We start from the raw sequence: 361,259 nt of genomic DNA on the forward strand, positions 1-361,259 counted from the left end.
AATAAAATCATGTAATAAACTTGAACTTGCCAATACAGACAATGCTTCATGACCAGTAAATGGCAAATGAATCGTATGTAAGTTTGGTAATAGCTCTTTTATTTTTAGATAATGTTCACGGTCAGTTGAAAAATAAGGGTCATAAACAATAAGGTATTCACGCGCTGCATCGACATCTTGCGGCTGGATTTGCATGTCTTTATTTGCCACAGCATCGAAAAACTCGGCATAGCGTCGATCTTCAACCTGCTCAGGATCAATTGAATATTGAGGCACAAATGCAATCACACGATTCATATTCAATAAATTAGAATATTTGATTGCTGCATAGCCGCCCATCGAACCGCCATAACCCACAATATTTTTAAAGCCTTCTAGAATAGGCGAAATCGCTTTTGCCAGCTCAATCATGCTCGCTTGCGGAAACCATGATTTTTGTTTTGGCATTACCCCAATAATATTATATTGGTATTTAATTAGGGACTTTTCAGCATTGATAGATAAGCCACTCGCTCGGGTAATCAAATCGCCAAAAGAGAGAACCAATGTATTAGAATCGCCTGGTAAAAAAATGGCTCTAATGTGTTCGTCTTCAAAAATAATTTGCTTATCCATGCTCACACCGAAAGAAAATTTACTCCCACATACAACGTCAAAAATGAAACAAAATAGGTGTTTTGCCAATTTATGATTGCGGAGTATCTTATTTTATAGATGCCAGTCAGATTAAAAAGCGCAAAATATGACACAATCCTTACATCCTGCCGCTCAAAAAGGCTTCAGCTCAGCTGCTGAACTATATCAGCAAGTTAGACCTAATTATCCCGCAGAAATAGTAAGTTGGCTGCAAAATTGCCTACAAATACAGGAAAACTCTACTGTTATCGATCTTGGATCGGGTACTGGCAAATTCTTACCCTACTTAAAACAAACACATGCAGATGTTATTGCAGTTGAGCCAATTGGCGAGATGTTACAGCAGCTTCAACAAGTTTATCCTGATATCAAAACATTACAGGCTTTTAGCCATTCAATTCCTGTAGCAGACCATGAAATTGATGCCATTATTTGTGCGCAATCTTTCCACTGGTTTGACAACCTTGATACCCTAACAGAAATGTATAGAGTATTAAAACCACAAGGACATTTAGGACTCGTTTGGAATCAACGCGACGAGCGTACGAATTGGGTGAAAGCCTTAGCTGATTTTCTACTTCCTCTTGAAGGAGACACGCCGCGTTACCATAGTGAAAAGTGGAAACGTGTGTTTGAACAACAAGATTTATTCGTATTTGATAGCCTACAAACATTTACACAGTCGCAATGCGGTTCTGTCGAACAAGTCGTGAGTAAACGTTTACTCTCTACGAGTTTTATTGCTGCAATGACTGAAAAAGATCAGTTACAACTCAAAGCACAGTTTGAAAAAATTGTTTATGATTTTACGGGATTAGGTCCTCAAGATCAGATTGATTTTCCATATGTTACATATGCATATCACTTTCAGAAAAGTACGTTACCCGTTAAATAATTAGTGAATAGGTTTGGTTGAAAGTTATGAAGAAGAAAACACCTCAAGTCATATTAATGTCTTTGCTTTGCTCTAGCCTATTACTTACTGCTTGTAAAAAAGCGGATGAGCCTGCTAAGACGGAGCAACCGTCTGCCACCTCATCTACAGATCAGGTTTTAGAAAAACTAAATGAAAGACCGGTTAAGACATTCCCTGCTACTGCTGATGATGCACACGATATTGCACTTTTAGAGGACTATGACCGCCGCTTTACCGAAATGAGCGATGAGATGGAAAATGAGTTAGCAAAAATGCATGAAGCGGGAACACTCACAACAGATTTTGAACAACAACGTACACTCGATAATGTGCGCTCTGCTCTGACCATGTTAAAAGATTTAGATTTAAAAACTGAGCAAGGCCGTTACATTCAGGGACTACTTTATCAATATTGGGAAAACCAAGAAAAACACTATAGTGATAAGCACGCGACTAAAGATGAACAGATCAATGATCTTGCCGACTATTTACAAGCGCAAAATCAATTAAAGTATTGGAAAGCATCGCAACAGAAATAAGTATTACTTTACTTATAAAAAAGCCTTCATATTTATGAAGGCTTTTTTCAAATTATATATTTTGCTTTTCAACCCAATGAATTGCCTGAACACGGAATAATTCACATGCACCATCACCCGTGTCGGTTGGCGTAAGTGAAGATTTCCAGACTAAGTTTTTGTCTTTAATCTCGACAAGATCCCCTTTTAGATAAACGAGATCACCACGTTTAACTTGTTTAATCTGCTGAGCAATTTCAGGGTTCGCAGGAATGATGTGCATGTTAGACACCATTTGCATTGCTTGCTCTGCTGGAACAGGTAATTTAGGAATTTTCCAGTTTAAATAACGGTCATATTGTTTCACCGAAATATGACGTGCAATGTCAGGCTGTGCAAACAATCCCCAACTTACCGCATAGTCGATAGGCGAAAATTTAGCTTGTTCATCATTTTGATAAACTTTTGAACCCAAGATCCTGAAATTTCCTTGAAAAGGCTGTAACACAGAAATAGATTGATCTTTTTCTATCGGGCTCAAACCATTGGCAATATTATATTCACTTGAGGTCGATGCAAATGCTGAACTCATGCCAATAGCAGTCAGCAAGCCCATCATCAAACATTGTTTTTTCATCGCGTTACACCTCAAATATTGCTAGATCAAAGTGAATAGATCTTCAATTTATAGTAGCTGTAAGCGATGAAAAAAATATCGGAATTTAGTAACAATACAGATCAATTTCGTCTATTTTTGTGCTGAATTAAACAGCTTATTAATCTTCAAAATCTATTCTTAGAGTTTCAAAACGAACCTTACCTCGTTGGACCGCTTGCGCAATAGCTTGCTGACCTTTAGTGAGCCTTGCACCGCCACTTTTTACATCAAGTAAAATAATATTAATGTCTTCTGCTGTCCCATCACCATCACGAAAATCGGTATATCCATCAAAGATAATATAGTCCACCGGATCACCCATGAATTTTGCATCGCTTGGTAGATACTGAAATTCAGGCAAAACCGGAGCAAATTGTTCTGCCATTTTTCCTTTCAACACCGCACGGCTTGTATTTACACTTCTCTTTTGTGCTTGAGTAAGAGCTTGTTGATGCTCTAATTCAAGTTCAGCAATATATTGCTCATATTCAGCCTTAATTCGTCCATTGCGAGTGTTTGATAAAATAAGAGTAGTGATAATGATGCCAATTCCAGCACCAATAAGCATGGCAAGCCATACAGACATAAATTTTCCTTAAAAAAGCGCAAATCAAGATTACAGATCTAATCATATCTAAAATAACGAAACAGCTTAAACTTTTGTCAAATGTGGTCATCTCCTTCACATAAAAAGATGCTAAGGTATAAAACATAAACAAATGTGCTGCTGAAAATAATTGGATTTATGAAAACGATACTTATTGCAAATCAAAAGGGCGGATGCGGAAAAACCATGACGGCCATTACGTTGGCAACAGCATTGGCACAAAAAGGATATAAAGTAGCATTAGCAGATTCAGACAATCAAAAATCGGCTTTACAGTGGTTAAAACAGCGCCCCGATGGTGTCGCAAAAATTCAAAGCCTCGACTGGCGTCATGAAAAATCAATTGGTGACGCGCCTAAAAATCTGGATTATTTAATTATTGATGCACCTGGTGCACTTTCAGGTGAACATGCTGAGCAACTCATTAGTGAAGCCCATGCCATTATTACTCCACTTCAGCCTTCATTTTTTGATATAGACAGTACTCGTCGCTTTTTAAAGCATTTACAAGATATTAAGCGTATTCGTAAAGGCAAAGTTCAGATTTTACTTCTTGCAAATCGCGTAAAACCAAACAGTGCTAGCTCAAAAGATATTCAACAGTTTTTTGAAAAAATTGAACAGGAACCTGTTGCATGGATTGCTGAACGCACTGCATATGGCAGCTTAGCAATGCAAGGCTTAAGCATTTTTGATAAGCCTCAAAAAAACTTTATTACGATTCAAAACCAATGGCAACCTGTTCTAAACAAGTTAGTTGAAGATAAAGCTGAGTGGTTTTAAATAACTTTTAGTCTCTAAAAAGAGATGTATAAGGTTCTTTACATTGCGGCCTTAAAATTTGCCTCAGGTTATTTTTCAGTTAATATGACTTTATTCTATGTAGAAAATTAGAGAAATATTGTTCGTGCATCCATACGCTCCTAATTTACAGCGCGTTTTATTGTTTGGGCTGTTTTTTATTTTGATTTTTTTAGGATTTAATATCCTGAAATACTTTATTGTTCCTGTACTTTGGGCTGCCATCATTGCTTATATGACTTGGCCTATTTATTTAAGAATTCAACGTTTCTTTGGAGAAACCCGTAATACTTTAAATGCAACTCTAATGATTAGTCTGGTCATTTTGGTTGTTGGCGTTCCTTTTACATGCGCTATTTTTATTTTGCAGCATGAAGGCCGCAACTTATATTTTGACTTACAACGTCAGGTTTTTTCAGGTCATTTAAGTGTCCCTGATTTTATTCGTGATCTTCCTTTTGTTGGAAAAGAAATTTCTCGTACGCTTAATGAGTTAAATAACGATCCTAATAGCACGATTCAAAATGTTGCAGCTTGGGTACAAAGCCATTTAAGTTATGGCCGTGTACTGCTCGGTGAAATTAGTAAAAATATTGTCAAACTTGGCTTTGCCGTATTTAGCCTATTTTTCTTCTACCGTGATGGTCAAATGATTTTGTCTCAGGTAAGTAAAGCCTTAGAAATGGTTATAGGCCCTCGTATTCACCATTATCTCGATACGATTTCTGAGACGACTCGTGCTGTAGTCTATGGCGTGGGTTTAACTGCAATTGCTCAAGCTGTTTTAGCTGGATTAAGTTATTTCGTAGCAGGTGTCCCTAACCCAATGGTACTTACCATTGCTACTTTCTTATTGGCTTTAATTCCATTTGGTACACCAATTTCCTATTTAGGTGTCGGTCTATGGTTGTTCTCTCAGGGACAAACTATGGAAGCAATTGGTGTAGTGGTTTGGGGTGTAGTGATTGTTAGTAGCTCAGATAATGTGATTCGACCACTTGTGATTTCTGGCGCTACAAAAATTCCATTCTTATTGATTATGTTTGGTGTATTAGGTGGTATTGCTAGTTTTGGATTGGTAGGTTTATTTATTGGACCTGTAATTCTGGCTATTTTACTGGCAATTTGGCGTGAATGGTTACATGAGACCATTGAGCCTGAACCTATGCCTAAAACGACTATGATTTATGATTCTGAAAGTGAATCTTCTAACGATAAAGAGTGACGCATTTATTTAATTTAAAAATGTTTCTAGATACAAATTAACTATTTAAATTAACTTGTAGGTTAAACCTTCGTTTGTTTGAATCAAACAATCATATATATTTATAAGGACATCCGATCATGCAGATGTTTAATAAAATTGGCGCAGTCTGTGCGCTTACAGCTTTTTTTACGGTTGGCTGTAGTTCAGTTACAAAAACTGTATCAGATACAGCTCAAGCATTAACGACAATGCATACGAAAAAAGTAGTTGATGTAAATGAAGTAACCGCTAATGGTATTGGTAAAAAAATCGGTACGATTAGCTTTCAAGATAGCGATAAAGGTTTAATTATTACCCCTGCTCTTGCTGACTTACCAAGTGGTACACGCGGCTTTCATATTCATGAAAATGCCTCTTGTGAACCAGCTGTAAAAGATGGGAAACCGGGCGCTGCTTTAGCTGCTGGTAGTCACTATAACCCGAATCAAGCTCCTCATCACGGCACCCCAACAACTGGCCACTTAGGTGATTTACCTGCTTTAGTAGTCGATAATACTGGTGTTGCAACGACTGCTGTGATCGCACCTCGTTTGAAACTTGCTGATCTTCAAGGTCGAGCTATCATGATTCATGCTGGTGGCGATAACTATTCAGACTCACCTCTTCCTCTCGGCGGTGGCGGAGCACGAATTGCATGTGGTGTGATTAAATAATTTATGTCTTTTTTAAATTGTGGGTATCTAAAAAGATATCCACAATTTTGTTAATTTATTGATCGTTACAACTTGATTTAAGCCTAATAAAATCTCAAAAAATGACTGACTTTTGTAGATAAACAGAATAATATTTTTGAAGTAATAAAAATTTAAAGTTACATACTGCTTTCTCACGTATTCTCTAATTTAGAACAAAAGCCGTGAACTATCTGACCCAAATATTTAATAGTTTTAAGACGAATTCCATTTTAATTTATTGCCTGCAAATTTTGATTGTACTCACAGGCACAACTTTGGGTTTACTGTGGTTAGGCCATAACGAGCTCATCGTTCCTGTGACTTTAGGCGCGATTGCAGCAGCATTAACCGACTTTGATGATCGCTTAAGTATTCGATTACGTAATTTGGTTTACGTCTGCCTCCTCTTTTTTATAGTCAGTAGTATTCTTGGCTTTCTAGCTCCTTACAAAATTTTCTTTATTTTATATCTCTCAATCTCAAGTGCTTTTTTTATTTTATTAGGCGCTTTAGGGCAACGTTATGCCACAATTTCGTTTGGCACTATTTTGCTTTCAATTTATAGCATGTTCGGTTTAGGAGAATATGCGCACTGGTACCAACAACCTACTTACTTTGTTTATGGTGCTTTGTGGTATGGCTTTACATCTATTTTGTTTTTTATTATTAAGCCGACACTTCCCTTACAAGATAAGCTCTCACAAATTTTTAAAGAAATATCTGTTCTACTACAAGCAAAAGCACGTTTGTTTGATCCCGACAATAAAGAGAACGTAGAACAACTTTTATATGAACTGTCCTTACAAAATACGCAAGTTGCCCAAAGTCTCAATCAAATACGCAGTTCCCTACTCACTCGACTCAAGGCTTCACGCGTCAGTAATAAAAGTATTTATTGGCTAAACCTGTATTTTTTTGCGCGGGACATTCACGAACAAGCAACCTCTAATTATTTACATTACGAACATATTCAACAGAACTTTAGCCGTAGTGATCTTATTTTCCGTTTCCAAAAAAACCTGCGTCTACAAGCACAAGCATGCCAAGACTTAGCTCAATGTATTTTATATAACCAGCCATATCAGCCTTCGCAAGAAAGTCAGAAAGTATTAGGACATTTAGAAAGTTCTTTAAAAGATTGGATACAACAACATCCACAAAATTTTGAAGTTAAAAATTTAAAACTTATTTTTGATAATTTAAAAGGAATGCATGAACAGTTTGAACAACTACAATATGCACAGCCTTTCCCTGAAAATAATACCCAAACAAGACAAGAACACTTAAATTTACTTGATGATGATATTCAAGGATTTTCAGATCTGATCTTAAAACTCAGACAACAGCTTACACCACAGTCGGCCTTATTTAGACATGCCATACGAATTGCAGTCGTTTTCGCCGCAGGTTATGCCATTTCATTATTACCATTTGCTCAGCATGGCTATTGGATTTTACTGACTAGTTTATTTGTCTGTCAGATCACTTATTTTGCGACTAAAAGCCGTCTTAAACTAAGAACCATTGGCACTCTACTCGGTGTTTTATTAGGAATACCTATTCTATATTTTGTACCGAGTATTGAAGGTCAGCTCATCATTACGATTATTTGCGGAGTCTGCTTTTTCTACTTACGGCAAAAGAAATATGCATTGGCGACGCTTATGGCCACCCTGATGGTGCTGTTAATTTTTAACTTAAAAGGTGCGGGCTACAGCATTATTTTACCTCGCCTGATAGATACGCTGTTAGGCTGTTTTATTGCATGGCTTGCCGTAAACTTTATTTGGCCTGATTGGAACTTCCGCAATATTCCTAACAATATTAAGAAAAGTAGCAAAGCGACCTTAGACTATTTCAATGTGATTGTTGAGCAATATCAATATGGCAAAAATCAAGATATAGAATACCGTCGAATTCGTCGCGCTGCCCATAATGCTCAAATCGAGCTATCGAACATGATCTCGAGTTTAAGTGCTGAACCGAATCCAAATCCTCAACTCATCCATTACGCTTTTCGCTATTTGGTTTATAGCCACAGCCAGTTGAGTTATGTGGCAGCGTTAGGTAGCCAACGGCAGAAAATTGAGGATCAACAGGTATTACAGCTCTTACTGGATTGTCAGCACATTCTTAATCAGAGTTTATTTGAACAAGCTTCTGTTGACTTTAATTTTCTTGAGCGAACTTTAAAACAAATTCAAAATCTAACAACTCATGAGCACTTTTCGGAAAGCTATACTCTAGTCTTAAAACAAATGAGTTTACTATTAGAAACCCTACCTGAACTCTTAACTTTAAAAGGTAAGCTTTTAGAACAAGAGATTAAATAGCTATAACACTTTATTGAGGATAAGAAATGGACTTTCCAAAGATATATAAATTTCTTTCTGCCACTTTTTTATTGCTGAGTAGCACATCATATGCATTTGAAATAAATGATTTAAAAAAGATTATAGAGTGTCAATCAGATCAAGAAACTTATACCAGTTTTGCTTCTGAATATGATGAAAATTTATCAGCGCTTGGCTTTAAAAGAATTGAAGATTCAGATCAACCTTTCATTTATTTATATAAAACTAATCAACCCATTGAACTGTTTGGTTTAAAGACAAACGAAATTGCCCTAGCTGGCCAAGGTATAACTGCCGTTTTTCGTAATGTAAATGTTCAACAACTTTCAAAGAAATTTAATATTCCTCAGCATCCAGACTTTAAAACATTACCTTTTTTTAGAGGTGTTCGCACAGTCAAGACAGAACCTGCAACAGCAGATTCTTTTACTGTTTATCATAAGCTCAACTTATCAGAAATGACCGGAAAAAGTCCGATGACATTATTAGGTTGTACTTATGAAACAGACCGCGAGGAAATGGAAAAAATGTTAAAATAATAGCTAAAAATACCGGAATATAAATTCCGGTGTTTTTTATCTAGTTATTACCTTGTTGTTGCCTCTCTTGCATTTCCTGCTTTAAAGCACTTCTTGGTTGAGTAAACCAAAGAGCAATAAAAGCAAATGCAGATAATACAAAGGCCCATAAATGAAATTGCGTATAGAGGTAACGTACCAGTTCAATCATTGCAAAGAAGCTCATCATCAATAGCATCGAAACTGCCGCTGCAACAGTTCCTTTTGAAACTTCGGATGACATGAGTGCAAAGCGATATAAGACTGAAAAGCTAACTCCCTCACCAAAACAGATGAGCGTCATGCCTGTAAGTAGACAAGGAATTAAATAGGTTTGCCACACCACACCTAATATTAAAATGAGTGTCCCAATCAGCATAATCGGTAAGCCAATTAGAATAGTTTTACCTAAAGCGAGACGATCAATAATTTTAATTAAAACAATGTTACCTACAATGAGACCAACAAATACTGGGAATTGAGCCAAGCCATATTGCACACTTGTGAGCTTTAACTCATCTACCAAAATGATTGGAGATAAAGCGATCCAAAGCATTAAAGGCATGCCGACCAACGGTAGGGCCAGACTTAAGCCTAAAAAACGGCGGTTAGTAAACACCTTTTTAAAATCATCAAAAAGATAACTAAAAGGTTGTCGAGTTACACTGGCTTGCTGACTTGGCATCTGTTTTTTCAAACCGACCCAACTGAGTAATGCCAATACAGCAATGGCGACAAATCCCCAATGCCAAGACACATAATCAATTAAAAAGGCTCCAAGTACAGGCCCCAGCAATGGTGCAAGCAACGAGATATTTGCCATGAGCGCCATAACTTTAATTGCATCACGCTCAGCAAAACTCTCTTGAATAGCGGCATAACCGACTGCGGAGATTACGGTTAAGCCAATTCCCTGCAAAAATCTTAATGCTAGAAATTGTTCTATTTGCCGCGTTAGTAAAATTAAGAAGCAGCATAGAGCAAAAAACAAAACCCCTGCTAGCAGTACTTTTTTACGTCCGAGACGATCTGACAATGGTCCAAGTAACCACGCAACTGTAGCGCCACCTAATAAATAAAATGACATTGAAGATGGAGCCCAAGTTGCACTTACACCAAAATCTTCAGTAATTGCCAACATTGCTGGCTGAATAAGGTCATTACCAATATAAACCGCAAATTCAAATAGCACTAAGGCCAAAGGAAACATCAACGTTGTACGGTTCAACGCTGTCGTTTGAATATTTTTCATGAGTTGTACACTTCAAAATAGCGGCCAGAATGTCTCAGCAACTACATATTGAAATAAATAATGTAGTCATGACAATGACAGTATGGTCTATCAATCTTTAGTTAAGTTTTTATATGCCGTGAGAGTGCATGTTTAGAATGTGAAACACCGTATTCACAAGGTGTCTAAAACGAGAAAAAATGTATGACGTGAGATTCGGTAATTTTTACCAATTGGCACAATTGCCGAGCGCAACAATAGCACTTTTTAAATTGATCAGCAATCATGCAATTTCAAGAAGCTTAAATTTTAGTTTTTTGCACTAAAAGACCCACAAATTCTGGTTGTGCACAAACCCAAAGTTATCCACATATTCGATAAAAAATTAAGCACTAAGGACAAGGATTAACTTGAAAGTCTGGGGCATCTTGTCCTTGCGTACATTGATAGCTTTGCTTTTTATTTACAATTTTCCAGACTTGTTGGTCTCGCTTTAATAAATATTCTGTACGGACTTTCGTTATTGCATCTTCGCTCGGATCTATCTGTAAAATAGTGACTTGAGCATTAGAGGGATCATCGGCAGCATTCATTTGCTGTGAAATATCCAAATTGTTTGCATCATTTAAAAGATCGGGCTGATCAAGTAATACCGCTTGTATCGGGCTATCAGCAAGTTGAGCAGAAGAATTTTTTGCTGGGGCACAAGCCGTTAGTGCTACAAGGCTAAAAGCAATCAGCAAACTCATTTTTCTCATACGTGATCTCTTAGATTTACCCAAACTTAATGCTAAAGACTACAAATAATTTTTTCCGTTCTACTTTGTAAAGTATGCATCTTTAATGTGGAAAATAAAATGATGCATCAAATCAATATTAGTGACTTTTAATCAATAATATTTTTCCTATTCATGCATTTTTCAACAAGAGTAAATTCCGTAAAGTACACATCAAATTTAGGAATTTAATTAGAGTGACTCTCATGAGTAAGATTTTAGTGATTAATGGTGCCAAACAATTTGCACATTCAAATGGTGAATTAAATGACACATTAACCACACTCGCAACGACCCATCTCACGGAACTTGGCCATGAAGTTCAAATGACCCGTGCCGATAGCGATTATGATGCCGAAAATGAAGTTGAAAAATTCTTATGGGCAGATGTCGTTATTTACCAAATGCCAGGTTGGTGGATGGGTGCGCCTTGGACAGTTAAAAAATATATTGATGATGTATTTACTGTAGGTCATGGTTCACTTTACGCAAATGATGGTCGTAGCCGTTCTGATGCATCAAAAAAATATGGTTCAGGTGGTTTAATTCATGACAAAAAATATATGCTGTCACTCACTTGGAATGCGCCAATGGAAGCATTTGACGATGCAGATCAGTTCTTCCACGGCGTAGGCGTAGATGGTGTTTATTTACCATTTCATAAAGCTAATCAGTTCTTAGGCATGGGTACATTACCAACTTTTATTGTAAATGACGTAATTAAAATGCCTAACGTTAATCGTTATGTTGAAGAATATAAAGCACACTTAAATAGTGTATTTGCAGCAGCTTAATAAGGAGAAATCCATGCTAACCATTATTGCAGAAATTCGCACCAAATCAGCTGGGCAGCATCGTCAAAACGTGTTAGATGCTTTTCAAAAAATTATTCCAACTGTTTTAGCCGAAGATGGTTGTCATGGTTATGAACCTTTAATTGATCACAAATCAAATGCGAGCTTCCAAACCCACGAGCCTGACACAATTGTGATGTTAGAAAAATGGGAAAGTGTTGCTTATCTTGAAGCACATTTGACTACACCTCATATGCAAGCACATCATGAAGCAGTTAAAGATGATGTCATTGATGTCAAAATTAAAATTTTAGAAAGCGGCGTATAATTTAGCCCATAAAAAAAGACGATATATTTATCGTCTTTTTTTGTTTTTAAGAGCAAAGCTGTGTTTGGAAACCTCTAGAGCCTTTCCCTCTCGCACACTGATAGCTTTTTTGCTTATTCTGCAACTGCCACTTTTCATCCACTAATTTAAATGCATATTCTGTTCGAATAGCAGAAACGGAGTCATCCATTAAACCGGTTTGAATGACAACAATACGGGAAACAGTTGGAGATTCTACTCGGTTAAACACTTGCTGAACTGAGGTGTTATTGTGCTCTTTTACAATCTCAGGTTGAGCTTTAAGTACTTGTTGCATTGGGGTTTCGGAACCCACAAAAGGAATTAATTTACTGGTCGTCGCACACCCAGTGAAAAGTCCAGCACAGAGCGCTGAAATTAAAAATAAACGTTGCATTTTTATCACCAAAAACAAAAGGCATAGCTTTATGATGCTATGCCTTTGTCGGTTACTCTGTAGAAACTATGTAGTTCTAAGGATGGCTACTCTTTTACAGACCAAATAATTGTTCTTGCTCACGCAACTTTAATGACAATCGTTTGATAAAATTAATTTCTATTACACATAACAAATAGGATCATTATGCAACTGACTTATGCGGGACAAGTTTTCTTGGTGGTCGTTGCAGTTTTGATGATTTGGTCATTTGTACTCACCAAGTTTTGGGTCAAGCGTTTAGCTAAAAATCGTAAAAGTAGTAAGTTTGAATTTGCTTATTTATTTGCCGTGGTTTTTAGTATTAGTGCTTTATTTTTCCCATTTACTTATTGGGTTTCTCAAGCAGTCTACGGCTTAGTTACCAAAGCAACTTACGATGCAACTGTAGTGAGTTATACTTCTGAATGGGTAGATACTGAACGTACCGACTCAAATGGGCGTAAATATAAAACTAAAACACTCATGCATACTGCTCAGGTTCAATTTAAAGATAATCAAAACAGAACTCTAACTTTAGATAATTCAGTTCGCTCTGGTGATGTACCTATAGTTGGTGAACATATTACTGTTGTTTATGAATCTGGTGATCACACCGCGCAAGAAAAGAGCTGGCGAACAATTCTATTGTTCGCAGCCGCTTTATTTATGCTGTTTATTTTAGGTTATGTGTTGCTCATGATTATTGCCTATAGTCTAAAGCGCGACATGGAACCCTACAAAACATTTGCTAGCACATTAATTTTTAAAGTCACGCTTCCACTTGGAACAATGGCGATGTTTTCGATGTTGTCTTATTCTATTTTTGCCTATTTCTTTTTAGGTAATCCACGGGATTTACCTCTGTGGGCCATTGCGCTTTGTAGCTTTTTTGCTCTTAGTCTTTTACCGTTGATTTATCATATTCTGACGGGTTGGAAAGCGTACAAGAAATAACTCTATCTAAAGCCACTTGTAAGATAAGTGGCTTTATCAAAAGTTACCCAAACTAAGTTAAATCAACTGGTTGAATATTATTAATTTCGACAAGATTAGGATTAGGCTCGAACTTTAACCAACCATTTTTCATCCACCTTTCCACTAGATTGCTTCCAAGAATGGAAAGTAAGTTATTTAACAATTCAAATTTTGCATAATTATTGAAATAAAAAACAATAATATTACAACGCTGCTGAATAAACTCTCCATTAAAGGAGAATATTTCTTTAATATAATTTTCATCTGATTGGTCCAAAGAGTGCCCCCATATTTGAATATTGTAAGTTTCTTCAGAACTTTGCTTCAACACTCCGTAATCTCTAGTTTTAGCATCAAACATTGTTCTAAAATATACATCTACACTTAAAGAGGGGTTATCTAAGTAACTATTGATTTCATCCTCTAAACTTTTAACTTTTCTTTCCGTAGAGTAAAAATGATTAATAATTTCACTTAAAAAAATATAATCCGTATTTTTATACATTTTCTGATGATATTTAGTAAAACCATATGCTTTTATATTTTTTAATGATTCTGACTTTAAATCTGAAATCCCTAAAACAATATTTTGATTAACACCCGCCTTACCATGTAAGAAATCAACATATCGATCATTATTACAAATCTTAGTGTAAGTATTAGTATAATTAAATGAATAAACCTTATCATAATTAGAAATATAATTATCATCTATACCATTTTTAAACTTAAGATCACAAATCAAACAAAGATACCAGTTAAAAATATCAATAAAATTATTCAAAGATTCATTCAAATCCCCAATACTATTTTCAACCATATAAAAATCATATTTATCAAAGCGCTTAATATATTTATCACTTATAAAATAATTGTAATTCTTTGACTTCAAATCTGTGTAATTAAATTCTCTATATCCATCTGAATCTCTTACTGATTTATAATATTTCTTTTCTAAAATTTTCACACATGATAGAGCATCGCAAGCTCTTTCCCCCAGATAAATAAATTTATTAGAAGTAGAATCGTTACTTATAGATGTTTTTACTTCCAACTCAAGATTGTTATCTTTATTATAAAAATCAGTTATTTTTTCAAATAATTTAGTAAAATAATTTAATACTTCTTCAATCTTTTTTTCGAAATCTATCCAAGTTCTTACCTGTCTTACATGATCAGAGAAATATTGGTACCAAACATTTTCTTTCAAATGTTGCTTTAACTCTATGATTTGGTCAACCGAGATTTTGGTCTCATCTGTTTGATACATTGCTTTTGTATATCTGAAGAAATAATTCTCTTTTTCATACAAAGAGCCAAATAGATCATCAAAGCTCATCTCCCCAACAGATAAATCCCAATTTTCTATAGCTTCCATTGCAACCATAAAATGGTCATACTTTGTAGGCAAATAGTGAGATAAATCGAAGCCATTACCAACTATTAGAATATTCATTGTTATAAAATTCTCATAATAAAAAAGCGCATCTTTCGATACGCTTTTAACAGAAATTCTTTTATTCAATCAAGCATTAAAGATCAAACAATTTACCTGGGTTCATCAAACCATTCGGATCAAATACTTTCTTCAAAGCTTTCATATATTCAATTTCTTCAGGCGAACGCGAATATTCCAAATATGGTTTTTTCGTCATACCTACGCCATGTTCGGCAGAGATTGAACCATCGTATTTTTTCACGGTATCAAATACATATTTATTCACAACCTGACACTTCGCAAAGAACTCATCTTTGGTTAAGTTTTCAGGTTTCAAAATATTTAAGTGCAAGTTACCGTCACCAATATGACCGAACCAGCAAATTTCAAAATCAGGATAGTTTTCTTGAACAATTGCATCAATCTCACGAATAAATGCAGGTACGTGAGTAATTAATACTGAAATATCATTTTTGTATGGAATAAACGGCGCGATTGATTCAGAGATATCTTCGCGTAAACGCCATAAACTTTCGACTTGGTCAAGGCTCTGGCTCATTACGCCATCAAGTACCCAACCCTGCTCCATACAATGCTCGAAGATTTCCATTGCTTTATCGAGAATCGGCTCATATGGCGCTTCAAACTCAAGCAATACATAGAACGGACATTCAGTTTCAAATGGACGTTGTACATGCCCGTGATCTAAAACTTTTTGCATTGCAAGTTCACCAAAGAACTCAAATGCAGTTAAATCGATATCTTTTTGGAACGCATGTAATACAGGCATTACTGCATCGAAATCTGGAACACCTAAAACTAAAACTTGTAAGTTTTGTGGTTGGCGCTCAAGTTTAATTTCCGCTTCAGTCACTAAACCTAATGTACCCTCACCACCAATAAACAAATGCTGCAATGCATAACCAGTTGCATTTTTAACCATGCCTTTGTTTAAACGTAAAATATCACCTTTCCCAGTAACAACAGTTAAACCAAGCACCCAATTACGTGTCATGCCGTATTTAATAACTTTAATACCACCGGCATTGGTACCGATATTACCGCCAATCTGGCTAGAACCCGCTGACGCAAAGTCAACTGGGTAATACATCCCTTGCTCTTCAGCATAGTTTTGCAATTGTTCAGTCACAACACCAGCTTGCACTCGTACCATACGATCTGCTGGGAAGAACTCAAGAATCTGGTTCATTTTGTCCATGCTAATGACAATTTCACCATTAGTTGCTACAGCACCTGCAGAGAGACCAGTACGACCGCCTGACGGTGTAATCGCGATATTAAACTGGTTCGCAAGCTTTACAACTGCTTGAACTTGTTCAGTGGTCGATGGAAAAACGATGACCGATGGGTTCGGATTAAAATGCTTGGTATGATCTTTACCCCAGTTTTCGAGACTATCAGCATCGGTTTTAATACGGTTTTCACCGACGATTGCTGTTAATTGGGTGAGTAACTCAGGTGTTAAAGCGACTGGAGCATTCATCGTTTGCAGACCTAGCAAGAAGTAAACTATGGTGGGACTATGACTTCATATTTTCAGGGTTTTCACCTGAGCAAAGCCATAATGTTCAAGGAACTCCTATATTCTACATGCAACAGCTCAAGCGATAAAGTTCAGAATAGAGATACTGTCACTACAAAACATGTTTAACGTAAATAAATGCTTTTCTATGGGACTTTCAGAGAAAAATCGTATTTAAATTCCATACCAAACCTATTCTAAATTACTCACAAGCCATAAATAGAAGTGATTAGACATAGATAAAATTGCCATAAGACGATGGCGCAAACGAAATATCTATAGTACCGACCATTATGTTATGATAGCGCCACCAAATTTGGCCTTTGTAGCGGAGCCGTAATGAGCCAACATCTTTCACTACCTAAAGATAAAATCCGTTTCCTTTTGTTAGAAGGCGTTCACCAAAACGCAGTCGATACTCTAAACGCTGCGGGTTACACCAATATTGACTATCGCAAAACTGCTCTTGAAGGCGAAGCGCTAAAAGAAGCTGTTAAAGATGCTCACTTTATTGGTATTCGTTCGCGTACCCAATTGACTGAAGAAGTTTTCGAAGCTGCAAATAAATTGATCGCAGTGGGCTGTTTCTGTATCGGAACAAACCAAGTTGATCTTAAAGCAGCAATGGCACGTGGTATTCCTGTATTCAACGCACCGTATTCAAATACGCGTTCAGTTGCAGAGCTTGTACTTGCTGAAACAATTCTTCTTCTTCGCCGTGTTCCTGAAAAATCGGCGGCTTGTCATCGTGGTGGTTGGGACAAGTCTGCTGTCGGTTCTTTCGAAACTCGTGGCAAAACTTTAGGTATTGTAGGTTACGGTTCCATCGGTTCTCAGCTTTCTGTTCTTGCTGAAAGCTTAGGTATGCATGTGATTTATTACGATGCAGTAACTAAATTACCAATGGGTAATGCTCGCCAAGTTGGTTCATTAGACGAACTCTTAGCGACTGCTGATGTAGTTACATTACATGTGCCTGATGTTCCATCTACACGCAACTTCTTCACTAAAGCACAATTTGCAAAAATGAAAGAAGGCGCAATCTTTCTAAATGCTGCACGTGGTACATGTGTAGTGATTGAAGATTTAGCAGATGCAATCAAATCTGGTCATATTGCTGGTGCAGCGGTTGACGTATTCCCTAAAGAACCAAAAGCAAATGGCGAAGAGTTTGTTTCTCCACTTCGTGGCTTAGACAATGTGATTTTGACTCCTCACGTTGGTGGTTCAACCATGGAAGCGCAAGCAAACATCGGTTTAGAAGTTGCAGAGAAATTTGTTGCTTACTCTGACAAAGGTATGACACTTTCTGCGGTAAACTTCCCAGAAATCGCGTTACCGTTGACTGCTGGCCAACACCGTTTATTGCACATTCACAAAAACGTACCGGGCGTATTGTCTAAAATCAACAACTTGTTTGCTGAACAAGGCATCAACATTTCTGGTCAATCACTCATGACTAAAGGCGACATCGGTTACCTCGTAATGGACGTTGACGCTTCTGCTTCTCACGAAGCTTTAGATATGTTGCATGAAGTTGAAGGTACAATTCGCGTGCGCGTATTGTTCTAATACGAACTGTAAATTTAAAAGCCACAGCATTGTCTGTGGCTTTTTTATGGACATTTACATTATCATGTGAAAAGTATACCAATCGATCAAATAATAAAATGTCCAGTTCGAACCAGAAATCTCAGCTACATGCGTTGGGTTTTCTTATTCTCGCTATGCTGAGCGTACAAAGCAGCGCATCTTTAGCTAAATTTCTGTTCCAGAGCTTTCCCACCCTTACCGTTTCAGCAATGCGCTTATGCTTAGGTGCAATTATTCTTGCCTTTATTTTTAGAATTTGGCGAATTAATTTTAGTCAGGTCCGCTGGAAAGCTATTTTAGCGTATGGCTTTGCTCTTGCAGGAATGAACGCACTTTTTTATCTGTCAATTGAACGGTTACCCATTGGTATTGCAGTTGCTTTTGAATTTATTGGCCCCTTAAGTGTGGCCTTATACCATGCACGCCAAAAATATGATTTTGTTTGGGTCTGTTTAGCGATTGTTGGCCTCATTTTACTTTTCCCTTTCAATCAGGCTCATAGTCTGGATTGGATCGGAGTGTTATTTGCGGTTAGTGCTGGCGCATGTTGGGCACTTTATATTATTGCTGGACAGAAACCTTCAGGTATATCTGGCAATCACACTGTGTGTTTAGGAATGAGTGTGGGCGCATGCATCTTATTACCCATTACTTTTTTCTCAGGCTCAATAGGTCAAGTTATCGAACTCCCTTATCTTTTTTATTTTATTGGTTTGGCAATTTTAGCCAGCGCATTACCCTTTTCTTTAGAAATGCTAGCCTTACGTAATTTAACGCCCTTAAGTTTCGGAACATTGATGAGCCTAGAGCCTGCAGTTGCTGCACTTTCTGGTTTTATCTTTTTAGGTGAGTATTTGTTATGGAATCAATGGTTGGCACTTGCAACAATTATTGCAGCTTCGGTCGGTTGTACCATAACCACCCAAAAAGCACGTCAGGAACGTGAAAAAACAGTAAGTTAAATCGACTAAAACCACGAGTTAAAACATGGGATTCGCTATAATTAACCCTTGTTCGTTTTAAATAATATTAGATGAGGCCCTCGGGTATTTCCATGCAGAATCTTCCCATTATTGCTGTGCTATATATGATTCTGTCGATGGTCTCATATCAAATCAGCGCTTCATTTGCTAAGCAACTCATCGCGATATTAGACCCTCTCACCGTTACAGTTTTAAGGCTGAGCTTTGCAACGGTCATTGTCGCTATAATGTTCCGCTCATGGAAAATCTGGTCACGCTTACCCTATTTAAAATGGCGTGATTTATTGATGTACTCTGCATCTTTGGGCCTCATGAATATTTTATTCTATACGTCTCTTGGAAAGTTACCCCAAGGAATTGCTGTGGGCCTAGAGTTCATTGGTCCATTAGGTCTAGCTCTACTTTCTATTAAACAAAAGAGTGACTACATTTGGGTGGCATTTGCGATGTTAGGTATTGCACTGATGGTGCCTTGGCAAGACCCAACGCAACACCACTTTTCCTACGTCGGTGCTGCCTGCGCGCTAGGTGCTGGATTTTGCTGGGCCTTCTATATTTATTTTGGTCAGAAAGTTGTGACCCAAAATATAGGGATGCACGCTTTAACCATTGGAATTGGATTATCTGCCCTAACCTTACTACCGATTAGCATCTGGCATAATGCTCCTGCATTACTTGAGACGCAGTACTGGGGTAAAGCATTACTTATTGCAGTTTTAGCGACGGCTATTCCATATGCACTCGACTTAATGGCACTCAAACAACTTACTAAATTAACTTACGGCACCCTAACGAGTTTAGCACCAGCATTGGCAGCATTAACGGGTTTCTTATTACTTCACGAAGAAATCAGCATGCTGCAATGGGTGGCTTTAGGTTGTGTAATGTTGGCATCAATTGGTGTTACTTTAAGAAGTACTAAAAAAGTAGCCTAGTTAAATACTATTGCTGCTTTTTATACTTTTTATATTCCTTTAAATATTTATTACCGAGTGTTTCTTTTTCACTATCTTTAAGAATTTTTCCCGCCTGTTGAAAAAATTTATGCTCTTCTTCTTTTAAATGATGATGAACTTTTTCACTCAACTGTTTGGCAGTTGCTAACCAGCTTGGGCTACTCATATCGGTTTTTTCAAGTTGTTCAACCAACTCATCCATTTCATGATGTTCGGATAAAGCATGTCTCGTAATATCTAAACCGACATCATCAAACATTAAAGGAATATATAAATAACGGTCTTCAGCAACTGAATGGGCATAAAGTTCATTTTTTAATGCATCAAATAATTCTTTTCGTTCTTCGGTTAAACCATGTGTCTGGATTAATTGCTCAGAAAGGTTGCGTTGATTTTCATGGCTTTCTCTTAATGCTTCGAAAATATTCATTCTCTTCCTCATTTTTAGCTAAAAAATCTTTTTTATTTCAAGGTTTATCATACGTTGAAATTTATAATGTTTAAGTAGCTTAAAATGAGACTATTTTTTACACAGTTTTCTTTCTAGTAAGTTTCTGTAATGATTTTTATATTTTAAATTATGAAGGATACATAAAAAGTATGAACTGCTCTTTAAGATCAGTTCATACTTTTTTTATCTTATTTAACCTGTAACAAACATTTGATAGCCCAAACGGCAAATTAGAATACTGACTAAAATTAAAAAGATAATACGGACAAAACCACTACCATATTTGAGCGCGGTACGCACCCCAACAATAGAGCCAAGCACGTTAGCTACCGCCATCATCAAACCAATATGCAAAATAGCGTGACCTGTTGGAATGAAGAAACTCAGTGCAGCCAAGTTTGTCATAAAATTACCAATTTTTGACAAAGCTGAGGCATGTAAAAAATCAACTTGTAAAAAACGGATAAAGAAAAAGATAAAGAAGCTACCGGTACCCGGACCAAAAATACCGTCATAAAAACCAATCGCCAAACTACCAATAGCAGCCAAAATTAACATTTTATTGGTAATTTTTTGCTCTGTATGGACTTGACCAAAGTTCTTTTTAATTAAGGTATAGATGGCTATTACAATCAACATTACAAACACAAAAGGACGTAATACCGATTGGGGAATTAACGATAAACAAGCCGCACCAGCAAAAGAACTAATCAGTGCACAAATAGCAATAACGGCTAAAAGCTTCCATTGCAACTTTACTCTTTTTGCAAAAGTATAAGCTGCAGATGCAGTACCAAAGATTGAAGATAATTTATTTGTACCAATAACCGTTGCAGTCTGCATGTTCGGAAAAGTACTCATGATACCGGGAATCTGGATGAGTCCACCGCCGCCTACAGCAGCATCAATTGCTCCCGCAGTAAACGCAAAAAAGATCAAACTAAGGATAACATCCCATTCCATACCCATGCTCTATACTCTACATCTACTACAAATTTAAGATACGCTTAGGTACCAACCGTTTTTTATCAGTAATCTCAGCTAAGCCTAAACAGCGCTCACCCGAAAACACCAAAACTTCTGCTTCTGCAGAATGCTCAATATTGCTTTCTAAACCGTTGCAAAAATATTTTTCACGTCCTTCTGGAACTTGAATTTTTAGGAAATGGTCAACTGGAGCATAAACAGGAAGTAACAATGCTTCTCTTTGCTCTTCAGTTAAGCTTTCCAGATATTCAATGGTATAATTCGGAATAAGCTCAAAATGTCCTGTTTGAGTCCGGTTTAGCATCGTTAAATGCCCACCACAACCAAGTGCTTCACCAATATCTTCACCGAGTACACGAATATATGTTCCTTTAGAACAAGTGACATCCAGAGTGATACTATTTTCGGTAAATTCAATGAGCTCTAAAGCATAAATTGTGACTGGGCGTGCTTCACGCTCAATCTCAATACCTTTTCGGGCAAGCTCATATAATGGTCTGCCTTCTTTTTTCAAAGCCGAGTACATCGGCGGAACTTGTTGAATATCACCTCTAAATTTTTCTAAGGTTTGTTCAATAAGCTCTGGGTTAAGAATAGGAACAGAGCGTTCTTGTAGAATCTCCCCTTCTACATCACCCGTCGTTGTGGTTTGCCCCAATCGAACAGTAGTTTGGTAGCGCTTTGTTGAGTCCAGCAAATAATGTGAGAACTTGGTGGCCTCTCCCAAACAAATCGGGAGTAAACCTGTCGCCAATGGGTCTAAAGCTCCAGTATGACCTGCTTTTTGGGCGCGATATAACCAACGCACTTTTTGCAAAGCCGCATTTGAGCTGAGCCCTAATGGTTTATTTAATAGAAATACACCACTGATATGGCGACGAGAAATTTTTTGATTTTTTGTCGTCATTTTTACTGGAACACAAAGCTAGAAAAAAGTGCCGACATGTTAGCAAATTCGACAAGATATTTTCACAATATTTAGGTGCCTTTTCACTTATTTTATGGCACATTAATGATCGAGTAAAAAAACAACAAATTAAAACTTAAGGAAGATATCTTTATGCAAGGGATGCAGAAGAAGGTATTGTGGTGCGTGCTCGGTTTTTTTATTTTGAGCCTCATTGCATGTGTCTATTGGTTAAGTCCTGACTCAAAAAATACATCAGCCCAAGTCAGTGAAAATACAGCTCAAAACTTAGCATCAGCCCCATCCACAGATCATTCATCGTTAAATGAAGATGCTTATCATAGTAAAAGTCAGCAAGACACTGAAGTTAACTGCCAGTTAAAAATTGATAGTTCCCAGCATTTAGTCGTTAACAGTCAAACACGCGACTGCTTTGAATATTTTATTACTCAATATGGCGAAAACGATTTAGAACAGATCAAAAATCACTTTGGGAAATTTATTCAAGGACAATATTTAGAACCAGCACGCTCACAGATTATGGATTTATGGGCCCGCTATTTAAAATATCGTGAACAACTTGCTCAAATCCAAACGCCTTCAGCAAAACAACAAGATAAAAATTATTTTCAAAAGATCTTTAATTCAATTCAAGATATTAGAAAACGTTTCTTTTCGACTTCTGAAATTGAAGGCCTTTTCTCGAGCGAAGATATCTATCAGAACTATACGCTAGATCGAATGCAGATACTCGAAGACTCTTCTCTAAGCGAAATTGAAAAAGCACGAAAACTTAAAGAACGTTTTGAGGAACTTCCAGAAGACTGGCAGCAAAACCTGCAAGAACTTTCTAAACTTGATGATTTACATACCCTGACCAAACAAATTAAAGCTCGTAAGGGTTCAGCAGAAGAACTTCGACAGATGCGTACAGCACTCGTTGGAGCAGAGGCGACTCAACGATTAGAAACTTTAGATACAGAGCGGAATGCTTGGCAACAAAGGGTCACAAGTTATCTCGATGGTCGAGATGAAATTATTAAAAGTAACATGAGTGATAGCGCCAAAAATCAAGCTATTCAAGAGTTACGTCAACAACAATTCAATTCATCACAAGAACAACTAAGACTTCGAACTTTTGAAACGGTCCATGATCAGGGAGGTGAGCTGCCATTTAATTACTAAGCCTTTCCTTTTTTTGGAACTGGCTAAACATTCACTAGCAGTAAGAAGCTGCTTTTCATACAAAATAAAAATAGTGAGTAAAAAATGAAAAGGAAGTTAATGTTTTTCTGCGCTGCAATGCTCTCAGGACTGAGTATTTCAGCGGCCCATGCAACAAATGCTGAACAAGTTAAAAGCTCGTTCGTTTATTCATCTTACGCGCAAACAAAATATCCAATGGTTTTTAATCATGGTATGGCGGGTTTTAACAGAATTGGAACAGATACGCTTGGTCTCGATTACTGGTACCAAATTCTTCCTGATCTTGCCCGTAATGGAGGAAATGTCTGGGCTACAAGGGTCTCACCATTTAACTCAACAGAAGTGCGTGGAGAACAACTTGCCCAGCAAGTAGAAGAGATTATTGCCATTACTGGTAAACCTAAAGTCAACTTAATCGGTCATAGCCATGGGGGTCCAACAATTCGCTATGTAGCCGGTATCATGCCAGAAAAAGTTGCCTCACTTACCACGATTGGTGCGCCTCATAAGGGATCACCAATGGCAGATGTCATTCTGAACGTTGAGGGTACTCCTCTGTCTGGACTGGCAACGTTAGTAAATTGGTTTTCAGCAGCGATTACTTGGGCAGGAGGTCTAGATCCGACTAGCTATCCACATGACTCTTTAGCAGGTGCGCATAGCTTATCGACTCAAGGCTCAGCTCAGTTTAATGCTCAATTCCCTATGGGTGTACCAACCACTTCTTGTGGTGAGGGAGCATATCAAGAGAAAGGCATTTATATGTATTCTTTCTCTGGAAATAAAGCCTTAACCAATCCATTAGATCCATTTGATATTGCTCTTACAGGCAGTAGCTTAGTGGTCGATCCATTTGGTGACAATGATGGACTTGTTTCCCGCTGCAGTGCCAAATTTGGTAAAACAATTCGTGATGATTACAACTGGAATCATTTAGATGAAGTGAATCAAGTGCTGGGGATACGTTCTATTTTTGCTTCAGATCCGATCTCGGTTTACCGTCAACATGCAAACCGTTTGAAACTTCAAGGACTGTAATTTTTTAAAACAAAAAATGCGCCAAAAGGCGCATTTTTTTACTCGCGATAAGCTTACGCTTTACGAGCTGGTAATTTTTCACGAATACGTGCAGCTTTACCAGACAAGTCACGGAGGTAGTAAAGTTTAGCACGACGAACGTCACCACGACGTTTCACTTCGATTTTAGCAACAACTGGTGAGTGAGTTTGGAATACACGCTCAACACCAACACCGCTAGAAATTTTACGTACTGTGAACGCAGAGTTCAAACCACGGTTTTTCTTAGCGATTACAACACCTTCAAATGCCTGAAGACGCTCACGCTCACCTTCTTTTACTTTAACTTGGACAATAACAGTGTCACCAGGAGCAAAAGCAGGAATATCAGATTTTAACTGTGCATTTTCAACAGCTTGAACTAAAGGATGTTTACCACTCATTGTGGGAATCTCCAATATGTGCGGAGTCAGAAGAGGTCTGAAATTCCGCTGGGGATAGAGGCTAAAGCGCATATCAACCCGTTTATCTTTCCCTTTACGACAAAATGTCTATAAAGAGCCTTAGAATATACATAAAACTATTCATTAAATAGAATCATGCTTTAACTCGAAGCATTGCTTCTCGTATTTTTGCAGAACTTCCGTTCCTGAGAATAATGGTTAAGAATTACCACCGCTCTCTTGTGCATCTTTTAGCCATTTTTTCTGCTGCTTATTCAACTCTACTTTCTCGGTCAACTCTGGTCGACGTTCTAAAGTTCGTTGATAACGCTGCAAAAAGCGCCATTTTTCGATATTGCCGTGATGTCCAGATTTTAAAACTTCCGGTACATCCAACCCTTCAAAATGGTCTGGCTTTGTATATTGTGGACAATCTAAAAGACCATCAACAAAAGAATCTTGTACTGCTGACTGTTCATCTGACATTACATTCGGCAAACGGCGAATAATACTGTCAAGTAACACCATAGCGGGCAGTTCACCACCTGATAAAACGTAATCACCAATTGACCATTCCTGATCAACATAATGCTGGATCAAACGCTCATCCACTCCCTCATAACGTCCACACAGTACAATTAAGCCGTCGTAATCAACAAACTGCTGTACTGCCTGTTCATTTAAAGTTTTGCCTTGTGGAGACATGTACACCACAGGAACATGAACATGTCCTGCTTGTGAGGCAAGCTGTTTGGCATGCGCAATTGCTTTCGCCAAAGGCTCAGCCATCATCACCATCCCAGGGCCACCACCAAATGGACGTTCATCCACTCTTCTGTAGTTTCCCTCAGCAAAATCACGAGGGTTAATACAAGTAACTTGTACGATATCTCGTTTTGCCGCACGTCCGCTGATGCCGTAGGCTGTAATCGCCTCAAACATTTCAGGAAAAAGCGTAATGACTGCAAAAAACATCACAGACTCCTCTATTTTCCTGCTGTATTAATCCTAAAAGGATTAATAATCTACGCCCCAATTGACGTAAATACGACCAGCTTCAAGATCAACACGTTGTACTACATCCTTATGCCAAGGAATCATGCGTTCTTCTGAATCAACGCTGTCCGGGGTAGCATGTACCACCATCACATCATTAGCTCCAGTTTCAAACAACTCATGAATTTTACCTAAGTTTACTTCCTGCTCTTCATCATCCAGACCAAACACTGTTAAGCCTTTTAAATCTGACCAGTAGTACTCATCTACATCTGCTTTTGGCAGTTGAGACTTAGCAATCCAGATATTAGCGCCAACCAAGTTTTCTGCCCCTGTGCGATCACTCACACCTTTCAAAGCAACAACTAGGCCTTTGCCATGTGGTTTCCAACGTTTTACATCTATTGTTTGCCAACCGGCCTTGGTCTCAATGTACCAAGGCAGGTAGTCAAACATGTTGCTCATAGGTTCTGTATTTGAATACACCCAGAGCCACCCATTCAATCCATAAGCTGAACGTAACTGTCCAATCTGAATACGATCTTCGGGAACATTCTGTGTTGATGTCATGGGCTACCTACTACAAAAAATTATGCAGTAGCTTTTTTAGCTTGAGCAGCTAAAGAAGCAACACGTTCAGAAGGTTGAGCACCTTGAGAAACCCAGTGAGCAAAACGGTCTGCGTCTAAACGAAGTTTTTCTGCTTGACCTTGTGCAGTCGGGTTAAAGAAACCGATACGCTCGATGAAACGACCATCACGTGCATTGCGGCTGTCAGTCACAACGATTTGATAGAATGGACGTTTTTTTGCGCCGCCACGTGCTAAACGAATAACAACCATGATAAAAGCCTTATAATTCTTACGGATTATCCCTGCGCCGACCATCGGCAACACTTCAAACCCCTTTCATAGAGGGCGACATTCTACGTGATTTTCGCCCTGAAAGAAAGATTATTTTTTGAGTTATCCGCAGTTTTGAATTTAAAATTACTGTAGCCAATTTGATGCGGCAGATAACGCACAATCAGTTGCACCTTTTGCCCAAAATTTTTGTCCTTGATCATTAAGACAAATGATCCCATCACCAGCTTGGGAAGTAGTAGCAATAGGTGTAGCCGTTAACACCCAACTTGAATCAGTTATACTGGCAAAAGCCAAGTTATATAAGGCTTGGCCTTGTTGAGGACTTACACTAGAACCATAAATCGATGTAATAGTCGCATTTGATGGGTAACGATTGTGAACCATTTTTTCTGATTCTAATGTTTGGGCAATATTCATCATTTCAGATTGAACAGCTGTACGATGCCCTTTACGTAAATATTGCAAATATGAAGGTGTCGCTATAGCTGCTAAAATTGCAATTATTGCTACTACAATCATGAGTTCTATTAAGGTAAAACCATTCTTCATTGCCAATTCTCACTATTTGTTTCACATACATTGCAAGTGACTGTTCCACCACAGTCATTATCAACAGCCGTAGCTGTTAAACTTTGGCAACGCAAACCTGAATTCTTAGCAATAAAATTAAAGTTTCTGGAATCTGTAGTTGTCGCTTTAATGACCCATGTTTGCCCATTTGCAGCAGTATTCGTCAATAAATTTCCTGCCGTCGTATCATCACTAATTTCAATCGTATAACCACCCCGTGGCAAAGTTACAGATGTGGTCGTAAATCCTCTATAAGTAAAGTTCTTGGATTTATGTCGTTCCAACTGTTCTGCCAATTTTAGAATTTCACCTTTAGCAGCAGAGGCAGTCGCTCTGCGGCTATAACTTTGATATGAAGGGATAGCAATTGAAGCAAAAATAGCGACAATCACGATGACAACCATGAGCTCAATCAAGGTAACACCCTGATTAAAACGCAGAATATAATATTTATTCATCAGTCATCCCTTAACGATAACGCTCATACCAGCGCGCAGGAACTAAGTGACTTGTACATTGCCACTCGCCAGTTCCACTCTCGTTTCCAGACAGTTGTAATTTTCCACAACTATTAGTTACTGGAGGTTCATCTCTTTTTGGAACAAATGCTATGCCGCGAATACCTGAGCCAATAACGTCTTTATTACATTCAGAAGCTCCTACTGGGCAATTAGTACCAGTTTGTGTTCTGAATCCACTTCCATTCTCTTTATTTTGATCAATTGACCCATCAGAATTAAGGCAGGCGCCAAATGGTAAACAGAACGTCTGCTGGTCAGTTTCACCTACTACACGGGGTAAACATGGGTCTGCCGCTACAATGCCTGTTCCCTGCGGGTCATAAACAGGCACAATTAAAGTCCCTGTAATTGCCATAGGCTCTTCAAAAGCTTTAAGGCCTCCTTTAATACGGAAACTATTATTAGCTTTCTCTGTGCCATCGCTCATACTAGAAAGTGAGCGATACCAACCGTTTTGTCCCGTCCCCGTATTGGGAAAGAAAATCTGTGCTACGCGTGTTTCTCCAGATCGTAAAATTTGTGGATTTTTTCGAAACGTCGATCGAGTAATATCTTTCGTTTCAAGCTGGCTATCCGTTAAAGACATTAAATTCTTTTTAATAAAGTCTTTATCGATAATTCCATAAACGTTGTTTACAGGTCTTCCGCTTAATGCCGTACTCGGTGACATCCCCTCACGACCTGTAAGCGGGTAAACATCTAAAGGTGTACTACGGTCACCTGAAGCAATACCTACAGTAATAAAAGTGCGGATTCCATAATCGTGAATTGTCACTGTTGGCGGTTCATAAAAACGCGGCGCATTCCCAGCGGTATAGTCGTTCGAGGCATCATAAGTTGAGTCATTCGTCGCTAAATTCGCTAATCGAACAACTCGAATACCGAAACTGCTATAAGTTGAATTTGTTTTTGTCTGGTTATTATTAAGATCGATACGGAAAATTTGCCCGCCTAAATCGCCAAAATATAAATGGTCTACCAAACCATCAGCATCTCGATCTAAAGTACTAATGCGACTAACAATACTATGTTTGATATTAGAATTATCTACACTAGAGCCTGTGTCACTCGTCCACCATAAGCGTTCCCCAGTCTTAGCATCAATAATATAGACAGCGTTTCCTTTTGCTTTTCCATTCGTAAAGCAAGAATTACTCAAAGTAATATTTGGGTTTTCATAACATTGGTCGTAGCCACCACCAACAATCATGACCCGTTTAATCACCCCGTTATAACGTATATTTGCAAGTACAGGTTTAGACCAACTCTGCCCCATACGACTATAATCAGTTTGGTCTGCTCCTACTCTAAAGAGGAGTTTAGGTGAAGCAGGATTTAAGACATTTAAGCCATAATAACTGCTGCCCCCCATTCGCATGCCACCATAAATATTCATTTGCTTTGCAGTTACTTTTGATACTGCTGAGCTACCGCTTCCCGTTGTAGTAATACTATATGCAGGGTCAGATACCCAAGCCCCATCCATACCGTGAGCAGGAGCTGAGGCATCACTTTGGCCAACCACTAAAGCTTTTGATGCAATTGGATCATTTAATATATCAGCCGGAACGAAAGCCATTTGTTCTACACCAGTTGAGGCATCCACAATATGTAAACCACCTTCCATCGTTCCATAGAGAATGGATTGTTCACGCGCAGATGTTAAATTCCCATTTTCATCTAATGTTCCATTATAGGTAAGCTGTACCGGTAAAGAGTGAATACTACCGCCCATCGATAAATACGGTTCATTCGGAGTAACCAAAGATGAAGGTAAAGTCGTAGCGCTAATATCAGTTGAGTAACCTAAATAATTTAATATTTTTAATTTCAAGCTAATCGGGAAAGCTTTTAAAATATCTTGTCCAGTTGAGGCATCAAATTTTCCTAAAACATAACTTGCTGTATTAGCCACATTATCAAAAGGATTAGTTCCTTCTGGTGGAGCAGCAGGAATTCTTAGCAAATTAGTTCCAGAAGTCGATATTTTTGTTAAGCTACCATCCGCTGCAACGGCTGAAACATCAGTAAATAAGTTGCGGATTTTAGTTTGTACTGCGTAATAATATTTTGTGATATTTCCTTCTTCATCACGTGTTTCATTTTGTCCAGCAATTGGTAAAGGAACTTTTGCATATGAACCACCAAAAAAGACTTTACCTCCATCATTATAAGTAGAGCTATTCCAATAGTCTTTTGTTTCTGTCCTAAAAGCCCCACTTACATTGTAGACTAATCCACCAGTACTAGCTTCAAAAGCACCAGCATTTGTTCCCGATAAAACAACATGATATTTCTTTAAATTTCCTCGCCATGTTAAGTATGTGTTAGCCGGGTTTGGCTCAAAAGCACGTAAGTAACCATATTCCTGTAAATTTTTAGGATTTAATGCATCATAAGGAACCGAGATAGCACCTGTAGTTAAGGGTTCTAAAGGAACTTTATCTAAGTTATTAATAAATGCGATAACGCTGTCTGTTACACCTTGCGCACTTTGGGTAGGGAAAAAACCTCCATTTCCATAACCAGGTGCAGCGACCGCATTTGTGGTCTGATTCGGCGAACAATTATCATCACTTTTACGGTCAGATTGGGTTCTCGAACTTAAACGACAGGCATTTTTTACATCAGAAGAACTTAAACTAGAAAAGTCACTACCAAAACCAACAAACGCTGTTTGAATAGAAACTCCAGCTGGGTTTTTTGTTTTATCAAATAGTCGCTTCGCAAATTCTCCCATACAGGCCCAACCAGAGTCTGCTGTAGTGTTAGACAAACCTCCAGAACAAGTAAAATCAGCCCCAAAAGTACTACCTAAAGCGGTCGACATGACACTTGCCGAACGCGTATTTGTTGTATTGTTCGGTTCGCCATCTGATAAAAAGTAAATACCTTGCCCATCACAACTCTGGCGATTGGCCACCGCAGGCAAAGGAGATTGGTAAATAGCATTTAAGTTAGAGGCATTTCTATCTACAACAATATTCGGATTGCTAGCTGTATCGTTTGATTTTGATTTTGGGATACCGCTGTCTGCATTTGCTATCGCATAATTAAAAGTGGTGTAGTAATAAGTATAAGAATAGGTCCAGTCCGATGAAGTATCATAGGCTGTTGCTGTATCTACACCAGGATTAGAGGTTGACCAACTACTCCAATAATTTGTAGAGCGACAAGGCTGCCATAGATTTGCTGTATCAATTTGTGAGTCACGATAACTAGTGCAATATGAGTATTCCGTTCTATTATCAGATTTTCGCACACGCTTTATATAACTATCTTTTCGGATAGCATAATTCGCCTCTGAATAGGTTGTTGTACCCATCAAATAAGCGGCAGCTTCTGCATAAGCATGTGCCGAAGGTGTTGACCCGCCAGCAGTTAAATTTGCAACGGCCTGTTTTAATTTATAACGCTGAGAACCCACTGTGTTTAAAGTACTTGCATCTCCTAAAGGAGCAGCAGCCACTAAAACTTGCCCACTTCGGCTATCACCATTTGCAGAGAAATTTCCCAAGCCCACACGAGTATCATTCAAAATAGGATTATTGCTGGCTAAAAAAGCATTCATACCATTTTTAAGCATGGCCAACCGGTTTTCACCATAACTATTGTTGGTCATACTTCCTGATGTATCCAACATCATCACAATGGTTTTTTTACCCGCTGTAGGTGAAGCATAAATTTGTAAATCACTCGCCTGCACGACAGAGCTTGTCACCAACCATGTAAAAGTGACCGAGCTTGAACAGATGGCATACCATAAATTATTTGGCTTAAAATTCTTCAATTTTAGTTTCACGATATTCCCCGTTATGAACCTGGTGCCGTAATTTGAGTTAATTTATTGGTATAGTTAAATTCTTGAACTTGGGTGCTAAAAGGCACGTTATGATTTGCCAAACATTCCGCCAATGTTTGTTTAGTCGCTAATGCAGTATCAAAATTGTCGCTAATTTTTGCCGAACTCGTGCTTAAGCAATCAGCTTGTAAAGTTTCAATAGAACTAGAGGCGTATGCTGGCAAAAAAGCTGTTGTAATCACTCGAATACGTTGAGTAGACAGCATACTTTTAGGCAGTTGAGTACCTTCGGAAGTGTTTGTTCCTCGAGGTAAATTTGAACCAGGAATATCATTTGTAGCGTCTGTTGGAATACTTACAGCAACTTGCGTAACGACAGCTTGACGATTACTTCCATAGTCACTTGTTAAATCGCAGAAACCTGCGACTCCGCCATCTTCGACTACCGCATTATTGGCACTTCCTGCACGAAGTAAACTTGCACCTCTGGTCTGAGCAAAATTTGTTGCTGTAGAAACAGGCTTATAACAAAAGTTGTATTCTGCACCGGGGTTACTTTCGTGCTCTTTGAGCGCTGCCCCAATCACATTAGTAATATTAGTTAGGGTAGTAGGATTCATCTGTACAATGAGTTCTAAAGGCGTGTCAGATGACTGAAAATTTAATTGGCTAACTTGGCTATTGGTAGCAACTTTTAAAGAAACAATAGCCACTCTTATTGCTAAAACGCCTACAGAAATTACAAGCAATAAAATAATAAGCACAACAATAAGAGTTGCCCCTTTTTCTTTAGACCTACTTTTATGAATTAAATGGGTCATAGACTTTCCCCCATCGCATTGCGTAGAGCAATTGTTACGTTATAAGTGCGACGTAAGAATCGAGTTGTATTATCAGAAGCATGTACGGTTTGATCTAACATAAAAAAAGACTGCGCCGGATCTATTGCTTTGTTTTGAGCATTATTAGTAGAACGCGCTAATACAGATATTTGTATTGAAAGAATTCGCGGTGCCATTACAGATGGTGTGGCATCTCTGGCAGCCTGTGCAGCAGCTCGATACTGGGGAATCGTATAGTAAGCAAAATTGCCAGCCGCATTTTTTGCACCGAATAACACATGAAAATGGTCAATACGCGGTAATACGATTTGGCCGGCGTCACCCAAGCCAGTAATAGTGGTAGGTTGAGCTGCGGCGGCTACAGCAGAGGGAGTATTTGCATCACATGCAAGTGCATAATCTTGCTGGGAGCTACCATTACTATCAAGACGTAAGAAATAACGCTCTACAATTAAATCTCCTGCAAGGACATTTATACCTTCACAATTAGTCATATTCGTAGGCGCAATAAATTGAATCGTCAGTTGATCACTTTGCACAGCAGCATTTGAACTATTCTGTATATTTGAAAGACCTTTCCAGTGATTACTCACAGTACTTACCGTATCGCTTGCACCACGACTTAGTAATGTGTCAGCAATATAAGTATTTGTTCCAACATTAGGGACAAAATTAACAGTGTTATTATTAGTTGCTGTTGAGCCAGTTAGCACAACCCCGCCCCAAGGCGTCGTATCGGTTAATATTGGGTTGGTTACATTTCCATAATTTAGAAGGCGTATATCACGGGCAATATATTCCAAACCAAAAATACCACTATCTTGTATTTCAGCATTTGCTTTTTGTAGGTGACTTGATAAAAGTCCACCAATAAATAATTGAGTTGCTGCAGCTACTAAAATTAGGCCTAAAGCCAATGCAACCATAAGCTCAATTAATGTAAAGCCTCGTTGTTTCCAGGATACAAATGAGTGAGCCATTAATATGCCTCCATCATCAAACAATTTGAATTATTGGCATAAACACCATCTGTACTCATACAGCTCGACACATCCGCGGTAGTGACTCCCCCATTTGTTGTAATTACTGGAGAGGTTTTTCCCCAAAAAACGAACAGACATTGCCTCTGCTGGGTCATTGTGCTTGTAACCCCAGGGCAATTTGTCATTGTGATTTTCATGCCAAGTTGATCAGCATTTCTCGCTGCTTGATACGCATCAAATTGAGCAAGTTGAGAAGGCGTACAAGCGGCATTGAAACACAACGAAGGGGCTGCAGTAGTAGATGAATAATTGCTATAACTACGAACAAATGCAGGATATTGACTAGCTTGAGAACTATTTACGCGAATATTTTCTGCTAATCCTCTCATAATCATAATGGCTTGAGATTTACTTAATGCTTCTGAAGAAGCATCCATAGCCCGAATTTGCAAAGCGACATATCCTAAAATTCCTATCGCAAGTAAAATTAAGGCGACCAATACTTCTAATAAACCAACCCCAGCTTGAGTTTTTTGCTTAGAGCCCCGCATTAACATGTCTCCTCAGCTTTAAAAATTAATGTGCCAAGCTTCGTTAAAATAATAATTTTCTTTTTATTTATTTTTGAATTACAAATAGATAAAAGCACATCTTGAGTAATATTAGTTACTACTCCATTTGCATTAAAAGTTAAAGTCGTCGCTGTTGATGAGCTCTGTGTACCATTAGCAGCGATACTTTTAAGCTCAAGAGTGCTATTGGAAGCAGCTTTCCAATTAAAAGAAGTCGGTGTATTTGAGGCTGTTGAATTCAGATTAATGGATACATCTTGTCGACCAAGTATTGCTTGGCTCTTTGATTCTGACAAAGTATTGATTAGGTCTCTTTGATTTTCATCTAGTCGTTTACTTTCTAATAAATTCGACATAGACGGTGCAGCCATCATCGCGATGATGGCCATTACTATAATCGTCACCATAAGCTCAACCAAGGTGAACCCGTCTTGCGGAATAATTCCCCTCATCCCCAGAACCCCAAATAAACTTAAGAATTTTTTATTTATTATTTAAATTTTACGGTTTAGATTTACAAAACAAATACAAAGCAGATAAAGGGTATAAAAAAACAGATAACTGTCATATCAACAATTATCTGTTTACTATTTTAAAATCAGTATGTTAAATAAGTCACACTTTATGCTTGAGTCACATGAATACGTAATTCTTTAGGAAGACTAAAAGTTATATTCTCTTCACGCCCATCTAATTCTTTAGGTGCTTGCGCGCCCCAGTCTTGTAAACGTTGAATTACTTGCTTAATTAGAATTTCTGGTGCTGAAGCACCCGCTGTCACACCAATTTTGCACGTATCATTGAACCATGACTGTTCTAACTGATCAGCATTATCTACAAGGTAAGCTGCCTTGCCCATACGCTCGGCAAGCTCGCGTAAACGATTTGAATTTGATGAGTTAGGTGAGCCTACAACCAATACCACATCACACTGTTCTGCTAAGTCACGTACAGCATCTTGTCTGTTTTGAGTTGCGTAGCAAATATCATCTTTACGCGGACCTTGAATATGAGGAAATTTTGCACGCAAAGCATCAATAACTTTAGCAGTATCATCAATAGATAAAGTTGTTTGAGTTACAAATGCAAGTTTTTCAGGATGTCTTACTGCAAGCGCAGCAACATCAGCTTCATCTTCAACTAGATAAATGTCACCACCTTTCAATTTGTCATATTGCCCCATTGTTCCTTCAACTTCAGGGTGCCCTTCATGACCAATTAAAATGGCTTCAGTACCTTCTCGTGCATATTTAGTCACTTCAATATGAACTTTAGTAACTAAAGGACAAGTTGCATCAAATACTTTTAAACCTCGGCGCTCCGCTTCTTGCTGAACAGCTTTTGAAACACCATGAGCACTGAAAATTACAATTGAGTCATCCGGAACCTGATCTAGTTCATCAACAAAAACCGCCCCTCTTTGACGTAAGTCATCAACAACAAATTTATTGTGTACAACTTCATGACGTACATAAATAGGAGGGTTAAAACATTCTAAAGCCCGATTGACGATTGCTATGGCTCGATCAACACCGGCACAAAAACCACGCGGATTAGCTAACACAATTTCCATAACAGCCTCAAAATTAATAAAACAGGGGAATTTCTCTTGAATATTTGCAATTAAAACTATTCAGTTTAAACGCACGGTACACTACAATAGCGAAGATATTTTATCATATCAGGAAAAATATCATGTCGGGTCTATTGTTTGTCGTTTCTGCTGCATCAGGAACGGGCAAAACATCTTTGGTGAAAGCCCTGCTTGACCGTGTGAGCAATTTACATGTTTCAGTCTCACATACTACCCGAGGTCAACGTCCCGGTGAATTAGATGGTGTTCACTATCACTTCACTACAAAAGATGAATTTCTAGACCAAGTCAACCATGACGGTTTTATTGAATACGCTGAAGTATTTGGTAATTACTATGGCACTTCTCAAGCAACTGTAAAACAACAGTTAGCTCAAGGACACGATGTTCTACTTGAAATTGATTGGCAAGGTGCAGAGCAAGTACGCAAACTTTTTCCTGAATCCAAGCAAATATTTATTTTACCGCCAACACAATTTGATCTTCGTCAGCGTTTATCTAACCGCGGCACAGACTCAGTTGAAGTCATTGAACATCGTTTAAGCTGTGCAGTTGAAGATATGCAGCATTACACGAACTTTGATTACATCATTATTAATGATGACTTTAATAAAGCCTTACATGAGATTGAAGCTGTAATTACAGCAAACCGTCTAGTGCTCTCTCAGCAAGCGAAACGTTATCAAACATTAATTCAAGACTTGATTACTCCTCAACCAAAACAGGAATAACTTGAGTCTAGATCGAAAGCCTTTTATACTGTTTAGTCTGTTCAAATTCACCATTCCAAAACGAGAACTTTTATGGCACGCGTCACCGTTGAAGATTGTTTAGATCATGTAGACAACCGTTTTGAGCTTGTGCTCGTTGCAAGTAAACGTGCTCGTCAATTGGCACGTCAAGGCATGGAGCCAACTGTAGAATGGGATAACGACAAACCGACTGTAGTTTCTTTGCGCGAAATCGCGGCAGGGCACGTTACGAAAGAAATTCTTAAGCAACGTGAACAAGATTATCAAACTTCTAGTCTTGATCTTGCTCTTTCTACAAACAGCTTGAATTTAGAAGGTTTTTCTTTCTAATTAATTCTGTTTCATAAAAAAACCATCGTTTTTCTGCGGTGGTTTTTTATTTGGCTTTGTCTTGAATTTAAAGATATTGAAAAAAGCAATTATTTTCATTGAAAAAAAAATACACTTTTTCAAATGAAAAAATTGACAAGTTCCGCAATATGCTTTTCATTAAGAAGTAGATAGATTTAGTTTTTCAGTATTAGGAAAAAGGGTGATTTATGCCAGGCGAAGAGGTCAGCCAAGCCAAGCAACAGCTTAAATTGATTATTGACCCTTACTTATCGGTAAGTGAAGTCGAGAAAGTGCTTGCTGCCTGTGATTTTGCCGATCTAGCGCATACTGGCATTACACGTAAAAGTGGTGAACCCTACATTCTGCATCCAATTGCTGTCAGCTGTATTCTTGCGAACATGCGTTTAGATGCTGAAACCTTAATGGCAGCCCTTTTGCATGATGTTATTGAAGATACTCAATATACAAAAGAAGATATTACTGAAAAGTTTGGCCTGACAGTTGCCGAGCTGGTTGACGGCGTAACCAAACTTAGCCAATCAAGTGATAAAGAATATAACAAAGCCGCCTCATTCCGAAAAATCTTGCAAGCGACCCTACAGGACCCACGTGTCATTATTATTAAATTAGCTGACCGCTATCATAATATGACAACTTTAGGTGCTTTGCGTCCAGATAAACGTGCCCGTATTGCTCAAGAAACTCTTGATATCTTTGTGCCAATGGCAAGATTAGTCGGCATGAATGAAATGGGTGATAATCTAGAAAATCTTTGTTATCAAAATCTTGATCTTGATATGTTTGATAACGTGCAAAACGCACTACGTTTAACCAAACCAGAGCGATGTAAATATCAAAGCATCTGGGAACAAAACCTCGCTGAACTTCTTCATAATTATCATATTCAAGGCCGCATTAAAAAGAAAAACAACAATATCGAATTATTACGCCATTTCGTTAAAAATGAGATGGATTTACAAGAGCTTACTCACAGCCATGCTTTTGAAATCGTTTTACAATCAATTGCCGACTGTGACCGCCTAGTTGATGCTTTAAGAGAAAACTTTCAGGTCATTCAATATCAGGACCATATCCGTCGTCCGCTACCGGGTGGCAACCAGTCTTTATTAATTAAGCTCAAAGGCGAAAAAACTACACTATCTCTTACCATTCAAACTGAGCTTATGCGTAAAGCTGCTCGTTTTGGAGTAGTGCTTGGTGAAAATGCACCGCAAACTTGTCGTTCAGCCATTCAAGCTTCAATGCAAAATCTGAATACGCTGATCGATGGAGAATGTGCAAAAACGACCTTCAATGATTTATTAGATTACTTACATCAAGAAAAAATTTGGGTTTACACTCCACATGGCCAGCTCCATGAGTTACCACAAGGTGCTACCGTAGTTGATTTTGCTTATTCAGCCAGTTTATTTTTAGGAAACCATGCCGTTGGTGCAAAAGTAGATGGCGAGATTAAACCACTGTCGACACCATTAATCAGCGGTCAGGTTATTGAAGTGATTACGGATGTTTTAGCAACACCAAACCCAGACTGGTTAAGTTTTATTAACACTCAGAAAGCTCGCCGTGCCTTACAGCATGTTCTTAAAGATCAAGATATTGAAGAACAACGTTTAGTCGGTGCACAAGCACTTTCTCGAGCACTGAAACTCTTCAATCGTTCAATTAATGATCTCTCTGAAGCCGACTGGTTAGATTTACTTCAATGGCGTCACATCGATAATAAAAATACATTGTTTGAACAAATTGCTGTTGGCGACCTACTACCTCAACTTGTGGCTAATCACTTATTTGCTCATGACAAGCATCCACAAGTGGAAAATTCAGATCGACTCATTCAAAGTACTGAAGGTATCGACGTTAAATATGCGCATTGCTGTAATCCAGTTTTGGGCGACCCAATTCAAGGACATTTAACACGTCGTGGGTTAATTGTGCATCGTATCCGCTGCCATAACTTGCTACATGAACAACATCTACATCCTGAAAATATTATGCCGCTTCAATGGAAAGCAGATGACGTAGATGATGTTCGTTTTACAGCCTACCTCGCTATAGAAATGGCAATGAATGATGAGCAGGTATCAGACCTGATCTATCAATGTCGTAAAAATAATGCAGGGGTAGAAATGGTTCACTCAAATGAGCAAAGAACTTTCGTTAATATTGTAGTGAACAATCGTAAACATATTGCAAAAGTCATCCGTGACTTACGCATGCATTATGGTTTTCCACGTATTGAGCGTTTGGATGCGCCTAATCCACAGATGGAAATTTCAAAAGTAAGCTAAGTCTTTACAAGGGCTATTGGTCAGATTTATGTTTCTTTAACAAAATCAAACTTTCCAAATCCACTTAATCAATTAAATCGATGATACTTTTGTCCAAAGCGATCATCGATTATGATGAAATGAGATTTAATCAAGGAGAACCAAATGTCCCGCCAAGTAATTCATACTGAAAATGCCCCTGCTGCTATCGGCACATACTCTCAAGCCATTTTAGTAGATAATACATTATATCTTTCAGGGCAAATTGGTTTAGACCCATACAGTATGGAACTTGTAGAAGGTATTGAAGCTCAAATTCGCCGTGTATTTGATAATTTAAAAGCAGTTTGTGAAGCTGCCGGCGGTTCTCTAGCAGACATTGCCAAGCTCAATATTTTTCTAACTGATTTATCAAACTTCCAACTTGTAAACCAAATTATGGGTGAATATTTTGCGCAACCGTATCCTGCACGTGCAGCTCTTGGTGTAGCAAGTTTACCAAAAGGTGCTTTAGTTGAAATGGATGGTATTGTAGTTATTAATCAATAAGATATAGAAATACATTAAATATTTCCCGTTAAATTTTTAACTCTAAATCATGAACCACCTTTGTATAAAATCTGAACATAACTCAGATTTCCGCTCAGGTGGTATTTTTTTATCCAAATTCCCAATAATAATAAATGAGATTTTAAATGAATTTCATTGACAAACGATAATAATTATCAATAATATCAATTATCGCATTTATATTTGGGGATCACTCCCATGTACGTTTGCTTGTGTCGTGGCATTACCGATCAAGATATTAAAGACGCTGTTGAAAATGGCGCAGAAAGCTATCGCGAAATTCGTGATTTGCTTGATCTTGGTACTTGCTGTGGACGCTGTGCACCAGAAGCACGTGCTATTATTAATGAAGAATTAGCAGAAATCGCTGCTCGTATTTCTGTAGCTGCGTAAAAGATTTATAAAAATTTAATAGTATTTATTAGCTCCTCCACCGCTTTTTGCGGAACGTTACTAGTTCCTCATTCAAGCGGTTTTTTTTGGTGGAAACTCTCCTTTCCTAATATTGTGTTGTTTTTGATTGCGATTTTCATTTGCTGTTCTATAAATTACTCGCCATATCAGTGTTTGTTCACTAGAATGGTTTTATAGATTGCCTTAATTGAATTAAGGCAGAAATTGTTTTGGAGTAGCTACAATGAAAGGCAATCGTGATGTTATTAATCAGCTCAACCAAGTGCTGTATCATCATCTAACTGCAATTAATCAATACTTTTTACATTCACGCATGTTTAATGATTGGGGAATTGAGCAGCTTGGCTCTGCTGAATACAAAGAATCCATCCGTCAAATGAAGCATGCAGATAAAATTATTGAACGTATTTTATTTTTGGAAGGCTTACCTAATCTTCAGCACTTAGGCAAACTTTATATCGGCCAGCATACAGAAGAAGTTCTGCAATGTGACATTCGTAAAGTGAAAGAAAATATAGAAGCAATTCAAAAAGCAGTTGCACTCGCTGAAACAGAACAAGACTATGTGACGCGCGATCTCGTTCAAGAAATTTTAGAAAAAGAAGAAGAATATTGGGACTGGTTAGATACCCAAATTGACCTTATCGGCAGCGTTGGTATTGAAAATTACATCCAGAGTCAAATGTAATTTCTCATAAAAAAATCCCCTTAAATACAAGGGGATTTTTTTTACTTTTCTTTTAATAACTCTGGTAGCGTTATTTTTTGCTTATAGAGATGCTTTAAAATTAATAATTGCTGCTCTGCTTGCTCTGGTTTTCCATTATAAGCCAGCAATTTTGCATTTTTACGTAAATTATATGGAGTTGCTTTATTCTTTACCGAGTTACCCCACTGGACTAGCTCAGCTTCAGATAATTTAGTTTTTGGATCAAGTTCAATCCATTTTAAACGCTCTTGAAACTGCGTTAAAACAAAAATTTTACTGCTTCCCATGAACTCTGCATTTGGTTTTTTATTCTTATAAAGTAAATTACTATTCAGAACATAGACATTGTAATCACGTAGAATTGCAATAATAAGCAGCAAGCCTACAACCCATGTTAAACGAAGAAGATGTTTACTGAGGACAATTCCTTTAAGCACAGGAGTCTCGGCTTGTACTATACCAAGCAGGAATCCACAGGTAAGCAAGAAATAAGCGTAGCGCTGTGGAAACTCAAACATAGCATGAATAAGCACTGCGCATACCATCATAATCGCTATAATTGAGATGGTATTTTTAGCCTGTTGATTTAACCAAAGAAACCAAAAAACAAAGTAAGTAATGATTACAGCGCCTAATGGGATACCATTCCAGATGATGATATCCAGTAGCATATTATGAGCACTATTGAACCATACATGCACTGTCCCATATTGAATACTATCAACTACAGCGACACTAGTTTGACTCCATCCATATCCTAACCATGGCTGCTGAGCTATAGCATGCAATATTTGTATCCACATCCCTATACGTTCATGCCCCGACCCCGCACGCGCGACAAACGAACTTGTTTCAGTAATTTCTGTATTTGTAGAGAATTCAATAAATTGAGTGATATAAGGTAAAATTAGCCCCGCAATTAGAAAAAAAGCTAAGCACCATAAGAAGCCTTGAGTAAATCCAAATCTTTTTTGCTTCTTAAATTGCTTAATCCCCCAGTAGATGAATAGGAATGGAAAAACGATCCATGAAGTTCGAGACTGACTCAATGCAATGGTAAATAAAATAATCAATGCTGAAGGCAATAATAACCACAACGTTACTTTATTTTTTTCATATAAATATAAACATCCTAACAACCCGATAATTAAGAATGTCGCCATGTTGTTAGGTTGACCAAAATTACCGTAAGGACGATTACCAATTAGATGAAGTGTATAAATTAAATGTGATTCAATATTCAACCATTGGCAAATTGCAATAAAGCTAGTGCCAAGGGATACTATAATTACGAGTAAACTAAAACCCGAAAAGATTTGATCACGCTTTTGTTGATCTAAAGACAGGTTATAACCAGCCAAGACCATAAACCAAAAACCTAACAAGTAAAATGAACTCAATAAGGCTGTGCTCAGATCAAAAACTAAACCAAAACCCCACTGCACTACTGGAATTAAAGTAAATGGCAGCAACAATAGTTGTGCTCTAGGAATTTTAATATTTTGCTGAATTAGAGCGGCTAATACGCATAATCCAGCCCCAAAAGTACTCACTTCACTCGAAAACATGACCCAAGGGCTATAGTGAAATGGAGACAACCATGCAAAACCTAACAGGATTGCAGCGAGGAATAGGAAGAATACTTGCATAGTGACGAGTGAAAAGACTTAGAACTTGCAGGGAATTATACAGATAACTTAGTCAACTGAAGAATCTAAAGTTCTAATTAATTATTGTTGATTACAATTACTTTATACATAAAAAACGCATCCCTAAAGATGCGTTTTTTTAAATAAATATAAATATTTTCAAATACTTATATTTTTATTTAAAAGACTGCGGTAAATAATCAGCTAGGGTAGTATCAGTTACTGTAACAGTTGATGGCTTAATTACACCATTTTCAGTTACAGACATACCAATTATTTTGCTTGTTAATTTATCTGATACATCAGTAGCCTTAAATGTATAACTAACACCACAACCACTACCACCCGCAGTTGCATCTGCTGTAATAGTTGCAGTTCCATACTTTCCAGTGATTGAATCAGCGGCAGCGGCAGCGGCGGCGCCAGAAGCAAAACAAGTGCCTGATTGCAAATTAGTAGCAATTGTTGTTTTTAAACCATCTGCTAATGTAAAGGCTTCAGAAGCTTGTGATTTAGCAATATAGCTTTGGTATGCAGGAATCGCAATTGCTGCCAAAATACCGATAATCGCAACCACGATCATGAGTTCAATTAATGTAAAACCTTTTTGTGCATTCATAGCCTTTTTCCCCAAAGATTGTATGTATGTTTTTATATAAGCTTTTTCAGCTCTCAACTATATAGCAGCAACCATGCCAACTTTTATTTTACTTATAAAACAAAAACTTATATTGATTTTAAAATTTACTTAATCTAAAATCACTGTAAATAACTGACAAAAATCGTCACATAACTTTTGATTAAAACAGATCACACATCAAAAAAAGTAAACAAAATCTATCAAACTTTATATTTGTTTTTGTGAGCAAATTCTCTTTAAAAATAAATAAATAGGTGACATTTTTTGTCAGCCACCTTAAGAAATAAAATTTTAAAATTATGGATATAGAACTTTTAGAAAATAACTTAATTAATAATAATTGGAGCATTTCCCAATTCATTGGATTGATCTGGCATGTTCTCATCATAAAAATGTGACAATACCTCTCCAATTTGCTGCACACCCATCACGACAGCTTGTTGATATTGTTTTTGTTTAAGTTGTTGAACGATAGACTCACAAATCTGCTGCCAGACCTGATCGTTAGTCGCATTTCTAATACCACGGTCAAATATAACTTCTACAGTACGTTCACATAAATTTAGGTATAACAATACGCCGCTATTTAATGCCGTATCCCAAACGCCTAACTCTGCAAATAACTGCTGTGCCCTTAAACGCGTGTTTTGTCTATAGGCTTGTAAACATGGAATATGGCCTTCAATTACAACCTGTATTTCTCCAACATGCCCATGTTCTGCCTGCTGTACCGCATCAGCAATGGCTTGTTTATCTTGTTTTGAAAAATAACGACTACTGGCTGGCAAGTAACAAAAGTGCTTGAACCAACGTTTTAGGCTAGGTTCTACTGATTCCTCAATTTTTGGTTGAGTAATAATTTGTGTTGTTTCTGATGTTGTTACCATGAGCCTGAAGCACCTCCACCACCAAAACGACCTCCACCACCGCCATAGCCTCCGCCACCACCGCCGAAGCCACCTCCGCGACCGCCCCCACCAGAACCCCTTAAAATGGCCTGTAAAATAAGTTGGGCAATTGAAGTAATGAGTAAAAAGAAAATACCAAAACCAAGTAATAAGCTAGTCACTAGCCCAGCACCATTTACAAAACCTGCTACTGCAGCAGCGACACCTGCTGTAGAGGCACTAAGTGGACGACCGACAATAAATGAACCCACAATTCCAGCAACCAGAATAAATAAAGCCATTGTCAGCGTTGTTTGTTTGGCTTGTTGTTCTTCCGCAGCTTGATGTTGGCGTTCTTTTAAATCTTGAGCAGCTTGCTGAGCTACTTCTGGGTCAAGATTTAAAATTCTACCAATTTCATCCAGACCTGCATTTAAACCTTGCGCATATTGGGCTTGTTTAAAATAAGGTGTAATTTGGTTTCGAATAATCCGACTTGCCACAATATCAGGTAACACACCTTCTAAACCATAGCCGGTTAAAATTTGTATACGGCGGTCATTTACAGCGACTGCAATGAGTAATCCATTATCACGTTTAGATGATCCCAATTGCCACTTTTCACCAACACGTAACGCATAATCAAAGATATCTTCTTGGCCAGTGGTAGGAACAATCACAATACCAATCTGCGCTTTACCTTGTTGGTATAAACTTAGAATTTTTTGGTCGAGCTGCTGTTTCTCAGCCTCACTTAAAATGTTAGCTTGATCAATAACAGGCTGATTTAAAGTTGGCAAACCACGAATTAATTCACCGTCTACCATATCGTTAGCGACTTTAGGCGAAGCAGCAACACTTGAAGCAGCTTGCCCCTCTAGTTTAGTTGCAGCAGCTTGATTTTGCTGTTTTTGAATGATTTTGCCCGCTACTATTGTGTCGGTTTCATCAGTAGCAGTTGCAATATTACTTTCACTCCATGCCGTATTCTGAAAAAGAACACTACAACAGAGCAAAATTAAGGTCGCAATAAAGACCTTAATTTGCTTAGACTGAAGCAATATAGTATTTCTCATACGGCACTCTCTTTGATTTATAAAATTAATCAAAAGAAACTTTTGGAGCCTGTTGTGCAGAAGCTTCTGCAGAGAAATTGGCTTTAGGATGCATACCAATTACTTTTGCAGTCACTGCTTGCGGGAACTGGCGCACATATCCGTTGTAATCTTGCACTGTTGTAATATAACGATTACGTGCAACTGCGATACGGTTTTCTGTACCCTCAAGCTGAACTTGTAATTCTTGGAATTGAGTATTGGCTTTCAAATCTGGGTAGTTTTCAGACACAGCAATAAGTCGAGATAATGCCCCTGTTAATTGACTTTGAGCCTGTTGATATTTTTCAAGTAAAGCTGGATCTTCTAGAACTTCTTTATCAACTTTTAAACCTGCAACATTCGAGCGTGCCTGTGTTACTTCGGTTAATACTTGCTCTTCATGTCTAGCATAACCTTTTACCACATTGACAAGGTTTGGCACCAAATCTGAACGACGTTGGTATTGGTTTTGTACTTCAGACCACGCTGCTGTCACAGCCTCATCTTTTACTTGTAGAGTATTATAGCCACATCCTGAAAACAGTAAGGTGCTGGCAAGTGTTGTTGCGATCGCTAATTGTTTCAACGTTTTCATCGTCACATTATCCTCAAGTTTTTCTTTATATTTTTGACCTCTTTACCCGATTGTATGATGAATTTGGCATTATTGTGTTGCTTTTATTTTATTGATTTTTAAAAACCGGATTTTTAAATCCGGTTATCTATTAACTTAATCTTTGTTCTTTTTCTTGTTGAAAACTTGCCATTTGATAGTCTTCTGCTAAAGAGCTTTTCCAGTAATCGACCATTTTGTCGTAATCCTTTTGACTAGGATGAAAATCTTTTTTGTAATATGCGAAGTATTCAGGCATTAATTGGACAAGCATTTTTATCAGCAAATATGACCCAAATAAATTACCTCCGATTTTAGGTAAGCTGTTCCACTTATCTTGCCAAAATAAACGCGTTGTCCCATAAAAAGCCAGACTCGCAAACCCAGTCGTGACGCTACGCATGAGTAAACGACGAATACGGTCATCTCCATATACATGTTGATAGACATCGAATGCGACTGAACGATGCTCAATTTCTTCAATCGCATGCCATACCCAAAGTTTTAGCGCATCTTGATCTAACGTTTTTAACAACTCTGGATGTTGTAAAACATATGCTCCAAGGAGAGCTGTAAAATGTTCAAAAGCACAGGTAAGAGCTAATTGCAGCTTAGGTGGAATCGTTCTTAAGTATTTATCGCGTTCATTTAGCCAATTTTGAAAACTGTCCAGATTATAATCATCACGTCGCCAAGCTTCATTAAACTCGCCATGCGCTTTGGAATGCATAGCCTCTTGTCCAATAAAAGCTGCAATTTGCGCTTGTAATTGAGGGTCTGAAACTTTATCACGCACATTACGTACGCTATTTACAAAAAATTGCTCACCCACCGGAAACGTTGATGAGAGTGCAGTTAAAAAATGAGACATGAGGGGTGAATTTGCAAAATAGTGCCGCTTGATCGCCTTTGGATTAAATTCAAGACGACGCACTGTAATACCCAACGCTTTTCGACGATTTAAATATGATTTTTCTGCCGTCATATCTGCGATGTTCATACTCAACACCTATTGTATTGAAGAAGGAAGTTTTGAGTATGTCGCGAGCTTAAAAAGCTAAAAAGGGCAAAAAAGCTTATTATATTTGCCAAAAACATCAAAGTGACTAATGGTAGTCAATAAAAAAGCCTACTTGAAGTAGGCTTTTTTGAGTGTTTTAACACATTAATTTATTAAACACCAAGGTAATCCAAAATGCCTTCAGCAGCTTGACGGCCTTCCCAAATCGCAGTCACGACTAGGTCTGAGCCACGCACCATATCACCACCAGCAAAGATTTTCGGGTTTGATGTCTGGAATTTGAATTCTTGTTTTTCAGCTGCGACAACACGACCTGAACCATCAAGACTAATATTCGCGTTACCAAACCAATCCGCTGGGCTTGGGCGGAAACCAAATGCAAGTAAAACAGCATCAGCTGGTAATACTTCTTCAGAACCTGGAACAGGTTCAGGACTACGACGGCCACGACTATCTGGTTCACCCATTTGTGTCGTTACTACTTTTACGCCTGTCACTTTGCCATTTTCACCAACGATTTCGATCGGTTGACGATTGAATAGGAATTTTACACCCTCTTCATAGGCATTTTTTACTTCACGTGCAGAACCCGGCATGTTGCTTTCATCACGACGGTATGCACACGTTACATCATGAGCGCCTTGACGTAATGAAGTACGGTTACAGTCCATCGCTGTATCACCACCACCAAGTACAATCACCTTTTTACCATCTAAGCTGATGTACTCACTTGGATCTTTTTCCCAACCTTGGCAGCGGTTCACGTTAGAGATTAGGAAATCAAGAGCATCATAAACGCCATTAAGATCTTCACCCGGGAAACCACCCTTCATGTAGGTATAAGTTCCCATACCCATGAACACTGCATCATATTCTGCAAGTAATTCATCAATGGTTACATCTGTACCAATTTCAGTATTTAAACGGAATTCAATGCCCATACCTGTGAAAATTTCACGGCGGCGTTTCATCACATCTTTTTCCATTTTAAATTCTGGAATACCAAATGTAAGTAAGCCACCAATTTCAGGACGCTTATCGAATACAACTGGTTTAACACCACCGCGAGCTAGAATATCTGCACAGCCTAAACCAGCAGGGCCAGCACCAATAATGGCAACTTTTTTGTCAGTCCATTTTACGCCTGACATATCTGGACGCCAGCCCAAAGCAAAGGCTGTATCATTGATATATTTTTCAGCATTACCAATTGTTACTGCACCAAACCCATCGTTTAAGGTACAAGCACCTTCACATAAACGGTCTTGTGGGCATACGCGACCACATACCTCAGGTAGTGTATTCGTTTGATGACAAAGCTCAGCAGCTTGGAAAATTTGGCCTTCAGCAATGAGTTTTAACCAGTTTGGAATGTAGTTATGTACAGGACATTTCCATTCGCAATATGGGTTACCACAACCTAAACAACGGTGAGTCTGATTCGTAACTGTTTCCGATGTAAAAGGTTTATAAATTTCCACAAATTCTGCTTTGCGGACAGTAATATCTTTTTTCTCTGGATCTTGGCGTGCTACATCCAGAAATTGAAAGTCATTATTTAGGCGTTCTGCCATGTCTCTCTCCGTGGGTAGGCGCGGTTTTCACTGTTGTCCGCACCTGCCTATGTCGTTGCAGTCGTGGAATTATTGTGGGTCAGCTTGTGTTGTTTTCAAAAGCGTTTGTAAATTAGCAGCCTTTGGTTTCACAAGCCAGAATTTACGGCTGTAGAAATCGAACTCATTGCGGATCTTATAAGCCCAGGCACTACCTGTTTCTTTAATATGCTCATCGATAATACGCAACAAGAACTCTTTGTGATCTTCCATAGATTCTGTTGAAATACGATTTAAATCAATCAATTCGTGGTTGTAGTAATCTACGAAGTCATTGTCCAGGTCAAGTACATAAGCAAAACCACCAGTCATGCCCGCGCCAAAGTTATGGCCTACTTTACCAAGTACAGTCACAACACCACCTGTCATATATTCACAGCAGTGATCGCCAGCACCTTCAATTACAGCAAATGCACCAGAGTTACGAACTGCAAAACGCTCACCCGCTGTACCCGCTGCAAAAAGCTTACCGCCAGTTGCGCCATACAAACAGGTATTACCAATAATTGCTGTGTTTTGAGTTTGGAAAGGTGAACCTTTTGGTGGGAAAATTGAGATACGACCACCTGCCATACCTTTACCCACATAGTCGTTAGCATCACCTTCAAGACGGATGTGTAAACCACCCGCGTTCCATACACCAAGTGACTGACCAGCTGTACCAGTTAAGTTCATCACAACTGGGTGTACTTCCATGCCTAAATTGCCATAGCGACGAGCAATTTCACCCGACACACGAGCACCGATCGAGCGGTCACAGTTCACAACATTGAAGTTGAACTGACCACCTGCACTTGATTCAATTGCAGGAAGCATTTCAGCAACCATTTTCTCAGCTAACACACCTTTATCAAATGGCGCATTCCCTTGTACTTCACAGTACTGTGCTTTACCGTCAGCAGATGGATGAGAAGTTAACAATGCACTTAAATCAAGATGAGCATGTTTTTCAGTTTCACCCGGTAATACTTCGAGTAAATCAACACGACCGATTAAGTCTTTCAATGAAGACACACCTAATGCTGCCAACCATTCACGTGTTTCTTCCGCAATGAAATGGAAGAAATTGATGAGCATTTCTGGTTCGCCAATGTAGTGCTCTTGACGTAAGTGATCTTGTTGAGTTGCAACACCAGTCGCACAGTTGTTTAAGTGGCAAATACGTAGATATTTACAACCTAACGCAATCATTGGTGTTGAACCGAAACCAAAGCTCTCAGCACCTAAAATTGCTGCCTTGATCACGTCAAGACCTGTTTTTAAACCACCATCCGTTTGTACACGTACTTTTCCGCGCAAGTCATTTACACGAAGAGCTTGATGCGCCTCACTTAAACCCAACTCCCATGGAGAGCCCGCATGGTGAATTGAAGAAAGTGGAGATGCAGCAGTACCACCGTCATAACCAGAAATGGTAATGAAGTCTGCATATGCCTTCGCAACACCAGCTGCAATCGTACCTACACCCGGTTCAGATACCAGTTTTACTGAAACCATTGCTTGCGGGTTAACTTGTTTCAAGTCAAAAATTAACTGAGACAAATCTTCAATTGAGTAAATATCGTGGTGTGGTGGAGGTGAAATCAGTGTTACACCCGGCACTGAGTAACGTAAACGTGCAATTAAACCATTTACTTTACCGCCCGGTAACTGACCGCCTTCACCTGGTTTTGCACCTTGAGCAACTTTAATTTGCAATACTTCAGCAGAAGTTAGATATGCAGGCGTTACACCAAAACGACCAGATGCGATCTGTTTGATTTTCGAGTTACGAATTGTGCCGTAGCGAACTGGATCCTCACCACCCTCACCAGAGTTTGAACGACCGCCAATCGTGTTCATCGCAATTGCAATTGCTTCATGTGCTTCTGGAGAAAGAGCACCTAAAGACATACCTGCCGAGTCAAAACGAGGCAAGATCTCTTCAACTGATTCAACTTGCTCAACTGGAATCGAATTCGTTGTTTTTAACTTGAATAAGTCACGAATAGTCGCTACTGGACGGTTATTTACCAACTCAGCATATTCTTTAAAGTGTTCGTATTTACCAGAGCGAACCGCTTTGTGTAATGAGTTAATCACATCTGGGTTAAACGCGTGATACTCTTTATCAAACACAAATTTAAGCAGACCACCTTGATCAATTGGTTTACGATTTGACCATGCTGTAGCAGCTAATTTTTTCTGGTCTTTTTCAAGATCAACAAATGTTGCACCCTGAATACGACTTGGAACACCCAAGAAGCACTGATCTACAACTTCAGATGATAAACCCACTGCTTCAAAAAGCTGACCACCACGATACGAAGCAACTGTAGAGATACCCATTTTTGAAAGAACTTTTAATAAGCCTTTCTCAATACCTTTACGGAAGTTCGCCTGAGCATGGATTGGATCACCTAAAAGCTCACCTTTCGCAATCAAATCATTAATTACGTCATATGCAAGGTATGGATAAACTGCTGTAGCACCAAAACCAAGTAATACCGCAAATTGGTGTGGATCACGTGCAAAACCAGTTTCAACCAAAATGTTTGCATCAGTACGCAAACCCGTCTTAATGAGGTAATGGTGTACCGCACCTGTTGCAAGTGCTGCATTTGCAGGTAAAAAACCTTGACGAATATTTTTGTCAGTTAAAATAATTAAGGTTTTACCATCACGAACAGCTTGTGCTGCTTCTTCACAAATGCGTGTAATCGCAGCTTGCAAACCTTCTTCTTCAGCATAGTTTAAATTGATGTCAACAGACTCATAGCCTGCACGATCAATAGTACGAATTTGCTGTATTTTTGAGTTAGACAGAACAGGACTCGAAATAATGAGTCGATCTGCGTGCTCTGGCCCCTGCTCAAATACATTCTGCTCACGGCCTAAACAGGTTTCGAGCGACATTACAATCGATTCACGTAACGGGTCAATTGGCGGGTTTGTTACTTGCGCAAATTGTTGACGGAAATAATCAGTCACATGGCGTACTTGACGAGACAATACAGCCATTGGCGTATCATCACCCATTGAACCTACAGCTTCCTGACCACTTTCAGCAATCGGACGCAACAACTGGTCGCGCTCTTCAAATGTCACCATAAACATTTTTTGAGCTGCTTTTAAAGCATCACCAGTTAAGCCTTGATCAACTAATTGTTCTTCAAGTTCAGGATTAGCATTTAAGCGAATTGCATGATCACGCAACCATTCACGGTACGGACGCATGTTTTTAAGATGTGTATTTACATCTTTTGTATCAAGTACTTTGCCAGTTAAAGTATCAACTACTAAAATTTGGCCAGGGCCTACGCGACCTTTAGAAATAACATCTTCAGGTTCATAACCCCAAACACCAATTTCAGATGCCAAGGTGATGTAATCATTTTTGGTAATGACCCAACGTGCAGGACGTAAACCATTACGGTCAAGCATACAGATGGCATGACGACCATCTTGAATTACTAAACCTGCTGGACCATCCCAAGCTTCCATATGCTTAGAGTTGAACTCATAGAATGCACGTAAGTCTGCATCCAAAGTTTCAACGTTTTGCCAAGCTGGTGGTACGAGCATACGTAACGCACGGAATAAATCCATACCACCACCCACCAAGATCTCAAGCATGTTATCTAAGCTTGAAGAGTCTGAACCAGTACGGTTCACAATCGGATTAAGCTCAGTTAAGCCCGGTAACAATGGATTTTCAAATTTAGGCGTACGCGCTAATGCCCAGTTACGGTTTGCTGTAATAGTATTGATTTCACCATTATGCGCAAGGTAACGGAATGGCTGCGCCAAAGGCCAACGCGGTAAAGTGTTGGTCGAGAAACGTTGGTGGAATACCACGATATGTGATTTTAAACGCTCATCTGCTAAGTCTGTATAGAACTCAGCAATCGCAGCCGGCATCATCAAGCCTTTATAGCTAATTACTGTCGAACAAAGCGTAGTCACATAGAATGATGGATCATTTTGTAATTGTTGTTCTGCACGACGACGTGCCAAGAATAGTTTACGGTTAAACTCAACTTCAGTTACACCCATTGGACAGTTCACAATGACCTGTTCAAAAGCAGGTAAAGATTGAAGTGCAATTTCACCTAGTGCATCGTTATTTGTAGGGACAACACGCCAAGCCAATACGCGTAAGCCATCAGCCTCAATTTCTTTAGTTAAAATATTTTTAGAGTGCTGTGCTAATGCCGGATCGACATTTAAAAATACCGTTCCTACAGCAAAAACTTCGCTAAGTGTAATATCGCTTAGTTTTTTTGCTTCATCACGGAAAAATTGCTTTGGCATCGCCAATAATAAGCCGCAACCATCTCCCGTCTTGCCATCTGCGGCAATACCACCACGGTGCGTCATGCAACTTAAACTGTGAATCGCGGTTTCTACAAGATGATGACTTGATTCACCCTTCATATGGGCAATCAGTCCAAAACCACAGTTATCCTTAAACTCATCAGGTTGATATAAACCTTGAGCGGGAGCTACAGTATTAGGCGATGGCATGTGCATAGCGTACCCTTCTTTCAATAAGGCTCTTTCGAGCGTCAAACAAACAACTTATTTCTGCGATATTGCCTACGGACGATAGTTAGCTCAATGTTTCGCAAAAAAAAATTTTGGGCTGATAAGCCAATATACGCTGTTCCATTTTTACGTACACTGGTTTTTGCTAGAAAAATGTTTTGACTTATTTCGCACTCTTTTAAAGCAGCTCGACCCCACGACTCTGCATAGACTTCACTCTTTAGAGCGCCAAAATAGTTAGCAGTACATTAATAAGCACAAGAATAAAGCAAAAACTATGCCAATATAATTTTCTTAGCTTAAGTGTTTATATTTCTTAAAAATAGATCAGTTTTATTCAGGCTATCATTTTAATAAATGACCAAATATGCACCACGCTTGATCAAAAATTATATATATCTTTTGTTATTGCACTATATTTGTGCACATTATTCTTATCCTTAATTCCCTCTTGTGCCCTCATTTGTTGCATTTTTAGAAGGGGCTTCAATTTCACGATTTTGTTGAACTTTTTTAGAGGCATCTGTAGAATTGGACTGGTGTACATCCACAACATTACCCTCAGCATCCCGACGAATAATAGTTGTCCGAGTTGTAGAATTCGTTGTTGGAGCAGTCACTTTCGGCTGCGTACTTATCGCACCGTTTACACCTGCACCCATGAGCAAAGACTCATCAATTTTAGGCAATGCGGCTGGACGTAATCGCACTTCATAAGTTTGACTCATCCCACCTTTCATTTCGTCCGCCCCTAAATCATTTACTAATGATGCATAGGTTGAAAATTGTTGTGGTTGAGGTTTGATTGACTCAGGCAAATCAAGATTCAGTTGAGTTAATTCTTGAATCGCATCTTCAGAACGTTTAAATACACCATAGCTCAATACATATTGTTCAGATTGCTTATCTCCGCTTAAACGGAAATAGATAAATTTATTACGATCAGTACGATTTTTTAAAAAGTTTTTAATAATATCTTCGTCAGATGCACGAAATAGCTCAAGCGTCCACTGTTTCTTGTTTTCGTTAATAAATTTTGTACCGCGGAACTCTGCCTCATGCTGACCTGAAGCAACCGTACGAGTCGTTAAATCAAGAGGCCTAACTTCATCAGCTAAAGCCCCTAAATTAGCAGTTGTTGCTACTTTTTCTGGTTGAATTTGCACTGGCGTATCTGAATCAGCCGATTTTTCAACTTCAACCAGCTTCTTACTATCGGTCATGACCCAGAAAAGAAAAGCGAGAAACAAGCAGACGATACCACCCACCAACCAGATATATTGTTGAACATTCTGCCAAAGTGTACGTGATACAGTCATGTGTTACCTTAATTTATTATCCGTGTTGATTTGCCAAAATAGCTTGTTTCATGAGTTCAACATCAAAGTCTTTAGTAATTACTGCTCGTCCAAGTTGCTTTAACAACACTAAGCGTAATTGACCATTGAGGACTTTTTTATCATGAGCCATATATCCAAGGAATTCATCCAATGGAATTTTCGGACATGATATCGGCAAATTAGCGCGTTGAATAATTTTTTTTGTACGCTCTACATCATCGCTTGAAATCCAACCTAAACGTTGTGATAAATCCGCTGCCATGACCATGCCTGTAGCTACTGCTTCACCGTGCAACCAATTTCCATAACCTAAGTAAGATTCAATCGCATGACCAAAAGTATGACCTAAGTTGAGTAAGGCTCTTTCGCCTTGCTCTTTTTCATCGTTTGCAACAATACGGGCTTTATGAGCACATGAACGGTAAACAGCTTCTGCTAAAAGGTCAGCATCTCGTCCAATTAACCCATCCATATTTTGCTCTAACCAAACAAGAAAGTCAGCATCACCTAACAAGGCATATTTAATGACTTCTGATAATCCAGCAGACAACTCTCGATCCGGCAAAGTATTGAGTTGAGCCATATCAGCCAAAACAACTTGAGGTTGCTGAAATGCACCAAGCATGTTTTTACCCAGTGGGTGATTAATACCAGTTTTACCGCCTACACTTGAATCTACTTGTGAAAGAAGCGTAGTTGGAACCTGAACAAAATAAACACCACGCTGAAAACATGCTGATGCAAAGCCAGCCATATCACCAATAACACCGCCACCTAAAGCTAAAACCGTACAATCTCGGTTAAAACCAGCTTCAAGGAGTGCATCAAAAATTAAATTTAAATGTTGAATATCTTTATATTTTTCACCATCGGGCAAAATACATGTAGCTACAGTTTTACCCAAACTTTTTAATGCGTCTTGATAGTGAGATAAATATAAAGGTGCGACCGTTTCGTTACTCACAATCATGACCTGTTGACCATGAATATAAGGTTCAAGCAACTGTTTAGGATCAAGTTGACTGCCAATAAAAATAGGATAACGGCGTTCGCCTAATTCAACATGTAAAGTTTGCATGAGTTTATTAAACCACGAGTAAGTTTGGCTATTTTAGCGTGTTAGACAAAATAAGTTGCAGAATCTTTTGAGCAAGATCGCGTGCAGCACCCTGATTGGTTTCAATCGTGTAATGAGCAACTTCACGATATAAAGGATCGCGTATTTTTAACAAATCTCGCAATTTTTGTTCAGGGTTTTCAACTTGTAATAGAGGTCTGTTTTTATCGCGATAAGTTCGTTGTAATTGTAGTTCCACTGGAGTGTAAAGATAAACGACAATACCACGTTGCTTTAGAAACTCACGATTGGGTGCTTGAGTAATCGCACCACCGCCTGTTGCTAGAACCAAAGCCTTACGGGAAGTTAACTCATTCAACACTATAGTTTCACGAGCACGAAATCCGAATTCCCCTTCTTTTTCAAAAATCCAAGGAATAGTAGCCCCTGTTTTGCGTTCAATTTCATGATCACTATCTAAAAATTCACGCCCTAATATTTCGGCTAAATGACGTCCAACGGTTGTTTTTCCTGCCCCCATGGGCCCCACCAAATAAATATTTGGCAGGGTTTCAAACGCTTTGCTTGGCAAGGCGCCACCTATTTCAATTGCTTTCATTAAAAAATATATTAATGATTTCTCACCAAAGTGTCATTAACAATTCGTGGCGTAACGAAAATCAGTAATTCTTGTTTATCATCAGATTTCACATCTTTTCTAAATAAATGTCCAAGTACGGGAATATCACCAAAGAAAGGAACCTTGGTTTGTGAGTTAATTGTCGTCTGCTCAAATACCCCTCCTAAAATGACTGTTTCACCGTTATTAACCAATACATTGGTGTTAATCTGATTTTTATTTAAAATTAACTCTCCATTAGGAGCAGCACCAGCAACGGAATCTTTCGAAATATCTAATTTCATTTGGATCTTACCGTCAGGCGTAATACTTGGTGTTACGTTTAGGCTTAGCAGCGCATCTTTAAATGATGTACTTGCTGTAGCACCCGCAGCGGAATTAGTCGTGGTCTGATAAGGGACCTGCTGACCTGTTGCAACTTTCGCTGGTTGTTTATCTGCTGTCATCACTTTAGGTGTAGAAATAACCTCACCGTAACCATCGGCTTGTAACGCTGAAAGTTCAAGATCAAGCATAAAATCAGACATGCTAATCAAACCAAAAGCAATACTTCCAGCTGGGTTGGTTACCCCTAAATCGACGTTTAAGTTATCTGGACGTTCAATCGTGTATTTATATCCTCCCGTAGTCTCATCTTTTTTGGGTTCTCGTAAATTCCATAAAGTTGTTTCACTACCACCAACCAGCAAGTTATTATTATTGGTAATTCCTTGAGATAGTATTCCCCACTTAACGCCAAGCTCTTTGGTAAAAGAAGTAGATGCTCTAACAATACGTGCCTCAACCATCACTTGCTTAACTTGCACATCCAGTAAATCAATCATTTTACGAATTTGATCAATCGACTGAGCCGTATCATTAACAATTAAAGTATTGGTACGATCATCTTGAGTAATTGTTCCACGTGGACTCAATAAACTTCCTACGTTATTTCCTAAACTATCGACACCCGTATTTAAGTTAGTAGAGGTTGAAGTACCTCCACCTGAAGTATGCTGCAAACCATTGCTATTATTTGAACCTTGAGTAATTAAACCCATAATATCGCCAGCTTTAGCGTATTTAAGTTGAATATATTCGGTTTGTAATGGAGCAAGTTTGACACTTTGTGCGACAGCTTTTGCTTCTTCCTCTTCAGCCTTAATCAGCTCTGAAACAGGCGCAATCCAAATAACGTTACCATTTCTGCGTTTATCCAGATTTTTAGTCTTTAAAATAATATCAAGGGCCTGATCCCACGGAACATCTTTTAAGCGCAAAGTGATATTACCCTGAACACTATCGGCAGCTACCATATTAAGGCCAGTAAAATCGGCAAGTAACTGTAAAACGCGACGGACTTCAATATCTTGGAAATCAAGAGAAAGCTTATTACCAGAGTAATTAGGTGTCTTATATAAAGAAGTTACGTTTTTATCCTGCGGACGCTTTAAGCTAATAGTGAGTTTATTTTCGGCCTGATAAGCCATATATTCATAGCTGCCAGTAGATTGAATCGTAATAACGCCATTGCCTTTTTCATTATAAGATTCAATTGTCGAAACAGGCGTAGCAAAATCATTTACATTTAAGCGTTTAGCTAAGTGTGTAGGAATTTTAGAGCCTAACGTTCTCACCACGACCTTGCTGCCTTGCTGTTGAACATCAACAGGGGTATTACTTCCCAGCAAGTCAATAACAATAAGACCTTCACCTTGACTACCGCGCTGGAAACCAATATTTGAAACACCTTGGGGTTGCACGACACTTGTTGGTACGGGTTTCGCTACAGCTTGAGCTGAATTAATTTTTAAAATAAAAGTATTGCCTTCAATACGAGTAGTAAAAGCACCTGCCTCATTTAAATTTACTGTTAAACGTGAACGCTGATCATCAGAGCTTACATCGACCGAGCTCGCCTCATTAGTTCCAATCGCTACTTTTGTCTGTGTGAGATTCTGCTGCGCTTTATTAAAATCTAAAATTAAGCGTGAAGGATTTTCAAGTTGATATGCCTGTGGTTGCGGCGGCAAACCATTAAACATCACTCGAATTTCCGTACCCTGACCCGCTATTTGCGTCGGTACAATATTGGTCATGCTGACCTGTGCAGATGCAACCTGCATAATTGCAACCGCTACAGCCCCCATAGAAAACTGACTGAATACGTGATTCATTGTCTAACCATCCCCAATTAAATAATCTTTAAAAATACTTTTTCTTTGTTATTCCCTAAATTTTAGGGTGCGGGTCCAATTAACACTAAGGTTCTTGGTCTCTCCACATAGCCTTCGCGCCCATCAGGGACAATCTCCACCAGATCAATCTGGGTTGGACCAATATGGGTAATACGCCCTTGGTTCATCCCGATATAGTTCCCCACCTGTACCCGTTCAATTTGCTGATCGGGTGATTGGATAAGAGCCAATACTTGCCCACGGTTATTACGCATGCTTCCTTTCATGTTTAAGGATTCTAATGCATAACTTTCTAGAGGTTGAGGTGCACGTGAGAAATTTGGATATACCCGTTTTCCTGCCATAATTTTGAGCTCAGCAGCAAGTGAGCTTGGTAAAAATGGACTCTTTAGCTGATGAGCCGCATAGTTAAATTGTGGCACAGGCGTGAAAACAGGTGCTGGATCTATCGGCTGTGGTGGCTGATTACGTATATTTGCCATTTGCTGATTTACAGCATCAATTCTCGAGTCACATCCAACTAAAACTAAACATGCCAAAATAGAAAAAGAAATTTGCTTAAGTTTCATTGTAATGCTCCTATTTCGACTGTTTATTAGCAGTAGAGGAAACAGGTGCTACAGAAGCCGAAGCGTTGTTTTCCGGATGTTCAGCATTTTCTACGGCGCCCATATAGCGATAAGTTTTTGCTTTAATAGAATAATTAAGTACAGGAATATCTGACTTACTATCTTTAACAGGTGCAGCTTCTACAACAAAGTCATGCATCGTTACAATACGTGGTAATGCCGCAATACTACTCACAAAAGCACCAAAAGCGTGATAATCCCCCGTTGCTTCCATCGTAATAGGCTGCTCAATAAAGATTTCCTGCTTCACTTCATCTTCTAAACGGATATTTTTAAACTTCAGACCAGAGCTCACACCAGTTAAGTTAATATCCTCAACCAAGCTTGGAATCTCGGTTTCTTTTGGGAGTTGCTCTAACTGCTGATTAAAGTTTGCTTGCATCTCTTGAAGTTGAAGTTGATATTGCTGCAAGTTACGTAATTTTGAATCCTTTTCGCGAAACTCATTCAACAAATTACTTTCTTGCGCCTGTGCATTATCAATTGCTTGTAACTTTGGCTGAATAACAACAAAGTATCCTAAAGCCAATACAGCAAAGAAAATAAAAACCCAGCACGTAATTTTCACAGATAATGGCCAGCTACCATAACTGTTCATATCTAGTGTGTTAAATTGCTGAAGAAATTTTTCTAAAGTAATCTGTTTTTTCTTAGATGGAGCTTGTTCTAACGACAACTCATGAAGTTCATCTGGACTCATTTAACCGCCCCCTTATCCGCACTTACAGACGTATTGGCGGTATCATCTGTTGTAGTCACCCCCATTTCTCCTAAATCAACAGTCACAACAAAACTGCCATAACTATCTTCTACTCTAGGAAGCAGTGAACTCGCCGTCTTATCTTTTTTCTCTTCGGTCGCCAAGAAAGAGTTCATAAAAGCATTGCGATACCATGGTGATGCTTCGAGATTACGTAATAACTCCGCGACCGTATTTGGACTTTCTGCTTTACCTTCAATGGTAAATTTATCTCCAGTTCTGCTAAATTTAGTCAAATACATCGCTGCCGGAGTCACCCGCACCAATTCATCTACCAAACGCACAACAACAGGACGTTGACTTTGTAGCCCCTGAATAAGTTTCATACGTTCGATAATGGCATCGCGCTGTTCTTGTAAGCCATTTAAGGTTTTAAGCTGTTGATCTAGACTCTGGTTTGTACTGGTGATGAGTTGATTAGCTTGTTCTTGATCATCTAATTTTTGATTTAAATAAAACCACCCAGAAGATACAGTGGTAATCCCCAGCACAACGACCCCAAAACAGAAAATAATAAATTGTTTTTTGCGCTGTTCCCTAAGCCCATCACGCCAAGGGAGTAAATTAATTGTTGCCATTAATCAAAACTCCTTAAAGCCAAACCACATGCCACCATTAACGATGAGGCATCATTTTCAAGTTTTTGAACGTTGACTTGAGGAGAAAAACCCATTTGTAAAAACGGATTAGCAATGGTCACACGGTAACCAAGTTTTTGCTGCAACAATTTGGCAAGCCCAGGAATATTGGCGTTCCCACCTGCTAGTAAAATATGGTCTATTTCATTGAACTGTGATGAAGAAAAGAAAAATTGTAGAGATCTGGCAGCTTGCTGCACAACGGCATCTAAAAATGGCTCTAAGACTTCGATGTCATAGTCATCGGGTAAAGAGCGTTCTTTTTTAGCTCGTCCCGCTTCTTCCAATGACAAACCATAACGGCTTTGAATTTCCAGAGTAAGCTGCTTGCCGCCGAAGACTTGTTCACGGGTATAAATGATTTTGCCACTTTGCATAACCGATAATGTAGTCATGGTATGGCCGATATCTAAAATACCAATGGTATTTGCACCCATGGGTAAACTATCAGCAAATACACTAAAAGCACGTTCGACAGCATAACTTTCGACATCAGCAAGCTTAGGCGTTAGATCAACCAGTTCCAGCACTTCTACTCGTGTTTCAACATTTTCTGTTCTTGTTGCAACTAGAAGTACATTTACACGGTTTGGATTAGGCAGTCGATCTGGTAAAACCTCAAAATCAAGACTCACTTCATCCAAAGGGAACGGTATATACTGCTCCGCATCTAAACGAATCTGAACTTCTCGTTCATCATCATTCATATCTGCATCCATTTCGATGGTTTTATGAATAACCGTCGATGTTGGAACAGCAATTGCAGCGTTACTGGTTTGGGGATTTGCTAAATTCATCGCCCGTTCCAAAGCTTCTGCTACTGCCTCTGGATTCAAGATATTTTTTTCAACTACACTGCTCTCGGGTAAAGGCATCAAAGCATAGCTTTCCACCCAATATTTACCGTTCTTAACAGAGAGCTCTAACAACTTAACAGAAGTCGAACTAATATCGACACCCATTAACCCCTTATTCGGTTTACGATATAACCTGAGCACACTATTGTCCTATTATTTTTTTATCCCCAAAAAAAATTACAAACCAATAATCTAGGTCTTTATTTTTACACGGATACAATATCTCATCTAACAATCCGCATGTCTAAAGGCTATACTGACCACAATTAGTTTGTATTCGATCTTATTAAAGCTTACTTATCATGAAAAAGCTATCCAGTTTGGGCTTCGTGCGTCCAATTTTTTTGATCATTATTATTATCTTAGTCTCACTTCCGATGGGCTTTTATGGCATGTATCTCTATATCGCCCCATCACTCCCTGAAATGAGTTCACTAAAAAAAGCTCCGCTTTTAAAACCTCTACAGGTCTATACCTCGGATAATCAACTGATTGCTGAGTATGGTGGTAAGCTTTCTATTCCAGTTGAATACAAACAAATTCCTCCTGCTTTTATTCATGCATTTTTAGCAGCAGAAGATTCTTCTTTCTTTGAACATAGCGGGATCAGTTTTAAAGGTTTAGGGCGTGCTTTAAGTGAAAGTGTGACTGGTTCTGATGTGCAAACTGGTGGTTCAACCATTACCATGCAGGTTGCAAAGAACTATTATTTAAGTCCAGAAAGAACCTTAAAACGCAAAATAACCGAGATCTTTTTAGCTCGAAAGATTGAGCAAAATTTATCTAAAGAAGAAATTCTCAGTCTTTATGTGAATAAAATCTTCCTAGGAAAAAATGCCTACGGTATCGCGGCAGCAGCCAAAATTTATTACAACAAAAGTATTAATGAGCTCAGCATTGCTCAAATGGCAATGATTGCAGGTTTGCCAAAAGCACCTTCTAAATACAATCCTGTGGTTAATCCTGAACGCGCACTTGAACGTCGCAACTGGATTTTAGGCCGTATGTTACAGCTGGGTTATATCTCTCAAGGAGAATATCAAAAAGCTGTAGCTGAACCGATTAATCTAAACATGCCCAATCGGGATTTAAACAATATTCACCCGTATGCGGGCGAAATGGTTCGTTCAGAGCTTGTAAAGCATTTTGGTGAGCAAGCTATTGATTCTGGCTATAAAGTCTATACAACCATCAACGCTAAACGCCAAGCGATTGCAGAGAAATCTGTACAAGATGGTCTTGAAGCTTACGATCGTCGTCATGGCTGGCGCGGTGCGGAAGCACACGATAAACCATTAAATGAATTTAGAGTATATGCCAATACCTACCCGGCACAAGTTACCAAGGTAAATAGCAGCTCTTTTGATGCATTAATGCAAGATGGTACCACCGTAACTGTACAGTGGTCAGGCATGTCATGGGCTCGTCCCTATCGCAATGCGAATAGTGTAGGTGGTGCTCCTTCACGTGCATCTCAAATTGTTCAAGTTAAAGATATTGTTCGCTTACGTCCAAATGATGCAAAAACAGCATGGTCTTTAGTTCAGGTTCCAAAAGTTCAAGGTCAACTTATTGCGATTAACCCGAATGATGGTTCAATTGAAGCAATTGTAGGTGGTTATAACTTCTATCAATCGAAATTTAACCGTGCCTTGCAAGGCTGGCGCCAACCTGGTTCAACGATCAAACCATTTGTCTATGCATTGGCACTTGAACGCGGTATGACACCGTACAGCATGGTGAATGATAGTCCTATCACAATTGGTAAGTGGACACCGAGAAACTCAGACGGTCGTTACTTAGGGATGATCCCTCTACGCCGTGCTTTGTATTTGTCTCGTAATACCGTGTCGGTACGCCTTTTACAAACTGTGGGAATTGAACGTACTCGCCAATTATTCATGGATTTTGGTTTACAAGAAGATCAAATTCCACGTAACTACACCATTGCTCTAGGTACACCTCAAGTTTTACCAATTCAAATGGCAACTGGATACGCAACTTTTGCAAATGGTGGTTATCGCGTTCAACCACACTTTATTCAGCGTATTGAAGATGCATACGGTAAAGTGATTTATCAAGCTAAGCCAGAATATGCATGTATTCCATGTATTAATGCGCCAGACACAACTGATGACGAGCAGAAGGCTACGACAACAGATGATGAAGTGATTGAGGTTACTAACAAAGACGTAGAGCAGAAAGAAAAGGCAGCTAAGCAACTTAATCTTAAACAAACTGATAAAGCGAATAGCGAATATCGCCAAGCTCAACGTATTTTAAAATCAAGCTCTGCTTACGATATGGCGAACATTTTACGTGATGTAATTGAGCATGGTACAGGCCGTGCCGCACTTAAAATTGGCCGTAGTGATTTAGGCGGTAAAACAGGTACAACCAACGATGCAAAAGATGCATGGTTTGCAGGCTTTAACGGCAAATTAGTGACTGTAACATGGGTTGGATTCGACCAACCGACAACATTAGGTCGACGTGAGTATGGTGGTATTGCTGCATTACCAATCTGGATTAACTTTATGGGTCAAGCATTGCAAGGTACGCCAGCATCTTGGGTTCGTTTAGATAAAGATGCTCAAGGTCCTATTTCACGTGACAAACAACAAATTACTACTGAGACTGAGGTAGGCGATAAGAAAACTTATCGTGCAGCTCCACCATTAGCACGCCCGCTATATCGCCCAGCACCACCCCAACCAAAATTAAGCAATGACAATGACTTTTCAGATTTACCAGGTGAGGAAATTGTTATTCCATCAAAAGCTGCACCTCCTGCCATGAAACCTTCACAGGGAGCAGCGCCGAAGCGTGAGAAAGATGAACTAGAAAATCTGATTAATCAGATTGAATAGCAAAAAAAGAAGCCATCATCAGATGGCTTCTTTTTTTGCGCTCTTAAAAATAAATCATCAGATGGCTTCTTTTTTTGCGCTCTTAAAAATAGATCGTATGATGACTTTTTTTACGCTTTTAAAAATGTACGGTTAGCTAGCTGTTTTATTACGTTTCTGAAAAACATAGATTTGAAAAGATGCCGTTACCTCTAATTGCGATTGCTGCTCTAACTGCAAACGACGCTCAGGAGATGCTTTATAAGCATACGGCGTCATAGCAATCAGATTTTTTAAAGCCTGTTGGCCAAGCACAAAAGGGGTATCTATAATTTGCTCTTGTTTGAGCTCAAACAAATCTTGCAACTGCTCTACAAACTTTTCTGGTGTATGAGGGTTAACCTGCTCAAATAGAGCCTCACGCATTGCATACAGATGCTCAGATGCAGGAGTGACAACAATTAAATATCCATCATCTTTTAAAACTCGAGCAATTTCTGCTTGTGGAATTGGGCTAAACAAACTGGTACATGCATCCATGCTGTGATCAAGCACAGGCAAAGTCGCACCAGTTCCCACAACCCAAGTCACCTCAGCATTAAGCTTTGCTGCGCGCTGTACCGCATTTTTTGCAATATCAACACCAACACATTGCTCAACGACTTGCTGCATAGCACTGGTGTAATAGCCTTCACCACACCCAATATCAAGTACGGTTTTTACATCTAATTGTTTTAATAAAGCGACTACAGCATGTTGTAAAGGCTGATAATAACCACCTTGTAAAAAAGCTCTTCGTGCATCAACCGACTCTGGGGTATCTCCAGGGTTTTTACTATGTTTATGTTGCACAACATGTAAGTTCACATAACCTTGTTTAGCGACATCATAACTATGCCCTTGTCCACATCGCCAAGTTTTTTCATTTAAATCGAGAGACTGACGACACACAGGACACATTAAAATTTGCTTAGTCACTTTTAACTATTCTCTTGTTCTTTATGTTGTAAATAAGATTTTGCATGCATTCCCACAAATGTACGCCCTGCATTTGTTCCCTTAATCCATTCATCTACATGAAATAAATCAAATAGCCCCACTTTGACTAAAGTTGGAATAGCAATCTTTAATTCTTCCTCAATCTGGCCTCTTTGGCCTGCATTATATAATTCAATATTATGCAGCATTGTAGCGACAGTTCCTGTTTGCACCTGACTTCCATCTTTAAGCACAACTTGAGGTAATACTTCGCCCTCTCCAACTACTTTCTGATTAATTACAGATAATTGGTCTAGACCAGCAACTTTTGTCATTCATCTCTCCAATAAAAAAAGCCAGTAGAACTGGCTTTATATTGACACTAAAATAAGATCTATCGCAATTTTAAAGTCATTAGACCTAAAACTACTAATATAATTGTAATAATCCAAAAACGAATCACAACTTGGGTTTCTTTCCAGCCCTGCTTTTCATAATGATGATGTAGCGGCGCCATTAAGAACACGCGTTTATTACGCATCCGCAGCGACCCAATTTGCAAGAATACAGATACAGCCTCCATTACAAACACACCACCCATAATCGCAAATACGATTTCTTGGCGTACCATAACAGCAATTGTTCCAAGCATCGCGCCTAAAGCTAATGCGCCAACATCACCCATAAAGATTTGAGCTGGGTGTGCGTTATACCAAAGAAATGCCAAACCTGCACCAATCATGGCAGAGCAGATTACAACAAGCTCAGAGGTATATTTCACATATGGAATATGCAAATAGTTAGCAAAACGAATGTCACCTGACAAGTAAGCAAATACACCTAAGCCCGTAGCTACCATGACAACAGGCATGATTGCCAAACCATCTAAACCATCAGTTAAGTTAACGGCGTTAGAGGCACCATTAATAACTAGATAGGTAAATACAATAAATGCCAAGCCTAAAGGAACCATAGAGAGTGGAATTGAAAGATTCTTAAAGAATGGAATCAATAAATCCAGCATGTTTGCAGTATGTTCAGCATTCGACTGTTGGGTTGCAATTAAATATAAAGCAATACCCGCCCCAAGCGATGCAACAGAAGTCCAGAAAAACTTCTTACGAGCAGGTAAACCTGCATTATCTTTATAGCGGATTTTAATCCAGTCATCTGCCCAGCCCACAGCACCGAATACAACCATTACACCAAGCACAATCCAGACATACGGGTTAGATAAATCAGCCCAGAGTAAAGTACTAATACCAATTGAAAGCAGAATTAAAATCCCACCCATGGTTGGTGTACCCATCTTTTTAGCATGATTTTCAGGAGCAAATGAACTTACTGCCTGACCGTATTTTAACGCTTGTAATTTACGAATCATGATCGGTCCGAGGACCAAACCAATGGTCAGTGAAGTTAATACACTGAGTAAAGAACGTAATGTTAAATAACGAACGACCTGAAACGAACTGTGATAGCCCGCAAGTTGTTCAAACAACCATAACAGCATTTAAAGTTTCTCCATCAAATCAGCCATCAACGTTTCCATATGAGTAAAGCGAGAACCTTTAAACAGGAAACTCATGGACTGTGGTTGATGTGTTTGGATTAGATTGATTAGAAATGGAAGCGCCTCAGCTTGTGTCTGAAATGCTTTCACTTTATTGGAATGAGAGTCTGCACCCTCGAGAGCGGCTGGAGCAAACTGCCCAACTGCAATAATATGATCTAAATGAAGCTCAGCAAGATCACGGCCTAAATCGTGGTGTTCTTGCCAACTGCTATCACCTAACTCACCAATATCCCCCATGACCATCACTTTTACGCCTTGTTGTTGCAACAACACTTGTGCAGCAGCGCGCATTGAAGTCGGATTGGCATTGTAAGTATCATCAATAAATAAGTAAGGTGACTTTTGAATAAAGTTAAGACGGCCTTTGGCCCCCTGAGCTTGCTCTAGGCCTTGGACAATATCTTCTAGTCCAATACCAATTGCTAAAGCAAAAGCTACAGCCGCAGTCGCATTTTGAACATTATGCTCACCTGCAAAAGGGAGTTTAACGGCACTGACGCCTTGCGGTGTGTGTAACGTAAAATTTGTTGATTGAGGCAATAATTCAATATCTGTTGCATACACATCTCCACCTACACCAAATGTGGAAATACGATGTGCTTTTGCGGCGTCAAGAATCTCAGCAGTGAAATCATCTTGTTGCGGCACGATTGCAACGCCATTTGGCAAAATATGACGATAAATTTCCGATTTAGCTCGGCAAATACCTTCACGCCCACCAAATTCGCCCAGATGAGCTGTACCAATATTTAAAATGCCTGCAACATGGGGCTGAACTAATTTAGAAGTATAGTCAATTTCACCTTGATGGCTTGCACCCAACTCCATCACCGCATATTGATGTTCCTTACGAAGCTCTAGCAGCATCATGGGTACACCAAGGTCATTATTTAAATTACCACGGGTGATTAATGTCGGAGCTAAGCGCGATAATATACTTCCCAACATTTCTTTAGTGGTGGTTTTACCGCTACTGCCTGTTAAAGCAATCACTTTTAATTGGGTATTTTGCTCACGACGATAAGCGCCGAGTCGCCCCAAAGCCAAGCGAGTATCGGCAACAACTAACTGTGCAATATCTACATCTAAAGGGCGGTCAACAATGGCGATTTGACAACCATTCGCGGCAACCTGAGTTACAAAGTCGTGTGCATCAAAACGCTCACCTTTTAGTGCTAAAAAGGCATCCCCAGTTTCCGCATGACGAGAGTCAGTCAAAATACGTTTAATTTCAGTTTGAGGGATCTGGTCTTTATGCCAATAACCCTGCGTTGCCTGTTGTAATTGTTGAGCTGTCCACGGTTCCAAAGGCACGGTACTGGTGGTTGAAGTATGCATAAATAATCCTATTGTGCAGGGTAAGCAGCGTCTACAGTATGGTGTTGCGCAGCAATTGCTGATTGTACTTCGACAACATCATCAAACCAGTGGCGCACACCATTAATTTCTTGATAATTTTCATGACCTTTACCAGCAATAACCACAATATCACCAGCTTGAGCTTGCTGTGCAACAAATTTAATTGCTTCACGGCGATCATGAATTTCCTGCATGCGATGCCCAGAGAAATCAATTCCTTGCTTCATATCAGCAAAAATTTGTTCAGGGTCTTCAGTTCTTGGATTATCCGAAGTCAGAATAATCGGATTCGCCCCATCCAAAGCGGCTTGAGTCATGAGTGGACGTTTACCACGGTCACGATCCCCACCACATCCGAATACTGCCCAAAGCTGATTAGATACATGACGTTTTAAGGTTTTAAGCACCTGAATTAAAGCATCAGGTGTGTGCGCATAATCCACAACAAATAAACGTTCGCCATCACGAATGACCTGCATTCGTCCCGGCGCACCAATGAGTTTGGGAACAAAAGCGACTAAAGCGTCTAAATCAAAACCTGCTTGTTCAGCAGCAATAAGTGCTGCTATCAGGTTTTCGACATTGAAATGCCCCAATAATGGACTTTGAACAGCAAAAGAACCTTGCGAGCTAACTAAATTAAAAGTCGCCCCAGCTAAAGAGTAACTTAAGTCACTAATATAATAATCAGCCGTATTTTGGGTAAGTGAATACGTCAGAATCTTTGGCTGTGCAGGATTTTGTTTTGCCGCATTTATCATAAGAGCAGCATGTTCATCATCAAGATTAATAACAGCTACTTTTAAAGAATTAAAACGGAATAAGAGAGCCTTTGCTTCTGCATAGGCTTCTAAAGTGCCATGATAATCCAGATGATCACGACTCAAATTACTATAAACAGCAATTTCAATCGCACAACCATTTAAACGACCTTGCTCTAAACCATGTGAGCTTGCTTCCAAAGAAGCGAAAGTCGCACCTTGCTTAGCATAAGCATGTAATGCATTTTGTAGTTGTAAAGCATCGAGCGTAGTATGAGTTGATGGTGTCAGATCAGGCAAAATACCATTACCAGTTGTGCCCATCACCGCACAGCGCTGTTGTTGTGAACTAATTAATTCAGCTACTAGACGCGATATTGTGGTTTTACCATTAGTGCCTGTTACTGCAACAATACGTGCTGGTTTAACAGGATCAATATATTGCAAATAACGCTCTTGCCACTCACCCATGCGCTGACGTACATCAGGACATACCCATTCATTTGCCACACCCAGCTCAGTCTCGCTAATGATCGCCAGTGCTCCATTAGTTAAAGCGGACTCAGCAAAAGCACGCGTTTTTTCAGGTTGGCTATAACTAGTCAAAGCAATAAAAATTTGGCCTGACTCAACCTTACGGCTGTCTAGACTAAAGCCATGAAAAGGCTGCTGAGACCACTGTGCATTAATCTCGACTGGATTAATTTCTTGAAAAGAAACAGACATAGCTTACCTGCGAATAGGATTTACTGAAGTATCAAGGGGCTTATCAAGCGGCACATTCATTAAACGTAATGATTCTTGCATAATGCGTGCAAAAACAGGGGCCGCAACTAAACCACCGTAATAACGGCCTTGTGGGTTTTCAACAACGACAATAACAGCTAAACGTGGGTCACTAATTGGCGCAACACCAGCAAATAAAGCACGGTATTCATTATTTGAATAACCTTTACCGTCTGCACGAAGTTTGTGAGCTGTACCTGTTTTACCACCAACGCGATAACCAGGAATATTAGCTTGCTTTGCAGTACCACCAGGCATCGTAACTTGCTCTAGCATAAGCAAAACCTGATCAGCAATTTTTGGAGCAAGAATTTGCTCCCCTTTAGGTGCTTGATCGAGCTTATGCAAGCTTAGAGGCATTTTTACACCATGATTTGCAAGCATTGCATAGCCTTGTGCCAACTGAAGAATAGTTGCGTTTAGGCCATAACCATAAGCCATGGTACCAATTTGAGAAGAGTTCAATTTACTTACTGGAAGCACTAAACCTGAACTTTCCCCCGGAAACTTCACAGCCGAGCGTTTACCAAAACCGGCACGATTAAAGAAGCTTGGTAGTGTTTCTTTTGGAAGTGACAATGCAATTTTTGCAGAACCCACGTTTGAAGATTTGATAATGACGCCACTAACAGTTAAAGCACCATAGTTGTGGGTATCACGAATCGTATGCCAACCTAAACGCATTGAACCTGGAGAAGTATTTACAATCGTGTTAGGCGTATATTGCCCAGTTTCTAATGCAGAAGAAATTGTAAATGGCTTCATGGTTGAACCTGGTTCGAACATATCAATCGCACCGCGGTTACGCATGGCATCTTTATTAGACAAACCGTTTTTATCATTCGGGTTATATGACGGCCAACTGGTCATTGCCAGAATTTCACCAGTCTTAACATCTACAGCAATTGCCGTTGCCGAACGGGCATTATTTGCAACACCAGCTGCAGTCAACTCTCTATACATAATGTATTGCAAACGAGAGTCGATACTTAAAGTAATGTTTTCGCCCGGTTCACCCTCACGGATAACCTCTGAAACTTTTAAGCGATTTCCGCGCTTATCACGAATAATTTTTTGCTCGCCATCCACACCCGACAGCTGTTTATTGAGCTGCATTTCTAAGCCTTCAATCCCTTGGCCTTCACTGTTGGTTAAACCAATAATCTGGGCATTTGGCTGCGGTTGAGGATAATAACGCTTATACGTTTTCTCGGCATAGACGCCTTGAAAGTTACCCTTCGTAATAAGGTCTGCCTGTTGCGGTGGTATTTCTTTTTTCAGAACCAGATAACGAGAACGTGGCCGTGCATTCATCTGCTTTTTAAGATCGGCACGGTCTAAACCAACGACATCCGCCAACTCATCAAGATTTAAGTTTTTATCGGGTAATTGTCGTTTTAATTTACGATTGTTCGGATCTTTCTTTAATTCCGCTGTAATTTGGTCATATAAATGCTTTGTATCGAAATAATCACGCGGATCCATTACGATTTTCATGATCGGTGTACTAATTGCCAAAGGCACACCATGGCGGTCACTAATCACGCCACGCATAGCTTCCACACGCTCAGTACGCAAAATATTGGCATTGGCCTTGTTTTGTAAAAAATCCTTATTAATTACCTGTACATAAAATGCACGTGCAATTAAAACAACAAAACAGAGTAACACTACTGCCCAGAGCAGATAAAACCGCCACATATCAAAGGCAAGACTTGGTTTTTCCGAAATAGACTGCTGTTTTTTCCGTGTTTGTTTTGTTCGCTTATCTACCATACAGCAAGGCCTTACTTATTTTGCTCTGAGGTCATTGGTAAAGAAATTACCACCGTTTCTGCAGCCGGTGGAGAAAACATCCGTAGCTGAGTTACAGCACGTGTACCAATCTGTGCCGTTGCACCAAAGGTTTGTTGCTCAATGAGCAAACGCCCCCATTCAGCATTGAGATCATCACGTTCACGCATATAAGAGCTAAGCTCTCTATAATCATGACGATATTCAAATACTTGAAATACCACCATCATGGCACTTATAAAAACAAGTGCCACCAAGACTGTATACACCACAACTTTTTTCACCACTTTGTTTTCTGTGGTTGCGATTTCATCACTGCTTTTCATTACGCGCCTTTTTCTTCCAAGCGTTCAGCAACCCGAAGCCATGCACTACGTGACCGAGGGTTCGCTTTTACTTCTTCTTCACTCGCACGAACCCGTGAAATTTTCTTTAATCTTCTTGTATCTACCCGCTGCTCTGGCATTCCCCAACCGAAATCTTCTGCTAACGTAGATTCTTTTTGAATAAACTGCTTAATTAGTCGGTCTTCAAGAGAATGGAAACTAATAACAGACAAACGTCCTTCCGGTTTGAGTAAGTCTACAGCTTGCGGCAAAAACACTTCAATATCTTCGAGCTCTTTATTAATAGCAATACGAATAGCCTGAAATGTACGTGTCGCTGGATGTTTATGTTTTTCCCATTTTGGATGAGCTGTTTTTACAAGTTCCGCCAATTGAGCAGTTGTATCTAGTTTTCCAGCATTTTTAATGGCTTTAGCAATACGTCGACTATAACGCTCTTCACCATATTGATAAATAATATTTGCTAATTGTTCTTCTTCAATTTCAAGTAACCACTCAGCCGCAGTTAAACCCTTAGAATTATCCATTCGCATGTCCAACGGACCATCTTGCATGAAACTAAAACCACGTTCTGCCTGATCAAGTTGAGGAGATGACACTCCCAGATCAGCCATAATGCCATCAACACTCATCACGCCAATTTCCTGCATCTTCTCTTTGATATCAGCAAAACTCGCATGAATGATCGTAAATCTTGGATCTTCTTGTGCCAAAGCAGCAGCAACTTCCAGTGCTTGAGGATCTTTATCAAATGCATATACTCGTGCATTTTCATCAAGTTTAGAGAGCAATAAACGTGTATGCCCACCTCTTCCGAAGGTTGCATCGATATACACCCCTGTTGTGCGATCTGCCAATAAGCTCTCAACGGTCTCAAAAAGTAAGACAGAAATATGCGACATAGGTGTTAAATCATTGCGTAAAAATGTAACTGCACATTATCACCTTGTTTATGATCAACACCAAACGGCTTTTTGTAGGAAAATATTAATTTTTCATAGATAAAACCGTTTTGTTAGCATTTTTTAAGCAAAAACAGAAAGCAAGCTCACTTTTTTAAGTTTGCTTGCTTTCTCTATAACTATTTAGTTTTTAAGTTTTCTATTTGGTCTACTGTTTTTAAAACATTTTATTTACTGCTTCCCATCGTAAATTTGGTCGAAAACAGCCCCATTTGCAAAGTGAGTTTTTTGAGCTTTAGCCCAGCCACCAAAAACATCATTAATGGTAAATAATTTAATTTTTGGGAATTGTGCTGCATATTTAGCAGCCACTTGTGCATTGCGTGGTCGGAAATAATGTTTAGCCGCCAACTCTTGCCCCAACGGTGAATATAAGAAGTTCAAATAGCCTTTTGCTAAAGTTCGATTACCATCTTTATCTACGGTTTTATCTACAATTGCGACAGAAGGCTCTGCCAAAATTGAAATTGATGGGTAAACGATTTCATATTTATCTTTATCAGGTCCTTTTGTCGCCAATAAAGCTTCGTTTTCCCAGGACAATAAAACGTCACCAATTCCACGTTCAGCAAATGTTGTAAGTGAACCACGTGCTCCCGAATCAAGCACTTTCACATTGTGATAAAGCTTTTTAACGAGCTCACGAGCTTTAGTATCATTTCCACCCGGCTGTTTTAAAGCATACCCCCATGCCGACAAATAGATCCAACGCGGTGCGCCTCCTGTTTTAGGATTAGGGGTGATAATTTCCACACCTGGTTTTGTTAAGTCATTCCAGTCACGTATATTTTTCGGATTACCTTTTCGTACTAAGAACACAACCGTAGACGTATAAGGGGCAGAATTATTTGGAAATTCTTTTTGCCAATTTGGTTGGATAAAACCTGCTTTCACAATCTCATCAATATCATTCGCTAATGCTAACGTTACAACATCGGCTTCAAGACCCGTAGCTACTGCCCGAGCTTGTTTACCAGACCCACCATGCGACTGTTTAAACTCAACATCCTGACCTGTACGCTGTTTCCAGAACTTCCCAAAAGCCTGATTATATTCTTGATAAAATTCTCGGGTCGGATCATAAGAAACGTTTAAAAAAGAAGTAGCGGCCTGAGCTGCTGTTGCCATTCCCAAGTACACCGCGACAGCCATTATTGATATTTTTTTCATTTACAAAATCCATCATTGGTTTTAGTTTTACTATATTTTTAATTTTATAATTTACAATCAATTACTTATATTAATATATTTTTTATTAATCTCTTTAAAATATATAGATTAAGATGTTTAACTCATTTCATTTTTGAAATTTTTTGTAATTATTCTTACAACTTAATGAGGACCTTCACTTTATCTACACATTATTTTGTTAAATAATGAAGCGTAAAGGATACATACGACCTACATTTGGGTCGAGTAGATCAAAATATAGATAATTTTTGTAAAAAGTGTGACACAGTTCCACTTTTTTATTAAGATTTATGTTTAAATCGTAGCATTACCGTAATTTTACATTTCGTTAAACTCAAAAAATAGATGAAATGTAATGAACAGAGGGGATGATTAATAATGAAAATTCATTATGGAAAAGCGTTAAGCTTAAGTTTGGTGCTGGGTTTAGCATCACAGTTTTCTGCAGCAGCAGTACTTAAAGATACCCCAAATAAAACCGGGTCAGATAAGCAGACTTCGCTTATTGAAAAAGCTTTAGATCAACAGAAACGTAATCCTATTGTATTACCTTCTACAGATGATGAGCTTAAAGTACTCAACACTATTCGCGTTACACCGACTCAAAATTTTCTTGCCGCTCAGCATGAACGTTTTTCACGTTTTGTTCAGGCAATCTTTCAGCCGCATGCTTCTTAAAATCTGAAACACCCCCTCTTCGTTTCAGTTTTAGCCCAGACTGACGTTAAATAAAACGTCAGAATACTGGGCTTTTTCGTTATAATAGTTTCAATTTTTATTTTGACCCATTACCTATGAAAGTTCGTACTCGTATTGCACCTTCTCCTACCGGTTTTCCTCATGTCGGCACCGCTTACATCGCTTTATTTAACATGTGTTTTGCGAAACAACATGGCGGAGAATTCATTTTAAGAATTGAAGATACAGACCAACTTCGTTCTACACCAGAATCTGAAAAAATGATTTTAGATTCATTGCGTTGGTTAGGCCTAAATTGGTCTGAAGGTCCAGATGTAGGTGGCCCTCATGCACCATATCGCCAATCTGAACGTATGGGAATTTATAAGCAATACGCATTAGAACTTGTTGAAAAAGGTCATGCTTTTTATTGTTTCGCTACTGCTGAAGAACTAGACCAAATGCGTGCGGAACAACAAGCACGCGGTGAAACACCAAAATATGACGGTCGCGGGTTAAAACTTTCTCAAGAAGAAGTGACTCGTCGCTTAGAAGCGGGCGAACCCCACGTCATCCGTATGAAAGTACCTGAAGAAGGTATTTGTAAATTTAATGACTTATTACGCGGGGAAGTTGAAATTCCTTGGGCACAAGTCGACATGCAAGTTCTTCTTAAAAATGATGGCTTACCGACTTATCATTTAGCGAATGTTGTAGATGACCATTTAATGGAAATCACTCATGTATTACGTGGTGAAGAATGGCTTCCATCTGCACCGAAGCATCAGTTGCTTTACCAATATTTTGGTTGGGAAATGCCGACACTTTGTCACATGCCATTGCTGCGTAACCCAGATAAATCAAAATTATCTAAACGTAAGAATCCAACATCAATTAACTACTACCGCGATATCGGCGTTTTACCAGAAGCCTTATTAAACTATTTAGGCCGTATGGGCTGGTCAATGCCAGATGAGCGTGAAGTGTTTACGCTACAAGACATGATGGATAGCTTTGATATTCAACGTGTTTCACTAGGTGGGCCAATTTTTGATGTTGAAAAACTGAATTGGTTAAATGGTCAATGGATCAAAGGTTTAACACCTGGCCAATTATTAGACCGTTTATTAACATGGAAAAGTGATCGCAGCACTTTAGAAGATATTGCAGCTGCCATTCAACCACGTATTAATTTACTTTCAGAAGCTGTGAATTGGGCTGGTTTCTATTTTAACCATATGCCACAAATTACTGCTGAAATGTTTGAAAGCAAAAAATTGACTCAAGAACAGGTTCGTCAAAGTCTGCAATTTGCAATTTGGCGTCTTGAAGGCCAGTTTACTTGGAATAACGACACTGTTAGCCAGACCCTCATGGATCTTGCGAACCAGATGGAGATTAAATTACGCGATTTCATGCCAGCGTTCTTTATCGCAATTGCAGGCTCAACTAGTTCAACACCTGTAATGCAGTCGATGGTGACCCTTGGGCCTGATTTAACTTTTGCTCGTTTACGCCGTGCCTTAGAAGTTGTGGGTGGACCAAGCAAGAAAGAAGTTAAAAATTGGGAAAAACTCAATGAGAGCCTAAAATTGCCTAAAAATGAAGCAACTAGCGAAGCTTAATTCATTTTTTTGTTGACGTGTGAGCGCATCCCCCCTAATATTGCGCTCACACAAACTGGGGTCATAGCTCAGTTGGTAGAGCGCTACAATGGCATTGTAGAGGTCAGCGGTTCGATCCCGCTTGACTCCACCACGCTCCTTTGTGTTTGCCTCATCAAGTCCCTATCGTCTAGAGGCCTAGGACATCGCCCTTTCACGGCGGTAACCGGGGTTCGAATCCCCGTAGGGACGCCATATTCTGCTTTAAAAAATTATAAAAAGACTCTATCGTCACCTTACTGTTTATTCTTTATCTCTTTCTAGATTGCACATTTGTCTATTTTATCTAAAATAGCGTCTTTCTTAATTCTCTCAATGTGTAATATGCAGCCATCTGACAATCAACTAGATGCTCATCAGCATCAGAACAGTACTGCACCTTTAAAAAGAGCCATGAGTACTCGTCATCTTGTGATGTTATCACTAGGCGGAGCTATCGGAACTGGTCTCTTTTTAGGTTCAGGGGAAGTCATTTCACAAACTGGAGCTATTGGCGCAATTATTGCCTACATTCTTGGTGGCGCGATCGCTTATATGGTCATGCTTTGCCTAGGAGAGCTTGCTGTACACATGCCTGTTTCAGGCTCTTTTGGTGCTTATGCCAAAAAATATATTAGTCCTAGTACTGGCTATATGATTTCTTGGATGTACTGGCTTACCTGGACGGCAACACTTGGAACTGAGTTCACAGCTGCGGCTTTACTCATGCAGGAATGGTTCCCACATATTTCAATGTGGATCTGGACAATTGTTTTTGCAATCACTATTTTTGGCTTAAATATTAGTTCAACTCGCATTTTTGCTGAGTCTGAGTTTTGGCTCGCTCTTGTTAAAGTCATTACCGTTATTGCTTTTATTGTGCTCGGCCTGCTAGCAATTTTTGGTTTAATTCCTTTTCATGGCAGTCAAACTGCACCGCTATTTAGTAATCTTACAGCCCAAGGCTGGTTCCCACATGGTTTAATTCCTATTTTCACCACCATGCTGATTGTTAACTTTGCTTTCTCAGGCACAGAATTAATTGGCGTAGCAGCAGGTGAAACCAAAGATCCAGCTCAGAATGTACCCAAAGCAATTAATGCCGCGATTTGGCGTCTCCTTATTTTCTTTGTGGGTACCATTATTGTTATTAGCGCTTTGCTTCCCTTCCAGCTTGCAGGTTTAGGCGGTGAAAGCGTAAGTAGTAGTCCATTTGTTACTGTATTTAATTATATTGGCATTCCATATGCGGATGACATTATTCGATTTGTAATTATTACAGCTCTGCTTTCGGCAGCAAACTCAGGACTTTATGCCGCTTCACGTATGATGTGGTCACTGTCGGAACAAAAATTACTGCCTAGCGTATTTGCCACTCTATCAAAAAGTGGAACACCGATTGTAGCTCTAGTGGTAACGATGTTCGGTGCAATTCCGGGTTTATTGTCAGAGCAATTTGCACCAGAGACTATTTTTAAGAATCTACTCGGTGTAGCTGCTTTTACCATGGTTATTGTCTGGATGAGCATTTGTTTAAGTCAGTTCAATTTCCGCCGCCAATGGTACAAATCTGGTCATACTGTTAAAGACTTGCAATATGCCGCTCCATTATTTCCTATCGTTCCAATTTTAGGTTTTATTTTCTGCTTTATTACTTGCTTAAGTATGGCTGCAGACCCTGAAATGCGTGCTGGTTTTGTGGGCTGTCTGATTTTTACAGCTTTATGTTATGTCAGCTATTTTATTTTTTACCGCAATAAAGTCTAAATTGTTTTAATTGTTTTAATTGTTTTAATTGTTTTAATTGTTTTAATTGTTTTAATTGTTTTAATTGTTTTAATTGTTTTAATTGTTTTAAAGTGTAGCAAAAAGCTACACTTTTTTTTACCTAGATACTGGCTTTATAGAATCTACCGTTGTAGATTAAAATTTATATTAAAAAACAATTCTTTGCCTACAATGAAAATTATATTTATCCATGGGATGAATCAACAGAATTACACAGCACATCGTTTAAAGGAGCATTGGCTAAAAGTATTTAAACTGGGCTTAAAACAATTACATTGTAGAGTTAATTTAAGAGATCTACATATACATATGCCATTTTATGGCGATTTAATGACGAAATATCAATTATCTAATCAATTAGACCTCAACACCTTACTTCCAAAATCTTTTAACTTTCATTTACCTATCCACTTAAACCAGCAATCCCCTACACCTAAGGAACACACTCCTTTTGTACCCCATCTTCCTCTTTCTCCTGACCAACCTGCAGAAAGTTTATCAGAACGCTTATATCTGACTTCACAGTTAGTAAAAGATCGTGTTCTTAAAGAAATGGTTATGCTTTTAAATAACTTTCCCAAACTACATGAGAGCTTAATTCAACAATTCTTGATTGAAACGTACATGTACTTATCTAATCCTGATTTTATGTACGAAGTTCACCAAAGAATTTTAAAACAAATGCATGATGATGAAGACTGCATTGTAGTCGCACACTCTTTAGGTTCTGTGATCGCATTTCACTTGCTATCAGATCCCTCTTATCATTTTGCAGTACAACGCTTTGTTACCTTAGCTTCACCACTTTCTTTTCGGGTGATTCAAAGTAAACTTCCCATTCCGATTGAACGACCAAAATGCCTCAATGGTGATTGGTATAATTTCTACTCAAAAGATGATTTTTTAACTGCTTTTCCGTTAAGTGAAGCACCTTTTAATTTTACTCCGCCCATCATTAATCAAGAGATTTTTACTTTTGCTAACCAGCCGCATGAGATTTTAGGGTATCTACAACATCCGTCCGTTATAAAGGCAATTATTGAGCCTTTTCAGAAAAATGAAGGATAAATGTATATATTTTCTACAATTAGAGTTATTTTTAATCGGTTGACTCTTTTTTTTAATATTTCTTCAGAAAACTATTTGACACTTTTATTAAATCGACCTAATATACGCCCACCTCTGAAACGTCCCTATCGTCTAGAGGCCTAGGACATCGCCCTTTCACGGCGGTAACCGGGGTTCGAATCCCCGTAGGGACGCCAATAATTTTTCAGATGTATGCCTCACATATTGTCCCTATCGTCTAGAGGCCTAGGACATCGCCCTTTCACGGCGGTAACCGGGGTTCGAATCCCCGTAGGGACGCCAAATTCTAAAAAGCCACTGCAAATGTCAGTGGCTTTTTTCTTGCCTAAAAAATAAAAAGCCAATCAATGATCAGCTTTTCCTACGCTCTATGAGCTTGCAATTCCCACTTGTACTTCGAGGCGACCCGACTGTACCCGTAGTCCTCTAATTTCAAATTGATCTACCAATTGCTGGACCAACTCTCGACTTTCTCTCAAAATATTCAAACCAGGTAAAATACTAAAATCAGTCAAGCTCAAAAGCTTTTCAACCATCCAAGAGCGGTTATTAATAAAGTCAATAAATCCCGCCTGCTCTAGGTCAATAAACCACATACGGTGACCATCACGTTGGATACCCGGAATATCACCAATCAAATGATTAATAAGTGAGGGAATGGGTAACATATTTACGACTTCAAAACCAACCCGACCAATACGGCGCACAGCCCAATTTGACAGTGTTCCTCCATGACGAATCTGGACATCAAGACTTTCATCCATTTGACGTAGGCGCAAAAATTTTTCCTGCCCAATACGACATTCCAATACTTTAAAATCTAAACTTAAACGGTACATGAACCGATGATAATGCCCATCAATTTCGACTTGAAAACTATCATTCCCACACTTAATTTTAATATCATCAATTTCAGAGCGATCAATGCGCTTACGGATTTGATTATTTAATAACATTTCAGGTAAGTACAACGTTAAGGTACTCTTCCCCAAAAATGTACGCGCCATTATCAATGCGACTTGGCGTGCGGTTTCACTGGTTTCAGACACCATATCTCTTACAGTGCCGGCCGCCAGATTTGTCATTCCAACAACTCCACGTCTGGTGTGGGTAGTCACTTGATCGAGCGCGTCTAAAGCCGCGTCAGCAACCTCTGCAATATTACGTGTGGTGTCGCTAGCAAACCCGACTGCATCTTGGGCATGTTGCAATGTCTTATGCAGTAATCGACGAGATAATGACGGTTTTGCGGTATCTGGGGTAGCTAAAACCGATGCTGTCGTTGTAGGCTGCGACTTATTGTCATCTTGTTGACCCAAGTCCCTCTCTCCTTTTTATATTTATTCCACGTCCTATTTACGAGTATTTAAGCTCATTTATAGTGCTAATCACACTTCATTTTTCTGTAGATTAGCATGCTCTACAATATTATTTTAATTTTTATGTGTACGGATAAATCATCAGTTTTTTATATTTCTTTGTTTATTCATAAGTAATTTTTTGCTAACTCACAGCACTTCATCGATATCTTACAAATTTTTTTCTTTTCCGACATTTCCGTTAGAATAGATTCAAACTAAATGTGGAGTTCTCATGCAATATCGTTGCCCTCAATGTCAGAGTGTTAAAATTATGCCTGTAAGCCAAGGAATTAACAGCGTAAAACCAGCAGTTCCTAAAAGCCTTGCTATCTTAATTCCTGCACTTTTTATACTTTTGCTCTTGGTTGTGATTAGCATTTTTATGTGGATTTTTGGCAATGGTGCAGGTAGCACTCTTCAAATTGCAACAGTAGTTGTTTTTGTTGTGACTGTAGGAGCAGGTTTTATGTTTTGGCGTGATTTGCCAGACTTTAAACTGTCTATGCAAGCATTTATGCAGTCACAAAAACATTGGAAATGCCGTGACTGCAATCACGAATGGGAAATTTAAAAAAAGTGTTCACATCAGCTTAATGCTGATGTGAATGTTCTTTATCATTGTCGTCATGCTCGTGTGAAGCATGTTGAGCAATATGCTGACAATTGATCTCAGCATCGTCTTCAATTTGCAATGTCACTTCGCCAATACCATGTTCATGAGAAAGCATTTCAACAGCATCTTGATAGAGCTTGGTACGGTCCGCTTGAGGCGCAAATAAGTGCACCGTTAAATGGATATTTTTAGAAGTAATCGCCCATACTTTAAGTTGGTGAATACTCTCCACACCGTTTAAAGAAAGCAGATCTGTACGTAACTTCTCAATATCCACTTCTTCCGGCACGCCTTCGAGCAAAATATTAATACTTTGTTTAAGTAAAACCCATGTTCTTGGTAATACCCAAAAGCCAATCAGTACCGCAATAATCGTATCGACCCAGTACCAGTTGGTGAAGTAAATGATGAGTGCCCCAATAATAACGCCGACTGAGCCTAGCGCATCACTCAATACCTCTAGATAAGCACCTTTAACATTTAGGCTACTATTAGCACTCGACATGAGAATTTTCATTGAGATGAGATTAATCACCAAACCAATGGTCGCCACAATGAGCATTCCCATACTTTGAATTTCAGGTGGCTTAGAGAAGCGGATATAGGCCTCATATAAAATATAAATTGCCACCACAAAAAGCATGAGTGCATTAAATAAAGCAGCCAGAATTTCAAAGCGCTGATAACCGAAAGTGCGTTTATTATCGGCAGGACGTTTGGAAATTTGAATGGCGACCAAAGCAATTGCCAAAGCAGCTGCATCTGTAAACATATGTGCAGCGTCAGAAAGCAATGCCAAACTTTGTGTGATTAAACCTGCAATGACCTCAACAATTAAAAACGTTGTCGTAAGCGCTAAAGCAATCGTTAATTTCTTAGCATTACCTTCAGTCACTACAGCATGACTATGATCATGACCATGATGTCCACCCATTTTGCGGACTCCTTTTTATTTATCTTTATGGTGAGTTAAAAGTAACGATGAAGACACCATTACCTTTAACTCTTTCAAACACTTTTTTGAGTTGACTCTGTCATCAAAAAAGATATCTCAAATCGATGACATTATGAATGCTCAACACTTTTCGTCTTGCCTTCATTCATCCATCGATAAATGACCGGTAATAAAACCAGCGTTAATATCGTAGATGAAATAATGCCACCGATTACTACAGTTGCCAAAGGTCGCTGTACTTCCGCACCAGTTCCAGTTGCCAAAGCCATTGGAATAAAGCCAAGAGATGCGACACAAGCCGTCATGAGTACAGGTCTTAAACGTAAGATTGCTCCATTCCATGTTGCAGTTTGAATATCAAATTTTTCTCTAAGCTCTTTAATAAAGCTCAGCATCACCAGACCATTCAAAACAGCGACACCCGACAAAGCAATAAACCCGACACCAGCCGACATAGACAGCGGAATATCTCTTAGCCAAAGCGCAATAAGACCACCTGACAAAGCAAACGGCACGCCACTAAAGACCAACAGGCTTTCTTTAACATTATGAAATACAGCCATGAGTAAAATAAAAATCATAGCAAGCGCCAATGGAACAACAATTTTCATTCGGGCAGCAGCTGAGGCTAAATTTTCAAATTGACCACCGTATTCCAACCAATAACCTGCTGGCAGTTGTTCTTTTGCGAGTGTTGCTCTTAATTCTTGAACAAATGATCCTAAGTCACGGCCTTCTACATTTGCAGTAATAATGACACGGCGCTTACCATTTTCACGTCCCACCTGATTTAAACCTGAGGTACGTTCAACTTTAGCGACATCTTGAAGCTGGATCAGTCCACCATTTGGTAGCTGAATCGGAAGTTGAGCTAAGTTTTGGATGGTACGCTGCTGGTCTTCTAAGCGAATTTCAAAATCAAATCGTCTATCACCTTGTAAAATCTGCCCAACATTTTGCCCACCTACACTTGCCGCCACAATATCTTGGATAGCTTTTGCAGATAATCCGTATTGCGCAGCCAGAGGTCGGTTAATTTCAACACTCAGCACCGGTAAACCGCTCGTTTGTTCTACCTTAACCGCGGTAGCGCCTGAAATTTTTTGTACTTTCTGAGCGAATGCTTGAGCCTGCTCATTGAGTACTTGCATATCATCACCAAAAATCTTGACGCCAATATCACTCCGTATCCCTGAAATTAGCTCATTAAATCGTAATTCAATCGGTTGAGAGAACTCACTGTTATTACCGGGTAATGTCGCTAAAAAAGCTTCCATACGTGAACGCAGCTCAGTTAGCGTCTCTTTAGAGTTTGGCCATTGATCATGCGGTTTAAGTAAAATGACAGCATCAGAGATATTAGGCGGCATCACATCCGTTGCAACCTCAGCCGTGCCTGTTCGAGCAAAAACAGCTTTCACCTCTGGAAAGTTTTTCAAAATGAGCTTTTCAGTATTTTCCTGCATTCGCAGTGATTGCTCGAGCCCAGTACTCGGTGAACGCATTTGCTGCAAGGCAAAATCACCTTCGCTAAGTTGCGGTGCAAATTCACTGCCCATTTGGGTAGCTAACACGCCTGTGAGTACCAAAATACTTAATGCAAAACTAACAATCACAATCTTAAGTTGATAAGCCTGATCAAGGATATCTCGGTATTTCTGCTTTAAAAGCAACATCCAACGCGTTTCTTTTTCTTTCACTTCACCTGTTACAAAAAGAGCAACTGCCGCAGGTACAAATGTCACAGAAAGAATCATGGCACCCAATAATGCCATCACCACAGTCATCGCCATTGGATGGAACATTTTGGCTTCAACACCAGATAAAGCAAAAATAGGTAAATAGACCACCAAAATAATCATTTGCCCAAAAATCAGTGGTCGACGGGCCTGTTTTGCTGCAAGGAAAACTTCTTTAAATCGCTCAGCTCGTGTAAGAGGTCGGTGTAAAGCGTGCTGTGCTTCTGCTAGACGTCGAATACAGTTCTCTACAATAACAACTGCACCATCTACAATAATCCCGAAATCAAGCGCTCCTAAGCTCATTAGGTTGGCACTAATGTTTTGCTCAGCCATACCTGTCAGGGTAAATAACATCGAAAGTGGAATAACGCAGGCTGTGATTAAAGCAGCTCTAAAATTTCCTAAAAAAATAAATAAAATCACAATAACCAGAATTGCGCCTTCTACAAGGTTCTTCTGCACCGTTGCAATTGCTTTGTTTACTAAGCTCGTTCGGTCATAGACCGTTTCGATTTCCACACCTTTAGGTAATGTAGGCTGAATTTCCTTAATTTTGGTATCAACCGCCTGAGCAACAGTACGGCTATTTTCTCCCATCATCATCATGGCAATGCCAAGAACCGTTTCCTCACCGTTGTAAGTTGCAGCACCCGTTCTTAAATCATGTCCAATAGAGACATTTGCTACATCGGCCACGCGAATGGGTAACCCATTTTTGGTGCTCACAGTAATGTTTTGAATATCTTCAACACTACTTAGCATGCCCGGCACACGAACAGTGAGTTGCTCTCCGTTTTCTTCAATAAAACCTGCACCGCGATTTTCATTATTTTCTTGTAGAGCTGTTTGAAATTCATTGATTGAAATCTGAAGCTGCTGCAAACGTTTTAAATCAGGTGACACAAGATAGGTTTTATTGTAGCCACCAATACTGTTAATTTCGGCCACGCCTTTCACACGCTGCAACTGAGGACGCACAATCCAGTCCTGAATTTCACGTAAATCCATGGCTGTATAGGCCGTGCCGTCTGCTTTTTTAGCACCAGACTTTGCTTTCACGACCCATTGGTAGATTTCACCCAGCCCCGTTGAAACAGGAGACATGACTGGATCAACTGATTCAGGCAGTTGCCCGTCTGCCTCTTGTAAACGTTGGTTAATCAGCTGTCTTGCCCAATAAATATCTGTTCCATCTTTAAAAATAATGGTGACTTGGGAAAGCCCATAACGTGAAATTGAACGAGTCTGTTCTAGATTAGGAATACCAGCCATCGCATTTTCAATAGGATAGGTAATCCGCTGTTCAACCTCTAAAGCGGTATACCCATTGGCTTGAGTATTAATCTGAACTTGCGTATTAGTAATATCTGGAACTGCATCAATAGGAAGCTTTTGATAACTCCAGATCCCAACTCCAATCCAAGTCAGTACAAATAACATGACCCAAATAGCATTTTGAATAGCAAACTGAATAACTCTATCAAACAACCCTTCTGGTTTGGGTAGCTCTGGTTTATTAATGTCCATGCTCCGCCTCTCCTTTTTCCAGTTCGGATTTCAGCAAGAAGCTACCTTCTGCCACATAGCGCTGGCTTGGATTAATACCTTTTACAACTTCGACCCACTGACCATCTTTAGAACGTTGTCCCAACTGTACTGTGACAGGTTCAAACTCAAAGCCTGTTTTGACCATTTTTGGGGTAAAGATAACGTCTTTACCTTCGACTTGTTGAATCGCCTGAGCTTTTACACGGGTCACTTTTTGCATTGTGCCTGAAGAATTCAGCTCAACATTAACCATTAAGTTTGGACGCAATTCATTACTATTTGCCAAGACCTTGGCACGCACTTGTAAACGCCCCGTTTGAGCATCGGCTTCAGTTGTTAAACTTTGAACTTGAGCTTTAAATGCATTCCCAGTTTGTAAAGATTTAAATTCAATCTGCTGATTTGGCTGTAAATTCAGATTTGCGGTGCTTGGTAAAATAAACTCCAGCCACAATTGATCAAGCTGATTAATAATAAAAAGCTGGTCTGCTAGCTGTACGTTTTCACCTACCACAATATCTTTATTACTCACCATCCCAGCAATTGGAGCCGTTAAAGTGTAGCGCCCTCCTGAGCCGGAACCCGCCCCGAATGCACTTAGACGTGAGCGAGCTGCTTTCACTTGAATTTGGGCCTGCTGGTAAGCGTTATAAGCTCGTTGATAATCTTGTTTGGCAGAAATTCCTTGAGACCATAAGCTACGTTCGCGTTCATAGTCCTGACGCGCTAAATCAAGATTAGACTGTGCAATTTGCAAATTTGCTTGTTGATCGACCAGATCTGGAACCAATAAGCTTGCAAGAGCCTGCCCTTTTTTAACCTGTTGCCCCAATTCAACATATACCGCTTCGACACGACCACTAAAACTTGGCGAGACATGGGCTTGTCGGTCAGTATTCACAACCAGTTTTGCTGGATAAGTTTGAAGTTGAGGAACTTCACCTAGTTCAGCTTGTTCAATTTTTAAATTTTGTTCCTGCATTTGCTGAGCAGTGAGTAACAGTGGTTTTTCACCTTCTTCATGGTGTTCTTCACCCTCTTCTTCAGCATGCCCATGACCTTCCGATGCTTCAGAAGAATTAGATTTATTTTTTGAATTTAAAACCAGTAAACCAATTAATAGTGCAGTGATTGCAGCAATCACCCCTACCCAAAGCCATTGAGAATTTTTCTTTAAATTTGTCGACATTATTATTCTCCTGCCTGAGTTGGGAATGTTTGACTTTGTTGCCAAGCACGTTGATTGAGTTGCATTAAGGCATCTTTCGCCATGATTTGCTCTGGTTCTAACCCAAGACGTAAACTTTGAATTTCAATTGAATTTTGCCAAGCTTGTTTTAATAGCTCGACTTTACGTAAGCGCACGTCTTGCAATTGCATGGTGGCTTGTTGAACATCGGTAACGGCGAACTTACCCAAACGGAAACCTTGCAATGTTTTTTGCTGAACTTGAATAGCAAGAGGAACTTGCTGATCATTCAGTTGTTTAAACTGGATGCGTAAACCTTTTAACTCTGATATTAGGGTTTCAATATCAACCTGATTTTGCTGTCGATAAAAGCTTTGCTGGCGTTGAGATAACTCTTGTTTGGCCTGAGCAATCTTGATTCCGTATTGCTGGCGATTAAAAAGATTTAAAGGAATTTCCACACCTAAACGAATTTGGTTATCCGTACTCTGTTCTGGAGAACGAGTGTTATTAACACCTAAAGTTACAGTAGGCTGCGGTCTTGCTTTTGCTTTAAGCTGCTGAATATTGGCTTGCTGCGCAAGAGCATCTAACTGGAAAGAACGCTCTAATAAATTATTTTGCGCATCTTGGCTTGGTTCTACATTCGCTGCCAATGCCCATAACTGATTTGGACTTTGGAATAGCTGAAACTGACTTGAACCACCTCCCCATAAGTTCACCAATTGCTGTTTCGCAACTTGAAGTTTTAAATCAACTTGTTGGTATAAACGCTGATTTTCCAAGTGAGACATCCGCACTCGATCTACATCCACTTGCGCAATACTTCCTGCTTGATAACGCTTTTCCGATGCCAACAAATTTTCTTGGCTGACTTCTAGCTGCTCTGCAATAAGAGACTTTTCAAGCTCAAGCAAAGCCACTTGTGACCAGAAATATTTAACGATTAATCCAAGTTCAGCTTGATAACGCTGCTCGGCCAAATCAATTTTTGATATTTCCACTTTTGCCAAGTTTTGCGCAGCCTTACGCTGCCCGAAAATGTCTAAAGGCTGAGAAATGCCTATCGCAAGTTCTTTTTCTTGATCACTTTGGAAACCAGTTTGTTCAATAGAAAGACTTGGGTTAATCCATAAACGACTTTGCTTTAAATTGGCCTCAGCCATTTGCTGCTGTGCTTGCCAAACCCCTTGCTGACTTTGATATTTTTGTACCTGCTCTAAGGCTTGGTCAAAAGTAAACGCTGCTTTTTGAATATAACGTTCTTGTTGAATCTCAGACTGAGCCATCGCTACTTGTCCAGCCAATAGCATGGCAACAGATAGGCTTGAGATTGTTAAAACTTTTTTTAACGTTATCTTAACGTTATTCTCTAAGTGAGAAGTAGAACTCACTCGAGTTGAAAAAATAGAAGACATGTTTTTGCCCCGCAATAAATAAGAGATGCGGTGGGCTCGTTTTGGCTACCCCACCTATAGCGGGGATAAAACAGGAGGAGGTTTTAAAGCAGTAAGATGGGGCGACTGGTAAGAATTAGACCAGTGATAAATTTGTGAGAGTTCCTGCACATGCACTACAGGTGTTTCAGCTTGCTTTGCAACTTCAGTCATCACCACATGAAAACATGAAGGCAAATGATCATGATGATCTTGCAAATTTAAAGGCGGTTTATGAGAGGCGTTTCCGGCATCTTTCTGTTCAGTATGAGCTTGATGTGAAGGTTGATATACATCTAAAGCTGCGTGATGCCCGAAATGATGCAATGCTTTTTCCTGATTTTCATGCGCGCAAAATGCAGCTGCCACATTCCATAAACTCTGGAATATGAGCAAACTAAACAAGACGGACATAAAAATTGCGGAACGTGGCAAAAGCACACCATTGAACTAAAAAGTTGAACAAAGGCACTATAACAGGCTCTAGGCATGTAATAAAATTACAAAACCTCGATTCATAAATCTCCGTTTTTTAATTTAGAACTTATCTCACGTTATACGAGACAAAAATAATTTCTTTTGAGTAACCTTTATGTACAAGCTTTTTTCTGCATCTATATTAACCATTTGTCTAGGCTTAACGGGCTGCGCGACCAATATGTTGTCCACCGCTTTACCAAATGAAACAACTGAAATTAAAACAACCACTTTAAAAACCGATCAAATTATTGCCTTAGGTCAAGCAGTTAAAAATGATCAAGAACAAGGCTTTGTATTTATCGGTCAAGATTATAATTATTTAATGACTGACGGTAGCTCAAACCTTTTAAATATTATCAAAAGTATTCCAGCAGAGCAGAGAACAATAAAGACACCATCACCTCTTGTACTTGAGATGGATGATTCCACCCATTTCCATGGAGAAATAACGATTCGTTATAATATCCCTACGTCCAAAATGGACGAAAAGCAAAAGGAACTTTTAAAGACCTTAGGTTTTAAGAATCAATTCATGGCAATGGAAAATCAACAACAAGTTTTTTATCCTTTCACCATCATCCGCTTTAAAGGAAAGATTTACCAAAAAGCAGAGAATCAAAAAATTCAACAACGACTCTCCGTTCCCTATCCAGTCGCTTTACAGCAAAAAGATGAAATAACTAAGAAACATCCGTTTAAACGTGTAACACGCATGGCATTATATCCTTTAGCAATGACCTTTGACGTGATTACGGTAGCTCCATCATTAATATGGTCAGATTTACATGGTGACTTTAATAAATAATATCTTTCGCTCTTAAAACAAAAAACCAGCCCTTAGGCTGGTTTTTAAAATTAACTGGCAATATGTCACACAAATAGCTTGTGTACTTGAACTAGATGTTTATTGCTGTTTTTGTAAGTCAGAAGAAAAACGAATCACAACATCATCAACAACTTTATTAAATGCTTCGTTAATCGACATTGGTTGCACATTTTCAATAGGCGCTTTTTTATTTCCAACGGTTGTTAAAATCATATGCGGGTAACGCTCAGATATTTCTTTACCTTGAGCATCAACATAATTAAATTTAAACTCATATTTATCAGCAATCGCGTTACCAACAGCACCAAAAGTCAAACCTGTTAGAACCCCTTTGCCCGCAGCCTCACCTAAATCAGCCACATTATTCGCGGTTAAATGTAATTTTGCTTGCTTCTCGCCATTCGTCTGGGTTGTTGGAGAAAATACACCTGTTGCTCTTAGACTACGCTCAACTGCTGATTGCAGTTCTTTACCGGCTTTTGGAACAACTGCTCCATTTCGCTGAAATTCAGTAGTTAAAACCACTGGAATAGGTTGAGCTGGTTTTTTAATATCCGAATAGGAAAGAGACTTATACGCAGGATCAACATAAGATTTTACTGAAAGACATCCAGTAAGTTGTGTAGCAACAGCTACCCCTAAAGCAATAGTATAAAGTTTGAATTTTTTCATGATTTTCCAGAAAGGTTTATTTACCTTTTAATAAATTAAGCTGCAATATTAATCTTAATAAATCAAAAATATAAGTATAAATTCAATCACTTTATGGAATTTTAATTTTTTATTTCTTAAATTTTTTGATAAAAAACAAAAAACCAGCCCTTAGGCTGGTTTTTTCAATTAGCAGAGATTAACCGCTAATTTTTTTGTATTTCGTACGTTTTTGAACAGCGTCATCACCTAAACGTGACTGACGATATGCTTCATATTCTGCATAGTTACCTGCGTAGAATTCTGGCTGTTCATTTTCAAATGACAAGATATGTGTCGCAATACGGTCAAGGAACCAACGGTCATGCGATACCACCATTACCGTACCTGGGAATACAAGAATTGCATCCTCAAGCGCACGTAAAGTTTCAATATCCAAGTCGTTCGATGGCTCATCCAGTAAGATAACGTTTGCACCTAACTGTAAGATCTTTGCAAGTTGTAAACGGTTACGCTCACCACCAGACAATTCACCTACACGTTTTTGCTGATCTTGACCTTTAAAGTTAAAACGGCCGATATAAGCACGTGACGCGATTTCGTAATCACCGATTTTTAAAATATCTAAACCGCCAGAAACTTCTTCCCAAACAGTTTTATTATTATCCAAAGTGTCACGAATCTGACCAACATAAGCCACTTTAACTGACTCACCTAAGGTCACAGTACCTGTATCAGGTTGCTGTTCGCCAGTCATCATACGGAATAAAGTCGTTTTACCCGCACCATTTGGACCAACGATACCAACAATCGCTGTTGGAGGTACGGTAAACGTTAAGTTCTCGTACAACACGCGACCGTCAAATGATTTACTGATACCTTCCACTTCCACAACTTTGTTACCCAAACGTGGGCCAGGTGGAATATAGATTTCAGACGTTTCATTACGTTGTTGGAATTCTTTAGAGTTAAGCTCTTCAAAACGTTCCATACGCGCTTTGTTTTTCTTTTGCTGACCTTTAGCATTTGAACGAACCCATTCAAGTTCTTTTTTCAATGCTTTAGCAAAAGATTCTTCTTGTTTATTTTCCTGCTCTAAACGAGCATTCTTTTGTTCTAACCAAGAAGAATAGTTTCCTTGATAAGGAATGCCCATACCACGGTCAAGTTCAAGAATCCACTCAGCCACGTTATCCAAGAAATAACGGTCATGCGTAATCGCAACGATAGTGCCCGGGAAATCTTTCAAGAAACGTTCTAACCAAGTTACAGATTCTGCATCTAAATGGTTCGTCGGTTCGTCCAGAAGTAACATATCTGGTTTCGAAAGCAATAAACGGCACAGTGCAACACGACGACGCTCACCACCAGAAAGTAATGTTACGTCTGCATCCCAAGCTGGAAGATTCAAAGCATCCGCAGCAATTTCAAGCTGGTTGTTTAGGTTGTGTGCATCCCAAGCATGGATAATTGATTCTAATTTTTCCTGCTCTTTTGCAAGTGCATCAAAATCTGCATCAGGGTCTGCATATTCTGCAAAAACCTGATCAAGACGTTCTAACGCATCTAAAGCTTCACGCACGCCATCTTCAACGTTACCACGAACGTCTTTAGTTGGATCTAGCGGTGGTTCTTGCTCTAAATAGCCGATTTTAATTCCAGGTTGTGCACGAGCCTCACCAGAGAAATCTTTATCTACGCCAGCCATAATACGAAGCAAGGTAGATTTACCTGCACCGTTCAAACCGAGCACACCAATTTTGGCACCCGGGAAAAATGATAAAGAGATATCTTTTAAGATTTCGCGCTTTGGCGGAACCATTTTAGACACTCGGTTCATCGTATAAATATATTGGGCCACGCAGGACTCCTCAATTGAAAAACCAGTACATCGCAATAAGCGATAAATAATCGCGCGTATTATACGCTGAAAACCTCATTGACTTGAAGTTATGATTTCCATCGTACGGATTTATCAAACAATTTTCTTTTTCAATAAGTTGCAAAATGTTTATGTATAAGATTTATACAGCGTTTCAGCGTATATTTTTCTATCTTTATTCCTAAAATTAGAAAACAAACCAGAATTTCTGCAATTTTCTATATCAATTTTAGGCTAGACTCGCTCAATATTTAACTCACGAAGATGAAGTAATCATGACGTATAAAGATGAAACCTTAGCCATTCATGCAGGCTATTCACCAGAGGCAACCACAAAAGCTGTTGCAGTCCCTATTTATCAAACTACCTCTTACGCATTTGATAATACCCAGCACGGTGCCGATCTTTTTGATTTAAAAGTTCAGGGTAATATCTATACCCGTATTATGAACCCGACCACTGCTGTACTTGAGCAACGACTTGCTGCACTCGAAGGCGGGATTGGTGCTTTAGCCTTAGCTTCTGGAATGGCAGCAATTACTTATTCAATTCAAACGATTACCGAAGCTGGAGATAATATTGCTTCTGTCTCAACCTTGTATGGCGGAACGTATAATCTATTTGCCCATACCTTACCCAAACAAGGCATTGAAGTTCGCTTTTTTGATTATCAACAACCTGAAAGCTTACGTAATTTAATTGATGATAAAACTAAACTTGTTTTTGTTGAGTCGATTGGTAACCCGCTCGGAAATATCATCGATTTAGAAGAAATTTCAAAAATTGCCCATGAATATGGTGTACCTGTCATTGTCGATAATACGGTTGCCACCCCTGCTTTATTAAAACCATTTGAATATGGTGCCGATATCGTCATTCATTCACTTACTAAATATATAGGCGGTCATGGCAATAGCATTGGAGGGGCGATTGTAGATAGCGGTAAATTCCCTTGGGGTAAATATCCGGAACGTTTTAAAGTTTTGAACACGCCTGACCCAAGTTATCACGGTGTAAATTATGTCGAAGCGTTAGGTGAAGCTGCTTATATTGCACGAGCTCGTGTTGTACCACTACGTAATACAGGTGCGGCAATTAGCCCGCTTAGTGTTTTCTTGATTTTACAAGGCTTAGAGACCCTAACCCTCCGCATGGAGCGTCATACTGAAAATGCTCAAAAAATTGCGGAATATTTACAGACTCATCCAAAAGTAAAATGGGTCAACTACGCAGGTTTAAAAGATCATCCACAGCATCAACTTGCTCAAAAATATGTAAAAGGTAAACCTTCTGCAATTTTATCTTTCGGCGTACAAGATGGTCTCGAAGGGGGGACTCGCTTCATCGATGCACTTCAGTTATTTACTCGTCTCGTAAATATTGGTGATGCAAAAAGTTTGGCGTGTCATCCTGCAACGACGACTCATCGCCAGCTTAATGAACAAGAACTTAAATCTGCTGGTGTAAGCGAAGATATGGTACGCCTTTCAATTGGAATTGAGCATATTGATGACTTAATTGCCGATTTAGACCAAGCACTTTCAGCTGTATAACTTTTAAACTATTCAATAAGCCTCTAGAAGTAGAGGCTTTTTTTTATTTGTCTTTATTCAAATTCAGATTAAATCTGCACTCATCTACAATAATAATTTGATCCATTTGCACAACACAGATAATTCAAAGCAAAGAATGAGAAATAAATCTAGCCCGATAGGTGCTAGGACTAAGCCCTACACAATTTCTAAACCGAGTCCGGAAAGTGACAGGAGAATTAAAACCACAGCTTAAAGAAATGTCTTCAATGGATTGTGAAGATGTCTCCAGTAACTCTTGAGCCCGTTGTATACGCATGGTAAGTAACCATTGCAATGGTGTAGTTCCAATCTGATCGCGGAAACGTCGTGCGAATGTTCTTGGGCTCATATTTGCTTTATAAGCAAGTAATTTAATATCAATTTCTTCATTCAAATGTGCCCTCACCCATTCCAGTACCGGAGCCAAACTATCACGAGTCTCTGGTAATTCATGTTGAATAAACTGTGCTTGCCCTCCCTCACGATTTAAGGGAGCTACGGCAAGCTTTGCAGCATGAGCAGCCACAGTTTGACCATAATCCCGACGCACAAGGTGTAAACACATATCCAATCCAGATGAGGCTCCAGCTGAAGTTATAAGACGTCCTTCATCAATAAACAATACATTTGGGTCGACCTTGATCTGGGGGTATCGAAGAGCTAACTCCTCTGCAAGAACCCAATGGGTTGTAGCTCGATATCCATCAAGAAGTCCCGTTTCGGCTAGAACAAATGCCCCGGAACAAATTGAAGCAATTCTTGCCCCTTTTTTCCACGCTTTGAGAATGGCTGTCCGTACCTTGGGATTAAGAGTCTTTTTAGGATCTTTAATACCGGGAATAATAATAGTGTCTGCATCAATAAGATGATTAAGCCCAAAATGTGCTTGAAGTGTAAATGCTCCTGTATTTACATGCTCTGCTTCACCACAAACTTTTACACAGTACCCCGCCTCACCATTTAATAAACGTACGAAGCCAAAGGCCTCACATGGAATACCCAAGTCAAATGGGATGAAATCATGCAAAGCAAGAATAGCTATCGTATGCATGGATAAAGGCTCTATTAATAAACTTTTCTTATTTTGGCAGATATCAAATTGGCAGTAAATGAACGATTATTGTCATTCCTGCCACTCATAACAATAGATTAATACTGACAGAATTACCCGTAGTAATTTTTATGTCAAAACTATGAATGGAAACACTATTCTCTCAGCTCAGCTTTTCTTTTTTCAAAATATAGAATGAATAGTTATCTCCCCCATTCTTAGTATCGATAAATTAAATCTTCAAATGGGCTAAATACGGATCAATAAATATGGCTAATCCGAAAGCACACAATATTACTCAATTTCAAAAATTGAAATTTTTTTCATTATTAGAGACAGTTTCTCTACTGCTATTGGTTGTTGTTGCAGTACCTTTAAAATATTTTAATGGATGGGATACAGGTGTTCATTTTATGGGACCTATCCACGGGCTTACTTTTTTTACTTATATCTGGTTCGCAGTACAAACCATAGCTGATAGTAAATGGACACCATTAGAAATATTAGGATTAGTAGTGATTACGCTCATCCCGTTCGGTGTTTACTTTAATTTATCATTTATAAAAAATAAAATAGCTAAATTAGATGAAGCTCAATCATCATGATAGAGCTTTTTACAACCTTAAGCTCATGGCTAAAAGCTATACATATAGTCTCAATGACTATTTTTATAAGTGGCGTTCTTACTGCTTCGATATCACTTAAAATAGAGTTTGATATTAACGAGAATATACGTATTCCTATCTGGGCTGAGCGTGAGTACCGATGGGATCAAATTATGACGACCCCAGCTCTCTTCATTACTTTTGCGTCTGGTTTAATATTAGCAATTAACGGCCAATGGTTTAGCTCTAAATGGCTACCTACAAAAATTGTATTTGTACTTATTTTGGCAGCTATCCATGGCTTTCAAGCTAAACTTTTACGACAAATCGCAAATGGTATAAATGTTAGAAAAAAACAGGCAACACTGATTATCTTTATCTGTACTGTTTCAATTATCGTTCTTGCTATTATTAAGCCATAACCTTGCTGTTTATTCTTTAGTCAATAAAAATGTATTAAACAATTATCATATTATTCAGAAGATTAGGATAAAGAAGGAAATATTCCAACCTCTACTTTAGAGTTTTTACTCTAAATAAATTGTTAAATTTCATATATTTACAGACTAGACAATTTTTAAACATCTATTAAGATAATAGCCATATTTATGAGTTCATTTGGATGAACCTACGGTTGTAAAAAATAAAAATTACATACCGGAATAAATAGTCCCTGCCCCTACTTAGGTAAAATGCTGTGAATAAAAAATTAGAAGCTCTGTTCCAGGAAAAGGTACAAGATAAAGTCATTTTAGTGACAGGCGCCTCGAGTGGAATCGGATTAACGATTTCAAATAAACTTGCTGATGCTGGTGCCCATGTTTTACTGGTTGCCCGTACACAAGAAACTCTGGAAGAAGTGAAAGCAGATATTGAAAGCCGTGGCGGTAAGGCATCAATTTTCCCGTGTGATCTCAATGACATGGACATGATTGACCAAGTATCTAAAGAAATTTTAGCAACTGTTGATCACATTGATATTTTAATTAATAACGCAGGTCGCTCTATTCGCCGTGCCGTACATGAGTCTTATGATCGTTTTCATGACTTTGAACGCACGATGCAATTAAATTATTTTGGTGCAGTACGCCTAGTTCTTAATATTTTGCCACATATGATTCAGCGTAAAGATGGACAAATTATTAATATTAGCTCGATTGGTGTGTTAGCAAATGCGACTCGCTTTTCTGCTTATGTTGCCTCTAAAGCAGCGCTTGATGCATTTAGCCGCTGTCTATCGGCCGAAGTTCATGCACACAAAATTGCGATTACTTCAATTTATATGCCATTGGTTCGCACCCCAATGATTGCACCAACTAAAATTTATAAATATGTACCAACACTTTCACCTGATCAGGCTGCTGACTTAATTGCTTATGCAATTGTGAAACGCCCGAAACGTATGGCAACTAACTTAGGCCGCTTAGCTTCAATGACATATTCGGTTGCACCGGGCATCAACAATATGTTTATGTCGATTGGTTTCCGTTTGTTCCCAAGTTCAGATGCAGCAAAAGGTGAAAAAACCGAAAAATTAAACTGGGCACAAAAAGCATATGCACGAATTTTCCCAGGCGAACACTGGTAATTTTGAGTTGATGCCATAGTGAAAAAAAAGCGCCTTATAAGGCGCTTTTTTTAATTCAAGAGCTGATCAATCAAGAAATTGAACATGCCCTGTTTTTACATCGTAAATTGCACCCACAACTACAATATCACCTCGCTCAACCATATCTTTAAGCACACTACTGTTATTAATAATGTACTGGATGTTGTAGTGAACATTCATTGCGGTCACTTGGCTAATAAAAGCATTACCTAATTCGCGTGGCTGCATAATGTCATATACGCTATCAACCGAATGCATCAATGGCCCAAGCACATATTGAATGTGTGGCATTTCCTTCACATCAGACACTTGCTTTTGTTCTAGACGTAATTGGCATGCACTCGTCACAGCACCGCAATCGGTATGACCTAAAACAACAATGACTTTAGAGCCTTTAGCCTGACAAGCAAACTCAAGTGAACCCAATACTTTTTGCCCAGCAATATTACCTGCAATTCGTAAACTAAACAGATCGCCAATACCCACATCAAAAATCATCTCGGTAGGTGCACGTGAATCCATACAACCAAGCACTGCTGCAATCGGATGCTGCCCTTCATCTGCAGTAACACGAATTTGTCGATAAATATCTCGTTGTAGACGTTCATTTTTTACAAAACGTTCGTTCCCTTCTTTAAGTAAGTTGACGACCTGTTGCGGACTCAGCTTTTGTTGCAAGTCATGTGTACTAATATCAATATCAAGTACAGCATCATCAACGTCTTGATAGTGCTGTTTGAACCCGACCAGTTTAAGATTTACCTGACGTTTAATGGCCGTTTCACTTTGATAATCTTGAATAACTTGATAGATATCAGGATCGATTGAATCACATTGAGTCGCATCAATAATGAGTTGTTGGTGTTTATGCACATGTTCCAATGCTGAAATAAGCGCAGAACGATTAAGAAAGGTCACTTGTGATGGAAGTTCAATACGAGTCACTACGCCATGCAAGCGCTTCTCTCTATAAACACGTATACCTTTATTAAAATTACCATAGAGAATAAAAGCACTACTGGTGAACAGACCAATTAAAATTCCCATTAAAAGATCGGTCAGTAAAATTGCAACCAAGGTAATAATAAAAGGTAAAAACTGTTTCCAACCTTTTTGATAAAGCTGTTTAAAGAGTTTTGGGTGGGTAAGCTTAAAGCCTGTCACGATTAAGATTGCAGCCAATGCCGACAGAGGAATCATGTTCATTAATGGCACAAAAAACAAAACCGCTAGCAGCAACAATACGCCATGAATAATGGTAGAGCATTTACTACGCGCGCCTGTATTTGCATTTACCGAACTACGTACAATCACTGAGGTCACAGGCATTCCACCAATTAAGCCAGAAATGATGTTACCTGTACCTTGTGCCCAGAGTTCACGGTTAGGAGGAGAAGAGCGTTTTTGAGGATCAATTTTGTCTGCTGCTTCTAAATTCAATAATGTTTCTAAAGATGCCACGACAGCCAGAGTAATGGCCCCTGTGTAAATCATAGGCTCAGCTAGATAGCTAAAATCAGGAAAAATTAATACATCTTCAGGTGCTTGTAAGATATTCGGTAACTGAATTAGGTTATCAATTTGCACTGCCCATGCAGAGCCAATACTCACTAAAACAAAATTTAAAACTGCTGCGAGCACAACCGCAATCAATGCCGAAGGTAAAGCTAGTTTTTTGAGTGGGCTACTATCCCACGCTAAAATTAAGAATAAACTGAGCAAACCAATAAGTGCAGCTCCGCCATCAAAACGCTGTAGAAATGCATCTGGGGTTGAAGTCCAAACCTGTTTCAATGAAAAATCAGAAAGTCCAAACAGATAAGGCAATTGTGTCGCAATCAGGATGACACCAATAGCGGCCAATAATCCTAAAATGACATTATTTGGAATAAAGTTAGCAAAAAAACCTAACTTGAATAATCCAAATAGAATTTGCAGGACACCAGCAAAAATAATACATAATAAAAAGGCGGCATAATTGCCGCCTAGTTGTTCTAACTGTACAAGAATGACGGCAGTCAGCCCTGCCGCTGGGCCTGCAACGCTAATGTGGGAACCACTTAGCAAACCTACGATAATACCGCCCACAATACCTGCAATAATACCTGAGATGATGGGAGCACCTGAGGCTAAAGCGATACCCAAGCACAGCGGTAATGCCACAAGGAATACGACGACTCCAGATAAGAGGTCTTTTAAATGAAATCTATTTTTCAGGTTTAAAACCGACATAAAACAACCATTTATAATAAAAAGAAATAAGCAAAGTTGTACTATTACAGCCTGAAAGTGAGTAAATGCTTCAAGGCTGGGTTGATGATGTCGGACAACTGAATCTCATTAAAGTTTAGTTATGCTATAACGTTGTGTATTTAATTGTGTATTTAACAACGATTTGTTGATCTTAAGATTCACCTCATCTTTAGGACTGCGATTTTTTCCTTTATCGCTCTTTAATACCGATTAAAAAATAATGCTTCACCAATAAAAAAGCCCCCAAGTGGAGGCCTTTTTATTAATTAAAGACGATTATTTAGAGCCTTTAATCCCTGCTTGTAGCAACAACGCACCTAAACCACCAATTTTTTGTTCTTGAGGTTTCTCTTGCTTGGCGCGCTGAGGACGTTCAGCTTGATCTTTACGTGGTTGAGGACGTTTACCTTGCGGTTTACGTTCAAAACGTTGTTCTGTATTTTGTTCACGGCGTGGTGGACGTTGAGCTTTTACAGGTGCAGAACCTTCAGCACGCATACTTAAGTTCACGCGGTTACGTTCAACATCAACCTGCATAACACGTACTTGTACAATCTGGCCCGGTTTTACAACTTTATGTGGATCAGATACAAACTCATTTGCAAGTTCAGAAATATGAACTAAACCATCCTGATGTACACCAATATCAACAAAGGCACCAAAGTTTGTGACATTCGTAATCACACCTTCAAGTTGCATACCTTCTGTCAATTGACCAACTTCAGTAATATCTTCACGGAATTTTGCAGTACGGAACTCTGGACGTGGGTCACGACCTGGTTTTTCAAGTTCAGCTAAAACATCTTGAATTGTTGGTAAACCAAATTTGTCATCAACAAATTCATCAGCTTTTACTTGGCGAATGATTTCAGTATTACCGATGATGTCTTTAACAGTTGTTGCTTTTGCTGCAACAATTTTCTCAACAAGACCATAACTTTCAGGGTGAACTGAAGAAGCATCTAAAGGTTCAGAACCATTTTGAATACGTAAGAAACCAGCTGCCTGTTCAAAAGTACGCTCACCTAAACGTGGTACGCTTTTCAACGCTTGACGGTTGTCAAAACGGCCATGCTCTTTGCGGTATTCAACAATCTGTTGAGCAATTGCTTTGTTTAAACCGGCAATATAAGCCAAGATTGCTGGTGAAGCGGTATTTACATCAACGCCTACAGCATTCACACAGTCTTCTACCACTGCATCAAGGGTTTTTGCCAAACCAGTCTGGTTCACATCGTGTTGATATTGACCCACACCAATTGACTTCGGATCAATCTTAACAAGTTCAGCAAGTGGATCTTGTAAACGGCGAGCAATAGAAACTGCACCACGAATTGAAACGTCAAGCTCTGGAAGTTCTGCCGACGCAAGTTCACTTGCAGAGTAAACAGATGCACCTGCTTCGCTTACAGTGATTCGTGTTAAATTCAGATCAGTATTCGCAGCCATCATTTCAGCAACAACAGCTTCTGTTTCACGGCTAGCTGTACCATTACCAATTGCAATCAGCTCTACGTTATATTCACGGCATAGTCGTGCAAGTTCAGCAATTGAGCCTTCTTTATCTTCTTTAGGTGCAAATGGATAAATCGTGCTGTGAGCAAGTACATCACCTGCATCGCTGATCACTGCCAGTTTAACGCCAGTACGAATACCAGGGTCAACACCCAAAGTCGTACGGCTGCCTGCTGGCGCTGACAATAATAAATGACGAAGATTTTCAGCAAATACCTGCATTGCTTCTGCTTCAGCAGTAAGACGTTTTTCAGTTAGCAATGAATGCTCGATTTGAGGACGAATCTTGCCTAACCAGAATAATTTTGCAGTTTGCTTTAAGAAATCCTGACGTGCTTGAGGTTGAATTTGCTCAAGGTTGTATTCAGTTTCAATACGTGCCAATGGCGCATCATCTTCACCATCTACTTTCAAACCCAATACGTTTTCTTGACGACCACGTAACATCGCTAATAAACGATGTGAAGGTAATTTGTTTAAACCTTCAGAGAATTCAAAGTAATCACGGAATTTTTTACCAACTTCTTTCTTTTCTTCAGATGCAACTGCACTTTTTAAAACCGCAGTTTTTGCAAAAGTTGTTTTTAATTCTGTAGTAAGTGAAATATTTTGTGCCCAGTCATCAATCAGAATATGCTGAATCGCATCTAACTGACTCTCAACATCTGGGTAGTCTTCATGACTAAAACCAGCCAATGCTTCTGTCGGGTCAACTTGTTCTGCAATAATTTTTTCAGCAATTGGTCCTAAACCTGCTTCTTTTGCTTTAAAAGATTTACTTGTACGCTTAGGGCGATACGGTGCATAAATTTCTTCTAAAGCATTTTTTGTTTCGGCTGCATTCACCCGCGCCAACAAGTCATCACTCAATTTATTCTGTTCTTGCAATGACTGAATAACCTTTTCACGGCGCTCATATAAATCACGTAAATACGCTAAACGAGTATCTAATTGGCGTAACTGCGTATCATCTAAACCTTGTGTTACTTCTTTACGGTAACGGGCAATAAATGGAACACTGGCACCTTCATCAATTAAGCGGATGGCAGCTTCTACTTGGTTTGGACGTACGGCAAGCTCACTTGCCAACTGCTGAACTAAGTCAGTCATCGTGTTTGATCCCACAAGGATAAAGTTTAAAAGCACTGATTATAAAGACCAAGCCCATAAAATCCACACTTGTTTGCGTATTCAAAACGTTTTTTTGTATTGACTCTGAATATTTATCCTTTTTACGACTACTAGAGCACATAAAAACAGGAGTTCAACTATGAAAAAGTTGAGCCTGAGCTCTGTCTTTTAATCTTTATAAAATATAAACGTAGGACTTATGTCATGAATCTGACAAAATTTTATCATAATTTATGAGAAAATGAACATATTGGTACACTCTTCAAAAGATAAAAATATAGAGATTCAACAAGGTTTTATTCGTCTAACTTTTTATAGAACCCAGCTATTTGCTTATTTCAATAATTAAAAAATCAAAAGAAACAAGTCAGCTCATCTAAAATAACTTATTTGAAACAATTAGTTATTAATATTTAATTATTAAAAAATTATCAAAGATTTAAGTATTTGTTTTTTTAGATCAGTCTTTGCTAAATTATGAGCTTAAGATGTTGTTTTTTGGTTTCAAACTACCTTGAAAATTGTAATTTTGAGCAAATTGATACATAGTCTTAACAAGAACATCAGCATTATACTGAGGGCTTGTTGGCAATAAGCCTCACCGACCCAATAATATATAAATTATGACTTTAAAGGGAGTACATCATGAGTTTAGTTGTACCTGCTGAACATCCTGAAACCGTACACAACGAAACGGATCGTGTCGAACGTATTTTAGTGGTCGATGACGATGTGCGTTTACGTACCCTCTTGCAACGTTTTTTGGAAGATAAAGGCTTTGTTGTAAAAACTGCCCACGATGCTTCGCAAATGGACCGTCTATTACAACGTGAGTTATTTTCACTTATCGTACTCGACTTTATGTTGCCAGTTGAAGATGGTTTGAGTATTTGCCGTCGTTTACGCCAATCAAATATTGATACACCAATCATCATGCTCACAGCGCGCGGTAGCGATTCAGACCGTATTGCAGGTCTTGAAGCTGGGGCAGACGATTACTTGCCAAAGCCATTTAATCCAAATGAACTTTTAGCCCGTATCCGTGCTGTATTGCGCCGCCAAGTTCGTGAAGTTCCTGGTGCTCCAAGCCAACAGGTTGAAGTTGTGAGCTTTGGTCCATGGTCTCTAGACTTGTCTACCCGCACACTAACACGCGAAGGACAAATCGTTACCTTAACGACTGGTGAATTTGCAGTATTAAAAGCATTGGTACAACACCCACGTGAACCATTAACGCGCGACAAACTCATGAATTTAGCTCGTGGTCGTGAATGGGGTGCAATGGAACGTTCAATTGACGTTCAAGTCTCTCGCCTACGTCGTTTAATTGAAGATAATCCTGCACGTGCACGTTATATCCAAACGGTATGGGGCGTGGGTTATGTATTTGTTCCAGATGGTGCGGAATAAGTTTGAGATAAGATAGAGTGAGTTTAGATCCAATCGCGCCACAAAACTTTACTGATTACGCTACCTACTCAGAACGGAAACGAACTCGGTGGGAACGTTTTCTCGACAAAATTAAGCCACGCTCTGCTGCCATGCGTACCACTATTCTGGTACTGCTGGTGGTATTTTTTAGCTTATTTATGTCGTTATGGTTCTTTTGGCGCACTCTTTACTTACCTGAAATTCAACAACACGCGCGTTATCTTGCAGTTGAACTCGAGCTCGTCAACAATCCAGATATACGAATTTTTCATCGCGAAAATGAAGTCGATGTTGATGAGTGGTTACGTAATCGCGTTGGAATTGAATACATTACCAATCCCAAAGAATATCCAAGTGTCCGCGATAAAGTAATTGCTGAGTTTTTTACTAATCAAATCGAACAAAAACTGGCAAATGAGATTGGGGCTAAGGATGTTACGGTTTACTTCCAGTTTAAACCTAGCCCACGTATTTGGATTCAAACACCTGAAATGCATGGAAACTGGGTTCGTGAACCTTTAAAAACCTATGCAAACTACAGTCCTGAGCTATTAATTGGTTGGGTCGTTGGTGTTCCTCTACTATCAGCTATCATTATTTTGATTCTAGTAAGACAAATGAACCGCCCTTTGCGTCGTTTGCAAAATGCTGCCAATGAATATAGTAAATCAGGAACAGCACCTTACCTAGATACCAATCATGGTCCATTAGAAATTCGACAGGTGAACCAAGCCTTTAACCGCATGGTCTATACGCTTGATCAAACCGAGCGCGAACGACGTATTATGTTGGCTGGTATCTCACATGATTTGCGAACTCCTTTGACGCGCATTCGTTTAACAGCAGAAATGCTACCTGACGAGTTCTTACGCGAAGGTCTGGTCTATGACGTAGATGATATGGATGCGATTCTTAATCAGTTCATTTCGTATATGCGTGATGGTTCAGATGAAGAGTTGAAAGACACCAATATCAATATGCTTTTGCAAGAACTTGTTGTGCAATTTAAGCCACTTGATATTCAATTCGAAATGCAGGATGTGCCCATTATTCCGGCACGTAGCCTTTCTTTAAAACGACTTATTGCAAACCTGATTAATAATGCAAAGCGCTATGGTGCTGAACCTATAGATCTAAGTGCAAAAGTTGAAAATGAAAATATTTTAATTACTGTTGCCGATCATGGTGAAGGTATTCCACCAGATCAAATTGAAGAATTAATGCAGCCCTTTGTCCGCGGAGACGCCGCAAGAACGATCCAAGGGAGTGGACTTGGATTGGCTATTGTCAAACGTATTGTCGATATTCATCATGGTGAAATTCAAATTCACAACCGTGAACAAGGCGGTTTAGAAGTTATTATTTCTTTACCGATCCCAAAATCAGTCCCTGAAGAAAATAGCTCTATCAATCCACTAGAAAAAATAAAACAAACTTTGAGTGAGCGCTTTTAATTTAACCAGTTGGTTATTAAAAGCCTCATTTTAAAGATAAATAAAAGCGATAAAAATCAATTAAATAAAAACCATAAATATAATTTATACCACCATTTATTTACAAAATTAGACCTTAGCCTAACACCTATGCACTTTTCAATTTTTCATAGCTAAAATCCCGTATGTTTTGACAATTCTGAGGATGTCCAATGTCTTTAAGTCGTATTCGCCTAGCTTCTCTTCATGACAAGGTCATCAGTGCTGAACAAGCTGCGCAATTCATCGAAGATGGAATGACTGTAGGTATGAGTGGTTTTACTCGTGCTGGTGAAGCTAAAGCTGTTCCACAAGCACTTGTAGAACTTGCAAAGAAAAATCCGTTAAAAATCACGTTAATTACGGGTGCCAGCTTAGGTAATGACTTAGACAAACAACTCACGGAAGCAGGTGTTTTATCTCGTCGTATGCCATTCCAAGTGGACAACACTTTACGTCGTGCCATTAACAATGGCGAAGTTATGTTTATTGATCAACATTTGTCTGAAACTGTTGAACAAATGCGTAACCAACAGCTTAAACGTCCTGATGTTGCGGTAATTGAAGCAATTGCAATTACTGAAGATGGCGGCATTATTCCAACAACTTCTGTAGGTAACTCTGCAAGTTTTGCTATTTTTGCCGAGAAAGTTATTGTTGAAATCAACACATCTTTAAGCGAAAGCTTTGAAGGTTTGCACGATATCTATATCCCAACTTATCGTCCAACACGTACTCCAATTCCATTAACAAAAGTGGATGAGCGTATTGGTACATCAGCAATCCAAATCGATCCTGCAAAAATTGTAGGTATTGTATTTAACGATACACATGACTCACCATCAACAGTAACTCCTCCAGATGATGAAACTCAAGGCATTGCAAACCACCTTATTGCTTTCTTTAATAAAGAAGTTGCTGCAGGTCGCTTACCAAAGAGCCTTGGCCCATTACAAGCGGGTATCGGTTCCATTGCGAATGCTGTATTAACAGGTTTAAAAGATTCTGACTTTGAAGACCTCATCATGTACTCAGAAGTATTACAAGACTGTACTTTTGAACTCATTGATGCAGGCAAAATGAAATTTGCTTCTGGTAGCTCAATTACGCTTTCTGCAAAATGTGGTGAGAAAGTTTTTGGCAATATCGAAGCTTACAAAGACAAATTAGTACTTCGCCCACAAGAAATTTCTAACCACCCTGAACTGGTTCGCCGTTTAGGTATTATCGGCATTAACACTGCGCTTGAGTTTGATATTTACGGTAACGTGAACTCGACTCACGTATGTGGTACTAAAATGATGAACGGTATTGGCGGTTCTGGTGACTTCGCTCGTAATGCTCACTTGGCAATCTTTGTGACCAAATCAATTGCTAAAGGTGGCGATATCTCTTCTATCGTGCCAATGGTGAGCCATGTTGACCACAGTGAACATGATGTTGATATTTTAGTGACAGAACAAGGTTTAGCAGACTTACGCGGTTTGGCGCCTCGTGAACGCGCTCGCGCTGTTATCGATAATTGTGTACACCCACTTTATCGTGATGCATTAAATGATTACTTTGATCGTGCATGTGCTAAAGGCGGACACACTCCTCATTTACTTCGTGAGGCGTTGTCTTGGCATGCAAACTTCGAAGAAACAGGTCAAATGCTTCAAGCAGCACCAGTTGCGAAATCAGCTTAAATCACTGGTTGAATTAAAGCACTCCTAAGGGGGTGCTTTTTTATTTGTGTAAATTATTAATAAACTCTGCTCAAGCCTGAATTTTTATTTTATCTTTTGAGCACATCAAAACAAAAAGTAGAAATCCATATGTTTATTATTCGTCAATTTACAAATGCGGATCTGGATGATGTCGTTATTTTATGGGAAAGCTGCGGTCTGACTCGACCTTGGAATAATCCTGAAACCGATATTTTTAGAAAAGTCTCACAACAAGATGATTTATTTCTAGTTGCGATTAAAGATGAGCAACTGATTGGCACGCTTATGGGCGGCTATGACGGTCATAGAGGCTGGATTAACTATTTAGCTGTTCATCCCCACCAACAACGCTTAGGAATCGCTACAGCGCTCGTTCAGCAGCTTGAAAAGCGCTTAATTGCCCGCGGCTGTCCAAAACTACAATTACTCGTCCGCAAAGATAATTTAAATGTACTAAATTTTTATGAACAACTCGGCTATGACGAAGTAGAAGCAGTGTGTTTAGGAAAACGTCTAATTAATGATAGTTCACATGATTAGAGCCTTATTTATTATTATTTTGGCATAACACAGAAAGTAAACTGAGTTTGGGGATAAGTGAGTGTGCTTGTGGATAAATCTCATTTTACCCACAAGCAAACAAATAATGAGTCAGATAAAATCACAAGCATGAAAAAAGCCTCATACATTATGTATGAGGCTTTTTCGAATATGGTGGCGAGACCCAGGATCGAACTGGGGACACACGGATTTTCAATCCGTTGCTCTACCTACTGAGCTATCACGCCGTTGGCCTGTATTAAGCCGTATCTCAGAACAATAGTCAACAATTATCCTGAGTTTTTGATTTAACTGAGTATTTTTTATACTTAAAAAAAATCCCTGATGGGATCAGGGATTGAAAACACAAATAATGGTGGCGAGACCCAGGATCGAACTGGGGACACACGGATTTTCAATCCGTTGCTCTACCTACTGAGCTATCACGCCGAAGTGGGCGTATTAAACAATGTTTATATGACCACGTCAAGCAACTTCAGTATTTTTTGTAACAAGTGATTATTTTTAAATCACCACTACATACGGACTAGGCTATTAATGATGTAATTTACCAATATGAGCCAAACAACGATGAATTGCGCCGCAGCCCGGCTCAAAAATTTTAACGCCTTTTGACTCTTCTATACGACAAGCTTCTTCAACCAAGCGCTCAGCTACTCCACGACCACGGTTAGCAGGGTGAACAACAATATATTCAAGAACCTTGCTTTCGCCTTGTCCTGAAGACCAGATTGCACCTATAATTTTGGTGTTAAATTCAGCAGTGTATAGCGTGGTATACTGTTGTAAATCTTGTTCAAGTTGTTCAATCGCATCGTGCCCGTCACCAAACTCCGGACTTGTATCATACAAACGCTCAAGCTGATCGCGGATCTCTGAATTATCTAGAGAACTATAAGCATGTACGGTAATAGGCATTGATTAACCCTCCTGAGCAAACTATGATGCTGTCACGAATTCGTCACAGCGAAATTGTCGTTAACATCCAATCATTTTTGACGTTTTTTGAGGAACGTGTCCATGACGCAACGTATCAGTGAAGTGGTTAGAAATACCAATGAAACCAAAATTCGAGTTCGATTAAATCTCGACGGTACTGGTCAAGGCACACTAAACACTGGAGTTCCATTTTTAGACCATATGATTGATCAAATCAAGCGACATGGCTTATTTGATATCGATATTCATTGTGACGGAGACCTCGAGATTGATGATCACCACACTGTAGAAGACTGTGGAATCACGCTTGGACAAGCTTTTGCACAAGCTTTAGGCGATAAAAAAGGTTTAAAACGCTACGGTCATTTTTATGCACCACTAGACGAAGCTTTATCTCGCGTTGTTGTAGATTTATCTGGTCGTCCGGGTTTATTTATGGATATTCCTTTTACTCGTGCACGCATCGGTACCTTTGATGTCGATTTATTTTCTGAGTTTTTCCAAGGTTTCGTAAACCATGCGCTTATGACCTTACACATCGATAATTTGAAAGGTAAAAATAGCCACCATCAAATTGAAAGTGTATTCAAAGCGCTAGCTCGTGCTTTACGTATGGCATGTGAAGTTGATCCACGTGCAGAAAACACGATTGCATCGACAAAAGGTAGCCTCTAATGACACGTATCGCGTTACTTGATTATGGCATGGGCAATCTACACTCAGCAGCTAAAGCACTTGAGCATGTAGGCGCTACAGTCGATGTGACCAATGATCCAAAATTAATTGCACAAGCTGACAAAATTGTTTTTCCGGGCGTTGGTGCAATGCGTGACTGTATGCAAGGCATGCGTGAAGCAGGTATTGATGAAGTCGTATGTAAAGCTGCTTTTAATAAGCCAGTTCTTGCGATTTGTGTAGGCATGCAGGCATTACTACAAAGTTCTGAAGAAAATGGCGGTGTAGACGCACTCGGTATTTTTGACGGCGTAGTAAAACACTTCCCTAAAATGGATGGTTTAAAAGTACCACACATGGGCTGGAACCAAGTTCATCAAATGGACCCAAGCCATCCAATGTGGAACAACATCGAACAAGATGCTCGCTTCTACTTTGTACATAGTTACTATGTCGAACCAAAAGATGAAAGCTTAGTTGCTGCAACATGTGAGTATGGTGTGAACTTCTGCACAGCGATTCACAAAGATAATTTATTCGCGACTCAATTCCACCCAGAGAAAAGTCATACTGCTGGTTTGCAGTTACTTAAAAACTTTGTGGAATGGAATATTTAATCTGATTTAAAACTAAAAAAGATCAGGTCTAGATGGCCTGATCTTTTTTTTATTTACAATAATAACTAATCATTTATAGAATGATGTTTTATTCAACAAAATATTGAATATTTATACTATTAAATAAAACCAAATGATCAGGAAAACAAAATGAATTCACCTTTCGAAAATCAGCCACTTCAACAAGATTCCCCCTTTAAAGCTAATGGTCGTTTTGGTCGACTCTCTTATGCTGCTTGGACATTCTTATTTTCACTCGTCATCGGCATCGTTGTTGTTGCCATCGCATTCACTTTTGGATTTACATCTAGTCAGGATCTAACTGGCCTTTCTACAGCAGGCATGATTGTCATCGCCATTCTTTATATTGTTTGCCTCTATGTAAGCTTTGTATTTACAATTCGTCGCTTACATGACCGCAATAATACAGGATGGCTTTCATTGCTAATGCTCATCCCTGTCGTAAACCTCATTTTCATGATTTATCTCTTTGCGGCAAAAGGTACAGAAGGCAATAATGATTACGGCCCACAACGCCCTACCCCTGGTTGGGAACGCGTTTTAGGCTGGATTTATATTATCCTGATTCCGCTTGCTTTTGTTTTTGCTATTGTTGCCACAATCATGGCTCCGACCTATGAAGGTTATGTTGAAAAAAGTGAAAGTGTGGTCATTGGTACCCCTTCTCAGTCTCAATAATTTTTAAAGACAGTCATAAAGCCTAGTTCTCTAGGCTTTATTCATATATAAAGCTAATAGCTCAATTCTTTTGTACGCTGTTAAATATGTCCGAAGCCTCTCCCCTCCTTGATAAAGCCTCTATTCAGCAGCTCCCTCCTTTTGAAAATCTTAACTATCAAAATATTGTCGTGATTGAGAATATTGAGCAATGCAAAACTATTGAAGAAGAATTAAAAAACGCTGTAGTTTTGGGATTTGATTCTGAATCTAAACCGACTTTTCGAGTGGGTGAAATCTCAACTGGACCACATTTGATTCAGCTTGCCACAGCAAAAAAAGCCTATTTATTTCATGTAAATTCATCGACTTTAAAATTTTTGCAACCCATTTTGTCTAACCCCCAGCAAATTAAAGTCGGCTTTGGCCTTAAAAATGATAAGCACATTTTTCATAAAAAAGGCATTGAGCTGGAAAGTTGTGTCGACCTAGCCAAAGCCTTTAGTCACTTTGGTTTTACACAGCAAATGGGAGTTCAAAAAGCGATTGCTCTGCTATTTGGGCAATATCTTGCAAAGTCGAAAAAAGTTGGAACTTCAAATTGGGCACGAAAGCCACTTACATCACAACAAATAAGCTACGCTGCCGCTGATGCGTATGCTGCATTATTGGTATTTGAAGAGCTCAGAAAGCAAGAACTATTACCAGCTCACATTTCACAGACGATTCAAACCGCACTTCAAGCGTAAAGTTATAAAAGTCTTTTCTAAGGCTTAGCGATTGATCAATACTTTGCTAAGATGTGCACAATTTCATAATCATGATGAAGCAAGGAGCGGAAGCATGCTAATCATTCCAGCAATTGACCTGAAAGATGGTAAATGTGTGCGTTTAAAACAAGGGCGTATGGAAGACGATACCGTTTTCTCTGACGATCCAGTTGCAACTGCCCAGCATTGGGTAAATGAAGGCGCACGTCGTTTGCATTTGGTTGATTTGAATGGCGCTTTCGCGGGTACTCCAATTCATAAGCCTGTTGTTGAAGCAATTGCTAAAGCTCAGCCAGAATTACCAATTCAAATTGGTGGTGGTATTCGCTCACTAGAGACTATCGAACACTACTTAGAAGCTGGCGTGACTTTTGTCATTATTGGTACTAAAGCAGTTCAAGAGCCTGAATTTGTAGAAGAAGCTTGTAAACGTTTTGCAGGTCACATCATTGTTGGTATTGATGCCATAAATGGCATGGTTGCAACTGACGGCTGGGCAAACGTTACTGACGTTAAAGCAACTGATTTAGCAAAACGTTTTGCAGATGCAGGCGTGTCTAGCATTGTTTATACAGACATTGCGCGTGACGGTATGATGCAAGGGGTAAACGTTGAGCAAACTGTAAACTTAGCTCAATACTCAGGCTTACCAGTGATTGCTTCAGGTGGTGTAACTAACCTTGATGACGTTCGCAACTTAAAAGGCCAACCGGGCATTTTAGGTGCAATCACAGGTCGTGCAATTTATGAAGGTACTTTAAACCTTCGTGAAGCTCAGCTGTTGTTAGATGAAAACCGTCTTTAATTTTTAAGATGTAAAAAAAGAGCCGGTTTAGGCTCTTTTTTATTATTAGTATAAAAATATTTCTAATCAATACACCACATTACGAATAAACTTAAGGACTTGGTTACCACTATTAATATAAGTATAAGTTACTGAACTAGCATATATAAATGAAGAACCAGCAACGATAGTTTTTGAACGATCTGCAAATTGTATGGTCAACTCACCTTCTAATACATAAATAAGCTCTTGCCATCCTTCTGGGTCTGCTTCAGCAACATACGACTCCCCCACTGCTAACGACCATGTCCAAAGCTCAACCTGGGAACGAGACGGAACTGAAGCCAAAAAAGTCGCTCTGCTTTCTTCTTTTTCACCTTGCCAAGCCAGTGCATTAACCAAAGCTTGTTCTTTATGCTCAGGTGCACTCACAATCGTTCTAAAGTCTACACCTAACACAGCCGCAATCGCATCGAGTTTGGCCAAGCTTATATTGACCTGTCCTGTTTCCAATGCAGCAATCGTTCGTCTACTTACACCTGCCTGATCTGCCAAGTCCTGTTGGCTTAAATCTCGCTCATCTCTTAAGGAACGGATATTTGTGCCGACATGCTGTAAAACGGTACTGGACTGGCTCATAAAATAACGCAGCAAATAAAATATGAGCAATATATTGCACAAAATAGAAGAATAGCGCAATATGTGCAATATATTGCACAATTCTTTCTATTTTGAATATGTCACCAATTTCTTTGAGTTCAACCAAAGCCCCACAGTTAGCACTCGTTTTGATTACGATCATTTGGGGTGGAACATTCCTTACTGTGCAATATGCACTGAATTTTTCATCGCCTATGTTTTTTGTGGGTTGCCGCTTTGCTGTCGCGGCGCTTACCTTGCTGCTTATTTCTTTCAAGAGTATGAAAGGCGTTACTTTAAAAGATTTAGGTGCTGGCAGCACGATTGGTCTTGTAATTGCAGCAGGTTATGGCACACAAACGATTGGACTTCAAACCATTCCAAGTAGTGAGTCGGCTTTTTTAACAGCGCTCTATGTTCCACTTGTACCTATTCTAATGTGGCTCATCTTTAGAAAAGTTCCACACATCATGACTTGGGTAGGAGCAGTTCTTGCTTTTGCTGGCCTTATTTTATTGACAGGTAATGGTTTTGAACAAATCTCTTTAAATTTTGGACAGCTTGTCACAGTACTCGGATCACTTGCGATTGCTTTAGAAATTATTTTTATTAGTTACTTTGCTGGAAAAGTAAATTTACGTCGCGTCACCGTTATTCAACTCGGCATAGCTTCTCTGGTTTCTTTTGCCATTATGCCTGCGGTGGGTGAACATGCTATTCCTGCATTTTCATGGCCACTTATACTCCTTGCTGTTGCATTAGGTTTAGCCAGTGCGCTTATTCAATTTGTGATGAACTGGGCTCAACGTATGGTTGATCCTTCCCGTGCTGCAATTATCTATGCAGGAGAACCTGTTTGGGCAGGGATTATTGGTCGAATTGCAGGTGAGCGTTTACCAGTTATTGCTCTTTTGGGTGGTGCGTTAGTGGTATTAGGTGTTTTAGTGAGTGAGTTAAAACTTAAGTTGCCAATTAAAAAAACTAAAAGAATTCGAGAATAAAAAAGAGAGTTTAATGCTCTCCTTTTTTATTCTATTATTTTTTCTTCAATGAAATACAAGGCTGGTAGTACTCAACCGTTGGCATTAGATCATAAAAGGGATGAAGCAATGCCTTCCATTCCTGATAAGCATCAGACTTTCTAAACCCTTTTGTATGATTTTCAATCTCATCCCAAGAGATCATTAAAATATAATGATGTGGGTCTGTTGCATGTCTAATGAGTTGGACAGCATTGAAGCCCTCCATTGGATAAACAATATGTTTCGCCTGCTCAAAAGCCTCAAGAAATGCTTCACTTTGCCCAGACTTTATACTCAAATGCACATGTTCAATAATCATGATTTATTGATACATCGGACGGTTATCATTTAAAGCAATCAATCCACGAATTGCACGATATACAATCCAGATCCATGCAGCACCAATTACACCCACACAAAATACGGTCGATGAGATTGCAACACCTGCAAATAGGTCAGTATTTTCACCTGTAAAGAACAGGAAAATAAACGGCAGAAAAGCAATAATATTCCAAGCCAGATACCACCAGAATGTTCGGATTTGCCATGTAAAGTGGCTCGCAAAAATTGAACCTTGCACATCGGAACGTTTTACATAGTTAATAATTAAAGCAATAACCGCAAGTAAGCCGCCTGTAAAAATAGCGACAATATAAAGTACATATAAAATAAGCGTTAAAGTACGATTTGGATCTTGGTCGATAGAACTATTCATTTTTATACCTCTCAAGTTTAATAAAACGATTTACTTTTATGAGCCCCGCAACACATTTAAGGGAGAAATTAGCCACAAAATCAAAAGTAAATGAAGGAATATGGTACAAAAATAAATCTTACGAAAGGGTTGTTTTTGTGTTTTATGTCTCAGTTTTTGTTGTGCCCACCATGCAGCAGGCCAACCTCCTAAAAAGCTAACGATGTGTAATGTTTGCTCAGGCACACGGCGATTACCCAATTGTGCAGCTTCTTTGTCTTGTGAATAAAGCCAATAGCTCAGTACATTCATCATTAAAACAAACAATAAGGTATAGGCGGGTAAAATATGGATAAAGCTCATAATGCCCATTAAAACGAAATAAAACACGATCCCCATTTGCATTGCAGACCATGGACTGGCTTGAAAAGAAGATTGTGTTTTTACAGGCTTTGATGCTTTACGAGTTTGAGATGCTTTTAAATAAGTGACCTGCTGAGCACGAAAGCGACCTTGCTCATCGAGAATAATCAGATATTCTAGTGCACAGCCAATAATTGGCCGAGGACCGGGGCGTGCAAAATCTTTAATATGCAAAAAGACTCGCTCTTTTTCAGCATCATCCGGCTGAATAAAGCCGTAACCTTTTTCGTCGAACCATTCGACTAATCGCCCCTGATCTCGCATCTTTATTCCCTTTTATGCTTTTACATGACTTAAACGGTCTTGCATCATTGCTCGCATTTCCTGCGGGTCTTTTTGCAAAATGTCATCGCCGGTACGTCCTTCTTCTTTATTTTTTTGAGCAACTTGCAAACGCATTGACCAAAAACGGCATGCTGCCATTGCTAAGAATACATCTAAACATTCAAGTTCATCTGAAGTAAGTACACGAACTTTTTGGTATGCCGCTAAGTAAGCCGCCACTTTGTCTGAGTTTAAATGTGCTGCTGGATATTCAGTACAAAAATCATTGATGGTAATTGCAATATCAAACAGTAATTCATCTTGATTTAATTCGTAAAAATCTAAAATACCTTGTAATTGCTCACCTTCAAACAAAGTATTGTCACGGAACAAATCTGAGTGAATAAAACCTGTTGGTCGGTTTGAATACTGCGCTGTTTTAGCATTAAAAGCTTGATAGACCTGCTCAAGTAACGTTTGGTCTTCTTGAGTCATGCTTGGTTTAAGCTGTTCTGCAACACCTGTCCAGTACTGATGATCACGTCGATATTCACGCTCAAGCGGAAAATCTTGTAAAGCCACATGTAGCTTCGCCTGTGCGTCTGCAATTGCGGCAACTTGCGCTACTGTGGTTTGCATGGGATGGTGGCCCATGAGACGCGGTGCAATCTGTGCAGGCTTTTCTGCAATCACATGAACTGCTTGTCCGCTATGTTTTAACGGCACAGCAACAGGGACATCATGAGTTCCCAATTGTTCAAGAACAGGAATGAGTTCGCCTGCTCCTTGTGCATCTAATTCTTCAAACACGGTGAGTACATATTGTTTACGGTTTACATCAACCAAAAAATAATTGGTGTTTTGAATACCTCCCTGAATTGGGTTCAGCTCCAACACCTCTAATCCATAAGGTGCAGCAAAGGTGCGAACTTCATCTAAACTCAACGGGGTATAAACCGACATGGAAAACCTGCAAAAAACATCTGTGAAGTTTGATAGAATACCTCTTCCCTCCATGAAGGTGTAGCGCCTGTGTAGGAACTTTCACCAACGGCGATTATTTTTGGAAAAAGCTATGCTTGCTAAACGTATTATTCCTTGCCTAGACGTTGATAACGGACGCGTAGTTAAAGGCGTTCAATTCCTCGATATTCGTGATGCGGGCGACCCAGTTGAAGTGGCACGTCGCTATAACGAACAAGGTGCAGACGAAATTACCTTCTTAGACATTACCGCTACACATCATGGACGCGATACCACTTACCGTACTGTTGAACGTATGGCCGAGACTGTATTTGTGCCATTAACTGTGGGTGGTGGCGTACGTAAGGTTGAAGATATTCGTGCGTTATTAAATGCAGGCGCAGATAAAGTCAGTATTAACTCAGCTGCCGTATTTAACCCTGAATTTGTTCAAGAAGCTTCTCAGCACTTTGGCGCACAATGTATTGTGGTTGCGATTGATGCCAAAAAAACTGGCGATAACAAATGGGAAATCTTTACTCACGGTGGCCGTAAGCCAACGGGTATTGATGCGATTGAGTGGGCTGTACAAATGGCTGACTACGGTGCGGGCGAGTTACTCATTACCAGTATGGACGCCGACGGTACTAAAGCGGGTTATGACATTGCTTTAATGCGTGCCATTAATGATCGCGTAACCATTCCAACGATTGCTTCAGGCGGTGTAGGTAACTTACAACACCTTGCAGACGGTATTTTACAAGGTGGTGCCGATGCAGTGTTGGCAGCAAGTATTTTCCACTTTGGTCAATATACCATTCCAGAAGCTAAGCAATATTTGGCTGAACAAGGCATCGAAATGCGCTTGTAAGCTTATTTATATTTAAAGGGGCAATATGCCCCTTTATTTTTTTATGCAGCACCATCTACTGCATTCACCTCAGTAGTAAGTTCAGGCTTTTCTTTTTTCTCGACCCATTTTGCAGGGAAGATTTTCTCTACTGCTTGAGAAAGTGGTCTAGCAAACGCAGCAGGTAAACGCACACCCAAAGGATTTTGTTCTTTTAAATCTGCCGAAGACACCACACGTGTTCCCATTACATAATCAAACCAAGGTTTGGTTACACACCAATTGGCGTCTTGGTTAGAGTTCATGTGATGGTCGTAATGCCACGGAATTTTGCGCTTTGCCCATTCAGGCTCTAAATGTGCACGGCGATGAATATAATAATAATTACCAGCACTGTACCAAGCTGCAAGTGCCATACCTTTTGAAAATGGATAGAAAATAGCACTTGAAACGGTTGCTACGACTGCCAGTGAAATTAACTCATTTTTAGTTCGCCAGTTTCCAACGCCCTCAACATAACAATCATCATGAAATTGTTGTTTACGGACTTCACGATGGTGTGCCCAATGGGATTCCATGCTTTTTGGCACGGGGCTATAGCGCGGTTTTCCAGCACGGTGTACACCATGCAAAATATATTTATGCGCCACCCATTCAAATGCATTCGCAACCGCAATTCCTGCAATGAACCCTTTTAACATCGCCTAACTCCTTTTTCTTTTATTCAGAATATAAAATTCGCTATGCTAGGTATTGACCAGAATTTATGGTTTCATTGACAAATCACGACAAGAAAGAGGTGGTTAGGGATGCCACAACTAAAAAACTATACAGGTTCGGTCTATGGGGGACTCGGACATCTATTAAAAGCTTATTGTGAAGCCAATCAGTTAGCTATTCCTGAACAATTAGAACAAATTCAAAATCTGGAACGCTTTGACTATGTGGTGTGGCGCGATCTATTAGAAGTCATTTATAAACTAGACCCGAAGCCAGGATTAGGCCTAGAAATTGCCAAATATGTACAACCCAAACACTTAGGGATTATTGCCTACCTTGCTCTCTCTTGCGATAACTTAGGTGAAGCTTTAATTCGCTATCATGATTTTCATCGTCTGATTTATGACGGCAGCCCTTTAGTCGTCGAGCTACAAGGAAGATATGGTTCTATTCGCTGGGAAGCGACTGAGTTACACCCTACTCAGCTTACTGATGAAATCGCGATTGCACTGGTCATTCAGTTCTTACGTCTTTTTATGTCTCATGAAGATGTGCATTTACATGAAGTACATTTTTTAAATGCTGCCCCTAAAAATATCAGGGTTTATGAACAATACTTCCAATGTCCCGTTCGTTTTAGCCAGCCGCGTACAGAGTTACTCATTCCCATTACTGAAATTCATAAGCCGCTTAGCAGCGCCGACCACACCCTACAGCAGTTATTGGTTCAGCAAGCACAAGCACTTTTAGAACAATTACCAAATTCGACCCAACTTGATCAGCGTTTACAGCATTCAATTTTGACTGGACTGCAAAAAAATCAATATCAAATTGAATATATTGCTGCTCAATTAGGCCTGTCAGTTCGACAGCTCCAACGGCATTTACAACAACAAAACACCACCTTTCAGGAGCGCGTTCAGCAAGTGCGCTTTATGCTTGCAACCGAGTATTTAAAAGACCCACATTTGAGCCTACAAGAGATTGCCCTTTTGCTTTGTTACTCCGAACAAAGTGCTTTTCAAAGAGCATTTAAACATTGGACTAATCAAACACCACAGCAATGGAGAGATCATTTTTTAGACAAAAAATAACCAACCAAAACTTACAAATCTTTTCTTGATTAAAACAACACTGAAAACAAAAATTTCATATAGTCACATGCTTCAAATTTATGTGACGTAATTCACATTAATTAAAATAGATTAAATAAATGAGTAATCAGAATGAATAAATATTTTGCTGAATTTCTAGGTACGTTTTGGCTAGTCTTCGGTGGTTGTGGTAGCGCAGTTTTAGCCGCAGCTTTCCCTGAACTTGGTATTGGCTTTGCAGGTGTAGCTCTTGCCTTTGGTTTAACCGTACTGACAGGCGCCTATGCTCTAGGGCATATCTCAGGTGGACATTTTAATCCCGCGGTAAGTGTTGGCCTTTGGGTCGGCGGCCGCTTCGATGTTAAAGATTTAATTCCCTATATTGTTGCTCAAGTGGTCGGTGCGACTGCTGCTGCATTTGTTCTCTACATTATTGCTCAAGGCCAAGCGGGCTTTAACGGTGTTGGTGGTTTTGCTTCAAATGGTTTTGGTGATTTATCACCAAATAAATTTGGTTTAGGTTCTGCGTTTATTATTGAAGTGGTACTTACAGCGTTCTTCTTAATCATTATTTTAGGATCAACACATGGTCGTGCGCCTGCTGGCTTCGCTCCTATTGCGATTGGTTTGGGCTTAACACTCATTCACTTAATCAGTATTCCGGTGACGAACACTTCGGTGAACCCTGCACGTAGTACAGGCGTTGCGTTCTTTGCTGAAACTGCTGCTTTAAGTCAGTTGTGGTTGTTCTGGGTAGCACCGATTTTAGGGGCTGTGATTGGTGCAATTATTTATAAGGTAGTTGCTGGGGAGAAGGATTAATTCTTTATATATAGCCTTAATCTACTATCGCGGTGGGTGACATGGATGTCACCTGTTGAGCAGGGGTACACGGAAGTACCCTCTGTTCAACAAAAGACTTTTGCTTACTTTTGGTCTTTCAAAAGTAAGAAATGTCTATACAAACTCAATAAGACCTAACGTGGTATTAAAGACTGTATGGCAGAATGACTATGCTAAACATCACACATAGAATGCATAAATTATAAAAACGGATTATTAATTTCTTGCTCAGCTGGACGTTCAATTTTCTCAGGCAATTCTTCTTTTTCCAAAGCCACAACCACTTCATTTAAAAAGTTCTGTAAAGCCTTCGCTTGTTCTAACCCGACTTTGTCTTTGGTGATTTGCAAGTTGCCATAAATGCTAACGCAATCGACATCATTTTCTAATGTTAAATCTTCAATTGAAGAAGACTCTGTACCCTTTTCAAATGGTTTAAACATAGGTCTTGTCTCGTTGTTATATCTTCACAGTGTAATACGACCAATTTAAAAAAAATCAATCAAAATTAAAAGAGCCGATAAAATTAAGAATGCTCCCATCAATATATTAAAATATTTCAAACGGTTGCCCTGATTGAGCACCACTGAAAATTTATCACCACAGAACCCCCAAAAGAATAAGCACGCATAACAAGTGAAGAAATAAATAATAATAAAGATCGGCAAAGACTGCGGGTTCTCAATGCTTGTAAACATGGTAATGCCCGACACACAAGCTAACCATGCTTTGGGGTTGAGCCACTGTAGCAAAAAACCATCTTTAAAATTGGGAATAATAATATGCTCTACGGGAGCAGTTGAAATAGAAATATTGGCCGCAGAAAGAATAATTTTTATGCCGATGTAACAAACAAATAGTGTTCCACAAACTGCAAGGATTTTTAAAACAATAGGAAACTGAGTTAATAAACTCTGAAGACCAAATGCCATAAAAATTAAAAGCAAGGTAAAACCAATCGTGGCACCTGAAATATAGGGAAGCGATCTTTTTAAACCATGATTTAAACTGGTCGATAAAATGACAGTATTTACTGGGCCTGGGGTAATAGACATTGCAAATGAAAAAAGAAACATCGAAGCAAACATTGTTATTGTCCTTATTAAAATAGAATCCATAGACAGATCTGTCTATGGATTCTATTTTAAACATTTACGCTTTTGCAATAACAATCAAAAAAGCTACTTATTTCATTATTTGCAAGAAATAGTTCACCAATGCTTCAACCAGTTGCTTCACAATCGCTTGGCGTGTTTCTTCGTCAATCGTTGGAACTTTTGCTTCCATTGCTTCTGATGAACCACTTTTTTGTTTTTTAAACTGGTCTTGTAACGCTTTAATTTGATCAGCGTTTAAGTCCTGCTCACATTGACTCTCGCCATCCCAATGTAAATAGTCCAACTTCTGATTTAGCTTAACCGAGGCTGCCGTTAAAGGTAGACGATAGACATTACGCTTTTGTTGCTCAGTTAACTGCGGGAACAGGTTAACGCCTAAGCGTTCTTCAAGGTAACAAACACTCACCACTTTCACTTGTAGAGAGTTATTGTTTGGTGCGTAGTAAGCCCCAATAGCGCCAGTTTTTGGCATATAAACCGCTTTATAAACGGCGGTTGGAACAATTACACCCTTTCCAATCGTTTTAAGGCGTTTACCCTCAAAAACAGGGCCAGTAACCACATAAACATCTTGTTTTTGCTTAGTGGCAAGGGCGCGTGTGGCTTCTTCAAGTTTACGCCAAACTTCCTGATTATTTTTAGGGGCTTGCGGCACCATATTACTTAACGAGAAGCTATCAGATTGTGAGCTCTTATTTGGCATATCACCATTCGGTGCCATATGACCACGGTCATAGCCTGAACCACGATAATCACTTAATAATGCTCGATGCTTTTGATCAATACGGGTTTCTTCATGGAAGTTGTCTTCACGCTTAATTTTGACACTCAAACGTTCTGCATTTAAATGCTCAGCCGACCATAACGGCGTTTTAGAAATGCCTGAATACAAGACATTAAAGCCATTAAAACACAGCGGATAACTGTCTTTTTTTAAGCTATCTTTATTTAAAGCAGGGGGAACTTCTCGATAGAACTGATTAAGGCAAGTCGAGTTAGTACTTAAAGGTGAAAACCACTGCGAAATCTTTTCACTACCAAATGCAATCGCAAAACTTCCCGCAGCAATACAAGCAAGAATAATCTTGCCAAAATGCTCACTTAGAGAGAATGAGTTTGTACCTTTACTGCGTTTTTTACTTGCCATGTTTTTATCAATACCACTGTCCATACGCAGCTTAACAATCCTGCTTTTTTAAGTATATCTCTTATCTTTCAAATGGTTAAAACATGGTCATCTTTTTTGTAACTCAATTTCCCATTACGTAACAATCTGTTGGAATTATGAGATGCTTTGGCTATTGAATTACGCCAATTGCGTATCTTTCGTTGAAAAACACTGATTGCTTATGACATGGTTAGCTCCACAAATTTGGATAAAAATATAATCGGAGTCCACTTAATGATCCATTCAAAGATTATTGGTATTGGCGTAATCACGGGATTATGTAGTATGGCCGCTTTGGCTGAACCAGCAGTCCAGCCAGGAGATACTTTAGAAAGTTTGTCTAAAGTGAAAGTTACGACAACGGTAAATGGCCAACCTGGTTCTATTAGCGATTTAGTCAATAGCGGACAAGTACAACAAGTTTCTGCTGCACCGACAAATGCGGCGCCTACTGGTGCTCCTATTCCGGCAGATGTTCCACCTGCTCCTCCAGCAGGCGGTGAAATGGCTCCTCCGGCTGCACCAATGGATGCAGTACCACCTGCACCGAACCAAGCTCCTCCAGCGCAACAAGATCCGAACACTCCACCGCCTCCAGCAGATCCAACTCAGTCGGCAGACCCGATGGCAAAAGATGGTGGTTTGCCAGCAGATGCACCTATGCAAGCTCAGTAATCAGAGCCATAAAAAAACCAAGACAGATGTCTTGGTTTTTTTATTACATCAAATTTTTAGATTTCGATTTGACTACCTAACTCAACTACACGGTTGGTTGGAATCTGATAGAAATCACTCACCGGACTAGTGTTACGCTGCATAGAGATAAATAATTTTTCTCTCCATGGAGACATGCCATCACCCACCGAATGAACAATACGATCGCGCGAAATAAAGAAGCTGATGTGCATTAAGTCATATTCAAGACCGAGTTGTTCATAAGCTTGCATAAGTGCTTTTGGTACATTCATTTCATCTTTAAAACCGTAGAAAATTTTAATACGGAAGAAATGCTCAGCTAGGGTTTCTGTTGAAATACGTTCTTCTGGTGCAACAAATGGTACATCTTCAATAATGACTGTTACCAAGATATTGCGCTGATGCAGCACTTTATTATGCTTGATATTATGTAGCATGGCATGCGGCACAACGTTTGGCGTACCCGTCATAAAGACAGCATCACCTGGTACCCAGTGCACACTATTACCAATACTTTTCACAAACAAATCTAGCGATAACGTATCGTGTTCGAGCTTAGCAAAAGTAAGTTCACGACCACGTTTCCATGTCATTAAGATGGTCACTGCAATCGCACCAATTAATAATGGCACCCAACCGCCCGACAAGATTTTAAGTGAAGTTGCTGCGACTAAAACCGACTCTAAAATAAAGAATGGAATAATCAGGAGTAGCACTTTTGGCATGCTCCACTTCCAAGCCGAATAGATGAACACAGCAACCAAAATCGTGTCACACAGCATGGTTAAAGTTACAGCCAGACCGTACGCACTTGCCAAGTTTGAGCTGGTTTTGAAAATCAAAATTAAGATAATAATTGCGATTAAAAGCAACCAGTTTAAGAAAGGAACATAGATCTGACCTTCTTCAGACTCAGAGGTATGTTTAATACTTAAACGTGGTAAATAACCCAATTGGATCGCTTGGCGAGCAAGTGAAAACACCCCAGAAATTACGGCTTGAGAAGCAATCACGGTTGCCATGGTCGCCATAATAATCATTGGGTAAAGTGCCCACTGCGGAACCAATAAATAGAACGGGTTTTGAATCGCCGCTGGATCTCTTAATAGTAATGCACCCTGTCCTGCGTAGTTTAAAACCAAACACGGCAACACCACAAAGAACCATGCTAGACGAATTGGAACTGGTCCAAAATGTCCCATATCTGCATATAGTGCTTCACCACCAGTGACTGTTAAAACAACAGCACCCATAACAAAGAAGGTCATTACGGGATGGTGATAGATAAACTGAATTGCCCAATGTGGACTAAACATGCCCAACACCACAGGAGTCTGAATGACGCTGTGAAGACCTAATAATCCTAACGATAAGAACCACACCATCGTGATCGGGCCAAAAAACTTACCGACAAAGGCCGTACCATGTTTTTGTACCAAAAATAACGCGATGATAATGGTAATCGCAATTGGCATGATAAACGGGTCAAATACATTGGTTGCAATAGACAAACCTTCGACTGCCGACAGTACCGAAATCGCTGGGGTAATAATGCCGTCACCAAAAAATAGTGATGCACCAATAAAGCCAATCGCAATCATGTAGATTTTTTTGTTGTCGGCAATTTTGGCTTTACGCAAGTTCAATGCGAGTAAGGCCATGATTCCGCCTTCGCCATTGTTGTCTGCACGCATGACAATAGCGACATACTTGATGCTGATGATCAGCATTAAGCACCAAAAAATAATGGATAAAATTCCTAATACGTTTTCAGGCTGAATTCCCAACCCATGCGCTGCATGGAAGGACTCTTTTAAGGCGTAGAGTGGACTTGTTCCAATATCTCCAAAGACCACCCCAAGAGCTGCCAAAGCCGTGGCAGGCAAGGTTGCTTTTTTGGCCGTATTTTGCATTGTGTAATTAAACCAATATGATTTTTATCGCAATCTTATCACCTCTATTATTTTTTTTCTGTAATGCTCATCTTAAATCTTGGCAGAACTGGTTTTTTTAGTTACTATCGCACGCCTTGGTGAGGTGTCCGAGTGGCTTAAGGAGCACGCCTGGAAAGTGTGTATACGTTTGCGCGTATCGAGGGTTCGAATCCCTCTCTCACCGCCAGAATTCAAATTTAAAGAGGCTTAAACCTAATGGGTTTAGGCTTTTTTATTAGCCAAATATTAAAAAACCGCCTCGAAAAGACCGATAATTTTCTGATCTTATTTAAGCCATAGATTAAATCAAATATTTTAACTTAATGAAAAATCTCACTTCTTTATCAAAAAAAGCAATTAACTTAGATAACAATTTAACCTTACCTTTTTCAATTTATTCAGCCTATAAAGAACAAAAAATTAGAAATGTTCCGATTACGAAACCGTTACTCATCGCTATCTTAAGTGGCGTTAAAGAGTTAGGAAGAACTGAAAACATTGTATGTGAAGCAGGTTCTTTTATATTTTTATCAAATAGCGCCAGCATTGATATGCGCAACATTCCAAATCAAGAAGAATATTTTGCGCTCCTCATCGAATTCGATTTTGATGACTTTAAAGACCTCCTAAATCCGTCAGGAACTTCTAAAAAATTTGTACAAGGCCAACTCAACACCTTACTAGAAAATGCACTTTCTCAATTTATAGATTTTTCTCTCGTTGCCCCCTCTTCTGTTTTTAAATTTAGAAGAAGAGAACTTTTAGAACTTATTTATCATTCTGGTTATACAGACATCTCTAGTTTGAATATGACCACAAGTTTGAGTGAAAAAGTTCAGGCATTAATTTCTGATCATTTAGCTACAGAACTCACAGCTGAATTTATCGCATCCCAACTTTTTATGAGTTCATCGACTTTAAGAAGAAAGCTAAAAAGTGAGGGAAATGGTATACAAGATATTCGTAATAGAGTAAGGCTGGGGCAGGGATTACACTTAATTCAAACCACCAACACTAGTATTGGCAATATTGCATTTGAATGTGGCTATCAATCTCAATCAAGATTTACAGAACAGTTTAAAAATTTATTTGGTATTACTCCACGCGAGCTACGCAAAACCAAAATGCTTACTTAAGGCGAAATTATGGCAAATCTGCGTATAAAGAATTTTCACAATAAAACTTAATATCTTTTGCACATCAAAAAGGTACTTAAGAAAGCAGATGAAAAAAGTAGCAGTCATTTTATCGGGTTGTGGTTATTTGGATGGTTCTGAAATTAGAGAATCAGTTTTAACACTATTAGCTTTAGATACAGCCAATATTGAATATCAAATTTTTGCACCTGATGAGCCTTTGTTTCATGTCATCGACCATGTGAGTGGCGAAATAAACCTGACTGAGCGGAGAAATATTTTACAAGAAGCAGGACGAATTGCCCGAGGTGAAATTTCCTCACTCGATCAACTTAATGAAAATGAATTTGATGGCCTTCTTCTTCCGGGTGGATTCGGAGTCGCAAAAAATTTATCAACTTTTGCCTTTAAAGGAGCAGAAGCAAGAGTACATTCTACAGTTGCCTCAATTCTAAAAGCGTTTCATCAAAGTAAAAAACCAATCGGGGCAATATGCATCTCCCCTGCTCTATTGGTGCTTACATTTGGAGATTTACATCCAAATATCACTTTGGGCTCTGACGTTAACACTGCTAAAGAAATTGAAAAAACTGGTTCAATTCACCATATTTGTCAGACCTCAAGCTGCGTAGTCGATAAACAAAACTTATTTGTTACTACGCCTGCCTATATGGATGATCAAGCTAACTTAAAAGATGTCTTTTTAGGAATTACAAGTTTAGTTACTGCCATGGCAATTTTGGCAAATTAAATTTTTTTATGAGGGATAGAGATTTCTATCCCTCTATTTTATTGAATCTAATCAACGATAAGTAACTTCGCACCATTTAAGCTAAAAGACTGATGTGGCTCAGAGTTATCTCCCACTTGATAACTCATTCCCGAAGTTAAAGTAAATGTTCGGCCATCCTTCAATCTACTTTCTAGCTCGCCTTCTAGGCAAAATAATATGTGCCCTTTTTCACACCAATGGTCAGCCAAATAGTTTGCTGAGTACTCGACAAGTCTTACTCTAATTTTATTTGTTTCTTCACCAAAAAATTGAGTTTTCCAATAAGCTTTTCCTGTTTCACCACTATATTCAGTGACTTCAATTTCTTCCCAGTTTGTAATTTGAAATGGAAAAGGCGCGATATTCATAATTTTTCCAAAGACGTATTATTGTATTTTTCAACTTATAGACAAATTAATTTTTTGTAAACTGTTTATTCATAAATCATAAAGATACCTCAAGCTAAAACTATCTACTTATAAAAAAAGACCCAAACTCACTCGCTTAAGCCTTTCCTACCTTAAAACCTACTCAGACAACGCTAATAACTTCTGAACATACTGAACCGCATTATTTTCGATGTCTTGCTGAGTCGGAATAACGTCGTCTTCTGAAGGGTTGGTGTCTAAACCATAAAATGCATGGAGTGGTTGATAAACTGCTCCAACATAGAGAGCTGTTAGCTCAAATGGAACAAAAATCTTGTCTAAAGAAATTTGATATTCGCCACTTTCGGAATAAATTTTTTCTTCACCACCCGCAGACACAGCCAGCATAAACTTTTTATTTTTTAGCTTGTCACCTGTCGAACCATATGCCCAACCATACGTCAAAACCTCATCTAACCATTGTTTCAAAAGTGGCGGGCAGTTAAACCAATACACAGGGAATTGGAATACTAAATTTTCATGTTCTTCTACAAGCGCTTGTTCTTTAGCAACATCAATTACACCGTCTGGGTAGGCCTGATAAATTTGATGAACCGTAAATTGGTCTGGGTGTTTTTCTAGTTCCTCAATCCATCTTTTATTTACAACAGACTGGTCTATGTGAGGGTGTGTAACGATGACTAATGTCTTTTTCATTATGAAAACACTCTATCGAAAAGTAGATAAATCGATTATAGAAGTGTGCTTTCCTAAATATAAGTACGGTAATTTATGTTATATACTATACTAAAAGATAGTATGGATTTTAAAAATGGACGACTGCCTTCCGTCATATACTCCATTAGAAGATACGGGCTTTGGGTACACCCTTTCTTTGATTAATGGCAAATATAAAATGATTATTATGTATTGGCTGTATGGAAAAACCGTCATGCGTTTTAACGAGATGCAACGCTGCATTGGCAATATTTCGTTTAGAACGCTTAGCAATACGCTTAAAGAATTGGAAAAAGACGGACTGATTATTCGTAAGGAATATCCTCAAATTCCACCAAAGGTTGAGTATCGCCTTTCTGAAAGAGGACAGTCTTTAATTCCTTTGTTAGATATGATGTGTGATTGGGGCGAGCGTAATAAGTCGTCTTAGTTTTATAGACTTGAAGTGATAGTAAATATGAGAAATGAATTAAGAGAAATTTTTATTAAGGGATGCGATGAAAAAATTGAAAAGAAGGGAGACAATGTCGGTCTGTCTTTTTACGCTTTTTTTAAAAATAAGAACGATAACCCTGAGTTACTGATGGAAGCAGCGCATTGGTGGATTATGGAGCATAAGCTAGATCACTTTGAGAAGGCAATTAAGATTAAACAATTAGTTTTGGGTGAACAATAAAAGTTAGAGCTAGTTGAAAAAAGGCTTAAATTTAAGCTTTTTTATTATTTCAACCTTAGCTTTTCTTTCTTCCTAATCCCACTCTATTATTCAAAAGCTTTTGAATAATAAAGATAATATTTCAAAATAGAGATACAGAAATAGCTTTTAAAATATAAATAAATGTATTATTTTGTATTGAAATTAAGATTTCTTACCTTTGTGATAGCTTTAAAGATTGCTTTTTACTAATAAAGAACATATTAATAGTCATTGAACTAATTAATAAATTAATTACAATATCTGTCAATTTTATAGACAGCTTACTGATTGGAGTAAAACGCTATGTCTTACGCTGATACAGTCTTAAAAAACTTCTGGGATGGGTTCTTGCCTGTTGATGTTAATTCTATTGCAACAAAACTTGGTATTGAAGTCCGTTTCCTGAGCTGGGATGAATTAAGCTTGAGTGGGAAAGCATCGTTAGAGGAAGGCAAACGGATAATCTATGTCAATCCTTCTGACAGCCTAGTACGCCAACGTTTTACTTTATCTCACGAAATGGCACATCACATTCTTAACCATGTAACACCAGAGAACCCTTGTTTTCGCGATGAAAAACATACGTTTAATGGAGATTATGTTTCAATTCAAGAGCGCGACGCCAATAGATTAGGTGCAGAAATTTTGATGCCTGAATACGCGATTCAACATTCAATTGATAAAGAAAATATTCGTACAGTTGAAGGCCTTGCATCAAAATTTAATGTTTCTGAAAGAGCTATGTATTATCGTCTAAAAGGTTTAAATTTAGTTCGTTAATCTTTTTGATACTTTTTTAATCCCTTTTTTTAAGGGATTTTTTATGTTGGGATAAAAATGAATATACAAAATACTACACCCCCGAATTCTGATGCAGAAGATCAATTACCAAATATGGTAGCTACGGATGCTAATAATTATCTACAAAGCAAAGCTAAAGATGAAGAACTTTTACGAGGCTTTAAAAATAAATTATTTTGGGTAGGATTAGTAATAAGCTGTTGCTTTTTATCAATAGGTTTATGTAAATCATACAGTTTTATAAATACACAGCTAGAGTTAGCTAAATCTACTATAGAGATCCAACAAAAACAGTTAATAATAGATGAAAAAAAGATAGAGCTTTTAAAAGATAAAAATATTAAGCCAGAACAAATCAAAGATTTAAATCTTATACAGGATAGAGAAGAAAAGGCTTTAAATAGCAAGCTTCTATCTACTGGTGTTATTCTTACTTTAATTACTGTTATATTTGCAGTTGCGCTAACAATACTTTTAAATTTGATAAAACACGCTTTTAAATCTGAGGATGAAAGAGCCGATGATAAAACTGAATTGGCCACACCTTTAGGCAACTTAATTTTAGATTTTATTTCGGTTGTTAAAGACAGAATATCTAAAAATTAAAACATATTATCAAGACGAGCGTTATCCACACGCTATGGTCAATCGCATGTTATAATTCGCTAAGCGAATTATAACATGCGATTGACCATATTAAAAACTACATTAAAATCAATAACTTAAATAAAAAATTTATTGATTTACCATTCCTAAAATAAAAAGCCCAACTCCCGTCGGGCCTCTCCCCATCAAACCCGACTTAAAAAGTATTCAAGTAATGCATCCCTTTCATCAATGTTATTGGTCCCTAAAAGCTGAACCATCCCGCCATCAATCACAAATAAAAACATATGAGCATCTTCAACTGTAGCGGCAGGTTTTACAGTTAAAAGGAGTTTATGAATTTCTTTAATGAACCAGTTTCGATAGTCAATAACGAGTTTATATGCTGCTGGATAGATCTTTTCAATTTCAAAAATGGCTTTAAATGGCAACCGATAAAAGCCCTCTAAGTTTGCATGTAAAAGGTAAATTTTCTTGAGCTTATCGAATGCCATGAGTTCGCGGTACGAATGAATAATTGAAAATACCTCATGTTTTAAAGCATCTATTTGAAAAGTTAAGCTCATCTGAATGAGCCTTTCTTTGGAGTGAAAATAGTTATAAAAAGTAGCTTTGGGGATTTTGGCTTCCTCAATAATTCGATCTATCCCGATGTAAAACCCATTTTGATTAAATAAATCTTTTGCTGCGTGGAGCACGCGTAATGCTCTAAATGAAGCTTCTAAATTTGGCATTTTTATACCGTTTAAAATAATTTTTTGTTGTATATAAAAGAGATAGAAATGCCGTCACTCTTAAAATGAGCGCTAAAAACAGGCATGCAAAAGCCGCACAAAAATGGTGTGCTCGCCTATCTCGGGTTTTATTGTTGCTATGATTTTTTAGTCGTAATGACCTATGGTTTAAAACCTAGAGTCGGTTAAACCGTTTTAAAGACCAGTGCGATATAGACGTAAAGACTTTGGCGAAGGTTGCCAATGAGAGAGATGAAATAGTACGCATATGCGGACTCCTTGTGTGTAAAGGAGTTCTACCCAATCACTGTCAAATGATGGTGGTAGAACGAGAGAAGGTTGACAGACTGACACACAAGAATCAGCACGCACAAGGCGTCCCTCCCTCGCCCTACCGCTACGAAGGGGGACGAACGAGTTCGCCACCAAAAAGAGAACTTTTTGATGTCTTGTGTGTTATATCGATCTGTCAAAATCGACTGGCAATGTAGGCCAGCAGGCAAAGGATAATCCGCGCGTTTTTGAGTGTCAATGTGATATTGGCTATTCATTTATAAAGATTATTTTTATTTTTCATTGGTATAGTGATTTAACAATATATTTTCTTAAAGTTTAATTTGTCTGGTCATTTCATTGTTAATTTATCATTCATTTTCAAACCGCTTAAATGCACCGATTGATCGCGCTACAAATAAAAGCTACAGTAAATAAAGTTTGAATTTTATAACTTTAAATAAATTGATAATGTACGCAGGCAAAGACATGGAAACCATACATGATTTTTATCGCCGCTTTTCTTTAACAAGAGATAGCGATTACACGGTTCCGTCGACTTCGTTTGGACATTTTAACGTGTTCCAACGCGATGCCTGCTCGTTTCTCACGCCTTATAGCCGCCGCGATTATTATAAAATTTCACTGGTTTTAGGCACAGGTGAACTTCACTATGCCAACCGCTGGATACGAGTCGACCGCCCTGCTTTACTGTTTTCAAACCCAATGGTTCCCTATGCATGGGAAATTAATTCGCCTGAACAAGCAGGCTGGTTTTGCCTATTTACCGAAGAGTTTGTAAACCAAGAATCAAGACAAAGCTTTTTAAAAGACTCGCCGCTGTTTAAAGTCGACGGCGACCCGTTGTATTTTTTAAATGATCAACAAGTTGAAGAAATTTCATTTATTTTCAAAAAGATGATGAGTGAAATAAATTCAGACTACATTCATAAATACAACGTTTTAAGAAACTATTTGCACCTGATTGTGCATGAAGCCATGAAAATGCAACCGACCCAACAGTTTGAAAAACATAGCAATGCTGCGGTTCGGATTTGCCATTTATTCTTTGAGTTGTTAGAGCGTCAGTTCCCGATCGACTCGCCACATTTCCAGCTTAAACTCAAAACTGCGAATGACTATGCCTATGGTCTGTCGGTGCATGTGAACCATTTAAACCGAGCTGTAAAAGAAGCCACTGGTAAAACGACTTCTGAGCATATTAGCTCGCGCATTACGCAAGAAGCCAAAGCGCTACTACAACACACCAGTTGGAATATTTCGGAAATTGCCTATAGCTTAGGCTTTGAATATTCAGCGTATTTCACCAACTTCTTTAAGAAAAATACTGGCTTTTCGCCTAAAAAATTCCGCGAAGACTGTGTGGCCTAAAAACAGATTGTTTGAATTTTATAATTATTGGTTTGAATGTTATACGTCAGTTTGAGCCAAAGCATTTTATAGTTTTTCTACTCAAGTGATTTTGCAAAAAAGAGTGTGAAAAATGAAATATAGAACTTTAGGACAAACAGGCGAAAAAGTATCAGCACTTGGTTTAGGTTGTATGGGAATGAGCTTTGCCTATGGTGCCTCAGACGACACACAAAGCATTGCCACTCTAGAAAAGGCATTAGACCTCGGCATTAACTTTTGGGACACCGCCGACATGTACGGCAATGGCGCAAACGAAGTTTTGCTCTCAAAAGTTTTAGAAAAACACCGCGACAAAGTGTTCTTGGCGACCAAATTTGGCTTTCGTTATAAAGAAGACAACCTTAATCCACAAAACTCTTTAGAGTCTTATATCGACGGTTCTCCAGAGTGGATTAAAATTGCGGTCGAAAACAGTTTAAAACGCTTAAATACAGACGTGATTGATTTGTATTATGCACACCGGATTGACCCAAACATTCCAGTTGAAGACACCATTGGCGCAATGGCTGACTTGGTGCAACAAGGTAAAGTTCGTTATTTAGGACTCAGTGAAGCGTCAGCTGAAACTATTCGTAAAGCGCATGCGATTCACCCGATTGCAGCGGTTCAACATGAATATTCATTGCTTACTCGTGAACTGGAAGATACTCACTTTCAAACCATTCGCGAGTTAGGCATTAGCCTTGTGCCGTATTCACCGCTATCGCGTGGTTTAATCACCAATACGCTTGATGTGAGCAGCCTAGACGAAAGTGATTTCCGTCGCCAGTTACCGCGTTATCAAGGTGATAACTGGAAAAATAACCAAAGCTTGGCGCAAGCATTTAGCGACTTTGCTCAAAGCAAAAATGCGACAGCAGCTCAACTCGCGTTGGCTTGGATTTTGGCGCAAGGTGACGACATTATGCCAATTCCGGGTACGCGTAAAATCGAACGACTTGTTGAAAATGCAGGTGCTGTAGACCTTCATTTAACAGCAGCAGATTTGGCAGAAATTGAAGCGATTATTGCGAGATACCCAAACATGGGCGCACGCTATAACGCTCAGCAACTTGCTGCGGTGAATCACTAAAATATAAGCCATAAAAAAGTCCGACTCAGTGTCGGACTTTTTTAATTTAGTCTTTGCTATATGTGCCTTGCTGGCGCCCACCTTCCCAAATCGCATCTAAAGATTTGTCAGAAATCGTTAGGCTTTCAGGAAAAATACTTAAATCCTTTTTAAATTTAGCCTCTGGTTTTAAGCCAATACAGTCACCATTTTTCCACCATGTACCTTCGGCATATTGGTCTAAAGCACCCACAGCAAGCATCCATTTAAACTTGCCATCTGACTGAAGTAAAAGCTCTGAACCGACTTCCATCACGCCATTTAAATAATAGTGCCCACTCCACGCCTCATCGGCTTTTTGGAATTTCACTTCTTTGCATGTACTGGTTGGCTCGGCGTAAATTTGAGATGAAATGGCAATCGTAGAAACGAGTAGCAATCGTGCAAATTTATTCATCATTCAATTCCCTATTTTTAGGTTTATTTCCCAGACTCAACTTTTAAATATGTACCATCTGCATAAACATTATGTCCAAAGCCACAGCCCGAGTTACCCTCGTTTTGTTTGGCTTGAATATAATTTCCTAATTTCGCGTTGGTTTTAAAGTCGAGTTTAATGCGACAGTCTTGATCTTTATAGACAATTTGCTTTTTACCACTCGGCATTTTGGTGTCAAATTCACCCATGTTTGGGCCGTAAATTAAGCTTCTAAGTCCCATATATAAACCAGCATAGCTGATTGCGTATTGGCCCTTCTCACGACTTACCGTGATGTGATCCCACTCACCAAAACCTGAGTAACGCACATACTCACCTGACAAATCATTTGAGGCTTTAGGTGCAGGTAACTGCTGAAGGTTAAACTGGCTCGATTTTGATTTTTCATCGAGCATAAACCATGCTCTCGCCCAAAGTGGCTGGCCCAATTTTGCGTAGGCTAAGCCCACATTATTGTTGGCAACTTCAATATCTCGGTCGGTAAATTTAACTGTGGTTTCATCTGCATTGGCTTTACAAAAAGCAGTCCAAGAGGCTTGGTTCTGAAAGTTTTCGAGCGCTTTTTTATATTGTTTTTGGTCGTAGTTTTTCTTACCTAAGCTCGCGTATTGCTTCACTTTATTACAGCCTTGTTGTAATTCTTGTTCAAAAGAAAATTCTGCATGCGTGACCGACAAAGCTGAAAGTGTGAGAACTGCGCAACCTGAAATAATAGATTTAATCATTTTTAAAATTCTTTAATAATTAACTAATTATATAATATGAGTAAGTTTTATAAATCACAATTCTCAGAAACAAAAGTCTATTAGAATGGTGGTTATGTAGGTACGTTCATTACACCATTTAAAAAGGCCTGAACATTTTAAGTCCAAGCCTTTTGATTTTTAGAATTTAGCCAAATCTCAACTAAGAAGATTCACTCAGACTCAAATTAGAATGATGATTTTGAGAAATTGCGCTTTGTAAAATTTTCATACTATTTTTAATCGCATTTTCGACCTGTATTTGGCTATCTCCCATAAAGTGAATTTTTGCAGGGATATTTTCATAACTAAAATTGTTATGGTCACCACTTTCCTGAATCAATTGATAGGTAATGGTTTCATTTTCTAACTCTTTAATCCCATTAAATAAAAAACCGGAACTATAAGGATTAGGCATCATCAGAAAACCTGTTATTTTCGTGTTCACTGGCTCTTGTGGAATTTTCATGGCTGCCTTAATCCACATTTCATATAAGTCGACTGACTCATTGCGTAATGTGATGAATGGAATTTCTCCACCGCCTACTCGTCCACCAACTTCTAAAAAGACCAACTCGCCCTTAGATTCAATAAATTCAAGATGAATCGCCTGATCTTTTAATTTTAAGAATTTACATACGTCTAAAGTAAATTTTTCTACTTTATTAATAAATTCAAAATTATCAATCGTTACAGAGCCTAATGGCGCACCATTTCTGAAGTCCAAACAGGTATTAATATATTTTGAGACTTTAAAGTAAGGCATTTTATTGTCTGAAATAATCGCATCGACATGATAGATATCCCCTTCAACAAATTCTTCTACTTCATAGCCCGAATATGAAGATAAACGAGGAATATCAGCCAACTCACTAATTTTAATTACCCCTTCAGAAGCCGCGCCTACCTGAGGTTTTAAAATAATCGCTGAGCCAATTTCCAGCAAAAACTTTTCAATATCTTGGTATGAAGACACTTCCGAATATTTTGGATAACGCACAGTTGAGTGAGCTAAAGCATCTTTCATTTTCTTCTTGTTACGGCACAACAAATTGTCTTCGACAGTTGCACCCACAATATTCAATTCAGTTCGAATGCGAGCAGCAGCGTCGAGGTCATATTCTGAGATGGCAATAACGTAATCTATAGGTTTTTTCTTATAGATTTTTTTAGCCTGATCGAGAACCTCTTCTTCATTTAACTGCTCTAACCCAGCTATGCAGTAACAATTTGAAGAAGTGATATAACGCATCGTTTCTGTTAAGGAAATATAAGACACATACACGGCATCGTGATCTATATATTTATTATAATCAGACAATTCATCGTCATATCTATTGATGATTAATACATGTTTCATATGACTTTCACCTGCTCATGTATATGTTTGACTAAACTACGAATCTTATCTTCGCTTTCGGAACGGAAAATGAAGTAGCCTAATCGTGAGGTCCAATCATGGTTGCACTCCAGTTCATCGTTTGTTTCATAGTAGAAGTGATGATGTACACATTCAGGTGCTTCTAACAGTTGATCTAAACCCCTAAAACCTTTGAACAGACGGTGATTACCTTGGGGAATAAAGGCAATTGCAGAAACCAGATTTTTTTCTATTGAAGGTGAATATGGTAGGTCTAAGTATTCGCTCAGTACCGCTTGAGCAAGGTCAAAATTAGTTGCCAGTTTAATTAACTCGACAATATTGTCGCCCGGTAAACGTGCCGCTAACTCAATTGCGACTGCTTTTCCTTGAGGTGTAACTCGCAGTTCTAAGTGAAAAGGCCCTATATTTAACGCTAAGGTTCTAATGACTTTTTCGGCATAGTCAAAAACATGTGCAGAAAATTGGCTATTATATTGATTACCCACAATATGACCAATTTCGACAAAGTAAGGTTCTGGCCCTAATAGTTTTTCTGTTAGCGAAGCAAAGGTTATTTTTCCATCTGTATGGATAATTCCTTCAACACTGTATTCTTTACCTACGATGTATTCTTCAACAATTAAATCACCACTGGCATAGAAACCAATATCGTTGGGCTTAGCTTTCCAGATCGCTTCAACTGTTGTTAAAAGTTCCTCAAAATCTGCAACTTTTTTAACAGACATACTGCCCGCCATATCAACTGGCTTTACTACAGCAGGAAACTTAAAACCTAGAGGTAAGTCAATTTCTTTCCCCTGTGAAATCAAGGCATATTTAATATCGCTTAAACCCGACTTGGTTAGCTTGTCACGAAATTTAAATTTATTTCGAACTGTTTGAGCTGCCATATATTCAAGAGAGTTTTTGGCAAATGAGTTACCGAGTTGGGCAGCCATAGGTACTGCATATTCAACACCGGGTAATATGGCTTTTATGGTCTTTAACTCAACAATTTTAGAGAGTTGACTATGAAAATCACTGGTATCTATTTTTATTATTTCTTTTGCTTTTTGGCGCATTGATCCATCAATGCTGCACTCTCCTTCATCAGTAGAAAAAACATATAAATCTATCCCTAATTCTTGAGCGGCATTTAAATAAGTGACGCCTGAAGAAATAGGTTCTATAACTACTACTGTCATTGTTACAGTCTCCGTTAGGGACCAAAACTTTCTAACTCACACAGAGGCTGATTTAAAATTTTATTAATTATTGGGGTAGAACCAACACCCACTGTTAACTCGTGAGAGTCCAAATAATTTGAAAAATCAAATCCATTATTTGTCCACGTACAAAACGGGATATTTATAATATTGACCTCAGCGTCAACTTGTTCTCGAAAAACATTGAAGCAATGTTGATGATAATCACTTAAAACTGACCGATTAATCGCATAGATATTTACTTTAGAAATAGGATTTTTTCGGATGAGATCTAATCCACGAGTAAGTGCAGCTCCCATGCCGCTTCCACCGCTTACAATATTGAGCGTAGAAATATCTTTCTCGTATTCAGGTTCTATATGATTATTTAGGTTGTATTCTAATTGATCACCAATCGCTAGCTTTTCAAATAAGTTAGAAAATATTCCATTTGGTCTTAATTTTATGTGCAAAACAAAAAAATCATAATTTTTTACACCCAGTGAAACTACAGAGTAACTTCGAATTAAAGGCTCTGATGGGTGTTTGATATTCACAATTGCTTTAGAGCTAAAGAACGTCCTTTTAATTTTAAATGTGAGCTCAACAATATTTTCAGCAAGAAAACTTCTACCAACAAGTTGAGCCACACTCAAATTATTAACCAATGGTGCGATTTCGACATCGCTATGAGCATAGCTAATACAAGGTAAGAACTCTTGTCCTACGGCAACCTGATTTCCTGATTCATATACGACTCCACCTTTTAGCTTACATCGACAAACTCGGCACACACCTTTTAAACAGCCTTTCATCACGGCGCTATCAGGTACCGCATCGATGAGAGGCTGTCCAGAATCAGCAATGTAAATATGCTCTTGAGTGCGGATATTTACCATTGGCATATTCTAATTCCATTGCTATGAAAGCGTTTCAGCACGTACAGCCTGAAAATACTCACCCACCATTGGAACAAAGCTATTGATATGCTTGATTGCTAGATCAAAGTCTTCTTGTGTCTTAATTACAGAAGAAAGCATCTCTGTCATCATGCCGCTATGATCTTCAGCTTCATCAAATGCAACATGTGAAGCTGCACCCGATACAGCCTGATTCCCCATATGAACACCCGCTTTTTGGGTAATAAAATTATTAAATTTATCGCCATAATATTCGAGGAACCAGTCCCAAACGACTGCTGGTAATGCCCCAAATTTCTCTACACAAAAGTTTAAATACCCCATCAGTTTCCATGTTTCAGGAAATGCATTTTTTGAAACGATCTGATCTGAAGAATAGCCATATTTAGACAAATCCTGACCGAACATTTCATCGTGACCAAATTCATCATATAAATAATATGAAAGCTGTTTTGCGGCAGAGATATTATTGATGGCTGCAACTCGCACTGCATTTGCATCTAATTCATTATTCATATGAATGCGAATAACACACTCTAAAATATGACGTTTATAATAATTTTCATCGAACCAGTCTTCATTATGAAATTTATGCATAATCTCATCTTTTTTAAACTCGCTATGCATAGCATGATCAACCGCACTTTCTAATTTTTTCAAACTTTCCTGTGAAAAAAACACGAATTATCTCCATTATATTTAAATTATTATCTAAGCATTAAATACTTATTTAGCTAGAATTAAGACTGTTATTAATTAAACTTAAAACAATCAAATATTATGTTTAAATATATTTTTAAAAATGTCAACAAAATATTATTTTTAAGAATTTCTAATTAAAATTAAATAAAATAATTTAATTAACAATCAAACAACAAATAATTTTTAATAAATGGATTAATTCAAATTAATATCCATCACCAACAAAATTTAAATAATTTATACTTCATGGAAAAGAAGGAAATTGACAGGGCTATATTGCGAAAAATAATGTAGACTCCTTATGGCTAAATATATGGAAGTATTAGAAAAGTGAATAATCTGATTATTGGGACTCTATTTGCGCTCTGTGCTGCTGCACTCAATGCCTCTATTGGGGTGATTAGTAAACTGCTTATGCACAGTGGCTTAAGCCCACAAGACATTGCTTTTTTAAAAACAGTCATCGCGTTCTTCTTTTTAAGTGTGTTTTTATTTAAAGTTCCTGTTAGCCAAAAAATTGCTTTTATTAGCAATACTCCAAGCAAACTGAGTGTCTTTGTCCAAATTGCGATATGTGCTTTTTTAGGGATTTTTTCACTATTCTTTTTCGAAACCATTGCCTACAACCATGGTGCTGCGGCCAATGTAGTTGTGGTACTCATGGCTTCAGCCGCTATTTCAGCTTTATTTTTTGGTAGATTAGTTTTAAAAGAAAGTATTTATATTCATTCTATTGCGGGAACATTATTAGCTGTAGCGGGTATTAGTTTAATTTCATGGAAAGGTGAAAATAGTTTATTAATGCTGATCAATGCCTCTATTGCAGGCACTGGCTATGGGCTATTTTCAGTATTAATTAAAAAATTCAGATTAAATGGTGGTTTATTCCTAACGAAGTATTTATTACTTTTTGGTAGTGTTTATCTTGCTGTTCCCTTTTTAATTAATTTTCATAGCATTAGTTTTAATACCAATATTATTTTAGGCTTAATAGGCTTGGCAGTTCTGCCAACCATTCTTGGATTTTATTGCACAACCAAAGCGTTAACATATTTACCCGCAGCAAAAGTACAAGTGACCGAACTTTCCGAACCTATTTTTGCAGCACTGATGGCTTGGGTTTTCATTCATGAACAGCCGACCTTATCGTTTTTATATGGTGCAATTTTCATTATTTCAGGTATCTTTTTAATGAATAAAGCGCCTAAAGCCTAATACAAATTTAATTTTGATAATGGAACAAAATCCAAGCTCTCTTTAAAACTCAATTTATCTAATTTTAAAAATATTATTGATAAACCTTAGAGAGCTTTATTTAATTTAGACACATTTCTACTTTAAGTTGGGCAAAGAATTTTAGACACAGAAAGTAGTAATATTTCGATTTGCTGTAAGTCTAAACCTGCCCTAGCACGAATTCCAATACTATGCGCGGCAGAAGTCATTAAGAAAGCTAATGCATCAATATCCGTATCATGAGGCAATTCTAGATTTTGTTTAGCTAGACTCAATCGTTGATAAAGCTGTTCATTCATTTCTGTTAAAACTTCTTTTAATACAGCTTGGATTTCATTATCAGCCAACGCATCAGCCATGGCTGTTGATATAACTGCACATCCACTCAAATCAATATCTTCATGATATCCATCTACTTCGAGAGCTGTTCGCAAATATCTCAAAATAACATCGGCAAACGACCTATCCGTATCTTTATGTTCCAATGCTTTGCCAAATTCTGTCTGGGCATATTTTTGGAAATAATGCATCGCTTTAATATAGATTGTGCGTTTATCTCCTAAGCCAGCATAAAGACTTGGTCGGTTTAAACCTGTGGCCAAAGCCAAAGTATCAAGAGAAGTTCCTGAAAATCCACCTTTCCAAAATGCATGTAATGCACGCTCTAATACTTGCTCAGGGTCATAAGAGCGCGGTCTGCCTCGAGATTTAATTTCCATTTGCGATCTCCATAAAAAATTTATTGACTATTTTATACAAAACAGTACAAAATTCAAATATTTTGCGAACCAGTACAAAAATATTCCTCTGAAAACTTTAGTTGTTTAAAAATCCCTTTAAGGATCTACGAAATGCCTCCGATTGAGTTTAAAAATCAATTAAAATCATTAGAAACAAACATCTACATGATTTTTATAATTTTATTTCTTGTAAGTATTCTCCCCCTAGTTGGTTGTAGTAATAAAACCGAAGAGCCAGAAAAGGTTATTGCTGTTCAACTCACCACAGCTCATCCTGCCAGTGAGCTCTCTAATTTATCTTTTTCAGGAAATATTGTACCTAGAGTTGAAAGCCAACTTTCTTTTCGGGTAGCAGGTCGTATCATTAAACGTCTAGTAGATACAGGAGCTTCTATTACAAAAAATCAAGCCTTGGCCCAGTTAGACGATACTCCGTTTAGACTTAGTATTCAGGAAGCAACTGCTGAATTGCATCAAGCACAAAGCACTCTCACAAGACTACAAAGAGATCTTCAACGTAATCGTAGTCTGGTTAACATAGGCGCTATTTCACGATCCGATCTCGATAGTCTCGAAAACTTATATCAAAACACTCAAGCACAAGTAAATGCAGCACAAAGTCGCCTTGATCGGGCACAAAACGATTTAAGTTATACAACTTTACGTTCACCAGCAGTAGGAACAATTGCAGAAGTTCAAGCAGAAAGTGGACAGGTTGTTTCAGCTGGCACGCCTATATTTAAATTAGCTCAAAATGGTGAAAATGAAGTACAGATAGATGTTCCTGAAAGTCAGGTTAATGAAATCAAAATAGACCAACCGGTCAGCATCAAATTACTTAGCTTATCTGACCATACTTTTACGGGTCATGTGCGTGAAATAGCGACTGTTGCAGATCCAAATAGTCGTACTTATCGTGTTCGAATCTCTATATCAAATTTACCAGCTGCAGCTAAATTAGGTATGACAGCAACAGTCCATTTTTTAAATAAGAATGTAGATCAACAGATTATTTTACCTATTGGTGCCCTCTTCCAAAAAGGACAACAAACAGCCGTTTGGATATTACCCCATGGTGCAAAAAATCTTCAGCTTCGTCCAGTTAAACTTAGCAAAATCAATACTGAAACTATTACGGTTGCCAATGGTATTCAGGTGGGTGAACAAATTGTTACGGCTGGCGTACATCGTCTCGATAGCAAGATGGCTGTAAAAGCATGGGATGGGAGGTTACCGTGAAAGGATTTAACTTATCCAGTTGGGGACTCCAGCATCGAACATTAATTATTTTCGCGATGCTACTTTCTCTTCTTTTAGGTACTGTAGCTTATTTTAAATTAGGGCGCGCTGAAGATCCAAATTTAACGATAAAGGTCATGACAATAGATGTAAATTGGCCAGGCGCTACTACACGAGATTTAGAACAACAGGTTGTTGAAAAAATTCAGCGTACACTTCAAGAAGTACCGAATTATGATTATGTACAAAGTTATGTACGCCCAGGACAAGCAACCATCTTTTTAGTTCTGAAAGACTGGACACGTAAAAGTCAAATTGAAGAAAGTTGGTATCAAGCACGTAAACGAGTAAACGACATACGGCAAAATTTGCCTCAAGATATCCAAGGACCATTTTTTAATGATGACTTTGGAGATACCTTTGGGTCTATTTACGCATTTCATGCTGATGGATTTGATGATGTCCAAATGAAACAGGTTCTTCTTTCTACAAGAGACCATTTACTTCAGGTTCCCGATGTTTCCAAAGTCATTCTATTAGGCGTTCAAGAACCTCGCTTTTATATTGAGTTCAATTATGCCAAGTTAGCTCAATTGGGTATTTCTCCCTTAGACTTAGTTAATGAATTACAAAAACAAAATGCAGTCGAACCAGCAGGAACTTTTGAAGGTCCTCATGCCCGTATATATGCTCGTGTTGATGGAGATGTAAAAACCGTACAAGACTTAAAAAATATCGTAGTTCAAGTCGGAACACACAATATTCATTTAGGGGATGTTGCTCATATTGATAAAGGGTTTATCGATCCCCCACAAATGTCTATGAGACGAAATGGTGAACGTGTCACTGGTCTTGCTGTTTCAATGACAGAAAAAGGCGATATTCTTTCTTTGGGCAAACATCTCGATCAACGTATTAAAGAGGTACAAGAAAACTTACCTGCGGGTATTTTTATTGAAAAAGTAGTAGATCAACCTAGTCTCGTTGAGCATTCAGTTAACGAATTTCTCGGACACTTTATTCTAGCTTTAGGCATTGTTCTTGCCGTCAGTTTATTTGCTTTAGGCGTGCGGACAGGGATTGTGGTTGCTTTATCTGTTCCTCTAGTTTTGGGTATTACCTTTTTCTTTATGTGGCGCCTAGATATAAATTTACAAAGAATCTCCTTAGGTGCACTTATTATTGCCTTAGGCTTGTTAGTCGATGACGCGATTATTGCTGTTGAAATGATGCAAGTCAAAATGGAAGAAGGTCTAGACCGTTTTAAAGCTGCGAGTTTTGCATGGAGTAATACAGCTTTTCCCATGCTAACAGGTACTTTAATTACAGCGGCGGGCTTTGTTCCAGTTGGCTTTGCCTTATCTTCAACAAGTGAGTTTACCGGATCAATTTTTTGGGTGGTTGGAATTTCTTTAATTGTATCTTGGTTTGTAGCAGTACTGTTTACTCCTTTTTTAGGCACAATTTTACTTCCCAAAGTACAGCCACATCATTCTCATTCCTCGAAAAATTCATACAGAGATAAACTTTCTCAATGGTTTAGTCGTAAAATTGCATGGTGCGTCAAAAAAAGGAAATGGGTTTTACTGACCACTGTTCTCAGCTTTGTTCTCGCTTTAGTTGCATTTCAATTCGTTCCTAAACAATTCTTTCCAGATTCACCGCGTGCAGAAATTCTAATTGATGTACAGCTCGAAGAAGGTGCTAGTTACACGGCAACCTTAAACGCAACGAAACAGGTTGAAAAATTACTTTCCAGTGATCAACGGGTCCGAGATTACACAGCTTATGTAGGAAGTGGTTCTCCTCGTTTTTATCTATCTCTTGATCCAGAAACACCTAAAAATAATTATACACAGTTAATTGTTTATCCAAAAGATATTGAACAAGCGAGCCAATTAACTTCTGATCTACATAATCGTCTCATTCAGCAATTCCCTCATATTCGAACACGGGTTTATCGTTTAGAGCTAGGTCCCACTGTTGGTTACCCTGTACAGTTTAGGGTCCGTGGTAAAGATCCTGAAAAAGTTCGTGAAATTGCTGCTGAAGTTCGCGACATTATGCGTCAGCATCCAAATGTACGTGATGTCAATTTTCAATGGAACGAACGTAGTAAAGCCATCAGATTTATTATTAATCAGGAACGTGCCCGTAGTTTAGGAGTAAGCTCGCAAGATATTTCACGTACCTTACAAATGTTATTAAGTGGTTATACAGTTACTCAGATACGAGAAGGCACAGAGTTAATTGATGTCGTAGCAAGAGCGAAAGCAGATAATCGGCTTGATACAGCTCAAATGGGCCAAATTACGATTCGTGCATCAAATGGAAAAAATATTCCTCTAGATCAAGTCGCTGAACTCAGACCTGTATTAGAAGAAGGAGGAATCTGGATACGTAACCGTTTACCAACTCTCAGCGTCCGTGCTGACGTGTCTGGTGCTCAAGCACCAGATGTCTCAAAGCAAATAGAACCGATGCTAAATGATCTTCGTAAAATGTTACCCATTGGTTACAGTATTGAAACTGGAGGAACTATTGAAGAAAGTGCTAAAGCAGATGCAGCTATTCAATCTGTTATGCCGGTGATGTTACTACTTTGGGCAATATTCTTGATGCTACAACTGCAAAGCTTCAGTCGCATGTTTATGGTGGTATTAACAGCTCCACTTGGCATGATCGGAGTAAGCCTAGCCTTATTGATTACTCGTGCACCATTCGGTTTTGTGGCCACATTAGGAGTAATTGCTCTAGCTGGTATGATTATGCGTAATTCGGTTATTTTAGTTGATCAGATAGATAGAAATATTTCTACCGGTCAAACACCAGAACAAGCGATTATTCAAGCCACTGTAGGTCGTACTCGTCCTGTTCTATTGACAGCTTTAGCAGCAATTTTAGCAATGATTCCTCTTACACTTTCCACATTATGGGGCCCAATGGCAATTGCGATTATGGGTGGTTTAGCAGTAGCAACGATACTTACTTTATTCTTTGTCCCAGCACTCTATGCTGCTTGGTTTAGAGTGAAAAGCTAAATTTATTTAGCTCGATAGAACTAAAAATTTATAGCTTAAAAGCACAAATAGATTTTTCTATTTGTGCTTTTTTTAATGGTTTATAAACTTCTAAAGTGAGGAAAATGATGATGAGTCACTTGTAAATTTGAAGTAGCTCATTATTCAAATTTTATAAGAAGAAAAGATAGTGTTAGACAAGATAAGCCGCTAAGAAAATTTCTACACCTGATTGTACAGAGTTTTCAATTTCTGCAACTCCCATACGGAAATTTTTAATTTTTTTACTACACATCACTTCAGAAATGAGACAAATACATTTGGTAAAAGAGTCCCTATATACTAGGTCCTATTATAATTCCGGCTAGAATTTCACCTAGTGATTCCATTTGAGCTAAAAACCTTTGAGCAATCTAGGCAATGATTCTGCTGATAAGCAGAATCACCACCTACTCAATGGAAAATCTGTCCTAATAACTTCAGCTGAAGCACTTGATCCATTAACATTTTCCATCGATTTGTTTTCTATCAATTAGTTACAAGATATGGACACGTTTTAAATGTCGATTCACATTACCCTCAACTTTTGCACGGCCATGTAATACTGAATTATTATCAATCAACATGTAATCACCACTAACCCACTGATGTTGGTACATGTATTTAGGGTCATATAAAATCTCTGTAATTGACTGAACAATTTCTTGTGATTCTACGGGTTGATGATTTGTATTTTTAATGGAGAGCTGTACAGGATTCACTTCCTGATTATCTTCATTTTCGATTTCAATAAACCGGATAACTGAATGGCCTTTATGAGGATGGTTTTCAATGAGGTTTACATCAATTGAGCCGCCATAATGTGCTTTTTTTTCAGTCGAATAAGATAGCTTAATTTTCTTCCAGTCTTCTAATTGACTAGAAGGTATATCTTTCAAAATACGTGTGGTATCAACAAAAAGTGTTTCCCCACCTCGCCCATCTTCTGAGGATACGGTACACTGAAAAGCATTAATTCTTGGAGTTTGTTTCGCAAAAGCTCCATCCCAATGCAATTCAACCCTGCCTTTTGAGAAAATATGGTTTTTAGGATCTTGTTCCATTTTTACATTGAGTAAAGCACCAAACTCCCAATACATCAGATTGCCCAATGACTCACAAAAGTTAATATATTGTGGATCTGGTAACGCTTTAAATCCACGAAATACTAAAACTTTATATTGAGACAACAAGTTATTTAAAACCTCGGTACCGATCTCATTAATATTGTCATGAACATCCGATGCCGTTATTAATGCTCCAAATGGAGACAAATCTTTTACACTAAACATTATTCAAATCTCTAAATATAAAACCATATGTACTTACATTTCTTGTTGGTTATTACGCAAATAATGGCTAGCTTTTCCGTTTTTAAAGATTAATAAAGCATTTTCTTCTTCGGCTTTATGTCGTGGAACTAAAGTAAATCCATCATCATCTTGTATAACGACCGAATGCCAAGGAGTACGCCAATTGTCATCCGAGTCCATCAAAAATATTCCAATTTTTTCTGAAACTCGAGGTTGTGGATGAATACTAAGACGAACCGAATTTGGGAATTGCTCTTTCAATAAATTAGTCCATGCATTACTTCTTTGAATTACTCGGTAAGCATTCATACGAGCTACATTCAATATCTGGTTTTTTGACCAACCTTTGAATTCAGTAAGACCTGAAAAATCCTCAGTCAAAAAGCGACAAATCCCGCGATACATTTCAGCTGCTGGTTTTTCTTGCTTACATCGGTGTTTTAAGCTTAGTAATGACTCTCCATATTGAACCATCAACTCTTCACGTAGTGTGCTATATTCTGGTATATCTTGAAAAACATCATCTAAATCAAAGTAATCAATATTATCTGCATAAGGTTTTCCCACTCTCTCTATAAGATCATATTTATAAGAAGATATGGCCTCATCTGGGATTCGTACTAGTTCAGCAAAAACCCTCCCATCAGAACAAATAGTTAACTTTGCTCCAGGTGAATAAATATTTTTTATTTTTTCACATAATTTATTCAATGTTGCTAAAGCTAATTCCTCACCTTTATCAGGGAAAATATCTAAAGTTTTTTTCCTATTTGGTGATTTAGCTGGAAAAGCAGGTAAAATCATATGAATAGGTTGTTTATTTTTGACAAAATTCAATACTTTTTGAATATGTAAAAAAGCTTCTTCTTGAAAGTTCTCTTGCTCTGAGTCATTTGCTAATAAACGTCGCTTATGAAAAATTAATTTTACGATCTGCTCAGCTAACATTAAATCATTATTTAAAATTTGTACCACAACAAAAACCCTTATTTCCTTTATACATTCACAAACTTTTAAATTAGACTTATTTTTAAGTCTTTATTTAAATTTTCAATATTACTTTATAAATAAATTTCACTTATTTCATTCAGCTTTCTCTCCAATAATAATTTCTATAGTAGTTAATCCTATTTTTGATGATATTAACCTTTTATTTAACACAAAAAAATTTTCATAAAATTTAAATTAGTCAATCATTTTATATAAACCATTAATAAAAAATAAGATCAAAATTTCAACTCATATATTTCTAATTTTAACTATCAAAACAAATAACTATCGAACATTTAACCACCAATAAAATATATCTATTAGTTAAAATCTGATTATTTTCCTTGAGTATAAAATTTTATTTATATTAAGCTTTCTAAATCAATCACAATTTTAGCATTTGCTTTAACGTAAATCCATGTCCTAAAAATTGATTAAAACACTCAAAAAAAACATAATTATTCAGTTTAATTTAATATTAATTTTTTAATACAGGATGAAAAATAAATAGACATAAAAATAAAATTTTATTTTCATTAAATTAATTAAAATTATAAAAATTCATAGTAAACCTTTGCTTAAATTTAAATTACAAAAAACCCCTAACAATTGATTGACTACTTACAATTAAGAATAAATATAAATTACCAATTAATTTATTAATAAAACTAATATAAAAATTTTACAATTTTACCGAATATTTAATATTATTAAGTTTTTATAAATTTTGTTAAAAACAATAGAATAATAATTTTTATGGTTTATAGATAAAAACTTCGTTCACAAGCCTGTTTTTCAACCAAAATTAAATATTTTTTGTATAAATTTAGACCTATAAATAATTATATAGTGAATAAAATTTAACTTCCTTTTCATAATATTTAATTGAAATGGAGAACATCTTGCACCACACTGGCAAAATTAATTGCCATTTGTGAAGGGGCATGTTTTTTATAAGCAAGCCCTAAACCCACCGTAGGTACTGGCGCCTTCAAAGAGCGATAAGCCACGCCTTGTATTTGCAATTGTTTAGTCGACTCGGGAACCAAAGATACCCCTAAGTTTGCAGAGACTAACGATAAAATTGACACAATTTGCGGAGCATTTTGTCCAATTTTTGGTTCAAAGCCGCGCTCATGACAGGCTTGTTTAATCGCATCGAAAAGCCCTGCGCTAATTGAAGGTGGCGAGACAATAAAATCAAGTTCTCGGAGTGCCGTTAAATCAATTTCTGGTGATGAATCGTCTAGATTAAAAGACTCCGAAGGCAAAGCAGCAATGAGGGGTTCAGCCAATAACTCTTGAATAATTAAACTATCTGGAATATTGCGAGGCGAACGAATAATCGCGACATCTAAGCGGTCTTCGAGTAATAAATCGATAAGCAGCAAGGTGTTCGCTTCTTCAAGTTTTAAATTCACTTTCGGATATTGCTGCTGGAAATAACGAACGCATTTAGGAATGAGAGGGTTCAACATTGAAGTACCTGTAAAACCCAATCGTAATTGGCCTACTTCTCCATTTGCTACCTGCTTAACCAAGTTCGCTGCATCTTCTACACGTTGTTGTACAGGCTGAATCGCATTTAAAAAGGCAAGCCCAGCTTCGGTCAACTCAACTCCATGCGGAGAACGGATAAATAAATCTGCACCTAGCTCTTCCTCTAAGTCCCGTATTTGCATGCTTAAAGGCGGCTGACTCATGTTTAAACGATGCGCAGCTCTGGTAAAGTTTTTTTCTTCTGCTACTGCTAAAAAGTAGCGTATATGTCTGAGTTCCATCGCTATATATAAAACATATCATGATCTATTGTTAAATATATTAGAAAAATACCACCTAAATTGCTAATTTTAATTTATCGAATTCTCTCGATACAGCATGCCCCTCGAAGCACTGCTATTTCTTTCTGTCATGGTCATGATATGAGCTCTTCATCTACACCCAGTACCTTAAGCACTGAGGCAACTTCTCTTCTTTCCCGCGAATGGATTCACAAAGGGACTAAAGCCTACAAACATGCAGGATTTGCTTTATTCCTCGTAGGTTTTGCCAGTTTCTCTCTGATTTATTGTGTACAGCCACTTCTGCCAGCATTTAGCCAAAGCTTCCAAATTAGCCCTGCGAGCAGCTCTTTAGCTTTGTCATTAACGACTGCTTTTTTAGCCATTTCGATTGTGCTATCGAGCGCTTTTTCTCAGGCAATTGGTCGTCGTGGTGTCATCTTCAGCTCAATGCTGTGTGCAGCTATTCTTAATATTGTGGCTATGTTTACACCTAACTGGCACAGTTTGCTCATAGCACGAGCACTAGAAGGTCTATTACTTGGCGGTGTACCAGCCGTAACGATGGCTTGGATTGCCGAAGAAATCGCGCCTGAACACTTGGGTAAAACCATGGGTTTGTATATTGCAGGTACGGCTTTTGGTGGAATGATGGGCCGTGTCGGCATGGGGATTTTGATTGAATATTTTTCTTGGCGCACTGCTTTAGGCTTACTTGGTGCAATCTGTTTTATTTGCTCAATTGCTTTTTTGAATTTACTTCCTGCTTCGCGTAATTTCGTACAGAAAAAAGGTTTGAATTTAAATTTTCACATGCAAATGTGGCGTACTCACTTAAGTAATTTAAAGTTACTTCGCCTATTTGCCATTGGTTTCTTACTTACGAGTGTCTTTGTCACTCTATTTAACTACGCCACTTTCCGTTTAAGCGGAGCGCCCTATTCACTAAGTCAAACTCAAATTAGCCTTATTTTCTTGTCGTATAGCTTTGGCATGGTGTCTTCATCGTTGGCAGGAACGCTAGCCGATCGCTTCGGTAAAAAAACCATGATGATGAGCGGCTTTGCCTTAATGATTGTGGGTAGCCTCATGACATTACTCAGCTCTCTTTTCGGCATTATTATTGGTATCGCCTTTATTACCACAGGTTTCTTTATTACCCACTCACTCACCAGTAGTTCCGTTGGTGCCGAAAGTAAACAAGCCAAAGCCCACGCAAGTTCCCTGTACTTGCTGTTTTACTACATGGGTTCGAGTATTGTCGGGTCAGCAGGTGGCTGGTTCTGGTTACACGGTGGATGGAGTGCGATTGTAGGCTTAACCGTTGTACTGTCGTTAATTGGAATATTTTTAGTCGTTTATACATCACACGCGAAAGCGCATTAATTTTTAAGTTAAAGGAAAATCACATGTCGAGTTTATTTGTTTATGGCACTTTAGGCCCAGGCCGTCCTAATGCACATATACTTGAAAATATTGGCGGACAATGGGCAGAAGGTTGGGTAACCGGAACCCTGCATAATGAAGGTTGGGGAGCAGATTTAGGCTATCCGGGAATTGTACTTGGTGAAACTACCAATCAAGTTCAAGGTTTTGTTTTTAGCTCAGAACATTTAGATGCAAACTGGAAATTACTGGATGACTTTGAAGGCGAAGAATACGAAAGAGTAACTGTTCAAGTCACTTTAAATAGGGGCGAACGTGTTGATTCTTTTATTTATGTGTTGAAGTCTTAAGCTATTTCTAAAGTCCAAGCACATAAAGATTTAAAAATTGATAGAAAAAATTTAAGTGGTCATTTTTTGGCTTGTATTTTTTTTAAGAAACTGTAGAATTCATTCCACGTCGCCGACATAGCTCAGTTGGTAGAGCAACTGACTTGTAATCAGTAGGTCCACAGTTCGAATCCGTGTGTCGGCACCATCATTAAACCTCATGAATATTTGATTTATGGGGTTTTTTGTTGCCTGTAGGTTTTGAAATACTTACAGATTTATAATTATTATCAAAAAATTGAGTGCAGACCTATTGATCCACACCCCTCAAATTATTTTTCATATTTCTCTAATTCAATAACTATTTCTTTTGCTGCGGGTATAGTTTTATAGCAAAACATATTAAGAATATTTTTTCGATAAAAAGCTCTTGTCTAAAACTATGTTTTTTTAATTTGATAAATACTTATTATAAATCTAAGCTTAAAAATAATTTTCTAAAACGAATTTATTCTTTTAACAAGTGAAATAGAATGCTGCTAATTTATTAAAAAATATATAATTAAAATAAGAAATATTAAAAAGATACGATTATAATTCGCCACCAAATAAGGTCATATGAATAAGACCTATTTTATAAACTTTAATTCATTAAGATACCAATACGGAAAAATATGAAACTTCGTTTTATTTTACCTGCTTTATTTCTAACTGTGCCTTTAACAACATATGCTCAAGACACCACGTCTCAAGCTCAAATGCAAACCACTGCAAACCCACCCATTTGCTTAATTGAGGGTACTCCTTCAGCAGAGCACTATAAATCTATTAAACGTATTAAAGCCGCGAAAGGAACCTATGGTGGTTTTGAAGAAGTAAAACCTAAATTAGCGATCATTGCCCGTAAATACGGTGCAGATGTAGTAATTAATTATCATCAAAGCCAAAGATTTGGTTTCTGGCCGTGGCGTATTGTACGTCCAGTACTTACAGGAACTGCCGTGAAATGGAATACGCCAGTTGATTGCACAGCATTAGGTGGCAAACAAATTTATTAATACAAAATGAAAAAAGCCCAACATCCTGTTGGGCTTTTTTCGTATTTCGTTACTAGGTACACTTCCTGTAATACCTCACGTCCTGATGCTTAAACTTATTATTGTTGTTTTACGTTTCGGAACTTCCTGTTCCTGATGATTTCATCATAGGTAATTTATAGAGTTCTAAAAAGACGCCAATTTCCCGAATGTATGTAAGAAAAAGCGTACATAGTGCTTTTAAATTCAAAATTGATTTGCCTATATCTGAAAATAAAAAACGAAAATATGAATTTATGAAGAAGTTCAGTTCATCAATTAAATGAGAAAACGCTATAATGAACCTATTACTTTATTTCTAAAATATATTTAAAAATAACAAGGAACGAGATGTTTACTTTGCCATCAAATATTTTTCAGCCCTTAGTGATCATACTGGCATGCCTTATTTTCATTGTAAGTAAAATGCCGCAGCTAAAATATAGAAAAACTATATTATTTCTCGCTATTGGTAGCCTTACTTTAATGATTGTTTTAGGAATATTTGGCTTCTTTAATTAAGCCTTATTTCTTGCTCTTCTCTATCATTTTTTCAAAGTGTTTAAGGTTTGGGTTCAACGTATCCCAAGCGTAGGCTTGGCTCACAAACACCTCTGCTCTAGGCTGATAAAGGCTTGGGTCATCAAGCGTACCTGCACGTATTGAAATCATTTCAGGGGCAATTTCAGGTAAGCCAAAAAGCTGAGAACCACAAGTCGGGCAAAATGCTCTTTTAATAGGTCGGCCAGAAGATCCTAAAGTCTCAAAATATTTAAGTTCACCATTCACTTTCAATTCAGATTGGTGAAAAAAAGCGATGGGTGCATATGCTGAACCTGTTGCTTTCTGGCAATCTCGACAATGGCAATTAAAGCTATAACGTGGTTCTGCTTCGCTTTGATAGCTCACAGCTCCACATAAACACGATCCTTGATATTTGGCTGACATGGCTCATCCTATTTTTTTATTGCTGTGATTTGAATATAACGTACATATCCATTTTGGTAGAGTTGTTGGCATAACTTTGCAGTCATTTGAATTTTAAAATTTGCCAATCCTCGGCTTTGATTTTGTCCTTGCTGATTTTGAATATACCGCGAAAAACCGAGTAATACAGGCGCGGATAAATCTTCAATTTGAATATCGGCAAAACCTTGTTCTTCCAAGGTAGTCCTTAGTTTTTTTTCAGTCGGTACAGCATCCCAAGCGACATTTGCTGCTTTGAGTAAATAACAATGCTTTTGTTCTTGTAACACGGTCATGTTTTGACATGAATCGGCACGCATTAGGTAGTGAAAACCTAATCGTCCTTTTGAATTTAAAACTGGAGCGATGGAATCTAGGAATGAATTTAAATTGCTGTGATAAGCGGCATCGATACACAACACAGCATCAAAGTGTTGTTTAAATTCAAATTGTTTTAAATTTAAAAATGAACCGCAGAAAATCTGACTTATTTCAGGAATAAGCCTTTGAATTTTATGAACGCATTGGGCTTGTAAGTCGACTGCGCTGAGGCTTTTGGGTTGATAGCGCTGTAGCCAGTGCAACAAACTTGCACCCTGTCCGCAGCCTAAATCTAAGAGATGATCTTTTGAATTTAAATTGATAGCTTGTGCCAAATGATCTGCCAATTGGCAACAAGCTTCACGGTAGTTTTGGGTATTTTTCCAAAAACCCAAATTTGTCCAAGCAAGCTCTTCGTTATCTCCCAAACTTGATGCATCAATTGCATATTTATGAGGGATAAGCCTAGAAAGAGCTGCTCGGACTTTTATTTTCACAATTTCAGTAACCGAGCTCAGGAGCAACTTCGACCTGAGGTTTTAAACCTACAAATGGTAAAGGTGCACCTAAAATTTCAGCAATATGCATTGCAGAAGTAACTGCTGACTCTAAAATTGGCAAGCCATCACATGACCATGAACCGCAGTAAAATACTTTACGGTTTAAGTCTAAATGGCGTTGTTGCAACTCTTTATTTAGGGCAACTGTTTGTGAGTCAACGACTGCACGCGTTAAAGTCACTTTTGAAATGATTTTTTTAGGATCAATATCAGTCACTGGGCGCCAAGTCTGGAACACTGGATTTTTACCCACAAGTGATGGTTCAACCGCATTCATCCAAACTGTGAATTGCTGACGCGTAAACTTACGATCCATCATATAGCTCAGCACTGACCAGTCTTTACGACGTGGTGGCATTACTGTTGCATCTGTATGAATAACAAGATCACCTTGCTCAAAACGGAATTGCTTAAGTAAATTCATATCTTCAGCAAATTGTTCAGGGTTCAAAAACTCATCAATTTTAGACGTTGGCGTTGCCACAATCACTCGATCAAATAAGTTCTTTTCACCTTGGCTGTTTTCAACCAGTACTTTCTCACCTTGTAATTCAACGTTCTTAATCGCTGATCCGCTATGAATGTCGATACCTTTAATCAAGCTATCTACAAATGCAGGTGTACCGCCTTTCATACGCAAAAGCATGTCGCCATCGGTCAAATGACGTAAAAACTCAAGTAGGTTTTTTGCTGGCCAATCGCCAATTGTTTTTGGATTACACGTACAAATTGTATAGAGCACCGGCATAACAACGCCATGCCAGAATACTTCTTCTATATCGTTCTGATTAATAAATTCAGCGAGAGTAATATCTTGATTTTTAGATTTGAAAAACTGATGAATTGCAGTTTTTAATTGCAACATCCCTTTTACAAGACGCCAGCCATATTGCTGAATGCCTTTACGATTATTGATAATCGGGAAATTACCAATACGGCTACGAGATGTGGTTAACCATGTTTCAGTACGATCTTCAAATAACCAGCTACATGACATATAAGTACGTACTGGAAACGTTTTAATACCTAAATGAGCAGCGAGGCTGAGTGTGTTTTTCCATAAATGAGGATTCATCACACGTAGCGGTGCATCAATAATTCCACCATCGAACTCAATGCTATGGCTATCCATTCCCCGGCCAGGAAGTGCTTCAAATATCGTGATCGTATGCCCTGCATCTTTCAGAATTCTTGCTGCCGCAAGACCTGCCATTCCACTGCCAATAATTGCGATATTCAAAATGATGTCCCATTCTTTGAGAATTTTTTTGATTATCACTCATACCCCAAAAAAACACCGTATTAAAAACTACCAGATTTTTATTTTTTGCATCAATTTATATAGAAAATATTTAGCTTTTTGGCAAAGTCATTTTTTATATTTCCTTACAATCACATGGAAGCTCATAAAACCTTAAATTTTTTGAAAATTTAAAAAAAATCTTTTAAATAAAATAAGATAATTTAACTATATTTATATCATTCGTTTTACAACTATTATTTTTTGCGATATCATGACATCACAATAATGAGAAGCAAATCACATAAAACAATGCCGCAACAACAATGCCAACCATCATAAAAACAGAATCTTTACAGCGAAAAAGCCCGCTATTCACATTTGATAGCGGGCTTTTTATTACTTTAAATGACGAAAAATAAGACTTAAAAGATCTAACCTTCTTGCATGATTGAACCGAATTTTCCACGATTAAAATCATCAATCGCTTCCATAATCTCGGCTTTGCTATTCATAACGAATGGACCATAACCTTCGATTGGTTCATTGAGTGGTTGGCCAGTCAAGACTAGGAATTTAGTGTCTTCTTCAGCATTTAAACTAAACTCAACGCCTTCGCGAGATAAAATCGCAACGGTTTTACCTTCAAGACGGTTGGTATCATTAATGACCACTGCACCATCTAACACAACAACAAGCGTAGTATGTCCTTCAGGCACATAAAGGGTGTGTTTTTGACCTTTGACCAATTTACCATCCCATACGTTTAATGGGCTAAATGTCGTTGCTGCACCTTTTGAATCTGCATATTCACCCGCAATCACACGCAAATGACTACCATGCTCGTCTAACGCAATGTCTGGAATATCTTTGGCTTCAATTGCTTGGTATTTTCCAGGCGTCATTTTTGAATGAGCAGGTAAATTTACCCATAATTGTACCATCTCAAAAAGACCACCATGCTCTGCAAACTCAGGAGAATGGAACTCTTCATGCAAAACGCCTGCACCCGCAGTCATCCATTGTACGTCACCTGTTTTAATGGTTCCGCCGCCGCCGCTTGAGTCTTTATGAGTCACTTCACCTTGATAAGCGATTGTCACTGTTTCAAAGCCACGGTGTGGATGCGAGCCTACACCTTGCTGTTCGGTCGTTGGTGAGAAGGTATAAGGCGCTGCATAATCGAGTAGCAAAAATGGGCTTAGGGTTTGGCCTAAACGGTCATAAGAGAATAGGTTATATACAGGGAAACCATCACCCACCCAATGCATGTGGTTATTTTGATATGCACCAAGAAATTTCTTCATCTGATCTCTCCTATATATGTAGGATTTTCTTGAACTGAGATTGATTTTACGCCTCAATAATTGCAGTTTATAGATCAGGATTAGCAACACATTATTTCATCTATGAGACAATCATAAAGTTTGAGGTACTCTTTTTAAGATCGTCCTATTTTTAAAATTCTTAATCCTATTTTTTAGACTTAATCACGACAACAAACTCAACTAGCATAATTTTAGGCACTGATGACCTACTTAATAATTTTTGATTATTTATTTTGATAACACGAGGACATAAAAAATGGCTCAAGATTACGTACGTTTAGACAAGGATAATGCTGCGGTTCTTTTAGTTGACCACCAAGCAGGTTTACTTTCTTTAGTTCGAGATATCGATCCAGACAAATTTAAAAATAATGTATTAGCACTTGCAGATGCTGCGAAATATTTCAATTTACCGACTATTCTTACCACGAGTTTTGAAAACGGTCCAAATGGCCCTTTAGTACCAGAATTAAAAGAGCTTTTTCCAGATGCGCCATTTATTCCACGTCCTGGTCAAATCAATGCATGGGATAATGAAGACTTTGTAAAAGCGGTCAAAGCGACAGGTAAAAAACAACTGATTATTGCGGGTGTGGTAACTGAAGTTTGTGTGGCATTCCCTGCTTTATCTGCATTAGCAGAAGGCTTTGAAGTGTTTGTGATTACTGATGCTTCTGGTACTTTCAATGAATTAACCCGTGATGCTGCTTGGGACCGTATGTCAAAAGCAGGTGCTCAGCTGATGACTTGGTTCGGCATGGCATGTGAGTTACACCGTGACTGGCGTAATGACGTAGAAGGCTTAGGTGCTCTCTTCTCAAATCATATTCCTGATTACCGCAACCTGATGACCAGCTATAGCTTTAATACATCGCAAAAATAAGCTGAATTGCCAAGATTAGAGTGCTTAAGCGCTCTAATCTTAAATTTAAATGGATTGATCTGACATTGATAAGCTCTTTTGATGATTTTTATTATTTCTATTTAGTCGTAAAACACGGCGGCTTTAGTGCGGCCAGTGAAGCCGAAAATATTAGTAAGTCCAAGCTCAGCCGACGCATTATTGACCTTGAAAATAAATTTAATGTTAGCCTCATTCAAAGAACAACCCGCCATTTTAAAGTGACCGATTTAGGCCAAGAGTTCTACGAAGAATGCTGCAAAGTTATTGCCCAAGTTGAATGTGCAGAAAACGTTTTGTTAAAGCAAAAAAGTGAGCCTCAAGGAGTAGTAAAAGTCAGCTGCCCACCTTTAATGATGCATTTTCAAATTAGAAAAATTTTAAATCAGTTTTTAAAAACTTATCCTAAAGTTGAGATTGCTCTTGAGCTGACCAGCCGTCGAGTAGATATTTTGCATGATGACATCGACCTCGCGATTCGGACTAATTTCGAACCGAATGAAGATTCAAATTTAATTGTTCGGGATGTAATTAAAACCGATCACTGTCTAGTAGCTTCACCTGAATTACTACAAGGCCGAACCATTGAGCATTATTCTGAATTACAAGACTTTCCAAGTATTAGCTTAGGCACTCAAAAGCAAAATTATATTTGGCATTTATGCAATATTCGAAATGGTGAATCAGTTGATGTGCCTTACCAACCACGAATCAAAAGTAACGACTTGGCAGGTGTTTACTATGCCGTGATGGATGGTTTAGGCATTGCCGACCTTCCCTTTTTAACAGTTGAATCTGAAATTCGTAAAGGCACACTTGTGCATATTCTTCCTGACTGGAAGTCGAATATTGGCATGCTACAACTGGTTTATGTGTCTAGAAAAGGCCAACGTCTGGTGGTCGAAAAACTCATTGAAACCCTGATTGAAGAACTCAGACGTTTACCCGAAAGCCATGAAGGATATCTACCGACTTAAATAAAAAAACCGGTCATGAATGGGCATGACCGGTTTTTGTGAAACATCACATACAGCATAACTGCATGTTTTCGTTCAGAACAAAACGAACTCGCTTTGTTCCTTACTCAGATAAGTCTACGCAGAGGTATTTCATTTCGACATATTCTTCGATGCCGAATTTTGAACCTTCACGGCCTAGACCTGATTGTTTTACGCCACCAAACGGAGCAACTTCATTTGAAATTGCGCCTGTGTTAATGCCGACCATTCCATACTCAAGTGCTTCACCCACTCGCCATTGACGAGCTGTGCTTTGAGTAAATAAATAAGCAGCTAAACCAAACTCGGTATCGTTCGCCATTGCCACTGCTTCATCTTCAGTTTTAAAGCGGAATAGCGGTGCAAGCGGACCAAAGGTTTCTTCTTTAGACACTTTCATATCTTGAGTTACACCAGTTAAAACTGTTGGTTCAAAGAATGTGCCACCAAGTGCCGAACGCTGACCACCAATACGAACGGTTGCACCTTTCTCAGTTGCATCTGCAATATGAGACTGAACTTTTGCAATCGCATCTTCATCAATTAAAGGCCCTTGAGTTGAACCTTCTTGACGGCCATCGCCAACTTTCAGCTTAGACACAGCTTCAACCAAACGGTCTGCCAGCGCATCGTAAATACCATCTTGAACATAAATACGGTTCGCACAAACACAAGTCTGACCGCTGTTACGATATTTACTTGCCATAATGCCCTGAACTGCTTGTTCAAGATTGGCATCGTCAAATACCACAACTGGTGCATTACCACCGAGTTCAAGCGAAAGCTTTTTAATAGTTGGCGCACATTGTTGCATCAAGATACGACCCACTTGGGTTGAACCTGTAAAGCTTAACTTACGAACAATATCGCTTTCGCATAGTGTTTTACCGACTTCAACCGCATCACCACTAATGTTAATTAAAACATCGGCTGGTAAGTCTGCCTGTAAAGCCAATACTTCAAGTGCATAGGCGGTTAACGGCGTTTGTTCTGCTGGTTTAACCAACATTGAACAACCCGCAGCAATCGCTGGACCGGCTTTACGCGTAATCATGGCAGCTGGGAAGTTCCACGGCGTAATTGCAGCAGTAACACCAATTGCTTGTTTAATCACGAGCAGACGTTGATTTGGCAACGTAGGTGTCAATACTTCACCATCAATACGGCGAGCTTGCTCGGCAAACCAGCGTATGAACGATGCTGCATAACCAATTTCACCACGTGCTTCTGCCAATGGTTTACCTTGCTCAGCTGTTAAAATTTGAGCTAAATTTTCTTTGTGCTCAAGCATGAGGTTGTACCATGCCAATAGCACATCAGCACGCGCCAAGGCAGTTTGCTTTTTCCAAGCGGCCTGCGCTTTTGCCGAACGGTTAATTGCGGCTTCAACTCCTGCACGGTCATAGGTTTTTACCCATGCCAAAGTTTCACCTGTAGCAGCATCATTCACCTCGATATAGTCATTTGATGCAGGTGCTTCTAACGCAATATCAGGATGTTTTAATAAATACTGCAAAGTATTTTGAATCATGCAGATTGCTCCATTGCTTTTGCACTACCTGCTTTGAGTGTCGCAAAACCTTGTTTCAAAATATCAAGACCTTGACGGAATTGCTCAGCAGGAATGGTTAATGGATATAAGAAACGAATTACATTACCGTATTTACCACAAGTAAGAAGTAACAACCCGTTTTCCATTGCATAGTTTTGTACAACTTTTGCTTGTTCAGCAGTCTCAAGCTCTACTGCAACCATTGAACCTAAAGCACGAATATCAGTTACGACGTCGCCTGTTGCTTGCTGAATATCTTTAAGTGCAACAACCAACTCTGCACCTAATTCATTTGCGCGGTCGCATAGGTTTTCTTCTTCAATCGCATCAATCACTGCATGCGCAGCAGCAACCGCAATCGGGCTACCTGCGTAAGTACCACCTAGTCCACCTGGGTTTGGTGCATCCATCACTTCTGCACGGCCAACAACACCCGAAATTGGGAAGCCACCACCCAAGCTTTTCGCCATGGTGATCAGGTCTGCTTTAGTCTCGTAATAGTTCATTGCGAACAATTTACCAGTACGGGCAAAACCTGATTGCACTTCGTCAGCAACTAATAAAATGCCGTGCTTATCGCAAATTGAACGTAAACGTTTTAAGAACTCAGCTGGCACAACATTGAAACCGCCCTCACCTTGTACTGGCTCAAGCACAATTGCTGCAACATCATGTGGTGCAATATCTTCACTGAAAATATCTTCAACGCTTTCAATTGCCGCGTCTACAGAAATACCTTTAGCAGGCACAGGGTAACGTGCGTGGAACACACCCGCTGGCATCACACCGAAATCACGTTTGTAAGGTGCAGTTTTACCTGTCATTGCCATGGTCATAAATGAACGACCGTGGAAACCGTTACCAAAAGTGATAATGCCGTGACGACCTGTGTAACAACGAGCAATCTTCACAGCATTTTCAACTGCTTCTGCACCTGTTGTGAAAAAAGCTGACTTAGCAGGACCAGCAATTGGTGCACGCTCATTAATACGCTCAGCTAAAGCCACATAGCTTTCATAAGGTGTTACTTGATAGGCAGTGTGAGTAAATTTAGTGAGTTGTTCTGTCACCGCTGCAATAACTTTAGGGTGGCGATGGCCTGTATTTAAAACCGCGATACCACCAGCAAAGTCGATAAATTGGTTGCCTTCCTTGTCCCAAAGCGTCGCGTTTTCAGCTTTTTCCGCATACCACTGGCACATCACGCCTACACCACGTGGAGTTGCTTGCTGTTTACGTGCGTTAAGTGCAGAATGTTGATTATCCATTTGATTCCCTCATATTTTCATCATCAGTTGCAGCTTTGGTTTTTTGCATCCTGTGCTTAATTTTCAGGGTGCTTTACAACGACTGCCTATGCATGTAATTTCGCTCGTCTGGCGGCAACTGACGAGAGCCATTTTTTAACTGTAGGAGAGAGCCAATTGCGTAGTTTACTTGGAGATCATTTATTACAACGGCTCCAACAGGACACCGAAGGTAAACTACATCAGCGCCTTTTCCGTTGTCTGCGTGGTGCCATTATTGATGGTGTCATTCAGCCTAAAACTCGCTTGCCCGCTTCACGTGACTTAGCCAGTGAAATTCATGTTTCGAGAAATACTGTTCTTACCGCCTATGAACAGCTACAAGCTGAAGGCTATTTAGAGGCTCGTACGGGACACGGCACATGGGTTGCCGAGAAACTACCAGAGAGTTTTTTAAATACACAAAATAAGAAAAAAGTAGTTTCAAGTCCGAAAGTTCAAAACTCTTATGCGCTCTCAAATCGTGGCTCAAACTTATTAGGCTATGCCGCAGCCTCGCCACATCAATGGGGGGCTTTTGTGCCAGGAGCACCCGATGTTACCGAGTTTCCACATCATATTTTTAGTCGCATTCAGGCTCGCCTGAGCCGAGAGCCTGACATTAACCGTTTAATTTACAGCAATGCTGGTGGCTGTATTGAGCTTCGGAGTGCGTTGGCAGATTACTTGCGTGTTGCGCGCTCAGTTCAGTGTGATGCAGATCAAATTATTATTACCGAAGGTATTCACCAAGCGATTGACTTAGTTTCGCGTGCGCTTAGTGATATTGGTGATCGCGTCTGGATTGAAGATCCAGGTTATTGGGGAATGCGTAACACTTTACGTATTAATGGCGTAGATATTCAACCCATGCCAGTCGATGCCGAAGGCATTATTCCCGAAGAAAATCCGGTTAAACCACCTAAACTCATTTTTGTCACGCCATCACACCAATATCCACTGGGTTCACATTTAAGCCTAGATCGCCGACGCAAATTGATTGAGATTGCCCGTCAGCACAATAGCTGGATTGTAGAAGATGATTATGACAGTGAGTTCCGTTTCTCAGGCCAACCGTATCCGTCATTACAAGGCTTAGAAAATGATGCACCTGTACTGTACATGGGCACGTTTAGTAAAACCATTTATCCATCTTTAAGAATTGGCTATTTGGTGGTACCAAAACCACTCTTTTCACCCCTACGTATTGTGGCAGCTGAACTGTATCGTGGTGGGCATTTGCTTGAGCAAAAGGCCCTAGCAGAATTTATTCGTGAAGGTCATTACGAAGCGCATATTCGTCGTATGCGTTTACTTTATGGAAAGAGACGCGATTATTTAGTCAGTCTGATTAAACGCTATCTTGGCCCCGAATTTATTCATGAATATGACGAAGCAGCAGGATTACACTTAGTTTTAAAACTACCAAACTCTTGCGATGATGTCGCGATTGCAGCCATGGCACTTGAACGTGGTGTCAAAGTTCGCCCCCTTTCACAGTACTACATGCAATCACACGCACACGCTGAGCGCGGACTACTGATGGGATTTGCCTGTGTAAATGAAAAAGACATGGTGATGGCTTTCGGTGTGTTGCTCCAGTGCTTACGTGAAGCAGGTGTACCTACGCTGAATTAACTATTCTCTCGTACTAAGCCAAACAAAAAGAGCCTCATTGTGAGGCTCTTTTTTATTTAAAAATGACTAAACTAATTTCTCTTCTTGAGTATGAGTGAGATGGTTTGTTCTACGCTCTTTACCCCACCCCAGTTTTTCCGACAATATTCCAAAAAACACAATAATGCCGAACAATGCTGTGGTGTAAATCACTTCTTTAAAATAGGTACCTTCAATCAACATGGTAAGAATTGCACCAATAATTGCAAAGATCACCACATAAGTTAAGTAAGGGAACATCCACATTTTAAAGTCAATTTTCACGCCTTCAGCTTCTAATTTTTTACGCATACGAAGCTGAGAATAAGCAATGGTCAGGTACACATAGAGTGTTGCTGCACCCGTCGTTAGCATGAAAAAGTCGTAAACATCCATACTCTTAGTTGCAGTTAAAATCACGGCAATCACAGAGAAAAAGCATGACACAATCACACCTACCCACGGACTGCTTTTACTGTTCACAGAGCCAAAACTTTTCGGTGCGTCACCACGCTTAGCTAAAGAGAACAGCATACGTGAACACGTATAAAGTGCTGAGTTAAAGCAACTACATACCGACGTGAGAACCACAAAATTTACGATATGACGTGCCCCCGGAATACCAAGAGCAGACAAAGTCACACTATAGGTTCCCCAAGTTGAATCTTTCAAAAGTTCATTGTTATGAGGAATGAGACATACCGCCACAAACATTGAACCCACATAGAATAAAATAATTCTCCAAACCACTGAGTTCGATGCTTTACGAATTTCTTTAGATGGATTTGCCGATTCTGCTGCCGCTACAGTGACAATTTCAGCGCCAATATAAGCAAACATGACCCCAAGCAAGGCGGTAATAACGGATGAACCACCATTTGGCATAAAGCCTTGAGAGGTTAGATTACTAATACCAGAAGCAGCCGGATTGCCCCAAGGCCACAAATGCATGATGGCTAAACTACCAATCACCAAGAAGATAACAATCGCGATGACTTTGATGAGCGCAAACCAGAACTCAAATTCGCCATAGTTTTTCACGTTTTGTAAATTGACTGCGACTAATGCACCAATCACGACAACCATATAGGCCCAGATCGGTATAAATGGGAACCAATTATTTAAAATTTTACCTGCCACATAGGCTTCCCAGCCCATGAGCATTGCGAGCGTACACCAATACAACCAGCCAATTGAGAAACCTGCCCAACGACCAATCGCACGGTCAGCATATGTTGAAAAAGAGCCACTATCAGGGTTTAAAACGGCCATCTCGCCTAACATACGCATGATGAACCAAACGAGTAAACCACCTAACGCGTAAGTTAGAAAAACTACAGGTCCCGTATTGTAAATAATACTGCCCGAGCCTACAAATAAAGAGCCACCAATTACCCCTGCAATCGAGATCATGGTTAAGTGGCGTGATTTGAGTCCATGTTTTAAACTTTGGGAGTGATTGGCTTCAGAACCATTTTGATGAGCTGCCATATCATTTTCCTTAATATATGGAGGATATCGGCTAGTCTCGGAAAACATCCGAAGCCAAAAAATATCCCCTAAAAATTTAGCCGTTCTGCCCAATTCCTAAAACAGAAAAATCACTGAGCTTATCCGGCGCTTCCGTATGCATACTTCCAATGGCTTTAATTTGTCGTTTCGGCAGTCAAGAAACGAGAGCCATTTTTCGAATAAAAGAGAGAGCCAATTGCAAAATTTATACGCAAAATTGGCTCTTTTTGTCTGAAATGCTGGTAAATGGTTTTAAGTTTTTATTTTGAAAATAATTAAGTTTTACTTTAATAAGCTTGGAATTCTTTAGTTTTGTTCAGAGATTAATAACGCTTTTGTACCTGTTTCCAAGGCTCTAAAGATATGTTTCTGGTCGGCAGGATAACAAATATAGTCTCCGACACCGAGCTCAACAGCTTCATCAATTAAACCCACTAAAGCTTTACCTTCGACCACAATAATGTGCTCCACAGAACCAACAGGATGAGGTTCAGAAAGACGGTCTTCGCCCGGTTCAACAATCAATAAATACACATCGCGGCGCGCATGCGGTGGACAAGTCGCGAGCAAAATTGCCTTGTAATTAGCAATCTCTGAACTCACCGTTGGCCCATCGCCACAGCGAATGACTTGTACCTGATTGCTCGGTTCTTCCATCAAACGTGCAAATGGAATATTCAGTGCCACACAAAGTGCCCATAGCGTTTCAATGCTCGGGTTACCTTGGCCAGCTTCTAGTTGAGAAAGTGTAGACTTTGCAACGCCTGCACGACGGGCAACCTCTGCCAAAGAAAGCCCTGCTCTTTGACGTTCACGATTTAAACCTTTGGCAATAATTTCAATTGGCTGAGACATTCACCACATCCGTTCTATAAAAAAAACGATCGTTCGTTTTGACAAAACAATCAGACTTATTCATTATAATGGAAAATCGTTCGTTATATCATACTATGTCCACATACGCTCTCATTAAGAAACTTAGTAAAGACACCACCCGCTCGATTTTCTTTGTCTGTCTAGCAACCAGTGTTGTTGGTATGTCTTTAGGTTCACTCGCCGCAAGTTATGGCTTAGCGCTCTGGATCCCGCTTTGCCTATCTGTATTTGTGCTCGCAGGAACTGCCGAATTTATTTTTATTGGATTCTTGGCTGTAAGTGGTAGCCCAATTGCTGCTGCGGTTGCAGGACTACTCGTCAATTTAAGACATTTGCCTTTTGGGATTGCGGTCAATGAATTAATCAGAGGTAAATTCTCTCGATATTTCGGTGCTCATATCATGAACGATGAAAGCGTTTTGTTTGGCATGGCACAGCCTGATTTCGAGACAAAAAAAGCCGCTTACTGGCTATGTGGTATAGGCATCATGTTCAGTTGGCCGCTCGGTGTAACAGCAGGTTATTTTATTGGAAGCGCTATTCCAGACCCGAAAACTTTCGGTTTGGATGCCATTTTCCCAGCGATTTTAATTGCACTTACTTTTTCTGCTTTAAAGAACAAATCTACTCGAAAAGCTGCATTTGCTGGATCAACTTTGGCACTGATGACTACACCTTTTTTAGCCTCAGGACTTCCAATTCTGATTTCACTTTTTGGCTTAATATTTGGTAGAAAAAAATGAATCAACAATTACTCATTATTTTGGGCATAGGTTTGCTAGCACTTGGAACATATGGGATTCGTTTTGCTGGTTTTCACTTAGGCGCCAAGTTTACTTTTTCTGAAAAATATCAAGTTTTACTTTCAAACGGCGCAACTGTTTTGCTCTGTGCCATTGCGGTCACGACGACATTTTTTGAAGGCCAAGATTTTGCAGGTTTCGCGCGTATATTCGGCGTTGGGCTAGCACTTCTCTTGGTTTGGAGAAAAGTACCTCTTTTATTGGTGATTTGCTTAGCAGCGGCTGGCACGGCTCTGATACGTTTGCTCGGAATTGAGTAATAAAAAAGGCGAGATAAACTCGCCTTTTTTTAAACTTTGATTAGAACGGTAAATCGTCGTCTAAATCAGCTGGTGCAGACGCTGGTTGTTGTGGCGCTTTAGGAGCGAAACCACCACCTTGTGGGCTGTTGCCGCCATTACCGAAACCACCTTGGCCACCATAACCACCGCCATTGTTTTGGCCATAGCCGCCACCTTGGTTGTTATTATTTTGATAACCATTACCACCTTGTTGAGGTGCGTTAAAACGTGGTTGGTTAAAATCATTACCGCCAGCGAAACCTTGTTCACCTTGTTGACGACCATCTAACATTTGCATCTGTTCGCCACGAATTTCTGTTGTATAGCGCTCTTGGCCATTTTGATCAGTCCACTGACGCGTGCGTAATGAACCTTCAATATATACCTTAGAACCTTTACGTAGGAACTGCTGAGCAATTTCACCTAAACGGTTATGCAAAACAATACGGTGCCATTCAGTTTGTTCTTTACGCTCACCTGAAGTTTTATCGGTCCAAGCTTCACTTGTCGCGATTGAAAATTGAGTCAGCGAGCCCCCATTTGGAAAAGTTTTTGTTTCAGGATCACGACCCAAAGTACCAACCAAAATAACCTTATTTACACCACGCATTAGCTATCTTCATCCTATTCATTTCTATGTTTTACTTTATAAGAGTTATGCTTAAATGGCTACCTCTTTACCGAACAACTGCGTTAAATCACGTCGCGCAGCCTCATCAAGAGTCTGTTTATCGACTTTAATATAAGCAACTTGCTGGTCAGGCATCACCACAACTTCTTCTATACCACGAATTGCCAATAGCTGTGTGGTCCACTCATTCACCTGTTGCACTTGCGGTAATGGCAATACAATCGATGACAAATACCGCGGCTGAGCTAAACCAAAACTAATTAGCAACCATATTATAGCAATCCCTGTTAAGACACTCCATCCAATCGCAGTATTATGTAACATCAATAATTGACCACCTAGTGTGCCGCCGAAAAAAGCACCTAAAAACTGACTACTGGCATTTACACCCATAGCAGTTGCTTTTGATTGAATTGGCGCACATTTTGATAACCACGATGGCAATAAAGCTTCCATCACATTAAAGGCAATGAAGAAAATACCTAGGCCTGCGAGTAATACATATTTTGATTGATAACCAAATATGAGCAGCAGCAAACCTGCAATAATGCCTGTAATTGCCGTTAAGAAAATGCCTCGCATTTTGCGATATTTTTCAGCCACGATAATGCTTGGAAATGCAAAAAACAGACTAATAACTAATAACGGTAGATACACCAAACCATGACTGGCTAAAGGAATATGGGCAAACTCGATAAGCTGTGAAGGCACATAAATAAACATGGCAGTCAGCAATAAATGCAATGCAAAAACCGAAACGTGTAAACGGTTTAAATCACCCATTTGAATGACTTGCTTAAGCTGCGCTAAGTAGCCTTGCTGATAATTACGATGATGACGAGTTACTTTAGGTACAAGCAATAACATCAAAATCGCGATTAAACCCATTATGGTCGTGACAAAGAACAAACCAGAAATGCCGACAAGACTTGTGAGCCAAGGCCCCAGACTAAACGCCACCACAAAAGAAAGACCAATACTCATGCCCATCGCGGCCATGGCTTTAGTACGCTGCTCTTCGCGCGTCACATCTGCTAAAAGCGCCATCACGACTGCTGAAACTGCACCCGCACCTGCGATGGCACGGCCAATAATCACGCCATAAATCGTGTCAGATAAACCCGCAATTGCACCGCCAATTGCAAACAGCAATAAGCCAAGTACCACGAGAGGTTTACGACTAAAACGGTCAGCTAGTAAGCTAAAAGGAATTTGCAAAATAGCCTGACTTAAACCATAGACACCCACAGCCAAACCAATCAGTGCTGGAGTTGCATATTGATATGACTGCCCGACTACAGAAAAGACAGGAATAATCATGAACAAACCCAACATACGTAGCGCAAAAATACTACTTAAGGCAAAAGTTGAGCGACGTTCCAAAGCATTCATCATATCAATACACGTTTATCAAACTAGGCAAATTATAAGCCGATTCGTTTCTAAAAATACGGTACACCTTATTTAAATTAACGATTTCAGCTTAAAAAAATAAAGAGGCATTCAGCCTCTTTATTCTATCGAACTTTACTGAAAATTAGCTTAAGGCGACTGTTGCTCGCGCTTCGAATATTGAATTGAAGCAATAACAGCCCACACAATAAACGCTACACCAATTAAACCTGTGACAACTTCAGGTACATGTACGCCCGTACCACTTGCAATCATAATGAATGCTAAAGCACCAATTGCGTAATGCGCACCATGTTCCAAGAACACGTAAGCATCTAGCGTACCTTTTTCAACAAGATAAACAGTCATTGAACGGACAAAAATAGCACCGATTGCAAGACCGAGCATAATCACAACAACGTCGCTGGTAATTGCAAAAGCACCAATTACACCGTCAAAACTGAATGATGCATCTAATACTTCAAGATACAAGAAACCACCGATACCCGCTTTCACCACACCAGACGCAGCACCTGAGCCATCTTGTAATACAGCATTACCATTTTCATCAATTTCAGGCTCACCACCTAACAAATGACTTAATACTTCAACGCCAATGTAAACCACAATGCCCCAAATACCAGCCATGGTCACTGCTAAACGTTGGTGGTCATCTACATAACCTGCCATCACAATTAAAGCGATCAAAGCAATAAAAACAGACATTGCAGGTACGCTAGCTAAACTTGAAAGTTTAGTTTCGAGCCATCTAAACCAATGCGTTTCTTTCTCATCATCAAAGAAGAAGTTTAAGAAAACCAATAATAAGAATGTTCCACCAAACGCTGAAATTTCAGCGTGATGTGCCATTAAGCGTTCAGAATAAGTTTTCGGATCATTGAGTGCCAATTTTGCCACTTCAATAACACCCATATCAGCAGTTACAGCAACAATCACGACAGGGAAAATCAGACGCATACCAAAAACGGCGATTAAAATACCGACCGTTAAAAAGATCATTTTCCAGAACGGATCCCAATTACGTAGAACCGATGCATTTACGACAGCATTGTCAAAAGATAAAGAGACCTCCATTACCGCTAAAATCGCTGTAATTGTTAAAGCTTTAAGCATGGTAGACACGCCAGCTTCAGGTCCATGGGTAAAACCCCAATACGCGGATAGTGCTAAACACACCACCGTAAAAAATATCGAAAATCGGAAATGCTTCATGGATCAGACCTATACCAAGAACTAAATTTAATCTTTCTTAAAACCGCGGCTATTATATCGATAATTAACCACAAAACGATGTTGTTTTGTGCCGTTATTCCAGTTACTTTATCTCTCTGTTTAATAAAGAAATTTATAATTTTTAATTAACTTATTAATCGTATTAAATATTTTCTTGCGATATATCTATCATTATTATTTTTGTATTTTAAAATTGATTTAAAATCCGGTTCAGCTGTCTTATTTTAAATGGAATGATTTTATGCTTTTTTCTCAAGAACTCTGGCAACGTAATTTAAATTTATATCAAAAAATTCTCGACCTGCCTTTTAATCAGGAACTTGCTAACGGTACTTTAGATAAAGAAGCTTTTTGTCATTATGTGATTCAAGATGCTCAATATTTAGTGGCCTATGGTCGCGTACTTGCGGTGGCGGCAGCAAAAGCGTTCGAGGCTGACGATATTATGCAATTTTCAGATGCAGCTAAAATTGCGATTGTGGTGGAGCGTAGTTTGCATGATGACTTCATGAAAAACTTTGGCGTGACCAAAGAAGAATTTAAAAATACGCCTTTGACCTTAGCAGGCCATCATTACACGTCATTTTTAACAGCAACTGCTTGGTCTGAAAGCTACCCTGTTGTACTCGCTGCACTGTTACCTTGCTTCTGGATTTATGCCGAAGTCGGTAAAGATATTGTAGATAAATCAATTCCTAATAACCCTTATCAGGCATGGATTGATACCTATGCAGGCGAAGAGTTTCATATAGCCGTTCGTAATGTGATTGCGACGGTAGACAAGGTTGCCGCACGTTGTGATGCAGACACTTTAGAAAAAATGCATGCCGCGTACACCATGGGTGCAAAACTTGAATGGTTATTTTGGGATAGCGCCTACCACCAAAGACAATGGTTAGGTTTAGACCATATTTAAAACTTCAAAAGAACCGGTCAGATTGTTCAATACGCTGACCGTTTTTAATAAAATGCGAGATAAATATGTATATCGGCGAATTAGCATCTTTAACTGGAGCCACTCCCAAAGCCATTCGGCATTATGAGAAATTAGGCTTGCTACCAGTCGCAAAAAGAAAAGGCAATTATCGTATTTATGAAGAGATCGATGTTAAATCAGTTAAGATGATCCGCCTTGCACAAGCTGTTGGATTTAGCCTTTCTGAGCTTTATGACCTGTCAGCTTTAAAATATAAAAATAATCGCTTTCCTGTAGAAATTGCACAGCAGCTTATTCAAAAAAAGAAACAACAAATTATTGAGCAAAAAAAAGCGTTAAACCGTTTACAAGAAGATTTAAAAGAACTGGAAGATGAGATTATTCAGACTTATATTACCAATAAGATTTCTGCCTAAAACAGCTGATTAAAATCTGCAAATAGCTTTCAAAATGAGTGCTTGACTCTGCCCTTAGGGACAAGGTTTATCGTAATGACTTCTTTTATTACGGACCAATAAAATGAGTGCGCATCTTTCTTTATTTAAAAACTCAACAGCATTAATTACAGGCGCATCTTCAGGAATAGGCAAAGCCTATGCTCAAGAACTTGCATCTTTAGGAATCCATTTAATTTTAACGGCACGATCTGAGCAGAAACTGCATGATTTAGCCGCTGAACTTGGAAACAAATATAACGTGAATGTTGAGGTGATCGTTTTAGATTTAGCTCAACCCAATTCAGCTCAAACCTTATTTGATGAAGTACAAGCTAGAAAATTATCGGTAGAGATTTTAATTAACAACGCAGGATTTGGAAAATGGACTAAATTTTTAGATCAATCTGTATCGATCTATCAAGAAATGATTACGCTTAATATCAGCAGCGTAACGTCTTTATGTTATCTATTTTTGCCCCACATGCTTGCCAACAAAAAAGGCATCATGATTAATATTTCATCGACAGGTGCGTTCCAGCCGTTACCTTATATTGCCGTCTATGGTGCAACTAAATCGTACGTATTGCAGTTTACTGAAGCGCTTGCAGGGGAATATGCATCTTCGGGTGTTAAATTTCTGGCAGTTTGTCCAGGCAATACCGAAACCAATTTTACTCAGGTGGCAAATGCAGATACGAGTGGCATGAAAAGCTCTACGGTAGATGATGTTGTCTCTGCTACAGTTCGAGCATTAGATAAGAATAAAGCAACGGTTGTGGTGGGATGTAGCAACTATTTGACGTCTCAATTACCTCGAATTCTTTCTCGCCAAAAGATGATTCATTTAGTTGAAGGCATGCTCAAAACCCGTGTTATTGAAACATTATAAAAAATGCTTCAATTTAAAAGATTAAGGGATTTCTCTTAATCTTTTAATGCTGAAATAGCTGCCAGCCATAAATTAAACCTGCCGCAGCGACCACCCAACAAAGGGTTGCCAATCCTAGACAAGACCACATCGACATCCGTGTTGCCAGCACATAAACAGCGACTAAATAAATGGCATAGGGAATAAGTGACCATAGACCAAATAGAGCCGTCTTTTGTAAAGCCTCAGCCCCTTTTTGTTGATAGACAATCACGTGAGCAATCAAGGCAAATGTAGGAAAAAGTGGAACTAAACCCGCAATATAAAATGCCTTACTTTTCGATAAAATCGAAATGATGAGGACAACCCCAGCCCCCAACATACACTTTAAAAATAGAGCCCACATGCGCTGATCCTATCTGGCCATTTCCATAGCAAAACGCAGTATTGTGCGCTTTTCAGAGAAAATTAACAGCGACTAAAGCAATTAATGCTGGAACTGCCTGAATATAAATAATCTTTTTACTCGCAGTCAGACCACCATAGATACCTGCAATGAGTACACAGCCTAAAAAGAAGTTGGCAATTGATGTCGCAAACGGTGCATCAGCCAATAAAGACCAAAACAAACCCGCTGCTAAAAAACCATTATAAAGGCCTTGGTTTTGTGCCATCACTTTGGTGAGTTTTGCTTTCTCTGCATTATTTCCGAATGCTTTCATGCCATAAGGTTTGTCCCACAAAAACATCTCTAACACTAAAATATAGACATGTAATATGGCAATAAGCGCAATGAATATTTGTCCGATCATATAATTTTCCTTTTTATTTTAAAGATATGAAAAAAAGATCAGTCTCTCGACTGATCTTTTAGTGTTTTATGGCTTTAACAATACTTTGCCTTGGCGAGCACCTTGCGTTGCTCTTTGAGCAGCTGTTTTGATCTCATCAAAACTAAATACGCCTTCTACAGGTAAGATTAATTTTTTCTGAGTTGCTAATGTTAATAGCTCAAAAATCAGTTCCTTTTTACGAGCGGCTGGCATTTCTTTGTTGACCACACTTGCCCAGAAACCTTTTACCGTCGCTTGTTTGAAAATTAAATCACCCGATGAAATCTGCATGGTTTCACCAGTCATACTACCAAACGAAACGAGCAGGCTATTTTCACTGAGTAGATTTAGCATTTCACCACTGGCGCTGCCACCAATCGAGTCCACACCCGCAATAAGAGGTTGTTCACCGTGAATCTGTTTAACCTGCTCTTTCCAATTAAGCTGATCGGTTGCAACAACATGTTGAATGCCTAATGCATGCATCTCGGCAATCGCATCAGTACGACGAACCAAATTAATCACAGGTAAGCCACGTGCCTGCGCAATCATCGCAACTGTTTTACCTACTGCACCATTCGCCGTGTTTTGAATGAGCCATTGACCCGGTTGAACATTTACAAAGTCCAATAGCATGAGGGCACTAATTGGCATACCGATCAGCTGTGCTGCTGTTTCATCATCAATTTCATTATTGAGCGGAATAAGTCCTTGCGCTGGTGCAATAAAATATTCAGCCCAGCTACCATGCACAGATGCCACTGCAATACGTTGACCTACTTGTACATGAGTAACACCTTCGCCTAATGCATCAACAATACCAACGGCTTCACTACCACCAATCGCAGGTAAAGTTGGCTTGTAGCCATAGCTTCCTCGTACTGTCCATACATCATGATTATGCATTGGAGACATAATCGTTTTAATACGAACTTCGCCTGCTTTTGGTTCGGGCTTTGGCATATCCGCCTGCTCTAAAACGTCTACAGGTTCGCCAAAATTACCATGGATAATACTTCGCATTCTTTATTCCTCTATCGGTTTTAAGAGTTTTTGGGTTGTTTCTAAAGCTAGATGTAGATGTGCTTTGTCTTGCGACAATTTTGTGAGTAAAGCTGCACCTAACCATAACTGATACATGACTTGCGCAATTTTTAAAGGCTCAATATGTTTTGGAATTGATCCTTCTTGTTGGCCTTCCTTAAGCAACAAAGCCAAACGCTGCGTTAATTTGTACACACCGTCATTGAGAATTTGACGCATATCTTCCGACAAGTCAGAAACCTCTGCCGCCAACTTCACAATCAAGCAGTTTTCAGCCCAGCTGCCATATACCGGATCATCAATCCACGCCTGCCACAATGCCATTAAACGGGCATGGGCACTTTGTTCACTGTGCTGCCAAAGTTGTTCCATACGAACTTTATAATTAGCCATGTACTGCTCTAGCAAGGCACAGCCAAACGCCTCTTTCGAAGCAAAGTAGTGGTAGAACGAACCTTTGGGTACGTCACACGTCTTTAAAATTTCTTGCAAACCAACACCGACAAATCCTTTGTGTAATACCAGTTCAAAGCTGGTATCCAAAATATGTTGTCGCGTAGTTTCACTTTTATTTAATCGTTTCATGCAGACACCATACCCCACTATTAGACCAGTCGTCTAGTAAAATTATGTTGCTCATTAAAATTTGCTAAGAGTAGAAATCAAAAGAGAGGAATGTTAAAAATACAACCTGCTTATTTAAACAAATTTTGTCGATTGTCGTTTAACCGTCACAATTTGTCGCTTTAAATCATTTTGTACCACTTGAACAATTTTAAATCGTTATCATATATAGGGTCTGTTGTTTATAACCAGTCAAACTGTACACGGCTGATGAATCAACACCTAAATTTTCATTAATACATAATTGAGATGTTTTATGAGCCAAAGTCATATCCGTATTCGAGGCGCACGTACCCATAATTTAAAAAATGTGTCTCTCGATATTCCACGCGATAAGTTTGTGGTAATTACGGGGTTATCAGGTTCAGGAAAATCTTCTCTTGCCTTCGATACCCTGTACGCCGAAGGACAACGCCGTTACGTCGAATCGCTTTCGGCCTATGCTCGTCAGTTTTTATCGCAAATGGAAAAGCCAGAAGTCGACTCGATTGAAGGTCTGTCTCCAGCAATTGCCATTGAGCAAAAATCTACGAGTCATAACCCACGTTCAACGGTTGGTACGATTACCGAAATTTATGACTATTTGCGTTTGCTTTATGCACGTGTCGGTACACCTTACTGCCCTGAACACGACTTGCCGATGGTTGCGCAAACTATTTCTGAAATGGTCGATGCGGTAAAAACACTTGAGGAAGGCACGGCACTCATGTTGCTTGCCCCAGTCGTTCGTGAACGTAAAGGTGAATACAGTAACCTGTTCGAACAACTACAAGGCCAAGGTTTTGTTCGTGCCCGTGTTGATGGTGAAATCATTGATATTGATACGCCACCTGAACTCGACAAAAAGAAAAAGCACACCATCGAAGTTGTCGTTGACCGCTTTAAAGTGCGTGAAGACTTAGGTAACCGTATTGCCGAATCATTTGAAACTGCACTGCGTTTAGGTGGCGATATTGCCGTTTTGTCATGGATGAATGGCGAACATCCTGATCGCGTTTTTTCTGCCAAACACTCATGCCCTGAATGTGATCGTGCAGTTGCAGAGCTTGAACCACGTTTGTTTTCATTTAACAACCCGTTTGGTGCCTGCCCTGTTTGTGATGGCTTAGGTACACGCAGTCATTTTAGTTCTGAAAAGCTCATTCCAAATCCTGATCTTGCGATTAGTGAAGGGGCTATTCGTGGCTGGGATCGTCAACGTCCATATTATTATTCAATGCTGCAAAAAGTTGCCGATCATTTTGGTTTTCAACTCGATACGCCTTGGAACCAGCTCGATAAAGATACTCAAAAGAAATTCTTACAAGGTACAGGTAAAGAAAAAGTCGATTTAAGCTATATCGACGAGCGTGGCCGTAAACACACTCGTGTACAACCATTTGAAGGAATTTTGCCTCACCTTGAACGTCGTTATCGTGAGACTGAAAGTAACTATGTACGTGATGATTTAGCGCAATATCTCTCTAATGCAGCGTGTGATGCGTGTGATGGTTCACGTCTAAATGAAATTTCACGCCATGTTCGCGTTAAAGATAAAACGATTGCCGACATTACCCGCATGTCGATTGGTGATGCCGAAAGTTATTATCAAGATTTAAATCTTGAAGGTGCTAAAGGTGAAATCGCCGATAAAATCTTTAAAGAGATTCGAGAGCGTTTACATTTCTTGGTGAGTGTTGGACTTAACTATTTAAGTTTAGCTCGTTCTGCCGAAACGTTATCGGGTGGTGAAGCACAGCGTATCCGTTTAGCCTCACAAATTGGTGCAGGCTTGATGGGCGTCATGTATGTCCTTGATGAACCATCTATTGGCTTGCATCAACGCGATAATGATCGTTTATTACAAACGCTGATTCGCTTACGTGATTTAGGTAATACGGTATTAGTCGTTGAACACGATGAAGATGCTATTCGTGCAGCCGACCATATTATCGATATCGGTCCGGGAGCTGGGATACATGGTGGCGTGATTATTGCCGAAGGAACTTATGATGAATTGGCTAACCATGCTGACTCACTCACAGGTCAATATCTTTCAGGCAAGCTCAAAATTGAAATACCAAAACAACGGACTCAATCACCACGCCCAGATGAATTCATTAAACTTTCTGGTGCAAGTGGTCATAACCTTAAAAATGTCGATTTAAAAATTCCACTCGGCATTATGACTTGTGTGACTGGCGTTTCAGGTTCGGGTAAATCGACACTGATTAACCGTACTTTGCTTCCATTAGCTGCAACACAGCTCAATGGTGCAACTACATTAACAGCCGAGAAGTTTGACTCAATTGATGGTCTACAACACCTTGATAAAGTCGTTGATATTGACCAAAGCCCAATTGGACGCACGCCACGTTCTAACCCTGCAACGTACACAGGACTATTTACGCCAATCCGTGAGTTGTTTGCTCAAACGCCAGAGGCAAAAGCACGTGGTTATAGTGCAGGCCGTTTCTCATTTAACGTGAAAGGCGGACGCTGTGAAGCCTGTGAAGGCGACGGCATGATTAAGGTCGCGATGCACTTCTTACCAGATATGTATGTGCCTTGCGATGCATGTCATGGCAAACGTTATAACCGTGAAACGCTTGAAGTGGGCTATAAAGGCAAAAACATTTCTGATGTTTTAGAAATGACGGTTGAAGATGCTGCTGAGTTCTTTAGTGCAATTCCAGTCATCCACCGCCGCTTAGAAACTTTAACTCAGGTGGGCTTAGGTTATATTCGTTTAGGTCAAGCTGCTACGACCTTATCTGGTGGTGAAGCGCAACGTGTAAAACTAGCGCGTGAGTTAGCAAAACGAGATACGGGTAAAACTTTATATATCTTGGATGAACCGACAACAGGTCTACATTTCCACGATATTGCCAAGTTGCTCGACATTTTGCATGAACTACGCAACAAGGGTAATACCATTGTGGTGATTGAACATAACCTTGATGTGATTAAAACAGCGGACTGGGTTGTGGACTTAGGTCCTGAAGGTGGTTCAGGCGGTGGTATGATCATTGCCGAAGGCACACCTGAACAAGTGGCTGAGGTTGAGATTTCCCATACAGGTCGTTTCTTGAAACCGATGTTGAAGTAATTTATTGAATAAAAAGCCGGAACTCATTTCCGGCTTTTTTACCCCTCAACTGCATTCCGACCTCGGGCCTTAGCTCTTAATAAAGAACGGTCAGCTTGCTCTAAAAGCTCTATCCAACTCGCCGCGCCTATGGCAAAGCCAATACTCACAGACACATGCAATTTTTCATCTGAACCAGATAAACCAATCTCTTCTAAAGAAATCGCAATCCGAATTTTCTCTGCTAAAAGACGGGCATCTACAAATTGCACCTGTTCTAATAATATTAAAAACTCATCTCCGCCATAACGAACAATTAAATCTGAACTTCGAATATTTTGCTTTAATTGCTCGGCAATACTGACAATGACATGGTCACCCACAATATGCCCATATTGATCATTCACCTGTTTAAAACGATCAATATCTATAATCATTAAACAGGTTTGCGTAAATTTTTGAGGGTAACTTTCAACAATTTTTAAATATTCAGATAAAGCTAGACGATTAGACACACCAGTTAATGGATCTGTATTGGCAATATTCTTTAATTGAAACTCAAAAGCATCGCGCTGTTGCAACATACGCTGTAATCGATCAATCGCTTCAAACAGGGAAAGAAATTCACCTTTTGTTGTCATATTCATCTCATCTGTCCAATGATTAGAACTACGCGATAAATCTAAAATTAAAGTCCTTGCTTTTATTAAAGGAGAAAATACCCTTCTTTGTGCATAATTAAGCGTAAGTAACGCTGTAGCTAAAGAAATTAAAGATATTAATAAAGTTAAAAGAAAACCATTTCGAGCAATTACATTTTCTTGAGTTGCAATCACGACACTTTCATCAAGAATATAACTTTGTAAATCAACCACAGTGGTAAATTTACCTACGATTGCCTCTGTCAATTGAGTACCATTTAAATCATATGGCTCCCCTTTTTGGCTTTCATCTAATAGGTTTTGTACAATCGGAATACCCTTATCTATAAATTCTGATTTCACTCGGGCATATAACCGACGGTATTCAGAGGTCTTTGCCTGTTCAGGCTGCAAGGTATCGACCAAAATCCATAAATATCTAGATTGATGTTGAGTTTGCAGAGAATGTGCGCGATTATTACTTGGAATTTCTTCATTAAAGCTCACAGGAGCAATAATATTAGATGCCATCCGTCCCGCCTGATCGCGCATATCGGTTAGAACTATAATGAGCGTAAAGTAATTAGAAATACGACTATCTTTACTTTTTAGCTGTAACATCAGTTTTTGCAGTATTTCCCTGCAATGATCCCAGACTCCAAACATTCCTAAAATAGCATTATCCATTTGAACTGAAGTTCTGGCTCCATAGGGAGTTTCACCGTAATAATCAACGATACGTCGGGCTTGTCTAAGATTTTCTTTGAAATTGGTTTGCAGCTCATTTGCTAATGAAACATAGCCTGCTTGTTTTAAGATAAGAATGCTTGTATCAATTTGCGCATCAACAATTAAACGAAATTTTTTTAATTCTTGCTGATTCTTTAATAAATCACTAGGACTGCTCGACATCATCTTATTAGCAGGAGCACGCTCCTTAGAAATTTTATAGGCAATATCAGCTACTGCTCTTAAACTTTTTATTTCAGCTAAGGCTTGTCTAGTTTTTATATAATCCTGATAGCTTCCCACAATAAGTGGTACAGCCATGAATAATAAGGACAAAATAATAACCAGCATAAAAAAGAACAGTCGATTACTAATATGCTCTGAACGTAATCCTGACATTTCTAGCTGGTACTCCGTAAATGTCCTGCCATTTTTAATACGATATAAATTAGGCTTAAATCCATCCTAGCATTTTAATAACTAGAATTTCATCAATAAAACCTTCATTTCTCTTTTAATAATTATAGGGCTTCTAGATTTTAGTAAGCTTAAATAAATAGTATCGAAAAATTAAATGATTTTTATAAAAAAACTCTATTTTACAGATTAAAAATTTTTAGCAATGATAATAAACATATCTAGTTATCCTCTTGGATGCGCTTCTCCCAGCATCCACTACCCAGCTTTAAGCTGGGTTCTTTTTGATCTATTATTTTTCCAATAAAGTTCATATAAATTTTCTTATAATTTTAAGATTTTCTTATAGATAAAAAAAAGCTCAACCTTGGGGAAAGCTGAGCTCGTAAAATCTGATGTGATACACACATCGTATCTGGGAAAGCACTTTAAATCCTAAAAACGTTAGGTAGTGAACTTTGCAATTGAATTATGTGACTTATCTCTACTTTTGTAAAGTCGATTAAATTAATCAGAATTAAAAATTTAATCGATTTTTTAACTTAAAATAGAGATTTCTTTTATTTTATTCACTTATATAATAATTAAAAATAGTTAAATTTTTTAGTTAAACTAATCTAAATATTGTTAACTATTCCTCAAAATAGTATGAATACGATAATAAATTGGTGATTTTTTACTCTACATGTAAGCAACTTTACATTTTACTTAATGTTAAAACCGATTGTATTAATCAGTTTTTCCAATCATATTTGTAATAACTTTTAAACATTTATTTCTAAATTCATTATGAAATATAATTATTAGTCTCTTGTAAATGTTCATTTTTTTATCAGGTTGACAATTTACTTTTCATTTGATTAGTTTTTCACCAATTTTAACATAAGTGTCAAATATCTTTAACATTCCTTTTTTTCATTATTGACTTCATAAATTGTTACAATACAATGACCCCAGCTTTATCTCTTGTTATTGCTGGAAATGATTATGAAAAAACTTGGTTTAGCCACTGCTGTACTATTAGCCATGACCGGTGCTCATGCTTATCAATTTGAAGTTCAAGGTCAATCTGAATATGTTGACACAACTGCAAACGATAAGAACTTCACTGGTGACGTTGCTGGTACATATTATTTAAAAAATGTTGATACCACTAAAGGTCCTTTAGCTGAAGCAGCTTTCTTGAACCAAGCTTCTAACGTATCTGTAGGTTACAGCTACCAACAGTATGACCAAGGCAACGTAAACTACCACGTTGGTACTTACGGCGTTAAAGGTGAGGCATACGTTCCTACTCCTTACCTTCCTGTATATGCTAGCGCAACTTACAACCACACTGATGTTGATGGTAAAAACAACTTCTCTAAAGATGACAACGGTGACCGTTATGCATTAGAAGTTGGTGCTATGTTGTTACCTAACTTCTTGATGACTGTTGGTTATACAAGTGTTGCTAACCAATTCGCTTTAGACAACTTTGGCATCATCAGCAACGGTATCTACTCTGCTGTAAACCAAACTGCTGCGATTCAAGACGACCAAGATGCTGTTACAGCACGTGCTAAATATGTAGGTCCAATCGATGGAACTAACATGGCAATTGGTTTTGAAGCTGCTGGTGCTTTCGGTCAAGAAAACCAATATGGTTTAAAAACTGACCTTTACTTAACTCCTAAGTTAAGCGTTGGCGCATCTTTCGTTGGTAACGATGGTTCAGCTGACATCAAAGGTAATGACCTTGGTGAATTCCGTCAAGCTTGGGGTGGTAACGTAAACTACTTCATTACTCCAGCTGTAGCAGTTGGTGCATCGTACATGAAAGCTGACGTTAAAAAGTCTAGCTACGATACACAAACTATCGGCTTAAATGCTAAATTCCGTTTCTAATTTAATTTAGAAATCGAATTAAAAAAAGGACTCAATTGAGTCCTTTTTTTATACCTAAATATTAGCTTCGCACAATATTTAAGAAATACAGATGACGTTCATATTGATCAATAATGTCTTGAATTAAATCTTCTTGCGTCCAATCCATCACATCATAATTTTGCCCACCCTCTCTTAAAAAGACCTCAGCTTGGAAATATTGCCCCTCTTCAGCTTCAGTACGCCCAATTAAAAAACTTGGCGGTACTGTTTCACGTGAAACAACTTTATAAATAAAATTAATTTCATTGTGATGGTCCACACGAAGTTGCATTCCATCTTCAAGTTGAGTAATTGAAACTTCTAAGTGACGGCGTCTAAATTCATGTTTGATATTTTCAAATGCACGACTTACTTGCTTTTCTATATATTCTCTTACTTCTTCTTCATTATGAGGATAGTGCATGATTAACCCTAGACGCTGTTGCCAGCTTCGAGGATTATGAATCGCACGTGGTGTAATGCGCGCTTCTTGAATAGCTGTCATTTTGGTGACATCAAGATGCAAGGCCTTTATTAATCCCCAACTCATTAAAAGCATGACCACAGTAAATGGCAATGCACTCATAATGATGGAAGCCTGAAGTGCAGCCAAGCCACCGACTAGCAATAAAATAATTGCGAGCACAGCCATCAGCACCGTCCAGAACAAACGTTGCCAAGTAGGTGAATTGTCTGTTTTTGACGTTAAATAATCCGTTACCAAGGCGCCAGAGTCGGCAGACGTCACAAAGAAAAGAATAACCAAAAGGGTGGCTAAAACATTCATAACACCTGACAACGGCAAGTGGCCTAAAAACTCAAAGAGTGCAACTGAAGAATCTTGCTGAACAGCCTGAATTAATGTTGATTGGTGTTCATGGATAATGCTAAATAAGGCGGCATTTCCTAAGAAACCCATCCAAATAATGGTAAAGCCTGTTGGAATGAGTAAAACCCCAACAATAAATTCTCGAATGGTGCGACCACGTGAAACACGTGCGATAAACATACCCACAAATGGTGACCATGAAATCCACCAAGCCCAATACAAAATTGTCCAACCACCTATCCAGCCATTCGGTTGGTAAGCATAAAGGTTGAAGGTCATTGTAAATAAATTAGCAAAATACTGACCTGTGTTTTGAATTGTCGTTTGAAGCAAATAAATGCTTGGCCCACAAATGAAAACAAACGTTAGCAAAATAACAGCTAAAATCAGATTTAATTCTGATAGGCGTTTTACCCCTTTATCTAGACCTAAAAAGACCGATAAAGAAGCCAAAATACTCACCACGACAATTAAAATAATCTGTATATGAGTGCTTTGTTCTATACCTAAAAGATAATGTAAACCAGAGTTAATCTGAGTGACACCAAACCCGAGAGAAGTCGCTACACCAAATACCGTACCAATGGTCGCGAAAATATCGATGCTATCTCCCAATGGCCCATAAATCTTTTTACCAATGAGCGGATATAGGGCTGAACGGGTCTTTAAAGGTAAATTATGTCGATATGCAAAATAGGCTAGAGATAATCCGACTACGGCATAAATTGCCCAAGCATGTAAGCCCCAATGGAAAAAAGTAACTCTTAATGCTTGCTGTGCAGCATCAATAGTCTGAGCATCCCCACTTGGTGGATTAACATAGTGCATGACAGGTTCGGCAACGCCGAAGAACATCAACCCAATCCCCATCCCTGCTGTAAACAACATGGCGAACCAAGATCCATTATTATATTCAGGCTGACTATGATCTGGTCCTAATTTAATTCGACCTATTGATGAACAGGCGATATAAATCAATAAAATGAGAAAGAAGGCAACAGATAAAACATAGAACCAGCTAAATGAATCAGTAATCCACTGTTTTAATTGCTGTGTTAAAAGTTCAAAAGAACTCGGAGCAATCACAACCACTGCTAAAAATAAAGCAATAATGATGACCGTACCAAAAAATACGTTAGGATTAACGTTTGCAAACCAACCTGGTTGTTTGGAAGGCATAACTCCTCCATGTTATTTTAATGAAAAATGACAGGCATTAAGCCCCTAGAGATATTCACGGAATGAACAAAGTTAAATCTTTCAATAGAGAAAGCCGATAACACTCTAAATAAACTTAAAGAATATTGCAGTTACAAAGGTGTAAATAAATTAAAACACCTCCTCCATTATTTATCTGAATTTTTTTTAGGGAGGTGGGTAATATATTGTAAAGCGATTAGGCGAGTTACGATTAAAGCTAAATACATGACTCCACAGAACATTTGCAGCATGGCTAAAACACGCGCTGGTGGAGTGATTGGCATGAGGTCGGATAAGCCTGTAGCAGACTGCAAGCTAAAGCTGAGAAAGAGTAAATCTAGCCAAGTCTGGAAGGCATGGGGATTATTTGGATTTTGAAAGCTATAAGGAAAAACGAGCTGGCAAATGTTGTATAAAAATGCAAAACCCCATGCAATCAGTGTAAAGACTGCTGCTGCCGCAAATAGTTCATCTCTTGTTAAATATCGGTCAGCGAACATATAACGAAATAAACCATAAGCTGCCGAAAAATAGGCCAGAGCTTCACAGCTATGGGCAAATAACTGAATATATAAATTGCTATATCCCAACACAATCAGTACTGATGACAGAATTGCACCACTCACAAATGTTAAGCCTAAAAAAGTAAACATCGGGGTCTGGCGAATAACTTTGGCAATCAACAATAAAGCAAGAACACCTAATGACCACGTTAAAGTCCGGTAAGGCAAACTATCAAATGTCAGCATGGCTAAAATCAATAAAATAAACTGAACCAGTAACAGCCATGCGGAAGGCAGTAAGCGAAAACTTGCCCAAAACTCAATAATAGATCGCATTATTATTTTCCTTGTTTCATTATGCTTTTTTGAGAGTTAACAAATAATACTGTACACAAAATCAGGCAAACAAGTTGTTCTTTATTAATATCTAAATTCCAGATTGGAAATAAAATAAGTATAAAAAAAGCCCCATAGGGCTTTTTAATGAATGAGCTAACAATATTAATCTTAGTGATCCGATGCACCAGATGCACCAATACCTGTCATTGAACGAACATATTGAGCATCGAAAGCAGCACGCTCTTTTTTAGCACGCGCAGAGTTGTCAGTCACCGAGAACAACCAACAGCAAAGGAATGACAATGGCATAGCAAATAATGCAGGACCATTGAACGGATTGATTGGTGTATCAGAGATTTTTAAAGTATCTACCCAAACTGCTTTAGAAAGAACAATGAGTACTACTGCTGTTACAAGACCAACAACACCACCAATAACCGCTCCACGAGTCGTTAGGCCTTTCCAGAACATTGAAAGAACAAGAATCGGGAAGTTTGCACAACAAGCTACAGAGAACGCTAAACCAACCATGAATGCTACGTTTTGCTTCTCAAACAAGATACCCAAAACCATAGCGAAGATTGCTAAGCCCAATGTCGCAATTTTTGACATACGAAGTTCAGAAGCAGGCGTCGTTTGGCCTTTCTTGAATACGTTAGCGTATAAGTCATGAGAGATTGCCGATGCACCTGAAAGTGTTAAACCAGCAACAACAGCAAGAATCGTTGCGAACGCTACTGCTGAAATGAAGCCCATGAATAAGTCACCGCCTAAAGCGTCACTTAAATGCACGGCTGCCATATTGTTACCACCAACGAGCTCAAGTTTGCCTGTTACTGCCATTTTCGCAACATCAAGGAATTGCGGGTTGTTTGATACAAAAAGGATCGCACCGAAACCAATGATGAAAGTTAAAAGGTAGAAGTAACCAATAAAACCTGTTGCAACTACAACCGATTTACGTGCTTCTTTTGCATCTTTTACAGTGAAGAAACGCATAAGAATATGTGGAAGACCGGCTGTACCAAACATCAACGCCAAACCAAGAGACAAGGCATCAATTGGATTTGCCGCAAGTTTACCCGGCCCCATAATTTTTGAAGCATCGGCCAAACTGATGTCGTGTACTTTACTGAAAACTTCAATTGATTGGCTGAACATGTTGCTGAAGCTGAAACCAACTGCTTTCATCACCATGAATGCCATGAAGGTTGCACCACTGAGTAACATAACCGCTTTGATAATTTGTACCCATGTTGTTGCCAACATGCCACCAAAAATTACGTATGCCATCATTAATAGACCAACGATGACTACAGCAATGTTGTAGTTCAAACCAAATAGTAATTTAATGAGCTGACCCGCACCTACCATTTGGGCAATCAGATAGAATGCCACTACAACAAGTGAACTGACTGCAGCTAAAGTACGTACTGGTTTCTCTTCAAGACGAAATGAAACCACATCTGAAAGGTTATATTTACCTAGGTTACGTAAACGTTCTGCAACCAAGAATAAAACGATTGGCCAACCTACCATGAAACCAAGCGAGTAAAGCAAGCCATCAAAGCCTGAACTAAACACTAATGCGGAAATACCAAGGAAAGATGCAGCAGACATATAGTCACCCGCAATTGCCAGACCATTCTGGAAACCACTGATGCCACCCCCTGCTGTATAGAAATCTTGTGTTGATTGGGTTTGCTTCGCAGCCCACTTAGTAATGAACAAAGTGAAACCAACAAAAATGACAAACATGATAATGGCATGCCAGTTGGTGGCTTGCTGTTCAGCTTCACCTAAGTCCGGACTTGCCATAGCCATTGTTGAATATAGCGATGCTGCTGCCAATAAAGCTTTCGCTTTTAATGAATTCCATTTCATATTAGTGTAGTCCTTTCTCATGCGTGATGGCTTCAACTTCCTTCAACGCTTCTTCACTCAACTGGTCAAGGGTACTATTCGCGATAAAGGAATACACACCACACAATAGGAAAGATAAAACGATAATTCCTAAACCTAGTGGGATTCCCCATGTCGTTACACCACCACTAAATGAACTCATCAAAAATTCTTTGTTGTAGCCAACAAGCAGCATAAAACCCACATAAAGAACTAACATGATGATTGTAAGCGTCCAACTTAATGTACTTTTTTTCTTGACCATCTTTTGAAACTTTGGATTGCGTAGAATCTGTTCTACTTGGTTCTGATCCATAACCAAACTCCTTGCCCTGTGCCCAGCCTTGGCCACTTTTTAATAATAGTTTCTCAGGATTAAAGTTAGCAAAATTACGTGTAATTCGTAACTTAGACTTTGGTCGTTAAAATTTAATCAATTTATAGCTTTGTTTCTGCTTGGGGTATGATAGGCACAAGGTTTTAATCATGTGAGTCATATGAACAGCTGGCTGATTATTGGGGTACTCACCCTTTATATAGCACTCTTATTTATTTGTGCTTTTTTTGGTGAAAAGCATGCCAGCCGTCTGAGTACACGTGGCCGCATGTTCTTGTTTAGCTTAACGCTAGGCGTTTACTGTTCATCATGGACATTTTACGGCGCGACTGGGGCAGCTGTTCGAGAAGGCGTCATTTTCTTGCCTATTTACTTAGGTCCTCTCTTATTTGTCTGGTTTGGTTATGACATTTGGCGACGCTTAGGCCGAGTACGTCAGCATCACGCAATTTCATCGATTGCCGACTTTGTTGCTGCACGTTATGGCAAAAGTGGCGTCTTGGCTTCGCTAGTTACGATCTTGGCAGTAATCGCCATTATTCCCTATCTGGCCTTACAGTTACGTGCGATTGCTTTAAGTACTTCTGTCATTATGGAACAGAATGCTCATATCCATACAACGACCAATAGTGTTTTGCTTTTAACCAGTGTACTGGCTATTTTGGCCATGATTTTTGGTACAAGGCAAATTGCCAATACCGAGCAACATGGCGGCCTAATGTTAGCTGTGGCATTTGAATCTTTTGTAAAATTATTCGCGCTGATTTGCGTTGCTTTATTTTTTATTTTTGAAACACCAGCGAACCTTGCACAAGTCACATCAGATGTGAACCAAACCTTTCAAGAAGTTCAGTTGTTTGGAGTGCCTGAAACTTTCTGGATTCAGACGTTATTGGCAGGTCTAGCAATTATCTGTTTACCCCGCCAGTTCCACGTGGCAGTAGTTGAACTACGCGATGAAAAGCATATTCGCGGTGCGCGTAAATGGTTCGCGGTTTATCTGATTTTAACAATTTTAGCTATTATTCCGATCGCAAGCTGGGCATTACATGCAGCACCGAAGTTCTTAACTGTGCCTGATGTTGCAGTACTCTCATTACCCCTGAGTTATAACCAAGAATGGTTAGCTTTACTGGCCTTTTTAGGTGGGTTCTCTGCATCAACAGGCATGTTACTGGTTTCATCTGTTGCCTTGTCTATTATGCTCAGTAATGACTTGATTATGCCTGCACTCTGGCGTTTTAAGTTGCTATCACGTCACGATAAACATTTACCTAAAGTTCTTAAATTCAGCCGTCGTATTAGTATTGTCGCGGTGATGCTACTTGGTTTTTTATTCTTTCATTTCTTTAATGATATTAACCAGCTTTCAGTATTTGGTTTATTGGCGTTTAGTGCCGTTGCCCAGTTTGCTCCTGCGCTTATTGGAGGCTTGTATTGGCGAGGCGGAAGCCGCCAAGGTGTCTATGCTGGCCTCATCGTTGGATTTTTAATGTGGAGTTACACCTTACTATTTCCAACAATCTTACGTAGTTTGCCAGAAGCCTATCAGGAAACAGCCCAAAGTATTTTGCTTTTTGGCCCTTTTGGAATTAACGCCTTACGACCAGAGTCACTTTTTGGTTTTGAATCATTTGCGCCACTTACACACGGTGTTATTTGGTCACTCGGTTTAAATATTGTTTTATATATTTGGATTTCTAAACTTTACCGCCCAAGTGTGGCAGAACAAATTCAGGCAGAAAGCTTTTTCTATTATGAAACTAAGCCATTGCCATCACCGCATACATCTACTGATTTAACCTATTTACCGCACGATGCTGCACGTTTAAAAGTAGGTGACCTGTTCGCTCTTGCTAAAAGAATTACAGGTGAACAGCCAACAACACAAGCATTCGAGAACTTTTGCGAGCAAAATCATCTAACGCTTAACCCGAATAGCATCGCCAATGGCATGTGGTGGCGGTTCACCGAACAATATCTAGCTGGCATTATCGGAGCTGCTTCTGCCCGTACTTTGCTGACTACAGCAATGATCAATAATGGCCTCGCATTAGGACAAGTCGCTAATATTTTAGACCAAGCTTCACAATGGCAACGGTTTAATCAAAACTTGCTGATGACCATGATTGACCACATGACCCAAGGGGTAAGTGTGGTTGATAAAAATATGTGTCTGGTGGCTTGGAACAACCAATATTTAAAACTATTTGGCTACCCGAAAGACTTAGTTTATGTAGGTTGTCCAATTGCCGACCTGATTCGTTATAACGCTGAACGCGGCGAATGCGGTCCCGGTTCAGTCGAAGAACATGTTCGTAAACGATTACACTGGATGAAAGTCGGAAGTGCGCATGAATTTGAACGAATCCGTAAAGATGGACGCGTTATTCAAATGCGCGGTAATCCTATTTCAGGTGGAGGCTTTGTTACAACATTCGCCGACATTACTGCTTTCCGTGCGAATGAGGCAATACTCGAAGCGCGAGTAAAAGACCGAACCCAACAACTTGCAGATGCTTTAACAGAACAACAGCTTGCGCGTGAACAAGCCGATATGGCGAATATGTCAAAAAGCCGATTTATTGCAGCGGCAAGTCATGACTTGTTACAACCCATGCATGCGGCTCGTCTCTTTAGTACTGTTCTTGAACAAAGCATTGCGACCGAAGAAGACCGTCAAACTTTGCAACAACTTGACCGTGCTCTATATGGTGCGGAAAGCATGCTCTCTGCCCTACTCGATATTGCCCGCTTAGAAGGTGGGAGCATACAGCCAAAAAGACAACCTTATCCGTTGCATGACTTACTCAGTGATCTTGAACTACAGTTTAAATCGATTGCTGCTCAGCGAAATATTTCACTCAAAGTTCACGATGTATCGTTCTGGATTGACACAGATCCACAGTGGATACGACGTATTATTCAAAACTTTGTGAGTAATGCATTACGTTATACCGCCAAAGGCCGAGTGATTGTCGGTGTATTACGTTCGGCGCAAAAACCTGACCATATTCGAATTGGAGTATGGGATACAGGCCCCGGAATTGCCGAAGAACAACGTATTAAACTGTTTCAAGAGTTCGAACGCTGTGGGCATTTATCACCGTGGGGTGAGCAAGGCCTAGGCTTAGGTCTTGCAATTGTGCAGCGTATGACAGGTTTGTTGAATTATCCTGTTCATGTCTACTCTCAACTCAATAAAGGCTCCTGCTTTATGATTGAGGTTCCAGTCGTAGAAGCGCCAAAAGTGATAACCCCAACCGTACAGGCAGTGCCTTTAAAAACTAAAGCCTACCGGATTTTATGTTTAGACAATGATGAAACTATTTTAGAAGGAATGAGTAGCTTATTAGGTCGATGGGGTTATGAGGTTTTTAAAGCCACTGAACCAGAACAAGCACTTCAAATTATTCAAAAAGAAAATATTCAGGTCTGGCTTATCGATCAGCATTTAAATAACAACCAACTTGGTGTCGATTTTATTTTGCAAAACCGACAGCATGACGTTCCGGTTGCTTTAATTACAGCAGACTCTCATCCAGAGTTACCTCAACAATTGAAAGAACTGAATATTGTTTTACTCAAAAAACCGCTTAAACCAGCCTCTCTAAGAGCATGGCTATCGGGACTTAAAATTGCCAGCGCGGCAGATTAAACATTTTCCTCTCCCAAGCTTTTTATAAGTTTGGGAGAGATTTTTTGGCAAAAGTTATAGGTTTAATTTAAGCCAATAGGCAGAACTGCTCAAAAAGTCTACTTTTGTTGATTAAATAATTGGCTAAACTTTCCAACAGCCCTTTTTCTATGGCAAAGCCCATCTTTTTTGTAAGTGAACACTTGTATACTTAGTTACAATTTAATAAATATTTGTTTTTTAATAATATTGTCTAGCTAAAACTACCATATACGACTTTAGTCGTATTCTACTTGCATTCTTGATGACACATAACTACTCCAAACGCATTTGATAAATGTATAACCATTTTTTAACCGATTTCTATATTAAGCACCCCTGCTCACGAATTAATGCAAAGGACAATTGCCATGAATATTTCTGATAACAGCCCACAAAACCAACTATCATCTCAACAGTTTTATCGTCAATACAGTGCCAATGCTTTACTTCCTGAACTAGATTGGCAAAGTATTTTTCCCAACAGCAAACTGAATGAAGCCCATATCAAAGCGTTAAATACCATTTATCAAAGTGCAGTCCCACTCGCACTTAATGTATTTCATGATCTAAATTTTGATGTATTTGCACCTGCGGCTTATCATCCTCAAGGATTAGGCTTATTTGATAAATTGGCACAACAAGAAGAAAACTTCTTAAAGGTTCTTAGCTCTGAAAGTGAAAATCTTGACCATGACACACGTCATCAAATTTGGAGCATGTTACTTCGCGGTGGAGCTGTACTTGTTTTCAAAGCTTGGCTTGGCCATGTCAAACTTGGCGAAAATCAGTTAGATATGACTCAATTTGATGAGCTCTCTGACTTACTCTTTATTAAAACTCATCCAGATCAACTTGCTGAACGACTACATGTCGATGAAAAAGCAAAACTCGACCATATCTTCTTAATGTATGGCAATGATATTTTCCTTGATCGCTTCAATAGCCTAGAAACAGCTGCACTTTTTGTAGATTTAGGCGTTTATGATGCAGCGTTTTTAAGCTTACGTGATGACCGTGTAGCTGAATATTTAAAAAGTAAAGGCTATGTGACCCAAGAACAGATCGATGATTTGCAATGTGCACTCAATCCTTTGTACTGCGACAGCCTAACACCAAAGCAAGATTGCCTTGCTTAAGTGGCACACATAAAAAAGACCTCAACTGAGGTCTTTTTTATTTTTAGATTTTCTTATCTTCAATATTTAATGCACTAATTGCCAATACGGCTTGTGTACGGTTTTGCACACCTAATTTTCTAAAAATAGCGGTTACATGGGCTTTAATTGTTGCTTCCGAAACATCGAGTTCATAGGCAATCTGTTTATTTAGCAAACCTTCCGCAACCATCATCAAAACACGGAATTGCTGTGGTGTTAAAGATTGGATACGTTCAGCTAAAGCAGTTTCATCTGCCGCTCTCGGATCAAGATTAAGGTTAGGTGGCAAATTAGGTGGTAACCAGATTTCACCTTCTAAGACGTGGCGAATCGCTTCACCAATATGACTTGGATGAGCAGATTTAGGAATATAACCCATCGCGCCATGTGCAATCGCACGCTGAATAATTGAAGTTTCTTCATGTGCAGAAACCACAATAATTGGAATAGCTGGATACTGTGCTCGTACATAGACTAGAGCAGAAAAGCCTGAGGCACCCGGTAAATTTAAATCGAGTAAGACTAGATCAGGTTCTGCCCCATTTTCCAAACGCTCATAAAACTCATCAACCGAAGCTGTTTCATGAATTTGTGCCTGTGGCAGGCTATAACGTACTGCTTGAATTAAAGCATGACGAAACAAAGGATGATCATCAACGATTAAAATATTCATAAGCGATTAAAGTAATCTTGAGCATAAGTATGGCCTATTGTAACCCTACTATTTAGATGAAAGATACGTTCATCTTATCCATTTTTATGCAAAATGTTGATAAATGCAGAACTTAGCTAAAATATTCAGATGTTTTTTAACATTTAATCAAAATTAATCTGTTTTTTATATAAGCTTACTTTTTATTATAAAAAATATATCACCTATAATTATATAAAATAAAATCAATAAGTTAATATAAAAACAAAGTATAAAAATACTCTATTTATCTTTTATATTTAAAACTGATAAGGTTGACCAATTTCGTTATTTTACAGTTTACCGTCGTTATTGATTAATAAGTCTAATCTCTTGTTTTAGACTTAGGAACCAAATTATGACTGGTATCACATCACCAAAACCTTTAAATATTGTTGCTGTTTCTGGTGGCTTAAATACCCCCTCTAAAACGGAAAGTTTGGTTCAAGCCATTCTTGATGAGTTATCCGAAGCAACCGACATTAAAGTTCACTTTATTAAATTAAGCGAAATTGGGCCCTTATTAGGCGGTGCATTTTATCGCAACCAACTTCCACAGCGCGTACAAGATGATCTTGCAGCGGTTGAAGCAGCTGATGCTTTAATTGTCGGTACACCAGTTTACCGCGCATCTTTTACGGGTCTTTTCAAACATTTCTTCGATTTTGTTGAACAAACTGCATTGGTCGATGTGCCTGTTCTTTTAGCAGCATCGGGCGGTAGTGATCGTCATGCACTGGTACTTGAACATCAACTTCGTCCATTGTTCAGTTTCTTCCAAGCACAAACTTTACCGATTGGTGTATATGCGACCGATCGTGACTTTACCCCTGAATACACGGTGAAAAGCGAGCAATTATCAGATCGTATTACGTTAGCTGTAGCGCGTGCATTGCCAATTTTAGAATGGGCACCAGCGAAAGGTAAACGTGCTGAAGTAGTGAAATCTAAGACTCAGCAAGCAAATCAAGAGCTTGGTATTAACAAGCAAATTGAGCAAGAAGAAGTATTACCTTCAGCGGCTGTGCCTGATCTTAATGCAGCAGAGTCTCGCTTGCATCACAAATCTGGTAAATCATTAACGCATGTTGCCTAAGTGCAACAGAGCTAAATAAAAAGAACGACTGGGGAGAGCGAACCATGACGCAATTACAACAACCAATTAAATTTGCTTATTGGGTACCAAACGTAAGCGGTGGCCTTGTAGTAAGTAACATCGAACAGCGTACAGACTGGAGTTATGACTACAATGTTCGACTTGCACAGGCTGCCGAAAAAAATGGTTTTGAATATGCGCTCACCCAAATTCGTTTTACGGCGGGCTATGGGGCAGAAAACCAGCATGAATCAGTAAGTTTCAGTCATGCATTATTGGCAAAAACTGAAAAACTTAAAGTCATTGCAGCTATTCTGCCCGGCCCCTGGAAACCGGCACTCGCAGCTAAGCAACTTGCAACAATCGATTATCTAACCGAAGGCCGTATTGCCATTAATGTGGTGAGTGGTTGGTTTAGAGGAGAGTTTGATGCGATTGGTGAAGAGTGGCCAGAACATGATCAGCGCTATGTCCGCTCTGAAGAATTTATTCGTACGTTAAAAGGAATCTGGACCACCGATAACTATAGTTTCGATGGTAAATACTATCAATTCCAAAACTACACACTTAAACCGAAACCTCTGCAAAAGCCTCATATTGAAGTGTTTCAAGGCGGCAGCTCACGGGCTGCACGTGACATGGCTTCACGCGTATCTGACTGGTATTTCACCAACGGTAATACCGTAGAAGAAATTCAAAAACAAGTCGAAGACATTCGCACTAAAGCTAAAGCCAATAACCATCAGGTTAAAATTGGTGTAAATGCGTTCATTATTGCTAGAGATACCGAAGAAGAAGCAAAAGCGGTACTTCAAGAAATTATTGATAAAGCCAACACTGAAGCGGTAAATGCGTTTGGCGATGCAACACGTGAAGCAGGTGCAGCTTCTCCAGAGCAACAAGGTAACTGGGCAAAATCAAGTTTTGAAGATTTAGTGCAGTATAACGATGGCTTTAAAACCAATTTAATTGGTACACCTCAACAAATTGCAGAGCGTATTGTAGCGCTTAAAAATGTAGGTGTTGATTTGATTCTTTCTGGATTCTTACATTTCATTGAAGAAGTAGAATATTTTGGGGAAAAAGTTCTACCACTCGTTCGCCAATTAGAACTTCAACAAGAAAAGGAGATAGAAATTCAAGCAAAATCAGCCTAAAAAACTTCATTTAAAGCAGCGCAAGACAATAAAAACAATAAATTAAAAATAAAGAATTTATTGGCTCCAAGACTCGGCTTGGAGCCTTTATTTTTAAGTTTTCTCGACTTCTCGAATCACTGTTTCAACCGAATAACGGCACCATTTTGAAAGTTTCTCAATAAATTCATTTAATGCTGCGGGTTCAAAATGGCTGACGATCATATAGCAAGCATTGCCCATCACTTTAAAGCATTCATCGATTTGTTCATATTGCTTGACCAGATTTTCAATTTCCTCAAAAGCGCGTTGTTCATTTAAATGCAAATGAATAAATTGTTTATGCGAATATTGCACAGCAATCGTGTAATTTTTGATGACACCAGCATCCATTAACTGTGCAATTCGAGTGCCCACCGCCTGCCCTGTCCGGTGAACTCGCTGCCCAATTTCTTTATTGGTTAGTCGAGAATCGTGTTTAAGCAATGCAATAATTTTTAGATCAATCGGGTCTAATTCAATATTCATTTTTCATGGTGAAAGAAAACTGGCGGTAATGCTTTCATCTGACTATAGCCGATTTTACTGGCAGAGAATAATCTTGTTTTATCTCATATCAACAAGAGTGATCTCATGAAACAAGCACTATTAATTATCGATGTACAAAATGATTATTTTAAAAATGGCAAAATGGAATTGGTTGGACCAGAGCAAGCACTAGAAAAAATAAAACAACTCGAACAATATTTTAGCGAGAAAAACTTGCCAATCATTTATGTGCAACATATTAACCCGCCACAAGCGAGTTTCTTCCAAGAAAATACAGATGGAGTTTTACTTCACCCTGAACTCAGTACTGGAAGTGATTCATTAATCGTAACAAAGCACTATCCAAATAGTTTTTTAGAAACCGATTTAGATGAACTTTTAAAAACACATCAAATTGAGCAACTCGTGATTACAGGCATGATGACACACATGTGTATTGATTCAGGTACACGCGCAGCCAAAGAACTGGGCTATCAACCGATCTTAATTGCAGATGCAACCGCAACTCGTAATTTAAGCTATGACGGAAAAATTGTAAAAGCTGAAGACGTACAAACCGCTTTTTTAACTGCGCTTAGTACATTTGCAAATGTACAAAATACTGCTGACTTTTTAGGAAATTCTTAAATAAAGCCCAATAAAAAAGCCCCAGATGGGGCTTTTTTAAAATTAGTTTTGTTTATCAGGATAAACAGTTTCAATTAACTGATCTACCACGGCAGGCTCAGCCAAAGTTGAAGTATCACCCAAACTATCAAGCTCATTTGCTGCAATTTTTCTTAAAATACGGCGCATGATTTTACCAGATCGGGTTTTAGGTAATGCTGGTGCCCAATGTAGTGCATCAGGTGAAGCCACAGGTCCAAGTACTTTACGCACCCAATTAATTAACTCTTTACGCAGTTCTTCCGACTCTTGAACACCCGCTTGTAGAGTCACAAAAGTACAAATACCTTGTCCTTTAATATCATGTGGCATACCTACCACGGCTGCTTCTGCTACTGACTCATGCGAAACAAGAGCACTTTCAATTTCAGCAGTACCCAGACGGTGGCCTGAAACGTTCAAGACATCATCAACTCGACCTGTGATCCAGTAATAACCATGTTCATCACGGCGAGCACCATCACCCGTAAAGTAGGTATTTTTAAAGGTCGAGAAATACGCTTCAATAAAGCGATCAGGATCGCCCCAAATGGTACGCATCTGGCCCGGCCATGAATCTTTAATCACAAGATTACCTTCAGCCGCACCTTCTAGCTCATTGCCTTCACCATCTACAATCGCAGGTTGAATACCAAATAACGGACGTGTTGCCGAACCTGGTTTTAAAGCTGTTGCACCCGGCAATGGAGCAATCAAAATACCGCCTGTTTCGGTTTGCCACCATGTATCAACAATCGGACAGCGGCCTTCACCAACAACGTTGTAGTACCAATTCCAAGCTTCGGGGTTAATAGGCTCACCGACCGAACCAAGTAAACGCAGGCTGCTACGGTTACTTTCACGTACAAATGAATCCCCTTCTCGCATCATCGCGCGAATTGCGGTTGGGGCCGTATATAAAATAGAGACTTTGTGCTTATCGACCACATGACCAAGACGTGCCCATGTTGGATATTGAGGGACACCCTCAAACATTAAAGTCGTAGTTCCATTTGCAAGTGGGCCATAGATCAAATAACTATGTCCTGTAATCCAGCCTACATCGGCCGTACACCAGTACACATCATCTTGTTTTAGATCAAAGACCTCTTTAAAGGTACTTGTTACATAGACTAAATAACCACCTGTGGTATGCAAAACACCTTTAGGTTTACCTGTCGAGCCCGAGGTATAGAGAATAAATAATGGGTCTTCAGCCTTCATCGGTTCTGGAGGACAGTTGGCATCCACTTCCATAATAATGAGGTGATACCACAAATCACGTCCCGGCTTCATTTCAATCGGGTTCGCATTACGGTAAACCACAACTACATTTTCAACGCACTCTGTACCCGGCAATTCTAGAGCCAAATCGACATTTTCTTTGAGTGGTAATAGTTTTCCGGCACGTAGGCTTGAGTCCGCGGTAATCACCAGTTTAGCTTGGCTATCTTCAATACGGCTTGCTAAAGAGTCTGGTGAGAACCCACCAAACACCACGCAGTGAACAGCACCAATACGGGCACAGGCCAACATCGCAATTGCAGCCTCAGTGACCATCGGCATATACAACACAACACGGTCGCCTTTACCAATACCATATTTCTTTAAAACGTTGGCAAAGCGGCAGACTTCGTCGTGTAATTCTTTATAAGAAACGATTTTATGACGAGAAGGATGGTCACCTTCCCAAATAATTGCTGGTTTATGAGGATGTTCTTTAAGATGCCTGTCTAGGCAGTTTGCTGATACGTTCAACTCACCATCAGCAAACCATTCAATTTTGAAATTGTCTTTGTCAAAACTCGTATTTTTAACTTGGGTAAATGGCTTTATCCAATCGACAATTTTAGCTTGCTCTGCCCAGAATTCATCTGGGTTCTCGATAGAGTGTTGATAACGTTTAAAGTAGTCTGCTTCAACAGTACGAGCTGTCTTTTTAAATTCCTCTGGTACTGGATAGATCTCATTCATACGCAACTTCCTTGATCTTGTGCATCCCATCTCGAGACTGTGGCTATTATTTTACTGGATCTTATTTGTATGCCTTTTCAGTATGATGACTGTTTCAAAGCCTAGACAATGCGACTTTGGTCATATATTAACCACTTACTCAAGCACACGAAATTATGAACATTTTTATAAAATTAAGTTGATTTAAAACATTTGTCTATAGCTTTTACTTTTATAATTTTTTCAAGATTTGATGGTTTTGATCATCAACAAAGATTATTTTGTCTCTCATACGCAACACAGGAATAAAATAATATGTTTGCCCAAACAAGCTCCTCACGCCCACCTCAGCTCCCTTTTAAAGATAGTCCGTTTTCAATTCATGGGCGCTTTAATCGCATGAGCTATTTAGGTGGTTATGGACTGATTTATTTAGTCACCCTCTTGGGCTATTTCATTTTGGCTTCATTTCTTGGAAGTTTTCAGCTTTCAAGCAATTTATTTAATTTTGAATTTTATAGCTCTCTTTCTGGAGCCAGTGCTTTAGTAGTCTGGGCTTTTTCGCTGTTTCTGATTTATTTAAATATTGTACTCGTTGTTCGACGCTTGCACGATCTAAATAAGAGTGGCTGGATGGGACTGCTATTGTTCATTCCAGTTGTTCAGTTCTTTTTTATGATTTATTTACTGCTTGCCTCAGGTACAGCAGGTCCCAACGAATATGGTCCTGTTCGACCAGCAACGTTTATAGAAAAACTGATGGCTTGGCTTATTTTAGTCGCTATTTTAATTAGCCTTATTTCAACAGCAGGAATTTTTTATTATTTCTCAGGGACTGATACCTTAGAAACACCGACACAAATCTTACAAAAAGGAACGGAATACTTTTAATTAAAAAACACTTTATTATTTGGATGAACTCATTATAGTAGGCGCACATTTTATCTCCTACTATGATGAAAGCCGAAAATCGCTTTCATAAATTTTTTTTAATTGAGACTTGCCGTGGCTGATGAACAAAAATCCTTAACGGATGTCGCAAAAAATACAGGCGAACTTTTGCAAGAAGCGGGCACTAAAACCACTCAAACGGTTTTAGCCCATACTGAAAAGTATCATGATGCCTATACCACTATCGACAAAATCGTGGATAGCTTTTGGGAACGTGTGCCTTATATATGTATTGCGATTATCGTTTTTATTATTTTTTGGCTACTGACCAAATTATTTAAGTTCTTTGTTCGTAAAACCTTAGAAAACCGCTCTTACACACGCCAAAACCTAGTTTTGGTCTTAAACCGTGTAGGCAGCACGACAATTCTATTTTTTGGTTTCTTAATTGCACTCGTCATCATGATTCCAGGGTTTACACCAGGGCAACTCATGAGTGCTCTTGGAATTGGTTCTGTCGCTATTGGTTTTGCATTTAAAGATATCTTTCAAAATTTACTGTCAGGCATCTTAATCTTATTAAGCGAACCATTCCGCATTGGCGATTCCATTGTTGTAAATTCGCTTGAAGGAACTGTTGAAGATATTCAAATTCGTGCAACATTCTTACGCTCGCCAGATGGCCGTCGCATTGTTATTCCAAACGCAACTGTTTATACGAGTGCTTTAACTGTAAATACAGCTTATCAACAACGACGCTGTGAGTTTGTAGTCGGTATTGGATATGACGACGATGAACAAAAAGCCAAGCAGATTATTTTAGATATTCTTAACAATGATCGAAATGTACTTAGTCAGCCAGCCTTCTCGGTTAACGTTACAGCGTTAGCAGATTTCTCGGTTAACCTAACTGTACGCTGGTGGGTTGATACGACTGAAACTGATATTTCGTCATCTACGAGCACCATTCAAGCTCAGGTCAAACAAGCTTTTAATGCGAACGGAATTAATATTCCTTACCCAATTCAGGAATTAAAAATGGCCGCAAATCAGCCACTTTTAAACCCTGAAGCATCAACTAAAGAGCCGACCTAAAATATAAGAAATAGACGTTTCAGTTCTTAAAATACGGTTGCCTAAGCTCACAGCTTGGCAGCCGTTTTTTGTGAGCAAATCAATTTCATAGGGAATAAAGCCACCTTCAGGCCCAACGACTACACTACAAGCATGTGGAATATTCACTGGCATGCTCTGCTCGGCATAAGGGTGAGCCACATAGGCTGGTTTTTCTTTCGAGATCAAGCTTGGCAAAACGTCTTCAACAAAAGGTTTAAAGCGTTTGTACATGTGAATTTCAGGAACAATCGTGTCACCTGCTTGCTCAAGTCCTAAAGTCACATAGTTATCGAGTTGTTGAAAAAATGGAGTTTGCCAATAGCTTTTATCTACCCGATAACTATGAATCAAACTAATTCTTTCAACCCCTAAAGTCACACTGTCCATGATTAAACGGCGTAAAACTTTGGGTCTTGGTAAAGCCACAATTAAATGAACCGGAATTTTTGCAGGGACAGCTTCTTCACTAATAGGTCGTATACAAACTTCTTGCTCGTTAATCGAAATAATTTCAGTGGTATAACGTGCGCCATTACGAACACCAACTTTTAGATTCTGGCCAACCGTAATATCAAGATGTTCACGTAAATGTTGTAATTGGCGCTTTGAGTGAATTAACCACGTGTCTGACTGAATATCTTCAGGCTCTAGTAAAACGATATTCATGGTTTGTCGGCCAAATACCGATTAATTACGCCAATATGTTTTTGCAATGAACCTTGGTTACGTTGTAAGACTTTATGCGCTTGTTCCACCACTTGTTGAGCCTGATCAGGTTCAGCTAAACATGCCATCCAGATTGCCACAACTTGCTCAGCGTCTTGAGCAATGAGCACACCATTTTCGTCAATGAATTCATCGACAATGGTTTGGAAATTAAAGTAACGAGGTCCAATGACAGTCGGTACATTCAAAACCATAGGCTCTAAAATATTATGTCCACCACCCGGCTCATTTAAAGAACCACCTACAAAACACACCTGACTTAAGGCGTACCATAACCAAAGCTCTCCCATACTATCAGCCAGATAAACCTGTGTACTCGTATGAATACTTTGGTTCAAGCTTCTACGGTGAGTAATTAAATCTAGGTTTTGGCAAATTTCAAATACTTCATCGAAACGTTCAGGATGTCGAGGTACGACAATACAAACTAACTCTGGATCTGACTTTAAATAAGGCTGAAGTGCTTGCAAAATTTGTTGTTCTTCGGGTGCATGTGTACTGGCAATTGTCAGTACTTTACGTTGTCCCAAATACCATAGCTGGTGTAACTTTGCTGCCTGATTTATAAATGCTTCTGGTGCGTGAATATCAAATTTAATATTCCCAACTACCTGACTTTTTTGTTGATCTAAACCAAGCTCGACATAGCGTTGGCGAGTAGCATTATCTTGTGCTAATACCCAGTCAATTTGATTGAGCATTCCTGCTGTTAAACCTGAGACTCGACTATAACCTTTAGCTGATTTTTCTGATAACCGCGCATTTAACAATAAACAAGGAACCTGTTGTAGCTTGGCTTGATCAATTAAATTTGGCCAAAGTTCAGTTTCTACTAATGCTAAAAGTTTCGGCTGATACAACTCAAAAAATTGTTTTAAAAGGTGCTTTTGATCAACAGGCAAATAAACTGCTTGAAATAAATCTAAATACGGCGCTTTTAAAAATAATGATTTGGCACGCGCCTGCCCAGTTTTAGTCGTATTAGTAACTAACACAGGTTGACCGAGTTTAAGATAATGCTCGATTAAAGGCTGCGCAGCATTGGTTTCTCCAACCGAAACAGCATGGAACCAAATTGCTCTCACATTTTTCGGAGATTCAAACGGCCCAAATCTTTCAAGACATTCCTGATTATATAATTCCTGGCTTTCTGCACGTTTTTTTATCCGCCAGTGGTAAAAAGGTTTTAATAAATGGAGTGCGGTGTTGTACCAAAATGGGGTCGCCAAGCGGTTTGCCTCAAATAGTCAAAGTTTAAAACTGGGGAAAATATAACATAGATAGAAAAAATGGCAGAGTTTCGATACCTAAACTCTACCATTACAAGAAAAGCGATTTACTGAGCCCATAAATGAACGAGGTCAGTAAATCATCAGTTCAAAAAGTTTACGAAGCTTCTAGCGTTGGATAGTCTGTATAACCTTCAGCACCTTTCGCATATAAAGTTGTTGGTTGAAGTTCATTTAAAGGTAAGTCTTGCTCTAAACGCTGTAAAAGATCTGGGTTGGCAATATATGCTTTACCAAAAGATACTGCGTCAGCTTCACCATCACGCAAAATACGTTTTGCTGACTCTGGTGTTAAGTTCTCATTCGCAATCCATACACCATTAAATTTTTCGCGAAGTTTAGGGCTAATACTATCAGCAGCTTCATATTCACGAGAGAAAATGAAAGCAACATTACGTTGGCTTAGTTGTTCAACTACATAACCAAACGTTGCTAACGGGTTTTCATCACCCATATCGTGTGAATCGCCACGTGGTGCAATATGTACCCCTACTCGGCCAGCGCCCCACACTTCAATAAATGCATCAACGACTTCTAATAATAAACGTGCACGGTTTTCAACAGGACCACCGTATTCGTCATCACGTTGATTCGTATTACTTTGAAGGAACTGGTCAATTAAGTAACCATTCGCTGCGTGTAATTCAACACCATCAAAACCAGCGGCTTTAGCTAATTCTGCTGAATGTTTATATTGAGCAACAACCTCTTTCACTTCTTCTAATGAAAGTGCACGCGGTTTTACATACGGACGTTTAGGACGTAACAAGCTCACTTCACCCGCAGGTTGAATTGCACTTGGTGCAACAGGAATATCACCATCTAAAAGTTCAGGATGCGAAATACGGCCAACATGCCAAAGTTGAGCTACAATTTTTGAACCTTGAGCATGAACTGCCTCAATAATTTTATTCCAAGCCTGTGCCTGCTCTTGTGACCATAATCCTGGAGTTTCTGCATAACCCACAGTTTTTGAACCAATCACTGTTGCTTCAGTCAAAATTAGACCAGCATTTGCACGCTGTTGATAATATTCAACCATTAAATCATTCGGTACTCGACTTTCACCACTACGCGCACGCGTTAATGGAGCCATTACCAATCGATTTTTGATTTCAAAATCACCAACCGTTAAAGGAGTATTGAGTTCAGCCATAGTCGCCTCGACTTACACTTTAATATTGTTAAAGTGTTTGTTTTAAATGTTCGATATATTGCTGAATCAAAGCTTCGTTACGTGAAAAATAAGACCATTGACCATATTTTTGGACCTGAATCAGACCCGCCTGTTGTAAAACAGACAAATGATTCGACATTGTAGACTGTGCTACTTTGCCCAATCGTTCAATATGACCTGCACAAACACCCTTCTCAAAACTACCACCACACTCTTCCACTGGTAAATAATGCGCAGGTTCTTTCAACCATTGCAAAATCTGCCGACGTAGCGGATTGGAAAGGGCTTTGCTAATTGCATCAATATCCATAGGCTCAACACGTCTTTTAAACGAACAAAGCTTTATTCAGCATTTCAAAAACATCATATCGCACTTTTTCGATATTCATATCTGTTTTTTTCGATATTCATATCGCATTTTTTCGATTAAGATTCGAAGGCTGAATTGCTTTGCCGTTTTAATCGCTAAAAATCCAAGAGTTCTACATATTCATAGATGAACTGTATTTAAACTAAAAGTTCAGCAGACTCTTATAAACCTTGTTTTAAGCTCGCCTCAATAAAGCGATCAAGGTCACCATCAAGAACAGCACCTGTATTAGAATTTTCAACGCCCGTACGTAAATCTTTAATACGTGAATCATCTAATACATATGAACGAATTTGGCTTCCCCAACCAATATCAGACTTCGAGTCTTCTAGAGCTTGAGCCGCTTCATTACGTTTTTGCATTTCCAATTCATACAAACGTGCACGTAACTGTTTCCATGCATGGTCACGGTTAGCATGTTGCGAACGCTGGTTCTGACACGCCACCACAATACCTGTTGGAGTGTGGGTCAAACGTACTGCCGAATCGGTTTTGTTAATATGCTGACCACCTGCCCCAGATGCACGGTAAGTATCGGTACGAACATCAGAAGGATTAATATCAATTTCAATATTGTCATCAACTTCTGGTGAAATAAATACCGCAGAGAATGAAGTATGACGGCGGTTACCACTGTCAAATGGTGATTTACGAACTAAACGGTGGACACCTGATTCTGTGCGTAACCAACCGTAGGCATATTCACCTTCAACACGAATTGTTGCAGATTTAATACCAGCGACATCGCCATCAGATACTTCCATAAGCTCTGCTTTGAAGCCATGACGTTCAATCCAGCGCATATACATACGTAAAAGCATAGATGCCCAGTCTTGTGCTTCGGTACCGCCTGAACCTGATTGAATCTCGACATAGCAAGGATTCGGGTCCATTGGATTACTAAACATACGACGGAATTCAAGTTTAGCCAGTTCATCTTCAGCAGCACTAAGCTCCGACTGAACATCTTCAAGCAAGCTTTCATCATCAGCTTCTACAGCTAAATCTAACATCGCTTTTGCATCTTCAAGTTGTGTTGACAACCCATCCAATACATTAATAACGTTTTCTAGTTCGCCCTTTTCTTTCGCCATGGCCTGAGCACGGCTTTGATCATTCCAAATCGCAGGGTCTTCTAACTCACGTAAAACTTCTTCTAAACGCTCTTTTTTCAGATCGTAGTCAAAGATACCCCCGTAGTGTTTGGCTACGATCAGTTAAGTCTTTCAATTGGTTTAGATAAGGATTAATTTCCACGCGAGTGTTCCCATAAGAGCAGATAAACAGTCAATTATTTTAGCATAGCTGCGGTTATCTTCGAACCTGCTTTGTATTTCTCATTATATTTCGCTCATCTAATTTCTAAATTTTCTTCAGTTCATTTTAAGCTTAACCGGTAACATCCTCATACAAAATTGGGTACTTTTACAGCATTTTTTATGATCTACACAAAATCTCCTCAATTTTAATAAAATTAAACATTCTATCTTTATATTTTAAAATCAAATATTTAAGTTAAATATATTTACAAAAAAAGCACATAGTTACAGTGCGGTTACTTGTGCAAGATTGACGCTACCCGATTTTCCTCTAGACTAAAAGTTGTAACAAAACATTTATAAAATCGCTTTTTAGAGGGGAGAGATTCCATGAAAAAACTAGCAATTGCATCAGCTCTTTTATCTGCACTCGCAGTAAGTGGCGCAGCAAACGCTTACCAAGCTGAAGTTGGTGGTTCTTACAATTATCTTGATCCAGACAACGGTAGCAGCGTAAGTAAATTCGGTGTTGACGGGACTTATTACTTTAATCCTGTTCAAACTCGTAACGCTCCACTTGCAGAAGCAGCATTTTTAAGCCGTGCAAGTAATGTTAACGCACTTATCAACTATGGCGATAACAGCGGTACTAAAGATACTCAGTATGGCGTAGGTGTTGAATACTATGTTCCTAACTCAGATTTCTACCTTAGCGGTGATGTAGGCCGTAATGAGCGTGAAATTGATAACACCAATATTGATAGCAAAGTAACTACTTATGCAGCTGAAGTAGGTTATTTACCAGCTCCAGGTTTATTACTTGCACTAGGTGTTAAAGGTTACGACGAGAAAGACGGTAAAGACGGCGCTGATCCAACAGTTCGTGCTAAATACGTAACTCAAGTAGGTCAACATGACGTAAACCTTGAAGCGTTCGGTGCGTTTGGTGACCTAGACGAATATAAAGTTCGTGGTGACTACTACATCGATAAAACTTTAAGTCTTGGTGTGGATTACTACAATAACGACTTAACTGATAAAGATGAATTTGGTATTAATGCTAAAAAATTCTTGAATCAACAAGTAAGTCTTGAAGGTCGTATTGGTTTCGGTGACAACGATAACACTTATGGTGTTCGTGCAGGCTACCGCTTCTAATCTTACCTAGAAGTTTATAAAAAAATCCGCTCAAATGAGCGGATTTTTTTTATTGGTTTAAATGCACAATACGCAATTGTAAATTTACATTACCCTTAAATACATTACGGTCAATCTCATAGACCAAATGAACTTCATCTTGCATAGGATTAAATTCAAATCGTCCAGCGGCATTAAAAGCAATCGCATCAAAAGTATATTGATCAAGAGCCAATCTAAGTTTTAGATGTGTTTCTTTAAGCCAACGATAATCAACAACTTTAAAATGTCCTTCAAACTGAGGAAATGGGAATTTTTGCCCCCATGGTCCAAGTTGCTCAATCCAATCCAATGTGTCTAGTTGCAAAGCCGAAGCTGGTAATTCCCCATCTGTCCATAAAGTAGCTTGAAACAAAGATTCTTCCATAGCTGCAACACAGGTAGTAAACACTGTTTTAAAAGCATCAAAATTTTCTTTACGTATCGTTAAACCTGCCGCTGCTGCATGTCCACCAAAATGGCTCACCAATTCGGGATGTTGTTCAGCAACCTGTTCAATCGTATCTCGAATATGCACCCCATCAATTGAACGCGCAGATCCTTTAATATGGACACCATCTTCATCTGGTGCAAAGACAATAGCTGGTCGATGAAACTGTTCTTTTAAACGCCCTGCGACAATCCCAATCACGCCTTGATGCCAGTTTTCTTCGAAGAGCACCAGAGCTGGGGGAATATCTTCTTTTGAGAGCTGCAAACTATCTAAAGCAGATAAAGCTTGTTGCTTCATCTCTCCTTCAATTTGTCGCCGCTCTATATTCAACTGATTTAATTGTTGAGCAATCGGGTAAGCTGTTTCAATAGAGTCTGCTAATAAACACTCTATACCGATGCGCATGCTCTCCATACGCCCAGCAGCATTAATACGCGGACCTAAAACAAAACCTAGATCTTGTGCACGCAAAGACGACGCCTCTCGGCCAGCAATATCCAACAGTGCCAATATCCCAACTCGACATTGATGTTGCTGAATCCGCTTCACACCTGCATCCACTAAAATGCGGTTGTTATAATCTAATACAGCAACATCCGCATAAGTTCCCAAAGCAACCAAATCTAGATATTGAGTGACTTTGCTTGTGCTTTTACCTTGTCTAGTACGTAAACTTGCCAAATTGGCCAACACATAAAATGCAACACCAACACCAGCAAGCGCCTTACTCGGAAAATCACAGCCTAATTGATTTGGATTCACCACCGCCTCTGCTAGAGGCGTTTCTTTTGTTGTTAAGTGATGATCGGTAATAATAACTTGCATGCCCAGAGCATGGGCTGTATCAACTCCAGCATGGCTGGAAATTCCATTATCAACTGTAATTAATAAATCAGGTTGATAAGTTTGATGTGCAAGCTCTGCAATTGCGGGGGTAAGCCCATAACCGTATTTAAATCGGTCTGGAACTAAATAGTCGACTTGTGCTCCTATATCACGAAGCACCAATACCATTAACGCTGTGCTGGTTGCACCGTCAGCATCATAGTCACCGACAATAACAATCTTTTTCTGTGCATCAATAGCTTGATCTATTAATGTCACAGCTGTCTCTAGTCCCTTGAGCTGCGGGGCTAATAAATTCTTAAGCTTTAGCTCTAATTCCTGTTCAGATTCTACTCCACGCCTTGCCAAAATTTCGGCAATAAACGGCGGCACGCCCTGAAATTGTTCAGGGCGTGTCAATAAAGGTCTTTGTTTGATTTGTATTTTTGTCATTTAAGGCATCAGTCGGTGCAGCGTCCATTGACCGTCGATTTTTTCATAACTCAAGCGGTCATGTAAACGATTTGGTCGTCCTTGCCAGAATTCATAATAATCTGGTTGCAGACGATAACCGCCCCAGAACTCCGGCTTGTCAAGTACTTCACGGCTTTCAACTTGCTGTTGTAAGTCTTGAAAACGTTGCTGTAACAGCGCTCGGCTTTCAATTTTACCGCTTTGGGGAGTACTGATATGCGCTGCAATCTGGCTATCACGTGGTCGTTTAAGATAGTAATCTGTAGATTCTTGCTCAGCAATTTTAACTACGCGACCACCCACTCGAACCTGACGCTCTAGACTTGGCCAGTAAAATAATAATTCGGCATATGGATTTTCTGCCAAATCAATACCTTTTTGACTGTCATAATTCGTATAAAAATCATAACCAGCTTCTGTAGCCCCACGTAACAAAACTGTTCTAACATGAGGTCTGCCCTTTGCACTTGCAGTTGCTAATGACATTGCATAGGGTTCATGCAAATTGGCTGCTAGAGCATGGTTAAACCAACCAAGAAACTGCTGATGAGGGTTAGATTCAACCTGCCCCTCATGCAACTCACCTTGCTCATAACTTAAGCGTAATTCACTTAAATCTTTGATGACATCACTCATGTCGGGCACCTTATGCGACTTGTGCTTGTGAACGAACTGAATCAGCTAAATGCTGAGCTAAAGCTTTCACCTCTTGCTCATCATCACCTTCAACCATGACACGAATCACAGGCTCTGTTCCAGACTTACGAATCAAAATACGACCACGGCCTTTGAGCTGTGCTTCTGCTTTATCAAATTCAGTAACCAATGCCGGAATAGAATACGGATCAAGCATTTGTTCTAAACGTACGTTCAAAAGTACTTGTGGGAATAATTTAAAGTCTTGAACCAATTCATGAAGAGCCTTATTTTGCTCGACCATTACTGTTAATACTTGAAGTGCGGCGATAATGGCATCACCAGTCGTACTCTTGTCTAAAGTTAGAATATGACCAGAAGGTTCACCACCTATCACCCAAGCATTTTCTTCTAAAGCCTGTAATACATAGCGGTCACCGACTTTTGCACGAACAAAGTTAACGTTTGCTTTTTCAAGTGCAACTTCAAGTGCCATATTACTCATGACAGTACCAACAATACCCGCTGGCTTATTTTGAGCTTGAGTCGCCAAAATATATAAAATATGGTCGCCATCAATTAAGTTACCAAACTTATCCACCATCACAACGCGGTCAGCATCACCATCAAAAGCAATACCTAAATCTGCTTCCTGCTCAACTACTGCTTTTTGTAAGTGTTCAGGATGTGTTGAACCACAGCTCTCATTAATATTTAAGCCATCTGGTTCATTATATAAAGCAACAACTTTTGCCCCTAACTCACGGAAAACTGAAGGCCCGACGCTATATGCAGCGCCATGAGCACAGTCCAACACAATCTTTAAATTATTTAAATCAAAGTGGTAAGGGAAAGTAGATTTACAGAATTCAATATAGCGACCATTTGCATCATTTACACGAACACTTTTACCTAAGTTTGCAGTGTCCTCAATGAATAAATCTTTTTCTAATTCGTGGTTAATTTCTTCTTGTAATGAATCCGGTAATTTTTTACCTTCGCTTGAAAAGAATTTAATCCCATTATCATAATATGGATTATGCGATGCAGAAATAACAATACCTGCATGTGCATGTAAAGCGCGAGTAAGGTGTGCAATTGCTGGTGTTGGTAATGGGCCAAGTAGATGAACATATACGCCAGCAGCGTTTAAGCCTGCCTGCAAAGCAGATTCTAAAATGTAACCAGATAAACGAGTGTCTTTTCCTAATACAACGAGCGGTTTATTTTTTGGACTCGTTCGTTTTAATACCTTCCCTGCAGCAAATCCGAGTTTTAAAGCAAACTCTGGAGTAATAGGCATTTGCCCAAATTTTCCACGAATACCATCCGTTCCAAAATAACTCATAGCTTATCTCATTCTTACGCCACTTCAGGGTGGCTCACTTCATATATGGCAATTCCGCCATATTTCTTTTCGTTAGATTTACTTTACACCAAAAACAAAAAGCCGTCAGTGTAATGACGGCTTTCTTCATTGTTTTGGTTACCAAAATCTAACCAACACGATAGTTTGGAGCTTCTTTAGTAATCGTTACATCATGAACATGTGACTCAGACATACCAGCTGAAGTAATTTTCACAAATTTCGCATTTTGGCGAAGATCTTCAATCACAGCAGAACCGGTATAACCCATCGATGAACGTAAACCACCCATCATTTGATGAACGATGTTACCCATTGGGCCTTTATATGGAACACGGCCTTCGATTCCTTCTGGTACTAACTTCTCAGCACCCGCTTTTGAATCTTGGAAATAACGGTCAGCAGAACCAGTTGCTCCCGCCATTGCACCTAATGAGCCCATACCACGATATGCTTTGTAGTAACGACCTTGGAAAAACTCAACTTCGCCAGGCGCTTCTTCAGTACCTGCAAGTAATGAACCAACCATGATTGTGCTTGCACCCGCACCGATCGCTTTTGCCATATCGCCAGAAAAGCGGATACCGCCATCTGCAATTAAAGGAATTTGATCTTTTAGTGCGCTAGCAACGCTGTCAATCGCAGAAATTTGTGGCATACCAATACCTGCCACAATACGTGTTGTACAGATAGAACCAGGACCAATACCTACTTTTACAGCATCTGCACCTGCATCTAATAATGCTAATGCAGCATCACCAGTTGCAATGTTTCCACCAATCACTTGTACTTGAGGGAAGTTTTGTTTCACCCAACGTACACGTTCAATTACACCAGCTGAGTGACCATGTGCTGTATCAACAACAATTACGTCAACACCAGCTTCAACCAATGCTTCCACACGACTTGGTGTATCAGCACCAGTACCTACCGCAGCACCAACACGTAAACGACCAAGATCATCTTTACAACTGTTTGGATAGCTTTCAGCTTTGCGGAAGTCAGTTACTGTAATTAAGCCTTTAAGTTCGTTGCTCTCACCAACGACTAAGACTTTTTCAATACGGTGTTTTTGCAATAATGCTTGAATATTTTCTTTAGACTCGCCTTCACGTACAGTTACTAAACGATCTTGACCTGTCATGATGTTGCTAACAGGTTGTTCTAAATTAGTTTCAAAACGCGTATCACGGCCTGTCACAATACCAACAACCTTGCCGTCTTTAACAACAGGTACACCGCTAATGTTATTAGCAGTGGTAATTGCAATCAGTTCACGTACTGTAGTTTCAGGCGTTACAGTGATAGGGTCTTTCACCATACCCGCTTCGAATTTCTTTACACGGCGTACTTCTGCAGCTTGAGCAGCAATATCCATGTTTTTGTGCAAAATCCCGATACCACCATTTTGTGACATCGCAATCGCCATACGTGACTCAGTCACTGTATCCATTGCAGCTGAAACTAATGGGATATTTAAATGAATGCCGCGAGTTAATCGTGTCTTTAAAGAGACATCTTTTGGGAGAACAGTAGAGTAGGCAGGAAGTAATAAGACATCATCGAAGGTTAGCGCTTCTTGAACGATGGTCAGCATAACAATCTCACTGGTAAATTCCGTGAGCTATTATAAACAAATTTCAATGCAATTTTCATATTATCTTTGCCTTTTTCAGCAATAGATGTAGAGCTGCTCTAAATAATTCCCACTTATTATAGTTTTAACGTTATTTTTTAACCCATGTTTTTGCAACCCAGAATTTTATCTGGGTTGATCATTAGACATCATATTTAGGCAGGACAACTAAAAACTTGTTCTGTCATCAAGTCAACACCACAAGGTAAAACCTCAATCCAGTCCAAAAACTGATTAATCATTTCTTTGCCAATAAATGGACTGCCATGCTGTGGAACAATCATTTCAATGTCCATCTGGCGGACCATGTTTACCCATAAACGGATAACCTTATTTGAACACATATAGCGTTGGTGAAAAGCTTTCATTTTCAGAACATGCGTATCGAAATCTGTTAAAGGTTGATTAGCATCCTCAACAATCGAAGCGCCCATATCACCAGAAAATAGAATTTTGGCGACTGGATCATAAAACTGAAAATTACCAACCGAATGTAGAAAATGTGCAGGAACCACCACAAGCTTTGACTCCCCCAATTGAATCACTTGACCCTGATCAGGTAGCTCAATTAAGCGATCTTCCCAATTCCCTTTCATACGTTCACTCATAAATGAGGAATTTAGGTGCGGTAGAAAACGTGCCCATAATTTTGACGCCACAACTTTAGCATCGGTATAGACCAACCAGCGTGGCATTGAGGTAATAATGTCCGGATCCTGATGCGAAGCCATCACATAGTCCAGATTTTTCAAACGCGTATATTTATTTAATTCCATCGTTAATGGAACATAGGTTAAATCGCCACCCGGATCGATTACAGCAGCACGCTCATGATCAATAATTAAAAATTGATTGGCTTGGATACCTTCCCCTTTGACCAAACTGGTAAAACTAATACATTTATGTACGCCATTATCAAATAATATCTGCGATGTTGTTTTTTCAAACCCCATACAATTCCCCAAAAAAACTTTAAATATTAGATATTTTTATATCCATACTAAAATAAAGGGATTCAATGACTCTTGCAATGAATTGCTTTATTTTTCTCATAATATTTTAAAATAGCTTTTGCTTTTCTTATTTTATAAATGAATCATAATGTTATTTAAAATTAACCCACAATAAATTAAAATAATTCTCATTATCAGTTTTATCTTTTGCGCTGTCTAGGCCTCCCATGAACCAAGCACCTTATTTTTCAAGCTCCAAAACATTGTTAGCAGTTGCTATTTTTAGTTCGATGACAACAAGTCATGCTGATGAAACAGCAGAACAACAGAATTCGACCAGTGTGCTACCCACAATTTCTATTCAGGCACAAAAAGAACCCAGCTCTCCCTATGTCGCAACAAAAGCAACCTCTGCCTTAAAATCGGATGCAACCTTATTTAAGACTGCTCAATCAGTTTCGGTAGTAACCCGCGAACAGCTCGACCAAAAACAAGCTAAAACTCTAGCAGATGCACTTGAAGGTGTTGCAGGTGTGGAAGCTGGAAAACTTGGTCGTCGTGGTTGGGATGATTTTGTTATTCGAGGCCAGACCTCTTCCGATTCGGTTTACGTAGATGGTTTAAGAGTTGGACAAAATACTTATGTTGCCACTGAACTATCAGGCATGGATCAGGTCCAAGTCTTAAAAGGCCCTGCCTCTATTAATTTCGGTTTGGTTGCACCAGGTGGCATGGTCAATTTAGTCACTAAACGACCTGAAGCAGAAAACTTTGCGCGTGCTAGCATGACTTATGGCAGCTATAACTTAAAAGAAGGTACATTCGACTTAAACTATAGCCCTAATAATAGTGAGAAAGGTGCTTTTCGTTTAAATGGTCGTATCTCTGACCAAGATGATCCGACAGATTATGTGTATTTTAAAAATTACTATATTTCACCTTCTTACAATTTTGACTTAGGTGATAACACTGACCTCTCTGTCATCGCAAGTTATCAGCACCGCGAATATATTCGTCAGCAAGGCTTGCCTGTAATTGGCACATTAAAAGACAATCCTAACGGCGCTATAGACCGAAGTTTATATATTGGCGACCCTAACTTCGGTAAATATGAAGCAGATGTTTACCGCACTGGTTATACGTTTAAACATGCCTTTGATAATGGCTGGAACTTTAACCAGAATTTTGCAGTTCAAAAAACTGAAATGGATGGTACTGCGGTTTTTGCTCAAACTAAAAAGTTTTGGGCAGATTCATCTTACACAACCATTAACCGAGCTAATAATAGTCGGCATCAAGTGATTGATAACTTAAGTTTCGCCATCGATAACCGTTTAAACAAACAGTTTGATTTATATGGTATGCAACACGACCTTAATATCGGAGTAGATGCTTTTCAGGAAAAAAGTGACTACACCAATGATAAATACGATATTGGTAATTTAAATATCTATGACCCCGTTTATGGTCAAAACGTGACATTGAAGCAAAATGTTCGGGATATTAATCGTCTCAAATATTTGGGACTCTATTTACGTGATCGCATTCAACTCAATGATCAATGGCTTTTAAGCTTATCTGGACGCCAAGACTGGGCACAAACTCAAAGCACAAGCTTAGTTACAAGTAGTGCAAGTAAACAATCAGACAATGCTTTTACGGGTAGCGCCTCTGTCATGTATACCCTTAATGACATTGTTGCCCCTTATGTCAGCTATGCCACTTCATTTACACCTAACAGTGGTACTGATGTAAATAATAATCCGTTCAAACCTGAAGAAGGAAAACAGGTTGAAGTCGGAATGAAATTACAAAGTCCTGATCAACGAATTCAAGGCGCTATCGCTTGGTATGATTTAAAACGTCAAAATGTTTTAGTCACTGATACTGCGAATAGTGGCTATAAAATACAACGTGGCGAACAGTTAACTCGCGGTATTGAGACTGAGCTCAGCGCAGAAATTTTAGAAGGCTTAAAATTAACAGCTGCATATACTTACACCATTGATGCTGAAATTAGTAAAGATGCAAACTCAAGCAATGTAGGAAAAGCACTCGATAATATTCCTGAGCATGCTTATAGCTTGTCAGCACGTTATAAATTTGACCCAGAATCAAAACTTGGTTGGTATGTTGGCGGTGGATTCCGTGGCGAAACATATAAAACTGTCGATGGCTTAGATATCCACATTCCGGGCTATACAGTCTTTGACACTGAAGCTGGCTATGACGCTGGACATTGGGGTGCTCAACTTGCGATTCGTAATTTATTTGATAAAGATTATTATGCAGGTGCCCTGAATGAGAATTTGGTGACGCTCGGTAACCCACGCCAAATTAACTTCACAGTGAAATTTAACTATTAAAATAATCCACAAAAAAACGCACTCAATTCGAGTGCGTTTTTTATGGTAGCTTTAAATGCTTTAGAAGAAATAATGCTGCACTAAAGTAGAGACACCTACAATTAAGAAAATAGCAGCACCAATTTTATGAATGAGCGAGATAGATAAACGTTCAGCTAATTTATTACCAATAAATACAGCTGGTGCATTGGCAATCATCATACCTAAGGTTGTACCTAGCATAACCCAGAAAATACTGTCATAACGTGCAGCTAAAGCAACTGTCGCAATCTGGGTTTTATCACCAATTTCTGCTAAGAAAAACAGGATAAAGGTTGCACCAAAAACACCAAATTTTTGCCATCTATTAATGCTATCTGTTTCATCATCTAGCTTATCTGGAATAAGCATCCAGAACGCCATACCAATGAAACCACCCGCAAGTACCCAAACTAAAATTTCGGGACTCAACACGGTTGTAATCCACTGCCCAAGCACAGCAGAGATACCATGGTTAATTAAAGTGGCTAAAAGAATCGCAATGAGAATAGGGACTGGCTTACGGAAACGTGCAGACAGTAAAAGGGCCAACAATTGAGTTTTATCACCCATTTCAGCTAGGGCAACAATCGAGGTAGAAATCAGAAATTCTTGCATGTCGTTTCTCTGGCTAGCATAAATGCCCATGACCTACCGCTCCTGCTAGCCAAATATCTGCAGAGTGGTAAATCAAAGGTCTTGCCAACTCGGAAACGATGAGACGTTTAAGCTATGATGACCATGTTCTGTTGAACAATTATGTTGATCATCACCTATTCATTCAGAAATGAATAGCGGCTACTCCCCAATGAAGTATGTGCTCATTATATTCGAGCAGTGCTATTTTTCAAACAAAAAATTTTATCCATGCCCATACTAATAGCCTCCCCAAGCCTAATAGTAAAGCTAAACAGATACTTAAGTTAATAAAACCAAAATTGTTAATGCCAGCTATATGTTGTGATTGAAATTCAAATGGCAAAATAAGCGTTGCCACAAATACTTCCAAACCGATTGCAACGTAGGTCATCCACTCCCAAGGAAAGTGCAAAAAACTGACCCATAATCCCATCAATAAAAATACAACTAACAGAATCGGCAACATAATTTTTAAAAAATTCACCATTTATTATTTCTCCTTTACCTAAAACGAGAAACTTTTCCTCTCTCGAGCACTCCCTCTTAATCTTTAGATTAACCTAAAATCAATTAAATTAAATACCAAAATAAAACCCCGCCGAAGCGAGGTTTTAATGATTCATTTCAAAATATTAGATTAATAAAGTACGAATATCTTTAAGAAGTTTCGTAAGTTTATTAGTAAATCGAGCGGCATCTGCACCATTAATTACACGGTGGTCATAAGACAACGACAACGGCAACATTAAGCGTGGATCAAAGTCTTTACCATTCCAAACCGGTTGCATCGTTGCAGGTGAAATACCCAAAATCGCAACTTGTGGCCAGTTTACAAGTGGTGTAAACGCTGTACCACCAATTGCGCCTAAGCTTGAAATGGTGAAATTCGCACCTTGTAAGTCTTTCGGTGTTAATTTCTTATCACGTGCTTTTTGACCTAACACACCCAATTCAACTGCAATTTGCTTAATTGATTTTTGGTCTGGGTTACGAAGTACTGGCACAGTTAAACCATCAGGTGTTGCTACCGCAATTCCCATATGAATTTCATTGCGCAAGAGCACTGATTTACCATCATCAGATAGATGACCTGCGAACTCACGCTCTTCTTTCAACAAATACGCAACTGCTTTGATTATGAATGCCATAATCGTCAGGCTGATACCTTCTTTTTTGAAGTTGCCTTTCAGCTCATTACGCCAATCTTCTAACTCAGTAATGTCAGCCAAATCAAACTGGGTGACTTGCGGAATAAAGTTGTTCAACGACAATTGCGGAATTGATACTTGCTGCAAACGCGTCAGCACTTTTTCTTCCACGCCACCAAATGCAGTGAAGTCAGGAAGCTTTGGCAAACCCGAAACCGCTGGTGCAGCCGCAGCAACTGGTGCAGCTTGTGGCGTAGTTAAACGAGTCTTCACATAAGCAAAGATATCTTCTTTAACAACACGGCCATGCTCACCAGAAGTTTTAACTTGTGACAAAATCACACCAAGTTCACGAGCAAGCTTACGTACAGCAGGACCTGCATATACTTTAGCGTTTTCGGCTTCTTGCTCTTTAGTTAACTTGTCACTGCCAGACACTGGAGCAGATGCAGCCTGAGTCGGAGCAGGAGCTGCCGCTTTAGGTGCTGCTGCCTGTGGAGCTGGAGCTACTTCTGCTTTTGCCGCTGGTGCCGCAGCAGGTGCTTGGCCTTCAGCTTCAATTGTTGCAAGCAATATACCTTGTGAAACCTGTTGGCCTGCTTGCAAGTGAATCGCTTTCACAACGCCAGCAACAGTACTTGGAACTTCAACAGTCGCTTTATCTGACTCAACCACAACAAGGCTTTGGTCTACATCAACTTTATCGCCAACTTGTACCAAAATTTCAGCAACAACTGCTTTGTCTACACCCAAATCAGGAACGTTAATATCAACTGGTCCAGATTGAGTAGCAGCCGCAGCTACAGTTTCTTGTTGAACTGGTGCAGGCGCTGCCGCTGGAGCTGCTGTAGAAGCAGGAGCTTCAACTGGCGCACTTGATGCAGACGTTGTTTTCACTTTAATGAGCACAACACCTTCTTTAACTGTATCGCCTTCCTTAACTTGAATGCTTTCTACAGTACCAGCAACACTGCTTGGCACTTCTACAGTTGCTTTGTCAGATTCAACAACAACGATGCTTTGCTCAACATCGATTTGCTCACCAACTTTTACTAAGATTTCACCAACGAGTGCTTTTTCAACACCAATATCAGGAACTTGGACTTCAACCACTTGGCTAGTGGTTGCCGCTGCTGGTTGTGCAGCAGTTGAAGTCTGTTGTACCGCTGCCGGCGCTGCTGTTTGTTCAGCTGCTGGAGCAGGTTTTGCAACTTCTTCTGTTTGAGCTACAGGTGCAGCACCTTTAGCTTCAAGTTCAAACAATACCGTACCTTCAGTTACGCTATCGCCTTCTTTGATTAAGATACTTTTTACCACACCTGCTGAAGTGCTAGGCACTTCAACAGACGCTTTATCTGACTCAAGCAAAACAAGGCTGTCATTTTCAGCAATGCTGTCACCAACTTTTACCAAAATTTCAGCAACAACTGCTTTATCTACACCAATATCAGGGGTCTTAATTTGCATGCTTAGTTCCCCTCACCTGTTTGCGCTTCATTGTATTCAGCAACTGCCTGAACTTCTGGATGTGCTTGTGGAGCCCATGCCACTGGACGATCAGTGTCTAATTCAAAGTTAGAAATTGCATCTTTAACTAAACGTGCATCGACTTCACCTTCGTCAGCTAATTTTTTCAAAGTAGCAACAACGATATGTGCAGCGTCAACACCAAAGAAACTACGTAAGTTAGCACGTGTATCTGAGCGACCATAGCCATCTGTACCCAACGCAACAAATGGGCGACCATCTGGAAGATAAGCACGGATTTGTTCGCTATACGCACGCATATGGTCTGTTGCTGAAACAACAATACCTTCTGTACCACGTAACTGTTTAGATACCCAAGACTCTTTTACTTCTTCAGTAAGTGGGTGTAAGCGGTTGTATTCTTCACATGCCATACCATCACGCGACAATTCATTGAAGCTTGTTACACTCCAAACGTTTGAATGGATTTGATATTCATCACGTAAGATTTTCGCAGCTTTGATCACTTCACGAAGAATTACACCTGAACCAAGTAATTGAACAGTTGCTTTTTCATCTTTTTCGAACAAGTACATACCACGTTTAATGCCTTCCTCAGCGCCTTCAGGCATTGCAGGATGCTCGTAGTTTTCATTCATTACAGTTAGGTAATAGAACACACGCTCTTGGTTCACATACATACGTTGTAAACCGTCATGTACGATTACAGCTAATTCGTAACCGAAACATGGATCATAAGATACGCAGTTTGGAATCGTGTTCGCCAAGATATGTGAATGACCATCTTGGTGCTGTAAACCTTCACCGTTCAATGTGGTACGACCAGCAGTTGCACCTAACAAGAAACCTTGAGCTTGTGCATCGCCCGCAGCCCATGCAATGTCACCAATACGTTGGAAACCAAACATTGAGTAATACATGTACATTGGAATCATTGGCAAGTTATTCGTTGAATAACTTGTTGCCAACGCAGCCCATGCGCTCATGGCACCAGCTTCGTTAATCCCTTCTTGAAGCATGTGACCGTCACTTGCTTCACGGTAATGCATTAACTGTTCTTGGTCTTCTGGGGTATATTTTTGACCGTGAGCAGCATAAATACCAAGCTGACGAAACATACCTTCTAAACCAAATGTACGTGCTTCATCTGGAACGATTGGCACTACGCGGTCTTTAATTGCTTTTTCTTTAAGTAAAGCAGCAATTAAACGAACCATCACCATAGTGGTAGATTGCTCTTTACCACCTGAACCGTTTAATACTGCATCAAATACAGATAATTCAGGAATCGCTAAAATTTCACTCTCTTTACGACGTGCAGGTAGGTAACCACCTAATGCTTCACGACGCGCCTTCATGTACTTCATTTCTGGAGAGTTTTCACTTGGGCGATAGAATGGAAGCTCTTCTAATTTATCATCTGTAAATGGCAGGTTAAAACGGTCACGTACATATTTTAGAGAGTCGATCTGCATTTTTTTGATTTGGTGAGTTTTATTCACCGCTTCAATTTCTTCAGACAAACCATAACCTTTAACAGTTTTCGCAAGAATAACTGTTGGTTGACCTTTGGCTTTCATTGCTTCTGCGTAAGCAGCAAAAACTTTATAAGGGTCATGACCACCACGGTTAAGATTATCGATGTCTTCATCGCTTAAATCTTTTACAAGTTCCGCAGCTTCTGGATACTTGCCAAAGAATTTTTCACGTGTATATGCACCACCTTTCACTTGATAGCGTTGGTATTCACCATCAACAGTTTCTTCCATTACCGCTTTTAAAGCGCCTGTGTTGTCTTTTGCAAGTAGCGGATCCCAATGACGGCCCCATACCACTTTAATGACACGCCAGCCCGCACCACGGAATAAAGATTCCAATTCTTGAATGATTTTACCGTTACCACGTACAGGACCATCTAGACGCTGTAAGTTACAGTTAACAACCCAGATCAAGTTATCAAGTTTTTCACGACCAGCAAGTGAAATTGCACCAGTACTTTCTGGCTCATCCATCTCACCATCGCCAAGATAAGCCCAGACTTTACGATTTTCTTCTTTGATCAAGCCACGGTTCATCAAATACTTTTGAATGTGTGCTTGATAAATTGACATGATTGGACCAAGACCCATTGATACAGTTGGGAATTGCCAATAGTCCGGCATTAAATATGGATGTGGATAGCTTGGTAAACCGTTACCGCCAACTTCACGGCGGAAATTACTTAACTGTTCTTCAGTTAAACGCCCTTCAAGGAATGAACGTGCATAAATACCAGGAGCACAGTGTCCTTGGTAATAAATCATATCTCCGCCAAAGTTATCGCTGTTTGCACGGAAGAAATGGTTAAAACCTACGTCATATAATGTTGCACTTGATGCGAAGCTCGCCAAGTGTCCACCTAAATCATCACCTGTTTTATTCGCACGAAGTACCATTGCTAAGGCATTCCAACGAATCAATGCACGAATACGGCGTTCCATATCTTGGTCGCCTGGCATTGCAGGTTGTTCTTCAACAGAAATTGTATTTAAGTAAGGTGTATTGAGACGTTGAATTGGAACATGCTTAGCAATTGCTTGTTGGTACAGTTTTTCCAATAAGAATGCCGCGCGCTCAGTTCCCATATGTTGTAAAACTGAATCGAATGCATCTTGCCACTCTTGGGTTTCTTGTGCATCGGAGTCACCGTAAAACGCCATAATTCACCTGTTCCTTGTTCTTTAATCTACTATGTATTTTTACCACGTTTTACCCCTCTCTAGTTATTGCCACGGGTGAATGTGAGGGGGGCCTATTATTTTCTGAATGAATAGTCATTGACCGAGCATTAAACAAAATAACAAAAAAACGCCAATAATGGCGTTTTTTTATACAATCTTTACGTTAAAAAAGGTTTAGGCTATTTTCAGATTCATAAATTTAATAACCTTAACTTTTTAACTATGCTTTTAAGGAAGCATCGCCAAGTAAGTAGTTGGATTCTTACGTTGACCATCTTTTACTACTTCGTAGTGCAAATGTGGGCCAGTACAGCGACCAGTACAGCCTACATTGGCAATATGTTCACCAGCAGATACTTGGTCGCCTACACGTACCATTAAACGCGAAGCATGAGCATAACGTGTTAAGTAACCATTACCATGGTTAATTTCAACATATTGACCATAGCCAGTACCCCAGCCAGATTTCGTTACAATACCTGGGCCTGTTGCATAAATTGGCGTGCCACTCGGAGCAGCCATATCTAAACCACCATGATGTTCTGCACGACCACCCATGGTGCGACCACCGAAGTTTGAAGAAACTCGTACAGTATCAGGAAGAGGATGAGAAACTAACCAAGAGTAAGCATTTGAAGAAGAGGTATTAAAAGAATTCTTTGCGCTCGCATTGCCATATTTTTTTGCGAGCGATTCATTGTTGAGCTCAACCGTTTTTTGGCGTAAGGTCACTGAAACTTTCGCACTTGCCGGAAGATCTAAATCATCAGGATGGGTATATGAACCTTGAGATAATGTTTTTGATAGTTGTTCCAATCGATCTGAATCAGTAGATTGGTTAATTGTTTGATAATCTGCAAAAGCAACTGATGCTGCCGAAGCGGCAAGTGAAAACGCTAATAAAATACGACGCGTGTGCATAAAAACCTCTTGAAACTGTTCTTACTCAAGTTCCTTATGATCTCTTCCTTGATATCAATCGAAATGAACGCTTAAGATGAAGACAAGAATCTATCCGAGAATGATCCATGTCTAAACCCGATAACGTTTTTCAACAAACCGGAAAACACATAAAAACAGGAAACCTTACGTTTCTAACAACGCAAGTCGCGCAATGGCAAAGACTTACGAAAATAATCCAACCCTTATTGCCCCAACCGGAACAATGGCAGGTCGTGTGTTATCAAAATGGTTCTTTAATCATTACTGGTGAAAATCAGGCGATGATTAGTCAACTCAGTTATTTACAGAACCAATATGTATCTAAATTATCTCAACTTGAAGGGTTAAAAGACTTACAAAGAATTCAGGTTCGCTTGAGAAATAAAAATACTCCAAATCCACCCTCATCTGAGCCCTCTAAACCCATCCCCCCGGAAACACAAGAAATGTTACGTAGTGCAGCCGACTTTGTGAGCGACCCTAAGCTTAGCCAAGCTTTACTACGTTTGGCAAGCAATAAAAAATAATGAGCTTTCTATTTCTTAATTAGAATCGTTCTTGTTATGTGATAATAATCACACTTTGCAATGTTACAATATAACGTAGCCAAGTAAAGACAATGACTTATGTCACACTGACATATGGAATTGGACATTCATTCTCGTCATTAAATGTTACAATTTCATAATTACTCGGATCACTTTGAACATTGCGTAACAACTGATTATTTAAAGCATGTCCCGATTTATAGCCATCAAACTTGGCAATAATTTGATGACCAAGTAAATACAAATCACCTACTGCATCCAAAATCTTATGTCTCACAAATTCGTCAGCGAAACGTAAGCCTTCTTCGTTCACAACACCTGTGTCATCTACACCAATGGCATTATCTAAACTTGCACCCAAGGCTAAGTTATTTGCTTTGAGGTAATCGAGATCTTTCATAAAACCAAAAGTACGAGCTTCACTGACTTCATATACAAAAGTTTCAGTAGAAAAGTCGATAGTGGCAGATTGATATTCTTTAGCAAATGCCGGATGGTCAAAATCAATTGTAAAATTTAACTGGAAACCATTATGTGGGCTAAAAATCGCTTTTTTATCATCTATTAGTGCTTCAACTGGTTTTAATATTCTTATAAATTTTTTCGGCGCATCCAGCTCACGCAATCCACCCTGCATTAACAGGTAAATAAATGGACCGGCGCTTCCATCCATAATCGGAACTTCGGACGCAGATACCTCAACAATAAGGTTATCAATTCCTAAACCTGCAATTGCGCTCATTACATGCTCAATCGTTCCAACTTTTATATCTCCAATCACTAAATTGGAGCACATAAAAGCTTCTTGAATGAGCAATGCATTTGCATGGATTTCAACGGGTGGGTCTAAATCGATACGACGAAATACAATACCTCCATCCGCGGTATGTGGAATGAAATTGATCATCACTTTTTGACCGCTATGAAGACCTATTCCACTCGCTTTTACCACACGATTGAGAGTACGTTGTTTCACCATGCTTTGTAACTTCTTTTTTAAAACCGCTATACGTTAGCATATTTAGTCATTGATCAAAAACAAAAAAAGGCAGTGTTTAAACACTGCCTTTTTTAAAATTTAATAATTTTTTACTTACGTTGCTGATTTTTCAAGTAATCTTGAATACTCATCGGAGAAGAACGCGGAGAAGAACTTGCGTTGCTGCTCACTTCATTGTCTGCATTTTGACGCTTATTAATAGCAGGAACGTCATCTTCATCAACAGATTGAGCTGCTTGAGACGTTGCATGACTTACTGTATTACGTTTTCTCGGTTCTGCATCTGCTGCATTACGAGTTAAACCAGTTGCAATTACTGTTACACGTAATTCATCACGCGCATCCGGATCAAATACTGTACCGTAGAAAATTTCACCTTCATCAAGGTCAACAATCTGGTTCACAACATCAGTAATGATTTCAGTTTCGCGTAGAGTAATATCATCACCGCCAGTAATGTTAATCAACACACCTTTAGCATTAATAATATTTACGTTATCAAGCAATGGGCTACGAATAGCCTGTTCAGCTGCTTGACGTGCACGATCTTCACCACGACCTAAACCAGCACCCATCATTGCGTAACCACGAGTACTCATTGCAGTTTTCAAATCGGCGAAGTCAAGGTTAATGTGACCACGGTTTACAACAAGGTCAAAGATACTACGTACAGCGTTTAACAATACATCATCAGCTTTTTTATAAGCATCTTTCATTGAAATATCGCCATATACGCTAAGTAAGCGTTGGTTCGGGATAATAATCAATGAATCAACATGTGCTTCAAGCGCTTCAATACCGCGTTCAGCAGATTTTAAACGGCGACGGCCTTCAAAGTTAAATGGAGTTGTTACAACACCAACAGTCAAAATACCCATTTCTTTGGCAACTTCAGCCACGACAGGAGCCGCGCCCGTACCCGTACCACCACCCATACCAGCGGTAACGAACACCATATCCGTACCTTCAAGATGGTGACGAATAATTTCACGGCTTTCTTCTGCTGCAACTTGCCCAACTTCAGGGTTAGCACCAGCACCTAAACCACGCGTACTTTGCTCGCCTAACTGAATTTTGAAAGGTGCATTCATACAGTCTAGTGCTTGTTTGTCTGTATTGGCACAAACGAATTTAACACCTTGAATATCAGACTGCACCATATGTTGAACGGCATTACCGCCACCACCACCTACACCAAATACAGTGAAACGGGCTTGACCGTTGCCATCGTTTAGTTCATCTTCTATAAATTCAAATGAGGCCATGACCTTTAGGGTTCCTAATACATTATGGCAGTCACTTCAGCCCGTATACTGCCTTGATTTTCAAAAATAACTAATTTTAAGAATGCTGTGCAATACAAACCTTGTCAAGTACAGTGGTTTTCTCTTACAACTTCCTAACAATTCTACCAATAAATCCATACATCCTAAAAAATGGCTTTTAGCTTGCTATTAAATGCATTCCAGCCATTTACCATTCGCTCCCATACCGAACGGTCATTTGCCTCTTCAGGCTCTTCAACAGCTTCTTGCAACTCACTTTGGCTAAACATGAGCAAACCAGCTGCTGTTGCATACATCGAACGACGTAATGCTGCCTGATGTTGATCATCAGCATAAACCTGTAACGGCGGATTACCCAAATGGGCAGATACCCCCAACATACGGCGAGCCAAACTCACCATACCTTCGATTTGACAAGCATCCCCTGTCAACACTACACCATGGTATAAACCATGAATTGCACCGCTGTTTTCGAGTTCATCGCGAATCTGGCTAAAGATCTCTTCATAGCGGGCAATAATAATTTCTGACAACTCAATTCGACTAATAGTTTGAGGGCCATCAATTCCTTCTACCTGAATCATGTGATCTGGCTTAACAGCACTTAAATCGACACAACCATATAGAATTTTAATACGCTCAGCTTCTTCTGTTGTAGTTTGCAATACAGCAGCAATATCACGCGTAACGTGCTCACCACCGCGTTGCAATGTACGTGCCAGAGCCAAACGTCCATCTAAATAAACTGCAAGATTGGTAATGCCTGCGCCAATATCGACTAGACAAACACCATACTCTTTTTCATCTTTAAGCAAGCTTGCCTCAGCGGTTGCCAGACAAGATACCACCATTTTTTCAACCCCGATATTTGCACCTTTCATAGCGCGATCAAGGTTTTGCATAGTCGCAATCGGCATCATCATTAACTGATAATGTCCGGTCATACTATGGGCAGTCATGTTAATTGGATTCTGCACCCATTCAGCAGAATCACCTAATTCAAAGCCTAATGGCACTGCACTTGCTAAATAGTAATCAGAAGTCACATGACTTGCTTTTGCCAATTCTAACGCGCGCACGACTTCATTTGTTGTAATAACATGTGCTGGATTAGCAACTGGTGTGCGGCCAGAGGCATAAAAACTTTGCAACTCGGTACTCGGAATCGATACCCATGCGCTATGAATGCGACATTCGGCCATATTTTCCGCTTCAGCGACAGCATTTTTAATCGCAGCGATAACTTTATCGAGGCTTACGATTTTTCCTTTATTCATGCCACGATTGCGAGCAGTTGCCATACCGATAACTTGAATGTTATCCGGCGCATGAATTTTTCCAATCAAAACTGAAACTTTATGCGTCCCAATGTCAATCGCAACAACTGAGGGAACAGCTTCATTCATCACTCATACCATTTCTTTGTTGTTTAATACCAGGCAAATTGCCTATTTTAAAGCCACGTATTATGGCTTTGCTTTTGTTCCACCTGCAATGCTTGTGTCATCAATCGTTACAACAAACTGACCATTCACAATTTTAGGTGGTGTTGCGTTCTTCCATTGAATAGATAATCCATTACGATATCGCAAATCAATGGCTGAGATTTTCGGCCACACTTGTTTTAAGTCAGATTGTGCCAGATGGCTTAAACGTTGCAACTTATTCATTGTTTGATCTTGGTCAACAATAATTCGTAAACCTGAGTCAAACTGCATAAACCAAGTCATTCGCTCCGTCAGATATAACTCTTTTAGACGCAAATTGGCAGGATGGAATAATTGATTGATTTCATTATAGCGTCGCATCATCATTTTCGACTGGCTTACCGGACCATGGAGTAACGGAAGCTCAGGATGAATAGTCGGCTCTGCCTCACTGAATACATCGCCTCCATCGCTTAACAAGCGACCTGTTCCCCAACGGGCGATGGCATGTCGAGGCATGACACGAACACGAATACCATTGGGCCAAGCACGAGAAACGACAACTCGGTCTACCCACGAAATTTCTAATGTTTTATCTCGAATCTGTTCTAAATCAGATGTGAAATAATTCGCTTTTATAATTGGAGCAACATGCTGCATCACTTGTTGGGTTTCAACTGAAGACGTCGATCCCACAACCTCTAGCTTTGCAACTGTTGCATCTGTAATAACTTTATATAGCCCATAAATTCCGACTGCCAGCACTACAAAAGCAATAACCAACAGCACCCATCCACCAGCATTTGCAAGCTTCTGCTTACGTGTAGGTGGTTTATCATGAATAGAGGTGATGGCCGCACGTTTACGGCGCATGGAAGCCGGAAGTTGTGCCATATTTAAGCCGTACCTTCCAATGTTTGCTCAAGAATGGCAACACACAATTCATCAAAACTATAGCCAACAGCTTTCGCAGCTTTTGGAACTAAAGAATGGCTGGTCATACCTGGCACTGTGTTTACTTCTAAAAGCCAGAAATTACCCTGTTCATCCTGCATCGCATCAATACGGCCCCAGCTTTCTGCACCAACTGCCTGAAAAGCACGTAAGCACAATGCTTGAAGATTCTTCTCTTCTGTTTCACTTAGACCGCAAGGAATACCATACTCTACATCATTACGTTGATATTTCGCTTCGTAGTCGTAGAAAGCAACATCTGCTGGTGGTTGTAAACGAATAACCGGTAAAGGCTGACCATTTAGGAATGAGATTGTAAATTCACGACCTGTGATCCACTTTTCTGCCATCACAACAGCATCGTGCTGAGTCGCCTTCTCAATTGCAGCTGCAAAATCTTCTGCTTTCTCAACCTTACTCATGCCCACACTTGAGCCTTCATGTACAGGTTTGATAATGACAGGTAAGCCTAACTCAGCAATCACCGCATCTAAATCTGTTTCTTTAGTAATAATGCGATATGGTGCTGTAGGTAAATCGCTACCTTGCCAGATTTGCTTGGTTTTGACTTTATCCATGCCAATTGCAGAACCTTGCACACCAGTTCCTGTATAAGGCAGATTTAACCATTCAAGCACGCCTTGAATCTGGCCATCTTCACCACCACGACCATGCAATACAATAAATGCACGATCATAATTTACAAGTTCAGTCACACTGCGGTCTTGCGGATCAAATGCTTCAGCCTGAACACCTGAACGCAATAAAGCATCCAGAACTGCCTGACCACTATCTAAAGACACAGCACGCTCAGCCGATTTCCCACCAAATAGCACGGCAACTTTGCCGAATTTTGTAGCATTTGACACGTTTAAATCCTTAACCCGATAATTCAATATTTTTGTTTATTTCACATACAAATGGTGTTGTGCAAGTTCTACTGAAATTGCTCCCACGTTACCCGCACCTTGCGTTAATAACAAGTCATTTGGTTGTAACACATTTTGCATGATGTTTTGTAAATTACCTTCAACCGGATCAACCAAAATCGGTTCCACCTGTCCACGTAAACGAATACTACGCGCTAGAGTACGGCTGTCTGCACCTACAATAGGCTTTTCACCGGCAGGATAAACTTCCAATAATAATAATTGATCGACCTGAGAAAGCACTTCAATAAAGTCATCAAAACAATCGCGGGTACGAGAGTAACGGTGTGGCTGGAATAACATCACCAAACGACGATCTGGATGGCTCTGACGAGCAGCTTTAATAGTTGCTTCTACTTCTTTCGGATGGTGTCCATAGTCATCAACTAACTTAACGCTACCATCGGCAAGCTCAAATTCACCTTGTACTTGGAAGCGACGGCCAACACCACTAAATCCTGCTAAAGCACGACTAATTGCGTCATCAGAAACACCTTCATCAGTCGCAACACCAATCGCAGCCAAAGCATTCAAAATATTATGCATGCCCGGTTGATTAATCGTTAAACGTAGCGGCTCACGACCTTTACGTAACACGGTGAAGTGTGAACGCATACCATCTTGTTCAACGTCAATTGCGCGAATGTCGTTGTCTTCATTAAAACCATAGGTAATTACTGGACGACCTACACGCGGCATAATTTCACGAATGTTGGCGTCATCACCACAAACGACAGCCAAACCATAAAATGGTAAGTTATGAAGGAATTGTACGAACGTATCTTTTAATTTATCAAAGCTACCTTCATAGGTATCCATATGGTCAGCATCAATATTCGTTACAATCGCTGCCATTGGTTGCAAATAAAGGAAAGATGCATCTGATTCATCAGCTTCAGCTACGATGAAACGGCTTTCACCTAATGCAGCATTTACGCCTGTACTGTTAAGTAAACCACCAATCACATAAGTTGGATCAAGGTTTTCTTCAGCCAACATGGTCGTTAAAAGACTTGTGGTTGTCGTTTTACCATGTGTACCCGCTACAGCAATACCATGACGGTAACGCATAAGCTCACCTAGCATCTCTGCGCGGCGTACGATTGGAGTACGTTGCTCAATCGCTGCTTTAATTTCCGGATTTTCTGGATCAATCGCTGTAGAAACTACAAGCACATTGGCATTTTTAATATTTTCCGCTTGATGGCCGATATAAACCTTGATGCCATTTTGCTCTAATTGTTCTGTAGTTTTAGATGCTTTAATGTCTGAACCGGAAATTTTATAACCTTGGTTACCCAATACCTCTGCAATGCCACACATCCCAGCACCGCCGATCCCCACAAAATGAATGTGTTTGATACGGCGCATTTCAGGCACTTTAATCAGTTTTTTTGCTTGGTTCGCAGCTGTTGATGGAGACATAGTAAATCCGATTACATTTTTTGGATAAGATCAACCACATGCTGAGTCGCATTTGGTTGGGCATGTTGACGCGCTTTCACTGCCATTTCTGTAAGTAACTGGCGGTTCATCAGCGAAGTGAACAATTCATTTAGAACATCTGGTGTCATAGTCGATTGCTGACAAATTTTTGCAGCACCGAAATCCGCCAGAAATTTGGCATTTGCAGTTTGATGGTCATCAACTGCTATAGGAAGTGGTACAAAAACTGCGGCCACACCTGCTGTTGCAACTTCTGTTACCGTGAGTGCTCCAGCTCGGCAAATAATTAAATCTGCCTCACTATAAGCCTTTGCCATATCTTCAATAAACGGCAAAACGTGTACAGTTAAATTAGCTGGTGCATCTGCATAGAGTGCTTGAGTTGCCTCAACTTGTTGCTGACCGCACTGGTGAAAAATATTAAGTGGAACTTGTAATTGTTTTAATGCTGGAGGTAAGCGTTCATTGAGTGCTTTGGCACCTAAAGAACCACCAACAATGAGAATATTTAGAGGTTGCCCTGCTTGCGCACGCTCATCATAACGCCACTTTGGGCTTAAAATATCTGTGATTTCATGACGAACAGGATTTCCTGTTGTAACGACTTTTCCACCAGCAGGAAATGTATTTGGAAATGCTTCACACACGACTTTAGCAACACGAGACAACTGCGCATTGGTAAAACCAGCAACCGCATTTTGCTCATGAATAAGTACAGGAATACCAAACAAACGCGCTGCCAAACCACCTGGGCCTGCAACATAACCGCCAAAGCCTGCAACTGCATCAACTTTAAGCTGTTTCATATAACGCATTGCGCTTAAAGTAGCTTTTAAAATTTTAAAAGGTGCGGCAATTTTACGGACTAATCCATTGCCACGAACACCTTGAATATCAATTTGATATATTGGAATATTTTGATCTTTTAATAATCGGTTTTCCATACCTGTTGGCGTGGCTAACCATGAAACCTGACAACCTTGTTGTTGAAGTTTTTTGGCTACGGCGAGGGCTGGAAAAACATGTCCACCTGTACCGGCAGCCATCATCATGACATGTTTAGGTTTGCTTTGCTGTGAATCGGTCACGGTCTAATTCTTCAACTCAAAAAACAATGGAAATTGTCATCTATTTTTGTAGCCGTTTATTTTAATCCTAAAGCTTCATTAACGAAAAGCTAATTTCACTCGTTTATAACAGAAAGATGTGCTTTTTTGAAAATATGCCTACAAAGCTGTGGTGTATTTAGTATTGTTATTTTATTAATTCATATATTTTCAGGTGATTTCCCATAAATACCGCGGAAAACCACCTGAAATAACTAATTAAGCTGAACGACCAGCTTCTAATACATCAAATAGATCATCTGCAATTGATGTACCAAATTGAGCATCAATTTCACGAATACAGGTTGGGCTAGTGACATTAATTTCAGTAACATAATTACCAATTACATCTAAGCCTACAAAAATCAAACCTTTTTCGCGTAAGAAAGGGCCAATTTTAGCTGCAATCAGCTTATCGTTTTCAGTAAGCGGACGCGCTTGGCCTAAACCACCTGCCGCCAAGTTACCGCGCACTTCACCATTTTGTGGAATACGGGCTAGACAGTAAGGAATAGGTTCGCCATTCACCATTAAAATACGCTTATCCCCTTCTACAATTTCAGGAATATAGCGCTGAGCCATAATTGGACGGTTACCTAGCTCTGTCAGCATTTCTAAGGTAGAACCAATGTTTACACCATCTTGGTATAAACGGAAAATCCCCATACCGCCCATACCATCAAGCGGCTTAACAATCACATCACCATGTTCTTTAATAAATTCACGAATTAAACTTTGCTGTGATGTCACAAGTGTAGGTACTTGTAGCTCTGGAAATTGCGTTGCAAAAAGTTTTTCGTTGCAATCACGCAATGATTGAGGCTTATTAATAATCCATGAACCTTCACGCTCAGCTTGCTCAAGCACGTAAGTCGTGTAGACAAAATTCATGTCAAATGGCGGATCTTTACGCATGAGTACTACATCATAAGCTGCGATAGATTCTTTTTTCTTTTCGCCAAGCTCATAGTAATGATTGTAATCTTCAAAGACTTTTAACGGTGAAATTAGACCGTAAGCCTTACCTTGATCGATATATAAATCTTGCTGTAATGCATAACCTAATTCATGTCCACGACGGCTCGCCGCCCACAACATTGCCATGGTTGAATCCTTTTTAAGGTTTACGGTTTCAATCGGATCCATGACGACAAGTACACGCATGCTCAAGCTCTTCTTAAAATTTAAATTAACATGAGTATAGCTGAGATTTTTCACTGGTTTTTCTTAATTTCAGTAAAACCTTATCTGTTATTTCTTGATCTGGAATTTAAGTAAATTCAGTTAAACTATGAGCATAAAATATTATTTTTAAAGGCTAAACATGAAACTTTATCGCTATTTAACTGGTCCTGATGACTCTGCTTTTTGTGCAAGAGTGACTAAAGCACTGAATCATGGTTGGGAATTATATGAAGCGCCAACCATGACCTTTAATGGCACGCATGTCATTGTTGGACAAGCAATTTGCAAAACAATTGACGAGAATTATGATCCAGAAATGGATATTTTAGATGTTCTGAAAAATAACGCTTAAACCCAAGGAGGAGTTTTTACTGGTAAAAGCCCCTCTACAAGACTCAATTAACAAGAAAAACTAATGAGTTAATTCACATAGTTTGCTTAATTTACTCATTACATTCCTAAAAAATAGTTATTAAAAAATAAATATGTCATTTTTTAAGGTAATAGTTCTTTTATTCTAAACAATTAAATGATTATAATTATCATTTATACTTTTATTTTTGTTAATTGATTTTATTTTTATGTTAAGAATTTCTATATCATCTCCCCAAATTAAGCGTCTTTTCCCGCTGAGCTTACTCAGTTTAACGATCCTGAATATTCAAGGTGCTTACGCAGAGGAAGCGACTGATTCAGCCGCAAAAGTTGCAGCGACCATGCCCACCATAAAAATTGAGGCCATGAGTGAACTAGATCCAATTAAAAGTTATATCGACTATGACAAGGCCAATGTCACACGCAATGGTTTAGACAAAAAAGATATTCCTCAAACCGTCGATACGATTGATGTTCAGAAATATAAAATTTATGGATCAAATGATTTAAGCGTTATGCTACAAGGCACCCCAGGCGTATCAACCAGTTATGATATGCGCGGTGATGGGATCACGATTCGTGGTTTTGGTGCCGATACAGGTGATATTTACCGCGATGGCATACGTGAAAGTGGACAAGTACGTCGTAGTACAGCCAATATTGAACGTATTGAAATTTTAAAAGGCCCCGCTTCTGTTTTATATGGTCGTAGTGCTGGTGGCGGGGTTGTGAATATGGTGAGTAAGTTCGCCAATTTTGACTCTAAAAGTTCAGTTGGTGCGTACGCAGGTTCTTACGACAACTACGGAACAACCGCTGACATCAACCAAGTTATTAATGACAATTTAGCAATACGTTTAACGGGAGAATATGGCGAGACAGGCAGCTTCCGCTCTGGTATTGAAAATAAGATTGAAATGTTTTCACCAAGTTTCACTTATAAAAATGACGATGGAACACTCACTTGGACCACGCAATATACTTATGACAAATTAGGTCGTATACCTGATCGCGGACCATCACATGACATTCTGCCTGCGGGAACTTCAATTAAAATGGGATTTGCCCAAGACGGCGATTATGTTGATGATATTTTGCAAGTGGTCCGTACCGATATGAATTATCAATATGCGCCTGATTGGAACTTTCACTGGGCGGCAAGTTACCGACAAGCAGAACAGAACTTTGACCACTTTTATTTTGGAACTTATTGTGGGTTAGATGGAAACGACCTAAAAGGTAAAGAATGCAACACTAAAAAAGGCTACATCAATCAAATTTACTACTGGCAACAAACCAGCAATAAAACCACCACCAATACATTTGATATTAAGGGCAAGTTCAAAACAGGTTCGCTTGAACATCAAATCATGATGGGTACAGACTGGACTTATGAACAACGAGAACCACGCTTAGCAAATGAAGCTCAGAATGGTTCTATTTACGGCTACGTTAATCCATTCACAGGCGAACGTGAATATAGCCGTGGCAATGGCCCATTAAAGATGAGACAGCATAACTATAATGAAGGCACAACTTACGGCGTATTTATTCAAGATTTAATTGGTCTAAATGACCAACTTAAACTCATGATGGGTGTGCGCTACGATTACTTTGACTTTTCAACCACCAACAAGCTGACTAAAGAACACCGTAATGTAAAAGATGGCAGCTTTAGCCCAAATGTTGGTTTGGTATGGCAACCACTTCCTGAACATAGCTTTTATACGTCTTACTCTAAGAGCTTTGCACCGTTTGGTGGACAAATGGGTGTTAACCAAGTTACTGGAAGCACCGATGTCACAAAAATGGATAAAGAACCTCAATATAACGAGCAATACGAAGTTGGGGTAAAAAGTGAATGGTTAGATAATCGTTTAAATACTCAATTTTCTGTCTTTGATATTCGTAAGAATAATATCCGCTATAAACCAAATCCTAATGAGCAACCAGAAGTATGGGCAACTGCGGGTCAGCATCAATCTCGTGGTCTTGAATTTAGCTTTATTGGCCGCGTACTTGATAATGTCTTTGTTCGAGGTGGTTATGGCTACACAGATGCAAAAGTAAAAGAAGATAAACAGAAGCCTGAACAAGAAGGTAACTATTTAGCAAATACATCTAAAAACACGGGTAATTTATTTGTTCGTTATTTACCAACTGAACAGTGGTATACCGAAGTGGGCGTAACCTATGTAGGTTCGTATTATCCAAATATTAATAATCAAGTCAAAATGGAAGACTTCAACCGTATTGATGCAGCGATTGGCTATAGTGCAGACCCATGGAATGTCACACTTGCAGTGAATAACTTAACCAATAAAGAATATTGGCGCTCAGACAGCATGCCAGGCACACCACGTAATGTGTTATTGCGTTTGAATTATCAGTTCTAAGTAAATATTAAAAAGGCATACCCCTATTTGGAGGTATGCCTTTTTATTTTTAAATAGTAAAAAAGACAAAATTTTTATCTTCAATAAATAAAATATTTAATTTTTAGATTATACTCTTCTCACTAAACATACCAATTAAATCAACAATATGAATAAACAGTTTATTTTAACTTTTTTATTATTTTTTTTATCGCTATCAACAGAAGCAAAAATCATTACTCTTTCAATTGATACATATCAAGACTTATCAAAACAACAGCAAAATAGTATTAAAGACAACCTCAATAAAGGATGGATCAGTTATGCTAGAGATGATACAAGAATTCATTATTTGAGTTATCAACTAATTAAATCTATTTCAGATTCCGTCGTAATAGCTCCAGTTAAAACTGCACCAGTCAATCTAGGAAATTTAAATTCTTTAGAGTTATGGCAATTTGACTGCAAAAATAAAAAAATGATGTTGTTGTCAGAAGCGACTTATTCAATTACGAATTCTGAAATATTTTCAATACAAGAAGTAGAATTTCCAAAAGAAGTGCCCGCTATTCCGAACTCTATTGCAAATAGAATTCTAGAAATGGCATGTGTTCTGAACTACATAAAAAATCATTAGCCATAAAAGGAAGGAGAGTTCAAGTACTCCTTCCTTTTATATTATGGAAATTAAATACCGTATTTCTCACGATACGCTTGCATATTTGCTAGTGCTTCTTTTTCGCCTTTGGCTTCCAAATAATCCATCAAATCTTTCATGGTAATTAGGGCGTGCACAGGAATTTCTAATTCTTTTTGAACTTCTTGAATTGCTGAAAGCTCACCTTGACCACGTTCTTGACGATCTAATGCCACCAAAACACCCGCAATAGTTGCACCAGCGTTTTTCAAGATCGTTACAACTTCACGAATCGCTGTACCTGCAGTAATCACGTCATCAATAATCCAGACTTTTTTACCTTCAACCGCAGCACCAACTAATACGCCGCCTTCACCATGATCTTTCGCTTCTTTACGGTTAAAGCCCCATGGCACACTTTTGTTATGTACTTGCGACAAAGCAACAGCAGTCGCCGCTACAAAAGGAATACCTTTGTAAGCTGGGCCAAAAATCACATCAACATTTTGGCATTGTGTTAATTTATCAGCATAGCCTTGCGCTAAAAGAGATAAAGCTTCACCATCATTGAGTAGGCCCGCATTAAAAAAATAAGGACTCACGCGTCCAGATTTTAAAGTAAACTCACCAAATTTAAGCACACCGCGTGATAATGCGAGTTCGATAAATGCTTGCGGGTGAAATGACACAGGCGTTGTCATGAGGTGCTCCAAATTCACAATTGAGGTTAAATTTTCGCATGATACCAAAGGATCAGTATCCAAGTGATGTAAAAATTCTTCGAGTCGTTTCTATTAACGTAAATGGCTTACGTTCTTCAGTAACGAAAGGCTTACTTGAATGGTTAGAACAATCAGATGCCGATGTCGTATGCATGCAGGAAAGCCGCATTACCCATGAACAATGGACTGAAAAATTTAGACCCGAAGGATGGCATACCCATCTCTTTCCAGCAGAGCGTGCAGGTTATGCGGGGACTGCAATATATAGCCGCCTACCCTTCGTCTCTGTTAAAGATGGTTTAGGGTTTGAACTAGCTGACAGTCAAGGCCGCTTTATTTCTGCGGAATTCGATTTAGGTTTGTCACATCCGGTACATATTGCCTCATTATACTTACCTTCAGGCTCAAGTGGTGAAGAAGCGCAAGCACGTAAAGATTTATTTTTAGGTGAATACGCAAAAATCTTGAAACAATGGCGTGATGAAAATAAGTCAGTCATCATTTGTGGTGACTACAACATTGTTCATAAACGTATTGATATTAAAAACTGGTCGGGTAACCAAAAATCATCTGGTTGTTTACCCCATGAGCGTGCATGGCTTGACCATATTTACGATGAACTTGGCTATGTTGATACATTCCGTATCGTTCGCCCAGAAGCAGAACTTTATTCATGGTGGTCAAATCGCGGCCAAGCTCGTGCAAAAAATGTAGGGTGGCGTATTGACTATCATGCATGCTCACCAGACTGGAAAGCACGCACAACCAACGCTTGGGTCTTTAAAGATCAATGGTTTAGCGATCATGCACCAGTAATTATCGACTATAAAATTCAAGAGTAAGTGAACGAGTGTTCACTTGCATTGTCGTTTTCGCTTACAGCATATGTCGTTTTTGAGTATTTTTCTTACACAGCTTTAACGGCATTATAGCCCCACGGCACAAGGACGCAGTCAGGATGACGCAAAAGGATAGGACGCCGTAGGAAGATAAAATAAACTTATGATAAGTTTATTTGCAAGGATGTGACATTGGACGTTGAAATGAGACCCGCATGATCAGGATGATTAAATGCGGGTTTTCTCTTTTTTAGTCTCTTATTTTTTGCGCTAAGTTCTTTTAGTTTTAACTTCTTCTTATTAAGCTCATTATTACCTTGTCTTATGACAATAACATGACATTTCTTTTTCGATTAATCATTAATTTTCATTTGTTTTAAAAGTATGGGTATAAAGTAGTGCTTAAAAGCTTTTTGGGTTAGGCTGTGTGCTCTCTCTTTTTGACATGGTCCGATAAAATGTTAAAAATTTATGGAATTAAAAACTGTAATTCAATGAAAAAAGCATTTGATGCTTTGCAAGCCAAAGGGCTGAGCTACGATTTTCATGATTATAAAAAACAAGGCATTGACGCAGATACTCTAAAGATCTGGTTAAAAGAAATTGGCCAAGATACAGTTCTCAATAAAAAAGGCACGACTTGGCGTAAGCTTTCAGAAGAAGAACAAAATCGTGCTTTAAGCAGTGAAAATCACCTTATTGAGGCACTTATTGCTCAACCTAGTTTAATTAAAAGACCTGTTTTACAAACCTCACAAGGTTTCATTGTAGGTTTTGATGAATCTACCTATCAAAACATCCAAGCATAAAAAAACGAGCCATACGGCTCGTTTTTTTATTAAAACTTTTAGTTAGCGCGAATCCATGTTTGGTTACGACCAAGTGCAGAAACGCCAATATAACCACGTAGTTTAAGCTTTTTACCGCCATCGGTTAACTCACCTTTCAGTTTGTAAGTTTTACCAGATTTTGGGTCTAAAATCGTACCGTTTTCATAACTGTTACCACCTACATTTTTTAAATTATGTACAATGGTGACACCTTTAAGTGGTTTGTTTTTATACGGACCTTCACATTTTGTACAAGCGTTTTCTTCGCCCGGTGTCAAAATGTTTTGAATGGTTGCAGTTAAGGTTCCGTCCTTCTGTTCCGTAAATTTCACTACGGCTTTTGGCTTGTTGGTCTGATCATCAATCGTTTTCCATACCGTTCCATTGAGTGAATCAGCCGCATTGGCAAATGCAGCCATACCAATGAGTCCTAAAGCTAAAGCAATCTTTTTCATTTTTGTAATATCCTTGGGTCTTTCAAGATTTTTAGTATTCAGAAGTCGCAAAGATATTGCAATTTTTGAATGTGACTGTTTCGTGTAACCTTGTAATCTTGCAAAATAAAATTTACAAGAAAACAAGAAACTAGCATAAAAATGGATGCTCTATGAATATATCAAATGTTTGGAAATATTATTTTACAGAAACTTTTCTTAAAACAACAATTCGCAAGCCAAGTCAGCTAAATTTGCCGGCTACCGCCTTACGTCCCGTTCTAGATCAGATGTGTCGTGCTTTCCCACGACAAAAAAATGTTTCTGTACGCCCAATTCGGTTAGCAGGCATTAAAGGTGAAGAAATCAAACCACAAGATTCTGCCACTCAACTGATTTTTCACATTCACGGCGGCGCTTTTTTTCTTGGCAGTGTCAAAACACACCATGCTTTCATGACGGATTTAGCTGCCCGTACTCAAATGCAGATTATTCATGTGGACTATCCACTTGCACCAGAGCATCCTTATCCTGAGGCAACTGAAGCTTTATATGACATCTATCAATCTTTAGTGGTACAAGGTGTTCAGCCTAAAGATATTATTTTGTCAGGTGATTCATGCGGAGCAAATTTAGCGCTAGCACTTTGCTTACGTTTAAAAGAACAACCTGAGCTCATGCCAAGTGGCCTGATTTTGCTATCTCCATTTTTGGATTTAACACTCACGAGTGAATCTCTCAGATTTAATAAGAAACATGATGCCTTACTATCTATTGAAGCGCTGCAAACAGGAACTCAGTACTATATAGGCAATCATATTGCAGCTGATGATCCACGTGTTTCGCCTATTTTCGATGACTTGCATGGTCTACCGCCTACTTTGGTTCAAGTAGGTTCTAAAGAAATATTATTAGACGATGCCAAGCGTTTTAGAGAAAAAGCTGAAGATGCTGGCGTTAAAGTTCAATTCAAACTTTATACAGGCATGTGGCATAACTTCCAGATGTTTAATGCATGGTTTGATGAGGCAAAACAAGCATTGGCAGATATTGCTGAATTTGCTCACGAACTTGATAAAACTTAATTTATCTATAAATGATGTGGAGAGTGAACAAAACTTTTCGCATCATCTTCTTTATAAAAAGTCATCATCTATAAAATGAAAATCATGGTATGTTTAAAATATAAATTATTTAAACAATCCAATTTTAGGATGGTCTAACAAAGAGGCATCTATATTTAGGAGCCCTTACATATTATGAAAAGTCGTTTAATCACTCATCCCATACATAGAATAAAACAGGTGATAATCGATTTCATTCACCATAATCACATCATTAACTGGACGCCCCTACAAAAAAGCGCACTGATGCTGACACTTGCCGGTGCAATGAATTTCAGTTGGATTTTATGGAAAGGCTATATTTTAATTACACCAAGTGTCTGGCAATGGACTCATTTACCTTTGGTTGAATCACAGATTTGGCTTAATTTATTTACCTTATTTTTATTAATTATTTTAATTATTCCCTGTTATCGCTACAAAAATGATGAATGGGCTCAAAGAATTATTCCTTTCATTAGCGTTCAGTTCTTTGCACTCATGCTATGTCACGATGGATATTTAATTGGCAGTATTAGCCCGGCCACTATGGTCGGTTATGTCGGCACTATTGGTGTCGGTCTGGTGTTATTCGACCGAAAAATCGTTTATAGCGCCCTTGTACCTGCAACAATTATTTTAACGGTATGTACATATTTAGGCATGATAGGTACTTTGCCTTATGCCCCTCTATTTAATTTTGATGCCATGGACCATGCCCAAACCAATTCATTTTGGTTGGGAAGTATGGCTTTTTTTATTATGCCGATCTTATTGGCTTGTTTTATTTTATTTGAAATATTACTTACACAATGGCGTCAGCGGGAAACCTACATTCAACGTTTAAGTCAAATTGATCCATTAACTAATGTATTAAATAGGCGTAGTTTAAATACGTATTTAGAGTCCTTACATCAACAGCAATTTGATTATGCAGTGGTACTTCTTGATATCGACCATTTTAAAAAAATTAATGATATATATGGGCATCACCAGGGTGATCAAGTCTTAATTGAAATTGCTCAATGTCTTTCTGAGAACTTGCGCAACGAGGATATTATTGGACGTTTTGGTGGAGAGGAATTTATTTTATTACTCCCCCACACCGATATTATTCAAGCAGAGAAAATTGCTGAGCGTTGTCGTCTTGCTCTGCAAGAACTACCCGTTTGTAGCGCTCAAAACAATCCTATTCATATTAGTGCAAGTTTTGGAATCAGCAGTTCAGCTTTTGCAGAAGATCCTTATCTTGTTATTCGACAGGCTGACCAAGCACTTTACGCTGTAAAAGCTTCAGGACGTAATCAGGTACGTACATTTCATCAGAATGAAGCTGCTAATACACTATGATTCTTTTAGTTTTGCCAAACTCGCAAGTTGCTGCAAAAGCTCTTGCTGACTAAAAGCACCAGTTAAACGTAAAGCACGAATCTCTTTTTGCTCTGGGCTTAAAAATAAATAGGTTGGTGGTCCTAAAATATTCCATTGTTTGAGTAACGCTTCATGCGACTGATCATAGTGACTCAAATCAAGCTTAATTAAATAATAAGGTGCGAGAGCAGACTGAACCTCAGGTGCTTTTAAAATACGGTGCTCAATCGGTTGGCAAGCAACACACCAATCTGCATATACATCAACCACAATAGCCCGATCAGTAGGCGCTGCTGCTAAAATCTTTTGGAAGTCTGCCGCGCTAGTCGCAACATGCCACTCGGCCATATGGTCAGAACTTTGCAAAGTTCGATTTTGAATATGTTGATATTGGTTATAGGCTACAAAAGGGGTAACGATTAATAATAAGATCGCATAGAGCCACTGTAGCTGCCCTTTTTTCCAGAAAAACTGATAAACCGCATAGGCTATAAAAGCGAGGCCTAGTACTAAACTAAGTACTTGCATACCCCAATCTGGCAATAAAGGACGAATAAAGTAGAGGCTTAAACCCAACATCAGAAAAGCAAAAATCACTTTAATCTGATGCATCCAGTCGCCCGCTTTAGGCAAAAATTTTGCCCCTAAAATACTTGCCAACAGTAGCGGAATTCCCATTCCAAAACCTAGGCAAAATAAAAGCAAGGCACCTTGCCATTGGTTTTGTGTTTGAGAAATAAATAATAAAGTTCCAGCGAGAGGTGCAGTCATACAAGGGCCGACCAAGAGTGCAGAAACCACACCCATGACTCCAGCACCGACTAAAGTGCCGCCTTGTTGCATTGACTGAATACGGTCAAGTCGGTTTAACCATGTTTGCGGTAAACGAATTTCAAACAAGCCAAATAGGTTCAGAGCAAATACGATAAACAACAAACTAAAAGCAATTAAAGTCGCAGGCTGTTGTAACCAGCGCTGGAAATTTAAGCCTGCTGAAGAAGCAATTAAACCCAAGCCTGCATAGACCAATGCCATGCTACACACAAAAGTAAGTGCAATGGTCCAAGCCTTTAAACCTTTATGTTCTCGAATAATCAGCGAAGTTAAAATAGGCAACATCGGTAAAGAACATGGTGTAAATGCGAGCAACATACCTAAACCGAGAAATAATAAAATCCCATACCAAAGTGAGTGCTCAATTAACTTAGCTGACCAGATCTGATCTTGCGCAATTTGTGGCGTGGCTGGATCAATTACTGCCCCTGTGCCCTGCTCTTTTTCTAAAAGTTTTGAATCTGAGGAAGTGTCGGATTGAGTATTTGCCAAATCGAGCAATCGTTTTGGTGCTGTTCCTGCTTGGTTTTGTACACCGACCAAGCCATCTGCATCAGTTTGAAATTCAATAGTTTGTGGCGGATAACAAATACGATCTTTGGCACAGCCCTGCCAAGTCACACTATAGTGCTCTGAAGTTTTTGTTTTAATTTTGAAATTAACTTGATGGTAGTAAACCTGACTTTGCCCATAATTTTCATCATATTGGGCAATTGCTTTAGGTAACTTTAAAGCTAAAGGTTGAGTACCTTGTTGTACGGTAAATTTGTGCTGATAAAGATAATAATTGGGCTGAATCTGCCAAGATAAACTCGCAGTATGCGGCTCAGAAGATTCAACCGAAAATGTAAAAGCTTGTTCGGGCGAGAGCAGCTTATCTTGTGCGGAAACCAACTGGCTAAACACACAAACAGCAACGGTTAGAAAATAAAGAATTCCCTGATGAATAAGCTTTTTCATTAACATAAATTTAAATTGCTTCGATTAGAACAAGAACGCCACGCCTAAGCCACCATTATAGCTCTTGTCTTGACCCTCTAAATCAACCCCGATACTTGCGTCAAGCTGAGTACGATTATTTACAGCGTAGACTAAGCCTGTACCTAAACCGTATTCATAGTCTTGGCTTTCAGCTTTACGGTAAATGAATTCAGAATATCCAGAAAGTTTACCGGCAATCTTATAATTGATTGCTGGAATTGCAGTCACAGCCCAGTCACTATTTTGCACTTCGTAACGCATAGTAATTGAGGTATCAATCAAGTCATTATATTTATAAGCCACTGCTGAGCTTAGGCTATAAATATCATCATGCGCAGTAAATTCATCATTACCCGTTGCAATGAGAGCTTGAGCTAACACAGCCATTGATAAGTTTTCATCATCTAGATCAATTGCTTTTTTCAAACCGATGCTTACATCACCAAAGCCTGAATTGTCAGTTTTTTTACCAGCACGTTTGGTTTGAGTCCATGCTGGACCTTGCCAACCTAATTGTAATTCTAAGCCATCAGCTAAACCTGTACGGAATAGCATATCTTCATTTACAGTTACGGTCTTTTCTTTAACACCATCGACAGTCGACTCTGTATAAGTCGCGCTAGGTAAACCTTGTTCCCAAGCTAACTTACCCACTGGTGTAATACCTGTTCCGAAGCCTGCTCCAGGACGGTCAAAGGAAAATTCTGCTGCGAAAGTACTTCCAGCAGCAACAGTTGTAAGGGCAAAAGTTAAAATTTGTACTATTTTCATTTTAATGTCCAATCAAGTAGTTAATTCTTTTGTCATTTTAGCCCCATGACGGCGCAATAATTCTAATGTTTCACGCTCTTCTTCAAGTGATTCTGACCAATCTATTTCATCAAAATCACAATCAAAGAACAACTGACTGATTGAAGATAAAACGGTGAGTCCTTCTTCATCACGTGAGTTTGGATCAACTTTTTCATCGAGTAAACGTTGAACAGCTGGAGCGCATGCCGAGCTTGCTGCATCCCATAATGGACCATAAAACTCTTCTGCATCCCAAAGGTGTACATTGGCTTTGGCTTGAATTAGGGCTTCAAGAATATCGAGATAAACTTGTAACGCTTGTTGCTTCTCTTCTTTTGATAATGGTGTACCTGCTTCATAAGCTTCCGATACATTTTCCCACCATTTAAAAATTCCGTCACAGATAATTGATACAGGTGGCCCTTGCTCTGGATCAATAAAGTTCGGATCAAGTCCGTCAGCAAGTAATTTCTGCACTTGCGCGAGTTCTAATTCTTCTATGGCTTTAATTAAAGCTTGCTGCTGGGTGGTTAACATGACCATCTCTCAAAAATATATTAGGGCTATTATGCCTAATCTCTTCTCCAGATTTTAGAGGTTGATTGCATCGCATTGCAAACCTAATGTTGTGAATAGTTTTATTTTCATCAAATATAAAAAAAAGCCCCGAAGGGCTTTTTAGTATTTTCAATTAAACTTCATCATCAATGAATTCTGGTTGCCCACCTCTCGGGTGTTCTTTTTTCTCAAAGGTATGTTCGAGGCTACGTTTTAATTTTTCAATCGCGCCATGAATTGAAGCGTCAATATTTCCTGCTTTATGGTGCACTGCAACTGGTTTCAAACCTGAAGGACGTGCTTCAATCATACAGTGGATATCTTTGTCACCACTTTTGTCCCCATTTTCATCACTAAAATGAACCGAGAAATGTGTAATACGTTCGCTATGACGTTGGAATTCTTGAGTAAGTTCTGCACGTACATAAGTAATTAAACGTTCACTATTATGGATGTTTTTATCTGTGCGGATTTCAATATTCATAAATACCATCCTCTCTTTCTTACTGTGGATCTTTTCTATGCAAAACTTTTTTATGTTGGCATGTTTTAAGCATGCATGAACTGACTTCAATTGTACATTTTGATGGTGTAATGGTTTGTTATCTCCTGTCTTAAACGTACTGCTTTTAATTAATTTTGAAGATCTCCATATCTTCAATATCAGTCCATCTATAAAAATATGCAAGCTGATTTTTTAAATTTTTATGAAAAATTGAACAAAAGGAGAGCAATCGTGTCCAAATCTTATCTATCTGGAGCAGAGCTTATTGAGCAAATCCAGAAGTCTCCTTATTCACGTGATTTAATCGGATATCACGGGCAACCGCCACAAGTTAAATGGCCTAATAATGCCAAGATTGCTGTGCAATTTGTTCTTAATTATGAAGAAGGTGGCGAAAAACATATTGAGCACGGCGATGAAGGCTCAGAACAGTTTTTATCGGAGATTATTGGCGCTGCAAGTTACCCAGCGAAACATATGTCGATGGACTCGATGTACGAATATGGTTCACGTGCTGGTTTTTGGCGCATTCATAATGAATTCCAAAAGCGCAAACTTCCAATGACTATTTTTGGAGTTGCCATGGCACTTGTCCGCAATCCTTATATTGTGGAGGCGATTAAGCAAGCTAATTATGATGTGGTTTCTCATGGTTACCGTTGGCTTCACTATCAAGATACTGATATTGAGTTAGAAAAACAGCATATAGAACAAGCTTTATCTGTTTTAGAAAACTTGTTTGGAAATAAAGTGATCGGTTGGTACACCGGACGTGATAGCCCTAATACACGTCAATTACTTGCAGAATTCCCACAAATTCAATACGACTCTGATTATTATGGCGATGATCTGCCTTTTTGGACGACGCTCACCAATGCTGCGGGTGCGGCACGCCCTCATCTGATTATTCCGTATACTTTGGAATGTAACGATATGAAATTCTGCTCACCGGGTGGATTTAATAGTTCAGAACAATTTTTTCAATATTTAAAAGATAGTTTTGATGTGCTGTATGCAGAGGGAGAAAATGCACCAAAAATGATGTCGGTTGGAATGCATTGCCGTATTTTAGGGCGCCCAGGTCGTTTTAAAGCACTACAAAAGTTTCTCGACTATATTCAAATGCACGATCGAGTCTGGATATGTAGTCGTCAAGACATTGCTGAACATTGGTATAAAAATCACATAACTAAATAATTGATTTTTTAATTTTCCAAATTCATAAGCCAATCATGAACGCCTCTTGGCACTGTTATTGCTAAAACTCTATATCACGACAACGAGTTTAGGAATAACAGTGTTTTTAGCCGAGTTTAATCAAGCCCCACCCGAACAACTTAAAACTTTGTTAAAAAACTGTGTCCACATTCCAGCATGGGCCGAGAAAATCACTTCAAGACGTCCCTATTCATCAAAAGCATCTCTTTTAGAGCATGCAGAAAATTTAAGTCAAATGTGGTCATGGCAAGACATTGAAACTGCTTTAGCAACCCACCCAAAAATTGGTGAACGACAAGCAAAAAAACAACTCAATGCAAAAGAGCAACATTTTTCAAATCAGGAACAAGCTGGCATTTCTTTAGATGAACAAACGCAACAAGCGCTGATACAAGGCAACCTTGATTATGAACAAAAGTTTGGCTTTATTTTTCTAATTAAAGCAGCGGGCCTCAGTAGCGATGAGATTTTAAAAAAGCTACGCGAACGTTTACAACATGACTTAGCTATCGAAAAAGTAATTGTACATGAGCAACTCTCAGCGATTGCTCTATTACGTCTATCTCAGGAAATACAAGCATGATCAGCACTCATATTTTAGATACGAATTTAGGCAAACCAGCTGCACACGTAGAAGTGAAGTTGTTTCATGCAGAAACCCACGAGCTGATTGCAACCGCAACCACTAATTCAGACGGTCGAGTGGCTGATTTTGGAATAACAGACTTTGCAAAAGGTGCTTATCAACTTGAATTTGAAATTGCACCTTATTTTTCATCTCAGCAAATTAAAACTTTTTTCCCACGTGTTTGTATTCAGTTTTTTGTAGAAGACGTCAATCAGCATTATCACATTCCATTACTGATCAGCCCGTTTGCTTACTCCACTTATCGCGGTAGTTAATTCAAATATAAATAGGAGAAAAATATGAATCATCAGCAAAAAAATGCGATTTCTCCAGAGCATGAATATTTAGGAATTTCCAAAAGTTTTGCTTACGGCTTACAGCATGTGCTGACCATGTATGGTGGCATTGTAGCCCCGCCACTTATTATTGGAACTGCTGCAGGTTTAAGCTCGGCACAAGTCGGAATGCTCATTGCTGCAGCACTATTTGTCGGGGGATTGGCAACACTGATTCAGACCATTGGCACCAAATATTTAGGCGCAAAATTACCTCTGGTTCAGGGTGTATCTTTCGCAGGTGTTGCAACTATGGTTGCCATTATCACCACTGGTGGCGGCTTACCTGCTGTCTACGGTGCGGTGATTGTCGCATCTCTGATTGGACTATGCCTTGCGCCTTACTTCTCAAAAATTATTCGGTTTTTCCCACCCGTTGTGACTGGATGCGTCATCACGATTATTGGGCTATCTCTGTTACCCGTTGCGATTCGCTGGACGATGGGTGGCAACAACAAAGCACCTGACTGGGGTAGCGTAGAAAATATCTCTTTAGCCTTACTGACCTTAGGCATTGTGATTGTTCTAAATATGCTGCCGCAAGCAAGCATCCGACGCTTATCAATCTTGTTGGCTATTGTTGCTGGTACCACCCTCGCCTACTTTATGGGTTTTGGTGATTTTACTCAGGTGAGTTCAGGCGCATGGCTGCAATTTCCACACTTATTTGCATTCGGTTTACCGACTTTCGAGCTCAGTGCAATTTTATCGATGCTAATCGTTACCTTAGTAATTATGACGGAAACCACAGCCGATATTATTGCTGTCGGAGACATTGTAGGAACTGAAGTCGATTCAAAACGTATCGCCAATGGTGTTCGTGCAGATATGTTCTCAAGTGCTTTTGCACCTATCTTTGGTTCTTTCATGCAAAGCGCTTTTGCCCAAAATGTTGGACTGGTTGCCATTACAGGTATCAAAAGCCGCTTTGTCGTGGCAGCAGGTGGTGTCATTCTGATTATTTTAGGTCTACTACCTATTATGGGTCGTTTGATTGCAGCGATTCCAATGCCCGTACTTGGTGGTGCAGGTTTGGTCTTGTTTGGGTCGGTTGCAGCGAGTGGAATTCGCACTTTGGCAAAAATAGATTATAACGATCAGAAAAATTTAATTATTGTCGCAACCGCTTTATCAGCTGGGATGATCCCAATTATTAACCATGAGTTTTATGCTCATTTCCCAGTTTGGGTACAAACTTTGTTCCATTCGGGCATTAGTTCAACTTGTATCTTTGCTATCTTGTTGAATTTATTATTTAATCATTTACCTTCATTTCGTAGCTCGCGCACCCCACATTTAAGCCAAACAATAAACACAAGAAATACTCATTAAAGATTTAGTCTTTAGCGCCCCACTTCGGTGGGCTTTTTTTAACCGTTGATCAAATTTGGCTTCATTTTTGCTTAAGACCCTGTATCCTTAGCGTGCTTTATTTGGGGGGAGATCATTTAAATGCAATTAAAGCAACTTGCGGCGACTTGTGCCTTGTTATCTGCAACTGCCATGGTTCAGGCAAAACCAATCTGGCAAGATTTTAGTGTGACTGGACTTTATGGTGAGAACTATGAAGTTGTAGATGACAAAGAAACCACGATTACTTTGGAATATGCAGCGAAAGTTAAATACGCTGATGTGTTTTTCTTCATGGACCACATGCGTGGTGAAGACGATCATAAAAGTACATATTTTGAGTTATCACCACGTTTAAGCTTAGGCGAAGTGTCTGGTAAAAAACTGGCGTATGGTCCGATCAAAGATGTACTTATTAGTACTACTTGGGAAGGTAATAGAGAAAACGGTAACAACTTCAACAATTTCTTGTATGGTTTTGCAGTTGACTTAAATATCCCATATTTCCAATATGCAAATTTAAACTTCTACCGTGCGGATAATGACAAGACCGACGACGATTATCAAATGACATTCGTTTACGGCATTCCATTAAAATTAGGATCTGAAGATTTCTTGGTAGATGGTTTCCTTGACTGGTCAACTGCTGAAGGCGACCATGCCAGCGAGTTGAACTGGACAACTCAGTGGAAATGGAATGTAGGTAAACACATTTCTCCTGATACACGTCTATACCTCGGTATTGAGCACTCTGTATGGAATAATAAATTTGGTCTACAAGGCCGAGACGAAAATAACGTCAGCGCATTGGTTAAATACCACTTCTAAAATTATGATTTAGAAGATAAAACAGCAAGGATAATTCCTTGCTGTTTTTGTTTTAATCGAGTGGATTACCCACAATATTGCTAATAATCCCCTGCATAATATGTCCACCTTGTTCACGGCGTAATTCTGCATACCATGCTTGTGTAACGCTTTCATCTTTCATATGGGTCACATCACAGCGTTTACGCGCACGAAGTACCAATTCATTGGCACGTTCATTACGTTTGTTTTGATAGCGACGTAAAGCATCTTCGACACCTAAAGTGTTAATTTGCAGAGAACGCGCTAAATAAATCGCATCTTCCATTGCTTGGCAACCGCCTTGACCAATATCAGGTGTCGTGCTGTGTGCAGCATCACCTAAAATCACTACGCGACCTTTATAAAACTGAGTAAACGGTTCAATGTCATGGATTTCTACCCGATTTGTCTTTTGCGGGTCTAAGCGCTCAATGAGTTGCTGTACTGGCAGACACCAATCAGCAAAATATTGTTTTAAAAGTTTTTTATAATCATCTCGATTATTGTCTAGACCTGCTGGCAAAGGCACATCTAAAAAGAAATAGAACTTGCCATCTGCAACTGGCATTAAAGAAGCCCGCTTACCTTCCCCCACATAAGTCGTCCATTGCTGAGCTGGAGCTAAATCTTCAGATATTTCAACCAAGCCATTCCAGTTCACATAACCCGCATAACGGCGCTGTACTTGTTGGCCTAACACATAGGTCCTTGTAAGTGAGTGAGTACCGTCAGCCCCAATTAATAGATCAGCCTGCGTTGAGCTGCCATCTGCAAAATGGACCTCAACAAAATCAGCTTTGTCTTCAAGGCTGACCATTTTTTTACCTAGATAAATCTGATCTCTGCCAAATTCATCCATGAGCATATTTTGTAAATCGGCACGTGCAACTGGATAAGGTCTTTGGCCTACCTCTTCAATTAATGGTAGTAAACTGAATTGTGTCATCACATCTCCAGTTAGACCATCTACATAGGCCAAATCATCCATTTGTCCACCAAGTTTGGCGATTTTGTCAGTTAATCCCAGATAGTTTAGACATTTCACACCATTCGACCACAGCGAAATTGCAGCGCCAACTGGAAGAATCTTTTCAGTTTGCTCAAAAATACGAACTTGGTGACCAAATTTTTTTAATGCAATGCCTGTGGTTAGACCTCCCATTCCCGCACCAATAATCACCACATTCATAACACGCTCCTATAGATATTCACCTATAGAGTGCTTATGCTAAAAACATGCCACCCTTCAAAATTTATTTAGCTTTTCCACAAAACTGGCATGCACCATGCTTATATATTTAAGTACAAAACTCGTCTCGGCACGCTCAGTGTGAGTGCAGTTTTAAATGAAAAATCATGTTTTTAACAAGAAATACGGATACTCCATTATGGCAATATTGCACGCTCCAGCTTTTGAACTTCCTGAAATTTTGAATGCTAAAACTAATTTGGCAGATACCCGAATTGGTGCTCAAGTTATTGAGTGTTCAGATGATTTCTTTGCAGAAGCAAAGCGTATGCTGCAATTTGAAGCACCTATTTTTGTTGAAGATAAATTTGATGACAACGGCAAATGGATGGACGGCTGGGAAACCCGCCGTAAGCGCCACGCAGGCTATGACTGGTGTATTGTGAAGCTTGGTGTGACTGGAAAAATCAGTGCACTTGATATTGATACCAGCTTTTTTACAGGAAATTATCCAGCTTCTGCATCATTAGAAGCATGCTATGCACCAAATGGGGACCTGACAGGGGCAAAATGGGAAAGTGTTTTAACAAATACTGAACTCGGCCCAAGCCAGCATCATATTTTCATGGTCAATAATGATGCACTTTTCACTCATATACGCCTCAATATTTTCCCAGATGGCGGTATTGCCCGTTTACGTGTCTATGGTGATGTTCATATTCAAGTGACTGACAGCGAACAAACTCTCGATTTATTGGCTCTCGAAAATGGTGGTCGTGTAGTTGCCTATAGCGATGCGCATTTTGGACATCCACGTAATTTGATTAACCCAGGCCGTGGCGTCAATATGGGCGATGGATGGGAAACCAAACGCCGTCGAGCTCCGGGTTATGACTGGTGTATTCTTGCACTCGGTAAAAGCGGGAAAATTGAGAAAATTGAAATTGATACGGCTCACTTTAAAGGGAACTTCCCTGCTGAGGTTTCTATTCAGGCGGTTTACCTTGAAAATGCAACCGATGCACAGCTAATTCCACAAAGTATGTTCTGGTCTTACTTACTAGAAACTCAACCAATGCAAATGGACCATATCCATGAATATGTGAATGAGATTTTACAGCATGAAAAAATCTCTCATATTCGTATTAACATGATTCCAGACGGTGGTATTAGTCGTGTTCGTTTATGGGGAAAAATTGCCAAGTCATGATCATAAAGAATGTTCAAATTCAGCCCTTAACCATTGAGAACTTTCAGCCCTTCGGAGAGGTCATCTGTTGCGATGGGCATGATTTTTTTCATATTAACGATGCCCACACCGAGCGCTACCATGCGCTCGTTGAAACTGAAATTGAAGGGGAAGCAAAGGCAGGAATTAGTATTTTCCGTAATATTAAGGCCAGTATACTACCTCTGGAAATTTCAATGCTAGAGCGCCATCCGAAAGGCTCTCAGGCATTTATTCCATTACAGCAACAAAAGTTTTTAATTATTGTGGCGCCCGCTTTAGACGAGAATACTCCTGATATTTCAAAGCTATGTGCTTTTATCTCAGACGGTAAGCAAAGTATCAATTATCGGGCAGGCACATGGCATCATCCTTTGCTTACCGTTGAGGCACCAAGTGATTTTGCGGTAGTAGATCGAATTGGTAGCGGCGCAAATTGTGATGTTTTTCAATTTCCACAGGCTATAAAAATTACGACCTAAATTAAAATAGACAAATCTGTCTATTTTAATTTAATGGCAGAAACCGTTGTGGTGATTTCCAACAATTTAGATTTACATAAAAAAATCCCCGCCTATTGAGCGGGGATTTTTTTAATTCTATTTTAAACAGTAATATCAGCCAAGTTACCCTTCTGCTCAAGCCACTGCTTACGATCTGCCGAACGTTTTTTCGCAAGTAATTTGTCGAGTAAACCTGCTGTAAAATGGGCATCATCAAGATCTAATTGAACCAAGCGGCGTGTATTAGGATCCATGGTCGTTTCACGTAGCTGAATCGCGTTCATCTCACCCAACCCTTTGAATCGGGTAATTTGCGGATTACGATTACCTTTAATATTTTTCAAAATAGTTTCAAGTTCATCATCATCAAGCGCGTAATAGACATCTTTACCAATATCGATACGGAACAATGGTGGCATTGCCACATACAAATGCCCTTCTTCAACCAATGTTGGAAAGTGTTTAACGAATAAAGCGCAAAGCAAAGTCGCAATGTGTAAGCCGTCCGAGTCCGCATCGGCCAAAATACAGATTTTTCCGTAACGTAGTTCAGATAAATCATCACTGCCCGGATCTACACCAATCGCAATTGCAATATCGTGAACCTCTTGAGAAGCCAAGACTTCATCTGAAGAAACTTCCCATGTGTTTAAGATTTTTCCACGAATTGGCATGATAGCCTGAAAGTTTTTATCACGGGCTTGCTTGGCACTACCGCCCGCAGAGTCACCCTCGACAATGAATAGCTCACTGTCCTCACGAGTTTGACCAACACAGTCAGCCAATTTACCCGGTAAAGCAGGGCCAGAAACAATCTTTTTACGCTCGACTTTCTTTGCTGCTTTTAAACGACGGCCTGCTTTAGAAATCGCCATTTCTGCCAATTGCATGGCAATTTCAGCATGCTGATTTAGCCAGAGTGCGAAAGCATCTTTCGCAATATTTAAAACAATATTAGATGCTTCCCGACTCGAAAGACGCTCTTTGGTTTGACCTGAAAACTGCGGTTCTTGGAACTTGAGTGATAAAATATAGTTCACGCCATCCCAAACATCTTCTGCCGAAAGTTTAAGGTTTCGTGGCAACAGGTTGCGTAGCTCACAGAATTCACGTAACGCTTCAGTTACACCTGAGCGTAAACCATTCACATGAGTACCGCCTTGTGCGGTTGGAATCAGGTTGACGTAACTTTCTTGAACCTGTTCACCACCTTCTACATTCCAGCAAATCGCAAATTCACATGCCGCACGATCTGCCTGACCATTACTCACAAAAGCGGGATTTGGCAAAATTTCACGGTCTTGTAATTCATCCATCAAATAATCAACGAGGCCATTTTCAAATTGCCATTCGATTTTTTCATCGTTAATTTGATCGATATAAATAATTTTTAAACCAGCAGCTAAAACAGCTTTAGCTTTTAAATTGTGTTTAAGTGCTTTTAAAGCAAATTTTGGACTATCAAAATATTTCGCTTCTGGCCAAAAATGTACCGTTGTACCTGTCGCACGTTTTGGAGCTTTACCTTCGAGAACAGCTAAAGGTGCTACGGGTTCACCTTGCTCAAAGGCCATTTGATATAGGTTACCCTGACGTTGGACTTCGACTTCCACACGTGTTGATAAAGCGTTTACAACTGAAATTCCTACACCATGCAAACCACCAGAAAACTGATAGTTATCGGTACTGAATTTACCACCGGCATGCAGCTTGGTCAGAATGATTTCGATACCACTTTGTCCATATTCAGGGTGAATATCGACCGGCATACCACGGCCATTATCTTCAACAGACAATGAACCATCTTTATAAACTGTGACACATATTTTGTCGGCATGACCAGCTAATGCTTCATCAACAGCATTATCAATAACTTCTTGGGCTAAATGGTTAGGTCGAGTCGTATCGGTATACATCCCTGGACGACGACGAACAGGGTCTAAACCAGAAAGGACTTCAAGCGATTGAGCCGTATATTGTGTCACGTTGTACGTTTTCCTTATTTGATGGTGTGCGCAAAGAATTCGATCACTAACGGTAATTTTTCTTCAAAATCTTCCATAGCATGATTGCCATGAGCATCCGTCAAAATCAATGAGGATGGCGTTGCAGCACTATAATAGCGTTGTGCTTGACGATAATCCAAAATTTCGTCGCCTTGTTGCAGCAAGACGAGTATTTTGTCAGCATTTTCAGGTTGTTTCAGTTCCAGTTGTTGTAATTGTCGCAACTGAATATGATCAATTGACCATTGATCATTCACCACGTAGGGCATACTTTCAACTTGGAATAACTCATCAAACAACTTCCATGGTTGCATAGCAGGATTAATCAGTACAGCCGGAATATTATATTTCGCGACAAAATATGTCGCAAAAAATCCGCCGAGACTACTACCGACTAAAGCTACGTCTTGCAACGATTCAATCAGCGCTGAAACTTGCTCTACCACTAGATTAGGAGATCTGTTTAGGTCTGGCAAATGCACATTTATGCCTAATTCGCTACAATACTGCTTCAGGCTTAGCCCTTTAATTGAAAGAGAGCTACTATTAAAACCATGGAGGTAGATAATATTCATATATTTCCCTCTAAATTGAGAATAAACTCACATTTTTGTTCTCAGTTTGTATATAAAAACACTATTGTCAGACAAGAAAAACCACTCAACTAACCATTCATCAGTATTTTAAAAACATGTGTTATTTAAACTACTAAGATGGAAACGTTAGCTGCCGTTGATAAAAAGTACAGCTTAAAACGTCGGTTATAACGTATATGGGGAAAAGATATGCCGAGCTTAACACCACTACATGAAACTTATTGTAAATGGGATCGTACGCCACCTAGTCAGGCAGACGTATTAGAAGGTTTAGCTCAACTGTTCAGCACCAGCTTAAATGGTGTACATGAATTAATTCAAGTTATTAATATTGAAGTATTAAAAAATGCTTTTGGTGTGAGCACACAAAATGCTAAAAATTTTCAAAAACGACCATTTGTACAAAAGGCATATCAGTTTTCTTATGGTGCTTTACAAAAATATGGTAGTTGTTTTTTAGCACCAAGTTTACGTCACATTATTGAAAAATATCCCACACTTCACGAAAAACCACTCACACCTAGCCTACATTTTTTAGTCGGCATTTTGAATGGGATTTTTGGGGATTATCTACTTAAACAGCATAGCCCCCTCGCCTTACCCATGGTGCTATACGATCACTACGGTGCAATACAACAAGGGGAACTCGCAGGCCGTATTGTGATTTTGGCTCATGGTTTGTGTATGAACCATCTAACTTGGTCAAATGCACACTATGGTGGAATTGGAGAACGCCTGTTAGCTCAGCGTGACCATAACACCATGTTGTATTTAAATTACAATACAGGTCGACGCATTTCAGCCAATGGACGCAGTTTTTCAAACTTATTAGAAGATTTGGTACAACGTAACCCAAGAATTACCAGCATTGATATCATTGGCCATAGTATGGGCGGGCTAGTCTCTCGTAGTGCCTTATTTTATGGCAAACAAAATATGTATCAATGGATTCATATGGTCGAGAATCTAGTCTGTATTGGCTCTCCACATCATGGGGCAGTTTTAGAGCGCTTTGGCTTTACCATACAAGATAAACTTGGGGCTTTCCCTTTTGTCGGCTTAATCGGTCAACTGGTTAATATTCGCAGTAATGGTATTTTAGACTTACGTCACGGCAGCGTTCGTGATGATGATTGGGAACATATGGATGCCCGTATTGGCATGATGGATGATAACCGTGCCCCAGCTCCGCTACCTTCCCATATCAATACCTTTTTAGTGGCAGGCACCCTCGAGTTTGAAAAAGTACGCAACAAAGCACTCACAGTAATTGGCGACTACTTGGTGAGTGTGAAAAGCGCGCTAGGCGAGCATCCAAATCCACGTTTTCAGCTCAAAGTTCCAGACTCTCATAAAGCCGTGTTTTATGGTTTAAATCACTTTGAAATTCAGTATCACTCGAGTGTTGCGGAACAGATTACTCGTTGGTTATATCCTCATGTGAATGATTATGTTCAAGAGGGTATTCAAACCCATATTATTGATATGCCGAACTATAAGCTCGAAGATTTAGAAGGAATTGTAGAGACTTAAAAAAAGCCCAACTTAATGTTGGGCTTTTTTTAATTAATTAGCTTTTGTAGCAGGAAGAGCCCCTATTGTTTCGCATCCTAAAGTAGAAGAAATACATTTTAAGTTACTATTAAAAATAGTTTTGACAGATTGTATTTTCCCTGTTTTATAAGATTTTATATTTGCTAAATAAATATATTGTCCTTTTTTTGAATCATAAGTTAACTGATCTCCTTGTAAGATATCTGTCGCCTTACTTTTATCCTCACTATCTGAGTTTAAAACTGGTACTTCAATAAATTTATTATTTATCAAATTATAAAAATATGCATTTGCAGTGAAATTTTTATATGGTTCTTTGATATAGTCTATATTACTAATTTCCCGAGCCTAAAAGCCACAATATTTTCATCATAATATAATAAAGTAAAATCAACATTTGACTTTAGGGGAACTTTACTTTCAAAAACATTATACACTTCTTTCTTGTTTGAAATTTGAACTCCATACTTTTTCAAAGAATATTTAATCTCTTTTTTGGTTTTTTCAATATCACCGAAATCTGTTAATTTAATTTTTAAATTAGGATTGATAACCGTATATTTGTTATAAGTATCCATATATTCTATAGGTGAATTTATTTGGGTAGAATCTTGTAAATTATCTACATTTGCAAATGTGTTACTAGAAAGAATCAACAATAATAAAAAGTAAAAATTTTTCATTAGTTTAGTTTATAAACAATAAAATCAAACCATTATAACAAAATTACAATAAAATATTTTATAAATTTATAAAGTAAATATTAAAATATTTCTTATAAAAAACTAATTCTTATCACTATTACTAAATTTAGAGAAATATATGAAGGAAATCGTTGTTTTTGACTTGGACGGGACATTACTTTCGGGTGACTCTACAAAGGCATGGTTAACAGATAAATTGAAATCTAATCTTCTCAGATTTATCGCTGCAATTATTGTTAGTCCGATTGCTTTACCTCTTATGAAATTCAAGAAATAAAATCTAAAGGTGCTTCATTGTATTTGTGGATTGCAACGTATAGCTTAAACGAAGGAGAATTAGAATACAGCTTTAAAAATTTCTCTCTGTACCCCAACTCTGTTAGGGTACAATCAAAGTATATATTAGTCTAATTTTAAGACCATTCTATTTTAAATTTTTCTTTAAAATTTTACCATTTTCATATTTATAACTTATCACTCCTGAACTATCAATTGAGTAATAATCTCCTAGTTTCTCCACTTTTAAGTCAGGCTTTATTCTTATTAAATAAAATTCCGAACTAGAACTTTCATCTGTATCAATATATTTTTCAGCAATAGAATAAAAATTACCTTTTAATTGAGGAAGGAATCTAAATGTATTTACATTTAATGAATCTACTTTTTTATCATTGAGTACATTTATAAAATCAGGAGATATTTTTTTTAATTCAGATAAAGAATAAGCCCGATTATTAGAATTTTCAAGTTGCGTACATTTTTTAATTGAGTTTTTCTCGGTACATTTAGAGAAAAAATCAGATGAAATTGGTAAATTGAGTTTTTTTATCACATTATTAGAACTAGAATTATTATATTTATTTATATCCTTATCTAATTCAGCTCTAGATTTAAAATCAAAACTTCCATTATTATATGTATAACAAGTTTTTACAGCGCTATAAGAGTTTTGATATTGATTAAAGTTACCATTTAAACAAAATGAATTACTATCAGATGAAAATTCTATAGGTTTGATATTTGACATTACACTTAATGAAGCTGGGAATGTAAAAACCTTAAGCTTTTCTAAATCAATAACTGCAAGATATAAATAGTTTTTTTCTTTAAAATTCACTAAAAATTTGTTTTTATCAAAATTTGATACCTTGTTTTTTAAAATATTATTATAATCTTTTAATCTTTCTTTGGAACAAAAATCCACCTCATCATAATCAATTGAACAGTCCTTGACATCAATTTTATTGATACTCTTAGCTACAGATGTATTACTTGAGCATCCTAAAATTGATAAAACTATAAGTATAGTTGAGCTAACAGATGCATTTTTCATTTTTCCACCACTTAACCTATTTACCATCTTTATGAAATTTATGAATTTTCTCTAAAATTTCTAAAACCATTTTAGTTGATTCTGGAGAAGAAGAATTTTGTCCAGGTTTCTCATAAAAAGATTTATTTCCATCGGATATCTTCCCATTTTTTAAAGGAAGGCCTTTCGGTACTGCTACTGATGCCCATTCTTGAGCAGCATCATATTGGGCATCTCTTAAACTACCGATACCTTTTCTCACAAATTGAGAAAGCTTTGTTCTTTTACTAATTAGAAATTCTCGAAATACCTGTTCTTGCATATTTGCATCATATACTTCACTTCCCGTAAAATATCCCTGTTTAATGCCTTCCTGAAGAGTATAGTAGGTCGTTTGATATTTACCTGTTGCAAATAAACGATTTTTATCATTACCATCTTTTGCTTCTGCATTATCAATAATTTGCTGAATTCTCTTGCTTGTTACAGTGCCTTTCCCAGGGTTTTTAAATGAATAGCCAACTCTATCACCTTTAACATTTTTTGTTCCAGTATTATAAGATTCATAATTACCTTCACCATGAGAGATAACACTACCCAACTGCCTAATCAGATCCTCTAAAGAACTATCATTTAGATTAGGATTTTTATTTGGGGAAATAACTATTCCAGAACATCCTAATATTTTATTAGCCTTCTCATCAGCTTTAAATAAATTTATTAGATAGTTTCCATTTAATCCATCCTTACTAGTGCTAAATAACTTGTCAATTTTATATTCTTCATTAAATTCACGAACATCTAAATGGACCCACGTTGTTGCACCGTCTGAAATACGTTCTAAACCAAATTTATTTGATGACCATCCTAAGCTAGTATTTAAGTACTTCCCAAACCATTTTATTCTTACTTGATCCTCAAGTTCATTCATACTAACTTTTTGATTATTCTTGTTATGAACTACAATATCTAAAGCACATCCCATATGATTAGTCGTTGGACGCTTATTTTTCCAATTATTATCAATACAACGATATCCAGAAGAAATCTTTACAATTTTATATCCCGCTGGGTTAGGCATTTTTTTAAAGTAAAATAGCATTGCCTTAAGTGCCCAGATCAAACTTCTATGCATGCCATTATATTCTTTCGCATACCTAGAAACATTAATGTATTGTCTCGTAGTTTTGTTATACATCTCAAATCTGAAATTACCACTTCTGCTGCGACCAAAACCCGAACATTCCCCACAAGGGCATTTCATTGAATCAAAGAAAGAAGCTATTCCATATTCATCTCTGAATCTATCTAAAGCAGCTAAAACAGAACCACAAATCTTTCCAGTGTCTGGAACCCCCATATAATCCCGTTGAAATTGTTTAATACATGTTGCGGTCAATTCTGTAAATTCATCTGTTGGTAATGCTCCACCAAAACCTGCTAAACGAATATTAACTTCTCTTATTAACTCACTTTTACCACTGGAAATACATTGAGGATTGGTTGTACAAATATTTGTAGTATTTGCTTTAGGAGTACCTCCATCTTGACTACGATCATCAACAGTTAAAATTTTAGAAGCCGAATTTGCAGCTTCATTTAGTGCTTTTTTAGTATCTTCATAAAGTTGATGTACTTTTTCCGGAAGCTCATTTTCTTGTTTTGTTTGGGAAGTAGGATTAGGTGGGCTTTTTGCTGCTGGTACTGGAATAGTTTTTGCACTACCAGCAGTAGGCTTATTTATAGGTTGAGCCGAGTGCTTGTGTTTAGGTTTGTCTTGATGTGAATTATTTCCAGAAGCAGGAATATGAACTGGCAATTTAATTACTTGGCCAATACTGATCTGATTTGGATCGTCTATTTTATTTAAACGTTCTAGTGCTCGAACGGTCGTATGATTTTTTTGTGCTATTTCAAAAAGCGTATCACCCTTTTTAACAATATGTGTTTTTCTTTTATATTGCCCATTATTACCTTGATTTGTTAATGTTTTTAAATCTAAAAGTACTTTGGGACTTGTAATTTTTACGACCATGCGGTCTTTAGACATTACAAAACTTTGTACTTTAACCATTGAACCTTTAAACATACTTTTAATATATACATCTAAAGCCGTTCCTTTATCTCGGCTGATTTCAACAATACATCCAGATGAGTTTGTTGTTCCAGCAGCGATAACTTGCCCAGTTCTCTGATTTTTTACTTCATATTGTGCTTTTGAAATTGGGCTACCAAATAAATCTAAGATTTGTATTGTAACTAATGATTTTTTATTCATTTTCAGCCCCTATCTTCAACATTATTATCAAGACCTACGTTATTACCATTAACGTTCTGATCCTCCAAAGAGTCATCTTCATCAAAGCTATCAATTAACAATCCCCATTCATCATCAGAACCAATTAAAACTTGAACTTTTTTTGGATCAGCAGTACTGATTTTTCCTGTACGGCCATGCTCATCTACAGCTCCTGAAGTAAATGAATTTGTCTCTGGAACGAAAGCTTTATAACTAAGCTTAGTAAAATCACTTTCCCAAAATAGATCATAGATATCTAAACGATTACTAAAACTTGGTGTATTAGGCAACTCAGGAACCTCATAAGAAACCTTAGCTCCACTCGTAAACAAATGCTGCCCAGCTTTACTTTCAAACTTACCGCCTGTTGTTGAAAATACGCCATCCGCATTAATTTTGAGCTGCGACCCACCTGCTGTTAATACAATTTCTTTTGGGCTTGTGAGCTCGATTTTTTCTTCAGTAGAAATGAGCTTGATGACCTTCTTAGCAATCGCTTCAATAGCATCGTCTTGTGCTTGTAGTTCGAGCTTTCCTTTTGCTGCATAAGCGCGGAAACCTTTTTGTGCAGCGAACAAACTGATTTTGTCTTGTGCATGTCCAATAATATTTTTCTGTGCACTTAAATTAATTGAACCGCTGGCACTTTCAGCAATATCTTGCGACGCTTGCAGAATAATATTTTCAGGTGTCGTCAAGGCAATGCCATTTGGCGATGCTAATAACATAAGCGCTTGTCTAAAAATTTTGCCTTGTTCTTGCTGTTGAGTATCGGAACTGCTTTCTAAACCTTGGGTATAACCTTCCATAAAGCCTTGCAAAGAACTTAATGCTTTAGAAGGTGATACTTCTAATTTACTGCCTTTACTAAACGTTCCACATACACTCATCATGTCAAAGTCTTTGGTCTCCACATTCCCTAAGACTTTTCCGACCTCTTGAATACTCTCAAATGGTTTTTTATGAATGCGATCTTTAATGCTGGCAAGTTTACCTTTAACGATGTCAGCTCCATGTTCTTCAATGTTTTCGATGAACGCTTTTAAATTTTCTACTGCATCTTTGGCATCGGTAAAGAAAGCATTAAATTCATCTACAACGCCTTTTGCATTGCCGCCTAGTGCGCCAATATCTTGGATAAAGCCGCCACAGTCTTTTAAGGCGTGAATAGGATCGTTATTAATCTCTTCTTTAAATAAGTTCACCGTACTATTTAATGCTTGACCTGTGGTTTTTAGCTCAAGCGACTGGATGAATTTGGGTAAGCGATTAATCACGTTCAAAGCATCAGTTTGTTGCTTGGCTGCAACTTCACTGAGCATTTTCATACTCTCGTAGCCTTGTGAAAGTAAAGATTGTGCTTGCGCAGCCTCTAAATGGTCTGCAATCGCCTGCTCTTGTGCATAAGTACTAATGAGCATGCCTTTGCCCGCACGCACAGCTCCCCAAGCATCTGTTCTAAGCTCAAAACCCTCACCACGACCTTGGCTCGTCGCTTGTTCTTTCGGATGGCTTAAATTACCTAAATTCAGTTGCGTCGCTGCATGACTACTTTGTAGTTGAGTACTGATTTGCCCCGTTGTGTCATCAAAGCGTAATTGGTTAAAACCACTACCGCTGATTTCCTGACTGCGAATCCCGCTTAGTTTTTTAGTATCAGGAAGCTGCCCTTTTACATCGAACTTGGTTGGCGAACGCTGCGCTTCATGGATACGCCCTGTCACAAATGGACGGTCAATATTGCCATCAAAGAAGTCTATGACAACCACTTCACCAATACGTGGTAAAAACCGTGCTCCATAGCCCTCACCTGCCCAAGGAGTCAGTACATCAACCCAAGCCGAGTCGGTATCGTTGTCATTGCTCCCTGCACCACCGTCATGTCCATGATCATCACTACGGGTAAATAGAAAGCGTACTTTTATACGCCCCCATTCATCGACATGAATGGTCTCTCCCTCTGGCCCCACGACTTTCGCTCTTTGTGGGTAGGCAATTGGTCGATGCTGTTCTGGATGATATTCAGGTGCAGTTTTAATTTGACGGCGTATTAAGGTCAGCTCATTACCTTGGCGCTCAATATCTTCATAACCATGTTTATCCCAACGACTTTGGGTTAACAACTGGCTAACTTGCTGATGCAAATCTTTCGGTAGGTTATTTTGATTATAGAAATTTTTAGCAATAATCAGGAACTCTTGATCAGCCCCTTCATGCTGATCAATTTCAGGATGCTCCTGTAGGTTAAACCAATAACCAACTTGGCTATCACGGACACTACTATAGGCCTTAAAGTATTTGGCCTGACTCGCATACATATTCGTGAAGTGCTGATTTAATTTTTCTAGCTGATTACCACTTGAAGCGGTAGCTTGATCTTCCCCTTTTAAATCTTGCATCCAAGCTGGGCTCATGTGCCATGCTTGTTCAAGGCTCAAACTCGCTGAATCAAACTGCTCTGAATGTATATGTGTAGTAATAACTGAACCTACACCTTCTTCGTGTGCCAGAGCATCGGGTTGCCAACGCTGCACATGTACCGCAGTCGGTTGCAGAGTCCGCACCGCTACAAAACCCGTAATGCTATCTTGATATTCTGTTGCACTACTTCTGTGATAACGAATGCTGCGACGTGCTAAAGCTTTGTACTGACTATTGTCATCAATGAGTCTCAGTTTTTGAGCTTGTATTGGCGCAGTGAAATGAGGTACAAAAAGTTCGGCTTCATCAATTAACCAGCTAACACCTTCACTTCGCCATAAGCGCGTAAGAAAGTCATAGTCAGATTCATTGTGTTGCATAATGAATGGACGAATATCATAATTCTGACTTAACCCACTAAGATCAAGACTTAAACTCGCAGCAAACAGTGGATTTTTTTCTTGCCACTCTTTAAATAATATTTCCGTGACTTCAATAATACTTTTATTCATAAAAACACGACTATTACGGCGCTTGTGCCATAAATTTGTCGCGTCTTTTAAGGTCAGTTTATAAAGCGTTAAAGCACCGTCACTCTGACCATAACTAGCTTCAGTCACAATTCCTGTTGTTCGGAATAATTGGCCCGTATCTGTGACCTGATCAACAGCAACTTGCATTCCTATAAACTGCTTCAATGCAATTTGGGCACTCGTCGAAAGACAAATTAACTCAGCTTCAATTCCCCCATTTAGCTGATGTTGGCCTTCGATACGCTGTAAAAAAACTTGGTTATTGAGTAGCTCATTAGAAAATTGCACGTGAATCGCGCGTTTCTGTGCACTTAACCCTATTTTTTCCAAAACATTAAAGATATTAAAAAACATTTTTTATAATCATAAGGATATAAAACGGCTGCACTTTATAAAAAACAGACCTATCTGTCTATATCATTATTCTTTTTTTTAATTTGTTTTCTTATAGTTTGATTAATTCTAAAACAATAAAAAAAAGCCCAACATAATATTGAGCTTTTTTTAATCTGCTTAAACTTACTTTTTAGCAGTCTTAAACACTGGATAAAAACGGAATAACTGCCATAAACAGACCAGTAAGAGCAAAAGGAAATAAACCAATGACCAAACTGGTAAAGACTGACCTAAAAAGGTCCAGTCAATAGCTGCACACTCACCTGAACCAGAAAGCACTTCTTGCAAAACTGCTTTCATAGGTAAAGCATCAATTAAATAATTTAAACCTGGTCCACAACTCGGTACTTGATCTGCAGGTAAATGCTGTATCCACACATGACGCCCTGCCACACCGACTGACCATAAAATTGCGATGCCAGCCAAAAATGCATAAAAGCGTTTAACCGCATTGGAAACTGGGTTATGCAAAAATGCTATGAGCGCCACAAAACCCATCGCCATTAAGCCAACACGTTGAAAAATACAGAGCGGACATGGCTCTAAACCTTTTACATGTTCCAGATACAACGCAAAAGACATGCCGACAATACTTGCTAAAACAAGTAGTCCACTCACCAAACGGTAACTTAATCGCATGTAAAACCTCGTTTTATTATCGATATTGTTCAAGATATTGATCAAAACTGACCTGTGTATCTTGCTCAAGTTGTTCTTGCTGCTGTAACGACTGTGCAGCCAATTGTTCAAAATGTTTCAAGGTTTCCACACTAAGCTCATGCTCTTCATAACTTTCAGCATGTAATTGCGCCATGTGGCTACCAAAACTCCAAGTTCCACCATGTTTTAACGTATCGTCAATAACATGGGCAGATAAAGTCTCATCAACTTCATCAATTCGTGCTTGCATGATCGCTAATGCTGAACCATACAAGTCCGTTGCGTAGGTCTGATCGAGTAGCTGTGCACAATCTTGCATTTTTGCAATATATAAACGTGCCCAATCTTCGATGTGATATGACCCTGTTAAATCTGTAATGGTTGCGTTCGGTGCTCGGCCTCGGTTTACCACCTCGGTCTGATTTTTCTCAACCAACTCTTGCTCTGGGCCTAATAGCTCTGGGCTGTCACTTAGCAAACAATAAAGTGCTAACACTTCAAGGAAGCCTGCCGTCGTTTCATCAACACCAATTGCCGAATATGGGTTTACATCAACAGCACGTAACTCAACATATCCCACCCCTCGATTTTTCAAGGCTTGAGACGGTGTTTCACCTTTTTGAGGCACCTGTTTTGGGCGTACAAGACTGTAATATTCATTCTCGATCTGCAAAACATGATCATTGATTTGCAACGGCTCACCAGAGGCATCATTTAACCCTAAACGGCTAAATGGCGGGTAAGGAGAATGAACGGCTTTTTGTAAACCATCCAGATAGCCAGTCAAATTGTTGTAGTGAATACCTAAGCTTTTTTGAGCTGAGTTTTGGTAACCCAATCGTCCCATGCGCAAAGCTGTAGCATACGGTAAATAGTATGAACCTTTGATTAAAGGCAACAACTGATGTTTATGTCCAGTTAAGAAACAACGACATACTGTTGGGCTAGCACCCACTAAAAACATAACTAACGGTGTTAAACGGATAAAATTACGAATAAGACCAAAATAACGATGGCTACGATAATCCTGCAAACTTAATGATTTTAATTGTTCGTCAATTTCATGAGCTTGTAGCTCGGCAAAAAGCGTATCTGGAAAAGATAAATTGTAATGCACGCCTGAAATGGTCTGCATACGGCGACCATATCGAATTCCTAGCCCACGACGGTATAGTGTTTTAAAACGACCAATATTAGACGTGCCGTATTGTGCTAGACGAATCCGCTCTTCATTGTCGTCTAACATACATGGCATAGACAGTGGCCAGAGTTTCTCACCATTTTCTAAATGACGATGCACAACCGCATGAATATCGGTGAGCTCATTCAAAGCTTCACCAATGGTTGGCTTAGGTGAAGTAATAAACTCCATTAATGCTTCTGAATAATCAGTCGTAATTTGTGGATGTGTTAAAGCCGAACCCAATGCCTTTGGATGTAACTCTTGTGATAAGAACCCATTACTTTGCATACGTAGGCTTTCACGCTCTATTCCACGTAACATGCCTTGTAGTAGCGACGAATCCACCCAAGCAGGAATAACTGATTGAGAGGGTGTAGTGGGTTGACTCATGCATTTGCTCGCTTATTAAATATCACTATATACAAAATCGTGAGATGATACGGCTATTTATATACTCACATCATTCCAGTTTGGCAATTTTTATCACAATCTTGTTATTTAAGACACGAAAGAATTGTGATTTTATTGAAGAATAATTGCTAAAGAGTTGTCAATATCATGAACGAACAAGACATTTTAAACTTTTGGTTTTCTCCTGAACACCGTTCACTTTGGTTTGCAAAAAGTGATGATTTTGACAAAAAAATCCGTGAAAATTTTTCTGAGGTTCATCGACAGGCAACTCAAGCAGAACTATGGTCATGGCGAAAAACAGCTGAAGGCCGTCTGGCAGAGATTATTGTACTAGACCAGTTTTCTCGCAACATTTATCGTGATCAACCCCAATCTTTTGCCTACGACAGCTTGGCATTAGCTTTGGCACAAGAAACGATTAGCTTGCAACTCGATGCCCAGCTTAATCCAGAGCAACGTTCTTTCTTATATATGCCGTTTATGCATAGTGAATCAAAATTGATTCATGAGTTTGCCTTAAAACTCTTTCAACGCCTCGGCAATGAAATTAACTTAAGTTTTGAGAAAAAGCATAAAGTTATTATTGATCGCTTTGGACGCTATCCTCATCGAAATACCATTCTTGGGCGTGTTTCTACTCCAGAGGAAACCGAATTTTTATTAGAACCGAACAGTAGTTTTTAAAACTTCTTAATTTTTAATGCTGAGTCATCTATTTTTTAATGCTCAGCTGGGAGTTCATCATGAAATATCTCTCTCTTTGTTTAGCCTTAGGCACTGCCTTAACTTTAACTGCGTGTGCAACGACTCCAAGTAAACCAAGAACCTTTGATCAGCTTGGCCAGTTTTCAGCATATCCTCTAAATGCCCAAACGTTCCGTATTAGTTTTCAAGCCGACCCCAATATGAGTTATGGCAGAGCTGAAGAAATTACCTTAGTGAAAGCGGCACAAACGACGATACAAAAAGGTTTCCGCTTTTTTAAAGTGCAAAATGATCCAAGTAATCAGAGCCAGAAACCGCCACGTCAGGCTGTGGTTTATCCATCAGCTCCAAGCTTTTACCCATATGGTTATGGTCGTCGCTACCCAGGTTTCTGGCATGATCCGTTCTATGATTACCCACAAGTGGTCAATATCGACCCTGTTCAAGTGTCGTATACTATTGAATGTTATCGGGATCAAAAGCAGGCTCCACAGGATGCTTTTGATGCAACCTTGATCTTGAAATCAATCGGACAAAAATATGGATTGAGTCCGACAGGAGAGCTGTTGCCACCGCCTGAGCCTCCAGTAAAACAAAAATGAATAGGATAAATTTATGAACATGGCAGAAGAAGTTCACCACGTGCCCAGTCTTAAACGTAGTAAATATTTTGCTACTCTGGCGCTTATTATTGTCGTTGTGCTGTGGATTGCACTGATGGTGGCTGATCGTTTTCTGCCAGAGTACACAGGTTTTATTCATATTTTAATGTTAGGGGCAGAAGCCGGTGTAGTCGGTGGTTTAGCCGACTGGTACGCGATTACGGTTCTGTTTCGGAACCCATTTGGTAAGTTACCCATTCCTAAGTTTTTACGCGACCACACCGAAATTATTCCGCGCAACAAAGCTCGCATTGCAGAGTCAATGGGCCGTTTTGTACAAGAAAATTTTCTTTCACCTCAAGTGGTCGAACGAAGCTTAGAAAAAACTGACTTAAGCCTTGCAATTGGTCAATGGTTAGCAAGCCCACAAAACAATACCCAAGTGGTGCAGCTCATTCAGCAAACCGTACCGAAAATTTTTGAGTTTGTTAGCCAAGATCAAATTGCCAATTTTGTGCAAAACAATAGTGTGCAATGGGTGCGTAATACTGAGGTCAATAAACTCGCAAGTGAAATGCTACGCGCGGTATTGGAAAATGATTTCCACCAAGACGTCTTACAGCGTGGACTCGATATCGCTCATGAATGGGTGGTACAAAACCCAGATAAAACCCGTGAATTAACCCGAAAAATGTTTAAAGCACTTGGTGTCTGGTCACTTGCAAAAGGCGCAAGCTGGATTGGTATTGATGTTCAACAACGTACCATCGATTCACTGGTTGAAAAAGTAGAATCGATGCTGGCAGACCCTGAACACCCATGGCGACAAGAAATTGAAACCATTGCCCACTCTCTCATGCTTGAGCTGGCAAAACCAGACAGCGTTGCTAGCCAACGTCTCAACAGCGGTAAAGATGCCCTTTTAGACAGCCCTCAAGTTCTCAATTTTATCAGTGGCGCTGTTACGATTTTATGTAATGCCATTAAAGAAGATTTAATGAAAAAAGACTCTGGCATTGCAATGAACCTAAGAGCTGCTATTCAGCAACTGGGTGAAAATCTTGTTCAAAATGCCAAAGTACGTGAAGTGTTGAACAAAGAAATGACAGGACTTGCGCTGACTTTTACAGATCAATATAGCCATAAAATTATCCGTTATGTGAGCGAGCGTATTCATGAATGGGATTCACGTGAAATGATCGGAAAAATTGAAAATGAAGTCGGTGGCGACCTACATATGATCCGAGTAAATGGCGTTGTAGTCGGTGCATTTATTGGTTTAACCCTCGGTGTAATTCGGGCAGTGATCGAATCAATTTTATAACTTTAAATATTTTAATAAGAGAACAATATGCTTCAACTACAGTCCAAACTGGCCACTCAAGGCGTGACTATTTTTAGTACCATGACGGCAATGGCACATCGTTTAGGTGCTCTCAACCTGTCACAAGGCTTCCCAGATTTTCCGGCACCACAAGCCTTACTGGAAGCTTTATCTCAGGCGACTTTAGCTGGGCATAATCAATACCCACCCGGCGATGGTATTCTCGGTTTACGGGAACAGCTCGCTTTACAATTTCAGCAGCGTGACCAACTTCAACTTGACCCTGTAACGCAAATCACAATTACTCCCGGCGCAACCATTGCAATTTTTTGTGCCATACAGGCATGCATCAACGCAGGTGATGAAGTCATTATTTTTGACCCAAGTTATGACAGCTACGGCCCTTCTGTGCAATTAGCTGGCGGTAAAGCTGTTCATATTGCACTTGAAGCGCCTGACTTTAAGGTGAACTGGCAGCAAGTTAAAGATTTGATTAATGACAAAACCCGTATGATTGTGGTGAATACTCCCCATAATCCAACAGGTACCATCTGGGATAAACAAGACTGGTTAGAACTGATTGCACTGATTCAAGATAAAAACATTGTAGTTTTATCCGATGAAGTCTATGAACATCTGGTCTTTGATAACCAACAGCACTTTAGTGCATTGCATTTTCCTGAACTCAGAGAGCGCAGTTTTGTGATTGGTTCTTTTGGAAAAACCTTTCATGTAACGGGCTGGAAAACAGGTTATTGCATCGCTTCACCTGAGTTAATGCGTTTATTTCGCCAGATTTACCAATATGCGAATTTCTGTGGCACGACACCTTGTCAGATTGCTCTAGCGCAATATATGCAGCAACATCCGGAACATATTCAAGAGCTTTCGCAGTTTTACCAAACTAAGCGAGATCGTTTTAATCAGGCAATTCACAATAGCCGTTTTTTACTAAAACCATCTCAAGGGACCTATTTTCAAAACCTTGATTACAGTCAGATTAGACCCGACTTAAACGATGTAGAAATGTGCCAATTTCTAGCCGAGCAACATAAAATTGTGGCTATTCCTGTTTCGGTTTTCTACCAGCAAGCGCCAGAGTCTTTACGCCTGATTCGCTTCTGCTTTGCTAAAAATGATGAGACTCTGCAAAAAGCAGGAGAAATCTTGAATGAATGTTAATAAATTTAGAAACTTAGCATAGTAAAACACTACAAGAAATTTCACCTAAATATGCTAAGTTGAATGTCTGCCCCGCTCATCAAAGAGATGGGCGATGGAGAACACATGCCACCAAGACAGTCTTTAATTCATCAGCAAAATCTATGGAAAACATTTTTTGTTTTCTTACTGCCTCTCATTGCAACCAATATTTTGCAAAACTTATCGGGAACGATTAACACCATCTTCGTTGGCCAAATGATGGGAGTTGATGCGATTGCTGCCGTCTCGGTTTTTTTCCCTATTTTATTCTTGCTCCTTGCTTTTATTATCGGGATTTCAACGGGTACTACTGTTTTAGTAGGGCAAGCATGGGGTGCACAAAATATAGAAAAAGTCCAAAGTGTGGTCGGTTCTACCCTATTTATGACACTGATTGGTGGGGTAATTACCGCGATTATCGGCGTATTTTTTGCCCACGATATTTTAGAGTTATTAGGTACAGATCCAAAGGTAATGCATCTTGCTTTGCCTTATGTGCAATGGATGCTAGCAGGTAGCCCGCTTTTATTTGTTTATATTATTTATACTTCAATTTTACGTGGTGTAGGCGACAGTACCACGCCGTTACTTGCATTGGCTTTGACCAGTGTCATCGGCTTAGTGATTACCCCGATATTGCTTAAAGGTTATTTTGGCTTACCCGCCCTAGGAATTATTGCTCCAGCAATTGCAACGATCACGGGTTATGTTGCTATTTTGATTTTTCTGGCAATTTATCTGAACAAGAAAAATCATCCACTTCGACCAAATCGTCAGCTTCTGCAACATATCCGTCACAATCCAGAACTGAGCAAAATCATTTTACGCTTAGGCGTTCCAACCGGCATTCAAATGATTACCACCTCAATGGCTGGCTTGGTTATTGTTGGGTTGGTTAACCATTACGGATCGCATGCTACAGCAGCGTATGGTGCAGTGAATCAGGTACTTAACTACATTCAGTTCCCTGCCCTGTCGATCTCAATTGCGGCTTCAATTTTTGCAGCACAAGCGATTGGCGCAGGCAAATCAGATCTGTTAGCACGGGTAACCCGCACAGCTTTGGGAATGAACTTTTTATTTACGGGTACCTTAATTGCACTTGGCTATCTATTTTCAAAATATTTAATGGCTTTGTTTATTACCGACCCAACTGTAGTGGTGTTAGGGCAGCAACTTTTATTTATTGTACTTTGGGCAATTTTGTTTTTTGGTGCAGGTGCCATTTTTGCATCGATCATGCGTGCCAGCGGAACCGTGACTGTTCCAATGTTGTTAAACATCTCTGCTATTTTATTTATTGAAATTCCATGTGCTTATTGGTTTAGCTCAATATGGGGGCTTAAAGGCATCTGGGTTGCCTATGCCTTGGCATTCGTCAGTTTATGTATTATCCAAGGCCTGTATTACCAATTTATCTGGAAGAAAAAGAAGATCAAAGTTCTTATTTAGAACCATCCAAGTCACATAAAAAAAGCCATCATTTGATGGCTTTTTTTCGTTAAAAAATTATTTCATTAATTTGGTCACAATGGTTGAAGCACGTTGATATCCTGTTGGGAATAAACGCTGGAATGCATCAAGAATTTTTGCATCACTACCAATCAATAAACGGCGTTTATTTTTTAATACCGCTTGTAAAATTTGACGAGCTGCTTCTTCAGGTGGGGTACGTAGTAGCTTGTCAAAGTTTTGAATTGATTTCGTCGGATCCATACCCAAACTATTCAAGCTATCACTCATTTTTGCAGCTTTAGCAATATTGGTGCGGATTCCGCCCGGATGTACGCACAATGAGCTTACGCCACTTTTTTCAATATCTAACTCTTGGCGTAATGATTCAGTAAAACCACGTACAGCAAATTTAGTCGCGTTATAACCAGATTGAGTCGGTTGAGCAGTCAGACCAAATAGGCTCGAGATGTTAATAATATGGCCATCTTGAGTTTGCTTAATGAACGGTAAAAACTCTTTAGTTCCGTACACCACACCCCAGAAGTTAATCCCAACAATCCACTCTAAATCTTCGTAGGTTGCACCTTCAACAGTTGAGCCTAACGCGACACCAGCATTGTTAAAAATTAGGTTAACAGAACCGTGATCTTGTACAGTTTCTTGTGCCCACTGCTTTACCGCTTCACGGTCAGACACATCAAGTTTTTTGGTGGTAACCGTAATATTGCTGTACGGTTTTAAAAGCTCGACAGTTTGTTGTAATCCTTTTTCATTAATATCACTCAACGAAAGATGGCAGCCCTGTTTTGCCAAAAGAATTGCTAGCTGTCGCCCAATGCCAGAACCTGCGCCCGTAATTGCAGCGACTTTGTTTTTAAAATTTTTCATTGTCCATCCTTTGTTTTTCGATATTTGCACAACCGGTTCATTGCATGTGCAGTTCAGACATCTTCAATATAATTTTGACAATACCCATTGTCAATATAGTACACTGTAATTTCAGATAGAATGGCACAATTCTTCTGAGAGCTTTATCATAGTGAGCATATTTGGCCAAAACCTATAAATTAGGAAACCATTCTTTAGGAAACGACTTATTTATGGCGACTAACGACTCAACCAGTAAAAAGAAAACAAAAAGTGTGAGTAAAGAACGTCAGTTCAAAGGGTTATCTCTATCTGAACGTAAAGAGGCGCGCCGTGAAAAATTGATTGAAGCAGGTATTGCGACCTACGGAACACTCGGTTTTTTTTCCGTGACGGTAAAAGATGTATGCCAAGAGGCAAAACTCACAGAACGTTATTTTTATGAATCATTTAAAAAGAGTGAAGATTTATTCCAAACCATCTTTTTAAAAATGATTGAAGAATTACAGCAGAACTTAATGCAAGCCGTGATTAAAGCTACCCCCGATCCAGAAAAAATGGTCGATGCAGGATTGCGAGCACTGCTGACAACATTAAAAGACGACCCAAGATTAGCTCGTATTGTCTATGTCGACGCAGTTTTGGTACAAGAGTTACATAATCAGGCCACTATTCAAGAAACACTTGCGCAATTTGATCGCATGATTCAAGCCTTTGTTATGCTGACCATGCCGCAAATTCAACACCACGAAAATGAGCTTTCTTTAATCGCAACTGGTTTGAATGGATACGTCACTCAAATTGCGATTCGATGGGTCATGGGAGGGTTTGAACAGTCTCTTGAGCAGGTTTTAACCGCATGCCGTATCGTTTTCTTATCTTTATTAGCGCAAGTTTCAAAATAATATTAAAGTTTTTTGACAGACATAAATGTGCAAAACCAGCTAAGCCATTCAAGTTATAAGCTATTGAATGATTTTAAGAAAATTAAAGTCTTCATGTCACAATTTGGTCATACCTTTGCCTTGGTTTTGTCACAAATTATTGCTAAATTTAATTTTATAGACTTTTCTGCAATGAAATTGTCATAATTAATCTTTGTAATAAGCCTGTCATAACTACAAAACGGTTCACCGTTAAATCTATAGGATATTGCGCTGTGAAAGATGACTATATTTTAATTGTCGATGATGAGCTTCCTATTCGCGAAATGATCCATACTTCTTTGGACATGGCAGGCTTTCAGTGTTTACAGGCAGAAGATGCCAAACAGGCTCATCAAATTATCGTCGACCAACGTCCGGCGCTTATCTTGCTTGATTGGATGTTACCTGGAGGCGTAAGTGGTGTCGATTTATGTCGCCGCTTAAAACGCGATGAGAACTTAGCAGAAATTCCAGTGATTATGTTGACTGCTCGCGGAGAAGAAGACCACAAAGTACAAGGTCTTGACGCAGGTGCAGATGACTACATGACTAAGCCTTTTTCAACACGTGAACTGGTTTCACGTATCAAGGCAGTTCTGCGTCGTGCTAATGCATTAAGTGGCGAAAAAACCATTGATGCCAATGGCTTAATTCTTGATCCTGTAAGCCAGCGTGTTAGCTTTGGCAACAGCATTTTAGATATGGGTCCAACTGAATATCGCTTACTTGCATTTTTTATGACCCATCCAGAGCGTGCATATACACGTGCCCAGTTGCTCGATCAAGTGTGGGGCGGTAATGTATATATCGAAGACCGCACTATCGATGTGCACATTCGCCGTTTGCGTAAAGTTTTAGAACCTTTTGGTGTTGACCGATTTGTTCAGACTGTGCGTGGAACTGGCTACCGTTTCTCAACACGTGCAGATTTAGCCGCAGGTTAACCAAGATTTATGTATGAACCCTACCCCGTCCCCGAACAGGTACGTGAACAAAAGCTTTCTCGCTACAGTAGTTTATGGACGTTTGCCAAACAAGATTTACGGCTCTTATTATTTTTTCTAATTATTGCCGGTTTAGTCGGTTTAGGCGTTGGGTATTTCTGGAGCTGTATTTTTATCGCCTTCGTGGTGTTTTTTACACTCCAGTTGCGTTCTTTATATCTGGTCAATGACTGGATTGCGAATAAACCTTATGACGTTCCTCCAAATCTTAATGGGATTTGGGGGGCATTATTATTTAATGTCTATCGCGCTCAGCGCCAAGAACGAATTGTACAGGCCGAAATGGTCGGTTTAATCGACCGTGCACAATCATCTTTGGTTGCGCTTGCTGAAGCCGTTGTTTTAATTGATGACCAACATCAAATCGAGTGGTGGAACCCTGCTGCCGAACGTTTGTTAGGAATCAGTCCTCTCGACCGCGGCCGAAATCTATTAACGATTTTACGTCAGCCAACCTTTATTGAATATTTTAACAATATTGATCAGGCACCCGATGGGATTAAGCTTCACTCAAATTTTGATGATGACCGATATGTACAGGTTAAACTCACAAGATTTGGTGGAGAAAGTCGCTTATTGGTGGCATACGATGTGACTCGTATGCACAACCTTGAACAAATGCGTAAAGACTTCGTCGATAATATTTCTCATGAACTTCGTACACCATTAACTGTACTGAGTGGTTATATCGAGACATTTACCGATCAGGAAGATATTAGTCCGCGCTGGAAACGTGCGTTTGATCAGATGCAGTCGCAAACCAAGCGTATGAATGCTTTGGTGAATGACTTACTACTATTATCGAATTTAGAAAATAATAAAAAAATTGCAAAGAATCAGATTATTGAAATGCCGAGTTTAATGAGTCAACTCTTTGACGATGCTCAGGCCTACAATGCCGATTATGGACACACGCTCAATTTACATATTGATAGCCACTGCGACCTGATTGGTTCTGACATGGAAATTGCTAGTGCATTTAGTAACTTAATTACCAATGCTATCAAGTACACACCTAAAGGTGGAACCATTACCATTGGCTGGCACGACGATGGTGAACATGCGTACTTTAGTGTACAAGACACAGGCATTGGGATTAACCCTAAACATTTACCACGACTAACTGAACGCTTCTATCGTGTTGACAGTGACCGTAGTCGTCAAACAGGTGGTACAGGTTTAGGTCTTGCGATTGTAAAACACGTGCTGATGCAACACGGCGCGTATTTAGATGTACAGTCTAAAGAAAATGAAGGATCAACATTTACCGCAGTTTTTCCGAAAGAAAGACTATATAACATGACCTAAAATTATCCTTTGTACATATAAAAAGCCGACTTATGAAAAGTCGGCTTTTTTGTATTAGTTAAACTAATTTACTTAAAATTAGAGCAATACGATTTGCTCTGGTTTTTCTCTATTACGTTTAAAAAGTTAGTGGCAAACGTATTGCTCTGGCGTAATGCATCGCGGTGATCTCCACCATCAATCGTTTGATATATAGTTGGTTTTTTTAATTTACATAGCTGCTGATAATAAGCAGATGTGCCTCTAGGGTCGACTAAATGATCTTTAGAACCTTGAACAATCATTAATGGCACGGTAGGCACCATATTTTCAATGGACTGTTGTTTTAGATAAGCCAAAAGAGGTTTTAAATCTGCATCAGTTCGAAATATGCTAGAAGGAGATTTCTTCAAATCAGATTGAAGTTCAGATAAACAACGACTGCGCGCTTGAGTCAGCACTGTGTTCATTTCTGGACTGACTAAATTCTCAGGAACAATACTTGGTTCTGCTGCTTGTGCTCCTAATAAAACAATCGGGAAAAATGCTGCCACACTTGGTTCTGGGTTTGGATTACTCTGCACATATTCTGCAATACCTTCATATTGATAGCCGCCTGGTGCAAGAGCGATTGCCCCTTTTAAATCCAGTTCAGGCGCATCTTTTTGACCATAAGCAGACACTGCAATTGCCGCAGCTCCGCCTTGACTGTGCCCCATCACCAACCACTGTTTATTAAAACTCTTAGGCTTGAGCATATGTAATGCCCGCACTGCATCAACCACCGTATGAAGCTGGCTCTTTGCATTCATGTAAGGATGCCCACCCGGTGTACCTAAACCCTGATAATCAGGTGCAACAACTGCATAGCCACGTGCAAGCCAACCATCTAAAGCTTTAGAAGCAACTTCTTGGTATGAATGAACGGGGCCGCCAACATAATCACCCGAAGGTGCACAAGTATCAGCAACTCCAGTCGTGCCATGCGCCCAAGCCAGTATCGGCCAACCATTTTTTGGCGGAGTGCCTTTTGGTAATAAAATAAAAGCGGATGCCACAATGGGCTCGCCCTTAATCCCTCGACTACGATAATTAACTAACAAACGCTGATCAGCATGAGGAAATAAATCTGTCACATCTTGCCGTTCTAGAGACAGTATTGAACCCGGTTTGTCGCTCACAATTTGCTTACCCAAATCTGTAATGGGAACAGCCATAGCAGAACCAGACACCAAACAAGCGCTGCTAAATAAAATTTTTAAAAAAGAATTACTTTTTTTAATCAAGGGATTACTCCTCTATTATTTACATTACATCTATTTAAATAATTAATTTATAAAATATAAATTACCATAAAATCTTCTATATTTATATTTAACTCAAAATAATTTACATTTATATATAAACACTTAAAATCTAATTAGAATATATTTTAAAGAAATGTATTATAAATATCGTTGCAAAAATTAATCCAATTTCAATAATAAAAAATATATGCTGATATTTTCTTAATTACTATAGCGATTAAAATGTCAAAACAATATAAATTTATACCCTATCTGATTTGTCTTATTCTCGGTTCTCTACCTATCCATAGTTTTGCAGACGTAGAAGTGTATGGTCCTGGTGGGCCAGCACCTGCCATGAAAGAAGCCGCCAAACAATTCAGCAATAAAACGGGGATAGCAGTCCATGTGACTTCTGGTCCAACTTCTCAATGGTATGACAAAGCGAAACTAGATGTGGATGTTATATATAGTGGTTCTGAAGCCATGATGTCTGATTTCGAAAATGCTTTTTCTGAGCAAATTATAAAAGACTCGGTGGAACCTTTATATTTACGCCCAGCAGCGATTTTAGTACGCAAAGGAAATCCTAAAAATATTAAAGGATTTAAAGATCTAGCTAAACCCAATATTAAAGTTTTAGTTACTCATGGTGCAGGTCAGGTAGGTATGTGGGAGGATATTGCGGGTAGAACTGGCAATATTCAATTAACCAAATCTGTTCGAAAAAATATTGCCACCTATGCAGCCAATACAGGTATTGCCAAGAAAAACTGGGAAGAAAATAGTAGCTATGATGCTTGGTTAGTTTTTAATATTTGGGGAGTTAGTAACCCAGATGTTGGACAAATTATACCTATTGAACCAGAGCTGGTTGTCTATCGTGATACAGATATTGCCTTAACCAAACATAGTTTAAAAGACGCTGAGGCTAAACGTTTTGTAGAGTTCTTATCGTCTCAGCAAGGTCATACTATTTTCAAAAAATATGGTTGGACAAAATAATTAGAAAAGGGAGCGTAGCTCCCTTTTCTTTTTTAAAATTATTCACTCTAGTTCACCTAGAATATATTCATTTCAAATTAAATATACTCCAACGGCATATAAACTTCCCAATATGAGACAAAAGGCTGAACTGATATACCAAAATAAATCACTATTACCGACAAATTTTGACTTTAACCATGGAAAAGCCAGACCACGGATAAGAAAAACCGCTGCAACAAGCGACAAAATAAGTTTAGTAAATGGTAATAGCTCTATTCCCTTTGCTGCAAAGAAAGCATAAGTAGCACATACCGTTAGAATTAATCCCACAGCTATAGCTGTAAAATTAGGATACCAATGCCCTCTTTCGACCATCTGAACAATACTTTTCCCGGCCCCTAAAAACCGAAAACCATTTACCCCCCAGAACACACAAACAAAATGAAGTAATGCGGCACAGAATGTTAATAATGCAGCAATATAAAGTAGAGCGTTCGGAAGTGAGTGCATTAGATTTTATACTAATAAATATGTGTGATATTTATTATACTCAATTATAAAATATATAAAACTTATTGATAGTTGAAATGAATTTAACTTGGTATTTAATATTTTAAATACCAAGCTTGGTTTACTTAATTATTTGCTCTCAAACTCTTTAAAATCAGCTTTTCTGATTTTTGCATGAATACCTTTGGTTTTATCTACAACTTGTGAAACTTCAAAATCAGTTGCGGCACTTAAATACGCATAAGCCGTTGCTTCATCAATACCGTATTCTTGGTTTAAGAAACGAATGGCTTCACGGGTAGACTTTTTCATCGCTTCATCTAGATCTTCATCAAGACCCGGTGTAATCCAAAACTCAGCATTTTCAGCTAAAGGTTGTTTTAGCTCTTTGCCCGGTATTTTATCTTTACCTGCTTTGAGCAAGGTAAATTTTAGTGTTGCGCGGGCTGAAGCTTCTAGTGCCGTTAATGCTACTTCACCATCCCCTTGCGCGAAATGGCTATCACCCGTATAGAATAATGCGCCTTTGACCTGAACAGGATAATAAGCTGTTGAACCTGCACCTAGTTCATTAATATCAATATTTCCACCATACATTGCAGGGGGTACAGAGTGAACAGGCTCAGAAGTATTGGCTGCTACCCCCATAATTCCCATAAAAGGATACAGCGGGAAACGTATTGATTTACCCGATTCTGTTTTTAATACACCTTCGTACTCACCTTTAGCATTTTTTTCAATTGGTGTGAAAATTGAGACATTTCCATAGCGTTCAGGATGCTCAGCCGATGCATTTTCTTGCTTTGCTTTTTTAGGAAATTCCCCCACTAACGCACCTTTACCATGTCGATTTGAAATAACACCGTAAGGTACACGCGGCTCAACTTTAAGTACCTCAACTTTCAAAATATCACCGGGCTGTGCGCCTTCAATTGCAACAGGACCTGTCACAATATGTGGCCCATCTTTATGAAAATCATGCTTTAAATTTGACTGCGTAATTGTTTTTGCATCTTCCAATATTTCATTAGATTTGACACCTTTCGATTGAAAGAACTTTTCAGCATTACGCCCTTGGTCTTCAAGCAAACCTTCATGAGAAACCGTATCAAATGTCACAACACTATCCGAAGGAACAGTAAGCACGGGTTTAGCATCCCGATTCGGTAAATAGCCCCATGTAATAGTATTTAAAGTAGATGGAACGTAATAATTACCTTTATATTCGCCACTTTGAAGTTGAGTAGGCTGTTTTGAAATTTGATTTAAAACTTTAAAATCATTGGCATGAGTGAGTGAAATACAAAGTACAGATAAAACCGAAGCTGTAAGGCGTTTAACTTTTAACATGATTTCAGAACCTAAAAAATATGAAAATTACAGTAAGGTCCTGAATAGTTAGCAAGCATTGTGCCAAGGCTAAAGGTTGTGCAATATCTAAAAAGCACATCATATTTATAAAATTAAATAATTTTTTTAGATTTAACAACTTATCTTCAAATAGAATTAAAATTACAACTTAAGTCTAACTTAAATATTTCTTTCTATTTTTATTTATTAATTTTCAATCATATTAATATTTTTGCTCTCTTCAGACACATATTTATGGACTAGCTTCTATAATGTCTTATTTCAGATCACTCAATAATAATTATATATTTATATAATATAAATATAAACACAGTTATATATTTTACTTTTATATAATTTAAATCAAAAAAATAAACCCTGAATAATTAAAGTCAGGGTTTACTTATCTTATAGGGGTTATATCATTTACTAAACTGTATGTCCCATGCGCTCGCCCATTACAACCACAGACTCAGCTTTAAAGCGTTGTTCCCATTCGATCTTATCTTTTTCAAATAAAATAACCGCAGTAGAACCTAAATAAAAACGTCCAAGCTCAGCACCTTTCTCTAGCTTTAATTGATGATGCTGTAATTCGATACGACCTGAAGGTTTCACTTTACCTGTTGCAACAGTTTCAATACCAGCAACAATCATTGCACCCACTAACACAACAGCCATACGGCCAAGTTCAGTATCAAACAAACACACCATGCGTTCATTACGGGCAAATAGTCCCGGTACATTTTCAGCAGTCACCTGATTTACCGAAAATAGCTCACCTGGTACATACAAAGTTTCAGTTAATGTACCTGCAAAAGGCATATGAACACGGTGGTAATCGCGTGGAGATAGATAGACTGTCGCAAACTCGCCTTCTTGAAACGGCTGAGCAAGTTGTGGGTCGCCAATGAGTTTCTCTACAGAAAAGCTTTGGCCTTTTGCTTGAAATACTTCACCCGCAGTGATCTTACCAATTTGAGAAATAGCACCATCAGCAGGTGACACAATACTATCTGCATTTTCGTCAACGAGACGCACGCCATCTTTTAAAGCACGAGTAAAAAAGTCATTAAAAGATTTATATTTTAGTGCATTGCCTTGTTCAGCAATCGATAGATCAATCCCATATTTGGTTTTAAATGCATGAATAACAGCAGTTTTCACAACTGGATTTTCACTCGCAGCAACTTTACCTACCACACGGCTTAATTGATGCTGTGGTACAAGGTTTTGTGCCTTAATAAATAATTCTTTTTTTAATCGAGATGTGAAACTCACGACGGTGATTCTCCAGTAATAATAGGACTATCGAGGCGATTGCCCCATTCACTCCACGCACCATCATAGGCTTTGGCTTCCCAGCCCAAGAGCCTAGCCAAAATATAGGCCAAACCGGAACGGTGATGTGACTGGCAGTACACAACTACAGGTTGATGTAAATCAAACCCCAGTTGTTCAAGGCGCTGCCGCGTGCGTTCAAGCGGATGCAATTTTAGATGATTTTCACGATTAAGTGCAGTACTCCATTCAAAATGGAGGGCATTTGGAATGTGACCGCCGCGTCGCGCCGCTAAACGGATCCCACTATATTCATCACTCGTGCGGCAATCCCACAATTGCACATTTTCTTGCTCAACTTGTTTGCGCAGCTCCTCATAGTTCACTCGGAACTGAGCAGCATGCGATAAATCAATCTGAATTAAGTCTGCAACAGGAGAAACTTTTTCGACTTCTGCTGTAGTTGGCAACCCTGCTCCTAACCATGCATGGATACCGCCATTAATTAAACTGGTACGAGTGAATCCTAAGCAATGCAAATTCCAGATTAAACGCCCAGCCCATGCTCCGCCTTCATCATCATAAACCACGACATGATGATTAGGTGAAATATTCAATTTTTCAATAAGTGCCTGTAAGCCCGCTTCATCTGGCAAAATGCCAGTAGCTTCTTCATCTTGAGCCACCAACCATTTCGGCTGTAAATGAATGGCATGAGGGACATGGAGTTGTTCATAAACCGATGCACGGCTCAAATCTACAACGCGAATATATTCATTGCCTAAATAAGGCACTAACTCTTCTGCTTCTATTAATAAATCGAGTTTAAAATCTGGAGGTGTCATCGTCATGGTTACTTTTTATACCAGCTTATTTCCAATCTTAGCATAAGCATATATCTAACAAACTCTGATTTTCTGCAACTCTTTAGCAGAAAATCAGATATCAGCATTCTCACTTTTAAAAATACAAAATAGAGAGACTATTTATTACTTAAACCACTTCTTCAAGTTCTTCGATTTCAAAAACCTGACGTAAATAAGCCAAGAAAGTATCGTTATCAGTCATGGTTTTACCGGGACTATCAGAGATTTTCGCAACCGACTGGCCATTACATTCAACAAGTTTCAACACAATATTGAGCGGCTTTTGTCCCATATCATTAGTCAAATTAGTTCCAATACCAAAACTCACCTGAAAACGATCTTTAAAGTATTGATGTAATTCCCATGCTTTTGGCAAATTAAGACCATCGCTAAAAGTCAGCATCTTAGTTTTGGTATCAATTTTTAATTTACGATAATGCGCATAGGCCTTATCCCCCCATTCGTAAGGGTCACCACTATCATGGCGTAAGCCATCAAATAGTTTCGCGAAGTACAAGTCAAAATCTCGCAGGAACGCATCCATACCAACAACGTCAGTTAGGGCAATTCCTAAGTCTCCACGATATTCTTGAACCCATGTCTCTAAAGCCGCTTTTTGAAAGTCACGCAGACGTACATCAAGGGCCTGAAAAGCTTGTAGGAATTCATGAGCCATGGTCCCAATTGGTGTAATGTTTAACTCTTTTGCGAGCAGGACATTACTTGTACCACGGAACACATTTGGCACTGTTTTATGAAAGGCTGCTACAACATGTTTTTGCCATACGAAGCTATAACGGCGACGTGTACCAAAATCAGAAACTAAGAATGGAGGATCATTCGGTTTTTGTGTTTTTTCAAATTCCTGAATCAATTCAAGCTTAGCCTTTAAACGGCGCTCGCCTTCAGCCCATACTTCATCGGTTTTGATACGACTAAAATAAAGTTCATTTACAATTGCCAATACAAAAATTTCAAACATCATGGCTTGGACCATCGGACCTTCAATATGAATATCCAAACGTCCTTCAGCATCGATGCTAGCTCGAATAAAGCGTCGCTTCAGTTGAAACAGTTCTAAATAATCGACAAAGTCACTTTTTATAAAGCGTAATTTACGTAAATATTGAAGCTCGTCTTCTTTATATTTAAGACTACACAAATAGTCGAGTTGCTCGTTTAAATCATCCAAAATATCTACTAGTGGATAGACAGTATCTTCTAAATTTCTACAGCGGAAATGGTAGACACTATGGGTTTGCGGGAATTTATGCAAAACCACTTGTAACATCGTAAATTTGTACAAGTCTGTATCTAGTAAAGAATGGATAATTGGAGACATAGTCAATGATTATTCGCTTGCTTCTTAGCATTAAAGCATATTTTTATAAATCAATTGCGAGCTTTTAGACCATTGTTGCAATTCCATGAAATTTCCTTTTAAAAATCATTTAATTTAAATTCTGCTAAACTAAACCAATTCAATTAATTGCAGAAATTTGCTTTAACTATGCGCGCTTTAATACAACGAGTTCTTGAAGCCAAAGTGGTGGTTGACGGTGAGACTACTGGTGAAATCCAACACGGACTACTGGTTTTTTTAGGCATTGGCCGTGATGACACTTTAGCAATTGGCCAGAAGCTTATTGATAAGATTTTGAAATATCGCATCTTTGATGACGAACAAGGCAAAATGGGTTGGAATGTCTCTCAAGCAAATGGAGGAATCCTGCTTGTTTCACAATTTACCCTGATGGCTCAAACGCAAAAAGGTTTACGTCCAGATTTTGGTCCAGCCATGCCACCAGCAGATGCCAAAGCGTTATATGAACAGTTGGTTGAATATGCCCATTCACAATTTGAAAAAGTTCAAACCGGCATTTTTGCAGCTGATATGAAGGTTCATCTCATTAATGATGGTCCGGTGACGTTCAATCTAGAAGTCGAAGCATAGATATAAAAAAAACTCCCATTTGGGAGTTTTTTTATATCTGGCGATTAGCGACCAGTTTTCTCTTTAATAAAAGCACGTGCTTGACGTACTTTCTCTTTAACTGGTTTTGGCAACTTAGGTGGAATGAGTCTAGCCACTTGGTTAAACCAAACAAGTAGGCTGAAGTCTCCTTCCATCTTAATACTGCCGTTTTGCATGCCTGTCATAAATGCAGTTGGGTCACCTTTAATCAAAGTTTTTACACCCTGTTCGCTATCTGCAAATTGCAAGATAAAGTCAGCTTTTTCAGCTGCGCCTGCAACAGTATCGATCTGTCCATTATTAATAATGATCTGACGTGCAACACCTAAGTCCGTACCAATCTGAATACGGAAAGCGCGGTCATGAATCAATTCAATAAACTTAGGGCTAGTACGTGCCAATTGCTTCATACGCAGCACTAAACCTGCTACCAATAAATCTAACGGGTCTGTACTGACATCAACGAGAGGTAACTTGACTACAGGTATAGAAGAAAGTTTCATGAACATTCACGCCTATTGTATTTTTATGAAAACTTTAGTGCAAAACTCAACAAGAACATACCATTGCTTGTGTTTTGTGCATCAACTGATAATTTTTAGCTGGCAACGCAATCTAGATGAAACGTCAACAGACGCGTCTATCGTAGCATAACTGGCTATTTTTTAATAAATGCTTTGTATAATAAAAATCACGTTTCGTAAATAAAAAAGGCATGCTGTGCATACCTTTTTACCGTTAGATAACAATTTAATTATCGGCTAGAACATTGCTGCTGATCATCTTCATATACTGGCGTGTGTTCTATATATTGGCGATTTGCCAAAGCCTTTTGTGCCTGTTTATCCTCACGTAACAAAACAAATGTAACCATTACCATCGCTAGACTTAGTGCAGTTAAATAACTATATGTGACTGGCATTTCAAAAGTGACTTGAACTCCAAAACGGACCACTTCCAATAGCCCCCAAAAGAACATCCCTGCAAGCATAAAACCAAGCCAACGACGGTAAGGAGAAAAGAAAACAGCAACAAGCGCGACAGCGATCAAGCTGAATCCGGCGATAGCGGCAAAATTCGCTGTTACCATAGAAACCTCCGTCTTAATGAAAACGTCTAAAAAGATTCGGTCTTAAAAACCCGACCTCATTCCAAAAACAACTTTAATTCATAATTTGTGTTGAAGCTTAGGATGCATTATGGATGTTTTTTTTTAGAAAAAAAGACCCGTTTTTTCTTAATGCGACATACTTTGTCGCAACATTCTTTTGTCATTACATTTTTGTAAAATTCAAAAAGTTCGATTCCCTATATGGCATCAATTCTGGCGTGTCATTACAAAAAAATATGCTGTTTTTAAGGACCAAAATAAGTTTTTTTCAGATTTTTTTATTGCCTTTTTTCTGTGCAAAATTCTGTCATAACTTGCTTGTTTTTATGACTATTCTGCATAAAAAAAGCGCTACTCTGAAGTAGCGCTTAAAGCTTAGCCTTGTAGATTAAGCACGGTTTAAATCTTTGTCATGCATACCCAATAAATACAGCACCCCATCTAAGCCTACACTTGAAATAGCCTGATTTGCATTTTGACGAACTAACGGTTTAGCGCGATAAGCTACACCTAAGCCTGCAATAGCAAGCATTGGCAAATCGTTTGCACCATCACCTACTGCCATCGCTTGCTCTAGAGAAATACCCATTTTATTTGCAAGTTCGCGTAATAACTCAGCTTTACGAGCGCCATCAACAATTGCGCCTTTTACTTCACCTGTTACGAAACCGTCTTGCACATCTAAGATGTTTGCATGAACTTCATCAATACCAAGTTTGCCTTGTAGATATTCAGCAAAATATTGGAATCCACCAGATAAAATTGCCGTTTTATAACCAAGCGCTTTTAAGGTCGAGATGAGACGCTCTGCACCTTCAGTAATAGTTAAACGCTCTGCAATTTTAGGTAAAACAGCAGCATCTAACCCTTTTAATAATGCAACACGAGCACGGAAGCTTTGCTGGAAATCAAGCTCACCTTGCATTGCTCTTTCAGTGATTTCAGCAACTTGTGCGCCTACCCCTGCTTCAATCGCTAACTCATCAATCACTTCTTGTTCAATGAGTGTTGAGTCCATATCAAAACAAACTAAACGGCGGTTACGTCGATAAGCGTTGTCTTCTTGAACGGCAACATCAATATTTAATTCGCTTGAAAGAAGTAAACATGCTGCACGCATAGCTTGAGCATCTAGAGTTGGGCCACTGCTTAAACCAAACTGTACACATGCACGACGTGGGAATACGCTATCCTTTTCAAAGTCGACACGGCCTGATAAACGGGTAACCGTTTCAATGTTAAAGCCTTGGCTAGACACAATTTGTGTAACGGCTTGTAAGTGTGCAGCAGTGAGTTCAGGGGCTAAAGCCGTGACGATATAACGAGTACGACCACCCTCAGTTACCCATTGATCGTATTCTGCGCCTGTGATTGGTTTAAAGCGCACTGTTAAGCCAATATCATGTGCTAAAATCAGAATTTCTTTCATTGCCAATGCAGTCGCAGTTTCATTATCGGAAGCGACTACAATGCCTAATGTAAGTTGATTATGAATAACAGCCTGACCTACATCCAGTATTTGCAATGAATGTACGGATAGTACTTGCATTAATCGGGTAAACTGGTTTGGTTGGTCTGGTCCTAAAAAGGATATAAGAATGATTTCTCGCATGAATTGACTCTAGTCTGAGTGACAACTATTGTAAGAATCATAATCGAATTTCAATATAATTGCCTTGGAAGTTTAACTTGATTGCGCCTAGACAAGGGCTATTTGCTAGCCTACTGATCGTTAGTTTTGCATTGCATACCTTTTTAATGGTGATTGCAACGACACACCAGCTTAATGAAAACCGTGCGAGTCAAGGTCAGCTCATGACTAGTCAACTCGTGGCCGACAGCTTATCTGAGCTAGAACCTGCCAATACGGTGTCTTTAGCTCTGATTGCCAATCGCTATGCGACCAATCCAAGCGTTGCGTCTATTCGCATTCTTGATGCCAACAAGCAAGTGCTGGCAACGAGTGGAATTTCAAAAACTCGCCAAGGTGAGGTTTTTGCTCGCGATGCTTTGCAAAACGAAAAGAAAGTAGGCTCTATCGAGGTTACGCTGATTCAGCCAAGTATTGGCGAAATTTTGCGCACACAATGGCTAGCAATCTTAGCATCTCTGTTTTTGCATGTTTTATTATGGCTTGCCTATCGCGCGATTGCTCGCCCAACCCGTAGCGAATACTTGGCACGCATTAATGAAGAAAACCGCTTGAAACATGAAATTCAGCAGTTAACTCAGGCGCTTGCATTAGAAAAACAAAATACGGTGACATTGGTTGCCCAAGCTCAGCAACAAGCTAAAGCTAAACCAGCGCTTCGCCCACAGCCAGAGAAAACTTCAGAGTCAGCTGATCAACATACTTTGGCACTCAATATCCAGTTTTATGACCCTAAACAATTATTAAGCAGTGTGAATCAATCGGTATCTGTTCCGTACTTTAAACTCTGTCAGCTCTTTTTAAATAAGAGTATTGAGTTATGCGTGAAGCATTACCAATTGAAGCTAACAGATATTGAAGTGGTAGATGAGTTTAATGCCGAGGGCGCGACACTCGCGATTTCAACCTCGCATACGCATGCCGTAGAGTGTTTACTCATGATTGGAACCGTATTCCAACTACTCTCAGACGTTTTATATAAACGTTACCGCGAAGATAAACGCTTTGCGCTGCAAACCCGTAGCGCAACGTGTAATGCTGTAGAAGCAATGCAAATTGATGCGAAAGAAGCTGCTCAACGTTTAGCACAGCATCTTCATGCGAAAGAATCTGCTTTATATCTTGAAAATGATCAACTCAAAGCAATTCAAGACAGCTATCAACTTGTGGCAATGCCAAACCCAAGCAATGTGATGACTCGTCATGCCTTTATGATCAATGGTATGAATGCAGAGTGTGCTGAACTTGCTCAAAATATTCGGACTGAAATTTTGATGGGGAAAAAATCAATCCCACAAAATGATAGTCCAAGCAGTGCAGCTTCATAAAAAATAACTGCGCATATCAGAACCTAGCCTTTTGGCTAGGTTTTTTTATTTAAATTCATTGTTTTTATTTTAAATTATTCCATTTTCTTATGATTTATTTGTATAAATAAAGCTGGATCTATTCTATCTCGATGCAAAGTTGGATAAATCAGAATCATAGGCAAATTTATCTAAACAGCGTAAACTATGCAAAATTTATTAAATAGAAATTGTCTAACGACAAAAAAAGGTGAGAGCGAATGCCGCTGAGTCGTGTTGAAGATCTTGTCGCCGATATTCGTGCAGGCAAAATGGTTATCTTGATGGATGACGAAGATCGCGAAAATGAAGGTGATCTTGTCATTGCAGCAACGCATGTTCGTCCTGAAGATATTAACTTCATGATTACCCATGCACGTGGTCTAGTTTGCTTAACGTTAAGCCGTGAGCGCTGTAAGCAGTTAAATCTTCCGTTGATGGTTGACCAAAACGGTGCTCAGCATAGTACAAACTTTACCTTATCAATCGAAGCCGCTGAAGGTATTACGACTGGTATTTCAGCAGCAGAGCGTGCACATACAATTCAAGCTGCTGTCGCAGCGCATGCAAAGCCAAGTGATATTGTACAACCGGGCCATATCTTCCCGTTAATGGCACAGCCAGGCGGTGTTCTACACCGTGCGGGTCATACCGAAGCGGGCTGTGATTTAACACGCTTAGCAGGTCTTGAACCAGCGTCTGTCATTTGTGAAATCATCAATGAAGATGGCACAATGGCACGCCGTGCAGATTTAGAAATTTTTGCCGAGAAGCATGGCTTAAAAATTGGTACAATTGCGGACTTGATTCACTACCGCATGACCAATGAGCAAACGGTTGAACGTCTGGATCAAAAAACCATTCAAACAGAATATGGTTCATTTGAACTCTATCGTTATCGTGAGATTGGTAACCCAGACATCCATTTGGCTTTAGTCAAAGGCGAGCCAAAAGAAGGTGTTACAACAGTACGTGTACATGGTTTCAGTCCAATTCGCGATTTACTTAAGCTAAATAAAGCTGATGGTGAACCTGCGTGGAATCTAGACCGTGCACTACAGACAATTGCAGCGAGTGATCGCGGTGTTTTAGTCTGGATCGGGCAAGATCATTTGCAAGACTTGGGACCAGCGCTGGATGATTTAAACAAGCCGAAACCGGTGAAATCCAATGCAGCACTTTCACATCAATATCAAACCATTGGTGTAGGCGCTCAAATTTTGCGTGACTTAGGTGTTGAAAAAATGAAGCTTCTTAGCTCACCATTACGTTTCAATGCTTTATCTGGCTTTAATTTAGAAGTAGTGGAATATGTCACTGCTGATCAAATCACAACGAAATAATCGAGGTTGCTATGGCAATTCGCCGTATTGAAGGTTTATTACATCTCGCAAGCGAAGGTCGTTATGCGATTTTAGTGGGTCGTTTCAACAGTTTTGTTGTTGAACACTTATTGGATGGTGCAATCGACACATTAAAACGTCATGGTGTAAATGAAGATAACATTACTGTTATTCATGCTCCTGGCGCATGGGAACTCCCGATTGTTGCTAAAAAATTAGCTACATCAAATCAATTTGATGCAATCATCGCACTTGGCGCAGTTATTCGTGGTAGCACACCACACTTTGACTTCGTAGCTGGTGAATGTGCAAAAGGTTTAGGTGTAGTTGCGTTAGAAAGCAGCTTGCCTGTCATCAATGGTGTATTAACTACTGATAGCATCGAGCAAGCCATCGAACGTTCAGGTACAAAAGCAGGAAACAAAGGTAGCGAAGCTGCTTTAACTGCAATTGAAATGGTTAATTTATTAAAGGCAATTTAAAGCATGTCTCAAACACTGCAAGCCGCTTATGCAGCAAAACGCAAAGCACGTCGTTTTGCTGTACAAGGTATTTATGAGTGGCAAATGAGTCACAATCCTGTACATGAAATAGAAGCACGTACTCGTGCTGAAAATGCGATGCACAAGGTAGACTTAAATTACTATCACGAACTATTAACGCAAGTGATTGCACTGCGCGACGATCTTGATGCATTACTCATTCCGGTACTTGACCGTGAACTTAGTGCACTTGATGGCGTTGAACTCGCAACCTTACGTTTAGGTGCTTATGAGTTACGTGATCATTTAGAAGTACCTTATCGTGTAGTTCTTGATGAAGCCATTGAACTCGCCAAACACTTTGGTGGAGCAGATAGCCATAAATACATTAATGGCGTTTTAGATCGTTTAAGTTCAACACTACGTAGTGCTGAAAAACAACAAGCAAACTAATAGGTTTGAAGTTGATATGGCTGAGTTTTCTATTATTGACCAATACTTTAACAGACAATCTTATACAGATGTCACCTTAGGTATTGGAGATGACTCAGCCTTAGTCACCCCTCCTCAAAATCAACAATTGGTGATCTGTGCAGATACGCTAGTTGCTGGTCGTCACTTTCCTCTTAATACCTCAGCGCATGCAATTGGCTGGAAAAGTGTGGCTGTCAATCTTTCAGATATTGCTGCCATGGGTGCTAAACCGCATAGTATTTTACTTGCGTTAAGCTTACCTACCATTGACCATGAATGGCTCGAAGGATTCAGTCAGGGAATCTATGACTGCTGTAATCAATTTGGCGTTGCTCTCATTGGTGGAGATACGACCCAAGGTCCACATCTCACCATTACCGTTACAGCAATGGGTTGGATTGAAGCCGGACAAGCTGTATTACGTTCGGGCGCAAATGTCGGTGACTATGTTTGTGTAAGCGGTCAAGTTGGAGATGCAGCTTATGGTCTACAACACCTAGGTCATCCATTACAAAAAAGACTAGACTACCCGACGCCACGTTGTCAGCTTGGACAACAGTTAAAGGGTCTTGCTTCTAGCATGATTGATATTTCTGATGGATTAGCACAAGATTTAGGTCATATTTTAAAAGCGTCAAAAGTCGGTGCCCGATTATTTTTAGAAAAGTTACCGATTGATTCAACGCTAGAGAAACTACCAGAACAGCAGCGTTGGCAATATGCGCTAGCTGGTGGTGATGACTACGAATTATGTTTTACAATAACACCGCAAAATTATGAAAAACTTTTGCAAAAACAACTAGACATTAAGATTACAATGATCGGACAGATCGTTGAGCAAACACAACTAACTTTTGAGCATTTGGGTTCGGATTACCCATTGCAAATTCATGGATACCAACACTTTGCATAAGCCGCCGATTCATTTTAAAGACATGTCTTGGTTCAACCGCTGCATCGTTTTCTGTGGAGTTGGTTTCGGATCTGGTCTCGCACCTAAAGCTCCCGGTACTTTTGGCTCTGCCTTTGCCCTACTCTTCGTTCCAATCTGGTTATCGCTTGGCTTTCACTTAAGCTTGATCGCTATCCTCATCATGTCCTTGGTCGGGATCTATATCTGTGGTCAAACAGCAAAAGTCATAAATGTACACGATGATGGTCGAATTGTGTGGGATGAATTTGCAGGGCAATCTATAACCTTTCTTCCTCTCATTTACTTACAACAAATGAACTGGATGTGGGTGATCGTCGGCTTCATATTATTTCGAATTTTCGATGTTTGGAAACCTTGGCCTATACGTGTTATTGATCGTCAAGTGCATGGTGGTTTTGGTATTATGCTTGACGATATTATTGCCGGTGTATGGGCTGCTCTTTGTACACTAATTATTATCCATTTGAGTTAAATCATTAGAGTTATACATGTCAACTACCGTCATTATTCTTGCTGCTGGCAAAGGAACGCGTATGCGTTCTCAGCTTCCTAAAGTATTACAACCTTTAGCGGGTCGCCCACTATTAGGGCATGTCATTGAAACAGCAAAACAATTACAAGCTAAAAATATTATTACGATTTATGGTCATGGTGGTGACCGCGTACAACAAACATTTGCCCAAGAAAATGTTCAATGGGTTGAGCAAGCAGAACAACTTGGTACAGGTCATGCAGTACAAATGACCTTGCCTGTACTTCCTAAAGAAGGTGTTTCACTGATTTTATCAGGCGATGTGCCATGTATTAATGCAAATACGCTACAAAAATTATTAGATGCATCGACTCAGACAGGAATTGGCTTAGTTACGCTCACTGTAGATGATGCAACAGGTTATGGCCGTATTGTGCGCCAAGATGGCAAAATTCAAGCCATTGTTGAACATAAAGATGCAAACGAAGCACAACGCAAAATTAAAGAGTTCAATACAGGTATTTACTGTGTTAGCAACGCAAAACTTCATGAGTGGTTGCCTAAACTTTCAAATGAAAATGCACAGGGTGAATATTACCTAACTGACATCGTTGCAATGGCAATTGCAGATGGCTTAGAAGTTGCCTCTGTTGAACCAGAGCTTGCTTTTGAAGTTGAAGGTGTTAATGACCGCTTACAACTTGCAGCTTTAGAACGCCAGTTCCAGCAAGAACAAGTTAAAAAGCTAATGCAGCAAGGTGTAATGTTCTTTGACCCTGCACGTTTTGATTTACGTGGCTCTGTAAAAGTTGGACAAGACGTTCGTATTGACATCAATGTTATTATTGAAGGTGAATGTGAGCTTGGTGATTTTGTAGAAATCGGCGCTGGCTGTATTCTAAAGAACACCAAAATTGCAGCAGGCACCAAAGTTCAAGCCTATAGCGTTTTTGATGGCGCAGTTGTGGGTGAAAATGCTCAGATTGGACCATTTGCACGCTTACGCCCAGGGGCTAAATTGGCAAATGAAGTGCATATTGGCAACTTTGTGGAAGTTAAAAACACAACGATTGGATTGGGTAGTAAAGCTAATCATTTCACCTATTTAGGTGATGCAGAAATCGGTGCTGAATCGAATATTGGGGCAGGTACTATTACTTGTAATTATGACGGTGCAAATAAACACAAAACCACTATTGGCGATGCCGTTTTTATCGGTTCTAATAGCTCGCTGGTTGCCCCGGTGACCATTGGGAATGGCGCAACAGTTGGTGCGGGTTCTGTGATTACGAAAGATGTAGCCGAACAAAGTCTCTCCTTTGAACGTGCGCAACAAATTTCAAAAGCAAATTATCAACGTCCCCAAAAGGTTAAAAAATAAGAGGATTGAAGTATGTGTGGTATCGTCGGAGGCGTTGCAGAGCGTTGTGTAACCGAAATTTTAATTGAAGGTTTAAAACGTCTTGAATACCGTGGTTATGATTCTGCGGGTGTTGCTTTACTAAATAATCAACAAATTTTACGTGAGCGCCGTGTAGGTAAAGTCATCAATCTTGCAGATGCAGTTGCTGAACACCAACTTACAGGGGCTATCGGCATTGCGCATACACGTTGGGCGACCCATGGTAAGCCAACTGAAAATAATGCTCACCCACACATGTCTGGTAAGGTTGCTGTTGTACATAACGGCATCATTGAGAACTACCAAGAGCTAAAAGATGACCTTCAAGCGTTAGGTTATGTTTTTACTTCTCAAACAGATACTGAAGTTGTTGCACACTTAGTTGCTGAAGCTCTAAAAAGCACAGATAGCCTTTTAGATGCTGTTGAAACTGTTGTACCTCAGCTTAAAGGTGCTTACGCGCTAGGTATTATCCACAGCGATTATCCAGATGAACTCATTACTGTACGTGAAGGTTCACCTTTAGTGATTGGCGTAGGTATTGGTGAAAACTTTATTAGTTCAGACCAACTTGCACTTTTACCAGTGACAAACCGCTTTATGTACCTAGAAGAAGGTGATATTGCACGTCTTACACGTACTTCAATTGAAGTATTTGCAAATGGCGAACGCGTTGAACGTCCGGTAAGAGAGCTTGATGCAACCGTAAGCAGTGCATCAAAAGGTGAATACAAACACTACATGCTCAAAGAAATTTATGAGCAACCAGAAGCAATCAAACAAACAATTTCTCAAGCGCTTGATGGCAATAGCTTACGTGATGATTTCTTGAAAAATGCTGATGCAGATTTCAACAAAATTCAAAGCGTACAAATCATTGCTTGTGGTACAAGTTACCACTCAGGAATGATTGCGAAATATTGGTTTGAACAACTGATTGGCGTGCCTTGCCAAGTTGAAATTGCGAGTGAATTCCGCTATCGCACCCCTGTAATTGTTGAAAATACACTTTATATTTGTATTTCACAGTCAGGTGAAACAGCCGATACATTAGCTGCACTACGTGAAACTCAAAAACGTGCGAAAGCAAACAATATCGATATTCAGACTTTGACTATCTGTAACGTTGCTACGTCTTCAATGGTTCGTGAAACTGATCATCATTTATTGACTCTTGCTGGTCCTGAAATTGGTGTTGCTTCAACTAAAGCGTTCACGACTCAGCTCGCTGCGCTTATGCTGTTAATCTTGAAAATTGGTCAAGTGAAACAACGTATTAGCCCTGCTCTTCTTGAAGAAATTACACGTGAACTATGGCACAGCCCGAAAGTTATCCTTGATACACTTAAACATGATCCAGCAATTTTGCGTTTGTCTGAATTATTCGTTGAAAAAAATCACTGCTTATTCTTAGGCCGTGGTACGAATTATCCAATCGCATTGGAAGGCGCATTAAAGCTAAAAGAAATTTCATATATTCATGCAGAAGGCTATGCAGCTGGTGAGTTAAAACACGGCCCATTAGCACTCGTTGATAGTGAAATGCCGATCGTGATTCTTGCTCCAAATGATGAAATGCTTGATAAGCTCAAATCAAATATGGAAGAAGTTCAGGCACGTGGTGGTGAATTATTCGTTTTCGCCGATGAAAATAGCGGAATCAATGAAAAAGATCGTCAACACGTTGTACATATTCCAGCAGTAAACGAATGGCTAGCTCCAATTGTTTATAGCGTACCAGTTCAGTTGTTGTCTTATCACGTTGCTGTATTACGTGGTACAGACGTTGACCAGCCACGTAACTTGGCGAAATCAGTAACTGTAGAATAATAATCAGACATGCTATCTATGCCATAAAGCGTGTAGATTGCTTCTGTTGATTAGAAAGCCCGATATGCATTAATTGCCTATCGGGCTTTTTTATTGCGTTCATATCGCTACACAAGCGCTTTTACGTGAAAGAAAATAGAGAACACTCCCCTAGGTCCCCGTGTCACAACGGACTTTTACTTTTGCGCTGATTTAAAGTTTGAGAGATCATTGCGACACAGAGATAAAGGAGCTAAGCGAACTTAGCCCATTTCAGTTTTTTCGCAGCGTTGAATGCTGCTAAACAAGTTAGGGGCAAAGTCCTGTGGGAGAACAGGACTTTGCAAACTGGTGTGTTTTAAACGTTGTACGGTTTGAAGTGAATACACCTGCGCAAGCTGTTGGCAAATACAATTGCAACTGGCTTGCATGTGCTCACCTGACAAGCAAATTCTTTTAAATTCCTGCTGAGCATTGGCGTCATCATTTGTAATACCGTAAGCACCGACCACAAGGTTTAAAAACAATATAAATTTATGAAGTTTCATATTATTCTCATGATTATTTATATCTTTAAATAAAACAAAAATATTATTCGCTTAAATATTAAAATAATTTTTTAAATAATAATTAATCCTCCCATATAAATAGGAAAATAAAATAATTAAGATTTTAAAATAAAAATAATTTATAAATTTAAAATATCAGGTAGCAAAAACCCAAATTTTAAATAAATAAAATAGTTAAATAAGAGAGAAAATGAGTTTGAATAATGGCATGGCCAACTCCTTAAAAATGGAGTCCTACCACCAAATCACCGTCAATTGATTAGGGTGGCAGAACGAAAGAGGGTTAGCAGACTGACCTAGCGACCAGCACGCGCGAACGCGTCCCCCTTCCGCCCTACCATAGAGAAAAAGGGGGCACAAAGGTTCCACATGGGAAATACTCAGAAAGTATAACCCATTCGCTAGGATACGGTCTGCTAAAACCGACTGGCAATGTAGGCCAGCAACGAAATATTAATCGGTATAATAAAGAACGTCAATTTATTTTAATGAAAAAGTTTAAATATAATAATTTAATTAATGTTTATATAATATTTTCCTTATTTTATATTTATAGCTTTTAATAAAATATAAAATTTGGTTATATATATTTAGTTAATAAAATAGATTAATCGTTAATTCTAATTTAACAGTCTATATAAATATATAGAGAGATGTTGCCCGATCATGTAACTTGGCTAAGTTAGTAACTGTAGAATAATTTAAAAATATCGTGTTGCGAAAGTCACCTTTGTTTTGATAATTCATCTATTAAAAAGCCTGATATGTCTTTGAAATACATACTGGACTTTTTTATTACGTTCATGAAACTTTAGAAAATAGTGGTATCTTCTTCTTAAGATATTCTAATAAATACAACTAAATCAATATGTTATATACAAAAACCAACAAAAACACTTGGATTTATATGTGAAAAATTATGGTATAAATCACGCTTCGAAATTTGCCTAATAACTATAAATTTCGACTACTACAAAAACTTTTTAATTATAAGGAGCAACTCATCATGGCTAATGGATTTCCAGGCGGAAACTTTAGAATCGTTAACAAAGAAACAGGTGCATGTATCGCAGGCGCATACGGTGGACAAACCCATGGCTTACAAGATGCGGTAACTGCACGTGGTGAAACGGGTCAGTTAGCCTATTCTCATACAAATGACCGACTCTTTACGGTACATGACAAGGTTAAAAACATAGACGAAGAGCTTTGGTATTTTGACAGCCAAGACTATCGCAGTGGTCGAGAAAATAAGCTTTATAACAAAGTTAAAGATATCCGTTCTAGTTGGGTGCTCGGTGCTCATGTTGAAACAGATGCGATTGCATATAAATTATTTGATAAAGACTTAGAGCATTTCCTTAGTCTTTTACCAAAGCAAGATGAAGAAACAATCGCCCACTTAAAAACCAGTGATTGTCTTGATATTGTTCATTTATTACAGACATTTATTTATAGTAACGGCGAAGAAACGATTAAATCGGAACTTGTTGGTAAACTTGATGAGACTAAGCTGAACGAATATTTAAATGCCGTACTCGCTCATGAGTCAATTCGTCGCATCGAACAAAAGTTCTATGAATATGCTGCCTCTCCTTGGCTCTTTTTAGATATTCCTGAACTTAAAGGTTTGTCTGAAAATCCTTTCGCTCAGCAGAATGAACAAATCTATAAGATCATTCTTGCCTCTGCACAATTAGATGTCTTGGATCAAAAAGATTGGACTACAAGATCAGAGTTCCGATTGCATTTACGCCATGACAATATCGATGCTCTACTCAAAAATATGAAGAAAGAGAGCATGGCGGACCTTCATGGAAAAGCATATAAAGAATATGAAAATACTCAAGACCTAAAAAAAGAAGCCGTAAAAGTCCTTCTAGAGCTTAGAAAAGCACTAGATTTACATACGAATGAAAAAAATATGGATACGGTCAAAAAGATTTTAAAAGTCAGCTTAAAATCAAATGAGTCTTTTGAACAATTGCAAACAGCGTTAAACAGTACCAATGGTAAAGAAATAAAACCAGTGAATTGGCATAGTGGCAATGTTTTCTTGCAAGGTGCGGGTCGCCAGTACCAAACTAACTGGGCATTTGAAGATGGTTATATCTTTGTAGAAGGCCAACCAGATGCGGTACTAACGCATCTCTGGGGTTCATCTGTAGGTATTAGTCAACGATCTAATGACCCAAAACAGCGCTGGGAATTGAAATAAGCTTAATTTGAGCTAGAACATACGATGGTAAGAGAAAGCTCTCTTACCATCCTTATAAAATTTATATTGCGATATCTTTTACTGGTAAATGCTTACCTAACAAAGAAAAACTAACATCCGCAACTTCCAACGGATCTGAACTGGTCCAAATAATATGATTCCCCTCATTTGGACTTTCAGAACTTAAATGATATTGATTGAGCTGCCGAATTAATTGCGCTGTTACAGCTTCCGAAGGCTCAATAATTTGAATATCACGGCCTACAATTTCCTGAATCGTATCTGAAACAAACGGATAGTGGGTACATCCTAAAATAATCGTATCGACTTTTTGTTCGACCAACGGCGCCAAAATATTTTTTAAATAATCTTTAACTTCCGCTGTATGTGCTTTACCCGTTTCAATTTTTTCGGCTAAGCCAATACACGGCACTAAAGAGACTTTGATATCTTGTGCGTAAGTTTCAATTAAGCTTTTTAAGTTTTTGCCCTTCACCGTGGTTGCTGTTGCCAAAACAGCAATATGCTTGCTTTGTGTGATGGCTACAGCAGGTTTTACCGCTGGTTCTATGGCAATAAGTGGAACACTAATTTGTGCTCTAATCGTTTCAATCGCTACAGCCGTCATGGTGTTACAAGCAACCACAATTGCTTTGCACTTCCCGTCATTTATAAGATTTGAGATTAAGTGAGTGGTTCGTGAAACAATCCAGTCACTATCTTTGTCGCCATAAGGAACATGTTTCGAGTCAGCAAAATAAATAATATCTTCATTCGGAAGCGCCTGCCGAATATGCTTAAAGAGAGACAACCCGCCTAAACCAGAGTCAATCATTCCAATCGGGTTATTCTTCTGGTTCATTATTTTTCCAATTTAAAATTCTAAAAGAAACTATATTTTTCATTATTATATTATGTTTTCTATCGGTTTTTAAATCAGGCCCAATGAGGACCTGACCTAAATTTCGAATTTTATTTTAAGCTGCCGCTTTTTGTTCCTTTATCCAATTTTTAATACGTGCATCCAATATATTTAAAGGCAATGTTCCTGCATTTAAGATCATGTCATGGAACGCTTTGATATCAAAACGGTCTCCAAGCTCATGTTTCGCGAGCTCCCGTAGCTCTAAAATTTTGAGTTGGCCCATCTTGTAAGCTAATGCTTGTGCAGGAATAGCAATATAGCGGTCTGTCTCTGCCTGAATATCTGGTTCATCTAAAGCTGAGTGTTCACGCATAAAATCAATCATTTGCTGACGGGTCCACTTTTTATAATGTACACCTGTGTCAACCACTAGACGACAAGCACGGAACAACTCACTCGATAGTCTTCCATAGTCTGAAAGCGGGTCTTTATAGAAACCAACATCTTTACCCAATTGCTCTGCGTAAAGTGCCCACCCTTCAATATAGGCGGTATGGTTGGGTTGCTTCCGGAACATCGGCAAATTTGGTAAGTTTTGGGCAATATCAATCTGCATATGGTGCCCGGGAATTGCCTCATGGTAAGCGGTCGCTTCCATTGATATTTTTGAACGTTCAGAGAAGTCGCCAGTATTTACATACACCTGTCCGGGACGTGAACCATCAGGCGTGCCTTGGTGATACTCCGCACCTGCCGCTTCTTTTTCTCGATATTGCTCTACAGGCAAAACTTCGACTTTATTTTTGGGTAATAAACCAAATAGCTTCGGTAATTCTGGTTGCATTTGGGCAATATATCCGCGATAAATCTCTAAAATTTCTTCACGAGATTTGGGGAAAACCGTAGGGTTTGTTTTTAAGGATTGTTGGAAACTTTTTAAGTCATTGAAACCTTGTGCTTTAGCAATTTTCAGCATTTCCGCTTCAATACGAGCAACTTCTTTTAACCCAAGCTGATGAATAGTTTCAGGGCTTTCCGAGGTTGTCGTATTGTTTTCTACATAAAAACGATAGAGCTCGTCACCGTTTGGCAAGCTCCATATACCCTCGTGCTGTCGTCCATAAGGTAGGTAATCTTTCTGAATAAACGTACCGAGTTTTTGATAAGCAGGGCGAACATTCTGATCTATGGCCTGTAGTATTTCACGGCTTAAACGCTCTTGTTCTGCTTTCGAAATGTTTTTTGGAAATTGTTTTAATGGAGAAGCAAACACACTGTCCTTTCCTGCTGGAGTTGCAATACTATCAACCTGCTTTGCCACTTTTTCAAGTAAATATTTCGGTGGTATCAAACCATCTTTTTGTCCTTGTTTTGCTAACTGAATACCTTGATCAAGAATAAGAGGAATTTGTTTTAAACGAGCAATATAGTCTTGATATTGTTTAGCATTGTTAAATGGAATCGAACTAATAAATCCCGGAAATTGTAAATGTAGCCCCCACATTTGATTGAAAGGCATCTCATAGAGTTTCAAATCATAACTTTTGAGTGTCTCTTTCAACTGATAAATCATTAAGTCTTTATTTAATTGATCAGTTGCTGAAAATCCTGTGCTATCAATCGCTTCAAAACGTTTTAAAAAATTTTGAGTAGTTTTTTTATCTTTCTCAATCTGATTTTTTGAAACCTCGGTCCATCGATCGTTGTAGCGTAAATCTCCTAAAGTCGTTGCAGTTTCAGGATTATTTTTCAAAGTATATTCCCACTGTTCTTGTAAAAGCTGGTTTAAAGCGCTCACCCGAACAGAGACATTACTATTTGGTTTAGATTGTGATTTTTCGATGGTATTTGTATTTATTTCGGGGCTTGCAGCATCAGAAGAATGAGACATCCAAAATAAAACACTGATACAAGCAAAATGTAAGGTTCTGTTTTTCATTTAATTATCCAGAAATATTTAACAAAGTTTAAAATATAGACAAAACAAATTACGTGCCAAGCAGCATATAAAATGGTGTAAAAATCGAGTATTTTTTAACTCAATGATTTTATAAATTAATTTTCTTTTTAATTAAATTATTTATAGTTGCTATCTTTATTCCGAATCTGACTTTAATTTACCAGAAAGTCAAAAAAAGAGCACATGAGCGATCTCAGTGCACTTTTTTATTTCTACATTAAAAATTGTTTCTCAAGAAAACAAATATTGATAAACAATATACGCAGCCAGTTTTGCTGTTCTATTGTCTAAATCAAATTTTGGATTGCACTCGGCAATATCTAAAAGTTTGATTTTTCCAGTCTCTTGAATATGCTTAAAAATTGCTTCAAAAGTAGCTAAATCAATTCCTTTTACAGCAGGTGCACTGACTCCCGGTGCAACCGCAGCCGTGAATACATCTAAATCAATCGTAACGTACAAACAGTCGACTTTTTCAATAAAAGCATCAACCGCTGCAAGCACGTTGTTTAGGTTAAAAATATTAACCTCATGATCGCGTAAATATGAACAATTTAGAGCATCGGCTGTATCAAACAAAACTTTAGTATTGGCATGGTTGGCAACCCCAATACATAAATAATTAAATTGTTTTTGATGTTGTTCTGAAAGCCTTGCTGCTTGTAAAAAAGGTGTTCCAGAGGTGGCATGCTCTGCTTCACGCAAATCAAAATGGGCATCGAAATTAATAATGCCTATTTTTTTATCTGGCGCGTGGGCTTGTACATATTGAAACAAACCGCTAAAGCTGCCAAATGCAACTTCATGTCCACCACCAAGTACAATCGGTTTTAAACCATTTTGTAGGCTAGTTGCGACTTGCTCCGCCAACTCAGTTTGGGCTTGCTCTAAATTGTCATATTCGCAGGTCACTGTACCCAAATCGACAATACTGACTGGACGATGAATAGGTAAATTGGCAAGCTGATTACGGATTGCATCTGGCGCATCGGCAGCACCGACTCGACCTTTATTACGTTTCACGCCTTCATCCGAGCTAAAACCAATCAACGCAAATTCAGCATGTTGGGTTTTATTCATAATATGGTGAATACGTTGGTGTGCTTCACCCTCGCCATCATGGCGACCTTGCCATTTAAATGTGTGATTCATGTGACACCGTTTAAAAAATAACTTCTTGTCCATGCTGAACGACTCGCTTAGGCAAATCTCCGCCCAGCCAGTAAACAATTTCAGATGGATGCTCAATATCCCAAGCGACAAAGTCAGCGACTTTACCCTGCTCCAAACTACCGTGCGTTTGCTCTAAACCGAGTGCTTGTGCGGCATGAATGGTGACACCAGCCAATGCCTGCTCTGGTGTTAAGCGGAATAGCGTACTGCCCATATTCAGCATTAAACGTAAAGAAAGTGCTGGAGATGTGCCCGGATTTAAATCACTCGATAGCGCAATACGCACGCCATGTTTAATGAGGCTTTCAATCGGTGGATATTGTGTTTCACGTAATAGATAAAAGGCGCCCGGTAGTAACACAGCAACCGTACCCGACTCTGCCATTGCTTTGACATCATCTTCGGTCATGTACTCTAAATGGTCAGCCGACAAAGCATGATAACGTGCTGCCAAACTTGAGCCACCTAGCGATGAGAGCTGTTCAGCATGCAGCTTAACGGGTAAACCCAATGATTGTGCCGTTTTAAAAACACGCTCAACCTGAGCTGGTGAAAAGGCTAAATGCTCGCAGAACGCATCAACTGCATCGACTAAGCCTTCAGCATGCAGTTTAGGCAGCATTTCTGTACAGATATGCTCAATATAAGCATCGCTTTGATCTTTGTACTCTGGCGGTAAAGCATGAGCAGCCAAGCAAGTGCTTTTAACCGTCATCGGTAATTTTTCACCAATTTGACGGATCACACGCAGCATTTTGCGTTCATTTTCATAGTTGAGTCCGTAACCAGACTTAATCTCGATGGTAGTTACACCATCTTGTTGCATGCAACGAATACGCTTAAGGGCTGATTTCAGTAATTGTTCTTCGCTGGCTTCACGCGTTGCACGTACAGTACTAGCAATACCACCACCGCTTGCTGCAATTTCAGCATAACTTACACCTTGCAAGCGTTTTTCAAACTCAACGCTACGGTTGCCACCAAATACACTATGCGTATGGCAGTCGATAAACCCTGGGGTCACCCAAGCGCCGTTTAAATCAACTGTTTCGGAATATGTGTCGGTAGGAAGTTGTTGTTGTTTTCCAATCCATTGAATGAGATGCCCTTCTGTGACAATTGCAGCATCTTCAATGTAGGAGTATTGCCCATTTTGCATGGTCGCAATGTGGCAATTCTGCCAAAGTTTTTTCATGAGCCTTTCCTCAAAACTGCCCAATAGTGAAACCATTGGGCAGTTCATTTGTTAGCTTTCTATCTCAACATTTTGCTGGATAGGATTACTTTCCTTTCCCAAGTTTTGCTGTGGTTTTACCCATATGCGATAAGCAATAGTTAAGAGTGCAAGCCATGCTATTCCGACATAAATTGCAGGACGTGAATCAGGGAAATAACCCATCATGACTAAAATGAACACCATAAAACCAATCGCGAACGCAGGTGCAACTGGCCAACCCCATACAGGGAAATCAAGTGCCTTAATTTCAGCAGTAGATAATTTACGGCGCATCGCAACTTGCGAAAGCAAAATCATGAGCCATACCCAAACCGTTGCAAAAGTGGCAATTGATGCAATGATCATGAATACATTTTCAGGAATTAGGTAGTTCAACACCACACCAATTAACAGCACACCAGCCATAACCACAACAGTCATCCAAGGCACACCATTACGCGATAACTTTTGGAAAATTCGAGGTGCTTGACCACGATTTGCCATACCATAAAGCATACGGCCAGCGCCAAATACATCACTATTAATTGCTGAAATCGCAGCAGTCACCACCACAATATTTAGAATATTCGCGGCAGATTTAATGCCTAAATTTTCAAAAATTTGTACAAATGGGCTACCTTGGCTACCAATTTGATTCCATGGGAAAATCGACATCAAAACAAAAATGGTCAGTACATAGAAAAGTAAAATACGTACTGGAACAGCATTAATTGCTTTTGGCAAAGTTGTTTTCGGGTCTTGTGATTCGCCAGCAGTTAAACCGATAATTTCGATACCACCGAAAGCAAATACAACCACAGATAAACATGCAACTAGGCCTGCAATGCCATGCGGCATAAAGCCATCATAAATCCATAAGTTCGAAATACCCGGTACCACACTGCTATGGTCAGCATGGAAGCCATAGAACATTAAGCCTATTCCGCCTAAAATCATGGCAACAATAGCACTGACTTTAATGATGGAAAGCCAGAATTCGAGTTCACCAAAGACTTTAACGTGAATTAGGTTAATGGCACCCAAGAACATAATCAGAGATAAAATCCAGATCCACCGTGGTACATCGGGATACCAGAATCCCATATAAATACCAAAAGCGGTGACATCGGCAATCGCGACAATCACCATTTCAAAAACATACGTCCAACCCGTAGTGAAACCTGCCAGTGGACTGATGTATTGTGATGCATAGTGGCTAAATGAACCGGATACTGGGTTATGGACAGCCATTTCACCCAGTGCGCGCATAACGATATAAATTGCAATCCCTGCAACGATATACGCGAGTAAAACTGAAGGCCCCGCCATTTTAATAGCAGTTGCCGAACCATAGAAAAGCCCAGTTCCAATTGCTGAGCCCAATGCCAAGAAACGAATATGGCGGGTGTTCAATCCCCGCTGTAGTGTGGAGTTTTGTGACATTATAATCTCCAATCCTTGAGGAAATTTAGTTAGATTCGGCCACTCCATGTGACCGTTTTATCAATCACACTTCAGATAAACTAGGGAGTAGTTTTGGAATAAGTAACTTGTTTAAACAGCCACTCGAAAGTAATTCACTTGCTTGTTCAATATCAGGAGCAAAGAAACGGTCTTCACTGTAGTAAGGAACTTGATCGCGCAAGATTTTACGAGCTTGTTCAAGTTTAGGCGAGCTTTTTAAGCCTTCACGGAAGTCTAGACCCTGACAAGCGCCTAACCATTCGACAGCTAAAATGCCACGGACGTTATCAGCCATTGGCCAAAGACGTTTACCTGCATTCGGAGCCATTGATACATGGTCTTCCTGATTCGCTGAAGTTGGCAAACTATCAACACTCGCTGGATGTGCAAGTGCTTTGTTATCACTCGCAAGAGCTGCTGCTGTCACTTGAGCAATCATGAAACCTGAATTAACACCACCATTTGCAACCAAGAACGGTGGAAGCTGTGACATGTGGCGGTCCATCATCATCGAAATACGACGTTCTGAAAGTGAACCAATTTCTGCGATTGCCAATGCTAAGTTATCTGCTGCCATTGCTACAGGTTCTGCATGGAAGTTACCACCAGAAATCACATCACCTTGTTCTGCAAAAACAAGTGGATTATCAGATACAGCATTTGCTTCAATTTCTAAAACTTCAGCAGCCTGACGGATTTGGGTTAGACATGCACCCATCACCTGTGGTTGGCAACGTAAAGAATACGGATCTTGAACTTTGCTACAGTCTTCGTGTGAATGTGCAATTTCACTCGAATCTGTCAATAAATCGCGATAAGCCGCAGCAACATCAATTTGACCACGTTGACCACGTACTTCATGAATACGAGCATCAAACGGTGAGCGTGAACCCAGCATTGCTTCAACACTTAAGCCACCACAAACTGTCGCAGCAGCAAATAAATCTTCAGCTTCAAACAAGCCACGTAAAGCATAAGCGGTCGAAACTTGTGTACCATTTAGAAGTGCCAAGCCTTCTTTAGCAGCTAAAGAAATTGGCTCTAAACCTGCAATTTTTAAAGCTTCAACTGCTGGTAACCATTCACCTTTGTAGCGAGCTTTACTTTCACCAAGTAAAATCAAAGACATGTGTGCAAGTGGTGCCAAGTCACCTGAAGCGCCTACTGAACCTTTAAGAGGAATGTGCGGATAAACTTCAGCATTAATTAAAGCCAACAAAGCATCAATCACTTTACGGCGAATACCTGAGAAGCCACGTGCCAAGCTATTTGCTTTCAATAGAATAATTAAACGAACCATTGCATCATCAAGTGCTTCACCTACACCTGCCGCATGCGAAAGAACTAACGAACGCTGTAATTGTTCTAAATCTTCAGGAGCAATCTTGGTTGAAGCAAGTAAACCAAAACCTGTGTTAATGCCGTAAGCTGTACGTCCTTCATTTACAATCTGTTCTACACAAGCCACGCTTGCGTTGATTGCAGCTGAAGCACTTTCATCTAATTTAACTTTAATCGGGTTGAGGTAAGCTTGACGTAAATCAGCTAAGGTTAATTTTCCCGGTTGGATCAGTAATTCCATGTTGGCTTCCTAATTTTTTGCACTATATTCTGCTGAGACAGTGCTTTTCACAATTGCAAAAAGCACCGCCAGTTCTTCCATGTATTTTTATTGCGTGATCATTGGCAAGTTTAAGCCTTGCTCTTTCGCACAGTTAATCGCAATTTCATAACCGGCATCGGCATGACGCATAACACCTGTTGCAGGGTCATTGGTCAGTACACGAGCAATACGTGCAGCAGCTTCATCTGTACCGTCACACACAATCACAACGCCTGAGTGTTGAGAGAAGCCCATACCTACACCGCCACCATGATGTAGAGATACCCAAGTTGCACCGCCTGCTGTATTTAACAATGCATTTAATAAAGGCCAGTCTGATACTGCATCTGAGCCGTCTTGCATTGCTTCAGTTTCACGGTTTGGACTCGCAACTGAACCTGAGTCTAAGTGGTCACGACCAATCACAACTGGAGCTGATAATTCACCACTACGTACCATTTCGTTAAATGCCAAACCAAGTTTTGCACGTAAACCTAGACCAACCCAACAAATACGCGCTGGTAAGCCTTGGAAGCTAATGCGTTCACGTGCCATGTCTAACCAGTGATGTAAATGTTCATCATCAGGAATTAACTCTTTAACTTTGGCATCTGTTTTATAAATGTCTTCTGGGTCACCAGAAAGCGCTGCCCAACGGAATGGACCAATACCACGGCAGAACAATGGACGGATATATGCAGGTACGAAGCCAGGGAAATCAAAAGCGTTTTCTACGCCTTCTTCTTTCGCCATTTGACGGATGTTATTACCATAGTCAAATGTTGGAACACCCATTTTTTGGAAATCGAGCATCGCTTGTACGTGTTTCGCCATCGACTGTTTTGCAGCTTTTACAACAGCTTCTGGTTCAGTTTTCGCACGTTCACGGTATTCATCCCAAGTCCAGCCTACTGGTAGGTAGCCATTGAGTGGATCGTGTGCACTTGTTTGGTCGGTTACCATGTCAGGACGTACACCACGGCGAACAAGCTCAGGTAAAATTTCTGCAGCATTGCCATGAAGTGCAATTGAAATGACCTTGCCTTCTTTTGTATAACGATCAATACGCGCTAAAGCATCATCTAAATCAGTTGCTTGTTCATCTACATAACGGGTACGTAAACGGAAATCGATACTTGCTTGTTGGCATTCAATGTTTAAAGAACACGCACCAGCAAGTGTTGCAGCTAAAGGCTGAGCACCACCCATACCGCCTAAACCAGCAGTAAGAACCCAACGACCGTTTAAGTCACCGTTGTAATGTTGGCGGCCTGCTTCAACGAAAGTTTCGTAAGTACCTTGCACAATACCTTGGCTACCGATGTAGATCCAAGAACCTGCTGTCATTTGACCGTACATTGCAAGTGCTTTTGCGTCTAACTCGTTAAAGTGTTCCCAGTTTGCCCAGTGCGGTACAAGGTTTGAGTTTGCAATTAAAACGCGTGGTGCATCTTTATGAGTTTTAAATACACCGACTGGTTTGCCTGATTGAACTAATAAAGTTTCATCAGTTTCAAGATTTTTTAAAGTATCTACAATTTTATCGAAACATTCCCAGTTTCGTGCTGCACGGCCAATACCACCGTATACAACCAACTCTTTCGGGTTTTCTGCAACGTCCGGATCAAGGTTATTCATCAACATACGTAATGGAGCTTCAGTTAACCAACTTTTAGCCGTCAATTCAGTGCCGCGTGGCGCACGAATTTCTACATCACGAAATTTTGTTGTCATTGTTGTCACAGGCGGACTCCTTCCTTTGAGCTTACATCAGCAGAACATCACTTGTTTCTGCATTTGTATAGTAATGTATTAACTTGTATATACATCCATATACTACACAAATATTTTACGGCGTGAAGAGGGTTACTCATATTTTTTTAAAAAAATTAAATAAGCTTATGAATTAAATTAATTTATTTTTATATTAGGCATAAAAAAAGCACATATCTTTTAAATCGACATGTGCTTTTTAAGTCGTAAATGATGTCTTTTTATCGTTGAATTAACTCAATGACATAGCAATTTTTTTCCCAATTTTTAGGGAAATGAACTGAGGTAATCGCAGTATTTTTTTCAATTTTTAGCGTCTCGTGAACAGCAATCTGAACGGAATGATCATCCACATTTACTTGTGTTTCACCACCCTGATTAAAAATAAAAATCAGATCTGCCGAACTTAAAAAGGTCTGTTCTTCTGTACCCTCTACTCTCTGAAAACGGGCATGAAATTTTGCAGGATCATAAATTAAATTTAAATCTCGAATTGCCCCGTCTACCAGTTCACTTTGAACCTGACTCTCACCATGGAAAGCAAAAATGTCGCCTTGGTTTAGCGTTTTGGCTGGAAGATCATCGACATGCAGCACCATGCCTTTCCCATCAAGCACGCTAATAATTCGCTGCTTATTGGGAAATAGCGAAAATGGCCCAGAAGTGGTTACATCAGCCATCGAAATACGCCAGTCAAAGTCGGCGTCACCTTGGCTTCGCGCAATTTCTAAAGTAAAGCCTGCACCATTTTTCCAAAGCATTTTTGTATATTGATCTGCCCTGATCAACTCAATCATGGGTTAAATTTCCCTTCGAGATAATAGCGGCTACCCGGATAAATCAGACGCGCACTTGAAATGAGTTGTTTGTTTGACCATGTACGGCGACGGATCAGTAAGCATGGTTCAGCTTTAGTAATCTTCAACCATTTACACTCTTGCGGAGAGGCTAAAACTGCCTCGACAATGTGCTCACCTTCTGAGACAGGTGCTTTTGCCATGAGGTAAGCATTTGGGGTAATGGTTTTAAAGTCTTGTTGTAAATAATCTGGAATGAGCGCTGCGTCGACTAAACGATCTTCGACCTGAACAGGTACATCATTTTCATAATGCACAATAATCGAGTGAAATAATCTTTGCCCTTCGCGAGTTTGCATTAACACGCTTTGCTCTGCATTTGCATAAATTTGTTCTAAGACTAAAACTTCAGCGTGGTGCTTATGGTTTCGTGCAATAATCTCATCGGCAATATTATTAATCTGAAAAAGTGCAGTTCGGCCTTGCCCTTCAGCAACGAAAGAACCAACGCCCTGAATTCGAACCAACAACCCTTCAGTCGTTAATTCACGAAGCGCACGGTTTACAGTCATACGGCTACAACCGAGTTGATTAACCAGTTCACTTTCCGAAGGAATTTTTTTATTAACAGCCCAAGTACCTTCATAAATTTTTTGTGAAATCAGCTGTTTTACGCGTTGATATAAAGGAACTGGACTATCAGCTTCAATCGAAAGCTCAGCATGTTCTTGTTTTGATGTTCTGGGCATAACAAATACTCAAAAAGGCGGCAGGCAAAAAGGTATTTTAGTTGACATGCTATGTATATACAACCACATACAACATGTTAATTTATGAATTAAATAGATTTTAAAAAGTTTAAAAAATAAACATAGCTCGATAAGAGCTAATTTAAAGTTTTATGTAGAGAAATTCAAATATATAAAGGCTTTATCAATATTTATTTAATAGTTATTTCTGCTATGCCTGTGCTCAATTCAAGGATGTAAAAAGTATCGTCTTTTCTGATTTACGAAATGCTGCTTAAAATTTTTATTTAAAATAACTGATCGATAGTATTCTTCTGCCACACAGTATATTAATAAAACTGGAAGCACATCGAATGCGTAATTATAAAATAGATATTCTTCGAGGAATGTCTATCCTTTTGGTTCTTTTACATCATTTTAATATTCCCTATAAACTTAAAGATACATGGTTAGGCTTTGATTTCTTAGGTGAAGCATTTAGCACAGTCATCGCAAGAAACGGAAATTATGGCGTCACCATGTTTTTTGTGATTTCGGGTTTTTTAATTACCCATCACACTTTAAAAAGAGACAAACAATTCTCTGCAATTAACCTCAAACATTTTTATATCCGACGGGCAGCGCGTATTTTACCGTGTCTGTTATTACTCATTTTAGGTGTAAGCATACTCGGTTCGTTTGACTTAAAACCCTTTATGAACCAAGCTCCGAATGGCATTGAGGTTTCCTATCCCCTAACAATTTTTGCAGCTTTAACCTTCTGGATGAATATCCTGATTATTAAATTTGGTTGGGTAAACTACGCTTTAGGCGTGTTGTGGTCGCTCTCTGTAGAAGAAGTTTTTTACTTTGTTTTTCCATTATTGTGTTTGCTTACGCGTAGTAATAAGGTCTTTATTGCTGTATTGATTGGAGTGATTTTATACGGCCCTTATTTTAGATCTCTACATTTTGGAGAAGAAAGCGGTGCTTATTTATATCATTATTTTTCGAGTTTTGATGGTACAGCAATTGGCTGTTTAACAGCGATTTTCTCTCATAAATATCAGCCAAATTGGCACTATAAAAAATCTCTTTCTGCGTTGATTATTTTGAGCATGGCCGCTCTTTATTTATATGCGCCAATTAAAGAAGTGAGTACATGGGGTATCAGCTTATTTGCTTTTGCCACAGGCTTACTCATTTTGTGTTTTCAGCATCCTTCCGAAACGCAAGCACAGAGTCTATTTACAAAAATCATGGTCTGGTTAGGGCAAAGAAGTTATGAAACTTATTTGTTTCATCTGGTGGTGCTGGGCCTTATGAAGGTTGCTTTTGTTCCAGCCCAAACCGACTCTAGCATCAAAATTATGCTTTTAATTGGCTATTTGGTTCTAACCTTTATTATCAGCGCAGCGATTGAAAAATATTATTCGACACCGCTTAACAGCTATATTCGAAAGGTTTTCATTAAAGATAAATCATAAAAATAAGCCCCTTTAAAATAGGGGCTTATTTAATTAAGCAATCAACATGGTTTCATCTTCTTGTTTAAAGGGATTAGGCCAGTTCTGCCAAGCTTGTGGTCCTAAAGCCATTTCTTCATCACTTAACAAGCAACGGTCTAAGCGTTCTATTAAAGCTTGCTCATCCATTTGCATACCAATTAACACCAGCTCCTGACGTGCATCACCTGTTTGAGCATCCCAGACCTTTTTAATTTGTTCGATGCTGTCTAAGTCACTCGGCCAGTCTTCTTCTGCAACGGCGGCCCACCAATAACCTGCTAATCCGTGCCGCGCCATTGCTCCCGCTTGTGACCATGAATAAGCCAATGTCGGTTCAGCAGCCAACCAGAAAAAGCCTTTAGAACGCACGACACCCGGCCATTCAGCTTGTACCAGATCATAAAAACGCTTGGGATGGAAAGGTCGGCGTGCGCGGTAAACAAAGCTACTAATGCCATACTCTTCAGTCTCTGGCATATGCTCACCACGTAATTCTTTTAACCATCCCGGCGCTTGTGCAGCTTCATCAAAATTGAATAGCTGTGTATTTAAAATTTTATCTAAAGCGATCTTTCCAAATTGAGCAATTTCAATTCGAGCACGCGGGTTTAGAGTTTTTAAAATTGCGATGAGTTGGTCTTGCTGAGACTGCTCAATCAGGTCAATTTTATTCAGCACAATTACATCACAAAACTCGATTTGATCGATGAGAAGATCGACCACAGTTCTTTCATCTTGCTCGCCCAAGGACTCACCACGTTGTTGCAGTGAGTCGATTGAACCGTAATCTTTAAGAAAGTTAAAAGCATCGACTACCGTGACCATGGTGTCGAGTCGAGCAAACTCATTGAGTGAGTTTCCATCTTCATCTTCAAAAGTAAAAGTTTCTGCAACAGGCAGTGGTTCAGAAATACCTGTCGACTCAATCACCAATTGATCAAAGCGTCCTTCATCAGCTAAACGCTTAACTTCAACCAATAAATCTTCTCGTAACGTACAACAGATACAGCCATTACTCATTTCAACCAGCTTTTCATCTGTTCTTGAAAGCTCCGCCCCACCTTCGCGTACTAATGCCGCATCAATATTCACTTCAGACATATCATTGACAATCACGGCAATACGGCGGCCTTCGCGATTATTTAAAATATGGTTAAGTAATGTGGTCTTTCCTGCACCCAAAAAGCCAGATAAAACAGTGACGGGAAGCTTGGCAAATGAGTTGGCGATTGCAGTGCGCATGGCTTGATCTCTTTGAATAATATTTAACCTGATCATGGCTGGCCATTTAAATATGACCAGATCACAGACGTAATCTATTTCTAAACCACAATAATGTTATGTTATAACATAACTATTGATCAAGTTTTTATTCCGGTTTTATTTAAGCCAATTCACTTAGTCTTTGAAAAAATTGCTTTTATAGTTACTGACAAATTGAGGTTCTATAGTGATGGTCAGGCCCCCATGAACGGAATCCTTGGCTATCAATATGGATTTGTCCCGAAGCATAAACACCCAGACCCATGTTAAGTGCTTGACCCTTGGTTTCCCAGAACTGACAAAGTTTAGTTTTGGTTTGTTGAATATTAAACTGGTCTAAATCGGTAGGTTGTTCTGGTCCAATTCGAAAATCAAGCGCTGCATTAAAGACATGTCGAGAAGCATCTGCGCCACCCGCACAGCGATTTAAAGATAAAGCTCGATAGGCCGAGGTCACTTCAAAATCGTTAATTACACCATCGTCAACTAATGCTTTTAAAATGCTAAGCGTCGGAACGATATTGGACCAAATCTCTCTTGGTGGCACCGCATAGGGTTCAACTCCACATTTTTGCCAATCGCGAGCCGAGCGTAATAACTCATAGTCTGGAACTAAATTGGCAAGCCCTTTTTGCTTAAGAAATTGCTTATAGGCTTGTACAGACTGTCCGTGATCTGCGCTTGCGATCCAAGCCACATAATCTTCAGGTTGCTGCTTTATTCTGACCACTGTTTTAGAAAGCTGAGGCAAAGAGTGAAAATGCTTAGAATCTGTTGGCTTGGGTGTTTGAGTACTACATGCTGTAAGAGATAATAAAATTAAACCTAAATAACGTTTCATAAATATGCTCTATCTTCACCAAAAATGGGAAAACTGCTCATCATTAAATTGAGCAAATGTTATATTATAACAATAATAAAGTCCTTTAATTTCTGTTGTTAAATTTTAAAAATAAAAAAGGACGTATGAGATACGTCCTTTTGATAACAACAACTTAAGCTGTTATTAAATATCGGCTTCTACAGCAGTTAAAGACTGCTCAGCTTTTAGTTTTCGGCGTTTAAATTGATAAGCCACCATCAAACACAAGATCCAACCAGGAATCATCATGACCGCAACACGCATATCTGGTGTTAAAGACATCACAATTAAGATGCCCAACATAAACACGATGCATAAATAGTTGCTAAATGGATACATGAAGCTTGGGAACTTCGTTGTTTGCCCTTGGCGTTGCATATATTTACGGAATTTTAAATGCGTCCATGAAATTACAACCCAGTTAATCACAATGGCTGCTACAACCAACATCATGAGTAAACCAAATGCTTTTTCAGGGAAAATATAATTTAACAGTACACATAAAATAGTCACCGCCGCAGAAAGGATCACTGCATTAGTTGGAATACCGCGTTTATTAATGTGTGCAAATACTTTTGGCGCATTTCCTTGTTGTGCAAGGCCTAATAGCATACGGCTACTGCAATAACTTGTACCGTTATAAACTGAAACAGCAGCAGTCAAAATCACAAAGTTTAATAATGTTGCAATTCCTTGGCTATCTAAAGAAGCAAATACCATCACAAACGGGCTACCGCCTTCAGCCATTTGGTTCCATGGGAATAGCGAGAATAAAACAAAAAGTGTCGCAATATAGAAAATCAAAATACGGTAAATAATTTGATTTACAGCTTTAGGTAAAGTTTTATCAGGGTCACGTGCTTCAGCCGCAGTAATACCGAAAAGCTCAATACCACCGAAAGCAAAAATAATGACCGCCATTGCCATGACTAAGCCTTCAACACCAAATGGGAAGAAACCACCCAGTGCCCAAAGGTTCGAAATGCTTGCCTGTGGACCTGCCGTTCCTGTTGCAAGCAAATATGAACCAAAACCAATCATTGCAAGAATCGCCAAGATTTTGACAATAGAAAACCAAAATTCCATTTCGCCAAAAAACTTAACATGCAGCAAATTAATGCCATTAATTAAGACAAAGAAGGTTAAAGCAGATGCCCACGTTGGGATTTGCGGCCACCAATATTGAATGTAAAGACCAATTGCGCTTAGTTCTGCCATACAGACGAGCACATTGAGTACCCAATAGTTCCATCCTGACATGAACCCTGCAAATGGTCCCCAATATTTGTAGGCAAAATGACTAAAAGAACCACTAACGGGCTCTTCAACCACCATTTCACCAAGCTGACGCATCATTAAAAAAGCAATAAATCCTGCAATGGCATAACCGAGGATGACCGATGGACCTGCTAATTTAATCGATTGTGATATACCAAGAAAAAGCCCTGTGCCAATCGCCCCACCCAATGCAATAAGCTGGATGTGCCGATTACTCAAACCATGTTTCAGGTTTCCTTGCTCTTGTGCTGACATATGATTATTCTCATCCGTGTCACGTAATTTTTTTCCAATAAATTACGTATATCATAAATTGGTCAAACTTTCATAGATATTCATGAAAAAATAATTGCGTGACTTTTCTCATGACCGCGAATGAAAACAGAAAATACAAGAAATGACAATTATTATGAAATGTGTAATTAAATTATGTATTGCGTAATTTGATGAATTCAGTATTATAGAGACATGAAGCAATTGGTTGTGCTCGGTCTATATCAAACTCATAAGACAAAAGATGATCTAAGCAAAGGTTAAAACTTATTGAGTAGCTCAGTCCTAGACCGAACTTTTATTTGTAGAAGACCCGAGATAAAGACAAGGACGCGAAAATGGAACAAAAACTAAACTCTTTTATTGAAGTTTCACCTCAATCAGATTTCACTATTCATAATTTGCCTTATGGTATTTTTAGCAAAACAGCTGATGGCGAGCGTCAGGTTGGTGTAGCTATTGGTGATTGGGTGATTGATCTCGCTGCTCTTGAAAAGCACGGTCTTTTAAAACTCTCAGAACAAGACACATACTTTAACCAGCCTACACTGAATAAATTTATCGAGTCTGGCAAAGCCAACTGGTCAAAAGTCCGTAAGACACTACAGTCTCTTCTTTCAGTTGAAAATTTAACACTTCAAGAAAATGAAGCATTACGCCAAGAAGTTTTAGTTAAGCAAGACAGCGTTACTTTGCATTTACCTCTTCAGGTGCCTGGTTATACCGATTTCTATTCTTCTAAAGAACATGCGACCAATGTGGGTTGTATGTTCCGCGATCCAAAAAATGCCTTACTTCCAAACTGGAGTGAATTACCAGTTGGTTATAACGGTCGTGCTAGCTCTGTTGTAATTAGTGGCACTCAAATCGTTCGTCCATCTGGGCAAATTAAACTTCCAAATGAAGAGCGCCCAGTTTTTTCTGCAACGCGTAAACTCGATTTTGAACTTGAAACAGCATTTGTTATTGGTAAACCAACGGGGCTTGGCCAGCCGATCTCGATTGAAAATGCGTGGGACCATATTTTTGGAATGGTATTACTCAATGACTGGTCAGCACGTGATATTCAGCAATGGGAATATGTTCCACTTGGGCCATTTAATGCGAAAACTTTTGCAAGTTCGATTTCACCTTGGGTAGTCACGCTTGAAGCACTTGAGCCATTTAAAGTTGAAGGCCCAAAACAAGACCCTAAACCTTTAGCGTATTTACAAGAAAATATCGCAAATAGTTACGACATTAATTTGAGTGTTGAAATTCAAAGCCCGAAATCGGCACAAAGCGACGTAATCTGCAAAACCAATTTTAAATATATGTATTGGTCTATGTCTCAGCAGCTCACTCACCACACCATTGGCGGCTGTAACGTTCAAGTTGGTGATTTAATGGGTTCAGGTACGATTTCAGGTTCTACACCAGATTCATATGGCAGCTTACTTGAGCTTACATGGAATACTACTAAACCTCTGACACTTGCTAATGGCGAAACTCGTGGTTTCTTGCAAGACGGCGATACGCTCATCATGAAAGGCCACTGTGAGAAAAATGGTATTCGCATTGGCTTTGGTGAAGTTCGAAATACGGTGCTTCCTGCATTAACGTTCGATTTTGCAGAGACTTCGGAGCCTGACTATGAAGCTGTATAGTTACTTTCGTAGCTCTGCAGCCTACAGAGTACGAATTGGTCTAAACATTAAAGGTTTAGCTTATGAGACTGTTCCAGTTCATCTGGTAAAAAACGAACAGCAAAGCGAAGACTATTTAAAGTTAAACCGCAGTGCTCTCGTTCCGACATTAATTGACGGCGATTTAACCTTGTCTCAATCGTTAAGTATTTTGGAATATCTGGATGAGCAATATCCAGAAACCAATCTACTTCCAAATGATGTGCAAGAGAGAGCCAAAATCCGTGCCTTTGCCCAAGCAATCGCCTGCGATCTTCACCCGTTAAACAACTTACGCGTACTGAAATATTTAAAAAATGATTTAAATGTTTCGGACGAGCAAAAAAATTATTGGTATCAACACTGGATTATTGAAGGCTTTCAAAATCTCGAACAGTTACTTCAAGATTCAAACGGACAATTTTGCTTTGGAAACGAAGCAACAATTGCCGATTGCTGCCTGATTCCGCAGGTTTACAACGCGAAACGCTTCAAGATTGATTTATCTGCGTTTCCAAAAATTGAATCGATTTATCACCATTGTTTGTCTATCCCAGCCTTCTATAACGCGGCGCCAGAACAACAACCAGATTGGGAATAGTAAAAGGAGTTTTAATATGACATTTGCCATTAAAAAAATACATCACGTTGCATATCGTTGTAAGGATGCGAAAGAAACTGTTGAGTGGTATAAAAAAATGCTCAACATGGACTTTATTTTAGCTTTTGCTGAGGACCATGTGCCTTCAACTAAAGCCTTTGACCCATATATGCATTTATTCTTAGATGCAGGACAAGGCAACGTTTTGGCTTTCTTTGAATTGCCAACTCAACCAGACATGGGCCGCGACGAAAATACTCCTCAATGGGTACAACACATTGCTTTTGAAGTTGAAGACTTAAATGCCCTAATGGCTGCGAAGCAACATTTAGAAGAAAATGGCGTGAAAGTTTTGGGCGTAACCAACCATGGCATTTTCCACTCAATTTATTTCTTCGACCCAAATGGCCACCGTTTAGAGCTAACTTATAACGATGTGCATGCTGAAGAAAAAATTGCAAAAATTACAGAAGAAATGAAAGCTGAAATGCTAGAGGAATGGAGCAAAACCAAACGCGCTCCGCACCACACTCATTTCTTACATGAAGCAGAGTTAGGAACCTAATTTAAAAGAGCAAACTAAAAAGTCGGCATTGATTAGAATTGTTTGAATGAACGGTTCTATATCAATGCCGATTTATATTATTTAAAACTGCTAAATTTCTAGAAAAACGCGCTATAAATAAGAGTGTCGGGATTTTAGAAAAATTGTTGATTATTAAACATGCCAATTTCGCTAATAGAAAAAGGTGATTTCTATTTCTCACTAGGCTCAGGCATGATGTAAATCGCGGCAATTTCAATTTATTTTTTTGAACATCGCTGTTTAACAGCTGAAGTAACTTTATTAAGGGTATTTAAATGATTGAAGAAAAAGTATCTGGGGGGGTTCAATCACTTGAAGTCGGTTTATCTGTACTAAACGCCCTTTTAGAGCACAATCAACCTATTATTCTCAAAGACCTATCGAGCAAGCTAGAAATGCATCCTGCCAAAGTGCATCGCTATCTGGTCAGCCTTATTCGCATGGAATATGCAAAACAACTTGATGATGGGCAATATGCTTTAGGTGATCAGGCATGGCGCTTAGGCCTAAACTGTGTTCAGCATAGCGACACACTACAGCTGGTACAGCATTTAATTTATGACCTACAAAACAAAATTGGTTGTGGCATACAAATTAGTAAATGGTCGCCTAAAGGCCCTGTAGTTGTTCAATCGATTGAATCAAACCACCCTATTTCGATTGTCACTAAAGTCGGCTCAATTATGCCTTTAGTCAATTCTGCTGCGGGACGTTTATTTGCTTCTTATCTTCCAGAGCATTTTGTTCGCCCCTTAATGGAAACAGAATGGCAAAAGCATCAAGAGCTTGGTCTAAACATCGCACCACAAAACTGGGAAGCGTTTACAGAGCTTAAAGAAACCATTCGCCAACAAGAAATGTCAGCAGCGAAAGGTGACTTACTGACAGGAATTAATGCGGTGGGTTTACCTGTGTTTAACTCAAACCAGAGCATTGAGTTTTGTATTGTTGCACTGGATAGCGAAATGTTTTTACCAGTCGACCCTCACAGTAAAACGATTGAAATCTTGAAAAATGAAGTGAAGCTCATCAATCAATATATTAAAAGCCGCTAATCAACACCAATAAAAAAAACCAAGAGATCAAACTCTTGGTTTTTTTAGATCAGGAATAAAGCTCAGCTTATTTATTTAGTTTCTAAAACACCACGGCGAATCTGGTCACGTTCAATCGACTCGAACAACGCCTTGAAGTTACCTTCGCCAAAGCCATCATCATCTTTACGTTGAATAAATTCGAAGAAGACTGGGCCAATCATGTTTTCAGAGAAGATCTGCAATAACAGCTTTTTCTGGCCATCTTTAGTGTTGCCATCTAGCAAAATACCACGCTGTTTTAACTCTTCAGTTGGCTCACCATGCTCAGGTAAACGTTCTGGTAGCATTTCATAATACGTATTTGGCGGCGGTGTCATAAATTTCAGACCGAGGCTTTTTAACTTATCCCAAGTCGAAATTAAGTCATCACAAATAAACGCGATATGTTGAATACCTTCGCCATTAAAGTCAGATAGGAACTCTGCAATTTGGCCGTTTCCTTTATCCGAATCTTCGTTTAATGGAATACGGATCTTGCCGTCTGGCGCTGTTAATGCTTTAGACGTTAAGCCTGTATATTCGCCTTTAATATCAAAGTAGCGAATTTCTTGGAAGTTAAAGATTTTTTCATAGAAGTTTGCCCAATACTCCATACGGCCTTTGTAGACATTATGAGTTAAATGGTCAATTTCGTTTAGGCCTGCACCCACTGGGTGTCTTTGAGCATCATCAAAGAACGTAAAGTCGTTTTCATAAATATCGCGGTCAACTAAAAAGATTGGCATGCCACCAATACCTTTAATTGCCGGAATGTTGAGCTCCATTGGCCCAACTTTTGAATACATTGGTTCAGCACCTAGCTCGACAGCCTTTTGAAAAGCTTTTGCTGCATCACGTGTTTTAAAACCCATTGCACAAGCTGATGGGCCATGTTCATTAAAGAAGAATGAAGCATAAGATTCTGGCTGATAATTCAGGATAATATTGATATTTCCTTGACGCCATAAGTACGCTTCTTTCGATTTATGCTTGGCTACTTTTGAAAAGCCGATTGTTTCAAAAACTGGATCTAATTCATTTTCTTTTGAAACAAACTCAATAAATGCAAAACCGCATAATTCTAATGGGTTCTCTAAAATATCCATCTAGTTTCCCTCTGGTGATTACCTGTTCCGTTTATCTCTATTGCTGATGAACTCAGCTCCTTTCTCTATAGAATACGTAATCATTGGGTGAGTATTTGAACCGTCAAAATGCCTTAACCCAACGCATCCTATGAGAAAAAAACGAGTCGCTAAAACGAAGATATGATGGGCGTAAAGCCTTTGATGATTAATTTCCGTTCCATGTGGTGTTTATTTTCCATACACACTGTCCTTTGTTATCTAAAAGTACGATTGAGATTTTTCAATAAACCTTTAAAAATCGTCTTTTCCTAAAAATCATTTATAGATTTATGGAGACCAACATCCTTGTTGGATCTCCAATGGCCATTTACCTTGAATTAGATGCTACTAAAAACAATTAAATTATGCAATACATAACTTAATTATGAATTACATAATTTAAGTAATCTTGAATTAAGCTATTTTAAAATTGATGGTCAGTTTTCAAATTTTGTTTATGATTTCTACAATAAGCCCCACCATCCATTTGATTTAGGAAAACTTATGATCTTAGTCAGCGCCTGTTTAATTGGTGAACCTGTTCGATATGATGGTAAATCTTGTCCAAATACCCGACTTAAGCAACTATTACTCAATAAAAAAGCCCAATCATTATGCCCAGAGTTATTAGGGGGTTTTACGACTCCTCGCTTACCCGCAGAAATTGTGGGCGGAACAGGTCAAGATGTACTTGATGGCAAAGCAAAAATTACCGATTCATCGGGTTTAGATGTGACTGATCTATATTTAAAAGGTGCTTATCGCACACTAGAAGTCGCACAACAAATAAAAGCAAGCTGTGTGGTTTTAAAAGAAAATAGCCCGTCTTGTGGTAGTCAAAAAATTTATAACGGAACTTTTCAAGGGAAAAAAATTGTGGGAACTGGAATTACCACAGCACTGTTGCGGCGCCATGGTTTTGAAGTGATTTCTGAAAATGAAATTGAAGATTGGTTAGTGAAGCACCCTCTTTAAAAGTTACTCAATTTTGTTTTTAGCAAGATCATTTACATCTTTACGACTTGCCCAGTAAGTCGCAAGCGCAGGGCCAGAAATATTGTGCCAAAGGCTGAAAATTGCGCTGGGTACGGCCGTAATTGGAGATGCAGCAAAATGTACTGCTGCCAGCGCAACACCTAAGCCTGAGTTTTGCATCCCTACTTCTACCGCAATTGCCTTACTGTCCGCATACGGTAGTTTAAAGAAACGTGCCGCGGTAAAACCTAATAAATATCCAAGGCCATTATGCAATATCACCACAGCTAAAATGAGCAAACCCGACTGTAAAATTGCCGCTTTACTGCCGCCAATAATGGCTGCCACAATCGCGACAATTGCAATGACTGACACTAAGGGCATCACTTGAATATAGGACTCGACTTGACGCTTGAGCAACGTTCTTAAAATTAACCCAACTACAATAGGAAGCAATACCACCTGCAAGATTGAAATAAACATAGAAGCTGCATCAATCTTTAACCATTGGCTAGCAAGCAGATAGAAAATAGCAGGTGTTAATACAGGTGCTAAAAGCGTAGATACCGATGTACAAGCCACCGATAAAGCCACATTGCCTTTGGCCATGTAGGTAATCACATTTGAAGCAGTTCCGCCCGGACAACATCCCACTAAAATGACGCCGACGGCGATTTCAGGGGGTAAATTAAATAATTTACATAAGATAAATGCCAAGCCCGGCATCACTGCAAACTGCGCTACGACCCCAATTAATACTGCTTTAGGGCTTTGTAATACCCCTTTAAAGTCGTCTACAGTCATAGTCATTCCCATGCCGAGCATAATAATCCCCAAAATCCATGGAATGTATGCTTTGAGCCAAACAAAAAATTCAGGCTGCCATAGCGCTAGCGCTGCAAAAACAATCACCCATAGGGCAAAAGTTTTTTGAATAAATTGAGTAAAGCGCAAAAATGCAGCCATATTTTCTATCCCTAAAAATAAAATATGAAAGTTAAAATACTAGAGCAATATACTTAGTGCTTACTCAACAGATCAGTCGATTGAATACGGACAACACCTTGTTGCTGCATGGTTTGCCACGCATTTTCTAATGAACCATTCAGATCAATACCTTTGCAAGCATCTTCAACCACTAAAGTTTTAAAACCTTGTTTTACTGCATCTAAAGCAGTCCATGCGACACAAAAATCTGTGGCAATTCCAACCACATAAACCGTATCAATGCCACGCTCTTTTAAATACCCCGTTAAACCCGTCATTGTGGTGTGGTCTGCTTCCATAAAAGCTGAATAGCTATCAATATGCGCATGAAAGCCCTTTCGAATAATCAGTTGAGCGGTCGGAATATTTAAATTCGGATGAAATTCGGCATCTTGAGTACCCTGCACACAATGCTTAGGCCAAAGCACTTGTGGCCCATAGTCGAGTTCAATGGTTTCAAATGGCTGCTTACCCAAATGGTTTTGTGCAAAAGATATATGATTATCGGGATGCCAATCTTGGGTCAGCACAACATTTTCAAAACAACCTGCCAATCGGTTAATGGTTGGAATAATTGTATCGGCATCGGCAACTGCTAAGTTTCCACCCGGTGTAAAACCATTTTGTACATCAACTACGATTAAAACCGCATTTTGTGGTTGTTTATTCATATTCATGTCATCTTCAATCCCAACCGGGAAAATTGCATTCTATCTTGCCATAAAAAAAGTACATATTAAGTAAGGTCCAGTCGAATCAGGCTCTATTGTTATATTTACTGGCCTCTCTCAGCTGACAATAATGAAAACATCCTATCTTTTCCTCAAGTTTACCTCGCGATTATCCGTTAGGCGTATTGTTCTTATGCGTCTGATCAGTCATAATTTGCATAATTGTCATTCAACAATCTGTTATTGTTAGAACTGGACAATCAAAATACTGCAACCATCCCACATTTTGTTTTTCTTACCTCAGATTCGGATGGATAAATAGGATATTTTTAAAAATGACTCAGCAAGCACAGACCATTCAAGGCTCAATCGTCGCAATCGTCACACCAATGTTGAAAGACGGCGGTGTAGATTGGAAGGGTCTTGAGAAGCTGGTTGAGTGGCACATAGAACAAGGTACAAACAGTATTGTAGCCGTCGGTACAACTGGCGAAGCCTCAACATTGAGCATGGAAGAGCACACACAGGTTATTAAAGAAATTATTCGTGTAGCCAATAAACGTATTCCAATTATTGCCGGTACTGGTGCAAACTCAACCCGTGAAGCAATCGAATTAACTAAAGCTGCGAAAGATCTTGGCGCGGATGCAGCTTTACTTGTGACGCCGTACTATAACAAGCCAACTCAAGAAGGCCTATTCCAACACTATAAAGCGATTGCTGAAGCCGTACAACTACCTCTTATTCTTTATAACGTACCAGGTCGTACTGGTGTAGATCTTGCAAACGACACAGCTGTACGTTTAGCAGAAATCCCTAATATTGTTGGTATTAAAGATGCGACAGGTGATGTACCTCGCGGTAAAGCTTTAATCGAAGCTTTAAATGGTAAGATGGCTGTCTACTCAGGTGACGATGAAACTGCTTGGGAACTCATGCTTCTTGGCGCTGACGGTAATATTTCGGTTACTGCAAATGTTGCACCTAAAGCAATGAGTGAAGTATGCGCTGTTGCAATTGCTAAAGATGAACAACAAGCGAAGACGATTAACAATAAGATTGCAAATTTACACAATATTCTATTTTGCGAATCAAACCCAATTCCTGTGAAATGGGCACTACATGAGATGGGACTGATTGATACTGGTATTCGTTTACCACTCACTCCTCTCGCTGAGCAATATCGCGAACCTCTCCGCAATGCCCTAAAAGATGCGGGAATTATTTAATAAGAGCAATTTATGATGCAATTACGTCTTGGTTTAGTCCTTGCAGTTTCAGCCTTGAGTTTAGCTGGTTGTGGTCGCTTCGCAATTAATAATCACTCTTTAGATTATAAAAATGCCAAGCAACTTGCCCCGCTTGAGTATCCTGCCGATGCAACTGTACGACCAGTGACACCTTTGTATCCTGCACCAACTGTTGACCAGCTCGCTATTGAGCACGCGCCGAAGTTTGAAAACCAGCGTGGTAACCGTTTTGCATTGCCACGCCCTGAACAAACTCAAGGTAACAATGCAACAGCAGATGCATCTGCTCAAACGACAACTGCGCTTGGTCGTCCTCAGCTTGTGACCGATGGTAATAAAAACCCATTATTAAAAGTTGATGGGAATACGACCGAGATCTGGCAATACACCAAAGCGACATTAAGTACTTTAAATTACAACATCATCGCTCAAGGCAGTAATCAGGCGACGATTAAAGTAAATGACAATACTTATGTGCTTAAACTTACTGGTGTAGGTTCAAGTCATACTCTTGCTCTATTTAATGTAGACAACACTTTTGCAAGCCCAGATGTGGCTGCTGAAGTGTTAAACCAGATTTACCAAAATTGGCCAGCCTAGTCGTTTACTAGGCATTTTTTTTAAAAGGTTCCCTCATGTTAAAACAAACCTTGCTCTATACTGGTAAAGCAAAATCTGTATATGAAACAGACAATGCCGACCATCTGATTTTAGTCTTTCGTGATGATGCCTCTGCGTTCAACGGCGAAAAAATCGAACAACTAGATCGTAAAGGCAAGGTGAACAACCTTTTTAACGCCTTCATCATGGAAAAACTTGCTGCTGCGGGTATTGAAACGCATTTTGAAAAATTGCTTTCTCCAACTGAAGTGCTTGTTAAAAAACTTCAAATGATTCCTGTTGAATGTGTAATTCGTAACTACGCAGCTGGTTCTCTATGCCGTCGCTTAGGTGTAGAAGAAGGTAAAGAGTTAACTCCTCCTACATTTGAATTGTTCTATAAAGATGACGGTCTAGGCGACCCAATGGTTAACGAATCTCAAGCGATTGCTTTAGGTTGGGCGACTGCTGAACAATTAGAACAAATGAAAGTGTTAACTTACCAAGTAAACGATGTATTAAAAGCATTATTTGCTGAAGGCAACATGATCTTGGTGGACTTCAAGCTTGAATTCGGTGTTTTCCATGACCGTATCGTGCTTGGTGATGAATTCTCTCCAGACGGCTGCCGTCTATGGGATAAAGACTCTAAGAAGAAACTCGACAAAGACCGTTTCCGTCAAGGTTTAGGCGGTGTTGTTGAAGCTTATGAAGAAGTTGCTGCTCGTTTAGGCGTAGATTTATCTGCTCTCTAATCGTTCAAACTTCATGAAAAACCGGGCTTTAGCCCGGTTTTTTTATATAAGGTATTTTAGAAAATAAATAATGTAGACAGATTTGTCTATTAAAGTAAATTAGCACTTGCACAAACTCAATTTAAAACACTAAAATCTAAAAAAACATTAAGCACTTCACAATAATTAAATTTCAAAACTAGGGTAAAGCTATGGAAATATCTAAGCTTGAAAAGAGATTAATGAATCATCCAATCCATTTTGGTGAAAATCCTTTGGTCTTATTAACTAACTTTAGCAATTCAGCCTTAAAACAAGGCTGGAGTCAGGCAGAAGTCGAATCTGTTATTTCTAAAGCCTCTCAAGGTGATTATATGGCACTGATCCGCACGTTAAGGGCTTATACATTTCTTTAATCTTATTGCTGATGATCTGCTGCCATTTAACATTCAATTTATAAAAAGACACATAAAGCTGTTAGGAATCGACTGGATTTATCCCAAGCACTGCCTTATCAATGAATAAAAATAAGAAATATAAATTATTTATTCAGTGAGGAGTAAACCTGATGGATCATGAAATAGAGGAAAAAAAGGTCGAGAAAACCTTAAGCTGGCGTGAAAAAATGGCAGTTGAAGAACATGAAAAACTGTCACCCCGTTTGGTCTATGAAATTATCCGCCGTGATGGTGCCGAAGAGCTGGATCGTCCAACGGCTGCACTGATTTTTTCAGGGATTGCTGCGGGTTTAGTCATCAGTTTTTCATTTGTATTTAAAGCGATTATTGCCTCTTACCTCCCAGCTGATGCGGTCTGGACCGATTTAATCACCAATATCGGTTATACCATTGGGTTTCTGATCGCTATTTTGGGTCACATGCAACTCTTTACCGAGAATACTATCACCACTGTTGTGCCTTTATTCAAACCCTTTACCTTCGATAAATTACGAGCAGTGGGCCGCTTATGGGGAATTGTGATTCTCTGCAATATTCTTGGGACAGCATTGGCGAGTTTATTTTTCTTAACTACTCACTTGTTTACTCCAGATATTGACAAGGCACTGGATGAACTCGCCCATCATGTTGGTTCCTTTTCTGCCACCCAGAATATGCTTAAAGGTATTATGTCAGGGCTGTTAATTGCTGCCTTAGTCTGGATGTTACCCTCAGTTAGTAATAAGTTCCTGCTCATCTTTTTCATGACTTACTTGATAGGACTGGGTGACTTTACCCATGTAGTGGTGGGCTCTACAGAAATGTCCTATCTCGTCTGGCAAGGAGAGGCTTCCATTAATGACTATCTGTTTACTTTCCTCGTCCCCACCACTATTGGCAATATTATTGGTGGTACAGGCGTGTTTACACTACTGATTTATGGTCAAGTGACTGAAGAACTAGAGCAGAAGCATAAATAAACTATTGTTCCTGCTGCCATCTGCGTTGCTGTAAGCGCTCACCTTCAACCTCACGCTTATTTCTCGCAGATTCATAGAGTTTGGTTCCCTTTAACTCAGGTGGCAAATAGTCTTGCAACACAAAGTGCTCAGGATAATCGTGAGGATAGAGATAATTAATCCCATAACCTTGTTGCTTCATCAGCTTGGTCGGTGCGTTTCTCAAATGCAAAGGCACAGGTAAATTTGCCGTTTTTCCAGCAAGTTCTAAGGCCTTATTAATCGCTAAATAAGTACTATTACTCTTTGCACTCGTTGCTAAATAAACCGCGGTTTGTCCCAAAATAATTCGAGCCTCAGGCATCCCCACCGCTTGTACAGAGCGGAAACACTCACCTGCAAGTAATAGCGCATTAGGGTTAGAGTTTCCAATGTCTTCTGAAGCTGCAATCAGCATACGTCTTGCAATAAAAACCGGATCTTCTCCGCCTTTGAGCATACGTGCCATCCAATACAGGGTTGCATCTGGATCACTACCACGAATTGATTTAATAAAAGCAGAAACAAGGTCGTAATGCTGCTCACCCGATTTGTCATAACGTGCAATATTTTGCTGAGCGACTTTCACCACCACCGCATTGGTAATCGTGTTTTCAATTTCTGGTTCAAATGTACTTGCAATTAAATCCAGTAAATTAAGCGCTTTACGAGCATCGCCTGCTGCGAATTGAATGAGAGCATCGTATTCTTCAACATGAATATAACGCTCTTTTAAGAATTTATCGGCTTGAAGTGCATTATTGAGGAGTGTCTGAATTGCCTCACTGTCTAAACTATTTAAGGTATAGACCTGACAGCGAGATAAAAGCGCACTATTCACCTCAAAAGATGGGTTTTCAGTCGTCGCGCCAATTAAGGTAATTTTGCCTTTTTCAACTGCACCCAATAATGCATCTTGCTGTGATTTATTAAAACGATGAATTTCGTCAATGAAAACTACAGGTGTCAGTAAATCACCACTTTCTGCAATCACTTCACGTAATTCTTTTACACCCGTATTCAGCGCAGATAAGCTTACAAATGGGCGATCTATCGCTTGAGCCAAAAGCAAAGCAATTGTTGTTTTACCAACGCCTGGTGGCCCCCAAAAAATAATAGAAGGCAAATGTCCCTGATCAATCATTTGACGCAGTGGCGCATGTTCACCTAATAAATGATCTTGCCCAATAATTTCAGACAAGTCTCTCGGGCGCAGGCGTTCAGGAAGTGGAATATGGGTGTCTGACATCTCAAATGGCTTTATCGTCTTTTCTCTATAGTCTATTGTGTCTCACAGAAATCTACAATTTGAATCTATGAGACACGCCCTTTATTTACAAGCTATTTCCTAGCTTTAAGTGGGTTTCTTACTTAGCTTCAGTAAACGCGCATTTGAGCCGTCTTCAATGACCCAAATCGAGCCATCTTGTGCTTCATGTAATCCACGAATACGTTTTTTCATATCTATTCTTTGCACTTCTTTCACGGGTTTATGCTCTAAATCCACCACAATAATTGCTTCTGAAGATAGCCCGCCAATTAATGCCTTATTTTTCCATGCAGGAAATTGTTGTCCACGATAAATGATTAGGCTCGACGGAGAGATTACGGGAGTCCAGTCAATTTCTGGTGCTTTAAATTCTGGGCGAGTGTGATGGTCTGGAATAGGTTGACCTGAATAATGGTCTCCATTTGAAACGATTGGATAACCATAATTTTCACCTTTTACGATGACGTTAAGCTCATCACCACCTTTAGGCCCCATTTCAACTACCCAGAGCTGTCCTTGGCGATCAAAAGCTATACCTAATGGATTACGATGTCCTAGTGACCATATTTCAGCAGTGACCCCACCTTGCTTATAAAAAGGGTTATCTACAACCGCAGAACCATCCTCATTTAAATGCAAGATTTTACCCAAGTTACTTTTCATGTTTTGAGCAGGGTCAAACTTTTGTCGTTCACCTGAACTGACCCATAGCTTACCGTCTGCACCAAAAAGCATACGATGTCCATAATGGCCTTGTCCTGAAACTTTGGGTACTTGCTGCCAAATCTGCTTTATATCGTTAAGTTTTGGCTGACTAGGATTAGATAAATCTAATTTAGCACGTGAAATAACTGCTCCAGATCCGCCTTGCCCTTTTGTAGCGTAGCTGAGATAAACCCAATGATTCTTAGCAAAGTCAGGATGCAAAATGACATCTCCTAAACCACCTTGCCCCCCATAGTTCACTGCTGGAACGCCTTGAACATCCAAGATTTGTTTATTTTTAGGGTTAAAAATTTTTAATTTACCTTGCCGTTCAGTGACTAATAAACGCTGATCAGGCAAGCTGGTCAAAGCCCAAGGTTCATTGAATTGAGCAAATATTTCAGTTTGATAAGGTTGTTTGGTTAAAGCAGTCTGCTCTGTTTTTACAGACGTATTTTGTTCAAGATTTTTTGAATTTGTATTATTAGACCCACAAGCTATCAACAAAAAAAAGCTACTACATAATAATGGGGTTGCTAATCGTCTCATCATTCTTGTCTCCTTTTGTTTTTATTGTTATATAACGGAGATGAGCAAAAAATTTACGATAAAATGTTACTTTATAATACGTTGTAATTAAAAATGCCCATCACGAGCATATTAACGCACCCATCGTACGACATAATCTTCAAGATCATCTTCATGGATATCGACTTCAGAAAGACAACGTCCAGCAACCGACTTTTTCGCCTTAACGACGCTTTGCCTAGAGCCTGTATTTAAATAATGCCAAGAAGGTAGATTTTTTCCTTCATTCAAACGTTTATAGGCACAGCTCGATGGTAACCAATGGATTGTTTTTAAAGACTCTGGGGTTAATTGCAAACAGTCAGGTACTTGCTGCTGACGATTTGGATAATCGGTACAACGTCCTGTATCACAATCGAGTAATTTACAGGCTACTTTGGTGTAAGCCACCTCATGGGTATCTTCATCTTCAAGCTTGACCAGACAGCACAAACCACACCCATCGCATAAAGCTTCCCACTCAATTTGAGTGAGTTGCTCTAATGGATAGTTTTTCCAGAAGAGTGGTCGAAGTGAGGTCTCGGTAGACATAATATTTTGGCAGCTGATGAGATGAAACAGTGACTAAGTATAACATTGAAGTCGTCTGTACGAAAAAAGAAGCTATATTCCTAGCATCACAAAATGATTGTTTAATATACATTTCAACCACATAAACGACACATTCGGTGCAAAAAACAAGCTATATAGTTAAACAACAATGAAAAAATAAGGAGAACAGCATATGTTCCGTTGGGCTATAATTTTTGCAGTGATTGCACTCATTGCCAGTCTATTAGGGTTTGGTGGTGTTGCAGGACTATCTAAAGACTTTGCCGTGATTTTATTAGTTGTGGCTGTAATTCTGGCTGTAATTGGGTTCATTTCCCGAGGCAGAACGTAACTTAATCATGATCACCTAAAAAGAAGGAACTGGTTTCCTTCTTTTTTATTGCATGAAGATTTCTATCTTTTGTTTTGATGTAGATTCTTACACAGTTATTTATATTACTTTTATCTTTTTATGCTTTAATCAAGCGTGTTTAAATCTCTTTAAATTTCAGGATTAAGGTTATGAGTACAGCAATTAAAACCCGTGAAATTCAATATACTGCACCAGATGGCAGCCATTTAATTGGTTACTTTGCGGCTCCAGATAGTGAAACACCTGTTGCGGGTGTAATTGTTGGTCCTGAGTGGTGGGGTCGTAACGAATATACTGAACAACGTGCACGTGAGCTTGCTGAACATGGCTATGCTGCGCTTGCAATTGATATGTATGGCGATAAAAAAGTAACCTCGACTGCCGCTCAAGCCTATGAATGGATGATGCAGACATTTGAAAATTTAGATACAGTTACCGATCGGGCCAATGCAGCGCTTCAAACTCTAGCGGCCCAACCAGAAGTAAACAGTGAAAAACTTGCTGCAATTGGCTTCTGCTATGGTGGCAAAGTCGTGCTAGATCTTGCTCGCTCAGGTGCACCACTTAAATCAATTATAACGTTCCATGCTACATTAGCTCCAAAAGCACCTGCTCAAAAAGGCAACATTCAAGGTGAAGTTTTAGTACTACATGGTAAACTAGACAGCATGGTCACCTTAGAAGATGTTGCTAATTTTGAAAAAGAGATGCAAGCTGCTGAGGTTAAACACGAAGTAGTGGTTTTAGAAGGTGCTAAACATGGCTTTAGTAACCCACTTGCAGATGAGAAAGCTAAAGCGAACGGTGTAGACCTTGGCTACAATAGCGAAGCTGAAAAACAAGGCCTTGCTAAAATGTACGCTTTGTTAGATCGTACTTTAAAATAAAAGAAGCCAATTTGGAGCAAATGTTTTTTCGCATTTGCTCCCTTAAATGTTTATGACTTTGCAATATTTTTACTGTATTTTTTAAACCATACTTCAATAACTATTACTCCCGTTGAGCTAGACCAAAGCCTAGTCTTATTTCCCGCACTCGGGGTTTAATGGAATAACATGAGAGGATACAACAATGACTGACAAGAAATGTCCGTATTGCGAATTTGATGAATATGACATCATTGATAAGAATGAATTTGCTGTAATTTTGCCTGATTCTAATCCACTAGCTAAAGGCCACTGTGTAGTAACACCATTGCGCCATGTTCGTTCTTTTTTTGATATCACTTCTAAAGAACATCAAGGCTTGCTTACACTCCTTGAAATTGCTCGCCACGAAACACAGCTTCGCCATCAACCAGACGGTTTCCATATCGGCTTCAATGATGGTGAAGTTTTTGGACAAAATTCAGATCATTTCCACATTCATGTCATTCCGTACTACAAAAACCAACCATTGAAACTTGACCAACGTTGGGGTGTACAAAAGGATTAATCCTTTTTATACATGAAACAGAGATTGCTCATTATCAAGTAATCTCTGTTTTAACACACTCTCGCTGTTCGCCTGCTTTAAACAAAATTTCATCTAAATTTCAGCTATAATTTAGCCCTTACTTCTCTTCTATAGCTGTTCATGCCTGAATTTTCTTTTTCTGATGCCCTTTTAAACTGGTTCGATCAACATGGTCGTCACGATTTGCCTTGGCAAGTTGCAGATGATCCGTACAAAGTTTGGGTTTCTGAAATTATGTTGCAGCAGACTCAGGTGAAAACGGTTCTGCAATATTTTGACCGTTTTATGGAGCGCTTTCCTACGGTAGAAACATTAGGTCATGCAACTTGGGATGAAGTAGCACCTTACTGGGCGGGTCTTGGCTATTACGCTCGTGCACGTAATTTGCATAAAGCTGCTGGTCTTGTTACTCAGCAGGGCAAGTTTCCTGAAACACTAGAAGAATGGATTGCACTACCCGGCATTGGTCCCTCTACAGCAGGTGCACTCATGTCTTTGGGTCTACGTCAGTACGGCGTGATTATGGATGGCAATGTGAAACGCGTTTTAGCTCGCTTCTTTGCTATTGAAGATGACTTAAGCAAACCACAGCACGAACGTGAGATGTGGAAACTCGCTGAAGACCTTTGTCCTACATATCGCAACCATGACTACACTCAAGCAATTATGGACTTGGGCGCGACCATTTGTACGCCTAAAAAGCCTCTTTGTTTATATTGTCCAATGCAAGCTCATTGTCAGGCTTATCAACAAGGTTTAGAACAAGAATTACCTTTTAAAAAACCGAAAAAAACACCGCCTGTTAAAACAGCAGATGTTCTTATTATTCAATGCGAAGATGAATGGTTCTGGCAACAACGCCAAGCCCATGGTCTATGGGGTGGTTTATTCTGTTTACCTATTTTAGAAAATGAACATGAACGACTGAGCTTAAGCCAGCAATTTAAATTACAGCCTCAACCGCAAACTTTTCAGATCAGTCATAGCTTCACTCACTTTACATGGTTACTTAATGCTCATATGTTCCACGTGGAACCTGATCAAAAAGAACATCTGGCGATTGAACTTGAAGGCCAATGGTTGAGTCCAGAACAAGCTATTGCTAAAGGAGTTCCAACTGCTATGAAAAAATTGATCTCGACGAGTCGTTCGTGACATAGTGAACAAAATAATTTTGATATGACTATGACAGGGAGTATTTTGTGCGACGCTTTGTTTCTCATTTCTCACTTGGTTTTCTGATTATTCTATTGGCTGCCTGTGCTAGTGCACCTAAAAAACCTGCTCCACTTCCACCTGCTCAAGTTAATAAACTTAAAAGTATGCAGCTTCCAAATCGACTGCCTGTACCCGTGAAAGGTGTCGATCGAGATGAGTTAAAAGACACATGGGGAGCCGCTCGCAGTCAGGGTCGTAGTCACGAAGGAATTGATATTTTGGCTCCACGTGGAACCAAAGTGTACAGTGCAACTGAAGGGCTCGTTGTCGATCTTCGCAATAACAACTTAGGTGGCAAAGTCATCTGGATTTTAGGTCCAGCTGGAACATGGCATTATTATGCCCACCTTGATGACCACAAACGTGGCTTAAATGTTGGTGACTATGTCAAAAAAGGCGATCTAATTGGCTATGTCGGCAATACGGGCAATGCACGTTATACTTCACCACATCTTCATTACGGACTTTATCTAGAGGGTAAAGGTCGTGGTGCTGTTAACCCTTATTCTTATTTACGCTAGGAACACTTTATGTCGGAAGCGCTGATCAATCGCTTAGTAGAGTTTGCCGAGTCAGGCAATCAGCAAAAGATCATTTTAAATGGCAATAGTTATCAAGGCTGGATCATGGAAATCAGCGATGATGCCCTGCTAATCAGTACCGGTTTTTCAGATAAAGTTGGTAAAGACTTTTGGCTAAAGTTTGAAGACTTAACTCAAGCTGAACTGTATTATTGGGATACTCGCCCAAATGAATGGGTGTTATTTAAACTTTAAAATTCTAAGATAAATATAAGGAGCATTATCATGAAAACTCAACGTTGCGGATGGTGTTCCGATGATCCACTCTATATTGCCTACCATGATGAAGAATGGGGTAAACCCGAACATGACGAAGCACGTTTATTTGAGATGCTTTGCCTTGAAGGCCAACAAGCTGGTTTATCTTGGATTACCGTACTGAAAAAAAGAGAAAGCTACCGTCAGCATTTTTTTAATCATCCGATTGCAGATATTGCGTCATTTACTGATGACTTTTTAGAACTAAAACTATCCGATGCTGGCTTAATTCGTCACTTAGGCAAACTCAAAGCTATTCGTGATAATGCATTTGCTTGGCAAGCGCTCAAAGCACAAGTCGGTGACGTTCCTACATGGCTTTGGCAGTTTGTGGATGCAGCCCCACAAAACAATGATGTTGTAGATTATCGTAAGGCTCCAGCACAAACTGAGCTCAGCGTAAAACTTTCCAAAACGCTTAAAAAGAATGGTTTCAAATTTGTCGGCCCAACCACCTGCTATGCTTTTATGCAAGCAGTAGGCATGGTCGATGATCATGAAAATAATTGTCAATTTAAAGCTTCATAACCCACCAGAACGGTTCAAAGCCGCTTAAGGAGTTCCAATGAGCAATAATACGATTCAGGCTTATGCTGCAATGCAGGCAGGTGAAAAACTAGTTCCTTATCAATTTGACGCTGGTGAATTGCAGCCGCATCAAGTTGAGGTAAAAGTTGAATACTGTGGTTTATGTCATTCTGATATTTCTGTTTTAAACAATGAATGGCGTTCTACTGTCTACCCTGTAGTTGCAGGCCATGAAATTATTGGACGAATTGTTGCTTTGGGTTCAGAAGCCAAAGGTCTACAAATCGGGCAACGTGTTGGTATTGGCTGGACCGCGGAAAGTTGCCAAGCCTGCAATGAATGTATTGGTGGTCAGCAAGTACTTTGTACGGGCGAAAATGTTGCAACAATCGTGGGACATGCCGGTGGCTTTGCAGATAAAGTCCGTGCGGGTTGGCAGTGGGCCATTCCCCTCCCTGAAGATTTAGACGCTGAAAGTGCTGGTCCTTTACTTTGTGGCGGAATTACCGTTTTTGACCCGCTTTTGAAACATAAAATTCAAGCAACACATCATGTCGGTGTGATTGGTATTGGTGGCTTAGGTCATATAGCTATTAAGCTACTCAAAGCTTGGGGCTGTGAGGTCACTGCATTTAGTTCCAACCCTGATAAAACAGAGGAACTTAAAGCAATGGGGGCAGATCATGTCGTGAATAGCCGTGATACAGACGCGGTAACAGCACAAAAAGGGAAATTTGATTTATTGCTCAGCACAGTAAACGTGACCCTAAACTGGCGTGCTTTTATTTCTACGCTAGCACCAAACGGTTCGTTGCACTTCTTGGGGCTTACTCTGGAGCCTGTTCCTGTTTCTGTAGGTTCACTTATTAGTGGTGCTAAGTCAGTGACAGGTTCACCGACGGGTTCACCAGCTGCACTACGTCAACTTTTGAAGTTTGCTGCACGCAAAAAAATTGCGCCTCAAATTGAGCTATTTCCAATGTCACAGCTCAATGAAGCAATTGAACGTTTACACTCAGGTCAGGCACGCTACCGCATTGTGTTGAAAGCAGACTTCGCAGAATAAAACTAACTCACAGTTTTCATCTGTTGTCGTGACCATTCCGCCAAGTCACTAATTGCTTGGCGGACATCTGCTGTTAATTCATGACCCGCATTTAAACGAATGAAGTGCCGATATCGTTCATCCTCACCAAAAACATGGCCCGGTACCACGGTAATTCCTTCAGCTTTCGCAGTATAATAAAGCGCTAAGGTATCTACTTCCTTTGGTAATTGTATCCAAAGTGCGTAGCCCCCTTCTGGCTGACTTAACGCAATGGGAAGGCCGTCAAAGGCTCTTAAAATACAACTGCGATATTGCTCGACCTGTCGCATTAGATTTGGTCGTAGCTGCTCTAAATGCTCTCGATAACCACGGCTATAAATAAAATCAGCTAAGCCTAATTGTAGCGGTGTATTTACGCCAATATTGCTTGCCAGTAGCTCAAGTCTTAAATGCTGTAGCTTCGAACTTAAACAAAACCACCCCACCCGATATGCGCTCGACAGTGACTTAGAAACTGACCCACACCAAATGACATAGCCTTCGCGGTCCCAATATCGAATAGGTAATGGTCGTTCGCCACTGTAGCCACACTCTCCATAAATATCATCTTCAATAATAAAGCACTGATATTTTGCTGCTAATTCAGCAATCTTTTGTTTTTCTGCATTACTTAAACAATATCCTAAAGGGTTTTGATAGTTGGCTGTCATTAAGCAAACCTTCGCCAAACCCTGCTGCATCAATGATTCTAAGCGCTCAAGATCGACACCTCGATGATGCGCCGGAATTTCAATAATCTGCCGTTTTAAGCCTGCTAAAAGCTGTAATTGCCCATTAAAAGTAGGCGTTGGAATTAAAATACTATCCCCGACTTCTGTTAAATGTTGAATCACTAAAGACAAGGCTGGCATACAACCATTGGTAATAAAAATATCTTCTGCTGCGATAAAAATCCCATCTTCACGCCAATGATCAGATAGCGCTTTTCTTAATTGCTCATGCCCTTGTTTATTACAGTAAAGAAAGTCTTGAGGCTGACAATTTTTTAAAGCCCGTTGAATAGAACGACGTAAACCTTCTACTGGAATAAAATGAGGCGTTAACTGAATAGAGCCTAATGGTACAAGATGACTTTGTAAGGAAGCTTCTTGAATTTGATTATGCAGCTCTAGATTTGAGACTTGTCGAGGTAAAGACAAGAAATCCGGACTTTCAGGAATGGGGCCAGATTGATTGCGTGCAACCACAAAATAACCTGACTTCGGTTTTACATAAATCAGCCCCCTCGCCTCAAGTAATTCATAGCAACTTTTTGCCGTGCTTAAGCTAATACTGTGCTGACGAGCGAAATCTCGTAAAGAAATCAGCTTCTGATGAGGCTTGAGCTCATCTTGATAAATTCGATGTGCTAATTGATTGGCAAGAACCTGATATTGAAAAGTCATTCTGTGCTGCTTTTTTAAAAATTTCTGTATCTGTACTGGTTTATAGAACACCTTTACTCTATATAAATCAACTCAAATAGTAGCAAGATCATGAAATTAAAAGCTATATTGTTATTTACTATTGTTTTAGCAGGTTGCCAGCCACAATCCAAAAAAGAGCAGTACAGACATACGGTTTGCCAAAGTCTCATTGAAGGTTATTTAAAAATGACCAATCAACAAGACTATAAAAGGGAGCAACGCACTGATGATGAGGCCAGTGCGATTTCTCATTATCAATATAAGCGTAATAGCTCAAATGAAGTTGTCATGGTGAATTCAACTTATTCCAAATTATATTTTAGTTGTCGACAACAGCAAAAAAGCTATTTTCTGGCCCAGCATTCATCAGAGGGACAAATCACTCCAATTTTAGAAGTTCATTTTCCAACTGATGGCTATGCTACTTTTAGAGAGCGCTTTTAAAACCATCTTTTAACTGTTCTGCCAAAAACTCAATGAATAAACGGATTCGTTTTGGTAGATGCTCTTGTTGATAATACACAGCATGGATGCTTTGATATTGATGCTCAATTTGATCTTCGAATAATGCAATCAAGCGTCCTTCTTGAATATCTTTCCAAATTTCAAATTCAGATAGTCGTGCAATACCATGGCCTCTAATCGTGAGTTGGCGTACCGTCTCACCACTAGAAGCTTTAATATTTGCTTGTGCAAAAAAATATTCATCGCCGATTTTAATCGGCCAGCTATTAATATAGGCAGGTCTGGTAAAACCAATCAGGTCATGCTGTTCGAGTTGTTCAGGTTGTGTTGGTGTGCCCTTAATCGCTAGATATTCTGGGCTCGCAACAATAAATAAGCGACTTTTACACACCAGTTTGGCATGCAGACTCGAATCATTAAGCTCCCCAAACCGAAATGCCACATCGGTTTTATGCTGCAATAGATCAATCACCTGATCATTACTATTTAATTCAATTTCAATATTTGGATAGTACTCACGAAACTTATGCATTAATGGGGCAATCACGTGTAAAACAAACGGCGTTGCTGAATCAATACGAATGAGTCCCGCAGTACCCTGATCCGATTTTTGTAGTTCTTCTTCAGCCGCATTTAGTTCATTTAAGATTTTACGGGCCTTTATAAGAAACTGCTGCCCTTCTTGAGTGAGTTTCAATTTACGTGTCGTTCGCTCTAACAAAGTCACATCTAACTTTGCTTCCAAGCGTGTTAAAGATCGACTAACTCCCGAAGGTGTTTGTTTTAAATGCTCTGCTGCCGCAACAAAAGAACCCGTATCAACGATTGCGATAAACGCGACGAGTTCTTCAATTGTTGATTTCATGTCTTATTCCATTATTGACTAATGATCAAAGATATTTTGCTTATTCATCTATTTTTTCGCAACAATAAAAAAAGCAAAATGCACATCAAGTTAAATGATTATTCAAATTTAGGTAAACACATGAATATTCCACGTTTTGGTCTAGGTACTTTCCGTCTTAAAGAACAAGCAGTCATTGATTCTGTGAAAACTGCTTTAGACGTAGGTTACCGTGTAATTGATACTGCTCAAATCTATGACAATGAAGCAGCGATTGGTCAAGCCATTGCCGAAAGCGGTGTATCACGTCAGGACTTATTTCTAACCACAAAAATCTGGGTAGATAATTTTGCTCAAGATAAGTTTATTCCGAGCTTAAAAGAAAGCTTAGAAAAGCTTCGTACTGACCATGTCGATTTAACTTTGATTCATTGGCCAGCACCAGATTTAGGCGTTTCGATTCCTGAAATCATGAAGCTTTTACTTGAAGCGAAAGAACAAGGTCTTACTCAACAAATTGGTATTTCAAACTTCAATATTGAGCTTACTCAACAAGCGATTGATACAATTGGTGCTGAAAATATTGCAACCAACCAGATTGAGTTAAGCCCTTATCTTCAAAACCATAAACTTGTAAATTTCTTACAAGAGAAGAATATTGATGTCACTTCATATATGACGCTTGCGTACGGTAAAGTGCTTCAAGACCCAGTTTTAACTGAAATTGCAGCAGCTCATAAAGCAACGACAGCGCAAATTGCACTTGCATGGGCATTGCAACGTGGTTTTGCAGTTATTCCATCTTCGACTAAACGTGAAAACCTGATTAGCAACTTAAAAGCACAGGATATCGAGTTAACTTCAGCTGAAATGCAAATGATTGCCGAACTTGATCGTAACAGTCGTGAAGTTAGCCCAGAGCCATGGGCACCAGTTTGGGACTAAACTCATGAACACTCAATCAAATACGGCGTTCTCGTTATTGGCATTGGCAATTGGTGCCTTTGCCATTGGCACCACAGAATTCTCTCCGATGGGACTGTTGCCGAATATCGCTAATGATTTAGGGATTTCAATTCCAACGGCTGGAATGTTAATTACGGGCTATGCTCTTGGCGTCATGCTAGGTGCGCCTTTCATGACCCTGTGGTTTGGTGGTTTTGCACGACGTAATGCGCTTATCTTCCTGATGGCGATCTTTACGGTAGGTAACCTGATAGCAGCGTTTTCACCAAGCTATATGAGCTTATTAGGTGCGCGTCTCATCACAAGCCTTAACCATGGTGCTTTCTTCGGGATCGGTTCAGTTGTTGCAGCAAGCATTGTGCCCACACATAAACAGGCCAGTGCTGTAGCAACCATGTTTATGGGATTAACCATTGCCAATATTGGTGGTGTACCGTTGGCAACATGGGTTGGGCAAAACATTGGCTGGCGTATGTCTTTCCTTGCGATTTCATTGCTTGGTGTGATTACTATGCTCGCTTTATGGAAAGCATTACCACAAGGTATGGTTGCCCAAAAGCCGAATGTGAAAGCTGAGTTGAAAGTGTTAACGCGTGCCCCTGTAATACTTGCTCTACTTACCACCGTGCTTGGTGCAGGTGCAATGTTTACGCTCTATACCTATATCGCGCCAAGTTTGACTGAGTTTACACATGCTTCACCGACCTTCATTACGTTCATGCTCATGTTGATTGGTGTAGGTTTCTCTGTTGGTAACCATTTAGGCGGTCGCTTTGCAGATTTGTCTATTAACAAAACTCTGATTGGTTTCTTGGTTCTGTTAATTGTAATGATGGTGACTTTCCCAATCCTTGCACAAAGCCAGATTGGAGCAGCCATTGCATTAGTGATCTGGGGTGCTGCAACTTTTGCTTTAGTTCCACCATTACAAATGCGTGTAATGTCTGTCGCTCACGAAGCACCAGGCCTTGCCTCTTCAGTAAATATCGGTGCCTTTAACTTAGGTAACGCAGTTGGAGCAGCAGCAGGTGCATTAGTACTCGATTTAGGTTGGGGTTATAGCGCAGTATCATTTGCTGGTGCATTGCTAGCAGGGTTAGGTTTGTTATTGGTTTTATTCCAAATCAAACGCGAGAGTAGTCCCGCCCAAGCATTACAGCAGTGTTCAGATTAATAAAAAAAGCGCCTGATCTCAGGCGCTTTTTTTTAAGCTATTTATTTTAAAATTTCTGGTAACTTGGGTTGCTCGTAAATCGGACTCGTCACTTCCCGCTTCATTTTCAGCAACATCTGGTAAGGTTGCTGTTGAACAAACATATTTACGAAGCTCAGCGGAATCGCACCGGCTGGGTCAGCATAACCACTTGTGGTTACTTTAACTTTGTTATTTGCAAGTTTCTGGAAGGTCCAATCACCTTCATAGCGTGTTAAGCGCACGACATCAGGTTGTATTGGATAATTACTATTAATTGCTGTGTTCTTAATGGTAATGAGACCATTGGCCGCTTTACTCATTTTTCCTTTCACAACCACATCGCGATCTTTTAGAGGAAATGGAAAATCTAATAGCATATAGAGTGTGAATTCACCCTTTTTTTCATCTTGAGACAACATCTGAACCTTGCCCATATAAGGCACCCACTGATCAGCACGATTTACATCTAAAATCACAGCGACAGCGCGTTCAAGTGGTACATCAAAAGTCGTTTCAGCTTTATATTGAAAGACTGGATTATCAGTCTTTTGATAGGTCCAGACTTTAATATTATTACGGTCTAAGCTGAGTTTAGCTTTTTCCGTAGAAGCAGCCCCCGTCCAGAGGCTGCTTAAGCAAAGAAGAGTGGTCAAGGCAATTTGTTTTTTATTCATGTTCTGCTCTATCTTGTTTTTCTCGCTACACATGGAATACGGACAGGGTTTTAAACCTGTACGTCGTTCAATCCTAAAACATCTTTCATGTCATATTTACGCGCTTCACGGCCCACAACCCACGCAGCAGCTCGCACTGCACCAGAAGCAAAGTTCATACGATTCGTTGCTTTATGAGTCACTTCAACGCGCTCACCTTCACCAATGAACATCACAGTGTGCTCACCAACGATATCGCCACCACGAATAGTTTCAAAACCAATCGTTTGACGGTCACGTGGACCTGTGTGCCCTTCACGGCCATAAACAGCAACTTCTTTTAGGTTACGGCCTAAAGTATCTGCAATCGCTTCACCCATCATTAACGCTGTACCTGACGGCGCATCTACTTTATGACGGTGGTGAGCTTCAATCACTTCAATATCTACTGTATCGCCAAATACTTTTGCTGCAAGCTCAAGTAACTTGATTGATACATTTACACCTACTGAATAGTTCGCTGCGTAAACTACAGGTGTATGAGTGGCAACTTCGTCTAATTCAGCTTTTTGCTCATCTGACATACCTGTTGTACCAATAACCATGGCAACCCCAGCTTCACGGCAAAGCTTCAAATGCTGAGCAGTTGCAACTGGTGCAGTAAAATCAATGATTACATCGCAATCTTTCAGAACATCGGCCAAGCTTCCTGAAACCTTCACACCCACTGAACCAATACCAGCAAGCTCACCAGCGTCAGTGCCCACCAAACTACTTTCCGGACGCTCTACCGCAGCAGCTAATTGATAGCCTGCTTGTTGAACTGCTTGAATAAGCGTACGGCCCATACGACCGCCTGCACCTAAAATACCAATGCGTGGAGCTGCTGACATAATCCTTCCCAATCTTCTGTTTTACGTAATTTGTCTACTATATCAAAACTCTTTGCTCACGATAAAAAGTAAAAATTATTTTTTGAGATGAACTGAAATTTAAGCTGTTTTCACAAAAGTTAAAGAATTGATCTGCACACTACGGGCCACGAATGAAAAAAAGATGACTATAAGGAGTTCAACATGCATTCGAGAATTATTGGCTTTACTGTAATGATGGGGATTATGAGTTCAATGGCATTTGCAGAGCCTGCAATCCAGCCAGGAGACACATTAGAAAGCTTATCTAAAGCACGTATTACAACTAACGTAAGTACTCAAACAGCAACACCTACAGCTCAAACTGTAGCAACTGATGCCAACACTGACGTTAAAGTTGAAGATATTGACCCGATTATTGGTGAAACAACAGCAGAGGCACCCAAAGTAGCTGTACAGGCAGAAGCTGTAGCCGTACCAGTAATCAAAAATGCTCCTACTCTTGCTTCTAGCGAACCGACTGTAAGTGTTAATGATATTGATGTTGCTCATCCTACAGAGTAAGCAGACGTAATTTTCTTTTAAGCAGAATAAAAATAATAAGATGAATCAGCGCAATAAAAAGGCGGATATTTTATCAATATCCGCCTTCTTTTTAATTTCTTATCTAATCAACTATTAATCGAACAAACGATCAAAGAATGATTTTTTCTTCGGTGAAGACGCACTGTCTTCGCCATCAAAAGAAGCTTGCAACTCTTTGAGTAATTCACGTTGACGAGAATTTAAGTTGACTGGTGTTTCTACCACAATACGGCAAAGTAAATCACCCACCATGCTGCTACGTACTGGACGAACGCCCTTGCCACGTAAACGGAATAATTTACCTGTTTGAGTTCCCTCAGGAATCTTCAAGCTAACGCGACCTTCCAAAGTTGGAATTTCAATTTCTTTACCAAGTGCAGCATCAGCAATGCTCACTGGTACGTCCATATAAAGATCGGCACCATCACGTTGGAAAATTTCGTGTTCACGAACAACGACTTCAACGTATAAATCACCTGATTGGCCATCACGAATTGCTTCGCCTTTACCACTCAAACGAACGCGGTCACCATTATCTACACCCGCTGGAATTGTAACTTCCAACGTTTGCTGGCGATCAGCTACACCTGAACCATGACATGCCTGACAAGGGTTTTTAATAATTTTACCTTGGCCACGACAAGTACCACATGTTTGTTGTACAGAGAAGAAACCTTGCTGCATACGTACTTGTCCTGAACCATGACAAGTTTTACAGGTTTCAACATCTTTTGGATTTTTTGAACCTTTACCATCACACACATCACAAGGTGCTGGAGCAGTAAAGGTAATGGTTTTTTTCACCCCTTTTACAGCTTCTTCAAGGGTAAGTTCCATTACATAGCGTAAATCTGATCCGCGACGTTGACGCTGTTGACGTCCACCACCACCGAATGCACCACCGAAGATATCACCGAACTGGCTGAAAATGTCTTCGGCACTAAATCCACCAAAGCCACCACTACCGCCGCCAAAGCCGCCTTCGAACGCATTATGACCCATGCGATCGTACATGCTACGCTTTTCGCTGTCCGATAAAACTTCATAAGCTTCAGCAGCTTCTTTAAATTTCTCTTCAGCTTCGGCATTGTCAGGGTTTCTATCAGGATGATATTTCATCGCCAATTTACGGTAGGCTTTTTTGATCTCATCATCACTTGCGGTTTTTGAAACGCCTAAAACCTCATAATAATCACGTTTAGCCATTTTTGGCGGTGCTCCTCACGGAATTTTATCAATACTCTATTGCCGACTAAATGGGGGGCTTTAGCCGAATTTACAAGGGTAAAATGTTTAAAAAATAGATATATTAAAAAACTGCCTTATTTTTTAAATATTTAGACAAGCCTTTTAACCATGCATTTAATAGAAATAACCACGCAATAGCGCTAAATACTACACCAGCAACCGTAGAGGCGGTTACCCAGAGGTTACTGTCCCATGCAAAAAAGAAGAGCGGAATAAACCAGACCACAGCAAAAATTGCCATACAAAGAAATAGAATCCCGTTTCGCATAATCCATAGTGCATGCGCATGAATCCAAACTTCTGCATTATCTACAACCGCCACTTTACGAGCAACCAAATAAGCAAAGGCCGCAAAAATAACCGTAAACAATGCAAGAAACATGAACGCATAAGAAATTACTATATAACGGCGATGCTGTTCGATATGGTCTTGCCCCATCTGTATTTCACCTCAATTCACTGCACTTAGCCTATTTTTTATGCAGCGAAATAATCCTGTATTTTTTGTGTAAAGACAGGTGCTACTATATTGGAGTTTTCAATATTTCGCACCTTTATTCACAAAAAATTTATGTATTTTATGCGGTTTTTTTCACCTTAAACCACGCTGCGTAGAGCGCAGGTAAGAAAAATAATGTCAGTAGGGTGGCAACAATCAATCCACCCATGATCGCAACTGCCATTGGACCAAAGAAAATACTTCGTGAAAGTGGAATCATGGCCAAAACTGCGGCTAATGCAGTCAAAATAATTGGACGGAATCGACGTACTGTCGCCTCGATAATCGCCTCCCACGTCGGATGCCCTGCTTGCCTGTCTTGTTCAATTTGATCAATTAAAATAAGCGAGTTACGCATGATCATGCCAGAGAGTGCAATTGTGCCCAACATGGCCACAAAGCCAAATGGTTTGTTAAATAGAAGTAAGAATAAAACCACACCAATTAAACCAAGCGGAGCTGTTAATAACACAATAGTCGCGCGGGATAAGCTTTTGAGCTGAATCATCAGTAATGTCATAACCACAGCCAAGAACAGTGGCATACCCGCATTAACGGAATTTTGCCCACGTGCAGACTCTTCTACAGTTCCACCGACTTCAACCAGATAACCACTTGGTAATTCAGCACGTAACTTATCCATTGATTCAGCTAACTCGCCAACTACTGTAGCTGGTTGTAATTGAGTGCGGATATCTGCGCGAACAGTAATGGTCGGTAAGCGGTTACGATGCCAAATTAAACCATCTTCAAATTTATACTCAATTTTAGCGATTTGAGCTAAAGGCACAGTCGTTCCATTGGTTGTTGGTACGGCTAAACTTGCCAGTGAAGCTACTTCAACTCGCTCGCTCTGATCACCACGTAAACGGATTTCAATGAGTTCACGCTTTTCACGATATTGCTCAATCGCACTACCTGTAATTGATGCATTAATAAAGTTCGCTAAATCCAAACTAGAGACACCCATTTGTCGAGCGCGGTCTTGGTCAATTTGAATTGAAATAATCTTACTCGGCTCACCCCAATCTAAATGCACATTGGTGGTATTCGGGTTTTCGCTAATCAGCTTAGCGACTTTCTGTGCTTCTTGACGGACCAGATTTTGATCTTCACCCGACACCCGATATTGCAATGGATAACCAACAGGAGGGCCATTCTCCAGTAATGACACGCGAGTACGAACTTGCGGCAGCAATTGTCTAATTTGTTTGTCTAACGAGCGTCGAATTTCATCACGATCATCAAGCGATGACGCGAGTACAACAAACTGCGCGAAACTGGCTTGCGGTAATTGCTGGTCTAACGGTAAATAAAAACGTGGTGAACCTGTACCGACATATGCCACATAGTTATCAATACCTTTTTGTTTAGACAGGAATTTTTCAACCTTTTTCACAGCTTGTTCTGTCGCTGTTAAAGAAGCACCTTCTTCAAGTTTTAAATCGACTAAAATCTCGGCACGATTCGAAGGTGGGAAAAACTGCTGAGGAACGATCTTAAACATCAGCACAGATAGCACAAAAATACCCACCGTCGTCGCAATTACGGTTTTACGGTAAGTCACACAAAACTCGACCATCTTTCTAAAACGTAAATAGAAATTAGATTGATAAGGATCGTAGTGATGGTCCTGTGAAATGGCCACAGTTTGCGGTTGCGGTTTTTTAGTTAATCTCGCCCATAAACGAACATACCAAGGTGCCTGATGTCCTGTTTTAGTAAAATCGGGTAATAGCTTTTCGCCTAAATAAGGTACGAATAAAACTGCTGCAATCCAAGAGACTAATAAGGCAATCGTCACCACCTGAAAGATAGAGCGAGTGTATTCACCTGTACCAGACTGAGCGGTAGCGATCGGTAAGAAACCAGCCGCAGTAATCAGTGTTCCGGTGAGCATCGGAAATGCTGTTGTTTTCCACGCAAATCCGGCAGCTTTAATTCGGCTATAACCCTGCTCCATCTTAATTGCCATCATCTCGACGGCAATAATGGCGTCATCGACTAACAAACCTAGCGCCAGAATCAAGGCACCTAGTGAAATCTTATGCAGCCCAACATCGAATAGATTCATCCCCGCAAAGGTCATTGCTAAAACTAAAGGAATAGAAAAAGCGACAACCAATCCTGTACGAAAACCTAAAGAGAAAAAGCTCACTAACAAGACAATAATAACTGCTTCAGCGAGTACCTTGATAAACTCATGAATACTGCGTTGTACCGCTACAGGTTGGTCAGAAACTTTTTGGAGCTTCATACCTAAAGGTAAAGTTTTTTGTAGTTGGGCAAATTCTGTGTCGAGATTTTTACCTAAGGCAATAATGTCACCGCCCTTACGCATTGATAAAGCAATACCAATCCCATTTTCACCCATGAAGCGCATGCGTGGCTGAGCAGGTTGACTAAAACCACGGTAGACATCAGCGACATCTCCGAGCTGAATGGTTTTATCACCTACCAGTAAAGGCATTTTCTTAATTTCATCAATGTTTTGTAAATGACCGCTTACCCGAATCTGGATGCGGTCTGTGCCTGTTTCAAAAAAACCTGCACTTGCCATACTGTTTTGCTTTTGTAAGGCATCTTGAATCGCTGTAACTGGAATACCAAGCTGTACCGCTTTGGTGTTAGAAATCTCAATCCAGATTTTTTGATCTTGCAGACCAATTAGTTCGACCTTACTGACATCCTTGACGCGTTGAAGCTGTAATTGCAAACGATCTGCATATTCCTTAAGAAGTGCGTAGTCAAAGTCTTTGCCTGTCAGTACATAAATATTGCCGTAAGTGTCTCCAAATTCGTCATTGAAAAATGGACCTTGTACCCCGTTTGGCAGTTCATGACGTATATCATTTACCTTTTTACGAACGTTGTACCAAACATCGGGAATCTTGTCAGAAGTCAGTGAATCCTTCGCCACAAAAGTGACCAACGACTCACCTGGACGGGAGTAAGCCATAATCTTGTCATACTGCCCTGTTGTCATGAGTTCCTTTTCGATACGGTCCGTAACTAAAGTAGAAACTTCTTTGGCAGTCGCCCCCGGCCAGTAGGTCTGCACCACCATGACCTTAAAGGTAAATGGTGGATCTTCACTTTGTGATAATTTTGAATAAGAGATTGCACCGATAATGCCAAGCAACAGCATGAAATAAAGGACAATGCCTTTATTATTTAATGCCCATTCCGAGAGATTGAATTTCATGGCTGGGTTGCTCCCTGAATTTTCACCCCACGGTTTTCACGATCAATCGGATGAATCTTCTGTTTATCACGTAGCAAATGTACGCCGCCAATCACAACCCAATCATTTGGAGTCAAGCCAGATAACACAGGTACGCTGTCTTTGCCATATGCACCAATCGTTACAGGTACTTTACGCAAAGTCTGGTTCGCATTAACCACCCACACATAAGGTTGATTATCTGTTGCTGAAACACTTGAAAGTGGCACACTCATCACATTGGTTTGAGTCGAGCTAAAAAATACGCGTGCACTTTGTCCAAGCTGAATAGCAGATTGACCTTCTTTGAGGGCAACTTTGACCGTAAATGTACGAGACTGATCCGCCGCTGGGGAAACTTCGCGCACATAACCAGCAAATCGGTCATTTGGTTTAGACCATAACGTCACCCAAGCTGCTTGGCCAACCTTGATCTCGGAAACCGCTTGTTCTGGCACACCAATCGCAACTTCACGCTCTCCATCAATAGCTAGTTGATAAGCCGCTTGGCCCGCAGCAACCACTTGTCCAATTTCAATGTTTCGTGCAGTAATTACCCCGTTTTTATTAGAAACGAGTTGGTTATAACCAGTTTGGTTTGCAGAAACTTCATAGTTAGAACGAGCTTGCTGTAGAGCCGCTTGCGCAGCGTCATATTGATTTTTTACCGTATCGAATTGCGAACGACTCACCGCATTAATCGGCAATAATTGCTGAAAACGTTTAAGTTCGTCTGCTGCTGTTTTTGCTGAAGCCTGTGCATTGTCCAGTTGGGCTTTAGCGGCATTTAATTGTAGCTGAGCATCTGCCACGTCAAGCTTTGCTAAAACTTGTCCGACTTTAACTCGATCTCCTACATCCACGTAACGTGCCGTAACCTGTCCACCGACCCGAAATGCTAAAGCTGTTTGCTGTCTAGCCTGCACATCCCCTGCATAGCTTTTTTGTTCATTGAGTGTGGTCAAGGGTTGGACCACCATCACATAGGGTATTTCTTCTGTTTTGGGAGCTTCTTTACTACACCCCATTAATGTGACCGTACAAACAATCACCATACTCATGATGAGAGGTTTTAACAGATTCATATCTTATCGCTCTTATTCAAACTGATTTTTTAAGGCACAATATGCTTGCATCATAAATTGTTTATTTTTTAATTAATATACCCATGGGTACATTAATTAAAGAAAAACTTATAAATTGCTATCTTTTTAAATTTTTATCAGAGGGTTTTGTGCAAACAGTTAATCAAAGTGGTCGCCCCAAAGATCTGGAAAAACGTGCTCGTATCTTACAAGCCGCGAAAGCTATTTTTTTAAAATCTGGCTATCACGGTACCAGCATGAACCAGATCGCACAGGAAGCAGAGGTCACTAAACTCACGGTTTATAATCACTTTCAAGACAAAGCAAACCTGTTTATCTGTGCGATTACAGAAACCTGTGAAGAGACACTGTGCACTAAACAATTTGAATTAGATGCATCAGCAGACTTTTATCAAGCACTCTTTATTGTTTGTTCAGGCGCCTTGCAGATTATTTACTCACCTGAAGCATTAAAGCTTGAACATGTATTATTTGAGCTCGCAGCAGAACAAAGTCCTCTCACTCTACAGTTTTTTGATGCTTCACATACACGACTGCAAAATCAGTTAACTGAGTTTTTGCAAAAAGCGGCTCAATTAGGTTTTATTCAAACCGATGACCCTAATTATCAAACCGAGCTTCTTTTGTCTTTATTGCTTGGCGTACGCCACCAGAAGGTTCTACTTAGAATTATTGCTGTACCGAATGCACAAGAGCTAGAAAAAATTATTAGAGATGCAATTCATTTATTTTTGCTCAAATATCGGAATTAAACCAAAGTCCGATTGCCAAAAGTTGCACTGAGTGCATGTCTACTTTTAAGACGCAATAAGCGAATTAAATGTTATTTTTTAAGCAAAAATTCACATTTTCTTACGCTCAAAGCTTGGAATGTTCGCTAATCGCGCTATATTCGATAAGAATAAGAACAGGAGAAAATAGCATGGTTCAGCAAATCGATGCGCCACTGCGTGAGGATGTCCGTTTACTTGGCAATTTGTTAGGTGAAACCCTAAAACAACATGCAGGACAAGAACTGTTTAATCAGATCGAGCAAATCCGTGCTCTTGCAAAAGGCGCACGTGATGGTCAAGCTGAAGCCGAAAAGCAATTAGAACAATTATTTTTAGAATTGCCCGATGAAGAGCTACTTCCTCTTACCCGCGCTTTTTCTCATTTTTTAAATTTTGCCAATATTGCCGAGCAATACCATGTGGTTCGTAGCCGCAGACAGGCAGAGTTTGATTCGGAGGCTAATTCTCCAAATCCACTTGTTCACTTATTTCAAAAATTTAAAGATAAAAGTATTTCGACAGAAAAACTGTTTCAGCAAATTTGTGATCTCAATATTGAGTTAGTACTTACGGCGCACCCAACCGAAGTCAGCCGTCGTACCCTCATTCAAAAATATGATGATATCAATGCATGTTTATCTCAACTTGACCAGCAGAAACTTACTCCGCGCGAACGACAAAATGCACTTGCCAACTTAAAGCAACAAATTAGTTCGGCATGGCAAACAGATGAAATCAGACAGCATCGCCCGACTCCAGTCGATGAAGCAAAATGGGGCTTTGCCACAATTGAGCAAACACTTTGGAATGCTGTACCTAAATTTATTCGCGAATTAAATGAGTTGGTTCAAGATAATTGCCAACAAAACTTACCCCTTAACATTGCGCCTGTGCGCTTTGCTTCTTGGATGGGCGGAGACCGTGATGGCAACCCAAATGTTACTCATCAAATTACCCAAGAAGTACTGTGGTTATCACGCTGGCAAGCTGCCGACCTTTACCTAAGAGATATCGAAAACTTACGTTGGGAACTTTCAATCCAAACCTGTTCTGAAGAAATGATTCAGGCTATTGGTAACCAACATGCAGAACCTTATCGTGAATATTTACGTGCTACACGCGAACGTTTAAAAGCGACTCGCCACTGGTTAGCTCAACGCTTACAAGGTTTAGAAGCAGATGACAGCAATGTCATTAAAAGCAAAGACGAACTCTTACAACCGTTATTACTGTGCTATCGCTCTTTAATCGACAGTAACTTACCTGAAATTGCGAATGGTCAACTCCTCGACTTTATTTACCGTGTGAACTGTTTTGGTATTGAACTACTTAAACTCGACATTCGCCAAGAATCAGGTCGTCATCGTCAAGCGATTTCAGCAATTACCGAATATTTAGGTTTAGGTAATTTTGAATCGTGGACTGAACAAGCGCGCCAAAACTTCCTGATTCAGGAATTACAGAGCAAGCGCCCGCTTTTACCGAAATATATTAATGAACCTGAAGGCAGTTTGATTGGTCATCCAGATGTTCAAGAAGTATTTGCAACCATGCGTACTTTGGCAGACCAACCGCCAGAGTCTTTAGGGGCTTATATTATTTCGATGGCTGAATATCCAAGTGATGTTTTAGCTGTGTTGCTATTGCAAAAAGAAGCAGGTATTCAGCACCCTTTACGTGTAGTTCCTCTGTTTGAAACTTTAAAAGATTTAGATGGCGCTGCAACTACTATGAATACGCTGTTCAATATGCATTGGTATAAACAGCACATTCAGGGTAAACACGAAGTGATGATCGGTTACTCCGACTCTGCAAAAGATGCCGGTTTCATGTCAGCTAACTGGGCGCAATATCGTGCTCAAGAAGAGCTCACTGCAATTGCTCAAAAACACGGCGTACAGTTAACGCTATTCCATGGCCGTGGTGGTTCAATTAGTCGTGGTGGTGCTCCAACACAACAGGCACTATTTTCGCAGCCACCGGGTTCGATCTCTGGTGCAATCCGTGTCACAGAACAAGGTGAAATGATTCGCTTCAAGTTCGGTCTAGAAGGGATTGCTATGCAAAACCTTGAAATCTATACCGCCGCAACACTCGAAGCGACTTTATTACCACCACCAGAGCCTAAAGCCGAGTGGCGTGAAATCATGAACCGTATGACAGATCATTCTGTTAAGGTTTATCGCCAGACAGTGCGTGAAAATCCACATTTTGTGAAGTATTTACGGACCGTTACCCCTGAACTTGAATTACAAATGTTGCCATTAGGCTCACGTCCAGCAAAACGTAAAGTGAGTGGTGGTATTGAGTCGTTACGTGCGATTCCATGGGTATTTGCATGGACTCAAATCCGTTTGATGCTACCTGCATGGCTAGGTACTGGTGCAGCAATTAATGAAGTGATTGCCGATCAGCAAAAAGCAACGCTTGATGAAATGCTCCAGCAATGGCCTTATTTCCAGACGCTTATTGATATGCTGGAAATGGTATTGTCTAAATCCGACGCCAACATTGCACTCTATTACGAGTCTCATTTGACTGACGATGAAGATTTAAAAGTGCTCGGTAATCAATTACGTCAGCGCCTAAAAGATGCTGTTGAAACACTCCTTAAATTGAAAGATGAATCAAAGCTTCTTAGTAACAACGAAGTTCTTGATCAATCAATGCAGGTTCGTAAACCGTACTTACTTCCTTTGCATCTTTTACAGGCTGAACTCATGAAACGCCGCCGTGATTATCTTGCTGAGCGTCAGGCAGAGAACACACCTGTTGACCATGCACTTATGGTGAGTATTGCGGGTATTGCTGCTGGTTTACGTAATACGGGCTAAGCTAATTTTACCAATTGTTTAACAAAGCAGTGCATCTCGATGTGCTGCTTTTTACTTGCAAAATTCTCTATTTTTCTTAAATTTTCCTCGATTTTCTATTTTTTTGAATATTTTTTTAAAATCAAAAAATTAGTCTTTATTAGAAAAAAATAACTAATTCCTTATATTTAGAATTCATAAAATTATACCAATCGTTAAAAAATAATTATTTTTCACTAACATACTTCTCTCTAGAGATTAAATGCATTCTCAAGAAAGAGTATCATGGCACCAATTAAAGAATAATGAGCTTATTTTATGTCCAATTGGTTTCCAAAATGGCAGCCTTACCAAGGTGATATTGACCACCGACCGGTCTCTACCAACGAATATCTCCCTCCAGTTCAGAGTGCTATTTTAGGTATTCAACATGCATTTGCCATGTTTGGAGCAACTGTTTTAGCACCATTACTCATGGGCTTTAATCCTAACCTTGCCATTTTAATGTCTGGTATCTGTACCATCCTGTTCTTTTTAATTACGGGTGGTCGTGTTCCGAGTTACTTAGGCTCAAGTTTTGCATTTATTGGTGTGGTTGCAGCAGCAACTGGACATATTACAGGTTCAGGTGCCAATCCAAACCTTTCGATGGCTTTAGGTGGAATCGTAGCATGTGGTGTGTTTTATGCCATTATCGGTTTTATTGTGATGCTTACGGGTACACGCTGGATTGAAAAACTCATGCCGCCTGTGGTGACTGGCGCCATTGTGATGATTATTGGTCTAAACCTCGCACCCGTTACCATTAAAGGTGTTGCAGGCCAACCATTTGAAATGTGGATGGCCTTAATTACCGTACTTTGTATGGGTAGTATTGCAGTCTTTACGCGTGGCTTATTGCAACGTCTGCTTCTATTGGTCGGTTTAATTTTGGCTTATGCAATTTACGCTATCACCACCAATGGGCTAGGTTTTGGTAAACCAATTGATTTTAGTCAAATCTCACAGGCTGCATGGTTCGGTATTCCAAGCTTTTCACATCCTACTTTTGATACTAAGGCTATGCTAATTATTGCGCCAGTTGCATTAATTTTAGTGGCAGAAAACTTAGGCCATATTAAAGCTGTTGGTGCAATGACTGGCGAAAACCTGACACCACAATTAGGCAAAGCATTTGTTGCAGATGGTTTGGCAACGACACTTTCTGGTAGTGTTGGGGCGCCGGGGATGACCACTTATGGTGAAAACATTGGGGTCATGGCAGTCACTCGTGTGTACTCAACCATTGTATTTGTGATTGCTGGTGTCTTTGCTATTTTCTTGGGTCTATCTCCAAAATTTGGTGCGGTAATTAGTACGATTCCAAGTGCTGTCTTAACAGGCGCGTCTATTGTCGTGTTTGGTTTAATTACCATTGCCGGTGCAAAAATCTGGATTGAAAACAAAGTTGATTTTTCTAACAATAAAAATCTGATTGTTGCTTCAGTAACAATTATTTTGGGTGCCGGAAATTTTGAATTAATGTTTGGTAATTTCAATTTAGGTGGTATTGGTACCGCAACATTTGCAGCCATTATTCTAAATTGGTTGTTTAGTTTAAAAGATAAAACCTAAGTTCAAAAAGGCAGCGTAAGCTGCCTTTTTTCATTACGATTTAGTATGATGAATTTTTGCGTTTCAATACGTTCCTATCATGCGTTTTGATTTTTTTGATTTACAGTTGGTTCTTCATATTGTCTCGACTGGTAGCCTAACCAAAGGTGCAGACCGCTCTGCTATTTCACTTCAAGCAGCGAGCGAGCGTATAAAAAAACTCGAACAATATTTTGAGACACCCTTATTTATTCGCCAAACCACTGGGGTAGAACTCACCACAGCTGGACATGCTTTTGTAGAACATGCCCGTCAGCTTTTAGTACAAAAAGATCAACTCGAACAAGAAATGCAGCGGTTTAGGCACCCTACCACAGAGGCATTAACGCTTTGGTGTAACTCTTCTGCTCAAAGTGAATATTTGCCTACGTTATTACCGCAATATCTGGTGCTTCATCCAGAAATGAATATTGATTTACATGAGGCAGAAAGCTCAGAAATTGTAGATGCATTAACCCAAGGAATTGCGAGTCTAGGTCTAGTCTCAAGCTTTTTTGATACCCGACATTTGCAAACTAAGGAATTTGCGAGTGATTCGTTAGTTTTGATTTGCCCTACTACCCACAATTTAGCTCAATACCAAGAGCTGAATTTGGTAGAGGCTTTAAGCTATGGTTTTATTGGTCTTAAACCCCACCACTCTTTGCAACAGTCCATTGAAACTCAAGCTAAGCTATTAGGCTTTAACATACAGTACCGTTTGCGCCTACCTAACTTTAGTGCAATTGCTGAGGTTGTCGCCAAAGGTGTGGGAATTGCGATTATGCCAGCTCGTGCGGCACAGCGTTTGCAATCGGATTATGATTTTCATTCCATTCAACTGCTAGGTGCATGGGCAAATCGTAAACTACTTTTAGCCGCACAAAATTTCAATCAGCTGCCTAACAGTTACCAACAATTTGCAGATTTTTTATTACAGCATCGCCCTTAAACACTTGGCTTAGTGCAAAACCATATAAAGCCCTAATGACACCAAACCTATAAAAAAGATACGACGAAATAATTGCTCGTTGAGTCGATAGCGAATTTTTTTACCTAACCACATTCCAACGAGTGCAGCCACCAACGCAGCAAAAGATAAACGATAGTCCAGTGTTATTCCTGACATCGGGTTGTGATGTAAAAACACCGCAAGACAAATGGTAGACACCGTAAAAGTCAGTCCGAGAGCTTGTACCAGCTCATCACGTTTTAAATGTAAAGACTGCAAATAAGGAACTATCGGAATAATAATAACGCCTGTTGCTACGGTCACTGCCCCACCAATATAACCAATAATCGGCGATAGCCAACGCTCATGCTTCCCTAAGTGCGGAAGCTTTTTGACACATAGTCCATAAAGCCCATATAAGGCCAACATACAGCCTAATAAAATTTCACTACTCTGCCCATGGCTTTGACTTAAAGTCGGTAGAAAACTCCATATTGAACCGACTACAATGCCTACGAGTAAGGTCCAGAAACGGCGAATGAAAGCCCAGACATGTCCTTCAGCAAAAAGCTGCCAAACATTGGTGACCATTGAAGGAACAATGAGTAAAGAGGCTGCTTGAAAAGGACTCATTGCGATGGTGAGTAAGCCCATCGATACTGCGGGCAACCCTAGACCGATCATGCCTTTAATCATGCCAGCAAAGGCAAACACCACCATAATAATTGCTAGAAATGTCACTGTTTATCTCCGATTCCTTACAAGGTTATGCTACGGAAAAAACAGGCTTTGCCCTATTCTTGTTTTTAGGAGTAGGCCTCAATTAGAAGTTGAGGCCGTTTTGTATTTTTCTTCTAAAACATTACTAAAAATACTTTCAATCATCCAAACTCGGTACAAGCTATTAAATACATAACTTTGCCCATCAATACGCAACTCTAGAACTGGTAAATCAGGCTGATGCTTATCTTTGCAAAAAGCATCATTTTGTGCCAGAACAGCTGGCACATCCTGCTCGGTTAACTGCTCAATTCCCAGCTGCTGCTGTAATTCTTGGAAATGCTTTTGGAAAGATAAATCTTTGCCTTTTGTCCAAACCGCTTGCAAAATCGTAAAAATCGTATCGATTTGCTGATTTTCCTGCACACTATAAAAAAGCTTTGCCATTTCAAGCGTACTTTCTTCTGTAGGGCGGCAAAAAGGAGTAAAAGCGACGTCTGTTCGTTTAGAGACACGGGTTGCCAAACTCCAGTCAAACCAGTCTCGACCTTGATAACTCAAAGGATAAACTTTTAATTGAATGTCGTAATAATCAGCCAGTTCTTCCTTAATATAAGCAAGCAACAGCCAGCTCATTGGATCTTCTAAAGCAATATATATATCGAGTTCAGGACGAAGTGTCTGAATTTCGGTAAGTGCCTCAGCATCATTAATTAAATGCTCACGCCATTCGATATGATTAATTAAAAAGATCGGATTACCAGTCAGTAACTTTTGCTGCTTTAGACGACGAGTTAAACGTAATAAATCATCTACTGCATGATATTTACGTCCACCAAACTCAAAGTAAGCTGCTGGTACAGGCTCATCCGTAAAAATACGTTCTGAAAAATGTTGAGGAAGCTGATGTTTAACTGCCATGGCATGTAAAGTACGTAGCTTTCCGTATTGCTGCTGCCAAAGCATGTGAAAAATATCTTCAAGTAAATGTAAGAAATTCTGACCTTGTAATGGAGTTCTTTTTAATATGACAGCGGCTTGTTTTAAAGATTCTTGGCTTGGGATTTCTGGAAATTCATCAAAAGCAAAACGGTGTTGTTTGGCTAATATTTTGGCATCATTCAGACAATAATTTTGCCACTCTGTATGTGACATACCATTCGGAGGTTCAGAAGCCGTATGAGAAATAATAATTTTTAAAGGCTTAAGTTCATCACTTAAAATCTCATCGAGCTGAGATAGTTGCTGAACAGCTAAATAGCTATATACATCATCAAGTCGTAAATAAATACTTAAACCATTTTCCGTGGGTAACACCGCTTGACGTGAAGGTTTTTGGTAGAACCAACTCGATCGGATAGGGTCAAACCAACGGCGTAGCAGTGACATGAGAGTAGAGCCTCTAAAAAATAATCCTAAGCAAGACCAAAAAACTGCTTTGATCGCAGTACTAAGTGCCGCAGAAACTTCATATACAAAATGTTGTTGAAGAGCTCTGCTTACGCAAAACAAAAATCGTGTTATTGCATGTATTTCTGCATCGGTGAAGATTTTATCATCATTTTATGGCAAACCCATAGAATGACTTGCAACACCTTCATCTACAAGCCTATTTTTTCCAACAGATGTAAAAAATGCACCCATCAGCATGATAATAATTCATCATACAAATGGATGCATAGTTTCTATTCAATTAATAAAATTGAATATTTTATAGAACGCGTACAGCTCCTTTCGCTGCACTTGTTGTATGCATTGCATAAACTTTTAACGCTTTTGATACCTTACGTTTACGTTCTTCTTTCGGATGCCAGCCTTTCGCTTCTTGAACTGTACGACGGTGCGCCATAGTCGCATCATCAACGTTTAAGTGAATAGTACGGTTCGGAATATCGATTTCAATGGTATCGCCATCTTCTACCAAACCAATTGCACCACCTTCAGCAGCTTCTGGCGAAACATGTCCAATTGAAAGACCTGATGACCCCCCAGAGAAACGACCATCTGTCACCAATGCACAGTCTTTTCCTAAACCTTTCGATTTAAGGTAGCTGGTTGGGTAAAGCATTTCTTGCATACCCGGACCGCCACGTGGGCCTTCATAACGAATCACAACAACATCCCCAGCTTTAATATCATGACCCAAGATTGCATCTACAGCGGCATCTTGGCTTTCAAATACACGCGCTGTACCCGTGAATTTCAAGATCGATTCATCTACACCCGCAGTTTTTACAATACAGCCATCAAGCGCGATGTTGCCGTATAGAACGGCTAAACCACCATCTTTCGAGAATGCATGTTCTGCATTGCGAATAACGCCTTTTTCACGATCACCATCTAAAGTTGCATAGTAGCGATTTTGAGAAAACGCAACTTGTGTTGGAACACCACCTGGAGATGAGCGATAGAACTCATATACATCTGCATCTTCAGTACGAATAATATCCCACTTATCTAATGCATCTTTTAAAGTTTTCTCATGTACGGTTGGTAGTGATACATCAAGTAAGTTCGCACGATCAAGCTCACCCAAAATGGCCATAATGCCACCTGCACGGTGTACATCTTCCATATGAACGTCTTGTTTTGCAGGCGCTACTTTAGACAACACAGGCACTCGACGTGATAATTCATCAATATCGTCCATGGTAAAATCAACTTCTGCTTCACTCGCAGCAGCTAATAAATGTAGAACCGTATTGGTTGAACCACCCATTGCAATATCAAGCGTCATTGCATTTTTAAATGCAGCCTTTGTTGCAATTGAACGCGGTAAAATACTTGCGTCGTTTTGTTCATAATAGCGTTTAGCCAATTCAACAATAAGCTGACCCGCTTTTAGGAATAATTTTTTACGATTCGCATGAGTTGCAACAATCGAACCATTGCCCGGTAAAGATAAACCCAAAGCTTCTGTTAAACAGTTCATTGAGTTTGCAGTGAACATACCTGAACATGAACCACATGTTGGACATGCTGAACGTTCAAATTCCGCTACTTCTTCATCTGTATAACTTTCATCAGCCGCAACAACCATTGCATCAACAAGGTCAATCGCTTTTTCATCACCGCGGAACTTAACCTTACCAGCTTCCATTGGTCCGCCAGACACGAAAACAACAGGAATATTCAGACGCATCGCAGCCATGAGCATTCCCGGAGTAATCTTGTCACAGTTTGAAATACACACCATGGCATCTGCACAGTGTGCATTCACCATATATTCAACTGAGTCAGCAATCAAATCACGTGATGGTAGTGAATAAAGCATGCCGTCATGCCCCATTGCGATCCCGTCATCTACTGCGATCGTATTGAACTCTTTAGCAACACCACCTGCTGCCTGAATTTCTGCTGCGACTAGTTGCCCTAAATCTTTAAGGTGTACATGGCCCGGAACAAATTGAGTAAATGAGTTGACCACCGCAATAATCGGTTTGCCGAAATCCTCATCTTTCATTCCTGTTGCACGCCATAAGCCACGTGCGCCAGCCATATTTCTTCCGTGTGTCGATGTTTTTGAACGATAGTCAGGCATTAGTGTTTCCAACAAGTTGTGCTTGAGCGGAATTTCTCCCACTCTGGCTGAATGATACTGATATAGCGTTAGATCAGTCGGAATATTGACTCATCATCATAATTTGATCATTCTCCATTCTATAGAAGCAAATAATATTCGGAAAGCCAAGAACCGTAATAGTCAGTCAATATTTAGCAAAACTTACATGAATAATTTTTTATTTTTTCATAACCTTTTTTTATCAATAAAAGTTTTTCAATAATTTTTTGTTCACTATTTAAAAATCAAATCTCTCAATAGCTGTGAGTTTAGGGCTTCAAACGTTTTTCACGTATACTACCCATAAACTCTTTTTGGATTGCATTTGTGAAAATTATTTTTGCTGGCACCCCCGAATTTGCTGCAACAGCATTGGCGGCATTATTAAAAACTTCCCATGAAATTATCGCGGTTTATACTCAGCCAGATCGTAAATCGGGTCGTGGACAAAAACTAACGCCATCTCCTGTAAAACAGCTTGCACTTGAACATAATATTCCTGTCTATCAACCGCTTCATTTCAAAGCTTCAACTGAAGAAGGTTTAGCAGCTCAACAAGAACTGGCCGCTTTAGGCGCAGATGTCATGGTAGTTGCTGCCTATGGTTTGATCCTTCCACAAACTGTGCTCGATACACCGAAATATGGCTGTTTAAATATTCACGGCTCACTATTACCACGCTGGCGCGGTGCAGCACCAATTCAGCGTGCAATTGCAACGGGTGATGAAGAAACCGGAATCACTATCATGCAAATGGCAGCTGGTTTAGATACAGGCGATATGATGTATAAAACCTACTGTCCAATCATACCCGAAGATACATCAGCGACTTTACACGACAAACTAGCCGCTCAAGGTGCAATGGCAATTTGTGCGGTACTCGAGTCGGAAGAAACACTACAAAAATATTTAGCAGAACGCGAAGTTCAAGACGAAAGCTTAACGGTCTATGCACATAAATTAGTGAAATCAGAAGCTCGTATTGACTGGTCAACTGAAGCTGTGCAAATTGACCGAAATATCCGTGCATTTAATCCTTGGCCCGTCGCTTTTGTTCAACTTGATGAAAATAATGCGATGCGTGTTTGGAACTCAGCCACTTCTACTCAAAGCCAAGCAAATGCTCAAGCTGGTGAAATTATTGCAATCGATAAACAAGGCGTACACGTTGCTTGTGGTCAAGATTCATTTATTTGTTTGACTAGCGTGCAATGGCCGGGTGGTAAAGCATTGAATGCTCAACAAATTGCACAAACTCAAAAACTTCACGTAGGACAAATTTTGCCATGAGTCAGGTTACCTCAAATTCCTCACGTTTTAACCTGCGTGCTCAAGTCGTCCAGACATTATTAAAAGTCCAGCAAGGTCAATCGTTGGCTAGTATTTTAAATACACAGCTCAATCAAGTCGCAGAGCGCGATCGTGCTTTATTTCATGAGCTCGTTTTAGGTACATTGCGCCAATGGTTTGCTCTTAAATCAATTAGCTTACCTTTGCTGAGCAAACCTTTAAACAATGAGACAGTAGAAACCTGCCTATACGTTGGTCTTTATCAAGTTTTATGCACGCGTATTGCAGCGCACGCTGCCATCTCGGAAACAGTAGATGCGACTAAACAACTTGGGTTCCCTGCACTCAGTGGTATTGTAAATGCTATTTTGCGCCGAGCTACTCGTGAAACTGATGAGTTCGAGCAAGGTTTACAACAAGCACATGGCTTACCAAGTTGGCTTTTTAAACGCTTAAAAAAGGATTGGGGCGAACAAACCGAAGTGCTCTGCCAATCATTAAAACAAGTTGCGCCTTTAACCTTACGAGTGAACCAACGACATATTGGCCGTGATGCTTATTTAGCAAAATTACAGAGTTTAGAAATTCAGACACGTGCATGTACTTTGTCTGAAGCAGGTATTGTTCTTGAGCAATCTGTACAAATCACTCAGTTACCTGGTTTTGAACAGGGCTGGTTCTCTGTACAAGATGAACATGCGCAGCTATGTGCAACCTTATTGCCTGATTTAAACAATAAAACGATTATTGATGCTTGTGCTGCCCCCGGGGGTAAAACAGCTCATTTACTCGAAAATTTTACACCTGCTCAGCTTATTGCCATTGATCAGGACCCGAGTCGTTTAGTCCGTGTGACTGAGAATTTAAATCGTTTAGCACTCGATCAAAGCCACACTGAAATTCTGGCTGCGGATGCAACCCAATGGGTGCCTGCACAGCCAGTAGACTGTATTGTGCTCGATGCACCCTGCTCTGCTACAGGAGTTATTCGTCGTCATCCTGATATACGCCTATTGCGCCAATCTAGCGATATAGCTCAAACTATTGAACTGCAAAAGCAAATCTTGAATCACATGTGGCAACAGCTTAATGTTGGAGGCACATTGCTCTATATTACCTGTTCAGTTTTAAAAGCTGAAAATGAACATCAAATGATAAATTTCTTTGCAGAACATACTGATGCGAAAGAAGTTAAAATTGAAGCGAATTGGGGACTTGAACAAATTCATGGCCGACAATTATTACCGCAAGCACAATCTGGCGATGGATTTTATTATTGTAAAATTCAAAAAATTGCATAAAAAAAGCAGGCTTAAAGCCTGCTTTTTTACTCGATCAGCCTCAAAGTGTGTGCTGATCTTTTACTTCATCTAAAACGTTATCTAACTCTTCAGGATGTTTTGTTAAATGTAAGATGGATAAAGCTAATCCACCCCATACAAACACCATTGAAATTACCATCATTACGATTGCTGAAGTATTCATTATTCTATCCTCCTAGCGATCTTTCATTTTACTTAACACGATAGCAACAACTGCACAGAAAATCACACTGCCCCAGCCGAATATACCTTGTAAGCTCATACTATAAGTGTCATAGCCATTTTTGATCAAATTAAATACAGTCATACTAAGTGTAGTTAACAAGATTAATGATGTAATGACTGTTAAAGTGAAATCCCACCCCTTACCTAATTGAATCGTTGAAATACTATTGATGTGATCACGCAATTTAACCAAAGCAGAACGGTTAAACCAAACAATACAAATAATCGATATGAAGGCACCACCCACAATACCAATATTGTTGATAAAGTGGTCAACGATATCAACTAGCTTAATTGCGTTTACACTTGAGAATAAAATAATTGATACAAGCGCACTACCACCACCAATAATGGTTACAGCCTTCTTACGGCCCCACTTCAACTTATCTTGCATTGCAGCAATAGGTACTTCCAAAATACTTACCATCGAAGAAATACCAGCAACGAATAATGAAGAGAAGAACAAAAGACCAAATAAATCAGCACTTTCTCCTAAGCTTGAAATGATTTTCGGGAATGCAATAAATGCTAGACCGATACCGCCACTTACAACATCTTTAACTTCTGTACCCGCAGCATGTGCCATAAAGCCTAATGCAGCAAAAATACCGATACCAGCCAAAATTTCAGTTGATGCATTAGCAAAACCAACAATTAAACCAGAGCCCGTTAAATTCGTTTTAGGTTTCAAATATGATGAATACGTCACCATGATTCCGAAACCAACAGATAAAGAGAAGAAGGTATGACCATAAGCAGCTAACCAAACTTTATAGTCCATCATTGCCGACCAGTTTGGCGTAAAGAAAGCATTTAGGCCTTGAGCTGCGCCTGGTAAACGTAATGATTGAATCACTAAAATAGTGAAGAGAATGAATAATAGAGGCATGAAAATCTTATTTGATAACTCCACCCCTTTTTTCACACCACCATAAAGAATGATTAAAGTAAGCGCCCAAATACCAACAATTGGCCAGAATAAATGACCTACAAACTGTAAATCAAAACCAGTTGCTTTTGTGGTTTGCAAATAAGTATTAAAGAAGAAACCTTCTGGATCACTTCCCCACATTTGACCAATAGAGAAGTAAACATAACTACCAGCCCAAGTGAGTACACTTGCATAGTACAAACCAATAATGATACAGACACAAACCTGCCACCAACCTAATGTTTCCCCGCCTTTAAATAAGGCACGATATGCTTTAGGAGGTGAACCAGTACTACGATGCCCTACCGCATAATCTAAAAATAGTAACGGTAAACCAGCAGTAATGAGTGCTAGTAGATAGGGAATAAGAAACGCACCACCACCATTTTCATAAGCAACGTATGGAAAGCGCCAAATATTACCTAAACCTACAGCCGAGCCAACGGCTGCAATAATAAAACCAGATCGTGACGTCCAGTTTTCACGAGAATCTGTCATAGAACACCTAATGTTAAAAGATTACTTATTTTTACTGCTATTGTTGATTGTTATTCCGCATGCAAAAAAAGAACCAAAAAATACTTTTGTGTTTGTAGAAAATAAAATGAACCTTTTGAGTATTTTTATTCCCTTAACAAACAAGCAAAAATAGAAAATTCTTCCTTAAAGATTTTTGTCCATTTTTTGCCCCTATATAGCTGAACAATACCTGTTTTTATTTCTTTTTACTGTAATTTCCGTCAGAAATTTTACGAATTTTCTGAGTTTTTTTCACAATTGGTTATTTTTCAGCTGATATTTACGTTCTACTACTTGTAGATCAATATTTTTATTTAATGACATTTTCTTCCAACTCTTAAAAAAGCGTCCTTAATTACTCTACTTCTCCACTAATTTATTCATACCTCTCTGATTTTTCAAATTAGACTTAATACCCTCATATAATTAAATGACAAAATTTATACTAAAATTTTTAGCTAATCAGAATCTCCCAAATTAAAAATCTAATAATAATCATTTGAAATAAATAAACTTTTTCTCTGTATAAAAATTTATTCCTATTATACGTACCAGATCTTTATTTTTTATCAATGCATCAGTAGCAAGATGTCTATATGATGCGCTCAAAGATTTCTTTTATGCGGATGTAAAAATGAAAAAATTAAAAATATCTTTATTAACGCTCGGGATGGGCTTAAGTGGCTTTGCTCAAGCAGACTTTGTAGGAGTAAAGGGAGATGTCGGCTACTGGTTTTATGATGGTAAAGCGAATATGTCATCTCAATTTCCCGACGATCAAGATCTAGATCAAAAAGGCAGTGCTCAAATCTCATTAGCAGTAGAGCATCCAATTCCATTTATTCCAAATGCAAAAATTCGTTACGTAAATTTAGATACTCAAACTAAATCGGAAACTTTGGGTCAAGCCAACTATAAAGTTGATTTGGATCATAGCGATTTTATCCTTTACTATGAGTTACTAGACAATATTGTGAGTGTAGATGCTGGACTTGGTGCAACTGTACTAAATGGTGATATTACTGCTTATACGGGTAAACGCGTGGATATTGATAAAACATATCCTATTGCTTATTTATCTGGTGAAGTTAAACTTCCATTTACAGGCTTAAGTGCTAAAGGTGAAGCAACCTATACAAACTTTGATGATGCACGAATCACAGATGCATTAGCAGAAGTAAAATATAAATTTGCAGATAATTTACTCATTGATCTTGGTTTAACAGCAGGATATCGCGTACTCAACATTGATTTAGATGACTACGATAATAATGACCTTAAGTTTGAATTTAAGGGTCCGTATATCGGTTTAGAAGCCCATTTCTAACTTGGCACGGATTCGAAGTTTTCTTCCTATATAAAAAAGGACTCTTATAAAGTCCTTTTTTAATTAGCCCATGCCTACATAACCTGAATATTTTCGAATTCTTTGGCACCACGCTTGAATATTTGGATATAGCTCCAAATCAAAACCACCTTCCTCCGCAACATGCGTGTATGCATATAAGGCAATATCAGCAATAGTTAATTGACTTCCAACAAGATAGTCATGCTTTACTAAAGCTTTATCCATAATAGATAGTGCTTTATGGCCTTTCGGTTGTAAATTATGATATTCCTCTATTCTTTCTGGTGGTAATCCTAAATATTTATTAATAAAACGAGCAACTGCAATAAATGGTTCATGACTATACTGTTCAAAGAACATCCACTGATACATTTTTGCTTTCGTATAGGAATCTGTAGCAATAAACTCTGTTCCCTCCGCCAGATAACCTAAAATAGCGTTAGATTCACTTAAAACACGACCATCATCTAGAACCAGTACAGGTATTTTTCCATTAGGATTTAAGAATAAAAAATCTGCTGTTTGAGTGTCTTTTTTTAAAATATCAATATGGACCCATCTATGTTTAATATTTAATAAGGAAAGTAATAGTTTAACCTTATAACAATTCCCTGAACCTACATCACCATAAATTATCATAGATGCTTTTCCCTTGTTATTCATATTTAAGTATGTAATTTTCTTATTATTTATAGCATGAATCTTTCATAATATTTTCAGTTTTATTTTTTCTCAT

At 39.3% G+C, this 361,259-nt stretch carries 330 protein-coding genes, 8 tRNA genes, 4 pseudogenes and 1 riboswitch (1 of these 343 cut by a window edge); of the genes and pseudogenes, 153 read left to right on the plus strand and 189 right to left on the minus strand.

What is annotated here, in order from left to right:
- Positions 1-615 carry the start of a hypothetical protein gene (locus ACS604_RS07825; protein WP_474771143.1) on the minus strand. It extends 663 nt beyond the left edge of the window, so 615 of the gene's 1,278 nt are visible here — the first part of the coding sequence; it begins with the start codon at positions 613-615; its stop codon lies off the left edge, out of view.
- 127 nt (positions 616-742) lie between these two features.
- Here ACS604_RS07825 and ACS604_RS07830 point away from each other — a divergent pair, with 127 nt between their 5' ends.
- Together ACS604_RS07830 and ACS604_RS07835 are read left to right on the plus strand one after the other, a co-directional pair.
- A complete protein-coding gene (locus ACS604_RS07830; RefSeq protein ID WP_440203200.1) occupies positions 743-1,531 on the plus strand; it encodes a class I SAM-dependent methyltransferase in 789 nt (262 codons plus the stop codon).
- A 26-nt stretch (positions 1,532-1,557) separates the two neighbouring features.
- Positions 1,558-2,091: a hypothetical protein gene (locus ACS604_RS07835; RefSeq protein WP_004789733.1), complete on the plus strand. Its 534-nt coding sequence runs from the start codon at positions 1,558-1,560 to the stop codon at positions 2,089-2,091.
- Positions 2,092-2,143: 52 nt separating this feature from the next.
- Here ACS604_RS07835 and ACS604_RS07840 read toward each other — a convergent pair whose 3' ends face one another.
- Together ACS604_RS07840 and ACS604_RS07845 are read right to left on the minus strand one after the other, a co-directional pair.
- Positions 2,144-2,707 (minus strand): hypothetical protein, encoded by a 564-nt coding sequence (locus ACS604_RS07840; RefSeq protein ID WP_238612188.1) that lies wholly within the window; start codon positions 2,705-2,707, stop codon positions 2,144-2,146.
- A gap of 139 nt (positions 2,708-2,846) precedes the next feature.
- Entirely contained in the window at positions 2,847-3,314 is a 468-nt protein-coding gene (locus tag ACS604_RS07845) for a Holliday junction resolvase-like protein (protein WP_004789735.1), read from the minus strand.
- A 159-nt stretch (positions 3,315-3,473) separates the two neighbouring features.
- Here ACS604_RS07845 and ACS604_RS07850 point away from each other — a divergent pair, with 159 nt between their 5' ends.
- From ACS604_RS07850 to ACS604_RS07870, 5 genes are all read left to right on the plus strand, one after another.
- Positions 3,474-4,118, plus strand: a complete 645-nt coding sequence (locus ACS604_RS07850) for a ParA family protein (RefSeq protein WP_013196737.1) — start codon at positions 3,474-3,476, stop codon at positions 4,116-4,118.
- Positions 4,119-4,242: 124 nt separating this feature from the next.
- A complete protein-coding gene (locus ACS604_RS07855; protein WP_013196736.1) occupies positions 4,243-5,361 on the plus strand; it encodes an AI-2E family transporter in 1,119 nt (372 codons plus the stop codon).
- 125 nt (positions 5,362-5,486) lie between these two features.
- Positions 5,487-6,056, plus strand: a complete 570-nt coding sequence (gene sodC / locus ACS604_RS07860) for a superoxide dismutase family protein (RefSeq protein ID WP_081399460.1) — start codon at positions 5,487-5,489, stop codon at positions 6,054-6,056.
- 203 nt (positions 6,057-6,259) lie between these two features.
- On the plus strand, positions 6,260-8,410 hold the full coding sequence (gene yccS / locus ACS604_RS07865; RefSeq protein WP_174730203.1) for a YccS family putative transporter: 2,151 nt from the start codon (positions 6,260-6,262) through the stop codon (positions 8,408-8,410).
- 26 nt (positions 8,411-8,436) lie between these two features.
- On the plus strand, positions 8,437-8,970 hold the full coding sequence (locus tag ACS604_RS07870) for a hypothetical protein (protein WP_004789740.1): 534 nt from the start codon (positions 8,437-8,439) through the stop codon (positions 8,968-8,970).
- A 40-nt stretch (positions 8,971-9,010) separates the two neighbouring features.
- On the opposite strand, the gene craA is transcribed toward ACS604_RS07870, so the two are convergent.
- Together craA and ACS604_RS07880 are read right to left on the minus strand one after the other, a co-directional pair.
- A complete protein-coding gene (craA, locus tag ACS604_RS07875; RefSeq protein ID WP_004789742.1) occupies positions 9,011-10,240 on the minus strand; it encodes a chloramphenicol efflux MFS transporter CraA in 1,230 nt (409 codons plus the stop codon).
- Between the two features lie 371 nt (positions 10,241-10,611).
- A complete protein-coding gene (locus ACS604_RS07880) occupies positions 10,612-10,977 on the minus strand; it encodes a hypothetical protein (RefSeq protein WP_004789744.1) in 366 nt (121 codons plus the stop codon).
- A gap of 224 nt (positions 10,978-11,201) precedes the next feature.
- Between ACS604_RS07880 and ACS604_RS07885 the strand changes: the two genes are divergently transcribed.
- Together ACS604_RS07885 and ACS604_RS07890 are read left to right on the plus strand one after the other, a co-directional pair.
- Positions 11,202-11,789 carry an NAD(P)H-dependent oxidoreductase gene (locus ACS604_RS07885; RefSeq protein WP_151963879.1) on the plus strand — a complete coding sequence of 196 codons (588 nt, stop codon included), beginning with the start codon at positions 11,202-11,204 and terminating at the stop codon, positions 11,787-11,789.
- A gap of 13 nt (positions 11,790-11,802) precedes the next feature.
- Entirely contained in the window at positions 11,803-12,117 is a 315-nt protein-coding gene (locus ACS604_RS07890; protein ID WP_004789748.1) for a putative quinol monooxygenase, read from the plus strand.
- A gap of 46 nt (positions 12,118-12,163) precedes the next feature.
- Here ACS604_RS07890 and ACS604_RS07895 read toward each other — a convergent pair whose 3' ends face one another.
- On the minus strand, positions 12,164-12,532 hold the full coding sequence (locus tag ACS604_RS07895) for a hypothetical protein (protein WP_004789750.1): 369 nt from the start codon (positions 12,530-12,532) through the stop codon (positions 12,164-12,166).
- A gap of 186 nt (positions 12,533-12,718) precedes the next feature.
- Between ACS604_RS07895 and ACS604_RS07900 the strand changes: the two genes are divergently transcribed.
- Positions 12,719-13,507 carry a hypothetical protein gene (locus ACS604_RS07900; protein ID WP_004789753.1) on the plus strand — a complete coding sequence of 263 codons (789 nt, stop codon included), beginning with the start codon at positions 12,719-12,721 and terminating at the stop codon, positions 13,505-13,507.
- A gap of 52 nt (positions 13,508-13,559) precedes the next feature.
- Here ACS604_RS07900 and ACS604_RS07905 read toward each other — a convergent pair whose 3' ends face one another.
- Both ACS604_RS07905 and ACS604_RS07910 read right to left on the minus strand, forming a co-directional pair.
- Positions 13,560-14,984, minus strand: a complete 1,425-nt coding sequence (locus tag ACS604_RS07905) for an AbiH family protein (protein ID WP_004789755.1) — start codon at positions 14,982-14,984, stop codon at positions 13,560-13,562.
- Between the two features lie 76 nt (positions 14,985-15,060).
- Positions 15,061-16,470, minus strand: a complete 1,410-nt coding sequence (locus ACS604_RS07910; protein ID WP_004789757.1) for an FAD-binding oxidoreductase — start codon at positions 16,468-16,470, stop codon at positions 15,061-15,063.
- Between the two features lie 378 nt (positions 16,471-16,848).
- Between ACS604_RS07910 and serA the strand changes: the two genes are divergently transcribed.
- The 3 genes from serA to ACS604_RS07925 all read left to right on the plus strand — a co-directional run bounded on the left by serA (position 16,849) and on the right by ACS604_RS07925 (position 20,020).
- The gene (serA, locus tag ACS604_RS07915; protein ID WP_004789759.1) at positions 16,849-18,081 is read left to right on the plus strand and encodes a phosphoglycerate dehydrogenase; all 1,233 of its coding nucleotides are present in this window, start codon (positions 16,849-16,851) and stop codon (positions 18,079-18,081) included.
- Between the two features lie 98 nt (positions 18,082-18,179).
- Positions 18,180-19,064 (plus strand): EamA family transporter, encoded by an 885-nt coding sequence (locus ACS604_RS07920; protein WP_174732284.1) that lies wholly within the window; start codon positions 18,180-18,182, stop codon positions 19,062-19,064.
- 92 nt (positions 19,065-19,156) lie between these two features.
- On the plus strand, positions 19,157-20,020 hold the full coding sequence (locus tag ACS604_RS07925) for an EamA family transporter (RefSeq protein WP_474771148.1): 864 nt from the start codon (positions 19,157-19,159) through the stop codon (positions 20,018-20,020).
- A gap of 7 nt (positions 20,021-20,027) precedes the next feature.
- Here ACS604_RS07925 and ACS604_RS07930 read toward each other — a convergent pair whose 3' ends face one another.
- The 3 genes from ACS604_RS07930 to truB form a co-directional block, all read right to left on the minus strand.
- Positions 20,028-20,471, minus strand: coding sequence for a hemerythrin domain-containing protein (locus tag ACS604_RS07930; protein ID WP_001019905.1), 444 nt, complete (start codon positions 20,469-20,471; stop codon positions 20,028-20,030).
- 213 nt (positions 20,472-20,684) lie between these two features.
- The gene (locus ACS604_RS07935; protein WP_004789764.1) at positions 20,685-21,461 is read right to left on the minus strand and encodes a sulfite exporter TauE/SafE family protein; all 777 of its coding nucleotides are present in this window, start codon (positions 21,459-21,461) and stop codon (positions 20,685-20,687) included.
- Positions 21,462-21,480: 19 nt separating this feature from the next.
- Positions 21,481-22,386, minus strand: a complete 906-nt coding sequence (gene truB / locus ACS604_RS07940; protein WP_474771164.1) for a tRNA pseudouridine(55) synthase TruB — start codon at positions 22,384-22,386, stop codon at positions 21,481-21,483.
- Between the two features lie 153 nt (positions 22,387-22,539).
- On the opposite strand from truB, the gene ACS604_RS07945 reads away from it, so the two are divergent.
- Both ACS604_RS07945 and ACS604_RS07950 read left to right on the plus strand, forming a co-directional pair.
- Positions 22,540-23,571 (plus strand): lipase secretion chaperone, encoded by a 1,032-nt coding sequence (locus ACS604_RS07945; protein ID WP_474771166.1) that lies wholly within the window; start codon positions 22,540-22,542, stop codon positions 23,569-23,571.
- A 117-nt stretch (positions 23,572-23,688) separates the two neighbouring features.
- Complete coding sequence (locus ACS604_RS07950; protein ID WP_474771455.1) at positions 23,689-24,630, plus strand: lipase family alpha/beta hydrolase; 942 nt, start codon at positions 23,689-23,691, stop codon at positions 24,628-24,630.
- A 53-nt stretch (positions 24,631-24,683) separates the two neighbouring features.
- Here ACS604_RS07950 and rplS read toward each other — a convergent pair whose 3' ends face one another.
- From rplS to ispH, 12 genes are all read right to left on the minus strand, one after another.
- Positions 24,684-25,052 (minus strand): 50S ribosomal protein L19, encoded by a 369-nt coding sequence (rplS, locus tag ACS604_RS07955; protein WP_004789772.1) that lies wholly within the window; start codon positions 25,050-25,052, stop codon positions 24,684-24,686.
- A 219-nt stretch (positions 25,053-25,271) separates the two neighbouring features.
- Entirely contained in the window at positions 25,272-26,027 is a 756-nt protein-coding gene (gene trmD, locus ACS604_RS07960; RefSeq protein ID WP_005301033.1) for a tRNA (guanosine(37)-N1)-methyltransferase TrmD, read from the minus strand.
- 42 nt (positions 26,028-26,069) lie between these two features.
- Positions 26,070-26,618 carry a ribosome maturation factor RimM gene (gene rimM / locus ACS604_RS07965; RefSeq protein ID WP_004789777.1) on the minus strand — a complete coding sequence of 183 codons (549 nt, stop codon included), beginning with the start codon at positions 26,616-26,618 and terminating at the stop codon, positions 26,070-26,072.
- Between the two features lie 20 nt (positions 26,619-26,638).
- Positions 26,639-26,890, minus strand: a complete 252-nt coding sequence (gene rpsP, locus ACS604_RS07970) for a 30S ribosomal protein S16 (protein ID WP_000260334.1) — start codon at positions 26,888-26,890, stop codon at positions 26,639-26,641.
- Between the two features lie 147 nt (positions 26,891-27,037).
- Entirely contained in the window at positions 27,038-27,463 is a 426-nt protein-coding gene (locus ACS604_RS07975; protein ID WP_474771174.1) for a type IV pilin protein, read from the minus strand.
- The gene (locus tag ACS604_RS07980; RefSeq protein ID WP_474771175.1) at positions 27,460-27,942 is read right to left on the minus strand and encodes a type IV pilin protein; all 483 of its coding nucleotides are present in this window, start codon (positions 27,940-27,942) and stop codon (positions 27,460-27,462) included. The genes ACS604_RS07975 and ACS604_RS07980 overlap by 4 nt, the downstream gene beginning before the upstream one ends.
- A gap of 10 nt (positions 27,943-27,952) precedes the next feature.
- A complete protein-coding gene (locus ACS604_RS07985) occupies positions 27,953-31,807 on the minus strand; it encodes a PilC/PilY family type IV pilus protein (RefSeq protein ID WP_474771177.1) in 3,855 nt (1,284 codons plus the stop codon).
- An 11-nt stretch (positions 31,808-31,818) separates the two neighbouring features.
- Positions 31,819-32,628 (minus strand): PilX N-terminal domain-containing pilus assembly protein, encoded by an 810-nt coding sequence (locus ACS604_RS07990; RefSeq protein WP_312823111.1) that lies wholly within the window; start codon positions 32,626-32,628, stop codon positions 31,819-31,821.
- Complete coding sequence (locus ACS604_RS07995; RefSeq protein WP_312823109.1) at positions 32,625-33,629, minus strand: PilW family protein; 1,005 nt, start codon at positions 33,627-33,629, stop codon at positions 32,625-32,627. Before ACS604_RS07995 ends, ACS604_RS07990 begins: the two co-directional genes overlap by 4 nt.
- Positions 33,629-34,189: a type IV pilus modification protein PilV gene (gene pilV / locus ACS604_RS08000; RefSeq protein WP_081399447.1), complete on the minus strand. Its 561-nt coding sequence runs from the start codon at positions 34,187-34,189 to the stop codon at positions 33,629-33,631. Before pilV ends, ACS604_RS07995 begins: the two co-directional genes overlap by 1 nt.
- On the minus strand, positions 34,183-34,656 hold the full coding sequence (locus ACS604_RS08005) for a pilus assembly FimT family protein (RefSeq protein ID WP_474771178.1): 474 nt from the start codon (positions 34,654-34,656) through the stop codon (positions 34,183-34,185). Before ACS604_RS08005 ends, pilV begins: the two co-directional genes overlap by 7 nt.
- 170 nt (positions 34,657-34,826) lie before the next feature.
- On the minus strand, positions 34,827-35,777 hold the full coding sequence (gene ispH, locus ACS604_RS08010) for a 4-hydroxy-3-methylbut-2-enyl diphosphate reductase (RefSeq protein ID WP_003653781.1): 951 nt from the start codon (positions 35,775-35,777) through the stop codon (positions 34,827-34,829).
- A 122-nt stretch (positions 35,778-35,899) separates the two neighbouring features.
- Here ispH and gmk point away from each other — a divergent pair, with 122 nt between their 5' ends.
- The 7 genes and pseudogenes from gmk to bfr all read left to right on the plus strand — a co-directional run bounded on the left by gmk (position 35,900) and on the right by bfr (position 40,846).
- On the plus strand, positions 35,900-36,529 hold the full coding sequence (gene gmk / locus ACS604_RS08015; RefSeq protein ID WP_004789787.1) for a guanylate kinase: 630 nt from the start codon (positions 35,900-35,902) through the stop codon (positions 36,527-36,529).
- A 72-nt stretch (positions 36,530-36,601) separates the two neighbouring features.
- Positions 36,602-36,880, plus strand: a complete 279-nt coding sequence (gene rpoZ / locus ACS604_RS08020; protein WP_002116990.1) for a DNA-directed RNA polymerase subunit omega — start codon at positions 36,602-36,604, stop codon at positions 36,878-36,880.
- Between the two features lie 80 nt (positions 36,881-36,960).
- Positions 36,961-37,050: pseudogene (locus ACS604_RS08025) on the plus strand (hypothetical protein); the annotation flags it as partial.
- Between the two features lie 39 nt (positions 37,051-37,089).
- Entirely contained in the window at positions 37,090-39,195 is a 2,106-nt protein-coding gene (locus ACS604_RS08030) for a RelA/SpoT family protein (RefSeq protein ID WP_005301002.1), read from the plus strand.
- A 144-nt stretch (positions 39,196-39,339) separates the two neighbouring features.
- Positions 39,340-39,723 carry a RidA family protein gene (locus ACS604_RS08035; RefSeq protein WP_004789789.1) on the plus strand — a complete coding sequence of 128 codons (384 nt, stop codon included), beginning with the start codon at positions 39,340-39,342 and terminating at the stop codon, positions 39,721-39,723.
- A 219-nt stretch (positions 39,724-39,942) separates the two neighbouring features.
- Positions 39,943-40,137 carry a bacterioferritin-associated ferredoxin gene (locus ACS604_RS08040; protein ID WP_004789790.1) on the plus strand — a complete coding sequence of 65 codons (195 nt, stop codon included), beginning with the start codon at positions 39,943-39,945 and terminating at the stop codon, positions 40,135-40,137.
- A 244-nt stretch (positions 40,138-40,381) separates the two neighbouring features.
- Positions 40,382-40,846 carry a heteropolymeric bacterioferritin subunit Bfr gene (gene bfr, locus ACS604_RS08045; protein ID WP_000678123.1) on the plus strand — a complete coding sequence of 155 codons (465 nt, stop codon included), beginning with the start codon at positions 40,382-40,384 and terminating at the stop codon, positions 40,844-40,846.
- Between the two features lie 41 nt (positions 40,847-40,887).
- Here the strand turns inward: bfr and ACS604_RS08050 are convergent, their stop codons facing one another.
- From ACS604_RS08050 to ACS604_RS08125, 16 genes are all read right to left on the minus strand, one after another.
- Entirely contained in the window at positions 40,888-42,516 is a 1,629-nt protein-coding gene (locus tag ACS604_RS08050; RefSeq protein WP_474771182.1) for a PglL family O-oligosaccharyltransferase, read from the minus strand.
- 175 nt (positions 42,517-42,691) lie between these two features.
- A complete protein-coding gene (locus ACS604_RS08055) occupies positions 42,692-43,135 on the minus strand; it encodes a pilin (RefSeq protein WP_474771184.1) in 444 nt (147 codons plus the stop codon).
- A 347-nt stretch (positions 43,136-43,482) separates the two neighbouring features.
- Complete coding sequence (locus tag ACS604_RS08060) at positions 43,483-44,043, minus strand: TPM domain-containing protein (protein WP_474771186.1); 561 nt, start codon at positions 44,041-44,043, stop codon at positions 43,483-43,485.
- A complete protein-coding gene (locus tag ACS604_RS08065) occupies positions 44,037-45,119 on the minus strand; it encodes a TPM domain-containing protein (RefSeq protein WP_474771188.1) in 1,083 nt (360 codons plus the stop codon). The genes ACS604_RS08060 and ACS604_RS08065 overlap by 7 nt, the downstream gene beginning before the upstream one ends.
- Before the next feature lie 25 nt (positions 45,120-45,144).
- A complete protein-coding gene (locus ACS604_RS08070; RefSeq protein WP_474771190.1) occupies positions 45,145-45,735 on the minus strand; it encodes a LemA family protein in 591 nt (196 codons plus the stop codon).
- A gap of 130 nt (positions 45,736-45,865) precedes the next feature.
- Positions 45,866-46,753 carry a metal-dependent hydrolase gene (locus ACS604_RS08075; protein WP_474771192.1) on the minus strand — a complete coding sequence of 296 codons (888 nt, stop codon included), beginning with the start codon at positions 46,751-46,753 and terminating at the stop codon, positions 45,866-45,868.
- Between the two features lie 173 nt (positions 46,754-46,926).
- Entirely contained in the window at positions 46,927-48,348 is a 1,422-nt protein-coding gene (locus ACS604_RS08080) for an FAD-dependent oxidoreductase (protein ID WP_013196701.1), read from the minus strand.
- 69 nt (positions 48,349-48,417) lie between these two features.
- Positions 48,418-52,893, minus strand: a complete 4,476-nt coding sequence (gene gltB / locus ACS604_RS08085) for a glutamate synthase large subunit (protein ID WP_474771194.1) — start codon at positions 52,891-52,893, stop codon at positions 48,418-48,420.
- A gap of 461 nt (positions 52,894-53,354) precedes the next feature.
- Positions 53,355-54,233, minus strand: a complete 879-nt coding sequence (locus tag ACS604_RS08090) for a hypothetical protein (RefSeq protein WP_174727846.1) — start codon at positions 54,231-54,233, stop codon at positions 53,355-53,357.
- Between the two features lie 16 nt (positions 54,234-54,249).
- Positions 54,250-55,332, minus strand: a complete 1,083-nt coding sequence (aroB, locus tag ACS604_RS08095; RefSeq protein ID WP_353155720.1) for a 3-dehydroquinate synthase — start codon at positions 55,330-55,332, stop codon at positions 54,250-54,252.
- Positions 55,333-55,360: 28 nt separating this feature from the next.
- On the minus strand, positions 55,361-55,930 hold the full coding sequence (gene aroK / locus ACS604_RS08100; RefSeq protein WP_004789808.1) for a shikimate kinase AroK: 570 nt from the start codon (positions 55,928-55,930) through the stop codon (positions 55,361-55,363).
- 11 nt (positions 55,931-55,941) lie between these two features.
- Entirely contained in the window at positions 55,942-58,107 is a 2,166-nt protein-coding gene (locus tag ACS604_RS08105; RefSeq protein WP_474771196.1) for a type IV pilus secretin PilQ, read from the minus strand.
- 62 nt (positions 58,108-58,169) lie between these two features.
- Entirely contained in the window at positions 58,170-58,697 is a 528-nt protein-coding gene (locus ACS604_RS08110) for a pilus assembly protein PilP (protein WP_004789813.1), read from the minus strand.
- A gap of 10 nt (positions 58,698-58,707) precedes the next feature.
- Positions 58,708-59,457, minus strand: a complete 750-nt coding sequence (locus ACS604_RS08115) for a type IV pilus inner membrane component PilO (protein ID WP_353155715.1) — start codon at positions 59,455-59,457, stop codon at positions 58,708-58,710.
- On the minus strand, positions 59,454-60,095 hold the full coding sequence (locus ACS604_RS08120; protein WP_013196695.1) for a PilN domain-containing protein: 642 nt from the start codon (positions 60,093-60,095) through the stop codon (positions 59,454-59,456). The genes ACS604_RS08115 and ACS604_RS08120 overlap by 4 nt, the downstream gene beginning before the upstream one ends.
- On the minus strand, positions 60,095-61,153 hold the full coding sequence (locus ACS604_RS08125; protein WP_174727834.1) for a pilus assembly protein PilM: 1,059 nt from the start codon (positions 61,151-61,153) through the stop codon (positions 60,095-60,097). Before ACS604_RS08125 ends, ACS604_RS08120 begins: the two co-directional genes overlap by 1 nt.
- Before the next feature lie 161 nt (positions 61,154-61,314).
- On the opposite strand from ACS604_RS08125, the gene ponA reads away from it, so the two are divergent.
- A complete protein-coding gene (gene ponA, locus ACS604_RS08130; RefSeq protein WP_474771198.1) occupies positions 61,315-63,882 on the plus strand; it encodes a penicillin-binding protein PBP1a in 2,568 nt (855 codons plus the stop codon).
- Positions 63,883-64,014: 132 nt separating this feature from the next.
- Here ponA and ACS604_RS08135 read toward each other — a convergent pair whose 3' ends face one another.
- From ACS604_RS08135 to ACS604_RS08175, 9 genes are all read right to left on the minus strand, one after another.
- Positions 64,015-64,839: a putative RNA methyltransferase gene (locus tag ACS604_RS08135; protein WP_474771199.1), complete on the minus strand. Its 825-nt coding sequence runs from the start codon at positions 64,837-64,839 to the stop codon at positions 64,015-64,017.
- 2 nt (positions 64,840-64,841) lie between these two features.
- Positions 64,842-65,174 carry a DUF7709 family protein gene (locus tag ACS604_RS08140; protein ID WP_474771201.1) on the minus strand — a complete coding sequence of 111 codons (333 nt, stop codon included), beginning with the start codon at positions 65,172-65,174 and terminating at the stop codon, positions 64,842-64,844.
- 59 nt (positions 65,175-65,233) lie between these two features.
- The gene (gene mraY, locus ACS604_RS08145) at positions 65,234-66,352 is read right to left on the minus strand and encodes a phospho-N-acetylmuramoyl-pentapeptide-transferase (protein WP_004789827.1); all 1,119 of its coding nucleotides are present in this window, start codon (positions 66,350-66,352) and stop codon (positions 65,234-65,236) included.
- Positions 66,353-67,753 carry a UDP-N-acetylmuramoyl-tripeptide--D-alanyl-D-alanine ligase gene (locus ACS604_RS08150; RefSeq protein WP_474771203.1) on the minus strand — a complete coding sequence of 467 codons (1,401 nt, stop codon included), beginning with the start codon at positions 67,751-67,753 and terminating at the stop codon, positions 66,353-66,355. It lies immediately after the preceding gene.
- Between the two features lie 8 nt (positions 67,754-67,761).
- Positions 67,762-69,261 carry a UDP-N-acetylmuramoyl-L-alanyl-D-glutamate--2,6-diaminopimelate ligase gene (locus ACS604_RS08155; protein ID WP_474771205.1) on the minus strand — a complete coding sequence of 500 codons (1,500 nt, stop codon included), beginning with the start codon at positions 69,259-69,261 and terminating at the stop codon, positions 67,762-67,764.
- A gap of 3 nt (positions 69,262-69,264) precedes the next feature.
- Positions 69,265-71,097, minus strand: coding sequence for a penicillin-binding protein PBP3 (gene ftsI / locus ACS604_RS08160; protein ID WP_474771207.1), 1,833 nt, complete (start codon positions 71,095-71,097; stop codon positions 69,265-69,267).
- Between the two features lie 11 nt (positions 71,098-71,108).
- Positions 71,109-71,441, minus strand: a complete 333-nt coding sequence (ftsL, locus tag ACS604_RS08165; protein WP_004789835.1) for a cell division protein FtsL — start codon at positions 71,439-71,441, stop codon at positions 71,109-71,111.
- Positions 71,441-72,364, minus strand: a complete 924-nt coding sequence (rsmH, locus tag ACS604_RS08170) for a 16S rRNA (cytosine(1402)-N(4))-methyltransferase RsmH (protein ID WP_005300940.1) — start codon at positions 72,362-72,364, stop codon at positions 71,441-71,443. The genes ftsL and rsmH overlap by 1 nt, the downstream gene beginning before the upstream one ends.
- A gap of 231 nt (positions 72,365-72,595) precedes the next feature.
- A complete protein-coding gene (locus ACS604_RS08175) occupies positions 72,596-73,594 on the minus strand; it encodes a sulfate ABC transporter substrate-binding protein (RefSeq protein WP_474771209.1) in 999 nt (332 codons plus the stop codon).
- Positions 73,595-73,993: 399 nt separating this feature from the next.
- On the opposite strand from ACS604_RS08175, the gene ACS604_RS08180 reads away from it, so the two are divergent.
- The 8 genes from ACS604_RS08180 (at position 73,994) to ACS604_RS08215 (ending at position 79,095) form a co-directional block, all read left to right on the plus strand.
- Positions 73,994-74,293, plus strand: coding sequence for a hypothetical protein (locus ACS604_RS08180; RefSeq protein WP_005038248.1), 300 nt, complete (start codon positions 73,994-73,996; stop codon positions 74,291-74,293).
- Positions 74,294-74,409: 116 nt separating this feature from the next.
- Complete coding sequence (gene gltX, locus ACS604_RS08185; RefSeq protein WP_004789843.1) at positions 74,410-75,918, plus strand: glutamate--tRNA ligase; 1,509 nt, start codon at positions 74,410-74,412, stop codon at positions 75,916-75,918.
- A gap of 57 nt (positions 75,919-75,975) precedes the next feature.
- A tRNA-Ala gene (locus ACS604_RS08190) sits at positions 75,976-76,051 on the plus strand.
- Between the two features lie 25 nt (positions 76,052-76,076).
- Positions 76,077-76,152 (plus strand) — tRNA-Glu (locus ACS604_RS08195).
- A 129-nt stretch (positions 76,153-76,281) separates the two neighbouring features.
- On the plus strand, positions 76,282-77,703 hold the full coding sequence (locus tag ACS604_RS08200; protein ID WP_004789844.1) for an amino acid permease: 1,422 nt from the start codon (positions 76,282-76,284) through the stop codon (positions 77,701-77,703).
- A gap of 192 nt (positions 77,704-77,895) precedes the next feature.
- Positions 77,896-78,792, plus strand: a complete 897-nt coding sequence (locus ACS604_RS08205) for a lipase family protein (protein ID WP_151963844.1) — start codon at positions 77,896-77,898, stop codon at positions 78,790-78,792.
- Between the two features lie 121 nt (positions 78,793-78,913).
- Positions 78,914-78,989: transfer RNA gene (locus ACS604_RS08210), tRNA-Glu, on the plus strand.
- Between the two features lie 30 nt (positions 78,990-79,019).
- Positions 79,020-79,095: transfer RNA gene (locus ACS604_RS08215), tRNA-Glu, on the plus strand.
- 86 nt (positions 79,096-79,181) lie between these two features.
- Here ACS604_RS08215 and ACS604_RS08220 read toward each other — a convergent pair.
- A complete protein-coding gene (locus tag ACS604_RS08220) occupies positions 79,182-80,132 on the minus strand; it encodes a hypothetical protein (protein ID WP_005300925.1) in 951 nt (316 codons plus the stop codon).
- A gap of 274 nt (positions 80,133-80,406) precedes the next feature.
- Here ACS604_RS08220 and ACS604_RS08225 point away from each other — a divergent pair, with 274 nt between their 5' ends.
- Positions 80,407-80,745, plus strand: a complete 339-nt coding sequence (locus tag ACS604_RS08225) for a hypothetical protein (RefSeq protein WP_440203179.1) — start codon at positions 80,407-80,409, stop codon at positions 80,743-80,745.
- A 19-nt stretch (positions 80,746-80,764) separates the two neighbouring features.
- On the opposite strand, the gene ACS604_RS08230 is transcribed toward ACS604_RS08225, so the two are convergent.
- The 5 genes from ACS604_RS08230 to ACS604_RS08250 all read right to left on the minus strand — a co-directional run bounded on the left by ACS604_RS08230 (position 80,765) and on the right by ACS604_RS08250 (position 88,092).
- On the minus strand, positions 80,765-81,721 hold the full coding sequence (locus ACS604_RS08230) for a cation diffusion facilitator family transporter (protein ID WP_004789853.1): 957 nt from the start codon (positions 81,719-81,721) through the stop codon (positions 80,765-80,767).
- Positions 81,722-81,852: 131 nt separating this feature from the next.
- Positions 81,853-85,011 (minus strand): efflux RND transporter permease subunit, encoded by a 3,159-nt coding sequence (locus tag ACS604_RS08235; RefSeq protein ID WP_440203178.1) that lies wholly within the window; start codon positions 85,009-85,011, stop codon positions 81,853-81,855.
- Complete coding sequence (locus tag ACS604_RS08240) at positions 85,001-86,221, minus strand: efflux RND transporter periplasmic adaptor subunit (RefSeq protein ID WP_440203177.1); 1,221 nt, start codon at positions 86,219-86,221, stop codon at positions 85,001-85,003. The genes ACS604_RS08235 and ACS604_RS08240 overlap by 11 nt, the downstream gene beginning before the upstream one ends.
- 2 nt (positions 86,222-86,223) lie before the next feature.
- Entirely contained in the window at positions 86,224-87,639 is a 1,416-nt protein-coding gene (locus tag ACS604_RS08245; RefSeq protein ID WP_440203176.1) for a TolC family protein, read from the minus strand.
- Positions 87,640-87,693: 54 nt separating this feature from the next.
- Positions 87,694-88,092, minus strand: a complete 399-nt coding sequence (locus ACS604_RS08250) for a cation efflux protein, CzcI-like (RefSeq protein WP_217487282.1) — start codon at positions 88,090-88,092, stop codon at positions 87,694-87,696.
- Between the two features lie 157 nt (positions 88,093-88,249).
- On the opposite strand from ACS604_RS08250, the gene ACS604_RS08255 reads away from it, so the two are divergent.
- Positions 88,250-88,942, plus strand: a complete 693-nt coding sequence (locus tag ACS604_RS08255; protein ID WP_174730995.1) for a YidX family protein — start codon at positions 88,250-88,252, stop codon at positions 88,940-88,942.
- 99 nt (positions 88,943-89,041) lie between these two features.
- Here the strand turns inward: ACS604_RS08255 and ACS604_RS08260 are convergent, their stop codons facing one another.
- Both ACS604_RS08260 and ettA read right to left on the minus strand, forming a co-directional pair.
- On the minus strand, positions 89,042-89,635 hold the full coding sequence (locus ACS604_RS08260; RefSeq protein ID WP_151963838.1) for a hypothetical protein: 594 nt from the start codon (positions 89,633-89,635) through the stop codon (positions 89,042-89,044).
- A gap of 178 nt (positions 89,636-89,813) precedes the next feature.
- Entirely contained in the window at positions 89,814-91,475 is a 1,662-nt protein-coding gene (ettA, locus tag ACS604_RS08265; RefSeq protein ID WP_107880541.1) for an energy-dependent translational throttle protein EttA, read from the minus strand.
- Positions 91,476-91,771: 296 nt separating this feature from the next.
- On the opposite strand from ettA, the gene ACS604_RS08270 reads away from it, so the two are divergent.
- A complete protein-coding gene (locus tag ACS604_RS08270; RefSeq protein ID WP_440203175.1) occupies positions 91,772-93,049 on the plus strand; it encodes an O-acetylhomoserine aminocarboxypropyltransferase/cysteine synthase family protein in 1,278 nt (425 codons plus the stop codon).
- 124 nt (positions 93,050-93,173) lie between these two features.
- Here ACS604_RS08270 and ACS604_RS08275 read toward each other — a convergent pair whose 3' ends face one another.
- A complete protein-coding gene (locus tag ACS604_RS08275; RefSeq protein ID WP_440203174.1) occupies positions 93,174-94,121 on the minus strand; it encodes a GlxA family transcriptional regulator in 948 nt (315 codons plus the stop codon).
- 269 nt (positions 94,122-94,390) lie between these two features.
- Here ACS604_RS08275 and ACS604_RS08280 point away from each other — a divergent pair, with 269 nt between their 5' ends.
- The 3 genes from ACS604_RS08280 (at position 94,391) to ACS604_RS08290 (ending at position 96,314) form a co-directional block, all read left to right on the plus strand.
- Entirely contained in the window at positions 94,391-94,726 is a 336-nt protein-coding gene (locus tag ACS604_RS08280) for a DUF3817 domain-containing protein (protein ID WP_440203173.1), read from the plus strand.
- On the plus strand, positions 94,723-95,148 hold the full coding sequence (locus ACS604_RS08285) for a CopD family protein (protein ID WP_174730746.1): 426 nt from the start codon (positions 94,723-94,725) through the stop codon (positions 95,146-95,148). Before ACS604_RS08280 ends, ACS604_RS08285 begins: the two co-directional genes overlap by 4 nt.
- A gap of 275 nt (positions 95,149-95,423) precedes the next feature.
- Complete coding sequence (locus ACS604_RS08290) at positions 95,424-96,314, plus strand: SDR family NAD(P)-dependent oxidoreductase (protein WP_004789875.1); 891 nt, start codon at positions 95,424-95,426, stop codon at positions 96,312-96,314.
- Between the two features lie 66 nt (positions 96,315-96,380).
- Here ACS604_RS08290 and ACS604_RS08295 read toward each other — a convergent pair whose 3' ends face one another.
- Both ACS604_RS08295 and ACS604_RS08300 read right to left on the minus strand, forming a co-directional pair.
- Positions 96,381-98,567: a bifunctional SulP family inorganic anion transporter/carbonic anhydrase gene (locus tag ACS604_RS08295; RefSeq protein WP_107880537.1), complete on the minus strand. Its 2,187-nt coding sequence runs from the start codon at positions 98,565-98,567 to the stop codon at positions 96,381-96,383.
- Positions 98,568-98,864: 297 nt separating this feature from the next.
- Complete coding sequence (locus tag ACS604_RS08300; protein WP_174741175.1) at positions 98,865-101,213, minus strand: Tex family protein; 2,349 nt, start codon at positions 101,211-101,213, stop codon at positions 98,865-98,867.
- 666 nt (positions 101,214-101,879) lie between these two features.
- On the opposite strand from ACS604_RS08300, the gene ompR reads away from it, so the two are divergent.
- The 5 genes from ompR to ACS604_RS08325 all read left to right on the plus strand — a co-directional run bounded on the left by ompR (position 101,880) and on the right by ACS604_RS08325 (position 106,386).
- Positions 101,880-102,644 (plus strand): osmolarity response regulator transcription factor OmpR, encoded by a 765-nt coding sequence (gene ompR, locus ACS604_RS08305; RefSeq protein ID WP_000060753.1) that lies wholly within the window; start codon positions 101,880-101,882, stop codon positions 102,642-102,644.
- Between the two features lie 17 nt (positions 102,645-102,661).
- Positions 102,662-104,119 carry an ATP-binding protein gene (locus ACS604_RS08310; RefSeq protein WP_005300883.1) on the plus strand — a complete coding sequence of 486 codons (1,458 nt, stop codon included), beginning with the start codon at positions 102,662-102,664 and terminating at the stop codon, positions 104,117-104,119.
- A gap of 36 nt (positions 104,120-104,155) precedes the next feature.
- Positions 104,156-104,275: a hypothetical protein gene (locus tag ACS604_RS08315; protein WP_144733065.1), complete on the plus strand. Its 120-nt coding sequence runs from the start codon at positions 104,156-104,158 to the stop codon at positions 104,273-104,275.
- A gap of 35 nt (positions 104,276-104,310) precedes the next feature.
- Positions 104,311-105,825: an acetyl-CoA hydrolase/transferase family protein gene (locus ACS604_RS08320; RefSeq protein ID WP_004789882.1), complete on the plus strand. Its 1,515-nt coding sequence runs from the start codon at positions 104,311-104,313 to the stop codon at positions 105,823-105,825.
- A 129-nt stretch (positions 105,826-105,954) separates the two neighbouring features.
- Positions 105,955-106,386 (plus strand): GNAT family acetyltransferase, encoded by a 432-nt coding sequence (locus tag ACS604_RS08325; RefSeq protein ID WP_205468426.1) that lies wholly within the window; start codon positions 105,955-105,957, stop codon positions 106,384-106,386.
- A 172-nt stretch (positions 106,387-106,558) separates the two neighbouring features.
- On the opposite strand, the gene ACS604_RS08330 is transcribed toward ACS604_RS08325, so the two are convergent.
- From ACS604_RS08330 to ACS604_RS08340, 3 genes are all read right to left on the minus strand, one after another.
- A tRNA-Phe gene (locus ACS604_RS08330) sits at positions 106,559-106,634 on the minus strand.
- A gap of 126 nt (positions 106,635-106,760) precedes the next feature.
- A tRNA-Phe gene (locus ACS604_RS08335) sits at positions 106,761-106,836 on the minus strand.
- A gap of 105 nt (positions 106,837-106,941) precedes the next feature.
- Positions 106,942-107,325 (minus strand): GNAT family N-acetyltransferase, encoded by a 384-nt coding sequence (locus tag ACS604_RS08340; protein ID WP_004789887.1) that lies wholly within the window; start codon positions 107,323-107,325, stop codon positions 106,942-106,944.
- Between the two features lie 102 nt (positions 107,326-107,427).
- On the opposite strand from ACS604_RS08340, the gene hisB reads away from it, so the two are divergent.
- From hisB to hisA, 5 genes are all read left to right on the plus strand, one after another.
- Positions 107,428-108,021: an imidazoleglycerol-phosphate dehydratase HisB gene (hisB, locus tag ACS604_RS08345; protein WP_002116767.1), complete on the plus strand. Its 594-nt coding sequence runs from the start codon at positions 107,428-107,430 to the stop codon at positions 108,019-108,021.
- Positions 108,021-108,638 (plus strand): imidazole glycerol phosphate synthase subunit HisH, encoded by a 618-nt coding sequence (gene hisH / locus ACS604_RS08350; RefSeq protein WP_474771229.1) that lies wholly within the window; start codon positions 108,021-108,023, stop codon positions 108,636-108,638. Before hisB ends, hisH begins: the two co-directional genes overlap by 1 nt.
- 150 nt (positions 108,639-108,788) lie before the next feature.
- The gene (locus ACS604_RS08355; protein ID WP_005300877.1) at positions 108,789-109,337 is read left to right on the plus strand and encodes a DUF805 domain-containing protein; all 549 of its coding nucleotides are present in this window, start codon (positions 108,789-108,791) and stop codon (positions 109,335-109,337) included.
- 86 nt (positions 109,338-109,423) lie between these two features.
- Entirely contained in the window at positions 109,424-110,065 is a 642-nt protein-coding gene (locus tag ACS604_RS08360) for a 3'-5' exonuclease (protein ID WP_474771231.1), read from the plus strand.
- A 94-nt stretch (positions 110,066-110,159) separates the two neighbouring features.
- Positions 110,160-110,891: a 1-(5-phosphoribosyl)-5-[(5-phosphoribosylamino)methylideneamino]imidazole-4-carboxamide isomerase gene (gene hisA / locus ACS604_RS08365; protein ID WP_016139952.1), complete on the plus strand. Its 732-nt coding sequence runs from the start codon at positions 110,160-110,162 to the stop codon at positions 110,889-110,891.
- A gap of 66 nt (positions 110,892-110,957) precedes the next feature.
- Here the strand turns inward: hisA and ACS604_RS08370 are convergent, their stop codons facing one another.
- Positions 110,958-111,509, minus strand: coding sequence for a helix-turn-helix domain-containing protein (locus ACS604_RS08370; protein WP_174730511.1), 552 nt, complete (start codon positions 111,507-111,509; stop codon positions 110,958-110,960).
- A gap of 98 nt (positions 111,510-111,607) precedes the next feature.
- On the opposite strand from ACS604_RS08370, the gene ACS604_RS08375 reads away from it, so the two are divergent.
- Complete coding sequence (locus ACS604_RS08375) at positions 111,608-112,510, plus strand: DMT family transporter (protein ID WP_443270377.1); 903 nt, start codon at positions 111,608-111,610, stop codon at positions 112,508-112,510.
- A gap of 34 nt (positions 112,511-112,544) precedes the next feature.
- Here ACS604_RS08375 and ACS604_RS08380 read toward each other — a convergent pair whose 3' ends face one another.
- Genes ACS604_RS08380 through ACS604_RS08395 form a run of 4 tightly spaced genes read right to left on the minus strand, consistent with a single transcriptional unit; the run spans position 112,545 to position 114,875 of the window.
- Positions 112,545-112,850: an antibiotic biosynthesis monooxygenase family protein gene (locus ACS604_RS08380; RefSeq protein WP_474771233.1), complete on the minus strand. Its 306-nt coding sequence runs from the start codon at positions 112,848-112,850 to the stop codon at positions 112,545-112,547.
- A gap of 3 nt (positions 112,851-112,853) precedes the next feature.
- Complete coding sequence (locus ACS604_RS08385) at positions 112,854-113,246, minus strand: DUF4870 family protein (protein ID WP_005300857.1); 393 nt, start codon at positions 113,244-113,246, stop codon at positions 112,854-112,856.
- 36 nt (positions 113,247-113,282) lie between these two features.
- A complete protein-coding gene (locus tag ACS604_RS08390) occupies positions 113,283-113,912 on the minus strand; it encodes a DUF1294 domain-containing protein (RefSeq protein ID WP_440203169.1) in 630 nt (209 codons plus the stop codon).
- A 12-nt stretch (positions 113,913-113,924) separates the two neighbouring features.
- Positions 113,925-114,875, minus strand: coding sequence for a homoserine kinase (locus ACS604_RS08395; RefSeq protein ID WP_174759150.1), 951 nt, complete (start codon positions 114,873-114,875; stop codon positions 113,925-113,927).
- Positions 114,876-114,987: 112 nt separating this feature from the next.
- On the opposite strand from ACS604_RS08395, the gene hisF reads away from it, so the two are divergent.
- Positions 114,988-115,746, plus strand: coding sequence for an imidazole glycerol phosphate synthase subunit HisF (gene hisF, locus ACS604_RS08400; protein ID WP_004789907.1), 759 nt, complete (start codon positions 114,988-114,990; stop codon positions 115,744-115,746).
- Between the two features lie 41 nt (positions 115,747-115,787).
- On the opposite strand, the gene ACS604_RS08405 is transcribed toward hisF, so the two are convergent.
- Positions 115,788-116,426, minus strand: coding sequence for a hypothetical protein (locus tag ACS604_RS08405; protein WP_004789908.1), 639 nt, complete (start codon positions 116,424-116,426; stop codon positions 115,788-115,790).
- Positions 116,427-116,534: 108 nt separating this feature from the next.
- On the opposite strand from ACS604_RS08405, the gene ACS604_RS08410 reads away from it, so the two are divergent.
- Both ACS604_RS08410 and aqpZ read left to right on the plus strand, forming a co-directional pair.
- Positions 116,535-117,539 carry an AraC family transcriptional regulator gene (locus ACS604_RS08410; RefSeq protein ID WP_474771236.1) on the plus strand — a complete coding sequence of 335 codons (1,005 nt, stop codon included), beginning with the start codon at positions 116,535-116,537 and terminating at the stop codon, positions 117,537-117,539.
- 132 nt (positions 117,540-117,671) lie between these two features.
- Positions 117,672-118,361, plus strand: a complete 690-nt coding sequence (gene aqpZ, locus ACS604_RS08415) for an aquaporin Z (protein ID WP_004789911.1) — start codon at positions 117,672-117,674, stop codon at positions 118,359-118,361.
- 221 nt (positions 118,362-118,582) lie between these two features.
- Here the strand turns inward: aqpZ and ACS604_RS08420 are convergent, their stop codons facing one another.
- The 3 genes from ACS604_RS08420 to ACS604_RS08430 all read right to left on the minus strand — a co-directional run bounded on the left by ACS604_RS08420 (position 118,583) and on the right by ACS604_RS08430 (position 120,647).
- On the minus strand, positions 118,583-118,825 hold the full coding sequence (locus ACS604_RS08420; protein ID WP_174730484.1) for a hypothetical protein: 243 nt from the start codon (positions 118,823-118,825) through the stop codon (positions 118,583-118,585).
- A 45-nt stretch (positions 118,826-118,870) separates the two neighbouring features.
- Complete coding sequence (locus ACS604_RS08425) at positions 118,871-119,470, minus strand: LysE family translocator (protein ID WP_004789913.1); 600 nt, start codon at positions 119,468-119,470, stop codon at positions 118,871-118,873.
- 97 nt (positions 119,471-119,567) lie between these two features.
- Positions 119,568-120,647, minus strand: coding sequence for a DNA/RNA non-specific endonuclease (locus tag ACS604_RS08430; RefSeq protein WP_440203166.1), 1,080 nt, complete (start codon positions 120,645-120,647; stop codon positions 119,568-119,570).
- A gap of 255 nt (positions 120,648-120,902) precedes the next feature.
- Here ACS604_RS08430 and ACS604_RS08435 point away from each other — a divergent pair, with 255 nt between their 5' ends.
- Positions 120,903-121,343: a hypothetical protein gene (locus ACS604_RS08435; protein WP_004789916.1), complete on the plus strand. Its 441-nt coding sequence runs from the start codon at positions 120,903-120,905 to the stop codon at positions 121,341-121,343.
- A 56-nt stretch (positions 121,344-121,399) separates the two neighbouring features.
- Here ACS604_RS08435 and ACS604_RS08440 read toward each other — a convergent pair whose 3' ends face one another.
- Positions 121,400-123,277 (minus strand): potassium transporter Kup, encoded by a 1,878-nt coding sequence (locus tag ACS604_RS08440; protein ID WP_004789917.1) that lies wholly within the window; start codon positions 123,275-123,277, stop codon positions 121,400-121,402.
- A gap of 118 nt (positions 123,278-123,395) precedes the next feature.
- Between ACS604_RS08440 and ACS604_RS08445 the strand changes: the two genes are divergently transcribed.
- The 3 genes from ACS604_RS08445 to elbB all read left to right on the plus strand — a co-directional run bounded on the left by ACS604_RS08445 (position 123,396) and on the right by elbB (position 125,185).
- Positions 123,396-123,485 (plus strand) — tRNA-Ser (locus ACS604_RS08445).
- Between the two features lie 136 nt (positions 123,486-123,621).
- The gene (locus tag ACS604_RS08450) at positions 123,622-124,434 is read left to right on the plus strand and encodes a helix-turn-helix transcriptional regulator (protein WP_474771239.1); all 813 of its coding nucleotides are present in this window, start codon (positions 123,622-123,624) and stop codon (positions 124,432-124,434) included.
- Positions 124,435-124,522: 88 nt separating this feature from the next.
- Positions 124,523-125,185, plus strand: coding sequence for an isoprenoid biosynthesis glyoxalase ElbB (gene elbB, locus ACS604_RS08455; RefSeq protein WP_474771241.1), 663 nt, complete (start codon positions 124,523-124,525; stop codon positions 125,183-125,185).
- Between the two features lie 47 nt (positions 125,186-125,232).
- Here the strand turns inward: elbB and ACS604_RS08460 are convergent, their stop codons facing one another.
- Positions 125,233-125,574, minus strand: a complete 342-nt coding sequence (locus ACS604_RS08460; RefSeq protein WP_001017481.1) for a DHCW motif cupin fold protein — start codon at positions 125,572-125,574, stop codon at positions 125,233-125,235.
- Positions 125,575-125,733: 159 nt separating this feature from the next.
- Entirely contained in the window at positions 125,734-126,291 is a 558-nt protein-coding gene (locus ACS604_RS08465; protein WP_474771243.1) for an NAD(P)H-dependent oxidoreductase, read from the minus strand.
- 115 nt (positions 126,292-126,406) lie between these two features.
- Here ACS604_RS08465 and ACS604_RS08470 point away from each other — a divergent pair, with 115 nt between their 5' ends.
- The 4 genes from ACS604_RS08470 (at position 126,407) to ACS604_RS08485 (ending at position 128,416) form a co-directional block, all read left to right on the plus strand.
- Complete coding sequence (locus ACS604_RS08470) at positions 126,407-126,742, plus strand: winged helix-turn-helix transcriptional regulator (RefSeq protein WP_474771245.1); 336 nt, start codon at positions 126,407-126,409, stop codon at positions 126,740-126,742.
- Between the two features lie 27 nt (positions 126,743-126,769).
- Positions 126,770-126,988 carry a DUF6500 family protein gene (locus ACS604_RS08475; RefSeq protein ID WP_474771247.1) on the plus strand — a complete coding sequence of 73 codons (219 nt, stop codon included), beginning with the start codon at positions 126,770-126,772 and terminating at the stop codon, positions 126,986-126,988.
- A 324-nt stretch (positions 126,989-127,312) separates the two neighbouring features.
- Positions 127,313-127,789: an ImmA/IrrE family metallo-endopeptidase gene (locus ACS604_RS08480; protein WP_474771249.1), complete on the plus strand. Its 477-nt coding sequence runs from the start codon at positions 127,313-127,315 to the stop codon at positions 127,787-127,789.
- A 57-nt stretch (positions 127,790-127,846) separates the two neighbouring features.
- Positions 127,847-128,416, plus strand: coding sequence for a hypothetical protein (locus ACS604_RS08485; protein WP_474771250.1), 570 nt, complete (start codon positions 127,847-127,849; stop codon positions 128,414-128,416).
- 185 nt (positions 128,417-128,601) lie between these two features.
- Here the strand turns inward: ACS604_RS08485 and ACS604_RS08490 are convergent, their stop codons facing one another.
- Entirely contained in the window at positions 128,602-129,150 is a 549-nt protein-coding gene (locus ACS604_RS08490; RefSeq protein ID WP_474771252.1) for a TetR/AcrR family transcriptional regulator, read from the minus strand.
- A gap of 762 nt (positions 129,151-129,912) precedes the next feature.
- On the opposite strand from ACS604_RS08490, the gene ACS604_RS08495 reads away from it, so the two are divergent.
- On the plus strand, positions 129,913-130,815 hold the full coding sequence (locus ACS604_RS08495; protein ID WP_353154387.1) for a helix-turn-helix domain-containing protein: 903 nt from the start codon (positions 129,913-129,915) through the stop codon (positions 130,813-130,815).
- A 112-nt stretch (positions 130,816-130,927) separates the two neighbouring features.
- Complete coding sequence (locus ACS604_RS08500) at positions 130,928-131,929, plus strand: aldo/keto reductase (RefSeq protein WP_353154384.1); 1,002 nt, start codon at positions 130,928-130,930, stop codon at positions 131,927-131,929.
- Positions 131,930-131,975: 46 nt separating this feature from the next.
- Here ACS604_RS08500 and ACS604_RS08505 read toward each other — a convergent pair whose 3' ends face one another.
- From ACS604_RS08505 to ACS604_RS08530, 6 genes are all read right to left on the minus strand, one after another.
- The gene (locus ACS604_RS08505) at positions 131,976-132,368 is read right to left on the minus strand and encodes a hypothetical protein (protein ID WP_353154381.1); all 393 of its coding nucleotides are present in this window, start codon (positions 132,366-132,368) and stop codon (positions 131,976-131,978) included.
- Between the two features lie 20 nt (positions 132,369-132,388).
- Positions 132,389-133,132, minus strand: coding sequence for a hypothetical protein (locus ACS604_RS08510; RefSeq protein WP_353154378.1), 744 nt, complete (start codon positions 133,130-133,132; stop codon positions 132,389-132,391).
- Between the two features lie 181 nt (positions 133,133-133,313).
- Complete coding sequence (locus tag ACS604_RS08515) at positions 133,314-134,510, minus strand: ATP-grasp domain-containing protein (protein WP_474771254.1); 1,197 nt, start codon at positions 134,508-134,510, stop codon at positions 133,314-133,316.
- Complete coding sequence (locus tag ACS604_RS08520; protein WP_474771256.1) at positions 134,507-135,718, minus strand: ATP-grasp domain-containing protein; 1,212 nt, start codon at positions 135,716-135,718, stop codon at positions 134,507-134,509. The genes ACS604_RS08515 and ACS604_RS08520 overlap by 4 nt, the downstream gene beginning before the upstream one ends.
- A gap of 14 nt (positions 135,719-135,732) precedes the next feature.
- A complete protein-coding gene (locus ACS604_RS08525; protein WP_474771259.1) occupies positions 135,733-136,623 on the minus strand; it encodes an FAD-binding oxidoreductase in 891 nt (296 codons plus the stop codon).
- Positions 136,624-136,638: 15 nt separating this feature from the next.
- Positions 136,639-137,319: a hypothetical protein gene (locus ACS604_RS08530; RefSeq protein ID WP_144732651.1), complete on the minus strand. Its 681-nt coding sequence runs from the start codon at positions 137,317-137,319 to the stop codon at positions 136,639-136,641.
- A 351-nt stretch (positions 137,320-137,670) separates the two neighbouring features.
- Here ACS604_RS08530 and ACS604_RS08535 point away from each other — a divergent pair, with 351 nt between their 5' ends.
- Positions 137,671-138,555 (plus strand): DMT family transporter, encoded by an 885-nt coding sequence (locus tag ACS604_RS08535; protein ID WP_004789951.1) that lies wholly within the window; start codon positions 137,671-137,673, stop codon positions 138,553-138,555.
- A gap of 122 nt (positions 138,556-138,677) precedes the next feature.
- On the opposite strand, the gene ACS604_RS08540 is transcribed toward ACS604_RS08535, so the two are convergent.
- The gene (locus ACS604_RS08540; protein ID WP_013196638.1) at positions 138,678-139,295 is read right to left on the minus strand and encodes a TetR/AcrR family transcriptional regulator; all 618 of its coding nucleotides are present in this window, start codon (positions 139,293-139,295) and stop codon (positions 138,678-138,680) included.
- Between the two features lie 132 nt (positions 139,296-139,427).
- Here ACS604_RS08540 and ACS604_RS08545 point away from each other — a divergent pair, with 132 nt between their 5' ends.
- Both ACS604_RS08545 and ACS604_RS08550 read left to right on the plus strand, forming a co-directional pair.
- A complete protein-coding gene (locus tag ACS604_RS08545) occupies positions 139,428-140,555 on the plus strand; it encodes an efflux RND transporter periplasmic adaptor subunit (protein ID WP_151963800.1) in 1,128 nt (375 codons plus the stop codon).
- Complete coding sequence (locus ACS604_RS08550; RefSeq protein ID WP_474771261.1) at positions 140,552-143,596, plus strand: efflux RND transporter permease subunit; 3,045 nt, start codon at positions 140,552-140,554, stop codon at positions 143,594-143,596. The genes ACS604_RS08545 and ACS604_RS08550 overlap by 4 nt, the downstream gene beginning before the upstream one ends.
- A gap of 515 nt (positions 143,597-144,111) precedes the next feature.
- Here ACS604_RS08550 and ACS604_RS08555 read toward each other — a convergent pair.
- From ACS604_RS08555 to sxtR, 3 genes are all read right to left on the minus strand, one after another.
- Positions 144,112-144,906: a TauD/TfdA family dioxygenase gene (locus ACS604_RS08555; RefSeq protein WP_474771263.1), complete on the minus strand. Its 795-nt coding sequence runs from the start codon at positions 144,904-144,906 to the stop codon at positions 144,112-144,114.
- Between the two features lie 33 nt (positions 144,907-144,939).
- Positions 144,940-145,902, minus strand: a complete 963-nt coding sequence (locus ACS604_RS08560) for an isocyanide synthase family protein (RefSeq protein ID WP_151963797.1) — start codon at positions 145,900-145,902, stop codon at positions 144,940-144,942.
- Between the two features lie 896 nt (positions 145,903-146,798).
- The gene (gene sxtR / locus ACS604_RS08565; RefSeq protein ID WP_474771264.1) at positions 146,799-147,698 is read right to left on the minus strand and encodes a multidrug efflux pump transcriptional activator SxtR; all 900 of its coding nucleotides are present in this window, start codon (positions 147,696-147,698) and stop codon (positions 146,799-146,801) included.
- A 141-nt stretch (positions 147,699-147,839) separates the two neighbouring features.
- Between sxtR and sxtP the strand changes: the two genes are divergently transcribed.
- From sxtP to ACS604_RS08585, 4 genes are all read left to right on the plus strand, one after another.
- Complete coding sequence (sxtP, locus tag ACS604_RS08570; RefSeq protein WP_474771266.1) at positions 147,840-149,084, plus strand: multidrug efflux MFS transporter SxtP; 1,245 nt, start codon at positions 147,840-147,842, stop codon at positions 149,082-149,084.
- A 23-nt stretch (positions 149,085-149,107) separates the two neighbouring features.
- Positions 149,108-149,434, plus strand: coding sequence for a gamma-glutamylcyclotransferase family protein (locus ACS604_RS08575; RefSeq protein ID WP_474771268.1), 327 nt, complete (start codon positions 149,108-149,110; stop codon positions 149,432-149,434).
- Between the two features lie 111 nt (positions 149,435-149,545).
- Positions 149,546-149,621 (plus strand) — tRNA-Thr (locus ACS604_RS08580).
- Positions 149,622-150,087: 466 nt separating this feature from the next.
- Positions 150,088-150,471 (plus strand): hypothetical protein, encoded by a 384-nt coding sequence (locus ACS604_RS08585; RefSeq protein ID WP_004789957.1) that lies wholly within the window; start codon positions 150,088-150,090, stop codon positions 150,469-150,471.
- Positions 150,472-151,014: 543 nt separating this feature from the next.
- Here the strand turns inward: ACS604_RS08585 and ACS604_RS08590 are convergent.
- The 4 genes from ACS604_RS08590 to ACS604_RS08605 all read right to left on the minus strand — a co-directional run bounded on the left by ACS604_RS08590 (position 151,015) and on the right by ACS604_RS08605 (position 154,883).
- On the minus strand, positions 151,015-151,437 hold the full coding sequence (locus ACS604_RS08590) for a GFA family protein (RefSeq protein WP_004789959.1): 423 nt from the start codon (positions 151,435-151,437) through the stop codon (positions 151,015-151,017).
- A gap of 8 nt (positions 151,438-151,445) precedes the next feature.
- The gene (locus ACS604_RS08595; protein WP_474771269.1) at positions 151,446-152,273 is read right to left on the minus strand and encodes an SAM-dependent methyltransferase; all 828 of its coding nucleotides are present in this window, start codon (positions 152,271-152,273) and stop codon (positions 151,446-151,448) included.
- 4 nt (positions 152,274-152,277) lie between these two features.
- Entirely contained in the window at positions 152,278-153,576 is a 1,299-nt protein-coding gene (locus ACS604_RS08600; protein ID WP_004789961.1) for an FAD-dependent oxidoreductase, read from the minus strand.
- 434 nt (positions 153,577-154,010) lie between these two features.
- Positions 154,011-154,883: a pirin family protein gene (locus tag ACS604_RS08605; protein ID WP_151963791.1), complete on the minus strand. Its 873-nt coding sequence runs from the start codon at positions 154,881-154,883 to the stop codon at positions 154,011-154,013.
- 277 nt (positions 154,884-155,160) lie between these two features.
- Between ACS604_RS08605 and ycaC the strand changes: the two genes are divergently transcribed.
- Together ycaC and ACS604_RS08615 are read left to right on the plus strand one after the other, a co-directional pair.
- Positions 155,161-155,787, plus strand: a complete 627-nt coding sequence (ycaC, locus tag ACS604_RS08610; RefSeq protein WP_002052204.1) for an isochorismate family cysteine hydrolase YcaC — start codon at positions 155,161-155,163, stop codon at positions 155,785-155,787.
- Between the two features lie 20 nt (positions 155,788-155,807).
- The gene (locus ACS604_RS08615; protein ID WP_288420888.1) at positions 155,808-156,782 is read left to right on the plus strand and encodes a LysR substrate-binding domain-containing protein; all 975 of its coding nucleotides are present in this window, start codon (positions 155,808-155,810) and stop codon (positions 156,780-156,782) included.
- A 103-nt stretch (positions 156,783-156,885) separates the two neighbouring features.
- On the opposite strand, the gene ACS604_RS08620 is transcribed toward ACS604_RS08615, so the two are convergent.
- Together ACS604_RS08620 and gabT are read right to left on the minus strand one after the other, a co-directional pair.
- Positions 156,886-158,334, minus strand: a complete 1,449-nt coding sequence (locus tag ACS604_RS08620; protein ID WP_474771272.1) for an NAD-dependent succinate-semialdehyde dehydrogenase — start codon at positions 158,332-158,334, stop codon at positions 156,886-156,888.
- Complete coding sequence (gene gabT / locus ACS604_RS08625) at positions 158,331-159,623, minus strand: 4-aminobutyrate--2-oxoglutarate transaminase (protein WP_004789969.1); 1,293 nt, start codon at positions 159,621-159,623, stop codon at positions 158,331-158,333. The genes ACS604_RS08620 and gabT overlap by 4 nt, the downstream gene beginning before the upstream one ends.
- Before the next feature lie 156 nt (positions 159,624-159,779).
- Here gabT and pdxR point away from each other — a divergent pair, with 156 nt between their 5' ends.
- Entirely contained in the window at positions 159,780-161,279 is a 1,500-nt protein-coding gene (pdxR, locus tag ACS604_RS08630) for a MocR-like pyridoxine biosynthesis transcription factor PdxR (RefSeq protein ID WP_238612255.1), read from the plus strand.
- A 66-nt stretch (positions 161,280-161,345) separates the two neighbouring features.
- On the opposite strand, the gene ACS604_RS08635 is transcribed toward pdxR, so the two are convergent.
- Both ACS604_RS08635 and ACS604_RS08640 read right to left on the minus strand, forming a co-directional pair.
- Positions 161,346-162,788 (minus strand): amino acid permease, encoded by a 1,443-nt coding sequence (locus ACS604_RS08635; protein WP_174740519.1) that lies wholly within the window; start codon positions 162,786-162,788, stop codon positions 161,346-161,348.
- 327 nt (positions 162,789-163,115) lie between these two features.
- Positions 163,116-163,664 (minus strand): helix-turn-helix domain-containing protein, encoded by a 549-nt coding sequence (locus tag ACS604_RS08640; RefSeq protein ID WP_004789974.1) that lies wholly within the window; start codon positions 163,662-163,664, stop codon positions 163,116-163,118.
- Positions 163,665-163,732: 68 nt separating this feature from the next.
- Between ACS604_RS08640 and ACS604_RS08645 the strand changes: the two genes are divergently transcribed.
- Together ACS604_RS08645 and ACS604_RS08650 are read left to right on the plus strand one after the other, a co-directional pair.
- Positions 163,733-164,428, plus strand: coding sequence for an AzlC family ABC transporter permease (locus tag ACS604_RS08645; RefSeq protein ID WP_474771274.1), 696 nt, complete (start codon positions 163,733-163,735; stop codon positions 164,426-164,428).
- On the plus strand, positions 164,425-164,748 hold the full coding sequence (locus ACS604_RS08650) for an AzlD domain-containing protein (protein WP_005300712.1): 324 nt from the start codon (positions 164,425-164,427) through the stop codon (positions 164,746-164,748). Before ACS604_RS08645 ends, ACS604_RS08650 begins: the two co-directional genes overlap by 4 nt.
- A gap of 40 nt (positions 164,749-164,788) precedes the next feature.
- On the opposite strand, the gene ssb is transcribed toward ACS604_RS08650, so the two are convergent.
- The 3 genes from ssb to ACS604_RS08665 all read right to left on the minus strand — a co-directional run bounded on the left by ssb (position 164,789) and on the right by ACS604_RS08665 (position 168,025).
- Positions 164,789-165,379 carry a single-stranded DNA-binding protein gene (ssb, locus tag ACS604_RS08655; RefSeq protein WP_005300710.1) on the minus strand — a complete coding sequence of 197 codons (591 nt, stop codon included), beginning with the start codon at positions 165,377-165,379 and terminating at the stop codon, positions 164,789-164,791.
- A 51-nt stretch (positions 165,380-165,430) separates the two neighbouring features.
- Positions 165,431-166,795 carry an MFS transporter gene (locus ACS604_RS08660; RefSeq protein ID WP_004789981.1) on the minus strand — a complete coding sequence of 455 codons (1,365 nt, stop codon included), beginning with the start codon at positions 166,793-166,795 and terminating at the stop codon, positions 165,431-165,433.
- A gap of 147 nt (positions 166,796-166,942) precedes the next feature.
- Complete coding sequence (locus ACS604_RS08665; protein WP_004789983.1) at positions 166,943-168,025, minus strand: DUF475 domain-containing protein; 1,083 nt, start codon at positions 168,023-168,025, stop codon at positions 166,943-166,945.
- Between the two features lie 262 nt (positions 168,026-168,287).
- Here ACS604_RS08665 and tenA point away from each other — a divergent pair, with 262 nt between their 5' ends.
- The 3 genes from tenA to ACS604_RS08680 all read left to right on the plus strand — a co-directional run bounded on the left by tenA (position 168,288) and on the right by ACS604_RS08680 (position 170,309).
- Positions 168,288-168,962, plus strand: a complete 675-nt coding sequence (tenA, locus tag ACS604_RS08670; RefSeq protein ID WP_004789986.1) for a thiaminase II — start codon at positions 168,288-168,290, stop codon at positions 168,960-168,962.
- Between the two features lie 65 nt (positions 168,963-169,027).
- Entirely contained in the window at positions 169,028-169,399 is a 372-nt protein-coding gene (locus ACS604_RS08675; protein ID WP_004789987.1) for a MerR family transcriptional regulator, read from the plus strand.
- 103 nt (positions 169,400-169,502) lie between these two features.
- Complete coding sequence (locus tag ACS604_RS08680) at positions 169,503-170,309, plus strand: SDR family NAD(P)-dependent oxidoreductase (protein ID WP_004789989.1); 807 nt, start codon at positions 169,503-169,505, stop codon at positions 170,307-170,309.
- Positions 170,310-170,352: 43 nt separating this feature from the next.
- On the opposite strand, the gene ACS604_RS08685 is transcribed toward ACS604_RS08680, so the two are convergent.
- The 4 genes from ACS604_RS08685 to ACS604_RS08700 all read right to left on the minus strand — a co-directional run bounded on the left by ACS604_RS08685 (position 170,353) and on the right by ACS604_RS08700 (position 172,750).
- A complete protein-coding gene (locus ACS604_RS08685) occupies positions 170,353-170,694 on the minus strand; it encodes a GlpM family protein (RefSeq protein WP_004789991.1) in 342 nt (113 codons plus the stop codon).
- A 52-nt stretch (positions 170,695-170,746) separates the two neighbouring features.
- Entirely contained in the window at positions 170,747-171,100 is a 354-nt protein-coding gene (locus tag ACS604_RS08690; protein WP_002053763.1) for a DUF1304 domain-containing protein, read from the minus strand.
- Positions 171,101-171,166: 66 nt separating this feature from the next.
- Positions 171,167-172,144, minus strand: a complete 978-nt coding sequence (locus ACS604_RS08695; RefSeq protein ID WP_004789994.1) for a zinc-binding dehydrogenase — start codon at positions 172,142-172,144, stop codon at positions 171,167-171,169.
- Positions 172,145-172,147: 3 nt separating this feature from the next.
- Positions 172,148-172,750, minus strand: a complete 603-nt coding sequence (locus ACS604_RS08700) for a TetR/AcrR family transcriptional regulator (RefSeq protein ID WP_004789996.1) — start codon at positions 172,748-172,750, stop codon at positions 172,148-172,150.
- 295 nt (positions 172,751-173,045) lie between these two features.
- Here ACS604_RS08700 and uvrA point away from each other — a divergent pair, with 295 nt between their 5' ends.
- Positions 173,046-175,877 (plus strand): excinuclease ABC subunit UvrA, encoded by a 2,832-nt coding sequence (gene uvrA / locus ACS604_RS08705; protein WP_005300695.1) that lies wholly within the window; start codon positions 173,046-173,048, stop codon positions 175,875-175,877.
- 38 nt (positions 175,878-175,915) lie between these two features.
- Here the strand turns inward: uvrA and ACS604_RS08710 are convergent, their stop codons facing one another.
- On the minus strand, positions 175,916-177,625 hold the full coding sequence (locus ACS604_RS08710) for a GGDEF domain-containing protein (protein ID WP_474771279.1): 1,710 nt from the start codon (positions 177,623-177,625) through the stop codon (positions 175,916-175,918).
- Positions 177,626-178,630: 1,005 nt separating this feature from the next.
- On the opposite strand from ACS604_RS08710, the gene omp33-36 reads away from it, so the two are divergent.
- Positions 178,631-179,530 carry a porin Omp33-36 gene (gene omp33-36 / locus ACS604_RS08715; protein WP_474771281.1) on the plus strand — a complete coding sequence of 300 codons (900 nt, stop codon included), beginning with the start codon at positions 178,631-178,633 and terminating at the stop codon, positions 179,528-179,530.
- 61 nt (positions 179,531-179,591) lie between these two features.
- Here omp33-36 and ACS604_RS08720 read toward each other — a convergent pair whose 3' ends face one another.
- From ACS604_RS08720 to ACS604_RS08735, 4 genes are all read right to left on the minus strand, one after another.
- Positions 179,592-181,559: a BCCT family transporter gene (locus ACS604_RS08720; RefSeq protein WP_474771283.1), complete on the minus strand. Its 1,968-nt coding sequence runs from the start codon at positions 181,557-181,559 to the stop codon at positions 179,592-179,594.
- 167 nt (positions 181,560-181,726) lie between these two features.
- Positions 181,727-182,419 (minus strand): ion channel, encoded by a 693-nt coding sequence (locus tag ACS604_RS08725; protein WP_213066418.1) that lies wholly within the window; start codon positions 182,417-182,419, stop codon positions 181,727-181,729.
- A 171-nt stretch (positions 182,420-182,590) separates the two neighbouring features.
- A complete protein-coding gene (locus ACS604_RS08730; protein WP_474771285.1) occupies positions 182,591-184,306 on the minus strand; it encodes a cation acetate symporter in 1,716 nt (571 codons plus the stop codon).
- 1 nt (position 184,307) lies between these two features.
- The gene (locus ACS604_RS08735; RefSeq protein WP_004790008.1) at positions 184,308-184,640 is read right to left on the minus strand and encodes a DUF485 domain-containing protein; all 333 of its coding nucleotides are present in this window, start codon (positions 184,638-184,640) and stop codon (positions 184,308-184,310) included.
- 181 nt (positions 184,641-184,821) lie between these two features.
- On the opposite strand from ACS604_RS08735, the gene ACS604_RS08740 reads away from it, so the two are divergent.
- Together ACS604_RS08740 and ACS604_RS08745 are read left to right on the plus strand one after the other, a co-directional pair.
- Positions 184,822-188,319, plus strand: coding sequence for a hybrid sensor histidine kinase/response regulator (locus ACS604_RS08740; protein ID WP_474771286.1), 3,498 nt, complete (start codon positions 184,822-184,824; stop codon positions 188,317-188,319).
- 389 nt (positions 188,320-188,708) lie between these two features.
- Complete coding sequence (locus ACS604_RS08745; RefSeq protein ID WP_474771288.1) at positions 188,709-189,476, plus strand: hypothetical protein; 768 nt, start codon at positions 188,709-188,711, stop codon at positions 189,474-189,476.
- A 43-nt stretch (positions 189,477-189,519) separates the two neighbouring features.
- On the opposite strand, the gene ACS604_RS08750 is transcribed toward ACS604_RS08745, so the two are convergent.
- A complete protein-coding gene (locus ACS604_RS08750; protein ID WP_004790013.1) occupies positions 189,520-190,170 on the minus strand; it encodes a response regulator transcription factor in 651 nt (216 codons plus the stop codon).
- A gap of 376 nt (positions 190,171-190,546) precedes the next feature.
- Here ACS604_RS08750 and msuE point away from each other — a divergent pair, with 376 nt between their 5' ends.
- Both msuE and sfnG read left to right on the plus strand, forming a co-directional pair.
- On the plus strand, positions 190,547-191,284 hold the full coding sequence (gene msuE, locus ACS604_RS08755) for an FMN reductase (protein WP_151963779.1): 738 nt from the start codon (positions 190,547-190,549) through the stop codon (positions 191,282-191,284).
- A 44-nt stretch (positions 191,285-191,328) separates the two neighbouring features.
- Entirely contained in the window at positions 191,329-192,441 is a 1,113-nt protein-coding gene (sfnG, locus tag ACS604_RS08760; protein WP_005300669.1) for a dimethylsulfone monooxygenase SfnG, read from the plus strand.
- Positions 192,442-192,534: 93 nt separating this feature from the next.
- Here sfnG and ACS604_RS08765 read toward each other — a convergent pair whose 3' ends face one another.
- The gene (locus ACS604_RS08765; RefSeq protein ID WP_238612264.1) at positions 192,535-192,948 is read right to left on the minus strand and encodes an Lrp/AsnC family transcriptional regulator; all 414 of its coding nucleotides are present in this window, start codon (positions 192,946-192,948) and stop codon (positions 192,535-192,537) included.
- A gap of 105 nt (positions 192,949-193,053) precedes the next feature.
- Between ACS604_RS08765 and ACS604_RS08770 the strand changes: the two genes are divergently transcribed.
- The gene (locus tag ACS604_RS08770) at positions 193,054-193,596 is read left to right on the plus strand and encodes a cysteine hydrolase family protein (protein ID WP_238612265.1); all 543 of its coding nucleotides are present in this window, start codon (positions 193,054-193,056) and stop codon (positions 193,594-193,596) included.
- Between the two features lie 42 nt (positions 193,597-193,638).
- Here the strand turns inward: ACS604_RS08770 and acs are convergent, their stop codons facing one another.
- Positions 193,639-195,588: an acetate--CoA ligase gene (gene acs, locus ACS604_RS08775; protein WP_474771291.1), complete on the minus strand. Its 1,950-nt coding sequence runs from the start codon at positions 195,586-195,588 to the stop codon at positions 193,639-193,641.
- A gap of 294 nt (positions 195,589-195,882) precedes the next feature.
- Here acs and ACS604_RS08780 point away from each other — a divergent pair, with 294 nt between their 5' ends.
- Both ACS604_RS08780 and ACS604_RS08785 read left to right on the plus strand, forming a co-directional pair.
- A complete protein-coding gene (locus ACS604_RS08780; protein WP_151963775.1) occupies positions 195,883-196,458 on the plus strand; it encodes a DUF805 domain-containing protein in 576 nt (191 codons plus the stop codon).
- A gap of 114 nt (positions 196,459-196,572) precedes the next feature.
- Positions 196,573-197,553 carry a mechanosensitive ion channel family protein gene (locus tag ACS604_RS08785; RefSeq protein ID WP_474771293.1) on the plus strand — a complete coding sequence of 327 codons (981 nt, stop codon included), beginning with the start codon at positions 196,573-196,575 and terminating at the stop codon, positions 197,551-197,553.
- Here ACS604_RS08785 and ACS604_RS08790 read toward each other — a convergent pair.
- The 5 genes from ACS604_RS08790 to prfB form a co-directional block, all read right to left on the minus strand.
- Positions 197,533-198,240, minus strand: a complete 708-nt coding sequence (locus tag ACS604_RS08790; RefSeq protein WP_474771295.1) for a 16S rRNA (uracil(1498)-N(3))-methyltransferase — start codon at positions 198,238-198,240, stop codon at positions 197,533-197,535. The genes ACS604_RS08785 and ACS604_RS08790 overlap by 21 nt on opposite strands.
- Entirely contained in the window at positions 198,237-199,529 is a 1,293-nt protein-coding gene (locus ACS604_RS08795) for a 3-deoxy-D-manno-octulosonic acid transferase (RefSeq protein ID WP_474771297.1), read from the minus strand. Before ACS604_RS08795 ends, ACS604_RS08790 begins: the two co-directional genes overlap by 4 nt.
- 157 nt (positions 199,530-199,686) lie before the next feature.
- On the minus strand, positions 199,687-200,745 hold the full coding sequence (locus tag ACS604_RS08800; protein ID WP_151963772.1) for an alkene reductase: 1,059 nt from the start codon (positions 200,743-200,745) through the stop codon (positions 199,687-199,689).
- Between the two features lie 28 nt (positions 200,746-200,773).
- Complete coding sequence (locus ACS604_RS08805; RefSeq protein ID WP_002121891.1) at positions 200,774-201,076, minus strand: ArsR/SmtB family transcription factor; 303 nt, start codon at positions 201,074-201,076, stop codon at positions 200,774-200,776.
- 221 nt (positions 201,077-201,297) lie between these two features.
- Positions 201,298-202,393 (minus strand): peptide chain release factor 2 gene (prfB, locus tag ACS604_RS08810; protein ID WP_107880456.1). Its coding sequence is split into 2 segments (ribosomal slippage): positions 201,298-202,320 and positions 202,322-202,393, totalling 1,095 coding nucleotides; the frame shifts between segments, so codons are not numbered across the junction.
- 392 nt (positions 202,394-202,785) lie between these two features.
- Here prfB and ACS604_RS08815 point away from each other — a divergent pair.
- Positions 202,786-203,553, plus strand: a complete 768-nt coding sequence (locus ACS604_RS08815) for a putative porin (RefSeq protein ID WP_004790036.1) — start codon at positions 202,786-202,788, stop codon at positions 203,551-203,553.
- A 49-nt stretch (positions 203,554-203,602) separates the two neighbouring features.
- Here the strand turns inward: ACS604_RS08815 and recJ are convergent, their stop codons facing one another.
- The 5 genes from recJ to ACS604_RS08840 all read right to left on the minus strand — a co-directional run bounded on the left by recJ (position 203,603) and on the right by ACS604_RS08840 (position 209,915).
- Positions 203,603-205,303: a single-stranded-DNA-specific exonuclease RecJ gene (recJ, locus tag ACS604_RS08820; RefSeq protein WP_474771300.1), complete on the minus strand. Its 1,701-nt coding sequence runs from the start codon at positions 205,301-205,303 to the stop codon at positions 203,603-203,605.
- On the minus strand, positions 205,304-205,960 hold the full coding sequence (gene pdxH, locus ACS604_RS08825; protein WP_312821264.1) for a pyridoxamine 5'-phosphate oxidase: 657 nt from the start codon (positions 205,958-205,960) through the stop codon (positions 205,304-205,306).
- A gap of 10 nt (positions 205,961-205,970) precedes the next feature.
- Entirely contained in the window at positions 205,971-207,308 is a 1,338-nt protein-coding gene (glmM, locus tag ACS604_RS08830; protein WP_440203230.1) for a phosphoglucosamine mutase, read from the minus strand.
- A gap of 148 nt (positions 207,309-207,456) precedes the next feature.
- A complete protein-coding gene (gene guaB, locus ACS604_RS08835; protein ID WP_004790042.1) occupies positions 207,457-208,923 on the minus strand; it encodes an IMP dehydrogenase in 1,467 nt (488 codons plus the stop codon).
- A gap of 194 nt (positions 208,924-209,117) precedes the next feature.
- Complete coding sequence (locus ACS604_RS08840) at positions 209,118-209,915, minus strand: oxygen-binding di-iron domain-containing protein (protein WP_174740682.1); 798 nt, start codon at positions 209,913-209,915, stop codon at positions 209,118-209,120.
- Positions 209,916-210,142: 227 nt separating this feature from the next.
- Between ACS604_RS08840 and ACS604_RS08845 the strand changes: the two genes are divergently transcribed.
- The gene (locus tag ACS604_RS08845; protein WP_174741963.1) at positions 210,143-212,281 is read left to right on the plus strand and encodes a TonB-dependent siderophore receptor; all 2,139 of its coding nucleotides are present in this window, start codon (positions 210,143-210,145) and stop codon (positions 212,279-212,281) included.
- A 60-nt stretch (positions 212,282-212,341) separates the two neighbouring features.
- On the opposite strand, the gene ACS604_RS08850 is transcribed toward ACS604_RS08845, so the two are convergent.
- The 5 genes from ACS604_RS08850 to ACS604_RS08870 form a co-directional block, all read right to left on the minus strand.
- Positions 212,342-212,917 (minus strand): TMEM165/GDT1 family protein, encoded by a 576-nt coding sequence (locus tag ACS604_RS08850; RefSeq protein ID WP_174741964.1) that lies wholly within the window; start codon positions 212,915-212,917, stop codon positions 212,342-212,344.
- Positions 212,918-212,932: 15 nt separating this feature from the next.
- A riboswitch (yybP-ykoY riboswitch) is annotated at positions 212,933-213,118 on the minus strand.
- 28 nt (positions 213,119-213,146) lie between these two features.
- Entirely contained in the window at positions 213,147-213,425 is a 279-nt protein-coding gene (locus ACS604_RS08855) for a hypothetical protein (RefSeq protein ID WP_174741962.1), read from the minus strand.
- Positions 213,426-213,570: 145 nt separating this feature from the next.
- Complete coding sequence (locus ACS604_RS08860) at positions 213,571-215,553, minus strand: 2-oxo acid dehydrogenase subunit E2 (RefSeq protein WP_474771303.1); 1,983 nt, start codon at positions 215,551-215,553, stop codon at positions 213,571-213,573.
- A gap of 2 nt (positions 215,554-215,555) precedes the next feature.
- A complete protein-coding gene (aceE, locus tag ACS604_RS08865) occupies positions 215,556-218,273 on the minus strand; it encodes a pyruvate dehydrogenase (acetyl-transferring), homodimeric type (protein ID WP_151963766.1) in 2,718 nt (905 codons plus the stop codon).
- A 249-nt stretch (positions 218,274-218,522) separates the two neighbouring features.
- Complete coding sequence (locus tag ACS604_RS08870) at positions 218,523-219,215, minus strand: M23 family metallopeptidase (protein WP_174729038.1); 693 nt, start codon at positions 219,213-219,215, stop codon at positions 218,523-218,525.
- Between the two features lie 107 nt (positions 219,216-219,322).
- Here ACS604_RS08870 and ACS604_RS08875 point away from each other — a divergent pair, with 107 nt between their 5' ends.
- On the plus strand, positions 219,323-219,763 hold the full coding sequence (locus ACS604_RS08875; protein ID WP_004790058.1) for a DciA family protein: 441 nt from the start codon (positions 219,323-219,325) through the stop codon (positions 219,761-219,763).
- A 97-nt stretch (positions 219,764-219,860) separates the two neighbouring features.
- Here ACS604_RS08875 and lpxC read toward each other — a convergent pair whose 3' ends face one another.
- From lpxC to gshB, 8 genes are all read right to left on the minus strand, one after another.
- On the minus strand, positions 219,861-220,763 hold the full coding sequence (gene lpxC / locus ACS604_RS08880) for a UDP-3-O-acyl-N-acetylglucosamine deacetylase (protein ID WP_004790060.1): 903 nt from the start codon (positions 220,761-220,763) through the stop codon (positions 219,861-219,863).
- Positions 220,764-220,873: 110 nt separating this feature from the next.
- The gene (gene ftsZ, locus ACS604_RS08885) at positions 220,874-222,049 is read right to left on the minus strand and encodes a cell division protein FtsZ (RefSeq protein ID WP_004790062.1); all 1,176 of its coding nucleotides are present in this window, start codon (positions 222,047-222,049) and stop codon (positions 220,874-220,876) included.
- Positions 222,050-222,213: 164 nt separating this feature from the next.
- Positions 222,214-223,476, minus strand: a complete 1,263-nt coding sequence (gene ftsA / locus ACS604_RS08890; RefSeq protein WP_004790064.1) for a cell division protein FtsA — start codon at positions 223,474-223,476, stop codon at positions 222,214-222,216.
- Between the two features lie 60 nt (positions 223,477-223,536).
- The gene (locus ACS604_RS08895; RefSeq protein WP_004790066.1) at positions 223,537-224,391 is read right to left on the minus strand and encodes a cell division protein FtsQ/DivIB; all 855 of its coding nucleotides are present in this window, start codon (positions 224,389-224,391) and stop codon (positions 223,537-223,539) included.
- 2 nt (positions 224,392-224,393) lie between these two features.
- A complete protein-coding gene (locus tag ACS604_RS08900) occupies positions 224,394-225,320 on the minus strand; it encodes a D-alanine--D-alanine ligase (protein ID WP_005300616.1) in 927 nt (308 codons plus the stop codon).
- 36 nt (positions 225,321-225,356) lie between these two features.
- Positions 225,357-226,805: a UDP-N-acetylmuramate--L-alanine ligase gene (murC, locus tag ACS604_RS08905; RefSeq protein ID WP_474771306.1), complete on the minus strand. Its 1,449-nt coding sequence runs from the start codon at positions 226,803-226,805 to the stop codon at positions 225,357-225,359.
- An 11-nt stretch (positions 226,806-226,816) separates the two neighbouring features.
- Complete coding sequence (gene murG / locus ACS604_RS08910) at positions 226,817-227,914, minus strand: undecaprenyldiphospho-muramoylpentapeptide beta-N-acetylglucosaminyltransferase (RefSeq protein ID WP_174740642.1); 1,098 nt, start codon at positions 227,912-227,914, stop codon at positions 226,817-226,819.
- Positions 227,915-228,151: 237 nt separating this feature from the next.
- Entirely contained in the window at positions 228,152-229,096 is a 945-nt protein-coding gene (gshB, locus tag ACS604_RS08915; RefSeq protein WP_151767064.1) for a glutathione synthase, read from the minus strand.
- 160 nt (positions 229,097-229,256) lie between these two features.
- Here gshB and ACS604_RS08920 point away from each other — a divergent pair, with 160 nt between their 5' ends.
- The 3 genes from ACS604_RS08920 to ACS604_RS08930 all read left to right on the plus strand — a co-directional run bounded on the left by ACS604_RS08920 (position 229,257) and on the right by ACS604_RS08930 (position 232,504).
- Positions 229,257-229,469: a DUF1737 domain-containing protein gene (locus tag ACS604_RS08920; RefSeq protein WP_002122004.1), complete on the plus strand. Its 213-nt coding sequence runs from the start codon at positions 229,257-229,259 to the stop codon at positions 229,467-229,469.
- Between the two features lie 229 nt (positions 229,470-229,698).
- Positions 229,699-231,888 carry a TonB-dependent receptor gene (locus ACS604_RS08925; protein ID WP_474771308.1) on the plus strand — a complete coding sequence of 730 codons (2,190 nt, stop codon included), beginning with the start codon at positions 229,699-229,701 and terminating at the stop codon, positions 231,886-231,888.
- 148 nt (positions 231,889-232,036) lie between these two features.
- Complete coding sequence (locus tag ACS604_RS08930) at positions 232,037-232,504, plus strand: surface-adhesin E family protein (RefSeq protein WP_443270495.1); 468 nt, start codon at positions 232,037-232,039, stop codon at positions 232,502-232,504.
- 50 nt (positions 232,505-232,554) lie between these two features.
- Here ACS604_RS08930 and pyrE read toward each other — a convergent pair whose 3' ends face one another.
- On the minus strand, positions 232,555-233,205 hold the full coding sequence (pyrE, locus tag ACS604_RS08935) for an orotate phosphoribosyltransferase (protein WP_005300604.1): 651 nt from the start codon (positions 233,203-233,205) through the stop codon (positions 232,555-232,557).
- Between the two features lie 38 nt (positions 233,206-233,243).
- Here pyrE and ACS604_RS08940 point away from each other — a divergent pair, with 38 nt between their 5' ends.
- Entirely contained in the window at positions 233,244-234,068 is an 825-nt protein-coding gene (locus tag ACS604_RS08940) for an exodeoxyribonuclease III (protein ID WP_004790082.1), read from the plus strand.
- 455 nt (positions 234,069-234,523) lie between these two features.
- On the plus strand, positions 234,524-234,874 hold the full coding sequence (locus ACS604_RS08945) for an arsenate reductase (RefSeq protein WP_443270498.1): 351 nt from the start codon (positions 234,524-234,526) through the stop codon (positions 234,872-234,874).
- Positions 234,875-234,912: 38 nt separating this feature from the next.
- On the opposite strand, the gene ACS604_RS08950 is transcribed toward ACS604_RS08945, so the two are convergent.
- The gene (locus ACS604_RS08950) at positions 234,913-235,350 is read right to left on the minus strand and encodes a DUF2147 domain-containing protein (RefSeq protein WP_002121971.1); all 438 of its coding nucleotides are present in this window, start codon (positions 235,348-235,350) and stop codon (positions 234,913-234,915) included.
- A 152-nt stretch (positions 235,351-235,502) separates the two neighbouring features.
- On the opposite strand from ACS604_RS08950, the gene ACS604_RS08955 reads away from it, so the two are divergent.
- Together ACS604_RS08955 and ACS604_RS08960 are read left to right on the plus strand one after the other, a co-directional pair.
- Complete coding sequence (locus ACS604_RS08955) at positions 235,503-236,414, plus strand: alpha/beta hydrolase (protein ID WP_013196589.1); 912 nt, start codon at positions 235,503-235,505, stop codon at positions 236,412-236,414.
- 174 nt (positions 236,415-236,588) lie between these two features.
- Positions 236,589-237,782: a GGDEF domain-containing protein gene (locus ACS604_RS08960; protein WP_474771310.1), complete on the plus strand. Its 1,194-nt coding sequence runs from the start codon at positions 236,589-236,591 to the stop codon at positions 237,780-237,782.
- Here the strand turns inward: ACS604_RS08960 and dsbD are convergent.
- From dsbD to ACS604_RS08980, 4 genes are all read right to left on the minus strand, one after another.
- Positions 237,777-239,603, minus strand: coding sequence for a protein-disulfide reductase DsbD (gene dsbD / locus ACS604_RS08965; protein ID WP_474771312.1), 1,827 nt, complete (start codon positions 239,601-239,603; stop codon positions 237,777-237,779). The genes ACS604_RS08960 and dsbD overlap by 6 nt on opposite strands.
- Positions 239,604-239,621: 18 nt before the next feature.
- Positions 239,622-240,389, minus strand: coding sequence for a transporter (locus ACS604_RS08970; RefSeq protein ID WP_312821287.1), 768 nt, complete (start codon positions 240,387-240,389; stop codon positions 239,622-239,624).
- A gap of 12 nt (positions 240,390-240,401) precedes the next feature.
- Positions 240,402-240,947, minus strand: a complete 546-nt coding sequence (locus ACS604_RS08975; protein WP_004790092.1) for an ankyrin repeat domain-containing protein — start codon at positions 240,945-240,947, stop codon at positions 240,402-240,404.
- A 154-nt stretch (positions 240,948-241,101) separates the two neighbouring features.
- Positions 241,102-241,452, minus strand: a complete 351-nt coding sequence (locus ACS604_RS08980) for an HPF/RaiA family ribosome-associated protein (protein ID WP_004640014.1) — start codon at positions 241,450-241,452, stop codon at positions 241,102-241,104.
- Positions 241,453-241,704: 252 nt separating this feature from the next.
- Here ACS604_RS08980 and puuE point away from each other — a divergent pair, with 252 nt between their 5' ends.
- The 5 genes from puuE (at position 241,705) to ACS604_RS09005 (ending at position 245,832) form a co-directional block, all read left to right on the plus strand.
- Positions 241,705-242,670 carry an allantoinase PuuE gene (puuE, locus tag ACS604_RS08985; protein WP_474771314.1) on the plus strand — a complete coding sequence of 322 codons (966 nt, stop codon included), beginning with the start codon at positions 241,705-241,707 and terminating at the stop codon, positions 242,668-242,670.
- A gap of 100 nt (positions 242,671-242,770) precedes the next feature.
- Positions 242,771-243,274 (plus strand): 2-oxo-4-hydroxy-4-carboxy-5-ureidoimidazoline decarboxylase, encoded by a 504-nt coding sequence (uraD, locus tag ACS604_RS08990; protein WP_004790094.1) that lies wholly within the window; start codon positions 242,771-242,773, stop codon positions 243,272-243,274.
- The gene (gene uraH / locus ACS604_RS08995) at positions 243,271-243,594 is read left to right on the plus strand and encodes a hydroxyisourate hydrolase (protein WP_151963755.1); all 324 of its coding nucleotides are present in this window, start codon (positions 243,271-243,273) and stop codon (positions 243,592-243,594) included. The genes uraD and uraH overlap by 4 nt, the downstream gene beginning before the upstream one ends.
- Before the next feature lie 24 nt (positions 243,595-243,618).
- The gene (locus tag ACS604_RS09000) at positions 243,619-244,986 is read left to right on the plus strand and encodes a nucleobase:cation symporter-2 family protein (protein ID WP_474771316.1); all 1,368 of its coding nucleotides are present in this window, start codon (positions 243,619-243,621) and stop codon (positions 244,984-244,986) included.
- Positions 244,987-245,106: 120 nt separating this feature from the next.
- On the plus strand, positions 245,107-245,832 hold the full coding sequence (locus tag ACS604_RS09005) for an ion channel protein Tsx (protein ID WP_474771318.1): 726 nt from the start codon (positions 245,107-245,109) through the stop codon (positions 245,830-245,832).
- A 52-nt stretch (positions 245,833-245,884) separates the two neighbouring features.
- Here ACS604_RS09005 and hpxO read toward each other — a convergent pair whose 3' ends face one another.
- Complete coding sequence (hpxO, locus tag ACS604_RS09010; protein WP_151767072.1) at positions 245,885-247,042, minus strand: FAD-dependent urate hydroxylase HpxO; 1,158 nt, start codon at positions 247,040-247,042, stop codon at positions 245,885-245,887.
- Between the two features lie 199 nt (positions 247,043-247,241).
- Here hpxO and alc point away from each other — a divergent pair, with 199 nt between their 5' ends.
- Both alc and ACS604_RS09020 read left to right on the plus strand, forming a co-directional pair.
- The gene (gene alc, locus ACS604_RS09015; RefSeq protein ID WP_474771320.1) at positions 247,242-248,252 is read left to right on the plus strand and encodes an allantoicase; all 1,011 of its coding nucleotides are present in this window, start codon (positions 247,242-247,244) and stop codon (positions 248,250-248,252) included.
- Complete coding sequence (locus ACS604_RS09020) at positions 248,249-248,752, plus strand: ureidoglycolate lyase (RefSeq protein WP_474771322.1); 504 nt, start codon at positions 248,249-248,251, stop codon at positions 248,750-248,752. The genes alc and ACS604_RS09020 overlap by 4 nt, the downstream gene beginning before the upstream one ends.
- A gap of 122 nt (positions 248,753-248,874) precedes the next feature.
- Here the strand turns inward: ACS604_RS09020 and parE are convergent, their stop codons facing one another.
- Both parE and ACS604_RS09030 read right to left on the minus strand, forming a co-directional pair.
- On the minus strand, positions 248,875-250,758 hold the full coding sequence (gene parE, locus ACS604_RS09025) for a DNA topoisomerase IV subunit B (RefSeq protein ID WP_474771324.1): 1,884 nt from the start codon (positions 250,756-250,758) through the stop codon (positions 248,875-248,877).
- A 14-nt stretch (positions 250,759-250,772) separates the two neighbouring features.
- Positions 250,773-251,354: a YqiA/YcfP family alpha/beta fold hydrolase gene (locus tag ACS604_RS09030; RefSeq protein WP_004790103.1), complete on the minus strand. Its 582-nt coding sequence runs from the start codon at positions 251,352-251,354 to the stop codon at positions 250,773-250,775.
- Positions 251,355-251,564: 210 nt separating this feature from the next.
- On the opposite strand from ACS604_RS09030, the gene ACS604_RS09035 reads away from it, so the two are divergent.
- Positions 251,565-252,908 carry a PGAP1-like alpha/beta domain-containing protein gene (locus ACS604_RS09035; protein WP_474771326.1) on the plus strand — a complete coding sequence of 448 codons (1,344 nt, stop codon included), beginning with the start codon at positions 251,565-251,567 and terminating at the stop codon, positions 252,906-252,908.
- Positions 252,909-252,941: 33 nt separating this feature from the next.
- Here the strand turns inward: ACS604_RS09035 and ACS604_RS09040 are convergent.
- Positions 252,942-253,612: pseudogene (locus ACS604_RS09040) on the minus strand (hypothetical protein).
- A 139-nt stretch (positions 253,613-253,751) separates the two neighbouring features.
- Between ACS604_RS09040 and ACS604_RS09045 the strand changes: the two are divergent.
- Positions 253,752-254,032 (plus strand): annotated as a pseudogene (locus ACS604_RS09045) (HAD family hydrolase); the annotation flags it as partial.
- 25 nt (positions 254,033-254,057) lie between these two features.
- On the opposite strand, the gene ACS604_RS09050 reads toward ACS604_RS09045, so the two are convergent.
- From ACS604_RS09050 to gshA, 5 genes are all read right to left on the minus strand, one after another.
- Positions 254,058-254,966, minus strand: coding sequence for a hypothetical protein (locus ACS604_RS09050; RefSeq protein ID WP_474771328.1), 909 nt, complete (start codon positions 254,964-254,966; stop codon positions 254,058-254,060).
- 16 nt (positions 254,967-254,982) lie between these two features.
- Positions 254,983-257,223: a LysM peptidoglycan-binding domain-containing protein gene (locus ACS604_RS09055; protein ID WP_474771330.1), complete on the minus strand. Its 2,241-nt coding sequence runs from the start codon at positions 257,221-257,223 to the stop codon at positions 254,983-254,985.
- Positions 257,224-257,225: 2 nt separating this feature from the next.
- Positions 257,226-260,552: a type VI secretion system Vgr family protein gene (locus tag ACS604_RS09060; RefSeq protein ID WP_474771332.1), complete on the minus strand. Its 3,327-nt coding sequence runs from the start codon at positions 260,550-260,552 to the stop codon at positions 257,226-257,228.
- A gap of 165 nt (positions 260,553-260,717) precedes the next feature.
- Positions 260,718-261,233, minus strand: coding sequence for a disulfide bond formation protein B (locus ACS604_RS09065; RefSeq protein WP_174739788.1), 516 nt, complete (start codon positions 261,231-261,233; stop codon positions 260,718-260,720).
- 16 nt (positions 261,234-261,249) lie between these two features.
- Positions 261,250-262,827, minus strand: coding sequence for a glutamate--cysteine ligase (gene gshA, locus ACS604_RS09070; RefSeq protein WP_474771334.1), 1,578 nt, complete (start codon positions 262,825-262,827; stop codon positions 261,250-261,252).
- A 168-nt stretch (positions 262,828-262,995) separates the two neighbouring features.
- Here gshA and ACS604_RS09075 point away from each other — a divergent pair, with 168 nt between their 5' ends.
- The 5 genes from ACS604_RS09075 to ACS604_RS09095 all read left to right on the plus strand — a co-directional run bounded on the left by ACS604_RS09075 (position 262,996) and on the right by ACS604_RS09095 (position 268,137).
- Positions 262,996-263,535, plus strand: coding sequence for a DUF924 family protein (locus tag ACS604_RS09075; protein WP_151963740.1), 540 nt, complete (start codon positions 262,996-262,998; stop codon positions 263,533-263,535).
- A 59-nt stretch (positions 263,536-263,594) separates the two neighbouring features.
- On the plus strand, positions 263,595-264,158 hold the full coding sequence (locus tag ACS604_RS09080) for a CC0125/CC1285 family lipoprotein (RefSeq protein ID WP_004790114.1): 564 nt from the start codon (positions 263,595-263,597) through the stop codon (positions 264,156-264,158).
- 13 nt (positions 264,159-264,171) lie between these two features.
- On the plus strand, positions 264,172-265,482 hold the full coding sequence (locus ACS604_RS09085; RefSeq protein ID WP_004790115.1) for a DUF445 domain-containing protein: 1,311 nt from the start codon (positions 264,172-264,174) through the stop codon (positions 265,480-265,482).
- Between the two features lie 27 nt (positions 265,483-265,509).
- Complete coding sequence (locus ACS604_RS09090; protein WP_474771337.1) at positions 265,510-266,664, plus strand: pyridoxal phosphate-dependent aminotransferase; 1,155 nt, start codon at positions 265,510-265,512, stop codon at positions 266,662-266,664.
- Between the two features lie 105 nt (positions 266,665-266,769).
- A complete protein-coding gene (locus ACS604_RS09095; protein ID WP_005300523.1) occupies positions 266,770-268,137 on the plus strand; it encodes an MATE family efflux transporter in 1,368 nt (455 codons plus the stop codon).
- Positions 268,138-268,194: 57 nt separating this feature from the next.
- Here ACS604_RS09095 and ACS604_RS09100 read toward each other — a convergent pair whose 3' ends face one another.
- Positions 268,195-269,028, minus strand: coding sequence for an SDR family NAD(P)-dependent oxidoreductase (locus tag ACS604_RS09100; protein WP_474771339.1), 834 nt, complete (start codon positions 269,026-269,028; stop codon positions 268,195-268,197).
- 212 nt (positions 269,029-269,240) lie between these two features.
- Between ACS604_RS09100 and ACS604_RS09105 the strand changes: the two genes are divergently transcribed.
- From ACS604_RS09105 to phoR, 3 genes are all read left to right on the plus strand, one after another.
- Complete coding sequence (locus ACS604_RS09105) at positions 269,241-269,912, plus strand: TetR/AcrR family transcriptional regulator (protein WP_004790119.1); 672 nt, start codon at positions 269,241-269,243, stop codon at positions 269,910-269,912.
- Positions 269,913-270,166: 254 nt separating this feature from the next.
- Positions 270,167-270,877 (plus strand): phosphate regulon transcriptional regulator PhoB, encoded by a 711-nt coding sequence (phoB, locus tag ACS604_RS09110; RefSeq protein ID WP_000650776.1) that lies wholly within the window; start codon positions 270,167-270,169, stop codon positions 270,875-270,877.
- A gap of 9 nt (positions 270,878-270,886) precedes the next feature.
- The gene (gene phoR / locus ACS604_RS09115; RefSeq protein WP_005300516.1) at positions 270,887-272,245 is read left to right on the plus strand and encodes a phosphate regulon sensor histidine kinase PhoR; all 1,359 of its coding nucleotides are present in this window, start codon (positions 270,887-270,889) and stop codon (positions 272,243-272,245) included.
- 68 nt (positions 272,246-272,313) lie between these two features.
- On the opposite strand, the gene ACS604_RS09120 is transcribed toward phoR, so the two are convergent.
- Positions 272,314-273,510 carry an alpha/beta fold hydrolase gene (locus ACS604_RS09120; RefSeq protein WP_474771370.1) on the minus strand — a complete coding sequence of 399 codons (1,197 nt, stop codon included), beginning with the start codon at positions 273,508-273,510 and terminating at the stop codon, positions 272,314-272,316.
- Between the two features lie 243 nt (positions 273,511-273,753).
- On the opposite strand from ACS604_RS09120, the gene ACS604_RS09125 reads away from it, so the two are divergent.
- Positions 273,754-274,515, plus strand: coding sequence for an AcfC family putative adhesin (locus tag ACS604_RS09125; RefSeq protein WP_474771372.1), 762 nt, complete (start codon positions 273,754-273,756; stop codon positions 274,513-274,515).
- Positions 274,516-274,587: 72 nt separating this feature from the next.
- Here the strand turns inward: ACS604_RS09125 and ACS604_RS09130 are convergent, their stop codons facing one another.
- From ACS604_RS09130 to pncB, 5 genes are all read right to left on the minus strand, one after another.
- Positions 274,588-275,007, minus strand: coding sequence for a hypothetical protein (locus ACS604_RS09130; RefSeq protein WP_474771374.1), 420 nt, complete (start codon positions 275,005-275,007; stop codon positions 274,588-274,590).
- A 129-nt stretch (positions 275,008-275,136) separates the two neighbouring features.
- A complete protein-coding gene (locus ACS604_RS09135) occupies positions 275,137-276,357 on the minus strand; it encodes an acetamidase/formamidase family protein (RefSeq protein ID WP_474771376.1) in 1,221 nt (406 codons plus the stop codon).
- Positions 276,358-276,786: 429 nt separating this feature from the next.
- Positions 276,787-277,638: an archaetidylserine decarboxylase gene (gene asd, locus ACS604_RS09140; RefSeq protein ID WP_004790127.1), complete on the minus strand. Its 852-nt coding sequence runs from the start codon at positions 277,636-277,638 to the stop codon at positions 276,787-276,789.
- Positions 277,635-278,483, minus strand: coding sequence for a sulfurtransferase (locus ACS604_RS09145; protein ID WP_474771457.1), 849 nt, complete (start codon positions 278,481-278,483; stop codon positions 277,635-277,637). Before ACS604_RS09145 ends, asd begins: the two co-directional genes overlap by 4 nt.
- A gap of 148 nt (positions 278,484-278,631) precedes the next feature.
- Entirely contained in the window at positions 278,632-279,846 is a 1,215-nt protein-coding gene (pncB, locus tag ACS604_RS09150) for a nicotinate phosphoribosyltransferase (RefSeq protein ID WP_474771378.1), read from the minus strand.
- A gap of 168 nt (positions 279,847-280,014) precedes the next feature.
- Between pncB and dtd the strand changes: the two genes are divergently transcribed.
- Entirely contained in the window at positions 280,015-280,458 is a 444-nt protein-coding gene (dtd, locus tag ACS604_RS09155) for a D-aminoacyl-tRNA deacylase (protein ID WP_005300497.1), read from the plus strand.
- A 44-nt stretch (positions 280,459-280,502) separates the two neighbouring features.
- Here dtd and ACS604_RS09160 read toward each other — a convergent pair whose 3' ends face one another.
- The 3 genes from ACS604_RS09160 to serB all read right to left on the minus strand — a co-directional run bounded on the left by ACS604_RS09160 (position 280,503) and on the right by serB (position 283,202).
- Positions 280,503-280,982, minus strand: a complete 480-nt coding sequence (locus tag ACS604_RS09160; RefSeq protein WP_151963730.1) for an SCP-2 sterol transfer family protein — start codon at positions 280,980-280,982, stop codon at positions 280,503-280,505.
- A 251-nt stretch (positions 280,983-281,233) separates the two neighbouring features.
- Entirely contained in the window at positions 281,234-281,569 is a 336-nt protein-coding gene (aciT, locus tag ACS604_RS09165) for a ciprofloxacin tolerance protein AciT (protein ID WP_004704819.1), read from the minus strand.
- Between the two features lie 409 nt (positions 281,570-281,978).
- A complete protein-coding gene (serB, locus tag ACS604_RS09170) occupies positions 281,979-283,202 on the minus strand; it encodes a phosphoserine phosphatase SerB (RefSeq protein WP_474771381.1) in 1,224 nt (407 codons plus the stop codon).
- A gap of 59 nt (positions 283,203-283,261) precedes the next feature.
- Here serB and ACS604_RS09175 point away from each other — a divergent pair, with 59 nt between their 5' ends.
- From ACS604_RS09175 to glmS, 8 genes are all read left to right on the plus strand, one after another.
- Complete coding sequence (locus ACS604_RS09175) at positions 283,262-284,569, plus strand: hypothetical protein (protein WP_474771383.1); 1,308 nt, start codon at positions 283,262-283,264, stop codon at positions 284,567-284,569.
- Between the two features lie 239 nt (positions 284,570-284,808).
- The gene (gene ribBA, locus ACS604_RS09180) at positions 284,809-285,930 is read left to right on the plus strand and encodes a bifunctional 3,4-dihydroxy-2-butanone-4-phosphate synthase/GTP cyclohydrolase II (RefSeq protein ID WP_003654193.1); all 1,122 of its coding nucleotides are present in this window, start codon (positions 284,809-284,811) and stop codon (positions 285,928-285,930) included.
- An 11-nt stretch (positions 285,931-285,941) separates the two neighbouring features.
- Positions 285,942-286,412 carry a 6,7-dimethyl-8-ribityllumazine synthase gene (gene ribH, locus ACS604_RS09185; RefSeq protein ID WP_002119264.1) on the plus strand — a complete coding sequence of 157 codons (471 nt, stop codon included), beginning with the start codon at positions 285,942-285,944 and terminating at the stop codon, positions 286,410-286,412.
- 3 nt (positions 286,413-286,415) lie between these two features.
- Positions 286,416-286,865, plus strand: a complete 450-nt coding sequence (nusB, locus tag ACS604_RS09190) for a transcription antitermination factor NusB (protein ID WP_004790142.1) — start codon at positions 286,416-286,418, stop codon at positions 286,863-286,865.
- 16 nt (positions 286,866-286,881) lie between these two features.
- A complete protein-coding gene (thiL, locus tag ACS604_RS09195; protein WP_312821320.1) occupies positions 286,882-287,799 on the plus strand; it encodes a thiamine-phosphate kinase in 918 nt (305 codons plus the stop codon).
- The gene (locus ACS604_RS09200) at positions 287,777-288,292 is read left to right on the plus strand and encodes a phosphatidylglycerophosphatase A family protein (protein WP_474771387.1); all 516 of its coding nucleotides are present in this window, start codon (positions 287,777-287,779) and stop codon (positions 288,290-288,292) included. The genes thiL and ACS604_RS09200 overlap by 23 nt, the downstream gene beginning before the upstream one ends.
- Before the next feature lie 16 nt (positions 288,293-288,308).
- Positions 288,309-289,673, plus strand: coding sequence for a bifunctional UDP-N-acetylglucosamine diphosphorylase/glucosamine-1-phosphate N-acetyltransferase GlmU (gene glmU, locus ACS604_RS09205; protein ID WP_474771389.1), 1,365 nt, complete (start codon positions 288,309-288,311; stop codon positions 289,671-289,673).
- A 12-nt stretch (positions 289,674-289,685) separates the two neighbouring features.
- Positions 289,686-291,524, plus strand: a complete 1,839-nt coding sequence (glmS, locus tag ACS604_RS09210; RefSeq protein WP_474771391.1) for a glutamine--fructose-6-phosphate transaminase (isomerizing) — start codon at positions 289,686-289,688, stop codon at positions 291,522-291,524.
- Between the two features lie 232 nt (positions 291,525-291,756).
- On the opposite strand, the pseudogene ACS604_RS09215 reads toward glmS, so the two are convergent.
- Positions 291,757-292,051: pseudogene (locus ACS604_RS09215) on the minus strand (hypothetical protein).
- Between the two features lie 1,027 nt (positions 292,052-293,078).
- On the opposite strand from ACS604_RS09215, the gene ACS604_RS09220 reads away from it, so the two are divergent.
- Complete coding sequence (locus ACS604_RS09220; RefSeq protein ID WP_474771393.1) at positions 293,079-294,290, plus strand: hypothetical protein; 1,212 nt, start codon at positions 293,079-293,081, stop codon at positions 294,288-294,290.
- Positions 294,291-294,351: 61 nt separating this feature from the next.
- On the opposite strand, the gene murI is transcribed toward ACS604_RS09220, so the two are convergent.
- The 9 genes from murI to hutC form a co-directional block, all read right to left on the minus strand.
- Positions 294,352-295,152 carry a glutamate racemase gene (gene murI / locus ACS604_RS09225; protein ID WP_474771395.1) on the minus strand — a complete coding sequence of 267 codons (801 nt, stop codon included), beginning with the start codon at positions 295,150-295,152 and terminating at the stop codon, positions 294,352-294,354.
- A gap of 115 nt (positions 295,153-295,267) precedes the next feature.
- A complete protein-coding gene (locus ACS604_RS09230; protein ID WP_443270560.1) occupies positions 295,268-297,094 on the minus strand; it encodes a DUF885 domain-containing protein in 1,827 nt (608 codons plus the stop codon).
- Between the two features lie 252 nt (positions 297,095-297,346).
- On the minus strand, positions 297,347-298,267 hold the full coding sequence (gene hutG, locus ACS604_RS09235; protein WP_144732467.1) for a formimidoylglutamase: 921 nt from the start codon (positions 298,265-298,267) through the stop codon (positions 297,347-297,349).
- Positions 298,268-298,277: 10 nt separating this feature from the next.
- Positions 298,278-299,483: an imidazolonepropionase gene (gene hutI / locus ACS604_RS09240; RefSeq protein ID WP_443270563.1), complete on the minus strand. Its 1,206-nt coding sequence runs from the start codon at positions 299,481-299,483 to the stop codon at positions 298,278-298,280.
- Between the two features lie 51 nt (positions 299,484-299,534).
- Positions 299,535-300,947 (minus strand): amino acid permease, encoded by a 1,413-nt coding sequence (locus ACS604_RS09245; protein ID WP_174740926.1) that lies wholly within the window; start codon positions 300,945-300,947, stop codon positions 299,535-299,537.
- Positions 300,948-301,011: 64 nt separating this feature from the next.
- Entirely contained in the window at positions 301,012-302,550 is a 1,539-nt protein-coding gene (hutH, locus tag ACS604_RS09250) for a histidine ammonia-lyase (protein ID WP_107880409.1), read from the minus strand.
- A gap of 87 nt (positions 302,551-302,637) precedes the next feature.
- Positions 302,638-304,305, minus strand: coding sequence for a urocanate hydratase (gene hutU / locus ACS604_RS09255; protein WP_081399456.1), 1,668 nt, complete (start codon positions 304,303-304,305; stop codon positions 302,638-302,640).
- Positions 304,306-304,565: 260 nt separating this feature from the next.
- Positions 304,566-305,141 (minus strand): HutD/Ves family protein, encoded by a 576-nt coding sequence (locus tag ACS604_RS09260; protein ID WP_474771398.1) that lies wholly within the window; start codon positions 305,139-305,141, stop codon positions 304,566-304,568.
- Positions 305,138-305,890: a histidine utilization repressor gene (gene hutC / locus ACS604_RS09265; RefSeq protein ID WP_004790171.1), complete on the minus strand. Its 753-nt coding sequence runs from the start codon at positions 305,888-305,890 to the stop codon at positions 305,138-305,140. Before hutC ends, ACS604_RS09260 begins: the two co-directional genes overlap by 4 nt.
- A 353-nt stretch (positions 305,891-306,243) precedes the next feature.
- On the opposite strand from hutC, the gene ACS604_RS09270 reads away from it, so the two are divergent.
- Entirely contained in the window at positions 306,244-307,356 is a 1,113-nt protein-coding gene (locus tag ACS604_RS09270) for an acyltransferase family protein (RefSeq protein WP_474771400.1), read from the plus strand.
- Between the two features lie 33 nt (positions 307,357-307,389).
- Here ACS604_RS09270 and zigA read toward each other — a convergent pair whose 3' ends face one another.
- From zigA to ACS604_RS09285, 3 genes are all read right to left on the minus strand, one after another.
- Entirely contained in the window at positions 307,390-308,655 is a 1,266-nt protein-coding gene (zigA, locus tag ACS604_RS09275) for a zinc metallochaperone GTPase ZigA (protein WP_474771402.1), read from the minus strand.
- A gap of 148 nt (positions 308,656-308,803) precedes the next feature.
- Entirely contained in the window at positions 308,804-309,481 is a 678-nt protein-coding gene (zrlA, locus tag ACS604_RS09280) for a D-Ala-D-Ala carboxypeptidase ZrlA (RefSeq protein WP_151963713.1), read from the minus strand.
- A gap of 165 nt (positions 309,482-309,646) precedes the next feature.
- Positions 309,647-311,035 (minus strand): amino acid permease, encoded by a 1,389-nt coding sequence (locus ACS604_RS09285; RefSeq protein WP_004790179.1) that lies wholly within the window; start codon positions 311,033-311,035, stop codon positions 309,647-309,649.
- A gap of 356 nt (positions 311,036-311,391) precedes the next feature.
- Here ACS604_RS09285 and fahA point away from each other — a divergent pair, with 356 nt between their 5' ends.
- The 4 genes from fahA (at position 311,392) to ACS604_RS09305 (ending at position 314,959) form a co-directional block, all read left to right on the plus strand.
- Positions 311,392-312,699 carry a fumarylacetoacetase gene (gene fahA / locus ACS604_RS09290; protein WP_474771405.1) on the plus strand — a complete coding sequence of 436 codons (1,308 nt, stop codon included), beginning with the start codon at positions 311,392-311,394 and terminating at the stop codon, positions 312,697-312,699.
- Complete coding sequence (maiA, locus tag ACS604_RS09295) at positions 312,686-313,318, plus strand: maleylacetoacetate isomerase (protein WP_474771407.1); 633 nt, start codon at positions 312,686-312,688, stop codon at positions 313,316-313,318. Before fahA ends, maiA begins: the two co-directional genes overlap by 14 nt.
- Before the next feature lie 16 nt (positions 313,319-313,334).
- The gene (locus ACS604_RS09300; protein WP_004790185.1) at positions 313,335-313,883 is read left to right on the plus strand and encodes a VOC family protein; all 549 of its coding nucleotides are present in this window, start codon (positions 313,335-313,337) and stop codon (positions 313,881-313,883) included.
- Between the two features lie 296 nt (positions 313,884-314,179).
- Complete coding sequence (locus ACS604_RS09305; RefSeq protein WP_005300427.1) at positions 314,180-314,959, plus strand: IclR family transcriptional regulator; 780 nt, start codon at positions 314,180-314,182, stop codon at positions 314,957-314,959.
- Between the two features lie 71 nt (positions 314,960-315,030).
- Here ACS604_RS09305 and hppD read toward each other — a convergent pair whose 3' ends face one another.
- Positions 315,031-316,086, minus strand: a complete 1,056-nt coding sequence (gene hppD, locus ACS604_RS09310) for a 4-hydroxyphenylpyruvate dioxygenase (RefSeq protein WP_151963710.1) — start codon at positions 316,084-316,086, stop codon at positions 315,031-315,033.
- A 525-nt stretch (positions 316,087-316,611) separates the two neighbouring features.
- Here hppD and ACS604_RS09315 point away from each other — a divergent pair.
- Positions 316,612-317,082: a 2-thiouracil desulfurase family protein gene (locus tag ACS604_RS09315; RefSeq protein ID WP_474771409.1), complete on the plus strand. Its 471-nt coding sequence runs from the start codon at positions 316,612-316,614 to the stop codon at positions 317,080-317,082.
- Between the two features lie 3 nt (positions 317,083-317,085).
- Here the strand turns inward: ACS604_RS09315 and ACS604_RS09320 are convergent, their stop codons facing one another.
- Together ACS604_RS09320 and pncA are read right to left on the minus strand one after the other, a co-directional pair.
- A complete protein-coding gene (locus ACS604_RS09320; RefSeq protein ID WP_004790192.1) occupies positions 317,086-318,048 on the minus strand; it encodes a bile acid:sodium symporter family protein in 963 nt (320 codons plus the stop codon).
- 53 nt (positions 318,049-318,101) lie between these two features.
- On the minus strand, positions 318,102-318,746 hold the full coding sequence (gene pncA, locus ACS604_RS09325; RefSeq protein ID WP_474771411.1) for a bifunctional nicotinamidase/pyrazinamidase: 645 nt from the start codon (positions 318,744-318,746) through the stop codon (positions 318,102-318,104).
- Between the two features lie 329 nt (positions 318,747-319,075).
- On the opposite strand from pncA, the gene dapA reads away from it, so the two are divergent.
- The 5 genes from dapA (at position 319,076) to ACS604_RS09350 (ending at position 322,741) form a co-directional block, all read left to right on the plus strand.
- A complete protein-coding gene (gene dapA, locus ACS604_RS09330; RefSeq protein WP_474771413.1) occupies positions 319,076-319,969 on the plus strand; it encodes a 4-hydroxy-tetrahydrodipicolinate synthase in 894 nt (297 codons plus the stop codon).
- A gap of 15 nt (positions 319,970-319,984) precedes the next feature.
- Entirely contained in the window at positions 319,985-320,590 is a 606-nt protein-coding gene (locus tag ACS604_RS09335; protein WP_080645798.1) for a lipoprotein-34 precursor (NlpB), read from the plus strand.
- A 35-nt stretch (positions 320,591-320,625) separates the two neighbouring features.
- Positions 320,626-321,345, plus strand: a complete 720-nt coding sequence (gene purC / locus ACS604_RS09340; protein ID WP_004790203.1) for a phosphoribosylaminoimidazolesuccinocarboxamide synthase — start codon at positions 320,626-320,628, stop codon at positions 321,343-321,345.
- 191 nt (positions 321,346-321,536) lie between these two features.
- Positions 321,537-321,740: a hypothetical protein gene (locus tag ACS604_RS09345; protein ID WP_004790205.1), complete on the plus strand. Its 204-nt coding sequence runs from the start codon at positions 321,537-321,539 to the stop codon at positions 321,738-321,740.
- A 152-nt stretch (positions 321,741-321,892) separates the two neighbouring features.
- Complete coding sequence (locus ACS604_RS09350) at positions 321,893-322,741, plus strand: formate/nitrite transporter family protein (protein ID WP_474771415.1); 849 nt, start codon at positions 321,893-321,895, stop codon at positions 322,739-322,741.
- Position 322,742: 1 nt separating this feature from the next.
- Here ACS604_RS09350 and ACS604_RS09355 read toward each other — a convergent pair whose 3' ends face one another.
- The 3 genes from ACS604_RS09355 to ACS604_RS09365 form a co-directional block, all read right to left on the minus strand.
- Entirely contained in the window at positions 322,743-324,008 is a 1,266-nt protein-coding gene (locus tag ACS604_RS09355; protein WP_474771417.1) for a replication-associated recombination protein A, read from the minus strand.
- A 105-nt stretch (positions 324,009-324,113) separates the two neighbouring features.
- The gene (locus tag ACS604_RS09360) at positions 324,114-325,286 is read right to left on the minus strand and encodes a PQQ-dependent sugar dehydrogenase (protein WP_474771419.1); all 1,173 of its coding nucleotides are present in this window, start codon (positions 325,284-325,286) and stop codon (positions 324,114-324,116) included.
- Between the two features lie 108 nt (positions 325,287-325,394).
- Positions 325,395-325,853, minus strand: coding sequence for a YcgN family cysteine cluster protein (locus ACS604_RS09365; RefSeq protein WP_151963705.1), 459 nt, complete (start codon positions 325,851-325,853; stop codon positions 325,395-325,397).
- Positions 325,854-326,046: 193 nt separating this feature from the next.
- Between ACS604_RS09365 and ACS604_RS09370 the strand changes: the two genes are divergently transcribed.
- From ACS604_RS09370 to ahr, 8 genes are all read left to right on the plus strand, one after another.
- Entirely contained in the window at positions 326,047-326,205 is a 159-nt protein-coding gene (locus tag ACS604_RS09370) for a DUF1328 domain-containing protein (RefSeq protein WP_002053759.1), read from the plus strand.
- A gap of 170 nt (positions 326,206-326,375) precedes the next feature.
- Positions 326,376-327,113, plus strand: coding sequence for a dienelactone hydrolase family protein (locus ACS604_RS09375; RefSeq protein WP_474771422.1), 738 nt, complete (start codon positions 326,376-326,378; stop codon positions 327,111-327,113).
- Between the two features lie 184 nt (positions 327,114-327,297).
- Positions 327,298-327,660, plus strand: a complete 363-nt coding sequence (locus ACS604_RS09380; RefSeq protein WP_004790215.1) for an HIT family protein — start codon at positions 327,298-327,300, stop codon at positions 327,658-327,660.
- Between the two features lie 141 nt (positions 327,661-327,801).
- Positions 327,802-328,836, plus strand: coding sequence for an A/G-specific adenine glycosylase (mutY, locus tag ACS604_RS09385; protein ID WP_474771424.1), 1,035 nt, complete (start codon positions 327,802-327,804; stop codon positions 328,834-328,836).
- Positions 328,837-328,883: 47 nt separating this feature from the next.
- The gene (locus ACS604_RS09390; protein ID WP_474771426.1) at positions 328,884-329,420 is read left to right on the plus strand and encodes a M23 family metallopeptidase; all 537 of its coding nucleotides are present in this window, start codon (positions 328,884-328,886) and stop codon (positions 329,418-329,420) included.
- A gap of 9 nt (positions 329,421-329,429) precedes the next feature.
- Positions 329,430-329,675, plus strand: coding sequence for a hypothetical protein (locus ACS604_RS09395; protein WP_001287364.1), 246 nt, complete (start codon positions 329,430-329,432; stop codon positions 329,673-329,675).
- Positions 329,676-329,705: 30 nt separating this feature from the next.
- Complete coding sequence (locus ACS604_RS09400) at positions 329,706-330,266, plus strand: DNA-3-methyladenine glycosylase I (RefSeq protein WP_174727167.1); 561 nt, start codon at positions 329,706-329,708, stop codon at positions 330,264-330,266.
- Positions 330,267-330,303: 37 nt separating this feature from the next.
- Complete coding sequence (gene ahr, locus ACS604_RS09405; RefSeq protein WP_474771428.1) at positions 330,304-331,332, plus strand: NADPH-dependent aldehyde reductase Ahr; 1,029 nt, start codon at positions 330,304-330,306, stop codon at positions 331,330-331,332.
- Positions 331,333-331,334: 2 nt separating this feature from the next.
- Here ahr and ACS604_RS09410 read toward each other — a convergent pair whose 3' ends face one another.
- Complete coding sequence (locus ACS604_RS09410; RefSeq protein WP_474771430.1) at positions 331,335-332,759, minus strand: aminotransferase-like domain-containing protein; 1,425 nt, start codon at positions 332,757-332,759, stop codon at positions 331,335-331,337.
- A gap of 90 nt (positions 332,760-332,849) precedes the next feature.
- On the opposite strand from ACS604_RS09410, the gene ACS604_RS09415 reads away from it, so the two are divergent.
- Positions 332,850-333,224, plus strand: coding sequence for a hypothetical protein (locus ACS604_RS09415; RefSeq protein ID WP_474771432.1), 375 nt, complete (start codon positions 332,850-332,852; stop codon positions 333,222-333,224).
- Here ACS604_RS09415 and ACS604_RS09420 read toward each other — a convergent pair.
- Positions 333,208-334,110 (minus strand): LysR family transcriptional regulator, encoded by a 903-nt coding sequence (locus ACS604_RS09420; RefSeq protein WP_474771434.1) that lies wholly within the window; start codon positions 334,108-334,110, stop codon positions 333,208-333,210. The two genes, ACS604_RS09415 and ACS604_RS09420, sit on opposite strands and share 17 nt — an antisense overlap.
- Positions 334,111-334,230: 120 nt before the next feature.
- Here ACS604_RS09420 and dkgB point away from each other — a divergent pair, with 120 nt between their 5' ends.
- Positions 334,231-335,034 carry a 2,5-didehydrogluconate reductase DkgB gene (gene dkgB / locus ACS604_RS09425; protein ID WP_474771436.1) on the plus strand — a complete coding sequence of 268 codons (804 nt, stop codon included), beginning with the start codon at positions 334,231-334,233 and terminating at the stop codon, positions 335,032-335,034.
- Between the two features lie 4 nt (positions 335,035-335,038).
- Positions 335,039-336,229 (plus strand): MFS transporter, encoded by a 1,191-nt coding sequence (locus ACS604_RS09430; protein WP_005300360.1) that lies wholly within the window; start codon positions 335,039-335,041, stop codon positions 336,227-336,229.
- Positions 336,230-336,270: 41 nt separating this feature from the next.
- On the opposite strand, the gene ACS604_RS09435 is transcribed toward ACS604_RS09430, so the two are convergent.
- Positions 336,271-336,924, minus strand: coding sequence for an START domain-containing protein (locus ACS604_RS09435; protein ID WP_005300357.1), 654 nt, complete (start codon positions 336,922-336,924; stop codon positions 336,271-336,273).
- 50 nt (positions 336,925-336,974) lie between these two features.
- A complete protein-coding gene (dapB, locus tag ACS604_RS09440; RefSeq protein WP_049837587.1) occupies positions 336,975-337,796 on the minus strand; it encodes a 4-hydroxy-tetrahydrodipicolinate reductase in 822 nt (273 codons plus the stop codon).
- A gap of 183 nt (positions 337,797-337,979) precedes the next feature.
- On the opposite strand from dapB, the gene ACS604_RS09445 reads away from it, so the two are divergent.
- Positions 337,980-338,339, plus strand: a complete 360-nt coding sequence (locus tag ACS604_RS09445) for a hypothetical protein (protein ID WP_474771438.1) — start codon at positions 337,980-337,982, stop codon at positions 338,337-338,339.
- 114 nt (positions 338,340-338,453) lie between these two features.
- Here the strand turns inward: ACS604_RS09445 and dnaJ are convergent, their stop codons facing one another.
- The 4 genes from dnaJ to ACS604_RS09465 form a co-directional block, all read right to left on the minus strand.
- Positions 338,454-339,566: a molecular chaperone DnaJ gene (dnaJ, locus tag ACS604_RS09450; RefSeq protein ID WP_474771440.1), complete on the minus strand. Its 1,113-nt coding sequence runs from the start codon at positions 339,564-339,566 to the stop codon at positions 338,454-338,456.
- A 103-nt stretch (positions 339,567-339,669) separates the two neighbouring features.
- Positions 339,670-340,047 carry a hypothetical protein gene (locus tag ACS604_RS09455; RefSeq protein ID WP_004790237.1) on the minus strand — a complete coding sequence of 126 codons (378 nt, stop codon included), beginning with the start codon at positions 340,045-340,047 and terminating at the stop codon, positions 339,670-339,672.
- Between the two features lie 139 nt (positions 340,048-340,186).
- Positions 340,187-343,312 (minus strand): efflux RND transporter permease subunit, encoded by a 3,126-nt coding sequence (locus tag ACS604_RS09460; RefSeq protein ID WP_443270608.1) that lies wholly within the window; start codon positions 343,310-343,312, stop codon positions 340,187-340,189.
- Positions 343,309-344,415, minus strand: a complete 1,107-nt coding sequence (locus ACS604_RS09465) for an efflux RND transporter periplasmic adaptor subunit (RefSeq protein ID WP_474771442.1) — start codon at positions 344,413-344,415, stop codon at positions 343,309-343,311. The genes ACS604_RS09460 and ACS604_RS09465 overlap by 4 nt, the downstream gene beginning before the upstream one ends.
- A 149-nt stretch (positions 344,416-344,564) precedes the next feature.
- Here ACS604_RS09465 and ACS604_RS09470 point away from each other — a divergent pair, with 149 nt between their 5' ends.
- The 4 genes from ACS604_RS09470 (at position 344,565) to ACS604_RS09485 (ending at position 350,606) form a co-directional block, all read left to right on the plus strand.
- The gene (locus ACS604_RS09470; RefSeq protein ID WP_034596129.1) at positions 344,565-345,188 is read left to right on the plus strand and encodes a TetR/AcrR family transcriptional regulator; all 624 of its coding nucleotides are present in this window, start codon (positions 344,565-344,567) and stop codon (positions 345,186-345,188) included.
- 170 nt (positions 345,189-345,358) lie between these two features.
- Positions 345,359-348,043: a phosphoenolpyruvate carboxylase gene (gene ppc, locus ACS604_RS09475; RefSeq protein ID WP_004790246.1), complete on the plus strand. Its 2,685-nt coding sequence runs from the start codon at positions 345,359-345,361 to the stop codon at positions 348,041-348,043.
- Between the two features lie 297 nt (positions 348,044-348,340).
- Positions 348,341-349,636 carry a solute carrier family 23 protein gene (locus tag ACS604_RS09480; protein WP_004790247.1) on the plus strand — a complete coding sequence of 432 codons (1,296 nt, stop codon included), beginning with the start codon at positions 348,341-348,343 and terminating at the stop codon, positions 349,634-349,636.
- A gap of 79 nt (positions 349,637-349,715) precedes the next feature.
- Positions 349,716-350,606 carry a LysR family transcriptional regulator gene (locus tag ACS604_RS09485; protein ID WP_004790249.1) on the plus strand — a complete coding sequence of 297 codons (891 nt, stop codon included), beginning with the start codon at positions 349,716-349,718 and terminating at the stop codon, positions 350,604-350,606.
- A 9-nt stretch (positions 350,607-350,615) separates the two neighbouring features.
- Here the strand turns inward: ACS604_RS09485 and ACS604_RS09490 are convergent, their stop codons facing one another.
- The 3 genes from ACS604_RS09490 to ilvD all read right to left on the minus strand — a co-directional run bounded on the left by ACS604_RS09490 (position 350,616) and on the right by ilvD (position 354,867).
- Entirely contained in the window at positions 350,616-351,347 is a 732-nt protein-coding gene (locus ACS604_RS09490) for a sulfite exporter TauE/SafE family protein (RefSeq protein ID WP_004790251.1), read from the minus strand.
- A gap of 78 nt (positions 351,348-351,425) precedes the next feature.
- The gene (locus ACS604_RS09495) at positions 351,426-352,715 is read right to left on the minus strand and encodes a hypothetical protein (RefSeq protein WP_004790253.1); all 1,290 of its coding nucleotides are present in this window, start codon (positions 352,713-352,715) and stop codon (positions 351,426-351,428) included.
- Positions 352,716-353,037: 322 nt separating this feature from the next.
- A complete protein-coding gene (gene ilvD, locus ACS604_RS09500; RefSeq protein WP_151963688.1) occupies positions 353,038-354,867 on the minus strand; it encodes a dihydroxy-acid dehydratase in 1,830 nt (609 codons plus the stop codon).
- Positions 354,868-355,215: 348 nt separating this feature from the next.
- On the opposite strand from ilvD, the gene fmt reads away from it, so the two are divergent.
- Both fmt and rsmB read left to right on the plus strand, forming a co-directional pair.
- Positions 355,216-356,178, plus strand: coding sequence for a methionyl-tRNA formyltransferase (gene fmt, locus ACS604_RS09505; RefSeq protein WP_174730788.1), 963 nt, complete (start codon positions 355,216-355,218; stop codon positions 356,176-356,178).
- Positions 356,175-357,479 carry a 16S rRNA (cytosine(967)-C(5))-methyltransferase RsmB gene (gene rsmB / locus ACS604_RS09510; protein WP_474771445.1) on the plus strand — a complete coding sequence of 435 codons (1,305 nt, stop codon included), beginning with the start codon at positions 356,175-356,177 and terminating at the stop codon, positions 357,477-357,479. The genes fmt and rsmB overlap by 4 nt, the downstream gene beginning before the upstream one ends.
- 40 nt (positions 357,480-357,519) lie before the next feature.
- Here the strand turns inward: rsmB and ACS604_RS09515 are convergent, their stop codons facing one another.
- Both ACS604_RS09515 and ACS604_RS09520 read right to left on the minus strand, forming a co-directional pair.
- Positions 357,520-357,663: a methionine/alanine import family NSS transporter small subunit gene (locus tag ACS604_RS09515; protein ID WP_174730794.1), complete on the minus strand. Its 144-nt coding sequence runs from the start codon at positions 357,661-357,663 to the stop codon at positions 357,520-357,522.
- A gap of 12 nt (positions 357,664-357,675) precedes the next feature.
- Positions 357,676-359,154 (minus strand): sodium-dependent transporter, encoded by a 1,479-nt coding sequence (locus tag ACS604_RS09520; RefSeq protein ID WP_474771447.1) that lies wholly within the window; start codon positions 359,152-359,154, stop codon positions 357,676-357,678.
- 655 nt (positions 359,155-359,809) lie between these two features.
- Here ACS604_RS09520 and ACS604_RS09525 point away from each other — a divergent pair.
- Positions 359,810-360,502: a TIGR04219 family outer membrane beta-barrel protein gene (locus tag ACS604_RS09525; RefSeq protein ID WP_474771449.1), complete on the plus strand. Its 693-nt coding sequence runs from the start codon at positions 359,810-359,812 to the stop codon at positions 360,500-360,502.
- Positions 360,503-360,565: 63 nt separating this feature from the next.
- On the opposite strand, the gene ACS604_RS09530 is transcribed toward ACS604_RS09525, so the two are convergent.
- Complete coding sequence (locus tag ACS604_RS09530; RefSeq protein WP_004790266.1) at positions 360,566-361,162, minus strand: glutathione S-transferase family protein; 597 nt, start codon at positions 361,160-361,162, stop codon at positions 360,566-360,568.
- Positions 361,163-361,259 lie beyond the last annotated feature (97 nt).

The sequence above is a fragment of the Acinetobacter sp. Li1LvA2 genome, from assembly GCF_056156705.1.

What these genes read in the sequence shown, in the direction of transcription:
- ACS604_RS07830 (WP_440203200.1), top strand. Translation starts at nt 743, where the DNA reads ATGACACAATCCTTACATCCTGCCGCTCAAAAAGGCTTCAGCTCAGCT.
- ACS604_RS07835 (WP_004789733.1), top strand. Translation starts at nt 1,558, where the DNA reads ATGAAGAAGAAAACACCTCAAGTCATATTAATGTCTTTGCTTTGCTCT.
- ACS604_RS07840 (WP_238612188.1), bottom strand. Translation starts at nt 2,707, where the DNA reads ATGAAAAAACAATGTTTGATGATGGGCTTGCTGACTGCTATTGGCATG.
- ACS604_RS07845 (WP_004789735.1), bottom strand. Translation starts at nt 3,314, where the DNA reads ATGTCTGTATGGCTTGCCATGCTTATTGGTGCTGGAATTGGCATCATT.
- ACS604_RS07850 (WP_013196737.1), top strand. Translation starts at nt 3,474, where the DNA reads ATGAAAACGATACTTATTGCAAATCAAAAGGGCGGATGCGGAAAAACC.
- sodC (WP_081399460.1), top strand. Translation starts at nt 5,487, where the DNA reads ATGTTTAATAAAATTGGCGCAGTCTGTGCGCTTACAGCTTTTTTTACG.
- ACS604_RS07870 (WP_004789740.1), top strand. Translation starts at nt 8,437, where the DNA reads ATGGACTTTCCAAAGATATATAAATTTCTTTCTGCCACTTTTTTATTG.
- craA (WP_004789742.1), bottom strand. Translation starts at nt 10,240, where the DNA reads ATGAAAAATATTCAAACGACAGCGTTGAACCGTACAACGTTGATGTTT.
- ACS604_RS07880 (WP_004789744.1), bottom strand. Translation starts at nt 10,977, where the DNA reads ATGAGAAAAATGAGTTTGCTGATTGCTTTTAGCCTTGTAGCACTAACG.
- ACS604_RS07885 (WP_151963879.1), top strand. Translation starts at nt 11,202, where the DNA reads ATGAGTAAGATTTTAGTGATTAATGGTGCCAAACAATTTGCACATTCA.
- ACS604_RS07890 (WP_004789748.1), top strand. Translation starts at nt 11,803, where the DNA reads ATGCTAACCATTATTGCAGAAATTCGCACCAAATCAGCTGGGCAGCAT.
- ACS604_RS07895 (WP_004789750.1), bottom strand. Translation starts at nt 12,532, where the DNA reads ATGCAACGTTTATTTTTAATTTCAGCGCTCTGTGCTGGACTTTTCACT.
- ACS604_RS07900 (WP_004789753.1), top strand. Translation starts at nt 12,719, where the DNA reads ATGCAACTGACTTATGCGGGACAAGTTTTCTTGGTGGTCGTTGCAGTT.
- ACS604_RS07905 (WP_004789755.1), bottom strand. Translation starts at nt 14,984, where the DNA reads ATGAATATTCTAATAGTTGGTAATGGCTTCGATTTATCTCACTATTTG.
- ACS604_RS07910 (WP_004789757.1), bottom strand. Translation starts at nt 16,470, where the DNA reads ATGAATGCTCCAGTCGCTTTAACACCTGAGTTACTCACCCAATTAACA.
- serA (WP_004789759.1), top strand. Translation starts at nt 16,849, where the DNA reads ATGAGCCAACATCTTTCACTACCTAAAGATAAAATCCGTTTCCTTTTG.
- ACS604_RS07920 (WP_174732284.1), top strand. Translation starts at nt 18,180, where the DNA reads ATGTCCAGTTCGAACCAGAAATCTCAGCTACATGCGTTGGGTTTTCTT.
- ACS604_RS07925 (WP_474771148.1), top strand. Translation starts at nt 19,157, where the DNA reads ATGCAGAATCTTCCCATTATTGCTGTGCTATATATGATTCTGTCGATG.
- ACS604_RS07930 (WP_001019905.1), bottom strand. Translation starts at nt 20,471, where the DNA reads ATGAATATTTTCGAAGCATTAAGAGAAAGCCATGAAAATCAACGCAAC.
- ACS604_RS07935 (WP_004789764.1), bottom strand. Translation starts at nt 21,461, where the DNA reads ATGGGTATGGAATGGGATGTTATCCTTAGTTTGATCTTTTTTGCGTTT.
- truB (WP_474771164.1), bottom strand. Translation starts at nt 22,386, where the DNA reads ATGACGACAAAAAATCAAAAAATTTCTCGTCGCCATATCAGTGGTGTA.
- ACS604_RS07945 (WP_474771166.1), top strand. Translation starts at nt 22,540, where the DNA reads ATGCAAGGGATGCAGAAGAAGGTATTGTGGTGCGTGCTCGGTTTTTTT.
- ACS604_RS07950 (WP_474771455.1), top strand. Translation starts at nt 23,689, where the DNA reads ATGCTCTCAGGACTGAGTATTTCAGCGGCCCATGCAACAAATGCTGAA.
- rplS (WP_004789772.1), bottom strand. Translation starts at nt 25,052, where the DNA reads ATGAGTGGTAAACATCCTTTAGTTCAAGCTGTTGAAAATGCACAGTTA.
- trmD (WP_005301033.1), bottom strand. Translation starts at nt 26,027, where the DNA reads ATGTTTTTTGCAGTCATTACGCTTTTTCCTGAAATGTTTGAGGCGATT.
- rimM (WP_004789777.1), bottom strand. Translation starts at nt 26,618, where the DNA reads ATGACATCAACACAGAATGTTCCCGAAGATCGTATTCAGATTGGACAG.
- rpsP (WP_000260334.1), bottom strand. Translation starts at nt 26,890, where the DNA reads ATGGTTGTTATTCGTTTAGCACGTGGCGGCGCAAAAAAACGTCCATTC.
- ACS604_RS07975 (WP_474771174.1), bottom strand. Translation starts at nt 27,463, where the DNA reads ATGAAGAATGGTTTTACCTTAATAGAACTCATGATTGTAGTAGCAATA.
- ACS604_RS07980 (WP_474771175.1), bottom strand. Translation starts at nt 27,942, where the DNA reads ATGAATAAATATTATATTCTGCGTTTTAATCAGGGTGTTACCTTGATT.
- ACS604_RS07990 (WP_312823111.1), bottom strand. Translation starts at nt 32,628, where the DNA reads ATGACCCATTTAATTCATAAAAGTAGGTCTAAAGAAAAAGGGGCAACT.
- ACS604_RS07995 (WP_312823109.1), bottom strand. Translation starts at nt 33,629, where the DNA reads ATGGCTCACTCATTTGTATCCTGGAAACAACGAGGCTTTACATTAATT.
- pilV (WP_081399447.1), bottom strand. Translation starts at nt 34,189, where the DNA reads ATGTTAATGCGGGGCTCTAAGCAAAAAACTCAAGCTGGGGTTGGTTTA.
- ACS604_RS08005 (WP_474771178.1), bottom strand. Translation starts at nt 34,656, where the DNA reads ATGAGGGGAATTATTCCGCAAGACGGGTTCACCTTGGTTGAGCTTATG.
- ispH (WP_003653781.1), bottom strand. Translation starts at nt 35,777, where the DNA reads ATGGAAATTGTGTTAGCTAATCCGCGTGGTTTTTGTGCCGGTGTTGAT.
- gmk (WP_004789787.1), top strand. Translation starts at nt 35,900, where the DNA reads ATGTCGGGTCTATTGTTTGTCGTTTCTGCTGCATCAGGAACGGGCAAA.
- rpoZ (WP_002116990.1), top strand. Translation starts at nt 36,602, where the DNA reads ATGGCACGCGTCACCGTTGAAGATTGTTTAGATCATGTAGACAACCGT.
- ACS604_RS08030 (WP_005301002.1), top strand. Translation starts at nt 37,090, where the DNA reads ATGCCAGGCGAAGAGGTCAGCCAAGCCAAGCAACAGCTTAAATTGATT.
- ACS604_RS08035 (WP_004789789.1), top strand. Translation starts at nt 39,340, where the DNA reads ATGTCCCGCCAAGTAATTCATACTGAAAATGCCCCTGCTGCTATCGGC.
- ACS604_RS08040 (WP_004789790.1), top strand. Translation starts at nt 39,943, where the DNA reads ATGTACGTTTGCTTGTGTCGTGGCATTACCGATCAAGATATTAAAGAC.
- bfr (WP_000678123.1), top strand. Translation starts at nt 40,382, where the DNA reads ATGAAAGGCAATCGTGATGTTATTAATCAGCTCAACCAAGTGCTGTAT.
- ACS604_RS08050 (WP_474771182.1), bottom strand. Translation starts at nt 42,516, where the DNA reads ATGCAAGTATTCTTCCTATTCCTCGCTGCAATCCTGTTAGGTTTTGCA.
- ACS604_RS08055 (WP_474771184.1), bottom strand. Translation starts at nt 43,135, where the DNA reads ATGAATGCACAAAAAGGTTTTACATTAATTGAACTCATGATCGTGGTT.
- ACS604_RS08060 (WP_474771186.1), bottom strand. Translation starts at nt 44,043, where the DNA reads ATGGTAACAACATCAGAAACAACACAAATTATTACTCAACCAAAAATT.
- ACS604_RS08065 (WP_474771188.1), bottom strand. Translation starts at nt 45,119, where the DNA reads ATGAGAAATACTATATTGCTTCAGTCTAAGCAAATTAAGGTCTTTATT.
- ACS604_RS08070 (WP_474771190.1), bottom strand. Translation starts at nt 45,735, where the DNA reads ATGAAAACGTTGAAACAATTAGCGATCGCAACAACACTTGCCAGCACC.
- ACS604_RS08075 (WP_474771192.1), bottom strand. Translation starts at nt 46,753, where the DNA reads ATGAACATCGCAGATATGACGGCAGAAAAATCATATTTAAATCGTCGA.
- ACS604_RS08080 (WP_013196701.1), bottom strand. Translation starts at nt 48,348, where the DNA reads ATGGCAGAACGCCTAAATAATGACTTTCAATTTCTGGATGTAGCACGC.
- gltB (WP_474771194.1), bottom strand. Translation starts at nt 52,893, where the DNA reads ATGCCATCGCCTAATACTGTAGCTCCCGCTCAAGGTTTATATCAACCT.
- ACS604_RS08090 (WP_174727846.1), bottom strand. Translation starts at nt 54,233, where the DNA reads ATGACTGTATCACGTACACTTTGGCAGAATGTTCAACAATATATCTGG.
- aroB (WP_353155720.1), bottom strand. Translation starts at nt 55,332, where the DNA reads ATGCAAACTTTACATGTTGAATTAGGCGAACGCCGTTATCCTATTTTT.
- aroK (WP_004789808.1), bottom strand. Translation starts at nt 55,930, where the DNA reads ATGAAAGCAATTGAAATAGGTGGCGCCTTGCCAAGCAAAGCGTTTGAA.
- ACS604_RS08105 (WP_474771196.1), bottom strand. Translation starts at nt 58,107, where the DNA reads ATGAATCACGTATTCAGTCAGTTTTCTATGGGGGCTGTAGCGGTTGCA.
- ACS604_RS08110 (WP_004789813.1), bottom strand. Translation starts at nt 58,697, where the DNA reads ATGAAACTTAAGCAAATTTCTTTTTCTATTTTGGCATGTTTAGTTTTA.
- ACS604_RS08115 (WP_353155715.1), bottom strand. Translation starts at nt 59,457, where the DNA reads ATGAGTCCAGATGAACTTCATGAGTTGTCGTTAGAACAAGCTCCATCT.
- ACS604_RS08120 (WP_013196695.1), bottom strand. Translation starts at nt 60,095, where the DNA reads ATGGCAACAATTAATTTACTCCCTTGGCGTGATGGGCTTAGGGAACAG.
- ponA (WP_474771198.1), top strand. Translation starts at nt 61,315, where the DNA reads ATGAAAAAGCTATCCAGTTTGGGCTTCGTGCGTCCAATTTTTTTGATC.
- ACS604_RS08140 (WP_474771201.1), bottom strand. Translation starts at nt 65,174, where the DNA reads ATGACAAAAGTTGCTGGTCTAGACCAATTATCTGTAATTAATCAGAAA.
- mraY (WP_004789827.1), bottom strand. Translation starts at nt 66,352, where the DNA reads ATGCTGTTATGGTTGTTTGAACAACTTGCGGGCTATCACAGTTCGTTT.
- ACS604_RS08150 (WP_474771203.1), bottom strand. Translation starts at nt 67,753, where the DNA reads ATGCATACTTCAACCACCAGTACCGTGCCTTTGGAACCGTGGACAGCT.
- ACS604_RS08155 (WP_474771205.1), bottom strand. Translation starts at nt 69,261, where the DNA reads ATGTCTGTTTCTTTTCAAGAAATTAATCCAGTCGAGATTAATGCACAG.
- ftsI (WP_474771207.1), bottom strand. Translation starts at nt 71,097, where the DNA reads ATGGTAGATAAGCGAACAAAACAAACACGGAAAAAACAGCAGTCTATT.
- ftsL (WP_004789835.1), bottom strand. Translation starts at nt 71,441, where the DNA reads ATGAAAAGCAGTGATGAAATCGCAACCACAGAAAACAAAGTGGTGAAA.
- rsmH (WP_005300940.1), bottom strand. Translation starts at nt 72,364, where the DNA reads ATGTCGCATATTTCTGTCTTACTTTTTGAGACCGTTGAGAGCTTATTG.
- ACS604_RS08175 (WP_474771209.1), bottom strand. Translation starts at nt 73,594, where the DNA reads ATGAAAAAAATATCAATAATGGCTGTCGCGGTGTACTTGGGAATGGCA.
- ACS604_RS08180 (WP_005038248.1), top strand. Translation starts at nt 73,994, where the DNA reads ATGAAAATTCATTATGGAAAAGCGTTAAGCTTAAGTTTGGTGCTGGGT.
- gltX (WP_004789843.1), top strand. Translation starts at nt 74,410, where the DNA reads ATGAAAGTTCGTACTCGTATTGCACCTTCTCCTACCGGTTTTCCTCAT.
- ACS604_RS08200 (WP_004789844.1), top strand. Translation starts at nt 76,282, where the DNA reads ATGCAGCCATCTGACAATCAACTAGATGCTCATCAGCATCAGAACAGT.
- ACS604_RS08205 (WP_151963844.1), top strand. Translation starts at nt 77,896, where the DNA reads ATGAAAATTATATTTATCCATGGGATGAATCAACAGAATTACACAGCA.
- ACS604_RS08225 (WP_440203179.1), top strand. Translation starts at nt 80,407, where the DNA reads ATGCAATATCGTTGCCCTCAATGTCAGAGTGTTAAAATTATGCCTGTA.
- ACS604_RS08230 (WP_004789853.1), bottom strand. Translation starts at nt 81,721, where the DNA reads ATGGGTGGACATCATGGTCATGATCATAGTCATGCTGTAGTGACTGAA.
- ACS604_RS08235 (WP_440203178.1), bottom strand. Translation starts at nt 85,011, where the DNA reads ATGGACATTAATAAACCAGAGCTACCCAAACCAGAAGGGTTGTTTGAT.
- ACS604_RS08240 (WP_440203177.1), bottom strand. Translation starts at nt 86,221, where the DNA reads ATGTCGACAAATTTAAAGAAAAATTCTCAATGGCTTTGGGTAGGGGTG.
- ACS604_RS08245 (WP_440203176.1), bottom strand. Translation starts at nt 87,639, where the DNA reads ATGTCTTCTATTTTTTCAACTCGAGTGAGTTCTACTTCTCACTTAGAG.
- ACS604_RS08255 (WP_174730995.1), top strand. Translation starts at nt 88,250, where the DNA reads ATGTACAAGCTTTTTTCTGCATCTATATTAACCATTTGTCTAGGCTTA.
- ACS604_RS08260 (WP_151963838.1), bottom strand. Translation starts at nt 89,635, where the DNA reads ATGAAAAAATTCAAACTTTATACTATTGCTTTAGGGGTAGCTGTTGCT.
- ACS604_RS08270 (WP_440203175.1), top strand. Translation starts at nt 91,772, where the DNA reads ATGACGTATAAAGATGAAACCTTAGCCATTCATGCAGGCTATTCACCA.
- ACS604_RS08275 (WP_440203174.1), bottom strand. Translation starts at nt 94,121, where the DNA reads ATGCATACGATAGCTATTCTTGCTTTGCATGATTTCATCCCATTTGAC.
- ACS604_RS08280 (WP_440203173.1), top strand. Translation starts at nt 94,391, where the DNA reads ATGGCTAATCCGAAAGCACACAATATTACTCAATTTCAAAAATTGAAA.
- ACS604_RS08285 (WP_174730746.1), top strand. Translation starts at nt 94,723, where the DNA reads ATGATAGAGCTTTTTACAACCTTAAGCTCATGGCTAAAAGCTATACAT.
- ACS604_RS08295 (WP_107880537.1), bottom strand. Translation starts at nt 98,567, where the DNA reads ATGTCGGTTTTAAACCTGAAAAATAGATTTCATTTAAAAGACCTCTTA.
- ACS604_RS08300 (WP_174741175.1), bottom strand. Translation starts at nt 101,213, where the DNA reads ATGACTGACTTAGTTCAGCAGTTGGCAAGTGAGCTTGCCGTACGTCCA.
- ompR (WP_000060753.1), top strand. Translation starts at nt 101,880, where the DNA reads ATGAGTTTAGTTGTACCTGCTGAACATCCTGAAACCGTACACAACGAA.
- ACS604_RS08320 (WP_004789882.1), top strand. Translation starts at nt 104,311, where the DNA reads ATGTCTTTAAGTCGTATTCGCCTAGCTTCTCTTCATGACAAGGTCATC.
- ACS604_RS08325 (WP_205468426.1), top strand. Translation starts at nt 105,955, where the DNA reads ATGTTTATTATTCGTCAATTTACAAATGCGGATCTGGATGATGTCGTT.
- ACS604_RS08340 (WP_004789887.1), bottom strand. Translation starts at nt 107,325, where the DNA reads ATGCCTATTACCGTACATGCTTATAGTTCTCTAGATAATTCAGAGATC.
- hisB (WP_002116767.1), top strand. Translation starts at nt 107,428, where the DNA reads ATGACGCAACGTATCAGTGAAGTGGTTAGAAATACCAATGAAACCAAA.
- hisH (WP_474771229.1), top strand. Translation starts at nt 108,021, where the DNA reads ATGACACGTATCGCGTTACTTGATTATGGCATGGGCAATCTACACTCA.
- ACS604_RS08355 (WP_005300877.1), top strand. Translation starts at nt 108,789, where the DNA reads ATGAATTCACCTTTCGAAAATCAGCCACTTCAACAAGATTCCCCCTTT.
- ACS604_RS08360 (WP_474771231.1), top strand. Translation starts at nt 109,424, where the DNA reads ATGTCCGAAGCCTCTCCCCTCCTTGATAAAGCCTCTATTCAGCAGCTC.
- hisA (WP_016139952.1), top strand. Translation starts at nt 110,160, where the DNA reads ATGCTAATCATTCCAGCAATTGACCTGAAAGATGGTAAATGTGTGCGT.
- ACS604_RS08370 (WP_174730511.1), bottom strand. Translation starts at nt 111,509, where the DNA reads ATGAGCCAGTCCAGTACCGTTTTACAGCATGTCGGCACAAATATCCGT.
- ACS604_RS08375 (WP_443270377.1), top strand. Translation starts at nt 111,608, where the DNA reads ATGTCACCAATTTCTTTGAGTTCAACCAAAGCCCCACAGTTAGCACTC.
- ACS604_RS08380 (WP_474771233.1), bottom strand. Translation starts at nt 112,850, where the DNA reads ATGATTATTGAACATGTGCATTTGAGTATAAAGTCTGGGCAAAGTGAA.
- ACS604_RS08385 (WP_005300857.1), bottom strand. Translation starts at nt 113,246, where the DNA reads ATGAATAGTTCTATCGACCAAGATCCAAATCGTACTTTAACGCTTATT.
- ACS604_RS08390 (WP_440203169.1), bottom strand. Translation starts at nt 113,912, where the DNA reads ATGCGAGATCAGGGGCGATTAGTCGAATGGTTCGACGAAAAAGGTTAC.
- ACS604_RS08395 (WP_174759150.1), bottom strand. Translation starts at nt 114,875, where the DNA reads ATGTCGGTTTATACCCCGTTGAGTTTAGATGAAGTTCGCACCTTTGCT.
- hisF (WP_004789907.1), top strand. Translation starts at nt 114,988, where the DNA reads ATGCTTGCTAAACGTATTATTCCTTGCCTAGACGTTGATAACGGACGC.
- ACS604_RS08405 (WP_004789908.1), bottom strand. Translation starts at nt 116,426, where the DNA reads ATGTTAAAAGGGTTCATTGCAGGAATTGCGGTTGCGAATGCATTTGAA.
- ACS604_RS08410 (WP_474771236.1), top strand. Translation starts at nt 116,535, where the DNA reads ATGCCACAACTAAAAAACTATACAGGTTCGGTCTATGGGGGACTCGGA.
- aqpZ (WP_004789911.1), top strand. Translation starts at nt 117,672, where the DNA reads ATGAATAAATATTTTGCTGAATTTCTAGGTACGTTTTGGCTAGTCTTC.
- ACS604_RS08420 (WP_174730484.1), bottom strand. Translation starts at nt 118,825, where the DNA reads ATGTTTAAACCATTTGAAAAGGGTACAGAGTCTTCTTCAATTGAAGAT.
- ACS604_RS08425 (WP_004789913.1), bottom strand. Translation starts at nt 119,470, where the DNA reads ATGTTTGCTTCGATGTTTCTTTTTTCATTTGCAATGTCTATTACCCCA.
- ACS604_RS08430 (WP_440203166.1), bottom strand. Translation starts at nt 120,647, where the DNA reads ATGGCAAGTAAAAAACGCAGTAAAGGTACAAACTCATTCTCTCTAAGT.
- ACS604_RS08435 (WP_004789916.1), top strand. Translation starts at nt 120,903, where the DNA reads ATGATCCATTCAAAGATTATTGGTATTGGCGTAATCACGGGATTATGT.
- ACS604_RS08440 (WP_004789917.1), bottom strand. Translation starts at nt 123,277, where the DNA reads ATGCAAAATACGGCCAAAAAAGCAACCTTGCCTGCCACGGCTTTGGCA.
- ACS604_RS08450 (WP_474771239.1), top strand. Translation starts at nt 123,622, where the DNA reads ATGAAAAATCTCACTTCTTTATCAAAAAAAGCAATTAACTTAGATAAC.
- elbB (WP_474771241.1), top strand. Translation starts at nt 124,523, where the DNA reads ATGAAAAAAGTAGCAGTCATTTTATCGGGTTGTGGTTATTTGGATGGT.
- ACS604_RS08460 (WP_001017481.1), bottom strand. Translation starts at nt 125,574, where the DNA reads ATGAATATCGCGCCTTTTCCATTTCAAATTACAAACTGGGAAGAAATT.
- ACS604_RS08465 (WP_474771243.1), bottom strand. Translation starts at nt 126,291, where the DNA reads ATGAAAAAGACATTAGTCATCGTTACACACCCTCACATAGACCAGTCT.
- ACS604_RS08470 (WP_474771245.1), top strand. Translation starts at nt 126,407, where the DNA reads ATGGACGACTGCCTTCCGTCATATACTCCATTAGAAGATACGGGCTTT.
- ACS604_RS08475 (WP_474771247.1), top strand. Translation starts at nt 126,770, where the DNA reads ATGAGAAATGAATTAAGAGAAATTTTTATTAAGGGATGCGATGAAAAA.
- ACS604_RS08480 (WP_474771249.1), top strand. Translation starts at nt 127,313, where the DNA reads ATGTCTTACGCTGATACAGTCTTAAAAAACTTCTGGGATGGGTTCTTG.
- ACS604_RS08485 (WP_474771250.1), top strand. Translation starts at nt 127,847, where the DNA reads ATGAATATACAAAATACTACACCCCCGAATTCTGATGCAGAAGATCAA.
- ACS604_RS08490 (WP_474771252.1), bottom strand. Translation starts at nt 129,150, where the DNA reads ATGCCAAATTTAGAAGCTTCATTTAGAGCATTACGCGTGCTCCACGCA.
- ACS604_RS08495 (WP_353154387.1), top strand. Translation starts at nt 129,913, where the DNA reads ATGGAAACCATACATGATTTTTATCGCCGCTTTTCTTTAACAAGAGAT.
- ACS604_RS08500 (WP_353154384.1), top strand. Translation starts at nt 130,928, where the DNA reads ATGAAATATAGAACTTTAGGACAAACAGGCGAAAAAGTATCAGCACTT.
- ACS604_RS08505 (WP_353154381.1), bottom strand. Translation starts at nt 132,368, where the DNA reads ATGATGAATAAATTTGCACGATTGCTACTCGTTTCTACGATTGCCATT.
- ACS604_RS08510 (WP_353154378.1), bottom strand. Translation starts at nt 133,132, where the DNA reads ATGATTAAATCTATTATTTCAGGTTGCGCAGTTCTCACACTTTCAGCT.
- ACS604_RS08515 (WP_474771254.1), bottom strand. Translation starts at nt 134,510, where the DNA reads ATGAAACATGTATTAATCATCAATAGATATGACGATGAATTGTCTGAT.
- ACS604_RS08520 (WP_474771256.1), bottom strand. Translation starts at nt 135,718, where the DNA reads ATGACAGTAGTAGTTATAGAACCTATTTCTTCAGGCGTCACTTATTTA.
- ACS604_RS08525 (WP_474771259.1), bottom strand. Translation starts at nt 136,623, where the DNA reads ATGCCAATGGTAAATATCCGCACTCAAGAGCATATTTACATTGCTGAT.
- ACS604_RS08540 (WP_013196638.1), bottom strand. Translation starts at nt 139,295, where the DNA reads ATGGAAATTAAATCTCGAGGCAGACCGCGCTCTTATGACCCTGAGCAA.
- ACS604_RS08545 (WP_151963800.1), top strand. Translation starts at nt 139,428, where the DNA reads ATGCCTCCGATTGAGTTTAAAAATCAATTAAAATCATTAGAAACAAAC.
- ACS604_RS08555 (WP_474771263.1), bottom strand. Translation starts at nt 144,906, where the DNA reads ATGTTTAGTGTAAAAGATTTGTCTCCATTTGGAGCATTAATAACGGCA.
- sxtR (WP_474771264.1), bottom strand. Translation starts at nt 147,698, where the DNA reads ATGGAACTCAGACATATACGCTACTTTTTAGCAGTAGCAGAAGAAAAA.
- sxtP (WP_474771266.1), top strand. Translation starts at nt 147,840, where the DNA reads ATGAGCTCTTCATCTACACCCAGTACCTTAAGCACTGAGGCAACTTCT.
- ACS604_RS08575 (WP_474771268.1), top strand. Translation starts at nt 149,108, where the DNA reads ATGTCGAGTTTATTTGTTTATGGCACTTTAGGCCCAGGCCGTCCTAAT.
- ACS604_RS08585 (WP_004789957.1), top strand. Translation starts at nt 150,088, where the DNA reads ATGAAACTTCGTTTTATTTTACCTGCTTTATTTCTAACTGTGCCTTTA.
- ACS604_RS08590 (WP_004789959.1), bottom strand. Translation starts at nt 151,437, where the DNA reads ATGTCAGCCAAATATCAAGGATCGTGTTTATGTGGAGCTGTGAGCTAT.
- ACS604_RS08605 (WP_151963791.1), bottom strand. Translation starts at nt 154,883, where the DNA reads ATGAAGAAATTTCTTGGTGCATATCAAAATAACCACATGCATTGGGTG.
- ycaC (WP_002052204.1), top strand. Translation starts at nt 155,161, where the DNA reads ATGGCTCAAGATTACGTACGTTTAGACAAGGATAATGCTGCGGTTCTT.
- ACS604_RS08620 (WP_474771272.1), bottom strand. Translation starts at nt 158,334, where the DNA reads ATGATTCAAAATACTTTGCAGTATTTATTAAAACATCCTGATATTGCG.
- gabT (WP_004789969.1), bottom strand. Translation starts at nt 159,623, where the DNA reads ATGGATAATCAACATTCTGCACTTAACGCACGTAAACAGCAAGCAACT.
- ACS604_RS08635 (WP_174740519.1), bottom strand. Translation starts at nt 162,788, where the DNA reads ATGGCAGCTCATCAAAATGGTTCTGAAGCCAATCACTCCCAAAGTTTA.
- ACS604_RS08640 (WP_004789974.1), bottom strand. Translation starts at nt 163,664, where the DNA reads ATGTCTCAGCCAATTGAAATTATTGCCAAAGGTTTAAATCGTGAACGT.
- ACS604_RS08645 (WP_474771274.1), top strand. Translation starts at nt 163,733, where the DNA reads ATGGAAAATCGTTCGTTATATCATACTATGTCCACATACGCTCTCATT.
- ACS604_RS08650 (WP_005300712.1), top strand. Translation starts at nt 164,425, where the DNA reads ATGAATCAACAATTACTCATTATTTTGGGCATAGGTTTGCTAGCACTT.
- ssb (WP_005300710.1), bottom strand. Translation starts at nt 165,379, where the DNA reads ATGCGTGGTGTAAATAAGGTTATTTTGGTTGGTACTTTGGGTCGTGAT.
- ACS604_RS08660 (WP_004789981.1), bottom strand. Translation starts at nt 166,795, where the DNA reads ATGATGAATGCTTTGGAACGTCGCTCAACTTTTGCCTTAAGTAGTATT.
- ACS604_RS08665 (WP_004789983.1), bottom strand. Translation starts at nt 168,025, where the DNA reads ATGAAGCATTTCCGATTTTCGATATTTTTTACGGTGGTGTGTTTAGCA.
- tenA (WP_004789986.1), top strand. Translation starts at nt 168,288, where the DNA reads ATGCTTTTTTCTCAAGAACTCTGGCAACGTAATTTAAATTTATATCAA.
- ACS604_RS08675 (WP_004789987.1), top strand. Translation starts at nt 169,028, where the DNA reads ATGTATATCGGCGAATTAGCATCTTTAACTGGAGCCACTCCCAAAGCC.
- ACS604_RS08680 (WP_004789989.1), top strand. Translation starts at nt 169,503, where the DNA reads ATGAGTGCGCATCTTTCTTTATTTAAAAACTCAACAGCATTAATTACA.
- ACS604_RS08685 (WP_004789991.1), bottom strand. Translation starts at nt 170,694, where the DNA reads ATGTGGGCTCTATTTTTAAAGTGTATGTTGGGGGCTGGGGTTGTCCTC.
- ACS604_RS08690 (WP_002053763.1), bottom strand. Translation starts at nt 171,100, where the DNA reads ATGATCGGACAAATATTCATTGCGCTTATTGCCATATTACATGTCTAT.
- ACS604_RS08695 (WP_004789994.1), bottom strand. Translation starts at nt 172,144, where the DNA reads ATGCGAAGTATTATCCATGGTAATTTTGGCGAACCTGTAGACGTTTTA.
- ACS604_RS08700 (WP_004789996.1), bottom strand. Translation starts at nt 172,750, where the DNA reads ATGAAACGATTAAATAAAAGTGAAACTACGCGACAACATATTTTGGAT.
- uvrA (WP_005300695.1), top strand. Translation starts at nt 173,046, where the DNA reads ATGAGCCAAAGTCATATCCGTATTCGAGGCGCACGTACCCATAATTTA.
- ACS604_RS08710 (WP_474771279.1), bottom strand. Translation starts at nt 177,625, where the DNA reads ATGTCAGGATTACGTTCAGAGCATATTAGTAATCGACTGTTCTTTTTT.
- omp33-36 (WP_474771281.1), top strand. Translation starts at nt 178,631, where the DNA reads ATGAAAAAACTTGGTTTAGCCACTGCTGTACTATTAGCCATGACCGGT.
- ACS604_RS08720 (WP_474771283.1), bottom strand. Translation starts at nt 181,559, where the DNA reads ATGCCTTCCAAACAACCAGGTTGGTTTGCAAACGTTAATCCTAACGTA.
- ACS604_RS08725 (WP_213066418.1), bottom strand. Translation starts at nt 182,419, where the DNA reads ATGCGATCTATTATTGAGTTTTGGGCAAGTTTTCGCTTACTGCCTTCC.
- ACS604_RS08730 (WP_474771285.1), bottom strand. Translation starts at nt 184,306, where the DNA reads ATGAAATGGAATTCATTAAAAGCGAAAGCTTTATTGGCAGCAGCATCG.
- ACS604_RS08735 (WP_004790008.1), bottom strand. Translation starts at nt 184,640, where the DNA reads ATGGATCAGAACCAAGTAGAACAGATTCTACGCAATCCAAAGTTTCAA.
- ACS604_RS08740 (WP_474771286.1), top strand. Translation starts at nt 184,822, where the DNA reads ATGAACAGCTGGCTGATTATTGGGGTACTCACCCTTTATATAGCACTC.
- ACS604_RS08745 (WP_474771288.1), top strand. Translation starts at nt 188,709, where the DNA reads ATGAATATTTCTGATAACAGCCCACAAAACCAACTATCATCTCAACAG.
- ACS604_RS08750 (WP_004790013.1), bottom strand. Translation starts at nt 190,170, where the DNA reads ATGAATATTTTAATCGTTGATGATCATCCTTTGTTTCGTCATGCTTTA.
- msuE (WP_151963779.1), top strand. Translation starts at nt 190,547, where the DNA reads ATGACTGGTATCACATCACCAAAACCTTTAAATATTGTTGCTGTTTCT.
- sfnG (WP_005300669.1), top strand. Translation starts at nt 191,329, where the DNA reads ATGACGCAATTACAACAACCAATTAAATTTGCTTATTGGGTACCAAAC.
- ACS604_RS08765 (WP_238612264.1), bottom strand. Translation starts at nt 192,948, where the DNA reads ATGAATATTGAATTAGACCCGATTGATCTAAAAATTATTGCATTGCTT.
- ACS604_RS08770 (WP_238612265.1), top strand. Translation starts at nt 193,054, where the DNA reads ATGAAACAAGCACTATTAATTATCGATGTACAAAATGATTATTTTAAA.
- acs (WP_474771291.1), bottom strand. Translation starts at nt 195,588, where the DNA reads ATGAATGAGATCTATCCAGTACCAGAGGAATTTAAAAAGACAGCTCGT.
- ACS604_RS08780 (WP_151963775.1), top strand. Translation starts at nt 195,883, where the DNA reads ATGTTTGCCCAAACAAGCTCCTCACGCCCACCTCAGCTCCCTTTTAAA.
- ACS604_RS08790 (WP_474771295.1), bottom strand. Translation starts at nt 198,240, where the DNA reads ATGAATATCGTTTTACTAGAGCCTGAAGATATTCAGTCAGACACGTGG.
- ACS604_RS08800 (WP_151963772.1), bottom strand. Translation starts at nt 200,745, where the DNA reads ATGGCTGAACTCAATACTCCTTTAACGGTTGGTGATTTTGAAATCAAA.
- ACS604_RS08805 (WP_002121891.1), bottom strand. Translation starts at nt 201,076, where the DNA reads ATGGATATTGATGCAATTAGCAAAGCCCTTTCCAATCCGCTACGTCGG.
- ACS604_RS08815 (WP_004790036.1), top strand. Translation starts at nt 202,786, where the DNA reads ATGAAAAAACTAGCAATTGCATCAGCTCTTTTATCTGCACTCGCAGTA.
- recJ (WP_474771300.1), bottom strand. Translation starts at nt 205,303, where the DNA reads ATGACAAAAATACAAATCAAACAAAGACCTTTATTGACACGCCCTGAA.
- pdxH (WP_312821264.1), bottom strand. Translation starts at nt 205,960, where the DNA reads ATGAGTGATGTCATCAAAGATTTAAGTGAATTACGCTTAAGTTATGAG.
- glmM (WP_440203230.1), bottom strand. Translation starts at nt 207,308, where the DNA reads ATGAGTTATTTTGGAACGGATGGTATTCGTGGAAAATTTGGGCAAATG.
- guaB (WP_004790042.1), bottom strand. Translation starts at nt 208,923, where the DNA reads ATGCTGACCATCGTTCAAGAAGCGCTAACCTTCGATGATGTCTTATTA.
- ACS604_RS08840 (WP_174740682.1), bottom strand. Translation starts at nt 209,915, where the DNA reads ATGGGGTTTGAAAAAACAACATCGCAGATATTATTTGATAATGGCGTA.
- ACS604_RS08845 (WP_174741963.1), top strand. Translation starts at nt 210,143, where the DNA reads ATGAACCAAGCACCTTATTTTTCAAGCTCCAAAACATTGTTAGCAGTT.
- ACS604_RS08850 (WP_174741964.1), bottom strand. Translation starts at nt 212,917, where the DNA reads ATGCAAGAATTTCTGATTTCTACCTCGATTGTTGCCCTAGCTGAAATG.
- ACS604_RS08855 (WP_174741962.1), bottom strand. Translation starts at nt 213,425, where the DNA reads ATGGTGAATTTTTTAAAAATTATGTTGCCGATTCTGTTAGTTGTATTT.
- ACS604_RS08860 (WP_474771303.1), bottom strand. Translation starts at nt 215,553, where the DNA reads ATGCAAATTAAGACCCCTGATATTGGTGTAGATAAAGCAGTTGTTGCT.
- aceE (WP_151963766.1), bottom strand. Translation starts at nt 218,273, where the DNA reads ATGGCGTTTTACGGTGACTCCGATGCACAAGAAACCCAAGAGTGGCAA.
- ACS604_RS08870 (WP_174729038.1), bottom strand. Translation starts at nt 219,215, where the DNA reads ATGCACACGCGTCGTATTTTATTAGCGTTTTCACTTGCCGCTTCGGCA.
- ACS604_RS08875 (WP_004790058.1), top strand. Translation starts at nt 219,323, where the DNA reads ATGTCTAAACCCGATAACGTTTTTCAACAAACCGGAAAACACATAAAA.
- lpxC (WP_004790060.1), bottom strand. Translation starts at nt 220,763, where the DNA reads ATGGTGAAACAACGTACTCTCAATCGTGTGGTAAAAGCGAGTGGAATA.
- ftsZ (WP_004790062.1), bottom strand. Translation starts at nt 222,049, where the DNA reads ATGGCCTCATTTGAATTTATAGAAGATGAACTAAACGATGGCAACGGT.
- ftsA (WP_004790064.1), bottom strand. Translation starts at nt 223,476, where the DNA reads ATGAATGAAGCTGTTCCCTCAGTTGTTGCGATTGACATTGGGACGCAT.
- ACS604_RS08895 (WP_004790066.1), bottom strand. Translation starts at nt 224,391, where the DNA reads ATGGCACAACTTCCGGCTTCCATGCGCCGTAAACGTGCGGCCATCACC.
- murC (WP_474771306.1), bottom strand. Translation starts at nt 226,805, where the DNA reads ATGTCTCCATCAACAGCTGCGAACCAAGCAAAAAAACTGATTAAAGTG.
- gshB (WP_151767064.1), bottom strand. Translation starts at nt 229,096, where the DNA reads ATGCGTGTACTTGTCGTCATGGATCCGATTGAAACCGTAAACCTTAAA.
- ACS604_RS08920 (WP_002122004.1), top strand. Translation starts at nt 229,257, where the DNA reads ATGAAACTTTATCGCTATTTAACTGGTCCTGATGACTCTGCTTTTTGT.
- ACS604_RS08925 (WP_474771308.1), top strand. Translation starts at nt 229,699, where the DNA reads ATGTTAAGAATTTCTATATCATCTCCCCAAATTAAGCGTCTTTTCCCG.
- ACS604_RS08930 (WP_443270495.1), top strand. Translation starts at nt 232,037, where the DNA reads ATGAATAAACAGTTTATTTTAACTTTTTTATTATTTTTTTTATCGCTA.
- pyrE (WP_005300604.1), bottom strand. Translation starts at nt 233,205, where the DNA reads ATGACAACGCCTGTGTCATTTCACCCGCAAGCATTTATCGAACTCGCA.
- ACS604_RS08940 (WP_004790082.1), top strand. Translation starts at nt 233,244, where the DNA reads ATGATACCAAAGGATCAGTATCCAAGTGATGTAAAAATTCTTCGAGTC.
- ACS604_RS08945 (WP_443270498.1), top strand. Translation starts at nt 234,524, where the DNA reads ATGTTAAAAATTTATGGAATTAAAAACTGTAATTCAATGAAAAAAGCA.
- ACS604_RS08950 (WP_002121971.1), bottom strand. Translation starts at nt 235,350, where the DNA reads ATGAAAAAGATTGCTTTAGCTTTAGGACTCATTGGTATGGCTGCATTT.
- ACS604_RS08955 (WP_013196589.1), top strand. Translation starts at nt 235,503, where the DNA reads ATGAATATATCAAATGTTTGGAAATATTATTTTACAGAAACTTTTCTT.
- ACS604_RS08960 (WP_474771310.1), top strand. Translation starts at nt 236,589, where the DNA reads ATGAAAAGTCGTTTAATCACTCATCCCATACATAGAATAAAACAGGTG.
- dsbD (WP_474771312.1), bottom strand. Translation starts at nt 239,603, where the DNA reads ATGTTAATGAAAAAGCTTATTCATCAGGGAATTCTTTATTTTCTAACC.
- ACS604_RS08970 (WP_312821287.1), bottom strand. Translation starts at nt 240,389, where the DNA reads ATGAAAATAGTACAAATTTTAACTTTTGCCCTTACAACTGTTGCTGCT.
- ACS604_RS08975 (WP_004790092.1), bottom strand. Translation starts at nt 240,947, where the DNA reads ATGTTAACCACCCAGCAGCAAGCTTTAATTAAAGCCATAGAAGAATTA.
- ACS604_RS08980 (WP_004640014.1), bottom strand. Translation starts at nt 241,452, where the DNA reads ATGAATATTGAAATCCGCACAGATAAAAACATCCATAATAGTGAACGT.
- uraH (WP_151963755.1), top strand. Translation starts at nt 243,271, where the DNA reads ATGATCAGCACTCATATTTTAGATACGAATTTAGGCAAACCAGCTGCA.
- ACS604_RS09000 (WP_474771316.1), top strand. Translation starts at nt 243,619, where the DNA reads ATGAATCATCAGCAAAAAAATGCGATTTCTCCAGAGCATGAATATTTA.
- ACS604_RS09005 (WP_474771318.1), top strand. Translation starts at nt 245,107, where the DNA reads ATGCAATTAAAGCAACTTGCGGCGACTTGTGCCTTGTTATCTGCAACT.
- hpxO (WP_151767072.1), bottom strand. Translation starts at nt 247,042, where the DNA reads ATGAATGTGGTGATTATTGGTGCGGGAATGGGAGGTCTAACCACAGGC.
- alc (WP_474771320.1), top strand. Translation starts at nt 247,242, where the DNA reads ATGGCAATATTGCACGCTCCAGCTTTTGAACTTCCTGAAATTTTGAAT.
- ACS604_RS09020 (WP_474771322.1), top strand. Translation starts at nt 248,249, where the DNA reads ATGATCATAAAGAATGTTCAAATTCAGCCCTTAACCATTGAGAACTTT.
- ACS604_RS09030 (WP_004790103.1), bottom strand. Translation starts at nt 251,354, where the DNA reads ATGAATATTATCTACCTCCATGGTTTTAATAGTAGCTCTCTTTCAATT.
- ACS604_RS09035 (WP_474771326.1), top strand. Translation starts at nt 251,565, where the DNA reads ATGCCGAGCTTAACACCACTACATGAAACTTATTGTAAATGGGATCGT.
- ACS604_RS09050 (WP_474771328.1), bottom strand. Translation starts at nt 254,966, where the DNA reads ATGAAAAATGCATCTGTTAGCTCAACTATACTTATAGTTTTATCAATT.
- ACS604_RS09055 (WP_474771330.1), bottom strand. Translation starts at nt 257,223, where the DNA reads ATGAATAAAAAATCATTAGTTACAATACAAATCTTAGATTTATTTGGT.
- ACS604_RS09060 (WP_474771332.1), bottom strand. Translation starts at nt 260,552, where the DNA reads ATGTTTTTTAATATCTTTAATGTTTTGGAAAAAATAGGGTTAAGTGCA.
- ACS604_RS09065 (WP_174739788.1), bottom strand. Translation starts at nt 261,233, where the DNA reads ATGCGATTAAGTTACCGTTTGGTGAGTGGACTACTTGTTTTAGCAAGT.
- gshA (WP_474771334.1), bottom strand. Translation starts at nt 262,827, where the DNA reads ATGAGTCAACCCACTACACCCTCTCAATCAGTTATTCCTGCTTGGGTG.
- ACS604_RS09075 (WP_151963740.1), top strand. Translation starts at nt 262,996, where the DNA reads ATGAACGAACAAGACATTTTAAACTTTTGGTTTTCTCCTGAACACCGT.
- ACS604_RS09080 (WP_004790114.1), top strand. Translation starts at nt 263,595, where the DNA reads ATGAAATATCTCTCTCTTTGTTTAGCCTTAGGCACTGCCTTAACTTTA.
- ACS604_RS09085 (WP_004790115.1), top strand. Translation starts at nt 264,172, where the DNA reads ATGAACATGGCAGAAGAAGTTCACCACGTGCCCAGTCTTAAACGTAGT.
- ACS604_RS09090 (WP_474771337.1), top strand. Translation starts at nt 265,510, where the DNA reads ATGCTTCAACTACAGTCCAAACTGGCCACTCAAGGCGTGACTATTTTT.
- ACS604_RS09095 (WP_005300523.1), top strand. Translation starts at nt 266,770, where the DNA reads ATGCCACCAAGACAGTCTTTAATTCATCAGCAAAATCTATGGAAAACA.
- ACS604_RS09100 (WP_474771339.1), bottom strand. Translation starts at nt 269,028, where the DNA reads ATGAAAAATTTTAAAAACAAAGTCGCTGCAATTACGGGCGCAGGTTCT.
- ACS604_RS09105 (WP_004790119.1), top strand. Translation starts at nt 269,241, where the DNA reads ATGGCGACTAACGACTCAACCAGTAAAAAGAAAACAAAAAGTGTGAGT.
- phoR (WP_005300516.1), top strand. Translation starts at nt 270,887, where the DNA reads ATGTATGAACCCTACCCCGTCCCCGAACAGGTACGTGAACAAAAGCTT.
- ACS604_RS09125 (WP_474771372.1), top strand. Translation starts at nt 273,754, where the DNA reads ATGTCAAAACAATATAAATTTATACCCTATCTGATTTGTCTTATTCTC.
- ACS604_RS09130 (WP_474771374.1), bottom strand. Translation starts at nt 275,007, where the DNA reads ATGCACTCACTTCCGAACGCTCTACTTTATATTGCTGCATTATTAACA.
- ACS604_RS09135 (WP_474771376.1), bottom strand. Translation starts at nt 276,357, where the DNA reads ATGTTAAAAGTTAAACGCCTTACAGCTTCGGTTTTATCTGTACTTTGT.
- ACS604_RS09145 (WP_474771457.1), bottom strand. Translation starts at nt 278,483, where the DNA reads ATGACACCTCCAGATTTTAAACTCGATTTATTAATAGAAGCAGAAGAG.
- pncB (WP_474771378.1), bottom strand. Translation starts at nt 279,846, where the DNA reads ATGTCTCCAATTATCCATTCTTTACTAGATACAGACTTGTACAAATTT.
- dtd (WP_005300497.1), top strand. Translation starts at nt 280,015, where the DNA reads ATGCGCGCTTTAATACAACGAGTTCTTGAAGCCAAAGTGGTGGTTGAC.
- ACS604_RS09160 (WP_151963730.1), bottom strand. Translation starts at nt 280,982, where the DNA reads ATGAAACTTTCTTCTATACCTGTAGTCAAGTTACCTCTCGTTGATGTC.
- aciT (WP_004704819.1), bottom strand. Translation starts at nt 281,569, where the DNA reads ATGGTAACAGCGAATTTTGCCGCTATCGCCGGATTCAGCTTGATCGCT.
- serB (WP_474771381.1), bottom strand. Translation starts at nt 283,202, where the DNA reads ATGCGAGAAATCATTCTTATATCCTTTTTAGGACCAGACCAACCAAAC.
- ribBA (WP_003654193.1), top strand. Translation starts at nt 284,809, where the DNA reads ATGCCGCTGAGTCGTGTTGAAGATCTTGTCGCCGATATTCGTGCAGGC.
- ribH (WP_002119264.1), top strand. Translation starts at nt 285,942, where the DNA reads ATGGCAATTCGCCGTATTGAAGGTTTATTACATCTCGCAAGCGAAGGT.
- nusB (WP_004790142.1), top strand. Translation starts at nt 286,416, where the DNA reads ATGTCTCAAACACTGCAAGCCGCTTATGCAGCAAAACGCAAAGCACGT.
- thiL (WP_312821320.1), top strand. Translation starts at nt 286,882, where the DNA reads ATGGCTGAGTTTTCTATTATTGACCAATACTTTAACAGACAATCTTAT.
- ACS604_RS09200 (WP_474771387.1), top strand. Translation starts at nt 287,777, where the DNA reads ATGGATACCAACACTTTGCATAAGCCGCCGATTCATTTTAAAGACATG.
- glmU (WP_474771389.1), top strand. Translation starts at nt 288,309, where the DNA reads ATGTCAACTACCGTCATTATTCTTGCTGCTGGCAAAGGAACGCGTATG.
- glmS (WP_474771391.1), top strand. Translation starts at nt 289,686, where the DNA reads ATGTGTGGTATCGTCGGAGGCGTTGCAGAGCGTTGTGTAACCGAAATT.
- ACS604_RS09220 (WP_474771393.1), top strand. Translation starts at nt 293,079, where the DNA reads ATGGCTAATGGATTTCCAGGCGGAAACTTTAGAATCGTTAACAAAGAA.
- murI (WP_474771395.1), bottom strand. Translation starts at nt 295,152, where the DNA reads ATGAACCAGAAGAATAACCCGATTGGAATGATTGACTCTGGTTTAGGC.
- ACS604_RS09230 (WP_443270560.1), bottom strand. Translation starts at nt 297,094, where the DNA reads ATGAAAAACAGAACCTTACATTTTGCTTGTATCAGTGTTTTATTTTGG.
- hutG (WP_144732467.1), bottom strand. Translation starts at nt 298,267, where the DNA reads ATGAATCACACATTTAAATGGCAAGGTCGCCATGATGGCGAGGGTGAA.
- hutI (WP_443270563.1), bottom strand. Translation starts at nt 299,483, where the DNA reads ATGAAAAAACTTTGGCAGAATTGCCACATTGCGACCATGCAAAATGGG.
- ACS604_RS09245 (WP_174740926.1), bottom strand. Translation starts at nt 300,947, where the DNA reads ATGTCACAAAACTCCACACTACAGCGGGGATTGAACACCCGCCATATT.
- hutH (WP_107880409.1), bottom strand. Translation starts at nt 302,550, where the DNA reads ATGGAATTACTGATCCAACCGGGAAAATTAACCTTAGCTGATTTACGT.
- hutU (WP_081399456.1), bottom strand. Translation starts at nt 304,305, where the DNA reads ATGACAACAAAATTTCGTGATGTAGAAATTCGTGCGCCACGCGGCACT.
- ACS604_RS09260 (WP_474771398.1), bottom strand. Translation starts at nt 305,141, where the DNA reads ATGATTGAGTTGATCAGGGCAGATCAATATACAAAAATGCTTTGGAAA.
- hutC (WP_004790171.1), bottom strand. Translation starts at nt 305,890, where the DNA reads ATGCCCAGAACATCAAAACAAGAACATGCTGAGCTTTCGATTGAAGCT.
- ACS604_RS09270 (WP_474771400.1), top strand. Translation starts at nt 306,244, where the DNA reads ATGCGTAATTATAAAATAGATATTCTTCGAGGAATGTCTATCCTTTTG.
- zigA (WP_474771402.1), bottom strand. Translation starts at nt 308,655, where the DNA reads ATGATCAGGTTAAATATTATTCAAAGAGATCAAGCCATGCGCACTGCA.
- zrlA (WP_151963713.1), bottom strand. Translation starts at nt 309,481, where the DNA reads ATGAAACGTTATTTAGGTTTAATTTTATTATCTCTTACAGCATGTAGT.
- ACS604_RS09285 (WP_004790179.1), bottom strand. Translation starts at nt 311,035, where the DNA reads ATGTCAGCACAAGAGCAAGGAAACCTGAAACATGGTTTGAGTAATCGG.
- fahA (WP_474771405.1), top strand. Translation starts at nt 311,392, where the DNA reads ATGGAACAAAAACTAAACTCTTTTATTGAAGTTTCACCTCAATCAGAT.
- maiA (WP_474771407.1), top strand. Translation starts at nt 312,686, where the DNA reads ATGAAGCTGTATAGTTACTTTCGTAGCTCTGCAGCCTACAGAGTACGA.
- ACS604_RS09300 (WP_004790185.1), top strand. Translation starts at nt 313,335, where the DNA reads ATGACATTTGCCATTAAAAAAATACATCACGTTGCATATCGTTGTAAG.
- ACS604_RS09305 (WP_005300427.1), top strand. Translation starts at nt 314,180, where the DNA reads ATGATTGAAGAAAAAGTATCTGGGGGGGTTCAATCACTTGAAGTCGGT.
- hppD (WP_151963710.1), bottom strand. Translation starts at nt 316,086, where the DNA reads ATGGATATTTTAGAGAACCCATTAGAATTATGCGGTTTTGCATTTATT.
- ACS604_RS09315 (WP_474771409.1), top strand. Translation starts at nt 316,612, where the DNA reads ATGATCTTAGTCAGCGCCTGTTTAATTGGTGAACCTGTTCGATATGAT.
- ACS604_RS09320 (WP_004790192.1), bottom strand. Translation starts at nt 318,048, where the DNA reads ATGGCTGCATTTTTGCGCTTTACTCAATTTATTCAAAAAACTTTTGCC.
- pncA (WP_474771411.1), bottom strand. Translation starts at nt 318,746, where the DNA reads ATGAATATGAATAAACAACCACAAAATGCGGTTTTAATCGTAGTTGAT.
- dapA (WP_474771413.1), top strand. Translation starts at nt 319,076, where the DNA reads ATGACTCAGCAAGCACAGACCATTCAAGGCTCAATCGTCGCAATCGTC.
- ACS604_RS09335 (WP_080645798.1), top strand. Translation starts at nt 319,985, where the DNA reads ATGCAATTACGTCTTGGTTTAGTCCTTGCAGTTTCAGCCTTGAGTTTA.
- purC (WP_004790203.1), top strand. Translation starts at nt 320,626, where the DNA reads ATGTTAAAACAAACCTTGCTCTATACTGGTAAAGCAAAATCTGTATAT.
- ACS604_RS09345 (WP_004790205.1), top strand. Translation starts at nt 321,537, where the DNA reads ATGGAAATATCTAAGCTTGAAAAGAGATTAATGAATCATCCAATCCAT.
- ACS604_RS09350 (WP_474771415.1), top strand. Translation starts at nt 321,893, where the DNA reads ATGGATCATGAAATAGAGGAAAAAAAGGTCGAGAAAACCTTAAGCTGG.
- ACS604_RS09355 (WP_474771417.1), bottom strand. Translation starts at nt 324,008, where the DNA reads ATGTCAGACACCCATATTCCACTTCCTGAACGCCTGCGCCCGAGAGAC.
- ACS604_RS09360 (WP_474771419.1), bottom strand. Translation starts at nt 325,286, where the DNA reads ATGATGAGACGATTAGCAACCCCATTATTATGTAGTAGCTTTTTTTTG.
- ACS604_RS09365 (WP_151963705.1), bottom strand. Translation starts at nt 325,853, where the DNA reads ATGTCTACCGAGACCTCACTTCGACCACTCTTCTGGAAAAACTATCCA.
- ACS604_RS09370 (WP_002053759.1), top strand. Translation starts at nt 326,047, where the DNA reads ATGTTCCGTTGGGCTATAATTTTTGCAGTGATTGCACTCATTGCCAGT.
- ACS604_RS09375 (WP_474771422.1), top strand. Translation starts at nt 326,376, where the DNA reads ATGAGTACAGCAATTAAAACCCGTGAAATTCAATATACTGCACCAGAT.
- ACS604_RS09380 (WP_004790215.1), top strand. Translation starts at nt 327,298, where the DNA reads ATGACTGACAAGAAATGTCCGTATTGCGAATTTGATGAATATGACATC.
- mutY (WP_474771424.1), top strand. Translation starts at nt 327,802, where the DNA reads ATGCCTGAATTTTCTTTTTCTGATGCCCTTTTAAACTGGTTCGATCAA.
- ACS604_RS09395 (WP_001287364.1), top strand. Translation starts at nt 329,430, where the DNA reads ATGTCGGAAGCGCTGATCAATCGCTTAGTAGAGTTTGCCGAGTCAGGC.
- ACS604_RS09400 (WP_174727167.1), top strand. Translation starts at nt 329,706, where the DNA reads ATGAAAACTCAACGTTGCGGATGGTGTTCCGATGATCCACTCTATATT.
- ahr (WP_474771428.1), top strand. Translation starts at nt 330,304, where the DNA reads ATGAGCAATAATACGATTCAGGCTTATGCTGCAATGCAGGCAGGTGAA.
- ACS604_RS09410 (WP_474771430.1), bottom strand. Translation starts at nt 332,759, where the DNA reads ATGACTTTTCAATATCAGGTTCTTGCCAATCAATTAGCACATCGAATT.
- ACS604_RS09415 (WP_474771432.1), top strand. Translation starts at nt 332,850, where the DNA reads ATGAAATTAAAAGCTATATTGTTATTTACTATTGTTTTAGCAGGTTGC.
- ACS604_RS09420 (WP_474771434.1), bottom strand. Translation starts at nt 334,110, where the DNA reads ATGAAATCAACAATTGAAGAACTCGTCGCGTTTATCGCAATCGTTGAT.
- dkgB (WP_474771436.1), top strand. Translation starts at nt 334,231, where the DNA reads ATGAATATTCCACGTTTTGGTCTAGGTACTTTCCGTCTTAAAGAACAA.
- ACS604_RS09430 (WP_005300360.1), top strand. Translation starts at nt 335,039, where the DNA reads ATGAACACTCAATCAAATACGGCGTTCTCGTTATTGGCATTGGCAATT.
- ACS604_RS09435 (WP_005300357.1), bottom strand. Translation starts at nt 336,924, where the DNA reads ATGAATAAAAAACAAATTGCCTTGACCACTCTTCTTTGCTTAAGCAGC.
- dapB (WP_049837587.1), bottom strand. Translation starts at nt 337,796, where the DNA reads ATGTCAGCAGCTCCACGCATTGGTATTTTAGGTGCAGGCGGTCGTATG.
- ACS604_RS09445 (WP_474771438.1), top strand. Translation starts at nt 337,980, where the DNA reads ATGCATTCGAGAATTATTGGCTTTACTGTAATGATGGGGATTATGAGT.
- dnaJ (WP_474771440.1), bottom strand. Translation starts at nt 339,566, where the DNA reads ATGGCTAAACGTGATTATTATGAGGTTTTAGGCGTTTCAAAAACCGCA.
- ACS604_RS09455 (WP_004790237.1), bottom strand. Translation starts at nt 340,047, where the DNA reads ATGGGGCAAGACCATATCGAACAGCATCGCCGTTATATAGTAATTTCT.
- ACS604_RS09460 (WP_443270608.1), bottom strand. Translation starts at nt 343,312, where the DNA reads ATGAAATTCAATCTCTCGGAATGGGCATTAAATAATAAAGGCATTGTC.
- ACS604_RS09465 (WP_474771442.1), bottom strand. Translation starts at nt 344,415, where the DNA reads ATGAATCTGTTAAAACCTCTCATCATGAGTATGGTGATTGTTTGTACG.
- ppc (WP_004790246.1), top strand. Translation starts at nt 345,359, where the DNA reads ATGGTTCAGCAAATCGATGCGCCACTGCGTGAGGATGTCCGTTTACTT.
- ACS604_RS09480 (WP_004790247.1), top strand. Translation starts at nt 348,341, where the DNA reads ATGTCCAATTGGTTTCCAAAATGGCAGCCTTACCAAGGTGATATTGAC.
- ACS604_RS09485 (WP_004790249.1), top strand. Translation starts at nt 349,716, where the DNA reads ATGCGTTTTGATTTTTTTGATTTACAGTTGGTTCTTCATATTGTCTCG.
- ACS604_RS09495 (WP_004790253.1), bottom strand. Translation starts at nt 352,715, where the DNA reads ATGTCACTGCTACGCCGTTGGTTTGACCCTATCCGATCGAGTTGGTTC.
- ilvD (WP_151963688.1), bottom strand. Translation starts at nt 354,867, where the DNA reads ATGCCTGACTATCGTTCAAAAACATCGACACACGGAAGAAATATGGCT.
- rsmB (WP_474771445.1), top strand. Translation starts at nt 356,175, where the DNA reads ATGAGTCAGGTTACCTCAAATTCCTCACGTTTTAACCTGCGTGCTCAA.
- ACS604_RS09515 (WP_174730794.1), bottom strand. Translation starts at nt 357,663, where the DNA reads ATGAATACTTCAGCAATCGTAATGATGGTAATTTCAATGGTGTTTGTA.
- ACS604_RS09520 (WP_474771447.1), bottom strand. Translation starts at nt 359,154, where the DNA reads ATGACAGATTCTCGTGAAAACTGGACGTCACGATCTGGTTTTATTATT.
- ACS604_RS09525 (WP_474771449.1), top strand. Translation starts at nt 359,810, where the DNA reads ATGAAAAAATTAAAAATATCTTTATTAACGCTCGGGATGGGCTTAAGT.
- ACS604_RS09530 (WP_004790266.1), bottom strand. Translation starts at nt 361,162, where the DNA reads ATGATAATTTATGGTGATGTAGGTTCAGGGAATTGTTATAAGGTTAAA.